The following is a 461,373-nucleotide window of genomic DNA, read 5'->3' as shown; positions in this document are numbered from 1 at the left end:
AGAGACCCGCGAACATCGAGATCAGATTCGATTTGATGATTCCTATTTTAATGGTCTCGAATACGATATTGGTTATCGACTTGACGGATATCTCGTACCCGAGACGGTCGGCTTGCGCTCGCATGCACGAACACTCCTTCCTCTTTCTCTCTCCTCCCATGCTATCACAAAATGGGCAGCGATTCCTCTTCATTTGACACCTAACATGATTCTGTCAAAAACTTGTGTCTCTTTCGTTAACGTATCTGGACAAAAAGCAGTTTAACCGCACTCCGGCCGGAATGCAATCAAACTGCTCATTTTGTCACCGTTTATTTGGTTTTGAAGCCATTCCGACATATGGGGACCTCCGATGGCGACTGCCTCTTTGTCCTCTAGTCTTCTCTTGGCGGTTGCCGCTTATGCCGGATCGGACCCGCCTTATAATAGTCCGGAGATCGATTGGGCCATTGCCGAATTGCGGGCGACCGTCGCGTTGTTCAGGAACAGCACCTCGGTCGCTTGATGCTCCTGCACGAATTCCGTAAGATTGCCCTTATAGGACCTAGGGTCGACGTAATAAATCGTTTCGTAATGAGCTAGCAGATACGGGATAAAGGCGTTGGCGAACGAATCCTTCACGACGACGAGCTTGCGGCCGTTCTTGTTGTCGGTATCGATCTCGCCCCAAGGCGTGTCGCCCCCCATGAACACCGCATATAAACCGATGCTATCGTTCGCGTATTTCGCGTCGACGATGTTTCGGACAAGAGGCTCGTTCTTCGTCGAATAAGCCGTAAAGGTATATTTCGTCTGCGGGACGTAATAGGCGATCGTATCCGGCTTCGCGCGAAGCGCTTCGTTCTTAAGCGCCTTGTATTCGCTGCCGAGGAAGCCGTCGATCGAGCCTTCCTTGAACGCGCTCAGCTTCTGCGGCTCTTCGCCGATCGACTCCATGAACCTGGAATAAGCGTAATAAGCGCCCAGAGCCGTCCAGTGATGATCGGTTCGAAAGTACAAATATTCGTCCTGGTGCGTCTCGATGGCGTCGTAGGCGTCCACCTGCACGATCTCCGAATTCAGCTTCTCGTCGATATGGGCGAAAGCGTCCTTCTGCGAGTCGGAATTCCGCTTGGCCATCTCGCTGTCTACGAACTCCCCGGCCGAAGGCGCCAGAAGCGAGTATACGCGGATCGTCGGATCGATGCTCGCCTTGAACTTGTTCAGCGCTTCCGCGTATTGCTCCGCGGCGCTCTCGTTATACGTAAATAAGCTCGCGGCTTGATTGCCGGACAAGAAGTATTTAACCGATTGAACCGTCAAGATTTGGTCTTCCGCTTCCACCGGATCCGCCTCGCCGGACGCCGCCGCCGACTCCGCCTTCTGGCTTGCTTCCGCCGGGGCGTTGTCGTTCCCGTTATTCGATTCGTCCGCTCGGGTATGAATGATTCCGAAGATCCCCACGGCCGAAAGAAAAAGGATAAAAATCGTAAGCGTCAGTTTAAAAGTCGATCTCATCTCGTTCCAAGCCTCCAAGCCTATCTTGCATCGTTGCTGTTTCGCAAAATCTTCTAATAGTTTACATGCATTACCTAAAGATTTTACGAGACAAATCTTAAGATTTCCTTAAAGTCGGCTCGGAAAATAAAAGCCCGCCTCCCGTTTATTGGGAAGCGGACTGCGGACAGGCAAGATCGGCGAGACGAAGCTTCAATAAACAATCCCAAGAAACTCCGCTAACGTATCCGTGATCATCTCGTGATCCTCGGGTCCCGTCAGGCCGGAGACGGCGATGGAGCCGATCGGCCCCTCTACGTTCGCCATGAGGATCGGGAAGCAGCCGCCTTCCGCCGAATACTCCATCGCGTCGACGTATGCATTTTCTTGGATCGTCGTGTTCCATGACTTGTAGAGCACATGCATATAATACGAACTGTGGCCAAAATGATTAACGACATTAAGCTTTCTCTCGATCCAACGGTCGTTGTTGGGGCCCGTTCCGTCCATCTTCGCGTGGAAGACGACTTGTCCGTTGCGCCGGATATCGACGACGATTTGCTTGTCCAACCGGACGGCTCTCTCCAGAATAGCGTTGCCAAGCGCGATCGCGGTGCCGTGGCTGAATTCGCTGAACCGAAGCAGCCTCTCCTGCTCCAGTATTCGGTCTAGCAAAGCTTGATAATCTTCCACCTGTCATCCTGCCTCTCCCATGGCGATTCGGATCTGCCGAAGTTCAATCTCCGAAATTATACTAATCTTCGCCGGCGGCGTCCATGGGAATGGCGAATTCTCTGCCGTCGGCGGCGGCGTGCAGGTTCCCGAAGACGGAGCGGGCCTCCTCCGCCATCCGCTCGACCGCATCGGCCGCGTAGCGGGCGCTGAAGTGCGTGACCACGAGACACTTCGCCCTTGCCTCGCGCGCCGCCCGGGCAGCCTGCGTTATCGTCGAATGGCCGTAAGCGGCCGCTTTCTCCTCCAGTCCGGAAGCGAAAGTCGCTTCATGGACGAGAAGATCGGCTTCATGCGCCAGCTTTACCGCATTCTCGCACGGTGCCGTATCCCCGAGAATCGTCACCGTCACGCCCTTCTTAGGGCTCGACAGCACTTCTTCGGACCGGATGACGGTGCCATCCTTCAACGTGACCGCCTCCCCTCTCTTTAGCTTGCCGTATTCGGGCCCGGGAGAAATTCCGAGCCGCTTGAGCTTCTCCAAGTCGAGAGAGCCGGTCTTCGGAGACTCCATGATCCGATAGCCGTAGCAGCGAATGCGATGATCCAGCTCCATGGCGACGATCCGGCAGAAGCTGTCCTCGAGCACGGTCTGCTCCATCTTCTCGGAGGCTAGCTCCACGATCTCCAGCTCGTAATCGAGATGAACCTCGCTGATGTCCATAATGCCGTCAAGGTAAGCTTTCAGCCCCGGAGGGCCGTAGACGGTCAGCTTCCCCGCGCCTTCGATGAAGGAGCGGCTGGTGAGAAGCCCGGGCAATCCGTACAGGTGATCCCCGTGCAGATGAGTAATGAATATTTTATCCAGCTTGCTCAGCTTCAAGCGCTTGATGCCGAGCAGGCGATGCTGCGTCCCTTCCCCCGCATCGAACAGCCAGAAGCGATTATGGCGCTCCGGAAACTGCAAGGCGATCGAGGTCACGTTGCGTTCGAGCGTCGGACGTCCGGCGCCCGTTCCAAGAAAGATAAGCTGCACTCTTCTGTCCATCCCCTTCCGGTCAAGAAGCCGAACGAATATGATTATTATGCCAAAAACGGGTCCTTCCATTAGAATAGCATGCCCGCCCCCGATAAAACACGCATCAACGGCTGAATGGCGCCGAACGGCCCTTTATAAGCTTCTCGAATTGACCGATAATAGCATACAACGACGGCCGTCGACGAAGCAGCCGGGTCATGCGACTGACTAGGGCGGCAATACCGTTGGGAAAAAGGGGAAATGTCAGCATGAGCACAAGCGAAATGGCAAGGCTCGAGCAAAGCTTGTCCGCATGGGTCGATGCGAGCCGGGTCTATACCTCGCGCGGTAAGGTAGCCGCTTATATCCCGGAGCTGTCCAAAGCGCCCAAAGACGCCCTCGGAATTACGATCCTCAGCTCGGCCGGACAATCGGTCTCCGCCGGGGACAGCGAGCTGAAATTCACCATGCAGAGCATCTCGAAGGTATTTACGCTCATTCTTGCCTTGATGGACAACGGAGAAAAGGCCGTGTTCGACAAGGTGGGCATGGAGCCGACGGGCGACAACTTCAATTCCATGCTGAAGCTGGAGCTCGTGCAGCCCGGCATTCCCTTCAACCCGCTGATCAACGCGGGGGCGATCACGATCTCTTCGTTGATCAAGGGATCCGGCCCCGCCGAGAAGTCGGCGAGAATCCTTGAATTCTTCAAGCGCCTCGCCGGCAACGACCGGCTCTCCTACGATTCCGACGTCTACTTGTCGGAATCCGAGACGGGCGATTTGAACCGGTCGATGGCGTACCTGCTCAAGGATCACGGAGTGCTCGAAGGCAAGGTCGACGACGTGCTCGACGTCTACTTCCGGCATTGCTCCATCCAGGCGGATTGCGCCGATTTATCCCGGATGGCGCTCGTCCTCTCCTGCAACGGGACGGACCCGGTCACGGGCGAGTCTCTGATTCCCCGCCGGTTCGTCCAGATCGCGAAGACGTTCATGACGACCTGCGGCATGTACAATGCTTCCGGAGAATTCGCCATCCAGGTCGGGCTTCCCGCCAAGAGCGGCGTCTCCGGCGGCATCCTCGCTCTCGTTCCGGGCCGATTCGGAATCGGCGTCGTCGGTCCCGCGCTGAACGCCAAAGGGAATAGCTGCGCGGGGGTTCGTCTGCTGGAGACGATCTCCCAAGAGATGGATTGGAGCATGTTCTAGCGTTCGGAACGCGAGCCTATCTGGCGACGAGAGGGATCTTCCTCCGCCGCTTCTTTCTTGCATTGAGTTCGCTCGCCGATTGCGATATTCTGTACATAACCTTTGCATCGGGGAATGGAGACTATCATTTATGTACAAAAGTTTGGAAGAATGCGTCATCGATCTCGAACGGCATGGTCACCTCGTTCGCGTTCGGGAAGAAGTGGACCCCCATCTGGAGATGGCGGCCATTCATCTCAAAGTTTACGAGGCGGGAGGCCCCGCCCTCTTATTCGAACGAGTGAAGGGCACTCGATTCCCTGCGGTTTCGAACTTGTTCGGCACGCTCGAGCGCAGCAAATTTATTTTCCGCCATACGTTAAACGCCGTGCAGCAGGTCGTCAAGCTGCGCGACGATCCGATGCAGGCGCTGAAGCACCCGCTGCAGAATATCTCTTCCGGCTTCGCCGCCTTGAAGGCGCTGCCCTCGAAGCAATCCGGCGGCTTCCCCGTAGCGGAACAAGAGATCCGGATCGGCGATCTTCCCCTCATCAAGCACTGGCCGGATGACGGAGGCGCCTTCGTGACGCTTCCGCAGGTATACTCGGAAGACCCCGACAAGCCCGGGATCATGAACTCCAACCTGGGAATGTACCGGATCCAGCTAAGCGGCAACGATTACCGCTTGAACGAAGAGGTCGGCGTGCATTACCAGATTCATAGAGGCATCGGCATCCACCAGCAGAAGGCGACCCGGCGAGGAGAGCCGCTGAAGGTCAGCTGCTTCGTCGGCGGCCCGCCTGCCCATATGCTGTCCGCCGTCATGCCGCTGCCCGAAGGTCTCAGCGAGATGCTGTTCGCCGGCCTGCTCGGCGGCCGCCGGTTCCGCTACAGCTACCTGGACGGCTTCTGCATCAGCAACGACGCGGACTTCGTCATTACCGGCGAGATTCATCCGATGGACACCAAGCCGGAGGGCCCCTTCGGCGATCACCTGGGATATTACAGCCTGGCCCACCCCTTCCCGGTCATGAAGGTGCATCGGGTGTTCGCGAAGAAGAACGCCATCTGGCCGTTCACCGTCGTCGGCCGCCCGCCGCAGGAAGACACGTCCTTCGGAGAACTGATTCACGAGATCACGGGCGATGCGATCAGCGGCGAAATCCCGGGCGTCAAGGAGGTACATGCCGTCGACGCGGCAGGCGTGCACCCCCTTCTGCTGGCGATCGGCAGCGAACGCTACACGCCTTACCTGCAGACCAAGAAGCCGACCGAGCTGCTCACGATAGCCAACCGGATCCTGGGAACCAATCAGCTGAGCTTGGCGAAGTACCTGTTCATCACCGCGGAGGACGAGCGTCCGCTCGATACGCATGACATCGTCGATTTTCTTACTTACATTCTGGAGAGAATCGACCTCAGGCGCGATCTTCACTTCCATACGAACACGACGATCGATACTCTCGATTATTCGGGCGGGGAGCTTAACGGCGGAAGCAAGGTCGTCTTCGCCGCGTACGGGGACGTTCGCCGGGAGCTTTGCCGCGACGTACCGGAAGCGCTGAAGCGGATCCGCGGCTTCGAGAACGCGCGGCTCGTCGTCCCGGGAGTCGTGGCGCTCCAAGCTGCGCCGTTCGTCAGCTATGAGGACGCCGGAAGAGAGCTTCAAGAGCTGGGCGAAGAGCTCCGCGCGCGCGGGGAGCTGGACGGCTGCCCGATGATTCTCGTCTGCGACGACAGCGGCTTCGTCAGCGCTAGCCTGTCGAACTTCCTCTGGGTCGCCTTCACCAGAAGCAATCCGTCCCACGATATTTACGGCGTGAACAGCGCTTACGAGAACAAGCATTGGGCTTGCGACAATGTCATCCTGGACATTCGGCTCAAGCCGCACCACGCGCCTCCGCTCATTCCGGACCCGACCGTGGAGAAGAACATCGAACGATTCTTCGTGAGCGGAGCCAGCTTAAGCGGCATCCGACATATTTAATGGAGAAACGGGCTTAACCGGCCCGTTTCTTTTAATTCCCGAATCGCCGCTTTCTCTCCGGACGAGAGGGCGATTATCATCTGCGCCAGCCTCGAACGGACGAAGGCATACACGTCGAGATCGACGCGGACAAGCTCCTCGATTCCGCGGATCTCCGCTAAGGAGAGCTTGCGGGGCGCTTCGGACGCGTTTTTGCCCTCTTCCATCCGCATTACGACTTCTCCCCACCCGTACCTCTTCTGCCAGAAGTAAATCGTCTCCGGCAGACGTTCGACCGTACCGAGTATAGGATATTTCCGCCCGATCAGCTCGATCGCCTCCGATGCCGTCGCGTTCAGCTTGCCGGTAAGCATCGTGGTCTGATAGTTGCGAAAAACGAACAAGAGCTCCGGAGGTAGCTTTAAGAACTGGTCCAAGCTCCCGTTCCCCATGAATTGGTGAAAAGGATGATCCGGCTTGCTAACGATAAAGGAGTGGTACGAAAGGATGGCATCGATCGGATTGCGCATAACGGAAGTATATTCGGCGGCCCGCGCGATATCTTCGTGGATGCCGTAGCTGAAATGACCGAACAGGCAATCGAACCGATAAGGCGCATCCCGCATGCGCTCCTGCCAGCGGTCCCAGACGTTCATGTCGATGACGCCGAGCTTCTCTTTATATTGTTCGTAGAACAAGACGGCCGCGCCGGTTCCCGCAGCCTTCGGAATATGAACGAAGAGCACGATGGGGTGACGCTTCATCGTCTTCGCGTATGGATGTCGGCCTTTCTCATCGCCACACCTCCAACAGTAGAATATTCAGCTGCAAGGCATTGGTATGGACGAGTTCTCCGACCGATCAAAAAAGCGGCGGAGTAAAGAGCCTGCGCTCTTCTCTCCGCCGCTTCGACTTATTCTTCGTCTTCAAGCTCCACGTTGTGATACACCTGCTGAACGTCTTCCAGATCGTCCAGCGCGTCGATGATCTTCTCGAAGGACGGCAGCGATTCCTCCGGAAGCTGCACGTAATTCTGAGGAATCATCGTCAGTTCCGCTACGGTGAATTCCGTCACGCCCATGCTCTTGATCGCGTCTTGAACGGCGTGGAATTGCTCCGGATCGGCATACACGACGACCGAATCGTCCTCTTCCACGACATCGCGCACGTCTACGTCGGTCTCGAGCAACAGCTCCATCACCTCGTCGACCGTTTTGCCGGTCAAGCCGATGACGGCCGTCGCGTCGAACATGTAAGCGACCGAGCCGGTTACGCCCATATTGCCGCCGTTCTTGCTGAACGCGGCGCGAACGGAGGAAGCCGTGCGGTTCACGTTATTCGTCAGCGTATCGACGATAATCATCGAGCCGTTCGGGCCGAAGCCTTCGTAGCGCAGCTCGACGTAGTTCTCTTCCGCGGAGCCTTTGGCTTTATCGAGGGCACGGTCGATGATGGCCTTCGGCACGTTATATGTTTTGGCGCGTTCCAGAACGACCTTAAGGGCTCGGTTCGCTTCCGGATCCGGCTCGCCTTTCTTGGCGGCTACGTAGATTTCGATGCCGAATTTGGCATAAACCTTGCTGTTGCTCGCGTCTTTCGACGCCTTCTTGTTCTTAATGTTGTTCCATTTGCGTCCCATGATCGAGTCCTGCTTTCTTATTTATAATATTGCATTATACCAAATGACTCATTGCTTAATCCAGTACAAGCTCCCATTCGGTTCCCGATCCATGAATCCGTATTCGATCAGATATCTTCTCAGAGTCGCAAAATCGGGATGCCGCTCCTTGAGCAGGGCGTTGACTTCCTTCTCCGTGTACTTCTTGTTGTCCGCGAACCGCTTGGCCAGCTGCCGCAGAACGACGAGCTTGCGCTTCTCCTTGCGAGGAATCTCGCTAAGCGGCCCGTCGGGCCCTTCCTTAAAATAGATTCGAAGAATCGTCTCCCTCTCTTGCTCCGTCACCGCGTATCGTTCATCCACCATAGTTGCCGTCTTGTGAGGCGTAATCAATCGCTGTGCCTTGGACGTTCTGTCGCTAGCAAGCTCCATCAATGCCAAGAACACCTTCGCTTGCTTCATTTTCTCCCGCAGAGCGAAGCGATGATTGCGAATCGTCGACGTGCTCCCCCCTTCCATCTCTTTGACGATTTCATTATCGGACAAGCCGTCATGGAACATCTTAAGCAGCCGTTTCTGAAGCTCCGTCAAGCCCGTCAGCTTCTTGTCCAGCCCCATTAAATAGTCGAACATGGAGCCGTGCGCCTCGCTTACATGCACTTGGGCGAACCTCGAAGCTTCGTAAAGCACTCCCTCGTAAGGGTAAACGATGCCCGGCTCGAATTTCTCCCCGCAAACGAGACATAGGTAGGCTTCTTCTTCTTCCCGATAAGCGATTCCCTTCATCAAATCATTCAAAGGCACTTCCCAGAACAGTTCAGATGCTTGCATTTTATCAACGCCTTTATATTTCGTTTGGTTTTTTTATAGACATTATATAAATACGTCTATTCTTTGTAAAGTTTTTGTTGGAAAAGAAAACGAAACTCGTTCATAGTCGGCCCCGAATTTATTTACATATTTACTATTATGTAAACTTTATATCAAAAAACGAAGCGAACAGCCCTTCCAAGCCGCTCGCTTCGTCGCATCCCGATTCGCTTATCTCTGCTCGATCGTCTCCCTGTACGTCCGCTCGAGCGTGGCGAGCTCGCTTTCCAGCCTTGTTCTTTCCTTCGCTAAGCGGGCAAGCTGGCGATTCACTTCCTCTCCCCCGCTGTCCACCTTCTCCAAAGCCTCGTTAATCCGGCCCTGCACGACCCAATCCATCAACAAACCGTCAAAAAAGTAGTCCGCGAACGTCAGGAAGCCGCTCAGCTCCACGTCTCCCGCGCCCGACTGCCAATCCAGATCGGCCAGCTCCCGCTCGAAGGAGCGCAGCGATGATTGCGCTTGACGCATCTGCTCTCTCGCCTCGTCGATTCGGCTATGCTTGATCGCCGTCGAGATCATGCCGCCGCCGAGCATATCGTACGTTCCCCAGCTTCGCGCGGAACGCAGCTTATCCTGAGCGCCAGATAACCGGTCGGAGGCTCTGGAGCCCGCAGTCTCCGCTTCCTTCGTCTCCTTCAGCCTAGCACGCAGAGCTCCGGTCTCCTCGGTAAGCCGATCCAGCTCCTTCTCGGTCGGTTCGTCGAACAACCGAATCCAGTTCTTCTTCTTCTCGAGCAGCTCTTCGTATTCTCTATCCGAGCCCGCGACTTCGGCGAACAACCGCTGATTCTCGGCGAGCTCCGACTCCAGCGCGGACAATGCCGTCAGCGCCGAATCCAGCTTCAACGTCGCTTCGGCCGCTTCCTTCTCCTCTTGTTCAAGCCGCTCATCCAGCTGCCCGATCAGTTTGTACCAAGCCCTCGGGATGGATGCTTTCGTCAACGTCTCGACATCCGACTGCTCCTCGTTGGCCAGGATTCTGCTCTCTTCAACGGCCTTTCCCTGGCGGGCGATCAGCTCCTTCAGCTCCGTCAGACGCCGTTGCCTCTTCTCCTTCAGCTTCCTGCGTTCCCCGCATGCCGCCAATTGCTCGTTCCACTCGAGCAGCTGCAATCTCGCTTGATCCAATGCCGGTTCGCTCCTCTGCATCCGCAATTTTCCTTGCCCGCTCTCTCTTTATAACGCATGAAAAGGGCGGTTGGTTCTCGGCATAGCTGATTTTAACCAAAATAATCGGTTTTAGGAGCTCTATTCTTCCTTCTTCGAAGAATCGATCGGCACGAACCGCACCGAATCCGGATTGATCCGGTAGAATCGCCGATTGCCGTCCTCCCCCGCCTTCTCTTCCGGAAGCAGCTCCTCGTAGCCGATAAATGCGCCCGATAGACGTCCGATAATGGCCGTACGAGCTCTGCCTCCGCTTATCTCGGCTTCCCTTCGGATATACCCCTCGGCCACGGGTTTCCTGAAGCTTAGGCCGTAGGCGTCTGCTGCGATCCGATCCTCTGCCGAGAAAAGCGGGTCTCCGTTCACGACATCGACGTAGAGGCCGGCATCCGCTTCCGCTTCGCCCGCGCTATGGCCGCCCTGCGCGAAGATTCGATGCTGCGTCGCCTCGTATTGCCTCTCCGTCAATCGCTTGCGCAAATTCTCCCTATCCGCTTTTGTCCGCCAATGCCGCTCCGCGAACGCTTCTCGTCCCGAGCCTTCCATATAGAGCTTGTATTCGTACGGATTTTTCCGATAGTAACGCTGATGCTCTTCCTCTGCGGGATAGAACGTTTCCGCCGGCAGAATCTCCGTGACGATCGGTTTCTTGAACCGGCCGCTCGTCTTGAGCGCCTTCTTGGACGCCTCGGCGAGACGACGTTGCTCGTCCGTATGATAGAATATCGCCGTTCGATAGGAAGCGCCGCGGTCGTAAAACTGCCCGCCGGCATCGGTCGGGTCGATGAGCTGCCAATAAATTTCGAGCAGCCGCTCATACGGGAAGATCTCCGGGTCATAAGCGATCTGCACCGCTTCGGCATGCCCCGTCGTCTCGCGGCCGACTTCCTCGTAAGTCGGATTGTCCGTATGTCCGCCCGTATATCCGGATACGACGGAGCGTATGCCCGGCCATTCTTCGAACGGCTTCACCATGCACCAGAAGCAGCCGCCCGCGAACGTAGCGAGCTCTTCGCGATTGTTAATGTCATTAATCATCATGATTCCTCCTGGCGTCTTAGCCTAGGACCGGTTTATGGCCGGAGAGCCGGAAGCCGCTCCGCCATCCTATCCATGGCTTCCTTCATCCGCTTATTGTCCACATGAGTGTAGATCTGAGTCGTCTCGATGCTAGAATGGCCAAGCAGCTCCTGAAGGGTACGAATGTCCGTACCCAGGCGAATCTGCATCGTCGCGAACGAATGCCTCAGCTTATGGCTGGAGAGCTTCCGATCCCGGAGCGCGGGAATTCTCTCCTGCAGACGCCGCAGCGTTTCTTCCGCAAGCGATTGGATCCGGCGGATCGATAATCTTCTGCCGAGCTGAGAGACGAAGAACGCCGTCTCCTTCGGCTGCCTGGGCTCTCTCCTCTCTTCCAGAGACCGCTTCAAAAGCTCGGCCAACGGCTTCGGAAGCGGGACAAGCCTCCACTTGCGCCCTTTGCCCAAGACGCGAATCGAGCCATCCTCCGACAAGTCGGAGACGTTCAGGCGGTGAACCTCCCCTACCCGAAGTCCGGCATAGGCCATCAGCAGCAGGATCGCCAGGTTGCGAGAGCGAAATTTGCCGTCCGCAAGCGCCGCCATCTCCACCAATTGGGCTTCCTCCAGATAAACCGGAATCCGGTTTTTCTCCTGCTTCGACTTCGCGACGTTCGTTGCCGGGTTGTCCTTCAGCAGCTCCATCTCGATCAGAGCCTTATAGAAAGAACGGATGGACGAAAGCTTCCGGTTGCGGGCTTCGTCGCCCGCGCCTTTCTCTCTGCTTTGCGATAGAAAGCTCATGATGTCGATTTTCCCCGCTTCCGATAACTCCTTGGGATATATCGAATTCAGGTACGCTATGGCATCGCTCCGGTATGCCCTCTGAGTCGACGGGGTCATTCCCCTATTCTTCATCCAGATGAGGAAGATCCTAAGCTCCTTCTCGTAGCGCTCTTCCAAATCGTCCTTCGACGCGTTCGCCATGTTCAAATTGCCCCTCCGAAGACTGAACCTGATGAGTACAAGTCTATTTATCCTACCAAATTGTCCGCTTAGAATTCAAATGGCGCGAAATTCGTATTTCACGCCATTTTATGTCCATAAAAAAAGACCGAAATCGGTCTCTTGATTAGCCGTTGCCGCTTGCCGTCATCCCCGTTCGCTCGCGCGCGAGCCTTCTGCTCAGCTCCGGAATCGCGACGCCGATCAGAACGATCGCGACTCCTCCCCATTGGAGAAGGCTGATCTTCTCCCTCAGGACGATAGCGGATACCGCCACCGCGACCGGCAGCTCGACCGAGCCGAGGATTCCGGCCATGCCATTGCCGATTCTCGGCACCCCTATGGCGAATAGGACCGGCGGTATAAAAGAGCCGAACAGTCCCAGAGCCAAAGCATAACCCAGCAATTCGACGGTCACGTTCCCGTTGAACAGATGGACCGGCGGATGGATGAGGAGCACTCCGATCATCGAACCCGTCGTCATCCATGCGGTTCGGGCGGCGGGAGGCGCGGCGACGACCGCCTTGCCGCTCACCAGGATAAACAAGGAATAGCTCACCGCGGACAGCAGCCCAAGGATCAATCCGAATCGGCTGAACTCGCCGATGCCCTTCTCGGTTAATCCCGCTGCCAAGGCCGTGCCGCCAAGCAGGACGGCGAGCGTAACGTATACGATCGCACCGGGCTTGCGACGGGTCATCGCGGATTCGATCAGCACGCCGATCCAAGTGAACTGGAACATCAGGATAATGGCCAGAGAGGCGGAAATATGATGAAGCGCTTCATTATACAGCAGACTCGTGAACATCGTCGGAAGTCCGCACGCGAGCAAGGTTCCCCTCATCTTCCATGTCAGAGCATGCGCCGCTTTGTCGGCAGCCAGCTTGGCAGGGTCGCCTTTTAACCTTCTTGTTCTTACCATCTTCCTTAACAGAACCCAGCCCCAGCAAAGTAGACTTCCGAGTATCAGCTGGGTTCCGACGACCTCGCCGAGCGAATACCCTTTATCGTAAGCGTTGACCGCGAAGGCCGATAAGACACCGTAGCTTGCCGCTCCTAGCAGAACAGATAATCCGTAATAACTCATTGCTGCCTTCTCCCCTATCCGCGTTCAGAAACAAAGCCGCAAATAAAAACTTCCTAACCGGAAAATAGAATCGATGCCGACTCTAAATTCGTAGTTAGGAAGTTGCGGCTCCCTGTAGAGACCCTCGCCCGTTCATTGCGAGGTTATACGAATACGCACAAGCGCAATCTTACAATGGAAAGAATATGGAGTCAACACCAAAGAGATATGTTAACGTATATTTTATTATGTAAACTTATGAAAACATGCTCGTTATCGACTTTCCCTCTCGGGAACATGCCGATAACGAGCCCACAATGCGCTTGAGTTAAGGCTGAACGAGTATCTCTTCGATTCGGTCGAGAGCTTCTTGCGGAAGGACGACGCCGGACGCCTTCGCGTTCTCTTCCAGCTGCGACACCTTGGTCGCTCCGACCAAAGCGCTCGCCACGCTGTCGTGGCGCAGAATCCACGCGAGCGCCAGGCTGGACAGCGACATGCCGAGCTCCTTCGCGATTCCGTCCAGTTGATCTACCTTGCGGAGATGAGACTCGGTCAGGAAGCCTTTAATCCACATGTTCGTCTTCGGGTCGGTCGCCCGGCTTCCCTGAGGCAGCTGCTGACCCAGCCGATACTTCCCGGTAAGGGCTCCTTGCGCGAGCGGCGAGAACACGACCTGGGAGATGCCGTTCTTCTCGCTCACCGGAAGCACGTCCGATTCGATGTTCCGGTAGAACATGTTGTACTGCGGCTGGTTGACCACGATCCGATCGAGCAGATATTTATCGGCAACCTGCATCGCTTCCTGGATTTGGGCGCCCGTCCATTCGCTGACTCCGACATAGAGCACTTTGCCTTGGCGGACAAAATCCTCGATCGTGCGGAGCGTCTCGTGAAGAGGAGTTTCCGGATCGTAACGATGGCAGTAGAAAATGTCGACGTAATCCTGCTTCAGCCGCTTCAGGCTCGCGTTCAGCTGTTCGGTCACGTGCTTGCGGGATAAGCCTCTATCGTTCGGACCGTCGCCCATCGGCCAGAAAGCCTTGGTCGCGAGCACGTAAGATTCGCGCGGGTATTTCGGAAGGACGTCCCCGAGCATTTTCTCCGCTTCGCCCCGTTCGTAGACGTTCGCCGTATCGATGAAGTTGATTCCTAGCTCGAACGCTTTGTCGATCAGCTTGGCGCCGATATCTTCTCCTACCGTGTGGCCGTAAGTCATCCAGCTGCCGAAGCTGATCTCGCTGACCTTCAGTCCCGTCGACCCGAGTTTGCGATATTTCATGACAATCGCTCCCTTCCTCTTGTGAACGCGTGTTTACAATGAATCGAACTCTATTTTATCACCTGTTCCCACGCGAAGCAAACGGGAGTTCCGATCCAATTTCGGCATCCTTGGCGGCTTGGAGCGCTTCTTTTATCGCGATCGTTCTCAGCAGCGCCTCCCGATCGGACGGGGACTTGGCATCCCAATCCTCTCTTCCGGCAAGGGCCAAAAGCGTTCTCTTAGCGGCGGCGATCGCCAGCCTCTCCTCTTGCAGAAGATAATAAGCCATCCTATAGACGAGGAGTTCGGCCGCTTTCAATCGCTCGACGCGTTGATGAAGGGGATGTTCGGTCACAGGATGGCTCTCCTTTCTTGCGACTTGCACCATTTTATTTAAGTTGAAGGTTTAAGAGCCGTACCAACTTGATCTGCTCCTCCGTCTCCCGTTTCGGATCGTCGCAGACGACTTGGCCTTTATAGAGAATTCGGCCGTTCGTCGCGTCCGCCACCGCCGCGAGCGGGTTCTCGGTCGTCCGTAGAAGCAGATAGATCCGGCCGTTCGCGATCGCCGCGTTGTGGATTTGATCCGTACCCAGTTCATCCGCGGCGAGCTCCAGATGATTTCCCTTCTGGCCGGAAGCCATATCGTATGTCCAAAGAGAGATTCGTTTCTCTTCTTTGAGCGATACGGTCAAGAGATCCCCTTCTACCGCATAATTAACATTAGAACCAAACTCATCGCTCCGTTCGATCCCGAGATCCGGAATCTCCTCGAGCTTGCCGGTCGCGTACTCATAGCTGTATAGCCTTTCGTCGACAGGGATGCTCGGTTCCGCTGCCGACGCGGCCGGCACATCCGACCTCTCCGCGTTCTCCTCAATCTTCGATTCGCTCGTCACGAACAGCACCCGATCGCTCGCTTCGGTAACATTCCGGCTCGTGACGTTCCGAACTTCGAACAGATATCCTTTGCTTTGTACGGGTTGGAAGGGGATCTCTTGCGTCCGGATCTCGCTTCCTTCTTCGGAGCTAAGGATAAAGTCGAAGTATTCGAAGTCTGCAGATCGTCCAGGGGCCGGCTTAAGTTGCATATGGATCAGCACATGAACGTCTTCGCCGACCTTCTGCAAGTCCGCTATGGACAGATAGGCAACGTCTTTATCGACAGCGGTCCGCGACTTTACTTGAGACTTGCGTCCGCCGGAAAGCTCCAATCGATCGATCGTCCATTCGATGACGCCTTCTTTTTCCAGAAGCTTCGCATCGACATACATGACGTCATCTTCGTCCTTGTAGAAGCCCTCCGGATCCCCTTTACCCCGCATGAACCCCGGGTAATCCTCGCGAAGCTGCTTTAGACCGGAATAGCCATATAACCAGGAACGAGTACCGCTCCACTGTTCGATGACGCTCGCATTATTCGTATAATGACTGCCTTCGGAGGTAACATCCAAGTATTTAGACCGCATCCGTCCTCCATAGGAACCGGACAGGATGATCGGCTCGGCTTCGGCCGGGTCTCCTTCCAACATCGCCAATCGGTATTCGGGCAGCCGTTCGTCCGCGGCATACCCGTAATAAGTTCCTAGCGTCGCGGCAATGATCAGAACGATCGCGATCGTCAGGGTGTATTTCTTCGCCGCTGCCGGCAATGCGCTTCTCATCGGAACGTCCTCCTCATACCGTAATCTTTTTATCCAGCAATCTAAGACTCATCCATATCGAAAACAGCGTGACCGCGATAATAATCGCCAACTCGATGAGCAGAATCTCGAACGGATAGAGAAAGCTGTAGGTTTGGTCGATTCCCAAGGTTAACAAAGGATAAACAACGATCGTCAGGCAAGCAGCCAGATAGAGCAATGCGAGCAGGATGCCGCGAATACGGTAGCTTCTCTCCAGCAGGATGGCGCCGAATAACGCGAATACGCCGGCCATGCCCAGGCCGATGCTGACCAGGAATCGCGATCCGTCCAGCGGGATCACCCAAACGAAAGCTTGATTAGCCAGAATCGCGTCCGTGAAGACCGAAGGCTCCCATAGATCGGAGGGCACGACGAGTTTGAACAACCATTCTTCCAACGGAAGGAGAATCAACTGGAAGGAAATCAGAATCAAAATAAGCAGCAGGACGGCGGTCGCTTTCGCGAAGTAGACATTCCTTCTGGCCGTCGGTATCGTCAGCAGCCGATAAATGAACGTGCTTCGGCCGAGCCAGTCGCGATACCAGATAAGGAATACATAAAGAACGAGGACGGCAATGCTTAACAGAATCGGAAGCGCGAACAAGACCTGAGTGTTGAAGATCAGCCACGAGAAGGAAAGCTTGTCGTCGGAGAAAAAGGCGCTTCTCCCGATCGTCTCCGCTTCCCGGATGTCCGCGACGCCGGATCTAGCCGTCCAAACAAGCGCCGCGACTTGGATGACCAGCGTTAAAACCATCAGCGCGGCGAGCAGCCAGCGAACCCGATGCAGCTCCACGTGAACGAGTTTGCCATACGCCTTCATGCCTGAAGCACCTCCCGCATCATGTCAACGACGGACTTTCCTTCTTCCTCCCGAACCCGATCGCAATCGAAGGAGCGGGCGACGACGCCTTTATTAAGGATCACGGCTTTGTCGATCAAGTGCTCGATATCGCCGACCTCGTGGGTCGTCAACAAGACGCCGCGGCCATCGATCATGTCGCCGGAGAATAACTCGGCGATTCTCTCCCGGCTGAAGAGGTCGATTCCCGAGAACGGCTCGTCCATCAGGATGTAGTCGGAATCGAGCGCCAGACCGAGAACCAGATTGAGCTTCGCCGCGGTCCCTTTGGACAGATTGCCGATTCGCTCCTTGAAGTCCAATCCGAAGAAGCTCATGAGCTCGGCAGCCCTCGAGGCGTTCCAGTTCGGGTAGAAATCCTCCATGAACGTCAACGCGTCGACCGCTCTCATCGACGACGGCATGGTCAGATGATCCGGCACATAGCCGATCCGCTCGTACAAGCGCCGATCCGGTTTCTTGCCGTCGACAAGGATTCTGCCCGAACGAATGGGGGTCAATCCCATGATCGCCTTCAGAATCGTCGACTTGCCGGCTCCGTTCAACCCGATCAAGCAAACGATCTGCCCCTTCTCAACCGTAAACGAGACGTCTCGGAGCACTTTCTTGCGGGCGAAGCCCTTGCTAACCTTATCCACCTCAATCATGGCCCCTTGCCCCCTCCTTCTCCTTCTCGACGGCGGTCTTGGACTCCTCCGCGTATTTCGTACGAACCCGTTCCAGCAGCTCGTCGATCGGAACCTCGATGTTGCGAATCGAATCCAAGAAAGCCTGCACGGCGCCGTCGATCAGCTCCGTCCGAATGGCGCGAAGAACCTCCATGTCGCTCGTTATCCGGCTAGGGGAATTGCCCTCGGTCACGATCAAGCGTTGTTCCTCCATTTCTTTATAAGCCTTCTGGGCGGTATTCGGATTGATCTTCAGCATGGCCGCGATCTCCCTTCTGGAAGGAATGACGTCTCCCTGCCGAAGCCGCCCCGTCGCGATCCGCTCCTTAAACAGCCGAATGACCTGAGAGTAGACGGGGTCCCGGCTGTTGAAGACGACGTTTACCCACTTATCGCCAGTACTCATCTCATCTCGACCTCTCTATGCGATAGTGTGTGTACTATGTAGTTCATACACCTCTTCGTGTATTATCCAGATAATACACCCTTCTGTCAAGCCGCCTCTTACCCAGAAACGGCAATAACCCGGAATGCCCCTTCCAATGGGGATTCCGGGTTGAATACGCATTTACGCGACGATTATTCGGTTCTTCCCTTGTACTTGCCCGTGCTTCGGATGGATACGCGAACGTCGATCTTGCGAATCGAATCCGGTTTCAAGAAAAATCTCTCCTTGTCGGTAAGAGCCCAGAAGTGCCGGGGGTTCGCGCGATAAAGAGCCTCCTTGAGCCTGAACGGATCGCACTTCGCCTTCTGCGATTTCAAATACGTGGTCCGGATCTCCTCCCGGATGACTTCCTCCGTAAGTTTCTCGAGCGATTCCATGCCAGCTTCTTCCAGAAGCTCGTAAAGCAAGCCTTGCACCCTCACTTTCAGATCGTAGCGAACGGAGCCTTTCTCCAGGATCGGCTTCACCGAGTAGCGCGGATGTCCCAGCGACACGACGGCCGCCTTTTTCCCATCCTGCGGAACTAAGACCGGCAGCCATTCGATCCGTTTGTTCGTCCAGCGAATCCCCTTCAGGTCCAAGTCGGACATCCACTTGCTCATCTTCCCATCCTGAAAAAAATAAGCTCCCGAGATTTTGAACATCGGCTTGTAATCGGTGTCTTCCATCCAATTGCGTCGTTCGATCGCGACGGACGGCAGCATGGCGGGTTCGCCCGGCTCGTTCATATTGGCGATCACATGGTTGCCGGGCTCCGGCAGAATAAAGAAGCGCTGAGAATTCATCTGCGTTCCGCTGAACACTAGAGTATCGAGCGGCGATAGGTTCAGAAGCGATTGCTGGCTGAGGATGTCGGTCATCTTCTCCTTGGTTCCGTATATGTAAATGTTGTAACGAACCTCGCGATACCGATTAAGAGCGCTAAAAGTCTCCACGACCCCTTGGCGCATCAGATTCTCCGATAGGAAAATGACTTTGACATGCCCCCAGAACAGCCGAAGCTGGGACGTCTCGTTGATGGAGGCCAGCGCGCCGCTTACCGTTTGCCCGTCGCCTTGTCCGATCCAGACCGGGGTTTCCTTGCCTAATTGTACGTTCTCGCTTCTCGCGACGTTCGAGAAATTGAGAATCTGCGCGTAGGTCACATATTTGCCGTTTACGTAGTCGATCCCGATGGCCGTCACGTAGGCCATGTTCTGAATGTCCTTGGAGCTGCCGCAGCCCTGCGACAGCAAGATCAACGTCAGCAGGATCGCGAAGCCCAGCCTCCGCGCCGTTCTCATCCTTCTCCCTCTCCTTGATGGTCCCCGTCGATCGGCTTCAGGCTTCCCGGCCTTCGCTTGCTCCAAGCCCAAGGCAACCGCAAATACGACTGCAGGACATCCTTTATCCGAAGAGGCGATATCGGCGTCAAGTAATTGACGCCGAACGAATTTAAGCTCGACAGATAACCGGTCCACAGAACCATCCCGAGGATGACGCCGTAAATGCCCAAGAACGAGGCCAAGGTAAAAAAGAACAAACGAAGAATGCTGACGACGGTGCTTAGCGTCTGGTTGACGAGCGTCACTCCGCATACGGCCGTTATCGCTCCGATGACGACCACGGACGGCGAGACGAGCCCTGCCCGGATCGCGGCGTCGCCGATGATCAGCCCCCCGATGGAGGTCAGAGTCTGCCCGATGGCGGTCGGCAGCCGGACTCCCGCTTCCCGGAATACCTCGAGAAGCATGAGCAGAATAAACATCTCCATTTGAGCGGACAGCGGCAGCCCCAGCCGCGACACCGACACCGTCGCCATCATTCGGAACGGAATCTGGTCTTGGTGGAAAGCCATCAGCGCCACCCAGATCGCGGGCAGGAAGATCGACAGGAAGAAGCTGACGATCCGAATGATTCTCGCGAAGGAGACGTAGGAATAGTTGAAATGCACGTCTTCCGGGGACTTCAAGATATAGGACAAGCCGGCGGGACCGATCAACACCATCGGATTTCCGTCGATAATGAGGATAAACCTGCCCGCCAATAAGCTGGACACGGCGTAGTCGGGACGGCCCGTAAAGTCCAGAAGCGGCATGATCTTAAAGGGAGAGCCGACAAGCTGCTCCTCCAGCTGTCCGATACTATATAGCCCGTCGATATCGATTTCGTTCAGCTTCGTTCTGACGTCCGCCAGAATCTTCTTGTTCAAGATGTCGCTGAAGTAAACGAGGCCGACCTTCGTCTTCGTTCTCCTTCCGAGGACGAACTTCTCGACATGAAGCGAACGGCTTCTTATTCTTTTGCGGATTAGCGCGATGTTCACGGAGATATCCTCGATAAAGCAATCCTTCGGTCCTTTGATGGAGATCTCCGTGCTGGATTCGAAAGGCGTCCGCTGAGGTCGATCGGAATAATCCAGCTTGCAGACGGCGCCTTCCGCTTCGAACAAGATCAGCAAATTCCCGTCATAGACCGCTTCGGCCATGCTATCCTCGGCAGGCTCCTCCTCGATCGGTTTAACCGGAAGAACACCCGACAGCTCCGGTATCGCGCGAGCGAAGCTTCCGGTCCTGGCGTAGAAATGCCGCAATTCCGGAAGGACGGATTGGCTGATTCGGTTGCTGTCACACAAGCCCTCTTGATAGACCATGAGGACTCGGGAATCCTTCCGGTCGTCGAAGAGGCTCGGCAAGAAGACGATATCCCCGGAGCCGGAGAACAGACGCCTCAATTCTTCCGCGCTCCAACGCTTCTCGCTCGTCCCGGCGGTTCGGCTCATGCGGACTCCTCCTTCGGCGGCTTCGAGAATTGCGCGAGCGTCATCCACGCGAATGACAGAAAGAATAGAACGAAGAACGATATCGGCATGTAGGTATGGTACATCCACAAATAGAAATCGTATTCGTTCACGTCGACGGACGACAGCAGCACATAGCTTGCCATGACGATAAGGATAAGGATCCTGCGCCATCGACGGGATTTAACGGGCAGCAGCTCGACGAGAAGGAACGCGGCCAGGCTGATTCGGACGGTCGCTCCCGACAGCCACTGGGAGATCGAGAAGAAATCCAGATGCTCGACGTATTGCCCTAATTTAAGCAGACGCCACTGCTCATAGGGAGAAGTCATCTGCTTGGCCGCCTCCCGCGGTCCGAACTCCGTGATGGCGCCGACGATCGGCCCTAGCGTAATCATAACCGTAAAGGCTCCGTAGGCCAGCATGTGCCACGGCTTTACCTTCGTCGAGATCTGATGCTGCATCAGAATGATAACGAGCAGTTCGACGAATCCCCCGCCCGCGTAGACCATTCCGTCGGCGATCGGAGACCATCCGTGCTCCATAATGGGCAGCAGAAGGTAATGATTCTTCAGATGGCCGTTGGAGATGCCGACGAAGAAGCCGAGTACGATAACGATCGGAAGCAGCACCCCCGACGTAATCGCGATCACCCGCAGCCCCCACAAGGACAGAATCGCGCATATGACGACAAGGGAGAGAACGAGCAGGCTCTCCGGGGTATTCGGCATGTAGTTCGTGACATGCCAGTTGGCCGTATGGACGACGGTCATGGCGCCGATAAGGTACAGTTCTGCGCATACGGGAGCGAGCAGCAGCCAGGACACGCCCTTGAACGTAGAACGCTCCAACCATTCGCGCCAGTTCCTCTGGCCCGTCTTTCTCATCATCCCGACCAATAATAAGCACCACAATAAGAAGAGAACTCCCGCAAAAAGGACGGTTAGCCAAGAATCTCGGCCGGAAGCGTCGAGGATCATCGGATTCACGATGACGTGATCGGCGAGCCCGTTCATTAGCGCGAGCACCGTGCACGCTTGAAGGAAGGTAATCTTCTGCTCTGCCTTCAACTCGCTCCCCCCTCCTAATCGAACTCCAGGCAGGATCGCCTATGGCCTATTTTCGTCTTCTCCATTTTTTTCTATTCATGCCGTCGACCCTGCGAGCAAGTCGGGCTTCGTTGACAAATCGCTTCGCGAAGCTTTAGAATTAAGGTTCACTGGACAGTCGATCGGATACTCCATTGTACCCAGAGTCCATTTTGCGAAGGAGATGTCCCATGTCTAACGAAGAAGTTATCCTCACCCCCGAAGGCAAGATCAAGCTGGAGCAGGAGCTCGAAGAGCTGAAGACGGTGAAGCGCAAGGAGCTTGCCGCCCGGATCAAGACGGCGATCAGCTACGGCGACCTTAAAGAAAATAGCGAATACCATTCCGCGAAGGAAGATCAAGCGTTCATGGAGACGCGAATCCTGACCATCGAAGGGATTCTGCGCAAAGCCCGCATCGTGGAATCGAAGGACGACAGCCGAATTCAAGTCGGATCGACGGTCGTGCTGCATGACGTGGAGATGGACGAGAACGTGGAATACAAGGTGGTCGGCGCGGCGGAAGCGGACATGCTGTCGAACAAGATTTCCTACGAGAGCCCGATGGGCGTTGCCCTAATCGGCAAGGCAGCCGGAGATACGGTCATCGTGAACGCTCCGATGGGCGAAATCCAATTCAAGGTTCTCGAGATCAAGTAATAAACGAAGGCAGCCCGCCCGGTCGATTCCGACCGAACGGACTGCCTTCTTGATTTAGATGGGAGCGACGGCGCCTTTATTCGCCGAGGGACTTGAAGCATCCTTCCACCAGGACGGATCCGGACGCCAACCTTCCCGGTCCTGCTCCAGGTAAACCGCCTCTCCGATTCTCGGAATCCAGACCGGAACTCCTTGCTTCTCGGCCTCGGCCGATACCCGAATCGCCGGATCGTTCCAATCGTGCAGAGCCAACGTGAAGCCTCCCCAATGGACGGGGAGCAGAATCCCCCCTTGCACGTCCTTATGCGCTTGAACGGTCTCCTCGGGGATCATGTGCACTCCGCTCCACCGTTCGTCGTATTGGCCGCACTCCATGATCGCTAGCTCGAAGGGACCGTGCTGCTTCCCGATTCTCTCGAAGTGAGGGCCGTAACCCCCGTCTCCGCTGTAGAACAGGCTTCTCTCCTCCGTCTTGATAACCCAGGAACACCACAGCGTCGAATCCCGGTCGAACAAGCCTCTTCCCGAGAAGTGCCTGGCCGGCGTACACGCGAACCGGATGCCCGCGACCGTTCGCTCCTCGCCCCAGTCCATCTCGATGACGGAATCGGACGAAGCCCCGCGCTTCCGGATTCGCTTGCCCACGCCCAGTGGAACCAGGAACGTCCCCGTCTTCGGAATAAGCCGGCGAATGGAAGAAGAATCGAAATGATCGTAGTGATCGTGAGAGAGAACGACGATATCGATAGAGGGAAAATCTTCGATGGAAATAGGAAGTTGACCGCTGAAGCGACGATTCCGCCCGAACGGGACGGGCGACGGGCTTCTGCCCAGCATCGGATCGATCAGAATCGTCTTGCCGCCGAGCTGAAGCAAGCTGGCCGAATGGCCGAACCAGACGACCTTGTCTTTGCCGTCCTGAAGCGTGCTTTGGGTTAGAGGAACGAAAGGAAGCGGCTGCTTCGGCCTTCGGTTCGATTTGGATAGAAATTCGCGCAGCATCGAGGCGAGCTCCTTCGCGCTGAACTTCGTCACCGCCGGAATCTCGTTCTGGTATTTGCCATTATCGGCGCGTAGGGATCGGTTCCAGTCATGCATCGTTCTTCACTCCTCTTCCCTGTTGAAAACTAGTGATAGCGATAGTCTAATCCGCTCCCGGAAGCTTTGTCAAACCGGGGACGTTATCGGCGTTTAAAGGGATTCTGCGGCGCCGCTTAAAAATATGGTAGTATAGTGTTAACTAGTATCGCGAACATTCATTCGCTTTGAAGATCGGAAAGGAACGAAATCCAGCCATGACACTCACGATCCGCGAAGTAAAGCAGCTGTGCGGCCGATTCTCCTACGAACGGGGACAAGCGTACCTTCAAGGCGGACATGTCGTCTTGAATCGTTACGATGAAGCCCGCTCCCAATACGAAGCGACGGTTGAATCGAATCAAAGCTACGAGGTTAGCCTCGAGCTTCGCGAGCTCGGAGGCGTTCCCGAGATAAACGCCCGCTGCTCCTGCCCTTCCTTGAAATCGTATTCGAATTATTGCTCTCATATCGCCGCCGTGCTGCTCGGGATCATAGAACTTAGAAAGGGCGAACCGGCGCGGAAAATCTTAAATCCGAGGAACGCCGGCCCTTCGCCGGCCGAAGCTCCGGACCGTCATCTGGACGAAGAGGTGCTTCGGTTGTTCCTGCCGAAAGCTCCCTCCGTTGCGGCCAAATCCTCTTCCTATGGGGAAGAACGCAGCCGGATGACCGTCGAATTCATCTGTCGGCCGGCCGTCTACGGATTGCAGGCTTCCGACCGGCTGTTCACCCTGGAGCTGAAGCTGGGAACCGACAAACGGACTTCCGTCTCGAACATAAGGGATTTTCTGGAGCAATATGAGCAACATCGGAGTTACCCCGTCTCCAAGACCATCGTCTATGACCCCTCCGAGCATGCCGTCGGTCCGATCGAAGACGAAATCGTTCGCCTTCTCGCTCGAATTGCGGCCAACGAACGCACCATCCAAGCGACGGCGCCGGTCGTGACGACGCGCATGAAAACCGGAAGCGGGCAGGAACGCGAGCTGCCGATCCCGCCCGTCTATTGGCCGACTCTGCAGCCCCTCTTATCCTCTGCCGCCCATGTCCAGCTGCTCACGCAAGACGGGACATACCCGGGGCTGATCGTGGAAACGAGCCCGATCCCCCTTCGTTTCGAGTTCCGGGAGTCCGAGAAGGGGCAATACGAGCTGCGAGCCAGCGGATTGGACAAGCTGCTCGTCATGGAAGCGTATGGGGTGGCGATCTCCGAAGGAAAGCTCTTGAAGCTCCCCGAAGCCGACTCCCGTCAGCTTCAAGAGCTGCAGCGGCTCATGAACGCCGGCGGATCCGGGGAGAGCATCGCGATCTCCTCCGAGCGGGTCGGAAGCTTCGTCGAGCACGCCGTGCCCGGGCTCATGAAGCTCGGAACGGTCGTGGTCGCCCCTTCCCTCTCGGAGAAGCTGACAAGGCGCCCGCTTCGGGCGAAGCTGTACCTCGACCGCGTCCGGGATCGGCTGCTGGCCGGATTGGAATTCCATTACGGGGATATCGTGGTGAATCCGGTGGAAGCGCGCGAACGCCGCCATCCGTCCGATCGTATCCTGATCCGCGAAGGCGCGAAGGAGCAGGCCATTCTGGAGATCATGAACGGAAGCGGCTTCCTGATGACGGACAGCGGATACGTGATGGCCGAGGAAGAGACGGAATACGACTTCCTGTACCATCGGCTTCCGAAGCTGGAGAAGCTCGCCCAGGTGTACGCGACGACCGCCGTGAAGCTGCGGCTGCATCCGAGCCCGGCTCCCATCTCCGTGAAGGTGGATACGAGCGAGCGCACCGACTGGCTTGAATTCCGCTTCGAGCTGGACGGCATTCGAGAGTCCGAGTTGCGCGAGATCGTCAAGGCGCTGCAGGAGAAACGCAAGTATTACCGGCTTCCCGAGGGGACGCTGCTGTCCTTGGAGAGCCCCTCGTTCCAGGACGTGATGCGGCTGCTCGACGAAGCGGCCATCCGCACCAACGAATGGCACAATTCGCGGGCGCGCGTTCCGCTGGCCCGCGCCCTTCTGCTCTCGGACGCCTTGGAGCGAGACCGGAACGGAGCGGTTCGGCTCGGCAAGTCCGTGCGCAAGCTGCTCGAGAACATGAGAAACCCCGACCTCCTCGAGCACGAGGTGCCGGAGTCGTTGTCTCCGATTCTTCGGGACTATCAGAAGTTCGGCTACCAATGGATGAAGACGCTCGCCCGATATCATTTCGGAGGCGTTCTCGCGGACGAGATGGGCCTCGGCAAGACGCTTCAGAGCATCGCTTTCCTGGTCTCGGTTCTGCCGGAGATCCGCTCCTCCGGGACGCCGGCTCTCGTCGTCTGCCCGGCTTCGCTCGTATACAACTGGCGCAACGAGCTGCGCAAGTTCGCTCCGAACGCGAAGGCCGTCATCGTCGACGGCCCGGCAGATCAGAGGCTGGCAAGGATGAAGGACGCGGACGGTCTCGCGCCCGATATCCTGATCACCTCTTATCCTCTGCTTCGCAAGGATTATCGCCGCTACCGCGCGAGAACGTTCCACACGCTAATCCTCGACGAAGCCCAGAACTTCAAGAACGACGCCACCCAGACGGCCAAGGCGGTAAAGAGCTTGTCGGCGCGCCATAAATTCGCGCTGACGGGGACTCCGATCGAGAACAACCTGACGGAGCTCTGGTCGATCTACGACGCGGTCTTCCCCGAGCTGTTCGCCGACCGGGACCGTTTCTTCGAGCTGCTTCCCGTCGAGGTGTCGAAGCGAGTCCGTCCCTTCCTGCTGCGCAGGCTGAAGAGCGACGTCCTTCGGGACTTGCCGGACAAGATCGAGAGCGAACGGTCCTCCGAGCTGCTCCCCGAGCAGAAGAAGCTCTACGTCGCCTACCTGGCGGAGCTTCGCGCCGAAGCGGTCAAGCACCTGAAGGATCGGGATCACCGGCGCAACCGGATTCGGATCCTGGCGGGACTCACCCGCCTGCGCCAGCTCTGCTGCCACCCTGCCTTGTTCGTGGAAGGCTACCGGGGCGGCTCCGCCAAGCTCGAGCAGCTGCTGGAGCTGATCGAGGAAGGTCTCGCTTCCGGGCGAAGGATCCTGATCTTCTCCCAATTCACGAAGATGCTCGATCTTATCGGCAAGGAGCTGACGGATCGGGCGCTCCCTTATTTCCGGCTGGATGGCGAGACCCCGCCCGCCCAGCGGGTCGAGCTGAGCGAACGCTTCAATGAAGGCGAGAACAGCCTGTTTCTCGTCTCCCTGAAAGCGGGAGGAACAGGCCTTAATCTCACGGGCGCGGACACGGTTATCCTCTACGACCTATGGTGGAATCCGGCGGTCGAAGCCCAAGCGACGGACCGCGCGCACCGGATCGGCCAGAAGAAGGTCGTGCAGGTGATCCGAATGGTCGCGGAAGGCACGATCGAAGAGAGAATGACCGAGCTGCAGCAGCGCAAGCTGCACCTCATCGATCAGATTCTCGAGCCGTCCGGCGAGGAACCCTTCTCTGCCCTGACCGAAGACGACCTGCGAGAGCTGCTGCAGCTTGAATAAATAGGCGCTACTCCAGCTTTAAGCCGTGAATATGACCGCCGCGGGTAGCCACGACCGCGTAATTGCCGAATACGGCAGGCGAAGCCTCGATATTGGCGCCCAGGCTCGTTTGGCCCTTCACCTGACCGGTCATCGCGGACAGCACGAAGAGGTTGCCGGCGGAATCCGCCTGCAGCAAGCTGGCGTTCCCGTTCTCGTCATAGACGTCGACCGGGGACGACCAAGCGTACTTCGCCATTTTCCACGTCCAGATCTCTTCTCCCGTCTTCTTGTCTAACGCAACCATAAGCCCCGATCCGAAGCTGCCATACCTGGCAAGGGTAAAAATCACGCGATCCCCGATCGAACGCTTCCCCAGCACCGGAGTCGCCAGCAGCCCCCCGTTCACCGGATGATCGCCGAGCTGCGTAAAGCAGGCGTACTGCCTTTTCCATACGACTTGCCCCGTCAGGCCGTTGATCTTCCGAAGCACCGCATATCCTTTGCTCCCTTGCTTATCCACTTCCGTCCCCGTGTAGAGAAACGGAACGCCGTTCTCCGCCTCGATCACGATGGTCGCATCGGTATCGTCGACGGACGGGAGCGACCATATGGGCTTGTTCGCGAGCAGATCGATCGCCTGGAGACTGCCCCCGTTATCGGCGAAATACGCGTAATGATCGTACACGGCGACGGAATTCTCGATTCCTTGATACGAATTGCCGACGATCGAATAGCGATATTTGCTGACCTCCGGCTTGATGTCAAGCGTCTTCTCGGCAGCATCGAAACGGGTATTCAGCTTCACGCTGTAGAACATCCCGTTCTCCCCGCCTACCAGCAGCGTATCTTCGTAACGGTTGAACAGCGCCGAGCTGTCGAACGCTCCCCAGCCCCGTTTGGCGTAAGAATCTATTCCTTTCATATAGAAAAGCCGCTTCTGATCGATCAGGCTGTACAAGCCGAACCCGATCGTCCCGTTCTCGGGGATCCCTTCCCCGACGTAGAGAAGCGGGTACCCTCGCGAGTCGACCGAGACGCTTCCTTTGATCGGATTGCCGATCCTGAGCGGCTTGCGCGTCTCCTCGCCTGTCGTCAATTCGAGGAAGTAAACGTAACCGTCCAAGGAGGCGTATATCACCTCGGTAAAGCCTTTCTGCGCCTTGAACTTCTCCTTCACGTTCATGGTTTGCAGCACATCGGGCTTCCAGCGCACGATGGCCGGCTGCCCCGTCCACCCCGCTCCTCCTCCCCAGGAACTGGAGCGCGTGGTCAGCTTCCATATGGGGAGAGGCACGAATTTCTTCATCTCCGCCGTTCCGAACGATGGCGCGCTGCGCTGCGCCGATCCGCGGAAGGTAAGCACGCCTTCCACATCCGTATAGCTTGTCGGAAAAGTTTGCTTCTTGGGCTCGGCGCTCCAGCGGTACTGAATCTGGGCAGCCGCGCTAGCGATTTGACTTGCCGCGAGACTCATCAAGAGGAGGAAAAGAGCGGCAAATAAGAAAGGACGACGAGATTTCATGCAAAAAACTCTCCTGCCCCGCGGAAGTCGGAGAGGGAAACGAACTTCTCCGCTGGTTCGATTGTACTAACGTTCTTCCGAGAAGCATGTCAAACGCTCTGAGCAGATAAGCGGAATGTTTGTCGAAGGGAATCCGTCCGAAGCGCCCCCGGGCAAGTCGACGTCATGGCCCTATTTATCCAGGCATAGAGTACCGGTAGACAGCACAAAAGGAGGGATCCTTCTCGCGATGAACTCCCCCTATCGATCCGATAAACCGCTTACGTTCGTTCTCATTCACGGTTCTTGGGCCGACGTCCATTTCTGGGACGGCATCTCCGCGGAGCTCCGCCGAATGAGGCACACCGTCCATGCGCTCCCCTATGCCGGACACGACAACGACCCGAATCGGCGCGTCACGCATGCGATGATCGTCCAGTCCGTCGTCGATTCGATCGTTCGGCAGGGCTTGAGCGATATCATCCTCGTCGGTCACAGCTTCGGCGGTACGATCATCCAGAAGACCGTCGAAGTCATTCCGGAGAGGGTCAAGCGGCTGGTGTTCCTGAACGCTTTTGTCCTTCCGGACGGGCAGAGCGCGGCCGATCAGCTTCCTCCTGCTTTCGTCTCCGCGTTCGAGCAGCTGCGAGCCGCCTCTCCGGACGACACGATCGCTCTTCCTTACCCCTTGTTTCGGGAAGCCTTCGCCAACCTGGGAAGCAAGGAGCAGGCGGAATGGCTGTATCGGAACACTCCCGTCGAGCCGGCTGGCCCCTTGTTCGAGAAGCTGGACCTCAAGAAGTTCTATTCGCTCTCCATCCCGCGAAGCTACGTATATCTGATGGAAGACAACGTATTCCCCCAGACGGACGAATACAGCTTCCACCCCCGCATGTCCAGCCGTCTTGGGCTGTATCGTCTCATCCAAGGGTCGGGCGATCACATGGTCACCCCTCGATACGAACCCGGGCATGTCGCGAGGCTGCTTTTTATGGGAGCAAGGGACTGACCTCCATCGGAATTCTCGATATCCCCATCGATAAGATTCGTCTACGGTGATCGAAAAGTGTGATAGGGTGAAGGAGAGAAACTTCTAACGCGGAGGTTAGGTAACGATGAATGAACAACAGCTTCGCGGGCTATTCGTCCCCGTCGTCGCCCCGTTTCTGCCGGACGGCGAGCTTGATCTCGACTCCTATCGCCATTATGTCGGCAGCCTGCTGAAAGAAGACATCCAAGGAATCGTCGTCCACGGCACGACCGGGGAGTCTCCCGCCGTCTCTTGGGAGGAAGCGCGTTTGCTGTTCGATGTCGCACGGGAAGCGATGGGCGATGCAGCCCTTCCGATTCTGATCGGCACGGGCACGAACGACACTCGCGAAACCGTGCGAAGAACGGAAGACGCGAGGCGGTTCGGGGCGGATGGAGCACTGGTCGTCGTCCCCTACTATAGCCGTCCAACCCAGGCAGGCATTCTGGAGCACTTCCGGCATGCGGCTGCCGCGGGGCTTCCCGTTGTCGTTTATGAGATCCCTTCGCGCACCGGTGTCCGCTTGACGCCGGAGACCGCGATGTCGATTCTTAGTCTGGACGGCGTTATCGGCATGAAAGACAGCACGGGCGATATCCGGCTGCTTCGGGAGCTTAACCGATTGGGCAACGTCAAGCCTGTCCTGTGCGGGGACGACTCCCTATTGCTCCCAATGTTGTCAGAGGGAAGCGCGGGCGGCATTCTGGCCTCCGCGAACGCATATACGGGACGGTTTCTTGAAGTGTTGAGTCTTATGAAGGAAAATCGAACGGAAGACGCCGCAGCCCGATTCGAGGAGCTTCTCCCCTATATTCGGCTTGTCTTCCGCGAATCGAATCCTTCTCCCGTCAAGTGGCTTCTGGCGAGAGAAGGAAGGATAGCCTGCGATAGGACGCGGTTGCCGCTGGTCGGGATCTCGGAGGGGCTGAAGCTGGAATTGGAGGGTTATCGCAGCGTGTTGTCCGGGAGTTAGGGGAAATGAAGGGAATCGGATAACGAACATGATATTTCATATTTAATATCTACTTTCAAAGCGATTTGGGCGATTAAAGGTGAAATTTCATGTTTAATGTCCCTTTATCCGACAACTTCGAATGAATGTACATGAAATATCATGTACAATCTTCCGATTCCACTATTTTTCCGAAATTATACATGAAATTTCAGCTATATTATGCAAGTTGGGATTGCTAGGCAGACGCCGCATGGCGGGACTCAGCTCTCAATCGAGAGTTTCCTTATGCGAAACGCAACTCTGTATCGCCATCGGCAACTGATGTTTGACATAACTATAAAGCGGCGCAGGGTTCCCTGCGCCGCCGCTCGCCGCTTGCTTACAGCAATGCCGCCAGCTTCGACTCGAACTCTTCCGGCTTCACCGTCGGATCGATGCGTTCCACGACATTGCCTTCGCGGTCGACGATGAACTTCGCGAAGTTCCACTTGATATCGTACTCGTCCGCGGGACCTTGGCCCGTCAAGTATTGGAACAGCGGATGAGCGTTATCCCCGATCACTTCCGTCTTCTCGAACATCGGGAACGTGACCCCGTAATTCAACGTACAGAACTCTTCGATCTTCTCCTCGCTGTCCGGCTCCTGACCCATGAACTGGTTGCTCGGGAAGCCAAGGATGACCAGCCCCCGGTCTTTGTACGTCTCGTACAGCTTCTGCAAGCCTTCGTATTGAGGAGTCAGACCGCACTTGCTGGCGGTGTTCACGATGAGAAGCACCTTGCCGGCATATTCGCCGAGAGTCGTCTCCGTCCCTCGGATCGTCTTCACCTTGTAATCATAAACGGACATCGGATAACCTCCTTAATGTTCGATCCACATTGTATTTTATACAATTATATTTTATACAATTTATATACCCCGTGTCAAATGGATCCCCCGGAGCAAAAAAGGACAAAGCCGCCTGCGATGACGGGCCTTGTCCTCTTCCCTGCTATAGCTTATTGCTTGTTGAACGTATCCGTCAGAACCGGAACGATCTGCGACTTGCGGGAGACGACGCCCTTCAGAACCGCTTTGTTCGAGTCCAGCTTAACGCCATAGGCTTGTTCGACGATAGCGGCGGACTTGCCGAGCGCGACGCCGACGGAATCGTTGTTCAGAATGTCCGTTACGACGAACAGGAACAGATCCAGGCCCTTAGCGGCGATAATGCCGTTCAGCTTGGCTTCCAGCTCGGCTTGGCGGCCCAGAACGTCGTTCACGTCAACCGCGTTGACCTGCGCGATCTCGACCTTGGCGCTGCCCATCGAGAATTCCTTCGAATCGAGGGAGACCAGCTCGTCGATCGACTTGTCGGCCAGGTTGGCGCCTGCCTTCAGCATGTCGAGGCCATAAACGTCCGCATCCACTCCGGCAATTTCGGCCAGTTCGCGAGCCGCAGCGACGTCCTCCGGCGTGCAGGTCGGGGATTTGAACAGAAGGGAATCGGAGATGATGGCGGAGAGCATCAGACCCGCGATATCCTTGGAGATCTCGACCCCGTTCTCCTTGTACAGCTTCTTCAGGATCGTAGCGGTGCAGCCGACCGGCTCCGCGCGATAATAAAGAGGGCCGCTCGTCTCGAAGTTCGCGATGCGGTGGTGATCGATGACTTCGATGACGCGGACTTGATCGATGTCGCTTGCGCTTTGTTGGCGCTCGTTATGGTCGACGAGAATGACTTCCTTCGCTTCGTTAGCGACCGTCTCGACGAGACGCGGCGCGGACGCCTTGAACGTATCCAGCGCGAATTGGGTTTCGGCGCTAACGTTGCCAAGACGAACGGCTTCGACGTCTTGTCCGAGCTTCGTCTTCAGGTCCGCGTATGCGATGGCAGAGCAGATGGTGTCGGTGTCGGGATTCTTATGCCCGAATATCAGTACTTTTCCCATATTCATACTCCTTATTAGTCAATTTGGCGATAAAATTATACCCCGGCCCAAGGAACACAAGCAAGCTTTCCCCGCAAAATCGCCCGTAATCCCCTTTGCCCGACCCTTTCGTCATCAAGCCCGAAATGTTTTGCCCAGTTCTTGGCCAAGTCCGAAATAATGCCTGAAATTATAGATGAGCGGATTCCATTCCTTCGTATTAACGTGATTCTCATTAATAACGATATTTTCGTGCGCATGTACGACTACGGCTTCCGCTTCTACGATAGCAAAGCTCGGATTGTGTTCGGGAATGCGAATGTTTCTCGCTTCGCACTCGATTTGAAGCGGACATTCGAGAATTCGATCCGGCTGGACATGCTCGGATCCTTGAGAGGTAAAACCGGCCGCGGTAAATTTATCTTTCTCGTAGCGGAAGGAATTTTGCAGCTTGTATTCCGGAACCGGGTTCTTCCCCGTTAAAGGCGCCAAAGCCTCCACGCGCGTCCAAAGATCGGAGCTTGGAACGTTGACGACGCATTCGGGACGGTTTTTCAAATTTTCGATTGCTTTGCCTTCCAAGCCCAGTCCTAATACTAAACAATTCCCCAACGCCCATGATGAAGAAAGAGGACTAATATTGGTGGAACCATCTTCATTAAGCGTAGATAGGATGATGACCGGCGTACCATAGTACAGAACTTTGGGCTTGATGACTTGATGCGTTATTTGGCTCATCTTGATTACCCTCCAGAATGACGGAAACATATGTTCTCCATCATTCTAACATAAAGCAGGCCAATCGGAAAATTCCGGCCGACCTCAAAAAAAACAAAAGCTTCCCGCCCTCAAGCAAGAGGACAGGAAGCTTCCCGTTCCGCCTATCGGGACATGACCGGCTTGGGGGATTCGACCGCCTTGATCTCCGCCGTAGCCTCATCCAGTCTGGATACCGGAGCTGCCGAGCATCTCTTGCACACTTTGACCGACTTGCCGTCCGATGCCGTCCTGGTGTAGAGAAGCTTGATTCGAGTCGCCTTGCAAACCGGACACGTTCCCCGCCCATGCGAGGGCAAATTCCAGATCGCTCTTCCACGCTTCGACTTCGCCACGTACTCACCTTCTTATTCGATAGGATGAGTCCATTGTAGCGTTTGTTCGGTGTCACTTGCTGTCGCAATAGAGAGGCGTTCCTATTTAATCTTTCGACTCCTTTACCCATCCGGACAGCCGGGCAAGCTTCTCCTCGCTCAGCTCCTCCTCGTTGTTGAAGTACAGGATGGAGCCCTCCGGCAGCTTCCACTTAACCTCCCGGACCGCAAGAGAGCGGCTGAAGCGCTCCCAGTTACGCAGCTTCCATTCGTCGGATGCCAGCTGGCGTTGCTCGATCCGCCGGCGGTAAAGCTCTAGATCGTTCAAAAACACATAAATCGCTTTGACTCGCGCTTCCTTCCGACGTTCCCGCAACCGGCCAAGCTCCTCTTCCAGCCATTCGTCGCTTTCCGTCTCGCGCGTAAACGGCCCGACGACGATCGCGTCGATGCCCAGCTCGATATTGTCCAGCGCCGCGTTCATCGTCATCCGGTAGCCCAGATCGCGGCATAGCTTCTTGTATTCGTCGGAGTCCCGATCCTCCGGATCAAGCCCCGCGAGCGCCATGATTCTCTCCGAAGCGGGGCGAGCGAACGTATCCATATCGAGAAAAGCCGCCTTGTTCCGCTTGGCCAGCTCTCTCGCGACCGTCGTCTTCCCCGCTCCGGCCGAGCCCGCCACGAAGATCAATTGTCCAAGTTCGGTCATTCGAATCGATCCCTTCGATATCCGCCGCGGTTCCGGCGAATGATCCTACGTTTGCGAATCCATGCGCCGGTCAGCAGAAGACCGATAGACGCGGCGACCAGTCCGGAAATCCCGCTGCCCTTCTCCGCGCTCTCTTCCCGGCTTATTTTCTCGATGGCCGTCTTCGGTTCTTCCGGCACCATCTTGTCTACCCGGCTGGATACGGTCAAGCTCCCGGCGACTTGCTCTCCGTAAGGAGTATCGACGACTACTTCTCCTTCGGAGTTTACGGCGGAGACGGGATCCGTACCGTTCGGAACGAGCGCATGGATCGCTTCGTCGGCCTTCCATTCCACGGTCGCGTTCTCGTCCTCGCTGACGTACGTCTCGCCCGCTTGGAAAAGCGTCTTCATATAGTAACCGTCGAAGCCGTAATCCAGCAGCGCGGCCGTATCCGCGTAGGCTTGCTTGCTTCCGGGGGCTTTCAGCACGACGACGATCAGATCGATTCCGGCTCTGGTCGCCGAAGTCACCAGCGTATTGCCAGCTGCGGTGGTATAGCCGTTCTTGACGCCGGTAGCGCCTTCATAATCCCAGAGCATTCGGTTATGATTGATAAGTTCGGTTTCCCATTCTTCGCCGATCCATGGCATCGTCTTCGTGGAAACGATCGTACGGAAGATCTCGTTCTGCATGGCGTAACGAGTGATGGCAGCCATATCCTCCGCCGTCGTCATCATCTCGGGATCGGGCAGGCCGGACGGATTCGTGAAGCGGGTATTCTCGACTCCGATTATTTCTTCCACGAACCGATTCATCCGCTCGGCGAACGCTTCCTTGCTGCCGTCGATATGCTCGGCGATGGCGGTTGCGGCATCGTTGCCGGAATTGATAAGCATCCCGTAAACGAGCTTCTCCAGCGTCACTTGCTCGCCTTCCGCGAGATAAACCCGCGTCCCTTCCTCATTCCGGGCTTCCTTAGATACGGTAACGATGTCATTGAGATTGGCTTCCTCTATCGCGATTATCGCGGTAACGATCTTCGTAATGCTGGCCGGGTACATCTGCAGCTCGGGGTTCTTGCCGTACAGGACGACGCCGGAATCGGCATCGATCAGGACGGCAGCCTCCGAATCGAGCTGCGGAGCTTCTACAGGCGTCGTTCCTTCGGCGAAGCCGACCGGGGCTTGGAGAAGAGAAATCCCGATTCCGATTAGCAGCAGGGGGATGATTCCGCGACTTGCCATTGTTCACCGCCTAAATGGGAATTGATCCGGTTGGTTTCTAATGAACCTATTTCGTATTATAGTATAAAATAGGCTACTTCGAACTAGGGATTCGATCAAAATAATCTCAGAATAATCTCAGAAAGCGCAGGAATCGACACGATGAACGAATTTATGAAGCGTTGGCAAACCCGAAGAGAGCTAGGCAAGCAGAAATACGTCCTTCGGTACGGTTTTTTCGCGATCGGCGTCACGGCTACCGTCCTCTTCTCGATCTCGGACATTTACTTTAACGGAGAGATTTCGTTTACCTATCTGCTCGGCAGATTAGTCATGTTCCCTTCGATCGGAGCGCTTATTGCCGGCATGGTATGGGAGAGAAATGAGAAAAAGTTCGCTAAGCTGTCCTCGGATAGCGCGAGATGACGGCGGAAGAAGCCGCCTCGCCCGGGTCGGATGACCGCTTGCGCAGACGGCTTCTGGGGATTGCTATCTTGGTATTAACGGAAGGATGGTACGGAAGTGGCATTCGGCATTACGAGAGCGGAGCTGTCCGAATGGAAGAGGCAGGTCTCTCGCGGAGAAATCGCTTATTTGACTCACTATTGGCTCGACCCCCGGTTCCCCGGCGTCAACACCGTGACCAAGGTCGGCTGCTCGGATCGGGAGCGGCTCGCGGATTGGTGCGTTAGCAACGGCCTAAATCCCAGGTATATCCACGACCGCGACAATTACCCGCATTTCGATTTAATCGGGTCCAAGCAGCGGGAGATCCTCCTTCGGGAAGGCTTAGAGGAGCAGCTAACGCGCTTCCGCCTTCTCTAATGAGGTTTATCCAGCTTGACCGGATTGGACTTTCCGTGCTTCATCAGCTCGGATACCGTCACCATTCGGTATCCCCGGCGTTTCAGCTCGGGCAGGATCTGCTCCAGCGCCTGAACCGTCTGCGTGGAACCCGCCACATGGTCATGCAGAAGCACGATGTCCCCGTTGCGGGCATTGTTCAGCACTTTGCGGACGATATGCCCGACGCCCGGGGAAACCCAATCCCTCGTGTCCTGATGCCAGGACCATAGAATGACCGTGTACCCTCTCTCCTTCGCCATGCGGATCACCGTCTCGTTGTAGAACCCTCCGGGAGGCCGGAACCAACGGGGCTTCTGCCCGGAGATTTCCGCCAGCTTTTCCCCCGTCCGATCCATCTCGTCGGCGATATCCTGCAGGCGATTTCGGCCGTTAAAGTACAGATGGTTATACGTATGGTTCGCGATCTCATGGCCTTCCGACACTTCTCTTCGCACGATCTCGGGGAACCGCTCCGCTCGTCTGCCGATTACGAAGAACGTCGCTTTCGCATCGTATTCGGCAAGAAGGTCGAGAATACGGTCCGTCGTCTTGGGATCCGGACCGTCGTCGAAGGTGAGCGCGATCAGCTTCTCGTCCATCGGGACTTCCCACACGATTTCTCCGCGGGATTCGTAATGCTTGCGGGAATTCGAATACGGATATTCGGTGAAGCTGCTCGCCATGAGCAGCACTGCCAAAGCGATTGCGGTAAGGCATAACCATCTCTTCACGTTCGTTCCCCCTTCGTTCATGCTCGTTAGTATGAGAAGCGAACGTTCGATTTATGTTCCGTTGGCGCTTTAGCGACCTGTCGCATGGACTTTGTTCCGGCTTCGCTCTCTGTCTTCCTCCCACCTGCGATCGGGCTCCGTCCCTTTGGTCTCCTCTCCCCAGATCCATACCGCCAGGGCTCCGATGATAATGGCCGCGAAGAACACGGAGAAAATAATGCTGATCGACACGTTTCTCGCCACCAGCTCCCCGACCAGATACGGGCCGATCACTCCGCCTACCCGTCCGAAGGAAGCGGCCAGCCCTACTCCGGTGGAGCGAGTCGCAGTCGGATAGTTCTCCGGCGTATAGGCATACATCGCGCCCCATGCCCCCAAATTAAAGAACGAGAGGCATATCCCCATCGCGAGCAGCGCCCCTTCCGTCTTGGAGAGGCCGAAGCCCAGCGCGCTGACCGCCGTCAGAAGTAAATAGCTCACGAGCACGAACTTGCGTCCGAACTTCTCGATGAGGTAAGCCGCCGTGAAGTACCCGGGCAGCTGCGCTAGCGTGATGATCAGCACGTACTCGAAGCTTTTGACCAGATCGAACCCCATTCTCCCCATGACCGTCGGCAGCCATAGGAAAATCCCGTAATACGAGAACACCACCGTAAACCACAGCACCCAGAGGGTGAGCGTCGTTCTGCGGTGCTCCCGCGCCCAAACCGACTTGATTCTCTCTCGAAAAGAAGGCTTGGGCCCTTGTTGGGCGGCAAACCGAGGAGAGTCGCTGATCGACCGTCTTAGGTACAGAGCGTATAAGGCTGGCAACGCTCCGATCAAGAAGGCGATTCTCCAGCCGTATTCGGGAATTAGGAAAAAGGAGATAAGCGCGGACAGGATCCACCCGATCGCCCAGAAGCTTTCCAGCAGCACGACGTACCTTCCCCTGTCCGCCGCCGGAACGGATTCGGACACGAGCGTCGAAGCGACCGGAAGCTCTCCGCCCAAGCCGAACCCCGCGACGAACCGGAGGATGCACAGCACCGCGAAGCTCGCAGCAACGGCGGACAAGCCGCTCGCGATGGAGAAAATAAGCAGCGTCCACAGCAGCACCGATTTGCGGCCGTAACGATCCGCCAGCGAACCGGCGACGGCGGCGCCCGCCGCCATGCCGATCGAATTGATCGCCGTGATCCAGCCTACTTCCCGAGCGGTCAGGTTCCAATCGACGACCAGAGCGGCTACGATGAAGCTCACCATTCCTACGTCCATTGCGTCGAACAGCCAGCTTAAACCGGCGCTGAACAACAGCTTGCGTTTTTTGCGCCCGGTAAGTGGAGTCCGTCCGTCGGGCGAATCGTTTGAGCTCGTCATTGTCGTCATGGGCTATCTCATCCTCTCGCTCTTTGAGCTAGCGCTGTTGGTGCTAATATTTGCAAGGGACGCGGAAGTTATGAACGACATTCGATACATTCATGTTGACAAAGTAGAAGCGTATCCTTTATTCTATATAGTGTTCTTTTTACGAATCGGTTTACGTTTCGACCCCATAAATGGCTCATAGGCGGTAGAGAGGGCATGCCTTTCTGCCGCTTCGTTTATTTTCGATAGATCACATTTTCGATATAGAAAGGATCATATGCGATGATCAATCAACCCCAATATCGAGTGCTGCTTTATTATAAGTACGTCAACATTCCGGACGCGGAGGCGTTCGCGAACGAGCATCGCGCCTACTGCCATGCTCTGGGTCTCAAGGGACGCATTCTCGTCGCGGAGGAAGGCATCAACGGAACGGTATCCGGTACGTACGAGCAAACCGAGCAATACATGCGGGATTTGAAGGCCAATCCTCTCTTCTCCGACATCGTCTTCAAGATCGACGATTCTGACGGCCACGCCTTCAAGAAAATGTTCGTTCGCCTCAAGCCGGAGCTCGTTACCTTGCGGTACGAGAAGCCTCTCGACCCGAACGTCGTCAGCGGCAAACGCTTGTCCCCGAAGGAATTCCATGAATACCTGCAGCGCGACGATGTCGTCATTCTGGACGGCCGCAACGATTACGAATGGGATCTCGGCCACTTCCGCGGAGCGATCCGTCCGAGCGTCGAGTCGTTTAAGGAGTTCCCCGAGTGGGTGCGCAAGAACATGGGCGAACACAAGAACAAGAAGGTGCTCACCTATTGCACGGGCGGCATCCGCTGCGAGAAGCTGACCGGCGTCCTGATGAGCGAGGGCTTCGAGGACGTCTACCAACTGGAAGGCGGAATCGTCACCTACGGCAAGGACGAAGAGGTCAAAGGCCGCCTGTTCGACGGCAAATGCTACGTCTTCGACGAACGGATCTCGGTTCCGATCAACCATACGGACGAGGACGTCGTCGTCGGCCGCTGCCACCACTGCGGGGAGCCGGCGGACACGTACATCAACTGCGCGGACGACACGTGCCATCTTCAGCACATCGTCTGCCCGGATTGCCTGGAGTCGAAGCACGGCTACTGCTCCTCCGAATGCGAAGAGCACGATCGCGAGCTGGCTGCGTCTCGTTAATACTCTCTAGTTAAACGCCTTCGGGCATGCTGAAACCGCATGTCCGGAGGCGTTTTGTTGTGCATGCGCTCTCGAGTGGGACGGAGCTTTCATGATCCTTTTAACGAAAACTCCTAAGCCATTTATCCATTCTCTCCAACGCCTCGTTCAATTGGGTCGGCGAAGCCGCGTACGTGCAGCGAATGTGCCCTTCCCCGCCGGCGCCGAACACGTCCCCGGGAACGGTAACGACATTCGCTTCGTTCAGCAGCCGCTCGGCGAACTGGACGGACGTCAGTCCCGTGCTCGCGATCGAGGGGAACGCGTAGAAAGCGCCGCGAGGCTCCAGGCAAGGAAGCCCGATTTGGCGAAGCCCCTCCACGAACAGCTTCCTGCGCCGATCGTAGGATTCGATCATCCGCTCCTTCTCTTCCCTGCCGTTCTTCAACGATTCGATCGCCGCGATCTGCCCGAGGATCGGAGCGCACATGACGGTGTATTGATGGATCTTCAGCATCGCGCCGATGAGCTCCCGGTGGCCGCATACGTACCCGACCCGCCAGCCCGTCATCGCGAACGCCTTCGAGAAGCCGCTGACGAGCAGCGTCCGGTCCTTCATTCCGGGAAGCGAGGCGAAGCTGGTCGGCTTCCCCTCGTAAGTAAGCTCCGCATAGATCTCGTCTGCGATGACGATCAGATCGTTCTCCTCTACGAATCTCGAGATCGGAAGCCATTCCTCATAGGTCATCGTCGCGCCGGTCGGATTGTTCGGGTAGCAGAGAATAAGCACTTTCGTCCGAGGCGTCAGCTTGGCTTTTAACGCCTCGACGGTCAGCTTAAAGCCGTCTTTCGCCTCGGTCTCGACGGGAACGGTCACCCCCATGCCCAGAGACGTAATCGGCGAATAGGAGATGTAGCAAGGAACGGGAATCAGAATCTCGTCCCCGGGACAGATCAACGTTCGCAGCGCGAGATCGATCGCCTCGCTGCTTCCGACGGTAACGAGAATCTCTTGTTCCGGCGAATAGCCGACTCCGAACTCTTCGCTCAAATATTCCGCGATCGCCTCTCTCAGCTCCGGCATGCCGGCATTCGAGGTATAGGACGTCCTCCCTTGCTCCAACGCGCGGATGCAAGCCTCCCGGACCGACGCCGGAGTAGCGAAGTCCGGTTCTCCTACGCCGAGAGAGATGACCTCCTTTCTCCCTTCGAGCAGATCAAAGAACTTGCGGATCCCCGACGGAGGAATGTCGCGGACGATCGGATTCATCCGCTCCCGGATCGTCGGATAAGTAAGCTGTTTAGCCATTCGAATTTGCCCCCTTAATCGCTTATGAACCTTAAGAAAAAACAAAAAACCCGTCCCCAAAAAGGGACGAGTCTGCACCCGTGTTACCACCCTAGTTCCGCCCGTTCAAAGGACGGCACTCTCTCGCGTATCCATCAATACGCGTTCCCGTTAACGCTGGAATTGCGTCGGAGCCTACTCGATTCAGCCCGCTTCTCGGAGATGGCTTTCGGTTATCATCCGAACGTCGGCTCTCACCTCGCCCGACTCTCTGGAGGAACAGATGGATAACGTACTCTTTCTCGTCATTGAATTTATCGTTCGTGTATGAAATTAACGCTATTATAGGCACGTTCGCCGTTCGGATGCAAGCACAATTTCGAATTCGACGGCATCCCGTCATTCGGCCGTCATTATTTAATGTATTTAATTAATGCCAATAATTATCGCCATTAATTATTCCCTCTTCAGAAACTCGGCAACCCGTTTCATGTGCTTTTTCCGCAGGGAATAATGTTCGACGAGCCGGCCCGCGACCCTTGTCGAATCCCCGAAGAAGAACCGTTCGTAAAGCGTCTGGCGACCCCCGAACGAGCTGGCGCCGATCTCCCAGGCTAGACGCATAAGCGCGGTTTTGTTCTTCGCGTCCGCGCCGCTCGTTCTCAAGTAAGTCTCCAGCTCAGGCCCGTTCGCCGAGGCGAAATCCTTCTCTCCCGGCAGCATGATCAGCCCGCCGGCTCCGACGAGCTGCAGGATATCGATCATTCGGGGATAAAGCCGAGGATAGAGGAAGTTCGCGGCGTACAGGATGTCCGGGTTCGGAAGCATCGAGCCGAAGCGGTCCTTCTTGGCCGTCGCTTCGGAAGCGATGAGCATCGATTTGAGCGTTTCGACGATCGAGATGACTTCCGCGGATTTCTCCGTCACGTGCGAATAGGCGGATAACCCCATCGTATCGATCAAGCTCTCGAGCACCCCGCTGATGAACTCCGACTTGGCGGTCACCCGGCATAGGATCTGATGAGAAGCATGCGTGTGGAACCGGCTTTCTTGCATCCAGAGGTTCACCATGAACGGATCCCCGCACAGGAAGACCCGATCGGCAGGCACTTGGACATGGTCGAAAATAACGAGAGTATCCATCTCATCCAACGCGGAGCTAAGAGGGTGATCGTAGGCCGAATTCATCGTCGCCCAGTTCTCTCTGCAGACGAACTTCATTCCTTCGAGATTGTTCGGCACGGCGAAGACGAACGCGTATGGATTCTCCGTCGTGGACACGTGAGGTAGCGGTACCGGAAAGACGATAATCTCTTCCGCCGTCACCCCTTGAGTCGTCATGTAGAAAGCTCCGCTGACGACGATGCCTTCCGCGTTCCGTTCGACGACATGCGCGGCCGCGGGGAGCTCCAGAGATTGGAGGAACGAGGAGATGCGCGCCGAAGGAGGCTGAATGAACGCGTGGGACAAGGTGATATCCTGTTCCCTGCAGTATTTCAAGTAGCTTTTCACATTGTCCGCATACTCCGGGTAGTCCTTCTCGAACAATCGGGCCGACGCGCCGAAAGCCATCATCGCGGTGTTCATGTAATCGGGAGATCGGCCCAGGAAGCCATGATGCTTCTCGGCCCAAAGCTGCATCATCCCCCTTCTCCTCGCCAGGTCCCGTTTCGTTCTCGGCTGCAGATAGGACAAGCCGATCGGCTCACCCGTCTCCGGGCAGGAATAAGTAAGCTTGCTCCGGTATTCCTCATGTACCTGCATATCGTAGAGCGACGCTTGCGTTCTCATCAGGCCATGAAAAGCGGGATGCTCGGACAGTCTCCCCGACAGTCGCTCGCCTTGCAGCCAAACCTCGGGATTCGCCTGGTCAATGCGAGCCAAATACTTCTCTCCCGTCTTGATCCCCATAATCCCGTCCACCCCATTCGCCCGTTCATTCTTCTCATTGTATGAACGGAACGAGGCCAAGGAATCTCCTCCCGACAAAAAAACCGGAGCCGATCCCTAGAGACGATAAGTCTCCCAGGATAGCCCCGATTTTATTTGTGCTTCAGATGCTGCAGCGTCACGTGGAAGATCTGCTCGATGTGCGAATCGTCCAGCGAATAATAGACCGTTTTGCCGACCTTGCGTCTCTTGACCATTCGCACGTTGCGAAGGTAGCGAAGCTGATGCGAGACGGCCGACTGCCCCATCTCCAGCAGTTCCGCGAGATCGTGAACGCACAGCTCCCTCTCAAGAAGCGCGCCGATGAGCTTTACTCTCGTCGGATCGCTAAGAGCCTTGAACCATTCCGCCATCTCGATGACGGAAGATTCGTCGAGCAGCTGCTCCCGCACCGCGCCCAGATCCGGCTGCGTCCCGACGCAGGCGTCTTCGCACTCCTCCAGGATCGACGGTTCCATGTCAGATGCCCCTTTCGCGTTGAACACTAGGATTGACGTCATTATAGCAAATCCGGCCGCGAAGGGGGAAGCCGAAGCTCGTACTTGCAGAATTCGCTTCCGGCCGCGTCCGAGATGCCGCAATGCGCGAAGCCCAAACGGGAATAAAAATCGTTCAGGGTCGGATTATCCGCTATGCAGTCCAGCCTCACCCGATCTTGACCCTCGAAGCGAATGCCGTTCTTCACCCATTCCATGATATCGCGCCCAAGCCGCTTGCCCCGGAAGAGCCTGGAGACGGCGAGCCGGTGAACGTATACCGCTCCCTCATGGCCCTCCTCCCCCCACAGCTCCCGGTCCCAGTCGCTCGGCTGCCGAAGCAGCATGACCATTCCCGCGAGATGCCCTTCCTCCTCGAATACGAACACATCGCCTCTTCGAACGGCATCCGAAGTGCGATGGGAATCGTTCCCTTCGAGCAGTCCGCTCCATTGCGCGGAACCCGTGCTGCGAAGCCAAGTCGCCGTCTGAACGAGCAGCTCCATGACCGCTTCGGCATCCTCCGGCAACGCTTGTCTGGCGGTCGTTTCGTCGTTCGCCTTATTCGATAGCAATTCATAATCGGTCATGATGAATGTCATCGGGGCCCCATCCAACCGCACGGTCTGCTCAACGCTAATTGGACTGAGCCCCTTCCTCCTCCGGTTCGATATGAATGAACACATGCGCCACGTCGTGCTCTGCGTTCATTCGCTTCTCGATTTCTTCCGTAATGTCGTGGCTTTCGGCCACGTTCATGCTGGACGCCACCTCGACCGTCACGTCGAGAAGAACGTTGTTGCCGTGAATTCGGGCTTTCAGGTCCTTTACGCCCCCGACGCCGGGCGTATTCTCGATCGTGCTGCGGAACTCCTTCAGCGTCCGGTCGTCGAAGCCGTCCGTCAGCGCATGCGTCGCGTCGCGGAAAATATCGACGGCCGTCTTGCAGATAAGGACGCCGACCGCGAACGCGGCGACCGGGTCCAGCCAGGCCAGCCCTAGCTTGGCGCCGATGATGCCGACGAAGGCGCCGAGGCTGACGAGCGCGTCGGAACGATTGTCCTGGGCCGTCGCCATTATCGCGTTGCTGCCTATCCTCTTCGCCAATCGCAAATTATAGCCGTAGACGACGAACATGACGATCGAACAGAACAACGCGGTCCAAGCGGTCAGGTATTCCGGCTCATCGTACGTGCCCGCGGCGAAATTCGTCACCGCTTGATAGAGGACTTGAAGTCCCACGACGATCATGATAAACGAAGCGATTAGAGCGGCCACCGTCTCCGCGCGGAAATGGCCGTACCGGTGATCGCGGTCCGGCGGCTTCCTGGAGATGCGCAGCCCGATCAACACCGCCGCGGAAGCGACGATGTCGGTGGAATTGTTCAGGCCGTCCGCGCTTAGCGCTTCGGAATGGTAGGCGTATCCGATAATGATTTTCAAGCAGGCAAGAACGATATAGACGCCGATGCTGAGCATGGCTCCTCTTTCGCCCTGTTTGATTTTCTCGTAAGCTTCCAAAAGTCTGCTCCTCCGGGCGTTGGAACGATTGAACGATGCGCGAATAGATAAACAGTGTTGCCGCTTATCAGCGGTTCTATCCGCCCGGAATCGGCTTTATTCGCTGCCGGAGAACAGCCTCAGCAGCTCCGGAGAGATTTGAAGCGGAGCCGCTTGCCCTAGAAGCTGACCTAGCTTCAGCTCCAGCTCGTCTTCCCTCTCCGACTTGATCTGGCTGATCTCGTCCTGCAGCCTCTCCATCTTCTTATCCAGATAGAACGCGGCTTCGGCGGCTTCCTTCAGCTCTTCCGTCAAGCGGCTCGGAACCGTCTCCTCGTACTTGTAATAGATCTTGTGCTCCAGGCTCGCCCAGAAATCCATCGCGATCGTGCGGATCTGAATCTCGACGCACACCTGCTCCTCCCGGTCCGACATGAATACCGGGACCCCGACGAGCAGATGGAGACTGCGGTATCCGTTGCCTTTCGGCCGTTCGATGTAATCCTTCTCCTCGATCAGGGTCAGATCGCTCTGCGACAGGAGCATGTCCCGAATGCGGTAAATGTCCGAGATGAACGAACACGTAATGCGAAGCCCTGCGATGTCCTTGATGTTCCGGCGGATCTCCGGCAGGCTGAACATGCAGTTTTTGCGTCGGATTTTGTTCAGGATGCTCTCCGGGGACTTCAGTCTCGACTTCGTATGTTCGATCGGATTGTAATCGTGCAGCAGCTGGAATTCCTCCTGAAGGATCTCTACCTTCGTCTCCAGCTCGGCGAGTGCGAATTTGTATAGCATCATGAAGCGAGTGATTTCGTCTCTGAATTGCTTAAGCTGCGCTACCGGGAATGTATTCATCCAATCTCTCCGTTCGTTGCTGTTTAACGGGCTCTAAGCTCCCATGCCAATCCCTTATATTGTATTGGAATCGGAAGCCAAGAACAAATCGGCACGAACGGCGGGTCGAGACTATCATGTTCCTGCGCCGTCCCAACCATAACGCGTTGTACGCTTCCCTGATCCTACTGCTCAAGCCGAAGCTCAACCCCGGCCGGAAGAAGCTCCTGCACCACCGATCGCAGCTCCTCGGATTCCGTAAGCCTTTCATCCAGAAGCGCGACGATTCCGCGGTCCTCGCGGGTGCGGATGAGGCGTCCGACGCCTTGGCGCAGTCTCAGCTGCATGTAAGGCAGGTCCACTTCGGCGTACGGGTTGCCGGAGGCGTTCCTTCGGGCTTCGAATACCGGATCGTTCGGAGGCCAAGGCAGCGTCCAGACGATCACGTTCGACAGGGAAGGCCCCGGGATGTCCAATCCCTCCCATAGGGTAACGGCCGCCAGCACGCTTCGTTCGTCATTCTGGAAGCTGGAGATGAGGTCGCTGATCTCCCTCTCTCCTTCGAAGTAGAACGGATAGTCGACGTAACGCCTAGCTTCCTCGCCGGCCCTCTTGAACCGTCCCAGCTCTTCCTTCGACGGGAAGAGCAGCAGCGCCCTTCCGTCGGTGCGGCGGATAAGCTCCATCGCCTTGCGGGTTTTCTCGTCGAGCGACGGCTTGCCCGCCCACCGGACGGCAAGGGCCTCCATCTTTTCTTCGTACTCGTAAGGGGAATCGACGCGGAACGACAGGTACTTGTCGATGCCCAGGCTGTCCGCCACGTAGTCGAAGGAACCCCCTGCCGACAGCGTCGCGGACGAGAAGACGACGGGCATTCTCTGCGAGAATACTCTCTCGCGAAGAACCTCCTTCACCGCTCTCGGCATGATAACCAGCGTGAGCCCTTCCGCGCTGTCCTGCGCCCAGCAGATCGGCGGCTCGCTTCGCGCGAAGAGGACGAGAGCCCGCTGCATCATCTCCAGATGCTCTTCGACGATCTTGAGATGATAGTCGTTCAGCGTGTACAGCTCGCTCTCGAAGACGAGCTCTTCTTCCACCCGGTCCAGCGCCTTGCGGAACAGCCCGATCTCCTTAAGCAGAGCGTCGTCGACCGGGATTCGGAGGCGATCCGAGCCGGCGATCTCAACGCTCGTCTTCTCCAGCAGATGGAATAGGGCGTCGCTTCGCTGCAGCGCGTCCTCGATGCTCAGAGCGAGCGATTCGCGCACTTCGCCTTCGAGCATCCGAGTGATCAACGCTTCGAAGACGGAATGCTTCAAGCGGTACGTGAGCGCTTTCTGCGCCGCGGCTTCCAGAAGATGACCCTCGTCGAATACGACCGCGCTATGCTCCGGAAGAAGCGGCAGCTGGCCTTCCCGCTTGCGGCTCTCGTAGGTCCATACGTGCTCCATATAGAAGTCGTGCGAGCAGACGATCAGGTCGGCGGAACCGCGATAATGGTCGCGCGACAGCGTCTGTCCGCAGCGATGGCGACGGTCGCAGACGAAGCAATCCTGGAACGGGTCCCAATTGATCCGCTCCCATTGCTCATCGTTCAGATGAGGGAATTGCTTGCGGTCCCCGTACGCGTGGAAGGATTGCATCGCGGCGCTTCGGTAGACGAAGCCCGGCAGCTCCGCGGCGACGCTCTCGAACAGCTCGGCCTCCGCGTCCTTCTCCCTGGCCTGGTCCAGCTTCACCAGGCAGAGGTACTTGTCCGGCGACTTGCCCAGTCTCGCGTCGATCGCCAGATCCAAGTGCTTCGCCAGCTTGGCCAGATCCCCCTCCGGTTTCGCGAGCTGTTCGATGAGAGATTCGTCGGCGCAGGCGATGATGACCGGTTTCCCGGTGTAACGGGCGTAGCAGATCGAGTAAAGCAGGTAGACGAGGGTTTTGCCGGTGCCTACCCCCGCTTCGGCGAAGATGGTCGCCTTGTCCGCGAACGCTCTCTCCAGCTGATAAGCCATGTAGATCTGCTCGTCGCGAACCTCGAATCCGGCTTCCGGCAAAATGTCGTAAAAAACGTCGGCTACCCATTCCCCCACCTGCTGAAGGAACGGCTTCGACTTCTCGTATTCAAAAGGATATCGATTCAATGTGTTCATGCCTCCGTACGTTAGATGCCTGAGCCATTATCCGACGTTAATCGATCCGAGTCAAGCTTCTACCGGGAAGAAAGTGTCGGGACGATTGACCGGATGGCGGGCGGCTCGCATACAATAACCCAGATAATCTCACAGGAGGGATTGCCCGCCATGCTAACGCCGTTCGCGAATCAGGGCCAGCAACAGCAGCCGTCCGGCAGCGCAGTGACCGTGCAACAGAAAGCGATGTATTTCATGGGCAGGCCCGTCGGGGTGTCCCTCCGGAACGGCCAAGGCGCCTCCGGAATTCTTTGCAACGTCAACAACGGCCAGCTTTACCTGCTGCAGTATTTGTATCAGACGCAATTCGCTACCTTCCATTATCCATTATCGGAAGTGTCCGACGTGATCCCTTATCCGGCTTGCGGATAATCTCGTTGCCAGACTTTCATCCGTCTCCCGTCCTTTCGTCGGCCGAGACGGATCTTTTTTATGAAATCTTGTAAAATGAGGATATATCGGCGCTAAGGAGGTCTTGTGCGGATCATGCGAATGCGAATGCGAATTTCTCTTACGGGAGTGGCCGCTTCCGCAAGCAGCCTGGCCCTGTGCGTTATTTTTCTGTTCTGGAATCCGTACGCCGAACTGAAAGCCAGCCCTAGCACGGTTCTCATCGTCTCGCTTATGCTGATTGGTTCCGCGATCCTCGGTCTCTTGAGCTCGTGGCTCCGCAATCGCCTACTGATGTTTATCTCGTTCGCATGGTCGCTTCCGTACGGACTTTACCTTGCCATAGCTTCTGTTCCGAGCGTTTTTAACCTCTTCGCTCTAGTTCTGATTCTATATTTTATTTCCGCTCTTACTATGGATATAAATAAGAGCCGCTCGCCCGAGTCGTGCTGACCATTGCGAACGGCCCTTTTTATACGAGGTTCCGCTATTGCGGTTATGGAATTCGAAGCACGAAGGGAACGGTCATGAGTTCCCCGCCCCGTTGGAACTGCCCCCATATTTTGTACATGCCGCTCTTGGGAAAAGTCGCCGAGAACACCGCCTGAGGACCGGCCGTCTTCTCGTTCATCGGATGGACGTGAAGGTACGTCCCCGCTCCTTCGCCGATCGCGATCACATGGCCGACGGCCCCCAAGTACGGCTCCAGATCGCGAACGGGATTGCCCGATTTCTTGTCCCGGAACGTGTACGTTAAGGTCGTAGGCATTCCGGCCATCAAATGTCCCGCACTCAGCGTAATCTCGACCCCGTTCATAGATTCCGACAGCGAACGGCTTGGCGACAGCTCCGCCGCCGTCTCTTCTGCCCCTCCGTCCACTTCGACCTCCGCGGTTCGGATCAGCTCGCGATGGCCAGCGGGCATGAAATCCGCATACAGCTTATACTTCCCGCCCGTCGGAAACGAGAGGGCGATCCGAAAGACTCCCTCTCCCTCGTATTCGGGGTGCAAGTGCCGGAATTGCTCCAAATCCTCGCTTACCGCGATCAGATGCATAAGCTTCTCGTGATTGGCTTGAAGATCGTCGATCGGCTTCCCGCTTCGATCCTTTAATCGAATGACAAGCTCGGCAGGGCGTTCCGCGCTCGGCGTTCCTTCGGTCCAAGTCCAGGAAGCGAGCATCCCTTTCTCTTCCTCCGTCTCCAAACTCGCGGACGGATGCGCATGTACGCCGGATCCCGGCATCGGATCGAATCCGGCCACGCTCGCTGCGCCAAGATCGTCCCCGCTTCCAAAATTCGCGAGCAAGGCGGCTCCCGAGAACAGGAGCGTTGCCGCTGCGTTAAGCCATTTCATTCGGTCGATTTCCCCTTTCGAGCTTTTTTACTTATCGATAAAGCTCTAGTATATCCAGGTATCTCCAGGGTAAACCGAAGATGAAGGTTCGCCGTACGCAAAACGACGGTACCCGGAAGCATCCGGATACCGTCATTGCTCTGTTCCTTATTACGCTTGAGGCTGTTCGCTTTCGGCTTTCTCCTGCTCCTCCAGAATCCGGTAGAGGCCGTCGATGATCAGGTCGGACGGATCGCGATTCATCAGGAAGTGGGCAAGCAGCAGATGAAGAGGCATCGCGACGACGTTGTTGCCGTCCTTGTACCTCGGGAAGCCGGCTTCCAGCACCGGACCGTGCTCCGGGTGAATGTCCAGTCCGGAATAAATCTCGTCCGGATCGAACTCTTCCTTGATCGCGCCGAAGCAACCGGGCAGAATCTTGCCGTCCATCAAAGCTTTGGCTTCGTCTTCGTTCTGCGGAGGACGGGGCAGCAGGACGCTTTCCGGAGACTTCATGAGATCCACGAAGAAAGAGGACATCCATAACGCCGGGTTCGGGCGCGTCTGGAAGGTGGTCAACAGCTCGCGCAGGAAAAATCCGCAAACGTAAGCGTTCCCATTCTCCTTCGTAACGCGGAACGTGAACATCGGACCGTACACGTTGTGCTGAGTCGCCTGGCCGTCGACCTTGCAATCTTCGAATTGGGACTGCAGGGCCACGATTCCGTTATGATGAAGGGCGTTCACGAGCTCCTTCAATTGTTCTTTGGCTTTCTCCGCTTCTTCTTGTTCTTTCACATTGTCTTGGCTTGTCGTCATGAATAGCACCTTCCTTAGCCCTATCATACCATTGGATGGGCTAAGGAGGAAGAGAAAGGGACGCGGATCGGCAAAATTCCAGCATCCACCTGCGGAATGGATTCCCCTACAGCCCCTTCCTCCGCCGCCGAACGTCTCTTAGTTATCCGAATCCATTTTGCTCAGCACGATAACCGCGTTATGCCCGCCGAAGCCGAACGAGTTAGACATCCCGATCCGAAGCTTCGCTTCCCTCGCGACATTCGGCACATAGTCCAGATCGCATTCGGGATCGGGGTTCTCGAGGTTGATCGTCGGAGGGATCACGCCGTCCTGCAGGCTCTTCGCCAGAGCGATCGCTTCAACGCCTCCCGAAGCTCCGAGCAGATGGCCGAGCATCGATTTGTTCGCCGTAACCGGGACCCGGCCGGATCGCTCCCCGAACAGCCGCTTGATGGCCAGCGTCTCCGAACGGTCCCCGAGCTGCGTGCTCGTGGCATGCGCGCTGATGACGTCGACGTCCTTCGCCTCGATTCCCGCTTCGGCCAGCGCGGATCGCATCGCCAGATAGGCGCCGTAGCCTTCCGGATGGGTCGCCACCATATGATAGGCGTCGGAGCTGGCGCCGTAACCGATCACCTCCGCATAAATGCGGGCTCCGCGCTTGCGGGCGTGGGTCAGCGACTCCAGGATCAAGATTCCCGCGCCTTCGGCCATCACGAAGCCGTCGCGGTTAGCGTCGAAGGGACGGCTCGCCTTCGCCGGCTCTTCGTTGCGAGTCGACAACGAAGTCGCGTTGCCGAAGCTCGCCAGCGAGATCGGCGTAATCGCCGCTTCGGCCCCGCCCGCGAACGCGATGTCGGATATCCCGAGACGGATGAGACGGAACGCCTCGCCGATCGACGTATTGCCGATCGAACAGGCCGTGACGGGCGACATGGACGGACCCATCGCCCCGAACCGAATGCTGATCGAAGCCGCGGCCATATTCGAGATCATCATCGGGACGAGCAGCGGGCTGACCCGATCCGGCCCGCGCTCTCTAAGCACGGTCTCCTGCTCGTGCAGGGTGCGGATGCCTCCCGTTCCGGAACCGACGTAGACGGCCAGCCTCTCGAGATCCGTCTTCTCCGCTTCCAGCCCGGAGTCGTCCCAGGCCATCTGCGCCGCGGCAAGCGCGAATTGGGTGAACCGATCCATTCTTCTCGCTTCTCGCTTCCCGAATAAGCCTTCGGCGTCGAAGTCGCGAACGGTGCCTGCGATTCTCGTCTTGAATTCGCTCGCGTCGAAATCCTCTATCTCCCGAATGCCCGATTCCCCCGCGACCATTCGCTTCCACATGGAATCCGCATCGTTGCCCAGCGGGGATATCGCTCCCAATCCCGTAATGACGACTCGTTCCATCGTTTAGTACCTCCTCTTAATAGCTGACTATGAATATAGCATGGCATAGAGGATATCCTATTACAAGTTGTCATTTATCCTAGTATAATTAACACCAGGCAACACTTTGGGTGAACCCCGTAACCGTTAAAGGAGACAACAACGATGAATCGATCCGCCCGATTACAGGCTTTGTCCGCCTTTCTCCAAACGCAACGCGCCAAGCTAAAGCCCTCGGACGTGGGGCTGCCCGAAGGAGGGCGCCGACGCACTCCGGGCCTTCGCCGGGAAGAAGTGGCACAGCTCGCCGGCGTGAGCGCGACCTGGTATACGTGGCTGGAGCAAGGCCGGGATATTCAAGTATCCGCGGCCGTTCTCGAATCCATCGCGGGCGCGCTGAAGCTTACGAACGACGAACGCAAGTATTTGCATTCGCTGGCGATGGAGTCCGGAGGCTTCGCGGCCCCTCGGCCGTTGGAACCTACGCGCATCGATGCTTCCCTGCGCCATATCCTGAAGGAGCTCTCCTCCTGCCCCGCGATCGTCTCGGACCGGCACTTCCAGATCGTCGGCTGGAATGAAGCGGCTTCGCATATTTTCCTGGATTTCGAGCTCCTTCCGCCCGAGAAGCGCAACCTGATCCGGCTTCTGTTCGAGCGCCGGGAATTCCGGAGGCTTGCGGTCAACTGGGAGCGATTCGTCAGCGACTTCCTCTCGATCTTCCGTTCGTATTACGGCGAATACGTGGACGACGAATGGTACGGGCGGTTTCTCGACGAGATGCGCGAGCTCGACCCCGACTTCAACCGGCTGTGGGAAGAGAGCAAGGTGAGCTCGGCGCCCGAGATGGTCATCGAGTTCCGGCACGCCAAGGCCGGCAAGATGCAATTCCATCTCACCTCGCTTACCGTGCATGGCAGCTCGGATCTGCGGTGCAGCGTCTATACTCCCGATTCCAACACCCGTACCGAGGAGAAGCTGAGCAAATTAATGGCGCAATCCCAAATCCGGTCCTGATCGCGTAAAAAAAGCCGTCCCTAAGTCAATTGGATGACTTATGGGACAGCCTCGTGTTCGTTGCAAACCCGCCGGTTTACTCTTCTTAAGGTCGAAATATCATACATATCCGGCCAAATACGCCTAATCGCCCTTCGTGCCCGGTTTCACTTGATGCCGCTCATCTTGATGCCCTCCACCAAATAGCGCTGCGCGATGAAGAATAAGACGAAAGTCGGGATCGCGGCGATAACCGCGGCGGCCAGCACGATATTCCACGGCGTAAAGTAACCCCCGCCCGCGAGGTGCGCCAGCTCTTGCTGAACGACCCACAGCTTCTCGTCCTGCGTAATAATGAGAGGCCATAAATAGGAATTCCAATTGGCAAGGAAAAATCCGATTGTCAGCGGAACGATAATAGGCACGGACAAAGGAAACGCGATTCGAAAGAACGTGCCGGCCAAGCTGAGCCCCTCCATGTAAGCCGCTTCCTCCAGCTCCTTCGGAAAATCGCGGTAAAACTGCCGGAACAGGAAAATGCCGTAAGCATTGAATATGGAGGGCACGATCAGCCCCCAATAGGAATTGGCCATCCCCAACTCCTTCGTTATGAGATACAAAGGAAGCAGGATGATCGAGAACGGTACCATCATCGTGCTGAGCATCCAGGCGAAGACGAACCTCCGGCCGGGAAACCTCAGACGGGCTAACGCATAACCGGACATGGCATGGAAAACCATGGCGACGACGGTAACCGTGACGGAGACGAACAGCGAATTCGCGATGGAGCGGGGAAGCCCCGAGTCCGACCATGCCTCCGCGAAGTTGGAGAAGCGGAATTCGACCGGCAGCAGCTGGAAGGCGAACACCGTCGTCTCCGAGCGCATAGAGCTAATTATCATCATGTATATCGGAAAAATCATGCCGAAGCCGAGCGCGAGCGCGACGGCCGGCATAACGATTCGGTTGGATACTTTCACGGTTTCACCCCACAGGCCGAAGCTTCTCTCAGTTCCGGTTGGAGAACAGCTTCAATTGGACTAACGATAATCCGAATATGATCAGGAACAGCACGAAGGCGAGCGACGCGGCATAGCCCATGTTAAGCAATTCGAATCCTTGCTTGAATATATACAATACGCTCACTTCCATCGCGTTGGCGGGTCCGCCTTTGGTCATCACGAGAATCTGATCGAGAGCCTGGAAGGATCCGATCGTCGTCACGATCAAGATGAAGGTGCTCGTTTCTCGGAGCAGGGGCAAGGTGATAAAGCGGAACGATTTCCACCCGGTCGCCCCGTCCATCCCCGCCGCCTCGTAATAATCCCGGGGAATCTCCTTGATGGCGGACAGGAAGATGATCATGTTATATCCGATATTGATCCATAGAATAACCCCGATGATGCTTAGCATCGCTTGCGAAGTAGAGCCTAGGAATGGCTGCGGGCCGATTCCTATCAGGCCTAGCAAACGGTTGATTACCCCGTTCCGCGGGTCCAACATGAACATGCCGATAACCGCCGAGGTGACGGAGGTGACGGCGAACGGAAGCAGGAACAGCGTGCGGGCGACTCCTTTCGTCCTTCCCCGCAGCGCGTTCATGAGCAAGGCCGAGAGCAAAGACAAAACGAACAGTAACGGAACGTAGATGACGCTGAACGTGAGCGTGATCCGGATCGAACTCCACCACTGGTCGTCATGAAGAAGCTTTCGATAATTATCGAGTCCCGAGAACGCCTTCGGGTTAAGCGCGTTCCAATCGTGGAGACTGACATATAACGCGTAAACGATCGGTACGAACACGAACACGAACAAACCGATCAGATTGGGAAGCAAAAATCCGTATGCCGTAACCCATTCATTCCTCGTTCTCGCGCTGATTCGTTTCGGAGTCAACGTACTCCCTCCCATCGGCGGGATGGGAATGGAAGGCCGGCTTTCGCAAGCTCCAGCCCCGGGTTCCCGCCGTTTTTCTTATTTGTTGGCCGTCTTCAACGCCTCGTTGATCTTGGCATCCGCTTCCTCGGCCGCTTTGGCTCCGTCGTACTTGCCGAACATCACGTTCTGAATCGCGTCGCCGACAACGTCGAGAACCTCGGAAGGGTACCGCGGCTCCGGAATGGCCGAGTCGTAAATTTGCTCCGTGAACACTTTGCGCATTCCTTGGTTATAAATCGCCTTGCCTTGCTCGACGACGGATTTGCGCGGGGAGTAAGCGAACTTCACCTCGGTGCACCACTTCAGGGCGCGAGCCGGATCCTCCGCGAACGCCCACATGACGAACTTCGCCGCTTCCTCCGCATGGGCGCTCTTGCCGTTGACCGCGAACTTCCAGCCGCCGGCGTCCGTCGCCGCTTGACCGCCTTCCGGAATCGGCAGCGGCGCTACGTTAATCGGCACGTCGCCGAAAACTTCTTCCGCCCGGGTGATGGCCCACGTTCCGGCAATTTGCATGGCCGCTCCTTTGCTGCCGAGGTTATCGATCTCCGTCGGGCCGTTCTGCAGCTTCGTCGGAGACAGGCCTTCCTTGAAGAATCTCCCCCAGTAGTCCAGCGCCTTGGCGGTCTCCGGCGAATGGAAGGTGGACTGCGTTCCGTCGGCGTTCAGCACGTTGCCGCCTTGCTGCCACAGGAACGGATACCATACAAAGTTGAGATACGCCCCTTTGTCCGGAGGAATAACCAGCCCGGCCACCTTGTTCGTAGTCAGCTTCTTGGCGGCCTCGTACAGCTCATCCCATGTCTTCGGCACATCGACGCCGGCGTTCTTCAGCATGACTTCGTTGTAGTAAAGCCCGAGCAGCTCCAGCTCGTATGGGAGCGCCATGATCTTGCCGTCGACCGTGACCGCGTCGAGGGAAGCCGGGAGGAAGTCTTCTTTCGCTCCTTCGGGGAAATAAGGCGTCAAATCCGCCATCAGTCCGGACTTGGCGAACTTCATGAAGTCGCCGGGGCTGATCATGTAGATGTCGGGTCCGTCTCCGGAGGCGAAACCCGTCGGGAGCTTGGTCGACGTGTAATCCGTTTGGTTGTAAGTCGAATATTCGATCTCCACGTCGTCCTGGCTCTTGTTGTACTCGTCTACGAGCCCTTTGAAGAATTCTTCCTCTTTCTCGGTATGGAAGTCCCAGAACTTCAGCTTCACTTTCTTACCGCCGTTCTCCGAACCGGAAGCCTGCGCGGATGCCGATTCGTTCTTGCCGCCATTGCCGCCGTCGTTCGAGTTGCCGCACGCCATTTGCAGCATGAGCGCCAACGAGACCGCCGCGATCCCAATCCCCTTCCAAGTTTTGCCCATCGTCTGTAACCCCTTTCAAAATGAATTCGACCCAAGTGTAATCCACTTGGGCCGATCTCCATAACGGGAAATATTTACGATGGGTGGACGATTTCAAGGCTGCGCCAGCGCGTTCCCGATCGCCTTGTCCGCTTTGCTAACAATCGCTTCAGGAGCGATGTCGCCGAACAGCATCTCCTGGATCGTATCGGAGAAGATCCGGTTGATCTCCTCCGGAAGCTGAGGCTCCTCCCGTTCCGTTCCGAAGACTCGGTCGGTAAACACCACGCGGAGCCCCTTGCGGTAATTTTGGATGCCTGCCTCCATCACCGACTTACGAGGAGGATAGGCGAACTTGACGTCGCTAACCCACTTGAGGGGAATGCCCGGATCGCCGGCGAACGCCCACATGACGAACTTCGCGGCTTCCTCCGCATGCTCGCTCTGTCGGTTCGCGGCCATTTTCCATCCTCCGGCAATGGTCGCCGGCTGTCCTCCTTCCGGAACGGGAAGAGGCACGACGCCGATCGGCTGATCGGCGAATTCCGTCTCGAGCATGCGAATGTTCCACGTCCCGCTGACTTGCATCGCCGTCTCTCCGTTCGCCAGAATGCCGATGTCCGTCGTCGGGCGCGAAGGACGGAGATTGAGCAGTCCCCGCTCTACCATGTCGCGGAAGAAGCCGTACATCTTGACCGCCTGCGACCCGGATAGCGCCGATCGGCTGCCGTCTTCGGCCAGCAGATTGCCTCCTGTCTGCCATAGGAACGGAAGCCATGAGAAATTTTTGAACACCCCGTCGTACGTCTCGATGGTCAATCCGCTGATATCGGGGGTTCGAAGCAGCTCCGCGTCCCGCATCATCTCTTCCCAAGTCTCGGGCGGATCTAGGCGATGTTGGCTGAACATTCGTTCGTTGTAAAACAGACCGAGCAGCTCCATCTCGAACGGGACTGCATAAATTTCTTGGTCAACCGTCACGTTATCCAGCGCCGCCGGATAGAAATCGTCCCGAATCTTCGCCGTAAATAAGTCCGTTAACGGATACAGGAAGCCCGCATCCGCGAATCTTCTTATCGTAGCGGAAGAGACGAAGAACAAATCCGGCCCCTGTCCGGAAGCGAACGAGGACAGCAGACGAGTGCTGGAGAAGTAGTCGTCGCTGGACACGTATTCGATCCGGATCTCGATGTTCGGATGGTCCTTCTCGTACTGCTGAGCCAGCCAAGTCCAGAAATGGTATTCCATCGCTTGGTGGAACGTCCACAGCCGCAAGACGATCTTGCCGCCATCGGCCTTCGTATTCGGCGCTTCAAGCAGCTTGGAGACATCCGGACCGACGGACTTGGTCACGGCGCTGCCGCAGCCCGCCGTAACCAGCATGAACCCGGCGAGGAGGAGCGCCAACGCTTTTATTGCCCTTTTCACCCGTCTCCCTCCTCCTTTCGATAGAAGAACTGCCGGTATTCGGCCGGCGTCGCTCCGACATGCCGCTTGAACAGCCTGGAGAAGTATTTGACATCCTGGTAGCCGACCAACCGGCTGATCTCGTACAGGCGCAGCTCCGCATCCGTCATCAGCGCCTTGGCCTTCTCGATTCGCAGCCGCGTTAAATACTCGACGAAGTTATCTCCCGTCTCCTGCTTGAAGAAAGTGCTGAAATAGCTGCTGCTCATGCCGGCTTGATGAGCGACCTCCTCCAGCGAGATGTCCCTGGCATACTGTCCGCGGATGAACTCGATCGCCTTCTCGATCGTTCGGTTGTTCCTCTGCTTCCGTCTCCATTCCAAGGCTTCGGCGATGGCGACGAACCATTCCGTCATGAAGAGCCTGTACTCTTCCACGGAGAATTCCCTTCGGAACAGCTCCTGAGGACGGATTATTCCCTTATTCGCCGCGTCATCGATCCGGTTCTCGTAAACGATGCGGTAAACGGAAGAAAGCAGTTGAAGTGCGAACCGTTGGAAAATAGGGTAGGACTGCTTCACGCTCGCGACTTCGAGAAGAAACCGCTCCAATCCCTCCAGCGCCTTGTCCGGATCTCCGGCGCGCAATTCCCGGCAGATCGCTTCGTCCAGCTCTACCGGATAACCGAGCGCTTCGCGGGCGATATTCGCGCCGTCCTCGTAGAGACTGGCGATGCCTTCGCCGCGAATCCACTTGTCCCGAAGCGCCTCCGATGCTTGTCGGAACAAGGCAGGAAGTTCCCGGAAATCCTTCGTCGTTCCGCTCAGTCCGATCGAGATCGAGATTTTCACCCATTTGCCTACTTTCTCGATCAATATGCGGGCCGCATCCGGGTTTAGCGCCTTCCCGACGGTCAGATACAAGATCCGGGGACCGCTCGCGAATAAAGGCAGCAGCTCGGACTCCCGACTCTCGGCCGCCAATTCCTGAATGACGTTGCGGACCGCGAACGCGACCAGTTGCTTGTCTCCCCACTGATCTTCCCCGATCAACTCCTCGTATCGGTCGATCTCGACGGCCAACAGTTGAAGCTCCTCCGCTTCGGCCGGCAGCAGCGACTTCAGCTTGTCCTCGTAGCTCCGGGCATCCTCCTCTTCGAGCAGCCAATCCTTCCACCACTTGGAATAATTCAGGGAGTCCCGAGCCGGCTTCGCCGATGCTTCATCCGCTCCCCGCCGTTCCTTCACGCGCTGCAGCAGGCTCTTGATCTCCGGAGGCTTGACCGGCTTGAGCAGGTAGTCGAACGCTCCGAACTTGACGGCTGTCTGCGCGTATTCGAAGTAACCGTAACCCGACAGTATGACGACGCGAACCGGATACTCCTTCAAAGCGCTGAGCAGATCCAATCCGTTCATCTTGGGCATTCGGATGTCGGTGATGACGAGATCGGGCATCTCCTTACGGACAAGGTCCAACGCCTCCATTCCGTTCTTGGCCTCTCCGGCCACGCTCCATTCCGGATCCAGCTTGGGAATGAGAGAAGTCAGGCCTCTGCGAATTCTCGGCTCGTCGTCCACGATGATCGCTCGATACATAGGTTTACCTCCGGTGATAGTTGCCTGATTAGGTCGGTGTCTCGTTCGATCAAGACAGCCTGGGCAGAACGATCTCGACGACGGTTCCTTCCTCGGGAGAAGAGCGGATCGATACGCCGTATTCGGCTCCGAACTCCAGCTTCAGCCGATCGTCCAGATTGTAGATGCCGATCCCTTTGCTTCTCCGGAGCATGATCTGTTGAAGCTCCTCCTGCGGAATCCCGTTACCGTTATCGGCGATCACGACCCGAATGCCGCCGGTGGACTTGTCCTCCGAGATCGATACGGCGATCTGGCCCCCCTCCTCGACGTTCTCCATCCCGTGCAGGATGGCGTTCTCGAGATAGGGCTGGAGGAATAGTCTCGGGACTCTTAAAGAGAGCAGCGACGGGTCGGTATCGAACGTGATCCCGAATCGGTCCTCGAACCTCATTTTCTGCAGATACGCATAGTCGTTAGCCCACTTCAGCTCTTCCTCGAGCTTGACCCATGGTCCGCCGGAGCGTATCGCATACCGCATGATGTCGCTTAAAGCGGCGATCATCTCGCTGATGTCCGTCTGCTCCCGCTCGATGGCCATCCAATTGATCGTGTCGAGCGAATTGTAGACGAAATGCGGATTGATCTGCGCCTGCAAAGCCCGAATCTCCGCCTCCTTCTCCTTGCCCGAGACGATGCGAACCTCCTGAATGAGATCCGCGATGCGGCCTCGCATGCCATTATAGGCGGCTTGCAGCAGTCCGATCTCGTCGGCCGAAGTCGTTTGCAGTTGGATATCCATATTATCCTTATGGATCTGCTTCATCGCCCGCGCCATCTGCCGGACCGGCCTCGTGATATAGCGGGAGGTCAACCAGGCTAGCAACAGGAAGGAGCCGCCGAACGCGATTAGCGTAACCAGAAGAAACTGCCGAAGATCGCGGGACTGCGCGGTCATGTCCGATTGAGGAATAAGCGATAGATAGAGCCAGTTATTGTAAGACGACTGGACGTAGCCGACCCGATAAAGCTCGCCGTTCAGCTCCTGGTTTGTAAACGGTTCCATATATTCAAGCAATTCGCGGTAGAACGGAATGTCCGAGAGCTTCACTCCGTAAGCTTCGGGATTGCGGCTCCACAGGAGATGGCCCATACCGTCCGCCAGCAGCAGAATTCCGTTCGGGCTAACGTTCACTTCCTTTACGAGCCGGTCCAACGCCGAAATTTTCACGTTCATATAGATCGAGCCGAGCGTCTGCATGGACTCGGTCACGTCCTTCACCTGCATGCCGATCAGGAAATAATGGGTCGCCTGCGGCAAATAACGGTTGGACGGCAATTCGTACGTCGGAAGCCATACCGCCCGGCCTTCGGCCGCTTCCACCGTACGCTGCCATTCCGGGTGCTGGCCGAATTGCGACAAGAAGAAGTTGGACCCTTTGAAGTCCGCGAAGTACGTCTGCCCGTCCGAGGTGTAGAGATAGATCGAATCCAAGTCTTCTTTGCCGCGGAGGAAATTTCTCAGGAAGCGGTTAACCGTCTCGGAATTACCGCCGCTTGGGCTTCCGCTCAGGCCGTCAATCCGGCTGAGTTCGGCGATAACCTCTTCGTTATCGTATATGGTCTTGAGCTGCGTCTCGTATTCCTTCAGCATCTGATCGACGTTTTGCTTTACCAAGTTGAGGACCTGGCTTGTCTCCTGGTCCGTCCGCTTGGCCACGAACCGGCCGGAGCTGCCGTTGAACGAATAACCGAACACGAGAAGCGGCAGCAAAATAAAAAGCACGAGAAGAAGCGTCATTTTCCTCTGGAGCGTCCACTTGCCGAGCCGAAACCCGTTCATTCGCGAACCGGCCGCACGCTCGAATCCCGCACGACGAGGCGCGGCACCAGCTTGACTCCGCCGTTTGCGACGGGATGGCCTTCCAACCGCCTCATCAGCAGAGTCGCCGCCTGCCTTCCAATCTCCTCCTGCAAAAGCGCGACCGAAGTCAGCTTCGGATAGACTCTCGAAGCGATATCCAAGTTGTCCATGCCGACGATCGCGACATCCTCGGGAATGCGGAGTCCCGCTTCCTCGCAAGCCTTCATGACGCCGATGGCCATCAGATCGTTGGCCGCCACGATGCCTTCGGGCCGGTCCCGCCGCTCGAGCCATTTTCTCGCCGCCAGGTAACCGCCCCGCTCCGTGTAATCCGATTCGGCGACATAGCGGTCGTCCATCGGCAAACCGCCGTCCCGCATCGCTTCCCGGTACCCGCAGAAGCGCTGGTAACCCGTCTGCTCGCCCAAGCTTCCGCCGACGTACGCGATAGACCCGATTCCCTGGCCGATCAGATGCTCGGTGGCTAGACGAATTCCCGCGTACGTGTCGACGTAGACGTAATCGAACCGGTCCTGCCCGGCAGGCGAAACGTATTGATTCGTCAGCACGACCGGCGCCTTGAGCGCGTTGATGGCCCGGATGTTCTCCTCGCAGAAGTTAAAGCTGACCATGATCATGCCGTCCGCGACTTTCTCCCTTAAGTTCTGAATCGCTTTCAATTCCTCCGCCAGGCTGTGCTTCGTATAGATAAGGATCATCAGATAACCGTATTCCTCCAGCACCTGATTGATCCCGTTGATCATGTCGAAGTAGAACGGATTGCAAATATCGGGCACGGCGAAAATGATCTTGCGGGTCCGCCGCATCTTCAGCGTCTTGGCGGCGCTGTCGGGAGCGTAGTTCATCTCTTGCGCGGCTTTGAGGATTTTCTCTTTGGTCTTCTCGCCGCAATAGCCCCGCCCGGACAGCGCCCGCGATACGGTAGAGGGGGAGACGCCTACCCGCTCGGCGATATGGTAGATTGTATGCTTATCCATCGGCTCCTCCGTAATCCCGATCGCCCGTACGGGCTTGTCGAATGCTCTCTCTCCTCCCACAGTATCACCTCGCCGTCCACGGATCAATGGATGAACCTGTATTTAGATGACTTCCCGCCCGTCGTTGCCGGCAATCGCGGAGAACGGCGCGTGCGGCTCCGCCTGATACCAGAACGCCGTGGCGGCGATGTCGCTCATCTGCGGCAAGTAGCGGCCGCCGGAGCGCCAGCCGAGATCCTGGATCGTCACCCGAAGGTCGTTCTCGAACCGGATCGGGTCCATTACGTGCCAACGGTACATGCCGAACCGCTGCTGGCTCCGGTATAAGCCGTCCGGCTTGATGACCTGATGCATCCCGAGATACGGCGTCGAATAGGTCCGATAAGTGCCTTGCGGCTGTTCCCAATTCCACGCGCCGCCGAAGTAATCCTCGGTTCCCGTGCCGCAGATCGTCGGATATTCGCCGTCGCCGTCCAAGTAGAACTTGATCTCCCCTTCGCCCCACCAGCCGTTGTTGTTGACCTGCCAGGCGAGATAGGTGCCGACGTAATGGCCTTTGCCCTTCACGCCGTCCAATATCGTAAACGTTTCCTTATAGGGAACCGGATTCGTCCTGCGCCACGAAGCATGGAAATAAGCCGCATCGTCCGGAACCTCCGTAAGCGTATAATCGATCTGATAGTAAAGGACAGCCTTCTCGGGCGCTCGATTCTCCATCGTGACGCGGGCCGATTGGCGGAACGGCATTTGCCAGTAACTGTTCATGCCGCCCGCCGGGTTGACGGCGACCGGCAGCGAGTTTACGTCGCACCGCTCCTGCCAGCCGTTGCAGAAGAAATCCCCGACCGGCACTTTGACGGAAGGCTGCTCTTCCCCGTCCCAATGGATTCGAAGAATCAGGTTCCGCCAGAACGTCGGGAAGCAGGTCAGCCACAGGTGCTGAATAGCCCCCGGCCCTTGAATCTCGCCCATGACGAACGTCGCGCCCGGCTCGATCTCGACGGAAGGCGACACCTTCCAGCCGACGCCCAGCTCGCGGGAAGCGTGGCTTCCCGTTCCCTCCGTCGCCATGCCGCCCTTGCCCTTCTCACCGGTGAAGTTCTCGGGACTGATCGATCGCGTCTTCGCGTCCGACAGCCTCGCCAAATTGCCCAAGCCCATATTCAATCCGTTAAAAGAGTTCATTCGTTTTCGCCTCTCTCAATTGTTTTTGTTTGGTATTGAGGGGAATTCGCCGATTCTCAGCTTGGCTCCTCCATAAAGAACGAGCTCAAGCTCGACGGCCGGCTGGTCCTCCGTATCCGGCACGAGCGGGGGAGCGTCGGCGTTGTTGCCCGCCATCCGCCAGTTCCGGACGAGCTTGCCCGCCGTCAAGATTCGGACCGGGCTTTGCCGGGCATCGAACGGTTGGTATGGAACGGGAGCTTCGATCGCCCGGCATTCCGCTTCTTCCAGCAAGCCGTACTTCCATGGAGTCGAAGGGTACACCTCCCAATCGTGGAACCGGCTTCTCGTCTTCAGCATCTGCCAGTTCTCCCCGATCGGAAGCGCGTAAACGAGCGGCCCCCGTTCCACGCTGACGGCATACGAGCCCCAGACGCTCTTCTTGACGTCCATCGGAAGCGTCAGAAGCGCGACGTCCCCATCCTTCCAGACCCGATCGACCTTGGCAAAGCCTTGGGACACGTCAAGCTCGACCGACTCCCCGTTCACCCGCAGCGAAGGACGCTCGCACCAAGCCGGAATTCGCCAATCGATGGCGAACGGTTCGGAACGATCCAGACCGATCCGAATCTCGACAGTCTCCCGGAACGGATAGGCGCCGACGACCTCCATTCGAAGCCTGGCGCCTGAGCCTACGGCAGCCGTCACGAGACACGGAACGTAGCTGACCGCCGCCAGCCCTCCGTCCGGAATCGCCATCCAAGCATGGGAAGCCAGCTTCGGCCAGCCCTGATGCATGTTGGCGGTACAGCAGCCGAAGTTCGGTTCCAGGCCGAACAGGTTGGCTTCCTCGTTGTTACTCCAATCCCTCTTCGCCACGTTGCAGACGATCTGGTTCACCTGCTGGTCGTACTGATGCGACGTCCAATCCGTCGAGATCGCCGCGGGGAGCGCGTTGAACGCCACCTTCTCGAGAATATCCCCGAACTGACCGTCGCCGAATATCCGAACGAGCTGCTCCATCGTGAACATATACTCGACGACGGCGCACAACTCGACTCCTTGCGAAGGGTGCGTCCCCGACAGCCATTCGTCGCCGGAGAACATGCCATGAGCTTGCCCGTGATAGACCATCAAGCTGGCGATGCCTCGTTTCGCGGCTTCAAGCTGCTTCGGATCTCCCGTCAGCTCATGCAGGACGCCTGGCGTCTTGACGCCCATCGCCACGTTGACGACGTGCGTTCGCCAATCCCAGTGCTCCACTTTGCGCCAGAACGGGAAGTCGCGAAGAATGGCCGTCCAGTCCGTCGTCTGCTTGGCTACGATGTCTGCGAGCTCGAGAAGGAACGATTCGGACGTCCTCTTGTACAGCCATATCACGCACAGAAGCATCTCCGCGCCCCGCGTCTTGGCCCAACCGTCGAGCGGATGCGCTTCGATTCGGCCGTGGACGTAACTCATGTATTTGATTAGAAAAGGAACGACTCTCGCGTCGCCGGTCGCCTCTTCATGCTGCATCAGAACCTTGAGCATGATCATGTAATGCCACCAGTCTTCCCGGCGGTCGACCTCCTGGTTCGCCGTGTGAATGAACGTCGGTCCGAAGCCGCCGTCCTCCCTCTGGCTGGACAGCGTCCACTCGATCCACCGGTTCGCCTTGGCGATCAGCTTCTCGTCCTCCAGCAAGTATGCGAGCGGCAGCAATCCATCCAAGTAATAGGGGCCTCGCTCCCAGCTGTCGCCGGATCCGCCAAGCCACCCGTTATCCGGCCCGACGTCGGGCCAGTGCTCCTCCAGATGGCCGGTGAAGCCGTCCGCCTGAATGAGTAGCTGGTCCTTCAGCCAGCCCATCGGTTTAATGCTGCCGAGCGGCAGATTGTCGTAAACGGCAGGATGTAATGGCATGATTCATACTCGCTTCCTTCTATAGAGTAATTGTATAGCCGCAAGCCGAAACTTCCGTTCCGCTCAAATCGCCGCCGAGCACCTCGACCTCGAACCGCAATCCGCCCTTCTCCCAGTCCTTCCATTGCCGATAAACGCCCCAGCCTTTGCCGGTGCTCCAGAAGCAGTTGAAGTCGTCTCGGTTCAGAACCGGGGCGAAGCTCATGCGGCAGTGCGCCATGTCGAATTCGAAGCCGCTAATCGCGACGAGCAGCCCCCAGCTCGCCATCGAGCGGACGTAGTGATGGCCGCATTCCACCTCGTTCCACGGGTTGCGGCGGAAGCCGTTCTGGCGCTCCCGCACGGCTGCGACGACCGTCAACGCTTCTTCCATCGCTCCCTGGTAAATCAATTCCGTCGCGACCTGATATTCGATACCCGTCCACACCTCGTCCGAATAGACGAACGGCAGCTTCGGTCGGCCTCCTTTCGGCCACGAGCAGAGCAGCAGCCCTTTCTCGTCGTTCAGCGCGTAGGTGCGTTGGCAATTCGAATGATCGGAGAAGTCGGCGCGGTAATTGTGGCGGTAAACGGCGCGAATGGCGCTGCCCAGCTTCTCCCCGTCCGTCAGGTCGCCGAGTCCGTACAGATGCGCGAGCTGCTGGCCGAGCAGTTGATCCGACAAGCATCCGAGTCCGTGTTGGTACTTGTGGCGGTCAGGGTCGTCCAGTCTCTGCACGAAATATTCGCCGTTCCAAGTCAGTTCGGCAAGACGTTCGGCGCTTGCCGCAGCTTGACTCGCATAACGCTTTGCGGCCTCCGTTTCGCCCAGATATGCCGCCATTTCGGCGCACGCCTTCAAAGCGCCGATTAACATAAACCCAGTCAGCGGATTCGGCCCGTAAAATTCGATGTCGTACGTGTTATGCTGCTCCCCATCCAGCACTCCGTCGCCATCGGTGTCCCACTGGCTGAAGGCGAACCGAACGGAGCGTTCGGCGTGCGGCCACAGCTCCTTCAGGAAGCCGCCATCGCCGGAGAGCTTCCATTCCCGGTAAAGCCGCATGACCGAGCCTAGCTGCCCGTCGGCGGCAGCCGGCGCGACCTTGCCTCCCCAAATCCATTCGCAGCCGAAGCGCTTCCTCGCCCGGAACTCCATTTTCCCGGATTCGTCCGTCTCCTCCAGGAACTCGGTCCGCCGCATGCTTCGTTCCAGCTCGGGATAAAGGAACGCCAGCGTCTGCGCGTAATTCCAGACATGCGTGCAAGTGCCGTCGCAGCTGCCCAAGTCGTCGAAGGTGCCCTCGTAGCCGAAGAAAGAACCGTCCTCCAGCCGGAAACAGGTCGTGCTGCGAAGCACCGGCATATTGCCGGCCAAAGCGTCGACGATCGGCTCAGGTAGCGTGCTGCCGAACAGCGCGTCGCGGAAACGGAACGTTCCCTCCGTAAGCCGCGCCCGGTTCCGGATCAAGTACGCGCCGGCATCCCACGCGCTGGAAAATCGCGCCGCGTAGCGGTTCCGTGCGGTCTCCTGCCCCGGTCTCGTGTCCCGTACGTCGTCGTACCACCCGTTGATCCGGTTCGGGAAGTACCAGGCCAGGACGAATTCGAACGCCTTCGTCTCTCCGGGCTCCAGCCGTTCGATGATGCCGATCGAGCCGGTATCGGTCCGGTGCTCCTCCGACGGCTCCTCGTAGCCGAGATCGGTCAATCTTCCGTCCGCCGTGAAGTCGTCCCAGAACTCCTGGAGAAAATCGTACCAGGCGCCTCGCAGCCAAGCTCTCTTGAACGTCACGTTGCTGCCGGTCGTCAGGAGCGCGAGATTGCCAAACTTCAAGTCGCCCGGCTCCCACTTGCGCGAGCTTAGATATAGGCCGGAGAACGACTCCTCCCGGCGGAACTCGTTGACGTTCCGGCCGCAGGGCATCTCCGGGTGCAGATTGCCGAACTTGTCGTACGTTAAACCTCCGATCGGATTGATAAGCGAGCCGCATACGACGACTTCGGCCGGCCGGTCGCCAGCGTTGGTGATCCGATACGTCAGATAGGCGCCGGGAACGCCGGAATCGTCCGCGTTCAGCGGAATCATCGGCGTATAGGCTTCCAGCTCGGCGCGAACGGGAAGCTTATCGTCCTCGAACGTCACCCGTACGACCGGGTAAGCGCCGGACAACTCCGACCGGTTCATTCGCGGCAGACCGCCCGCCGACAGCGGGTGTAAGCCGTGAGAGAGCGAATGCGGCGGCTGCAGCTTGGACTCCAGCACCTTGGTTATCGCTTCACCGCCTTCCGGCTGAACCCGGATCGCGAAGAACGTATTCGGCATCGTCGTCCCTTTGGCCGGCGCGTTGAAGATCTCCCAATCCCTCAGCTCGCCGCGGCTGCCGAGCGAGACGTTGCCCGTGCCTATGCCGCCCAGCGGAAACGCGGCTTCCGTCGCGCTTCCGGGATAGGTTCGCCCGAATGAACGCGCATGGTTTTCTTGTCCGTTTCCTCTCATCGTCTCTTCTTCCGTCCTCATTTTTGCGCCTCCCGAATTTTATGAATAATAGAATCCAAGCTTGGATCGACAAAGGCAGTCCCGCCAAGGAACCGCCTCCGTCGACTATTCCGCTCCCGTTATTTCTGACTCAGGCTCGCCACGTTCGAGAGCGGCTCGAGGCCATCCATCGATTCGGCCACGAACAGCTTCGCCGTGTACCCCGAGTTGTCTCCCGGCATCATGAACCCCCCGGCGAACGTCTCCGTCGCCCCGGGGCTTACCGATTGCGTAACCGCGGATACGTTCCGCAGCTCTCCTTGCTTGTCGTACAACGCCAGAACGAGCGTGATCGGCTCCGGCGAGGACGTGAAGCTTCGGATATTGGCGGTCGCAAGGACCATGCCCTTCTTCGGTAGCTCGCGGAGCACGTTGCCGGACTTATCCTTGAAGACCGCATTCTGGACGGAGTATGCAGGGCCGGTCACGCGGACCGTCCTCTTGACCTGCGTCGCCGCGTTGCCCTCCGTGTCGGCCGCATGATAGATTATCGTGTACGTTCCGACAAGGGAAGTGTCCACGGATCCTTCCACCGTTATCTTCCGCGAGATATCCCCGTCCAGATTGTCGGTCGCCGTCGCTCCCGGATCCTCGAACGTGCCGCCGAGAGGAATTTCGACGGATGCGTCTCCTTTCAAGGAGATAACCGGCGGGACCGAATCGATGGCAAGAAGACTGTAGTCGTCCGCCTGGACCCACGTATCCCCGTTCGCCCAGAAACCCGTGAACACCGTCACCGAATCGTGTGGGCCGGAGTTGAAGCGGACCGATTGACCGGTATAGTTGTCGAGCCTGCCGTATTGGAGCTCCTTTAAGATCGTCCCGTCCGGAGCCCTCACGCCGAAGTAGCCCGCGTTATTGTTCTGGGACGTCCGAAGGAAGCCCGTCAGCTCGTACTCGGTATTCGGGGTGACCGGCACGGTTTGCTTGATCCCGTTCCAGCCGGCATCGTTCCTCAGGAAGACGTTGTTCGCGCCTCCGCGGGAGAAAGAATGGTTCCGGTCGACGCCTCCCTTGCCGCTCTCCAAAATCCAAGGCGACGAGAGCGAATCCGCCTCCTGGCTCTCGAACGAAGGATCCGCGATCTCATTCGTCGCCGGGCTGCCGATCTCCAGCGTGGAATGCATGAGGAAGACGTTGTACGGGACCCACTGCGACATGAGAAAATACAAGTCTTTGCCCTGCAGGCTCCACGGATGAATGAAAGCGCCGTAAAGCGCCGGGTACTCGTCTCCCGTGGCGATCTCCGATTCGCCCGACCAGCCGCCCGTCAATTCGGAGGAGCTGCGAAGGACGATCGCCGCGCGATCCTCGTTCAAATACGTCATGATGTACTTGCCGTAGTAGGAATTGTAAGCGACCGACAGCTCGCCCACCGGATCGACGATGACCTTCGCCGCCGCCGATTCGTCGCCCGCGATCCAGTCCGACCCGTTCCAATATTCGTACTTCTCCTTCGCGAGAACGTCCGCCTCCGGAACCCTGGCAAGGTAAGCGCCGTCGAACCGTCCTGCCGGCGTTCCGAACATGTAGACAAAGCCGCCGTCCTTGAGGAAAGCCGCTTGCCCGAACTTGCTGTCAGCCCCCCATCGGACTCCCGACTTCGTCCAGGTTTGACCCTCGTCGTCCGAGTACGCGATCTCGCTGAAGTTGATATTCCATCTTCCGTTCGCGCCCCAGTTCCGGATTTGCATGTAATGGATATAATGCCTGCCGCCGACGGATACGCCCGAGGTCGGAATCGCCGTAAAATCGCTGTTGCCGTCCGTATTGTGGTCCGAATGGATAATCTCCTTGGCGAAGTCCGGCGACGCCGGGTCCGTGATCATGGACGAGAACTTCAAGTCTTCCCCGAGATCCCGGTCCTCCGACAGCGCGAGCAAGTTGCCTCTCCAGCCCGTGCCTCCGCCGCCGTTGCCGCTCCATCCGGCGAACGAATCCCCGAACGCGATCATGACCTTCGGATGCGCCGGATCCGTCGTAGCGTCCCAGACGATGCCGAGATCCGTGCCGCCGAGAGCGTAGCGGCTATTGGTTTTGTTCGGGTTCGGAAGAGTCTCCCCGTCGGGCGTCGCCCCGGTTACCCTGGCGATCTTCGTCGCTTTGGTCCCGATCAGCTCGTGCGCGGAGGAATCCGCCGGGCTCGAATCCGATGGGCTCGAATATGAGGCAGCCGTCTCGGCCGAGGCGGGAGCCGCCAGCGAAACGGCGAGCATCAAGCCGGATAACGCCGTCGCGGCTTTTCTCCAATTCGTTCTTCGGTTCATGTCCTTTCCTCCCATCTCCTTCACCGATCGTCTGCCGGTCCGGCGACGAATAGGCGATGATCATGCGGCAAGGCTCCATCCGGCGAAATCGACCGGTTCGTCCTGGAACGTCGGATACGCATTGCGATACGGATGACCTCCCCGCGCCGATAAAGCAAATCTTCAGCTTGCGTTCATGCTCGAAATTGCAGGCGACCATGTCAGCGGTCCCCCCTATTCGCATCGCGATTGAACGATCACCCGATCCGAATCTGTACCTTGAGAAGCTCCGGATCCTTCGGCTTGGCTAGAAAATCAGGCGTTTCTTCCAGCGCGATGACTTTGGAGACGAGAGGCTCCAGTTGAACGCGTCCTTCCTTGACCCACTCGAAAGCAGGCAGGAACGTATGGTTGATCGCCATCGACCCGAGGATCGTCCAATCCCGATGGTAGATATCGAACGGGTTGACACGGATTTGCGCGTCCTTCGGCGTGACGCCGAATTGCAAATACTTGGCTGTCTTGCCGAGATAGGTCATGGCTTCCTCGATGACCGCCGGAATGCCCGTCGCATCGACGACGACGTCGAACTTGCGGCCATTCAAAGCGGTTTTGTTCCGTGCGTTCACCGCCTCGGTCGCGCCGAGCGTCCGCGCGAGCTCCAGCTTGCGGTCCGACACGTCGACGACCGTCAGCCGGGAAGCCCCGAGGCGGGTCAGGGATTGCACGAGCTGCAAGCCCATCGCCCCGGCGCCGAACAGCAGGACGGAATGGCCCGCCTGCAGCTGCAGCCGGTTCATCGCATGAACGACGCAAGCCATCGGCTCGATGAACGCGGCGGTCGCCATAGACATAGCATCGGGGATGCGCACGACGTTCCGGACGGGCACTTTCACGTATTCGGCCATGCTGCCGTCCGCGGTGTTGCCCAGCGCCCCCCAATCCTCGCATTGGTTGCCCCGGTTGGTCAGGCAATAAACGCAGCGGCCGCAGAACAGCGAAGGATCCGCCGTGACCCGGTCGCCGACATGCAAGCCTTCGACGCCTTCCCCGAGCTCGTGAATCGTGCCCGAGAACTCGTGCCCCGGAATGATCGGATAAGGAGACAGGAACTCCCCTTCGTAAATATGAAAGTCCGTCCCGCAAACGCCGACCCGCTCCACGCGGATGACGACCTCTCCCGCTCCCGCGACCGGGTCGGGAACTTCCTTGACAACCGCGCGATGCGGCTTTTCGATTACAAGCGCTCTCATGATTCCTCACCTCGTTGATGTCTGGTTGAGTTTGCCTTCCCAGACCGCCGACGCTCTAACCCGAATTTCTCGGGTTACGGCTTCGCCGGCGATCTCTTTCGGCGCTCTAACCCGAATATCTCGGGTTACGGCTTCGCCGCGACTCAGTTCTTCGTCAAACGAAAATCGTCCGCCTGGATCCACGTGTCGCCCGTCGCCCACATGCCGGCGTAGATCTCCAAGCTGTGGTTGTTCCCGGAGTTGAACGCGACCGTCAGCAGCGTGTAATTCGGCAGGCTGGCGAATGGCGTCTCGCTAAGGATCGCTCCTCCGTTCATCAGCCGCGCCCCGAAGTAACCGTCATTGTTGTTCGAGGAGGTGCGCACCCAAGCCGTCAGTGTATAGTTCGCGTTCGGCTCGACGAACACTTCCTGTTTGATCGCGTTCCAACCGCTGTCATAGCGCGCATATCCGTTATTTGAACCCGTATGGGCAAAGCCGAGATTCCGGTCCACGCCCGCGTTCCCGTTCGCGTACCATGGAGACGTCAGCGAAGACGTCGGCTGCGACTCGAAGCCCGCATGGCCGACGAGATTCGCTTCCCGGACGACGCTTACGTCGTCGAGCTGCAGCCACGTATCGCCGTTCGCCCATAGTCCGGCGTACAATTCGACGACGGAGTTGCTGCCCGAATGGAAGCTGACGGTCAGCTCCGTGTAGTTCGGCAAGCTGCCGAAATGCGTCTCGCTGATGACGGCCCCGTCGTTCGGAAGCCGGGCTCCGAAGTAGCCTTCCGTGTTGTTGCTTGACGTCTTCACCCAGCCCTTCAGCGTATAGTCGGTGTTCGGCTGCACGACGATCCGCTGCTTGATCGCGTTCCAGCCGCTGCCGTTGCGCACGTACCCGTTGTTCGTTCCCGTGCGGGCGTATCCGAGATTCCGGTCGATGCCGCCCTCTCCCGTCACGTACCAAGGGGCCATGATCGGCGTCTGGGCTTGCGTCTCGAAGCTCGGATCGGAGATTAGATTATCGCCGAGCATATCGCTCGTCAGCGTCGCCTTCATCAGGTGCGTGTTGTAGTCGGGATACCAAGTCGACATGATAAAGTACAGATCGGGCCCGTTGTTCGAGAGCGGATGCATAAAAGCATTGTATTGGCCAAGCCCCGTGAAATTGCCCGGAACGAGAATTTTCTCCCCGCTCCACGGCCCTACCGGAGTAGCCGCGTCGCGCATGACGATCGTTTGCCGGTCCTCGTTCAAATACGTCATGATATAGCGTTTAAAATACGTGTTGTACGCGACGGACATCTCCCCGGCCACGCCGATCGCCACCGGACGGGCCGACGCCTCGCCGGTCGCCCAGCCGTTGCCGTCCCAGTACCGGTAAGCGCCGATGTCCAGCATCGAATTCTCCGGCACTCGGGCCAGATATACGTCGCCGAACCGGCCGTTCGGCGTGGCGTACATGTAAACGAAGCCGCTGTCCTTCAAGAAAGCCGCCATCTGGAAGCGGCTGTCCCACGTCGTCGTATTGTTAACCCATCTCGCGGACGGACTCTTTATCCAGTTCTGTCCGTTGTCGTCCGAGTACGCGATCCCTGAATAGTTCGTGTACCAACGGCCTGCCGAGCCCCAGTGATTAACGGACATGTAGTGAATGTAGCTGCGGCTGCCTACCGTCACTCCCGCCGTCGGTATGACCGTCATCTCGTCGTTGTTGATTTTTTTGGACGACAGGATTTCTTTGGCGAAGCCGGGCGAGCTTTGGATCATCGTGTCGAAGGACAAGCCGTCCGCCAGGTTCGTGTCCGACGAGGTCGCCAGCACGTTGCTGCGCGTCCAGTTGCCCGCGCTGTCGTTCGTGTCGCCGAAGGCGATGAAGTATTGCCCGGGGCTCTTCTCCCACACGATGCCCAGATCGGTCCCTCCGACGTTGTAGTTCGCCGCGGTCTGGTTCGGGTTGGGCATCGTCTCGCCCGACGGCGTCGCGCCGGTCACTCGAGCGACCATTGTCGTTCCCGTCGGCGTCAGCGCCGAAGCGCTTCCGATCGTTAACGTTCCGATAGCCGCGGAGACGGCGAGCAGCGCCGTCAGCATTCGGTTTCTTCTCATCAATGGCACCTTCTCTTCGGATTAGATAGAAGTCCAAGATGACTAAACTAGTTGTTATTCATTCGGCTCTTCACGCGGCGCTAAGGGTCCCCTCCAGCATTGCGACGCTAAACGCCGGCAGGAGCAGCTCCAGCTCGCCATCCGCCGACAAGCTCCATTGGAGCGGATCCGCTCCCGCTCCCTCGCCTGCCGCCTCCGTCGTCCCGGCCGCCGCCTCGGCCGAATACAAGCGGCCGGCCCATTCGCGGACGCCGTACGTCCCCGGCTCCAGCCGGACGCGCACCTGCTGCGTATCGCTGCTTGCGTTGGCGAAGAACAGCGCGACGCTCTCCTCCTTGTACCTCCAAGCGGAATGAACGACCGAATCGACCTCCAGCTTCCCGGAGTCGTTGTACTCCGGCGTCTCCTTGCCATGGTTGTAATGAAACCACTCGGCTCTCATCCGCGGGCTTTCGAATGCCAGCGGACGCAGCATGCTGCCGTAAGCCCAATACTTGTTCGCGGCCCCGATCCGCAGCTTCGCGTACGCGCCCAGGTACGCCGCCCGCTCCGTCGAGAAAGCGTACCCTCGCGGCTCGAAAGAATAATAATGCTCCTCGGGAGCGTTCTCCCGCCCGTCCAGAGACTCCATCGGGCTGTACTCGTAATTCAGCTCGTACAAGCCGCCCCACAAATACGTCCGAGCCACCGTGTAATAGTAAAGACGTCCGATCTCCGTCGTCAGCTTGCCCCAGCCGTCCATCCTTAGCGCTCCGTATTCGTGGTAGACGTAGGCGAACATCGGGATCAGCTCCGCGTCGCCCGACTTCAGCAGGTCGCGAACCGGCCACAGCTCGAGAGGCGCCGCCGGTTGTCCTCCCGCCCGCGCTTGATAGAAATCGATAAGTCCGATCATCGTCTCGTTCATCATCTCCGTGCCCATCGGTACGTAACGTCCGGCAACCTCGGCCATCGCGGCCTTCGTATCCGCGTAGTTGCGCCGGTACGCCTCCTCGATGAGCCGACCCGCTCCGACCGGGTGGCCGTGGGAATCGTCCATGCACGCCTTCAAGATGTTGTTCGCGGAGATGTCGTAGTAAATCGCATCCACGCCGACCGTCCTCTGCAGCTCCTTATCCCGCCGGACGTGGAAATCGTGCGCGTAGGGGTGAGCTGGGCAGAGGAACGGGAACTTATAGGCGTCCACGCTTTTTTTCCGTTCCGGGAACTTCTGCGCGGCCGCCCGTCCGAGCTCGCCGTCCGCCCCGCCGAAGTTATACAGGTAGTCGAATTCGAACGGGGCGAATCGGTCGCCGTACTCCTTCATCAGAGCCAGATTGTCCGGGTTGAACCTCGTCGGGAACCAGTCGTCGAACCCGCCGGGCACGCCCCTGCCGAACGCCTGCGGAGCGTTCGTCCAATCCGGCCCGAGCACGTGGAACATCGGGGTCCCGATATGCTCGTGGTAAGCGCGCAGCCAGTCCGTCCGGTCGGAGCCCGCGTTGATGCCGAACGTGGCTGCTCCCATCTCCTCGTAGAGCCATCTATGCCCTTCCGCAGCCGCCCGATCCTCCGCAAGACCGTCCGAGCACCAGATCTGCCTCGCAGCCCATGATTTGTAGCGGTCCGCCGCCTCGTGCCAGTCCTCTCCCGCAAGCAGGGACACCTGCACCGAATACGAAGGAGCGATGCCCTTGCCCGGGCCGATGTCCTCGCAGCCGTGAATGAAGGAAGCTTCCAGCAGTCCATTGCCGTTCTTGTAGAAATTCAGCCACTTCGGGTGCCCTTCTCCGTCCATCGCCGCGAAGTACAGTCCGCCGCGGTTCTGCCCGTAATAGGCAAAAAACTGCATCGTCGCGCCCGAGAAGCTCTCGGGATACGGCATGTGCCGGAAGCCGGTCCCTTCGTTCGCGAATCGTTTCATCGGATTGCGAACCCGAACGCCCGTCGCGAACGGATGGGCGATCCAATCCCCGCTCCCATGCTCGGTAATCTCCCTCAAGTCGGGAAAGATAGGATATTCCAAGCCGTGCAGCCGCAACGCCGAGCCGTTGTCCGCCCGGCAGTCGAAGACGAGCTCTCCTTCCTCGGATGCCAGCGCCGCGCGGGCGAATACCGTGATGCCCGCTTCCGTTCGCCAGACGAACGATACCTGTCTGACGCGACCGCTCTCGTCCTTGGACTCCGACCATTCGAACGCCGTGAAGGCGCCGCTCTCTCCTTCGTCCGTCTCTAGCCGAAACGGCTCGCTTCCCGCCGAATCCGCGATATAGTCGATTCCCTTCTTTGTATCGCGCAGGGCGCGGATCGTACCGTCCGCAGCGCTGAACTCCACGCGAATGCTCTCGTTCTCCAATACGATCACTTTGTCAGCCTCCTATTCCGGACAAGGTCACTTCAAACCGGAGATTTTGATGCCAGCGATGATGTAGCGTTGGAAGATCAGGAACAGGATAAGCGTCGGCGCGGCGGCCAGCGCGGACCCGGCCATCAGGAGCCCCATCTCGGATCCCCGTTCGGAACGGAAGTTGTACAAGTACTGCATGATCTGGAACAGATCCGGGTTGGTGATCGTCATCGTCGGCCAGACGAACGAATTCCAATAGCCCAGATAAGCCCCGATCCCGACGATGACGAAGACGGGGAAGGACATCGGCACGAAGATGCTCGTGAAGATGCGGAAGCGTCCCGCGCCGTCGATCAACGCCGCTTCTTCGAGCGCGAGAGGAATGTTGAGGTAGAATTGCCGGATGAAGAACATCTGTCCGGCCGAAGCGACGCCGGGCAGCACAAGCACCGCCAGCGTGTCGAGCATCCCCAATTTGTTGACGACGATAAAGGAAGTGAGCAGAATCGACATGGCCGGGACGAACATCGTCATGATGACGTAAACCCACAGGAGCCGCTTGAAGCGAAACTCCAGGCGGGCGAACACGTAAGCCGCGCTGGCATTGACGAATAGCGTAAGCGCCGCGAACAGGACAGCGCCTCCGAACGTAACCGCCATCGCCTTGGTGAAGACCGGATCCTTCAGGATTTCGGCGTAATTCTCGGCCAGCCACACCTTGGGGAAAAAACGAAACGGCGTCGCCAACACTTCCGCCTTGCCTTTGAATCCGGCGATGACGACCCAAATGAGCGGGAACAGCGCGACAAGCGCCACCAGTCCGCTAATTACCGTCAGCAGGACTTTTGGGATAGAGCTACTTTTCTGCATGTCCGTATCCTCCTTCCGGGAACGTCATCCGTCCACCGCTTTCTCCGAATTGAGCACTCTGAAGATGATCGCCGAGATGGCGCCCAGCACCACGAACAACAGCAGAGAGGCGGCGATCGAGTTGCCGACCATCACGTCGTTGCGGAAGTGGTTGAAAATGTACAGGTTGGGCGTCGTCGTCGCGTCGAGCGGACCGCCGCCGGTCATGACGAGCGACAGCTCGTACTGGGAGATTTGCGCCGTAAATCCGGTTACCAGAAGGTACAGAATGACGTTGCGCAAGAGCGGGATCGTAATGTACCACATCTTCTTGAAGGCGCCAGCGCCTTCCAGGTCGGCCGCTTCGTAATAGCTCTCCGGAATATCGTACAGGCCGGCCAGCATGATCAAAGAGGTTAAGCCGAACCCGAGCCAGATAGCGGGAGCGGCAACGCTCGGAAGCGCGGAGCCGACGTCGGCCAGCCATGCCTTCGGCTCCGTGCCGAACAAACCGAGAACGTAGTTGGCCAGACCGCCCGTGTAATCGTAGATGAACACGAAGATAACCGAGGCGACGATACCGGAGATAATCGTCGGAATATAGATGGCCGTTTTGACGAAGGAACCCATCTTGGACCCGATATTCTTGATCAAGTTAGCGAACAGGAACGAAAGAATCAGCATGGAGGGCACGACCATGAGCGCGAATTTAAGTCCGGTCCACACCGACTTGCCGAACAGGCGATCCGTCAGCACCAGGTAATAATTGCGGAAGCCGACGAAGGTCGAGTCTTGATAGAAGCTCCAATTGTAGAAGCTGACGCACGCCGCGTATACGAAAGGAATGATGACGAAAATCGTTAACAACGCCAAAATGGGAAGCAGCATCGTATAGGCCATCGCGTTGTCTTGGCGGTAATTCTTCTTGAACATGAGCGCTCATCTCCGTCTGTCGGGATGTGGCGAACGCACCGGGAGCGGACGGCCCGCCCCCGGCACGCTTCCGTTTATTGCTTCGGATTCGTTCCCGCAATCTTGTTCTTAGTAATGAAGTCGTTAATGTCTTTCTCCGCTTTGGCCAGCGCCTTGTCCACGTCGGTTCCCTTCATCGCGGATTCGATCGCCGTGCCGAACGCCAAGCTGATATCCCACGGATAGATCGGCTCCGGCTTGGAATACGGAACGATCTTCTCGGCGATCATCGCGCGAACTTCGTCCTTCGAAGCGTCCGGATCGGTCTTCATCGCTTCGTCGACGGATTTGCGCGGCGTGAACTTGGAGAACTGCGCCCCGCGGAAGTAGTCGAGCACGACGTTCGGATCGCCCGCGAGCAGGTAGGAGATGTAGGATGCCGCTTCCTTCGCATGCTTCGACTTGCCGTCGACGGCGAGCGACCAGCCGCCGAGCGTCGCCGTCGTGTTGTTCGGGTTGCCGTCGATCGTCGGCATCGGAGCGACCCCGATTTTGCCTACGATATCCTTGTAGCTGTTCCGGAGCTGGCCGATCGCCCAGGATCCGTTGACCATCATGGCAACCTTGCCTTCGCCGAACGGCTTGGCGTCTGTGTAGCCGGCAAGCTGCTGCTTCGGCATGATGCCCGACTGGTAAGCTTGTTGATAGAAGCTCACCAGCTTCTTGTAGCCGTCGTTTTGTAAATCGGCTTTGGACCAGTCGTCGGCGATCGGCAGATGTCCGGCGGCGTTGTACTGCAAGCCCCAGCTCGACCAGCTGATCTCGGGCGCGATCTGCGCGGTCGTGAAGCCGAAGACTCCTTTCGCGGTAAGCGCTTTGCCGGCCTCGAGCAGTTCGTCCCAAGTGGCCGGCGGAGTCGAAGGATCGAGACCCGCCGCTTCGAACATGTCCTTCCGGTAGTACAGTACCGCGGACGGCTCTACCAGCCATGGATAAGCGTAGTACTTGTCGCCGACGGAGACGAAGTCCTTCATGTTGTCGTAGAGGTCGTCGAACGCGGTCTCATCCATCAAATCGTTGAGTGCTTGAATTTCGCCCAACTTGGCGGAATTGGCGACTCCGTTGTAGCTGATCGTCCAGACGTCCGGCGCCTTGCCGGCCGCCTGCGCCGCCTTCATTTTCTGAGCCCAGGCGTCGCCGGGAACGATCGTCAGATTCACTTTGACGTTGCCTTGCGACTTGTTGAATTCGTCCGTCCACTTCTTGAACCACGCGGTCGTCGTGTCCTCGAACTTGTTCGCCCAAACCTCGATCGTCACCGGTTCCCCGGAAGGGGCGCTGGCGGAAGGGCTTGCGCTTTCGCTCGGGTTGGCCGAGGAGCTGGAAGACGCGGATGGCGATGGGCTGGCGTTCGAGCCTCCGTCGTTGTTCGAACCGCCGCATCCGGCCAATAGGATCGACATCACCATCGGAGCCGTTACGAGTACCGCCAAACTCTTTTTGCGATTCACTTGCATGTTGAATCCTCCCTTTTTTTGTGTGGTCGTGCTATTTAAACGCGAGGCGTTTAAACCAACATTTGAGTTGTATCCGCTTTCATTTCTCAAGCGAGGCTTTGAACCAGAACACGTTGTAGGGATCCCAGAGCGACAGGGCGAAATAAATCGTTCGACCGCCGTCCTCGATATACCGTTCGTTCATAAACGGGGCGTACAAGCCCGGCTGCTCGGCCGCCGTCACCAGATCGACGGCTTCGCCCCATGGTCCCCATGGAGCCAACCCCTCGCGGATGACGGCACCTTCGCCTTCCTTCAAGTAAGTCATCAGCCATCTCTCGAGATACGGATTCCAGACGACGGACAACTCCCCCGCCGTATCGTCCACCACCGTCTTCGCCTGCTCTATGTCGGAGCTCCAGACCGGCTCTCCCTTCTCGTTCTGACCGGCGTAATAAAGGTAAGCGTCCGCTTTCTCGATGTCCGGCTCCGCGACCTTCATCAGCTTCACGCCGCCGAACCGGCCGGATGGAATGCACCAGAAGAATATATCGCTAGGACTATCGTCGATTTGAACTTTGTAAGGGCTTACTTGAATGAAGTTGCCGTCCCCCGCCCACTTCAGATCGTCCAGGAGCGTCCAGTTCTGCCCTCCGTCCGTCGACTTGGCGACGCTCGCGTAATTGGCGTCCCACCTGCCGGGGTCTCCCCAGTGGTTCACGGACATGTAGTAGAGATAAAGCGCTCCGTTCGCGGCGATGCCGTACGTCGGTATCTTCGTCATCTCGTCGTAGTCCAGCTTCTTCGAAGGCAGCAGCTCTTTGGGAAGCCGACGTCGTCCGTGATCATCCCGTCCAGCGCAATGCCGTCCGCAGGATTAACGTCGGTCGTGTAGCCGATCGCGTTGGAGCGCCAGAAGCTGCCTCCTCCCCCGACCTGGCCCGCCGATCGCTCGCCGAACGTGTCGCCGAACACGAAGTACGTTTTGTCTCCGTCGTTGATCATGGAGCCGAGGTCGGTGCCGTACACGGCGTATCGGTCCGTCTTGTTCGGCGATTCCGCGCCGGTGAGCTGGGACACCCGTTCGAGGCCGCTCACCCCCTTCAGCACGAAGTCCTTGCCCTTTGAGGTCAGCATCGGCTCGTCGCCGCCCCCTCCGTAGCACCCGGAGAGGAGCAGGACAAACGCCGCCGTCAGCCCTGCGATTTTCCCCTTCAACCGATCCTCTCCCTTCCGAGTTGCCGCATTCGTTGCCTGTCAAGGATTGGGATGGCCGAAGATCTTATCGAGACTATCCTGGTTAAACGGTTTAATGTCCGGAAGCGGGAGACGCTTCTCCGCCTTCGGCAGCTCGGGGAACGGACGGTGCGGCTCCGCTTGATACCAATAGGCCGTGGAGGAGACGTCGTCGCTGCGATGGTTGTTGTGGCCGTGCTCGATCGTCACCTTGATGCTCTTGTCGAACATGATCGGGTCGAGGATATGGTAGCGGTACGTCGAGATTTTGCCGCTCCAGTTCGGGCCCCCGCCCAAAATGATGCCGTGATACGGAGTGCATACTTCCTGCTGCGGGCACCAGGCGGTATTGAAGTAGTCCTCCATCCCGGTTCCGTGCAGCGTCGGCGGCCAAGGCTCCCCATCGATGAAGATCATGTCGTCTCCTTCTCCGTACCAGTTCCATTCGCGCGTGTCGCGAAGGTTGTGGACGTTGAAGTTGCAGCCGACGTAGTGGCCGCGGCCGACCGCGTCGAGAATGACGTAGTTGCCGTCGCCGGTCGTGTTCTTGCCGCCGAATTCGAAGAACGCGTTATCGACGCCGTCCTCCGGAATGCCTTCGGTCGGGCTTTCCCTATGCCATTGGGCATGGAATCGAAGCTCTTCGGCCGGAAGGGACTCGTACTGCTCGTAGTCGATATAGAAATAAAACTTGATCGGCTGCTCCGCTTCGCTCTCGATCGTGATGCGCGCCCCTTCGGAGAACGGCATTCGGAAGAAGCTGTTGAACGCTTTGCCGTCCTCCGGACTCATCATGAGCGCCGCGGACGTATAGTTGCGGGTCAGGCCGTGCCCCATTCCGAAGAAGTCCCCGATCGGCGCTTCGACGCTCGGTTCCGTCTCGCCGTCCCAATACATGCGGAGCACGATTTTGCGGGGAAGGAAGATCTCCTCCGCCGGAGCGTCTGTCGCCATCGTCATCCAGATATGAGTGATGGCTCCCGCTCCGTCGATCGTGCAGACCTCCGTAAGATCGCCCGGCCGAATGGAGAAGTAATCCTTGTTGCCGCCGGTACGGTCGTAGCTCGATTCGCGCTTGCGCTTGCCGGTTCTGGCGAGGCTGAGAGAGGCGAGTTGATTGGCTGGATGCATAGCTGACACTCCTTAGTCGAATTTTCAGAGTTCCTGCAATCGATTGCAGAACGATTATGATAAGCCTGGTTGCCGTTGTTCGCCTTTGATCGCCTTCAGCCGCTTCATGACGTCATCCGCGCCTCGGCCGAAGTAATCGTGCAGTTCCTTGTATTCCCGATAAAGCTTATCGTAGACGGCGACGTTGTCCGGAATCGGTTTAAACGTCTCTTCCCGGATCCGGGCCATCCGATCCGCCGCCTCCACGACGGAGTCGAACCCTCCGGCTTCCGCTCCCGCCGCCACCGCCCCGAACATCGCCGCGCCGAGCGCCGCCGTCTGGGTCGAATCGGCGATGCGGATCTCCCTTCCGGTGACGTCCGCGTAAATCTGCATGAGCAGCCGGTTTCTCTGCGGCAGTCCTCCGCAAGCGTAAAGCTCTTCGACGTCCACCCCGCTTCGTTCAAAAGCTTCGATAACCGCCCGCGTTCCGAAGGCGGTCGCTTCGAGCAGCGCCCGGTACATCTCCTCCGGCTTCGTCTGGAGCGTTAAGCCGACGATGACGCCGGAGAGATCCGCATCCATCAGCACGGAGCGGTTGCCGTTCCACCAATCGAGCGCGACGAGGCCGCTCTCTCCCGGCTTGGCGGCTGCCGCGCGGCGCTCCAGCCATTCGTGGACGGACACTCCTTCCTCGGCCGCGTTCTCCTTCGCGTACGAGGGAACCGCTTCTTCCACGTACCAGGCGAAGATGTCTCCGACCGCGGATTGCCCGGCCTCATAGCCGTAATAGCCGGGTACGATACCGTCCTCCACGACGCCGCAGATGCCTTCTGCGTGCACCTCGCGGTCGCTCAGCAGCAGGTGGCAGGTCGAAGTGCCCATCGCCATGACCAGCTTACCGGGCGTGACGACGCCGACGGCCGGCACCATGGCGTGCGCGTCGATATTGCCGACCGCGACCGCCGTTCCGGGGCGCAATCCCAAGAGCTGCGCCATGCTCTCCGCGAGGCCTCCGGCCTTGGAGCCGAGCGCCTCGATCGGTCCGCGCAGCTTGGTCTCGGCCAGCGTCTCGAGCCGGGGATCGAGCGCCCGAAGGAAGTCCGCGGACGGGAAGCCGTCGCGCTTGTGCCAGACGGCCTTGTAGCCGGCCGTGCAGCTGTTGCGGACGAGCCGGCCCGTCATCCGCATGACGACCCAGTCCGCCGCTTCCATGAAGGCATCCGCCCGATCGTACACTTCGGGCGCTTCATTCGCAATCTGCCAGACCTTCGCAAGCATCCACTCCGAGGACAGCTTGCCTCCGTACCGGCGAAGGAACGTCTCCCCCCGTTCGGCCGCCAGCTGATTGATGCGGTTCGCCTCGCCCTGCGCCGCGTGATGCTTCCACAGCTTCACCCAGCTATGCGGGTTCTCCCGCCATTCCTCAAGCATGCAGAGCGGCGTCCCCCGCTCATCCAAGGGCATCATCGTGCAGGCCGTAAAATCGATGCCGATTCCGACGACCCGTTCCGGGTCGACGGCGGCTTCCTCCAGCACGGCCGGCACCGAACGCCTCAGAACCTCGAGGTAATCGTCCGGATGCTGCAGCGCCCAATCGTGCCCGAGCTTCGCTCCCGTTCCGGGCAGCCTCTCGTCGATGACGCCATGGGGGTATGGCGTCACGTGCGTCGCCACTTCTTCTCCCGTGGCGATGTCGACGAGCAGCGCCCGTCCCGATTCCGTTCCGTAATCGACTCCGATCGCATAACGTCGTTCCATCGCGTTTAACGCCTCCCTTCCTTACTTGTACAGCGGGCCGAACGCCGCGCAGGCGCGGAAATCCGCCCCGACCGGCTCCAAGCCGCCGAATCCCGACCAGACGCTCGGACGGAAAATCCGCTCTTCTTGAACGTTGTGCATGCTGACCGGGATGCGCAGCATCGAAGCGAGCGTTATGAGCTGATCGCCGACGTGCCCGAAGCTGACCGACGCGTGGTTCGAGCCCCAGTTGCTCATGACGGCGTAGACGTCCCGGAACAGCCCTTCCCCGGTCAAGTTCGGAACGAACCAAGTCGTCGGCCAAGTCGGGTTGCTGCGATCGTCCAGCTTGTCGTGCACGTTGTCCGGCAGCTCTACCGTATGCCCTTCGGCCAACTGCAGAACGGGCCCGACGCCTGCGATGAGATTGATGCGGGCGATCGTGACGGGCATTCCTTCGCGCGTCGTGAAGTCGGTGGAGAAGCCTCCGCCGCGGAAGAAATCGACCGCCGGACGCCACAGCGTCGCGTCCAAGCAAGCTTGCGCTTCCTCCGGAGTAATCTCCCAGAACGGCTTCATCGCCGGCTGGCCGTCCTTCGTCTGCCTGCCCGTGCCGTCCAGCGCGGCCGGTCCGGAATTGATCAGGTGGATGATGCCTCCGGCCGCCTTCCCTTCAAGCGTATGGCCGGTCACTCTCCGTACGGCGTCCGGACTCCAGTACGTGCGAACGTCGGCGAAAATCTGGGCGGCGTCCGTCAGCAGATGGCCCATCAGCATCGTCGCGGCGTTCAGCGTATCGTTCTCCGTAGCGACGATGTACGGCTCGCGAATGCCGTTCCAGTCGAAGGAGCTGTTCAGGATCGCCTCCATGAAGTCGCCGGTCGGGAAGTAATCCGTCCATGCCCTCTGACCTTGGAAGCCGGCGGCGATCGCATTGCGTCCGAGCGCTTCCTCGCCGTAGCCCATCTCCGCAAGCTTCGGATTGCCGACCATCAGGTCCCGGCCGATCAGAGCCATTCGGACGACGGTTTCCCAATCCTTCTCCTTCTGTTCGTCCGACCGCGTCAGATGAGGCGGGTTGACGTCGGGGCCGGTCCGGCAATGCTCGCGTACCCACGTCAGCGCCTTCTCGAATTCCGCCGGGTCGTAGATGCCGAGCTCCATCCGGCGGACGAACTCCGTCATATCCACGTATTCGTTGCGCATGCCCAGATACTTCTGGAAGAAAGTCTCGTCCACGATGCAACCCGCGATTCCCATCGACACCGAGCCCATCGATAGATACGACTTGCCCTGCATCGTCGCGACCGCGAGTCCCGCCTTCGCGAATCTCAGCAGCTTCTCCTGCACATCCGGAGTTATCGCGGAGTCGCCGATGTCCTGCACGTCGCGGCCGTAGATCGCGAACGCCGGAAGCCCCTTCTGGTTGTGAGCGCTCAGCGCCGCGGCCAGGTACACCGCTCCCGGACGCTCCGTTCCATTGAAGCCCCAGATGGCCTTCGGCCGCGTCGGATGCTGATCCATCGTCTCCGTCGGATAACACCAGGACGGCGTGACGGAGATCGTCAGCCCGACGTTCTCCCTGGCGAATTTCTCTTCGGCTTTGGCGGCTTCCGCCACGCCGCCGATGCACGTGTCGGCGATGATGCACTCGACCGGAAGTCCGTTGCTATGCCTAAGATTCGATGTCAGGAATTCCGCGGCCGTCCGGGCCATCTCCATCGTTACTTCTTCCAGCGATTCGCGAATGCCGCCTCGGCGGCCGTCGATAATCGGGCGAATTCCAATGCGGGGCATACTGCCCTGCAATCGATTGCAGAATGCTTGCGAATTCATCTTCGTTCATCCTCTCCCACGGTCTCCAGTTCGGCGGAATCAGCCGATCGCAGAGCGATCAGCCGATTCGATTAACTTCGTTGCGGAATATTTCAACGGCGGGCTCCGCCTCCGGCTCCTCCTTGCGGATTCTCTTCAGCAGAATCTCTCCCGCCTTGATCCCCATATCGTACGGATGCTGGTCGATGTAATGGAGTCCAGGATTCTTCAGCAGCGGTCCCGCTTCCACTTCGCCGAACGAAGCGACGGCCATGTCCTCCGGAATCTTCAGTCCGCTGCGCACGATCTCCAGCAGGACGCCGAGGCTCATCTGGTTGTTCAGCGAGACGATCGCCGTCGGCCTCGGATCGGCCTGCAGGAACTTGCGCACCGCCCTTATGCCGTCCTCCGTCGAGAATCCTCCGTTGAACACGATCGGCTGGTCCGCGATCCCGCGATCCCTCATCGCCTTCCGCACTCCCTCGAATCGCTCGCGCCCCGTGCTGACTCTCGCGGGTCCGTTCACGACCCCGATCCGAACGTGGCCTTCCGCGAGCAGCTTCTCGGTCAGTCTTGCGGCTCCTTCCTCGTTGTCTTCCGCGACAAGATCCAGCGACTTCGTTCCTTCCTCCGAGTCCAGCTTCCGGTCCACGAGCACGATCGGCAGGCCCGAATCCGAAAGCGACTTCACGGTGTCGTCGTTGCCCCCCGCGGTGGCCAAGACGACGGCGTCCACCCGCTTCTCTTGAAGCAGATTCAGCAGCCTTTCCTCTTTTTCGGGGTTCTCGTCGGAGCTGCAGAACATGAGCTGGAACCCTTCCGCTCCGACGACATCCTCGATGCCCCTGGAAATTCCCATGAAGTAGGAGTTCGAGATATCCGGAACGATCACTCCGATCATATAGGTCTTATCCTGCTTGAGGCTGCGGGCGATCGCGCTCGGCTGATAATTCAGCTTCGCCACCGCCTCCATGACCCGTTCCTTGATCTCTTCGCTTACGAAGCCGCTTTCGTTCAACACTCTGGATACGGTCGCGGTAGAGACTTCCGCCTCCGCCGCCACTTCTTTGATTGTTGCTTTAGCCAACTGCAGGTCACCTCTAAACTATGCGTTCACGCTGTAATCGTTTATGTAATCGATTACGTAAACGATTACACTGACAGGATAAAGGATGATCCGCTTGTTTGTCAACGGTCTTTTTTTGCCCTGCCTCCCGAACTATAATTAGGTTGCACGACGAGACCCATACGCTCGTTCCAACCAAAAGGAGGAAATTAGATGGCGGAGAGGGCTGGAGAAAAGACGGTCCGATCGAACCGGACGGACGACCCTGTTGCGGCAATCGAGCTGCTAAAGGTTACCCGTTCCTTCGGAAGCCGAAAGGTCCTGCACGAGATCGACCTAGCCATCCTGAGAGGCGAACTGTTCGGCCTCCTCGGCCCGTCCGGCTCGGGCAAGACGACGCTGGTCAAGCTGATCGCGGGTCTGGATGCCCCGAGCGGCGGTTCCGTGCTCCTTCTCGGAGAGCGCATGCCCAACCGCCGAGTGCTCGGGCGCGTCGGCTACATGGCTCAATCGGATGCGCTTTATAGCGAGCTTACGGGCAAGCAGAATCTGGAATTCTTTGCTTCTCTCTACGGCTTATCCGGAGCGAGAAGAACGGAACGCATCGCGAGCGTCATGAAGCTCGTCGATCTGACCGAGCATCTGAACAAGCCAGTCTCCGCCTATTCGGGCGGCATGAAGAGACGCCTCTCCCTTGCGGTCTCCCTGCTTCATGAGCCGGAGCTGCTCCTCCTCGACGAACCGACGGTCGGCATCGATCCGGTGCTTCGCCAATCCATCTGGACGGAGCTGCTCTCCCTTCGCGACAAGGGAATCACGATCGTCCTGACGACTCACGTCATGGACGAAGCCGACAGATGCGATCGGATCGGCCTCATCCGGGAAGGCCGGCTAACCGCCGTAGATAGCCCGGAAGGCTTGAAGCGGGCAAGCGGCGCCTCCACGATCGAGGAGGCTTTCATCGTGCTTGGAGGAGGGACAAGAGCATGAGAATTCGTGCGCTGGCGCTGCGAATCGTTCGTCAATTCATCCGGGACCGCAGGACGATCGCCCTTCTTTTCCTCGCGCCGCTTCTTGTCCTGACCTTGATGTATTTCGTCTTTAACGGCCAGAGCGTAAAGCCGGACTTGGCGACGATAGGCATCCCAGCCGAATGGCATAGCAAGCTGGAGCAGGCCGGAGCGAAGATCGAGCCGTATTCCTCTCTGCCGGAAGCGGAGGCGGATTTGCGGAAAGGCAAGCTGTCGGCCATCTTATCGACCGAGGGCAACCGGTTCTCCGTCCGCCTGGAAGGCAGCGATCCTTCCGAGTCCAAATCGGCCCTTCTTCTGATTCAACAAACGCTGCAATCCGATATCGAACGCGACTTGACGTCCAGCGCCTGGTCCGCGAAGCTTGATATTTCTTACGAGCACGGCGAAGGACGTTTGACCTCCTTCGATTCGTTCGGGCCCGTTTTGGTCGGCTTCTTCTCCTTCTTCTTTGTCTTTCTTCTCGCCGGAGTCGCTTTCCTGAGGGAGAAAACGACGGGTACGCTGGAGAGGCTGATGGCCTCCCCCATCCGCAGGTTCGAGGTCGTCTTCGGCTACTTGGCCGGGTTCGGCGTTTTTACGATCCTTCAGGCCACGCTGATCGCCTGGTTCTCGATCCAGGCGCTGGGGCTTTATATGGACGGCTCCTTCTGGCTCGTGCTGCTCACGAACCTTCTGCTGAGCCTTGTCGCCCTTACGCTCGGCACCTTGCTGTCCACTTTCGCCGGGAGCGAGTTCCAAATCATTCAGTTCATTCCTCTCGTCATCGTTCCGCAGGTATTCTTCTCGGGCTTATTCAATCTTGACGCGATGAATCCTTGGCTCCAGAAGCTGAGCTACGCGATGCCGCTCTATTACGGGGCGGACGCCTTGCGGGGCATCATGCTGAGGGGGGAAGATCTGCCCGATATCCAGATCGACATCTATGCGCTTCTCGCCTTCTCCATCGCTTTCATCGTCCTGAACATGGCCGCTCTTAGGAAGCAGCGGGCTTTCTAAAAAACGAGCAGGAGCCGCTTACGGTCGTAAGCGGCTCCTGCTATCGCGAACTACGGAGTCAAAGGAATCCGATAATTCGAGCATTCCTCGACGATGTGCTCTCCTTGCTGATAAACCCACCGGAAGCGGAAATGTTCGCCTTGGTAGCCGGTGCGCTGGCGGATATCCGGAATGATGACGGCATCGAGATTGTCCATAATGCGGGACTCCAGCTCCCGAAGCCATTGCTCGTTCTCGATGCGCATACGCGTCGCTTCCTCATCGCCGGAAGCCGAGGCCAAGAAATAAGTCGTGCCGATCTCTTCCGCGGTCGCCTCCGGCGCAAACGGCTTTCCGGCTCCTCTATAGATCTCGCGAACCGTGTCCAGCCAATCCTTGTGCAGATCGATGGATACCTTTCTCATGACGTTATACCCCTTCCGTTCCTTCCGATATGTTCTCTGAGAAATTATCTTATTATAAAAACGATCCCCGTACAATGAACAAGCTCACTTCTAGTAACACTCGGCCAAAGCTGCCCTTATCGAAACAGCTTGCGCAGAATAGCCAATCCGTTCTTCGCCGACGGGTAGCGGAACGGGAAGTCGAACCGGACCGTCTGCTTCAGGACGCTTTTCTGGTGGGAGAAGGTTCGAAAGCTGTAGATGCCATGGTAGCTGCCGATGCCGCTCGAACCGACTCCCCCGAAGGGCAGATAAGGAGTCGCGATGTGCATGAGAGTGTCGTTCACGCAGCCGCCTCCGAACGGAATCGATTCGATGACGCGATTCTCCGCGGCCTTGTCTCGGGTGAACATATAGAGCGCCAGCGGCTTGGGACGGGCATTCACCTCGGCGATCACCTCGTCCAGCTCGGAGTATTCGAGCATCGGAAGCAGCGGGCCGAAGATCTCCTCTCCCATGACCGGCAGGCTCCAATCGGCATGATCGAGAACCGTCGGCGCGATCTTCAGCGACTCCCGGTCGTAATCGCCGCCGATGACCGCTTCCGCGCCGCCAAGCAGTCCGACGAGCCGGTCGAAGTGCCTCTCGTTCACGATTTTGCCCAGCTCCTCGCTCTCGATCGGCCGAGGCCCATAGAAAGCCGAGATCGCCGCGCGGAGCTCCTCCAGCAGCGCGGCCTTCCGATCCCGGTGAACGTAGACGTAATCGGGAGCGATGCAGGTCTGGCCGGCGTTCATGAACTTGCCGAAGACGATGCGTTTCGCCGCCAGCTTCACGTCCGCGTCCCGATGCACGATACAAGGACTCTTGCCGCCCAGCTCCAACGTGACCGGAACGAGACGCTTGGCGGCCGCTTCCATTACGACCTTGCCTACCGGAACGCTGCCCGTGAAGAAAATATAATCGAAGGGCTGTTCCAGCAGCTCCTTGCTCGCCTCGACTCCCCCCTCGACGGTCGCGACGTATTCGGGCGGAAAGACGGCTTCGACGATTTCGCGCAAAACCGCCGCCACCCGGGGAGTCAGCTCCGAAGGCTTTAAGACCGCGGTATTGCCCGCCGCGATCGCGCCGACCAGAGGCGACAAAGCCAGTTGAAAGGGATAGTTGAACGGAGCGACGATCAGGACGGTTCCATAGGGCTCGCTCACGATATAGCCGCCGGAGCCGATATGGGTCATCGCCGTCTTGACCTTTACGGGCTTCGCCCACTTGCGCAGGCGCTTGCGGATAAAACGGATCTCCTCGTAGACGATGCCGATCTCGGTCATGTAAGCTTCCCGTTCGGACTTGCCCAGATCGATTCGGAGCGCGTCCATGACTTGCCGTTCTCTGGCTTTAACGGCTTCCTTCAGAAGGTCCAATCGACGGATCCGATCCTCGACCCGGCGCGTATTCCCCGCGGCATGCCAATCCCGCTGCTTGCCTACGATCCCCGCTATCAAGCTCATCCTCGTCCTCTCCCCATCCCTGATTATAGACGAATCGATATCAGCTTAAGTTCCGTCAATTCTTCTATCGCGTACTTGATTCCTTCTCTTCCTACGCCGCTCTCCTTGACGCCGCCGTAAGGCATGTGATCCACCCGGAAGGTCGGGAAGTCGTTGATCATCACTCCGCCGACCTCAAGAAGATCCGCCGCTCTCATCGCCGTATGAATATCGCGGGTATAAAGTCCGGCCTGCAGCCCGTAACGCGACCGGTTCACCCGATCGATCGCCTCGTCTATCGAATCGATGGCTTCCACGCATACGATAGGCCCGAACGCTTCCTGGCAGGATAAAGGCTCGTCCTCGGGCACGCCGGTCAGAATCGTCGGCTCGTAGACGCTCTCCGCCCGGGCGCGTCCGCCCGCTACGATTCTGGCCCCCCGTTTAACCGCCGCTTGCACCCACCCGTCGATTCGTTTCGCTTCCTTCGGGTGGATGAGCGCGGAGACGTCCGTCTCCTCCAAGGACGGATCCCCTACCTTAAGCCTGCGCGCCGCCTCAGCGAACTTGTCCAGGAACTCTTCCAGCCGCGATCGATGAACGTAAATGCGCTGGATCGAGATGCACACCTGGCCGCTGAACGAGAACGCTCCGAGCGCGCATCGCTCGATGAGAGCTTCGTCCAGCTCGATATCGGAATCCAGGATCATTGCCGAGTTGGAGCCCAGCTCCAGCGTGACCCGTTTCAATCCCGCTTTGTTCCGAAGGGCGATGCCGACCTCCGGGCTTCCGGTGAACGTAATCGCCTTTACCCGGGGATCGGCAACCAGCGCTTCCCCGACCACCGAGCCTTTGCCCGGAATGATGTTGAGCGCCCCCGCCGGAAGGCCCGCTTCGGCGAACAGCTCGCCCAGGGCCAGCGCGGATAGCGGGGTCTGTCCGGCCGGCTTCAGCACGACCGTATTCCCGGCTGCCAAAGCCGGTCCGACCTTGTGCGCGACCAGATTAAACGGGAAGTTAAAGGGCGTGATCGCACCGACGACCCCGATCGGCTTGCGAACCGTATACGCCACCCTTCCTTCTCCTCCCGGAGCGGCGTCCATCGGAATCGTCTCGCCATGGATGCGCGTCGCCTCCATGGCAGCGAAACGGTAGGTCTGAATCGTCCTCGCGATCTCGCCGCGCGCCGTCTTCAGCGGCTTTGCCGCTTCTTGCGTCAGCAGCCTGGCCAGTTCCTCCCGGCGGCTCTCCATCGACCGTACGACCCTCTCCAGAATCGCGGACCGCTCGTGCGCGGGCATCCGGGCCATGGCCGAAGCCGCCCGCTCGGCCGCCTCGATCGCTTGCCGCGTCTCCGCTTCCCCCGCTTGCGCCACCTCGGCGAGAACCTCTCCGTCGAACGGGGATCTGAGCAGCGTATACCCTTCCGATTCCCGCCACTGTCCGTCGATCCATAGATTCTGTCTCATCTGCCAAACTCCTTCCTTCCGTTGCCAACCTATCCCTTTAAGAATACCACTTCTATCCGCAGCGACAAACCCAAAATAAAAGCTGTCCACCTTAAGGTCGCAACCTGGTGGACAGCCGTCCGCCTCCGCGAGGGAGGCTCTCGTTTATGAAGTAATGTTGGAGATGACGTTATGCCTCGGCAACGTCCCTCTCCCGGCTCCGTCTTAACGGGACGGCGATTTGTACTTCTTCTGAAGGGCGGGCAGATGCTTCATCGTTCTCAGCATGGGGCCTTGGCACATCGGGCACACTTGGCCGGGAACCGCGAATTCTTCCCTGACCCAAGCTTTGCAATCGTTGTTTTTGCATTTGAGGATTTTGACAATGGAGAGTTTCGGTTTCTGTTCTTCGCTTTCAGACAATTCGCAATCGCATTCCCTTCGTACAATCTTTAGAGACAACCGACTTAATATATGCTTTTTGGCCCATTCAAGTCAAGTCCGCCTCTAGAAAGAATGCACGAATCGAACGATAGCCAAGATCAGCAAACACCAGATTGGCAAGCTGAAGGCCAGTCCCCAAAACATGCCGCGACACAAAAGATTTTTCTCCACGAACGCTCACCTTCCTTGCAAAACGTCCAGGCTTCCGAAGAGGCCGCAGACGCTTTGCTCTTATCATCCATATGAGATGACTGCCGACAGGGTGACCGTTAGCCTTTGCCTAAGGCATCGCGATGATAGCGGTTACAATGTAATTTTATGCCGCATCCGGTTCCCGATAGTACGACCGTTTATTCTCATCCTTACCCAAAACAAGCGAAAATACACGATCTTCATATAAGAACATGCGGACAAAAAAGAACCGCCTATAAGCAAGCTTATAAGCAGCTCTATTCCCGGTTATCCCAGCGTCTTCCGTTGCTTCGAATAAGCGCGTGCTTTTAGACGGCGGCGCTGACCGTTTCTTCGGCGGTCTCCAGGAACCTCTCGCAATCCAGCGCGGCCATGCAGCCCGTTCCGGCGGCGCTGATCGCTTGGCGGTAGCGGTTGTCCTGAACGTCTCCGCAAGCGAAGATGCCCGGAACGTTCGTCTCGGTCGTGCCCGGCTTGACGGCCAGGTAGCCGTGCGAGTCCGTCGTCAGCTGCCCGTTAAGGAACTTCGTATTCGGGTTGTGCCCGATCGCCACGAAGATGCCGGCCGCCTCGATCAGCTCTTCCTCGCCCGTCTCGTTGTTTCTGACCTTCAGTCCCTTGACTCCCATTCCGTCCGCGACGACCTCCAGAGGAGTGCTGTTAAGGCTCCAGCTGATCTTGTCGTTGCTCCGGGCACGGTCTTGCATGATCTTCGACGCTCTCAGCTCGGATCTGCGGTTCACCAGAACGACTTCGGACGCGAAGCGGGTCAAGAAGCTCGCTTCCTCCATCGCGGAGTCTCCTCCGCCGACCACGATGATCTTCTTCCCGCGGAAGAAGAACCCGTCGCAGGTCGCGCAGGTGCTGACGCCCCGTCCGACATTGTCCTTCTCGCCCGGAATGCCGAGATACTTGGCGGACGCTCCCGTGGAGATAATCAGCGTCTCGGCTTGAAGCTCTCCCATCCCTTCCACTTGAAGCGTGAACGGACGCTTGGACGTATCGACGCCGTTCACCCAGCCCGTCATGAATTCGGCGCCGAACCGCTCCGCCTGCTTGCGCATGTTGGCCATCAGCTCGGGACCCATGATTCCGTCCGGGAATCCGGGAAAGTTCTCGACTTCCGTCGTTGTCGTCAATTGACCTCCCGGCTCCGGCCCTTCGATAACGAGAGGATTCAGGTTCGCTCGGGCCAGATAGATGGCGGCCGTCAGTCCGGCAGGCCCGGTGCCTATAATAATCGTTTTGCGCATAGGGGCTCCCACCCTTTATACTTAGTTTTAGTTTAACAATTGTCGATAAAAAAATCATACCACCGCGCAAGCCAAGCTGCATGAAGGTATGATGAAGGAAAAATGAAGGTATCATGAAGGTCGGATCAAGGGAACGATCGCTGCCGGAAACGGCCGTGCATTAGCGTTTCAATCCTTCGCGATCCGGTAGCCGAAGCCGCGGACGGTCGCGATGTACTGCGGCTGCTTAGGATTGTCGCCGAGCTTATGGCGAAGGCTCTTGATGTGGACGTCGATGGAGTTGCTTCCCCCGAAATAATCCGTTCCCCAGAGCGCTTCCATGATGTCTTGGCGAGACAGCACCCCGTCGGTCGAGATCAGGAGGCGGAGCAGATCGAACTCCGTCTTCGTCAGATCGATCTTCGATCCTCCCCGGACGGTTTGCATCCGCTTGAGGTCCATCTGGATATCCTTGAAGCGCAGCAGTTGCTCGGACAGCAACGCCGCCCCGATTGGCGAATCGCCTTCGCTAGCCGAGACAGCCGGACGAATGCTCGTCATTTCTTCGATCAGGCCGATCGCCTCCTGCACCGATCCCGGCCAGACGAGGCTTCTGCCTCCATCCGCTTCGGCCTCGGCCGAACGAACCAGATAAAGCACGTCCGTCTCTTCGTTGACGGATGCCGGAACGCTCTCGTCCGCGATATGGGTGCGGTCCACGATAAACAAATCGTTGTCGAGGAGCGGAAGGATCGGCTCCTTGGAATGATGGAAGACCAGCACGTCGTAACAGCGGGACATGAGCTCGGATAACAGATGCTTAAGCGTTCCGGGGAAAGCGCTGATGACGACGATCCGTCTCGTCGTGTCGCAGAAGGCGCCTTCCAGCCCCGCGATCGACGCGTCGCTTATCGTTTGGTTTTCGAGGCTTGGCAAGATGGGCACACCCCCTTGAACAGCAACTGCTCGTCGGTAATCTCATAGCCGGATTCCGCCGCGATCCGATCCAGCCAATCCTGCGGCGTCTTCGTCATCACTTCGTCGACCCGGCCGCACTCCGTGCAGACGATATGCTGGTGATCCTCGGTGCGCGAATCGTAGCGGCTTGCGTCCCCTTCCAGCTTCAGCTCGCGAATCATTCCTTGCTCCGTCAAATATCGCAGCGAATTGTACACCGTCGCGTAAGCGACGGAGTGGCCTCTGGCCTTGAGCCGATCGATCACGTCCGCGGCCGTCGGGTGATCGTGCGCTTCCGACACGATCTCGAGTACGATCTTGCGCGGCGTCGTTAATCCATAGCGTGACATCGGAAGCCACCTCCTCGTGTTCCGTATATTTAAATTAAGTTTAATTTTAAACTCAATTCAAGTTTATGTCAACCACGAAAGCTTCACAAGTAACGAAGGAGAACGTAAATGCTGGATATCGCGATGGAGACGAGCATGATCGGGAATCCGAACTTCAGGAATTTCATGAACGAGATCGGATGGCCTTCCTTCGCCGCCATGCTGGCCACGACGAGGTTCGCGCTGGCCCCGATCAACGTTCCGTTGCCTCCAAGGCAAGCCCCGAGAGCAAGACTCCACCAGAGCGGCTCCAGGTTGCCGTAACCCATGTCCCCGATCTCCTGGATAAGCGGGATCATCGTCGCCACGAACGGAATGTTGTCCAGAACGGAGGAAGCCAACGCGCTCAGCCATAGAATCAGCATGGGGGTCGCGACCGGATCGCCGCCGGTCCATTCCATCGCTCCTTCGGCCAGCCTGGAGATGACTCCGGTATCCACAAGTCCACCGACCAGGACGAACAAGCCGATGAAGAAAAAGATCGAGATCCACTCCACCTTGTGAAGGGCATGCTCCAGCGCCTTTTCTCCCGTTAGGAGAAGCAGCAGAAACGCGGCTCCGAGCGCGACCGTCGCGGACTCCAGATGCAGCATCTGATGGGTGAAGAAGCCGATCAACGTCAGAGCGAGAACGCCGAGGCTCTTCCAGAGCAGCTTAGGATCCGTGATGAGCGATTCCGCGTCCATCTCCATAATTCCCCGAATGTCCTCCTCGGAAGCGCGAAGCCGTTTGCGGAACAGCAGCCAGAAGATGACGGCGTACACGATCATGATAAGGACGACGATCGGAGCCAAGTTATAGAGGAACGCGTTAAAGGTCAGCTCCTTCACCGCGCTGCCGATCATGATATTCGGCGGATCGCCGATGAGCGTCGCCGTTCCGCCAACGTTCGAAGCGATAACCTGAGTAAGCAGGAAGGGAATCGGGCTTACCTTCAGCCGGCGGGTAATGCTGAACGTGACGGGAACCATGAGCAGCACGGTCGTCACGTTGTCCAGGAACGCCGAGCCGACGGCCGTAATGATCGCCAGCGCGATCAGAATGCGGACGGGAATCCCCTTCGCCCTCTTCGCTGCGGCGATTGCCAAGTAATTAAACAAGCCGGTGTCGGCCATGACCCCTACGATAATCATCATCCCGACGAGGAGCCCCAATGTGTTGAAGTCGATATGGTGAACGGCCGTCTCTTGATCGAGAATCCCTACTCCGACCATTGCCGCCGCTCCCAGCATCGCGACGATCGTCCGGTGGATTTTCTCCGAGATGATAAGCCCGTACGTCAATAAGAAGATAATAATGGCCCAGATCGCTTGCGATTCCATGCTCCGCCTCCGTAGTCCGTTCTATAGTCATTACCCAAAAAAGACAAAAGAAGCCCGCGTTTGACAGGCTCCTCCCAAATAAATCCATTATTGAATTCGTCGCTCCATCATCTTATCAGAGGAAGCTGAATTCGACAACACCATCCGCCAATCGCTACGCCAAATTGAACCTCTGCCGATATCCGCATTTGCGGCATAGCTCCTCGACGACCTCGCGGCGCGAGAAGCCGTCGTACATTCGGTTCGCCCGCTCCCCCTCGATTATCTCCGAGAACGGCTTCTCATGTATGTTGCCGAGATTGATGACGCCCTCCCCGTCCAGGCAGCAAGGCACGACCGTGCCGTCCACGAGCACGCCCGCCTGGTTGCGAAGCGCATGGCAGAAGCCTCGTCCCGAATCCTCTTCCTCCGTCAGCTTCGGCCACTTGAACTCATGGTCCTGGTTCAGGTAGATCCGCTCCGCGAGCTTGATTCCCTTCCCTCTCCGGAACTCCTCTTCGATCCGATAGTCCAGCTCGAACTCGCGCTCGATCATCTCCAGGATGTCGCGATTCCGGCGCCTGGCCAAGTTCGCGGCATTATCCTCGGTCAAGTTCCATAGTCTAAAAGAGATCAGGACACCATGATCCCGTGCCGCTTCCTTCGCGAAGGAGATGACCTTGCGCACGTATCCTTCCTTGTCCGTCGAGCCTTCGTGTCCGTCGAAGCTGTGAAGCGAGAAGTTCATCTGCCGAAGCGCCGGCTTGTTCAGGAGCTTCTCTCTATTCTTATGAAGAAGAGTGCCGTTCGAGGTGATGTTCACCTTGAACCCTTTCTCCGCGCTGATGTCGAGCAGCTCGTCGATCCTCGGGTGCAGGAGCGGCTCTCCTTTGACATGCAGATAGATCGAGTCCGTATGCGGCTTGATCTCGTCCAGGATGTGCCGGAACCGTTCCGGCTTCAGGAACTGCGCTTGGCGCTTCGTCTCCGGACAGAAGCTGCACGCCAGGTTGCACACGCTCGTAATCTCGATATAAAACTTCTTGAATGTCTTCATCGTCGTTTCAATCCTCCACGCCAACTAGCCTTCCCTATTGTAGCAGACTACGCACTCTTCCGTCATTTTTTGCGCTCCGCATCTTCCTTCCGATCTTCATCCAATCTTCATGATTATCCCTAAAGCTCATGCTATATTAGATACATATTTAGACTTAGTTTAAATTTAATAAATGGGAGGAACTACAAATGAGCGCTATGAAAAACGTACTGAGGAAGCAGCTGGCCAACTGGATCGTAACCGAGATGAAGCTGAGAAACTACCACTGGCACGTAAGGGGGTCGCAGTTCTTTACCCTCCATGCCAAATTCGAAGAGCTGTACGGCGAAGCCGCCGAACGCATCGACGAGCTGGCCGAACGCCTTCTCGCCCTCGGGGATAACGCCGTCCTGTCGCTTGCCGAAGTATTGAAGACCGCGTCCGTTCAAGAAAGCGGCGGCCAAGAGTCCGCCGACAAGATGGTCGCGGCGATCGCGAACGACTTCAGCCTGATGGCGGAAGAACTAAGACTAGGACATTCGTACGCCGAATCCCTAGGGGACGTCACCAGCGCCGACCTTCTGCAAGACATCGTCGCCAGCCTAGAGAAGCACGTGTGGATGCTGAAAGCTTATCTCGGCACCTCGAACGAGCCGGTCGTTCGATTGGCGAGCAATTGATCAAGACGAAAGCCGAACGGGCGACCGTTCGGCTTTTTTTATGGGATAGCTGATAATGAAGGCCGATCCGTAGAATTGTTAAAGCAACTGCAACCCGATGATGTCGGGTTGCAGTTGCTTCATGGCTTGGGTTTTGCTCTGTAACCCGATGATGTCGGGTTACAGCTGCTTCATGGCTTGGGTTTTGCTCTGTAACCCGATGATGTCGGGTTACAGCTGCTTCATGGCTTGGGTTTTGCTCTGTAACCCGATGATGTCGGGTTACAGCTGCTTCATGGCTTTGGTTTTGCTCTGTAACCCGATGATGTCGGGTTGCAGTTGCTTCATGACTTGGGTTTTGCTCTGTAACCCGATGATGTCGGGTTACAGGGAGCGCACGAGGTTAGTTTGGAGCTGTAACCCGACGATGTCGGGTTACAGGGAGCGTACGAGGTTGGATTGGAGCTGCAACCCGATGACATCGGGTTCAGTCAGGCAACGCGGTCGGGGGAACGCCGGCTATTTCTCCAACCGCCATGTGCAGGTCATGACCAGATCGTCCCCGTCCATCTCAGCGCGAAGAGAACCATCCATCTTCTCCATCAACCCGCGGGCGATCGACAAGCCGAGCCCGGAGCCGCCGCTTCCGGTGCCGGCGTTGCCTCCTCCCGAGCTGCCGGAACGCGACTGATCGGCCATATAGAAGCGGTTGAATAGCAGCTCAAGATCGAAGCCGCGAAGATGCGGGGCCGCGTTGCGAATGGTCAGCACGGCCTCCTCCCCCTGTCTCTGGAGAGCCACGTCGATCGCCCCCTCGGCATGCCGAAGGGTGTTGAGCATGAGATTCTCGATCACCCGGCGAACCGCGGATTCGTCAGCCGTCGCGGGGAGCGGTTCTTCCGCGAGACGGAACTGCGGCCGCAGCTTCTTCTCGTTCATTCGTTCGTAGAAGCCGAGCAGAATGTCCGGGAGAATACGGCCTAGCTGAACTCGCTCCAGCTTCAGCCGATAATCGGGCGAATCGAGCACCGACAGCTCGAAGAAGTCGTTCAGAAGCGACTTGAGCCGGATCGTCCGGTTCTTGACGACGGCGATAGCTTCCCGTCCTTCCTCTTCCGTCATCTGCCCGGACTCCAGCAGTTGAATGTATCCTGTTATCGAAGTGAGCGGCGTTCTTAGATCGTGCGAGATATTGGCGACGGCACGCCGGAGTTCCGTCTCCGAACGTCTCTTCTCCGCGTTTGCCTGCTCGATAAGCTCCGTATGCCGATTGATTTCGGCGGCCAGCTCTTCCAGCGCCGGGTCGTGCCAGTCCAGAACGAGCTTCTGACCGCTCTCTCCCCGGTGATATCGCCGGAGCTGCCGGACAAGGTCCTTGAGCTGTTTTTTGAACGCGTATAGCCGATAAAGGGCGTAGGCCGCCGCAAGGCCGAAGGCGACTCCCGCCAATCCTATCCACACGGCTGCCTAGCCTCCCCTCTATCCCGTTACTTTATCTCCTTGCGCCGGAACGCCGCGATGCCCAGCAGCAGGAAGACCGCCCATGTCGCCGCCGAGACGATGATCCCCGTCCAAAGCTTGGAGGAGCTGAGCGTCTCGTTGGCGTAATCGAGAACGACTTGAAGAACGCTGTATTCGTAAACCGTCTTAAGCGCAGGGATATATTTACTGGCCATTATGATAATGCCGTCAATGAAGAAGTAGAACACGATCGAGAAGCCGACCGTCTTGCCGCTGTCGTTCAACAGGATCGCAAAAAAGCCCGTAATCGAGGCATAAGCCGCCGCGACCAGCAGCGTCATTCCGAACGTGCGGACGACGTATTCGGCATTGGACGCGTCCGGGAGCGACCCGAAGCCGAGCAGAGCCGAACCGAGGACGACGTTCACTGCCGGGAAGATAAGCGCGACGATCATCGCTCCCAGCATATACGCCGTCAGCTTCGCGACAATGACCTTGCTTCGGGAGAACCCCGACGTTACGGCCCTCTTGATCGTTCCGTTCGCGTATTCGCTCGAGATAAAGAAACCGGCAAGGATGCTGAGTCCGATCTTGATGATGTACTGGTTGGCCGAGAGAGACGACATCCATAATTCGATGCCGGAGCTTGCCGACATGGCGCCTCCGTCGTTCGAATTGTCATAATAGACGAACAGCGCGTTGACGACGGCCGCGGCGAACAGGACGATGCAGAGCAGCCAGAGAGAACGGTTGCGCGTCAGCTTGTACCATTCGGAACGGAATAGATTGCTCACTTAAGCCTCGCCTCCGATCCGCTTCGTGAAGTAGCTTTCGAGAGCTTCCCCCATCGGCATGAATTGCTCGATCGCAAGGCCCGCCTCCGCCAGCGCTCCCGAAACCCGGGAAGGATGCTCCAGGTGTTCGAACAATTGGATCGTCCCGTCCGGAAGCACTTCGAATTCCGTCGTCGCCAGCTCTCTCTCCAGCACGGCCGCCGCCCGCTGCGGAGAGTCGACCTTGATGCGGATATACTGCCTGCACTTGCGCTGAAGCTCGTCCAGCGTCAGCTCTTCCAGAAGACGCCCCTTATGAATGATGCCATAGTGCGTCGCGAGAAGGTGAAGCTCGCTTAGGATGTGGCTCGAGATCAGAATCGTAATGCCGATCTCCCGGTTCAGCCGCCGCAGCAGATCGCGCATCTCGACGACTCCGACCGGATCGAGGCCGTTCGTCGGCTCATCCAGCACGAGGAATTCCGGATCTCCCAAGAGGGCGACCGCCAAAGCCAGCCGCTGCTTCATCCCGAGCGAGAAGTTTCTTGCCTTCTTCATCCCCGTGCCTTCCAGCCCGACAAGCTCCAGCGTCTTCTTGATGCCTTCCATGCCCGGAATTCCCCTCTGCAGCCGATGAATCTCCAGGTTCTCCTTGGCCGTCAGCTGCGGGAACAGCGCCGGCTGCTCGATGGCGATGCCCATTCTGCGCCTGGCCCGAACCAGCTCCTTCTCCCCGCTCTCGCCGAACAGCTCGATCGTTCCCGACGTCGGGAACGCCATGCCCGTCGCCAGCTTCATGAGCGTCGACTTGCCCGCGCCGTTCTGGCCGATGAATCCGTAGATGGATCCTCGCCGGATATTCAAGCTGACATCGTCCAGCGCAAGCTGGTTTTTGTACTTCTTCGTCAACCGCCGCGTTCGCAGCACGTACTCGTTCATGCTCTGCCTCATCCTTCCTTTTTCGGTTCGATAAAGTTAATTGTAAAGACCGAAACATAAGAGAAGGTAAAGGCATTTCATAAGAAAAGCTTAAGTTTTGAGCCGGTAGCCCATTCCCCAGATCGTTTCGATGTAATCTTCATCCGGGTTCGCTTTGGCCAGCTTGTTCCTCAGATTGCTCATATGGACGTTGATCGCGTTCTCTTCCCCGCCGAGAAAAGCCTCTCCCCATACGCTCTCGAACACGTTCGCCTTGGAGAACAGCTTCTTGGGCGAAGACAGAAACAGCTCCAGGATGTCGTATTCCCGGGCGGTCAGGGACAGCTCCCGGCCTCCGACCGTCGCAGACTTCGCTTCCGGATCGACGACGAGGTCTTTATGCCTTAGCAGCTTCGGAGGGACGGCCGCCGGCAGCCGGCGGAATCGCCGGAGCAAGGAGTCGACGCGGGCCGACACCTCCTCGAGATCGAACGGCTTCGTGACGTAATCGTCCGCGCCGGTCTTCAGCGCCGCGATCTTGGTCTCGCGCTCGTTCTCCGCCGTGATGACGATGACGGGAGTGTCGCCCTTCGCTCCGATGGCGGCCAGAAGCTCTTCGCCCCGCAGCCCCGGAAGCATTAGGTCGAGCAGGACGAGACTCCAAACCTGCCGATCCAGATAGAGCAACGCTTCGGTACCGGAATACGCGGGCTGCGGGATGTACCCGCTTCGGGTCAGCACGCCGCACAGCAGCCGGTTGATGTCGTCGTCGTCCTCGACCACGAGAACGTGAACGGGCTTTTCCATGGCGATGCCCTCCTGTTTGGCGCAATTCTTCTAGTCGACATTATAGCACGAGACGCTTAAACGGGAAGACCGCCTTGCTCCGGGGAACGGCTGTCTTTACTCTTGGACGATTACTCCATATGATTGAACATAGCGATGACAGGTTCGGGGGGCGAAAAGAATGAACATACAGGCTACTATAGCGAATATAGTAGACGCTTTAAAGGGAGTCGACGGGGTAAACGCCGTGGTGCTCGGGGGCTCGAGAGCTAGAGGAACGGAGAGTCCAAGCTCCGATATCGATATCGGGGTCTACTACGATTCCGGGAAAGGGCTGGACATAGCCCGGCTGCGTCAAGTCGCCTCTTCTCTTGACGATGACCGCAGGGACGGTTTAATAACGGAAATAGGCGGCTGGGGACCCTGGATTAACGGCGGCGGCTGGCTGAAAGTCAACGGCACCCCGGTCGATTTCTTGTTGCGCGATCAAAATAAAGCGTCGCAAGTCATCGAGCGATGCGTTGCGGGAGACATTACCGTCGACTACCAACCGGGACACCCCCACGGATTCGTCAACTCGATTTATATGGCCGAGATCGCTTTGTGCAAAGCGTTATGGGACCCTTCGGGAGTCATAGGCAATCTGAAGAGCAGAACAACCCCTTACCCGCCCGTTTATCAGAAAGCAGTCATCGGCAAATTCTTATGGGAAGCAGCCTTTTCTCTCGAGAACGGATATAAAGGGATCTACAAGAACGATTTATCCTACATCGCCGGATGCTGTTTCCGGTCCTCCTCTTGCTTGAATCAGGTATTGTTTGCGGCTAACGAAAGCTATCTGATGAACGAAAAAGGAGCGGCCGCCATTGTCGATACCTTTCGCTTAGCGCCGATCGGCTATGCCGATCGAGTAAACGATCTATTCAGCTTAATCTCGGAAGATCCAGACAGTCTAAAGAAGGCTTTCGACATGATGCGCGATCTTATTCGGGAAACGGAAACCATTCTGGTCTCCATAGGGTTATCGAATTAGCAAACCTATTCTGAAACTTCCGCTAAAGCAAACGGCAGCCTTGGATATTTGCTATCCAAAGCTGCCGTATCGTTAAATCGAGAATACAACCTCGTGAATGCTAAGCTTGGAACCCAGCATGACGCTCGGTGGCCGCTGCCCCGGCGCTCCTTGGCCCGCTTCTACGCTTGGCGCCGCCGGACGGGAGTGCGAGTGAGCTTGCTTGAACGCGTCGCTGTTCACCCAGCCGTCGAAGGCTTCCTTGTTCTCCCAAGCGGTGCAAACCCTCAGCTCGTCGTGGTCCTCCTCCGAGGAAAGCAGCAGCTCCATCTTGACGAAGCCCGGCGCGTGCTGGACTCCCTTCGGATTTTTGAACCTTTCCGCCACTTCCGAACCATGGCCCGGCTTGATTCGAATCGTGTTGATCGCTACGATCATGCCCCATCCCTCCTTGTCTTCTCACTCCTGATTAAACAACTTCTGCTGGAACTTCGCAATATCGGCGTATTCTTCGTCCAGCTTGCGCGAGAGACGCACGAAGAGAGGCAGCAGCTCCCGGTAGACCGAGGACGCCGCCGGCTGCGGAATGTGCTCGTGGGTCGTGCCGACCATCGCCGCTACCCTAGAGAAAGCGTCGGCGTCGCCGAAAGCCTGCATGCCCAGCACGACCGCGCCGAGGCAGGAGCTCTCGAAGCTCTCCGGCACGACGACGTTCTGGCCGAAAATATCGGCCATCATCTGGCGCCAGAGCGGAGACCGCGCGAAGCCTCCCGTCGCCAGGATCTTCTTCGGCACGCCGGTCGTCTCCTGCATCGCCAGCATGACCGTGTACAGGTTGTAAACGACGCCTTCCAGGACGGCGCGAATCATGTGCTCCTTCTGATGATGCAGCGTCAAGCCGAAGAAGGAGCCTCTGGCATCCGGGTTCCACAATGGCGCTCGCTCGCCCGTCAAGTACGGGAGGAACAGCAAGCCGTCCGATCCGGGACGCACCCGCTCGGCGATTCGGGTCAGAACGTCGTACGGGCTGATGCCCAGACGCTTGGCGGTCTCCGTCTCGGAAGCCGCGAACTCGTCGCGCACCCAGCGGAAAATAACGCCGCCATTATTGACCGGGCCGCCGATTACCCACTTCTTGTCCGTCAGGGCATAGCAGAAATAGCGTCCCTTGGGATCGGTCGCCGGCTCGTCGATGACCGTGCGGATCGCTCCGCTCGTGCCGATCGTGACGGCGACGACGCCAGGGTCTATCGCGTTCAAGCCAAGGTTGGACAGAACGCCGTCGCTCGCGCCGACGACGAACGGCGTGGATGCGGATAGGCCCATTTGAGCCGCCGCCTCCGGGTTCGTCATGCCTTCAAGCACGTAAGTCGTCGGCACGAGCTCAGACAACCGGTCCTGCGTTAGGCCTGCGAGGCCGAGCGCCTCCTCGTCCCATTCCAGCCGGGACAGATTCATCATCCCCGTGGCCGAAGCGATGGAGTAATCGACGACATAGCGGCCGAAAAGCCGGAACAGCGCATACTCCTTGATCGAGACGAACTTGGCGGCCTTGGCGAAAAGCTCGGGATGATCGTGCCGGAGCCACATCAGCTTCGTTATCGGAGACATCGGGTGGATAGGGGTTCCCGTGCGGCGATAGACGGCGAGCCCGTTCAGCTCGTCCTTCAGCTTTCTCGCCCATTCCGCGCTGCGGTTGTCCGCCCAGGTCATGCCCCGCATCAAAGGCTTGCCTTCGCCGTCGACCGGGATGACGCTGTGCATGGCGGAGCTGCAGGAGACGAATTCGACGTCCCCCGCTTGCAATCCCGCTTGCGTCACCGCCAGCCCTACCGCGCGAACAAGCGCCGCGAAAATCTCTTCCGGATCCTGCTCGGCGATGGAAGGAGTCGGCGTATAAAGCGGATAGCCTTCGTTCGCCGTCGCGACGACCCGTCCTTCCCGGTCGAACACGACCGCCTTCGTGCTTGTCGTCCCCATATCGATACCGATCCGATAACCTGCTTTGCTTTTCATTCCGTTTTCCCCGCTCTCTCCTGCAGCATACAGTTATTTAATGGCTAACGTTAGACAAATGCGCTTACGATAAGAATAAGGATCAAACCCGCGACCGACAAGATCGTCTCCATGACGGTCCAGGATTTGAGCGTCTGAGGAACGCTCATGTTGAAGAATTCCTTAACCATCCAGAAGCCGGCGTCGTTGACGTGCGACAGAACGAGCGAGCCCGCTCCGGTCGCCAGCACGACCAGCTCCAGGTTGGCGCCCGGCGACATGGCGAGCACCGGGGCGACGATGCCGGCCGAGGTGGTCATCGCCACCGTCGCCGAACCGGTCGCGACGCGAATGAGCGCGGCGACGAGCCACGCGAACAGGATGACGTTGATGTTCGCGTTGGTGGCGAGCTCCGCGATCGCCTGGCCGACGCCGCTGTCGATCAGCACCTGCTTAAACGCGCCTCCGCCCCCGATGATAAGGACGATGCCGGCGATCGGCGGCAAGCTTTCCGAAGCGAACTTCGACACTTCCTCCTTCGTGAACCCGCGGGCGAAGCCTAGCGAGAAGAAGGAGAAAACGACCGCGATGAGCAGGGCGACGACTTCATGGCCGATGAATTCGCAGAACACGGTGATGCCGTACTTCGCTTCGGGATCGAAGATGCTGGCGACCGAGCCGATCAGCATGAGGATAACCGGAAGCAGAATCGTGAACAGCGTAATGCCGAAGCCCGGCAGCTTGCGCTGCTCCTTCATGGCGAACTGGTCGACCAGCTTCGGATCGGGCTCGACTCGAATTCTTTTGCCGATAAACTTGCCGAACACCGGACCCGCGAGAATGGCGACCGGCAGGCCGATGATAATGGAATACAAAATGGTCTTGCCAAGGTTGGCGCCGTAAGCGTCGATGGCGATCATCGGAGCCGGATGCGGCGGAACGAGACCGTGCACGACGGACAGGCCGGCCAGCATCGGGATCCCGATCTGCAGCAGCGGCATCTTGATTTTGCGCGCCACGATAAAGACGATCGGAATGAGCAGAATGACGCCGACCTCGAAGAACACCGGAATGCCGACCAGGAAGCCGACGATCAGCATCGCCCAATGGACTTTCCGGTCCCCGAACAGGTCGATCAGCGTCGTCGCGATTCTCTCGGCTCCTCCGGACTCGGCCATCATCTTGCCGAGCATCGTGCCCAGGCCGATGACGATCGCGATCGTGCCGAGCGTGCCTCCGAGCCCCTTCGTGATCGAAGAGACCGCGTCGGCCGGCTTCATGCCCGCGAGCAGCCCGAGCCCGATGGCCGAGATCAGCAGCGTGACGAACGGATTCCATTTGTACTTGGAGATCATGACGATAAGGAAAGCGATTGCAATCAATGTCCAAATCAACAAAGTAGCGGTATGGCTCATTCCGAACAAAGTATTCATGGCGTCCTCCTGATGGGTAAGATTCTTATTTGGTGCTGGACGGGAAGCGGTGATGCTCATGCATTGGACTTGCGGATAAAAAACGTGTTGAATTGCCCTGCGCGAAGCCTTGGTCGGCGGGCCGTGAGCCGAATTTTCGGGTTAGAGCAGTCGGGTCTCCGTGCGTAATAGCGGCAGGCCCTCCATTCCATCCCTTTCGTTGCTAGTGTTGCCTTATTGGGCATGGAAAATCGCTATTCCCGCGGATTTTACGACGACAAGTATACTTGTCGACAACTTGAGGCGAAAGAAGCCGCAGACCGGGTAATCCTTGCGCTTCTTCGAGCCTTGGCAGACGAAGGCACCTGCATCGAAGCTCTTACGATTTGCCAAGGCTGTGATGCAAGGTCTCGTAAGAGTCCGCGAAATAGTTCCGAACCTGCTTCTGAATCTCCTCTTCGCTTCCCGATCGCAAGCTGCGCAGGATGATTCGATGCTTCTCGATAACCGCTTCGATCCGAGCCGCGCTTGCTCCGAACACTTCCTGCGTCGTCACGAGCATCACCGACAGCACGAGCTGGCGAATGCTGCGCCAAAGCTGCCAGATTCGCGAGTGCTTCGCTTCGGCGACGATGGTCTCGTGGAAGGAGAAGTCCTGCAAGGCGAATTCCTCGATGTCCCGGTGCTTGGCGGCGAGCTCCATCTTGTCGATAATGCGCTCGAGCTGCCCGATGATCGGCTCCCGATCCATTCGAGACAGCCGCTCCTGCACGAAGCTCTCGATCAAGTAGCGAACGTCGAACAACTCCTTGACCTCCGCCTCGCTTAAACCGAGAACGACGGCGCCCATCCGTTCGAGACGGATCAGGCCTTCGTCGGACAGGACCCGAAGCGCTTCCCGGACCGGAGACCGGCTTGTACCGAAGTCCGCGGCGATCCGGTTCTCCGACAGCTTCTCTCCGGGTTTCAGCTTGCCGGTTACGATGCTGAGTCTAAGCTCGCAGGTGATCGCCTCGCCGAGCGACGCCCCGCGAAGCCATGCTGCGGGATAAGCCAAACCGGTCACTTCCTATCGTTGTGTACTTGTATACAACATTCGAAAAGACTTTTTTATCTTACCTCCGGAATTAGGTTTTGTAAACGGTTAATTTCTTGGATCCGCGAGCGCGGATAGGAAACGTTTGACCGCCGCGGGCCCGTTTACGTCCATGGCGAATCGGACCAAGCGCCCCGAGGAATCGGACGGCGGGTATCTCCGATCCGCGACGATCATCCCCGAGGCGAGCCCGGGGCCGCTCTCCACCCGCGCGCGCCAGTTTCGGAAGGCGAACAGCCACGGCGCTTCGGCCGCGAGCACGCCGAGAACGGCGTGGAGCGGCACGCTGCCGAGCGGGAAGCCTGTCTTCAGCAGGCTGCGCGCTCGGTACGCATGCAGCCGCCGGAGCAGCTCGGCGGCCCGGCGCCCGCGCGGCTCGCGGCACAGCTCCGCCGCGAGCGCAAGGTCCCCGGCGGCGAGCAGCGCGCGCCGGGAAGCGTCCAGGCCGACCGCCGTGAGCCGGTCGGCCGTCTCGAACAGCGCGGCGGCGGCCTGCGGGTCGCCGCGGAAGCGCCGCTCCGCCGCGGGCGTGGTGTCGCCCGGGGCCAGCACGGTTCCGCCCGCCGCGATCACCTCGCGGAACCGGGCGGGCGTGGCCGGCTCCAGCGCGAGCGCGGCCGGCCAGTTGCTTGCTCGTCCCGCGAGCACGAGCGTGAGCTCGCCGGGACGAGCCTTGGCCGCCTGCGCGAGGAACCGCGCGGCGGAGACGGACTCGGGCGCTTGCTCGGAAGGAGCGAGCAGCGCGTCCCCTAGGCCATGCCGCCCGTCGTCGTCCGCCCAACCCTCGTCGCTTCCCTCAACCGGATTCGCCTCTCGATTCAATCCGTTCTCCCAGCCAAAGGACGCTCCCGGCTTCCTTCCTTGCTCCCTCTCGACCTCCTGCTGCCTTAAGTTTTCTTCCCATGCCCCCTCTTCCCCGACCGCGACGGGAATCTCGTACCCGGGAGAGCAAAAGCGAATTAGGCGCAGCGCGTTGTCCGCCGCTTGCCTCGCGGACAATGCCCCGGCCGAGGTCGTAATGCCTTCGAGTCGAATGCCGGGCGACAGCAGCGCGTATAGCAGCGCGAAAGCGCCGTCGATGTCCGCGCCGATATCCATAACAAGCCGAAGCGGCTCCCCAACCCGAGGCTCGTCCCCACCCATAAGCTCGCCCATTGTCTGCCTTCCCCCCTCGAACGCCGCGCAACCGCGAATCGCGAATATTATTAACATATATGACAAAGAAGCCTGCTCATGACAGGCTTCTTCCAGCCGTTGGCTTAATCGAACGACGTCGACTCCAACGAGAGTTTTATTTGAACTTCTTCCAATCCGACGAGCTGTTGTTCAGAAGATACTCGAAATCGTTGTCCAGCCTCTTCTGCTCCGCCTTGCGCTTCTCCTCTTCCTCCTGCCGCTTGCGCTCCCTCTGGGCGGCCTCCGCGGCCTTAAGCTCGTCGGCTTGAGCCTTGAGCTTGCCGATCACGTCGGCCCCGAGCAGCTCCTTCAGCGTAATCGGAGAATCGGACGCGTCCGCGGCGGACGATTTGCGCGTCTGCGGTATTTGCTTCTTCTTCGCCACTCTAATTCCCCCTACGGCGTAAAACTACAGCGTAAAACGATCTCCCGGTGCCATGACGTGACCGCGGATCCCGCTTTGCTCCAGCTTGTTCACGAACGCTTCGGAGTCCTGGCGGATCGGCGGGAACGTGTTGTAATGCACCGGAACGACATGGCGGGCGCCGAACCACTTGGCCGCCTGAAGCGCGTCTTCCGGCCCCATCGTGAAGTGATCCCCGATCGGAAGGAAGGCGAGATCGATGCTTTCGCGCTCTCCGATCATCTTCATGTCCCCGAACAGACACGTATCGCCGGTATGCAAAATCGTTTTGCCTTCCGCGCGAATGAGAAAGCCTGCCGGCATTCCGGCATAATGGATCGTCTTGGTCGTCTCGTCGACGATGCCCGAGCTGTGGAAGGCCGGGATCATCTTCGCTTTGGCGAAGCCAAGGTCGTACGTGCCGCCCAAGTTCATGCCGACCGTCTCGACGCCTTGCCAAGCCATGTATGAAGCGAGCTCGACGATGGCGACGACCGGCGCTCCGTTCGCCTTCGCGATCGGCGCGGCATCCGCAATGTGATCCCCGTGCGCGTGCGTAAGAAGAACGGCGTCGACCTTAACGTCTTCCGGTTTCGTGACGGAGAGCGGATTGCCTCTTAGAAAAGGATCGATGATCAGCGATTTGCCGCCGGTTTCGATCTGGATGCAAGAATGGCCATGATATGTAATTTCCATGGATCAACACCTCCTATTATATCTTCATCATAAACGACCCCGGAGGCAAAATTCAATTGCTCCCCCTTATTCTGTGATTTTATTGACTACAGTTAAGGACGGGAGGTATGATGGAGAAGTTTAGAACTTACTGCGCAGCAGTCGATCAACCCAACCTAAGGGGTGTTTTACGGATGAAGCTCAGCATTCTCGATCAATCCCAAGTCTGCGAAGGACAAACCGCCGCGCAGGCGCTCGTCAATACGACCAAGCTAGCCCAAGAAGCGGACCGTCTCGGCTATCATCGTTACTGGGTATCCGAGCATCATTCCTCCCGTTCGCTCGCCCACTCCAGCCCGGAGGTGCTTCTCGCCCATCTCGGAGCGAACACGAAGCGGATTCGGCTCGGCTCCGGCGGGATCATGCTTCCGCATTACAGCGCCTATAAGGTCGCGGAGAACTTCAAGCTTCTCGAAGCCTTGAACCCAGGTCGCATCGACGTCGGACTCGGCCGCGCTCCCGGCGGGATGCCGCTCTCGACCCGAGCCCTTCAAGAAGGCCGGTACGGCGACATCGACCGGTATCCGGAGCAAGTAAACGATCTGCTGAATTACCTGTACGATTCGCTCCCGGCCGGACACCGGTTCGCCGGCTTGCACGCGTCGCCCGCCATTCAAACGAAACCCGAGCTGTGGCTTCTCGGCTCCAGCCTCGGAACGGCGCAAATCGCTGCGCGCATGGGGCTTCCTTACGCTTATGCCCAATTCTTCGGCGTTCCGGGCAGCGAGGACGCGATCGCTTATTATTTGGACCGCTACCAGCCGAACGCCCTTCACCCGGAGCCCCGCGCGCTGGCTGCGGTAATGGTTATCTGCGCGGACACGGAAGAGGAAGCCGTGAGGCTCGCGACGAGCACCGAGCTGTTCTTCCTGTCGCTGGAGCAAGGCCGCATGCTCGACTTCTTCCCTTCCGTCGAGACGGCGGAGAGCTACCCGTACACCGAATACGATCGCGAAAGAATACGCGCCGGAGCCCATCGCAGAATTCTCGGAACGCCCGAACAGGTGAAAGCGCGCCTTGAGAACATGAGCGAACAGTTCGGCATCGACGAATTCATGGTCGTGACGATCACGCACGATTTCGACGCCAGGATCAAGTCCTACCGGCTGCTGGCCGAAGCCTTCGGACTCTCCTCGGATCAATCCTAATGAAGAAGGGAGCGGCAATCGTCGCTCCCTTCCATTCCGAAACCTTTACTGGACCATCCCGAAGCCTCTACCGGTCCATCCTAAACCCCCGAAACCTTCTTCCCTGCTCCTATTCAACCAAACACGATCTCAATTCAACGGCAGCTTGCGGCTCGCCAAATAATCCTTCCAATCCAGCCGGTTCGGCTTCGCCAGGCGATTGCCCATCTGCTCGGTCCAACGCTCGGCTCTGGCCCCTCCCGTTCGCTCCCGGTAATACTCCGCGATTACCTCGTTATACTTTTCCAATCGGCCCCGGATCTCGCTCTCTTCCGTCCAGTACGTTTCTTCCGAATAGACCGCCTCCAGCGGCAGTCTTGGTTTCGCGGCGGACGGCTTGGCGGGATAACCGACCGTCATTCCGAACAGCGGAACGACTCTCTCCGGCGTCTTCAGCAGCTCGGCGACCTCCCTCGGTTTGTTCCGCAAGCCGCCTATGTAGCAGATGCCCAGCCCCATGGATTCGGCCGCGACCGCCGCATTCTGGGCTGCCAGAGCCGCGTCGACGACCCCGACCGTATATTGCTCCGTCGATTCCAACGAATCCCTTGTCCGATCCGGACCGATGCCTTCCATTGCCGCGCAGAGCTCAGAGCGATGCAGATCCAGACAGAAAATCAGCAGCAGAGGACAGTCCTCCACATGCTTCTGATTGCCGGCGAGCTCGGACAGTCGGGTTCGGCGCGCCTTATCCTTGATTCCGATGATGGTGTAAGCTTGCACGAAGCTGGAAGTGCTGGCCGCCTGGGCGCTTCCCACGATGGCGCGGATCTGCTCTTCCGAGACGGGCTGGGCGGTATAAGAGCGAATGGAGCGATGCTCCAGCAGCTTCCCGATGATTTCGTTCACGTCGTTCCCTCGCTTCCCTGTCGATGTCTCCCTTATTGTAGCAGATTAAGGAGCAAAAACCCGCCGCTCGCCCGAATCGGTCCGATCCGAGGCAAACGACGGGTTTGGGTACGGCTAGCTAGCTCTCTCCGCGAACGCTCTTCAATTCCTTTACGATCAAATCGGCGTAAAGTTCGGCTCCGGTCCGAGTAAGGTGCACTCCGTCCTTGCCGAAATACTCCTTCTTACCCGAGCTGACCCGGTACCAATCGATCAGGGTGACGTTATCGTAATCGGCGGCGACGTCCTTCAGCGTCTCGTTGACCGTATCCTGCCATTGCCGCGGGACGCGGGTGTTGATCAGGATGACGCTCCGCTTCTCTCCGAGCTTATCGAGAATCTGCGTAATCTTCTTCTCCGCAAAAGAGCCGTTCGTCCCCAGCTCCAGCACGACCACCTTGCCCAGATTGCCTTCCTGCTCGAGAGCTTCCACGGTATCCATCGCTTTGTTCATTTGGCGCCCCACCTTGCCGTCGACGAGGATGCCGGGAAGCTTCTCCTCCAGCAAAGACTGAACGCCGAGAATGACCGAGTCGCCGATCACCGTCACTCCATTGCCGTCGGCGGCCGCGTTGGCCGAAGGAGCCGCCTCGGACTTACCGTTCCCTCCGCTCGCCGCCGGTTCTGTCGTTTCGTCCGCAGGCTTTACTTCTGCCGGCTTTGACGAAGACGACGCGGAGGACGGATTTTTGCCGGAGGCAAGGATGACGTCCTTATCCGGCTTTGTCGTCGCAGAAGGCGTTGGCGTTGGATCAGTTTTGTTAATGTCATTAATTATCGGATCGGCCGCTTCATTCGCATAGCTCGGCCGTGCTTCCCCGCCTCCTCCGCAGGAGATGCAGAGCACGACGACGAGCGAGACCGACACCATGGAGAAAACTCTCGGACGAAAACGCAGTACCGAACCGCGTTTCGCCGCTAATAGAGCTTCCCTCGTTCGATGAGCGAGCCTGCCGAATCCCCCGTTCAAAATGGGCTTTTCGACGAACTTCCAGGATAGGGCCGCCAGAGATAGGGTAAGGACGATTTGCATGGCGGTTCTCGCGTAGTCGACCTCTCCCGACAGGTAGGATCCGCTCGTCAAAACGATAACCGGATAGTGCCACAAATAGATGCCGTAGGAGCGCACCCCGATCCATCTCAGCGGTTTGACGGACAGCGCCTGAGCCAGTCGGCTGGACGGATGAATGAGAACGGCGATGAGGACGGCGGTCACGATCGACAGCAGCAGCAGACCGCCGCGATAGGTGAAGGCTCCGTATTCGTCCGTGTACATGGCCATCAGCACGATGACGGCTAACGCGGCGAGGCCGATCCCATCTACCAGCAGACGCCGACGGTTCGAGAGGATCGGCTTCAGGCTGGCGCTGGGCAGAATGACCGCGAGAGCCGCCCCGATCAGCAGGCCGAAAGCCCTCGTATCCGTTCCGTAATAGACGCGGCTCGGGTCGGTTCCCGGCACGTAGATCAGCGCCATCGCAAGGGCCGACAGCGCCGCGCACCCGCCGATGATCAGCGCCAGCGGTCCGCGCTTCGGAGCCATCGTCAAGCCGAGAGCCAGAAGGAGCGGCCATAACACATAGAATTGCTCCTCCACCGCAAGCGACCAGAAGTGGCCGAACGGAGACGGCGGTCCGAAGCTCTCGAAGTAAGACACGTTATGAAAAATCAGCCACCAATTGTGGATGTAAGCGAGAGCCGCCCCGATATCTCCTCCCAGCGAATGAAGCCGGGAGGAATCGGTTGCCGCCAGCCAAGCCGCCACTATCGCTACGAGCAGAAGCATGGCGGGAAGCAGCCTTCTCGCTCTCCTAAGCCAGAACCCTTTCAGGTCGAGGGTTCTTTCGCTCTGCCATTTGGCGACCAATTGGTCTGTGATTAGGTAACCGGATAAGACGAAGAAAACGCCGACTCCGAGGAAGCCCCCGGGAAGGACGTTCATAGGCAGATGATAGACGATGACCGCCATCACCGACAATGCCCTCAGGCCGTCAAGGCCGGGCATGTAGCGTTTCTTGCCAGTTTGCTCAGGCATGGCAGCGGACTCCTCCACTCGTCAAGAATGGCAAGTCATTACTTCCGATGTTCGTATTGCCGGGTGTTGCAAGCATGAGATTGGTGCCGTTTGCGACTTGACTTCCGTAAGTACTTCTGCTTTCGCTATGTTTCATTATCCCGTTTCTACCTTTCGCTCCGCTTGTTAAGAGGACGTGCCGCGATGCGCAACATCGCCCGTGGTGTCTTGCTCTCATGCTTTTTCCATAAATTTAATGCCATTAAATACAGTCCGCTGTTTGGCCCGTTGCTGCGTATTTAGTGTCCGAATTCCTCCCTTCCGAGCTCCGGTAAGCTTGCTTGGGCTCGTTGTTGTTTCTTATGCCAAATTAGACGATGGGACTACCATTCGAGTTCAATGAAACATCGGTTTTTTCGTCGAAAATTTGCAACAAAAACAGACCGTTCTCGCCAATCGAGAACGGTCTTGGATCCGAATTGGAAACCGTATAACGCCGGACATTATCCATCGATGCCAGTTGGCTTGCTTATTCCGCTATGTATTGCTCCAGGAACGCGTTGCGGAATTTGCCTTGAGGGTCGAATTGTTGAAGCAGCCGCCTGAAGTCGGGCAGTTTGGAGTAGAGCGATTGAACCCGCGAGGGAGGCATCGTAAACAGCTTGCCCCAATGCGGGCGCGCTTGGAATGGCTCCAACTCTGTCTCGATTAGAGGCAACACCTGCCGAACGGCTTCCCATTCCGGCTTCCAAGTCATATGGATCGCCACCGAATCTTGCCCATAGCAAGGGCTCATCCACAAATCGTCTTGGGCGATCGTACGAACCTCCGAGACGTACAGAAGCGGAGAGATTCGCTCCTTCAACCGATCGAACGCGCGCAAGGCGGCATACGCATGCCGGCGAGGCACGAAATATTCGCTTTGCAGCTCCTCTCCGGCGCTAGGGGTGAATTCCATGCGAAAATGAGGAAGCCGCTCATGCCAAGGTCCCGGAATGCCCATCTGCTCGCTGCAGTTCTCCGGGCCGAAGCCCGGCACCGGGTGACGCTTGGCGGTCGCCAATCTTGCGCCGTACAGCTCGGAAGCCGCTTCGGAAGATGCTTGATCCGCCGGCATTCGGCTCTTCACCCACACTTGATTGAAGGCGGATCGCTTCCAATCCGTGAACAGGCTGACGCTGTAGCCGCTGGAGAAAATCGAATCCAGATTCGTTTCCAGCTGGGACAGCGGCAAATTCTCGTAGACGTGCTGCCGCACTTGGAAGGTTGGAATAACGTTTAAAGTCAGCTTCGTCACGACGCCCAATCCGCCAAGCCCTACGATCGCTCCCGCGACCGAGCTATCAGGCTGATCGCGCGATAGAAAGACCGTTGTCCCGTCCGCCCGGACAATCTCCAGAGCGTGAACCGACGTCGACAGATTGCCGATCCGATCGCCTGAGCCGTGCGTGGCCGTCGCGCAAGCGCCGGCCACCGTAATGTGCGGCAGAGACGCAAGATTGGGCAGCGCGTAGCCGTTGTCGTGAAGATATCGGCAGAGCTCCCCGTAACGGATTCCGCCTTCGACCGTTACCCGATGGTTCGTCTTATCCAAAGCGATTACCCGGTTCAGCTTCGCTAGCGAGAGGTGACTGCCGACGCTGTCGGCGATGCCGTTAAAGGAATGGCGAGTGCCTAACCCTTTGACTCGATCGCTTCCGGCAACCCATTCTTGTACCTGCTCTACGCTCTCCGCTTCGAGAAGCTTCGAAGCGGCGTACTCGTAATTGCCTGCCCAGTTCCGACTGCTTGCCATATCCGCACGCTCCTAGTATGTAATCAATAAGAGATCGATAAGGGATCAATCTCGAAGTCTAATCTCGAAGCCTAATCTCGTCGCCGATCGCGATCTTGCCGGGCGTCGCGACCGAAGCGTACATGCCGAACGTCAATTGGAATTGTTGATGGACGATCTTGAGAAGCGAGGGATCGCGTTCCCGCGTATCCGGATCCAGAGTGATCATCGAGCAGCGCTCGCAGCCCTTGTCGATGCGGAATGTCGCGGTTCCTATCTGCAGCTCCTTGCCGACCCACTCCGTCTCGCTGGTCGCGTCGTCGTTTAAGCTAATTAGCACATTAGCCCGGAACCGAAGCGGATCTAGCGGTTTGCCCCAGACGGACTCAAGTTTGCGTAGGGATCGATCGGTGACGAGCAGGATCGGGCTGTCGTCGACTCCCATCAAATCGGCATTCTGCCCGAAGTAGTTCCTCATGCTGAGCTTCGTCGGAGTAAGCTTCTGTACGTCTTCCAGGAGCTCTTCGTTCCACCGATAGAGAGTCCCGTCCGGCGCCGTAACCCGCACATGCGGAGGCTCGCTCTCGTCAGGCGACTCGATGACTTCCGCCCGATAGCCGAGCATGGCCGGAATCCCCCTCGCGGTCACGTAGCTGTTCCACCCCGTCTTCGTCTCGTCGACGAACGCATGCCACCGATCGCCGTACATTCCGTATTTCTCGATTCGGGACTCTTCGAGGAGTTGCTCCCCCGCGAACGACTTGACCGGATACCGCCGCAGCTCCTTTACGCTACCCACTAACATGCTTTTGACCTCCAATGCTTGCTTTACCCCTGTCGTCAGGATACCTCCTGCCGATTCGGGCGTCAAACTTTTCCTCCGCGATGGAGGCTCCGTTGCACGTTTTTTCCGTGCATCGGCAAATGAAAAAGACGAAGTCGGGCATCCGCCCTGGCTCCGTCTTAACCACGCTCCAACAATAGCTCCTACAAAATATATGCCAACAACAGTCTGGCCGTGTTCAGGATCGCGTCCCGATGAGTCCGCTCCATGCCGTGGGAGGCGTGTACGCCGGGGCCGATGAGCGCGGCGCGGATGTTGCTGCCGCCGCGAAGCGCGGCGGAGGCATCGGAGCCGTATTGCGGGTAAATATCGACCGCATGAGGCAGGTTCTCCCGCTTCGCCAGCTCGATAAGCTTCGAGGTCATCCCGTAATCGTACGGACCGGACGAATCCTTCGCGCAGATCGAGACGTCCTTCTCCGTGGCGGACAGGTCGTCTCCGAGCGCTCCCATGTCGACCGCGATCATCTCGGTGACGTCCGCGGGGATGGAAGAGGCGCCATGGCCCACCTCTTCATAGGTGGAGAGGATGATCTTGACCGTACGGGCAGGAGTTTTCCCCTCCCGCTTCAGCCATTCCAGCACTCCGAACAGCGCCGCCACGCTCGCCTTGTCGTCCAGATGGCGCGACTTGACCCAGCCGTTCGGCAGCAGGCGGGCGCGCGGATCCCAGGAGACGATATCGCCGACCGAAATGCCTAGCTTCAGGACGTCCTCTTTGCTAGCGACATCCTCGTCGATGCGAATCTCCATGTTCGCTTCTTCGCGCTTCCATTCCCGGGCGTCCGGGTATACGTGAACGGACGGCTTCGTGGAGAGAACCGTTCCTTCATAGGTCCGACCGTCCCGCGTATGGATGGTGCAATATTCCCCTTCGATCGTCTGCATCGCGTAGCCGCCGATCGGCGTGATGCGAAGCATGCCATTGGATTTGACCGCGCGCACCATCGCGCCGAGCGTATCCACGTGGGCGGTTAGCGCCAACGTCTCTCCGTCCGTCGCGGCTCCCGGAACCGTAATGATCCCGTTCCCCTTCGGAGTACGCTCTACCGCATAGCCCAGCTTGGCCGCTTCCTCTTCTACTACCTTCATGATGTTCATGCAGTAGCCGCTTGGGCTAGGAGTGTTGAGCAGCTTATGTAGGATGTCTTCTACGTATCGAGCGTTAACTTGATAGCCGACCGTTTCCGATTGAGTCATTGAAGCAACACCTTCCTTAGATTCATTTGCAACGTATAAATGAGTTAGTCGATTTTTTCGACTATCTCCCCTGTTCCAGCTCTCTGGAGAGCTCCGTTAGTCGATTTTTTCGACTATCTCCCGCACTCCAGCTCTCTGGAGAGCTCCGTTCTTCACCCAACGTTCATGCACCAGGCGAACCCTTGCCGCAAACCGATCGTCCTGTAGCAATTCGATCGTCCTTGTCCAATGATCATCCTTGTGCAAGTCTGCCCATAAACAGCAAAATAGCCGAAATCCTCGACTATCCCGCATGATCGCCTATTAGCGCAACATCTCTCTTCAATCGTAATCCTTATGATGCCATTCGTCTTCCGGGAGGCCCAGATCCTCGCCCGAGAAGCGCTGTTCCTTGAACGGGTCGGCGTAGTTATGGAAGCCGTTCCGCTCCCAGAAGCCCGGCCGATCCTCCTTCATGAACTCGAACCCGCGAATCCACTTGGCGCTTTTCCAGAAGTACAGATGAGGAACGAGCAGGCGAAGAGGCCAGCCGTGCTTGTCCGTCAGAGGCTCTCCGTTATATTGGTAGGCAAGCAGAATGTCGTCGCCCAGCAGATCCTCGATCGGCAGGTTCGTCTCGTAATCGTTGTCCGCGTGCACCATGACGTACTTGGCCTCCGGCTTGACCTTCAGCAGCTTAAACACGTCGCGGAACAGCACGCCTTCCCAAGCCGTGTCGAACTTCGACCAACGCGTCACGCAGTGGATATCCGTCGTGATCGTCGTCTTCGGCAGAGCCATCAGCTGCTCGTAGGTGAACGTAACCTCCTCTTCCACCTCGCCCCACACCCGCAGCGTCCATTCGTTCATATCGTAGCGAGGAACCTCGCCTTCGTGCAAAATCGGGAATCGGTCGGTGAGCGTCTGTCCCGGAGGAAGACGTCCCTCCAGCCCGTTCGGCGTCTGCGGCGCCTTGCTTTTCTTGATCCGTTCCGCTTTCGTTAGCATCGCGATCCAATCCTTTCCCTAGAAGCCCTATCGATAAACCGGAATGTCCAAATTATAGCTATCGCCGATCGAACCTGTCAAACGAATTCGGCCTCTCCCGCCCCCGGATGGATAAGCCTTCCTCAATGGAAGCAACCTATAGACCATCTATATCCTGCCTAACGGAGGACGGCCTTTATGAGCATCGTGTCGGTGAACAACTTAACGAAGATTTTCGGCCCGGAGCCGCAGAGGGCTCTCGACCTTCTCGCCCAAGGCTGGAGCAAAAAAAAGATCTACGAGCAAACGAAGCATACGGTGGGCGTCAATCGGGTTAGCTTCGACATCGAGGAAGGCGAGATTTTCGTCATCATGGGGCTGTCGGGGAGCGGCAAATCCACCCTGATCCGGCTGCTGAACCGGTTGATCGAGCCGACGTCCGGGGACATTCTCTATCAGAACCAGAACATCGTGAAAATGAACGCGGCCGAACTCAGGAGTTTCCGCAGGCGGCGGATGGCGATGGTGTTCCAGAAGTTCGCGCTTTTTCCCCATCGGACGATTCTTAGGAACGTCGAATACGGCTTGGAGATTCGCGGGGTCTCGGCCAAGAAACGCCAGGAGAAGGCCCGTTCCTCCTTGGCGCTGGTCGGCTTGGACGGCTGGGAGAACAGCTATCCCGATCAGCTCAGCGGCGGCATGCAGCAGCGGGTCGGACTCGCCCGTGCGCTGGCCAACGAGCCGGACATTCTGCTCATGGACGAAGCCTTCAGCGCGCTCGATCCGCTGATCCGCAAGGACATGCAGGACGAGCTTCTGGACCTTCAGGAGAAAATGAAGAAAACGATCATTTTTATTACCCATGATCTGAACGAGGCACTCCGGATCGGAGACAAAATCGCGCTGCTCAGAGACGGTTCGATCGTGCAGATCGGAACGCCGGAAGAAATACTGATCAACCCGGCCAACCGCTATGTCGAGAAATTCGTGGAGGACGTAGACCTGTCGAAGGTTCTGACCGCCGCCCACGTCATGCGAAGGCCGGAGACGATCGGCCCCGATCGCGGTCCCCGGGTCGCCCTGCAGCTCATGCGCGACAGCGGCATCTCCAATCTGTACTTGGTGGACAAGTCCCGCAGGCTGCTCGGGGCGATCTCCGCCGAGGACGCGTCAGCCGCCATCAAGGAAAACAAGACGCTGCTCGCGATCGCGACTCGCGACGTTCCGACCGTCCGCCCGGATCTCCGCCTGAACGAGCTGTTCGACGTCGTCAGCGCGACGCCGATCCCGGTCGCCGTCACCGACGAATCGAACCGGCTGCTCGGCATCATCGTGCGAGGCGCGGTTCTGGCCGCGCTTACCGGCAACGCCGAGCATATCAACGTGGAGGGGGATGCCGATGCGTAAGCTTCCTCTGGATCAGTGGGTCGAGAGCGTCGTCGATTGGGTGGGCTCGAATCTCGGGGTTATTTTCACCCTGCTGTCTTCCATCATCAACGGGATCGTGTACGCTTTCTCGTCGCTGTTCCATCTGCTGCCGCCTTGGCTGACCATTCTCCTTATCGCCGCTCTCGCCTATCGCCTTGGCCGCTGGCGGCTTGCCTTGTTCACCGTCATCGGACTCCTGCTCATCTGGAACCTCGGCTTCTGGGACGCGACGATGGATACGTCGGCGCTCGTTCTCACCGCATCGCTCGTCTCGATCGTGCTCGGGGTGCCGCTCGGCATCTCCGCCGCGCGCAATCGGACCGTGCGAAGCATTCTGACGCCGCTGCTCGACTTCATGCAGACGATGCCCGCCTTCGTCTACCTGATTCCGGCGGTCACCTTCTTCGGCCTTGGCGTCGTACCGGGTGTCATCGCTTCCGTCATCTTCGCGATTCCGCCTACGATCCGGTTGACGCATCTCGGCATCCAGCAGGTGCCGGACGACCTGGTCGAAGCGGCCGATTCGTTCGGTTCGACCCCGACGCAGAAGCTGCTTCAGGTGCAGCTTCCGCTCGCGATGCCGAACATGATGGCGGGCATCAACCAAACGATCATGCTGTCGCTGTCCATGGTCGTCATCGCATCGATGATCGGCGCGCAGGGCATCGGAGCCGACGTCTACCGGGCGGTCACCCAGCTCAATACGGGCCAAGGCTTCGAGGCGGGACTCGCGGTCGTCATCTTGGCCATCCTGCTCGACCGGCTGTCGCAGAAGCTGGTCTCGAACAAACGGCGCAGCGATTCGAAGGGAATCCGGCGCTTCCTCTGGATCGGCGCCGCGGCCGTGCTCGTGCTGATCGCAGCCAGTATCTACCAGAACATGAGCAAGGAGTCCGGCGGCGAGAACGAGATCGGCAAGCTCGTGGATTACCGGATCATCGGCATCGACCCAGGCTCCGGACTCATGAAGGCGACCTCTCAAGCGATCCAGGATTACGGCTTGAACAACTGGACGCTGGTGGAGGGCTCCGGCACGGCCATGACCGCGGCTCTGGATCGGGCCTACAAAAACCAGGAACCGATCATCGTCACCGGATGGACGCCGCATTGGATGTTCATCAAGTACGATCTCAAATATCTGGACGATCCGAAGCAATCGTTCGGGGGCAGCGAAGAGATCCATACGATCGTACGCCAGGGCCTTAAGACCGATGCCCCTTCCGCCTATCGGTTCCTTGACCGATTCCACTGGCAGCCTTCCGATATGGAGGAAGTGATGAATTCGATCTCGGACGGGGTGACGCCGGAGGATGCGGCGGCCGCTTGGGTGAAGAAGCATTCCGATCTCGTGGCGGAGTGGACCGACGGCATCCCGAAGGCGAACGGCCAGACGCTTAAGCTGGCTTACGTCGCTTGGGATTCGGAGATCGCCAGCACGAACGTCGTTCGCGAGGTGCTCGCGACGAAGCTCGGCTACAAGCCGGAGATGCTGCAAGTCGAGATCGGCCCGATGTGGGTCGGGATCGCGGGAGGCGACGCCGACGCGATGGTCGCCGCCTGGCTTCCCACGACCTCGAAGGATTACTACGACAAGTACAAAGACCGGGTTGTCGATCTCGGCTCCAACCTCGAAGGCACGAAGCTCGGCCTCGTCGTTCCGTCCTATATGAACGTCGATTCGATCGAGCAGCTGCGCTGAACAGTGATGAAGACCCCCGGCCTTGCGGCTGGGGGTCTTCGCGTGCGTCAGGTCCCTTGGCTTCTGGTGCGTCTCCTAAGCTTAATGAATAAGAACCATACGATAAGCACGGCGCAGAAAGCGATATAAGAACCGGTAAGAAGGCTGATATCCTGATCCGGAAAAAGAATCGAAGAGCTGATGATGCTGAACATGCCGATGTGCGACAGATTGCCGACTAACGACGAGATCGCGTAGGGGCCGGGCTTGATTCCGGATACGGACGCCAGGAACGAGATCACGTTGTTCGGAACGATGGGAATCGTTCGTAGCAGAATGATCGTCCACACTCCGTATTCTTCGAAATACTTTCTCCACTTCTCGTAACGCCCCGCGAAACGCTGCATTCGGCGGTCGAACCAATCGGCGAACCAGTAGCGGCAGCAAGTATACACGACGATGGCGGAGACGATGCTGACCAGCCAGCTGACCAGCATTCCGTTGATGACCCCCAAGGTGGAGGTGTGCAGAAAAATGAGCGTCGAGAAAGGAAATATTCCGAGAAATCCCTGAATAACGGCGAGCGGCATCGTGATAAAAATGACGTTGAAGCCGCTCAAGCCGAGCGTGTCGAGCAGCCAATCTATGCTGTTGTTGATGAGGTCTCCCATGAGTTTGATCCCGAACCTTCCTTAGCCGACTTGCTGCGATAATCCTTATCTTAACATGGAATTCGGAATCTGGCATTCGTTCCCCGTTTGTCCTTCGGATTAAGCGCCGTCCGCGTTCGCAAGCGGATTGCGCACCATCCGGGAATAAACGCCGCCCGCTTGGACGAGCTGAGCGTGCGAGCCTTGCTCGACGATGCCGCCTTGGTCGATCACCATGATCCTGTCGGCGTCGCGAATCGTGCTTAAGCGATGCGCGATGATGAACGTCGTCCTCCCCTGCATGACACGAAGCAGCGCCTCTTGAATGTGCAGCTCGGTACGGGTGTCGATGCTGCTCGTCGCTTCGTCCAGAATGAGAATCGACGGACTGGCCAGAACGACCCGCGCGATGGCGATAAGCTGCCGCTGCCCTTGGCTCAGGTTGCTCCCGTTCTCGGTCAGCTGCGTCCGGTACCGATTCGGAAGCTTGCGAATGAACGTATCCGCATTGGAAGCCTCCGCGGCGCGGCGAACCTCCTCCTCCGTCGCTTCGGGCTTGCCGTACTTGATGTTCTCTTCGATCGTTCCGGAGAACAGATAGGTGTCCTGCAGAACGATGCCGAAGCTGCTGCGCAGGCTGTCGCGCGTATAGTCGCGAATGTCCCTTCCATCCAACAGGATACGGCCTTCGTTCACGTCGTAGAACCTTGTAAGCAGATTGACGATCGTCGTTTTGCCGGCGCCGGTCGGGCCGACGAGCGCGACGCTCGAGCCGGCCGGAACGGAGAAGCTCACGTCCTTCAGAATCGGATTATCCTCGCGATATCCGAAACTAACGCGATCGAATCGAACCTCTCCCTTCGCTTCTGCCAGCGGCACGGCGTTCGGCGCATCCTTCTTCTCCTCGCTCTCGTCGATAACCTCGAACACCCGCTCCGCTCCGGCGAGGCCGGACTGCAGCACGTTGAAGACGTTCGCGATCTCGTTCAGAGGCCGGACGAATTGGCGGGAATACCCGATAAAGCTGGCGATAACCCCGATGCTGATATGTCCATGAACGGCCAGAACGCTTCCGACGATCGCTACCGCCGCGAAGCCGAGATTGCCGATCACGCCGAGCAGCGGCATCAGGAAGCCGGAGACGATCTGCGCCTTCGTGCCCGTCTCGCGAAGCCTTGCGTTCACTTCCTCGAACGTACGGATCGACTGCTCCTCGCGATTGAAAGCCTTCACGACGTCGATGCCGGTTATCGTCTCCTCGATATGCCCGTTAAGCGAACCGAGCTGCACCTGCTGCTCTTTGAAGAGAGGCCGGGAACGGCTCGATACCGTCCTCGCCAGCAGATAGACGAGCGGAACCGTGATCAGACTCGCCAGCGTAAGCAGAGGACTAAGAATCAGCATGAAGAGGAGCGAGCCGGCAACCGAGATGACGCCGGACATGAGCTGCGACGTCGTCTGCGAGATGCTGGTGCTCACGTTGTCGATATCGTTGGACAGGCGGCTCATGATTTCGCCGTGCCTGCGAGTATCGAAGTAAGCGAGCGGAAGCTTATGCAGCTTGCCGAACAGCGCGCTGCGAAGCCGATGAAGAACCCGCTGCGAGATGCCCGCCATCATCCAGCCTTGCATAAGCGTCAATCCCGCGTCTCCCGCATAGGCCGCGAACATCGCGAACAGAACGATCTCCAGGTAGCCGAAGTCGACCTGCCCTTGGCCGACGATGGCGTCGACGGCTTCGCCGATCAGATACGGCGTCGACAAGGTGATCGCGGAATCGACAAGGATCAGGATAAAGACGATGGACAGCCACCGGCGTTCCTTATCGATATACGACCAAAGCCTTCTTAGCGTTCCTTGAAAATTCTGCGGCTTCTGAACCGGTCCTCTGCCCCGTTGCCCCGGCCGATTCGGACCGATGGCGACCTGCGGAGGATCGAACCGGCCGGATCCGGAGTCCCGTCTCGTTCCGTTAGACGCCATGGGCATGCATCTCCTTGCCGATCTGGGAATGGTAGATCTCTTGATAGACCCGGCAATCGCGCAGCAGCTCATCATGCTTGCCCTTGCCGACGATCTCCCCGTGATCGAGCACGACGATCTGGTCGAGATCCATGACCGAGGTGATCCGCTGGGCGATCATGATGCAGGTCATCCCCTGGGCGAATTGCCGCAGCGACTCCTTGATGGCCGCCTCCGTCGTGACGTCGACCGCGCTCGTGCAATCGTCCAGGATCAGAACCTCGGGCTTCCGGATCAGCGCCCGGGCGATCGAGAGCCGCTGCTTCTGGCCGCCGGACAGGTTGACCCCGCCTTGGCCGAGCTTCGTGTCGTAGCCGTCGGGAAGCGATCGAATGAAGCCGTCGGCCGCCGACAGCCTCGCCGATCGGGCAACCTCCTCTTCCGTCGCCTTGTCGTTGCCCCAGCGGATGTTGTCGCGGATCGTTCCGGTGAAGAGAACCGGTCTCTGCGGAACGAGCGCCACCTTCTCCCGAATCCAGCTCGGATCGAGCTCCCGTACATCCACCCCGTTCATCGCCACTCGGCCCGCGGTCGCTTCGTAGAAGCGCGGGATGAGCTGTACGAGCGTGCTTTTGCCGGAGCCCGTCGATCCGATGATGCCTATCGTCTGCCCGGGAAGAACGTCGAGGTCGATATCCTTAAGAACCGGTTCGCCGGAAGGCCCGCCGTACGAGAAGGAGACCCCTTGGAACCGGATATGGCCATGACCGACCGCCCTGTCTTCCGCATTCGGCTGCCATTCGTCCGATTCTTGCAGCGTAAGCACGTCGGCGATGCGTCCTCCGGACACCTTCGCTCTGACGAGCATATTGATGACCATCGAGATCAGCATGAGCGAGAAAAGGATCTGCGTCATGTAGTTGACGAACGCGACGATGTGCCCGACCTGCATGCTTCCCTCGTCGACCCTTGAAGCGCCGAGCCACAGAATCCCGACGATGCCCAGGTTGACGGCCAGCACGATGGACGGGTTGAAGAACGCCATGACCCTCATCGCTTTCTGGGAACGTCCTTTGTATTCGTCGTTGGATCGCTCGAACTTGTCCGTCTCTTCCGGGAAACGATTGAACGCCTTCACGACCCGAACGCCGGCGAGATACTCGCGCATGCCGCCGTTCAGCTTGTCTAACGAGACTTGTACCTTGGAGAAGAGCGGAAATCCGACCTTGAAGTTCAGCCCGATGATGATCGCCACGAGCGGCACCACGATGAGAAGCACCAAGCTGAGACGGGGATTCAAGTTGACCGCCATGATCAAGCTGCCGATGCACAGGATCGGCGCCTTCGCGAAGATGCGCATCATCCCGTTCGCGAAGTTCTGCACTTGCGTGACGTCGTTCGTCAGCCGCGTCACCAGCGAAGCCCGGTCGAACCGGTCCAGGCTTCGCATCGGAAGCGTTTGAATCTTGCGGAACAGGTCCGAACGCAGCTCCGCGCCGAACGCCTGGGAGACGCGGCTGGAGACGACGTTCCGCCCGCTCGCCATGATCGCGCCCGCCAGAGTCACGAGGAGCATCAGGCCGCCGATCCGCAGAACGGTGTCCAGCTGAAGCGTGGAAACGCCTTCATCGATCATTCTCGCCAGCAGCGCGGGCTGCAAGAGATCGCAAACCGCTTCGCCGGCGACCAGCAGGAACGAGAACGTAAACGGCTTGCCATAGCGGCGCACGTATTTTTTGCGATAGCCCATGAATTCGACCTTCGCCTCCTTTCATTTATTAAAATCCAACTTCTTCTAACGACAAAGGAACCGCATGGAAGCGGTCCCTTCTGGTCTACCACACCTTTCTATTTTAAAGCGGCGGTAAGTATTTCACAACTTGCATTTCGGCAGGGACTGCGCTGTGCTCTGTAACCCGAATTTTTCGGGTTACAGCCCTTTTTGGCGGCTGTTCTCGCTCTGTAACCCGAATTTTTCGGGTTACAGCCTTTTTCGGCGGCTGTTCTCGCACTGTAACCCGAATTTTTCGGGTTACAGTCTCTTGCGGCGGGCGTTCGCACCCTGTAAGCCTACATTGTCGGCTTACAGCCTCAGACAACGGCTTTTTACTCTCTGTAAGCCGATATTATCGGCTTACGCCCAGAAGGACGTGCTTGTCCCAGGCAGAGCAATTCCACCTAGCCGAATTCGCGCTTTCCCTCGCTATCCGAGCGGGCGATCCGCCTCGCCTCTCTCACAGCTTGGCGTTCTTATCCGCGTAATACACGTGCTTCGCTTGAATTTGGCCGTCTTCGATCTCCATCAGCCCGAAGGAGTAGCGGCTGAGCTTCCGCTTGTCGGTCGGAGAGCCGGGGTTAAAAACGAGCACGCCGTTCACCCGCTTCAGAACGGGCAGATGCGAGTGTCCGTAGACGATCGCGTTCACCGGCTCGTTCTGGAACGCGCGCAGCGCTCTCGCCTCCGTCGCCGTCCGTCCCCCTTCCCCGTGTCCGTGCACCAGCCCGATCGCCGCTCCTCCGAACCGCAGGATTTTCCGCAAGCCGAACTTCTTCACGATATCCGAACCGTCGTTGTTGCCGGCCACCCCATGCACGGGGGCCAATCGCTCCAACTGCTCGAGAATGCGCAGATCGGTCCAATCCCCGGCATGCAGGATCGCATCGACTTTGCGAAAAGCATGAACGAGCGGATCCGGCAGCGACTTGGCCATTCGTGGCATGTGGGTGTCCGAGACGATTCCGAGCTTCACGGTTCCATTCCTCCGATCAATTGCCGTAATAATCGCGGAGCAGGTCCGCAAGCCCGAGCGGGTTCTTGAGGAGCTCGTTCGCCCGGAAGTACAAATCTCCCTCGATCGCCGAATATTTCTTATTATATTGCAGCTGATCGATGATTTCCTGGGCGGATTGCCATCCGGTCTCGGCCGTTCCGACTTTATAAGCGGCATGGCCGATATAGAGCTTCACGTTCGTTCCCGCCACTTCGTTCGCCCACCAATCGGTCACCTTATCGTACCTGGCGGCGGAAAGCGTCATGCTCCAGTACACCTGAGGGGCGACGTAGTCGAGCCAGCCCTGCCGGATCCAAGTCCGGACGTCCGCGCTCATGCTGTCGTAAGCGGTAATTCCCGCCTTCGTGTCCGAGCCGGTCGGATCGACCGACGCGTTCCGCCACACGCCGAACGGGCTGATGCCGAACGACACCCGAGGCTTCGCTTGATGGATCGATTCATCCAGCAGCTTCACGAATTGGTTGATGTTGTCGCGCCGCCATTCGGCTTTCGTCAGAAGTTTATTCGGATTGTACAGCAAATAAGATACGGCATCGTTGAAGTCGGTTCCGGAAGGATAGAAGTAATCGTCCAGATGGACGCCGTCGATCTCGTAGTCGTTCACGACCTCCATGATCGCGTCCACGATATGCTGGCGAGCGTCCGGAATGCCGGGATCGATGTAGCTGGCCGTTCCGGCCTTGACGATCCAATCCGGATGCTGCAAGGCGACATGATTCGAGGCAAGCCCGGTTGTCGTCGTGGCGGTATTCGCGCGAAATGGATTAAACCAAGCATGGAACTCCATGCCCCGGTTGTGAGTCTCCTCGATCATGAAGTCGAGCGGGTCGTAGCCGGGATCCTGACCCTGAATGCCAGTGAGCACCTTCGACCAAGGAACGAGCTCGGACGGGTAAATCGCGTCTCCCGCGGAACGCACCTGCACGAATACGGAGTTCATCCCGATAGCCTGAAGGTCGTCCAGAAGCTTGGTAAATTCCTCCTGCTGCTTCGCGATATCCGAATACGATGCCGCGGATGGCCAATCGAGATTGTACAGAGTCGAAATCCAGGCTCCCCGGATGTCCGTTCCGCCTACCTCTCCGCCCGATTGTCCTCCTCCGGCGGTAAAGGTGGTCAGTGTAATCACCTTCGTCTTCGAGTTCCAATCCACTTGCACGCCTAAGTTCTCGCTGACGAATCGCAAAGGCACCATGACGCGTCCGTTCTTCACTTCGGTCGGAGCGTCCAGCGTCACCTTCGTGCCGTTGACGACGGCGCTTTTCTGCCCGCTGACCATCGTGATCGCCTTGCCGGATTGGCTGATCGTTACCGTCTTCGTGTTCTGCTTCCAATCGACGACCGCTTGCAGGCTCTCGCTCACGACCCGGATCGGAACCATCGTCAGGTTCGCTTTGGGGATCACGTAAGGATCCGTGTCCGTAACGACCGGCGCTCCGTCGAGCATTATTTTAATGTTGGCAGGGCTCGCGGCTTCCGCATTCCGTTCCAAAGGAACGATCGCGGAGGCAAGCAGCATCAGCGGAAGCGACGTTCGTATCATGCGTTTGCTCAGCTTCATCGTTCGTTGGCTATCTCCTATCCCTATCTTCATTCTATTCTTGCTAGACGAATAAATAGACGCGAATCAGGGGGATTAGTTGCAACGATTAGCTTTTTCCCATGCAAAAAAAGCCGCCCCGATCCCGCCTGACGCAGGAATGCTTCGGAACGGCTGAATACCGATAGCTTAATTTATTGCGGTCTCTTAAACAGGCCGGCGCTTTGAACGCGGGCGACGGTTCCGCCATCCACTCGGATGTCGGTGCCGGTAATATAAGAAGCGTCTTCGCCGACAAGGAAGGCGACGGCTCCCGCGATCTCGCTCGCTTCCCCTTCGCGGCCAAGCGGCGTGTTGTCGAGCAGCATTTGCATCGCCGCGCTTTGCTCCGCCTCTTGACGTCCCATCGGCGTGTTGATCGTTCCAGGCGAGACGGAGACGATTCGCGCTCCCTTCCGGCCCCAAGCCCAAGCTTGGTCCTCGACGATGACTTGAACGCCGATCTTCGAGATCGGATAGGACGCTTCCGGCTTCCCTTGCGTGAAGGCTTCGATACGGTCCAGGAAATCCGGAGCGAGCGGGTTCTTCAGCAATTCGACGAAAGCGTCGTTGCGCGGGGCGAAGAAAGCCGACATCGAGGAGATGCAGACGGCGACGGAGCCCGGAACAGCCAAAGGCAAGAACGCCTTAAGGATGAGTCCGGTTCCGACCATGTTCACTTCCATGATGCGGCGGCCATTGCTCATCGTCGGCGACAAGCCGGCGGTGTGGATGATCGCTCCCAGCTCGCCCAGCTTGGCTGCGGCGGCGGCAAGCTCTTCGACCTGCCGTTCGTTCGTGATGTCGACCGTCTGCGTCGAGACGGCGGTAATTCCTTCGGCCGCGAGCTCTTCCGCCGCTTGCTGAAGGCGCTCGTCGCTTACGTCCGCGAGAAGCAGCGTTCCTTGCTTGCCCAGCCGTCGGGCGATCGCCTTGCCCATTCCTCCGGATCCGCCGGTAATGACATATACTTTGCTCATGCGTTTTGCCTCCGTTACGATTCGTTTGTTATCATGAAGAGTACATTCCTAGCATAGGCTTGCGAATCCCAAGCTATCAAACGACAATCGCTTTGAAAATGTCCATTTTCATAAAGGAGGCGTAAGCTGTATGCCCGATGGCGAGAGAAATGCGATATCCGCGCGCTGGCTGATCACGGAGGCCTTCTCCGCTTTAATGGCCGTTCAACCCTTCGAGAAAATATCGGTACACGCGATCGTCCATAAGGCCGGCATCAGCAGATCGACGTTCTACCTGCATTTTCAGGATAAATACGATTTAATGGAGCAAATGACCGCGAAGATCGTCGGTGAGCTGCTCGGCATGTACGAGGGCAAGGTGAGCGGCGAACGCCAGAAAGAGATCATCGAAGACTACGGAGACAAGCTTCCGATCCCGGGCACGATCGCGATCTGCGAGCACTTTCGAACGTACGGCAGCTTCTACCGCAACCGATTCCGGGAACCTCGATTCCTAAGCTGGCTCTCCGAGGAATTACGGGTCCGGTTCCTGCGGATCTATCGGGACGAGGCTCGCGCCACTTTCGCAGCGGGAGGCACCATGGGATTCTACGGCCGCTGGATCGCGGACGGCATGCCCGGCTCCTCGCTCGAGATCGCTCGGCAGCTTTGCTCGATCGCCATGTTTTCCATGCACGATTCGAGTCTGATGAAGCCAACGTTGTCCGAGCAGGATCCGATGCCGGTGCCGTTCTGAACAGGGACGATCGCATGCATACTTTCCGCCTCGTTGGCGCATATTGACCGGGTAACCGGGAAGGATGTGGCAAACGAATGGATAGAAACGAATGGCCAAGCCAGGAAGACGATAACGGCTACCGGCCGGACATCACGAACTACGACTACGTATGGGGCAGCGATCAGGACGAATACGTGGAGCAGAACGAAGACTTCGTCAGGCCGGATCCTTTGGAGCTTCCGGATTTGGGTCAGGAGTAGGTTGGAGCAGAACTTAAATTGGCGGAAAAGATTAAAAAGACACTCGGCGAAGGCGAGGCCACTGAAAAAGTCCATTAAGATGAAAAGGTACAGATCCTGTTAGGAATGCAGATACAAGGGGAAATGGCGATATTTGCAGTGAATTTAAAGCGTATATTGAAACTGGCCAACTGACCAATGGGTCAAAATAGGCATAAAAATGCGACACCTTTCCGTAAATGCCGGAATAGGTGTCGCATTTTTTTAGCTAGTCGGTCAGTTATACCGAAAAACCATAAGTTCTTCAGTGGCCTCGTACAATACAGGAATCATCTTCTGTCTGCAGCCCCTATTCTCCTGGCAAGACGAGCTACAATTTCGTAAGATTTCAAACGGCTTTGATGGTTAAAAACGTTAGTATGAATGATCAATTCATCCGCATGCGTCTGTTCAAGGAAAAGTTCCAATTGCATTCGAACGGAATCAGGATTGCCTACAATCGTTGCGTTAGAAAACCGCTTCACTGCCTGTTTCTCATATTCATTCCAGAGATCATCCATATTGGCCGGCGGCTTCATTTGACCCGGAGTCCCCCGAACTAGTTCCAGAAACTGCTGCTCTAAGGTTGAAGCCAGCCATCGCGCCTCTTCGTCGGTATCTGCCGCCACTACATTGACTCCCAGCATCACGTAAGGACGCTCAATCTGTCTAATAGGTTTAAAAGCTTCTCGATAAGCTTGAATTGCGGGCATGGTGTTCTCGGGTGAGAAATGACTTGCAAAAGCAAACGGCAATCCAAGATTTCCGGCCAACACTGCACTATAATCACTCGACCCCAACAACCACAAAGGAATCTCGAGTCCCGTACCCGGAATCGCTTTGACTTGGCTGTCAGTAAGCATGAAATAAGATTGAAGTTCTTGAATTTGTTGCGGAAACGAGGCGTGATTTAAATTTCTACGCAGAGCTCTTGCCGTTTCAGGATCAGTCCCTGGAGCGCGGCCCAGACCCAGATCAATGCGGTTAGGGTACAAGGTTGCCAAAGTACCAAATTGTTCTGCGATAATGAGTGGTGAATGGTTCGGCAGCATAATTCCGCCGGAACCAACACGCAGGGTTGAAGTCCCTGCGGCAATGTGGCTAATAATAATGGATGTAGCTGAGCTTGCTATACCGGGCAGATTATGATGCTCAGCAACCCAATATCGGTTATAACCCCATTGTTCAACATGTTGAGCGAGATCTAGGCTGTTACGGAAGGAGTCTGCTGATGTCCCCCCTTGATAAATAGGTACCAAATCAAGAACAGATATCGGGACCGAATTCAGCCGCTTCAAGTCAGAACGATTCCGAAACATGGTATCCTCCTTTTTTTTCATGTTTCTCATACAATTCATTCATGAAGTTCCCGGCGCTGATGATCCCTTCTTTCGCTTCCTCCAAAGAGGAATAAAAACTCAGCCAGTTATGAAACATGGAAGGCCATGATCTGAAACGGATATCAACTCCTGCCAGTGCAGCCTGAGTAACAAACGTCAGAGATTCCCTCAGCATGAGTTCGGATTCACCGACCATTACGTAAATAGGCGGCAGTCCTCTTAAATCTCCATAAATCGGCGACGCATAAGGCACATTGGGCGAAACTCCGTTTAAATAATTGTCGGCCAACTGTACAAGAGCTTCTTTGGTATTAACCGGATCTACTCCCTCTTTGGTGGTATAGGTATCTCCTGTTTGTCCCAAATCAATCCATGGAGAAATCATGACCCCTCCCGCCGCCATAGGAGTCTTGGTATCCCTAATGTTCATCAATAAGGCTGCAGTTAAATTCCCTCCTGCCGAACCCCCGCCAATGATTATATTTTGGGGCTGATACCCTTGATTCAGTAACCAATCATAAGCTTTCAACGCATCTTCAATCGGAGCGGGAAACGGATGTTCCGGTGCCAGACGGTAATTTATAGACAAAACGCGTGCTTTTGCAGCTCTCCCCAGTTCACTGGATTCGATCCGATAGGAATCGATACTGCCATACATAAATCCTCCGCCGTGCAGGTATAGAAGCACGCGGTCTTCTTTAGACTCCGGAGAGATTTGCCATTCCCCTTCCATTCCATCAATGTCTACCTTCTCCGTAATCACATCGCTTGGTGTAGGAAGCAGGGCAAACATAGCTTCCACCCCTACCCTTAGTTCTTCTATGGTTGCCCCATGGCCTGGCAAATGATCCTTGAACAAACGATGGGCTTTCCGTAATGAGTCTTTCATAAACAATTCCCCACATCCATTCTCTATTGATACTTACTTGATTCATGCTTATTATAGGGATTAATACACCGCAGTTACATAGAGATGTATAGGCTTTTTGGGGTTATTCCAAATGAAAACTAGTTATTCTAATTATTTTACCTTTATTTCAAAGGAGCTCTCTTAACATGGATCAAGTAGATAAACAAATCCTTTTTCATCTTCAAAGCCAGGCAAGAATATCGATGACGGAATTAGGGAAATGTGTGGGGTTGTCTCAACCAGCTGTAACAGAAAGAGTAAAACGTATGGAGGAAAAGGGCGTTATAACTGGTTATAATACCATTATTTCTCCAGAGAAAATAGGAAAATGCTCAACGGCTTATATACTGTTTCGTACCCGCGACTGTCCTGGTTTTCTTGATTTTGTCCGCTCCTCTCCGTGTGTTACGGAGTGTCACCGAATCAGCGGTGAACATAATTTTTTATTAAAAGTAACAACCGATTCAACGCGTTCCCTTGAGGAATTTGGTAATCAATGCGACAAATATGGTATCTATACCATATTGATTGTCATGTCATCGCCAATTGATCATAAATTTCTTATCCAGTCTCTTGAGGAAACATGCAGTTATTCTGAACTTGTTCATCAAGAACAGCAATAAAGCCATGTTCTTGTCGAACTTCCATTTAAAGCGTCCTTGACGAGGGGACCAGTTTAAGTGGACCCAATGGCGAAGGCCGGGTGTCTTTTTAACGAAGCGTTGAAAGGTACGATTCCAATCCAATAATCGATTCACTCGGACTTCCTCCACCACATGGTAACGCTTAAACGACACCTATGCCATCCTTCGTCATTATTGCGACTTCTTTTTGCCGCTCCTTGTCCAACGCTTGATAGCTTCTTGTCGATTTCGGCGGTTCATCGAAATAGAGTTTTCCTACACCGCTCGATCCAATATAATGTCATTATCCTTTTTTTCGGCCTTCCATTGGGGGATCCTTTAATGACTAAGGATATAAAGCGCGACATAATCGCAATTTTCCTAGCTTTATTCATTATCGGCACGGTCGCATTAATAACGCATTTACCAGAAGCATTGGCATACAAGACCGCTCCGACCATGTCGCTGGACGACGCTGGCAAGCGTCTGGAACGGATAGTCTCGAACAACGGAACGTTTATAACCCGCTTCGACAGCCGCGCCCTTGAGCCTGACGTCTACGAAGCGTTGGCGCGGACGGTTATGGACTACGGGGCTTCGAATGATATTCGGTATGTCGCGGAATTAGTGGAAAACTATAATAAAGGCGGAAGCGTCGATCATTTACGCGAAGCATTGGCAATCGTGAACGACATTAAGCAGCGACAACATATGTTTTGAAAAACCCCGCCAATCCGGACAAGTCCGGATGAGCGGGGAATTCCGTTTATGCGACTACTCCGTCGTTATTCATCCGAACGATAAAGCTGTCCGCAAGCCGCATTGATGTCCGAGCCGAATTGCGTTCGGATCGTGACATGGATGTCCTTGGACTTCAAGACCCGTACGAATCTCCCGATATGGGCGGACTCGGAGGTTCGGTAACTTTCCGGAGTAACCTCGGTCGGATTGTAGGGGATCAAGGTTACATGATAAAGATGTTCTCCCGAACCCCTCCCTCGCAGCAAGTCGGCAATCGCCCCCGCATGTTCGAGGGAGTCATTGACTCCTTGGAGCAGGATATACGCGATGTACACCTTTCTCCCCGTCTGTCGGATGTGCGCATCCAACGCATTCATGACGTCGCGGATCGGGAACCGCTTATTGATCGGCATCAGCTCGCTTCTCTCATCATCGAACGGAGAATGCAGCGAGAAGGTTAGATTGATCTGCGGAAACTCTCGGGTCAGCTTCTCGATTCCCGGCAGCAAGCCGATCGTGGAGATCGTAAGCCGTCGGTGTCCTAAGCCGAATAGACCCGGATCGGTCAGAATGTTCAACGCATCGAAAAGGTTCGGGTTGGCGAGCGCCTCTCCCATTCCCATGAAGGAGACGCTGTCCAAGCTATGCCCATTCAGGTGAAAATACAGCAATTGGTCGGTTATTTCGTCGGCAGTCAAATTCCGCTTCAGGCCTAACGTGCCTGTCGCGCAGAACTTGCATCCGAACCCGCAACCGCATTGCGTGGAGATGCAGTAGGACTTCCACCCGCGTTCGTACTGAAGTCGTACGGCCTCCACTCGTTCATTGTCGCCCAAGGCGAACAGCACCTTATTGACCTGACTCGAAACGAGTTCCTTGACGGGTTCGATGCTGCAGGTCCGCGGGCCAAGCGTCCGAACCAGCTCTTCCCGCAAAGACTTGGGAAGCAGGGTCATTCGTTCGAATTCGCCGACTTTTTGTTTAAATATCGCATCCGTTATTTGCGTGTAGCGATACGATGGTTGCTTTAACTCGGTCAATAGGCTGCGAATCTTTTCGTATTTCGAGATTGGCTTCATGTCTTCTCCTTACCGCCGGAGAAAACGCGCTACGCTTAGAAAATCACGAGGCGAACCGCAAGCGGAATCGCTACGTGCATCTATCGATAGAAGGGTTACCCTCCGGCATCTTGTTTAAGTGAACCGCGTCAGTCGGCAGGAAGCGGTTCACCCGATCATCTACGACCTCTATTTTCAAATCGTTCATCTCCGTTTCTCGCAGGGATCAAAAAAAAACACAGGCTATCGGCCTGTGCATCCAGTAATCGAAATAGAAGACGTTCGAGATGTGGCTGCGCCCGTCCCCTTCGCCTATCGTTTAATTGGTTTCCGCGCAGGCAAACCATTCTTCGATTACGATGCACATAAAATAGCCATCCTCCGCTATTTCATTCCTTGTGCATAGAAAGATCGAAGAATTAGGTTTACACACGCAGCTCCTCCGTTCGTATCAAGTAAAGGAATGCTAACATACAAAGAATCGTTGTGTCAACTTATCGCGCCTGCATCCGCCAAGATCCGTTCGATATCCTTAAATCCTTTGTTCCTTGCATGCTGCAACGGCGTTACTCGGTCATGGTCGGGTAGGTTCACGTCCGCGCCATGTTGAATGAGCAGCCGCACCGTCTGCTGCTGAGCGGGGCCGCCGTCGTTCAGGATTATCGCTTCCAATAAGGCCGTCCAACCGAGGTTATTGACGTGATTGACATCGATTTGCGTCCGGGTTAGGAGTTCATGGACCACCTCGACATAGCCATGCTCGGAGGCGGGAATCAAGGCCGTTCCCCCATATCGGTTCGTAATGGCCGGATCCGCCCCGGCGTCTATCGTTAACCTCAAAATATCGAGATACCCTTCCGCGCCTGCATAAAGGAATGGCGTATTAAGCCTATGATCCTGAATGTTGACGTCCGCTCCGGCATCCAGCAGGACTTTGAGCGTTGCCGCATCGTTGTTGTAGGTCGCGATCATCGCCGGGGTTCTCCCCTTGGTGTCCTGCGAATTCACGTTGGCCCCTTCTTTCACTAGCTTGGTCACCGATTCAACATCTTTACGTTCGGCAGCTTGAAGCAAGGATTGGCTCATGGAAGGACCCTCCGTTCCGTTCTTTTGTTCTGGCCGTTCCTCTAATGCGCAGCCCTGTAAGAGGAACAGGCATGCTAGGAAGCCGATCAGCCATGTGCGCATATCGTTCATTCCTCTCTAGTTAGACGACTAAGTCCATCATAGTAGATACGGATAAACGAAAACGAAACGAAAGATTAATTTTTTCGAAACTTACGCGACGGCTTTCGAGAATAGCAAAAAGCCGCAGCCCGAACGCCTATCCGGCGTCCAGCCTGCGGGACCCGTTCCTTCAATCCTTGCTAGGCCTTCCTCTTCCTCCGCCAGCCGCTTCTCCCCTTCTTCCCTCCAACGAAACGAGAAACGACAAGCAGAAGCACTCCGATGGAGAGGAGCTGACCGATGATAATCGCCAAGCTATCGTAGTTCATTCGAGATCTCCCTTTCAGCCGAGGATTGTCCGATTCCTAAGCTTATTCGGGTTGGCTACGCCTTAGAACTTTCTTGAAGACGCCTCGGTCGCGCGTTCACGAGCAGGATGCTGACGACGATGAGCGCCATTCCGGCGAGCAGATTGAGGGTCAGTCTTTCGTTCAGGAAAAAGACGCTGCAGACGATGGAGACGACCGGGATGAGGAACGTGTACGATCCGACCTTCGACGCTTCGCCCGAGCCGATCAGCTTAAAGTAAACAAGCCAGCCAAGCGCGATGACGAAGACGGAGATGAAGAGCGTGTCGTAAAGGAAAGACCCGGTCCAGCGGATCTCCGACCAGTTCTCGACGGCCGAGCCGTACCCCGTCATGACGATGCCGCCTATCGTAATCTGCATGGCGGTCATCCAGAGCGAGTCTACCTTCGCCGCTTGTCGTTTGATGTAGACCGTTCCAAGAGCCCAGCTTAGCGCGGACGCGAGGGCGAGCAAGATACCGATGAAGGAGATTCCTCCCTCCAATCCTCCGATGCTCATTGCCGCTACTCCGGCGAAGCCGAGCAGCAGGCCGATCATTTTCCGCGTGTACATCCTCTCTCCCAGCCACATCCAGGCGAACAAGCCGAGCAGGACCGGCTGCAGGAATACGATGGCCGAGAACAAGCCGGCTGGCATGTATTGGAGGCCGACGGTTTGGAAGCCGTAGTAGAACACGATGCTGAGAATGGCCGAGAGCAGATAATACGGCCACGTCTCCCGAAGTCGGAGCTTTCTCCACCGCGGCAGCGCGATAACGATAAGCAAAGTCCCTCCGATCAGCGTCCGAAGGCCGGCGAACAGAAGCGGCGGCGTGAATTCCAAGGCGTATTTGGATAACGGCCAGTTGATTCCCCACATCAGGATCAAGAAGGCTAGATAGAAGACGGTTTGTTTACGGGACAATGCGGTTTCTGACATGAGAGGTCTCTCCTTGTTAAAGGGTCAACCCGAATGATACACTATTTTCTGACATGATGAAAATGAATGTTTCGTATAGGGGGCATAGCATTCACGTTATGACAAACACGCAGATCAAGCTGTTCGTCAAGATCGCGGAGACGGGCAGCTTCACGAAAGCGGGCCTCGAGCTGAACATGACGCAGCCGGCGGTCAGTCGAGCGATCTCCTCTCTGGAATCGGAGCTGGACATTCCGTTGCTCCTGCGCGATCGCCGCAGCGGAGTTCGGCTGACCGAGGCCGGCCAGCGGATTCTTGTGCTTTTCCGGGAGATTCTCGGCACCTTCGCTAAAGTCGATCAAGCCGTCGCCGACGAGAAGGGGCTGCAGGTCGGCACGATCCGCGTCGGGGCTTTTCCCGTGGCCGGCGCGCACTTCCTTCCCCCGATTATCGCCGCCATCGCCGAGAAGCATCCGGGCATCGAGTTCGAGCTGCACGAAGGGAACATCGACGAGCTGAGGAGCTGGCTGGAGACGAGGGTGATCGATATCGCGTTCCTGATTCCGCCGGATGACGATTGGGAGACGATCCCCCTCTATCGGGAGAAAATGTACGCCGTGATACGAGAGGACAATCCGCTTAGCCGCCTGTCCGTCATCCCCGTCAAACAGTTAGCCAGGGAGCCCTTCATTACGTGCAAGGCAGGATACGAGCCGCCGATCATCGACCTGTTCGAACGCGCGGGAGCTCCTTTTCAATCGAAGTATATCGTTCAGAGCGTCAGCATGGCTCTCCGGATGGCTGAAGAAGGCCTCGGTTATCCGATTCTGTCCGAGCTGGCTCTTAAGACGCTCCCGCCCAGGCTCGTCAAGAGCGAACTGGAGCCGGAAGCCTATCGCGACATTCGGCTTGCGGTGCCTTCTCTCCATGAAGCCTCCCATGCGGTCAAGCTGTTTATCCGGACAACGCTAAGCTTGTTTCCGCCGCAAGAAAGGAGGAGCTAATGTAATCGAGACATTTTTGAAAGACCAGCTGCAAAATACATTCAAACTTTAGCAAGAAGTATGACAGACAGTTGTCATACTTCTTTATTTATGATGGTATCCGAAACCCATTCAAATCCACTGCGAATTCAAAGGAGAAGATACGAATGACGAATCATCCGGTTGAAATGTATAAGTACCATGCTTGGGCCAACCAAACGATCCTGGGGAGAATCAAGGAGCTCCCTTCCTCCGTGCTCCGTCAAGAAGTGAACAGCTCTTTTCCCACCATCGCCCATGCCCTTAGTCATATCTATGCGGTCGAAAAGGCGTGGTACTTGGTGTTAACGGGCACGGAGATGCCGGAAGCGCTGCAGGAAACCTTCCCTCTTCACGAGAGCGTCCTGACTACCGTGGAGGAGTATGCGACTAACTTTGCGCAATTATCGGAGTTATATAGCGAATGGTTCCGAACCCAAACCGACCTGGAGCAAACGATCCTGCTAGACAATCCATACGCCGGAATCCGCCAAACGCGCTTATCGGAAATCGTCCTGCATGTCGTTAATCACGGATCCTACCATAGAGGGAACGTGTCTACCATGCTGCGCCAGTTGGGTCACGCTTCTACAATGAACGACTATGCGTTGTTTTGGTATCAGGAGCCTGTGGAAGCCGTCGGACTCCAAGAAGCTCGAGAAGCTCCTGTACCGAATTGAACAAATGGCGGAACCAGGAGAATTTCTCCCGGTTCCGCCATTATTCTTACGCCGACAACGGAATCGAATAAAACGTCCGCATGCCGTTCTCTTGCGCATACCAAATCACTTTATTGTCGACGACGATCGGCTGGCACTCGGAGAGCGCGAAGTTCTCGATCGATTGAACGTTGCCCGTCGGCTGCCCTTCCCCGTCCACGAGCACGTACTTCAGATCTCCCCGATTCTGCTGCGCATCGAACTCCTGCCACAGGACCATCAGCTTGTCGTCGTCGAGCTTCACCAGCTTGGGAATGGAAGCGTACTTGTCGGTTCCGATGTACTTGGCGATCGTCGTCTGACGGATGGCGCTTGTCGTCAGGTTGTTCCTTGGCACCGATACGAGAATCACGTCCCGTTGGTCCTTCTCCAGGCCTACCATATCGAACGAAGTATATTCGCTAACCTTCGAATGATCGATCGAATTCATGGCCACGAGGTAATCCGCCGACGACATCCCGAAGCCTCCGACCGACACGCCGGTCATGTTCGCCCCGATCGCGCCCGGAATATCGAATAGATCCAGCGTAACGTACGACGATCCGGTCCCCTTGCTTAGGACGATCGAGCGCGGATAGGCATCGCCATGATCGAGCAGGACATGCTCACTTCCGTCAAACAGCGCATATTGATCGAAGGAATGGCTCACGTGATTCTCCTGGAACCTGCCCAGATCGTTGGTCACCGTCATCGTCGACGTATCCACGAGGATCGTCAATTGGGATTGATGGTTCTTGCCGTCCTCCGTCGTGTACCGTTCGCGTGCCGTATGGAAAACAAGAGTATTCCCGCTCTCCGCCATTCTCCCCGAACCCGCGTCGAACGGAACCGTCGTAAAGCTCTCTCCTCCACGCACCGATACGCTGTCGATTCGAGCGAAATTCTTGTCGTAGCGGACAATCCGTATGACTTCCTTGTCGTCGTTCTCCTCCCGGTTCTCTTGGCCGTAGGCGACGTAATTGTACTTCTCTCCGCTGTAGAAGGCTCCGAATAAAGGAAGCTCGAGTTCCAGCTTCTTCTTGGCGAGGAGGCGGTAGCTAGCGTCGTATGTCTCGATAGTCAGCCCTTCATTGGCTTCAATGACGCTGACGGTGCCGTCCGCGTTGCGAATCAGGTTGGATTCGACCGGACTCTGCCATCTCGGATAGTCGGAGGAGACCCGATTGAAGTTCGCGTCGTAAGCCATTTCGGCGCGATAAGCGTTCTGCGGAGTTTGCGAGTAAAGATAAATCTCGTTGAACTCGCCCAGCTTCACGTCGAACGGAACGTTTGCCCCCAGATCCCTCAACTTGAAGTAAGTGCTTCCGTCGATGACATATGCGGTCATGGAGACCGCTTGTCCGTCGATCAGAATACGGGATGCGGAGGGCTTGGCTGAATAGGTACTGTAAGAGGAGTAATAAATGTCCTGGTCCGTCTCCGGCTTCTCGTAAGGTTCTCCCGTTACGAGCTCGACCGAGTTGCTGCCGCCGTTCCAAGTCACGTTGAATCGGCTTGTCGTGACCGAGAACATCTCGGCGATATCGCGAAGCCTGAAATAATTGTTTCCCGCGATAGTGAATCCGGTAGCATCCATGAATTGTCCATCCATGTAAATCCGATTGGAGGACACCTTCGCCGCGGCCGAATGATCGGCGGAAGCGGACGCTCCTTGAGCCGTCATCATCAAGACCAGCGCAAGGAGCAAAATCATCGTTTTTCTCATCGAAGTCTTCACCGTCCGAGTAGTTGTAAGAAAATCCCTCCTTTTATATCGGTTCGCATGCTAATTCACTTTACAACCGAATCCAACCTGCGCTTCGCTTCCGCATAAACATCCGCCGGAAGACGCCCTTTCTCCGCCACGCGTACGTTCTCGAGCAGATGCTCCGGCTTCATCGTGCCGACGATCGTCGTCGAGAGGTTCGGGTGACTGAGCGTAAACCTAAGAAGGAAGCCCGTCCGGGTCTCCCCTTCCTCCAGCAGCTCGTCCAGCTTCGCGGCATCCCACAGATGCCAGCGATCCTGCTGCCCCAAGCCAAGACCCGGTTCGCCTCGGCCGACGCCGCCGCGGATGATGATGCCGGCTCCTTTATCCGCCGCACGGTCGATCCACGTCTCATGATCCCGCTCCAGGGCCGAATAGGGAAGCTGGTACGTCTCGTAGTTGCCCGGTCCCGCGAGATGAGCTTCCAGGTTCGGCATGTACGAGGAGATCCCGATATGGCGCGCTTTGCCGGAAGCCTTAATCTCCTCCAGCACTTCCAGCAAGCCGCCTTCCTCTACTTGTGCCGCCGTCGGACCGTGAAGTTGAAGCAGATCGACGTAGTCGGTTCCCATACGTTTAAGGCTTGTCTCGATGTTATGAAGAAGGTTGTCCCGGGTCCATACGTGAGGAGTCTCGTCGTGATCTCCGCAATCGACAAGCGTGCAGCCGCACTTCGTCGCAAGCACGTACTCCTGCCGACGACCGCGGATGTACTTGCCGATCAGCTCTTCGCTTCGGCCGTAATCATACGATGTATCGATAAAATTAATTCCCGCATCCAACACGGCATGGAGAAGCTTGCCCGAATCCTCGTCCGAGATCGGTCGGCCGTTCCAAACTCGGGTCCCGCGAATCTCCATGGAACCGAATCCGAGTGCCGTGACCGAAAGGTTCGTCTTGCCTAACAACTTGCGCTCCATCTTTGTCTCCTCCTTAGCCCATTTTCTTTATTTTACCACAATGTTAGCATAATGTTTGTCCATCTTACATAACAGGTTCAAAGTCCCGAATTATCGCATATACATACAAGAAACAACATAAAGCGGACGGAGGATGTCAGCATGACAAGCAAAACGCGTAAAGTAGCGATCGTCGGCGTCGGATTCGTCGGTTCCAGCTGCGCGTACTCCCTGATCAATCAATCCATCTGCGACGAGATTATCCTGATCGATCGGACGTACGAACGAGCGTATGCCCAATCGCTCGACCTATCGCATTGCATGGACTTCACCCATACCCGAACGAAGATTCGCGTCGGGGAGCCATCGGATTGCAAGGATGCCGACATCGTCGTTCTCGCAGCCGGCGCCAACCCGGTTCCAGGCGGAACCAGGCTTGCCCTTCTGGAAAGCTCGCATGCGATTTATTCCTCGCTAATCCCCCGTATCATGCAATGCGGATTCGACGGAATCTTCGTGGTCGCGGCGAATCCGGTGGACGTGGTCACTTACCTTGTCTGGAAGCTGTCCAAATTGCCGAGATCGCGGGTGATCGGCACGGGAACCTCCATTGATTCCTCTAGGTTAAAGACGCTGCTGTCCGAATACATTCCCGTCGATCCGAGGAGCGTGCACGGCTATGTGCTGGGAGAACACGGGGACTCCCAATTCCCCGCCTGGTCGCATGTGACCATCGGGGGCAAGCCTCTACTCGATATTCTGGTCCAGCATCCGCAACGCTTCGGCCGGCTGAACCTGGACGAGATCGCGGCCAAAACTCGGGACGCCGGCTGGGAGATCCTTCAGCGCAAAGGCTCCACCCACTATGGAATCGCGAATGCCATCGCCCACATCGTCCGTTCCGTTCTGAATGACGATTATAAAATAACGGCCGTCTCCGCCATCTTGGATGGAGAATACGGACAGCGCGATATCTGCATCGGCGTCCCCGCCATTCTGTCGCGCGCGGGCATCACGGAACTTGTCGAGCTCAATTTAACGCAGCAAGAGCAGGAGCTCTTCCTGCGCTCCTGCTCTCTTATTCGGGAAGCCGCCGCTTCCTTGCCCGCTATACCTCTATCTTGTTCGACAGCATCTGCTGAATGAAGAGCTTCATCTTGCCGCTCGTCTCGTTCAAGTGCTCGATGCTGTTCATGAACTGCGTCACCAGCTCCGCTTGATCCTGGGATGCATGGGCGATCTGTCCGATCTCGGTCTCCATCTGCTCGATCGAGCTCTTGACGGAAGCGAGCATCCCTTCGATCTTGGTCGCCGCCTCCTTGCTGTCGTTGGACAGCTTGCGGACTTCCTTGGCGACGACGCCGAAGCCGGCTCCCGCTTCTCCGACCCGCGCCGCCTCGATCGCCGCATTCAGGCCCAGCAGGTTCGTCTGGGAAGATATCTCGCGGATCATCTGGGTAACGCTAGTAACGCTGGAAGAATTCTCGACGGCTTTCTTCGAGTTGCGCATGATTTCTTCCGCCGTCGCCATCAGTTCTTCCGAATGCGCCGCAACTTGCTGAACGCCGCTCAGCAGGTTGCTCGCGATCGCATCGGTCTCTTCCATCAACCGTTCGAGCGTCGCTTGCTTATCCATCGGATGATTGATGCTTAGGACTGCGACGACTTCGCCGTTCTCGTCCTTGACCGGAATAAAGATGACGTCGAACGGGACCCCGAACAACTCGGCCGGCATATGGGCGTAGTTCTTCTCAGTGCCGTTTTTCAAACTCTTGAAGTCGCGGGTGTCGTCATCCAGCGGATGTCCGGGCTTAAAACCCAATTTGATCTTTTCCGTATCTTCCCAATACAGAATCTTCTCCCGGTCGTAAATCGCAATCGATACTTCTTCCCGGAAAAGCTGCTTAACAAAAGGCATGCCTGCGATAAGCGCGTCTACGATGTTCATTTTTGTCATTCCCTCTCCGTCAATTAACTTGTTGTCTACAATATTTATCGGAAAAAGAAGAGCGGGAATGAATGACAATTTCATGAACGGGAGGGAGCTTGCGATATTTATCGCTGCATTTGCAATCGAAAACGCTCTCGGATCCTTCGCGCGACTTCATCGGGTTCCAGGTTCGTGTTGTTTATTCTAAGATAATTATCCTTGGAGACTTCTCCGGGGTACGAATTCAGCCGATGATTCTCGTGGGTGGCGATCAAATTCCTCTCCGACCGGGAAACGTCCCGTTTGGTAGGCTTATGCAGCAAGCGGTTCTCGGTGACGTTGCGCCGCAGCCGTTCCTCCAATTCCGCTTCAAGTTCCACGTAATAGACCGAGGCGCCTCTGGACTCGAACAAAGCCGAGATCTGCTCGACATAATCCCAATCCGACTGGAGATCGAACGCCCAAACGTAGGTAAAGATAAAGCCTTCCAACTCGCTCTTGGACACTTCCTCGAAAATCTCCTGACGGATAACGCCGACCAAACGTTGGCCCGAAGCCGTTCCGTAATCGAAAATAGGAGCCACGAAGTCGATCGACATATGATTATGAAACAGCTTATAGCCGGTTTGGCTTGCCAAGCTCTGTCCGACGGTCATTTTGCCGACGGCCTGCGGACCGAATAGAATGACGAAGTTCATTCTATCCCCCCCCCTTTTCTACCTAATCTCTACTTCACGACTTCAATCTTCAAAGCTTTCGCTTGCGCAGGAAAAGAATCATCGACTCCGCCTTTGACCCAATAGCGAACATATTGACCGACCTTAAGGCCGAATTTGCTTGTCTTTAGCCAGATGGCATTGCCCCGATAGGTGGAGTAGATGTCCCTCCATTTCTTGCCAAGCTCCGCCTCGGACACGTTATCCAGAATAAGGACTCTTCCATCCTTCTTCTCGAAGATATAGCCTACCCCATCCGCAGCCTTACCGTCTACCGAGTTGCACCCCGAGCTAATCAGCATCAAGCAGAGCAACAAACATCCAGCTAGAATTCTCATCCCGGCCGCACCTCCGACGAGGATTAAATCTCCCTCTTCATGTTGATGGCATAAGGCAAGAAACCGGCATTCCGCCAGAAGCTCTTGCCGGACAAGTTGGCATCCAGCACGTCAATCTCGATCGTCCGGATTCCTTGGAATCGCGTCTCCTTCAGCAGTTCGATCCCTTTTAATCCGTAACCTTTCTTGCGATAGCCGCGTCTGATAAAATACTGCCGGAGATACGCTTCCCTTCTGTCCGGATCATACGGATTGTTCTTGTAGAAATACAAGGCGTATCCGACGACCTCATCCTCGTTCGCCAGAAGATCCACCTTCCAGCCGGGGGTCCGGAGCCATTCGAGCATCCGCTGCCTGAGCTCCGCCAGATTCATCGGATTGGCGCTGCCTTCGTCCTCGATCAAGTGCTTGTTCATCTCGGCAAGTAGATCCAGGTCGTGCTCGGTTGCGCTTCTAAGATGCAGGTTCATCTTATTCGATCTCTTCCACCTGGAAGATTGAATCCACGATATTCGATTCCGAGCTTGCCCTTCGGGTTGCCGGCCGGACCTTTGCCCGAGACGAACATCAGCCCGTTTACGACGACGAAGTTGGCGTACTTGGCGACAGGCTCGCTCGCTTCGGGAAGCCGGATCCCGAGCTGCTTCAGGCGTTCTTCGATGGGAATCGTCGTCATAAGGAAGCCTCCCGTTTAGAAATAAGTTGCAGGCTATAGTCCTACGATTCATTATTTATGCAATTGCAACGGTTTGCCAATTGAAATATTCGATGGGGTTTGCTATACATAGAAAAACTCGATTTTATCGGAGGCCGTATGTTTGTAACGCGAGTTTCGACTTTCCTGGAGCAGAACGAATATAAGCTTAGTTACGAGGGCAGTGCCGACATCGAAGTCATTCATCAGATAGTCGCGAGCCATACCTTCACCGTGTCGCCTGGCGTAAATAAGAATCACGCTGATATATCGATTAGCTATTCGAACAAGATAACGTTAAATTTCTCCATAAGGGATTTGCACCAGGAGAAATCCCCGATGATCCAATCGATGAAAGCCAGCGTCGTGGAGGATACCTCTAGCGATGAGTACGATTATTGGGATTCGATCCCCCCATACGGCGTAGTGGAGGTGTACGAGGTTGAGCTGATCGATCGCGCCGGATCGGAAGAATCGGAGATTGAAGCACTATTCCGGCTCGTAAACAGTTATCTTATGAACACTTTCTTGATGTTTACCTATCGATCAAGCGAAATCACCAAGATCGAGAAGTACATTCAAGAAGACATCCAGTTTGCAAGAATGTATACTCACGAGGGAGAGTCCTGTTATAGGCTGAAAATGCTCGGGTGGTGACCCTAATCGATATCCGCGATTCTCCAATCGGCCCCGGGCTTCTTCCATTTAATAAAGACGTATTGGTTATTAAAGGACTCCCCCGTTAGAAAAGCATCTTCCGTGCGGACCACGGCCACATGCGAATAATTCTGTTCCTGAATATGGATTTCCTCCAACAGCTTAACGGTATGCAATCGATACTTCGGCAGGCCGCTGATCGGACTGAATTCATGAAACAATTTCATGTATTCCGTTTCGTTCTGCTCAAAGGAGTATTTGATTCTCTGATTGATCAGTCTGACGATGGCTTGCTCATCTCCGGAATAATCGTTCTCCTCTAAATATCGGGGACTCTCTCCGATTTGATCTTTTGGCGCATTTCTTGACCCGCATGCCGTTAAGAGCAGTAGCAGCGCCATGAGTACCAACCCTTTTCTCAAGCAATGCCCACGTCCTTCCGCTAGAAGTCCGATTCGTCTTCCTCGTCGAACAACGTTCGAAAGTATCTCTCCCTGTTGTTGAGGAAGTCTTTGGTTATCGTAAAATGCTCCGTCTCTTCGTAAGGAATCGCGCTGAGCGGTCCATCCCCGAAGTGGAAAATTTGCGCGCCCGGATACGACATCAGGATGGGGGAATGGGTTGCGATGATAAATTGGGCTTGCCCGCTTCTCTCCAGCTCCCAGATGATTCGCATGAAGACGAGCTGGTTCTGCGGGGACAATGCGGACTCGGGCTCATCCAACAGATAAATGCCCTTCCGGTCCATCCTATTCTTGAAGAAAGCCAGGAAAGCCTGCCCATGCGATTGCTCGTTTAACGATTTGCCGCCGTAGGAATCATAGGCGTGCAGTCCGATAAAGGGGTCCTTGGCCATCTCGTCTATGTAGCCGGCGAACGTATCGAACGTCTCCGCCCGGAAATAGAAGCCTTGACTGACTTTCGGCAGCCACGAAAGTCTCATGATATGGGAGAGGGAGGTATCGTCTTTCTCTTTCGTGATCGTAAGATCCCTTCCCCCGACGATGCTGAAGCCGCATAAATCCCCGATAGCCTCCAGCAGCGTCGATTTACCGGAGCCATTTTCCCCCGCAAAGAAAATGACATTCGATTCCAAGTCGACCCTCTCCAGACCTCGCAATGAAGGGATGTTATAGGGGAACCGCTTCCTCTCCCGCGACTCCAGCTTGGACCATTCGAACAACACGCTTCTCAAAAAGGGCAAACGAGCACCTCCTGCTCTTTAGAGCTTTATTGCCTCAAAATGCTCGACCGTCGGGAACGGATCGTAGTAATGATGCAGTAGCGATTTCCATTCTTGATACTCCTTCGAGCCCCTGAACCCTTCGGTATGGTCCTCCAGCCTTCCCCATCGGACTAGCAATATGTATTTGTTCGGCTCTTCCAGGCATTTCTGCAGTTCATGTTCGATATATCCGGGCATGCTCGAGATGATCCTCGAGGCTTGGCGGAAGCTTTCTTCGAACCGTTCGCTTTGACCTGGAATAACGTTGAGGATTGCGACTTCAAGGATCATTGGGTTCCCGCCTTTGGAAGGTTATTTAAGGAATGTATCATAAACTAGCCGCAACAATGCCGCCAATGCCTGCAAGCAAGCACGCCGCTCCACCAAACCGGGTTGAGATGCGGTATAAACCGGACGGTACTGTTAGTAATTAGACTTTTTTCCAACCGAAAAGTTGCTTATCCGCGAAAACTCTTAAAGCTAGAACTCAACGTAAAAAGGCTGCATCTCCGGTTTCAAGCAATATTCGATCCGTTCCCGAAAGTTTCTCCACGTTACTTTGCTCAGCGCTTCTTCCAACGGGAAGAAACCCAACTCCAAAGCTTCCGGATTGACGGTTAATTCTCCTCCGATGGGTCGAGCCAAGAACAAGGTGTTGCAGATGCTGTCGCCGACATTCTGGAAAATCCCGCAGAACCTGATAAGCTCGATATCGATGCCGGACTCCTCCTTGGTCTCCCTGATGGCTGCCTGCGCCAGCGACTCGCCTTCCTCTACCTGTCCTCCGGGCATTTCCCATCCCCTTCTCGGACCTTTGATCAGCAGAATTTCATTCTTATCGTTAACGACGATGGCTGCCGCGGACAGGACATGTTTGGGCGGGGTCATGGTTTAGCCTCCTTTAAGTTCTCGATCATCCTTGAAATCGACCAAATCCCATTCCTTATAAAACTGGGTCAAAAAGCTCTCCATGAACCGATGGCGATTCTCGGCCATACTCTTCGCGGAATTCGTATTCAGTAAATCCTTGAGCTTCAATAATTTCTCATAGAAGTGATAGATCGCCGTTTTGCGGTTCGATCGATAATCCAGATCGTCGAAGTTTCCATCCGGATCATGTAGGAGCTGACCCTTGAACCCGGAGTACATAAAGGTTCTGGCGATTCCCATGGCCCCCAAAGCATCCAGCCGGTCCGCATCCTGGACGACCTTGCCTTCAAGAGTTTCCATGGGAGGATTCTTGCCCCCGTTATAGGACATGGTCGCGATAATGGCCATGACGGAGCGGATGGCCTCCGGTTCAACTCTTTGGTCGGATAACCAATCCCGTACCTTCCGCAAGCCTGCTTCCTTTGATTCGTTCAGCTTCTCATCGGCCACATCATGCAAAAGAGCAGCAAGCTCGCAAATAAAGGGATCGGCGCCTTCGGATCGGGCTAACTCTTGAGCAAGCTGCCGCACGCGGTGAACGTGCCACCAATCATGTCCGCTTGAATCCCCCTCCAATTGCTGTTTGGCGAATTTCTCAGCCGAATGAATGATCGATTGGTTTGAAGGCATCTTATTCGCTCCTATCGTTCTTTGTTTGCCTCTTCATAAAGGTGTACAACCGTCCATTCTTGGGAATGATGCCGGTTTTCCCTTTGTACCCTCGTAGGCGCAGCTCCTTGGCAAGCACCTTGATGAATGCCCCATGGCTGACGATCAGGACGTTTGACTCCCCGTAATCCCTCTCTATCGATTCGATGAAGCTTCGAGCTCGGGATATCGTTTGAGCTTTGCCCTCTTCTTGCGATCGATGCGAGACATACCAGGCTAGCCTAGCTAGAATCAGCCATAACGATAAAGGAAGCTTAATCTTTGTCGTTGCGCCGACCGCATGGATTCCGATTTCGCGCAGCTGTTCCGATAGGATGATCTCGCCTTTAAAGATGGAGTCGGCTGTTCTTGTCGCTCGGGATAAATGGCTGCTAAAGCAAACCTCCCACTCTATGCCACCAACGTCAGGCTTAAGGATCCGCAACTCTGCCTTGTCATATTGCTCCACCCAATCGTTAAACTGCGCGGCGGTCATCCGCTTGCCGACCGATTTATGCATGACTTTGTAATGCCGAACGAAACCGATTTTTCTCACAGCTTTAACCGCTCCAGACGATAATCTTCGATTAGTTCCATGTTATTTCTGCGCCATATGTATTCTTTGATCTGACGATTGATGTTTGGGATCAATAGTACGCGATCTAGCTCCTCCACCGGAATCCACCTGACGGCGACTTGATTCGGGTCGGGATTCGGCGGCAGCTTAGGTACGGATCCGTTCTTTAACGTACATTCGAAAATCAAATGCAGGGAGTGCGGCAAATTCGCCTCGTAATCGCCCGATTGCTTATGAGGCGCAAATTCATACGTCATGGCGAGCGGTCCAACTTCCACTTCGGCCGTCGTTTCTTCGAACACTTCCCGCCGAACGCCTTCCAAGACCGTTTCCCCGGGCTCAAGCCCTCCTCCCGGCAAATTGTAGTGAATCCCGTTATTTTCATATTCCACGAGCAATACGGAGTTATCTTGAATAATTAAGCCGGTGCAACGGATCCGTACGTGCAATTCAATGCCTCCTTTAATTATATTAAATCCCTTATTTTTAACCGCCAGATCATATGATCCGCTCCATCGCCCCAGTAATCCTTCAGCCAGTACTCCGGTTCGCCGAATTTATGACGCCATACCGCTTGCGAACCCCGATACCCGCTGTCCAAGCAGAATTCCTCGAAGCCGCGCGTATGCAAAACCGAAAAAATCGCCTTCAGCAGCCGATTGCCTACCCCCTGCCCCTGCAAATCCGGATGAACGAACACGGTGCCGACTTCCATCAAACCGACGTAAGAGCCGTCCGTGCAACGGAGAATCAGCTCGCTGGCGGGACCGAATTCGATCGTTCCGACTATATCGTCCCCAACAACGGCAATGAGGAAGCAGCGATCTTCGCCATTGCTCTCCAGATCAAGCCGCAAATAATTCTCCTTCGTCCGGATTTCCTCTTCCCTGTCCGCCACCAGATCGCCTATGCCTTCTTTACGGAAAGTATCGGTTACAACTGTTCGGAAAAAGGCGCTTACCTTCAGAACGTCATCCGCAGTCGGTCTTCTAATCTCCATGTCCAGCATAAATCCCCCACCCTTTTAGATAATTCCGATTGGATTGCCCGAACTCCGTCCATCCTCCAGACAGCCGAATTCTAACGGAACTGGTAGCCCTTAATTAGCATATAAAGCCCAATTATTTTTTCTAACGGAAATGAGCGACGTTATTTAAAGGAAAAACCTTAAAAAAGGGATTATTAACCTAAATAGGGGCTCTACGTTCCGTTAGCTTTGAGAACCGTCTAAAATCAAACAAATAAGGTCTATCATTTCCGTTAAATAAATACAGGCTAGAAGTGCCCCAGATGTTGGTTCATCGCAAATAAAAAGACGGCCGCAATCCATGCAACCGTCTTTTTCTCAATCCGTTTATTCCGTCGGGAACAGAGCCGTCGACAAGTAACGCTCGCCCGTATCCGGCAGCAGGACGACGATCGTCTTGCCCTTGTTCTCCGGACGCTTCGCCAGCTGCATCGCCGCATAGACGACGGCGCCGGAGGAGATGCCGACGAGCAGCCCTTCCGTTCTCGCGAGCTCGCGGGCGGTCTCGAACGCATCGTCGCCGCGAACCGGCAGAATCTCGTCGACGACGTCGCGGTTGAAGTTGCCGGGAACGAAGCCTGCGCCGATTCCTTGAATTTTGTGAACGCCCTTGGCGCCGCCCGACAGCACGGGCGATTCGACAGGCTCGACGGCCACGATCCGAACGGAAGGCTTGCGCTCCTTCAACACCTCGCCAACGCCGCTGATCGTGCCGCCGGTGCCGACGCCGGCCACGAAAATATCGACTTCTCCGTCCGTGTCGTTCCAGATCTCGAGCGCGGTCGTGCTCTTATGGATGCTCGGGTTCGCCGGATTGTTGAACTGCTGCGGCATGAACGCCCCCGGCGTCGACTCGACGATCTCTTCCGCCTTGCGGATCGCGCCCGCCATTCCTTCGTTCGCCGGAGTGAGCACGAGCTCGGCTCCGAGAGCGAGCATGAGCTTGCGGCGTTCGATCGTGAAGCTCTCCGGCAGGGTGATGATCAGCTTATAACCGAGCGCGGCCGCCGCGAAAGCGAGCCCGACGCCGGTGTTGCCGCTGGTCGGCTCGACGATGACCGAGCCCGGTTTCAGCAGGCCGCGGTCCTCCGCGTCCTTGATCATCGCGAAGCCGATGCGGTCCTTGACGCTGCCGGCGGGATTGAAATATTCAAGCTTGGCGACGATCTTCGCGTCCAGCTTATGATTGTCGATGAAGTGTCCCAACTCCAGAAGCGGAGTGTTGCCGATTAAATCCGTAAGTCTTTTTGCGATTCTTGCCAACGATAAAACCCCCAATAATGGTCCTTAAACGCTTGTTCTCCTTAAAACTCTATCATTCATATCGGCAAAATTCAAATCCGCGCATCGAGCATGAGCCTCGCCCTTAGAAGGACCAGAGCAAATAAACGGCCGCCACCCACATCACGACTGCCGATACTTTGTTCAGGACGCCAAGGAATCGGCCGTTCCGATCCCGGCTGCCGATAAGCCGGCCCGCTCCGGCTAAAGCGAAGAACCACATCCAGGAGACGCAGACGCAGGCCGCGGCGAAGACCAGCTTCTCTGCTCCTTCATAAGATAACGAGCTCGTCCCGATGACGCCTACCGTATCCAGAATCGCATGCGGATTCAAAATGGAGATCATGACCGTATAGCCGATCAGCTTGCGCCTGGACTCCCTTCGACCCGAAGCGCTCTCGGACGGTGCAGGAGGCTTCGCCTTCCAGCTGGTCCATCCCATATAGAGCAGAAATAATACGCCGAAGACGATCAGAATGGTTTTCATCCAGCTTAATCCCAGCACGATCAGCGATACGCCGGATACGGCAAGCGTAATGAGCAGCGTGTCGCAGACCGCGGCCGCGGCCGCGACGGGAACAATCGCCGAATAGCGGGACGCGAGCGCCCCCTGCGAGAAAATAAAATAGTTCTGAACCCCAAGCGGGAGGATTAACCCTAGCGCCAGGACGATTCCGTGCCAAAACGCGGCTGTCAACCGTCTTCCCCTCCAATCCCCTTGCTCGAGCCTTTTACCAAGGCACCGATTCCTCCTCCGCCAAACCGAAGACCTCCCGAACAAGCCCAAGAAGTCGGGCGCTGTTCTCCTCGCTTCCGCAGAAGGACGGCGACAAGGCAACGGTTATCAGATCGTACGGATACAGATCGCGCAAATAAACGAGCTCCTCCCGCACCCGACCGTCCGGCACGAGCTCCCGGTCTTCCAGGCGTTCGGGATATAGCTTGAATACGTCGAGGTCTAAATCCAGAATAACCGGCTGATCCTGCGGCGCCAGCAGCTTCCGAACGTCCCCGCTCGAACCGAGCCCTTCCCGCAGTTCCCGTACGGATTCGAATCTGCGCCCCGTATAGGCCTTCTTCTCTAGCAGTTCGCGCAACGGCCTCAGTTGCTCGCCCGTCAGGTTCCAGTCCGACAAGTCGAACGGATCCGAGTCGTCGAGGCCTTTCGGGCACACGTAGACCACCCGGTCAATGACGCCGGCAGCCCATCCAGCCCAGATGAAGTTGTCGATCTCCAGCCGGCCGGCCACCTCCAGCGCGCTCTGCGGGGAATTCACGGCAAACAAGCCCTCCGCGAGTACTCCGTCCCAAGTGTCGTCCAGATGCGCATCGACATGCAGCAGCGTGGCCCCTCCAGACGAGAACTTCGCGGCATCGGCCAGCCTCGCCATCTCCCATGCGGCGTAAGCCCACTGGTGGTTGCGAGATACATAGAGTCGTTTGGAAGGATAATGGAATCGGTCCGAAGCAAAAAAACTTCCAAGACCCGTCCGTGAAGAAGGGGGGATCTTGGAAGGGATTACGCGCTTGGAGCCGGCATTACTCATCCACTTCGACCGTATAGGTGCAGCGGAACCGTTCGACACCGGGATTCTTCTCGCCTAGGCTCTCGATCACGAAGCCGATATTGCGGAAGAACTCGATGCACTCTTCGTCCGTCTCCGCCAGAATGACGTCCGGTGCTTCCCACGTAAGCAGCTCGAGAACCGTAAGCCGCCCGTAGCCCTTGCCTCTCTCCTCCGGGGCGATGGCCAGGTGCTTTATCTCGAGAACGTTGTCCTCGTCCACGGCATAGCCGACGATCCCGATCAGCCGATCCTCGTCGACATATCCCATCATATCCAAGCGGCCATCCGTCTGGTAGTCGCGAATGACCTCCGGCAGGCGCTCGGGGTCCGGCAGAACGGACATCTCCACCAATTCCGCTACCTCGGGTTGTTCCAGCTTCGATCTCAAATCAATCAGCACTCTAACTCTCTCCAATCCTAATATCTAATTCGGAGCCTTACGCTTCAAATCGCTTACCCTCTATTAGACCACTAATTCGCCCAAAATACCAATGATTTGCGGTCCAATTCCGCACCGATTTGCAGAAGCCGCTCTCCGGCTTCGCTTGAGCCCGCTTCCCTGCCGTTCCAAGCCTCGATAACGAGCTTGACGAGCCCTTGCTGGCGCAGGATCGCGAGCAACGCGGACTTGAGCCGCGCGGCTTCGTTCGAGGACGGCAAATCGGAACCCCCTTCTTGGAAAAGGCTGTAAACGCGACGCCCGTTGTTCTCGATCCAGTATTCCCATCGTCCGCCTCTCAGCAGCAGGAAGTTCCCCGGTTTGCGAGAAAATAGGACGCGGTTCGCCGTCTCGGGCCATTCCATGAATAATCCGTACGGATTGGCCGGGTCCGCCGCGGAGACGACCGTGAACTCCTCGTCCGCGGCCGGCTCTTGGGATTCGAGGCCGCGCACGGATTCCGCCAGCTCCTTCGTCGTAAACTGGAGGGTGGAGTCGCCCTTGATATAGACTCCCCGAGTGACCGCTCCCCATTCCTCCAGCCGCTTCATGACCGGATAGAAGGAATCCCATTCGAACGGCGTCGTCTTCGCGACCAGCTCTTTGTTGACGAGGCCATAGCTCTGCAGCAGATGATGCGCCCAGTGAACCGCGGAAGCTTCCTTCGAATCCTTGGCGCCGCCAGATAGGTTCGAAGAGGAGGAGCCGGCTCCCGGATGCTCATTCCTCTCCGCGAGTTCGCCCGTCCAATACCATCTTCCGAAGCCGGAGCCTGCCCTTGCGGCGGCGGTTTTGCGCGATTTGGCGGGCAGCGCGGCCAGGCGCATCGGCGCGAATTGGTCGTTGGACACTCGGCCCTCCCAGACCAGATCGAGGAGCTCGTCCAGCATCTCGGAAGGCAGCTTGTCCTCCTCCCGCGCCAGCCGGGTCAGGAAGCTGGCTCCTCCCGTTTGCAATCTCTCCAGCAGCTTCGGGTGGCTAGTCGGCTTATCTTCTTGTGCCAGAAAGGGAGAATACAATGCCTTGCTGTCGGCAAGGAAAAAAGCGATCTTCCCTTCCTTATCGTCCTCTTCCTTCTTCCCGATCCAGATTATCTCCCCGCCGGAGCACAGCTGATCCAGCTCCTCCTTCCGGTATCGGACCATTCGGGCGGGCAGCAGCAGCGATTCCCATTGAGATAAGGGGGCGAACAACCCCTGCAGCTTCTCGATGACCTGAAGCAGTCCGTGCGTTCCTTCCTTGCGCGTGCCTTGTCTGAGGGACTGCATGGAGACGATCTGAGCGCACCAGCTGGCTGCTTCCGCGGCTTGCGCTTGCCCTCTCGCTTCGCTCATCGATAAGCGGACCATTCGGGCAGCCAGCTTCGAACTCGTCCAGATGCGCTCCTCGGAGTGCGCGGCATGCGGAGATCGCTCGACGACTTCGCGCCGCAGCATATCTTGAACGGCGATCTCCGCTTGCTTCAACGTCAGGGAGGGATATCTCTCGCAAAGCTCGAGCTCGGTGAAGGACAGGACTTGCTCCGCGTACCGGTCCAGAATAAAGACGCGCGAGTCGGCGGATTCCGGGAAACCGGCATAGATGGCTTCTTCGTCGGCGCAGATCCAGCGAAGCTCGCCGTCCTCGGTCAGATCGATCTCCTTCGCGCGGCCGCGATTCTTCAGCTCCTCAAGCCACGCAAGCACTTGCGCGTCGTTCGTCTTCTTGAGAAGCTCGTCCGCCGTCTTATCCCCGCTCTGCTTCAGGAGCCGATACAGGCTGTCCGCGTCCTTCACGGCATCCGTCTCTTCGATCCGGCGTCTCTCCGCTTCCACGATGGACGGAGGGATCGCTCCGCTAAGCTGCTCTTGCCCGAATACCTGACCGGCCAGCTCCTTGCTGACGTTCAACAGCTGCAGCTTGATCGCATCGTCCAATCCTTCGCCTTCATAAATTCTCATGTTGACGTAGTCGGCGAGGAACTGGGAGGCGAACGCGGACGGATGCGGAGTCTCCTTGACGATAAATTCCATGTCTTGGGATCGGATCGCTTCCAATACGCGCTTGAGATTCTCCGTGTCCAAGTAGTCGAACAGGCTCTCCCTCATCGCTTCCCGCAAATACGGAAACCGCTCCGCATAAGGCATGACGGCCCGGAGCAGCTCCTCTCCCCGCAGCCTCTTCTGCCATAGCGGAGTTCGGGTAAAGCTTCTCGACAGCAGCAGCGACGTCTCCGCGATACGGCGGAAGGCGAGTCCGAGAAGAGGCGAACCGGTTATCGCTTCCGTCAGCAGCTTCTCCAGATGATCCGCGGACACTTGGCGAATCGCCTGTATCCAGGAGGGGTCCCATTCCGGAAGCACGAACTCGATTCCGTTATCCTTCGCGTTGCCGTACAGCCGGTAGGGAAGCAGCTGCTCCAGCTGCCTCTCGATCGCAAGCAGCCAAGCCCGGTTCACTTGACGGCCGAAATAGTTATGAAGGACGACGTGAGTCTGGTTCATGACGTCCTTGTAATATTCGATGACGATTCTCCGATCCGTCGGCAGCGCGCAGAAGTCCCGCTGCGAGGCGATAAGAGCCACTAGCGCTTCGGCGCTCTCTCCGTCCATCGAGTATTGATCGGCGAGCCATCCGCAGCTCCGTTCCTTGCGTTCCTTCGAATACTCCCCGTCATCATTCGGACTCCCAAGCCGGTCCGCAAGCTCCTGGACGAACGCTCCTATCTTCAGCCCGAGCTCGAACGACCGGCCGCCGGCTTCGGCGCGCCAGAACGGAACCTCGCTGAACCGATTGCCCGCTTCCGACACGTAGACCCGATCCTGCTTGATCTCGCGGATCATCCACGAGCTCGTTCCAAGCTGGAACACGTCCCCGACTCGGCTCTCCGTGATAAACTCCTCGTCCAGCTCGCCCAGATGAACCCGGCTGTCCAGATGGTGAACCGGGTAATTGCCGGTCGACGGAATCGTCCCCACGCCGGTGACCGATGCCATGGCGGAATTGCTTCTGCCGCTGACGCGCCCGGACTCCGGATCCCAATCGAGCAGCGGACGAACGAAAGGATACGTTCCCGAGAGAACCTGGATAATCTCCTCTAGCCGTTCGTAGGCCAAGGACCGGTAGCTCTCGCTGCGGACAAGCAGACGGTGAATATCGCGAAGCGAACGATCCTCGAGAACGACCATGCCGACGAGCTGCTGCGACAGGACGTCGATAGGCGAGCGCGGCAGCCGGATCTCCTCGATCTCCCGATCGGAGATCAACCGGCTCAGCACGGCGATCTCCGGCAGCAATCCGCGCTGCCTGGACAGAATAACGCCGCGGCTTGCCTGCCCGACCGCGTGTCCGGCTCGTCCGATCCGTTGAATGCCGCGCGCCGCTTCCAGCGGGGAGTCGATCTGGATAACGAGATCGACATGCCCGACATCGATGCCGAGCTCCAGCGAGGAAGTCGCGACGAGACAGCGCAAGGCGCCGTCCTTCAACAGCTGCTCGACCTCCAGGCGCCGCTCGCGGGACATGCTGCCGTGGTGCGATCGGGCCATCTCATAGCCGACATGATCGTTAAGCCGCAGGCATAGCCGCTCGCATATTCGGCGACTGTTGACGAAGAGAAGCACCGACCGGCAGCCTCCCATCAGCTCCATCAACCTGTTCAAGAGCGGGAGCCATACGCCCTCCCGCGATTGAACAGGCTGATTCTGATCCGGCATCGTGACGAGCAGCTCCAGCTTCTTCTCCATCGCGCTCTCGACGATCGCCACTTCGCGCGGCGAGAATCCCAGAGGGTGGATATCCTCCGAATTCGCCGGCTCGACGGAGTCATCAACCATCGCCGCGCCCGATGCCGCAGCGTCCGTCTGCTCCTTCCAGCCGCCAAGGAACCGGGCCACCCGCTCCAGCGGCTTCTGCGTCGCGGACACGCCGATTCGCTGAATCGGCCGCTCCGTCCATTCCGCCAGACGCTCGATCGACAGCGCCAGGTGAGCGCCGCGCTTGTCCGACGCCAGCTCGTGAATCTCGTCGACGATAAGCTGCTCTACCGTCTTCAGAATCGCCCGCCCCTTCTCCGAGGTGAGCAGCAAATAGAGCGATTCCGGGGTCGTCACCAGAATATCCGGCGGGTTGCGCAGCATCGAAGCCCTCTGGCTGGAAGTCGTATCTCCGGTACGCACCGCGCTGCGGATTCCATGCCAGGGTAGCTCCATCCGCTCGGCGACTTCCGCCAGATCGTCAACGAAGCCGAGCACGTGGTGATGCACGTCGTTATTCAACGCTTTAAGAGGCGTTATGTAGAGGACGCGTACGCCCTTCTTCGGTTTGCCGCCTGCGGAAGCGATCCGATTCAGACAGGGCAGCAAAGCGGCAAGCGTCTTGCCCGAGCCCGTCGGGGCCGCGATCAGCGTATGCTTGCCGGCTTCGATCTCCTTCCAGGCGCGAAGCTGAACGTCGGTCGGATCGCCGAAAGTCCGCGCGAACCATTCGCGCAGAACGGGATGGAACCTCGCCAATCCCTCCTCCGTTGCCTTCATTCGAATCGCCTCCGTCTTTAAGGATTTCCTTCGATATCGTCGCGGCCCGTAATGAGCCACTCCCCCGCGATGCCCGGTGTCGTCATCTGGATCGGATCGAGGATCACGTCCATCTCCTCCTTCGTGAGAAGATGCTTCTCCAGAATGAGCTCCTTGATCGGAATGCCGGTTCGCAGAGCTTCTTTCACCAAGCCTGCCGCCACCTCGTAGCCGAGGTGAGGGTTAAGCGCCGTCACGATGCCGAAGCTGTCGTGAACGTAGGCCGCGCAGCGGTCCCGGTTCGCTTCCATGCCGACAAGCGCGTAGCGGATAAAGACGTCGACGGCGTTGCGCAGGATCTTGAGCGACTGCAGCAGGTTAAAGGCGAGCACCGGTCCCATCACGTTCAGCTCGAATTGTCCCGCTTCGGATGCGAGGCAGATCGTATGGTCGTTGCCGATAATCTGGAACGCGGCCTGGTTGACGACCTCCGCCATGACCGGGTTCACCTTGCCCGGCATGATAGAGGAACCGGGCTGTCTCTCCGGCAGATGGATCTCGCTTAGTCCCGCGCGCGGGCCCGAAGCCATCAAGCGAATGTCGTTCGCGATCTTGGACAGGTTCACCGCGCAAACTTTAAGCGACGCGGACAGCTCGGTGTAGGCGTCCGTATTCTGAGTCGCATCGACCAAATTCGCCGCGGCGTGGATCGGAATGCCGAAGTCGGCGGCCATCAGCCGGACGACTTCTTCGATATATTCCGGCTTCGCGTTGAGGCCCGTACCGACGGCGGTCGCGCCCATGTTCACCGCGAGGAGGCTGTCCGCCGCCCTGGCGATCCGTCCGATATCCCGTCCGATGACCGCCGCGTAAGCTCCGAACTGCTGTCCCATCCGGATCGGCACGGCATCCTGCAGATGCGTTCGCCCCATTTTGATAACGTCGTCGAACTGCTTCTCTTTATCCTCCAATGCCGACTTCAGCTGAGCAAGCGTCTCCGTCAGTCTATTGGTCAATTTATAAGCCGCCAGGCGAATAGCCGTCGGAATCGCGTCGTTCGTCGACTGCGACATGTTGACGTGATTGTTCGGGCTGCAATGGAAGTACTCGCCCTTCTGCCGCCCAAGAATCTCCAAGGCGCGGTTCGCCAGAACCTCGTTCATGTTCATGTTGATCGACGTTCCGGCGCCTCCTTGAATCGAATCCACGATGAATTGTTCCGCGAAACCGCCTTGAGCGACCTCGTTCGCCGCCTGGACGATGGCGTCCGCGATGGCGGCCGGCAGCATTCTCGTCTTCTTGTTCGCCAGGGCCGCTGCGCTCTTCACGTGCGCCAGCGCCTCGATCAGCTCGCCATGAATCGGCACGCCCGTGATCGGAAAGTTCTCTACCGCTCTTAAAGTCTGAATACCGTAATAGGCCGCCTTCGGAACCTGTTTCTCACCCAGAAAATCCTTCTCGACACGGAAATCCACCAGAATGCCCCCTTGATCGACCGATGATAACTTCCACTACACCCTCCATTATAAGGGAATCCCCGCTCGGATACGAATCGGTTGTCTGAATGACTCGAGAAGCCCTCTATCCGGTTCGAAACCTGGCGCAATCCGCCGCTTCACGTGAAACATCCAGATTCTCCCTTTCAAGAATCGACAGCACGCGAAAAGAAAAAAACAACCCCAATCGGGTTGCGCAAAGACATCGTCCATGCCCGCCATTGCTACTGCCAAATGTCTTGGAAAATATCGCTTAGCCGAAAAGATACGCATGGCAGCTTGTCCGAAACGACGGTGTCCTCGCCGTTGAACAAATTCAACAATTCGTAATGCCCGCTATCGGCCAGTCGATATTGCTCCAACGTCTTCGTCGCCGCGTCGACGATCCAATACTCCGGAACGCCATGCTTCGCATAGACCTTGGATTTGACCACTCTATCCCTCTTCCTCGAACTGGGGGATAGAATCTCCGCGACGAGATCCGGAGCCCCTTCGATTCCGCGTTCCGATACGATGGATATCCGACTGCGATGAATCATGAGCAAGTCAGGCTGCAGCACGTTCGTCTTGCTCAAAATCACATCGAGAGGAGCGCGAAGGATGATATAGTCCGGCTTGCAGCTTAGTTTGAGAATATACTCCATTTCCCCTCCGATCGATTGATGGGAAGTTGATGGCCCGGGGGTCATCATCTCCAGCACCCCGTCGATAATCTCGTACCGCTGCCCGTCGTCCGGCATCTCCGCGTAGATCTCGTACGTGACCTGCCCTTCCCGAACGCGATCCGGCTCCTTCTTCTTAGAATCCATTCCTATCCCTCCCGCTAGCAATAAAAATAGCACCCCATCAAAGAAACACAAATCGTGTCTGTCTTTGTGAGGTGCTTCCCCGACTCTCTAATTAATCTCCATTATCTACAAGCTCCGCATGATTGTCAATTTGTCTCTCACGGAGACTAGGCCGAATATTCCAGCTTCTTCCGAACTCCGGGCTGCTTCGGCTTCACGCCGGAGAAGTTAAGAAAGAGACAGATCAAGGCAAAGATAACCATAAAGGCAAACGCTAAATTATAGTGGCTGGTCGTATCCTTGACCATCCCGAGCACGATCGGCGGGAAGAACCCGCCGATGCCGCCCGCCGCTCCGACGAACCCCGTAACCGCTCCCGTATTGCCGGAGGACACCTCGGGTACCAGTTTGAACACGGCCCCGTTCCCTAAACCTAGCAAGAAAGCGAGAAGAACGCACAATGCTAGGAATACGGGGAGCGATTCGAGCGTCGCGGACAACACGATTGCGATTGCCAGGATTCCGAGGAACACGACGTTCAGCACCCGTTTGCTGCCGAATCGGTCGGCTAACGATCCGCCTGCCGGCCGAATCAGCGTGGCGGCCAAGACGAACCCGGCCGTTCCCATTCCCGCTTCCAGGGCGTTCATCCGGAACAAATCCTTGAGCAGGGTCGGCAAATAGTTGCTGAAGGTAACGAAGCCGCCGAAGGTCAGAAAGTAATAGACGGATAGGAACCAGGTCGATTTATGCTTCGTTACGGACAACGATTGCTTTAAGGTTTTGGGCTCCGCCGGTTTAGGCGGATCCTGGGTGAACGAGCGGAACGCCAGCGCCATGATCCCGATGACGATCGCCAAAGAGAAGAAAACCCACGAGATGCCAAGCGACGAGTAAACGGACGGCAGAAGGAAGTTCGCGCCCGCGCTTCCCAGGTTGCCGAGTCCGGCAATGCCCAGAATGAATCCCTGGCGCTCGGGCGGATACCACCTGGATACGAACGCGATGGAAATGGCGAAGGTGGTGCCCGCCATGCCGATGAATAGCGCGCAAATCAGAAGTCCGATATACGAGTCGGCGAACCCGGCCGCGACCGTCGGCACGGTCAGGAACAGCATGGTGAGCGTGAATACCTTTTTGCCGCCGTATCGGTCCGTAAGGATGCCCATCGGAATCCGCATGATCGAGCCGAGCAGCACGGGCGTCGCGATCAGCACGCTCTTCTCGAGGGTGCTCAGGTTGTACAGCTCTTGAATTTGCCCGGCGATCGGCGCGAATACCGACCAGATCATGAACGAGAGGGTCATTGCGACGGTAGAAAAGAGAAGCGCTCTTGTCTGATTCATTGACATAACTCCAATCACCCTGATGATATTCTCTCCTATTGGCGATAAACAATAGAATTTCTCGTTTATATTATGTAATATATACTAACATTAAACTAGCAATCAACCATGTTTTTCACTTCGATTGGTTAGGTTTTATAACAACAACCTTCTTCTTATTGGAGGATTTTCACAAAATGGCGCAAAAAAAACACGCCGATGCCGGCGTGTTCGCGTAGGATGGCCTTCTATTCTGTTTTCCCTTCAAGAGAAGCTTCCCTTACGCCAATTTAAATGCCTTGACGGATTGCTGCAAATCTTCCGCGAGCTGCGCGAGCGATTGGGCGGTTGCCGCCGTCTCCTCGCTGCTTGCCGCGGATTGCTGCGCTGCCGAAGAGATGGTTTCCACCGACAAGAGCACGCTGGAGGACTGAGCGGCCTGCTCCTCGCTTGCCGCCGCGATCTCCGACACCTTCTCTCCGGCGAAATTGACCATCTCGGCGATCGATTGGAACGATTCTCCCGTCTTCCTCGACAGGTCGGAACTTTGTTCGAACGCTTGAACGCTCTCCCGGGTGTTCTCCTGCATGCCTCGGACGATGACGGCAATCTGCTTCGTCGCATTGCCGCTTCTCTCGGCAAGCTTCCGCACCTCGTCGGCGACGACCGCGAAGCCTCTACCTTGTTCGCCCGCGCGGGCAGCCTCGATCGCGGCGTTCAGCGCGAGAAGGTTGGTCTGCTCGGCGATGTCTTCGATGACTTCGATAATGTTGCCGATTTTCCCGGAATCCTCTTCCAGTCGGGTCATCTGCGTGCGGACCTCGTTCATGCTCTTCATGGAAGACTCGATGATCCGGCTTCCTTGTTTCGCGGTTTCGATCGTGCGATCCGAGATCTCGGCCGCCTGCTCGGTATTTTGCGCCACCGAATGAATGGCCGACGACAGCTCCGAGAACAGCTCGCTGATCATCTGGGCGGAAGATGCTTGCTCGGCGGAACCGTTCGCGATTTCTTCCGTGCTGGACGAGATTTGCTCGGCGGCGGCGGCGACTCCGTGCGAGGAAACGCTGATGCTTCCGACGATGGTTCGCAGCCTGGCAACCATGTCGTTCGTGGCTTCCGCCACGGCGCCTACTTCGTCCTTGGCCCGATAATCGGTCGTCTCCGTCAAATCTCCGCTCGCGACCTTCTGAACGAGCCGGACGACTTCCTTCAGAGGCTTGGAGATGATGCGGGAAATAAAGTAGCCCAGCAATATGCAGACGATAACCGCCGCGACGATCACGGCATAGGTGATATTCCTGCTCGTCTGGAACAGCTCGTTGCCGTCCGTTTTGGATTGCTCGGCGTCGGACATATTCACTTGAATCAAATCGTCCAGCACTTTGCGGAGGGCCGTCGATTCCTTATCCATGTCCCCGTTGATTAAGGCAATCAATTCGGCGTCTTTGTTTTCTTGAGCCAATTGGGAGCCCAATCGGATACTGTCCAGGTAGGACTTCCAATTGCCGTCGTAATCGGCGTAAATCTTCAGAGATTCGTCGCTTTGCCATGTCTTGGAGAACTCGCCCATCTTCTGTTCCACCGATTGGATATACCCTTCCAACTGCTTCTGCCTGTTCTTGATTTGATCGTCGGTCTGATCGATATAAAGATCGCGCATCACTTTGCGAATTTCGTTGACGCTCGCTTTCGCCTCGACCAGATTGACGACGGACACCAGATTGCCTTCGTACATAAAATCCAAGCTGTCGTTCATTTTGTTCAAATTGACGATTCCATAAACCCCTACGCCGGCAAGCAGCACGGCGATCGTTAGAAAGGAAGAAATGAGTTTAGCGCTCGTTTTGAGATTCGTGAACCACTTCATCTAAGATGTCACCTCGTTATGTAATGGGGTTTTTGCTTTTTTCTTCCTTAATAATTCTCAGGCGCCCCCTCTCCTACTATCGGCCGTGTTCAGGAACATTGCCGCTTCGCCCGATTCATTCGACATTTTTCGATTTATTTTGTCGAATTTTATGTTAATTATTTCTTTTGCTGGGATATCTGTCAACGAGCTTTTCCGCCTATATTTTAAGTAATTTTCTGTTTCGCGTCCCGAACGAACAAGCAGGGATCGCTCCCCAAATACAAGAGACTACCCGCCTTATTCGATAAGGCAAGCAGTCTCGATGAGCGAACGGGGTTTATGAAAATGCGGGCAAGAAATTAGAACTCGATAGACAGATAACTCAGAGATCCCATCTCATAGCTCCGATGAGCTTCTGTCGCGGAAGAAGCCGGATCGGCGCTGCCGAACGCCAAGTACAGCGGAACGAAATGCTCCGGCCGCGGCACGGCCGCCTTTGCGTTCGGAGCTAGCTCCTCGTAACGGAACAGCTCGTCCAGCCGTTTGCTCTGAATGCGGTCGACGAGCCAATCGTCGAAGGCGACAGCCCATGCGTCCGGCCCCTTTGCGTTAAAGTTCATCGCCCGGAAGTTGTGAACGGTCGCTCCGCTGCCAAGGACCAGAATATCCTCTTGGTCCAGCCCGCGCAGCGCGGTGCCGATCCGGAATTGCTCGCCGGGCGGCAGGAACGGATGAACCGAGACCTGAACGACGGGAATGTCCGCTTCGGGATACATGCGGCGGAGGGGTACCCAGCTTCCATGGTCCAGCCCTCTCTTCGTATCGAAGCGATGAGCGATTCCCAGCTTCTCGAGCCGGTCGCCGATTCGCTTCGCCAGCTCCGGATCGCCGGGCGCCGGATACTTAATCGCATACATCTCTGGCGGGAAGCCGCCGAAGTCGTAAATGGTATCGTAAGTCCCCTCGACCGAGGAGATCGTGAGCAGCTCGCTCTCCCAATGAGCGGTGAAGACGACAATGGCCTTGGGTTTGGACTTCTTCCCGTACGCCGCCAAAAATTCCGTGCATGGGCTGTCTTGAATGGCCATTAACGGCGACCCGTGTCCGACGAATAACGGGGAGATCATGGCTGTTACCTCATCTCTAAATGTATGTTAGTTACTTTATGTAACTTACTGTACATGACACAGGACGTATCGTCAAGCTCCTCTTAACCTCTTCGGTTACGACCGGACCTGCTTATATTATTTAAATATCTAGCCTTTCGTATTCCGCGCGAAATAGCTGGCTAATACTCTTAAACTCTCCTCCCGAAGAATTCCGGCTGCGACAACCGGTTTATGATGCGAATTCCCGAAGACGATCTCGCTGCATGGACTCCCCTGCTCGCCTAAAAGCTCGCACAAGTCCATGTCGCTGGCTCCATAGACCAGTCGACCTACTTTGGTCCACACCATCGCGCCGCAACACATAAAGCAAGGCTCGCAGCTCGAATATAAGGTGTATTCGCTCAAATCCGTTATGTGCGTCTCCGCGCAGAACCTCCTCAGCAACCCCGCTTCCGCATGGAATGTCGGGTCCGTTGCCGAGTAGATCTGATTCTCGTTGGAAAAGACGATTTGCCCGTCTTTCACCAGGATGGCTCCGAAAGGTTCGTTACCGTGCTCGACCGCAAGTTCGGACAGCCTAATGGCTTCTATCATATAAAACTCGTCCTGATTCATTGGGATTCTCCTTTGTACTTGATTATGATAGGCTCCAGCAACAGTCAACGGTATAACGGAGCGATTCGATCGATTCGGTTCGTCCATATGCCCCCCGAATAATTCGCAGGCAAGCGCTCCGCATCATCCATTGTATCGAATCCGCTCGAAAAGTCGCTTCCGTCTCCGCCCACGAGAATAACGCGCGTATCCGCCCGATCCATCCGATTCAGGAATTTATCGGGCCAGCCCCACAGCCAGGGCGCTATTTTCTCCGGGATATGCAGCTCGGTATGTTCGCAGGCTCCCGGAACGTAACCGGTCCAACCGACGGAAAGAAACGGAATCAGGCAGCTTTTCATCGTTTCCTTCGACATGACGCGCATGTTGGGCATCGATTCTTTTAATGCGGCAATTGGCTCGTCCCCCCCGTAAACTGCGAGCAGGTCTTGCTGCTCCTCCGGAAGTTTCGACAAATAATGTGCTAGCAGCTTCCCTTCCTCGGGATCGCTGCTTTTGACGTCGATAAGTAACGGCTTATCCGGAAATCTCTCCAGAACCTCCGTTAACGACGGCATCATCCCGACCCCTTGGCCGCGGAAGGGATACGTCGCGCCGCCATCGGCCGTATATCCGTATCCGATATCGAAGGTTTTTAATTCGGCCATCGTGTAGTCTCTCGTAACCCCTTCCGCGTTCGTGCGGCAATCCAGCGTCCAATCATGAAAAACGGCGAATTGATCGTCTTTCGTCATATGAACGTCGAATTCGACAACGTCCGCTCCCGCTTGAAAAGCCGCTTCCATGGATGGAATCGTATTTTCGAGATAAGGATGCTCCGGCTCGTAGATTCGTTCGGCGGTACACGTATCGTTCTCGATTCCTTCCAGCGAGAAAGTTTGCCCAAGCCCGCGATGCGCCAACAATAGCGGATCCTCGTTGCGTTGCTTTGCAAAAAGAGAGGTGTTATTAAGATAAATAAAGGCAATTAGAACGACGAAAAACAAAAAGAGTTTGCTTTTCAAGATTTTTTTGAGTCTATTCATCGGATATCCCCTCCCATGCCGCATCGAATTGCTCTTGCAGAATCGCCGCCATGGCTGCTTCGTCGGCGCTTGCGGATCCGCTTATTAGCGTTTGGTAGAAGATCGCCACCAGCACCGATGCGCAGACGCCCGAGTCGAAGCGGCTCCGAAGAGCCCCTTCATTCTTGGCTTCCTCCAGCAAATCCCGGATGGCTTCCTGAAATACCGCTAGATTCGTCGGTTCATCGGCCGATCCGGTTGCCGATTGGATCGATTCGATCAGGACTAGGCGTAGAATATCCGCATGCTTCAAATAAAGACTCAGAAAATCGCGGAATATCGCCATCACCCGATCTCTCAAATTCCCTTCCCGGGGTTTGTGAACGATCCCGCTCAAGAGCTCGGTGTAGGAGTTGCCGACGTGCAGCAATACGTTCTCCTTCTTCGGAAAATAGTTAAAAAAGGTCCCTTTTGCTATTCCGCATAGCCGCGTAATTTCCTCCACGGTTACGTTAGCGTATCCTTTTTCTTTAAATAACTGGATGGCGGTCCGTACGATCCGTTCCTTCGTATTCCTTTTTCGGTCTTCTCTCAACATATCGGTCTTTCAACCTCCGCAGCAATTAAAAATGACCATAGTCATTATTGACCATGGTCATTTTAATCTATTTACGCTGGAATTGCAATCTGAGTCGAATTCCGAACGGCATAGCCGCGTCCGGCAACGAAGAATGAAGAGCTCATTGCGCCTTCGCCCGCTGAAGCCGCAGAGCGTTCAGCACGACCGACACGGAGCTCAGCGCCATCGCCGCTCCCGCGAGCCAGGGAGCCAGCAAGCCGAACGCGGCGATCGGGATTCCGATCACGTTGTAGGCGAGCGCCCAGAAGAGGTTCTGCCGGATGTTGCGCATCGTCTGGCGGCTGAGCGAGATCGCATCGGCGATGCCGTTCAGGTCGCCCCTCATCAGGGTGACGTCGGCCGCCTCCATCGCCACGTCGGTCCCGGTGCCGATCGCCATGCCGATGTCCGCCGTCGCGAGAGCCGGAGCGTCGTTGATGCCGTCGCCGACCATGGCGACTTTGCGTCCCTGGGCTTGAAGCTTGCGAATCTCGTCCGCCTTCCCGTCCGGCAGAACCTCCGCGACGACTTCGTCGATTCCGGCTGCCGAAGCGATTGCCTTGGCCGTCCGCGCGTTATCCCCCGTCAGCATGACGACCCGAAGGCCGTTCTCCTTTAATCTCTCCACGGCCGCGCGGGAGGTCGGCTTGATCGTATCCGCTACGGCGACCAATGCCGCATAGACGCCGTCCACCGCGACCAGCATCGCCGTCTTGCCGTCCCCTTCCAGCTGCTCCATTATGGCGAGCGCTCCGGTGATATCGACTCCGCGAGTCGTCATCAACAGGCGGGTGCCGATCAGAAGGCCGCGTCCTTCTACCGAAGCTTCAACTCCGTATCCGGGCATTGCTGCGAAGCTCTCCGGCTCGACCCGGCGAACGTCTTCCTGCCGGAGACCCTCGACGATCGCTTCCGCGAGCGGATGCTCCGATCCCTTCTCCGCGGCCAGAATCCAACCTGCGACCGCCTCCCGCTCCCATCCTTCCGCGACGAGAAGATCCGTCAGCGTAGGCTGCCCGTTCGTGACCGTCCCCGTCTTGTCGAGGACGACCGAATCGATCGTCTGGGTCCGCTCCAGATGCTCGCCGCCTTTGAACAGGATGCCGAGCTCCGCCGCCCGGCCGGACCCGGCCATGATCGAAGTCGGCGTCGCCAATCCGAGCGCGCAAGGGCAAGCGATGACCAATACCGCGATCGCCGCCTCCAGCGCTCCCGAGAAGTGCCCCGGATCTACGGCAAGCAACCAAACCAAGAATACGAGCAGAGCGATCCCGACGACGATCGGGACGAAGATGCCGGAGATGACGTCCGCCACCCGTTGAATCGGAGCCTTCGAGCCTTGCGCTTCCTCGACGATTCGGATGATTTGCGCCAGGGCCGTTTCCTTGCCGATGCGTGTCGCCCGAATGCGAAGCCGGCCGTTCTTGTTCAGCGTCGCTCCGAACACGGCGTCCCCCGCCTTCTTCTCGACGGGTAGGCTCTCGCCGGTCAGCATCGATTCGTCGACGGAAGAGAAGCCTTCCTCCACGACTCCGTCGACCGGAAGCTTCTCACCCGGCTTCACGATGACCAGATCTCCCAAGACGACCTCCTCGACGGGAACGGTGTGCTCCGCCCCGTCTCTCACGACAAGAGCCGTCTTCGCTTGCAGCTTCATCAACGATCGGATCGCTTCCGATGAGCGCCCCTTCGCCATCGCCTCGAACAGCTTGCCGAGAAGAATCAGCGTAATCAACACGGAGCTCGTCTCGTAGTAGAGTTCAATGCCGTGCGCGTGCGGGTCGGCCCAAGCGCGAATCGATTGGTACACGCTGTAGCCGTACGCCGCCGACGTCCCGAGCGCGACGAGGACGTCCATATTCGCGCTTCCGTTGCGAAGCGCTTTGTAGGCGCCCACATAAAATTGCCACCCGATCACGAACTGAACCGGAGTCGCCAGAACGAATTGGAACCAAGGCTTCATAAATAGCTCCGGCACCCATATCCCCGACAGAAACGAGAAATGCCCGACCATCGCCCATAGAAGCGGCAGGGACAACAACGCCGACACGGCGAACTTCGCCAGCTTGCCTCTAACCTCATTGCGGCGACGTTCCGCCTGCTCTCGCTCGATTTTCCGGGATGCCTTGTAGCCGAGCTGTTCGACCTTATGAATGACGTCGCCCTCCGACACGGCCCCCGAAGCATACTCGACTCTAGCCGTCTCAAGCGCAAGATTGACGGTCGCTTTATTGACGCCCGGCATCCGGTTTAGCCCTTTCTCGATTCGATTCGCGCACGCCGCGCAAGTCATGCCTCCAATGTCCAGATCCAAGCTCTCCAACGTTGCCGTAGCTCCTGCAGCATCAAGAGTATCCTTCGTCGTACTCATGCAGCTTCACCTCTCACGAAATTAGATACCCCCATAGGGTATATTTTATTCCAAAAAAAGAACTTGTGGCCGAACCCGGAGGCGCCGCCGCAAGCTCAGTAATTATTTAAACGACATCGTAGCCTTGGTCTTCGATCGCTTCCTTCAGGCTGGCGACCGTCGTCTTGCTCTCGTCGTATTCGATGGTTACGGATTTCTTCGCCAAGTCCACCTTGGCCGACGCTCCCAGCTTGCCGACCGCGCCTTCCACCGCGTTAACGCAATGACCGCACGACATTCCTTCTACCGTAAGCGTAATATTGGACATAATGGAGTTCCTCCTTGAATGAAGCAATATTATTTCATCAGCTTGTTGACCGTCACGAGAAGCTCGTCGATCACTTCGTTCTCGCCGGCTTGAATGCGTTCCACGATGCAGCTTCGCATATGTCCTTCCAGCAACAGCTTCCCTACGGAACCGAGCGCGGATTGCACGGCGGCAATCTGGTTCAGAACGTCGTCGCAATACGTATCCTTCTCGATCAAGCCTTTGATGCCTCGAATCTGCCCTTCGATGCGATTCAGCCGCGAGACCAGGTTCGTCTTCATCTCGTTCGAATGATGGCTCTTCCTAACCGTCGGACCGTCGGAGTGGCAGCTCTCGACCGCGTTGGTTTCCTTGGTTTGCTCCATGCTTCGATCACCTCACACCCTTATCCTAATATACCCCCATAGGGTATGTCAATCCCTTTTTTTCGCAAACGAAAGGCGGCATAGGGATAAAGTTCCCGATACCGCCTCTTCTCATGAATCAACCGATTCCGTACATGATCTTCTTGGCCAGCCGATCCAATCTCTCCGGCATTCCTTCGTCTCCGTCTCGCTCGGCGTCGGGCGCGCTTAGGATCTGCCGTTTCTTGATCTGATAGTAATCGAACAACGCGTTGCGAAGCGTCAGGTTGTGCTTCATCAAGTTGACCGGGTCGATCAAGTTCCGGAAAATCAGCTCGTCCTGAAGGATAAGCAGCGTCGCGTTCTGGCGAATGAAGACCCCCGCTTCCATTCCCTCTTCGTAAAAGCGGCACAGCCGTTCGTTACGGGCCCCGATAGCGGATTCCAGCTTGGCGTACAGCTCGGGGAACGCCTCGCGCAAATCGTTAAGGAACGGCTCCGAACGATAGCTTGCGATCAAGAGCGTTTGGACGAAGGTGTCGCAAAATCTTTTCTCATAGGGCACGTCCGCCTCCGGAAGATCCTCCGCGTCTTTCTCCTTGAGATAGGTAATGAATTGGTCGACGATGAGCTCGATGATCTCGTCCTTGGAGCTGAAGTATTTGTACAACGTCGCCTTGGAGATATCCATATGCTTAGCGATATCGTCCATCCGAAGCTGCTGAAAGCCCATGCTTCTAAGGGGAGACATCAGCTTGGCGGCGAGTTTGCCTCTGCACTCGGGATCCGTGTAACGGCAGCCCGGCTGACCTTCTAGGTTCTTCATAGCGCTCCCCCTTCTTATGCTTCCAGTATAAACGATTGTTGTCGGAGAGTAAACTTTCTATACTGTCTATACGTTTTTCTTAATTTTAGTTTACTTTGCGTAGGCAGTGGAGTATGATTTAGAAACTAAATACAGATATAGATAGGAATTGGAGAGGAACTGGGCTATGGCGGAAAATGAGGTTCAAAGCAAGGTGAGGTTCTGGCCGGTCATGTTCGCGATATTTTTCGGGTCGTTTCTAAGCGTATTGGGGATTAGCACCATCAACCTCGCCCTGCCTTTTCTGATCGAAGACTTCGGCAGCGACCTGAACACGATTCAATGGGTATTGACCGGATTCATGCTCTCGCTTGGGGTCATCGCGCCGCTAACGGGCTATTTGGGGGACCGGTTCGGGTTCAAGAAGCTGTACCTGTATTCGATGGTCGGCTTCGTCGGGTTCTCGCTTCTATGCGCGTTGGCCTGGAATTCAAGCTCGCTCATCGCGTTCCGGATCCTGCAGGGGGCGTTCAGCGGCTTGGTCCTTCCGGCGACGATGACGATCATCTTCCAGGTGATCCCCCGCGAGCGGCAGCCGTTCGCCGTCAGCATCTGGGGGCTGTCGGCCATGCTCGCTCCCGCTTTCGGCCCCACTCTCAGCGGATGGCTCATTCAGAACTTCAGCTGGAAGTGGCTGTTCTATATCAACGTTCCGATCGGTCTGATCGCCATCGTCTTCATTCAAGCGATGATTCCCGACTACCGGGTCGGCAAGCGCAAGCCGCTTGACGTCGCCGGCCTGATCACCGTCGTGACAAGCAGCGCGTCGATTCTGCTGGCGCTCAGCCAAGGAAGGCAGTGGGGATGGATGTCGTGGAATACGCTCGGCTTGTTCGTCCTCGGCGTTGCCGCGCTGATCTTGTTCATCCGACGGGAGCTGAGCGCCGAACATCCGCTTCTGAATCTTAGGGTGTTCGCGAACGCCAGGTTCTCTTTCTCGCTCGTCTCGGCGACGATCATCATGATCAGCCTGTATTCCGGCACCTTGCTTATTCCGTTGTTCCTGCAGAACGTGCAGAACGTATCGGCGCTCGACACAGGCGTCATCATGCTTCCCGCTTCGCTTATCATGGCGCTGGGAATGCCGATAGCCGGCAAGCTGTACGAACGGATCGGACCTCTATGGATGACGGTGGGCGGACTCGCGTTCATTCTCGTCGGCAGCTTCGAGCTGTCCCGGCTCGACACGGGAGTCTCCCATGCGTACATTATCTTCTGGATGACCATTCGCAACATCGGCGTCTCCTTTGCCGCCTCGGCGACGGGAACGGCCGGCATGGAGGAGATACCGCGGGTTCAATCCGGCGACGCTTCCTCGGTCACCAACTGGGTACGCAACGTAGGCGGATCCTTCGCCATCGCGCTGTTCACCTCGCTGCTCATCTCGAATGCGTCGTCTCACGGCCAGAGTCTGGCCGCTTCCGGGCACGACCAAGCGACGGCTCCCTTGCTCGCGTATACGATGAGCGTAAACGATGTCTTCCTGGTAGCGACGCTGATCGCCGCGGCCGCCCTGCCGTTCGGCTTGCTGGTAAGGAAGAAGCGCCGGCAGCAGGCTAACGTATCGACTAGCCCGGGGGCTGCGGAAGAACAATTGGCTTAATTATTCCTAAGAGGCCGTTCCTTATGGAGCGGCCTCTTTCTCTCTTATCCATTATTAGGATAAGATGATCTTGCATTCATTTTTGAGGGAGGAGAAGGTCGTGAAAAGCAACCTGCAGGACGTTGTGTTATTGGGCCTTTCCGTTCTTATTCTTTTGAACCTTCTCTTTCTGCTCATTGCCATGCTCGCTCGAAAAAAAGGGCTTTCTATGTCCGTCGCCAAGCTGACTCTGCTGCTTCTGCTAAATGCGTGGCTCCTGGAGGCGATTCGCGCCCTCACGGTACCCCCGGCCGACGAGAGCGGCAACGGGAATCCCGCGTACATCCTTTATCTTCCGGCGATCGCGGTTACGGCCGTCCTATGTACCGCGCTGTTTTTAATGATTACGAAGCGGGTTAGGCCGCATCGCCGTACGGTGGCAACCCTCATTCTTATAGGCGGAATAACGGGAGCGCTGGCCGTCTGGCAGCAAACCTCGTTTACAATAAGTTTGCGCCAAGAGCTGGAGCGAGTCGAACATGTCGGACCTCAGCAGCTTAATACGCTGTATTTTAATTATTGGACATCGGCATTCTGCGTGGCTCTGACGTTGCTTTTAGCGGGGCTGCGGATTTGGCTCCGAAAGGTTCACGTTTAATCGAACAAATGGACCCGATCAGCCCAAATAAACGTGATTTTTATCGCCGCACAGATGTAAAAACGCGGGAGCCAAGCTCCCGCGCCTCTGTCAATCCCGTTCATAAATCGAGCCCGACCGGCTCGCGAAGAACTCCCCGTACACTTTCTCGGCGTAAGCGTCCGTCATCCCCGAGATGTAGTCGGCGACCATCCGCTCCCAAGGCCACTTGCCCTGCTGCTGCTCGTAGTTCTCCAGCCAATCCGGCGGGATGATGAGCCTTCCCGTCTCGTACTCCTTGAAGCTGTCCCACAGCCTGCGGATCATGACCTCGCTTCGCTTGTGCAGACGCTGCACGCGGAAATCCTTGATCAGCGTCACCCACGCAAGCTTCTTCAGAATCTCCATCGTGCGCAGCAGCTCCAAGTCCTCTTGGCCTTCGCGTACGAACGTGACTCTTTTCCAGTCTTTCGCCGGATCGTCGATAATGCCGACCTGGTTCGCGAAGCGGCGCACCCAACGGGCCTTGATCTCTCTTCTCGTACGGGACGTGTCGCTGCCGTTCTCCGCGTAGATCTCGTTCCATTGCCGCACGAACTGGCTGAGCACCTGCTTGACCGTCGCCTTGAGGTCGATGCCGTCCCAATTCATCCCTTTGTTGCCCGGGTCCTCCACGATCTCCTGCATCAGATGGGTAACGATCCTGTCATCCTCGGAGAAGTTCGTTCCTACCGGGATTTTGCCCGCGCGGATGCCGTCCTCCAGGTCGTGGGTCGAATATGCGATGTCGTCGCACAGGTCCATAAGCTGGGCTTCCAGCGTCGCGCAGCCTTCCGGCATCCCCCATAACCCGCGCAAGTAGTCGATGCCTTCCCATTCGCGGCGGAAGACGCCCTTAAGCCGGCCGGGCTCGTCTATGCAATAGGGATACTTGTTGATGCCGAGAAGGGCGGCCGCGGTCAGATCGAGCCCGCTGTCGCTGCCCGCTCTCTTCTCCAGGAACATCAGGATGCGAAAGTTCTGGGCGTTGCCTTCGTATTTGAGCCCGTGTTCCTTCTGCAGCACGTCGTTCAGCACTTCTTCTCCTTTATGGCCGAACGGCGGATGCCCGAGATCGTGCGCTAGCGCCGCTACCTCCACGACCTCGGGGTCGATCATCAGGCCGGGATGAAGCTTCTGCGAGAGGAACGGATAGCTCTTGCCCAGCCGTCTGGCCACCTCGCGCGCGATCTGCGACACCTCCAGCGAATGCGTAAGCCGGGTGCGGTAATAATCGCCGGAGCCGGCGCCGAACACTTGGGACTTCCCCTGCAATCGGCGAAAAGCGGGGGATTGAATCAATCGCGAGTAGTCCTTCTCGTATTCCTCTCGATCGTCCCCCGAATAGATATTTTCCGTGTCGAACAATCTTAGCTTGCGTACGTTCGTCTGCGTCATTCTGCGTCACCTCGAAATCGAAACCATTTCTCGTATTGTATTTGTTTTCGTCTTCGTTCGCCACTATATGTTAACTATATGAAAAAAAACCGAACGCGCGGCGTCCGGTTTCTTCTCTTCCAGCAGTTATTAGAATAAGAAAGTAGCATAGCTAATCGTAACGGCCAAGGACACGCACAAGAACACGATTGCCGGCACCCATTGCGAGAACTTGTCCTGAACCCGGAAATGAACGAACATGGCTCCGATCATCGTACCCGCCAGCAGGATTCCTCCCCATGCCGCAAAGCCGTGCGTCCAAATGCCGAGCAGCATCATGGCCGCCCCCGCCAATTCGACTCCCCCGGTGACAAGCCGCATCCACGGAGGCAATCTCCACCGCTTGAAGTTGATCATCTGCGGCTTCGCTCCGGCCAGCTTCGAGAGTCCGCCGACCAAGAAAGCGGCGATCAGCATGATCTGCAACACGATGATTGGCACGATAACGCCTCCTATAACGACTGCAAGCGATCCCATAAACACATGACAATGCGGATCGAATCCCTAGTCCTATAGGCGAATTATAGGGGATACGGGCAAGACTGACAAGGCTTTGCGTGGAAAAGCTGGGACTACGATCCTACAAATACTTAAGAAGGATATTCTCGATATTGCGCAGGTGGCGCTTCATTCCTTCCGCAGCCGCTGCCGCATCTCTCGCCGCGACCGCTTCGCAGATTGCGGAATGCTCCTCCAGCAGTCTCTCGGCGACGGTTCTGTTCGAGTACAGCTCGACGCGGCGAACCTCGCGGATCGCCAGCTCCATCGGGGTCATGATCGAATCGAGAACCTTGGAGAGCATGGAGTTGTGCGTCGCCTTCACGAGCGCGAGGTGGAACTCGATATCCGTTCGCTCTCCCTCGAGATCGTTCCCGACCGCGAGCTCCATTTCCTTGACGATCCGCTGCAGCGTCGCCGCGTCTTCCTCCGTTCTCTTCTCCGCGGCCAGCGAAGCGATAGACACCTCGAGGGATTGCCGAACCTCGATCAGCTCGAGCAGCGTCTCCCGGTTCAAGCGGAGCGACTCCAGCTCCGGAAGCTTGATCTCCGGTTCCGGCTCGGAGCGGATGACCGTGCAGCCGCCTCCCTGGCGAATCTCGATCAGCCCCATGGCCTTGAGAGCGCTGAGCGCTTCGCGCGTCGTCGATCGGCCGACGCCGAACCGCTCCGACATCTCTTTCGTCGAGGGCAGCTTATCCCCGACCTTCAGCTTGCCGTCCAGGATCTGGCGCTTCAGCTGTTCCGTGATCTCTTCGTAATGGTTCCGTTTCGTTAGCGGGGTGACTTCCACGCCAGATCTCTCCTTCCACTCGTCTCTTTATCCTACTAGAAGAGCGTAAACAACGCCAGGCCCGTGCACGCCGATCGTCAGATCGTTCTCGATGTCGGAAGAGCGGCTCGGTCCGGTAATGAAGTGAATGCCCGCGGGCAGGTTCTCTCTTCCGCCTTCATCGAAGGCGACAAGCACTTCCCCGAGGCGGGTCTTCATCTGATCGACCGGGATAATGATCATCATGACGGTCGGAAGCAGCGATACCGAGCGCCCTTTGTCCTTCGAGGACTTCACGACGACCGATCCCGTATAGGCGACGGAATGGTCGGCGATGACCACGCCGAAGTCCGCCTCGGCGGAACGCGCCTTCCAATAAACGTCCGGATCGGTGTTCCAGACGGAGATCCGCGCGTCCGGAAGCGCCGCCTCAAGCCCGAGGGCTTCCAGCTCCGCTTCGTTCTGCCTCACGATATATTTCGCGCCCATCTCGCGGGCTTTCTCCGCGATAAAGTCGCGCGCGGCGTCCATATCCGCCAGCCTTGCCACGTGACCGCCGACGCTCTTCCAGTTGGCGGAGAACCGTTCGATCTTCTCCTCGCGGTCCCACTCGAACTTGTTCCAGAAGTCCGGCGCCCCGCGGAACGGATGCTCCGGAGCCTTCGTCATGACCGGATGCCGAAGCCGCTGCGCGATGCCCGCCATGAAGGAGGCTTGCTTGGCTTTCGACTCTTCTTCCATCTGCTTCAGCCATTCTTGATGCGAATCAGCCATGATGATGTCCTCCTCCTTGCCCTCTCCGCTTCACGGCGTCTTCCATCCTCTGCTTCATCTCCGGGCTCATCTCCTTGAGATCCGCGCGGATCTGCTGGTCCAGCGTCTCCCAGTTCTCGCGGAACGACTTCTTCGGCAGGCTCGGCGTTACCCGGTAGCTGTTCCATCCTTTAAGCGGCCCGAGCTTCGTCCGGATGCCTCCGTCGCGAACGACGAGCTTCTGGCCGATTTGGCCTAGCTTTACGACGGTCCGGAACCGCTTCGCGTTGCCGAGAAGCGTGGAGAAGCCCTTCATGCCCGCTCCCTCCAGCTTGTTGCCATGCCCCTTCTCAACCTTGCGGCGACGGAGGTAAACGAGCATGTCGTGCAGCGGGATTTTGACCGGACAGGCTTCATAGCAGGCGCCGCATAGACTGGACGCGTTGGCGATATCGTCCCACTCCGCGATGTTCTTGTTGAGCGCCGGCGTGAGCACCGCTCCGATCGGGCCGCTGTAGGTGCCGCCGTAAGCGTGGCCGCCGATGTGGCGATAGACCGGGCAGGCATTAAGACAGGCGCCGCAGCGAATGCAATTGAGCAACTCCTGGAACTCGGGATCGCCGAGCTGCAGAGAGCGGCCGTTGTCGACGATGATGATGTGCATCTCGTCCGGACCGTCCGCGTCTTCGCTGCGGCGCGGCCCCGAGATGGCGGACATGTACATCGTCAGCTTCTGCCCCGTAGCCGAACGAGGCAGCAGCGTCGCCATGACCTCGAGATCCTGGAACGAAGGGATGATGCGCTCCATTCCCATCAGCGTAATCTGCGTCTTAGGCAGCGTGGTCACCATGCGCGCGTTCCCCTCGTTCTCGAACAGAACCATCGAGCCCGTCTCGGCGATGGCGAAGTTGCAGCCGGTCATTCCGATATCCGCTTCGAGGAAGCGCTCCCGCAGCTTTTTGCGCACGAATCCGGCCAGCACCGTCGTATCGGCTTCCAGCTTCTCCCCCGCGACCTCGGACAGCAGATCGGCGATCTGGTAACGGTTCTTATGGATCGCCGGGATCACGATATGGGAAGGCGTCTCGCCCGCCAACTGAATGATATATTCGCCTAGGTCCGTCTCGATCGCTTCGACCCCGATTTTCTCCAAGGCGGCGTTCAGATGAAGCTCCTCGGACACCATCGACTTCGACTTCACGACGGTCTTCGCGCTCTTGCGCTCCGCGATCGACAGGGCGATCCGTACCGCATCCGCGCCCGTATCGGCGAAGTGGACATGGACGCCGTTCGCTCTAGCGTTGTTCACGAATAAATTCAAATAATAGTCCAGGTGCGCGATCGTGTGCAGGCGAATCGCCCGTCCGCGCTCTCTCCACTCGTCCCAGTTGCCGTGCTCGCCGGCCGCGTTCTTCTTCCCGTTGCGAAGCCGCTCCGTCGTGAACTTGACCGCCTTCCTCAGGAATTCGTCGTTCAGCGCCAGCTCCGCCCGTTCCTTGACCGTTCCCAATGCTCCCTTTGCGCTCATGCCAGCTTCGCTCCTTCCGCAAGCAGCTCGGCCAGATGCATGACCCGAACCGGCTCGTTCCGATACCGCAGATTGCCCGCGATGTTCATCAGGCACGCCATGTCGAGCCCGACCAGCACCTCGGCTTCGGTCTCCTTGACGTGATCCACCTTCTCCGACACCATCGCGCCCGAGATGTCCGCCATCTTCACCGCGAACGTCCCCCCGAACCCGCAGCAGTCCTCCGCGAACGGAAGCGGCACGAACTCAAGCCCCTTCACGCTCTGCAGAAGCGCCATCGGTTCGTCCTTCACGCCGAGCAGTCGGCTGCCGTGGCAGGACGGATGGTACGTCACTTTGTGCGGGAATACCGCTCCGACGTCGGTGACGCCAAGCACTTGCACGAGGAACTGCGTGAATTCGTAGGCTTTCTGCTGAAGCTTCTCCGCTCTGGCTTTGTTCACGGGATCGTTCTCGAACAGCTTCGGATAATGATGGATCATTCCCGTGCAAGAGCCCGACGGAGAGATGACGAAGTCGCTGTCCTCGAACGCGTTCAGAATCGTCTTGGCCGTCTCGCGGGCGTCGTCCCAATAGCCGCTGTTGAACGCCGGCTGTCCGCAGCACGTCTGCACCTTCGGGAACTCCAGCTGCACGCCGTACTTTGCGAGCACGCGCACCATCGCTTCGCCCACCCGCGGGAAGATGGCGTCGCTCAGGCAAGTAATAAACAAGGAGACTTTCATGACGCATTGCACCTCGATCGCAATAATATCGAAATAATATAATCTTATTATCAGGTTGTCAGACATGTTTTGCAAGCGTTTTTTTGCGCCTACGGGCGGATTCGTCATCCAAACGACACATCTATCTCTAACAGCACGTTAGAAAGCTATTTGGTTAGAAAGCGTTAGAAAGCAAAAAGCTTCTCCCGCGAACGGGAGAAGCTCCTTGGCCGATTCCATCGACTGTGCATAGGTTACTTCTTCGCAACGTATTTGCGAATATCGAACGCTACCGCGACGACGATGATGAGGCCTTTGATGATAAGCTGCCAATAAGGGCTGATTCCGATGAAGGTAAGGCCGTAGTTGATGACGGTAAAAATCAGGACGCCCGCGACGATTCCTTTGACCCTGCCGACGCCGCCCGTCGTGGACACGCCGCCGACGACGCAGGCGGCAATGGCGTCGAGCTCGTACATGTTGCCGTAGTTGTTGGTCGCTCCGCCGGTGCGAGCCGCTTCGAGCACCCCTGCCAGACCGTACAAGGCGCCCGCGATCGCGTACAGCCACATCAGGTTCTTGGCCACGTTGATGCCCGAGACGTGAGCCGCTTGAATGTTGCCGCCGATCGCGTACATGTTCTTGCCGAGGCGGGTCTTGTTGAAGACGACCCACACGACGAAAGCCACGAAAATCGCGATCAGAACGATGTACGGCAGCGAGAACTGCCCGCTTCCGATCGAGCCGGTGCCCAGCTCGCTGAAGTCCTTGCGCAGCCCGCCGATCGGCTGCGAGTTATTCGGCGGCATATCGAAGTAGATCGAGTTCGCCCCGTACACCGCGACCATCGTGCCGAGGGTCGCGATAAACGGCGGAACGTGGAACTTCGCTACGATAAATCCGTTAAGCAAGCCGATCAGCAAGCCGATGAAGATGGCGATCGCGATCGGAATGATCATCGACATCTGAGGCAGGTTCGGGAAGAAACGGCTGCCGTAGTCGGACATTTGCAGCATCGACGCCGAGACGACGGCGGTGAGGCCGACGACCCGTCCGGCCGACAGGTCCGTGCCCGCCGTGATCAGGACGAACGCGGCGCCGAGCGCGATAATGAGACGGGTCGACGATTGGATCAGCATGTCCCGGAACGTCGTGACGGACAGGAAGTTCACGTCCATGACGGAGATCGCCAGAATCAAGACGATGAGGACAAGCCAGATCGCGTTCTGCGAGAATAGGTTTTTTGCTTTTAAGCTTTTGGTTGCTTCCATGATGCTTATATGCCTCCTCTTGAATCTTGGCGATCAGCCCGCGTTGGAGCCGTGCTGGGCGGCGAGTCTCATGATGTGCTCTTCCGTCGCCGACTTGCCGTCCACGATGCCCGTGACGCGCCCTTCGGACATGACCATGATGCGGTCGGACATGCCCATGAGCTCCGGCATCTCGGAGGAGATCATGACGATGCTCTTCCCTTGCTTGGCCAGCTCGATAATGATCGAGTAGATTTCGTATTTCGCTCCGATGTCGATGCCGCGAGTCGGTTCGTCGAGCAGCAGAATATCCGGATCGGTGAGCAGCCAGCGGGCCAGAAGCACCTTCTGCTGGTTGCCGCCGGATAGATTGCGGATCAATTGGTTCACGGACGGCGTCTTCGTCTTGAACTTCCGCACGCCCTTCTCCGCCTCTTCCTTCATCTTCTTCTCGTTCAGGAAGCCGAGCTTCGAGCGGTACAGGCCGAGATTGGCGATCGCCGTGTTCTCGGTGATCGACAGCACAGGGAAGATGCCGGTCACCCGTCTCTCTTCCGTAAGCATGGCGATCTTGTGCTTCTTCGCGTCGATCGGCGACTTGATCGCGATCGGCTTGCCATCCTTGACGATGGTGCCGGACTTGACCGAGCGAAGGCCGAACAAGGCTTCGACCAGCTCCGTGCGCTGCGCTCCGACGAGACCGCCGATCCCGAGAATCTCTCCTCGGCGAAGCTCGAACGAGACGTCCTTAAACGAATGGGCAAGCGGCGACGTCAGCTTCTCCACGCGGAGCATGACCTCTCCCGGCTTGTTCGTGCGGGCGGGATAACGTTCGGAGAGGTCCCGTCCGACCATCCGGGTGATGATGTCGTCGATCGTAAGCGAAGGAGCCGGCCACGTTCCGACGTATTTGCCGTCGCGCATGATCGTCACGTCATCCGAGATGCGCAGGATTTCCTCCATCTTGTGCGAGATATAGATGATGGACACGCCTCTGGCGCGCAATTTATTGATGATGGCAAAAAGCTGCTCGACTTCGTTCCCCGTAAGAGACGAGGTCGGCTCGTCCATGACGATGATCTTCGACTTGAAGGAGACCGCCTTAGCGATCTCGAGCGACTGGATCTTGGAGACGGACAGCTCCCCGACCAACTGGCGCGGGTCGATCGCCATATTGAGGTCGTCCAGCAGCTCCACCGTATCCCGGTGCATTTTTTTATGATCGATAAACCGCAAGGGCATGACGCCCTTCAGCGGGAATCTTCCGAGCCAGATGTTCTCCATCACGCTCCGCTGCGGAACCGGATGAAGCTCTTGGTGAATCATGGAGACGCCGTAATTCAAGGCGTCCTTCGAATTCTTGATGTCGACCTTATGGCCGTCCAGGAATATTTCGCCTTCGTCCGGCTTATAGATGCCGAACAAGCATTTCATCAGCGTCGATTTGCCGGCGCCGTTCTCGCCCATCAGGGCATGGACCGTGCCCGGACGAACCTGGAGCGTAACGTTGTCGAGCGCTTTGACGCCCGGGAACGTCTTCGTGATGCCCTTCATTTCCAACATATAAGGATGCTGCTGCATTGTGATAGCCTCCCTTGAATCCAACTCCGCATCCGGCCGTTCAGCCGTCGCGGCAGGCGGTCGGGGAAGCGCCCGCTTGGACGCTCCCTTCGCCTTGTCCGCTTTTCTCTGTTAAGAAACAAATGTTTAAGAGTAACTTTAGTTGGCTTGGGTAACCTTCTGATAAGGGATCCAGACGTACTTGCCGTCCGTGATGTCGTATCCGACGTTCTCCTTCGTCGGCGTTTCGCCCTTCGCCAGAACGCTCAGCAGGTTCACGGTCGCTTTGCCTTGGTTCTCGGCATCGTTAAGCACCGTTCCGAGCAGCGTTCCGTCCTTCAGCGCTTGCTTGCCCGCTTCCGTCGCGTCTACGCCGACGACCGGCATCTTCTTGTCGCCCTTGAAGTAGCCTGCCGCCTTCAAGGCTTCGATCGCGCCGAGCGCCATGTCGTCGTTGTTGGCCAGAACCGCTTCGATCTTGTCGCCATGGGAAGCCAGGAACGCCGCCATCTTCTCTTGGCCCTTCACCCGATCCCACATCGCGGTATCTTCGGCCAGCTTCTCGACCTTGATGCCGGCGTCCTCGATCGCTTGGATGGAGAACTTCGTGCGCAGCTCGGCGTCTTGGTGCCCCGGCTCGCCCTTCAGCATGACGTATTGCAGCACGCCGTCGCCATTCTTGTCGGCTTCCGGATGGGTCTTCCAGTAGTCGGCGACGATCTCGCCCTGAATCGTGCCGGATTCTTCCGCTTTCGCGCCGACGAAGTACGCCTTATCCCACTTCGCCAGATCGTCCGCGAGCGGCTCGCGGTTGATGAAGACGACCGGGATGTCCGCGTTCTGCGCTTTGCCGATAATCGTGCCGGCCGCCGTGCGGTCGACGGGATTGATCGCCATCGCTTTCACTTTCTTCGTGATGAAGAGATCGACTTTATCGTTCTGGGTCGGCTGAGAGTTCTGGCTGTCGACGATATCGACGTTCAGCTTGCCGGAAGCCGCCGAAGTGATGGCGCTGCGCACGCTGCTCATGAACGTGTCGTCGAATTTATAGATCGCGACGCCCGTCTTCGGCAATCCGCCTTCGCTGCCGCCGTTCGAGCTCGAACATCCCGCCGTTACTACGGCCACCGCGCCGATAACCAATGCTGCCGTCATTTTTTTCATTTTCTAATGACCTCCCTGGAGAATCGCTGATGATGTCTTGGGTGCTGCTCTTGCTTGCTTGTTCATTATGGCCGATCCGTCCGCCGATTCGAACTTAAAATCCTCCTCACTTTCATGAAAATCCTCATCACTTTGATCACTGAACGACGGGAAAAAGCAGCTTTTGATTTTTCATCCAGAACAGGTTGTCCTTGTCGATAATCGCCGTGTCCATCTCCGTCCGTTCCGGCAATCGGCGTCCCGACGCGGCTTCAATCGCCTGCTTGACGCCAAGATAACCCATGCTGAACGGATTCTGGACGACGAGCTTCTGGATATAGCCTTCCTGAAGCAGCTCGAGCAGCTCGGGCGAGCTGTCGAACCCGACCAGCTTGACCCCGCCGGCGATTCCCCGCCGCTTCAGCTCTCGGGCCGCCCCCTCCGATGCCGTCGCGTTTAAGGCGACGAGACCGTCCAGCCGGTTCTCGTCCAACAGCTCTCCGGCGGCTTGCTCGCAATCGCCTTCCCCGCAGGTCCGGAAATCGACGAGCTTTAAGCCGGCAGCCTGCTGAGCCGCTTTACGGGCTCCCGCCTCGCGCAGCTTGCCGTTGATGCCTCCGTTCGCGTACGCGAGAAGGCCGATATTGCCTTTCTCGCCGAGAAGCGCGTTGAGCTGCCGCACCGCTTCCCTTCCGGCCAGCTCGTTGTCGATGCCGATATACGTCTCCGTCTTGCCGGATGTCAGCAGGCTGTCGATCGCGATGACGGGGATCCTTTTTTTCTCCGCATCCGTCAGGAAGGGCCCGAATGCCGCATCCTCGTTGGCCGCCAGCACGATCGCATCGGGCTTCGACAGGAGCGCCTCTTCCGCCTGGCGGAGCTGACCGCCCGCGTCTCCTTCGCTTGACGGCGCTACTTGATTCAAGGAAATGCCGAACTCCCGGGCCGCCGCTTCCGCCCCTAGCGATACCGTGTGCCAATAGTCGCTTTGGCTGGAGCGAACGATCATCTGAACGCGGATTTCCTCCTGCTTCGTTTGACGAACGGGAGCCTCCCCGAACAGGGCCAAATACAGCAGAACGGCGGCCGCGGCGGCCAACGCCAGGCGAACCGCGTTCCCGTAGCTTCTATTCATGGCTCTCCCCCTTTCTTTGACCCTGCTCCTCCAAGATGGCCGGGAATCTCGCGGTCACCTTCGTTCCGGCTTCCGGCTCGCTCTCGAAGCTAAGCCCGTACGCCTGGCCAAAATACAGCCGGATTCTCTCCTGCACGTTCCGGACGCCGACGCCGGATCCCTTGGAACTGGTCGCGATTCCCGCGTTCACGAGCTTCAGCCTCTCTTCCGTCATCCCGATTCCGTTGTCTTCGACGACCATGACGATGTCGCCGTTCTCCAGCTTGGCCGAGACCGCGATATGTCCCTTATCGATCGAAGGCTCGATTCCGTGAACGATCGAATTCTCGATCAGGGGCTGCAGGATCAGCTTCAGCGTCAAATGCGTCAAGATGTCCTCCCGGACGTCGAAGGAGAAATCGAACTTGTTCTTAAAACGCACCTGCTGAATGATCAGGTAGTGGCGCGCGTGCTCCAGCTCGTCCGCGATCGGGATCAGGCTTTTGCCCTTGCCGATGCTGATTCGGAACAGCTTCGACAGCGAAGTAATCGTGGTGACGACCTCTTCGTTCTTGTTCTTCCCGACCATCCGGACGACCGTGTTCAAGGTGTTGTATAGAAAATGAGGGTTGATCTGCGCCTGCAGCGCTTCCAGCTCATGCTTGCGTTTGCTCTCCTGCTCGGCCACGATTTGCTCCATTAAGCCTTTGATCGTCCGGATCATCAGGTTGAACCGATCCGCCAGGCTTTTGATCTCCAGAGGCCCTTCCTCGTTCGCCACCGTATCGAATTCGCCCCTCTCCACGCTTCTCATCGACGCCTCGAGGCGTTTGATCGGCCGCGAGATGCGGCGGGACAATAAGCCCGACAGCAAGGCTATGATAATAACCACGGCGGCGATCAACTGGACCATCGAACGGTTCAAGGCGGAGCTGGTCGTGAGCGCCTCGCTCAGGTAAGAGACGCCGACGACCTTCCAGCCGACGTTGCCGATGGACTGCACGCTGACGAGCCGCTCCTCCTCTCCCGTCCGATCGATCGCGCTGCCGTACGTGTTTCGTAACGCCAGCTCCACGTTCTCCTGCTTCAGTCCCGCATAGATCAGCTGGAGCTGCGGATGATAGACGATGTTGCCGGCCGATTCGTCCAGCAAATAGATGTAGCCCTTCTTCCCGAGGCTGACCCGGTTCGACAGCTCGTCGATGCGATTGAAGTTGACGTCCATGAGCAGAACCCCGTTCGTCGGCTTTCCGTTCTTGACGAAGGAGATGCTCTTGCTCAGCGAGACGACCCAACGGTATTGCCTTAAGTAGAGATTCTGCACATGGGGCAGAGAAATCTTCAGGTGTCCGGGCGTATCCAGGGCGCTTCGGTACCAGCTTTCTTCGGTTATCCTAAGGGAAGGCTTCAAATCGACGTTCGGCAAATCCAGCTGAAGCCGGCCGGCGTCGTCGAACAGCGCGACGGAGACGATATCTGCGCGCGTCGACATCATCGCGTCCAGCTGCTCCAGCAAGGCGGGCGATTCGGCTCCGCCGCTGCGGCCGATCGCATGATGCATCATGCCGAAGACGTCGGAGATGCCTTGTATGTAAATCTCCAGATTATAGCTGACCTGATCGATGATCTGCTGGGAGTTGCGGTAGGCGTTCTCCTTCGCGGTCTCGGTAAAGCGGCCGTAGAGCGCCAAGCTGACGATGGCGATCATGAAGACGGCGAACGCGGCGAACGCCGCCGACAGAATCGCCTGAAGGCTCCGGCGCCGGATCATCCGGAGGTCTCCGGAAGTCCGGCGCGGTATTCCTTGGGGGTCTGTCCGGCGTATTTCTTGAAGCACAGGCCCAGATAATTCGGATCGGAGAAGCCGACCCTGTCGGCGATTTCGAACGTTTTGAGGTTGGTCGTCCGCAGCAGCTCCATCGTCTTCTCCATGCGAAGCTGCAGCAGATAAGCACCGAACGTCATCTGGGTTTCTTTTTTGAACAGGCCGCTGAAGTAACCCGCGCTGATATGCAGGTGCTCGCACACCTTCGCGATCGATAGCTCGCTGTCTTGGAAGTTGCTTCTCGCGTAGGCGATCGCCTCCTCCACGATCTGCTTGGAGGCCCTCTGGCGTCCGCTGGCGATGCGTCCCCGCAGCTTGACGCACAGATCGACGAACCAGGCTTTGGTCTCCTCGACGCTGTTCAGCTTCCGGTATTGATTAAGAAGGCTGACCCCTCCGCCGAACAGCTCGTCCGAGCCTCCCTGGATGTCTTTCGTCAGCTTAAGAATGGCCGTCACCATCTCGAGCATATAAACCTCGTAAACCTGAACGGAAGCTTGGATTCGAGCCAACTCGCCGAACAGGGCATCGATCGTCTCCCGCAGCTCCTCTTCGGAGCCGACTTTGACAGCCCTTGTCAAGCTTCGCTCCTTCGCTTCGTCGAACGTCAGCTTCTCTTCGATCGATTCCATATCGCCGATATAGATGATCCGTCCCGCGCCGACGATGCGGCGGTAATCCAGCGCGTCCAACGCGGCCTGATAGGAGCTCTTAAGGGAGCCGATGTCGCGAATAAGCGTTCCAACGCCAATCGCGATTGGAAGAGCCAGAAATTTCTCGATGCTCTGCAGGATTTCTTTTAACCCATCCTGGGTTTCTTCCATCGCTCTCGAGGCTTCCGAATGCGGGCTTACCGTCAGCAGGACAACCTGATCCTGGTGAATGAAAGCTCTCCCCAAACCCCTTTTGAACCATATCTCTTCGGCGACGTTGCTTACCGAGAACAGCATCAAATCGAGATCGTCGGCCAGCTTCGGCCGCCTCGCGCGATTTTCCCCGTTTTCCCCATCGTCGTTCTCTCTGGCCTGAACTCCGATAACGGACGCTATAAAGCTTCGGCCGTCCAGATTTACGCCATACTTCTCCGCTTTGTCCCGAATGGCTAGGCGTGATTGGCGGCGGGTAACGAGCGAGGAGAGAAACTTCTCCCTCAGGATCGGAAGGCTTATCCGATAATGCTCCTGCAGCAGCTCGACGTTGCTTCTTCTCTCGCGCTCCTCGTCCATGCGGCGTACGGTCTCGCGGATCGCGGCGATCAATTGATCGTCGGAGAACGGCTTCAGCAAGTAATCGTCCGCCTGGAGCTGAATCGCCTGCTTCGCGTATTCGAATTCGTCATGCCCGGACAGAATCACGATTCTCGTGAGAGGATAGGTCTTCTTCGCCCACTCGGCGAGCTCGAGGCCGTTCATGTAAGGCATGTTGATATCCGTAACGAGGACGTCGGGCTCCGTCTTCTCGAACATCTCCATCGCCTCTCTGCCGTTGCCGGCCGACCATACCCCGGAGAAGCCGCAGACGGTCCAATCGATCTCCTCCAGCAGCCCTTCCGTCACTTCCGGCTCGTCATCCACGATCAATAGCTTGTACATCTTACGCTCCTCGGGCAGTCAGAATTAGGTTTAGTATGTCTCTCCTTCGCCAAAGCAACAGCAAAAAACCGTCGAAGCATCGACGGCTGACGAAGGTGTCGCTTATTCGATTATCCCGGAATCAAGCCGGCTCTTTCTCCGTCTTAGCCGGTCCGTTCTTCGGTTTCGTCCTCGTTTCCGGACTCGAATGGGCGGTCCGGCTTCTCGAGGCTTGGCTCTCGGCGAACCAGTAGGCCGCTCCGACGAACAAGCCCCCGCCGACGATATTGCCCAGCGTCACGGGAACGAGATTGCGGGCAAGTCCGGCAATCGCGATCGTATCCGGATGAGGCAGCAGCAGCGCGAGAGAAAATGTGGTCATATTGGCGATGCTGTGCTCGAAGCCGGATGCCACGAACGCGCAGAGACACCCGACGATCGCAAGCATTCGGGCGGATTCGCTCTTCAGCTTGTAGGTGCACCAAACCGCCAGACAGACGAGCCAATTGCAGACGACCCCTCTCCAGAAAAGCTGCTCGAATGGGAGATGCATCTTTTTCCCGGCCAGAACAAACAATTGGTGCTCGTCCGCGATGCCCGCGAATACCCCCGATCGCCAGACGATCCAAGCGAACGCCGCCGCTCCCGCGAAGTTGCCGAGCCAGCACCAGAGCCAATTGCGGAGGGCGTCCTTCCAGCTCGTTCGATGAGCCAGAGCCCCGATCGAGAACACCATGTTGTTCCCGGTGAACAGCTCGGCGCCGGCGAACACGACCAAGATCAACCCTATTCCGAAAGAAACTCCCATGACAAGCGGCGTCCACGGCGAGTGAACGGTATATAACGGCGCGGAGACGGAGAACATCAGCACGACCGCCATGCCGATGTACGCTCCCGCCAGAGCCGCGGATATTCCGTACTTATACGGGCTGTCGTCCCATTTCTTTTTCTTCGCGAGCGCTTTGTCGACGATGGCTTCCAGTGCCGATGCGTCCATGGCGTCTGCCTAGTATCCGAACGAATTCGAACGGTCCGCGAACGCGACGAGAATCTCTTCTTCTTCTTTAAAGTGATTCTTGAGCACGGCGTAAGCTTGAAGAAGCTGCGAAGCCATCTGCATCGCGTCGGCATGCCCGACCGGAATCGGCTTCTCGTTCGCCAATCGAAGGAAGGCATCGATCCGTCGTTCGGCCTGGTCGTGCTCGTGCTCCATGATCGTGAATACTTCCATGTCGTTGCCGAAGTACCATGCCGCCATCGGAAACAGCTCCGTCTCCTCCCACTTCGAATGCTCGCTCAGCACTTTTTTGAACTCCATCACGGTAAAACGAAGCGTTCTAAGCTTATAATTCAGCAGATGCAGATCTTCTTCTTGCCGGATAGCGCAGGCTTTCTCATAAACTTCCTGCAAGGCTTCCTGCAGCAGAGCGTGCTCCTCTTTGAGGTGATCTATCGCCTCGTTCAGTCGGTTAAGCGGATGGTTGAGCTCTTGGGCCGAAGGTTCGTAAGGAACATGGACTGTCATGAGTATCCCTCCAATTGGTCTCTTAAGGCTGATTCAAGTGTAAGACAGATTTGGCCGAAAGTATGTGAAAACAATCACAAATAAGAAAAAAAGCAAGGAGCACGAACAAAAGCCGTTGTGCTCCCGTCATGCTCATTCCTAGTTCGGCTAGAATTCCTCAAGAAGACCGCTGCACCCACTCTCCCGATTCGCGATAGACGTCCGGGGCGTTGCCCGTGTACTTGCGGAACAGCTTGTGGAAAAGAGTCGGATCCGAATAGCCCACGCTGCGGGCGATCTCGCTGACCCGGCTGTCGCTCGTCGCCAGCAGCTCCTCGGCTTTCTTCATGCGCCTCTGCTCCAGATAGATCATCGGACGCACGCCGGTGTACCGGGTGAACATCTCGGTGAACGACTTCATCCCCATGCCGTGCAGGTTCGCCAGCTCCCTAAGCGTCAGCGGCTCGCGGAAGCGGTCGTTGATGAACTGGATCGACTGTTCCATGATGCTCTTGTCGACCTTCTTCTTCTCGACTCCCGTGTCGTTGCACACCTCGTGCAGGACGCTGTAGAACAGCTCCTTCGACCGGAAAGCGGACATCGGCCCCGGCAATCCCGCGACATGGTGCAGCTTGCGCAGCAGCTCGACGACCTTCCAGCCGTTGCTGATCGGAATCTCGAACGCGTCCTCGTTCAGTCGGCGAACTCCTCTTCCCGCGCCCGAACGCAGCGTATAGAAAATCAAGCAATATTCGTAATCGAGAGAACCGCTTCTCAGCACCGGCTTCAGCCCCGGTCCCCCGCTTATAATCGTATCGGAATGCAGGGTTCGGCTGCCTTCCTCCATCAACAGCTCCGCTTGCCCGCGCAGCGTGAACAGCAGGTACGAACCGTACGAGGGCGGAACCCGATTGCCGATCATCTCGCTCTCCGCGGGAACGATGTTTTTGAATACGCCCGTAATGGTGATGCTGCCTTCCGCGATCCGCTCCGCCCACTCTCTCATCTCGTCACATTCTCCTTTTTTCCCGTTTTTTTCATTTTAAATGATAATGATTATCACTGTCAAATGTATCGGGGAGAAAAGTTAACCTGCAGAGATTTGCGATAACCGCAAGACGGCGCCGGACAAGCTCCGGCCCATGCTTCACTTTCATATCGAAATGGAATTCATGGGTACTGGCTGGTCGGATGACCGTTTGGCTTTATCTTCGTAAAACCGAAATCGGAGCCAGGCACACGCCCGGCTCCGATCGCGAATCTTCTAAACTACGGTTACCGAAATTCCCAGCTCGCGCAATTGCGCGATCCGGGTCTCCTCCACCCTGCGGTCGGTGACGATCGCGTTCACGTCCGCGAGATCGGCGACGTGAGTGAACGCCTGAATGCCGAACTTGCTGGCGTCTGCGAGAACGATTACTTCATCCGCCATTCCGACCATCTTGTTCTTGATGCGGGCTTGCAGCTCGTTGGACTCGCTGAAGCCGCGCTCCAGATGCACGCCTTTGCACGACAGGAACGCTTTATCGACGTGATAAGCGTCAAGGGAGCGTTCCGCAAGCGGGCCGACGAACGAGAGCGAACGCTGGGCGAGAATGCCTCCGGTCGAGATGACCTCGATCTTCTCCTTGGCGGCCAGCTCCGTCGCGACCTTGATGGAATTCGTCAGTACGGTGAGCGGAATGTCCGGCATCGCCATGGCCATGTACCACGCCGTCGAGCTCGCGTCCAGCAGGATCCGGTCCTTCGGACGGATAAGCTTAATCGCCTCCTCGGCGATTCTGCGCTTCTCTTCGGCATGGGTGATCTCGCGTTCGGCATACGGAATCTCCGGCTGCTGCGGCTGATCCTTGACGCTGACGGCGCCGCCATGCGATCTGCGCAGCCGCCCGGCCATCTCCAGACGGTCCAGGTCGCGTCGGATCGTTTCTTCCGTGACCTGACACAGGGCGCTCAGCTCGGATACCCGGATGCTTCCCCTGTCGTTGACCAGCTGCACGATTTTCTCATAGCGTTCCGCGACTAACATGGAATTCCCTCATTTCCTGTATGGCTGTTAAGGCCTCTTCAAGGAGGTCACGGTCAGGAAGCGATCGTACGCATCCTGCCACCGCTCCGTATCGGCCGGTTCGTAAGCGTCCACCGGGAACGAATCGCGAATGACCTTGCGCGCCTCCCAGATGTCGGACAGCTCGCCGCCGGCGATCCATTGGACGGCCAGGTTGCCGATCGCGCTCCCTTCCGCCGGGCCGGCCCATACGGGCTTGCCGATCGCGTTCGCGGACCATTGGCAGAGCAGCTTGTTCTTGATGCCGCCGCCGACCATGTGGAGGCCGTTAAAGCTCTGGCCGGACAGCTGCTCCGTCAGCTCGAGCACGTAGCGGTATTTCAAGGCCAGGCTCTCCAGGATGCAGCGAACGATCGCTCCCGGACCCTCCGGCGCCTTCTGGCCGGTGCGCTCGCAGTACTTGCGAATCCGTCCCGGCATATCGCCCGGATGAAGGAACAGATCGTCATCCGGCTCGATGAACGCCGCCAGCGGCTCGGCGAGATTCGACATTCGTACTAATTCGGGGAACGAGTACGATTCTCCTGCCCGCTCCCACTCTCTCTGGCATTCGTTCAGGATCCACAGCCCCATGATGTTCTTCAGCAAGCGGAACGTGCCGTAGGCGCCGCCCTCGTTCGTGAAGTTCAGCTCGCGGGCTCGCTCGCTGATGACCGGCTGCTCGACTTCGGTGCCCATGAGGGACCATGTTCCGCAGCTCAGATACGCGAACGAACGATCCAGCGCAGGCACGGCGACGACGGCGGAGCCGGTGTCGTGCTCGGCGACGGCGTACACCGGAACCGAAGCGATGCCTAGCTCTTCCTTTAGCGACGTCCGCAGGGAGCCGACCCGTTGTCCCGGCTGCGCGACTGGACCGAATAGAGACTCCGACAAGCCTAGCTTGCCGAGGAGATCAGGGTCCCAGTTCCCCAGCTTCGGGTTGTACAGCTGGGTCGTCGTCGCGTTCGTGAACTCGTTATGCTGCTCGCCGGTCATGAAGTAACGAAGCAGATCGGGAATCATCAGGAACCGCTTCGCTTCCCGAAGCAGCGGAGAATTCGCTTGCTTCAAGGCGTACAGCTGGAAGATCGAGTTGAACGACAGGAACTGGATGCCGGTCCGCGAGAACACTTCCTCCGCGGGTAGCTCCGCGAACAGCTTCTCCATGATGCCGTCGGTGTGACGGTCCCGATAGTGATAAGGATTGCCGAGAAGCTCTCCGTTCGAACCGAGGAAGCCGAAGTCGACCGCCCAAGAGTCGATAGCCAGGCTCGACAGCTCTACTCCTTGATGCTTCGCCTTCAGCAAGCCTTGCTTCAGTTCGTGATAGAGACGAAGAATATCCCAATGGAGGCGATCGCCTACCTGAACGGGATCGTTGCCGAAGCGGTGGAGCTCCTCCGTCTCGATTCGGTTGTCGGTCAATCGGCCGAGCAGCGCCCTTCCGCTGCTCGCGCCGAGATCGTATGCGAGAATGCTCGCCATGGGAATCCCCCTTGCCCCTTGCGATTATCGCTTCAGCAGAACTTCTTGCTCGTAAGCTTTCACTTCGGCAAGCCAATCTTCGCGAACCGGGACGCCGGACTTCGCGCAGTAGTAATCCCATACGGCGCCGAACGGATAAGACTTGAACTCTTCCGTCAGGGCGAGACGGGTCGTGTAGTCTCCGGCCAGCTCGGCCTTCACGAGAGCATCGACCGGATCCAGCATGCCGCGAAGAAGCGCCTTGATCGTATTGCGCGTGCCGATGACCCAAGCCGCGACGCGGTTGATGCTGGCATCGAAGAAGTCGAGGCCGATATGGGTCTTGTCGAGAAGGTTGCCGCGCACGAGCTCCTTGCCGATGTCGAGCAGCTCGTCGTCCAGGATGACGACGTGGTCGCTGTCCCAGCGGACCGGACGGCTGACGTGGAGCAGGATGCCTTCCGCGAACAGGGAGATCGCGGACAGCTTGTTCGAGATCACTTCCGTCGGATGGAAGTGGCCGGCGTCGAGGCAGATCAGCTTGTTGTTCTGCAGGCCGTAGCCCATGTAGAATTCATGGGAACCGACGGTATACGCTTCCGCGCCGATGCCGAACAGCTTGCTCTCTACCGCATCCAGGTGGTGAGCCTTGTTCAGCTCCTCCGCGAACGCTTCGTCGAGGGATTCCTTCAGGCGCTTGCGCGGTCCGAGACGGTCGGCCGGAATGTCCTTGTAGCCGTCCGGAACCCAGACGTTCATGACGCTCGTCTGGCCGAGCTGTTCCCCGAAGGAGGCGCTGATGCGGCGGGACGCCTTGACATGGTCGATCCAGAAGCGGCGAATCTCCGCGTCCGGATGGCTCAGCGTCAGGCCGTCGCCGGACTTCTCGTGAGAGAAGCAGGTCGGGTTGAAGTCGAGGCCGAGGCCGTTCGCTTTCGCCCAGTCGACCCACTTCTGGAAGTGCTTCGGCTCCAGCTTGTCGAGGTCGACTCTCTCGTCCGTGTCCGCGTAGATTGCGTGCAGGTTGACCTTGTGCTTGCCCGGAATAAGCGAGAACGCTTTCTCCAGATCGGCGCGAAGCTCCTCCGGCGTTCTTGCGGCGCCCGGATAGTTGCCGGTGACGGAGATGCCGCCGGTCAGATCCTGGTCCTTGAACAGGAACCCCTTCACGTCGTCGCCTTGCCAGCAATGCATCGAGATTTTGATTTTGGCCAGCTGTTCCAGCGCCTGATCGACGTCGATGCCGTGTTCCGCGTATTGTTCCTTCGCAATCTCGTAATTGCGCAAAATTTTCTGATCCATGTTCCGAGCCCTCCTCGTTGGTTATCGTACCGGATAAGCGACGACCGACATGAGAGCGTTCTCAGCCTGGGTCGAGTCTAATCGGCTGTATTGCACAATGATCGGAATATCGCTTCGCACCTCGATAGCGTAGGGAACGCCGACCGGAATCGACGTTCCCTCCTTGTTCAGGGACGAAGTGCGGATATGCTTGGTGCGTCTGGGCGGCACGACGACGAGGATGTCCTCGATCGGCTCCCGATCCTCGAAGAATATCGTAAAGTTGATAAGAGCTTCCTCCGAAGATACGTTCAGGACGCACACGGATTCGTGGCTAAGCAGATTGCCGGAGCTGATCTCCGGAATGTACGCGTCCGGAATGATCCAATGCTTCTCTCCTTTAGCAGAGTGCACGTTCGTCCCTCCTTAAATGGATGTATACGCTTGGCCTGTGGCTTAGCGGGTGAATGCCGCCGGCACGCCGCCGTCGATCGTCAGCATGCAGCCCGTCGTCTTCGCGGACTTCGACGAAGCGAAGAAGGCGACGCCTTCCGCGATGTCGCGCGGGTAAATGTTGACGAGCAGCGTCGTGCGCTTGCGGTAGTACTCTTCCAACTGGTCCGGCTCGATGCCGTAAGCGGCCGCGCGCTCGTTGCGCCAGCTGCCGTTCCAGATCGCGGAGCCTTGCAAGATGGCGTCCGGAAGAACCGTGTTGACGCGGATGCCGAACTCTCCGCCTTCCGCCGCGATGCAGCGCGCGAGGTGAGCTTCAAGCGCCTTGGCGGCGCTGTAGGCCGTCGCGTTCTTACCGGCGTAAACGGAGTTCTTCGAGCCGATGAACACCATGCTGCCGCCGACCGCTTGCTGCTTCATAACCTTGAACGCTTCGCGGGCGACGAGGAAGTAGCCCGTGCCCAGCACGTTCATGTTCAGGTTCCATTCCTTCAGCGAAGTCTCGTCGAACGGGCTGGACGTCGCCAGGCCGGCGTTGTTGACGATGATGTCCACGCCGCCGTAGGTCAGCGCGGTTTCGGCGTAAGCGGCGACGACGGCCTCTTCGCTCGTTACGTCCATTTTAACGGCGATGGCGCGGTTCTCGCCATACTTCGCGTTGATTTCGTCGGCGACCTTCTGCGCGCCTTCGAGGTTAAGGTCGGCCAGAACGACGTGCGCTCCATCGGAGACCAGCCGGCGAGCCGTTTCGCTGCCGATGCCGCCCGCGCCGCCCGTGATGAAGGCAACCTGACGGGAGAATTCGGCTTCCGGCGGAGCCAGGGACAGCTTGTAGAGCTCCAGCGGCCAGTATTCGACGTTGTAGGATTCGTTCTCGCTGAGGGAGACGAAGTCGCCCAGAGCCGTCGCGCCGCGCATAACCGCGATAGCGCGGTGATAGAGAGCGCCGCTCACTTGCGAGTTCGCCCAGCTCTTGCCCGTGTTGATCATGCCGACGCCGGGGATCAGGATGACGCGGGGAGCCGCTTCGAACATGACGTCGCCTTCGTTCTTGTTGCGCTCGAAGTACGCCTTGTATTGCTCCTTATAGGCTTCGATGCTGTCTTTCAGAATTTTCTTCAGGCCTTCCACGTCGTCGGCGTTCGGAGTCCACTCCACGAACAGGGGAACGACCTTCGTATGAACGAGGTGATCCGGGCAAGCCGCGCCGACTTGGGACAGCTTCGGCGAGTTCTCGCCGCCGACGAACGCCAGAACGTCGTCCGCGTCGTCGAAGCTCAGGATCATCTTCTTCGCATCGCTGACCGCGCCGCGAACGGTCGGCATGACCGCGGCCGCGATGGAGCGGCGGACGTCGGCCGGAAGCGCCGCGTGGCGCACGCCGCCGAACAGCTTCGCTTCGTTCACGCGGGCTTCGATGAACGCTTCCGCTTCGCTGATGATCTTGATCGTCTGGGCGTAAGCCTCTTCGCTCGTTTCGCCCCAAGTGACCAGACCGTGCTTCTCCATCAGGACGAGCTCGGCCTTCGGGTTCGCGAGAACGCCTTCCGCGATCATCTTGGACAGCGTGAAGCCCGGACGAACGTAAGGAACCCATACGAAGCGGTCGCCGAAAATCTCCTTGGCCAGCTCCTTGCCGTTATGGGCGCAGCAGAGGCTGATAATCGAGTCCGGATGAGTGTGGTCGACATGCTTGAACGGAAGGAAGGCATGCAGCAGCGTCTCGATCGAAGCACGCGGATGCTTGGAGTCGATCATGCAGTTCGCCAGGTAAGCGACCATCTCTTCGTCCGACATCTCGCTTCTCTCGAACAACGGGCGAATGTCGTCCATGCGAAGGCCCGTGAAGTTGCCGGCCTTCATCGACGCAAGGTCGGAGCCGCTTCCCTTGACGAACATGACTTCGACGTCGCGGCCGCGGAAGTCCTTCACGACCGTCTTCGCGGAAGTGTTGCCGCCGCCCCAGTTGCAGACGCGGCGATCCGCGCCGATGATGTTGGAACGGTAGACGAGTTGATCGAGTCCGCTTTCGAATTGCGATGCCTTTGAAGAATCCCACAAGCTTTGTACCATGGTTCAAACCTCCGGATTGTTGGTTTTGTTTTTGTTTATGTGGCTATATTTCGGATTATAGCATCTTTGTTTTCTTTTGAATACGCCCATTTCAAACAAAAACAAAAATAAAATCCCTTCCGCACGTCTCCGTAACGGAAGGGAACAAAAGACAAAACCGATTACTTCCGCGAAGCCAAGATCGCCGAGAGAACGGGATACGAGACGACATGACGATCCCGGTAAACATCCTGAATCGCATCCTCGTATTCGCTGAGCAGCCCGTTCTGGAGCATGACGGCCTTGAATCCGCGTTCGATGGCCCCGTTGTAAGTCGCGAGAACGCAATATTGGGCGGCATATCCCGACAGGACGACCAAATCCGGCCCGTATTCCTTCAGCATCCGTTCAAGGTCCGTCTGCCAGAACGAGTTCGAGCTCAGCTTCTCGACGTGGCGATCCTCGGAAGAGACGACGATCTCCGGCACGATGTCGAGGCCTCCCTTGCCGTCGTCGGCTTCCTCGACATCGCGCACGTGAACGACCAGTTGTCCGTTCTGCCTCATCATGTTGGAGACGTGGTTGATATACTCGAACGGCCGCGCGACGTTCCGGTGCGATCTCAGTTCATTAATGAAAATATTTTGCACATCGATGATAAGAAAGGCGATTTTCATTCCGTATGTACTCCTCCGGTTCGTTCTTTTAACCATTCTGTCGCGAAGTCTACCCCTTCGCGAAGATCGAACAGCCTGGATTCCGCGACGCCGATGCTTCCTTTGGTTACGGGTCTCGCCTTCTCGAATTCCGCTCCGATCTCCTCGAAACGGTCGGTGTCGAAGGCGATCTCGCGGTATGCCTTCCACACCCGCTTCCCGTTCTCGAGGACCGGCGCCCCTTCGAGCGTCTCCGGCGGGTTCGGAATCCGGTTCTCCGCCAGATGAAAGGACGTATTGCTGTCGTAGCCGACGCCAAGGAGAAGCACTTGGGCGCCAAGCTCGTACAGCCGGGCAAGCGGAGAGCGCTCTCCCAGCGCATACTCCAGCGAATGCTCCCGGGTAATCCGCTCCGCGTTCTTGCCCCAAGCGGCGAAAGACAATGCCGGATGGTTGCTGCGAAGCGTTCCCTGCCACGTCCGGAAGCACTCCGGAATCGCCCCCATCCCCCGGGTCGGCGTGACTTGAGGGTCGAAGACCGGCATCGTGCCGCGGATCTCCTCCCACCAGCTCTCCGGCACCGGCGGCAGCTGCCACTTCGACGGTTCGGAGTAATCGCCCGAATGCGCCGGCATGACAAGCGTTCCCTCGGCCGTCAGGACGTCCATAAGCGCTTGAACGACCGCGACGGGACCGCCGCACACCCAGCCGATGCGGCTCAAAGAGGAATGGACGATCAGGGTTTGTCCTTCCTTTATCCCCAGCTGCCGCAGATCGTTCCCGAGCGAATCGCGGGTCATCAGCTTAGGGCTTCGCAGTATCGCTTGCTGTTCGAACATTTCGGCGATTATCCTCCCGTACTCTTTGATTCCGGCCCGCCGGTCTCGTTCTCGTCCAATACGGCGACCGCCCGGACGGGCGAACCGTCCCCGCCTTCGATCCGAAGCGGAAACCCGTAGAATTGAAAGTCCCTATTCTTGGGAAGCCGCTCAAGGCCCTGCAGGTCCGTGTAAGTGAGAATTCCCTTGCCGAGCAGTGCCCTCTCGAGCGGCTCCGACAGCTCTCCCCCGACGAACCTCGGCCGGCGCTCCGCCAGCTTGCCGAACAGTTCGATTCCCGCCGGCTCCGCGAAGAACAGCCCGATCCCCGCCGGCCACTCGCCTTCCGGATCGACGACGCGCGACACTCCGCAGAAACGTTCGAGCGGCAGCCGGTCCACGGACGCCCCCCCTTCGTGCATATGGGAAGGAGCATCCACATGGGTACCGCTGTGGGTTCCCATGGAGAGGCTCCTCACTTCCCAGCTATGCCGTTCATGCGTATGAACGATACGAATCCGCACCCGGGGATCGCCCGGATAAACCGGCATCCCATCCTTCAGCGGCGCGGACAGATCGATAAACCTCATGATAATTGACCTCTCAATCCCTCATTCGAACGAACGCCGAGCCGGCCAGGACTTTTGCATTTTCCTCAATTGGATAATCTGTCCCGTATGGTACGCATCGTGCAAAATAAGGCTGTTCACCCAGAGTCCGATCGGAGTGGACGGAATGCGGCGCTCGAAGTCTTTCTTGTCCATGTTCTCAAGCAGCCCTCGGATATCCAGATGCACCTTCTCCAGTCTCTGCAGCGTCTCTTGCCATGCGGCCTCGTCCTGAACCGGAACCCCGAACGTATCGTCGTTGCTGACTCCCTCCGGATATTCGGATTCTTCGCCGGTCAAGCGAAGATACAACCTCTCCTTGTAGAAGATGAGGTGTTGGACCGTCTCCCAGATCGTGTTTACTTTGCCGAATCGCGGACGCCAATTGGCCTGCTCCCATGTAATCCCGTTAAGAGCGTCTTTCAACGGCGGATACCAGTCTTCCTTCTCGTAGCAGCTATCCCATCCGTGAAGCAGCAATTCCATCTTGTTCATGAACGTTCCCCTCCCCATTGTTGCGGTACTGGTTCTGATCGACGCGTCCTGCTCTCCCAATTATACCCTTTAACCGGCCTATTCGGTAACCCCCCGCTTTCCCCGTTGAGTTCAAGCTCCTACTCGGACTATAATGAAGTGTCGAAAAGGCAATCCAAATCCAAACGAATACGGAAAAGGTGTCATCATTCCATGAGCATTCTAACGGTTACGAATTTAAGTCACGGCTTCGGCGACCGAGCTATCTTCAATAACGTCTCTTTCCGTCTCCTGAAGGGCGAGCACGTCGGACTCGTCGGGGCGAACGGCGAAGGCAAGTCCACCTTCATGAACATCGTCATGGGCAAGCTGGAGCCCGATGCCGGCAAGGTCGAATGGTCCAAGAAGGTTCGCGTCGGCTATCTGGATCAGCATTCCGTGCTCTCCAAGGGCATGACGATCCGCGACGTGCTGCGCGGCGCGTTCCAATACCTGATGGACGCGGAAGCCGAGATGAACGAGATGTACGACAAGATGGGCTCGGCGGATCCGGACGAGCTGGAACGTCTTCTGGAGGAGGTCGGCACGATTCAGGACCTTCTGAACAGCAACGACTTCTACATGATCGACGCGAAGGTCGAGGAAGTCGCGCGCGGGCTCGGCCTCGGCGATATCGGCCTTGACCGGGACGTCAACGATTTAAGCGGCGGCCAACGGACCAAGGTCCTTCTCGCCAAGCTGCTGCTCGAGAAGCCGGACATCCTTCTGCTCGACGAGCCTACGAACTACCTCGACGAGGTCCACATCGAGTGGCTGAAGCGTTATCTGCAGGAATACGAGAACGCGTTCATTCTGATCTCTCACGACATTCCGTTCCTGAACAGCGTCGTGAATCTGATCTATCATATGTACAACCAGGAGCTCAATCGCTATGTAGGCGACTACGACAACTTCGTGCAGCTTCACGAAGCGAAGCAGTCGCAGCTCGAGTCGGCCTACAAGCGCCAGCAGCAGGAGATCGCCGACCTGAAGGATTTCGTCGCGAGAAACAAGGCGCGGGTATCGACCCGCAACATGGCGATGTCCCGCCAGAAGAAGCTCGACAACATGGAGCTTATCGAGCTGGCGAAGGAGAAGCCGAAGCCGGAGTTCAATTTCAAGGAAGGCCGGACGCCGAGCCGCCTTATCTTCGAGACGAAGCAGCTCGTGATCGGCTATGACGAGCCCCTCTCCCGCCCTCTCGATCTGAAGATGGAGCGTGGACAGAAGGTCGCTCTCGTCGGCGCGAACGGCATCGGCAAAACGACGCTGCTGAAGAGCATCCTCGGCCTCATCCCCGCCCTGTCCGGTACGGTCGAGCGCGGAGACAACCAGCTCATCGGCTATTTCGAGCAAGAGGTCAAGGACGCGGGCGATCAGACTTGCATCGACGCGATCTGGAACGAGTTCCCCGCTCTCAGCCAATTCGAAGTGCGGGCCGCCCTCGCCAAGTGCGGCTTGACGACCAAGCACATCGAGAGCCGAATCTCTGTCCTTAGCGGCGGCGAGAAAGCCAAGGTTCGGCTGTGCAGGCTGATCAACCGCGAGTCGAACATCCTCGTGCTGGACGAACCGACGAACCACCTGGACGTCGATGCCAAGGATGAACTGAAGCGCGCGCTGAAGGCGTATAAAGGAAGCGTTCTGCTGATCAGCCACGAACCGGAGTTCTACCGCGACGTCGCGACCGACGTGTGGAATTGCGAGTCCTGGACGACGAAGGTGTTCTGATCTTGCGGCTAACGGCTGTCCCATTCGGGACAGCCGTTTTTATTTTCTCGGCGGGCGGCGTTGCGAAAGACATTGCGGAATCGCGTCGTGGAATCGCATCGTGGAATCAGTTGGAGTCGCGAATAATTTTTTCCAATCACGGCGACCCTACCCGAAGCGCAATGCCAAAATGCAGCGAAAGCAGGGATTCTTGTCATGGACACGACCAACAACCGCCCGACGAACAGCGAGGATGACGGCACGTTAACGAACCGGCAAGGCCATCCGATCACGAACAACCAGAACATCCGCACGGTGAGCAACCGCGGTCCGGCCACGCTCGAGAACTACGATTTTATCGAGAAAATCAGCCATTTCGACCGGGAGAAGGTACCGGAGCGAATCGTCCATGCCCGCGGCGCCGGCGCGCACGGGTACTTCGAAGCGTACGGCACGGTCGGCGACGAGCCGGTATCCAAATACACTCGAGCGAAGCTGTTCCAGCAGAAGGGCAAACAAACTCCCGTCTTCGTCCGCTTCTCGACGGTCGTTCACGGTCTGCACTCCCCGGAGACGGTCCGCGACCCGCGGGGATTCGCCGTCAAATTCTATACCGAGGACGGGAACTGGGACCTTGTCGGGAACAACCTGAAGATTTTCTTCATCCGCGACGCGATGAAATTCCCCGATATGATTCACGCCTTCCGGCCGGATCCCGTGACCAACATTCAGGATGCCCGCCGTTTCTTCGACTTCTGCGCGAATTCGCCCGAGTCCTTCCATATGGTGACGTTCGTTTACTCGCCATGGGGAATCCCGGCCAACTACCGCATGATGCAGGGCTCCGGAGTCAACACCTACAAATGGGTGAACGACGAGGGCCAAGCCGTTCTGGTCAAGTATCACTGGGAACCGAAGCAAGGCATCAAGAACTTGACGGTGAAGGAAGCGGAAGAAATCCAGGGCAAAAACTTCAGCCACGCGACCCAGGATTTGTACGAAGCGATCGAGCGCGGAGACTATCCGGAGTGGGAGCTGCTCGTTCAATTGATGCCCGACGGCCCGAACCCCGAGCTCGACTTCGACCCGCTCGACGACACGAAGCTGTGGCCGGAGGACAAGTTCCCTTGGCGGAAGGTCGGACGGATGGTGCTGAACAAAAATCCCGAGAACTTCTTCAACGAAGTGGAGCAGGTCGCCTTCGGAACGGGCGTGCTGGTGGACGGCCTGGACTTCTCCGACGACAAAATGCTGCAAGGACGGACGTTCTCTTATTCCGATACCCAGCGCTACCGCGTAGGCGCCAACTACCTGCAGCTTCCGATCAACGCGGCCAAGAAACGGGTCGCGACCAATCAGGAAGGCGGCCAATTGCGTTACTTCAATGACAAAGCACCCGGCCAGAACCTTCATATCAACTATGAGCCCTCCAGCATGGGCGGATTAAAAGAGGCTACTCAGACCGGCGCCGAGTATACGCCGCACGTGGACGGGAACCTGGTTCGCCAGTCCATCGACCGCCACGACAATACGAAGCAAGCCGGCGATACCTATCGCCACTTCGAACCATGGGAGAAGGACGAGCTGATCGGCAATCTCGTGAACGACCTCGCCGTCTGTCCGAAGGATATTCAGGATAAGATGATCGCTCTCGCCGAGCAAGCGGATGAAGAATACGGACGGCGCCTGAGGGAAGGCTTAGCCGGGAAAGGCCCCGGCCTACGCGTCGGCGATACGGAATTCGCCGAAGAGCTGCAGCATCCGCTGGGAGCGAAGCATACGCAAGAAGCGGTCCAGGACGCTATCGAGAAAGGCCGCGAGCAGGATCCCTATTAATCGGCATGCGTAAGGGGCATCTCCGTTGGATTGACGGTGATGCCCCTTTGCTTAGCCTGCCTCATCCTTTACTTATACCTCTCGATCAGATCCATCTTCAGCCGCCACGTCTTGGGGCTGAGCACGACGGGATAGTTCTCGGGGTTCAGCTTGCGAAGCACCTCCGGACGGAAGAGCTTCAGCTGCTCCGCATGATATTCCCGCAGCTCCTCCAGCGACGGCAGCTCGTGAACCGGTTCGCCCTCGCGGAAGATCGGCTTAAGCAGCGCCACGGCATCGTACTCCGTCGCCTTCCGGCGGATGTAAGGATGCACAGGATCGAACAGCTCCAGAGGCTCGCCGTTCTGAACATCCCTTTCGTCCGTCAGCGTCTCGTAATCCGCGATCGCGAATCCCGTCGACCGGTCGACGATGCGGTATACGTCCTTCGCGCCCGGAGTCGTGACCTTCTCCGGATTGCCCGAGATCTTGATGACGGGTTCCCTCTTCCCGTTCTTCTCCCGTTCCACGAGCTTATAAACGCCGCCAAGCGACGGTTGGTCCGACGCGGTAATGAGCTGCGTGCCGACTCCCCAGCTGTCGATCCGAGCTCCTTGGGCTTTCAGGTTCATGATGATGTTCTCGTCCAGGTCGTTCGAAGCGACGATCTTAACGTAGCGGAGACCGGCCTCGTCCAGCAAGCGGCGGGCTTCCTTCGAGAGGTAGGCGAGATCTCCGCTGTCCAGCCGGATCGCCTGCATTCGCTTGCCTCGCTTCTCCATCCGCTTCGCCACTTTAATGGCATTGGGAACTCCGCTCCCGATCGTATCGTACGTATCCACCAGCAGGCTAACCTGGTTCGGCAGAGCCTCCGCCAAACGCTCGAACGCCTGCTCCTCCGAATCGTGATGCTGAACCCAAGCATGGGCATGGGTGCCCGATGTCGGAATGCCGAACATCATTCCCGCCCGCAGATTGGAGGTCGAATTGAAGCCGGCGATGCAGGCGGCGCGCGCTCCCCATACGGCCGCATCGGCTTCCTGGGCGCGGCGGGTGCCGAACTCCATCAGCAGATCGGCGCCGGCCACCTGGCGAATGCGTGCCGCCTTGGTCGCGATGAGCGTCTGATAGTTGATGAAGTTCAGCAGCGCCGTCTCCAGCAGATGCGTCTCGAACACCGTGCCTTCGATTCGGACAAGCGGCTCGTTCGCGAAGACGATCGTTCCCTCTTCTACCGACCAGACGTTCCCGTTAAAACGATAGTATCGAAGCTTGTCCAGAAATTCGGGATCGTAATTCTCTTCTTGCTTGCTTAAATACGCGATGGTCTCCTCATCGAACCGGATCGAACGCACGTACTCGACGAAGCGCCGCAGCCCGGCGAACACGGCGAAGCCGTTGCCGAACGGCAGCTTGCGGAAGTAAGCCTCGAAGACGGCGCGATCTTGATCGGTCCCGTGAACCCAATGCGCGTACATCATATTGATCTCATACTTGTCGGTATGGAGAGTTAAGTTATCGTACCTCATAATTTCCTCCGCTCTTGTTGTACCCACCATAACCCATTTTGCGCTCATTTGCTACACAATGTATTAAAATGGAGATTTATTCGCGAAATACGGACAGTAGCCTAAGAAAAAGATGGTCTAGGCCCTTGACATAGATACGTTTTGTATCATAAATTACTAATAGTACAACATGCCCTTTTACCCGATCCGGCCTAAAGGCCGGCAAATACGTCGGCAAGGCCTCTATTCCAAGGTTGCAAGGAGATTAAAACATGAACATGGGAGAACGTCTTCGGGAGCTAAGGCTGAAACGGAATATATCTCAAGAGGAAGTTGCCCGCCACATCGGCATCACCCGTTCCGCATACAGCCATTATGAAATCAACAATCGCCAGCCCATCTACGAGACGCTGATCAAGTTGGCCGCTTATTTCGACGTCTCCCTTGATTACATTATAGGCGGCAATTCCCCCTCCCAATCAAATATGTCCTACGAATTGCCGGACGCTACCGATTCCAAGGAAATACTGATGCTGCTAAGAGGGATGAACCACGAACAGCGAAAACAATCGTTAGGACTGCTGCATGAGATGATGAAAAAAGACGGCCGGGCGAACGGCAGCGGTTAACCGAGATTAGCCAAAATGCTACGAGGAACGCATGCGAGCCTCCTCTTCCGTATACAAAGGCAACCGTATCGTAAACACGCTTCCTCCGGATTCGCCGTTGCGCGCCGTCAGCTTCCCGCCATGCATCTCCACGATCTCTCGGGCAATGGACAGCCCGAGCCCGCTACCTCCGGAAGTGGAATGGCGAGACTTGTGATTATTATAGAAACGATCGAAAATAAACGGCAGCTCGCTCTCGAGGATGCCCGTACCGGTATCGACGACATCGATGATCGCCTGCCCGACAACGGGGTCGACCGCGAAATGAAGCGTAATGCTTCCTCCTTGAGGCGTGTGCCTCACCGCATTGTAAATCAGGTTGGCGAACACCCGATCCATTCGATGCTCGTCGATCAGCACCGACGCATGCCGATCGTCGTCGTCCGGACCGAAGCAACCGAAACCGATTCTTTTCTCCGTCAATTCCGGTTCGTACTCCGTTCGAAGCCGCTCCTGCCACTCCGTTATGGAAGCCGGCTCGAAGTTCATCCTTGTTTTTCTGGATTCCAGCATCGATAACTCGAATAAATCCTGAATCATTCCGTTCAGCCCCTCTACTTTGGTCAGCATAAGGCGAATCGTCTTCTCCCGTTGCTGCGGTTCGGCGATGATCCCGTCCCGCAGCGCTTCCAAATAACCTTGGAGAAGAGTGATCGGGGTTCTGAGATCATGGGAGATGTTGCTGATGAGCTGCCTGCGGGACTGCTCCATTCTCTCCAGGCCGATTTTGCTCTCTTCCAGCGCCAAGTACGACTTCTGAAGCTCCTCGGTTCGCTTGGCGATCCGTTCCTCCAGATGATGGTTCCACTCGGTCAGCTCTGTTTTCATCTGTTCGGCCCTTGAATACGTAAGCGAGAATTTGAGCGAGATCGCGAAGGAGTTCATCAGAATCAGAAGCAGCAGACCCCAGGAGACCAAATCGAGCGACTTCATCCATCCGTTATAGAAGAAGATATCGTTCATGACGGTCAAGACAAGCCCGACGGCCCCGACCATGGCGAGCTTCGCCCCTTCGCGGCGATGGAAGAGCGCCCGGCCCAGCCCGATCAAGCTGACAAGGCTCATGAGGATGACGTAGATTTGATACGCCGCGACGTAACGGCTGAAAGTAAGAGGGGGAAGCGCGACGCAAAGCGCCGCAAGCAGGATTCCCACGCCGGCGCTGAGCCGCAGCCACTTGGCGGATATCTCGTCCGGGTACATCTTCTGATAATAGGTGAAACCGAACAACGTGCTTAGCGCAAAAGCCGCGTATTCGATCCGCAAGGCGAACGTCCAGGTAAGGGAAGGAATCCACTGGGCGAACATTCCTTCGCCGATCGAGGCCATGCGGCATGCGACGCCGAAGCAAAGCAAAGCAAGGAACAGGTTGGTCGATTCTCTTCGCCTAAGAGCGAACAGGCCAAGATGATAAATGCCGATAATCGCGAGCGCTCCGAACAAAATCAATTCCTGGGATTGCAGCTTGAAGCGAAGGGATTGGATCTGACTCATCGTTCCGAGAATCAGCTCGGTCCGGATGCCTCCGTTGCGATGATGGTAATTCGCGACCTCCAGCGTCAGCTCCGTCTTCCCGCTCTGACCGCTGAAATACGCGATGGCCGGAAGCTGGTACGGAGTCGTTCCTTCCCGATCGTCTCCCACGACGCCCCGCGAGAACTGAAGCTGTCCGTTCACGTACAGGTTATAAGCGGTGGACAGGTTCGGCAGCCGAATGGCCAGCAGCTTATCCGTCGGGGAATGCAAGATCGTCAGCGAATATATGCCCCGGCCTTGCGAGGGCAGCTCGGTACCGTCCTTAAGCGGCTTCTGCCCCCACATCCCCGGAACCTGCATCCATCCTTCGATCGGCTCCGAAGCGCCGTCTCCCTCCCACTTAAATCTCCATTCCCCGTCCAGCGGAAGCATTCCGTCCTCTTCGAAGGAGCGATCCCGAATATCGAGGATGCCGTCCTTCGCTTTAGCATCGGGCTTTGGGTCCCTCATCGAGCATCCGACCGTCGCGAACAAGAAAGCAGCAATTAGCGCCGCAAGGAAAATAAGGCGGTACGACCGCCTCGCGAATTGAGTTATTTTGCCATTCATTACAATCTCTCCCGAAATTTCACCTCCCCTCATCGTAATCCCGCATTGATTCTGCGTCAACGCTTTAAGTATAATAAGTTCGTATGTACCGACGATTGTTTATTTTGCCATGGGGGATGAAGCAGTGAGCCTGTCTAACGCTTCTGTTCTCGTTGTTGACGACGAATTGGAGATTACGGAATTGATTGCGTTATATCTAGAGCGGGAAGGATTCCGCGTTCACAAGGCGGACAACGGGCCCGATGCGATCCGATTGGCCGATACGATCGCTCCCGATCTGATTATTCTTGATATCAACTTAGGACAACCCGACGGCATAGAGGTGTGCCGGTCCCTGCGCAAGGGTTCCGGAGCCTGTACCCCGATTCTTTTCTTAAGCTGCAAGGGAGAAGATAACGACATCATTCACGCTTTGTCCGAAGGCGGAGACGATTACATCACGAAGCCCTTCAGTCCCAGCACGTTGGTCGCCCGGGTAAGAGCCCATATTCGCAGGCGCCGAACTAGAGAACGACCGCCGGAGGCGCACGAATCGACGCTCGTCTTCGGAGAGCTGGAAATCGACATGCAGCGGTTCGAGGTCAGGCGGGGCGGCGAGCTTGTTCCCCTCTCCGTCAAAGAATTCGAGCTCCTGACCGTTCTGGCCAGACAGCCGAACCGGGTCTTCCCGCTGGATGAGCTGTACCGCCTAGTCTGGCATTCGGATAGCATGGGCGACACCCGGACCTTGATGGTTCATATCAGCAACCTTCGCAAGAAGCTGGAGCCCGATCCCATCAATCCGACCTACATACTGACGGTGCGAGGGTTCGGCTACCGTTTCTCCGCCGAGAAGGAATCGGCCAGAGCGGAAGCGTAACGCCGGAACCGGATACTACATTTCGATTGGAAAAGGAAGTTAATGGACACATGAGATTGGCTAACGAGTGGAAAGATTACGAACTGCTGGATACGGGTAACGGAGAGAAGCTGGAGCGCTGGGGCAACGTCGTTCTCCGCCGGCCGGATCCGCAAATTCTATGGCCCTTGCAGAAGGAAACCGCGCAGTGGCGCAACGCCGACGGTCATTACTACCGCAGCTCCTCCGGAGGCGGACAGTGGCAATTCAAGTCGAAGCTGCCGGAGAGATGGAGCATCGAATACGGACCGCTTAAGTTCCATATCAAGCCGACGAACTTCAAGCACACCGGCTTGTTCCCCGAGCAGGCGGTGAACTGGAGCTGGATGATGAACCGCATCAAGAATGCGGGACGTCCGATTCGCGTCTTGAATCTGTTCGCTTATACGGGCGGCGCGACCGTCGCGGCCGCGTCGGCAGGCGCCGAGGTGTGCCACGTCGATGCCGCCAAAGGAATGGTGCAATGGGCGAAGGAGAACGCGGAGCTGTCCGGTTTGGAATCGGCCCCGATCCGGTACATTACGGACGACGTGTTCAAGTTCGTCCAGCGCGAGCAACGCCGCGGCCGGCAATACGAGGCGATCATTATGGACCCTCCTTCCTACGGACGCGGACCGGGCGGCGAGATGTGGAAGCTCGAGGAGAACCTGTTCCCCTTCCTGGAGAGCTGCGTGAACATTCTGTCGGACAATCCGCTGTTCGTGCTCGTAAACTCCTATACGACCGGCTTCTCGCCTACGGTGCTGTACAACATGCTTCAAATGTCGATCGGCCGCAAGTTCGGCGGCAGCATCGACTGCGGAGAAGTCGGCTTGCCGATCACCGCGAGCGGGCTCACCCTCCCCTGCGGGATATACGGACGCTGGGAGAGCAAGGAATAAGCTTCGGCGACCGAAATTACGGAGGTACAACCGAACATGACGAACCTATCGTTCGTGCGCATAACGACCGGAGGGCTGCTTGCAGGCAGCCTTCTTCTTCTGTCGGCCTGTTCTTTCGATTCCGACCGCCCGGCGCGGTCGTCTCCTTCGGCATCTGCAATCGTCTCGCCGACATCATCCGAGACGCAACCCTCGACGGATACGCAGCCCTCGACCGATACGCAGCCCTCGACCGATACGCAGCCCGAAGCCTCCTCTTCCCCATCCGTTCCTGCCGTTCCCGTAACGACGGAAGCCGATCTTCTGGCGGTCGGAGATATTATGGTGCATTCCCCGCAATTGCCCTCTTATTACGATGCCTCTACCGACAGCTACGATTTTACCCCATGGTTTCGCAAGGTGAAGCCGATTCTGCAGCAAGGAGATTGGGTCGTCGCCAACCTGGAGACTCCCGTCGCGGGGAAGGATCTCAAGTATTCCGGCTATCCTCGGTTCAACGCTCCGAGCGAGCTGACGAACGCCCTCGTCGATGCCGGCTTCGGGATCGTCTCGACGGCGAACAACCATTCCCTGGACCGCGGCTTTGCCGGCGTCCAGAGGTCGCTGCAGAACATTCGCGCGTCAGGGTTGATCCCTTACGGCACCTCCGTCTCCAAGTACGATTCGGAGCGGCTGGTTATCGTCGAGAAAAACGGAATCAAGCTCGGCTTCCTGTCGTATACGTACGGTACCAATGGCATTCCGATCCCCAAGGGGAAGGAATACAGCGTAAACCTGATCTCGCTGCCGCAGATCCAAGAGGATATCCGCAAGCTGAAAGCTTCCGGAGCCGATGCGATCGCGGTCTCCCTTCACTTCGGGGTCGAATACCAGAGAATGCCGAATGACGAGCAGAAATCGCTGGCGCGCTCCGTGATCGAAGCGGGAGCCGATATCATTCTGGGCTCGCATCCGCACGTCGTTCAACCCTACGAGACGATCGAGGTCGACGATCCGGAGGAGGAAGGCGGCAAGCGCCAAGGCTTCGTCATCTATTCGATGGGCAACTTCATCTCGAATCAGAAGGAGGAATGGAAGGATGTCGGCGTCATCCTTCATCTGAAGTTGACCAAGACGGTTTGGCCGGACGGACGTTCCGACACCGACTGGGGCGATGCGGAGACGACGCCGACGTGGGTGAATCAGCGAGTCTCGGGCGGGCTGAAGCGGTATACGATTCTTCCGCTCGCGCAGACGTTAGCCGACTCGGCCAGCAAGGAATGGACGTCATCCGAATACGGCAAGATGCAAAGCTATCTGAACGGAATAAGCCTGCACCTTAAACGACTCTCGTCGTAAGAAGCAGGCTGAAGAATAAGGTTATCATAAATAACGGCATAGATTATTGTCTCATGCAGCTGCAACCCGAATTTCTCGGGTTACAGCTGTTTTAGGCCTTGGTTTCTGCTCTGCAACCCGAATTTCTCGGGTTACAGCTATTTTTGGTCTTAGTTTCTGCTCTGTAACCCGAATTTCTCGGGTTAAGAGCTGCTTATCCGTTGACCGCCTCGGAGCCCGCTCCGGTCTCGGAGACGGCGGCCGGCTCGCTTGCGGTGCCGGACGCTTCCGCCGGCTTGTCCGCCCCCTTGTCCGCTTGGGAGGACGAGCCTGCCGGCGGCTCCCAAGTTCCGGCTACCTTGCCGATCAGATAGATGAGAAGCTGCCGGTTATGCAAGGACAGTCTCTCCAGCGACCTGGAGACGATGTCGCTCCTAATCTTAAGCCCCCGCTCCGCCTCCGAACGCCCCAAGTCCGTCATGCTGACCCAAACGATTCTCCGGTCGTGCTCGTCGCGATCGCGGCGCACGAGACCGTTCCGTTCCATCCGATCCAATAGGGTAGTGATCGCCGCCGGAGTCGTCTCCAGGTAAGGAAGGAGATCGGATGGCTTCATCGGCTCGAATTGCAGCATAAGCTCCAACACTTGCAACTGTCCGGCCGTCAGCTGGGGCGCAAGTTCCGTTTCCATTTGCGTATTCCAATCTTTCGAAAGTTTTAACCAGCTTTTCACAAATTCCGCCGCCATCTCCATTCCATCTCCCTCCATATCCCGAACCATGCCTTCTCTTTATATTATACGCTTCGCCCCTGTCGAAAGATAGTTTAATGAAGTTAAATATTTACGACGTGAATCCTCATAATCAGGTACGATGCGACAGTCTAAGACATATACTGGTGACAGACCTTGTTGAAATAAACGGATACGTGCAGGAAGGCAATTCGGAGGGGAATGAGCATGAACCCGATAGACGAACGCAAGAAAATGATCGGGCGAATGGCGAAAGAAGCCGGAATATTGGAGGACCCACAGTGGCTGGAACGGCTAGACGAGCCGGTGCCTCTGTGGGTCGTATTGGATATGCTTCTGAAGTGGTTGGACCGCATGGAGCCGAGAGACGGCCCCTACGATTAACTTATAACGGCTTCGGGAACGCTTCCGTCAGCAGATCGTTCCGCTCGACCTGCGCCATCGCCTTTCCGTGCGACTTGCGATCGTCGATCGGCGCCGTCTCGGAGACGAATTCGATGGAAGTTCCGCTTGCCGCCACCGATTCGATGGTGACGGCTTCTTTGACGTAGAAGGCGCCGATCAGGCGGGTTCCGTTCGGTTTGACGCGCTTGCCTTCCTTGAACTCGAACGTCTGAATCCCCTTGCCGCCGCGTCCCTGCTGCGGATAATCGAACAATAGGGAACGCTTCGCATAGCCGTAGTCGGACAGAACGAGGATCTCTCCTTCGTCTCCGCTCACCGGGAAGCCGTCCGTCACCGCGTCGCCGTCCTTAAGCGAGATGCCGCGAACGCCTCCCGCTACTCGGCCTTGCTGGCTGACATCGCTCTCGAGGAAGCGGATGCTCATGCCTTGCTCCGTCACGAGCATGACCTCCGCGGAGCCGTCGCTGACGTAGACGTTGACGACCTCGTCTCCTTCCCCTACCTTCACGGCGGCGATCGCCGTGCTGCGGGTCGTAAAGTACTCGGCCAGAGGAGTTCGCTTCACTTGGCCGTTGCGGGTGACGAACACCAGAGAGGACGAGCTGCCTCCCTGCCCTTCCGCGTCCGGCCATTCTCCCGGCTTCACGTGAATAAGACTGACGATCCGGTCGTCCTTCGTCAGCGGAAGCACGTTCACGATCGCGGTCCCGGTATCCTTCCACTTGAACTCCGGAATCTGGTGAACGGGCAGCAGGAAGTATTGGCCTTTCTGGGTGAAGAGCAGGAGCGAATCGAGCGTATTCGGCTGGAGCCTCCAGCGAATGCCGTCTCCCTCCTTCACGCCCGAGCTGCCCATATCTCCTCCCGAACGGGTAAAGGACATCAGGCTCGTCCGCTTCACGTAGCCTTGACGGCTAAGCGTCACGATAACCTCTTCCGCGGGCACCGTGACCTCAAGGTTGACCTTGAGCGCTTCGACTTCGCCTTGAATGACCGAACGGCGGTCGATGCCGTACTTGGCGCGGATCTCGCCCAGCTCGTCCCGGATGACCCCGATCAGCTTCTTCGGGTTGTCGAGAATCGCCCGCAGCTGCTGCATCTTCTTCAGCGTGTCGCTATGCTCCTTCTCGAGCGACGTGATCTCGAGGTTCGTCAAGCGATACAGCTGCAAGGTCAGAATCGCGTCGGCCTGGCGCTCGGAGAACGAGAACTTGGCGACCAGGTTGTTCTGCGCGTCCTGCCGGTTCTTAGACGCTTTGATCGTCTCGATGACCGCGTCCAGCAGGTTCAGCGCCTTGACGAGGCCTTCCAGCACGTGAGCACGGTCTTCGGCCTTCTCCAGGTCGAATTGGGTGCGGTGAGTGACGACTTCCTTCTGATGCGCGATATACGCTTCCAGAATCGACTTCAGCCCAAGCTGCCTCGGAGCCTTGTTCACGATGGCCACCATGTTGAAGCTGTACGTCACTTGAAGGTCCGTCTTCTTCAGCAGGTAAGCCAGGATGCCTTCGGCATCGGCGTCCTTCTTCAGCTCGATGACGATCCGCATTCCCGCGCGCCCGCTCTCGTCCCGAACCTCGGCGATCCCCTCTACCTTTTTCTCCAATCTCAGGCTATCGATCGTATTGACCAGTCTCGCCTTGACGACTTGATAGGGAATCTCGGTGATGACGATCTGCTGCTTGCCGCCGCGAACGTCCTCGATGGCGGTCTTCGAACGGATGTACATGCGGCCCTTGCCCGTTTCGTAAGCTTCGCGAATGCCTTCTTCGCCCATGATAATGCCCCCGGTGGGCAGGTCGGGACCTTTGACGATCGCCATCAGCTCGGCCGTCGTCATGTCCGGCTTGTCCATGAAGGCGATGCACGCGTCGATGACTTCTCTCAGGTTGTGAGGCGGAATCTCCGTCGCGAAGCCCGCCGAGATGCCGCTGACCCCGTTGACCAAGAGGTTCGGGTAACGGGAAGGAAGCACGACCGGCTCCTTCGCGGTATTGTCGAAATTGTCCTTGAAGAGAACGGTTCTCTTCTCGATATCGCGAATAAGCTCCATCGCGATCGGCGACAGCCTTGCTTCGGTATAACGCATCGCCGCCGGCGGGTCGTCGTCCATCGAGCCCCAGTTGCCGTGTCCGTCGACGAGCGTATGTCCCATCTTCCACGGCTGGGCCATGCGGACCATGCCCTCATAGATGGAAGAATCGCCATGAGGGTGATAGTTCCCCATGACGTCCCCGACGGTCTTCGCCGACTTCCGGTACGGCTTGTCCGGCGTATTGCCTCCGTCGTACATCGCGTAGAGAATCCGCCTCTGCACGGGCTTCAGACCGTCGCGAACGTCCGGTATCGCGCGGTCTTGGATAATGTATTTGGAATAGCGTCCGAAGCGGTCGCCGACGACCTCTTCCAGAAACGCGGGTAAATATTGCTCCATCATGCTCATCGTTCTCCCCCTTTCCGAGGTTATTCTTCGTATTCGGTGAAGTCGACGTTATCGATGATCCAGCGCTTGCGCGGATCGACCTTATCGCCCATCAGGGTGGATACCCGGCGCTCGGCCTTCGCGGCGTCCTCGACTTGTACCTGCAGCAGGGTGCGCGATTCGGGATTCATCGTCGTCTCCCACAGCTGCTCGGGGTTCATCTCCCCGAGTCCCTTGTAGCGCTGCAGCTCGGCTCCTTTGCCGATTTCCTTCATGTAATTCTGCAGCTGCTCGTCCGTCCAAGCGTAGCGAACGGTCTCCAGCTTGCCCGACTTCCTCGTGATCTTGTACAGCGGCGGCTGGGCGATGAACACCTTGCCGTTATCGATCAGCGGCTTCATATAGCGATAGAAGAAGGTCAGAAGCAGCACTTGAATATGGGCGCCGTCCGTATCGGCGTCCGTCATGATGACGATCTTCGAATAATTGCTTTCCTCGACGTCGAACTCCGAACCGATTCCGGCGCCGATCGACGCGATAATCGCCTTGTACTCGTCGTTCTTCAGGATATCGACGAGCTTCGCCTTCTCCGGGTTCATCGGCTTGCCCTTCAGAGGGAGAATCGCTTGATACTTCGAATCCCGTCCCTGCTTCGCGGAGCCTCCGGCGGAATCGCCTTCGACGATAAAAAGCTCGTTGCGCGACGCGTCCTTGGACTGCGCCGGGGACAGCTTGCCCCCGAGGCTCGGGCTGTCGCTGCGCTTCTTGCCGCTGCGGATCTCGTCTCTCGCCTTGCGGGCGGCTTCCCGCGCCTTCGCCGCTTGCACCGCCTTGCGGATGAGCTGCTGGCCGACCTGCGGATTCTCTTCCAGGAACACGGCCATCTTCTCGGACACGACGGCATCGACCGCGCTTCTCGCCGAGGCGCTGCCGAGCTGGTCCTTCGTCTGTCCGACGAATTCGACTTCCGCCATCTTGATGTTGATGACGCTCATCATGCCTTCGCGGAGATCGTTGCCCTCGAGGTTCTTGTCCTTCTCCTTGAGCTGGCCGATCTTGCGCGCGTATTCGTTCATGACGCGGGTGTACGCCGTTTTAAAACCGGTTTCATGCGTTCCGCCGCCGCGAGTCGGAATCGAGTTGACGAAGGAAGCGATCGTCTCGGTATAGCCGTCGTTGTATTGAAGCGCGACTTCCACCTCGATCTCGTCCTTCTCCGCCGTGAAGTGGACGACGTCGGTCAGAACCGTCTTGTCCTCGTTCAGGTATTGGACGAATTGGCTGGCTCCGCCCTCGTAATGGAACGTCTCTTCCTTCCCGGAGCGCTGATCCCTCAGCACGACCATCAGTCCGGAGTTGAGGAAGGCGATCTCTTGTAGACGGTCCGACAGCGTCTCGTAGTTGATGTTGACGTTGCCGTGGAACACCTTCGGATCCGGCTTGAACGTCACCTTCGTTCCCGTCTTGTTCGTGTTGCCGAGCACCTGCAGGCCGCCTACCGGTTCGCCGACATGCTCCGTCCCGTTGTCGTCGATCCAAGTCTCGAAGCGCTGCTTATGTATCTTGCCGGCGTTATAAATCTCGACTTCCAGCCATTCCGACAGCGCGTTCGTGACCGAAGCGCCGACGCCGTGCAAGCCGCCTGATTTCTTGTAGCCTCCGCCGCCGAACTTGCCTCCGGCGTGAAGAATCGTAAATACGACCTGAGGCGTGGGAATGCCCGACTTGTGCATGCCCGTCGGAATGCCACGGCCGTTGTCAAGAACCGTTACGGATTGGTCCGCATGAACCGTCACGTCGATCCGAGTGCAGAACTTCGCCAGATGCTCGTCCACGGCGTTGTCCACGATCTCCCAGATCAGATGGTGGAGTCCGGCGGAGGTGGTGCTGCCGATATACATCCCGGGTCTCTTGCGCACCGCCGTCAGGCCCTCGAGAATCTGAATATCGTCCGCACCGTATTCCGTACCGGCCTGCGCCGCCGCTTCGGCGAATAGGTCTAATTGATCGGCCACGTAGGGTCCTCCTTGCTAGTCACTTCGCTTGATCGGGGAACTCGGCCATCCCTGGCAGCCGCATGACTCGCGGCCCTGAATTGGTTGACCTTGCCATTCCCGCAAGCTCACTTCGATTAATTCTAATTCAAAACATCGCGCTTCGTAAAGACCGCAAACGCCGTCGTCAGCGAAACAGCCCCCCAAACGGCCAGAACGACAAGGGAAAAACCGAGCGACATGCCTTCGATCGGAGGTGGCGTTCCCTGCAAATAAGACGTCAAATTCAGGTTGACGTTGAATAAATACTTGGCGCTGCTCCAGGAAGAAGCCATATTCGCCAGAATCGCTCCGGAGATCACCGCCGCCATCATCGTCACGAGACTCGCGGCCGCGCTCTGCAACAGAACGGACACCATGAAGGAGATCGCGGCGACGGTCATGGCGGAGAACCAAACCAGCCCCATCTCCATGAGCAGGTAGGCGCCTTGGGTAATGGCGTGCACGGACGAAGTCTCGATCGCCGTTCCGTTCACCCGGAAGCCGACGAATACGGGAGCGCCCCAGCCCTCATAGCCGAAAGCCAGCCCCGCGATAAGGTAGCTCAAGAGCGCCGCCGTCGGGATGATCAGAGAGACGTAGAGCGTCAGCGCGATCAGCTTGGACGTTAATATTTTCCACCTGCGCACGGGCCTCGTAAGGAGCATCTTGATCGTTCCCGAAGCTCTCTCCGAAGACACGAGGTCGGAAGCGATGGCGAGCACCATGAGCGGAATGAACATCGTAACCGAATTCTCCAGGAAAGTCGCCGTGAACGTCACCGCGTTCGGAGTATCCGGATTCACGTCGCGGTCAAGGTAGTATTGGAGCTGCTGAACGAGGGATCGCCGCCACTTCTTCCACTCCTCGGGAATCCGGTCGCTCGCGATGGCGTTCATGTTATCCGTGATTCTCTGTTGAACGACGGATCGCCAATCCGCGAACTTGGCCGCGTTGTTCTGCGAAATCTTCAATTGAGCGTAAACGAATATCGGAATGAGAACGAGCAGGACGAGCACGATGACGGCGAACCGCTTCTTTTTCCACACCTTCAACGTCTCGTTCTGCACGAGCGACAGCAGATTAGCCAACCGATTCACCTTCCGTCAGCTTCAAAAATAGCTCCTCCAGGGACGGGGCGACCTTGTGGACGGCCTGGACTCCGATCCCCTCTCCGGCGAATCGCTTGATCCACTCGGGAATCGTTCTCTGGTCCATCAAGGCGACGATAGCCCCCGGGAGTCCGTTCAGATAAGCCTCGTCGATCCGATGCTCGTTCTCGCGAACGAGCGCGACCTCCGGGCTCCCTTCTAGCAAGCTTCTCCCATCCTCGGGCTTGTCAAACTGCCAGACCGTATACGATCCCGCTTGCTTCACCAGCTCCTCGACCGGTCCCGTGGCAATGACTTCGCCTCTGGCGATTATCGCGACCCGGTCGCACATGAGCTGAATCTCGCTGAGCAGGTGGCTGGAGATGAACAAGCTCATTCCTTGATCGGCCAGCTCCCGGATAAATGCCCGCAGCTCTTTGATTCCCTTCGGATCCAGCCCGTTCGTCGGTTCGTCCAGAATGAGCAGGCGCGGCTTCCCCAGCAAAGCCTGGGCGATTCCGAGCCGCTGCCGCATGCCGAGGGAGTACGTCTTCACCTTATCGTGAATACGCTTGTCCAGATGGACGATCCGGGTCACCTCTTCGATGCGCTCGAAGGGGATGTCCGGCTGCATGCGGGCGAAGTGCTCCAGGTTCTCCCACCCCGTGAAGAAAGGATACATCTCCGGATTCTCCACGATGCATCCGACATAGCGCAAAGCGCGCTCCGGGCGGCGGTTGACGTCTTCTCCGCAGACGAGGATTTTCCCGTCCGTCGGCTTGATCAGATCGACGAGCATTCGGATCGTCGTCGTTTTGCCGGAGCCGTTCGGTCCCAGGAAGCCGAACACTTCGCCCGCCCTTACGTCGAAGGTGACATCGCGAATGATCGGTTTGCCCGAGATGACCTTTCTCACATGTTGAACCGACAGGATGACATCATTTGGCGCATGCGGGTATTCCGGCATCGGGTTCTCTCCTTGTAAGCGGCTTGTTCAATTCAGAGCTTGGTCGATCCGCTCCGCGATCCGGCCATACCCCATCTCATTCGGATGAAAATGATCGGAGGACAAATAGCGGGCGGCGTTGGATTCGAACAGGTCGTAGGTCGGGATGACGGTCGCGTTGCCGTCGAGCGCGGCCAGCTTCTGCGCATAGGCGTTCCACTCCGCGATCGTCTCGCTGATGCCCCGAGCCTCGGGTACGTCGTAGAACGGGTTGAAAAGGCCGACGTAGACGATTCTGGCGTACGGATTAATCCGTCTAAGCTTGCTAAACGTCGCCTCGAGCCGCGGCTTCGCCTCCGGAAGCTTGGCCTTGAGCCGTTCGGGCGATACGTCGCCTCCTTGGGCGATCGACCCTCCGGATTGGGCGATTCGGAACAAATCGTTGCCTCCGATCGTGAACAGGATAAGATCGGCTTGCATGACGGACGAAGCGTAACTTGGCTGCTCAAGCTGCTGGTTCAGCCGGGTTGCCGTAAGCCCGTTAATGGCCAGATTGCCCAGGAGCCGCACTTTTTTGCCGAGGGATTCGTTCAGCTTAACGATGGAATCGCGGACGTAGCCGTCTCCCGTCCGATCGCCCATGCCCCGGGTGAGGGAATCTCCGAGCGCGATGGCTTTGAGCTCCTGCTTGGCCGCCCAATCTCCTTGCGGAGGTCGAGCGGAAGCGGACGGTTCGGGGACCGCCATCCCATGCGAAGGGAACCAGGCATCCTTCAGAGACCAAACGAAGCCGGCGAGCATGAGGATGGCGCAGCCGAGCATCGTGAAGCCGAGGATCGGCCACAGCTTGGATGACGCTCTTCCGGGCGGGCGCGGGAGCGGATCGAATTCGGATTCCGTCTTGGAATCCTCCGCCAATTGAGTCACGGACCTCTAACCCCTTTGTCGTGAAATCGCGAATGCCCGCAGTTGGCCTTCGTGTCTATACAAGATACTCTTTCTTGTCGGGATTTTCAAATTTGGGAAAAGATGTGCGAAAATGCGTGATGGGGTACCCCGTCTTTGTGCGCGGAAGAAGTTGGGAACGAGAATTAAGGCTGCGTAAAGATAACGAATTTACCTGAGCGAAAGGGAGAAGCGGCATAGCCGCAACCGAGGCTTTATCAAACAAAACGCCCCAAAGTCATCAAAGATGACCTTGGAGCGGCCTTCCGGCGCCGTTATTCCCTTATGCCGATAAAAAACGGTATTGAGCGTCGATCAGGCTGCGGTAATGGCCGCCGAGCTTCATCAGCTGCTCGTGGTTGCCCTGTTCGATAATGACGCCGTGATCGAGCACGACGATCAGGTCGGCATGCCGAATCGTCGACAACCGGTGGGCGACGATGAAGGAGGTCCGATCCGCGAGCAGCGTGCGAAGGGCATCCTGGATGCGCAGCTCGGTCTCGGTATCGATGCTGGCGGTCGCCTCGTCCATGATGAGGATTCGGGGGTCGGCGAGCAACGCCCGCGCGAAGCTGAGCAATTGCCGCTGCCCCATCGACAGCGCGCTGCCCCGCTCCTGCACCTCCGTGTCGTAGCCGTTCGGCAGGTTCACGATGAACTCGTGCGCGCGCACCGAGCGGGCGGCGGCTTCTACCTCCGCGTCCGTCGCGTCGGGACGTCCGTAACGGATGTTGTCGCGGATCGTGCCCGAGAAAATGAACGTGTCCTGCATGACGATGCCGGTCTGGGTACGCAAATTGTCCAGCTTGATGTCGCGAACGTCGACGCCGTCGATCCTCACGCTTCCTTGGACCGTATCGTAGAACCGGCAAAGCAGGTTCACGATCGTGCTCTTGCCGGATCCGGTGTGCCCGACCAGGGCGACGGTCATGCCCGGCTCGATATGGAGGTTGATGCCGCGCAAAGCCGGACGATCCGGCTCGTAGCCGAATTCCACGTTGTCGAAGACAACCTCTCCTCTCGCGGCCGGCAGCTCGATCGCCCCTTCCTTTTCCGCCACGACGGGCTTCTCGTCCAAATACTCGAAGATCCTCTCCGCCGATGACATGGAGATCAGAAGCTGCGAATACATCTGTCCGAGACGCGTGATCGGTTCCCAGAAATAGCTGACGTACGTGATGAAGGCGACCAGGACGCCGACCGTCATCTCGTCCGAACGAATCAAGTGCGTTCCGTACAGAAGCAGAATGAGCGTGCCGGCGGCGGAAGTGATCTCGATGACGGGACCGAACAATTGGTTCAGCGCCGACGCGAAGTTCCACGACCGGATGTTGCTTCGGTTCATGCCGTCGAAGAAGCCGATGTTCTCGTTCTCTTGGGCGAAGGCTTGCGTGACGCGAATCCCCTGAATGCTCTCGTTAAGATGCGAGTTGATGCGGGACTGCTTGATGCGCACGGTCTGCCAGGCGAACCGGATCTTTTTGCGCAAGGAGGTCGACACGATGAACATCAGCGGCACGGTGATCATGACCGCCAGACCCAGTTTAAAGTTAAGCGTAAGCAGGATAATGATGATGCCGAAAAGCTGGGCGATATCGATGGCCGAGTTGACGACGCCGTTCGTGAACAGGTCCTGCAGCGAGTTGACGTCGTTCGTGACGCGAACGAGCACCGAGCCCGCGGGCCGCTTGTCGAAGAACCGGAAGCTCAGGCTCTGAATATGCTTAAACAACGTGTTGCGAAGATCGAAGATGACCTTCTGGCCGATCTCGTTCGTCTTCATGATCGTATAGCGCTGCGCCCACCAGCGTAGCAGGTACATGGCCAGCATGATGCCCATGATTCCGAACAAAAGCCCTTTGTCGCCGGCACCGTCCTCCGGGTTGATCGCCCGGTCGATCGCAAGGCTGATGAGGAACGGAATGGCCAGCTTCGTCAGCATCCCGAACACCATCATGACGAAGACGACGCGGTTCACGTCGCTCCGGTAAGGCTTGACGAAGGTGAACAGGCGGCCCATCTGCTTCCAGTTGAACGCCTTCTCGATCAGCTCGTCGTCTTGATACTGGAACTGGCGGCTCATCCCGACACCTTCCTCTCCTGCCCTCTTGCCGTCTCGAGCCCTTCCGGGCGGTCGGCGTATTGCGTGTTGTAGGTCTCCCGGTATAACCCGGGTTGTTTAATCAGCTGGTCATGCTTGCCTCGCTGCGCGACGCGCCCTCTGTCGAGAACGAGGATCTCGTCCGCTTGCCGTAGAGAAGAGATCCGGTGCGCGATAATAAAGGTCGTTCTGCCCTTCATCACCTGCCGCAACGATTGCTGGATCGCATGTTCGGTCTCCATGTCGAGCGCGCTGGTGGAGTCGTCGAGAATGAGAATTCGAGGCTTAAGCAGCAAGGCGCGGGCGATGGCGATTCTTTGCTTCTGGCCGCCCGACAGCCCCATGCCCCGCTCCCCGACGATCGTGTCGTAGCCGAGCGGCAGCTCCATGATAAAGTCGTGCGCCTGCGCCAGCTTGGCCGCCCAGGCGATCTCGTCGTCGCTTGCGTAGGCATTGCCGTAAGAGATGTTCTCCCGGATCGTCGTCGAGAACAGGAACGATTCCTGGAACACGATCGCCGATTGGCGGCGCAGCGTCGCCAGATCCAGGTCGCGGATATCGACGCCGTCCAAGGTGATCGAGCCGTCTCCGACGTCGTACGCCCGCAGCAGCAGCTGCACGACCGTCGATTTGCCGGAGCCCGTTCCTCCCAGCAGGCCGATAACCGACCCCGGCGGGGCGTCCAGGTTAAAGCCGAGCAAAGCGGAAGGCTGATGCTCGTGGTTCGGGTAGCGGAAGCTGACGTCGCAGAATTTGACGTGGCCGCGAATCCCCTCGTCGTCCAGCTCGATCGCATGCTCGTTGTTTTTCACTTGGATCGGTTTATTCAGCAGCTCGAGCAGTCTCTCTCCCGCCGCTTTGGATTGCGTGTAGTTGTTGATCTGGAAGCCGAGGTTCCAGAGGGGAGCGACGATCATGCCGAGCATCCCGTTCATGGAGACGAGCGAACCGAGCGTCAGATCGCGATTGATGACCATGATTCCGCCCACGAGGAGCAATAAGATAACGCTTGCATTGGCGATAAATTCGATGGCGGGAAAATATTTCGCCCAGACGGCGGCGAGCGTGAGATGATTGTCCCGGTAATTCTCGTTGCCTTCGCGGAATTTCTTCATCTCATGCTCTTCGCTCGGGAACGATTTGACGGTTCGCACGCCCATGATGTTCTCTTGAACGTTGACCGTCAGACGGCTGACCGCCGCCCGAATGGAGCGGAACACCGGATGAATGCCCAGCTCGAATTTGACCGCGACGTACCCGAGGATCGGAATGATCGCCATCGTCATGAGGGTCAGCCTCCAATCGATGGTCGCCATCATGATGAAGCCGAACAAGACCAGAAAACCGGTGTTCATGAGCTGAGCGAAGCCGAAGCCGATAAAGTTGCGAATTCCTTCGATATCGGCCGTCAAACGGGACATCAGGTCTCCCGTTCTCGCCGTGTCGTAGAAGGAGAACGACAGCTGCTGCAGCTTCTTGTAGCTGGCCTGCCGAAGCCGATAAGCAAGCCGATTGCCAAGTCTGCCCCCGCTAAAACCGTGAACGTACTGACTGCATGCCTTGAGGACGATAATTCCTACCGCGAGCAGCGCGAGGCCCGTTAAGCCTTCGTATTCGCCCGGGGTAATCATGTCGTCGATCAGCACGCGAAGAAGCAGCGGGTAGACGAGCCCCAGCGCCGTGGCGACGGCCAGGCCGAGAACGGAGCCCAGGAGAAACCCTTTGTCTTGCCAGAAAAACGTTTTCAAACCTCGAAAAACGTTCAAAACAGCCACTCCTCCTTGATGTCGGTTACGAGCGAAGTTTAACAGGATACGCCTCCCCCTTCAAACGGCATAGGGATGGATATGGGAGCCTTAGAAGGAAGGAGCTTCCTTGAGGACCATGGATGCCGGAGTATTCTCCCGAATGATTGGATATCCTCCCTTACTTCCCGAACTGTATTTCCAATATGGCGCAAAAGGACGCAAATCAAAGAAAAGGCCTTCCTCCATCGAATAAACGATGGAAAAAGGCCGAATATCAGGAATAAACGTCAATTGGCATTCCGGTTCGCCTATGAATCATTTTCATGCGCATTTGGGGTACCGGAGGCGGACAATCGAATCTTCCTCCACTGCTCCTGAAGAGCAGCCAGCTTAAGCTCGTCTCCCGCTTCTCCGAGCGTCTCCTCCAGTCCTTGCGCGAACGCCGTCAGCTCGCTGGCCAGGCCTTCCGCCGCGCGCGCCGAATCCGCGCGGAACGCCTCTCCGGTCGCTTCGCTCCACTGCCGTTTCACTTGCTCCAGCCAGCGATCCGCTTCGCGGAACAGCTCGGCTTCGAGCTCATCCCGAAGCGCGGCCTTCGCATTCTTCTCGAAGAAATGCTTCGGACTGCGGAAGGCGTTCCATAACCGCTTCGCGTCCACGTTCAGAGCCGTCGGGAACGGTTCCCCGAGCGGGAGCTCCAGCTTGGACCTCGCGGGGGCTTCGGGGACGAAGCCGTCCAGTGCAGCTTCCGCCGCTTCCTCGCTTATCCTTGCGGATACGAGCTTGTGAAGGGCATTCTCCATCCGCAAACCCGCCGAACGAAGCTCCTGCAGCAAGTCCTCTCCTACGCTTCGCTGAAGATCCGCCCAGCAGGCCGGAAGGAGCTTCTTCAGGTCCCTGCCGTCATCCTGCAGGACCGAAGGATGAAAGGCGGCCATGAAGTGCTCGTTGAAGCGGTACTTCACCCGCTGCCTCGAATGATATAGCTGGTCGCCCATCTCTTGCAGAATCGGCTGGACGGCCGCATCGTTCTTCGAAGATTCCATGCGGGAACGAAGCTGCCGCGCCTCCTCCAGCATCCGCTGCTTGCGCGCTTCTCTAGTGGCCGTGTCCTCGTTGGCGGATTCCAATAGCTTGGAGAGCAGGCCGTCGATGCGCTCCAGCTCCTTCTGGGCGCTCGCTACGGCAAGTCCCCCCAGCTCCTCCTCGGAGAAGTGGCGGAACGCCTTCTCGAAGGCGGCTAGGCCCGACGACTGAAGCGCGGCCGGCGAACGCTCCCGCTTCGCCTTCAGCCCGTTCAGGCTCGAGACCGGATACAGCCTCGGCTTGCGGATGCCGTGCTTCAGCAATTGCGTTTCGACGTGCCGGGCGACGGAATCCAATTCCTCTTGCGAGGAAGCCAAGTCGGCGGCGTTGATGATAAAGAACATTTTATCCAGCTCGAAGACGTCCTTGACGCTGCCGAGCTGATGGAGGAAGCTGCGGTCCGCTTCCGTAAAGGCATGGTTGTAATAGGTCACGAACAGAACCGCGTCCGCGTCCTTGATGTATTGGAAGGCGACGCCGGTATGCCGGGCGTTGATCGAATCCGCTCCCGGCGTATCCACGAGCACCGCTCCGCTTCTCGTGAGCGGAGAGTCGATATGCAGGTCCGCGGAGGCGACGAAGCACGAGGCCTCCTCCTCCGCGACGAAGCGGCGGTACTCCTCCTCTTCCGCCTTCAGCTCGAGGCCCAGCTTCCCCCCGTACCGGCTCCAGCCGGATTCGGCGGCCCGAAGGAACGCGAGGTGCGGCCTCCCCTTCGGATGGAGCTCATCCGGCGACATCCGCGCAGCCAGCTTCAGCAGCGCAGCGATATCGTCTCCCGCTTTGGCGATCTCTTCCGACCCGATACCGACGCGGCCCAGGGAATGGGCGACATCTTCTTGCATCGCTTCCGCCGTCTTCATCCGGATCAGCGCCGTCCCGTGCGGGTAGCCTTCGCTTGGAGGTACGATCCGATTGATCGTCGCCGTCGTCGGGTTCGGCGAAACGGGCAGCGCGGGCATGCCGACCAGCGCGTTGGCGAACGAGGATTTGCCCGCGCTGAACGCGCCGAACAGGGCGATCGTGAAGCGGTTGTCCCGGAATCGTTCCGCTTTGGCCTTCAATCCTTCCGCTTGCTTCATAAGCGTCGGGAACGGCGCGAGCAAGCCCGCGGCCTGCTCCAGAAGCTCTGCCGCCCCTTGTTGGGCTCCGATGTACGCCGTCTCCGCTTCGTCTTGAGCCGGCGAGGCCGCCGCGGCCCCCGTGTCCTCGGACTGGGCTTCAACGGAGCCCGGTGCCTCCGCGGCCCGCATCCAGTCCGCATGCCGGTCCATCTGTTCTCCGCCCAGCTCGTGCACGGCCGGCAGCGCCGTCCCGGCAACGCCCGGCGCTTCCGGGAGCAAGTTGAGGAGCCGACGCTCGGCCTGCAGCTCCTCCTCTTCCAGCGCGGCCAACTGCGCCGCCGCCTCTTCGCCGGACGACAATTCGCGAAGCTCGGCGGTTAGCCGCTTACGCGTCTCTTCCCGCGCAGGCTTCCGCAGCTCGTCGAGCTCGGAAGCGAGACGCAGAGCTTCTTTTCTCACCTGGGCCTTCAGCGACGAGCTGAGCTCGGAAGAGAAATGAAGCGTCGCCTGGCCGTCCGCGCTGGCGCCGGGCTTCACTTGCGAGCGGATCCACTCCGCCGTTACGTCGGGAAGCAGCTTCTCGAGCTGGGCCTCCAGAGCTTCTCCGTCTTGGCCGATCTCCTTCGCGTCCTGCCGAAGAAGCTCGGCCACGTGCCCGTGCACGTTCGCCGCCAGTTGCCCGTTCAGGTCGCGAACGAGCTCCCGGAGCCTGCGCTCTCGCTCCGCCTCGGTCTTGGCGGCGCCCCCGAACCAGCCTCCGGCTTTAAAGCCGCTCTGCAGGCTCTCCAGCACCTCTCTCGCGCGTTCGCGCGTCTCCGCGGGAGTGAGGCTCGCATTGCTCAGCAGACGATCGAGCCGGTCGCGGAACAGCAGCAGCCGGTTCTCGCCCTCGTTCTCCAGCTCCTCGAGCCGCTTCTCCAGCTCTTGCCGGGCTTCGGCCAGGCGAGCGATCTCGTCCAAGCCTCCGGCCTGCTCCGCCAGGCGGTCCCGCTGCTGCGAATGTCCTTGCTTCAAGTGCTCGCGGAACTGCTCGGCGAGATACACCGCCGAGCGTCTTGCGCTGCGGAGCATAAGCGGCTCTCTAAGCGGCTTCAGGCCTTCGATGACGCTATTCAGCTCTTCCCATTGCGAGAGAGGATGCTCGGGCACCCGAAGCGACAAGAAGAGAATGCCGGCGGGCTCGATCCGCCAATTGCCCATCGCCTGTCGAAGACCTTCGCGGAAGGCGGAGAAGCTGACCTCCTCCTCCCTGTGCTTGTCGATCATGTTCACGATGAGATAGGTCGGTTTGCCCCAACGATGGAGCGTTCGCATAAAACGGAAGTTGACCTCGGAGAGAACATGATTGTAGTCGCTGACGAAGAAGACGACGTCGGCGAGATGAAGCGCCGATTCCGTAGCGGCCCGGTGGGCGCCGTCGGTCGAGTCCACCCCCGGCGTATCCACGAGCGCCAATCCGCCGCGCAGCAGAGGGACCGGATAGGTCACGTCGATCGAAGCGACCCCTTCTCCGTCGATGGCCAGATCGTTCAAGCGCTCGACGGGCAGGTTCGGCGTCTCGGCAATCCGGCCGTCCTTCGACCGGAATAATACGTGGGCGCCGGGCTCTCCGTCCCTGACGGTGACGACGTTCGCCGTCGTCGGAATCGGCGACGAAGGCAGCAATTGCGCGCCCATCAGCGCGTTGACCAGCGTGGATTTGCCGGCGGAGAAGTGTCCGCAGAAGGCGATGGTCAACAGCCCTCTGTCCAGCTTGTCGGCGAGTTCGCCGAATTTGTCCCGCTGAATCTCGTCTCCGGCCGCGCCCGCCTGCTCTCCCATTCGGCGAAGCGCGTCCCCGTAAGTCGATAATTCTATCCACTGCGTATCCGTTCCCTGTCGTGTCATTCCCATTTCCCTTCCCCTATAAAGAAGCGTCCGAAGACGCTTGATCCTTTAGATTCTCGGCCTTGTTCTTGCTGCCGGCGGAGACGGTCTTCGGCTTCGCCTTTCCGCTATCCTTGGCTGTCTTGCCTGCTTTGACCTCTTTGCCGTTCTTTCGTGCCGGAGCCGGCTTCAGCGCGGCCTTCATCCGTTTCTTGCCCTCCGGGCAAACGTCCAGAAGCGGACAGAGATCGCACCCAGGATTCTGCGCCTTGCAATGATATCGGCCGAAAAAAATAAGCCGATGGTGCGTAATCGTCCATTCTTCGCGGGGGACGAGCTTCATGAGCCTCTTCTCCACTTCGAGGACGCTGTCGTCCGCCTTCGCGATGCCAAGCCGTTTAGAGACGCGCTCGACGTGGGTGTCCACGGCGATGGCGGGCACGTCGAACGCGTTGGACACGACGACGTTGGCCGTTTTGCGGCCGACGCCCGGCAGCTCCGTCAGTGCCGAATGCTCTCGCGGCACCTCGCCGTCGTAGCGGTCGATCAGGATTCGGCTCAGCTTCTGAATATTGGCCGCTTTGTTGCGGAACAGGCCGATCCGGCGAATGTCGTTCTCCAGCTCTTCCAGCGGGACGGCCAAATAATCCTCCGGCTTGCGATATTTCTCGAACAGAGCGGCCGTTACCTTGTTAACGGTCTCGTCCGTACATTGAGCCGACAGCAACACCGCTATCGTCAGCTCGAACGGATTGCGATGATTCAGCTCGCAATGCGCGTCCGGGAACATCTCGGCGATCGTATCCAGTATATGCCTCATTTTCACGGCGTTCATTCGATTGCTCCACTCTCTCTATCAGAAAGGAATATAAAAGACGAATTTACCTACCAAGTGTACCGAATCTTTGAACGAGCGGCAACACCCCGGGAAGAAGAAAAGACTGTCTCCGAAGCCCGAAGGAGCTACGAAGACAGTCTCTAATTCATGGAAACGATTAAGCTTTCACGATCTCGACCGCTTTGCCGCGCAGGACGTAGACCGTTACGGAATTCCCGTTCGTCAAGCTGGTGAGAGCAAGCGTCGTATCTCCCGTGTGAATATAAGCCGTAGAGCTGACGGACACGCTGTCGTCGGCGTTCGTGCCGGACTTGAGGAAATGAAGCGTTCCCGTCTTCGCGTCCGCGTACCAGACCGACTTCGTGACCGGAGCGATGACGGTGACGACCGTCTGCCCGAGCTCGTTCGCGCGCACTTCCACCCGGTCTTCCGCTTGAACGGAAGCCAGCGAACCGGTCGTCGTTCCGTTCTTCGTCACGATGACGTTGGCGCCCGCGTTCAATGTCGTCGAGGCTCCGCCGAACGGCACGACCGCGATCGTTCCCGCGCCGGCATCTACGGCAGCGACTTTGCCGAGGGTAATGCGTACCTTCGTCACCGATTTGAGCGTGTTGCCCAGTACGGACACGTTAATCGTACCGCCTGCCGTCATCGCGCCGATAGTCGTGGCGGCTCCGTTCTCGTCATATAAGGCGACCGAGGAATCGAGCGTCCAAGTCGTCGCGACTCCCGTCGTCACGTTCTTCGCCGTCAGCTTGTTCGCGGTCGCGTCGACCGACACGACTTCGAGCTGCGCCTTCTTCGCTACTTGAACGGAGACGACATTGTTCTGATCGCCGGACAGATAGGCGGTAACGACGTCTCCTACCGCGATACTCGAGTAAGTCGCGTTAGTCGTGCCGAAAATTTCGACCGCCGGAGAACCATAGGTCAGCGATTGGGTCGTACCGTCGGAGAGCTTAAGGGTCAGAACACGGGCGGTCGTATCGTTGGTGACGACGGTGCCGCTATACTTCGATACGAAGGAGATAAAGTACAGGACTCCTTCCGAATGCCCAATGTCTACCTTGCGGCCCTTGACGAAATAGTATTGGGCGTTCGCCTTGGTGATCGAAGTGCCGTTGTAATCGTAACGAGTGCTGTCGTTGATCTTGTATGCGTCCGTGTTGCCGTTCGCATCCTTGATGACCACGATGCCGTCATCCGCGACGTAGGAAGAGATCACTCCGCCCGTTAGCGTTTGGATCGAGCGATCCGAGACTTGAATGCCGGTCACGACGCCGGCGTCGTTCAGCGTTAACTGAACGTGATCTCCCTTGAACAGATGGCCGAGAGTCGCGTCCGCCACGCCGGCGATCGAGACGGTTACGTTCTTGTCGTAGAACTTGGCTTTAATGTCGCTCGAATTCGGCGCCGTCGTATACTGGATCGTCATCTCGGTCGTATCCGCCTTGAAGAAGTATCCGGTAACGGCTTCCGATGGAGCCTTCGTAATGACGATCTCCGCGAATTGCCCGTTGACGACCTTGTACGAGATGGAGGAACCGGCCTTGAGCTCGGTTTTGTTGACGTATTGGCCATCCTTCTGGATCGTTGCCGTAGCCGCGATATTCCTCGACTCCGCAACGCCGGTGGCGTCGTCCTTGACCATCAGGGTGCCGAGAGCCGAATCGTAGCTTACGATCGATCCGTTGCCGGTTTTGTTGACGGTCGACGTCGTCAGGGCGACGGCCAGGATTTTCTGGGAAGAGCTGAAATTATCGATGATCAGCTTCACTTTCGCATTGGAAGGAATGTCGGTCAGGGCGATCGCGTTCCCTTCCGAATCCGTGACGGATGGCGCGTTCGCGGCATCGAACGAATAAGAGGCTACCTCTTCCCCTTCAAGAAGGGAAATAAGGCTCTTGCTCGAATTGACGACAACAAGCTCGCCTTCGACCGTCTTCACCTGAGCCGTGTCGTCCAATTGCTCGGCGTAAGCGGCCGCGCCGTCTCCGGTGCTAATAACGAGCGCTTTGCCGTATGGCTTCAAGCCGTCGATAGTCAGCAGCTTCTCGCTGTCTGCACGGGAGAACAGGGTGCTATCCGTAACGGCATAGTTCGTAATCGTTCCGTCGGAATGCAGCATCTTGAGCTGAGACGGACTGACCTGAAGCCAGATTCCGGTCGTTTGTCCCGAGAAAGAAGTCGAGATGGTCGACTCCGCGCGGCTGAACAAGGTCGCCGCGGACGCGCGGGTAAGCGTCCCCTTCGGATCGAACTTGTTGCCGTCGATGCCTTTGACGAGGCTGTTGCTTACCGCTACGTTGACGTAGCCGAGGTAATCCGAGCCGATCGAGGTATTGTCCGCGAAGGAGGTCGCCGAAGAGGCGGCGGCCGTCGCGTCCGCTTCCTTGCCGATCGCGCGAACGAGCAGCCTCGACACCCATTCGCGGGTGGCCGGACTGCTTCCCCATGCCTTGCCGGACTCCTTATTCGCCAGCTCGAACTCTTCCGTCATGTTCAACAGCTTCTGCTTAAAAGCAAAGTTGACGTAGGACTTGAAGTAATTGTCTACCGAGAAGGTGTCCGGGAACGCGACGACGGCGCTCGAGTCCACTTTGTCCTCCATTCCCATGAAGCGAATGGCGATGACGACCGCTTCCTGGCGGCTTAAAGACTTATTGGGCGAATACAATCCTTTATCGTCGCCTTTGACTAAGCCCTGCAGGGCAAGCTTGGCGATGTGCTTCTCCGCCCAATGCCCCGCCGCCACGTCGGAGAAGGGGGTCGTCGCCGCAGAAGCGCGAGGGGCATGGAACGCCACCCCCGTCCACACCAATGTCAATATCACGATCAAGCCGATCCATGACTTACCTCGCAACGCTATCGCCATATCTCTATCTCTCCTCTATTCGATTGTTTTGCTTAAGCAATAACGCGGCCAGCCGCTTAAACGCCGAAGAAGCTTATACGAATTCCGAATGATTGCCAGCAATCTTCTATTCCAACTTCAAATACTTCTTGATGGCGGTGGCCAATCCTTGGGCGACATTGCTCTGGAACGTCTCCAGGTACATCACGCTCTCGTCTCCCGAATTCGATAGATAACCGGCTTCGAACAGAACCGCCGGCATCGTCGTCTCGCGGGTGACCGCAAGGCTCTTCTGGATGACTCCCCTGTCCTTGAGGCCGGTCGTCGGCGTCGCGTAGGTATGCACGGCTTTGGCGAAGGCAAGGCTGGCATCCCGAGTGTAGTACACCTCGGTACCCGTTACCGTGTTCTTCGTGTTGCTGTTGCCGTGCACCGACAGGAAGAGATCGGCCTTGATGGAATTGGCCAGATTGTAGCGATCGGCCAACGACGGATATGTATCTCCCGAACGGGTAAGGACGAGATTGAACCGGGAATCCGCGGCCAGGATGGCTTGAAGCTTCAGGATGACCGCCAGATTGAAATCCTTCTCCCGCTTGCCCGTAATGCTGAGCGCGCCCGGGTCCGAACCGCCGTGTCCCGCGTCGAGGACTATCGTATAAGTTCCGCTAGGAGGCTCGTCCGCCGGCACCGTGCTCGGATCCACCAGCTTGATCGTCAGCGTCCTGAGCGAAGCGTCGTTAACGATCTCGTAGCTCCACTTCTGATTCAGATCCAGCACGAATCGAAGCGTCTTCGGATTATCCGAGAACAGGGAGTATCGAACCTTCGTTAGCGCGACGTGATCCGCGACGGCCAGCTCTCCGAGCGGCTTCACGACCGAGTTCCCGTCCGTTGCCAGCGCCGGCTGGAAGTCCGTCGCGAAATCGGCCGAAGGAAGGTCGATGACGATACGGTCGGGTCCGGTAAGCACGGAAGCCTTCGGGATCAAGAAGCCGTCGCTGTACTTGATAACGATCGAATCGTTCTCGTAGCTGACGGAATGAACCGAAGTAACCGAAGTCGAGGGATTCGTCACTTCTCCGCCGTTCTCCGTTCCTCCGCCTTCCGGCAAGCTCGGATCGGCGCCGCCTCCATCGGACGGATTGCCCGAATCTCCGGAACCGCTGTCGCCGCCGGAGCCGTTGCTGCCGGAGCCGCTTTCGTTTCCGGTGTCCGAGCCGTTCGAATTGTTGCTGTACAAGAACACCGACTTGTTCGTGTTATCCCAGTACACTTGAAGGCCTAAAGCCTCGCCTACGAATCGGAGCGGAATGAGCGTGGTGTTCGATCTCGCGGTTGGAGCCGCTTGCAAGGCAACCAGCTTGCCGTCTACGGAAGCCGATTTCTTGTCGAGCACCATCTCTACCTTAGAGCTTCCGCTCGTAACCGTCACCTGCTTCTTGCTGCTGTCGTAATCGACTTTGTAGCCCAGGTTTTCCCCGACGATCCTAATGGGCACCATCGTGAAGCTGCCGATCAAGGTCGGAGGTTCAACGGGATTCAAAATTTTGCCGTTCAACACAAGCTTCGGAGCAACCGTCTCGGCAGAGGCGGTTCCGCAAGCCATGAACAGCATGACGGCGACGACAAACAACAGGGACGTCCACTTCTTCATGCTTCACCTCGGTGTCTAAAGTTCTAAAATGTGCAATCATGCCGATGGGGTACCCACCCAGCTTGTCCATGAAACATTAGACGTCCGATTTCGCCAAAAGTTGCGACCAAACGAGGAAAAAAAGACCCTAGCTCCCGAAAAATGCCGTATCGGAAACCAGGGTCTTGCATGCTGTCGTTTATCCGAGCTTACGGCGTCTTGCGCCCTTGCTCTCGGTTTAGAATCGGTTCGCCAGTCGAGCTTCGTTCTTCGCTTCGTATGCCGCGATCAGATCGCTGTGCTGAAGGGTCAGGCCGATATCGTCCAGGCCAAGCAGCAGGAATTGGCGGCGATGCTCGTCGAGATCGAAGTGGATCGTCAGATCCGCGCCGTCCGTGATGACCTTGTTCTCGAGGTCGACGGTCAGCTTGTAGCCGACGTTCGCGTTCGTGCGTTGGAACAGGTCTTCGACTTGCTCCTCGCTGAGCTTGATCGGCAGGATGCCGTTCTTGAAGCAGTTGTTGTAGAAAATGTCCGCGAACGACGGAGCGATGACGACGCGGAAGCCGTAGTCCAGAATCGCCCAAGGAGCGTGCTCGCGGGAGGAGCCGCAGCCGAAGTTCGCGCGGGAAATCAGGATGCTCGAGCCTTGATAGCGTTCTTGGTTCAGGCTGAACTCGGGAATGACGTTCCCTTGTTCGTCCCAACGCCATTCGAAGAACAGGAATTGGCCGAAGCCGCTGCGCTCGATGCGCTTCAGGAATTGCTTAGGAATGATAGCGTCGGTGTCGACGTTCACGCGGTCGACCGGCGTGACGATGCCCGTAAGTTGTTTGAATGCTTCCATGGTTTCGAATCTCCCTTCTTATGCCGTTACTTCGGAACGGAATTCCCAGTTGCGAACGTCGGTAAATCGGCCCGTGACCGCTGCCGCAGCAGCCATCTCGGGAGAAACCAGGTGCGTACGTCCGCCGCGTCCTTGACGACCTTCGAAGTTGCGGTTCGAAGTGGATGCGCAGCGTTGGCCCGGCTTCAGAACGTCCGGATTCATCGCAAGGCACATCGAGCAGCCCGCTTCGCGCCATTCGAAGCCCGCGGCGGTGAAGATCTTGTCCAGGCCTTCCTTCTCGGCTTGAAGCTTAACGCGGCCGGAGCCGGGAACGACGATAGCCGTGACGTTCGGGCTTACCTTATGGCCTTGGGCGACCTTGGCAGCCGCGCGCAGGTCTTCGATGCGGCCGTTCGTGCAGGAGCCGATGAAGACGTAGTCGATCGGAATCTCGGACATCGGAGTGCCCGGCTTCAGATCCATGTATTCAAGCGCCTTCTCGGCGGCTTTGCGTTCGTTCTCCGTCGGCAGCTGCTCCGGATAAGGAACCGTGGACGAGATGCCCGTGCCCATGCCCGGGCTCGTGCCCCAAGTGACTTGCGGAACGAGCTCTTCGACGTTCAGCTCGACGACCTTGTCGTATACGGCGCCTTCATCGGAAGCCAGAGCCTTCCATTGCTCGACCGCGCGATCGAAGTCCTCGCCTTGCGGAGCGTATTCGCGGCCGCGAAGGTAGTTGAACGTCGTCTCGTCCGGAGCGATCAGGCCGGCGCGGGCGCCGCCTTCGATGGACATGTTGCAGACGGTCATGCGCTCTTCCATCGACAGATCGCGGATCGCTTGGCCCGTGTACTCGATAACGTAGCCGGTAGCGAAGTCCGTGCCGTACTTGGCGATCAGGCCGAGGATCAAGTCCTTCGCGGTGATGCCCGCCGGGCGCTTGCCGACGAAGCGGACTTCCATCGTCTTCGCTTTCGCTTGCTGCAAGCATTGCGTAGCCAGAACGTGCTCGACTTCGCTCGTGCCGATACCGAACGCCAGAGCGCCGAACGCGCCGTGCGTCGAAGTGTGGCTGTCGCCGCAAACGATCGTCTTGCCCGGGTGGGTCAGGCCGAGCTCAGGTCCCATAACGTGAACGACGCCTTGGTCGATCGTGTTCAGGTCGTACAGCTTGACGCCGAATTCCTTACAGTTGTTAGTCAGCGTGTCGACCTGCTGCTTGGAGATCGGGTCGGCGATATTGAAGCGGTCCTGCGTCGGTACGTTGTGGTCCATCGTCGCGAAGGTCAGGTCCGGACGACGCACTTTGCGGTTCGTCATGCGAAGGCCTTCGAACGCTTGCGGAGAAGTAACCTCGTGAACCAGGTGCAGGTCGATGTACAGAATGCTCGGCTTGCCAGCTTCCGAATGAATCTCGTGATTGTTCCAAATTTTCTCGAACATCGTCTTTTTGCTCATTGTTCATTCACCCCGTATGAATTGTTCATCTCTGCGAAACCGATCCGACGGCGAAGAGCTGATGGAGCGTCCAGCGTCCTCCCGTTCCGCCTCGGCCTTACCGGACTAAGAAGCGGCAGATTCAGTTCTCTTAATGATCATGCCTCTACTATACCATCGCTCCGTTCATTGCTCCAAGATATAATATCTATAACGATTATAGGTTCAACCTATCTCCGAAGCGTTCTTTTTGCGCCCAAATGCTTGTCCTGTGCGGAATTGTACGACCGCTAGTTCTTATCCGTAAACATAAATTGGATTAGAATGTGGCCAAGTCGTGAACGAATCGGTCATAGTTTTGTCTATAAGAAGGACGATTGCGCTGCTTATTATTCGGGGGATATGTTACTCGCTCACGCGTTACATCGAATGTGGTGCACCCAGTGCCCCTCTTTCGACCATTCCCCGCCAATTCCATGAATGTAGTGCACCCAGACCAAATACGCTCGAAAAACGAAGCACCTACGAGTGGGGAACAGTTACCAATAGTGACCTCAAAGTAACTTTTGCGGGGTTGCGGGGTTGCGGGGTTCACAGAGACTCGCATGGTTCGAGTTTCGTCGTTAGGGACGGGCGGTATCGGGAAATGAAGTTAACCTACGACTACTCCTTCAATCAAACTATAACCCCTCCCCATCTTATAGTTTCATGCTATAATAGTCCCATCAAATGCGGTCCGCCAACAGCCTCGCCATTCACCCTATCAACTTATCGTCCCAATCGTCATGAGCTTGGGAGCCTGATATCGAAATAGAAAGGAGCCCTTAATATGGAGCTGCGCCTTCTTCAATACGTCATTCAGATCGCCGCCGAGCGCAACTTCTCCCGGGCTGCCGAGAAGCTGCATATCGCCCAGCCCTCCCTGAGCCAGCAGCTATCTAAGCTCGAGAAGGAGCTCGGCATTCTGCTGTTCAAGCGGAGCACCAACTCCGTCGAGCTCACCTATGCCGGGTCTATATTCGTAGAGAAAGCGAAGCAGATCGTCGATATGACCGAGCAGCTGCGCCAAGAGATGGAAGATATCGCCGACCTGCGCAAAGGCCGCATCATCGTCGGGAGCCTGCCGATTACCGGCGCCCACGTTCTCCCCGACGTGCTGACCGCTTTCCGTCTCACGCATCCCAATATCGAGATCGCCTTGGTCGAGGAGACGACGATTCAGCTGGAGCAACTAACCGCCAGCGGCGGCACCGACGTCAGCCTGCTCTCCCTGCCGGTCATCGAGCCCTCGCTCACTTACGAGCCGATCATCGAGGAAGAACTATATTTGGCGGTGCCTCCCGATCATCCCCTGGCCCTGTCCGGCTCCAAGGAGCCGATCGATCTGGCCGACATGAAGGACGAGCCCTTCGTTCTGCTCAAGCGGGGACAGGGCTTCCGGGCGATCGCCTACGACCTGTGCCAGCAAGCGGGGTTCGCCCCGCGGGTCGTGTTCGAGAGCAGCAACATCGAGACGGTTCAGTCGCTGGTCGCCGCCGGCATGGGCATCGGCTTCGTGCCGCACATGGTCGCGAGAAGCGGACTGGGAAGCAGCCACACCCCCGTCTACATCCGCATGAAGAACAGGCCGACCCGCACGCTCGTCATCGCCTACCGCAAAGGTCGCTACCTGTCCAATGCCGCGGAAGCGTTCATCGATATTTTCCGCAAGACGATGCAAGCTCTCAATAAGCAACCGCCCGACAAATCCAAGGATTAATCCATAGAACGCTTGAGGAAAATAAAGCAGGAGGATTGCGCGGCAGCGGCGGAGGAACGGTTATTCGTACAAGCTCGGCCGGCGGTCGGCGAACACCGGAATCCGTCCGCGAACTTCGTCCGCGAGGTCGAGGTCGATCTCGGCGGTGAGGATCGTCTCCTCTTCTCCCGCTTCGGCGACGATCTCTCCCCATGGATCGATTACCATCGAATGGCCGAAGAAATGGGTCGTTCCGCTTATGCCCGTGCGATTGCACGCCACGACGTACATCTGGTTCTCGATCGCTCTCGCTTGAAGAAGCGTTCTCCAGTGGTGCAGGCGGGGATGCGGCCATTCCGCCGGAACGAACAGCACCTTGGCTCCCTCGAGAGCAAGCTTCCGGGCAAGCTCCGGAAAACGGATGTCGTAGCAGATCATGACGCCGGCCGGATAGCCTTCCAGCTCGAACCGTCCGGGCTTCTCTCCCGCTTCGAGGTGCAGATGCTCGTCCATGAGCTTGAAGAGATGGATCTTCGAGTATTCGGCGATCTCCTCGCCTTGCCGGTCAAAGCCGTAGACCGTATTCGTCACCTTGGAAGCCCGGCCGTCGTTCCCCTCGCGGAGTTCCGCGATCGAGCCCGCGACGATGTTGACCCCGTGGCGCTTCGCGAACTCGGAGACGAAGGAACGGGTGCGGGCGCCCGCCGGATCCGCCAGCTCGCGAATTCGGTCGAGCGCGTAGCCCGTGTTCCACATCTCGGGCACGAGAATGACGTCCGGCTTCGGCGAGGCGGCCACGGCTTCCGTCAGCCGCTGCTCCAGCCGGGCGAAGTTTGGCTCCGGGTGACCGGCGTCTATATGCATTTGAATGAGCGCTAAGCGCAAAAGGTTTGGCATGGGACAAGCTCTCCTTCGGATTCATGGCGGCTGCGCCGCTCTTTTCCCCATCGTACCTTATTTAAGGGGAAGGCGACAAGATAACGTATTCCGTCTTATCCGATTGATATTCAAAGCCGCCTTGTGCTACATTCATTTTATCCGTTTCCTACTCTATGGATTGAAAGCTGAGTGACGAACTAATCATGACGATTCGAATCGAACCGGCGCACCGTCTGACGACGCTGCCCGAGCAATTCTTCGCGGCTCTCGTCGGCAGAGCCAACGCCCGGGCGGCAACCGGCCGGGACGTGATCAATCTGGGGCAAGGCAACCCGGACCTTCCGACTCCCCGGCACATCGTGGAGAAGCTGAAGCAAGCCGCGGACAATCCTCTGTATCATAAATACCCTCCTTTCCGAGGTTTTCGCTTCCTCAAGGAAGCCGTAGCCAAGCGATATAAGGAAGATTATAACGTCGATCTGGATCCGGATACCGAGGTCGCCGTCCTGTTCGGAGGCAAAACGGGCCTCGTCGAGATCAGCCAGTGCCTGTTGAATCCCGGAGACGTCTGCCTCGTCCCCGATCCGGGCTACCCGGATTATTGGTCCGGCGTCGCTTTGGCGGAAGCGGAGATGGCGTCCATGCCGCTCCTCGAGAGCAACGGCTTCCTGCCCGATTACGAGGCGATTCCCGCTTCCAAGCTGGAACGGGCTAAGCTGATGTTCCTGAACTACCCGAACAATCCGACGTCGGCGGTCGCCAATCGTTCCTTCTATGAAGAAACCGTCCGCTTCGCGGAGAGAAACAACGTCGTCGTCGCCAGCGACTTCGCCTACGGCGCCATCGGCTTCGAAGGCAAGCGGCCGGTCAGCTTCCTGGAGACGCCCGGCGCGAAGGACGTCGGCATCGAGTTCTACACGCTCTCCAAATCCTATAACATGGCCGGATGGCGGGTAGGGTTCGCGCTGGGCAACAAGCAGATCGTCGAGATGCTCAATCTGATCCAGGACCATTATTATTGCAGCCTGTTCGGCGGCATCCAGGAAGCCGCGGCCGAAGCGCTCTCGGGACCTCAGGATTCGGTGGCCGAGCTTGTCCGCACGTACGAAAGCCGCCGCGACGCCCTATATGAAGGATTCTCTTCGATCGGCTGGCAGGCGCCGAAGCCGGCGGGGTCTTTCTTCTGCTGGCTGCCCGTCCCCGCCGGATATTCCTCGGCGGGCTTCGCGGACAAGCTGCTGGAGGAAGCGGACATCGTCGTCGCTCCGGGCAACGGCTTCGGGGAGCATGGAGAAGGCTACGTTCGGCTGGGTCTCCTCGCTCCCGAGCAGCGCTTGCGCGAGGCGGCGGAGCGGATCGGAAGGCTGAATCTGTTCCGTTGATTCGCCGCCCCTTAAGGCCTTCCTTCCTTTACAAGGCTTGCGGCGCATGGTATTCTTAGCATTAATATGAAGCCGTTCGGAGCAAGAGCGGCTCCCGATCCAAACGCAATGAAGGGGAACGAAGCGGACCCGGCTCGCCCAGAGATCGAATTCCTTGGCTGGAAGAATTCGACGAATCCGACCGCTTCTCCCGCCCCCGAGCGGCCGGCGACGAGCCGGACAGATCCTGCTGTTACCAGGAATTCAAGAGGATGCCGATCCCCATCGCGGGGAGTACGTCGGCATCAATGAAGGTGGTACCGCGGAAGGAAACTTTCGTCCTTTGTTTGAGGACGAGAGTTTTTTTGCGTTTCGCGCGCTTTTCCCCTGCCCCTATCACCAGCATATGAGAGGAACGTGGCAACAATGGCTCGACGAATCGTCGTCAAAATAGGAAGCAGCTCTCTCACCTCCGAAGAAGGCGGCCTAAGCCGCGATCGGGTTCGCTTCTTCGCATCGGAGATCGCCCATCTTCAGCAGCTGGGGCTCGAGGTTCTGCTCGTGACGAGCGGAGCGGTAGCGGCCGGCTTCAAGAAGATCGGCTACGCTTCCCGTCCCAAGCTCGTCTACGAGAAGCAAGCCGCGGCCGCGGTTGGCCAGGCGCTGCTCATGGAAGCCTATCAGGAGGCTTTCTCCGCGCACGGCATCCCGGCCGCCCAAATCCTGCTCACCCGGCCGGACTTCAGCAACCGCTCCCGCTCGCAGAACGCGCAGCGAACGATCGAGGAGCTGCTGAGGCTTAAGGTCGTCCCGGTCATCAACGAGAACGACACGGTCGCCATCGACGAGCTGAAATTCAGCGAGAACGATACGCTGTCCGCTCTCGTCGCCGCATTGGTCAAAGCCGACGAGCTCTACGTGCTGACCGACATCGAGGGCTTGTACACCGCCGACCCGCGCAAGGATCCTGACGCGAAGCGGATCGACCGCATCGAGGTCATCTCCGACGAGCTGTACCGAATCGCGGGAGGCGCCGGCTCCTCCGTCGGAACGGGAGGCATGCGCTCCAAGATCGAAGCGGCCCGGATCGCGATGGGCGGCGGGGTGTCCACCTTCATCGGCCGGGTGACGGAGCCGGGCGACCTACTGAAGGCTGCGGAAGGCAGCGGACGGGGCACGTACTTCACGACCTCTCTTCACTCGCTTCCCGCGAAGAAGAAATGGATCGGCTACCTTGCCGTTCCGCAGGGCCGAATCGTCGTCGACGCCGGAGCGGAAGAAGCGCTGCTCAACGGGCACAAGAGCCTGCTGCCCGCGGGGGTAACCGGAATAGAAGGCGAGTTCCACCCCCGCGACGTCGTCGAGGTGGTGAACGTTGCCGGCCGAACGCTGGGCAGAGGCGTCACCAATTATGCATCTTGGCAAGTCACGGCGGCCGCGGGGCTATCGAGCGACGAAGCTCAGCGGCGCGTCGAGCCGAGCCGTATCGAAGTGATTCATCGAGACGAATGGGTTACGACCCACGTAAAGGAGGCGTCAGACGCATGAGCGAAGTAAGAACGAAGGCGGCGCTGGCCAAAGAAGCCGCGGCCGTCATGAACCGGATGACGACGGTACAGAAGAACGAGGCTTTGTTGAAAATGGCCGATGCGTTGATCGCGGAGCAGGCTATTTTATTGGAAGCGAACGAGAAGGATATCCGGAACGGAGAAGCGAACGGCACCAGTTCCTCCCTGCTCGACCGGCTGAAGCTGAATCCTAGCCGCATCGAAGCGATCGCCGAAGGCTTAAGGCAGGTCGTGGAGCTCGAGGATCCGATCGGAACGGTGCTGGAGACGTTCGATCGTCCGAACGGCCTTCACATCGAGAAGCACCGCGTCCCGCTGGGCGTTATCGGCATGATCTACGAAGCTCGTCCGAACGTCACCGTCGACGCAGCCGGACTCTGCCTGAAAACCGGCAATCCCGTCGTTCTTCGCGGCGGATCCGCGGCGCTCGAAACGAATCGCGCCATCGTCGGCGTGATGAGACAAGCGCTGGCCGAAACGGCACTTCCGGTTGAAGCTCTCCAGATGATCGAGGATTCCAACCGTTCTTCGGTCGACGAGATGCTGAAGCTGAACGGGCTGATCGACGTCATCATTCCGCGCGGCGGCGCTTCTCTTATCCAGAACGTCGTACAGAACGCGACCGTGCCCGTCATTGAGACGGGGGCCGGCATCTGTCATACTTATGTGGACGCGTCCGCCCTTCCGAAGATGGCGGAAGAGATCGCCTTGAACGCCAAGGTTCAGCGTCCTTCGGTCTGCAATTCGATGGAGACGCTGATCGTTCATTCCGGCTACGCGGAGAAACACTTGTCTTCCATGGCGGAACGTTTCCGCGAGAAGAATGTCGAGCTTCGCGGCTGCGAACGGGCGCAGAAGCTCGTTTCGTGGGTCCGCTCCGCTTCCGAGCAGGATTATGCGACCGAGTACAACGATTATATTTTGAACATTAAGATCGTGGACGATCTGGACGAGGCGCTCGCCCATATCCGCCGGTTCGGCACCATGCACAGCGAATGCATCGTGACCGAATCGCAAGAGAACGCGGCTCGCTTCCTGGCGGAGGTCGATGCGGCGACGGTCTATCACAACGCCTCCACCCGCTTCACCGACGGCTTCGAATTCGGCTTCGGCGCCGAGATCGGCATCAGCACGCAGAAGCTGCACGCGCGGGGACCGATGGGCCTTCCCGCCCTCACCTCGACCAAGTATGTCGTCAAGGGCAGCGGGCAGGTTCGCGGCTAACGGCGATTCGAATGGGTCGTATTCGATTATCCGTCAGACGAATGGGACATCATCCACCTTAAACGGTTGTTAATTAGAAGTCGGGAGTGAAAACGTATTATGGCAAATCTATCTTCATCCAAACTGAAGGACCGGACTATCGTCTTCTACGGCGCCGGCTCGATGGCGGAAGCCATTATTAGAGGGATTGTCGATACCGGAGTTGCGACGCCGGGGAACATTACGGTTCTCAATCGTTCGAACGGAGATCGTCTGCTCGAGCTACAGAAGAAATACGGAGTCGTTCCGGCGCTTACTCCAGAGCAGAAAGACGCCGCCCTCGCTCGATCGGATATGATCGTACTCGGCATGAAGCCGAAGGATTCGGCGGCCGCGCTTCTGACCCTGAAGCCGCTTCTTCGTTCCGAGCAGCTGATCGTCTCCCTGATCGCGGGACTCACGATCCAAACCATGCATCGATTGCTGGCGAACGAGCAGCCGATCGTTCGGACGATGCCGAACACCTCGAGCTCCATCGGGCTCGGCGCGACGGGCATCAGCTTCTCGGCGTCCGTTCCGGAGGAAGGCCGCGCGCTGGCGCTCTCGATGTTCGGCGCGATCGGCATGACGAGCGTCGTCGAGGAAAACCTGCTTCAGACGGTGACCGCCGTATCGGGAAGCGGCCCTGCTTATATCTATTACATGATGGAAGCGATGATCCGCTCCGGGATCGAGCAAGGGCTCGCTCCGGAAGCCGCCCGCGAGCTAGTCGTGCAGACGGTCCGCGGCGCCGCCGAGATGGTCCGCCTGACGGAAGAAGACCCGGCCGAGCTGCGCCGGAAGGTCACGTCGCCGAACGGCACGACTCAAGCCGCGATCGAGACGCTGGAGCGGCACGGCTTCCCCGAAGCCGTCTCGCAGGCGATGCGGCGCTGCGCGGAGCGCGCGGAAGAGATGGGGCAAGCTATCGCGGACGAAGCATTCGCCCGTTAACTTATTCTAGGGATTGCAGGAGTTGATACAAGATGAGCAACAACAAGAGCGTGGCGCCCGGCTACAGCACGGCTACCTATCGGTTGTTCGAGGACAAAGCCGACTTCGCGAAGAAAGCGGAAGGAATCGCGGTCGGCCTGACCGTCGGCAGCTGGACCGAGCTTCCGGAAGTGGCCAAACAAAAGATGGAGAAGTATCTGGGTCAGGTCGTCTCGATCGAAGCGCACGAGCCGGAAGGCGCGGCTCCGGGAGAGCGCTACGCGGACATTACGATCGCTTATCCCGATCTGAACTTCTCCAAGGACCTTCCTGCCCTGCTCGTCACCACGTTCGGCAAGCTGTCGATGGACGGGCGGATCAAGCTGCTGGACTTGAACCCCTCTTCCGACTTCCTGTCGGCGTTCTCCGGACCGAAGTTCGGAATGCAAGGCGTGCGCGAGAAGCTCGGCATAACGGACAGGCCTCTTCTAATGAGCATTTTCAAGTCCGTTATCGGCTACGACCTTCCGAATCTGCGCGAGCAATTCCTGCAGCAGGCTCTGGGAGGCGTCGATCTGATCAAGGACGACGAGATTCTGTTCGAGAATCCGCTGACACCGCTCGAGAAGCGCGTGGAAACTTGCGTCGATGCCGCTCGCGAAGCCGAGAAGGTCACCGGACAGAAGCTGATCTACTTCACCAACCTGACGGGACCGACGTCCAAGCTGAGGGAGAACGCCCGCCGCGCCATCGACGCGGGCGCCAACGGCCTGCTGTTTAACGTTCTCTCCTACGGCTATGACGCCATGGCAGAACTGGTGGCCGATCCCTCGATCAACGTCCCGATCGCGGCTCACCCGGCGATGGCCGGCGCCTTCTATCCGTCGCCGCACCATGGCATCGCCGCCCCTCTGCTGCTGGGCAAGCTGATCCGCATCGCGGGAGCGGACCTGTCGCTCTTCCCTTCGCCGTACGGCTCGGTCGTCATGCCGAAGGAAGAGAATCTCGCCGTTCAAGCGGCCCTGCTCGATCCGTCGCTTCCGCTTAAGGCGGCGTTCCCGGTCCCGTCCGCCGGCATCCACCCGGGTCTCGTGCCGCTCATCATGCGCGACTTCGGCGAAGCCGTCGTCGTCAACGCGGGCGGCGGCGTGCACGGACATGCCCATGGAGCCGCGGCGGGCGGCCGAGCGTTCCGCCAGGCCATCGACGCGGTCAAGGCTGGCATCGGCCTTGCCGATTACGCTACGGACCACGAGGAGCTGCGTTTGGCTATCGAACGCTGGGGGGTACGCGAGGCATGAGCGACATTGCAACCGACAGCAAGAGTAAGCCTCCCGTATTGTTCTGCGATTTTGACGGTACGATCACGCTGAGCGACAATATCGTCGCGGTCATGAAGCACTTCAAGCCGGAAGGCTACGAAGCCATCATGAGCGATATCGTCAGCTTCAAGAAGTCGCTGCGCCAAGGAGTCGGCGAGATGTTCGCCCTCTTCCCTTCCTCCATGCGGCAAGAGATAACGGACTACATCCTGAACACCGCCGGCATACGCGAGGGGTTCCCGCAACTGCTCGAATGGTGCAAGAAGAACGGCGTGGAATTTTACGTCACGAGCGGCGGAATCGACTTCTTCGTCTATCCGCTGCTGGAGCCGTTCGGCATCCCGCGTGACCATATCTTTTGCAACGGCAGCGACTTCAGCGGCGAGCGAATCGATATCCTGTGGCCGCATCCGTGCGACGAACACTGCAAGAACGATTGCGGCATGTGCAAGGCGGCGGTTATTCGCCGGTATCCGAAGGAAGAGTACACTCGCATCCTGATCGGAGACAGCATTACCGACTTCGAAGGAGCGAAGCTGGTCGACCTCGTTTTCTCCCGCTCCCACTTGACCGAGAGGTGCCGAGAGCTGGGACTCCCGCACATTCCGTTCGAGAATTTCCACGATATCGTCCATCACTTAGAGCAAGGAGACTGGAGAAAATGAGCGAGCATCCTAGCAAGTCCATCCTGTTGGAGGAGAAGCAGCGCGTCTACCGGGAGCTGGACCGAGTCAAGACCGACTTCGCCCAGAGAGGCTGGTTCCCGGGAACGAGCGGCAACCTGTCGATGAGAGTCGGCGAGTTCACGCCCGAGCGGTTCGCCTTCGCCGTCACGGCCAGCGGCAAGGACAAAGCCGCCTCGACGCCGGACGACTTCCTTCTCGTCGACGAGAAGGGCGCCCCATGCGAGCCGACGGCGCTCAAGCCTTCCGCCGAGACGCTGATCCATTGCGAAATCTATCGCCAGACCGGCTGCGGCGCTATTTTCCATATTCATTCCGTCTACAACAGCCTCGTCTCCGAGCTCTTCTGGGACCGCAGGTCCGTTCCGGTCGAAGGCGTCGAGCTGATCAAGGCGTTCAACATCTGGGACGAGGAAGCCGTCATCGATGTGCCGATCGTCTCCAACTTCGCGAACATTCCTCTTATCGTTCCCGAGGTTAGAGACCGCCTGGACAAGCGCATTCCGGGTATCTTGCTGCGCAAGCACGGCATCTACGCTTGGGGCCGCGACGCCTTCGAAGCGAGAAAGCACCTCGAAGCTTTCGAATTCCTGTTCGAATACGTGTATAAGCTGAAGCTGATTCAAGGACGGTAATAACAAAGCGACAGGCCTAAGGGGGGGGTGACCGCCTTTGGCCTGTCGCTTTTTTCATCTCGCGAAGTTCATAGTTTTAGACTGCCCCAACATTTCATACGGCGGCAGCCATGAACGAGAAAATAAAGTCATAGACTGCTGCTGTGTTGTTCAACAAACGATTCCAGTTAGTTTAATAACTAATAGACGGGAGGGCATATTTGATTATAGCGTGACATTCGGTTAACACGTCACGGAAGTCGCGAGCGTGAAAGGTCGCCAAGACGGCTGACGGATACTGTGCCGTCTCGTACGCTGTCGCAAGCTTGACTGCTTCTTCTGATTATAGTCTAGCCGTCGAGCAGCGTCATCTGTTCTTTCATATAACGCGTGCCGTGAACGACATTCTTGGGGCTGACCTGATCGATTCGTTCGAGGTCCTCCTTCATGAGAAGGATATCAACCGCGGCCGCATTTTCCTCCAGGTACTTGATACGCTTCGTACCCGGGATAGGCAACGCCCCGTTGGCAATCGTCCAGGCGATGGCCAATTGGGATGGCGTACAGTTCTTCTCCATCGCTATCTCCTTAATCTTGTCGACAACCTCAACGTTCTTCCGGAAGTTATCCCCTTGGAACCGCGGCATCCATCTGCGAAGATCGTCGGCGGCCAGATCCTCGAAAGTGCGAAGCTCACCGGAGATGAAGCCCCTGCTTAGCGGACTGTAGGCCACATGGGTAATCCCCAGCTCTCTTACGGTAGGGAGTATCACCTCTTCGATGTCACGGCTCCAGAGCGAATACTCACTCTCTAGCACGGAGATCGGATACACGGCATGAGCGCGGCGTATGGTAGAAGCGGAAGCTTCGGACAGGCCGAGCGCCCGAACTTTGCCTGCCTTGACCAAGTCTGCCATCGCTCCGACCGTCTCCTCTATCGGGATTTGCGGATCGACGCGGTGTTGGTAGTATAGATCGATGTAATCCGTATTCAAACGGCGAAGGCTATCCTCCACTGCTTTCTTAACGTAATCAGGATGGCCACTGATGCTCTCGTAATTTGGGGTGTACGAGAACTTGGTGGCGATAATGGCTTGCTCGCGGCGCCCTTGAAGAGCACGGCCGAGCAGCTTTTCGTTATGCCCGTTCCCGTACACGTCCGCGGTATCGAACATCGTGACGCCAATGTCCAAAGCGCGATGGATCGTTTGGATTGACTGTTCATCGTTAGTTTCCCCGTAAATGCCTGGAGACATTCCCATAATTCCCAGTCCGATTGAAGAGACGAGGATATTGCTATTGCCCAAAATTCTTTGCTGCATTTGTTAATCCCTCATTCTATGATTGTTGTCACTCTGACTCTTCCATCTTGATTAACAACTGGCTCTCGGAAGGGATTCTCCCTTTCTCGATGTCTTCGTATATCGACAGTTTGTTATTGACGGCGTCGAGCGCTTCGGCCAATTCGTTCTGGCGGAGAAATAATTCTTCCTTGTACTGGTTCAAGATCGCTTTGCGCTGTGGAATCGTGGAATCACCATCGAGCGCAAGATTCACCATCTCCTTCAGCAACGACAGCTTCATCCCTGTCGCCCGGAAACATGTCATCAGCCGGACCCAATCTAGGTGATCTTGTTCGAACAGTCGATTCCCGTTCTTATCTCTCTTAATGTAAGGGAGCAATCCCTCCTTCTCGTAAAAACGAATCGTATGAGCCGGGCAACCAAGCCGCTCTGAAGCTTCTTTGATCGTGAATGCCATTGGCCGGATCGCTCCTTATCGGTTCTTTTCAGACGGAATCGGCTGGTTCTTCCTCATCCTAAGCCTTAAAGTACGCTTTAAGGCAAGCGTTATTTTGGGAGACAGCTGTTAACGTCTGAACTACTGATTATCATTATGATGCTCATCATTGATCCTATTTAGGGGGCTGTGAAAACTGGAGGCTATAATAGAGGCACCTTCGGCATTAAAATACGCACAATGTTCGTTCCAATATCGGTTATCTTCGAATCCTTCTTGCTTACTCAATGGACACTTCGTGCATCTGAGTGTTCTACCAAACAAAAGTCGGCAATAAACAGAGAAAAAGGCAGCTGGATTAAATACTCGCTGCCTAAACTAAACTGCCAGTTAGCTCAATGAAGCTCTTCAGTCCAATACTTTATTTTCTAAGTCTACAACTTTATTTGCCTAGCCTAACATTTTATTTTTCAGTCTAGAGCTTTATTTTCTTCTGACATTCAACGACTATCGGTTCGCATTCGCATCCGGAGCTTTATCCGCTACCAGGTTCAGAATAACATCATGCTCGAGATAAGCTTTAGCCCCGCACAGGACGATCGTGTATCCTCCCATATCGTCGATGGCGCGGTCGATCAAGCGACTCCCATCTTCGGCATACCCTGAGGTTGCGATCGATACGAACGTCGTTCGATCCGGGCGATCGACGAACGTCCATTCCGTCTCGGAGCCGTCCGACCAACGAAGGCGGAGCTTCTTGTTCTTCTCGGCCTCCAGCACGTAAACCCGATCCGACACTCCGTACATCTCCCAATCCCAACGGATCTCGCTTCCGGCTTCCAATCTTCCGCTGCTTCGGGTAAACCAGAATTTCGTCGTCTGCTCCGGATTCGCAAACGCCTCGTATACGTCTTCAACCGGTCTGCGAATGAGCATTTCCGCTTTCACGCCGGATACGGCAGGGTCCAACGCAGTCATTCGGTTCTCTCCTCTCCTTGTCCATCGAACAAAAACCGCGCACCGACACAAGCTCATCTGTCGATGCACGGTTCTCTATGCTCATTAATGATAGCGTTATTGGGATGGATTTACTTGCCCGTGTGCCCGAAGCCGCCTTCTCCGCGAACGGTATCGGACAGCTCGGCCACCTCTTCCAGCGTCACTTGAGGAACGCGTTGGAACACCATCTGCGCGATTCTCTCTCCGCGCTCGATCGTGAACGGCTGCTGCCCCAAGTTGATCAGCAGCACCTTCACTTCCCCGCGGTAATCGGCATCGATCGTTCCGGGAGAATTCAGGCAAGTGATTCCGTGCTTGAATGCAAGTCCGCTGCGTGGGCGGACTTGGGCTTCAAGCTCCTTAGGCATCGCCATCGCGAAGCCGGTCGGAACGAGCGCTCTCTCGCCCGGAGCTAATATCATTGGTTCGACTACGGCCGCATGAAGGTCAAAGCCTGCCGCCCATTCGGACATTTGGCGCGGCAGGGCGATGTCCTCATTCCCCGGCAGCCGCTTCAGCTGTACTGGATACAACGAATTCCCTCCCTAATCCCGTAAGTACCTTCTCTTGCGCTCCGACGACGGCAATGGCGCATTGCTCTCCGCCCATCACCCGGTCGATCATCTCGGCTACGTCGTCCTTCGTGACGGCGTCGATCTTCTCGATCATCTCGTCCAAGGTCTGATGACGTCCAAGCATCAATTCGTTCTTGCCTTGGCGGTTCATGCGGCTGCTGGAGCTCTCCAGGCTGAGGATCAGGTTGCCCTTCAGCTGCTCCTTGCCGCGATGAATCTCGGCTTCGGTAAGGCCGTTCTTCTTCACTTCCTCCAGCATCTCGAGCGTGAGATCGTATACGTCCTGCGTCTGCTTGGGAGCCGTTCCGGCATAAACCGTGAACAGGCCGCTGTCCGCATAGGACGTATGATACGAATAAACCGAATAGGCGAGACCGCGTTTCTCCCGAATTTCTTGGAACAGCCGGGAGCTCATGCCTCCGCCGATCGTGTTGTTCAGCAGAATCATCGCGTACATCTTCGGCTCCTGGATGGAGCACCCCGGGAACGTCAGGCACAGATGGTTCTGCTCCGTCTTTTTCCGATGGAAAAGCGCGTCCGCCCGGTAAACCGGTGCGGATAGATCCGCCGTTCCCCCTCTGACGTCGAAGCCGCCGAAATGCTGCTCGAGCAGGTCGATGACCTTCTCGTCCACGTTGCCGGCCAAGCTGACGACCGTATTCTCGATCGTGTACCTTCTGTTCATGTAGCCGCGAAGATCGTCCGCCGTCATCGCGTTCAGCCGTTCGGCGGTCCCGAGAATGGAATAGGCCAGCGGGTGGTCGCCCAGCGACGCACGGGTGACGAGATCGTGAACCATGTCGTCCGGAGTATCGTCATACATCGAGATCTCCTCGATAATGACGTTCTTCTCCTTCGCGAGCTCTTCCTCGTCGAATAACGAATTGAAAAACATGTCGGACAGAACGTCGACCGCAATCGGCAAGTGCTGATCCAACACTTTGGCGTAGTAGCACGTATATTCCTTGGAGGTGAACGCGTTCACGTTGCCGCCGATGCCGTCGAATCGGTCGGCGATCTCCTTGGCGGAATGTCGTTTGGTTCCCTTGAAGAGCATGTGCTCGATAAAATGGGATATTCCGTTGTCCACCGGGGTCTCGTAACGGGAGCCGGTCTTTACCCAGATGCCGAACGATACGGAGCGGCTTGTCGGAATCGGCTCAATCATCACTCGCAGACCGTTCTTTAATGTAAATTTTTCCACCCATGTTCCCCCTAAAGATCAATAGTACCACTATATCAAATATCCTTATTCGTCACAACAGAGGGATAAGCCGCTCCAAAGCCGATTATGGAGCCTTTTTTTCTTCCTTCATCCGGCCTTCGGACAGCGTGTCCGAGACGGTTCCCGGGGTCAAGCCTTTGGAACGGATGACGCGAATCATTCCCTTGAGCGCGTCTCTCGTCGTCTCCGTCGGATGCATCAGGATCAGCGTTCCTGCCCCCGTCCGAGCGGATACTTTGTCGATCACGGAAGAAGCGGACGGCTTTCTCCAATCGACCGTATCCAGCGTCCAGAGCACGGTCTGAAGCCCCAACTCCCTCGCGACGTCGACGGTCAGCTGATTGTAATCTCCGGAAGGAGGCGCGAACCAACGGTTGTCCACCCCCAGCTTCGTCTTGAGCAGGTTCTCCGTCTTCACGATCTCTTGCCGCTGGCGCGCCGCGCTAAGAGTGCTCATGTTCGGATGCGAGTAAGCATGGTTGGAAGCCTCGTGACCCCTTCGGAGAATATCCTGCGCGATATCCGCGTGCTTGGCAAGCCAGCTTCCGTCAAAAAAGAAAGTCGCCTTCGCCTTCTCCTCCTCCAAAGTCCGAAGGATCGACGGAAGGTACTCTTCTCCCCATGCCACGTTGATCATAAGGCCGACCATGGGCTTGAGGGAATTTCCCCGGTAGATCGGGCTCGGCTGCAAATCCTTTAACCCCACCGCCGGCTTCAGCTCTTTATATACCCATGGAAAAGACGAGTCGCCTCTCGCTCCCGAACGGAAGCCCATCGCCTTCGCCCGCTCAAAAGTCGCATCGATATCGACCTCTCGGCCGTTGTAACCGGGAATCGCTTTCCACACCCTATCTTGCGTCGCATTGACCGGAGCCTCGTACCTCTTCTTAGCTTCCGTTTTTATCCATTCCTTAAGCTCGGTTTGACCGGTCTCCTCCGAATTCTCGTTCCCGAATGCGATCGTTGCCGGCGTACCGTTCTTGACCTGTTGCACATATTCGCTTAGCGGGCCGAATCGGCCTGCGGCTAGGATGGCAACGAGGCAAAGAAGCATCGCCGCGAGCACGACAGGCGACGTTACTCTCATTGATCCTTTCCCTCCGCTTTCTCTCGTGGCGCCTCGTTGGCGGCTTCTTTTTGTTTCGCAGATGGGCTTGGCCACACCTGCCTCGCCTCCATCCTATGCCAAATTCGCTATTATTATGTACGTTGCATCGCGAAAACTGTACGCCGATAAGATCGGATTACGCGATTCGGCCATCCCACCGCGAGCTTCGCAGATCCCCCAAAAACGCAAAAAAAGAGACTGACAAAATCGGTCTCTTCTCTCTTCTTGCTTCTTATTTTTGAACCGGCTCTTCCGGAGCGAGCAGCACCTTGCGGGACAGGTTGACGCGGCCCATCTGGTCGATCTCGGTTACCTTGACTTGGATCTTGTCGCCGATGTTCACGACGTCCTCGACCTTTGCGACTCTCTCCGCAGCCAGCTGCGAGATGTGGACGAGTCCGTCCTTGCCCGGCAGAATCTCGACGAAGGCGCCGAACTTCTCGATGCGCTTGACGGTGCCGAGGTAAATCTCGCCGACCACGACTTCGCGAACGATTCCTTCGATAATGGAACGAGCCTTCTCGTTGGCTGCCGCATCGGAGGAAGCGATGTACACCATGCCGTCCTGCTCGATGTCGATTTTGACGCCGGTCTCTTCGATGATCTTGTTGATGACCTTGCCGCCCGAACCGATAACGTCGCGGATCTTGTCCGGATTGATGCGCATCGTGACGATCTTGGGCGCGTACTTGCTGAGCTCGGTGCGAGGCTGCTGGATGACTTCCATCATCTTGCCGAGGATGAACATGCGTCCTTCCTTCGCTTGCTCGAGCGATTGCGTCAGGATCGAACGATCGATGCCGTCGATCTTGATATCCATCTGGATCGCCGTAACGCCCTTAGCCGTACCCGCCACCTTGAAGTCCATATCGCCGAGATGGTCTTCCATGCCTTGGATGTCGGTCAGGATGGTGAAGTGCTCGCCGTCCTTGATCAGACCCATCGCGACTCCGGCAACCGGCGCCTTAATCGGAACGCCGGCATCCATCATCGCGAGCGTGCTGGCGCAGATGCTCGCTTGAGAGGTGGAACCGTTCGATTCCAGTACTTCGGAGACAAGGCGGATCGTGTACGGGAATTCCGCTTCCGAAGGAATGACCTTCAGCAGGGCCCGCTCGCCGAGTGCGCCATGACCGATCTCGCGGCGGCCCGGAGGACGAAGCGGACGCGCTTCCCCTACCGAGAACGGCGGGAAGTTGTAATGGTGCATGAAGCGTTTGGTTTCTTCGATGCCGATGCCGTCGAGAATTTGAACGTCTCCCAGCGGTCCGAGCGTACAAACGCTGAGCGCTTGCGTTTGGCCGCGCGTAAACAGGCCGGAGCCGTGCGTGCGAGGCAGGATCGAGACATCGCCGGAGATCGGGCGAATTTCGCTCGGTTTGCGTCCGTCCGGACGAACCTTGTCATGAGTAATCAAGCGTCGCACTTCGTTCTTGACGATGTCGTAAAGAACTTCCTTCACGTCGGCCAGCTTCTCCGGCGTCTCCGCGTATACAGTCGTGAAGTGCGCTACCGTCTCTTCGTTAATCGCGTCGATAGCGTCTTGGCGAGCGTGCTTCTCTTCGATCCGCACCGCTTCGACCAGGCGTTGCCCGGCGTACGCATTCACGTCCGCTGCGACGGCCGAGTCGACCTCGTGGAGAACGACCTCCATCTTAGGCACGCCGGCGAGCTCCGTCAGACGGTCGATCGTGCCGACGATCTTCTTGATCTCCTCGTGCCCGAACATGATCGCTTCGAGAATGTCCATCTCCGGAACTTCGTTGGCTTCCGCCTCCACCATCATGATGGCGTCGCGAGTACCGGCGACGACGACGTACATGTCGCTCTTCTCTTCTTCGGCGACGGTCGGGTTGATGATGAACTTCCCGTCGATTCTGCCGACGACGACGCCTCCGACCGGTCCGTTAAACGGAACGTTGGAGATCGACAGCGCAGCCGAGGTTCCGATCATGGCCGCAATCTCCGGAGAGCAGTCTTGATCGACGCTCATCACCAGGTTGACGATCTGAACGTCGTTCCGGAATCCTTCCGGGAACAGCGGACGAATCGGACGGTCCGTCAGACGGCTCGCCAGAATCGCCTTCTCGCTGGGACGGCCTTCTCGCTTGATGAAGCCTCCCGGGATTTTGCCTACGGAATAAAGTCTCTCCTCATAATTGACGGTCAATGGGAAAAAATCAAGATCCTTCGGACCGGGCGATGCCGTAACGGTGGACAGCACGACGGTATCCCCGTAGCGGACGACGACGGCGCCGTTGGCTTGCTTGGCCAGGCGTCCCGTCTCGAGCGAGAACGGACGGCCTCCCAGTTGCATTTCTACGCTTTGAGCCACAGATATTCCCTCCTCATAGTAGACTTATGTATTTTCGACACATTACCCATTATTTCCTGCTAATCGCATCTTAGGCAATGGATCCTTCTTGTCGGACAACGTTTTATTCCCGTAAAGTAGGAAAAGCAACCCGGTGTCGGTCGGGAAACGTTCCCTCGCGACACGACCAGGTTGCTCTCTAGCGGTGCGAATTAACGGCGCAGGCCGAGCTTCGCGATCAGGCTGCTGTAACGGTTAACGTCCTTGTTCTTCAGGTATGCCAACAGCTTGCGGCGTTGACCTACCATCTTCAGCAGTCCGCGACGGGAGTGGTGATCCTTCTTGTGGGAACGGAAGTGTTCCGTCAAGTTGTTGATGTTCTCCGTCAGGATAGCGATTTGGACTTCCGGGGAACCGGTGTCCGATGCGTGAGTCTTGTATTCCTCGATCAACTCTTGCTTGCGTTCTTGTGTCAGTGCCATCCTCTTTCACCTCCTGGTTATCTTAAGAATAATCGCCGTTAGCCTCGCCGCCGCCGGTGATAGCGAGCAGCCAAGCCAAGGTTCGGTTGCGTCCGAGGCATCGCCCGCGAGTCGCAACGAGTATTAGTATAGCATAGTCGATTGGCCGTTACAATAATGCGAGTCGATTTCTCGCCGCTTCGGCGTCCTTGCCGATCTGTTCGATCAGCGCGTCGAGCGAGCCGAATTTCATCTCGGGCCTAAGGAAATCATGGAAACGAACCTTCAAGTTCCTTCCGTACAGATCCCTATTGAAGTCCAGAAGATGGACCTCAAGCTTAGGCTCGACGGCTCCGGTATCGACGGTCGGCCGCAGTCCCACGTTGATGACTCCATGATAAACCGCGGGCTCTTCGTCGTCCTCCAACGTAACGGTAACCGCATAAACCCCGTGCTTCGGCAGAAAATAAGAGAACGCGGGGCTGATATTCGCCGTCGGAAAACCAAGCTGTCTTCCGAGAGCCTTGCCGTGCACGACCTCGCCTCTCACTTCATATGGACGGGCTAGAAGCCCGGACGCTTCGCTGCTCGAGCCTTCCGACAACAGCTCGCGAATGCGGGAGCTGCTTACTTTGAAGCCGTCCCGGTAAACGGGTTCCACGACATGGACGTCGATTCGGCCCTCGCCGGCCTGCTTCAGCAGCTCGGCATCGCCTTGCCCGCGATGGCCGAACCGGAAGTCGAAGCCGATCACGACCGTTCGAACGCCCAACGGAAGCAGAAGCTCGCGGACAAAACGTTCGGCCGTGACTTGCGAGAACGCCTTGTCGAACGACATAATGAACGATTCCTCTACCCCGTTCTCCGCGAACAGCTCCAGCTTATGCTCCATCGGCGTGAGGACCGAATGGTATTGGTCTTTGCCAAGGACGACGCGAGGATGCGGGTCGAACGTCAGGACCGCGGGCGTTTGTCCCCGATCGTTACCTAACGAGACCGCCCGCCGTATGACCTCGCGGTGCCCGAGATGCACCCCGTCGAAAAAACCGATCGCCAGGGACAACCCTTGCGGCTTGACGGCATTCTCCGGAATGATAAATCGATTCGATTGCTCCGAATACGCGATTTCGTAAAGTTCCACCTGCTGTCCTCCTGCTTCCCAAACTAGCGGCCCTTCCCGCTCTTCAGCTTCCCTCCGTCGGATGGAACACCTTGATCGGGCGCAGCGCTCCTTGATCCGGAACGTTGTCGAACAGGCCCAGAAAGGCGCCGTCCTCGCTTCGGTAGAGCCTCCAAATTCCCGCTCGATCGGGAGGAGGGAGCAAAGCGGAGCAACGCAGCGTCTTGCCTTGCAGCGCGAAGACGGACTCGCGGGCTCCCGCTTCGGTTCGCGGGAAGCCGAGCATCTCATCCGCCGGCAGGAAGCGATCGTTCAGACTTCCATCCCGCTTAAGCTCCGCCAGCTCTTCCAAGGTGACGCAACGCTCGCGGGTTAATCCCGCGCTCGCCGTCCGAATCAAGCCGGCCATGACGGCGGGAACGCCCAGCTTGCGCCCGATATCCACGCATAGCGTGCGAATATAGGTCCCCTTGGAGCAGCGAACGGAGAAACGAACCTCCGGCTGCGGCTTCGAAACGTCGATACGGAGCAGTTCGATCTCATGAATCGTTACCGCTCTGGGCTTGCGTTCGACGGTCACGCCTTCGCGAGCCAATTCGTACAGACGCTTTCCGTTCACCTTGACGGCGGACACCATAGGCGGCACCTGTTCGATGTCGCCTACGAAAGACAGAACCGCTTCCGCAATTTGCCCTTCCGTCAAGTGGCTGGCGTCGGCGGTCTCGACGACTTCCCCTTCGGCATCCTCCGTATCGGTCGCCACCCCGAAACGAAGAGTAGCCTCATACGTCTTGGACATCTCTTGAAGGTACTCGACCATTCGGGTAGCCCGTCCTACGCAGATCGGGAGCACTCCCGTCACCGCCGGATCGAGCGTCCCGGTATGGCCGATTCTTTTGACCCCCAGTATCCTTCTCGCCTTGGCGACGACGTCGTGGGACGTCCATCCCGCGGGCTTCCAGATTCCGAGAACTCCTTCGGGAACGGATAAGGTTTCTTTATTCATTGTGCTTCATCCAACGCTTTCTGTACCGCGGCGATCACAAGCGGAATCGTCTCGGGGAGATTCGCGCTAACCCGGCATCCGGCTGCGCGAACGTGCCCTCCCCCGCCGAACTGCTGGGCAACGGCGGCTACGTCCACCGCGCCGGCGGAGCGCAAGCTGATCTTGACCGAATCCGGAGCGTTCTGCTTAAAGAGGATGCCGACTTCGACTCCCTCGACGTTGCGGGGGTAATTGACGAGCCCTTCCAGGTCTTCGTTCGAAGCTCCCGTCTCCGAGAGGTCGTCGCCGGTAACCCATAACCAGCCGATCCGCTGATCCGGGCTGAACTCGAGACGGGTCAGCGCCTTCTGAATCATGCGCATCTGCCCCATCGTCATTCTCTCCAGCAGCGTCTCCGCCAGGAAAGGACCGTTCGCTCCCGCCCTCAACAAGCTCGAGGCGATCTCCATCACCTTGGCGCTCGTGTTGGAATAACGGAAGCCTCCCGTATCCGTCATCAGTCCGGTATATATGGCCGTTGCGGCCGCTTCATCCGGTACCAGCTTAAGCAAACCGATCAAATCGTAAAGGATTTCGACGGTTGCCGCCGCATGGACATCGATCAGATTGACCGCGCCGAAGCCGTCGTTCGTCGGATGGTGGTCTACGTTCAGAAGCTCGTAGCCTTCCTCGAACAGTTCCGTGGCCGTTCCGCATCTTCCGAAATCCGCGCAATCGACGGTGATCACGTTCTTAAACTTGCGTTCCGGCTTCGACGCCGCCGTCGCGATCGAATCGCTGCTCCACAAATAGCCCAGTTTAGACGGCACCGGCCCGTCGTTGTACATCGTGTACGTCTTCCCCAGCTTCCCGAGCAGCCATGCGGTCGCCACGGTGGAGCTGATGGCGTCTCCGTCCGGTTGGACGTGAGCCACCACCAGGAAATCGTCCCGCTCGCGAAGGAATTCGGCCGCCGCTTGCAGCTGATCGCTCCACGTCATACGTTGCGGCTCTCCCGATTGATCTCCGCCAGAAGCGATTCGATGTGGCTTCCGTACTCGATGGAGCTGTCGAAGCGGAATTCGATCTCCGGCGTGTGTCTAAGCCTCATCCTTCTGCCGAGCTCGGAGCGAAGGAAGCCCTTCGCCTTGGCAAGCGCATGAAGTGTCGCTTCCTTCTGCTCCTCGCTGCCTAGAATGCTCAGGTACACGCGCGCGAGCGACAAGTCGTTCGTCACGTCGACGCCCGTTACCGTAATGAACCCGATGCGCGGGTCCTTAAGCTCGGTCTGGATGAGCGAGCTGATCTCTTTCTTGATCTGCTCCCCCACCCGGCCTACGCGAAATTTCGCCATGCGGCTGTCACCTCTCTATCCTAAGGGGATTAACGCTCCACGGATTCCATCACGAAGGCCTCGATAACGTCTCCGATCTGAATGTCGTTGAACTTCTCGAGCGTAATGCCGCATTCATAGCCTTCCGAAACTTCCTTGGCGTCATCCTTAAACCGCTTAAGGGAATCGAGCTTGCCTTCGTGCACGACGATTCCGGCGCGAACGACGCGGGCTTCGGCGTTGCGGGATACCTTGCCGTCCGTGATCATGCAGCCCGCGATCGTGCCGACCTTGCTGACCTTGAACGTCTCGCGCACTTCCGCATGGCCGATGACCTTCTCCTTGAAGACCGGATCCAGCATGCCCTTCATTGCCTGTTCGATCTCTTCGATCACCTTGTAGATGATGCGGTGGAGACGAACGTCGACCTTCTCCTGCTCGGCCGTAGCGGCCGCGCGAGGCTCCGGACGAACGTTGAAACCGATGACGATTGCCGCCGATGCAAGAGCGAGCGAGATATCGGATTCGGTGATGGCGCCTACGCCGCTGTGAATCGTCTTGACGCGCACGCCTTCGACCTCGATCTTCTCCAAGGAGCCCTTAAGCGCTTCGAGCGAGCCTTGAACGTCGGCCTTGAGGATGACGTTGAGGTCCTTGATCTCGCCTTCCTTGATCTTGCTGAACAGGTCGTCGAGCGTAACCTTCTGGTTGGACTTCATCGTCTCCTGGCGAGTCTTGATCGACCGCTTCTCCGAGATCTCGCGCGCCTTGCGCTCGTCTTCGAACACCATGAACGGATCGCCGGCTTGCGGAACTTCCGTCAGACCCGTGATCTCCACCGGAGTCGATGGGCCCGCTTCCTTCACGCGGCGGCCGCGGTCGTTCGTCATCGCGCGGACGCGTCCGAAGCAGTCGCCCGCGACGAAAGCGTCGCCGACCTTAAGCGTACCGTTCTGAACGAGGATACGGGCGATCGGGCCTTTGCCCTTGTCGAGCTCGGCTTCGATAACCGTACCGCGCGCGCGTTTGTCCGGGTTCGCCTTGTAGTCGTTCACTTCGGCCACGAGAAGGATCATCTCGAGCAGGCCTTCCAGGTTGATGCGCTGCTTGGCGGACAGCTCGACGAAGATCGTGTCGCCGCCCCAGGCTTCTTGGACGAGACCGTACTCGGTCAGCTCTTGCTTCACCTTGTCCGGGTTCGCTCCCGGCTTGTCGATCTTGTTGACCGCGACGATAATCGGCACGTTAGCCGCCTTCGCGTGGTTGATCGCTTCGACCGTCTGAGGCATGACGCCGTCATCCGCCGCGACGACGAGGATCGTAATATCGGTAACCTGGGCGCCGCGAGCGCGCATCGTCGTGAACGCTTCGTGACCCGGGGTATCCAGGAACGTGATTTTCTGGCCGTGCACTTCGACTTGGTATGCGCCGATGTGCTGGGTGATGCCGCCCGCTTCGCCGCTCGCGACCTGCGTCTCGCGGATCGCGTCGAGCAGCGTCGTCTTCCCGTGGTCGACGTGGCCCATGATCGTAACGACGGCAGGACGGGTGATGAGAGCATCCGGATCGTCATTCTCTTCGATCGTTTCGAAGTTCGTGTCCTCCACGACGATCTTCACTTCGGTCTCGACGCCGAACTCGCCCGCTACGAGCAGGACGGTATCCAGGTCGAGATCTTGGTTGATCGTCGCCATGACGCCCATCATGAGCAGCTTCTTGATCACTTCGGAAGCGTCTTTATGCAGCAGCTTCGCCAGTTCCCCGACCGTCATCTCGCCGCGTACGATAACCTTCTTCGGCGTATTGTCGATCTTCTCGCGAGGAGGCTGGTTGTTCTTGCCCTTGGCGTTCTTGCCGCCCTTGCCCTTCGAACGGAAGCGATCCTCGCCGAACCGGTTGTTGAATTCGTTGTCCTTGCGCTTGCCGGCTCCGCTGCTGCGATTCGAATCATGATCCTTCCGATTCGCGTCGGGACGGCCGCCTTGACGATTCGGACCGCGGCTGCCGGCCGCCGTCGACGGAGCGGCTGCCGAACGGCCCGCGCCTGCGCCGGCTCCGAAGCCGCTTTGCGAGCGTCCGCCGGCGAAGCCAGCGCCGCCGCCGAAGCCGCCGCCTTGCGGACGATCCCCTTGCGGACGATTGAAGCCGCCGCCCTGCGGACGGTCGCCTTGCGGACGGTTAAATCCGCCTTGGCCTTGCGGACGGTCGCCTTGCGGGCGGTTGTACCCGCCTTGGCCCTGCGGGCGGTCGCCGCGATTGTAACCGCCTTGACCTTGCGGACGATCGCCTTGCGGGCGATTGTAGCCGCCTTGGCCTTGCGGACGGTCGCCTTGCGGGCGGTTATATCCGCCTTGGCCTTGCGGACGATCGCCTTGCGGGCGATTGTACCCGCCTTGGCCTTGCGGACGGTCGCCTTGCGGGCGATTGTACCCGCCTTGGCCTTGCGGACGGTCGCCCTGCGGACGGTTGTACCCGCCTTGACCTTGCGGACGGTCGCCTTGCGGGCGATTGTATCCGCCTTGGCCTTGAGGGCGGTCGCCGCGATTGTAGCCGCCTTGACCTTGCGGACGGTCGCCTTGCGGGCGGTTGTAGCCGCCGCCTTGGCCCTGCGGACGATCCCCTTGCGGACGATCGCTTTGCGGGCGTTCCGACGGGCTCGAAGCCGAAGAGGAAGCCGCGTTAGGAGCCGGCGAAGAAGCGACCGAAGCCTGAGGAGCCGACGGACGGGAAGCGACCGATGGCTCGTCGTTCCTGCGCGCCTGGGCGCCGGACGCGTTGCTCTGTCCTTGGCCGCCTTGCGCCGGCTTGGAAGGAGCGGCGGTTCCTACCGCCTGCGAGCCGCCGGACTGCTTAGGCGCTTGGGCCATCTTGGCCGCCGCGTTCGCCTTCACGTCGCGGAAGAACTTCTCCACGGCGCCGACCATGTTGTCTTCCATCACGCTCATATGGTTGTTGACGGGCAGGTTCACCCGCTTCAGAATCGTAATGATTTCTTTGCTGCTCATATTGAGCTGCTTCGCATACTCGTACACGCGCAGCTTATCCTTGTTGTCATCTTGTTTACTCAATATTCTCCACCTCCGAATGTTGAACCCAACCGCTTCGAATCATGTCCGCGAAACCCTTGTCCGTCACAGCGAACAATACCCGTTCGGGTTTTCCGACGGCTCCCCCAAGCTCGAAACGGGTGTAACCGATAAGCAGCTCTACCCCATAGCTTTCGCATTTGTCGGAAACTTTCTTCTTCGTGTTGTCCGAAGCGTCTCCCGCGAGCAGGACAAGCTTCGCGTCGCCGGAACGGATCGCCTTGAGCACGATCTCTTCTCCGGACGCCAGCTTCCCCGCGCGCATGGCGAGGCCTAAACGGGACAATGCTTTATTCGTCGTCATCGTCTTGCATGAGCTCCTTGTTCGCCTGGAACTCGTCTTCCACTTTTATGAAATCCGCTTCCAGCTTATCGTAAATCTCCGGCTCGACAGGGGTCTTGAGCGCTCTCTCGAATGCCTTCGATTTCTTCGCCAGCTTGAAGCAGCTGGTCTTCCCGCATAGATAAGCCCCGCGCCCCGGCTTCTTGCCCGTCAGGTCGATTTGGATGTCCCCTTGCGGCGAGCGAACGATGCGAATCAGTTCCTTCTTCGGCATCATTTCCTGACAAGCCACACACTTTCTCTGCGGTATTTTTCTCGTTCTCAAGGTTTATCTCCTCCCCCCTTGAAGCTTCAAACGGAACGCCCCGCGAACCTATGATCAATCGATCGATACGCTGTCCTGGTGCATGACGTCGGCGTTCGTCGTTTTGGGACGGCCGTATTCCTGCTCCGCTTGGGTCTCGCTCTTGATATCGATCTTCCAGCCGGTCAGCTTAGCGGCCAGACGCGCGTTCTGTCCCTTGATGCCGATCGCGAGCGACAGCTGATAGTCCGGAACGATAACGCGCGCCATCTTCTCGTTCTCGAACACGATGACTTCCAGGACCTTCGACGGGCTGAGGGCGTTGGCCACGTATTCCTCGACGGACTCGGACCAGCGCACGATGTCGATCTTCTCGCCTTTGAGCTCGGTGACGATCGTCTGCACGCGAATGCCCTTCGGACCTACGCAGGAACCGATCGGATCGACTTCCTCCGCGCGCGAATGAACCGCGATCTTGGAGCGGAAGCCCGCTTCCCGCGCCACGGAGCGAATCTCTACCGTGCCGTCGAAGATCTCCGGCACCTCGAGCTCGAACAAGCGCTTGAGCAGGCCGGGATGAGTGCGCGATAGAATGATTTGCGGGCCTTTGCTCGTGTTCTCGACCTTCGTGATGTACGATTTGACCCGATCGCCTTGCTTGAACTTGTCGGTAGGCATCAGCTCGGTCAGAGGCAAGGCGGCTTCCACCTTGCCCAGATCGATGTACAGGTTGCGAAGATCCTGGCGCTGGATGATGCCCGTGACGATGTCCTGCTCCTTATCGACGTATGCGTTATAGATCAGCCCGCGTTCCGCTTCGCGGATGCGCTGGGTGACCACTTGCTTGGCCGTCTGCGCGGCGATGCGGCCGAAGTCCCGAGGAGTGACTTCGATCTCGGCGATGTCGTCCAGCTGGTAATGCGGGTTGATGCTGCGCGCCGTTTCCACGGAAATCTCGAGCCTCGGATCGAGAACTTCCTCGACGACGGTCTTGCGGGCGTAGACCTTGATCACGCCGGTCGTCCGGTTGATGTCGACGCGCACGTTCTGCGCGGTGTTGAAGTTGCGCTTGTAGCTAGAGATCAATGCCGCTTCGATCGCTTCGAGCAGAACGTCTTTGGTGATGCCTTTCTCCCGCTCGATTTCGGACAAGGCCTCGATAAACTCCATGCTCATTGGGGAATGATTCCTCCTTCCAGAATTAGAAAACAATGGCCAGTCGAGCCGAGGCCACTTTATCGTAAGGGATGGAATGCTTGCGGCGGCCCACGGTGACTTGCAGCTGCTGCCCGTCGAAACTATCCAGCCTTCCTTCGAATTCTTTAGCGCCATCGACCGGTTCATAGGTCGTGACGAACACGTGCTTGCCGACGGCCTTGGCCACGTCTTCCGGCTTCTTCAGAGGACGCTCCGCTCCCGGCGAGCTTACTTCCAGGAAGTAAGGGTCCGAGATCGGGTCGAGCTCATCCAGCTTCGCGCTGACGAATTCGGTAATGCGGCTGCAATCGTCCAGATCGATGCCGCCCTCCTTGTCCGCATAAACGCGCAGGAACCAGTTGCTTCCTTCTTTGACATACTCCACGTCCACAAGCTGATACCCGTTCTCTTCCATGAAAGGAGAAACGAAGCCTTCTACGATGGATTTGATCTTCGATACGCTCAAATCATGACCTCCCGCTTGCTGCGAATGGCTCTACTGCTTCCGCCGCGTAAGACCGAAAAGTCCCATGGCAAAACGGAAAGAGTGGGTTTCCCCACTCTTCTGCAGACAGTGATATCCACATGATTACCAGAAATAATATACCATAACCTTGAATCGGATGGCAATTGAAATTTTGGCATAAGGCCTCTTAGAACAACGACAGCTGGTTCGATTCCGGCAGGCCGCGGAAGCAGCCCATGCCGGCCAGCAGCTCGACGATCGTCTTGCTCGCCTTCGATCTGCGCTGGAAGTCCTCGACCGACAAATATTCGCCGTCCTCGCGGGAAGCCGCGATGCTCTTGGCCGCGTTCTCCCCGATGCCGGCGATCGCCGCGAAAGGAGGAATGAGCGAATCCCCGTCGATAATGAACCGGGTCGCATCCGAGCGATACAGGTCGATCGGCTTGAACTTGAAGCCGCGGGCGGTCATCTCGAGCCCCATCTCGAGGATGGAGATCATGTTCTTCTCCTTCGTCGACGCTTGGAAGCCCTTCGCCTCGATCTCGTTGATCATCTTCAAGATCGCGTCGTACCCTTGGCAGAAGACTTCCACATCGAAATCCGCCGCGCGGACGGAATAATACGTCGCATAATATTGAATCGGATAATACAGCTTGAAATAGGCGGTACGAACGGCCGAGATGACGTAAGCGGCGGCGTGCGCCTTCGGGAACATGTACTCGATGCGAAGACAGGAATCGATGTACCATTGCGGAACGCCGCACCGCTTCATCTCTTCGATCCATTCCGGCGTCAGGCCTTTCCCCTTACGGACGCTCTCGGTAATCTTAAACGCCAGGGAAGCGTCCATGCCGGCTTTGTAGATAAGGAACAGCATGATATCGTCCCGGCACCCGATAACCGTCTTGATCGTGCAGGTTCCGTTCTTGATGAGCTCCTGCGCGTTGCCGAGCCATACTCCCGTTCCGTGCGACAGGCCCGAGATCTGGAGCAAGTCGGCGAAGCTGGACGGCTTCGTCTCTTCGAGCATCTGGCGCACGAACCGCGTTCCCATCTCGGGAACCCCGTAGGTGGCCACGGTCGTTCGGATCTGATCCGGCCGCACGCCGAGCGCGTCGACGGAGCTGAAGATGCTCATGACCTTCGGGTCGTTCATCGGAATCGTCGTCGGATCGACGCCGGTCAAATCCTGCAGCATCCGCATCATCGTCGGATCGTCGTGTCCCAGAATATCGAGCTTCAGCAGGTTCGCGTCGAAGGCGTGATAATCGAAGTGGGTCGTTTTCCACTCGGCGCTCGTATCGTCGGCCGGATACTGGACGGGCGTGATATCCTCGACCTCGATATAATCCGGAACGACGACGATGCCGCCCGGGTGCTGGCCGGTGCTGCGCTTGACTCCGGTACAGCCCGCCGCCAACCGGTTCAGCTCCGCTCCGCGCCACGTCTTCTGGTGCTCCTCCTCGTATTTCTTGGCGAAGCCGTACGCCGTCTTCTCGGCGACGGTGCCGATCGTGCCCGCGCGGAACACGTTCTTCTCCCCGAACATGACCTTCGTGAAGTTATGCGCGTTCGGCTGATATTCGCCCGAGAAGTTAAGGTCGATATCGGGGACCTTATCCCCCTTGAAGCCCAGGAACGTCTCGAACGGGATGTCCTGCCCTTCGCCTTTCATGATCGTGCCGCAGTTCGGACAGGCCTTATCCGGCAAGTCGAAGCCGGAAGGCACGCTGCCGTCGAGGAACCATTCGCTGTGCTTGCATTCCGGGTTCTTGCACAAGTAATGCGCCGGGAGCGGGTTGACCTCGGAGATTCCGAGAAACGTCGCGACGACGGAAGAGCCGACCGAGCCCCGCGAGCCGACCAGGTATCCGTCCTGGTTGGACTTCTTCACGAGCCGTTCGGAGATCAGGTAGTTCGCCGAGAAGCCGTACTTGATGATCGGGACAAGCTCCTTCTCGAGCCGTTGCACGACGACGTCGGGAAGCTCGTCCCCGTACATCGAGCGCGCCGTCGCGTAGCAGGTGTTCCGGATCTCCTCCTCCGCGCCTTCGATGATCGGCGTGAACAGCTCGTCCGGGAACAGCTTGATCTCCTCGAAGCGGTCCGCCAGCTCGTTCGTGTTCGTCACGACGACCTCGCGAGCTTTCTCGGGACCGAGGAAAGCGAACGCCTCCAGCATCTCCGGCGTCGTGCGGAAGTGCGCGTCCGGCTTGCGCTGATCCTTCAGCGGGCTGAAGCCGGTTATTCCATGGATGGTGATGTCGCGAAACAGCTTGTCTCTCGGCTCCAGATAGTGCACGTTGCCGGTCGCGATGACGGGCTTGCCCTGCTTCTCGCCGATCCGGACTATTTTGCGCAGCGCTTCCTCCAGCTCCGCCCGGCTTCCGACCAGCCCCTTGTCGAGCAAGTGCAGGTAGAAATCGATAGGCTGGATCTCGAGCACGTCGTAGAATTCGGCGACCTCCTCGGCCTCTTCCACCGACTTGTTCAGCACCGTCTCGTAGAGCTCGCCCTTCTCGCAGCCGGATATAATCAAGAGACCTTCTCTCATCTCGACCAGCTTGCTTCTCGGAATGCAGGCGACGCGGTGAAAATACTCGGTGTGGGACAGCGAGACGAGCTTGTACAGATTCTTCTTCCCGACCGCGTTCAGCGCGTAGATGCCGCAGTGGAACGGGCGGGTCGTCTTCCAGCTGTTCCCGTTCGCCTCGTTCAACTGGTTCAGCATGGTGACGTTGCGCGACGCCGCATCCTTGAGCAGCCCGTTCAGGACGCCTCCCAGCGCGAGCGTATCGTCAATGGCCCGGTGATGGCTCTCGAGCGTAACCTTGTAGAGGTCGGACAACGTATTCAAACGGTGGTTCTTCATCGTCGGAAACAGGAATCTCGCCAGCTCCAGCGTATCGAGCACCGGATTCGGTATCGGCGGCAAGCCGAGCACCTTGCAGTTATGCTGCAGGAAGCCGATATCGAATCGGGCGTTGTGAGCGACGAGAATGGCGTCCCCGATAAACTCGATGAACTCCCTCAGCTTCGGCTCGATGTCGGGCGCGTCCTTTACCATCTCGTCGTTGATATTCGTCAGCTGCTGGATGTTGTACGGAATCGGCTCATGCGGGTTGATGAAAGTCGCGAACCGGTCGATCTCCTTGCCGTCCTTCATCTTCACGCCCGCAAGCTCGATGATTTTGTTCGCCGTGACGGACAAGCCCGTCGTCTCGATATCGAATACGACATAGGTCGCTTCCATAAGCGACTCTTCCCGCGGGTTCAGCACCATAGGCACCGAGTCGTTGACGACGTTCGCCTCGATCCCGTACATCACCTTGATGCCGTTCTTCTTGCCCGCCTTCGCGGCTTCCGGAAAACACTGCACGTTCGCGTGATCCGAGACGGCGATGGCTTTATGCCCCCACTTGGCGGCCGTCTTGATGTAGGCGTCGACCGGCGTGACCGCATCCATCGTGCTCATCGTCGTATGAAGGTGGAATTCGACCCGCTTCTCTTCGCCCTCGTCCTTGCGCGGCGGACGGGGGAGCATCTCCCGGACGTCGCTCGGCATCATGATCAGCTCCGGCGGATTCATGAAGCGATCGTATTCGACGCGGCCGCGAAGCTTAAGCCACTTGCCGTTCTCGATCAGGCCGAACATCTTGAGGTCTTCCTTGTTCTTCGCGAACATCTTGATGCCGAGGGAATCGGTATAGTCGGTCACGTTGAACGTGAATAGCGTGTTGCCGTTGCGAAGCTCCTTCACCTCGAGGCCGAAAACGGTTCCCTGTATCGTGACCTTCTTCTCTTCTTCCTTGATGTCCTGGATCGGGACGGGAGGGTCCTTGATCTCGTAGCCATGCTGAAGGACCTGCGGCGCGTCTCCGCCTTCTTCGGCGACCGGCGCCGCTTCGTCCCGCGAGCTCTCCATGAGTTTCTGGATGGCGATCGACTCTTCCTGCTTGACCTTCTGGTTCCATTCCTCGTACGCTTCCTGGCGAGACTCTCCGACGGAGAGCTTCACGCGGCACGATCTCCCGAACCGATTCTCGTAGAAGGAAACCGCATAAGAATCGATGCTCTTGCGCTTCGCCATCTCCAGGCCGGTCTGATCGAGCATATACAAAGTGATCAGATCCTGCTCGGTTTCGATACGCGCTTTGGCCAGCCAGCCGTTGACCGAAGCGACCTCCGATTGCATCCATAGGACGAACACGTTCCAATACTCGTTCAGAACGTCCCGGGTCTCTATGTCCTCCCCGAACCGAAGCGTCATTTCCACCTTCGCCAAGTGCGAGTGCTTGCTCCGGATTTTCGACCATACGTCCGCATAGACGTTCGCCGGAATCAACGCCCCGCCGTGGCGAAGATGGAGGTGCCATTCCCGCTTGCCCCGGTCAACCTCGACCCGTTCTATGTAACTCTCTCGAAAATATTGATCCATCCAATCTGCCGAGATGCCGGACTGCTTAAGCAGCAGCTCAAATCGATTCTTCTGATCCGCTGTCGGTTGCACGTTCGTTCCTCCCCGCATTCCAATCGCGCTCGCTATCGCGAGAAAATAGAAAAGCTTCCGCAGCAAAGGGAGGTCTTCGCGCCGTACGCGGGCTCCGACCGTCTTAAGTAACGGAAGCTGATTCAGTTCCTTGACGCTTGCCTAAAATAATAGACTTTCGTCCATCGACGAACTCTATTTTAACTCATCGCGGCGCGTCGCTCAATAGACAAAGATCGACAGGCTTTCGGCCGGTTCGCCACGCAAGAAGACCCTCGCGCGTCATGACGCAAGGGTCTCCTACCCATCCAGATTCAGCGAACGGGCATCCGTTCCGATCAATAAGCCTTGGCGAATACGACCGTATGCTTCGCGTCGTCGCCGCAGACGAGGCACTTCGTCTTCGTCTCGGCCGTCTCGAACGGAATGTTCCGGCTCGTGTAGCCGGTCTCATCCTTCACTTGCTTCTCGCAAGCGTCGGAGCCGCACCAGCCGGCAAGCGCGAAGCCTCTCTTCTCGTCGGCGGATGCTTTAAGCTCGTCCAGAGTCTCGACGGAGTAGAAGTTCTCTTCGCGGAATTGCAGAGCGCGGTTATACATGTCGTTATGAGCCGCTTCGAGTGCCGCTTCCACTTCGGCCACGATGTTATCCAGAGGAACCTGCTTCTTCTCGCCCGTGATGCGGGAGACAAGCACGCAGACGCCGTTCTCCAGGTCGCGAGGCCCGAGCTCCAGGCGAATCGGCACGCCGCGCATCTCGTATTCGTTGAACTTCCAGCCCGGGGACACGTCGGAACGATCGTCGACGCGAACGCGAACGCCCGCCGCCTTCAATTGCGCGTAGAGCTCGTCCGTCTTCGCGATCACTTGCTCGCGAGTCTTAGGAGGTCCGATCGGGATCATGATCAGCTGAGTAGGCGCCACCTTAGGAGGCATCACCAATCCTCTGTCGTCGCCGTGGACCATGATGAGAGCGCCGATCAGGCGCGTGCTTACGCCCCAAGAGGTCGTATGGCAATATTCCAGGTTGTTCTCGCGGCTCAGATACTTGATATCGAAAGCGACCGCGAAGTTCGTTCCCAGGTAATGGGACGTGCCCGCTTGCACGGCGCGGCCGTCCTTCATCATCGCTTCGATCGAGTACGTGTCGACCGCTCCCGCGAATTTCTCGGAAGGGGTCTTCTGGCCCTTGATGACCGGAATCGCCAGCACGTTCTCGACGAAGTCCGTGTAGACGTCGAGCATCGTCATCGTTTCCTTACGGGCGTCCGCTTCGTCCTCGTGAGCCGTATGGCCTTCCTGCCAGAGGAACTCGCTTGTCCGCAGGAACGGCAGCGTGCGCTTCTCCCAGCGGACGACGTTCGCCCATTGGTTGATCAGCATCGGCAAGTCCCGATAGGATTGAATCCATTTCGAGTACATATGGCCGAACATCGTTTCGGACGTCGGACGAACGGCCAGGCGCTCCTCGAGAATCTCGCCGCCGGCTTCGGTGACGAACGGAAGCTCGGGGTTAAACCCTTCGACGTGCTCCTTCTCCTTCTGGAAGAAGCTTTCCGGAATGAACATCGGGAAGTAAGCGTTGCGGTGGCCCGTTTCCTTGAACCGACGATCCAATTCCTTCTGAATGTTCTCCCAAATCTCATACCCTTCCGGACGGAAGACGATACAGCCGCGAACCGGAGAGTAGTCCATCAGCTCGGCTTTCTTGATGACGTCGATATACCAGCGGGAGAAGTCCTCCGCTTGAGGCGTTATTTCGCTAACAAAACCTTTATCCTTCGACATTTCGGTTCTCCAACCCCTGACAACGGCTAATTTTTGACCAATCGTAAAATATCGTTATAGGTAACGACGACCATTAGCAGCATGAGCATCGCGAACCCGATAAAGTGAACCATGCTCTCCCGGTTGGGATCGACGGGCTTGCCCCGCACCGCTTCCAGCCCGATGAAGAGCAGCCGGCTGCCATCCAGAGCGGGAATCGGCAGCAGGTTGAAGATCCCCAAGTACAAGCTAAGCACCGCCGCCCACGAGGTCAGCTCCGGAATGCCCTGCTTCGCGATTTGGCCCGTCATCTCGGCCGTGCGCACCGGTCCGCCAAGGTCGTCCAGCTTAAATTCCCCGAAGATCAGCTTGCGGAAGCCCTCGAAGATCCTGCCCGTCATGTCGACCATCGTCGTCCCCGCGAACTTGAACGTCTCGACGAAGCCGGCCTGCCGCATCTCCGGACTCAGGTACAGCCCGACCTTGCCCGTCGCGCTATCCGGAGTAACCTTGACTGTCACGTCCTGGCCGTCCCGTTCGACGACCCATTCCATCGGCTTGCCCGCGGACGCTTGGATCTTCTCCACGAGCTTGGCGCTGTCGCCGCCGACCGTCACGCCGTCTACCGTCTTGATCCAATCGCCCTTATGCAGGCCGGACTCCGCGGCGGGCATTCCCGCTTCGGTTCCGCTGACGAACACCTTGCTCGAATTCTCGACCGCGACGCCGGCAAGCTGAAGATAGAGCGCGAACAAGAAAAAGGCAAGAATGAAGTTCATCATCGGACCGGCGAAGATCGCCATCGCGCGCTTGCCCGTCGAGACGTTCCCGAACTGCCTGTCGAAGGGAGCGATCTGCGTCTCTTGGCCTCTGGCTACGATAAGCGCTTGCGGATGGACGTTATAGCGTTCCTGTTCTCCGTCGACGTCCAGCGTAACGAATAGATTCCGCTCGATATCGAGTTGGACGATCTCTCCCCGTACGATCTGCGAACGCTCGTCTAATCGGTCGAGGTAGAAACGGGTGACTTTCCCGTCCTTGACGCGAAGGCCGACCGTCTGGCCGGGCTGCATCTCGACGACCTCCGGATCCTCCCCCGCCATTCGAACGAAACCGCCTGCCGGCAGAAGCCGAAGCGTAAACCTCGTCTCGCCTCTCTTGATAGAGAATAGCTTCGGACCGAAGCCGATCGCGAATTCCCGAACGAGAATGCCGGCCCGCTTCGCGAAATAGAAATGCCCGAATTCATGTATCGTGACAAGCACGAAGAATACCAATACCGTCAGAAATACGACTTGAACCATTTCCATGCGATTCTACCCCCGTTGCCTGTGACGGCTGTCCTTAGATTAACATTATTCTCCGAGCCGTTACAAGAGAATACGGCCTTGGGGGAAAGATTGTCTCATTTATTTAAGAACGCTTGCCTCGCGGCGCGCCCAGGCGTCGGTCTCTAGTATCGTTTCGAGGTCGGGAAGCGCCACGGCCGCCGCTCCATGCTTGTCCAGCACTCTCTCGATAATCTCTTCTATCGCGAGGAAAGAAATCTCGCCGCGAAGGAACCGCGCGACCGCCGCCTCGTTCGCCGCATTGAAGGCCGTCGTCGCCGTTCCTCCGGCGCGGCCGGCTTCGTACGCCATTCGCAGGCAAGGATACCGCGCGAAATCCATCTCGCGAAAACGAAGCGTTCCCGCCTTGACTAAGTCCAAAGGAGACGCCGGGGACGGACGACGCTGCGGATAGGTGAGGGCATATTGGATCGGCACCCGCATATCAGGGTTGCCGAGCTGCGCGATCACGCTCGTATCGGTGAACTCGACCATCGAATGCACGATGCTCTCCGGGTGAAGCACGACGTCGATCCGGTCGTAGGGCAGGCCGAAAAGCCAGCGGGCTTCGATAACCTCAAGCCCTTTGTTAACCATTGTCGCCGAATCGATCGTGATTTTGGCTCCCATCGACCAGTTCGGATGTTTCAAGGCGTCTTCGACCGTTACGCCGACCAGCTCTTCCCTCGAGCGATCTCGGAAGCTTCCTCCGGATGCGGTAATGAGCAGCCGCTTGATCGCCTTGTCGTCCTCCCCGTTGAGGCATTGAAAGATCGCCGAATGCTCGCTGTCGATCGGAAGCAGCCGAACGCCCTTGACGGCGGCGCGTTTCGTTACGATGTGCCCTGCGGTGACAAGCGTCTCCTTATTGGCGAGTCCGATCGCCGCTCCCGCGTCTATGGCCGCGAGAGTCGATCGCAAGCCTAAAGCGCCGACGAGAGCGCACACCACGTAATCCGCGCCGCTACCCGCCGCCGATTCCGCTAGCCCTTCTTCTCCGACGAGAAGCTTGGTGCCCGCGGGAAGCAAGCCTCGCAGCTTGTCCGCCGCCTCCTCGCTGCCGACCGACACGACGCCCGGCCGAAATTGATGAGCCTGCTTAAGCAGCAGCTCCGTATTGGAGCCTGCGGCCAGAGCGACGACCTCGTACGACTCGGGATCCCTCGCTATGACATCCAGCGTCTGCGTGCCGATCGAACCCGTGCTTCCGAGTACGGCAATTTTTCTAGTTGGCATCTTAGTCCTCCATGAACATTAGATATACAGGCGCCTTTAATTCGGAAGCAGCCCGAGAAAATGGACGAAGGGGAAGACAATCAGCCAGCTGTCGGTCCGATCGAGCGCGCCGCCGTGTCCGGGCAGCAGGTTGCCCGAATCCTTCACGCCTCTTAGACGCTTGTACGCGGATTGAATCAAATCCCCCAACGTGCCCGCGACCGCGGAAGCCAGAGCGATGCCGATCGCTTGCCAGAAGCCGACCCATTCCGGGTATATAAAGTAGAAGACAAGCGCGACGACAACCGAGATCGCGAGGCCCCCGACGGCGCCTTCCACCGTCTTGTTCGGGCTGATGGCCGGCCAAAGCTTCGTCTTGCCGATGGCTCGTCCGACGAAATAAGCTCCCGCGTCCGAAGCCCATATGCAGAAAAAAGTGAGCAGGGTCCAGAAGACCCCATGCTCGAGATCGCGCGTGACGACCATGTAACGGAATCCGATGCCTATGTAGAACGCCCCAATAAACAGCAGGCTTGCGTGTTCGAGATGAATCTTGTTTTTGCTGAAGACGGTTGCCGACAAGAGCAGAAACATGAGCAGCCAAGTGCAGCTCTCGATGGAGATCGCCTCCCATCCGAAAGGCATCGTCGGGACCGAAAGCAGCAGAACGGCCAGATATCCGACAAAGACGTCCCAACGGAAGGAAGGGAATTGGTTCAGCTTGACGAACTCCCGATACCCAAGCAAAGCAACGATGGTAAGAAAGGCGGAGTAATACCCGTCGCCCAGAAGGATGACGCCAAGAAAGACTAGCCCCGCTAAGACTCCGGATATCAAACGCTGAACCATGGATTACAGCCCCCCGTAGCGCCTTGCCCTGCGTTGGTACTCGCAGATCGCTTCGTTCAAATGTTGTTCGTTAAATTCCGGCCAGTAGACGTCGGTGAACCAGAATTCGCTGTAGGCAAGCTGCCAGAGCATGAAGTTCGACAGCCGAAGCTCGCCGCTCGTGCGAATGAGCAGGTCCGGATCGGGCATATCCCCGCTGAGAAGACTGGCTCCGAACATTTGCTCGTCGATGGAATCCGGGTCCAGCTCTCCGTTCGCCGCTCGCCTTGCTAGCTTGCGGGCGGCATCGACCATCTCCATCCGGCTTCCGTAGTTCAAAGCGAAATTAAGGACGAGTCCCGTATTGCCGGCCGTCTTGCGAGCCGCTTCTTCGATGGCCGCAAGCGTATGATCCGGCAGCAATTTTTCAATTCCCATCATTCGGACCTGAACGTTATTGGCGATGAGTTCATCCAATTCAAGCGCCAGGAATTCCTGCGGCAGCTTCATGAGGAATTCGACTTCGGCTTTGGGGCGTTTCCAATTCTCCGTCGAGAAGGCGTACAGGGTTAAATAGCGGATGCCGAGCCGGTCCGCTTCCCTCGTAATTCTTTTGATCGCTTTCATTCCGCTGTGGTGGCCCGCGACGCGGGGAAGTCCCCTTGCCTTAGCCCAGCGTCCGTTGCCGTCCATTATGATCGCTACATGCTGCGGCACCTTGTCTGTCGACCCTTCACCGCTCCGCTCCGCTGCCTGATCATCGATTTTTTTCTCTTGAGCATTGCCGCCTTGCAGGCGTTTTACCCAGCTGCCGAAACGGTTCGTCATGGTCGTACCTCCCGATTCAAGAACAATAAACCCCACCTGACGGAGGGGTCGGAGTAGAAGGCGTTACACATCCATAATTTCTTTTTCTTTGGCTGCGAGAATCTTATCGACTTCCGCAACGTAACGATCGGTAATCTTCTGTACGTCGTCCTGATGGCGTCTCGACTCATCCTCGGAGATTTCGCCTTTCTCCTTCTTCTTGATGTCGTCGTTCGCATCGCGGCGAATGTTCCGAATGGCTACCTTGGCTTCCTCTCCGAATTTCTTCGTCGATTTAACCAGATCGGCGCGGCGTTCTTCGGTCAGCGGCGGAATGTTCAGGCGAATGATCGTTCCGTCGTTAGCCGGAGTCAATCCGACATCGGACTTAAGGATCGCCTTCTCGATAGCGGCCAGGGCCGACTTATCCCAAGGCTGAATGATAAGGGTCCGGGAATCCGGCGTATTGATCGTTCCCAGTTGGTTCACCGGCGTCATGGCGCCGTAGTATTCCGCTTGGACGCGGTCGAGAATAGCCGGAGTCGCGCGGCCGGCCCTCAGAGTCGACAAATCGCGCTTAAGGGCTCCGAGCGCCTTCTCCATCCGTTCTTCCGCGTTCTTTTTGATCGATTGAGGCACTTAGTTCACGCTCCCCTTTACAATCGTTCCAATTTTCTCGCCCATTACAGCACGTTTAATATTGCCTTGCTCCGTAATCGCGAATACGAGCAACGGAATATTGTTATCCATGCAGAGAGAAGAGGCCGTGGCGTCCATGACGCCCAAATTCTTGTTGAGAACGTCCAGATAAGTCAGCTGTTCGTACTTCTCGGCCGTCGGATCCTTGAACGGGTCCGCGCTGTAGACGCCGTCGACCTTGTTCTTGGCCATCAGAATGACTTCGGCTTCGATCTCCGCGGCGCGAAGAGCGGCCGTCGTGTCCGTCGAGAAGAACGGGTTGCCCGTGCCTGCCGCGAAAATAACGACGCGTCCCTTCTCCAAGTGACGAATCGCGCGTCTGCGAATGTAAGGCTCGGCGATCTGCTGCATGGCGATAGAGGTTTGAACGCGCGTAGGCACGCCGATCTGCTCCAAGGCGTCCTGCAGGGCAAGCGAGTTCATTACGGTAGCCAGCATGCCCATGTAGTCGGCGGTCGCGCGATCGATCCCCTTCTGGCTGCCGGAAATTCCGCGCCAAATGTTGCCTCCGCCACAGACTACGGCTACCTCTACCCCCAGCTCGACGACTTCCTTCACTTGATCGGCGATCGATAGAATTGTCGTGGCGTCTATGCCATACCCATTCGACCCGGACAGCGATTCTCCGCTGACCTTCAGCACCACTCGTTTGTAAACGGGACGATTCAACGTTTGTACCTCCAGCATTCGATTCGGTTCGCCGCGCAGCAGCGTCCGTTTAGGTTAAGAAAAAGGGAACACGTCGTGTTCCCTCCGCTTTGATTTGCTTATGCTTTGACTTGCGCCATAACTTCTTCTACGAAGTTGTCTTGCTTCTTCTCGAGGCCTTCGCCCAATTCGAAGCGAACGAAGCGACGGATGGAGATTTGCTCGCCGATCGCGGCGATCTTCTCGTTGAGCAGGGTTTGGATCGTCTTGTCCGGATCCTTGACGAAGGATTGCTCCAGAAGAACGACTTCTTCGTAGTACTTGTTGATGCGGCCTTCGACCATCTTGTCGACGATCTTCTCCGGCTTGCCTTCGTTCAGCGCTTGGGCGCGAAGGATTTCGCGTTCCTTGTCCAGGTCAGCTGCATCCACTTCTTCGCGGCGAACAACCTTAGGAGCCGCAGCGGCGATGTGCATGGCGAGGTCGCGAACGAATTCCTTGAATTGATCCGTCATCGCGACGAAGTCGGTTTCGCAGTTGACTTCGACAAGTACGCCGATGCGGCCTGCGCCATGAATATACGATTCGACGCGGCCTTCGGTTGCGACGCGGTCGCCTTTCTTGGCGGCTGCGGCAAGGCCCTTCTCGCGGAGAAGCTCGGACGCCTTCGTCAGGTCGCCGCCCGCTTCTTCCAGCGCTTTCTTACAATCCAACATGCCGGCTCCGGTTCTTTCGCGGAGCGTCTTGACGTCTGCTGCGTTTACTGCCAAGTGAATAACCTCCTGTTTATGCCGCGGATGGCTCTGTGCCATGCCTTGCGGGCAATTCGAATTTAGCTCTTAAAAAAGGGCGGCGAGAAGGTTCTCTTCTGACCACCCTTGCTTGATTTGCTTATTGGCGTCTCTTAGACCGTCGCTTCTTCGCCTTGACGCGATTCGACGATGGCGTCTGCCATTTTGGACGTCAACAGCTTCACGGCGCGGATGGCGTCGTCGTTGCCCGGAATGACGTAATCGATCTCGTCCGGGTCGCAGTTCGTGTCGACGATGCCGACGATCGGGATACCCAGCTTGCGAGCTTCCGCTACCGCGATGCGCTCCTTGCGAGGGTCGATGATGAACAGAGCGTCCGGAAGCTTGCGCATATTCTTGATGCCGCCGAGGAACTTCTCGAGGCGTTCCTTTTCTTTGCGGAGCAGGATAACTTCCTTCTTAGGAAGAACTTCGAAGGTGCCGTCTTCTTCCCACTTCGTCAGCTGGTGCAGACGATCCGTACGCTTCTGGATCGTGGAGAAGTTCGTCAGCGTGCCGCCGAGCCAACGTTGATTGATGTAGTATTGGCCGCTGCGCTCCGCTTCTTCCTTGACGGAATCCTGAGCTTGCTTCTTCGTGCCGACGAACAGCATCGTTCCGCCTTGCTCTGCGAGCTGGCGTACGAAGTTGTACGCTTCGTCGACTTTCTTGACCGTCTTCTGCAGGTCGATAATGTAAATGCCGTTACGTTCAGTAAAGATGTACTTGTCCATCTTAGGGTTCCAACGACGGGTTTGGTGACCGAAGTGTACCCCAGCTTCGAGAAGCTGCTTCATGGAGATTACTGCCATCTTAACTGCACCTCCTAGTGGTTTTGTGTAGGTGAATCCCTCCGCCGATCGCGCCTTTCGCCGGAACTTCTTATCGAAGAAGCACCGCCGACGAAATTGAACGGCGTGCGTTTTTTCACACCGGGGAATACTATATCATATCTGTACTCTCTTCGCAATGGCTTAGCGTCCTATTTGCTAGGAAAAATTGGAGCACGACGAAATTCAATACTTCGCGCGAGTGATCTCCGCGATGATCTCCTCGAAGGTCGGCTTCCCGACGAAGGTGCTCGTGCCGACTCTCAAGCTTTTGCTATACGCTTTGGCTTGTTTGACGAACTGATCCTTGTCGGCGATTAGCCCCAACTCCTGAAGACCCGTCGCGACTTCGATCAAGGTTGCGTTCGCGCGGATATAGAAGGAATAAGTATGTTCTTCTTCATTAGAAGGAGCTTGCGAAGCGCCGGCCGAAGGACCGGAAGCCGCTCCCGTAGAAGCAGGCTTGGAAGCGCCCTCCCCGGCCTTGGAACCTGTTTGTTCTTCCCCGTCTAAAGTCCCGCTCTCCAGGCTTGCTTGAGCCTCCTCTCGGGCTTTAAGGACGGCCGCATCCAATTCCTCTTGCGTATAAGTCTTCAAGGAAGACTTGACCAGGGTATACCCCTGAGCCTCGGCTTCTTCCTGAAGCTCCTTCTCCGTAATTGAAGTGCCTGTAAGGCTGAGCGAAGAAGAGCCCTTCTCCGCGGCCAGAATCAATTGCAGCACCGCTGCGCCGATCATGAGACCCAGGCCGAACCCGATTAGCAAGCCCCGACGTTTAAGCATGCGGATTATCCTCCCGTCTGGCCAATTGCAAAATCAATTGGATCTCGCCTTTATTCATGTTCAGCTCTTTGGCGATTTGTTCGATGGATCGGCCTCGTTCGTAAAGCTCCAGCAGGGCGGAATAACGGGTTCTGATGCTGACCGGTCCCGACGGTAGCGCTTCTTCCCCGTTGCCGTTCCTTTCCCCGTTGCCGTTCCCTTCCTCGGCCTTGGCCGAAGCCCTTTCCATAGAAGCCCCCTGCGCATTCGCGGCCGCGGGAGCGGCAACAGGACCGGCCTCCGCCAGCCCCGCCGCCGCTTCCTCTTGCGCCGATGCGATTGTCGGAGCCGCCGCAGACGCTCGGGAGGCAGCTTGCCGATCGCGATCGCTCCATTCCGTCATCTGCCGTTCGAGATCCCGAATGCGCCGGCTCAGCTTATCGACCGTGGCGTCCTGTTCCCGCTTAAACTCCGAAACGGCATCGATCAGCTCCCGATTCTCCGCTTCCAGATCCTCGAGCAATTGATCGTATGCCGCCTCTCCTTGAAAACCGGATGAGTCCGTTTTGCTTGCCGATGCATTCTTGGGAATCAACAATCCATAACCGGCGATCGCGGCTCCCGTGATGACGATGCTTATCCATGGCTCCACTCTAACAGCCGCCTTTCTCCCTGCCCAAAAAAAGCTACAACGAAATATCGAGATGCTTCCCTTTGTACGGATGCGCGGAAGCCGGATCGGCTCCCTCCCGCTCCTCCGCGTTCGGTTTATTGCGGATCGAGGACATCTTCTTTCTCTCCTTCGGTTCTTTATCCGAGATCGAGCGTTTGGCGGCTCCTTCCGCCTTCGTGTTGCTGCGAGCCTGTTTCTCGGCCTGCTTCACGGCTTGTTGGCCAAGCATGGCCTGCTCCATCGCCGGACGCTGCTGCTGCTGTTGCTGAAGCGGAGACAACTCCAGCGTCCGAGGCATCGATACCTGCAAGTCCAACGGCTTATAGGCCATCGATCAGCACCTGCCTTCCCTACAGAGGATGGTAATCTGCATCTTATCAGATATACGGCACCGGAACGATCTCGCCGTCGATGAATCGGAAAGACACCCGCTGTACGCTATCCTTTATGAATCGGGTATAGCGTCCTATCACGATCTTGGTTCCCCCGTAGATCGTATGGACTCCGTCCACGCGAGCGCTGGACGTATCCTCAAGCATCTTCTCGATCTCCAGAATGCTCTCCTTGGCCGTCTGAAGCTCCTCCGCCGTCTGCTTGCGCGTCGCGTTCAGCTGCAGGCGCATCGTCATTCTCTGCGGAGGCAATTGTCCGGTCGCGGCAAGCTGGTTCAGCAGCGCCAGCGCCTTATCCGTCTTGTCCAACGATTCCGTCAGCGTTCGAATGACCGCGCGCAGATCGTTCAGCTCCTGCCGGAGCTCGGGCCTGACTCCGACCTCGATCGAGGTGGCGGTCGACATGGCGTTGCCGATCATTCGGGCGGTGATCCGGTCTCCGGCCTGCAAAGTGCCGCCGACGACCAAGCCTTTGGAGCCCATGCAGACGATCTCTCTTCCGGCTTTGACGTTCGAGTGCATGATGCTCTGGGTGACGAGGATATCCTCGTTCGCCTGTACGATTCCTTCTTGGATGAAGGAGCATTTGATGGAACGGCCGGCTTTGACCAAGCCCTTGTTGTTGCCGATGATCCCGCCGCTAATCTCGATGGAGCCGTCGGATTCGACCTCCGCTCCTTCGATTCCTCCCGTGACGCGAATATCGCCTGAAGCTCTGATTTTGAAGCCGTTAAGGACGTTCCCCCGAATGACAACGGTTCCGACAAAATCGATATTGCCGATGTGATAATCCACGTCCCCATTCACTTCGTAGACGGGGAACACGTTCAGCTTGTCCTTTTCCGTCTTGGTGACGAGACCGTCCATCGCGGCGTAAAGCCCTGTTTTCTCCGCGTTCACGACTACGTTCTTGCCTACCTTAAAGTGAGCTTCCTTGCCTTCTTTCGCCTTTACCTCTCCCCCGGTAACATCGGTTCCGTTTATTCCCGGAAGCGGCGGATAACGCTCCGCGATCAATTGACCGGCCTTCACGTTGGCGAGCTGGGCAACTTCCCGGTAGTCCACGCTGCCATCCGAACGCTCGGTCGGCTTGCGGCTTTGATCGTCTTCGCCGTATAAGGATTTGATGTATCCGTCGGTGCCGTTCCTTGCGGGGGTCCCGATGGCTACGACGTTCTGGGTGAAAAAGAAATCCTGCGGTCTAGCGGAGATCATGTTGAGGATATCTTGTTGAATTCCATGCTTGACTCCCCGACCGTCCAAAATCTTCTCCAGATCCTGAACGGTCAGCTGGATCGTCCCTTCCACTCGCTTGAAGATAAGATAGGCTGACATCTTATCTTCGGAGAGATCGACTTGTATGGCCTCATCCAAGTTCGTTATCTGCTCATTAGACATGGTACTCTCCTCCAGACAGCGGGTGTCATTTATGCATCAATTGGTCCTTTTGCTTGCCCAGCGCCGCTCTTAACCTAAGAATCGCTTTGGAGTGTAGCTGAGAGATTCGCGAAGGCGACAACGACATCACTTCGGCGATTTCGCTAAGCGACAAGTCTTCATAGTAGAAAAGCGAGACGACGGTTCTCTCCTTCGGGGTCAACCGATCGATTCCTTGCATCAAGGTTTCTTTCAGAAAAGTGTCATGAACCCTGGATTCCGGATTCACGGCCTTGTCGTCGATGAGAAGGGAGAGACGAGTCTCCGACTCTTCTTCCCGGATCGGATCCTCCAGGGAGCAGATAGTGGATACCGCCACTTCCTGGAGCATCTGTTGAAATTCCTTGTTCGATATGTTGAGGTAGCTGCATACCTCTTCGTCCGTGGCGGATCTCAAATTCCGCTGCTCCAGAACGGCGTACGCATCTTCCATTTTTTTCGCTTTGTCTCTTACCGAGCGGGGCACCCAATCCCCTTGACGAAGACCATCGATGATGGAGCCGCGGATTCGCCAAGATGCATACGTCTCGAACTGCAGCCCCCTCTGATAGTCGAACTTCTCGATGGCGTCGATCAGCCCCATGGCTCCGTTGCTGGCCAAGTCGTCCTTCGTGACGTTCTTGGGCAGCCCCACGGCCATTCGGCTCGATACGTAATCCACGAGCGGCAAATAATGTTCGATCAGCTGCTTTTTGGCATCCAGATCTCCATCTTCCTTCCAACTCTGCCAGAACGATTGGTGGGAAAGCCGAGAACGCTTATGATCGATCATTTTTGCTTCACCTTCCTTATTCGTCCTTCATGTGTCGAACCGCCTGAACCATGTCATCCGTGTTTACGTTGTCCAATGAAACCAGCTTGGCCGGCTGCAAGGGTTGAAAATCCGCGGGACGCGCCGGCTCGCCCGACCATTGTCCCTTCATTAAGTCCGTTAGCTGCGAATCGTCGCTCGGCGTCGAGAGATCGAGTACGGAACCGCGTTCATCCTCCGGGGACTCCTTCGGAAGGCCGGAAGGCTTAAGCAGAACCGTTAGCAAGATTTGAATCGCGACGGCGAGAGCCAGAAAAGCGACGAACGCGTAAAAACTGCGAATAAGCGTGGTGGTCACCGTGTTGCTTCCTATCGAGAAGAGGAAGGTCAACACGGCTCCGAATCCGCCGAAGCCGACGAGTAGACGCCAAGATCGGGCCATGTTATATCTCCTTTACTCCATGCTGCACGCTGCGGATATAGAGAATGCCGGTCTGGCTGCTCAGCTCCACCGTGCGACCGAAGTTGCCTCCCGTATCCTCGGAGACGATCGGAATCCCCATGCCGGTTAAGGCATGCTTCGTGGATTCGACGTTCCGCGGTCCGATCCTCAGACTGTCGTTGCCGCCCGCGAAAGCGAACATTTGCGCCCCGCCGGCAAGCTTGGCGACCAGCCTTCTCCTATCCGCTCCCAGCTCCAACACCCTTCTTAGAAGCTCGGGAATCGCCGTATCCGCATATTTGGCGATATTCAGCTGTCCTTCGCGGGCGATCTCCGAGGACGGCAGCATGATGTGCGCCATCCCGGCTACCATCCGGACCGGATCGAACAAGGTTAATCCTACGCAAGAGCCTAGCCCCGTCGTCTTAAGGGAGGCTCCGCCGGAAGCGACGTTCAAGTCAGCCATTCCGACTTTGACGATGTTGTCTTCCGTCATTCCAGAGGCACTCCAAGGGACACGAACATTCGTTCGAAGGACTGCGGGTCCGGAATGAAGAAGAAATGTCCCTCCGCTTCCTGTTCGCCCTTCAAGAAGGTCGTATCGATCAGAAGAGCTTCGTCTCCCATCGTGCCGAATTGCAGCACCCCGTAGCTGAGAACGGCTCCGGCCATGTCCACCGCGATCGACGGCACCGAAGGAGACATCGCTAGGCCCGTCAGATCCGCTAAAGACGACAAATAAGATCCGGCGAGAATGTTGCCAATCTCGCATAGGGCCGACAGCTCAAGCTCGGAATAAGAGTCTTTCTCGGAAGCCTCGATGCCGAGCAGCACTTGGAGCACCCTGGCGGCCTGCTTCCTGCTCATCAGGAAGAACATATTGCCGGGAGCATCCCCGTCCACCCGGAGGAAAATCGCCGCGACGACTTCCTCCGAGCCGCCGACTCGATCCGCTATTCTCTCGAAAGGAACGAAGCTGACGGTCGGGACGGACATGTCGACGGGCTTGTCCAGAAGTCTCGATAACGCAGTCGCGGCGTGTCCCGCGCCGATGTTCCCCACCTCGCGGAGAACGTCCATCTTGAAATCCGGATTGTGATTGAACAGCTCCACCCGTTATTCTCCCATCTGCTCCAGCTGGATGATCTCCGAACGGTTAAGAACTTCCGATAGATTCAGGAGGATAAGCAGTCTATTCTCTCCTAAGGTAGCTACGCCGCTCAAATACTTCGCCTTGATTCCGCCTACCACTTCGGGCGGCACTCCGATCGAATCGCTCATGATGTCGACGACGTCGTTCGCGGAATCCACGATAAAGCCGACCTCCAGCTCGTTCGCGGCGACGATGATGATCCGGGTGTTCTCCGTCGGCTCGGACTCCGGCAGCCCGAAGCGTCCCCTTAAGTCGATAACGGGAATGACGACGCCGCGAAGATTTACGACGCCTTTAACGAATGCCGGCGTCTTCGGTACGCGAGTAATCGGCATCATGCGCTCGATCGTTCTCACTTTGTCTACTTCGATGCCGTATTCTTCATGCCCAAGCGTAAAGACAATTACCTTCAATTCCTCTGCCATGTCGAAGCCTCCTCGATTGATCTTGCGTTATTTGATAAGAGCGTTCGGGTCTACGATGAGAGCGACTTGGCCATCTCCCATGATCGTCGCGCCCGAGATCAGCTTCTGGTTCGCCAAGTACTTGCCGAGCGTCTTAAGGACGATCTCGCTTTGGCTGACGAATTCGTCGACGAGTACCGCCGCGAGCTTGTCGCCTTTGCGAATGACGAGCATCTCCGTCTCTTTCTCGTCGTCATCGCGATAATCCGGCGAATCCAGCAGCTTCGCCAGCGAAACAACCGGAATGATCGCCTTGCGGTACTCGATGACCTTGTTGCCGTGCAGATCCCGGATGTCCTCTCTGCGGATCATGCCCGTCTCCACGATGGAGGAAAGCGGGAATGCGTACTTCTCGGAGCCCAGCTTGATCAGCATGGCGGAGATGATCGACAGAGTCAGTGGCAGCTGGATCGAGAAAATCGAGCCTTGCCCGATCGTCGAGGTTACGCTGACTTGGCCGCCGAGCGATTCGATCTTGGACTTGACGACGTCGAGGCCGACTCCGCGGCCCGAGATGTCGGAGATCTTGTCCGCCGTGCTGAAACCGGGAGCGAACAGCAGCATGTTGATCTCGTCGTCGCTCAGCTTCTTCGAATCCTCGAGACTCACGATGCCCTTGGAGATCGCGATGTCGAGAACCTTCGGCCGGTTGATGCCGCCGCCGTTGTCCTCGATCTCGATAAAGACATGGTTGCCGCTATGGTAAGCGCGAAGATGAACCGTCCCCGTGTCCGGCTTGCCCGCCGCGATCCGCGCCGCGGGCATCTCGATCCCGTGGTCGACGGAATTCCGGATCAAGTGAACGAGCGGATCCCCGATCTCGTCGATAACCGTACGATCGAGTTCGGTCTCGGCTCCCGTGATGATCAGGTCCAGCTTCTTGTCCAGCGACTTGGCCAAGTCCCGCACCATCCGCGGGAAGCGGTTAAAGACGCTCTCCACCGGAACCATCCGCAGCTTCAGGACGATATTCTGCAGGTCGCCGCTCACGCGGGCCATATGCTCGACCGTCTCCGTCAGGTCGTTGCGGCGAATTTCGGTAGCCAGCTGCTCGAGCCTCGAACGATCGATCAAGAGCTCGCTGAACAGGTTCATGAGCGTATCCAAGCGCTCGATGTCTACGCGGATCGTTCGGCTTGCGTTCGCGGCGGCTCCCGCCGCCGGACGCGCAGGCGCCTTATCCGCTGCCGCCGGTTTGGCCGCCGACGCTGCGGGCGCCGCCGGCGCGGGAGCCGCGGCTGCGGCCGCCGCTTGCTGCATGGCTTGAATCTGCTGCTCCGCCGCCTCTTCCTTCGATTGGTCGAGCTCGGCGAGAGAGGAACGGTCGACCGGCATTACCATGGCCGATTCGATCTCCGATACTTTCAGAATCCCTTCGCGCAGAGCTTCTTCTTCGATCTGCGAGATATAGTAAACCGAGAAGCTTCTATCGAATTTATCCTGCTCGATATCTTGAACGGACGGGTTAGACTTGACGACTTCGCCGTTTTTCTCGAGGAAGTCGAAGACCATATAGGCGCGAACGGCTTTGAGAACGCAGTCTTCGCGTATGAACACTTGAATGTGAAAAACTTTCATGCCGCTGTCTATCGATTGCTCAAGAACCGAGAGCTGGAACTGGTCGAGCAGCAGCTCGGTGGCGACGATAGGCTTGTCCGACGAAGAATCCGCTGCCGCCTTCGCTCCCGTCGCTCCGCTGAAATCTCCGCGGACGATCGCTTTCAGCGTCTCGACCAGATCGCCGACTTCCGCTTTGCCCGTGCCTCCGCCTACGACGTCTTGCACCATGCCGTCGAGCGCGTCCAAACATTTGAACAGGGTATCGAAAATCATGCCGTTCATCGTAAGCTTGGAGTTGCGCACCAAATCCAGCACGTTCTCCATTTCGTGGGTCAGGGATGCCAGATCCTCGAAGCCCATCGTTGCGGACATTCCCTTCAGCGTATGCGCGGAACGGAAAATAATCTGGACGATGCTGATATCCTCTGGCGATTGCTCCAACTTCAGCATGCTCTCGTTAAGAGATTGCAGATGATCGTTGGCCTCGTCGATAAAGATGGATAAGTACTGATTCATTTCCACTGTACGGACACCTCCTGGGCGACTGTCTTACCTCGATATCTACCTCTTCCTAGCGGTCACTTCGTGGACTAGCGCCGGCGCGATCTGCTGCAAGTTCAGCACTTGCGAAGCGGCTCCGAGCTCGACGGCGGAACGCGGCATTCCGTATACGACGCAGGTTTGCTCCGATTCGGCGATCAGCGTCTCCGCGCCATCCTCTTGCAGGGCTTTCATCGCTCTGGCGCCGTCGCTTCCCATCCCCGTCATCAGCACGACGTGCCGCTTCATGTCCTTCACGCCGATGAGCGACTCGAACAGCCGATCGACCGACGGACGATGTCCCGAGACCTGCGCATCGTCCGACAAGGCGATTCGGTACCCGCCGGCAGAGTCCCGAGCCAACGTCATGTGCCGTCCTCCAGGCGCGATATAGGCCGTGCCGGTCAATACGAGGTCCCCATCGGCGGCTTCGCAGACATGAATCTTCGAGAAGTTGTCCAGCCGCTGGGCGAGCGAATGAGTGAATTTGGGAGGCATATGCTGAACGATCAGGATCGGAGCGGGAAAATCGGGCGGAATCGAGGTCAGCACCTCCTGCAGAGCTCGAGGCCCCCCCGTCGACGTGCCGATCGCCACGATATGGCCGAAGGTCGGTTTGCCCGGGACCTTCTGATCCGCCTTCCCCTTGCTCCCGGCAGCCTCGGCGAACGGAACGCGCTTGGCTTCCGGGCTATCCGGCGGAGATTGGGCGGAATCCTTGCGAGTCTCCGGCTTCGATCTGTCTTGCCCGGTACTGGCGGCCAGCTTGCCGCTTGACGCGGACAGCTTGTCCGTCGGCGAGTTTCGTTTGGCCGCTCCTTCCGCTACGCTGCCGCTTCTCGTTAAGCTCGCCTTCTTCGGGATATCGCCCGATGGCTTAGGTACCGTCGGGGGAAGCTTGCCCGTCCTCTTGGCTGGCTGAGATGAGATCTCCTTCTGCGGCATCGGCGGCAGGACGTCCGGCTGCTTGCGTCCCATGGGCATCTCTGGCTTGTCGAGCTTCTCGAGCCTATCGGACGACGCACTCTTATGATTCTCTGGCGGAGCGGCAGGCTCTGCCGGCGGTGCCAGCGCTCGGCTGTCCTCCTTGGGCTCCTCTTCCCGCTCGGCGAAATCGTCCGCCGAGGCGAGCATTCGGGCGTTCTCGCTTTTGGCAAGTTCAACGGCGACGTGCAGCTTCTCCCGCAGGCTGTCGCCTACCTGCATGATATCCAGCTTCACCGAGCCGTCCGGCTTGCGGATAAAATCCAGCGCTCCGTATTGCAGGGCTTTAATCGTGTCCCTTGTCCCGTTGTCCGTTACGGCCGAAAGCATGATGACGGGCGTAGGTCTTAAGGTCATGATCCTTCTTAACGCTTCGAGGCCGTTCATGGACGGCATCTCCAGATCCATCGTGATGACGTCCGGTCCGATCGCAAGCGTCTTCTCGATCGCTTCAAGGCCGTCGGAAGCCGTAGCCGCCACCTCGAAGGACGGATCGGCGGAGATAAAATCGCTGAAAACTTTGCGCATGAAAGGGGAATCGTCAACGACTAGCACTTTGAATCTTGCCATATGGGGTCCCCTCTCTTGTCTGGATGTCTAGTATATGTACATGAACTTGCTAGCTAGCTCCATAAGCGGCGCATTCGTTGGAGGAAGCCTCTTACCCCGCTGTCCTCCGCCGGTTTCTCTTCGGATAAGTAAGCCGACGCGATTCTCTCGACTCCCCGATTCGCCAGACTATCCGGATAAGCGACGGATAAGGCGGTCTGGCGTTTAACGGCTTTCATGACATGGCTGTCGTCGGGCACGAATCCTAGCAAGGGCAATTCCAAATTCAAGTATTTGCCGGCGACCTGCTGGATGTTGTTCGCCGTCTGTTGGCCTTCCTTGTCGTCGGAGACCCGATTCACCACGAGCCGGAACCGGACGTCGTGCCCCATCGACTTGACCATCTTGATAAGAGCGTAGGCATCCGTGATCGAGGTAGGTTCGGGCGTCGTAATGACGATCGTCTCTTGGGCGGCCGTGATGAAGCGAAGCGTCTCCTTCGACAATCCGGCGCCGGTATCGAACAGCAGGAAGTCCACATGGCCGTGCAGCTTGCCGATCTGATCGGCGAAATAGTCGAGCTCCGCGTCGCTAAGGCGGATAAGATCCTTGAAGCCGGAGCCCCCCGCGATGAATTTAAGTCCTCCCGGTCCGGTCTGGATGATCTCCCAGATCGTTTTCTCTCTCTTCAGGAGATGGAAGAGATTATACTCTGCCGGAGTTCCCAGCAGCACGTCGATGTTCGCCATGCCGATATCCGCATCGAACAATAGGACGCTGTAGCCTCGTTTCTGCAAGGCAAGCGCGAAGTTCAAGCTGAAGTTCGACTTGCCTACCCCGCCTTTGCCGCTTGTGACCGTTACGATGCGGGTCTGTTTGCCCATTGTCATCTGTTCGCGATTCGATACGAGGTTCCGCAGCGCTTCCGCTTGGTCATTCATCTTGCAGCTCTCCTAGCAACCGATGGATAAGGTCTTCGGGGTCAAAGTTGCGAATGTCGTCCGGAACGGTCTGCCCGCATGTCACGTAAGAGATTTCATAATCGAATGCCATGACCAAGTTCAGAATGGAGCCGAAGGAGTCCGTCTCGTCCATCTTGGTGAACAACAACCGTTTGACGCCGTATTTAGCGAATTGGCCGGCTACCTGTTTCATGTCCTGATACTTATGGGTAAGGCTCAGTACAAGAATGTTCTCGGACTGTTCGCCCGGAGCCAGCAGCGCGTTCACCTCGGAGACGAACATCTCGTTGCGGTAATTGCGGCCCGCCGTGTCCATAAAGATCAAATCGCGATCTTCCAGCTTCTTGTAGGATTTGGGAAGCTCGGAAGCGGAGAACACCACCTCCAGCGGAACGTTCAGGATCTCCGCGTAGGTTCTGAGCTGGTCGACGGCCGCGATCCTGTAAGTGTCTGCCGTGAGGAATCCGACGGTTCTTCGATGAACGAAAGCTTGATCGGCCGCCAGCTTCGCGATGGTTGTCGTCTTGCCGACCCCGGTAGGACCGACGAAATTCACGATTCGGGTCGTCGCGGAAATCCCTTGTCCTGCCGAAGGCATCAGCCATCCTCGCAGAACCTCGCGCCCCTTCTCGTAAACAAGCTTGGGATCTTCTCCCTGGGATCCTTCAAGCAGCTCAATGACGTTCTCCGCGAACCGTTCGACAAGCGCCGGCTCAACCCCTTGTTCGGCCAGTTGCTTCGACAGCTTCAGGACGGGCTCCGGAATAACGCGAAACGTCTGCTGGCGGTTCATCTCCCGCATCATTTCTTTCATGGCCCGAAGCTCTTGAAGGAGAGAAGCCGTCTCGTCTTCTATCGGAGAGCTGGCGGCGGTTCTCGACGGCTTCGGCTTCTCGTCCGCTTGAGAAGGCGTCACCGTCGCGACCGCCGATCTGCCGGCAGATGCGGTGCGAGCCTCGATTGAAGCTTCGTCTGTAGGCCTGCTTGCTCCCGTGAAGCCCGCGATCATCTCCAGCGCCGCTTCCGCCGCCCGGGACGCCGCTTCCTCTCCCCGATTCTCGGCATTCCCCGTTCGAACGGCCGCCGCCGGTTCCAAGGTAGCCGTCTGGGACGAGCCGCGAGGGACAGCGCCTTGATGATAACGGTCCCTGACCGCTTGCGGGGGCATAAAAGAAGGAGCGTTCTCGGGTACCGCCTCGAAGGGTTCCGGCATCGGCGGTTTGGCCTTCGGCGCGGCTGGCGGAGGCAAACCCGAATTGTCGGCGGGGCGAACGATAGGGCCGCGGGAAGGCGCCGGCTTCGGCTTGGCCGATTGCTCGTCTACGGCGGCGATAACCTCCACGCGCTTCTTGCGGAACATGCCAAGAAATCCGCCGACGCGGATTTCCTTGGTATTAAGAATGACGGCGTCCGATCCAAGCTCCGCGCGAATCTTCTGGACCGCTTCCGGCAGATCTTGGACCAAGTATCGTTTGACCTTCATGCGTTCACCACCCCGACGCTTTGCACTTCAATATTCGGCTCCAATTCGCTGTAAGAGATCACGGGTATATCCTGCATGCTGCGCTCGAGCATTTGGCGCATGTACATGCGAATGGTCGGCGACGTCAGGATGATCGGCTGCTGGCCGAGCTGCAGCACCCGGTTCACTTGCTCCGTCAGTCTGGAATAAATCGCTTGCGTGGACGGAGGATCCAACGCGAGATAGCTGCCCTGATCGGACTGCTGGACGGAATCGGATATTTTCTTCTCCACCGCCGGACTTACCGTAATCACTTTAAGCGGTTCGTTCGGATTCGCGTATTGAAGCGTGATCTGCCTGGACAACGCTTGCCGAACATATTCGGTCAGCACCTCCGGATCCTTCGTATACTTGCCATAGTCGGCGAGCGTCTCGAAGATCGTCACCAGATCCCGAATCGAAATCTTCTCTTTAAGCAGCTTGGCCAGCACCTTCTGAACGTCGCCGATCGATAGAGTCGAAGGAATAAGATCTTCGATAAGAGTCGGGTAGCTTTCCTTGACGCTGTCGATAAGGGATTTGGTCTCTTGACGGCCGAGCAGCTCGTGAGCGTACTTCTTGATCACTTCCGTCAGATGCGTCGCAACAACGGAAGGCGGATCGACCACCGTATAACCGGCCATCTCGGCGCGCTCCTTGGTCGCTTCGTCGATCCAGAGAGCCGGCAATCCGAAAGCGGGCTCCTTCGTCTCGATGCCCGTCACCGAATCGTCGTCATACCCTGGGCTCATAGCCAAATAGTGGTTAAGCAGTAATTCGCCACGAGCTACCAAATTTCCTTTCATTTTGATAATATATTCGTTCGGTTTTAGTTGAATGTTGTCGCGAATTCGGATTACCGGGACGATAAGTCCCATCTCGAGAGCGCATTGCCGTCGAATCATGATGATTCGATCGAGCAGGTCCCCCCCTTGCTGGGTATCCGCGAGCGGGATCAGACCGTAACCGAATTCGAATTCGATCGGATCGACCTGCAGCAGGCTGATGACGCTCTCCGGACTGCGCACCTCTTCGATCTCCTTCTCTTCGACAAGCAGGTCCTCTTCCTTTTGTTTGCGGGTGACGCTCTTCTGCAGCCGGTAGGCGGCGAAGCTTAGCACCGCCGCCAGCGGGAATGTAGCCAAGGGTCCGATCGGCGTAAAAATACCAAGCAGGGCTATCGTGCCCGCAACGATATAGAGGAGCTTCGGGAAGCGTAGGATCTGCGTCACCAAATCCTGAGCCAAGTTGCCGTCCGACGCGGCGCGAGTCACGATAATACCCGTCGCCGTGCTGATCAAGAGCGCCGGAACCTGGCTGACCAAGCCGTCGCCAATCGTCAAAATCGAGTATGTATTCAATGCTTCCATGACCGGCATGCCGTGAATGACCATGCCGACGATGATGCCGGCGATCAGGTTGATCGCGACGATGATAATACTGGCGATCGCGTCGCCCTTGACGAACTTGCTCGCGCCGTCCATCGCCCCGTAGAAGTCCGCTTCCTTCTCGATCTTCTCGCGGCGCTCCTTCGCCTGCTGCTCGTTGATGAGACCGGCGTTCAAATCCGCGTCGATACTCATCTGCTTGCCCGGCATGGCGTCGAGGGTAAACCGAGCCGCGACTTCGGACACGCGTTCCGCGCCCTTCGTGATGACGATAAACTGGACGACGACGAGAATAAGGAAGACCACGAAGCCTATCGCCAACTCTCCGCCGGCCACGAACTCGCCGAACGTGTGCACGACCTTGCCCGCTTCGGCTTCCGAGAGGATAAGCCGCGTCGTCGAAATGTTGAGCGCCAAACGGAAGAGCGTGGTAATGAGCAATAAGGTCGGGAAAATCGAGAACTGCAGCGCATCTTGCGTGTTCATGGAGATCAACAGGATCATGATCGCTGCGGAGATATTAACGATGAGCAGGATGTCGAGCAGCTCTTTGGGAATGGGGACGACCATCATCAGGACAATGCCTATGACGCCGACAAGTATACTAATGTCCCGAATTTTCAAGGCGTTCCCTCCCTTTCTGTGTCCCTACGATGACTTCAAACGTCTTCAAGCGAAGCACCTTCTTATGCCTTGCGTCTGCCTTTTAAACGATATATGTATGCCAGTACCTCGGCGACCGCTTGGAACAGGTCGGGCGGAATCGCTTGTCCGATTTCCGCACGTTCGTAAAGAGCCCGAGCCAACGGCTTGTTTTCCATGATCATGACGTCGTTCTTCTTGGCGATCTCCCGAATACGAAGCGCCATGTAATCCTGGCCTTTGGCGATGACCTTGGGCGCATCCATCTTAGCGGAATCGTATTTGAGCGCGACCGCGAAGTGGGTCGGGTTCGTGATGATGACATCCGCGGTAGGAACGTCCTGCATCATGCGCATGATCGCCATCCGCCTCTGCCGCTCCTTGATCTTCGCCTTGATCTTCGGATCGCCTTCCTGGTTCTTGTATTCGTCCTTGATGTCTTGCTTGCTCATCCGGAGGCTTTTCTCATAGGAATATTTCTGGTAGTAATAGTCTCCAAGAGCAAGAATGAATAGGATTACGGCCACAAACATAGCCAGCCTAGTCGTCAAATTCCCCGTAAAGGCGAAGATATCTTCAATCGGCACGTGGGCAAGCGCCATCACGCGCTCTCTCTCCGACCACAAGACCAGGTAGACGATAATCGCAATGACCAACAGCTTGAGGATACTCTTGACCAGTTCCACGAGAGACCTGGAGCTGAAGAGCCGTTTGAAGCCATTAATCGGATTCAGCGAATTGAACTTGAACTTCAACGTCTCCGTCGTGAATAACCAACCGACCTGAAAATAGTGTGCCGCGAAGATGATGACAAACGCGCCTATGAAGATCGGCGATAGAAATATCAGCATTTGGATCGCGTACCTGCTAAACATATCCATAACGTTGCCGGATGTGATCTCCATCGAAAGGCGATGAAGAAAAATATCGGCGAACATAGCGACGATTCGATCCCAAAAAAACGTTCCGAGAACCATGAAGAGGCTGACGGTTACGATAAGCTCAAGGGAAGTCCCGATCTCTTGGCTTTGCGCAACCTGCCCCTTCTGACGGGCTTCGTTCCTTTTTTTCGGCGTTGCCTTCTCCGTCTTCTCTCCGGCAAAGACCTGGAGATTCATGGGCAGACGATAGCGAGACACGGACAATAGAATCGACCTCCCCTGCCATTCACTCCTGCTGGCTAAGACTGAAAGATAACGAATAATTGTTCCAATGCGTTAAACATGCGGTCGAATATCATCTGGAACAACGTTCCGAATCCAGGGAGAATAAGAATAAGGATCGCCAATCCTATCAAAATCTTGATAGGCACCCCGATAACGAACACTTGGAATTGGGGGGCGGCTCTAGTAAGAAGAGCGAGCGCCAAATCCAGAAGAAACATCGCGACGACAAGCGGCGCCGAGATTTGAAGCGCGAGCAGGAACGTATCGGCGAACGTTCTCGCCAGAAACTCGGTAAGCGTGCCCCCGTTAATAATCCCGAAAAGATTATTGTCGAGCGGCAGCCAGTTGTAGCTGTCCATCAATGCTCTAATGAGGTAATGGTGACCGTTGATAGCCAAGAATACCAACATCAACAGCATGTTTTTCAAGTTGCCCATGATCGGAACGGACAGTCCGGTCAGCGGATCGATGATATTCGCCATGCTCAGGCCCATTTGCATGTCCATGATAGCGCCCGAGGTCTGCACGATGGTAAAGAACATGTAACAAACGTAGCCGATAATTAGCCCTGCCATCACTTCTTTTATGATGGACATAATAAAATATCCGTCCGCCACCACTTTGTCGTTAAATCCGACCTGCATAAAGACGATATAAGATATAAAGAATGAAAGGCCGATTTTGACGACCCGGGGCACCGATTTCGTCGAGAAGATCGGAGCCACGACCATAAACGAGCTGATTCGGCAAAAGACGAGCAGAAAGGCCGGAAAGTATTGCGTGATTAGTTCCATTCGTCGTCATCCAATGTAATTTGCCAAGTTGCCCAGCAAATTCGAAGTGAAATCGACCAGCATGTTTAGAATCCATGGCCCGAAGATTAATAGCGCTACGAATACCGCGATAATCTTCGGGATGAAGGCAAGGGTCTGCTCGTGAATTTGCGTCATTGCTTGGAAGATGCTGACGAGCAAGCCGACCAGCAAGCCAAGGCCGAGCATAGGCGCGCTGACCATAAGAATGATGTACATGGCTCTTCCCGCCAAGCCGATAATAAACTCCGCGCTCATCATTCATCCCCCTTCGTTCTTAGTTTAGAATCCAGAATCAAGTCTGGAAGCTGGTCAGCAGCGATTTAACGACAAGATACCAACCGTCAACCAAGACAAAAAGCAGGATTTTGAACGGAAGAGATATCATGACCGGCGGAAGCATCATCATCCCCATGGCCATCAAGGTACTGGAGACGACCATATCGATCACTAGAAACGGGATAAAGATCATGAAGCCCATCTGGAAGGCCGTCTTCAGCTCGCTCATGGCGTAAGCGGGAACCAGAACCGTTAGCGGAATATCCTGATAGGTCTCCGGCTTCTCCGTCTTCGTATAATTCATGAATAAGAGAAGATCCTTCTCTCTTGTCTGCTTATACATGAATTCTTTCATCGGTACCGCGGCTTTGGACAAGGCTTCCGTCTGGGTAATCTCGCCGTCCAGATAAGGCTGTACAGCCTGCTGGTTCACTTGCGAGATCGTCGGAGACATCACGAATAAGGTCATGAACAGCGCAAGACCGATCAGCACCTGATTGGGAGGCATCGTCGGCGTACCGAGAGAGGTACGAACGAATCCGAGCACGATGACGATTCGGGTGAAGCAGGTCATCATGATCAGGATAGCCGGCGCCAAGCTTAATACGGTGATGACCAGAAGCAAGGTCAAGGAGGACGCCCCGACAGGCTCGCCTCCATCTCCGATATCGATGCTAACGATAGGTTCCGAAGCGAAGGCCGCGGCGCCGATCGGCAACGAAGACAAGAGCATGACAATCAAACTGACTAATAGTTTCTTCTTCATTTAATCATCCGTCCGATCCCCGGAACGATCCTTGTTTAGCAATTGATCCACCCTCTGACGCCGTTCCGAGAGTTCGCGCATTCGAGCTTCCAGCGTCTGCTCGAAGCTTCCCCCTTCCGAGCCCGAGGACAAATCCTCGGACGGAGATACATTCGGGTTGCCGCGGTTGCCGAAGCGCTTCAGCCATGCGGGAATCGACGCTTCGGAATTCGCGCTTGCCGCATCGTGCTCGGCGAGCAAGGCGGCGACCGTGTCGGAGTCCGTGATGACCTCCAGCAAGTTGACGTCCTCCCCTACTCCCAGCACGTAGATGCGGCCGTTCCATTCGACGATCTGAAGCGACTTGTTCGTTCCGACCGCCACTCCGCCCAGCGAGCGAAGCGAACGGTTCATCCACCAGCCGCGGTTTCTTTTGCCGATAAATCTAAGCACGAAAATGATGAGACCGACTATTAACGCCAGAACGAGCAGAATTCTTAACATATCCATGCCCGAAGCCCCGTCAAAATCGTTCCCAGCTGCCAATGCGTTTAATGCCGGGAGTCTCACGAGCTTATCCGAGCGTCTTCTTGATAGCTTCGATAACGCGATCCGCTTGGAACGGCTTGACGATGAAGTCCTTCGCTCCGGCTTGGATAGCGTCGATAACCATCGCTTGTTGGCCCATCGCGGAGCACATGATGACTTTGGCGTTGGAATCCATCTTGCGGATCTCCTTCAGAGCCGCAATGCCGTCCATCTCCGGCATCGTGATGTCCATGGTGATCAGATCCGGAAGAAGCTCCTTGTATTTCTCGATGGCCTGCGCTCCGTCCTGAGCTTCTCCGACCACTTCGTATCCGTTTTTGGTAAGAATATCGCGAATCATCATTCGCATGAACGCTGCATCGTCAACGATTAGAATACGGTTTGCCATTGTAGGTTCCTCCCGAGGGGTTTATTGAATTTTTTGAACGCGATCCCATTGGCTGACGATATCGGTTACCCGCACGCCGAAGTTCTCGTCGATAACGACGACTTCGCCTTTGGCGATCAGCTTGCTATTGACCAGAATATCGACGGGCTCGCCGGCCAGCTTGTCCAGCTCGATGATGGAACCTTGAGACAGCTCCAAAATCTCTTTGATCTGCTTCTTCGTGCGGCCTAGCTCTACCGTCACTTTAAGCGGAATATCCATCAAGAGCCCGAGATTCGTCTCGTCGACAGGATGGCTTCCTCCGCCTTGGAAATTAGAGAACTGCACGGGTTGCACGTTGACATTCCGATTCATTCCCGAACCGCCGAGCGATTGAGGATGATGAGGCTCCTGGTAGCCGTACGAAGGCATTGCCGGCGGCATGGAAGCCGGAGGCTGCTGCATGTGAGGCGCCGGCGCGGCCGGAGGCGGCGTCGGCGCTGGAGCCGCGGCGGCAGGCGCCTGAGTGGGCGCAGGTGCTGCGGGCGCCGGAGTTGGGGCGGCGGTCGGCTGCGGCGCCGGATCGGACGAGCCGATCAGCGAAGCTACCAACTCCTTGGAGAAGGATACCGTCAAGAGCTGCATGATCGTGGAATCGATCAGATCGCCGATCTTGAGGCGGAACGATACCTTGACGAAGACGTCTTCCTGAGGAAGATTCGAAACGCCGGCGTTCTCCTTGACGTCCATGATGTCGACGCCCGGGGGCGAGATGTTCACGAACCGGTTGAAGATCGTCGACATGGACGTCGCGGAGGAACCCATCATCTGATTCATCGCTTCTTGAACGGCGCTGATATGTATTTCGTTCAATTCTTCGGAATTAACGTTGCCTTCTCCGCCTAGCATGAGGTCGGCAATGATTTGCGCGTCCAAGGATTTAATGACCAGAGAGTTGATTCCCTCGAAGCCGTCTACGTAACGAACGTGAACCGCGACATGCGGCTTGGGGAACTCTTCGACGAATTGATCTCTCGAGATCATGGATACCTTCGGGGTCGTGATGTCTACCTTCCTGCCCAACAGCGTAGAAAGTGCCGTCGCCGCGCTTCCGAAGGTAATGTTGCCGATCTCGCCCAAGGCATCTTGCTCCAGAGGAGTCAAGTAATCGTCGATCGTTACCTCCTTCTCGCTTGCCGAAGCGGCCGCCGTCTCCTCGGAGGCGGAAGATTGTCTAAGGAGAGCGTCTATCTCTTCTTGGGATAAGTAATCTTTACTCGTCATTTAACTCTTCAACTCCTTCGCTGACAATCTCTACTATCTGTACGGCCATCCTATCTCGGACCGTCCCGGGGCTGCCGATGAACTTCAGTTTATCGCCGACCTTGATCTCCAGGCCTTCTCCCGTCTCCTTGTGCAAGGAGATAACGTCCCCTATGCCGAGGTTCAAAAATTCATGAATGGAGATGACGGAAGAGCCTAATTCGGCCACGATCGGCAGCTTCGCTTTGCTGACGCGATGCTCAAGAAGATTGACTTCTTCCGGAGCCCTCACTTTCTTCTGCGAAACGAACCAATGATGGACGGACAGCTTGGACATGATCGGCTCGATCACGACGTGAGGAATACATAGATTGATCATCCCGGTCGTATCGCCGATCTTCGTGCTTAACGAGATCAGCGCGATCGTCTCGTTCGGGGATACGATCTGCATGAATTGGGGATTCGTCTCCAATCCTTCGAGGCGAGGTTCGATATCCACGATCGTCTTCCATGCCTCTTGAAGGGATTCAAGCGCCCGGCTGAAGATCTTCTCCAAAATGATGTTCTCGATTTCCGTCAGGCTTCCGATCTTGCTAGGCGCCGAGCCGGCTCCTCCCAGAAGTCGGTCAAGCATGGCGAAAGCAACGTTCGGGTGAACCTCAAGAACCATTCGGCCTTCCAATGGCTCCGCTTCGAAGATGTTCAGGATCGTCATCTTAGGAATGGAGCGGATGAATTCGTCGTAGGGCAATTGTTCGACCTGGACGACATTGATCTGGACGAACGTTCGCAGCTGGGCCGAGAAATAGGTTGTCAGGAAGCGCGCGAAATTCTCGTGAATACGCGTCAAGCTGCGGATATGATCTTTGGAGAATCGGACGGCTCTCTTGAAGTCGTAGGCGCGAACCTTTTTCTGCGCTTCTTCCTTCTTAAGCTCCTCGGCATCCATCTCGCCGGAGGACAACGCCGCTAGCAGCGCGTCTATCTCATTTTGCGAAAGAACGTCAACCAATTTTACTCACCCCTTTCCGCAAGCTTACCGCTCGAATGTACTCGCCTTTAGGCTTATCTTAAATTTGGGTCATGATAAAGTTCGTAATTTCGACTTTCGTCACTTTGCCTTCGGACAGGACGGGATTGATCGCGTTGATCAAGGAGGCTTGAAGCTTATCCTTGCCTTCCGTCCCGCTCAGCTCTTCCGGAGTAAGAACCCATAGCGCGCGGTTTACGATCGGCTTGATCTGAATGTCCTTGACTTTCTCGAACTCTTCTTTCGATTTCTCGCTGTCCAATTGGAAGGACAAGCTCAGCATGACGACATATTCCGTATCCGCAATATTCGTCTTAATATCCTTCAATTCGGATGTGACCTTGATCATCTCATCGGCAGACATCGGTTCGGCTGAGACGTCCTTGACGCTTTCCTGAGCCTGCTTCGCCGGATCCTTCGAGTCGGAACCTGAATCTCCGAATAGAGTAGACCATGAGTATAATCCGACGATGACGATTAACGTGATCGCCAGAAGCAGTGAAACCAGCCAAGGTAACATTTTTTTCATGACGTTGCTCCCTCCGATTGCGGATTGGCCGCCGGTCCCGTGACCGCCGCCAACACGCCGATGCTGCGCAAATATTGCCGGATGGATCTGTTCACATCCGAAGAATTTTCCAATACCAGGAGTTTCTTGCCGGTCGTAAGCGTGATTAACGTATCCGGTGTTTCCTCTATCATTTCGATCAGTAACGCGTTTACGTAAAATTTGGTGCCGTTGAGTCTTGTCAAGCCGATCATTGGAATCCCCCCGTGCTGCCGAAGGAGGCTCATCGCCTCCTTGGCAGGACTTCAATTACCGTTTGAGGTTGACGACCTCTTCCAGAATGGAGTCTGAAGTCGTAATAATCCGGGAATTGGCTTGGAATCCGCGTTGCGTAACGATCATTTCCGTGAATTCGTTCGTCAGATCCACGTTCGACATCTCGAGCTGTCCGGCTATGATCGATCCGGTTCCCGTCTCTGGGTCGTTGGCCGTTCCGATCGTCAGATCGCTATCCGGATTCGCATTCGGCGTCATCCGGTACAGGTTGCCTCCTACTTTCTCGAGACCGGCAGGGTTTATAACCCTCACTACGCCGATCTGAGCGATGGGTTCACCCGTATTCCCATCCGCATCCACGGGCAGAACGCTACCGTCCTGCGAGATCGAGAACGCCGTTACGGTCTCGGGATCGACCTGGATAGCTCCATCCGCGGAGAGCACGTACATGCCGTCCGCATTGACCAAATAACCGAGAGCGTCAAGCGTAAAGTTGCCTGCGCGAGTCAGGTACGCCCCTTCTGTCTCTCCGGTCGGGCTGACGGCGAAGAAGCCGTCGCCGTCGATTCTCAAATCCGTTGGGACGTTAGTCGTTTGAGCGCTGCCCGCCGTATGTACGGTATCGATGGCGGCTACCGTGACGCCCAGGCCGACTTGCTTCGCGTTGACGCCGCCTTGCGTATCTTCTACGGGAGCGGTAACGCCGGACATCGATTGGCTCAGAATGTCCTTGAACATGACGCGGCTTGATTTGAAGCCCGTCGTGTTTACGTTCGCGATGTTATTGCCGATTACGTCTAATTTCGTTTGGAACCCACGCATGCCGGATACACCGGAATACAACGAACGCAACATGCAATCAACAACCTCCCAAGGTCTCATTTATCGTTGGACGCCGCTTCAATCGATCCGCGGCTCCAGGGCCCCCTAACGAGGTCCGGCCCTACAAGCTCAGTCGCTTCGTCTAGCTAACGACGACAGCGCTGTCGATCTGGGTAAACACATGTTCTCTCATCGAGGAACCGTCCATTGCGGTTACGACGGTACGGTTAGGCACATTGACTATCATCGCAATATCCCGGAATAAAACGAGCGAATCCTTCGCTCCTTTGGCTTCCGCTTGATCGAGCGCGCTGGCGATTCGATCGATCTGCTCCGGTTGGAACTTGATGCCTCTCTGTTGAAGCCTCTGTTCCGCATGATGGCTGAACTTCAGTCTGGCTTGCGCTAAAAGTTGTTCGAAAGACGGATCTGCATGGCTTGCCGCCGTCGTGCCGCCATCGGATTGCGCAGGATAAGTTCGTATGCCTGTTACGGGCCCCGGCCTTGCGGCCGCCAGATGGCCGACAAGCATTCGGTCACTCACCTGAGCTCACCTCCGAGCCGGAATCGGAATCGTCCGCAGGCGGATTGGAAATCGATGTGATCTCCTCCATCTTGATCTCCTTCTCGCCGATCCGCGCAAAAGCAACGCCGTCTCTCGTGACGATCGAATCCACGATTCCGGATTTCTCCGCGGTCTTGCCGCTGCTATCCGTCTCGTTCCAGGTCACGTTCATGCCAAGCGTGTTGGCCACCATGCCCGGAGCGTTCCGAAGCGCCCCGATCTGGGTCGCCATGTTCATCGTCTGCTCCAGCGCCGAGAACTGAGCCATCTGGGAGATGAACTCCTTATCCTCCAACGGCTGCATCGGGTCCTGATTCTGAAGCTGAGTGATCAGGATCTTCAGAAACTCGTCTTTCCCCAGAGTGGAGGCCGAACCCGTCGAAGACGTTTGCTTGGATGCTCTCTGAACGTTCTGAGTGGAGTAATTCGGCCAGTTAACCGAACTGGAACTGCCTGCCATTATTTTCACCCCCTGCCGTTATGCCGTCGTGTTAATGGAACCGCCGAAGCCGATTTCGCGGATCAGAGTCGTTCTCTCGAGCTCATCCTCAAAGGTTGCCTGATCTTCGATAGCATCGTGTCGACTATGATTCGAATGGCCGCCGCCCTGCCCCGCGTTCGAACCCCGATCCTCATCGCTCATGAAAGAGGTTGAATCCGAAGCCTCATACGGCTGTTGAACCACGTCGATTCGGTCCACCTGAATTCCTTGGCTTTGAAGCGAGCTGCGCAGCATGCCCATCTGATTCTCGATCAATTCCTTGGCCGTGCCGGATTGCGTTACGAATTGAGCGGTCAACTGGCCGTCCTGCATCGAGAGTCGAACGTCTACCGTCCCGAGATGTTCGGGAGCAAGCGTAATTCTCGCTTCCGTGAAGCCGTTGCCGTTCGAGAGAACGAATTGCTTCACCAGATAATTGCCGATCTGCTGGCTGAATTGCTGAACCGGTACTTGAGCGGGCAATGCCGGCTTCGCCGCCGGGATATCCGCCTTCGGCCGAGCCATGTCCTGAGCCTGCAGCGTCCACGCGAACGTCGTGCCGTTATTCTCGGAGGAGTTGCTTTCGTTAGCCGATTGGACGACGGATGAATCCGTCTTTGGAGCGATAGAAGTCGATTCCTGCTGCAGGTTCCAGTAGATAACCGGTTCCTTGAAGGTCGTCGCCTTCCGGTTGTCGACGGCGGCTTGCTGATGAACGGCTTGCGTTGCCGCTTGCTGCTGAACTCCCGTCGTTCCGATCGGTTGCAGGATGCCGACCCGACTCGTCTCTACCGGCTTCTCGGCCTGAGTGTCGAGATTCAAACCTTCGCTTGTCGCCGTTCCGGAAGCGACAATCTGCTTCAATTGCTCGGCGACGCTCTCGAGAGCGTTGGCGTCAAGCTTGCCGTTATGGTTCTTGGCCGCTTGATTCAAGGCTTGCAGCAGCAGCATCAAAGTGCCCGATTGGCCGCCATTCGAAGAGGCCGAAGCTGCGGTCATGGCCGCGTTGTCCCCGTCCGTCTCGAAATTTCCGGTAACGGCATCGGCCGGAATCGTCCAATTCTGAAGCAACGCTTGAAGCGCGGCCAGCAGTTCGTTCAGCGCGTTCTGCGAATCTTCCGAAGACAAGTCTACTCCCTGGGAATCAGAGAGTTGCTGCAGCCATTCGTTCAGAACGGACAAAAGAGAGTCTTCGTCTCCTTCCTTCCCTTCCGTACCGGCTTGTCCAAGGAGAGCCGCGATATTCGTCGGCAAGGCAAATCCGGATTCGGCGGAATTCGATGACGACTGACCGCCTAGCGCTTGTACGAGCACTCCGGCGAAACCGTCTCCTCCGGAGGATTTGGCCGTCCCTCCTTGGCTGGATGCGGATGCGATCAGCGAAGCCGTGTTCGTTACGAGCATGTTCATGTTTTCACCCCCTCTCCCGAAGTCATTGCGAGTCGTTAGATTGGAAGCGACGATTACGGGTTCGCCGGCATCAGCTTGCTGACGAGATCGGCTGTCTTCTTCTTGGCATTATCGTCATCCAGGCTCGCCATGGCCGCCAGGACCTGAGAACGGGAAGCATCGGGAAGCGCGCCGAGAATTCGCAGCGTCTTCGCCTGATTCGTCTGCGACATCTCGAACAGGATGGCTGCCGCGCTGGCAGGCTGCATGGAAGAGAACGTGTTGCTAAGCGCCGAAGTGTCCAGGATGGAAGTGTCCGAATTGACGGATTCCAGCTCCTTGATGCGCGATTGCAAGGCCGCGATCTCTTGATCCTCGACGGAATTAGCGTCCTTTAACCTCGTGGTTACCTCGGCGGCGACGGCGGGAGTCATCTTCTCCAGAATGCGTCCGCGCTGCGTGTCCGTCATCGCGCCCAGCACGAGCGAGGCTTCCTCCAGCGTCATGCTCTCCAAGATAGGAGCCGCCTTGCCCGGCACCATCTTGCCGTACATATCGGCAAGTCCCGTAATTTTCGAATCGTATTGCTCGGAGGTGAGCGTTTTGTCCTGAATTTGCTTGTTCAGCGATTCGATCTGGGTCTGAAGCTGCGCGATCGTCTGTTCGTTCTGAGCCGACTTATCCTTCTCTTGCTGCAGCTCCGATTGGGCGCTGACAAGCTGCGCGTTCAGCTCGTCGATTTTTTTCTTTGCGTTGGAAACCGATAGATCTTCTTCGCTGACTTCCGTGCTTTCCGGTTTGGACGGTTCCGGCAAAATGGAACTGAGCACCGGAATCTTATTGCCTACCTTTAGGGCCGAGTCCCGCAAATCGCCATTAAACAGGAACAACAATACGCCTAGCAGAACGGCTGTAAACAAGATCGGAGTCAGGAAAAAGAGGAACCGCTCGAAGCCGGAATAGCCTTCTTTCTCCGCATTAGCATCCGACACGAAATCCCCTCCTTCTCTGTTTGGATGTTGAACCTGATGGACTCTCTTATCTCCTTGCCGAGGCAGCCGCCCTCATCACAGCCATCTCGTCCAGGGTATTCTGTTCGTTCGCGAGCGCTTGCTGGACGAACAGCTCCTTCGCCCGATCCCGGGCGTTCAGCCACACCTTCTCGTCCACCGTGCGGTCGGCCAGCTTCCTCTGACGGAGACGGGCCGCTTCCTTCGCCTTCCGGACTCCTTCGCGCTGGTGCCGAATCCGCTGCTCAAGCCAGCCTATGTATTCCTGCATTCTTTGGATCTCGAACAAGGAGGTCGGACGCTTCGTCTGTTCCGAGAGAGCCTGGGCCATCTGCTCCAGATCGCGGGTCAAGGAGGCTAAGGTTTCTTCTTCCGCCTTGAGCTTCCCGAGAGAAGCCGCGTATTCCCACTCCGCCATCGACTTCTCGCTGCCTTTCAGATCGACAATCTTCTGAAGGGGATAATGGAACTTCATTGTCGCTCACGACCTCATCTCTTGTAGAAATCGATGATCAATCTCTCCTGCGCCTCCTGAAGAGTCACCTTCTCGGACGTCTTCTGCCGGGTATAGGAGTTGATCGTCTGGATAAACTGGATGGATTTATCGATTTCCGGATTCGTTCCGTTCTGGTACGCCCCAATATTGATGAGGTCTTCCGAATCCTTATAAACGGATAGCAATCGTTTAAGCTGCTCTGCCGAATCCTGTTGATCCTCGGAGACGATATCCTTCATGACCCGGCTAACGCTGGCCAATACGTCGATCGCGGGATAATGCCCCTTGTGCGCGAGCTGCCTGCTGAGCACGATGTGTCCGTCCAGGATCCCCCGAACGGCATCGGCGATCGGCTCGTTCATGTCGTCCCCGTCGACGAGGACGGTATAGAAAGCGGTGATCGATCCGGTCGGTCCGGTTCCCGCCCGCTCCAACAGCTTAGGGAGGGCGGCGAAGACGGAAGGCGTGTAGCCTCTTGTCGCCGGAGGTTCGCCGATCGCCAGCCCGACCTCGCGCAGCGCCATCGCGTAGCGGGTAACGGAATCCATCATCAGCATGACGTTAAGGCCGCGGTCCCGAAAATATTCGGCGATGGTCGTCGCGATCAGAGCGCCTTTCATCCGAATAAGCGCGGGCTGGTCGGAGGTAGCGACGACGACGACCGATCGGGCGAGCCCTTCGGGCCCGAGGTCGCGCTCGATAAACTCCAACACCTCGCGCCCACGTTCGCCGATCAGAGCGATGACGTTCACGTCGGCCGTGGTATTTCGGGCAACCATGCCGAGCAAGGTGCTCTTGCCGACGCCGGATCCCGCGAAGATGCCCATCCGTTGGCCTTGGCCGACCGTGAGCAAGCCGTCGATGCATCGCACTCCCGTCCCGAGCGGTTCGACGACTCTCGGACGGTTCAACGGGTTGCCCGGCGAGTTGTGAGTCGAATAATGGGGCATTCTCGCCGGCAAGCTGGACCCGTCAAGCGGTCTGCCGAGTCCGTCCAATACTTTGCCGAGCAGCTCGGAGCCGACTTGCACGGACAAGGGTCTGCCGGTCGTTACCACGTCGCAGCCGGGACCGACCGAGTGGAGATCGCCAAGCGGCATGAGAAGCACTCGATTGTCCTTAAAGCCGACAACCTCGGCCAGAATGGGAGTTCCTCCCTTATGCGGGTGAATCGTGCATACGTCTCCGATGCTGGCGTCCGGTCCTTCGGATTCGACCGTCAGGCCGATGATCTGGGTGACCTTGCCGTTCACTCGAATCGGATCGAAGCATTCAAGCGCCTCTTCGTACCTAGACACGTCAAGGAGTCTGGACATCGGCATCCCTCACTTCGGCTGGGTAAGCGGCGATTCTCAACAATTCCTCGCGAATGGCGGTCAATTGCGTATCGATTCTCGCGTCGATGCTGCCGAAGGAGGAACGGATGATGCAGCCTCCTTCGCCGACCGTCTGGTCCGGAATGATCTGAAGCTCGGCCTGGGAGTCGATTCCCAGCGACAGCTCGTCCTTCGCGGCTTGAACGAATGCGAATTGAGAAGGAGCGACGCAAAGGGTGATGACCCCTTGTTCCTTGCGCCGGGCAAGCGCCTTGGCGATCAGCTCGATCGCGAGCTCGGGCCTTTCTTCGATCTTGGAGGCGATCACCTTCTCGGCGATCTTAACGCTTAGCTCCACGAGGAAAAGCTCCGCGTCGGCAATGATGCTATCCTTCGTCAGATAAGCTTGCCGGACAATCGAAGTCGCCTCTTGCAGCGTATGCTCCCATCGCTCCCGCATCTGCCGTTCGGCTTGCTCGCTTCCCTGAAGGAATCCCTCTTCATAGCCCTGCTGCCTGGCCGACTCGGCGGTCTGCTCATCCTCTTGCCTGCGCGACTGCCACCATTCCTCGGCTTCCTTGCCAGCTTGCTCCCGGATTTGCTCGGCCTCTTGCCTGGCCGCGATTAGAATGTCTTCGGCTACCTGCTGGGCATCCTGAAGAATCCGTTCCTTCATTGTTTGAGTTTCGACATCAACCGAGGATATTCCTTCGCTATCGCCAGCCGAATCCGAAATATTTCGAGGTTTGGTTGCGAGCCGCAGCTGTTCGATTCGCTTCAGATCCTCTAGAGAGATGACATGGGAGGATTTAATGAGATTAGACAATAATATCGTCTCCTCCGCCGCGAGCGATAATGATCTCGCCCGCTTCTTCGAGCCTGCGAATCGTCGCTACGATGCGAGTCTGCGCTTCCTCCACGTCGCGCAGCCGAACGGGTCCCATGTATTCCATCTCTTCTTTGAACGTGTCCGCCATTCTCTTGGACATGTTGCGGAAGATAGCTTCCCGAACCTCGTCGCTGGCCACCTTGAGCGCAAGCTGGAGATCGGCGTTCTCGATGTCGCGAATGATTCGTTGAATGGAACGGTTGTCCAGATTGACGATGTCCTCGAAGACGAACATCCGCTTCTTGATCTCTTCCGCCAGCTCCGGATCCTGAATTTCGAGAGAATCGAGAATCGTGCGTTCGGTGCCTCGGTCGACGCCGTTCAAGATCTGAACGATCGCCTCGATGCCGCCCGCGTTCGTATAGTCCTGAGTAACGGTGGACGAAAGCTTCTGCTCGAGCACTCTCTCGACCTGCGCGATAACATCCGGCGAGGTGCTGTCCATCAGGGCGATCCTTCTCGCGACATCCGCCTGTTTGTCTTGCGGCAGCGAGGAGAGTACGGCCGACGACTGATCCGGCTGCAGGTAGGACAGCACGAGAGCGATCGTCTGCGGGTTCTCGTTCTGGATAAAGTTGAGGATCTGGGTCGGCTCCGCCTTCCGGGCGAAGTCGAACGGCCTCACCTGCAGGGTCGCCGTCAAGCGATGCAGGATATCGGACGCCTTCTGCGATCCGAGCGCTTTCTCCAGAATCTCCTTCGCGTAAGTAATCCCGCCTTGGGAGATGAATTCCTGCGCCAGACAGATTTGATGGAATTCCGCCAGGATGGCGTCTTTCTCCGCGCTGTCGACTTTGCGAACGTTCGCGATCTCGAGCGTCAACTGCTCGATCTCGTCGTCGCGCAAATGCTTAAAGATTTGAGCAGATACGTCCGGCCCCAGGGTGATCAGCAGAATCGCTGCTTTCTGGCGGCCGCTTAATTGATAATTGCCCGATCCCATCTTAGCCACCATTGACACCTCTATTCATCCACAAGCCATGTCCGGAGAAGATTGACGAATTCGTCCGGTTTGCGCTTGGCCAATCCTTCCAATTGCTTGCGCACTTGGTTCTCGTTCGACACGCTGTCGATATCGATCGTAGGCGTCTCCACTCTCGGGAGATCCACCGCGGCAAGCTCCTGCTCTTCTTTTGCCTTCTGACGGCGCCGGTAGAGAAGATAGCCTCCTCCGCCAAGCAGGGCAAGCGCAATGGCGGCTGCGATCCACATGGTCGAAGGCGATACCGAGAGACCTCCGGAGCTGGCCTCCGCGACCGAGAAAGGTTCCGCGATGACGGATACTCTCTTCGCCAACTCATCGTCCGTCAGGGTCTGGCCCGAATCCGCCAGCAAAGTGCGAACGTCGTTCACGAGCTTCTGCTGAATCGACTGCTGTCTCTCCGGAGTCATTCCTTCCGAATCGAGAGCAACGCTGATAGACAGATCCTTGACCTGATAAGGCGCGAAAGTCGTGCTCGTCGTCACTCGGCTCGGTTCGTAGTTCGTCTGCGTCTGAGTCTTCTCGGAAGAGGAGCCGCTCGATCCGCCGCCGGACGGGTAATTCGCGATATCCGTTTCGCCGACTCCCGCCACGCCTCCGGCCGAGCTGTCCGAACCGGTGTAGGATTCGGCGGAATTGGTCTCGCTGATGATAATGCCCTTGTTGTCGTTGTCGTCAAGCGGCCTGACGAGAGACTCCTGCTGGGTCTTCTGATCGAAGTTGAGCGAGGAGACGACGCTGACCACCATCTTGTCCATGCCGACCATCGTCGACAGGAATTGCTCGGTCTTCGTCTTGATTCCGTTCTCGAACTTCCGCTGAATCTCGAACTGCTGGTCGAGCAGCGTTCCGCTTACCGCGCCGCTGCCTCCGATCTCCGCGGAAGGCGTCAGTTGGTTCGATTGGCTCGTGATCGTAATATCGTCGACGCTAAGGTTGGGAACCGACGTCTTCACGAGATTGAAGTAGCTGTCGATCTCTTCCTGCTTAGGACGGAAGCCCGGCTTGAACGTAAGCTGCACGGAAGCGGATGCCCGTTCCCTGTCTTCGTCGTTCAGGAACACGCTCTCCTCGGGGAGGTTGATCAACACCTTGGCGCGTTGGATTCCCTGCATTCCGAGCAGAAGCTGCTGAACCTCGCCGTTAAGAGCGTTGCGGTACTTGACGTTGAATTCCTGATCGGTCGTGCCGATGGAGGACGAGTTCTTGCTGAGCTCCGAGAAGCCGATCGATCCGTTCTGCACGAGCCCTTGGGAGCCTACGGCCACTTTGACTTTAGCCGCGTCGGCGCTCGGCACCGAGATGCTCGTGCCTCCGTTCTGCAGCTTGTACGGAATGCCGCTGCTGTCCAAATACTCCATGATCGCTTGGGAATCGGTAGAGTCCAAATTCTGAAAAGCGAGCTCGTATTCCGTTCTGGTAAATAAAACGGTTAATAGAATGATAGCGATGATGAGAAATCCGGCCGTCGAAGCCAGCACCCATTTTTGCGTTTTGCTGTATTGGTTCCAGAAGTTTTTAACTTTCTCCCTCGCGCGGGCCAACTTCTCGCTCACGATTCCACCTCACTTGCGAACTTTGCTGCATCGTTATTCTGCGATTAGATGGTTATCCGCATGATCTCCTGATACGCTTCGATAACCTTGTTTCGGATTTGTGAGGTTAGTTCCAGGCTGAGCTCCGCGCGGGAAGCCGCGATCAGCACGTCGTTTACGTCCGCCTGTCCGATTATGAATTGATCGTTCACCGTATGTACGTTTTGCTCTTGCGCCGCCACCCCGTCCAGCGCTTGCTGAAGATAATTCGCGAAGCTTTCGGTAACCTCCGCGGGGGTTGCTGCTTTGGTTGCTTGAGCGGCACTTGAAATTGCGGGTTGTATGGCCGATATAGATGGTATATTAATCATACTAGATCCTCCTAGGAATCAATGGCTGCTCTCTCGAACCGAATTATCGGCCGATTTCCAGAGATTTCGTGAACATCGCTTTGCTGGCGTTCAGCGCGGTCACGTTCGCTTCATAGGAACGCGTGGCCGAGATCATGTCGACCATCTCCTTCAAGATATCGACGTTAGGCATGCTGACCATTCCGTCCGCGTCCGCATCCGGGTGAGTCGGGTTATAAACCAGCTTAAACGGCGTCGAATCCTCTCTGATCTCCGTAACCCGAACGCCCGTCGCGCTTTGCGCGCCAAGCTTGCCGTTAAGAATGTCCGAGAAGCTAGCCTGATCGGGTTCGAAGACGACTTCCTTCCGCCGATATGGTACGAATTCCCCATTCACGTAGCTTGCTCTAGTCGTTTCGGCATTGGCGATATTGGAAGAGATAACATCCATCCGGAGCCGTTGAGCCGTCAGCGCGGAAGCGCTGGTATCAAATCCGCTGAGCTTCACTGAATATCCTCCTTAAAATGTCGATCGAGTTAAGCCTTAAGTCCCCTTAATGGCGGTGCGCATCATTTTGACTTCGTGACTGACCTGTTGAATGAACAAATTGTACCGGAGCTGGTTCTCCGCGATCAGGGCCATTTCCCTATCGATATCCACGTTGTTCTTGCTGTTGTTGAAGACCGTGCTCTCATCCGTCACTATCCGAGCCGAAGGCTGCGAGCCGGAGGAATTGCCGATGACATAGTGCCTGTCATCCGTGCGCGTTCCCGTAAATCCTCCGATATCGGCGGAATTCATCGCTTGCTCCAATAGCTCTTCGAATACGACGTCCGACCTCTTGAACCCCGGCGTATCCACGTTGGCCACGTTGTTGGATATTACCTGCTGTCTCAACGAAGCGGCTTTAAGTGCCCCTTCCAATCTCTGGAACGACGCTCCGCCTAACAAGTCCACTATTAACCGCCTCTTTTCCAATTTAAGTTCGGATTTTTTGCTAAAATTTGTTTAAAAATACACTCGACATTCCATTATTCAACATTCGTAGCGGATAATCCTGCATGTTCGACATGTTTTTTGGGATTCGCCACAATCCGCGTCGATTTCTGGCGAGATTAAAATTTTCTAAGTTCAATCATCCAATATCGTACAAAAAGTGACAATAAGAAAAAAGCCCTATCTTGTTAACAAGACCGGACTTTTGGCAGGCATGGAACATTTTCGGTTAGGATTTGCGGGACTCCAGCTCTTGAAGCAGCTTCCCGTTCAGAATTCGAATGTAAGTTCCTTTCATTCCGAGGGATCGAGTATCGATGACCCCGGCGCTCTCGAGCTTGCGCAGCGCGTTCACGATAACCGAACGGGTAATCCCCGCCCTGTCGGCGATCTTCGAAGCGACCAGAAGGCCTTCCTTGCCTTCCAATTCCTCGAAAATATGGTCGACGGCCTCGAGCTCGCTGAACGACAGGGAGTTGACCGCGATCGTGACGACGGCCTTGCTCCTCGCTTCGACTTCGCGCTCCTCCGCTCTCTCCCGAAGGATCTCCATTCCGATAATAGTGGAGCCGTATTCGGCCAAAATCAGCTCGTCGTCGCCGACATCCGCCTGCTCCTTGGCAAGGACTATAGTCCCAAGACGGTCTCCGCCGCCTATAATCGGAACAATGGTCACTTTCTGTCCGGCGAATGCGTTCTCGACCGGATGGAGCGTTTTGGAAGGGTCTTCATTCGACGCCGTCGAGGTAATCCGCAAAAATAGTTCGTTTGTCTCAGACGGAAAACGAAGCTCGTCCGCGGGATTTTGCCGAAGCCATGCTTCCGCGAACGAAGCGTTCGGAGCCGCCCCGAGAATTTTGCCGCGCCGGCTGACGACGAACACGCCGCCGGCCAGCGTTTCCCGAAGCGCTTCCGCCATGACGCGGAAGTTGAGCGGCTTGCCCGCCGCCTCCTGGAGAAGCGCGTTTAACGATCTCATTTTATTCAACAAACTCATGTTAGCTTTATCCTCCTACTTAACAACCCGCATGGCTTTTTACAGAATATATTGACTTAAATCGCGATTGCTTGCAATGCTGGACAGCTTATCTTTCACGTATTCAGGCGTAATCGCCAGATGCGTAAGCTGAAGCTCGGGCGCTTCGAAGCTTAAATCCTCCAACAGCTTCTCGAGGAGCGTATGAAGCCGGCGGGCGCCGATGTTCTCGGTATTGCGGTTCACGTCCTGCGCCATCCGCGCCAATTCGACGATGGCTTCGTCGGTAAACTCGATTTCGACGCCTTCCGTCTGCAGAAGAGCGGCGTACTGCTTCGTGAGCGCGTTCTCCGGCTCCGTAAGGATACGCACAAAATCGTCGTCCGTCAAGCTCGACAGCTCTACCCGGATCGGGAACCGTCCCTGAAGCTCGGGAATAAGGTCGGAGGGCTTCGCCACATGGAACGCTCCGGCGGCGACGAAGAGCACGTAATCCGTCTTGACGGGGCCATACTTCGTCACTACCGTAGACCCTTCGACGATTGGCAAAATGTCCCGTTGGACGCCTTCGCGGGAGACGTCCGGTCCTTGGCCTCTTCCGTTGCTTGCGATTTTATCGATTTCGTCTATGAATATAATGCCGGATTGCTCGGCCCGCGCGACGGATTCGGCGATCACGTCGTCCATATCGATCAGCTTGCCCGCCTCTTCCACCACCAGCACCTTGCGCGCCTCTTTGACGGACAGCTTACGCTTCTTACGCCTCTTGGGCATGAATTGGCTGAGCATCTCCTGCATGTTGCCCATTTGATCCTGGCTGGGACCCGAGAACATATCGAGCATGGTCGGCGTCGTATCGTCCACTTCGATCTCGACGATCTCGTTCTCCAGGGAACCCGCCTTCAGCTTGGAAAGAGTATCCGAGCGCTTCGTTTGCAGGGAAGGGTCGACCTCCTCCGGCTCCTCGGGCTGGTTGTTCTGCCCGCCGCCGAACAGCATCTCGAACGGATTCCGCTGCGACTTCGGCTTCGCCTGCGAAGGCACCAGCAAGGCCGCAAGCCGCTCGTTGGCCGCCTCCTCCGCTTTGTCCCGGACTTTCTCCGTGCGTTCTTCCTTGACCATGCGAATCGCGGTTTCCACCAGATCCCGGACCATGGATTCGACATCGCGGCCGACATAGCCGACTTCGGTGAATTTGGTCGCTTCGATCTTGATGAACGGCGCATGCACGAGCTTCGCCAGCCTGCGCGCGATCTCCGTCTTGCCGACGCCCGTAGGCCCGATCATCAGGATATTCTTCGGAACGACCTCGTCTCTCATCGCTTCCGGCAGCTTGCCTCGGCGATACCGGTTTCTAAGCGCGACGGCGACGGACCTCTTCGCTTGCTTCTGGCCTACGATATATTTATCGAGCTCCGCGACGATCTGGCGGGGCGTCCATTGATCACTCATCCTAATCCCTCCGATTCTATTCGCTCTTAGAGTTCTTCCACCACGAGGTTATTGTTCGTGTATACGCAGATCTCGGATGCGATCTGCAGGGCGTTCTTCGCGATCTCCTTAGCCTCCAGCTGCGGAGCATGCCGCTTTAGCGCGCGCGCCGCGGACAGGGCGAAGCTTCCGCCGGAACCGATCGCCAGAATGTCGTCATCCGGCTCGATGACTTCCCCGTTGCCCGACAGCAGCAGCATGCCGGTGGCGTCCACGACGATCATCATCGCTTCAAGACGGCGAAGCACCCGATCCGAGCGCCAATCCTTGGCCAGCTCGACGGCCGCGCGCTGCAGATTGCCGTGATGCTCTTCCAGCTTGCCCTCGAATTTCTCGAACAGCGTTATGGCATCGGCGACGGATCCCGCGAAGCCCGCCAGCACTTGGCCGCGGTATAAGCGGCGAACCTTCTTGGCCGTATTCTTCATCACCATGCTGTTGCCGAACGTGACCTGCCCGTCTCCCGCAATGGCTCCTTTGCCGTTATGGCGCACCGCGCATATCGTCGTGGCGTGAAAAGACATCTCCATCTTCGTTCCTCCTCCATGAAGTCGTTCCAATAATTCCCTTAGTCGTTAAACGCGGCGAAGCAGCCGGCGCTCGGACCGGCTGCCGCTGCTTCAATGGGCCTTAATGTCGCTAGGACTCTGAATGCTGCTTTTGAATTGCTCGATCGCTTCCAGCGCGCGAGCCGCGATCTTGTCGTTCTTCTCTTTTTTGCTGCGCACGCGATGATCAAGCGGAGGGAAAAGACCGAAGTTCGCGTTCATCGGCTGGAAGTGGCGGAAATCCGCCGTCGTGATGTACTCGGCCATGCTTCTGAGCGTCGTCTCCGACGGCAGCGGAAGCAGCTCCAAGCCAAGCGCGAGCCGGCCGGCGTTCAATCCCGCGATCAAGCCGGACGCGGCGGATTCCACGTACCCTTCCACTCCCGTCATCTGCCCCGCGAAGAAGAGCGTGTCTCGGCCGCGGAACTGGTAGGTCGACTTCAGCAGGCGAGGCGAATTGATGAACGTATTGCGATGCATGACTCCATAGCGGACGAATTCGGCATTCTCCAATCCCGGAATGAGAGAGAATACGCGCTTCTGCTCGCCCCATTTCAGGTGAGTCTGGAAGCCCACCAGATTGTATAGCGTGCCCGAAGCGTTATCCTGGCGAAGCTGGATGACCGCATGCGGCTGCTTGCCCGTATTCGGGTCGACGAGCCCGACCGGCTTCAGAGGCCCGAACAGCATCGTCTGCTTGCCGCGTCCCGCCATGACTTCGATCGGCATGCAGCCTTCGAACACCATGTTTTTCTCGAAGTCCTTCACTTCGGCCGTCTCGGCCGTCGTCAAAGCTTCGTAGAACGCTTCGAACTGCTCTTCGGACATCGGACAGTTCAGGTAAGCCGCTTCGCCCTTATCGTACCTAGAAGCAAGGAAGACCTTGCTCATGTCGATGGAATCCTTCATCACGATCGGCGCCGCCGCGTCGAAAAAATAAAAATATTCTTCGCCGAGCAGCTCGCGGATTTGGGCAGAAAGCTCGGGCGAGGTAAGGGGACCGGTCGCGATGACGACGATTCCGTCCTCCGGAATTGCCGTGAATTCCTCGTTCACGACCGTAATGAGCGGATGCTCCCTTAGCCTCTTCGTCACTTCCCCGGAGAAGCCCTCCCGATCGACCGCGAGCGCGCCGCCGGCCGGCACCGCATGCTTGTCGGCCGCGGATAAGATCAGCGAGTCCAGACGTCTCATCTCTTCCTTTAAAACGCCGACGGCGTTCGTCAGCCCGTTCGCCCTCAGGCTGTTGCTGCAGACTAGCTCGGCGAATTGTTCGGTGTGATGCGCCGGCGTCCGGCGCACGGGACGCATCTCGTATAAAGTGACGGGAACTCCCTGGGAAGCGATCTGCCAGGCGGCCTCACTTCCGGCGAGTCCCGCTCCGACGACGGTGACGTGTTTGTTCTGAACCAACTTGAGTACCTCCTGCGGCAATAAATTAATGTGCGCCAGGATGTTCTAGGAGGACCTCAAGAGAAGTCTATTTCGGGTACATCCTGTTCTCATCCGGCAGCCGGTTTCGTTTCGGCCGCGCGCCAAGCGAGCTCGGGCTTAATCCGTCCCTTCGTCGGCTTCCGGAGCCGTCTCGCTGTGCGTGCATTGCGTGCAATTCCATGTCACGCCGTTCTTCGTTCTCTTCTCGGTCATCATGGAGCCGCATTCCGGGCAAGGCTTCGCAACCGGCTTATCCCAGGAGACGTAATCGCATTCGGGGTACTGATCGCAGCCGTAGAACATGCGGCCCTTCTTGCTTCTTCTCTCCACGATATGTCCCTTCTTGCACTTCGGGCAGATCACCCCGGTCGCCTTCACGATCGGCTTCGTGTTGCGGCAATCCGGGAAGCCCGAGCACGCGAGGAACTTGCCGAAGCGCCCCATCTTGTAAACCATCGGACTGCCGCATTTCTCGCAGATCTCGTCGGAAGGCTCGTCTTTGATTTCGATCTCCTTCATCTCTTCTTCGGCCACTTCGAGACGCTTCTCGAACGACTTGTAGAACTCCTCGATGACGTCGACCCAGTTCTCCTTGCCTTCTTCCACATGGTCGAGATCGTCTTCCATGTTCGCCGTAAACTCGGTATCGAGAATCTCCGGGAAGAACTCTTCCATCAGCTGGTTGATCAAATCGCCAAGCTCCGTCGGGAAAAACTTCTTCTCTTCGATAGCGACGTAATTGCGCTTCTGAATCGTTTCCAGCGTCGGGGCGTAGGTGCTCGGACGGCCGATTCCCAGCTCCTCCATCGTCTTCACGAGCCGGGCTTCCGTATAGCGCGGAGGCGGCTGGGTGAAATGCTGCTTCGGGTCGAGCTCGCGGGTTTCGACCGCGTCTCCCGAACGCAGGGGCGGCAGCAAACGATCCTCTTCCGTCGTTCCGTCGTCGTTGCCTTCCACGTATACCTTCATAAAGCCCGGGAATTTAAGCTTCGAGCCGTTGGCGCGGAAGGTGACGGAGCCGCTGACGAGGTCTACCGTCATCGTATCGAGGACGGCGGAAGACATCTGGCTGGCGACGAAGCGGTCCCAGATCAGCTTATAGAGACGGTGCTGGTCGCGGGACAGGAACGGCTTCATCTGGTCCGGCTCGCGAAGCACGGAGGTCGGACGAATCGCTTCGTGAGCGTCCTGGGCGTTCGCGTTCTTCTTCAGATAAACTCTCGGAGTCTCGGGATAATAGCTCTCTCCGTATTTGCCTTCGATATATCCCTTCGCTTCCTCTTGGGCGACGGGGGAGATGCGGGTCGAGTCCGTTCTCATATAAGTGATGAGACCGACCGTTCCCTCCTTGCCGAGGTCCACGCCTTCATAGAGCTGCTGGGCGATCTGCATCGTCTTCGACGCGCGGAAGTTCAGCTTGCGAGCCGCTTCCTGCTGGAGCGAGCTCGTGATGAACGGAGGAGACGGGTTACGCTGCCTTTCCTTCTCCTTCACCTCGCTCACCGCGAACGGCTTGTTCCCGATGGCGGCGAGCACCTCGTTCACGTCCGACTCGCTGGACAGCTCCTTCTTGTCGTCTCCAAGAGAATGGAACTTCGCCTCGAAGGCTTTCCCTTCTCTAAGAAAATGCGCCGTAATGCTCCAATATTCTTCCGGTTCGAAGGCTTTGATCTCGTTCTCGCGGTCGATGATCAGCTTGACGGCTACCGATTGCACCCGTCCGGCACTTAAGCCTTTCTTTACCTTCTTCCACAATAACGGACTGATCTTGTAGCCGACCAAACGATCCAGCACGCGGCGGGCTTGCTGCGCGTTGACCAAATCCATATTGATGGGCCGCGGCGTCTTGAAGGCATCCTTGACCGCTTGCTTCGTGATTTCGTTGAACACGACGCGGCACGTATCCTGCTCATCCAATTCGAGGTAATGAGCCAAGTGCCAGGCGATCGCCTCTCCCTCTCTATCGGGGTCGGCCGCGAGATAAACTTTTTTGACTTTCTTGCTGGCGTCCTTCAGTTCCTTGAGGACGTTCCCTTTGCCGCGAATCGTAATGTACTTCAGCTGGAAATCGTTGCCGATCTCCACGCCGATCTGGCTCTTCGGCAAATCCCGAATGTGCCCCATGGACGCTTTAACGATATATTTGCTTCCTAAGTATTTGCCAATGGTCTTGGCCTTTGCCGGCGACTCTACGATTACGAGTGAATCCGCCACGTCCATTCCTCCTCTCCAACAGTCGACAAGTCCTTTATCCTCAGCCCGTTCGCATGGAGGGAACGGCCTGTTTCAGGACAGTATATACAAACCGATAGGGCTGGTGAAAATTTGCGCTTTATCTGTAAGGATACTCATAAAATCGCTTGAACGCAAACATCGCCATTATCTTATCCTCAAGATCGGGCGCTAGCAAGTCTATGAGATGGATCGCGGCGGGCGATCCATGGCCTGTTCAAGTTCTCGTTGCTCATCATAACACGATGTTCCGGATAAGCTCAAATCCCGAGCTCCTCTCCATCCTGTTCCTTCATTAATATAGCTTCCATATAGCTTCGCTTCCTTGCCCGTTCGAGACCGTCGGAAAGTGAAAAACCGCGATTCCGGTTGACCCGGACCCGCGGATCCATCGAGCTATATAACGGCGAACATCGAACCCGGAAGCTGCTGCACGCGCCGCTTCATCTGGAGATGGAGCAGCACCGTGTGGAGCTGGCCGCGGGCCATTCCGCTAAGCTCCGACAATTCGTCGATCGTGCGAGGCTCTTCCAGCAGTATTTCGTACAAGCACGCCTCTTCTTCCTCTAGTTCCTCCGGGGAACCGGGAGAACCGGGACTCTCCGGAAGTTCTTCGCCCGGACCGGAGCTTGACCGCCACTCCCGGAGCGCTCTTCTGTAATCGCACAAAATATCCTCCGCCTCCAGGACCGGCTTCGCCCCGTCGCGGAGAAGCTTAAGCGCCCCCGTACTTCTAGGCGACGTGATAGGGCCCGGGACGATATAGAGATCCCGATTGGAATTCAAAGTATGCTGGGCCGTGATCAAAGCGCCGCTCCCTTCGCCCGCTTCCACCACGAGCGCCCCCTGGCATAAACCCGCGATGATCCGGTTGCGAAGGTAGAAATGCGCTTTGGTTAAAGGCGTTCCGGCGGGCGATTCCGATAAGACAAGCCCGCGCTCCGCGATTTCCCGGTAGAGCCCGCGGTTCTCCGGCGGATAAGGGCTGTCGACGGGAGAAGCGAGCACGGCGATCGTCGACCCCTCCTTGCCGATAGCTCCCGCATGGGCCGCCGTATCGATGCCTCTAGCCATTCCGCTTACGACGGCAATCCCCTCCGCCGCGCAGGAGGCGGCCAGTTCCTCCGCCACGCGTTTGCCGTATGCCGTCGCCACTCGCGTTCCGACGATCGCGAGAGCCGGCCTTGCCAGCAGCTCCAGCCTCCCTATCCCGTATAGCACCCATGGAGGGGTGTCCATGTGCTTAAGGAGCTCCGGATAATCCGGATCCAATGCCGTTAGGACGCTTATCCCTGCCCGGCGGCGGCTGTCGATCGCCCTTTCGATCTTCTCGTCCGACAATCTCTCCGCCAATTTCGCCGCTTGCTTCGCCGACAAGGCGAACTCCATCCAATCCTTCTCCCGTCGGCGATTCGCGCCTTCCAGAGCGCCGCTTGCCACGATTCTCCGGATGGTTATCCAACCAACCCCTTCCGTCTCGTGCATCCCGACCAACAGCTCGCTAACGTCCCATTCTTGCCCCATCCCGTTCCCCTCCTTAATCGCGGCGCAAAAACAAAACAGCCCTCCGCGCTCCTCGTTCGAGGAAGGCGGAAGGCTGCTTGCCTATCCGATAGCTATATGGCTAATTATACGATTAGCTCTTGCACTTTTCCAGCAGGCCGCGCTCTTCGAGAACGCTCACCAGCGTCGCGCCCATCTCCGAAGGAGTCGGGGACACGCGAATGCCGCACTCTTCGAGCTTGGCGATCTTCTCCGCAGCCGTACCCTTGCCGCCCGAGATGATGGCGCCGGCATGGCCCATGCGCTTCCCTGGAGGCGCGGTGGCGCCGCCGATGAAGCCGACGACCGGCTTCTTCATGTTCGCCTTGACCCACTCCGCCGCTTCTTCTTCCGCCGTTCCGCCGATTTCCCCGATCATAATGACCGCATAAGTGTCAGGGTCTTCGTTGAACAGGTTCAGGATGTCGATGAACTCGGAGCCCTTGACAGGGTCGCCGCCGATGCCGACCGCGGACGATTGGCCGATGCCGCGGGACGTCAATTGATGAACCGCTTCGTACGTCAGCGTTCCCGAACGGGAAACGACGCCTACGTGGCCCTTCTTATGGATGTAGCCCGGCATGATGCCGATCTTGATCTCCTCGGGCGTAATGACGCCCGGGCAGTTCGGTCCGATCAGGCGGGTCTTCTTGCCTTCCATGTAGCGCTTAACCTTGACCATGTCGAGCACCGGAATGCCTTCCGTGATGCAGATGACGAGGTCCAGCTCGGCGTCTACCGCTTCCATGATCGAATCCGCCGCGAACGGAGGAGCGACATAGATAACGGAAGCCGTCGCGCCCGTAGCCGCTACCGCTTCTTTAACCGTGTTGAAGATCGGCAGGGTTACCTTCGTGCCGTTCTCCAGGTCGAAATCGATCGTTTGGCCGCCCTTGCCCGGCGTAACGCCGCCGACCATCTGCGTGCCGTAATCCAGAGCACCCTTGGCGTGGAACGCGCCCGTTGCGCCTGTGATGCCTTGGGTGATCACCTTGGTGTTCTTATCGATCAAGATACTCATGACTTCACACTCCCCGGTTGGTTCTCCCTATTTCACGAGCGCAACGATCTTCTGCGCGCCGTCAGCCATCGAATCCGCGGCCACGATGTTCAGCCCGGAATTGTTCAAGATTTCTTTGCCGAGATTGACGTTCGTGCCTTCCAGACGAACGACGAGCGGCTTGTCCAAGCCAAGCTCGCGAGCGGCCGCCACGACGCCTTCGGCGATGATGTCGCATTTCATGATGCCGCCGAAGATGTTGACGAAGATTCCCTTGACATTCGCGTCGCTGAGAATGATCTTGAACGCTTCGGTGACTTTCTCTTTGGTTGCGCCGCCGCCTACGTCCAGGAAGTTGGCCGGCTCGCCGCCGTAATATTTGATAATGTCCATCGTAGCCATCGCGAGGCCGGCGCCGTTAACCATGCAGCCGATGTTGCCGTCGAGTGCGATGTAGGACAGATCGAATTTGGAAGCTTGGATTTCCTTCTCGTCTTCTTCGTCCAGGTCGCGCAGCTCGACGATGTCCTTGTGACGGAACAGCGCGTTGGAGTCGAAGTTCAGCTTCGCGTCGAGGGCGATGATGTCGCCGCCGCCGGTAACGACCAGCGGATTGATCTCCGCGATCGAGCAGTCCTTGTCCACGAATGCCGCATACAGGGACAGGATGAACTTAACCGCCTTGTTGATCAGCTCGTTCGGGATGTTGATCGCGTACGCCAAGCGGCGCGCTTGGAACGTCGTCAGGCCGACGGCCGGATCGACGACTTCCTTGATGATCTTCTCCGGAGAGTGTGCCGCAACTTCTTCGATCTCCGTGCCGCCTTCTTCGGACCCCATCAGGACGACGCGGCCCGTTCCGCGGTCAACGACCAGACCGATGTAATATTCCTTCTTGATGTCGCAGCCTTCTTCGATAAGAAGGCGCTTGACTTCCTTGCCTTCCGGACCGGTCTGGTGAGTGACCAGAACCTTGCCGAGAATTTGTTCCGCATATTGCTTGACTTCGTCCAAGCCCTTGGCGACCTTGACACCGCCAGCCTTGCCGCGTCCGCCCGCATGGATCTGAGCTTTGACGACAACGACAGGCGTGCCGAGCTCTTGAGCCGCGCTTACAGCTTCTTCGACAGAGAAAGCGACCTTGCCGTTCGGCACGGTGACGCCGTACTGTCTCAAGACTGCCTTGCCTTGATACTCATGAATATTCATGGCCTAGCATCCTCCCGTTTTGCACGCATCTGAAGAATCTCTGGGTACTAACTATTGCATGTACCGAAACCTTAACTATTGTAACACCTTTTCAGTCCGTCTTCCTCCATTTTTCATCTTTTTATTAGTCCCAATCGGCAATGGTTTCATATCAGAATGCGATGGATAACCCCTTAAACGATAATAGATTCTCCAATACGAAGAAAACTAACCATCGGCTGGCTTTACCGCCGTACGACACCGTTCCCTATGAACCCGCAGCGGAAATCGGACGACCGTATCCCTTCAATAGCTTTGAATCCGGAGAGGCTTCAAGACGCGCTCGCGTCCGGCATGATCGCCAGAACCAGCTGCAGGCTAAGCGTTCGATACGCTTGCTTCCCCCAATCAAAGACATAAACCGATTTCTTCGTAACGGTCAGGACGCTTACGACTCTCCGGTTAAGCCGGCCTTTGGAATTGAGATAAATGACCTCTACCCTGCGACCGACGTAATTCTCGATGGACATCCCTTTCATCCCCTAATCGCGAACATTTGTTCTTTTATTTTAATGGGAATATATGTTCTTATCAAGACACAATGCAAATTTTCCTCATATCTCCGGAAGAAGCACGTATCGTGTAATAGGTCTTGTAAAACGCCAATCCCTCAGCCGATGAGGAGAACGTTCGAGGCGGGAGCACATGGGATTTTTAGATGGGCTGATAGGGAATGCATCGGAAGTGAAAATCGAGGAAGCAACAGCGGAGTTTTCCAGGATTATCGGGGAAAAAGAACGGATCGAGAAGGCCTATAAGCTCGTTCGGGATATGTTCGTATTCACGAATAAACGGCTGATCCTTGTCGATCGCCAAGGGCTCACGGGGAAGAAAGTCGAATACCATTCGTATCCTTATAAGAGCATCACTCATTTCAGCATCGAAACGGCCGGCCGCTTCGACCTCGACGCCGAATTGAAATTTTGGATTTCCGGCAATCCCGCCCCGGTGGTCAAGCAATTCAATAAATCCCTTAATATTTACGAGCTGCAGAAGGTTCTCTCCGACTATATCGTTAACGCCCATTAGCAATCCGCTTATCCGACGATTGACAGCCCGTTCCATTCGGCATTAGAATGCTAATATATGGAACAGTGCGGAAAGGAAGCACCTTTCTCCGACCTAACTTGGAGGAGGGTGTTTCTTTGTCATGTATGTCAAAATGCTAAGCGCAACCGTCGTCGGAGTCGAGGGACGACTGATCGAGGTGGAGGTCGATATTTCGAGCGGCTTGCCTCAGGTGAGCGTGGTCGGACTCCCGGATCCGGCCATCCGGGAGTCGGTGGAGCGAGTTCGCGCGGCCATTCAGAACGGGGGCATGAAGTTTCCGCTTGACCGCATCACGGTCAATCTAGCCCCCGCCGACATGCGCAAGGAAGGCAGCGCCTTCGACCTGGCGATCGCGGCCGGCATTCTCGGCGCGAGCGGCCAGCTGCCCGCCGAGATGCTCGAAGGCTCGCTGCTGATCGGCGAGCTGTCCCTGAACGGGGAAGTCAAAGCCGTTCCCGGAGTGCTGCCGATGGTCGAGAGGGCGAGGAACGAAGGCCTCCCGCAGGTGTTCGTGCCGCTCTCCTGCGTTGCGAAAGCGTCGTTGATCGAAGGGATTCGCGTGAGAGGGATCGGATCGCTTGGCGAATGGATCATCGGAGGGGAGCGCGCGGCTACTCGCTCGGCCGAACCGTCAGAAGATCTAAGGGCGGCTTCTGAATTACCCGAACAGGCGGAGCCCGATCTGGCGGACGTCATCGGCCAGCAGCACGGCAAGCGCGCCCTGCTGATCGCCGCCGCCGGAATGCACAATATCTTGTTCGTCGGACCTCCGGGAACCGGCAAGACCATGCTCTGCCGCCGTCTCCCCACGTTGCTGCCGCAGCTCGACGACGACGAAGCCCTCGCCGTCACGAAGATCTACAGCGTCAGCGGCAAGCTTCAAGGAGAGCGCCGAGGGCTTATTCGCGAGCGCCCTTTCCGATCCCCGCACCATACGGTATCGGCCGCAGGCCTGATCGGAGGAGGCCCCGTCCCGAAGCCGGGAGAGGTCACCCTCGCCCATCACGGCGTTCTGTTTCTCGACGAGATGCCCGAGTTCCCCCGCACGGCTCTCGAGGCGCTGCGCCAACCTCTCGAGGACAGGCAGGTGACGATCGGGCGCGCCCGAGGCGTGACCCGTTTTCCGGCACGCTTCATGCTGGCGGCGTCGATGAACCCTTGTCCTTGCGGGTATTACGGCGCGGATTCGAGCTCCGCCCCCGGCCAGAACGTCTGCGTCTGCACCTCCCACGCCGTCTCACGTTACCGGGGAAGAATGTCCGGGCCGCTCGCCGACCGCATCGATCTGCAGGTCGAGATGCCGAGACAATCCTCGCCGGGCGGCGCCCGGGGAGGGATGACTTCCGGCGAAGGCCGCGCCATCGTAGAGGCCGCCTACGAGAGACAGCTTCATCGTTACCGCGGGCTTGGCATCCGCTGGAACAGCGAGCTTCACGGCCGCCATCTGCACCATTACGCTTCCCTATCCGGAGCGGCGGAGAAGCTCCTGAGCGCAACCTACGCACGCATGGGACTCAGCTTTCGCGCTCACGACCGAATCCTGAAGATGGCCCGCACGATCGCCGATCTCGAATCCTCCGACACGGTCCGGGAGGAGCATGTCGCCGAAGCGATTCAATACCGCTGTCTGGATAGAGGAGGCTCATAAACCGCAACGAAATGGATTTCGATGGCGTTCTAAGGGTAGAAGGATTGTCATTCTACTCTAGGAGGTCAGGCCATGTTTCGCGGCAAACCGCTGCTCAAGAAAGGGTTGCTTTCCGCAAGCGCAGTTTTTCTTCTCTTCGCTTCGACCGTTCATGCATCCGAATCCTTGCAGGTGTCGTTATCGAGAGCTGAGATTTACTTCAATAACGTTCTTAAATCGCCAAGCGAGGACCTCCCGATTCTAAGCTATAACGGCAGAACCTATGTCCCTTTGCGATTTCTAAGCGAGTCTTCGGGCGCCCATGTCGGCTATGACAATGCCACCAAAACCATCCACGTCGACACGGAATATGCGGGAGAGTTTCGATCCCAGGCGACGGTTATCGAGAAAGACGGGGATTTCGAACTCGCGATCCGTTCGAACAAATCGGTTTACTCGTATGGCGAACCCTTGTCGATCTGGAGCGAACTCACATATACCGGCGAATCGAGTTCAATCGTCAAACACGGCGGTCTGCTCATTTCCTACTCCATCAAGGATTCGGACGGATTCCAGGTCGGTCAGTTTGTCACGCTTATGGAAGTAACGACGGTAATGAAAACGAACGACGCTTTCATGTATGTTTTTCCCGACTCGTTGGCGGTCTCCTACGACGTGGAGAAAAACGAAATCGCGGATCCGCTCGCCTATTTCGATTCCGCGGAGCGTCTTGGCCGGCTGGAGCCCGGAGCATACACCGTTTCGGCCCATGCGCAGTTTGCGGTCGGAGAGGCAAGAGATCGCAAGCACCTCGTCGCTTCCCTCGACATTACGATAGAGCCTTAAATAATAAACGGCCCGAAGAGCAGGACAAGCGATTTTTACGCTTGCCTATCTTGGGGCCGTTTGTTCTTTCAATCCGGCATAGTATGTCGTTTCCAGCTAGAAAGCTCCTTCCAAATGCTTCAGCTCTTCGATTCCGCCTTCGGGAGTAAACGTGATCGCGATAACGTCGAATCTCACCTTGTTCGTCTCGCGCCGAGATTGAGCCAGATAGACCTGGGCGGTGCTTCTGACCTGCGCGCATTTGCGAGGGGTAACGGCTTCGATGGCGGTTCCGAATCGCGAAGCGCCTCCTCTGCGGGAACGAACCTCCGCGATCACGAGAACGTCGCCGTCGGTGGCGATCAGATCGAGCTCGCCCGTTCGGCATCGCCAATTCCGCGCCACGATGCCGTAGCCTCTCCGTTCCAGATGCCGCGCGGCCGCTTCCTCCGCCGCTCTTCCCGTTGCCTTCCTCAGGTCGGGTCGGGCCAGCCTGCGTTTGGAAGACGAACTGTCCATCCCCTCATTCCTCCTCAAGAAAGCAAATCGTTCCCGCCGGAGCGAAGTCCCGCCTTGCGGTCCGTCCGGTAGACAAAGCTGAGAATTTCGGCGACCAGCCGATACAGCTCGGGAGGAATCTCCTGCTGCAGATCGAGCTTGGAGAGCACTTCCACAAGCGAGGTATCTTCCTGTATCGGCACTCCGTTCTCCTTCGCCTTCCGGACGATTTCTTCCGCTATGGCCCCTTGTCCCTTGGCGACGACGACCGGAGCCGTTCCCTGCTCCGGACTGTATTTCAGGGCGACCGCTTTGCGCGGAGGCAGCGGCTTCTCCTTGTTCTCTTCGCCGGGTAAGCCGGAGTTGTCCTTCATGCTCGGTAGTCCACTCCCTTGTAAGGCTTCGCCGCGTAGGCGGCAGTCGATTGCTCTCGCATGGAGCTTGCTCCCTTATCCGGGCTATCGGCCTCTCCGGGAGGCAGAACCGGGAAGGCGGCCGTCTTCAGCGACAGCAGCTGATAACCCGCTTCCTGAAGCCCCTTCGCCGCCTCGGCGCGAGCGGAATCGATCAGCTCCCCGACCCAGGGACGATCGTTCAACACCCTCAGCGAAACGGCTTTATCGACGACCTGGACGTCGACGAGCGTATCGCCGATATGACTCATGTTCAGTTGGAAAAGCAATCGGCAGTTGTCCGAGTCCAATTCTCCCTTGCGGCCCCGTCGCGTTTGAACGTGAATGGTCGCCGTCGTATCCCCGTTCTGGCCTTTGATCGGCACGAACAGCGTCAGGTGGCTCATCATCGCGGTATTCTGCCGCTCCGCGGAGAGCAGAAGCTGTTGACCTGTAATTTGCTGGGCCATCCCTTGCGCCGCCTCGCGGAGGGTCGCCGGCGCGTCTTCGCTGGAGGCCAACGCAAGCAGCGCGCTCTTCAGCGATTCCATCGGGGCCTGAGCGGCATCGTCGGACGCCTTGCCCGCCCCTTCCGCCGCCTGTCTCGCGATCGCATCGTTCGAGAGCAGCTGCTGCACGGCTTGCCGTTCGTGTCCGGCGCCGAGCAGCTCCATAAACCGCCCCAGCCAGGCGCCGTCCGAACCGGCTCTCGGCGCTCCCGCCTTCGTCTCCGCCAACTCTCCGGGCCGCGAATCCGCAACCGGCTCCGACGGGCCTGCGGCGCCACCGCCCAAGCGTTCCCGAGCCGCGTTCGGATCGGTTGCCGCGCTGCCGTCTCCGGCTTTAGCGGCCGACGCCCTGGCCGCATCTCCGCGATGATCCGGAACGCCCCGCGCGGCCTCCGGCTTGGACATATCCGCTTCCCCGGGAAGGCGGCCGGACGCTTTCGCTCCGGTATCCGGCTCTCCGCCAGCCGAACCGGCCGGTCTGCCCGAAGCCAAGTTCGGCTTCGTTACGCTCGGCCCGTCCTCCTCGGAAGCAGCCAAGCTCCCCGGCAGAGACGCGGGAGAGGGAACAGGCTTCGCTTCGTTCTCCTCAACCCGGGCGGAAGTTCCCTCCGCCAGCTGTTTGGCCCCCTCGCTGAGCAGCTGCTGCCCCCGGGCGAGCAGCTGTTGAAGCTTCCTTGCAGCCTCCTGAGCCGGGCTCGCCGCCGTCTCTCTGCCTTCCGGGTCCGCCTTCCCCAGATAGTCGGCCAGAAGCGTCTCCAGCTCATTCATCCGCTCGGAGAGAGGCGGTCCGTAAAGCGTCGTCTTCAAAGACGCGATCGTCGTCTCCGTCGGCTCCAGCCCTCTTCGATAGGCAACTCCGGCCGCGTTCATCCAGGTCTGCATATCTTCCCCTGCCGGCTTGGCCTGGGCCGCCTGCTTAAACCAATTCGCCGTATCCTTCCCGATCGGATACCCGTCCCGCTTGAGCCCTCTCATCAGCTCGAAGCTCCACTTCTGGTCGGGCAGGCCGAACGACTTCGCGACGTCCTTGAGCGATTCGTCCGCGGGGGCCGCCGTCAGATCCGCGAGCGCCTTCAGCACGATCGCTCCCGCGGTCGAATCCTGCGAGACCTGCAGAAGAGTGCTGCGGCCGAGCGGCACCTCCGTATCGAGCTTGGCCCGAACCTGCACCCCGTTGATTTGGATGAGCGCCTCGTTGTCTTCCAGCATCTCCAGGAGGACTCCCCTTACGATTTGGCCGATGCGCAGCTCCATGGCGCGCGCGTCCGTCGGTTGTCCGTCGCCTAATACGGCCCGCATTAGATTCCCTATGTTCATGCTCATGGCAGCGCTCATCCCCTCATCCTGTTAGTGTATGTATCGGCAGTTCAGGCCTGACTTTTCAGAACAACGTCTGCTGCTCCGCCAGAATTCCTTCCAGGAAGCTCATGCGATGCATCGGGGTCGGCCCGAGCCGAAGCAGCGCTTCCCGATGCTCCTTCGTGCCGTATCCCTTGTTGCCCGCGATTCCGTAGCCCGGATAGAGAAGATCCCAAGTCGTCTTGCACAGACGGTCTCGGGTAACCTTAGCCACGATAGAGGCCGCCCCGATCGTCTGGCTGCGGGCATCGCCCTTGATGATTGACGTCTGAGGGAGGTTCAGATCGACGCTCTCCGCGTCGATCAGCAGATGCTCCGGAGCCGTCCGCAGCCCCTCAACCGCCTGCTTCATCGCCAGCCTCGACGCCTGCCTGATGTTGATTCGATCGATCGCGGCCGCATCCACCCTCGCTACGGACCAAGAGACCGCGTTCTCGAGGATGATGTCGTAGAGCAGCTCTCGTTTTTTCTCGCTTAACTGCTTGGAGTCGTTAATCCCTTCGAGAATCAGTCCAGGGGGCAAAATCACCGCCGCCGCGACGACATCCCCGAACAAACAGCCGCGTCCGACCTCATCCAGCCCCGCCACGGCCGTTATTCCTTGCTCCCATAGAGCGCTCTCGAATTCCAACCGATTCGGTTCGGCCTCGGCCGTTGCCGGTTCGACCTTCGTTCGCTTCTTCTTTTCCGCTGCCACTTCGAATGCCCCTTCCCGCGCTTCCAATACCGTCGGATATGCTCAACGATCCTTTAGCCGCACGCATGCTCGCTTTGGATCGCTACCGCCTCAGCTTCCCGTTTCTCGTTTATGTATCATTTTCCGACATTAGGCGCCATTAACGCAACCCTTATTCTTAAACGATGCCAAAAACAAAAAAAACTCCGGAAGCAAGGAGAACCGGTCGCCCGATCGCTCTGCCCGGAGTCCTTCCGAAGCCTTCTACCTTTAAATAATCGGAGCCTCGAGCGTAATCCGCCCGAGCTTGCCCGACCTTAGATCGCGCAGCAGAACTCCCGCCGCTTTCGTATAATCGACGTGCCCGCCGCCGGCGAGACAGCCCCGTTTGCGCCCTATCTGCTCAAGTACCTCGGCAGCGGACGCGATATCCGGCAGCTCGGCGGGCAGATCGGAGAGCCCGTATCGCTCCGTGAGCGTGTCCCGGTATTCCGCCGCCAGCCACCGCAGAATGAAGCAGGCCACCTCGTCCACGTGCAGAATCTCTTCCTTGATGGCTCCCGTAGCGGCCAAGCGGAATCCGACCTCGGGATCCTCGAACTTCGGCCACAGGATGCCCGGCGTATCGAGCAGCTCCAAGTCCGCTCCGGTGCGAATCCACTGCTGCCCCTTCGTGACCCCGGGCCGGTCGCCCGTGATCGCCGCGGTACGGCCGGCCAGACGGTTGATCAAGGTCGACTTGCCGACGTTGGGAATTCCCACGATGAGAGCTCTCGAAGGCCGAGGCTTCATTCCTTTGGCGATTTGACGGTCGATCTTCTCCTTAAGCAGCACCTTTACCCGTCCGGAGATGTCCTTCGTGCCCGTCCCGGTATTCGCGTCGATGGCGAGCACCTCGTGTCCGAAGGAACGAAACCAGTCGAGCCACCTTGCGTTCTGCGCCGGATCCGCCAAATCCGACTTGTTGAGGAGAATCAGCCTCGGCTTCGGTCCGACGATCTCGTCGATCATCGGGTTCCGGCTCGAGATAGGCACCCTCGCGTCGATCAGCTCGAGAACCACGTCGATCAGCTTCAGTTTGTCTTGAATTTGGCGTTTCGCCCGCGTCATATGACCGGGGAACCATTGAATCGTCATGCCACACCCCACCGCACACCGCGCGGATTCGGATCCGGCAAGCGCCATTCCTTCTTAATATCCGCGTCCGATGTATTTGATTTCAGCCGCCGGCCAGAAGATCAGCTCGGCCCGACCGACCACATGGTCCATCGGTATGTATCCTATCATTCGGCTGTCTTTGCTATTCGGACGATTATCGCCCATCACGAACAAGGTATTCTCCGGAACGGTGCCTTCCGGGAACTGCGCGTTCGGGAAGTTCGTGTCGTTGTAGTCATGTCCTTCGGCATGCGCCGCTTCGATGGCTTTCTTCAGATAGGGCTCGTCAAGCGGTTTGTCGTTGACGTAAACCGTATCCCCTTCCACCCTGACCGTATCGCCCGGCACCGCGATGACCCGCTTGATGAAATCGCGCGACTCCTCCGGAACGTGGAACACGATCACTTCGCCTGGCTTAGGATCCCGAATCTTGTACAGAATCTTGTTGACGATAATGCGTTCCCGGTTCTGGAAGTTCGGCTCCATCGATTCCCCGTCCACGATGAACGGCGATACGAGCAGCCAACGGATCACGAACACCAGGATACCCGCGATAACGAGCGCTTTGATCCATTCCTTCGCTTCGCTTCCCGCCTTGGATGGCTTCTTCGGGTTGTGGCCCGAGCCGAGCGGTTCGTTCGGTCCTGCGGAGTCATCGGCCACGACGGATTCCTGCTTGATGGGTTCGCCTCCGAGCTCTGTACGTCCCAGATTGTCCTCGTCTTCGTTTTTCCAATTTCTCGATTGATCCATGTCGATTATTCGCCTCTCTCCTGGTCCAACAGTCCGCTTCGGATGATCTAGGCGATCTCCGGGGAAAATGCAAAAAGGAGGACTTGAACTTCGCCAAGCCCTCCCTTTGTCTATCCTTATCGAATTTCTTTGATACGAGCTGCTTTGCCGCGCAGGCCGCGCAGGTAATACAGCTTCGCACGGCGAACTTTACCGCGGCGAGCCACTTCGATCTTCTCGATACGTGGGGAATGAACCGGGAAAGCACGCTCAACGCCAACGCCGTAGGAAATCTTGCGAACCGTGAACGTTTCGCTGATTCCGCCGCCGCGACGCTTGATAACGACGCCTTCGAACAACTGTACGCGCTCGCGGGAGCCTTCCACGACCTTCACGTGTACCTTCAGCGTGTCGCCGGGACGGAAGCTGGGAATGTCTTTGCGAAGTTGCTCTTGCGTAATGGATTGAATCAGATTCATTGCATTCAACTCCTCTCATCACAGACGTTCGTACCCCGCTCCGCGAATCCCTTGATTCGCCTCATGGCGTGCAGAGGACCGTCCGACTATCGACCGTTGCCGCCCTTCGCCTCAAGGACGAATAGACAGTTCGGCACAAACAACAGTAGAAATTTTATCATATTGCCTATAGGAAATCAACCTGCATTTATGCTTTATAGTCAATTAGAATGAATCGCCTTCGGACTCCTCCGAATTCGCCCGGGCGAGCTCCTTCAACTGCTCCTGCCTGGCATGCAGCCACTGCCGTTCCTTCGCGGTCAGCTCCGCTTTCTCCAGCAGATCGGGACGTCTGACCAGCGTTCGTTCCAGCGATTGGAGACGACGCCACTTGTCGATCTCCGCGTGATGTCCGGAGAGAAGAACGTCCGGCACCTTCCAGTCCCGGAACTCGGGAGGGCGGGTATAATGCGGATATTCCAGCAAGCCGTCGCTGAACGAATCCAGGACGGCGGACTGCTCGTTGCCGAGCACCCCCGGCAGCAAACGGACGACCGAATCGATCGCGACCATCGCCGGAAGCTCCCCTCCGGTCAGCACGTAGTCTCCGATGGACAGCTCGTCCGTCACGAGATGCTCCCGGATCCGTTCGTCATAGCCCTCGTAGTGGCCGCAAATAAAAATCAAGTGCCGCTCGGAAGACAGCTCCTGCGCTTTGGCCTGGGTGAACGTCTCGCCCTGAGGACAGAGGAGGATGACGCGCGGTTTGACCGGCTCTTGCCCCGATCGGTTGAATTCCTCGGCGGCCAGCCGTTCCACGTCCTCCACGGCGGCAAAGATCGGCTCCGGTTTTAGAACCATGCCGCCTCCACCGCCATAGGGAGTATCGTCCACCGTATTGTGCTTGTTATTGGCATAGCTTCGGAAGTTGACCGTATTCAAGGAGACAATTCCTTTCTCCCTGGCCTTGCCCAGAATGCTGCTCCCGAATACGCCTTCGAACATCTCGGGGAACAGCGTCAGAACGTCCACCCTCATTTACAGCAACCCTTCCATCAGCCGCACCTTGACTACCTTGCCCGGCACGTCGACGCTAAGCACGACCTCGTCGATGACGGGCAGCAGCAGTTCCTTGCCCTTGGCTTGCTTAACCACCCACACGTCGTTCGCCCCCGGGGAGAGGATGTCGGTGATCGTTCCGAGACTCTCTCCCTCTTCCGTAACGACGGCGCAGCCCATGATGTCGCGGAAGTAATATTCGCCTTCTTCGAGCTCCACGCGCTCGGCGTCCGTCACCTTGAGCTCCCAGCCTTTGTATTTCTCGATCTGGTTGATGTTGTCATAGCCCTTGAGCTTCACGATAAACACGTTGTTCTGCTCGCGCGAGCTCTGCACCTCGATCTCGAATGGGCTTCCCGCCGTCCCTTCGGGCGGGTATGCGAGCAAGCGGCTTCCGTTGCGGAAGCGCACATCCGGAAAGTCGGTCTGGGGCCATACCTTCACCTCGCCGCGGATGCCATGAGTATTGACGATCTTGCCAACGTTGAGCAAACGCTCTTCCGCCACGGAAACAGCCTCCTTCATATGGATAAGAAAGGAGCCGGACATGCCGATTGGCACCCCCGACCCCATCGCCTGCGTTATTCTGATACGATGTCCACGATGACGCGCTTCCGCTCCTTCACGGCGGCGGAAGTGACTACCGTGCGCAGCGCCTTCGCGATGCGCCCCTGCTTGCCGATGACTTTGCCGACATCGCCCGGATGGACGGAAAGCTCGTACACAAGGCCTCGCGCGTCTTCCTTGACCTTAACCTGCACGTCGTCCGGATGATCCACCAATGCCCGGGCGATAACCCGAATCAATTGTTCCATGGCTCAGCCCTCCGGGAATGAGACGTTACTTCGAGATTTTGGACTCGTGGAACTTCTTCAGTACGCCAGCGTTGCTAAGAAGATTGCGGACCGTGTCGGACGCTTGAGCGCCGTTCTGCAGCCATTTCAAAGCCTTCTCTTCGTCGATTTGGACTTGAGCCGGTTGAGCGACCGGATTGTAGATGCCGATCTCCTCGATGAAGCGGCCGTCACGCGGCGAACGAGAGTCGGATACAACCACGCGATAGAAAGGGGCCTTGTGAGCTCCCATACGTTTCAGACGGATACGAACTGCCATTAGAATATTCACCTCCTTGATAAAGTATCGGGATATCGGGGGAAAATACGGACTCCGCGATCGAAGTGCCGGAATCTTCGTTTAGAACGGGAATTTCATGCCTTTGCCGCCCTTGCCCATCAAACCCTTGAGCGCCTTCATGCCGCCCTTCGGACCCTTCGGTCCCATCATGCCCGAGAACTGCTTCATCATCTTCTTCATGTCCTCGAACTGGCGGATCAGCTTGTTGACGTCCGCCACGCTCGTGCCGCTGCCGGCGGCGATCCGCTTGCGTCGGCTGTAGTTGATGATGTCCGGCTTCAGCTTCTCCGCCTTCGTCATCGACTTCACGATCGCTTCGGTGCGCGAGACCTGCTTCTCGTCGATCTTGAAGTTCGGATTCGCCTTCAGCTTGTTCATGCCGGGCATCATGTCGAGCAGCTGGTCGAGCGGCCCGAGCTTGCGAACCTGCTCCATCTGCTCGAGGAAGTCGTCGAAGGTGAATTCGGCGTTGCGCATCTTGCGCTCGAGATCCTTCGCCTTCTCGGCGTCGATGTTCGTCTGCGCCTTCTCGATCAGGGAGAGCATGTCGCCCATGCCGAGAATCCGCGACGCCATCCGGTCCGGGTGGAACGCTTCGAGCTGGTCGATCTTCTCGCCCGTGGAGGCGAACTTGATCGGACAGCCGGTGACCGCCTTGACCGAGAGAGCCGCGCCGCCGCGGGTATCGCCGTCGAGCTTGGTCAGCACGACGCCCGTCAGCTCGAGCTGCTCATGGAAGCTCTTCGCCACGTTGACGGCTTCTTGGCCGGTCATCGCGTCGACGACGAGCAGAACCTCGTCCGGCTTCACCGCCGCATGAATCTGCTTGATCTCTTCCATCAGCGCCTCGTCGATCTGCAGCCGGCCCGCGGTATCGATCAGCACGTAGTCGTTGCCTTGCTCCTTGGCGAGCTGGACGCCCTGCTTCGCGATCTCGACCGGGCTGATCTTGTCGCCGAGAGTGAACACCGGAACGCCGATCTGTCCGCCCAGCACCTCGAGCTGCTTGATGGCGGCCGGACGGTAAATATCGCCCGCGATCAGGAGCGGCTTGTGATTCTGGGATTGCAGCAGCTTCGCGAGCTTGCCTGTCAGAGTCGTCTTGCCGGCCCCTTGCAGACCGGCCATCAGAACGATGGTCGGAGGCTTGTTCGACTTCGCGAGCTTGGACTGGGTGCCGCCCATCAGTTCGATCAATTCCTTGTGAACGATGTCGACGACGACCATGCCCGGCGTGAAGCTCTTCTCCACTTCGGCGCCGACGGCCTTCTCCTTGACCTTGGCGATGAAATCCTTTACGACCTTGAAGTTGACGTCCGCCTCGAGCAGAGCCAGCCGAACCTCCCGCATCGCCTCATTGACGTCGTCCTCGCTCAGCTTGCCCTTGCCTCTCAGCTTGCCGAACACGTTCTGAAGCCTAGTCGTCAATCCTTCGAATGCCATGGCCCATCCCCTCCTTCCGTTCGTATTCTTCATTCTACATTTCTAGCGTCTTCCGCTCAACTCTCCGCGCCTCGCAGCAGCTCCGCCGTTCCGCGAAGCTCGTTCCGCCACGGCTCCGGAAGCTCGCCAATCTGCCGTTCCAATCTCTCGAGTCCCGCCTGCATCCGTTCGTGCCGTTCCGCGAGACCGAGCTTGGCTTCATATTCTTCCAACGCCTGCTCCGAGCGCTTCAGGTGTTCGTATACCGCCTGCCGGCTGATTTCGAAGTCGACCGCGATCTCGCCCAGAGAGTAATCGTCGTGATAATAGCATTTTAAGAAGGTTTGTTGCTTCTCCGTCAGCAACGGCCCGTAGAAATCGAAGAGCACGTTGATGCGGTTCGTCTTGCTAAGAGCGTTCTCCCCATGCACAAAGGTTCAACTCCTTCGAACGATGTCAAGGAAAACCACTTTACAGCCATTTGCCGTTCTTTATGTTACGAGATTAACGGGAGGATGTCAAGGCGTTCACCTTAACAGTCGTAAAAAAGCCGAAATGGCCGTCTTCGCCGTCTAAGAAAATGTTGCAAAATAGCCAAAGCCGCCCCAATCATTCGGGAGCGGCTCCTTTAGCGGAGATGTTCACTTGCCTTCATATACGTCCAGCGCCGCCTGAAGCGCGGCTCCGGCTTTGATTTCGGCGCCGTGGCGAAGAAGAACGGCCTCGAACGCCCCGAGCAGGTGCAGCACGTTTTTGCGGCTGCAGCTGTAGCCCATCGTGCCGATGCGCCAGATCTTGCCCTTCAGCGGACCGAAGGAGCTGGCGATCTCGATGCCGAACAGGTCGAGCAGCATGGTTCGGACGGACTCTCCGTCGACGCCTTCCGGAATCGTCACGCAGGTGACGACCGTCATTTTGCAGCTCGGGTCGCCGTATAACGCAAGCCCCATCGCTTCCAGGCCGGCGATTAAAGCGGACTCGTTCAGGCGATGCCTATCGAAGCGATTATCGAGCCCTTCCTGCAGAACGATCCGAAGACCTTCGCGCAAGCCGTACAGCATGGACGTCATCTCGGTATGGTGATTCAGCCGGGTCGGACTCCAGTAATCCATCAGTTGAGCAAGATCCAGATAATTGCTCTGAATCGGAGCGCCCAACCCTTCCGGCTCCTCGTAGCCGGGCGGGCGAATTCCTCGCTCCACCCGCTTGCGGGAGAGAATCTTGCGTTCCGCTCGCTCGTTGAACGTGATCGGAGCCATGCCCGACGGAACGGACAGGCACTTCTGCGTTCCGCCTACGACGGCGTCCAAGCACCACTCGTCGGTTTTGACTGGAACACCTCCGATCGTGGCGACGGCGTCGACGACGAGCAGCGCTCCCGCTTCGCGGCAGGCCGGTCCGATCCGGTCCAGCGGCTGTACCCGTCCCGTGGAAGTCTCGCCGTGGACGACGGCGACCAGATCGGGCTTCTCGCGTTTGATCGCGGAGACGATCTCCTCCTGATCGAATACCGTCCCCCACTCCGCTTGAAGAGTCGTCACCTCGGCGCCGCAGCGGACGGCGATCTCGGTCAGCAGATGCCCGAAACGGCCGAAGATCGGAATAAGCACCTTGTCCCCCGGCTCGATCAGGCTGGTCAAGACGGCTTCCAGCCCGGCTCGGGACGTTCCGTCCACCGGGAACGCCCAGCGGTTGTTCGTCTGGAAGACGCTTCGGAGCATCTCCATCGTATCGTTCATATAGGCGGTGAATTCGGGATCGAATTGGCCGAGAATCGGGTAGGACAACGCGCGGAGCACGCGAGGATCGACTTCGACCGGTCCCGGCGTCATAATCGTTCTTGGCGATGGAGATAATTCGGTGTAGGTTCTCATGTCGTCCGCTCCTCGTAGGCCAATTCGTAAAGCATCGCCGTCAGCACCCGAACCCCGTCGGCCAGTAGGTCAGGGGCCGTGTATTCGTTCGGCGAGTGGCTGATGCCCGCCTTGCTCGGGACGAAAATCATCGCCGCCTGGCAGAGCGGAGGCAGCAGCTGGGCGTCATGTCCCGCTCCGCTGACCATCCTGCGGTAGGGCAGCACAAGCTCTTGGCAGATTCGCTCGGCGCTTCGGGTCAGCGCCGGGCTCATCGGCACAGGCTTAGTGGACAGCCACGGGGTTATTTTATGCCGAAGCCGCCTGCGCAGCGCGATTCGCTCGATCTCGGACATCGCCAGCTCGCAGAACGCGTTTAGCTTCCATTCGTCCGCATGACGGATGTCGACCGTGAATTCGGCGTTGCCCGGGATAACGTTAGGCGTGTTCGGCGACGCTTCGATTTTGCCGACCGTGGCGACGAGCGGCTCGCCCCATTGGGCGGCCAAAGCCTCCAGCTTCACGACCGCTTCGGCCGCTCCGGCCAAAGCATCCTGGCGCATCGTCATCGGAGTCGTGCCCGCATGGTTGGCCGCCCCTTCGAAGCCGATCGCATAACGGCGCTGCCCGACGATCGTCTCGACGATTCCGATCCGCTTGTCCATTCGCTCCAGCACCATTCCTTGCTCGATATGCAGCTCGACGAACGCGGCCAGGTCGCTTCGGCGAGACTCGCCTTGCGACTCTCCGCCGAACCCCGATGCGCGCATCGCTTCCCTTAAAGAAACGCCTTCCTCGTCCAGCAGATCCTCGCCGTCCCGTCGCCAGTCGTACAACCCCGTCGCGTTGCCGGAACCCCAGTAAGCGATCGGGAAGCGGCTGCCCTCCTCCTCGGCGAAGCTGACCACCTCGATAGGCCGGATAGGATCGCCGTACGTTCTCTTGAGATAGGAGACCGCGGCCATGCCGGAGACGATGCCGTACGCGCCGTCGTACTTGCCGGCGGAACGGACCGTGTCCACATGGGAGCCGGTGAGCACGACGGGCGCGTCGGGATGGCGGCCGGGAAGCCTTCCGTAGAGATTGCCGACCGGATCGAACCGGGTCGCAAGTCCCGACTCGGCCATCCTGCGCGCAAGGAATCGCTGGGCTTGCAGCCACGACGCGGAATACAGCAGGCGAGTAACCCCCGAATCCGATCCGTCGGAATACGTCGCCAATTCGTCCAGCATGCGGGTCAATTCGAGAGCCGTGTCATTCGGTTCCGGCAAATTCGGAATCATCTCGTTGCCTCCTCATCGGATTCGGGCTTAACCGGATGCCGTGCCCCGGCAGCCTTACGCCTTCTTCCGCCGAATAAACCTTGCTGCCGCGAACCCAGGTCGACGATACCCGGCTGGAGAACGTCCGACCTACGTAAGGGCTGATTTTGTGCCGTTGGTATAGGTTCTCTTTCGTTAAGGTATAGCCCGCTTTCGGGTCGACGATCGCGAAGTCGGCATCGAATCCGATTCCGATCTCTCCCTTGCGGGGATGCAAGCCGAAGCGTTTGGCCGGCTGGGTCGACAACAGACGGGATAAGAGCGGAAGAGGTAGCCCCCTCTTGAAGTAGCCTTCCTCCAGCATGACCTCGACGCTGCTTTGCGCTCCGGCAATGCCTCCCCACGCTTGCATGAACGTTCTTCCGTCCAGCGATTTCAGCTCCTCCGGACTCGGAGAATGGTCCGAACCGATGACGTCCAGCTTGCCTTCGGCAACCTGCCGCCACATTCTCTCGATTCGTTCCTCGTCGCGCAGCGGAGGCGCGCACTTCGCGACCGGCCCGAGACGAACCAGATCCCGCTCGCTCAAGGCTAAATAATGCGGGCAGGTTTCCACGGTAACGTCGACGCCTTCCCGCTTCGCCTTCTCGATCAGCTCGACCCCTTCCGGGCTGCTGATATGGACGAAGTGCAGCCGGCAGCCCGTCTCCCGGGCGAACAGAAGCGCCCTGCCGACCGCTTCCAGCTCGGCGATGACCGGCCTCGTCTTGACGAAGTCGAGCGGGCCGGTCCGGCCTTGGGCTGCGGCTTCGTCCGCCAGCCTGGCCGTGATGGCGTCGCTCTCGGCGTGAAGGGCGAGCAAGCCGCCGAATGAGGCGATTTTCCTCATGCCCTCCAGCAGCGTCCAGTCGTCCACCTCGCGGAACCGTTCCTCCCCGTCCCCTCCCGGATTGGAGAGAAACGCTTTGAACGCGGGAATTCCGGCTTCCGCCAGAGCCTCCAATTGATCGACGTTGCCGGGAACGAGCCCGCCCCAGAACGCGTAGTCGACGGCGGACGCTCCTTCCGCCAGCTTCTCCTTCACCCTTAAGGCCGGAAGGTTTACCGTCGGCGGCAATCCGTTGAGCGGCATATCGATATACGTCGTCACGCCGCCCGCGGCCAGCGCCGCGGAGCCGGTAACGAAGCCTTCCCAATGCCCCATGTTCGGCTCGTTCAGATGGACGTGGGTATCGACCATTCCCGGCAGCACCCACAGGCCGGCCGCCTGTACGACGACCGTGCTGGCGCCGGCTTCCAGCTCCGGCTCGATTGCCGCGATAACGCCATCGCGGACGCCGATATCCAGCCTTTTAACCTGATCAAGGAGGACGACCTGTCCTCCCTTGACGAGAAGATCGTATGGGCTCTCCATCCGGCTCCCTCCTTAGCTTCCGCGATAGGTGCTGTAACCGCCCGGGGCGACCAGAAGCGGCACGTGATAATGCGAAGTCGGCTCCGCCAGATGGAAACGAACGGGCACCCATTCCAGGAAGGCGACGTGAGCGCCTCCCCGGAAGTACTCGCCGACGTCGAAAAGCAGCTCGTACGTCCCTCCGACCATCTCTTCTCCCGATAACAGGGGGTGGTTCATTCGGCCGTCTTCGTTCGTGAAGCCTTCGAATAGAAGCTCCCGGCCGTCGCCGGTCTCGCCAAGCCGCCAGAGCTGCACCTTCATTCCGGCCGCCGGCGTTCCCATCGACGTATCGAGGACATGCGTGGTCAATTTGCCGCTCATGGTTACGCCTCCCGTTCTAGATAAGTTGAACTTTATAAATCCGCGCGCTCGGCGAATCCCCTATTCCAGCAAATCGTCCAAACGGAACCTCGTGATCCTGCCGATCTGGCGAAGCGCTTCCTCCCGCTCCTCGGGAATCCCGTTGCGAACGCGCGCTTTCATCGCCTCTAGAATTTCTTCCTTATTACGGCCGCGAACCGCCAGGATGAACGGGAATCCGAACTTCTCCACGTACTCGCGGTTAAGCGCCGAGAAAATCCCGTATTCTTCCGGAGACAGCCGGTCAAGCCCCGCTCCCGACTGCTCGGAGGCGGAATAATCGGTCACCTTGAGGCGCGTTCCGAGATCCGGGTGCGCCCTTAAGAACGCGATAATCGTCTCGTCCGCGGAGTCCAGGACGACTTGCATCATTCTCTCGTGCAGTTCGCTCCCCGATGAGAAAGGACGCTGCTCCCAAGCGGTCTCCGCCACCCATGGCGAATGCTCGAAGATTCCTCCCAGAGCCGCGACGAATTCGGACTTGCCCATGCGGTTGACGGCTTCCAGCTCCAGCTTCGCGGGCCGCGTCATTTCCAGTACCCCGCATGAACCGCGACGACCTCGTCCTCGATCTCGGGGAACGGCCCGATCACGACGATCGGCTTGCGTCCGGCCGCGAACACTTCCGTGCACGGAAGGTCGAGAGTCAGGTTCTGCTCGTCGTCTCCCGTGAGCTCCGCCAGCCTTTTCTCCGTGATGCCGAAGACGACTCGCCCGACATTGCCCCAGTAGATTGAGCCCGCGCACATCGCGCAAGGTTCGGCCGTCGTGTAGAGGGTGCATTCCCACAGCTCCTGCTTGGAAAATCGTTTCGATACGGCTTCCATCAGAGTCGTCTCGGCGTGGCCCGTGCAATTGTGCTCGGTAATTTCGATGTTGCCTTGCTCCCAGAGCACCTGTCCCCGGGGGTCGACGAGAATGCAGCCGAACGGCGTGTTGCCGGACTCTCTCGCCTTGCGGGAAACCTCCACTGCCCTGCGCAAAAAATCGACGTGCTGCTCTTTATCCGCGATCATCGGATTGTCCCCCTCGTTCTATCGCTCTCTCAATCGATCTCAAAATGCCGCCGTAACCGGTGCAGCGGCACAAATTGCCGGACATGTGTTCCTCGATCTGCTCCATCGACGGCTTCGGGTTCTCGGCCAGCATGGCGGCAACCGAGATAATCATGCCGGGCGTGCAATAGCCGCATTGGTAACCGCCCTCTTCGAGGAAGGATTGCTGGACGGGATGGAGCATCTCTTCGCCGGCCAAGCCTTCTATCGTCGTGATTTTTTTGCCGGAGCATTGATAGGCCATCGTTAAGCAGGAATTGACCGGCTTGCCGTCGACCAGCACCATGCACGCGCCGCATCGCCCGATCTCGCAGGAGCGCTTCGTCCCCGTCAGGCCGAGATCCTCCCGGATAACGGATAGAAGCCTGGTCGAAGGGGTGATTTCCGCCGATACCGCTTTGCCGTTAACCTCGCATTCGAGCTTGGAGCCCGCGGCTCTCTCCGCCCAAGTTTGATCTATCATTTCGGTTGCACCGCCTCTTGGAGATATTGGGGAGACTTCTGCAATAGAGCCGGATCGACGGGAAGCTCGCTTACCCGCACCCCCGTCGCGTTCCAGATCGCCTGCGCGATCGCCGGCGCCAGCGTCACCGAGCCGATCTCGCCGATTCCGCGAGGGCCGTATGGGTCGCCCTCCGGCACCTCCTCGATCGCCTCCACCCTCATGCTCTTGCTCTGGTCGACGATCGTCGGGATCAGGTAGGCATCCAGGTTGCCGAAAGCGTACCGGCCGTCCTTCATGACCGCGTTCTCCGTCAGAGTGAAGCCTAAAGCCATTCCGCTCGCTCCTTCGATCTGGCCGAGGAAGCCCTGCGGATTGGCGACCGGCCCTCCCGCTACCGCGTGATATTGATCCAGCAGCCGGACGCGGCCGGTCAGCTCGTTCACTTCGACGCGAACCGCCGTCCCGGCCTGGACGAAGAGGAAGCGGTTGGCAAAGTCCCCGTTGGGCGATTCGGGAAAAGCGGTCGACATTTCGCAAACGATCGGTTCCCCGCTTGCGGCAAGTTCGGCGAAGGTGCAGACGGGCGTTCCGTCTTCGAGGCGAATTCCGCCCTGTCCCAGCGTTAATTGGCCGGAAGGCAGCCTCGCTCGTTCTCTTGCGGCGTCGAACAGCTTGCCCTTGAACTCGGGCACCAGCTTGCCGAGCGCCAGCCACATCATCGTCGTCGTCCGGGCCGCCGTGCTGGAGCCGCTCTCGGGAACCCTGTCGGTGTCTCCGATCACGAGGCGTAAATCCTCCTCGAACAACCCGAAATGCTCGATCAGCATCAGCTCCAACGCGGCGAGCAGGCCCTGCCCGAATTCCTCGTAGCTGAACGCGACTTCGATTTGGCCGTCCGGGGCCAGCGAGATTCGGCCTCCGCCCGGGTCCGGAATGCCTTTCCCGAGTCCGGTCCCCATCATGGCGATCGCGGAGCCGTAACCGGTCTTGATCCACGGTTTATCGGGAATGACGTCTTGCCGGTTCCTCGACTCCTCTTGCTTGAGGGAAGAAGCCAGGACCGCCCGCCAGACTTGCCGGGCTCCGTCCGTCGGATAAATCTCCTGCCCGTAGGCGCCCGGATCGTTCTCCTTCCGAAGATTGATTCCCCGAAGCTTCCACGGATCGATGCCCGACAGCTCCGCCAGCCGATCCATCTGTCCCTCCAGGGCGAAGATCGCCTGGTTGGCCCCGAAGCCCCTGAACTCGCCCGAGACTCCGTTATTCGTGAAAACGGACTTACCTTCGATCTCTAGGTTCTCATATACATAGCAACCCAAGCTGTTCTCGAGGGCGTTGGTGAGCACCTCTCCCCCCAGCGTGGCATAGGCGCCGGTGTCGGCCAGCACCGAGACCTTATGGGCCAGAATCCGGCCCGCGGAGTCGATCCCGGTCTTCATCCGGATCGTCATCGGATGCCGCTTGATGCCCGCCCGCACGGATTCCGCCCGGGAGTTATGGATGCGAACCGGCCGGCCCGTGCGCTGAGCGAGCAGCGCCCCGTAGGGTTGAACGTTCAGTTCGTCCTTGCCTCCGAACGAACCGCCGATCGGGCTGGAGAGCACTCTTATGTTCTCTTCGGGAACGGCTAGAATGTTCGCGATCTGCACGCGGTCCTTGAGTCCGTGCTGCGTAGGGGAGTAGACGGTCAGCCGTCCGTCCGGTTCCGGAACGAACAAGCCGCCTTCGGTCTCCATGTAAACGTGCATCTGCCTCGGGGTCTTGTAGGTCTGCTCGACGATGTGCGCGCACCGCCCGAAAGCCTCTTCGACGTCCCCTTTGGAATATTGGATGTGCTTCAGCACGTTTCCGTCCGGGTGAAGCTTGCGGCCGTCCGGCCGAAGAGCCTCTTCGGGGCTCGAGATCGTCTCGTAAACCTCGTACTCGACACGGATCAACCCCAGCGCGCGTTCGGCCGCCTCGTCCGTCTCGGCGGCGACCGCGGCGACCGCATCCCCGACGTACCGCACGACATCCTCGCAGAGAACCGGCTGGTCTTGAATGACGATCCCGAACCGGTTGACGCCGGGAACGTCCTCGTGCGTCAGAACCGCCAGCACTCCGGGAACGGCTTTGGCCGCCTCGGTGTCGATGCTCTTGATTCGGGCAAAGGGATGCGGACTCCGCAGAATGCGGCCGATCAAACTCCCTTCCGCGTACCTATCCGTCAAGTACGCCAGCTCTCCCGTCACTTTGCCTCTGCCGTCCGGCCTTTCCCGCCAACGGCTTCCGGACGAAGCCCGGTTCAGCATCTCGTTCCCCCCCTAGTTGCGGCAATGAAGTTCTTCTATCGATAGGCTCAATCGAACGAGATTCTCTCTTGCAGCAGCTGCGGATCCACCGGCAGCTTCGCCACTCTCTTGCCCGCGGCGTCGAAGATCGCTTGCGCGATGGCCGGAGCCAAGCCGACGGACCCCAGCTCGCCGATACCGCGAGGCCCGTATTCGTCGCCCTCCGGCAGCTTCTCGATCGGCTCGACCTCGAAGGTCCCTTTCAGCTCCGCGATCGTCGGAATCAGGTAAGTGTCCAGATTCCGGGTCAAATAGATTCCTTTGTCCATGACCGCATCCTCCGTGATCGTAAACCCGAGCGCCATGCCGCTGCCGCCTTCGATTTGACCGAGATAGCCTTGCGGGTTCACGACCGGACCGGCGGCGACGGCGTGGTATTGATCCAAGAGCCTTACCCGTCCGGTCAACGTATTGACCTCGACTTTGACCGCGACGGAGGAATAAGAGTACATGAAGTGCGAGCCTACCCGTTCGACCGGAGAGGTCGGATAGAAGAAGCTCGTCTCCGCGGCGATCTCTTCCTCCGCTTGGTTCGCCAACTCCTCATAGGTGAGCAGCAGCTCCCCGCTCTCGATGTCCCGAACCCCTCCGTTCAGCGGCTTCAGGCTTTCGGCCGGCCGGCCGAGAATCCGGGCCGCTTCCGCCCGTAGCTTCCCCTTGAACGGAGCCCGCAGGCGGCGAAGCGACTGCCACATCATGCTCGTCGCCCGGGAAGCGGTGCTCGAGCCGCTGTCCGGCACGACGTCGGAGTCGCCGATGACGATCCGCAGGTCGTCCGCGGCGAAGCCGTATTGCTCGATAAGCATCTGCTCGAGCGAAGCGATCAAGCCTTGGCCGAACTCTTCGTAACCGAACACAGCCTCGATCTTCCCGTCCTTCGCCAGCCGCAGCCGGCCCCCGGCCGGGTCCGGGATGCCGACGCCGAGTCCGGCGCCGTGCATGACGAACGCGGCGCCGTAGCCGATCTTGATCCACGGCGGCACGGGCAGCCCGGGCGGCGCGGATGCCTCCGCGCTTATCGCCTTAAGGCTCTCCCGCTCCCGCCACAACCGGCTGTCCCCGAGCGCCTCCCATACCTGGCGGACGCCGTCCGTCCGGGAGATCGGCTGGCCGAGCGGCCCCGGGTCCTCGGGCTTGCGGAGATTGATCTCCCTCAGCCTCCAGGGATCCATCCCCAGCTTCTCCGCCAGCCGGTCGAGCTGGCCTTCCATCGCGAATACCGCCTGGTTGCCGCCGAAGCCGCGGAATTCGCCGGACATGCCGTTATTCGTGAACGCGCATACGCTAGTCACTTCCGCGGCGCCGAATCGGTACGGCCCGAGCACGTGCTCGACCGCGAAGTTGAGCACCTCCGCGCTAAGCGTGGAATAAGGCCCCGCGTCGGATACGATGCGAACCCGATGCGCGAGCAGCTTGCCTTCGGCGTCCGTGCCGGTCTTCATCGTTATCTTCATCGGATGGCGCTTGAGGCCGGCCCGCACCGATTCCCAGCGGGAATGGTGCAGCTTGACCGGCCTGCCGGTCGCCAGCGCGAGCAGCGCCCCGTAAGGCTGAACGTTCAGCTCGTCCTTGCCTCCGAAGGAGCCTCCGATCGGGCTCGAGACGATCCGGATGTCCGTTTCCGGCCGGTCGAGAATGCGGGCGAGCTGCATCCGGTCCATAAAGCCGTGCTGGGTAGGAGAATAAACCGTCAGCCTGCCGTTCTCCTCCGGAATGAACAGGCCGCCTTCGGTCTCCATGTACGTATGCATCTGTCTGGGAGTCTGGTAAATTTCCTCGACGATATGGGCGCAGGCCGCGAACCCGGCTTCCAGATCGCCGTGACGATAGTCGTTGCGGTGCTGGACGTTCCCTTGCTCGTGCAGCTGGGGAGCGCCTTCCGCCAAAGCCGCTTCCGGGTCGTCGACGACCGGAAGAACCTCGTATTCGACTTCGATGAGCTTAAGCGCCTCGGTCGCCAAGGCGATGGAATCCGCCGCCGCCGCGGCGACGGCGTCGCCTATAAATCGCGTCCTGTCCTCGCAGAAGACAGGGTGATCGGGATGGGCGATTCCGAATCGGTTCAGCCCGGGCACGTCCGCGTAAGTCAGCACGGCTCGAACGCCCGTTAAGGCAAGCGCCTTTTCCGTTGAGATCGAGACGATTCTCGCATGGGGATAGGGGCTTCTCAGCACCGCTCCATGGAGCATGCCGGGAGCCGACATGTCCGTCAGATAGGGCATCTGCCCCGTGACTTTCCCGGGACCGTCCGGCCTTATGCGCCAGCGGTCCCCGCTCGTTCGCCGGTTCAGCAGCATTCGTATCACCCCTTGGATGCGTTGGATGGAGATTGCGACCAGAGAGCCGCGACGACGAGATTGGCCGCCGTCCGCTTGCGGTACAGGTCCGTCGCGAAGGGGTCGGTCCTCGGCTCGTACTGCTCCAGGACGGCTTCGAACGCCTGCTGGAGTCCGGCCCCGTCGGGCTTGGCCCCGAGAAGCAGCTCCTCCGCGCGGGTCATCCGGACCGGCGTCGTCTGGCCTCCTCCGGCGGCGATCCGAAGCTTCGTCAAGGTACCGTCTTCTTCCGCCTCGCCCTGAATGGCCACCGTTACCAACGACGGCGTAAACGCCTCTCTGCGTCCTACTTTATGGAAAGCGAAAAATCGCTTCGTATTCGAGGTCGGGTCATCCTCTTCGCAAGGAATTCGAATGGAGGTTAACAGCCTTGGAACCGCGTAAGAAGAAGATGCCCACTCTTCCGCGCTCTCGAAGAGAAGACGGGAGCCGTCGTGCCATTCCAGCTTCGCGTTCAGCGCGATCAGCGCGGGAACCGCGTCGCCGACGCGGTAAACGACGTTGCCGCCCAGGGTAGCGAGATTACGTACCGACCAGCCGGCGATGTTGCGGACGGCATCGACGAGAAGCGGAGCATGTTCGGCAAGCAAGCCGCTCGAACGGCAATCGGTGAGAGTCGTCATCGGGCCGATGGCGATCGCGCCCTCCTCCTCCCTGATTCCGGATAAGCTCGCGATTGAACCCAGATCGATCAGATGGCGCGGCATGGCGGCGGTTCCGGCTTCCCACTGGGTCCGAAGCAGGGTCGAACCCGCCGTATAGACGGCGGCCGAACCCCACTCTTCCTTCATGCCGATCGCTTCCTCTATGCTGCGAGGCTGCCAGACGGCCGGAGATCGAAGGAGTTCCTCTTGATTCAATGCCATCCCTCTTCCCTCCTCATTTGATCATGCGTTTGTCAATTTCAAGATCAGAAACGCTGCTCGCGAATGTACGGTGCGCCGAGCGCTTCGGGAGAGCCCGACGGCTTGTTGCGGTTGCGCCAGCCAAGGTACATCAGAACGAGGATGGTTATGATGTACGGAATCATTTTCAGGAAGTAGGACGGAATCGCGCTTCCGATCAACTGGATCTTGAAGCCGATCGTATCCATCGCTCCGAAGAAGTAAGCGCAGAACAAGGCGCGAAGCGGATTCCAACGGGCGAAAATGATCAGGGCGACGGCGATCCAGCCGCGTCCGGCGGTCATGCCTTCGATCCAGGTCGGCGAGTAGACGAGGAGCAAGTCCGCTCCGGCCAAGCCGATCAGCATAGAGCCGATAATAATGTAGCCGTAACGGAAAATCTGAACGGGGATGCCCATCACGTCGGCGGTAGCCGGGTTGTCTCCGATCGCCCTCAGGTGCAAGCCCCAGGACGTGCGGTGAATGAACAGATGAGCCAGAATCACGAGAATGAGACTGAACCACGTCAGAATGTCGAGGTGCGCGAACATGTCTCCGATGATCGGAATGCCGTCCAGGAAGTTCAGGTCGATCTTCGGCACGGAGCCCGGAATCGGCGTACCCGTGATCGACTTGCCCAGATAAGCGCTTAGCCCGGAACCGAACAGCGTCATCGCAAGCCCGCTGACGACCTGATTCGCCCGAAGCGTGACGGTCAGGAACGAATGGAGCAAGCCGAGAGCCCCGCCGACGACCAAGACGGCCAGCAGCGTCCACCCCAAGCTTCCTGTATGAATGTAAGTCGTGCAGGCGATGACGGCTCCCATGAGCATCAAACCTTCGGCCCCCAGTTGCATGACGCCGGATCTTTCGATCAGGATGCCGCCGAGCGTCGCGAACAGGAGCGGAGTGCCGGACGAGATAGCGGCGACGAGAAGTTGCGTAATTAAGTCCATAGTCCGACCTCTCCTTAACCGTTGCGGCGCAACCGGAATTTGCTAATCATATTGCCGGCGATCAGGAAGAACAGGATCGCCCCTTGAATCATGCTGGATATCGAGGACGGAAGCCCCATCGTTTGAACGCTGTAGCCCCCTACGATAAGACCGCCGAACAGGACGGACGAAATGACGAGGCCGAACGGATTCAGCTTGGCGATCCACGCGACGATGATCGCGGTATAGCCGTAGCCCGGCGAGATGCCGTACATGAGACGGTGAGTGACGCCGGTGACTTCGCTCATTCCCGCGATGCCGGCGACCGCGCCGCTGATTACCATGACGATAAGAATGTGTTTCTTGATGTTGATGCCCGCGTTCCTGGCCGCGTCCTGATTGGCGCCGATCAGGCGAAGCTCGTAACCCCAGCGCGTGTACTTCACCGTGAACCAATAGATAAGCACAATGACTAGAGCGAAGACTAAACCGAGATGCAGGCGGGTATCTCCCAATACCGGAAGCATCTGCGCATCGGTGAACATCGGCGTTCCCGGGAAGTTGAAGCCTTTCGGATCCTTCCAAGGGTCGAACACGAGATAGTCGAGCAGCAGCAGCGCGACGTAGTTCAGCATGAGCGACGTAATCAGCTCGTTCACTTGGAAATAAACTTTCGGCAGCGCGGTGAGCGCTCCCCAGATGCCGCCCGCCACGACGGCGAATACGATCATGATCGGGATCGTGAGGGACATCGGCATCTCCGGCAAGTAGACCGTAACCGCCGTCGCGCCGATCGCGCCGGCCACGAACTGCCCTTCCGCGCCGATATTCCATACGGAGATCCGGTAGGCGATGGCGACGCCCAGACCGCATAGCAGAAGCGGAATGGCCTTGACGAGCGTCTCGGTGATGCCGAACTCGGACATGAACGCCCCGCGGAACATCTTCTCGTAGACAAGCCAAGGATTCTTGCCGTTCGCGGCGATGAAGATCGCGCAGGCCAGCAGCGCCAGGACGATCGAGACGATCGTCATCCACCAGGGGCTCTCCTTGCGGGCGGGGTCGATCTCGAACCGGAAGGATAATCTTCGGCGAGTCTCGCTCGCCGTTTTGTCCAAAGACACCGTGCCGGCGGCAGGCTGTTCGCTCATACGGCTTCCTCCTCTTTCTCTCTGATGCCGGCCATATACAGGCCTATCCGTTCGCGATTGGCTTCTTCCTGCCTCATCTCGCCGACGATGCTTCCGTTGTAGATGATGAGAATGCGGTCCGAGAGCTGCATGACCTCTTCGAGATCCTCCGAGATCAGAAGCACGCTTTTGCCTTCGTCCCTCAGACCGTTCAGCAATTGGTGAACTCCGGCGGTCGCTCCGACGTCCAACCCTTGCGTCGGGTGAACGGCGACCATCAGCTCCGGCTTGCGATCGATCTCCCGGGCGAACAGCAGCTTCTGCTGGTTGCCGCCGGACAGCTGCCGAACCGGGGCGTCGATCCCCGGCGTCTTCACGTCGAACTGCTCGACGAGCTTCTGCGACCATTCGCGGTTGCTCTTGATTTTCAAAAATCCGTATTTGGAACGATGTTCGGAACGGTAGGACTTGAACAGCAAATTATCGACAACACCGAGGCTGCCCGCGAGACCGCTCTTCATCCGGTTCTCCGGCACGTGGGAGATTCCGGCTTCGATCGCTCCGCGCACAGATGCGGTTTTGATTTCGACGCCATTGAAGGTGATTTTGCCCTTCTTCCAGGTGCAGAGGCCGTTCAGCACTTCGGCCAATTCGCTCTGCCCGTTGCCGGCCACGCCGGCCACGCCTACGATCTCGCCTTTGTAAACCTTAAGATTCAGATTGTTAAGAGCTTTGCGTCCGTGCTCGGCATACACGTCCAGGTTCTCGACGTTCAGGAGCAATTCGCCTCTCGGCCGGGTTCTGCCTTGGATCTCTACCGGCGCGATGTCGCTGCCGACCATCAGCCTGGCCAGATCCTTCTCGTTCGTGTCGGACTTGTCGATCGTATGAATCATGCGGCCCTTGCGCATGACCGAGATCCGGTCGGCGGCGGCCATGACTTCCTTCATCTTGTGAGTCGTCAGGATAACGGTCTTGCCTTCCGACTTCATCTGCTCCAGCGTCAGGAACAATTGATCGGCTTCTCCGGGGGTGAGCACGGAGGTCGGTTCGTCCAGAATGATGAATTCGGCGCCGCGATAAAGCGTCTTGACGATCTCGACGCGCTGCTGCTCGCCGACGGACAGCTGCCAGATCGGGCGATCCACCGGGAAAGCGAGCCCGAAGCGCTTCGCGATCGAATCGATCTCTTCCGTCTTGTTTTTCATCCATCTCGGGCCGCGCCAGAAGGAAGATTTCTCGCCGAGCACGATGTTCTCGGCCGCGGTCAGCGTTTGGACGAGGCGGAAATTCTGGAACACCATCCCGACTCCCAGCTTCGTCGCATCCTTGGGCGACCGGATCTTGACCTTCTCGCCGTGAATGTAGATCTCCCCGCTCGTCGGCCGGTATACGCCGGAGAGCATGCACATGATCGTGCTCTTGCCGGCTCCGTTCTCTCCGAGAAGGGCATGTACCTCGCCCGGCTTGCAATTGAAGTCGACATGGTCGTTGGCGATGACGCTGCCGAACTGCTTCACGATTTGTTTCATTTCCAGAGAAAACGTCTCTCTCATGCTTGCTTCCTCCTTGTGCCGCGGGGGCTTGTGGGCTTGTCGTTCCCTCGCGGGCCCGCGATGGATCGCCTTCCAGGGGGATAAATCAAGAAATCCCTCGGAGAAGGGATTTCTTGATGGAATAACGGGGGCGATAGGAGCCGGAAGATTAATTCGGAATCGTTCCTTCTACCCCTTTGACGAACCAGTTCATTTCAAGAATTTCCGCGTCCGTCAAGGATTGGCCGGCCGCCACCTTCTCCGTTCCGCTCTGATCGACGATCGGTCCGGTGAAGACGTTCAGCTCGCCGTTTACGAACTTGGTTCTCGTCTCTTCGATAAGCGTCTTGGCATCGGCGGGAACGTTGACGCCGACGGGAGCGATGTCCACCATGCCGTCCTGGAAGCTGCCCAGATATTGATCGTTCGTCCAAGTGCCGTCCATAAGAGCTTTAACCTTCTTCACGTAGTACGGGCCCCAATTCCAGACGGGGTTCGTCAGGTAGGCTTCCGGCGCGTATCTCGTCATGTCGGAGTCGTTGCCGCCCGCCATCTTGCCCTTCTCGGCGGCCGCTTGCAGCGCAGCCGGAGAGTCTTGGTACGCCAGCAGCACGTCCGCGCCCTTGTCGAGCAGGCTGATCGCGGCATTGCGTTCCGCCGTCGGATCGAACCAGGTGTTCGACCATACCACGTTTACTTTGATGTCCGGATTTACGCTTTGAGCGCCCAATGTGAAGGCGTTGATGTTGTAGACAAGTTCGGGGATCGGGAATGCCGCGATGTATCCGAGCGTGTTGTTCTTGGTCGTCTTGCCTGCGGCGATGCCGCTCAGGTAGCTGGCTTCCCAGTTCTTGCCGAAGTAGGTCGCCATGTTGTCGTTGGTCTTGTAACCGCCGGCATGCTCGAATTTCACGTTCGGGAATTTCTTGGCTACGTTCAGGGTCCAGTCCATATAGCCGAAGCTGGTAGCGAAGATGATGTCATGATTCTGAGCCAGATCGCTCATGATCCGCTCGGCGTCCGCGCCCTCCGGCACGTTCTCGACCGTATCGGACTTGATGCCGAGCTCCTTCTCCATGTACAAGCGGCCTTGATCGTGCTGGTAAGTCCAACCGCCGTCGCCCGGAGGCCCGATGTACACGAACGCGACGCGAGGGTTCGCGATTCCGTTGCCGGAAGCCGATGCGGACGGGGATTCGCTAGCCGCCGCCGACGAGGCCGGCGCCGATTCCGACGGCGATGGGGACTCGCTGGCCGATTCGTTGTTGTTGTTGCTGCCGCAAGCGGACAGAACCGCGACCATCAGGAACGCCAGAACCAAACTCAGAGACCATGACCTTTTTACTCTTTTCATACTTTTCCTCCCCGACTCCCTATGTTTTTGTCATCACGATCGGTTGACCTCCCGCTTCTTCTACCGGCTGAAGCCGTTCCCGATCGTTACGTTCGTTCGAAATCTCTCAAGCGAGATTTTCGGACCGAAGCTCGAATGACTTATCTACAATATACTTTCGGGGGTATATAGCGTCAACTTACTTTACATTGAATTGGACTTTGTAATGAATTGTACGGGTTTCGATTGTGCATGATGCACCTTTTGGCCAAAACGCGCGTCATGTTATGTGACATATCTCGCGATAAACCCGATTCAACAAGCTCTTAATGGAGCTGCGACTCGGGCAAACCCGCCTCATTCGGAGTATTTATGCTCCGCTACGGCCGCAGCTCTCTCCCAATCCTCGAGGGTGTCGACGTCCGCGAAGAATTCGGCCGCCTCGGGATCCAGCAGCCGGCCGCGCCAACTCCCGTTCGCCAGAAGCCGGCGCGCGCCTTCGTCTCCTTTGAGTTCCGCAAGAGCTCCGTACATCCCGCGTTTGATCAGCACGGGCGGATGCGCCGTTCCGCCTCTGCCGAATGCGACGTAATCGAGCTCCGCCTCCTCTTCTCCCGCTTCGATCAAACTCGTCAGCCCGGAAGACGCGATAAAGGGCTGGTCCGCCAGAACGATAAGAAGCGCGTCCGGTTCGTCCTTCAAAGCCTCCTTCAAGCCGCAGAGAATGGATCGCGACATGCCTTCCGCCGCATCCGGGCAACGGACGATCGCAAGGCGATCGCCGGAGCGCGCCATCGCCGCCCCCTTGCACCACTCCAATTCATCCTCCGTGCGAACGACCGCGATGATGCGAGCGACCAAGGCGCAGCCCAGCACCTCCGCAAGCGCGGCTCCGCCCAATCGCTTACCAGGCGCAAGCTCCAGGGACAGCTTGGGTCGCCCCATCCGGCTGCTCTGTCCCGCCGCCAAATAAATCGCCGTTACCCGCAATCGAATCCCCTCCCGGCGCGCGTTGCTTCGCGCGAGATTGCCTGACGGCGATAAGCTCGGCCGCGATGCTCACCGCGATCTCGTCCGGCCCTTCGCCGCCGATGTCGAGGCCGACGGGAGCCCGGACGAACGAGGGCATCGGGAGGCCGTCGAACAGCGTTCGGATTCGCTTCCGCGAGCCCATGACGCCCAAGTAGGCGGGAGTTAGCGGCAGCACCCGCTCCAGCATCTCGCGGTCCCTCTGCATCTGATGCCCGCATAGCAGAACGTAGTCGCGGCTGCCGATCGCAAGCTCGCGAACGATGGCATCCGCGCCGCCGGCCGCAAGCTCCGCCCCCGGGAACCGATCGGCCGTCACTAGTCTCGGCCGCCAGTCGGCAACCGCTGCCTTGAAGCCGATCCGGAGCGCGATCCGGTAGACGGGTTCCATATCGATGCCCGCGCCGAATAGAATAAGGCGAGCCCGCGGCTCGAAACGCTGTTCCAAGAGCCGCTCGCCCGCCTCCTCCGATGACCCGAGGTCGCCGCCCTCATCCGCCGGCTTCAACCGATAATGGATACGGCCGTTCGCTTTCCTTCTAATGAAGACGACCGATTCTCCCGATTCGTTCGCCAGGTAGGCGGCCTTCAACCGCTCCGCCAGCTCTCCCGCGAGCGGTTCCAGCAGAATCAGAAGCTTGCCGCCGCAGCCGATCGCCTCGCCCCATAGCGCATCCTCATCGGGCTCCATGTTGTAAGAGATCAGCTCCGGCTCTCCGGAGGCAAGCACCGCCGGGACCCTCTCCCTCAAATCCGATTCCAGGCAGCCGGGGCTAATGCTCCCCAGCTCCCCGCCTTCCCCAATAAACAGCATGGCCGCTCCGGCCTTCCGATAAGAATGGCCCTCCGCTCCGATGACGGTCGCCAGAACGGAGGGGCCGCCGTCCAAGGCGGCATATCGCAAAATCTCGTAAGCGTCCATCGACTCGCCCTCCGCTTCAGCCGTGCCGAGCACCGCTTTTTTTCCCAAACCGAAATCCTGCCTCTCTATCCGATCCGAGCCAGCAGGCTCTTGAGCGATTTATCCGCTTCCTTCAGCACGGAACTGCGATCGATCGTCCGAACCCGCTTGCCGGACATGACGACTTGACCGTCGATCAGAACGGTATCGACATCGCCCCTCGTCGCCGCATAGACGACCCGCGAGAACAGATCGGAGTCATAGGACGGATAGACGTGGAAGTCTTCCAAATCCAGAATCTGCAGATCCGCCAGCTTGCCGACCTCGATGCTGCCGATCTCCTTCTCGAGACCGAGCACCTCGGCTCCGCCCATCGTCGCCATTCGCAGCACCTTCCTCGCGTCCATCACCGTCGGCCCGTGCTGGACCTTCTGGATGAACGCGGTCAACCGCATCTCCTGGAACATGTCGAGGTTGTTGTTGCAGGGAGCGCCGTCCGCGCCGATACCCACCGGAATGCCGCGTCCGAGCAGGTCCGGAATCTCCGCCATGCCCGATGCCAGCTTCAGGTTGGAGCCGGGGCAATGGGTGACCTTCACGCCCCGTTCCTTGATGATTCGTTTCTCTTGCTCATCCAGCCAGACGCTGTGGGCGAGAATCAGGTTCGGCTTCGCCAGTCCGATATGGTCCAGGTAAACGACGTTGCGCATGCCGCGCTCCGCTTCCACGATCGCGATCTCGTCCCGGTTCTCCGAAGCGTGGGTATGCACCCGAACCCCGTAATGCGCGGACAAATCCCGGACTCCGACGAGCAGCTCTTCCGTGCAGGAGACGACGAACCGCGGACAGAACGCGTAATGAATTCGGCCGTTCGCCGCCCCGTTCCACTTCTCCAGCAGATCGACGCTCTCTTGGAGGGAACGATCCGTCTTCTCCTGCAAGGGAAGCGGCACCTCGGTCCCGTGGTCCATCATAACCTTGCCGGAGATCGCCCGAAGGCCGCTGCTCTCGATCGCCCGGAACGCCGCATCGGTATAATGGACGGTCTCCATGTCGAGAATCGTCGTCGTGCCGCTGCGAATGAGCTCCCCGATGCCGAGAAGCGCGGAATAGTAGATGGAATCCTCCGAATGGGCGGCTTCCATCGGCCAGATTTTGTCCCTCAGCCAATCGATGAGGGCGAGATCGTCCGCGCGTCCCCGAAACAAGGTCTGGCACAGATGGATATGCGTCTGAACGAAGCCGGGAAGCAGCACCTTGCCGCCCGCGTCGATAATCTCGACTTCGTCCGCAGGATCGGCTTGCAGGCTATCGCCGAGCTTCGCGATGCGATTCCCTTCGATCAGCAGATCCCCCGTCACGATATCGTTGTTCTCGTTCATCGTCATGATGATGGCGTTGCGAATCAGCTTAACGGCCATATGGCGCACCTCCGATCGGGTTTAACCGCGATATTATTCAATCTATATAAGCAGGCAAGAGTTCATTAACGCGATGTCGGGTAATCCACCCGGTGGAGGGCTTTGCGGAACAGGAAAACCAGCTTAAGCCGAAGCAAGTCGTTGATCCGTTTGAAGTCGACGTCGAGCAGCTCGCCCAGCTTCTCGATCCGGTAGGTCGCCGTGTTCCGGTGAATGAACAGCTTCTTGGCCGTCTCGTTCATCTGGCCGTCGTTATCGAGGTAGGTCTCCAGCGTCCGCATCATCTCCTGGACGTATTCCGGATCCTTGCCCATCAGCCCGCCCAGCCAGCGATCGCAATACGTCTGCATCCTCTCCCGGGTCACTTGCTCGAACAGAAAGGCAAGATCGAGCGTCTCGTAACGGACGAAGCGGTCGCCGACGCCCCACTCCTCCGCCAAGCGCATCGTCTCCCGGCACTCGTTCCACGCCTCGGCCAGCTGCTCCGGCTTTCTTTTCCTGCCGCTTAGAGCAACCTTCGCCTCTCCGAACGCCCCCAGCTTCCGGCCCGACAAGCAGGACGTCAACGCCGCCTCGATCCGATCGGCTTCTTCGCCGTTCGGATTCGGAAACAAGGAGAAGAGCCCCTCGTCCACGACCAAATGCAGGCCCTTTAGCTCTTGCAGCTTGGAGTGGCCGAGCACTTCCGCCTTCAGCGTTTCCAGGTTCTCAAGGCGCGTTTCCGCCTTCGCCAGCTTCGGATAGTCGATCAAGACCGCCACGTACGGCTGGTCGATCAGGTCGATCTCCCAACGCTCCGCATAGTCCTTCACCGTCTCGATCGCCAGTCCGTTCTTCAAGTGGCGCTTGATGAGCAAGCCGAAATCCTTCTGCATGGACAGCTCGAAATAATCCTCGTAGTTAAAATTAAGATGATAAGAGAGCAGCTCCGCCGCCTGCGAATACAAGCTCTCTTCGATAGCGGACAGAATAACCCTCGGCGTAAAAAACAAAACGAAGCCCGTGCACTGGGACTGCTTCATTAACGGAACGCGGAACGCTTGCCACGTTTTGTTCTTCACCCAGCTATGATGCTGATGCCACGGCCATTGGAAAAGCAGCTCTTCGTCCGGAATCGCCGAGGAGTTGTACACCATCTGCCCTCTGGAGCCGACGATCGCCATGGGCTCCCCGATCACTTCGGCCACCGAATCGAACAGCTGCCGGATATGGTCGGGCTGCAGGGCGAAGCGCATGAGCCGAACCTGCTTGTCGAGCACCTCCTGCAGAATGCCGGTGCTTCTCTTCATGTCTTCGTTAAATAAGCCGTTCATCTGGTCCGAGAACGTAAATTGGAAGGGAAGCTCGATCAGGGGAAAACCAAGCTCATCCGCGCGGGCGATCAGAGCGTCCGGAATCGAGTTCCAGAAGCGCCCCAGCTTGATGCCGAAGCCCGATGCCCCGCATTTGTCCAGCTTGGCGAGCAGGTCGGCCGCCGCTTCCGGCTCGTCCTTGATCAGGTAGGCGGTCGTGAACAGCATCTCGCCTTCCTTGATCCAATCCGTTATGTCCGGAGCATCCATGACGTTAACCGACCTCACGATGCGGTTGCCCCCCGCTTTGCCGGCCACAAGCTTCGCTTCCGACAACGGATATACGGAAAGTGCTTGCTCGACGGTAAGATGCATAGGTATCCCCCCTAGGAATGAATTAGGAATAACGCCGAAAACTCATTCCGTTCGCGTTAGTTTATTTAACATTTTAGAGGGATGCAACCGTATTATCAATACCTTATGTAACGTTTTATGACGTTAATTCGAAATAATATTGTGAAAATAGTTCAGAAAGGGCGGCAACTCCGATGAATTGCCGCCTGTTTTTTAGTTATTTTCCACCATTTGTGCCATTTGACCATGAATGAGCGCCCCCGACTTCCAGACCGCGCGCTCTCTCGGGCGGTCGTAGATGACGTCGAGGATCCCGTCCGCCTTGACCAGTACCAGATCGGCAGGCTCGCCCGCGCTTAAACCCCCGGTGCCGCGAACGCCGAGCGCTTCGGCCGCCTTCACGGTGCACATGCCGGCAAGCAAGCGAGCTTCGCGAGCCGAGCCCATATGCGCGGTTTGCGCGAGCAGCAACGCGATGTCGAGAGGATCGCCCGTACCGAAAGGGGTGAAGGCGTTACGTACGTTGTTCGATCCGAAGCAGACGTTCACGCCGGCCTCCAGCAGAGTATTTACCGGCGCAAGCCCTCGCCGTACGCGGCAGCTATCCTGACGCCCGTTCAAGTACAGGTCGGTCGCCGGCAGCGTGAACACGTGAATGCCGGCGTCCGCCATCCCCGCCGCGATTCGCTTCGCCGTCTCCGGCTCCGCCGATCCCAGCGAAGTCAGATGGCCGACGGCCACCCGGCCTTGAAGGCCGTACTTCTTCGTCAGCGCGATGACGTCCACGATCGCGAGCTGATCGGGATCGTCCGAGAAATCGAGGTGAAGATCGACCGGCAGCCCGCAGCTCTCGGCCAAACGGAACACGTACTCCAGATGCTCCAGCGAATCTCTGTCGTTGTAGGGAACCCCGCCGATCGCATCCGCTCCCGCGCGGGCCGCCTCCTCCAGCAGCGCCGCCGTGCCCGGCTGCCAGAAGATTCCCTCCTGAGGAAAGGCGACCAATTGAAGATCGAGCTTGCCCTCGTACTCTTTCTTCAATTCGACGGCCGAATGCCAGCTCATGAGCCTTAAGATCGGATCGATCTCGACCTGGGTCCGCATTCGGGTGACGCCGAACCGGGACGCCCGGTCGAGCAGCCGGCGCGACCGGGCGGAGATATCTTCCGGCGTATAACTCGACTTGAGCGCCGCCGTCATCGAGATGGCCTCCTTCAGATCGGCCGCTTCGCCCGGCATGCGATCGGCAAGGAACGCCTTATCCAGGTGAATATGGGTCTCGATCAAGCCCGGGAGCGCGACATAGCCGGTCGCATCGAACACGTTCTTCGCCCTCGCTACTTCCTGCCGATCGCCGGCGCCCAACTCCGGAACGGGCTCCGCGAACGCGATTCTCCCGTCATGAATTCCGATCCGGACCGTCTCGCCCGTCACGGCGTCGCGGCAGCCTCGGATAAGCCAATCCAATTCGTTCATGCCGCCTCATCCCCTCCCGTTCAAAATTCGAAAATGCGGCCCCACCGCTTCGCGAGAGGCTTGGCGTCCACCTTCAGCATCCTCAGCGACTCCCAAGCCGTCACGGACACGGAATCCAGCATCGGAATGCCGTATTCCCGTTCCTTGCTCGCGGCGAGCCCGGCGGCGTTCATGTTCGTGCACACGATCGCGACCGCATCGGGCTTCGCCCTCGCCGCTTCGTCGATCATCGCCCCGATTTCCCGTTCCGCGACGCTTGCGAACTGCTCGTTCACGGCGAGTCCGGAGCCGAGAGCGATCGCGCATTCGACGCCGAAGCGCCGATAGCCTTGCGCGATTTTCTCGTTGACGTCGTCGGTATACGGGGTGACAAGCGCCAAGCGGCGAACGCCGAGAAGCTCGTAGCTCGCCTTCATCGCCAGAGCGGAGGTGGTGGCCGGAATGCCGGTTTCCCGCTCTATGCTCCCGCATAACGCATGATCGTGCTCGAGTCCGAGCCAGCTCCCCGAGGTTCCGTTCCAGACGAGCGCGTCCACTTTCGCATCCGCCAGCAGATGCGCGGCGGAGAGCATCGGAGACTCGGCGAATTGGCTGTCCGAGCTGGCGTCCAGAGAGATTTGCGTCACGCGAATGCGGGAGAAGTGAGCCGTCACTCCCGGAAGATCCTCCAGCAGGCGGCATGTAATTGGTTCAAGTACGGTATTGGAGGAAGGGGTCAGCATGCCGATCCGCGCCATGATTCCTTCACCCTTCCCGCGGATCGTAGAGGACGAAGTCCGCAAGAATTCCGCAGCCCGGAACCCACAGCTCCCGGTTGATCTCGACCGCCGTCATCGCCGGGAAGTGATCCGCCTCCTCGAACGTTTCCCGCAGGGCTTCCATCGCACCCGCGTACAGGTTCAAATCCGTGAAATACAGCGTGCCTTTGACGATCTGCTTCAAGTCCGCGCCGGCCGCGTCGGCGATTCGCTTCGCCTTCCGAAGAATGTAGGCCATTTGCCTGTAGCCCGCATTGCCGAAGTAAGGCAGACCCGGCGTCGGCGCCGCTTCCTTCGCCAGCCCCGTCGCCGGATCGGTCGCCATCAGCCCGCTGAAGAAGATCAGGTCGTCCGCCCTCATCGCCGCCGGCTCCTTGCTCTTCGGAGCCCATCCCCCAGTGACCGGCTGCTTCAGATGCGCCGCTTCCGGCATCAGAATCTCCATCCCGATCTCGACCAGGCAGCCTTTGGCGCCGATCTCGACGCTCGGCACGAGAGCCCGCGCCGGAGCCCGCGAAGAATCCGGGAACCACTTCGCCCAGACATCCTCGAACGCGCAATAATCGGCCGGATCGCTTAGGTAGACGTAGGCTTTGACCGCATGGTCCAAGCTCGTCCCGGCCGCTTCGGCCACCTTCTTCAGACGGCCCAGGATATAGTCGGTCTGCTTGCCGACCGCCTCGTCGCCCCAGAACAAGCCGCTTGCGCGGGCTTCGGGAGCGAGCGCGGTCAATTCGCCTTCATGCGTCTCCGAGCCCCAATTGCCCTTCCAATCGGAAGCGAGATCTCCGGAGAGGAACAGCCAGTGATCCGAACGAACCCCTTCCGCGTGGCCGGCGGCAGGCTTCGCCACGTCCGGCGCGGACACTTTGACCGGCAGGCTTCCGTCCTTGCTCCAGCGCGCGGTGAAATCTACCTCCACCTTGGCCCCTTCGACGAGGTGGCCGCGAACGCCGATGCCCGTGCTCGGAGGGCTGACCGTTTGGAAAAACTTTCCCTTCTCTTGAACGTAACGATTGTTGTTGACCGTCAGATCGCCTTTCTTGTACGAGTCCGACTTCATGTCGGCGCCGTACCATTGATTGACTCGAACGACCTGCTTCGGATCGAGCCCGGCCGCCTCCGCGATCGCTCCGACGCGGGAGTACAGGACGGCCGCCTGCTTGCCGATGGCGTTCGAATAATGCGGGAAAGCGGCGGGAACGACCGCTTCCGGCGCCAGGCCGGTGACGAGGTCGGAGGCCGATTGGCCCGAGAAGAACAGCCAATCTCCCGCCCTTACGGCGGGAGAATAGGGGATCGCCGGCTTCGGCATGCCTTCCGGCCAGATGACTTGGACTTTCTTATCGTGCATGGTTGCGCACCTCCAGGGTTAGGTCAATGAAGTCAGGTATCGGATGAGTTCTTGCGTCAGGCGCTCCGGCGCCAGCTTGTGAATCTCGTGCCCGACGTCCTCGTAACGGACGACGGCCACGAGCGGGTTCATTCTCCTCAGCTCGTCTTCCGCTTCCTTAGGAATGAGGGGAGACCCGCCCGCCGTAATCAGCAAAGCCGGAACCTTCAGCATTCGGTAATAAGCGTGAAAAGGATCGCGGTTCATCGCCTCGTACGAGTGAAGGATCGCTTCCTCCGAGCATTCCCTCAGCTCATTGGCTTTGCGTTCGTAGTCGAAGCCCGGAGCGGCGTAGTAGGAGCGGAATCGCTCTATGTCCCCCGCCTCCAGCGCCCGCTTCGGCTCCAGGAACCGGCCGATCGGCAGCGGAAAAGCCGGGCGGCCCGGTCCCGAGATCGGCGGATCGATAAGCACGGCGGCGCCGACCAGCTGCGGGTAGAGCGCGGCGAAGGCGCACGCCGCGCGCCCTCCCATGGAATGGCCGACCAGCACCGGCTTCTCGGCGTTGCCGGAGAAGTGGTTCCAGACGTAGAGAAGGTCCTGCGCGTATTCGAGCACGCCGTAGCCCGCGGAAGGCTTGACGGATTGTCCCCGCCCTCTCAGATCGAGGCTCAGAACGTACAGATCGTCCGGCAGCTCCCGCATGATCGGAACGAAAGCCTGCGCGTTCTCCGTTATCCCGTGAAGGAACAGAACGGGCCTTCCTTGAGGGTTGCCGGCCGCGAGCAGGCGAAGCTCGCCCGCCGCTCCCGTTACCCGGATGTCTCGAATCTCGCCCGTTCCTCCCATCGGGCTCACACCTTCTCCGGCTGCGCGAACTCCGGCTTATAGCCGAACTGCTCCGCGTAGGTGAAGTATCGCTTCGCCAGCCACTTGTTCAGCTGCGGCAGCGTTCTCTCAAGAGCCGCGTAACGGCCGCGCCGCGACAGCCGGGACTTGAGCCCCTTCTGCAAGGAAGCGTTCGCCGCGAGATCCTGTTCGTTGATCTCCTGAATGCTGTCGTTCGCCCGCTTGTAGCGCTCCTCGAAGTCCGGCAGGGCGACCGTCTCCGGCGGGTACATGAGGCCGGACCGGAACAAGATCTTGCCGGGACCCTTCGGCAGGATGATGTTCCAGAACACTTGGTCCGGCATCAGCCCGAGAGTCAGCATCGGCGGAACCGAAGCGATCGTCATCTTCTGGCGCTGCTCGGGGGTAAGCGTCGAGATCGGCGGGAAGTTCGCCGTCATGTCCGGGGAGAAGCCCGCGTCCATATGCGTGAAGCCCGTCGGGTGCATGATCTGGCCGTCGTCCTCGTCGAAGTCGACGAACCCGGCCAGCTGGCTTGGCGCGAAGTCGTGGGGACCCTTGTGCAGATAGTTCGTGTGGTACGGCTCGAGCGAGGATTCGATCATGATTTTCCAGTTCCACTCGCAATCGTCGATGTCGACGAACGGCATGGACACGAGATCGTTCAGGCGGTAGTTCTTCATCTCCTCGTCCAGCTTGGCCAGCGTCGGAGCGAGCGGCTCGGCGTTCTCGTCGAAGTTGATGAAGATGAAGCCGTTCCAGATCTCCGTCTTGAGCCGGGGGAGGCTGTGGTCATGGCGCAAAATATCGAACGGCTCGATCCGGATCATCTCCGGAGCGGAGATCAGCTCCCCGTCCAGCCCGTACGTCCACCAGTGCAGCGGACAGCGGAAGTTTTTGCAATTGCCGGAGCCTTCGGCGACGAGGTGGCCGCGATGCTGGCATACCGCCGAGATGACGTTGATCTCGCCCTTCTTGTCGCGGGTGACGATAAGCGGATCGTCGTTGACGGTAATCGAGTAATAGTCGCCCGGATTCGGCACCTGCTCCTGGCGGCCGACGCACAGCCAGCTCTTGCCGTAGATCGCGTGTTTCTCGAATTCGAAGAACTCCTCCGAGATATAGACCTCCGGCGGCATGGAACGGGCTTCCTTCGATTCGATCAGCGACGGGCCGAGATCGTTCAGGATGGAGACGACGGTTTCGGATGGCTTGTAGGACATGGATAGTTCCTCCCTCTTTTCTGTAGTTGGCAGATTCATGCTCGTTGGCACTTCGTCAAACAGGAATGAACGGTTCTCTTAGCTCGAACAATTTTTCCGCGGCCTCTTGGGCCTCCAGGCGGATCGCTTCCGCGTCTCCCGTCAGCAGCTTGCGATCCCTTACGACGGGTTTGCCGTCGACGAACACGTGGCTGACGTCGGAGCCGGAGGCCGAATAGACCAGGTTGCTGACCGCGTTGTTGTACTTGCCGCGAATGATCGGAGTCAGGTGATGCTTGCGGAAGTCGACGACGATCAGGTCCGCCTTCTTGCCGGCCTCGAGCGAGCCGATCTCCTTGTCCAGGCCGAGCGCCTTCGCTCCGTCGATTGTCGCCATTCGAAGCGCGATCTCCGCCGGAATGGCGGTGGCGTCGAGCAGTCTGGCCTTCTGAAGAAGAGGCACGTACTTCATCTCCTCGAGCATGTCGAGGTTGTTGTTCTCCTTCACCCCGTCGGTTCCGATGCCGACATTGACCCCCAGATCCAGAAGCTCCTTGATCGGGGCGATGCCGGACGCCAGCTTCAGGTTGCTGACCGGACAGTGAGCGACGGACGTTCCCGTCTTCGCGAGCAATTCCATTTCCGATTCCTGCAGCCATACGCAATGGGCCAGCACCGTCTTCGGCCCGAGGATGCCGCGATCGTAGAACAGCTCCACCGGCCACCGGCCGGTCTCGGCATGCAGCCGGCGCGCCATCTCGATCGATTCCTCGCCGTGCGTATGAATGCCGGTGTCGTACTTCTCGGCCAGCTTCGCCGCGCGGCGGTACGCCTCCTCGGTGCAATAGGTCAGGTGCTCCAGGGCGAACCATACTTGGATTCTTCCGTTCGCCGTCTTGTTGCGCTCCTCGACGAGTCGGATATTTTTGTCCAGCGACTCGAAGTAATCCATTCCCGGCTTGTCGACCACGTAGGGAGCCAGCGTCGCCCTTAAGCCGAGCTGCTCCACCGCGTCCGCGCAGCGGTGCATGAAGCGGTACATGTCCATGACGCAGGTCGTTCCCGCGAGCAGCCCTTCCGTATAGCTGAGTCGCGCCGCCGCGTAAGCCAGCTCGTCGGTCAGCGCCCGGTGCTTCGGGTCCACGTATTTGGTCAGCCATTCGAAGACGGGCAGATCCTCCGCCGTGCCGCGAATAAGGCCGGAGTGCAAATGAAGGTTGACGAGTCCCGGAAGGACGACCTGCCCCGTCGCGTCCAGCTTCTCTACGTTCGCATATTTCGCTTCGAGCGCGGATGCCTCTCCGACGTCGGTGATTTTCCCCTTCTCGATAAGCACCGCCCCGACTTCGATCACTTCGTTCGTCTCGTTCACCGTCAGGACGGTACCGCCCGTAATCAGCAAGCCGTCGTTCATCGATGTTCTCCCCCAACTTGTTTATTGAATGGTGTAGCCGCCGTCGGCGAGCATCGCGCTGCCGGTGACGAAGGAAGCCAGAGGACTGGCGAGGAAAAGAATGCAGCCGGCGATCTCGGACGGATCGCCCAATCGGCCGAGCGGATGCATGCCGATCAGATTGTCGATCGTTCCCTGCGGCCCCCTTCTGCCTTCGAACTGCCTTCGAAGGAGCGGCGTGTCGATCGCCCCCGGGCAGACGCAGTTCACCCGGACTCCGTCCTTCGCCGTCTCCAGGGCGAGACTGCGCGTGAAGTTCACGACCGCCGCCTTGGAAGCCGTATAAGCCGTGAAGGAGGAAGCTCCTACGAAAGCGAGCTGGGAAGCGGTGTTGACGATGCTGCCTCCGGACGCCCGAAGCAGCGGCAGGGCTTCTTTGCAGCTTAAGAAGACGCTCTTCAGGTTCACGCCCATGACGCGATCCCAAGCCTCCTCCGTCGTCTCCTCCAGCGTGGCCACGCATTCGATTCCCGCATTGTTGACGAGCACGTCAAGCGTTCCCCAACGCTCCTTCAGCATGGCGTAAGCGGCGGATAGCCGCGCGGAGTCGGACAGGTCGACCGGGTATTCCAGCAGCCCTTCCTCCTCCCTCGCTTCCTTGAAGGCAATGTCGAATACCATGACTTCGGCGCCCGCATCCCGGAACGCCTTGACCGTCGCCGCTCCGATTCCCGACGCGCCGCCCGCGATCAGCACTTTCTTGCCTCGATACGAGAACATGCGCTCACTCCTCTCCGCCAAATCCAAGCCGTCTCCATTCGTTGCGGCAAGGTTGTCCAAGCGTGTACTTCATTTCCGCTTCCGCCAAATCCCAGATCATCCCGCTTACCGTATCGTGCGGCAGCGGCGCGTTCGACCGGCCGCTGAGCACGCCGTGCGCGCAGACGCTGCCGATCGCGCTGCCATCCGCATTCTCGTGCATGCGGAGCAGATACTGGATCGCCGAGATCGCCTCCGAAGCGTCCAGCTTCTTGTTCCCGAGCCCGCTCAGCACCGACTCCGCCCGCTCCAGCCTCAACGCGCGATCCTTGCTGACGTCCGAGTGCTGAAGCTCCTGTTCGGCCCGGAACAGGCCGAACGACTGGTTGCTCCTCGCCGCCCAGCCTTGGGCGGTCGCGTCCTGCCAGGCGGTATAGCCTTCGCTGTGCTCGAAAACGTACAATCCGCCCCTCCTGTCGACGATGACGTGACTGCCTCCGATGCTGATCTCCGCGGATTGGCCGAAGCGCTCGAGCATCAGCTCCAGCGCCTCTTCCGCCGTCGCGCAGCGGGCCAGCGCTTCCGCTTGCACCTTGCCTCTGAGATCGCCTTGCCAGAAGCCGTCCCTCTTCTCCTTATCCGCGGAACTGAACCCGAAGAAGGAACTGATCAGCAGCAGCCCCTTCTCGTTCATTCCCGAATTGATTCCCGTCTGGGGCAGTAGGCCGAAGGCGAGCGAGGAATAACCGTCCCCGCTGCCGGCCACGCCATGCCAATACCCGACGGGAGGATTGTCCGCGTTCTTGAAGCCGTAGACGCGCAGCTGATCGGATGGATCAACGATAACGAGCGCTCCTATCGTACACATGGCCTACCTCCTTCCTTGTCCGGCGCTCATCGCTTAGAAATTCGGATATCTCCTCTCGGTGCGCATGCGTCCGTAGTCGATCTTGCTTCTCAGCGCCGCTTCGTTAAGCAATCGGAACGAAGCCGCTTGGCCCGCGAGCGCCGCTTTCTCTTCGTCCACGTTCACGAGCTTGCCGTCCTTGACGACGATCTTGCCGCCGACGATCGTCATGTCGACCGTCTGGGACAAGCCCGTCAGCACCGGCAGCGCCGCGTCGTCGTGAAGAGCGCCGGCGAAGCCGAGCTGGCGCGTATCGATCATGAACAGGTCGGCCGCCTTGCCGACTTCGAGCGATCCGATGTCGTCTTCCCATCCGAGCACCCTTGCCGATCCGCGCGTGGCGACGTTCAGGCAATCCTCCGCTCCGAGCGCCGTCGTTCCGTGCATCAGATTGTGCAGGAGGTGAGCGACTCTCACCTCGAGCAGCATGTTGGAGCCGTCGTTGGAAGCCGATCCGTCCACTCCCATCCCGACCTTGACGCCCTTCTCGAGCATTTTGACGATCGGCATGACGCCGGAGCCCATCTTCATGTTGCTCGTCGGGCAGTGGGCGACTCCGCATTGATGCGTGCTTAGATGCCCGATCTCGTCGTCGTTGAAGTAAATCCCGTGGGCGTACCAGACGTCATGGCCGACCCAGCCGTTCTGCTCCATGAACTCCAGAGGGCGCATCCCGAGCTTCTCGAGACAGAATCGGTCCTCGTCTTTGGTCTCCGCAAGGTGAGTGTGCATTCGTACGCCGTAGCTTCTGGCCAGATCGGCCGATTCCCGCAGCAGGTCGGCGGTAATCGAGAAGGGAGAGCATGGAGCGACGCCGACGCGCACCATCGCGAACCGCTTCGGATCGTGGTACGTCTCGATAAGCCGGCGCGAATCGCGGAGAATGACATCCTCCGTCTGGCACACTTCGTCCGGGGGCAGACCGCCCTTGGATCGGCCGAGGCTCATCGAGCCTCTCGTCGGGAAGAAGCGGATTCCGAGCTCCCGCGCGGCGCGGATCTCCTCGTCGATCAGCTCCCCGCTGATTCCGCTAGGGAAGCAATAGAAGTGGTCGGCCGCCGTCGTGCAGCCGCTCTTGAGCAGCTCTCCGAGACCGACGACCGCGCTCGTATAAATATCCTCCGGCCGCAAGCAGCGCCAGATGTCGTAAAGGGTGATGAGCCAATCGAACAGCTCGGTTTTCTGAACGAAAGGAATGTTGCGGGTCAAATTCTGATAGAGGTGGTGATGAGTGTTGATAAGGCCGGGGTAAACGATCTTGTCGCGAGCGTCGATCACCGTATCGGCGGTCTCGTAGGGCAAGTCGTACCCTATCGCGACGATCTGCTGGTCGACCGCGTACAAGCTGCCTCCCGGATAACGGCGACGCTCTCCGTCCATCGTGATGATGTTCTTCGCGTTGCGGATCAATAACGTTCCCAAACAGGTAACCTCCTCTTCGTCAAAGACCGAATCGACGCTATCCTTCGTCTTCCTCCGCCGGATGAAAGCGAACCTGACAGCGCGGATTCAAGAAAGGCTTCGTTCGATCGCTCGTATTCGCCAGCCTTTTAAACCTTTGTAGGTTAGCCTTGAACCCATTGTATAGGCTTCTAATTTATCGGTTCAATGAGAGGAAGGAGTTTTTGTTAGATTTAATAACGCGAATAATGGTTTGTTGGTTATCGTGCACGTAAATTTCAGGAGTTAATGTTATATATATTGACACTAATTTGGAGGGAATCGCCAATCATTTGGGTGTTCGACGAGGGAGCAAAGGGGCGAAGAGGAGATACGGCGAGGTTCGGCTTGCCTATCTCCGTCCGTTTCGAACGCAGCAAAAAGCCCCGTTTCTCCCCCCTGTCGGACAGGGTCGAGAAACGAGGCTTAAAGCCGAAACTATTCGGTTGAGATTCGGTTGCGTATTAGGCTTTCGCCGTTTTGGGAGCTTCGGCGTTCGCGTTCGGGCTCACGGCAAAGTCCTTGCCCGGCTTCGTCTTCCGGATGAAGAAGGCAAGCGCGAGCGCCGCGATCGTCAGCCAAAGGGCGTATTCGAAGGCGTGGTTGATGCCGCTGACCGTCGCGTGATTCGTCACGTCGAGCATGGCCGCTTTGTCTTCCGGATTGACTTGCCCGGCGATCGCCAGCTCCGTCGCGACGTCTTTGGTCTTATTGGAGAAGACCGTAACGAGCCAAGCCGTACCGAGAGCGCCGCCGACCGTACGAAGCGTCTGCGACATCGCGGAGCCGTGCGGGTTGAGGCGCTGCGGCAGCTGGTTCATGCCCGCCGTCTGCACCGGCATCATGAGCAGCGACATGCCGAACATGCGGATCGTATAGATAAGGATCATATGCGCGTACGACGTGTCTACCGTAAGCTGGGTAAATTCGTAGGTCGAGATGGCGGTAATGAGCAGACCCACGACGGACAGCCAACGAGCGCCGATCTTATCGAAGATCGCTCCCGTAACCGGAGACATAATGCCCATCAGGATGGCGCCCGGCAGCAAGGCGAGACCGGATTTCATAGGGGTCAGGCCCAGGATGTTCTGCATGTAGATCGGAGTCAGGATCATCCCGGCATACATGGCCATCGTGACCAGAATGTTAATGACGGTCGTGAGCGAGTACATGTCGTACTTGAATACGCGGAATTCGAGCAACGGAACCTTGTTGAACAGTTCCTTGACTATGAACAGAATAAGCGCGAGCGCGCCCACGCCGAGGCTTACGATAACCTCCGCGCTGTCCCAGCCGCCGTTGCCGGCTTCGCTGAAGCCGTACAGCAGGCCGCCGAAGCCGATCGTCGACAGAACGACGCCGAGCTTGTTCAGCTTAGGCATGGTAAGCTCGTTGACGTTCTGCATAAACTTAAGTCCGAACAGGAGAGCGATAATGGCAAGAGGCATGATAATGTAGAACAGAACATGCCACGAATAATGCTGAACGATCCATCCCGACAGCGTAGGTCCGACGGCCGGGGCGAAGATCATCGCGACACCCATCATCCCCATCGCCTTGCCGCGTTCTTCCACCTTGAAGATCGTCAGGACGACGATCGACATCAGCGGCATCATGATGCCCGCGCCTGCCGCTTGGATGACGCGTCCGACCATCAAGACTTCGAAATTGCCCGCGAAGGCGCAAAATACGGTTCCTATCAAGAATAATAGCATGGCCGTATTGAACAGCTGTCTCGTGGAAAACCGGCCGATAAAATAAGCGCTAAGCGGAATCAACACGCCGTTGACGAGCATGAAGCCGGTCGTCAGCCATTGGGCGGTGTTCGTGGTAATTTCCAGATCGGCCATGATCTTGGGCAACGCCACGTTCAGGAGCGTCTGGTTCAGAAGGGTAACGAACGCCCCGAGAATAATAGCCACCATGATGGGGCCGCGTTTTAATTTTGCTACTGCTTGACTCATGGGTTAACCTCACTCCGTAATGTCTGTTTTCTCTAGTAGATTCACAATTTTCTTGTGAGTCTCCATCATTTGCTTGGCTTCCGTCTCATCCAATTTCATTAAAGGCAGCAACACTTGCTCCCTTCTCTCATTGGCCTTGCGTAACAGCTCCTCCCCTTTGGACGTCATTTTCAACATCACGGATCTGCGATCCCGTTCCCCGCGCTCCCGGGTGATCATATCCAGCTTGACTAGCCGATCCACGATGCCGCTGGTCGCGCTGTTTCCGATGAACAAACAATCCGCGAGCTCGGACAAGCGAATCTCCGGAGTTTTCTTCACGAATTTCAGCACCATAAACTGGATCGGGGTGAGACCCAGCTCCTCGGAGCCCTTCATGATGGCATGATGCATCGACTGGTTCACCGCTCGAAACGACAGGAACAGATCCGCGATCAGATTGCTATCCATTCAATCCAAGACACCTCTCGTCCAAAATAGTACGCATGCGAATGTTTTGCATAAACACTAATTTATCACTAAGATATTCACTCGTCAACGAAAATTATTCGGCAAAAAAAAAGAATGGCAGCAGCCCCGTACAGGATTCCGCCATTCTTTGTCCGTTATTCCTATTTAGCCCTGCGCCTCGTCTTCGGCTTCTTCGCCCGAATCGCCTTCCGAGGCCAGACCCGCGAACAGCGCATGGACGAATTGCTCGGCGTCGAACTCCTGCAGGTCGTCCATCTTCTCGCCGAGCCCGACGAACTTCACCGGTAGCGACAGCTCGTTCCGGATCGCGATCACGATGCCTCCCTTTGCCGTTCCGTCCAGCTTGGTCAGCACGAGTCCGGAGACGCCGCTCTTCTCTCCGAACAGCTTCGCCTGCTGCAGGGCGTTCTGGCCGGTCGTCGCGTCCAGTACCAGAATCGTCTCATGCGGCGCTCCCGGGATTTCGCGTTGGATGACGCGATAGATCTTCGACAGCTCTTCCATGAGGTTCGCTTTGTTCTGCAGACGTCCCGCCGTATCGCACAGCAGCACGTCGACGTTTCTCTGCTTCGCCGCTTGGACGGCATCGAACATGACCGCGGCCGGATCCGAGCCCGCGCCCTGCTTGATGACGTCGACGCCGACGCGCTCGCCCCACACCTGCAGCTGCTCGATCGCTCCCGCGCGGAAAGTGTCGCCCGCCGCCATCAGGACGGATTTGCCCTCCTGCTTGAAGCGCCACGCGAGCTTGCCGATCGTCGTCGTTTTGCCGACGCCGTTCACCCCTACGAACAGGATAACCGTAATCCCGTTCGGGTTCATCTTCAGCGAAGTCTGCTCGCCGGAGCCCTTCAGGAGCCCGACCAGCTTCTCCGTCATGATCGGCTGAAGCTCGGCGGGATTCTCGATCTTGCGCTTCTTCACTTCCGCGCGAAGCTCGTCGATGAGGTCCATCACCGTGTTGACGCCCACGTCGGCGCCGATCAGAATCTCTTCGAGTTCCTCGAAGAACGCCTCGTCGATCTTCTTTCTGCGCGAGAACAGATCGACCACCTGGCCGACGAACGCGTCTCTCGTCTTGGCCAGACCGTCCTTGAACTTATTCGTGATCGCTTCGGTCTTCGAAGCGATGCTTTCTCTTAACCGTTTAAAGAAACTCATTTTTTCTTCCTCCAACGCCGGATGTCTCCGGGCGATTCCTTGCCGTTTCTCGATTTATACCGGCTTTCTACCCTGTAAGCCGATTATGTCTGATTATGTCGGCTTACAGCATGCTTTGCGCCGGCTTTCGGCCCTGTAAGCTGACAATGTCGGGTTACAGCTCGATACGCGCCGGCTTTCTGCTCTCTAAGCCGATAATGTCGGCTTACAGCATGCTTCGCGCCGGCTTTCGGCCCTCTAAGCCGATAATGTCGGCTTACAGCTCGATACGCGCCGGCTTTCTGCTCTCTAAGCCGATAATGTCGGCTTACAGCATGCTTCGCGCCGGCTTCGGCCCTCTAAGCCGATAATGTCGGCTTACAGCTCGATACGCGCCGGCTTTCAGTCCGAGCCGCACCCCTGCTGCCGCGGTCTACCGCTCGCGTCTTAATCCGCAAGCCTTACGCCGAGGCGATCATCTCTTCGCCTTCCTCCAGCTTGACGGAGACGAGCTTGGACACGCCGCCTTCCTCCATCGTGACCCCGTACAGCCGATCGGCCTCTTCCATCGTGCCCTTGCGGTGCGTAACGACGATGAACTGGGTTTGCTCGGAGAACTCTCTCATGTAATGCGCGTAACGGGCGACGTTCGCCTCGTCCAGCGCCGCCTCGACTTCGTCGAGCACGCAGAACGGAACCGGCTTTACGTTCAGAATGGCGAACAGCAGCGCGATCGCCGTCAGCGCCCGCTCTCCCCCCGACAGGAGCTGCAGGTTCTGCAGCTTCTTGCCCGGCGGCTGCGCGACGATATCGATGCCCGTGTCCAGCGGGCGATCCGGCTCGACCATGACGAGATCGGCGCGGCCTCCTCCGAACAAGCGGGAGAAAACGATGACGAAGTGCTTGCGGATCTCCTCGAACGTCGTGCGGAACCGCTTCGACATCTCGTCGTCCATCTCGCGAATAATGGCATGAAGCTTGGACTTGGCTTCGATGAGGTCGTCCTTCTGGCCGGACAGGTATTCGAAGCGCTCGCTGACTCTCTTGAACTCCTCGATCGCTCCGAGATTGACGTCTCCCAGGAGCGTGATTTTCCTCTTCAGCTCCCGCACCTCGTTCTGCGTCGCCGGGACGTCTTCCGGGACGGGGTACTTCGACTTCGCCCATTCGAAGCCGATCTCGTATTCCTCGCTAAGCTTGCGGAGGAGGTTGTCGAGCTCGACGTCCATCCGGTTCGTCGAAATTTCCGCTTGCCGGAGCTGGTCTTCGACCTGCTTCAAGCGAACGCGCTGCTCCTTCGTCTCGTTCTCCTTCACTTCGAGAACGCGAAGCCGCTCCGCGCGGTCGGAACGCTTGAACTCGATGCTCTCCGTGAACTCGCGTCTGGCGAGGCGCAGCTCGTTCAGCTTCTCCCGCTGGGCCGTCTGCTCGTTAACGGTCTTCTCCATTTCCTCGGCGTTGTTCTTCAAAGCCTCGTTTAATTGGCGCTTCTCCGTCTCGAGACGCGTCCACTCGCTCTGGAAGCGGGCCGTCTGCTCGCTGAGCGATTGCCGCTCCTGCGACAGGCGGGCGATCGCGACCTTCAGCTCGGTGATGGAGGCCTGCAGCTCTTCCTTCGCGGTCTGGCTTCTGCGGCGAAGCTCCTCCGCTTCCCGGATGTTCTCCTGAAGGCGGTTCTCCTCTTCCGTGAATTTGGCGAGGCGAGCGTCGGCTTCCGCCTTCGATTCCTCCAGCGCCTTCAGCTCGGCGTCCAGAATCGAGGATTCGCCGTCGAGCACCGCTTCCAGCTCTCCGTGCTGCTTCTCTTCGTTCAGAAGCTGCTGCCGCTCGGCCGACGCTTGCTGCTCGTTCATCCGCGCCTTCTCTCCGAGCTCGCGCAGCTGCTCGATGCTCTGGGTTACCAGGCCCAGTTCCTTCTTAAGATCGTCGACGAGATCTCTCGCCGCCGTCTTCGCTTGCTCGGCCTGGGCGATATCCCGGTCCAGCTCCTCCAATTGGCGCTGCCTGCCCAGCAGGCTGGAAGACTTCTTCTGAAGGCTCCCCCCCGTCATAGAGCCGCCCGGGTTGACCACGTCGCCGTCCAGCGTAACGACCCGATAGCGATATTGAAGGCGCGATGCGATTCGGTTCGCCTGCTCCAGCTTCTCCGAGATCAGCACGTTGCCCAGCAAGCTGCCGACGATGCCGGAGTATCGGGACTCCGCCTTGACGAGCTCGGAGGCGACCCCGACGAAGCCTTCCGCTTCGCCGAGAATGCGGCGGTCGCTCTCGCCGATCGTTCTTGCCCGAATAACGTCGAGCGGCAGGAACGTCGCCCGTCCGGATTGCCTCTGCTTCAGGTAGGCGATGGCAGCTCGGGAGGTCGATTCGTTCTCCATGACGATGTTCTGCATCGCGCCGCCGAGCGCCGTCTCGATCGCGGTCTCCAAATGAGCCGGCACCCCGATCAATTCGGCGACGGCGCCGTGAACCCCGTGAAGCTGTCCGCGCTTCGAAGCCTTCAGCACTTCTCTTACCCCGTGCTGGAAGCCGTCATAGTCGTTCTGCATCTCCTTGATCGTATCCCGGCGGGAGACGAGCGCTTCCCGTTTCTGCTCGGCCTTGCGCGCTTCCGCCTGCGCTTCCTCCAGGCCGCGCTGGATTTCCGCGGATCTCGCGCCTTCCGCCACGTAGCGGTCTCTTGCTTCGACTACCGCGGCCGTGCATTCCTCAAGCTTCGCTTCCACGGCCGCCCGGCGGGCGGCGAGCGCCTCGCGCTGCTCCACCCACTTCTCCCGCTCTTCGGACGTGCGGCCGATCCGCTTCTCCAGCACTTCCTTCTGCTGAACGCAGTAGCGGATGTCGTTGCGGGCTTGAGCCATCGCGTTCATCGCGTCGAACAGCTCCGCCTTCAGCTTCTCTTCGGCGTCGCTGCTGCCGTCCACGAAGCCGAGCTTCGTCTCTTCCTGGTCGTGCTTCTTCGTCAGCTCGACGAGCTCGCCCTCCGTCTGCTCCTTGCGGGCAGCCAGCTCCTGCCCTTCCGCCGCCAGCACGGCGAGACGCTGCTCCGCCTGCGACAAGCTCTCGGCGAGCCCTTCGCGCGTTCGCTCCAGGTTCGTCCGGCGCTCGCCGAGGAGCTCGGCATAGCCTTCGCTTTTCTCCGTCTCTTCGCTGGTGTGGAGCAGCTCGTCCTGCAGCTTCTCGAGCGTCTCCTCCAGGCGATGGAGCGCTCCGCGATCCTCTTCCAGCATGGCGTCATGCCGGCTGACTTCGGCGGATAGCGCCAGCTCCTCTTCCTTCAGCTTGGTCAGCTTCTCGTTCGTCTCGTTCCAGGAAGCGTGCACCGTCTCGATCTGATGAACGTACAGCGCGATCTCCTTGGACTTCAGCTCGTCCTTGAGCGCCTTGAACCTCTCCGCCTTCTCGGACTGCTCGCGAAGCGGTTCCACCTGGCCTTCAAGCTCGGTGACGAGGTCGTTGATCCGCAGAAGGTTCGCTTCGGTATCCTCGAGCTTCTTCTGCGCTTCCTTCTTGCGGGACTTGTACTTGACGATTCCCGATGCTTCCTCGAAGATTCCCCGGCGATCCTCGGAACGGGTACTCAGAATCTCCTCGATTCGTCCTTGCCCGATGATGGAATAAGCTTCCTTGCCGATGCCGGTATCCATGAAGAGCTCGGTAATGTCCTTCAAGCGGCAGGGCTGCTTGTTGATCAAATACTCGCTGTCCCCGCTGCGGTGAACCCGCCGGGTCACCGTCACTTCCGTGAAGTCGAGCGGGAGCGTCTTGTCTTGGTTATCGAAAGTAATCGATACCTCGCCGAAATTAACCGCCTTCCGCGCGTCGCTTCCCGCGAAGATGACGTCCTGCATGTTGCCGCCGCGCAAGCTCTTCGCGCTTTGTTCGCCGAGAACCCAGCGGATTCCGTCCGAAATATTGCTCTTGCCGCTGCCGTTCGGCCCGACGACCGCCGTTATTCCGCGTCCGAACTCGAGCGCGGTGCGGTCGGCGAACGATTTGAAGCCGGCAAGCTCGATCCCCTTGAGATACATCGATTAACCGTCACCTCTCCCGTGCTTAAGATGATCCGTTTTCCTTGGCGCCCTCTTCCTGCAAGTGCTTCAAAGCCCTTGACGCCGCCCGCTGCTCCGCTTCCTTCTTCGAACGTCCGACTCCCTCTCCGAGCTTGCGTTCTCCGACCTGCACGATCACGACGAACTCCCGGTCATGGGCAGGCCCTCTCTCTTCCACGGTCCGGTATTCCAGCGTTCCCAAGCTCCATTGCTGAACTTTCTCCTGAAGCTCCGTCTTATGATCCTTAAGCGGCAGCCGGCTCGTCTTCGGCAGATGGGCGAACAGATGCTCGTCCAGGAATGCGCGTACCGTATCCAAGCCCTGATCGAGATAAAGAGCGCCGACGAAAGCCTCGAACGCATCCGCAAGCAGAGAAGGTCTCGTTCTTCCTCCTGTTTGCTCCTCCCCTTTGCCCAACAGCACGACTTGACCGAAATCGAGCGCCTCGGCAAAACGGACAAGCGACGGTTCGCATACGATGCTGGCCCTTAGACGAGTCAGCTCCCCTTCCGGACGGTCGGGATACATGCGATACAGCGTTTCGGATACGGTCAATTGAAGAACCGCGTCGCCGAGAAATTCCAATCGCTCGTTATGCTCGACCCGAGCTCCCCTTTGTTCGTTAACGTAAGAGGTATGAGTAAAAGCCTGCCTTAGAAGCATCGAATCGCGAAAATGCAGATTAAGCCGATCTTGCAGCCGTTTGAGTGGTTCGTTCGCCGAATTCACCGTTGGTGCACCTCCCGGTTCTGATTCAACTTGCTTGCCGCTTCCCAATGAAAAATGACGCAGGTGGCTCGCGCCGCCTGCGTCACACGTTCGCGCCCATCCTTTAGGCTTCGTATTTGCGCATAATTACGGTAGCGTTATGGCCGCCGAAGCCGAACGAATTCGACAGGGCCACCTTGATATCCGCTTGCCTCGGCTTGTTCGGAACATAGTCCAGATCGCACTCGGGATCCTGCTCGTCGAGGTTAATCGTCGGAGGAATGATTCCGTTCTGAAGCGTCAAGCCGAGAATGACGGCCTCTACCCCGCCCGCGGCTCCCAGCATGTGGCCGGTCATCGATTTGGTCGAGCTGACGGCCAGCTTGTAGGCATGGTCTCCGAAGGTCATCTTGATCGCGGTCGTCTCGGACTTGTCGCCGACGGGAGTCGAGGTTCCGTGAGCGTTGATGTAACCGATCTCGGAAGGCTCGATGCCCGCATCCTTGATGGCGCGGGCCATGCAGCGGGCCGCTCCGTCCGGATCCGGCTCGGTCATATGGTGAGCGTCGCCGCTCATGCCGTAGCCGATGATCTCGCCGTAGATTCGCGCGCCGCGAGCCGTCGCGTGTTCAAGAGATTCGAGAATGAGAACGCCTGCGCCTTCGCCCATGACGAAGCCGTCGCGGCCGACGTCGAACGGACGGCTCGCCTTCTCCGGCTCCTCGTTGCGGGTGCTCATCGCGCGCATGTTGCTGAAGCCGGCCATCGCGATCGGGCGAATCGTCGCCTCGGCGCCGCCGCAGATCATGACGTCGGCATCGCCGCGCTGAATCATTTTGAACGAATCGCCGATGGAGTGGGTTCCCGTGGCGCAAGCCGTTACCGTGGTCGTGTTCGGACCTTTGGCGCCGGTTGCGATCGAGACTTGTCCGCTCGCCATGTTGGCGATCATCATCGGGATAAAGAACGGGCTTACGCGCCGCGGTCCCTTCTCCATCAGGATCGTATGCTGCTCTTCCCAGGTTCCGAGGCCTCCGATGCCGGAGCCGACGCTGACGCCTACCCGTTCCGCGTCGACGTTCTCGCCGATCTTGATTCCCGAATCTTCCATCGCCTTGAGGCTGGCGGCAAGGCCGAATTGAACGAAGCGGTCCATCCTTCTCGCTTCCTTCTTGTCGATGCCGAACTCCTCGGGATTGAAATTCTTAATCTCTGCCGCGATCTTCGTCGGGTAGTCGCTCGTGTCGAACGCCTCGACCAAGCTGACGCCCGATTTGCCTTCGAGCAGATTGTTCCAGAAAGTATTCAAATCGTTACCGAGGGAAGAGATAACCCCCATGCCGGTAACTACGACACGTTGTTTCAAAAGGTGTTCACCTCATTCAGCCAGGTTAAACGAGCTCGGCGCCCGGAGAGCGATAGGGATTCCGCTTGAACCCCCAAGAGCGCCGGAGACTCGTTCAATCTTATCATCGAGAGAGAAACCGGCATGCGCCGGCTTCTCCCAATCGTTTTATACTTTTGCTTAGAATGTGGAGAAGTCCCGTCGCACGAACGGGACTCGTTAGATCAATTAGGCATGAGATTGTATGTAATTTACGACTTCTCCCACCGTTGTGATCTTCTCTGCATCCTCATCGGAGATCTCCAAGTCGAATTCGTCTTCCAGCTCCATGACGAGTTCAACTACGTCGAGAGAGTCAGCGCCCAAGTCATCCTTGAAGTTCGCTTCATTGGTTACTTCCGCCTCTTCTACTCCCAGGCGTTCGACCACGATGCGTTTCACGCGATCATATACATCGGACATCCGGTTCACCTCCCTTAGGGTATTATACGTGAATCATTTACAAAAAGCCATAGTCTTAAAACCGTCCGCTTATTCTGCGGCACCGTTTACATGTACATGCCGCCGTCGATATGGATCGTCTGGCCGGTCATGTAGGAGGCCGCATCCGACGCCAAATAGACGACGGCGCTGGCGATGTCCTCGGGTTTGCCCATGCGGCCGAGCGGAACTTGAGACAGGATTCCTTCCCTGACCTCCTGCGGCAGCTTGCCCGTCATGTCGGTCTCGATATAGCCCGGAGCGACCGCGTTGACGGTAATGCCCCTGGAGGCCAGCTCCCGGGCAGCCGACTTGGTGAGGCCGATGACGCCCGCCTTGGCCGCGACATAGTTCGCTTGTCCCGCGTTGCCCAGCACGCCTACGACGGAAGAGATGTTGATGATGCGGCCGGAGCGCTGCTTCATCATCGGACGAGTGACGGCCTTGATGCCATTGAAGACGCCTTTGAGGTTCGTCTCGATGACTTCGTCGAATTCCTCTTCCTTCATCCGCATGATTAGATTGTCACGGGTGATGCCCGCATTATTCACGAGAATGTCCAGCTTGCCGAACGCTTCGATCGCCTTCCCGACGATCGCATCGAACTCGGCCGCTTTGCCCACGTTCCCTTGCAGAAGAATCGCCTTGCGGCCAAGGGCCTCGACGGCCGCGGCCGTCTCCGCCGCCGCCGCTTCGCTTCCCGCGAAGTTGACGGCGACGTCCGCTCCCGCTTCCGCCAGAGCGATCGCGATCGCTCTGCCGATGCCTCTCGACGCTCCCGTAACGAGCGCGGCTTTGCCAGTCAGATCAACCTGCGCCATGATCGCCACTCTCCTTGGTTCGACTTAGTTGGCCGATTAGGCCAGATCCGCTTCCGCGATAGCCGCGGCGCCGTTCACCGAAATCACTTTAACCGACTTGTCGATCTTCTTGATGAGGCCGGCCAGAACCGTTCCCGAACCGATCTCGACGAAGGTATCGACGCCCCGGTCGATCAGATAACGCACCGAATCCTCCCACAGGACGGGAGAGACGACTTGCTCGACCAGAAGGCGATTCAGCTCCGCGCCTTCCGTGACGGGCTTGGCGTTCACGTTGACGACGACCGGAATCTTCGCGTCGCGGAATGATACCTTCTTCAGCTCTTCCGCGAGCTGATCGGCCGCCGGCCGCATGAGCGACGAATGGAAAGGACCGCTCACCTCCAGCGGAATGACCCGCTTGGCTCCCGCCTCCTTGCCTCTCTCCGCGACGGCGGCGACGCCTTCGCTCGAACCCGAGACGACGATCTGGCCCGGACAGTTGACGTTGGCCAGCTCCACGGGCCCGACCGTGGCGGTCACGTCCTTGCACAGCGCTTCGAGAGCTTCGCGCTCGGCGCCCAAGGTTGCCGCCATGGCGCCCTTGCCGCCGGGAACCGCTTGCTCCATGAACAAGCCGCGGGAACGAACGAGACGCACCGCGTCCTCGAAGTCGAGCACATCGGCGGCCACGAGCGCGCTGTATTCGCCAAGGCTATGCCCGGCCACGTAATCCGGCTCGATGCCGCGCGAACGGAACGCTTCCAGGAGAGCGATGCTCGTCGTCAGCAGCGCGGGCTGCGTGTAGGCGGTCTGCTTAAGCTGCTCGTCCGGTCCCTCGAAGGCGAGCGCGGACAAGGAGAAGCCTAGCGCCGCGTCGGCGCGGTCGAAGATGCTCTTCGACGCTTCGAATTCGGCATAGGCGTCCTTCCCCATTCCGACCGCTTGCGCTCCTTGGCCCGGAAAGACGAATGCGATTTTACCCATGTCGATCCCTCCCTATCATCCACAACTATTCTCAACTAATTTAATGAAGTAAAAATAATGACGGCTTAAACCCCAATCGCCGGTATTACCAGACGATGGTCGAAGCTCCCCAGGTCAGGCCGCCCCCGAAGCCGACGAGAACGATCTTGTCCCCTTCCTTCACGCGGCCCTGTTCCACCGCTTCGGCCAGCGCCACCGGAATGGAAGCCGCCGACATGTTGCCGTAGCGATCCACGTTGATGACGCACTTCTCCTCCGGAAGCTCCAAGCGCTCGAGAGCCGCCTGGATAATGCGGATGTTCGCCTGATGCGGGATAAGAAGATCGATATCCTGCTTCGCGAATCCCGCTTGCTCAAGGACTTCTTCCGCCGCGCTCCCCATCACCCGAACCGCGAACTTGAACACGTCGCGGCCGTTCATGTAAAGGAAGTGATGCTTGTCGGCTACCGTCTGGGCCGTGGACGGAAGGCGCGAGCCTCCGCCGCGGATGCAGAGCAGGTTGCCGCCGGAGCCGTCGGCCCCGAGCTTGAACGACCGGAAGCCGCGCCCTTCCGGCACTTGGCCGAGCACGACGGCGCCCGCGCCGTCGCCGAACAGAACGCACGTGTTGCGGTCCGTGTAATCGGTGATTCGCGACAGCGTGTCGGCTCCGACGACGAGGACGTGCTTGTACGTTCCCATCGCGATGAAGCCGCTGGCGTTCGCGAGCCCGTAGATGAAGCCGGAGCAAGCCGCGGACAGGTCGAACGCCGCCGCGTTCTTCGCTCCGAGCCGCTCCTGCACGAGGCAGGCGGTCGACGGGAAGAACATGTCGGGAGTGATCGTCGCCACGATAATCAGATCGAGCTGATCCGCCGTGATCCCGGCCGCCTCGAGCGCCTTGACGGACGCCTCGTAAGCCAAGTCGGACGTCGCCTCGTGCGGCGCGGCGATGCGCCGCTCGCGAATGCCGGTTCTCGATACGATCCATTCGTCGTTCGTGTCCACCATCGCTTCAAGATCTTGATTGGTCAAACGGCGTTCGGGGCTGTACTTGCCAGTCCCGAGAATGCCGACGGGAATTCCATTCATTCGCATTCTCTCACTTTCCGCCGAGATCGTCGGCCAATGCAGAGATTAATCCGTTGCCTACGGCCGTTCTTGCTTGCCGGATCGCATGCATCGTCGCTTCCGCGTTCGAGGAGCCGTGGCCCTTGACGACGAGTCCGCTAACCCCGAGCAACGGAGCGCCGTTATAGCGCTTGTAATCCATCATCTTCCTCACCCGGCCGAAGTTCGGTCTCAGGATCGCCGCGGCCAGCTTCGACTTCCAACTGGAGGTCAGCTCGGTCTTCAGCACGCCGAACACCGTCTCCGCCGCGCCTTCGATCGCCTTTAGCAGGATGTTCCCGGAGAAGCCGTCGCAGACGAGAACGTCGCAATTCCGCGTGAGCACGTCGCGCGCTTCCACGTTGCCGATGAAGTTGATCGGAGCCCCGCTAAGCAGCTCGAATGCCGCCTTCGATTGCTCGTTGCCTTTCGCCGCCTCGGTTCCTACGTTCAGCAGCCCTACCCGCGGCCTTGCGATGCCGTGCACCTTCTCGCGGTAGCGGCTGCCCATGAGCGCGTATTGCAGCAGGTGTTCCGGCTTCGCGTCCATGTTCGCGCCCAGATCGAGCGCGACGACGCCGACGCCGTCCACGGTAGGCAGAATGGCCGTCAAGCCCGGGCGTTCGATCCCTTCCATTCTTCCGACCACGAGCAGTCCGACCGTCATAAGCGCGCCGGTATTGCCGGCGGAGATCATCGCGTCCGCTTGGCCTTCCTTAACCATGCGTCCGGCGACGACCATCGAAGAGTTCGCTTTGCGGCGGACCGCGCGAACCGGTTCGTCGTCCGCCTCGATCGTATCCATCGCTTCCACGATGGAGATATTGGACGGCGGATTGGTTCCCAGATGGGATTTGATGGCTTCCGGTTTGCCTACCAGAAGAAGCTGAGTGTCCGGCCACTCCCTCGCCGCCGCAAGCGCCCCTTCTACGGGCGCTTGAGGAGCGAGATCTCCGCCCATTGCGTCAATGGCGATTCTCAAAGGATGTTACCTCCTTCAGCTTCCGTCTCCCCCGCTATCGCCGTATGAGATCGGTAGATCACGAAGTTGCCGTGAAAAACCTTCTCTTCCCCGACATAGGTGAACACTTCCACCTTCGACAGTCCCCTCTGCGACCCGCTGGAGCGCACATACGCCTTGGCGATGCACTTCTCCCCGAGCCTTACGGGCCTGACGAAGCGGATATCCGCGGATGCGGTCAGCGCTACCTCGTCGTTGATGACGGCGACGGCAAGGGAATTCGCTTGAGCGAATACGTAATGACCCCGGGCGATGCCGCTGCGCGAGAAGACGTGCTCCTCCCGAATCTCGAACAAGGAGATTCCGCTCTTGTCGAGCTGGAGATCGACGATCTCTCCGATGACCTCGTCGAGCGGGAGGGAGCGGACCGAATCGTATGACCGCTCCGCCATCATCTTCAGTCTCTCCCGCAGTTCCGGAATCGACAGCTCCAGGCGATCCAAACGAATCGTCTGGATGCTGACCTTGAGCAGCCGAGTCAGCTCTCGGTCGGTCAGGAACGGATTCTCTTCGATGAGCTTGTTAAGCTGCTGATGCCTTTCGCGTTTGGAGAGCCGCTCCACGGCTGCTACACCGCCTTTATAGGTTCCTATTGATACCTGGTGCCAATCGATACTAAAGAAAAACGCGCCGGGACGCAGTGACGCCGGGACGCGTTATCTTCATTATTGCTTGATGATTTCACGAGCCTTGTACGTGCCGCATACTCTGCAGACGCGGTGCGCAAGCTTCAATTCGCCGCATTGATCGCACTTAACCATGCCTGGAACGACCAGTTTGAAATGCGTACGACGCTTGTTTTTGCGGGATTTCGATGTTTTTCCAAAAGGGACTGCCATGTTCCCACCTCCTTATCCAATCGAAAGCTGCCTGAATCGGCGTTCACTTCGCGTTAGAAGTCACTTCGAACCGAACCAATCCTTGAGAGCGTCGAGCCTAGGGTCGATCTTCTCTCGATTGCAGCCGCATTCCTGCGTATTTCGGTTCTGTCCGCAATCGGGGCATAACCCTTTGCAATCTTCCTTGCAGATCGGGGCGAGCGGCATGCTGAGCATAAGCTCTTCCTCTACGTAAGGAAGAAGCTCGAGCGGTTCGTCTTTTATCTGCAGGATGTCTTCGTCTTCCGCTTCGTCGCTGTCCGCTTGCTCCTTCGAGACGACCTTGAAGGTCGCTTGGAACGGCACATGCCAGTCCTCCTCGATCGGATCCAGACAACGGGAGCATTGGAATTGAAGCTTGCAATCGATCGTTCCCGATACGTCGATCAGTCCGTCGGAGTATATGGCGGTTAGCTCCGCAGTCATAGGTCCAAGCGGCTTGACGTCGCGTATGCTTCGGTACGCTTCCGTCACATCGACAGATTCCTTTAACGTCACCGGCGCCCTGCGGCTTGCCAGCTCTTGAACGTTAAGCAGCATGTTCATCACTCCAAACAAACAAAAATTATTATATCTGTCATGACGCGCTTTTGTCAACAATTCCGCGCTCGTTGCCGACGGACGTCGTCCGTCGCCTCTTCCGCGTGATATAGTGGTGATAATATCCCATTATTTGCTGAAGGAGACTCTTATCGGCTATGCGTACAGTCGGAATTGTCGTCGAATATAATCCGCTTCACAACGGTCATCTATATCATATACAACAATCGCGGAAAATAACGGGAGCGGACGCGGTCGTCGCCGTCATGAGTGGTCACTGGCTGCAGCGGGGCGAGCCGGCCATCGCGGACAAGTGGGCCCGGGCGGAGATGGCGCTGCGGGCCGGGTGCGATCTCGTCCTCGAGCTGCCCGTCGCTTACAGCTCCCAGCCCGCCCAGTGGTTCGCCTACGGGGCCGTCGCCGTCCTCCAGGCGACCGGAATCGTCGACACCCTGTGCTTCGGCAGCGAGAGCGGCGACCTGGAGACGCTCGTCCGCATCGCCTCGATCTTGTCCGACGAGCCCGAAGAGGTCGGGGCCGAGCTGGGGAGGCTGCTTAAGGAAGGCTTGCCCTACCCTTCCGCCTACGCGGAAGCCGTTCGCCTCCATCTTCGCCGGACGGGGCGCGAGCTTGACGCCGATTTCCGGCTCGACCAGCCGAACCACACGCTAGGCCTTCATTATTTGCTGGCGCTTCGCCAGCTGGGCAGCCCAATCGTCCCCTATTCCATTCGGCGCGAGCGGTCCGATTATTCCCAGAAGTCGATCACCGACGCCTCCATCGCGAGCGCGACCGCGCTCCGCGAGCTGCTGTCCCGCTCGGGCGATCTCGGGGAGCTCGCTCCTTACGTGCCGCCTTCCACGCTCGACATTCTGCGCCGGGAGGCCGAGGCGGGGCGCTTCCCGGTCACCTGGGAGAGCTTCTCCAGGCCGCTGTTCCATCTCCTGGCCCAGATGGACGAGTCCCGGCTGGCTTCGTTCGCCGAAGCGACCGAGGGACTGGAGTTCCGCCTGCGCCGAAGCCTCTCGGAGCTGGCGAGCGACAGCGTAGAGGAGCTTATCGCGCGGCTTAAGACCAAGCGCTACACGAGGACGAAGCTGCAGCGGCTGCTTCTTCGCGTTCTGCTCGGCCATACGAAGGACGAGCTGAACGCGGCCGCGCTCGCATCCGGCGTCCGCTACGTCCGCGTGCTCGGCTTTACCGAACGGGGACGCCAGCTTCTGCGGCGCATGAAGAAGGCCGCCGCGGTTCCCGTCATCCACTCCGCGGCCGGAGACGAATGGCCTTATCTGCGCATGGACGCCCGAGCCGGCGCCGTCTATGCCCTCGCCTTCCGCGACAACCGCTTGCAAGACGGAAGGCGCGATTATTCTCAGCCTCCGATTCGGATCTAGAGAAGGACGAGTTGGTCTAAGCCCTCGGACAGGCGCGTACATTGGTATAGGACGCCGCCTTCCCCGGGAAGCGGTTCGGCGTCCCGAACCGACCGGGAGGAAGAGCGCTCATGTCCGATAAATTCGATAAATCCGAACCCCCTCGTCCCCGCCGTCCGTCCTATGCCGGATCTCTGCTCGCGGGAGCCGGCGTCGTTCTTCTCGTCGTCGGCATCGTCCAGTCTCCCGGCGAAGCGTTCCGCGCTTCGCTCGCAGGGCTTCAAGTCTGGTGGCAGACCGTCTTTCCCGGCCTGCTTCCTCCTCTTATGCTGGCCGAGCTGCTTGCCGCTACCGGCCTGCTTCACGCGATCGCCGCTCTCGGAGAGCCGCTGACCCGGCGCCTGTTCCGGCTCCCCGGCGCCGCCGGCTGGGCCATCGCGTTCGGCTGGTCCGCCGGCATGCCCGCTGGCGCCCGCGAGGCGGAGCGCCTTCGCGAGCGCGGACTCGTGCGCGATTCCGACATGGACACGCTGCTGCTCGTCTCCCATCTCCCGAATCCGTTCGTGCTCGTGCTCGTCATCGGCAGCGGCTTCCTTCATTCGCCGGCCTTCGGCTGGGCGCTCGTTCTCGGCCTCTGGCTGTCCGTCATTCTCGCCGGCATCCTCTGGGCCCGGATCGCGCGCCCCCGTTCTCCCGCCACCCCGCCGCCTCTTGCGCAAACGGAGCCCAAAGCGCTCCTGCATCGTCTCGGCCGAATCGTTCGCGAAGCAAGGCAGCAGGACGGCCGCCCCTTCGGCAAGCAGATCGCCGATGCGGTCAGCCATGCCGTATCCGTGCTCTTCGCGGTCGGCGGCCTGATGATGATGAGCTCCGTCCTGCTTCGGATGCTGCAGCTGGCTTGGCCGGAAGCCGACGTCTGGCTCGCCGTTCCCGGCTTGTACGAGCTCCACCTGGGCGCATTCGAGACGGGCCGCTCCGCCCTGTTCTCGCAGACTCCCGTCTACGCCGTCACCCTTCTTGCGGCCGTGCTTGCCTGGACCGGCTGGAGCGGCTTGCTCCAAGCCCGCGCCGTCATCCGCTCCGAAGCCGGATTTCCGTGGTTCCGCTTCATCGCGGGCCGCCTGCTTCACGCCGCTCTCGCTTTGCTCTGCACCTACCCGCTCGCCCTTGCCGCGGACGGCGGCTGGCTGTCCCGGCTCGTCCCTTCGTGGGCCCGACCGGACGGTTCGTCGATCGGCGCCTTCTCGACCGGCTCCAGCTTCCCGCTTCCGGACGGATGGACGAGCCTGTCCGAGGCGACGCTGACTTCCTTCGCCTCCGTCGCGGCGTTCCTTCTGCTCGCCCTGCTCTCCGCCCTTCTGCGTCCAAGACGGCCTCGTCCGACCGAGCCTCCGGCCGGGAGCGGCCATGGCGCTCCTCCCGACGCTCCTGCCGGCGCTCCTCCTTCGGATTCGAACCTCTAACCGTCCGCTATCCCCTTCGCTCAGCAGACGACCTCGTAGGCGGTCGCTGAGCGAAGGGGATAATGGACGTTCATGGCCCTATTCGCTCGCAGCCTCCGGTTCGGAGGACTCCTCTCCTTTCCTTCATCAACTCGCTTCCACAGGTCAGCGGCTAGAATGGGGACAATTGCGAGCGCTCGAATCTCCGCGGATTGGTCCGCACAAACCAAAAGAGGCTTCCCCCTTAAGGGCCAGCCTCCTTCGATTAATGCAGCTTATCCATAATTCGCCATCTCCGGGTCCGCATATCCGCGCATTAGCCGCGACTTAAGCCTGAGCGGTTCCGAATTTGCCGCGCAGTGCCGCTTCGACCGCCGGCGGAACCAGATCCTGGACCGGCGCGTTGAACTTCGCGATCTCCTTGACGATGCTCGAGCTCAGGTACGAATACTTCGGGTTCGTCATCATGAAGATCGTCTCGATCCCCTCGTCGAGCTGGCGGTTCGTCGAAGCCATCTGCAGCTCGTATTCGAAGTCGGTGACCGAACGGATGCCCCGAATGCTTACCTGGGCGTTGCGGGAACGCATGTATCTCACCAGGAGATCCCGGAAGTAATCGATCTCCACGTTCGGAAGATCCTTCGTTACCTCCTGCAGCAGCGCTACCCTCTCCTCGACGGAGAACAACGGATTCTTGGACGTGTTGTTCAGAACGGCTACGATGAGCTGATCGAACTGCTTCGCGGCCCTGCGGATAATATCCAGGTGTCCGAAGGTGACCGGATCGAAGCTTCCCGGGTACACCGCGATGCGATGCTCCCCCTCCTGCCGAACCTTTTTGCTCATCATTCCGCTTCTCCTCCGTCTGTCTTGTGGTAAATGGACACCGCGGTCTCTCCATAGGTCGCCAGCCGGCGCCTTTCGAAGCTTCCGATCCGATCCCCGTAATCGAATCCCGATTCGTGCTCCACGACGGCCACGGCTCCGTCCGCCGTCAGCCGCCGGGCCGCCAGCTCGTCCAGCAATTCCCCGCAATCCTTCATCGCATAGGGTGGATCGAGGAAAATCAAGTCGAACCGAATTCCTTGGCGTTCGAGCAGCTTGATCGCTTTGCGCGCGTCGCTGCGGTAAACTTCGGCCCGATCCGCCACCCTGGCGGTCTCCAGATTGGCCCGGACCACCTCTATGCTTCGCGGATTCGTATCGATAAACACGGCCTTGCCGGCTCCCCGGCTTAGCGCTTCGATCCCGAGCCCTCCGGTTCCCGCGAACAAATCCAGCACGATCTCTCCGTCGAAGTACGGACCGATCATGCTGAACAGCGCTTCCTTTACTTTATCCGTCGTCGGACGCGTCGTTTGGCCGGGCACGGCTTTGAGCGGCCGGCCTTTGGCTTCTCCCGATATGACTCTCAAGTTGTCATCTCCTGCACGTTAACCGCCGCCTTCTTGCCCATGCGGCTTCATTCGGTGCTATGTTACCATATTCGCGCAAGCTTCAAAAGCACAAACTCCGGCAGCGTTTACGAAATTCCGCAATTTTCTTCCGAGGACCGCGTATAATTCTTCCGGATCCGGTCAAACTGGTAGTACCGGCGCCTCAGAAACGCCGGGGACAACCGCGGAGAAGACTTACGTTTCCCCATAAGCTCTTCGTCCGGTTTCTCCTCTCCCATGTAAGGGCCTCGCAGCGATGCGGGGCTCGATTTTTTTATCTCCAAATCCAATAAAGCACGACGGCCCAGAAAAGAGCGACGATAAGCACGGCGTTGAGAAGAACCCGGCGGAAACGTTGTTCTCCTGTTTGCTGAGGAGCTGGATGCGGCCCCCGCGCTTGCGCGCTAAGCGGATTCGGTCGACTCGATGCAAGGCTCTCCCTCCCGTTCGCGTATTCATTTTCCCGCCCCCCGGATTCATGGAGCAGCTTTTTCTTGATATACCCGAACTTTCGCCAATCAAAAAACCGCGGCAGCCCGGGAAGCAAATGCAATCCTAGACTGGCGCGGTTTGACGGAACAAATCCGCTCTCTCGATCAATCGCTCGATTTCACCCATATGCGAAGCGGACCGACCGCTTCCCACCCCGATCGAAGCGCCGCCCGAAGATCGGCATCGCGCTCGTATCCTACCAGGGGCAGCCCCGGGAAATCCAAGGCAACGATTTTCGGAATATCCGACCATAAATGATCGCAGGCAGCGCTTGAAAATACGTTGGATATCCCTACGGCATCGGCGCCCAAGGAAGCTATAAACCCGGCCGCTTCGCCCTTCTTCTTATTTATATATATTTTCACATCCCGACGCTTCAAAAGCTCGGGTCTAATCGAATTCCCGGAACCGTGAGCCGAAGTCCAATCGGCCAATTCCTTCTCGGTCGCAACGGGATACCATGCCGTCTGAACGGACTCCGGGCAAGCCGCCGGCTCGCGATAAATCCATTCGGCCGTAAATAACGATGTAAAGTTGCAAAGCGACATATCGAGATTAGCATAACTATCTTTTATCGAGAACGCTTCATTAGCGCCGATAACGTCAACGATCTCCTCTCTAGTTGCCTGTCTGCTCGATGTAATGATGTCCGGGTAAAACATCGGCGCTTTCGTCGCGGTCCTCCAAATATGTTCGCTTGAAGCCGCGGCGATGCCATGCGTCTCGCATACGATTCCGCACCAAACGATATTGTTCCAAACGGCGGCGTCGACTTTCTCGCGTTTGTTCATCGGTCGTATGGATCATCCCTCCCCGTATCCAATGATATTTTTTAGACCCGGGAGACATCGGAAAGTTTCGATTCTCGCTCGGATGTCGCACAATATGGTGACAAGTCGCCGGCGCCGCTTTGAATTGCCGAGCCTCTCGGGTATCATAGGTCTCAAAGGTGGTGCAATTCGGAAATGGATGGCAAAAAAGGCTTTGCACTCGTGATGCTCTACTGTTTCGGAGTCCTTCTGCTCGTGATCGGTTCGTATTTCTTGATCCGCTACTATATGGGAGAGTAGGCCCCGTAGGCGTTCGCGGAATTCCGGGTTCCTGTGCTCTTGCCCTGTCCCGCGGCTCATCCGCCGTCATACGATGATTGGGTGATGAGGAATCACAATAACCTATGGCGGTGATTGATGTGAGTGGTTATCCGGTAGCTGGAACGGGTACGGGTCCCTGTTACGGCGGCGGCGGCGTTTGGGCAGCGGCCACGATCGCGCTTGTTCTCTTCGTTCTCTTGGTCATCATTCTTCGCGCAGGCTATTAAGACTTCCGAATGAGACCGGAACGCCGCGTCAGTCCCTGGCGCGGCGTTTTTCTCTATCCGAGGGGAGGAACCCGCATGCCCGCTTACCGCATTATCGTCGACCTGTCCGACCGGCATCTGTACCTGCTCGACGGAGAGGTCGTCGTCAGGGGCTTTCCCGTCGGCATCGGCCGCATGGTCACCGAAACGCCGACGGGCGAGTACGAGATCGTCAATAAACAAGCGAATCCCGGAGGCCCCTTCGGCGCGTTCTGGATGGGTCTCTCGAAGCCCCATTACGGCATTCACGGAACGAACGATCCTTCTTCGATCGGCCATCTCGTCTCCCATGGCTGCATCCGGATGTACAACTCGGACGTTCTCGAGCTGGCGGGGAAGGTTCCCGTTCGCACCCGCGTCATGATCCGTCCTTAGGGCTGCGACGTTCCCGACGTTACTGAATTGTGAGGGGATCGTCAGCGTCGGAGGGTTTTCTTCCGTCCCGGTTTGAGTTACGATGGCAGGGTGGGGTCCTGTCCCATCGTCGGCAGGAGCTCCGGCATCGCAGAACGGAGGGAACGAACCTGGACAGCTTCGCATGCCTATACGTCATTCGCGGCGAGCCTTACCCGTCGGGCACCTGCGTGAACCTGACCGCGGAAGAAACGCTCATCGGCCGGATCTCCAATTCGTTTGCTCCGGATTTGGCTTTTACGAACGCTTTTATTTCCCGTCGGCATTTCGTCATCCGCAAGGAGCGGGACCGGGCGGTGCTTTACGATTTAGGAAGCCGCCACGGAACCGAGATTAACGGGGTCAGGCTGACGCCGCATCGCCCCTATCCTTTGAACACTTTCGATATCATTAAACTGGCCAAAGGGATGACCGTCCTTCACTTCTCGTACACGTTCGCCGAACAAACCCTCGACCTGGAGCCTCTCAGCGTAACCGGACGGGTATCCGTCCCGGAGCTGCCGCTGACGATCCATTGGGAGAAACGGGAGTGCGTGGTGGAGGGCAAACGAATCCCGATGTCCGAGAAGGAATATTCGCTCATCCGCGTGCTTCACGAGAACGCGAACCGGCTCGTTCCGCTCGAGGAGATCAAAGCCAAGGTATGGCCGGAACGCCCGCCCGGAGCGGAAGGCGTTCCGGACGTGACGCTCGACGAATTGAACGCCCTGGTCTACCGGATACGCAAAAAATACGGCAAAGACACCTTCCTCATCAGCGCGGTTCGCGGCAGCGGCTACGTGCTCGAATCGGAATTGCAATCGTCCTAGCGAAAGAAGGATAACTTCATGAAATACATTCAAACCGAGTATTCCGGCCCGCTTAGCGGAACGGTACATATCCCGGGAGCGAAGAACAGCTCCCTGGCGCTGCTGGCCGCCGCCTGTCTGGCCGACGATATCGTCGTTCTGGAGGGGATTCCGCGCATCGACGATGTCGGCATCCTTGCGGGAATCGGACGCGATATCGGCATGAAGGTGCAGCAGGAAGGCGGACAAGTCACCCTCGACCCGCGCTGGATCCATAGCGCCGTCATCGATCCCGGCAAGGCTTCGAGCTACCGGGCGTCCTATTACTTCGCGGGGGCGCTGTTGGCCAAATTCGGCAGGGTCACGATCGGGTTCCCGGGGGGAGACGATTTCGTCGCCAGGCCGATCGATCAGCACTTCAAGGCTTTCCGGGCGCTCGGCGCCCAGGTTCATCTCCACAACGACCATTATGTCGTCGAGGCCCCCGAGCTTACGGGCGCGGACATTCATTTCGATACCGTCACCTCCGGCGCGACGATCAACGCGATGCTCGCGGCCGCTCGGGCCAAAGGGAGAACGCAGCTGCATAACGCGGCCGTGGATCCGGAGGTCGTCGACACGGCTTCCTTCCTGAACCGGCTCGGCGCCCGGATTTACGGAGCGGGAACAAGCCGCATCCGCATCGAAGGCGTTCCTTACCTGAACGGGGGGACTCATTCGGTCATTCCGGACCGGCTGATCGCCGGGGCTTTTCTGATGGCGGCCGGCCTTAACGGCGGCCGGGTTACCGTGACGGACGTGATCCCGGCCCATCTCGGCTCCTGTCTCGCCAAGCTGGAAGAGGTAGGTCTGCATATCGAATGCGACGAGAACGCCATCACGGCCCATGGCACGGGGACGCTTCGGGCAACCCGGGTTCGCGCCGGCATGTATCCGGGCTTCGCCACCGACCTGCAGCAGCCGATGACCGCTCTTCTGCTTCAGGCCAAGGGCAAAAGCATCGTGACCGACCGCGTCTTCCCGAAGCGGTTCGCTCACGTGCCGCAGCTGCGGCGGCTAGGCGCCGAGATCGAGGTTCGCCAAGAGAGCGCCTTTATCCGCGGCGGCCTTCCGCTGCGGGGAGGCTGGGTGCACGCGACCGACGTGCGAGCCGGCACCTGCCTGCTGCTTGCCGGATTAGCGGCCGAAGGCACCACGTCCATCACCGGCGTCGAGCATATCGAGCGCGGCTACGAGGATGTCATCGGCAGCTTCCGCTCCATCGGGGCCAAGGTCTCCATGCGCGAGCTGGATGCGCGGGAGCTGCCCGGCCTGACTCACTTGCACGGATAACAACGAAGAGCTGCTCCCCAAGCGAAGTTACGCCCGCTTGGGGAGCAGCTCTTTCTCCGTTCGGCGGCTTATTGGAGAGCCCTCTCCTTCTCGGCGCCTATGCCCGCGTCGGGCCGCCCTCCTTCTCCGCCGGCGGGCGGCCGTATTCGCCCTTGGTTAATTCAATTTAGAGTCCGACATACCTGCTGACACTAAAACACTTCTCGCGTATTTAGCCATTCGAACGCTGATCTCAGACCTCAAGACTTCTCTGACGATGCCGAACCGATCCTCGTATCCACGACAAAAATAACGGTGATAAATGATCCCGTCGCTCATTTCATCATCGTATATTTTAATATTTCGCTGCCTCAGCTCACGGTGAATTTTGTTTAGGTCCTGAGTGATACTGTCCATGATCATTTGAATCATTTGTTCAAAAAAGCGTTTAAACAGATTTGTGGAACGCTGTACCTCCTGCAGACTCTTGCTGCTCATAGTCAGCATATGAGGCAGCATAATGGAATCGCGAATCAAGGTAAGCTCTTCGGTCGTTATTCTTCCGGAGGGCATTTTCTTGTTTCTGCTTTCGTACTGCTCCTGATGTTCAGTCAAAAGCATTTTAGATTTCCACCTTTCATTCCCGTCCAGTTTGCTCATTTAAAGTGCCCTCCGATCTGGGCAGCCCGTTCCCTGGCCACGCCGGACGCCAACAATGAAGATGCCCTCATGATCGCATCGCTCCCATACCAATCCTTAATTTGATCGGTGGCTCGTTCCAGTTCGTACGCGGCTGCTCGATCTTCAAACAAAGTCAGTTGATAAACATCGTCATTGGATAGTTGAGTCAAGGAGACAAACAACCGACTAACGGGATAACCCTTCCAGTTATCGATAAAGAGCTTTTGGGCGGCTGCCGCTACTTCATGCGTTAACGATGTCGGCTGCGGCAGGGTAACTTGGCGGCCAAACCAGTAGGACTTCTCCCCATCGGTTTCAACGGCTCCTACGGATACGACTCGGCCTTGATACCCGTGCCTGCGCGCGCGTCTACAGACCTCCACCACCAATTCAAGGAGAACAACCTCAATATCGGCAGAATTTTTGTACAAACTGCTTCTTAATGCTTTTCCGTGACTTATTGATTTGAGTGCGCCACGGATAGAAGGTACCACCTCGCTGCAATCGGCTCCGTTGGCCGTTTGCCAATAATATTCCGCCTGGATATCGGATTGCTTACGCATCTCCCGGCGCATCATACGTTTAAATTGTCCCAAATCCAAACGGGCAATATCTCCAATGGTATTTAAGCCCATTCTTACAAAGTGTTTGGTCATTCGAGAGCCGACCATAAACATTTGGTTGACGGGCAGCGGCCATAAATCCTTCTCCATGTTCTCGAAGCCGAGTCGGAAAATTCCATCGCTTCTTTTCTTTGCGAAATTATCGGTTGCCATTTTAGCTAAAATTTTGGTCGGGCCGATCCCCACTCGAGACCAAACGCCAGTGGACAATTGAATTCGGGACTGGATCTGATGGGCTATTTCTTCTGCGGAACCGAACAGCGGAATCGAGCCCGTTATATCTAGAAACTGCTCGTCGATACTGTAAGGCTCGACCAGATCGGTAACGGACTCGAATATTTCCGTAATTAAAAGCGATATGGTTATATAGCGTTGCATTCTAGGACGAATAACCACTAGCTCCGGGCATTTCGCCAGCGCCTCGCCAACTCGTTCTGCTGTCGTAACGCCTTTGGACTTTGCGACGGGGCACGCCGCTAAAATAATTCCGGACTTTCGAGCTGGATCACCGACGGCTACCGGCCTATTTTGGTATTCCGGATGAGATGCCTTTTCGATGGAAGCGTAGAACGACTGTCCGTCAACTAGAAAAATCACCCTAGACACAATGGATCACCAGCTTCTTTAAATTTCTACATTGGACAAGAAACCTATGCGCACATTTAATTGCGCAGCGCAAAGACGCCTTCCGGACGTTTCTTCGCAAAGTTGTCTGTTGCCATTTTGGCAAGTCCTGGTCGAATGAAGCGTAGAACGATTGCCCGTCGACCAGGAAGATCGTGCGCTCAGGAGGCATGGCCGGTCACCGGCTCGAGCGCCAAAATCCGTTCGGTGCGGAAGCGCCGCGGCTGCTGCCGGGCCACGTCAAGCGCCAGAACCGTGCCCGACTCGATGTGCCGGATCAGAATCGTTCGCTTGGTGAATTGCCCCTTCCTGTCCTGATAGACGATCACAACCACCCGTCCGATGTACTTGTCGATGGACATCGTCGTCCCCCTCGATTCATCGAGCAAAGCCGCCCCTTCGATTCCCGAAGAAGAAGCCCTGTTCGCAAAATAAGAACGTCTGTTCCTATATTATAACCAGAATGTACGTTCGTATTCAATGGGTAAAAAAAGGGCATAAAATAGGAGCTCCCGCCTAGGTGGAGGGAGCTCAAGGTAAAGTCTTATTATTTCTCCATCGTGCTGATGTCGATCACAAACCGATAACGGACATCCGAAGCCAATACTCGCTCCCAGGCTTCATCGATTTGGTCGGCGGACACAACCTCGATCTCGGGAGCGATACGGTTCTCAGCGCAAAAGTCGAGCATTTCCTGCGTTTCGCGAATACCGCCGATCATCGATCCGGCAAACGAGCGGCGATGGCCGATCAGCGAGAATACGTTAACGTCCAGAGGCTCCGACGGCGCACCCACATTGACCAGCGTACCTTCCAGCCTTAGCAGCGAAAGGTAGGCATTAATATCGATCTTCGCGCTCACCGTATTGATGATAAGGTCGAACGAGCCTGCCAGCTTCTTGAACGTCTCCGCATCATTGGTGGCATAATACCGGTCCGCGCCAAGCCTGAGCCCGTCTTCCTTCTTGCTTAACGTCTGCGATAGAACCGTAACCTCTGCGCCCATTGCATGCGCGAGCTTCACGGCCATATGGCCAAGCCCGCCGAATCCGACAATGGCCACCTTCTTGCCGGGCGCGGCTCCCCAATGGCGCAACGGCGAGTACGTGGTGATGCCGGCGCACAAGAGCGGAGCGGCGACGTCCAGCTCGATACCGTCGGGAATTCGAACCACGAAGTCTTCGGTTACCACAATATGGGTCGAATATCCGCCTTGCGTATATTGCCCGTACCGGTCGATCGCTGCATAGGTGCCCGTATTGCCGTTTAGGCAATATTGCTCCTCTCCCTGTCGGCAGTTCGCGCATTCGCGGCAGGAATCCACCATGCAGCCTACTCCTACTCGGTCGCCAACGGCATACTTTGTCACTTCCGAACCGATTTTAACGACAATGCCCGCGATCTCGTGCCCTGGAACGAGAGGGTATTGAACCGGCCCCCACTCGCCGCGAGCGGTATGAATATCGGAGTGGCAAATTCCTGCGTACTTAATCTCAATGAGGACGTCATGCGGCTGGAGATCCCTGCGTTCGATCGTGGTCGGTTTGAACGGACCTTCCGGACTGAAGGCAGCGCGTGCATTTACGGTAATCATCGTTTAACCTCCGGTAATCGTTTGAAGTACTGCGGCAATTAATCCTGTTGAGCATGCCCTTGAATGTGCAGTTGAAGTTGCTGCGCGTCGTTGCGCGCAGCAGCCGATGCGGTAACGGCCGACTGCCGCTGCGCGTACTGGATCAGCTCGTTGCACTTTTGGATCGCTTGACTCCAGTCGTTGTTGGAGCAAGCATTATGGATGGCCTGGCACTGCTGCTGCCAGCTGTGTACCGTCGTCATGCGGGTTCCCTGCCCTTCTTACATTAGGTTGTTTTAACCACAGAATAGGCTAGGCCATGCTGGCATCCTTTATGCGCTTCATTGCGGAGTTTGTTTAAAATACCGAAAACCCCGATGGTCAGTATCAAAAGCAACAGTTGGTTTCGTTTAGCCTTATCGCTCACCTAAAAAATAGAGCGGCCTGTTCGCGACATATCGCTTATCCTCCCTCTCGCGTATAATACACATTAGTTTCTTAGGTAACATATATGTATTATCTAAATGGAAAGCCGCGCTTTCAATGGCCAAATGGCTTGAATTCGTTGAGTAGTACACACCTTAGCGGATTGTGTGTATCTATTAATAAATTTTATTTAATAGAAAGCGGTGTTACCCGAATGGCCAAAGTGGACCGACGCATCATCAAATCGCAAGAAGCGATTAAAAAGGCGATTATCGAATTGATATCCGAGAAAAATTTCGATCAGATTACGATCCAGGACATCTCCGATCGGGCAAATGTCAGCCGCAAAACGATCTACCTTCATTACGCGGATAAATTCGACTTGTTGGATAAGCTCATCGAAGAGTATATAGACAGGCTTCGGAAAGTCAGCGAAACCGCGTGCGAAATGGAGTGGCGACCGGCGACCCAGGTCTGCTTCGAATACTTGGAGAGCAATTACTTGTTTTTTTCGACGATGCTAGCCAACAAAGGCGCGCCGTACTTCCGCAGCAGATTCCTCGAATATCAAAGCGAAGCGTTCAGAAATGAACTCCGCAAAACCAACGAAAGAAATAGCGCGGTTAACGAAGAGGTTATTGTTCATTTTGTCGCGTCGGCCTACGTTGGAGTCGTGGAATGGTGGTTAACGAACGGAATGCCCTATCCGCCTCGCGTAATGGCCGATCAAGTGGGAACGTTATTCGAAGCTATTTATAACTAGTACCGAAGAATCGGACTCGATCATACGATAAAGCCGCGCTCTGCGCGGCTTCTGCGCGGCTTCCGTTCGGGTTGCGGTGCAAGACAAGCTTTACGGCGACGGGGGCTCTTCTCTTCCCAGACCGTTGCCGATCCACATATCCCGATCGGCATATCGGTAACCGGTCAGCTCGGGCAACAGGGCGTTCGACGACAATCCGGGCATCACCCAAACATTTCGTTCGGCGCTTACCTTAACGCTGTCGTTGACGAAGTGGCAGGTCCATTTATCGCAAAATGGGGTTTCCACGAAACGCACGATAACCTCCAGTTTGTTTTTCTTGCGCCAGGTGCCCGCGACTTTGGCTTTCAAGCACTCGCCGGCAAGACAGATCCGGTTCTCCGACCATTCCCCATTGCCGATCCGAACGGAATGAAGACCGTTATCATCCTGATATTGAAAAAGAAATATATCTTCCCCGAACCGGAAGGAGATTGCGGTAATCCCAGCTTCGTTAAGGCTCGCCTTATACCGTTTGCCATCCCAATTGCGCGCTTCCGGAGAACCTGCTCTTAGAACGGGAACGGGATAGGACAAGGATCGCAGCAAGGGCTCCAGCTCCCGTTGTTGCCGATTAGCCCCTTCCGTCGGGTCTCCGGCGGCCATGCCGGGCAGCAGGCAATCCCATAAGGCATTCAGAACCGACTGCATCTCCATGACGCCGCCGGTCATCGCGACTACCGCGTTCTGCTCGGGCAGCACCACGCAGAACTGACCGAACGCCCCGTCTCCCCGATAGGCGCCATGGCGACAACGCCAGAATTGAAAGCCGTAGCCTTGCGCCCAATCGCTGTCCGGATCCGAACCGTTCGATAGATGCGAAGCCGTTGCTTCAATAACCCATCGCTCCGGCAAAATCCGTTGTCCGTTCCACCATCCTTTCTGCAGGTACAGGAGCCCGAGCTTCGCGATATCCTCCGTCTTCGCGCTCATTCCGAATCCCCCCGCGTGGATGCCCTTCGGGCAAGAGATCGAGGCGATTCCGCTCATGCCAAGCGGCTCGAACAGCCTGGGCTGAAGATAGTCCAGCAGCTTCTCCCCCGTTGCTTGCGTCAGGATCGCGGAGAGCATATACGTAGCCCCGGTATTATAGAGAAAGTATGTTCCCGGCTCATGAACGATCGGGATCTCCAGGAAGGCCTTCGCCCAGTCGTCCGACTGCTGCATGGCCGGAGTGGTGTCGACCGCGTGTCCCGTGGACATCGACAAGAGATGCCGGACTCGAAGCGATGCCATATTCTCTTTGATTGCCGAAGTCGTTAGTTCCGGGAAAAAGGAAATGACCGTATCTTCTAGTGAAAGCAGTCCTTCCTGAACGGCAAACCCTATGGCGGTCGAGGTGAAGCTTTTGCTTAAGGAGTTCAACAGGTGCGAATCTTCGGAACGATACGGAGTCCACCATCCTTCCGATACGACATGGCCGTTGCGAACGATCATGAGGCTGTGGAGTTCAAGCTCGTCCTCTTCTATGCGCTTAATGAAGTCGACAATCGATGCAGGCGAGACTCCTTGGTCCAGGGGCTTGCTTCGAGGCAACGATGTCCCTTTAGCCGCTCCATAACGATGCAGTTCCATGCGGCATCTCCCTTCAGAGTGAGTTCAGTTGCTCCAAGACGGAATCCATTCGTTCTCTCGACACTTGCGTGAGCGGGAACTCGACGATTTGTTTGAAGCTGGCCGTTCGTATGATATCGACGATGTGGAAGATCTGGGGCAATTCCCGTTTAAGGATGGCGGTCGCGGCTTCGGTAGAGAGCGCATCGTCAAGCCTGGTGTCATACGAATACGGGATCTTCAAGGTTCTCCCGATCGGATAACTGAATTCATAGCGGCCGGAACCGATCGATAGGACGATTCCCTTCTCCGTTGCCTTGATGGAATGAATGCCATTTCCTTCGTGAAGCCGTTTGCCGCCTTCCCGAGCTTCTTCAAGGAAGGCGCCGCGCAGAACCACTTCCGCCGTAGCGTTAGGCGGAATCCGAACCTCGACCTTCATCTCGTTGTTATCCAACAAGGACCATGCCGATTCGATTTCTCCGTATGGGGACTGGAACGTCGCCCTGGCATAGCTCATCGATTCCAATCCGAACAAGGGCTCGATACGGACTCTCTTGTATGCCGGCACCGTCTCGTCCATGCCGAGTCCGGCGACTTTACGATACAACCAATCCCCAATGGCTCCATAAGCATAGTGGTTAAACGAGTTCATATTCTCGCTCCAGAAGGTGCCGTCCGGCTTGATTCCGTCCCAATGCTCCCAGATCGTCGTTGCTCCTTGGGAGACGGAATAGAGCCATCCCGGATAGCTGTCCTGAAGCAGCAGGCGAACCGCGGTGGCGTGGTAGCCATGATTGGAAAGCGCCGTGCACAGATAAGGAGTGCCGATGAACCCGGTCGTCAAGTGATAGCCGTTGTCGACGATCAGCTCGTGAAGATCTTTGGCGACGCGCGGACGCATGGGCTCTTCCAATAGATCGAAGGCCAGCGCCAGCACGTAAGCCGTCTGGGTCGGATACGCGACGATTCCGGCCTCCGTTACGAACTCGCGGCGGAAGGCATGAACGACGTTCCGATGCAATGCTTCATAGCGAATGTAATCTTCCTTACGGTCCAATACCTTCGCGGCATCCCTTAGGATTCTTGCGGAGTAAGCATAGTACGCCGTCGCAATGAACGGCAGAGGCGTAGCTCCGACATAGCTGCCCGGCATGGCATCGAGCGCAAGCCAGTCGCCGCAATGGAAGCCCGAGTTCCACAGATACTCCTGGTCGCCCTGGGCGCGAATGTATTCCACCCATTTTCTCATGCTAGCGTATTGTTCGGCCAACAGCCGCTTATCGCCATAATATTGATAAACCGTCCAGGGGCAAATCACGGCCGCATCGCCCCAGCCGGCGGAAACGCCGCTCCGTTCCACGTCGGGAACGACCATGGGAACGCCTCCGTCCGGCATCTGTTCCTCTCTCAGGTCGTGCAGCCACTTGGCGAAGAAAGACGCCCCATGATAATTAAACAAGGCGGTGCTTATGAAGACCTGGGCATCTCCCGTCCAGCCAAGCCGTTCGTCCCGTTGCGGGCAATCGGTCGGAAGGTCGAGGAAGTTCCCTCTCTGCCCCCACCTGATATTTCGCTGCAGCTGATTGACCCTCTCGTCCGAGCATTCGAACGAACCTGTCGGCTCCATGTCGGTATGAATGACCTCTCCGACGAACGCTTCGAGAGGAAGGCCTTCCGCCCCTAGCGGGAATCCTTCCACTTTGACATAACGGAAGCCCATGAACGTAAAATGAGGGGCATAGCTTTCTCCCGGCCTGCCTTTGGCGATATAGCGGACGGTCTGCTTGGCGGAACGAAGATTATCGACGTAGAAGTTCCCTTCCCCGTCCAGCACTTCCGCATGGCTAAGGACGATCTCCGTGCCTTCCGGCACGTCGAGCGTCATGCGAATTCGGCCCACCATGTTCTGCCCCATGTCGAGAACGCGTTCCCCCGCAGGCGTTACCCAGGCGGCGATAGGCTTTAAGGTCTCGGTGACGCGGGCCGATTCGTTCTCCTGCGCGACGAGAACGTTCATCGGGAGCTCGCAAGCTTCCGTCGCAAGCCAGAGAGAGTCGTCGTAAGAAAATGTGCTCCAGTCCTCTTGTTCCAATCGGGCATCGTACGTTTCTCCGTGCAGAATCGTCGAATAACGAATGGCGCCCGTAGCAGCCTTCCAGCTCTCGTCCGTCGCGACGATCTCTTCCGTTCCGTCGGCGTAACGGATATGCAATTGGAGCAGGGCAGCCCTCCGATCGCCGTATCGGAAGTTTCTTTGAGCGTTGCCCATGCCGCTGCGGTACCATCCGTCGCCTAACAGGATCCCGATGCAGTTCCCTTCCGTTCGAAGGAGGCTCGTTACATCGTAGGTTTGATATTGGATGCGGGAGTGGTAGCTGGTCCAGCCCGGCGCGAAGAGATCTTCGGTGACCTGCCGCCCGTTGATCTCCAATTCGTAGATGCCGGCAGCGGTGGAATAAACGCGCGCGGAGACGGGTTTATCCTTAAGGACAAACCTCTTGCGAAGCAGGAAAGCCGGCTCCGCATGCTTATCCAGCTCGTCCTCCTTGGGAGTGATCCATTTTGCCTTCCATTCGTCCGTCGAGAATAAAGCCGTTTCGAAATAGCCGGTTTCGCTCCACTCGGAGGCCCGGCAGGCGCCGTCCCAAATCTTGACCTTATAGAAATAACGGGCGCGAGGCTTTAACGGAGCCCCGCCGTAGACCACCTGAATCGAATCGTCGGATTCGACTTTGCCGGAGTCCCAGACGGGAAGCGCGAAGGAGCTCTCGTTCTCGGCGACGAGGATGCGATAAGCGCTTTGCTTGGCATCCCGCTCTTCCGTCCGCATCTGCCAACCGAATCTCGGATGGGGCGTCCCGATTCCGATCGGGTTCGATTGATATTCGCATGTTAATTTTACGGCTTGAATCGGGCTCATCGTACGGGAACCTCCCTTTTTCTAGTCCGTCATCCTTTTACGGAGCCGGCCGTCATGCCGGAGACGATCTTGTTGTTAAAGAAGAGAAATAGAATAAGCAGCGGAACGGTGATCACAAGGATATTCATGAAGAGCAGATTATACTGGGTCGTGTACTGGCTCATGAAGTTATACAGGGTCAGCTGCACGGTTACGTTCTCCGAACCGGGGAAGAAATAGAGCGGATTGACGAAGTCGTTGAAGATGGAGACCGAAGACGTCACGATCATCGTCGCCGTTACCGGCTTAAGCAACGGAAGGATAATCCGGAAGAAGAGCCGGAATCCGCCGCATCCGTCGATAATGGCCGCTTCGTCGATTTCGCGCGGAATTCCGCCCATAAAGTTGCGGAAGAGAATGACGCCGAACGGGAAGCCTAGCGCGACCTCAACCAGAACGATCCCTGTCATCGTCTTAAACAATTGAAGGTTATCCAGCACCCAGATCGTCGGCACGATTGCCGGCGGAATGATCAAGCCTGCCAGAACGAAGAAGCCGATGACAGGCGTCAGCCTATCGCTGCGCCGGTGCATGATGAATCCGGCCATCGCGCACACCATGACCATCAAGACGATGGACAGTATCGTCAGAAGGGTGCTGTTATAGAAAGCTCGCAGCAGCATATAGTCGTTGGCGATAACGACTTCCTTCAAATTGCTCCATAGATGAACCGTGGAGGGCCAAGAAATAGTGAGTTCCGAGGCGCCGGGGGCATCCTTCAAGGCGTTGACGAGGACAAAATACAACGGAATCCAGAAGATGAGGATCGAGAGGATGACGGCGGCGGCTTCAAGCGACAACCGCTTCATGCTTCTGCTCATAGGTCCACCTCTTTGCGGGTCAGGAAGTAATTCAGCGGGAAAGCGAGCAAGGCGACGAAGACGAACAGAATGACGTTGCCGGCCGTGGCGAGGCCGTAGAAGCCGGCTTGGTATTGTTTATAGATGATAGAGGCGATAACGTCCGTGGCGTAGCCGGGTCCCCCTCTTGTCATGGACCAGATGAGGTCGAAGGAACGCAAGCCCCCGATGAAGGCGAAAATGATGACCGTATTCGTAGCCGAGCGGCTGAGCGGAACGATGATGTGCCGGAATTTCTGGAAGGCGTTGCCCCCGTCGATCTGCAAAGCCTCGTAATACTGCTCGGGAATCGACATGATTCCGGCGATATAAATCACGGTAGCGAAGCCTACTCCCTTCCATACGTCGGTCAACGCGACGGAGAATAACGCCAAGTCCGGGTTGCCTAACCAGTCGACGGCCGGAATGCCGATCGCTTCGAGCGCTTTGTTGATCAGGCCCAGCGTTGGATGCATCATCATGCTGAACGCGATACCGACGGCGATGGTGCTCACCAGCGTCGGGAAAAAGACGACGGATCGCAAATATCCTCTCGTCCTTATTTTCGATGTCAATAACACGCCCAATAGCAAGCCGATAACGACTTTGAGAAGACAGGTAACGACGGCGTAGATAAACGTGTTCTTGAATCCTATGCTAAGAGAGGCCTCCTGGAAGAAGGTTACGAAGTTATCGAATCCGATAAACTCCCAATCGAAGAGCGTCCATCGGGTCAAGCTGAAGAAGAACGACATGATCGTCGGCAAAATAAAGATGATCAGATAGATGACGGCAGCCGGCAGCAGAAAGGCGTACGAGTACGTGCGCTTCATGACTTTGTTCATGCGGATCCTCCCCTAGACATCGGCCCTGCGCGATTGGCAGGGCCGACGGTTTCGTATTTCCGATATCGAGTCCTACCAGCCGGACAATCCGAGCTGCTTCGCTTGCTTCTCGACGTCCTTATCGTAATCTTGGGCCGCCTTCAAGGCATCGATCTGACCCGAACCGACCTGAATCGTAATATTCTCCAGGCTCGGACCTTTAACGGGAGACAGGAACTCCAAGGCAGGAGCGTTCTTGCCGTTCTCGAAGTACGGCAGCATGTCTTTAACGGCCTGCGGCGTATCCTCCGGCATCTCCGCTCCCTTGACGACATAAGGGCCCGTCGGCTTCGAAACGGTAGCGATGGCTTCCATGCCTTCCACCGATCCTACGAAGTTCACGAATTGAAGCGCCTCTTCCAGATGAGGAGTGTTTTTATACACGTAGACCGCGCCGGGCATCCATACGGTCAGGCCATTCTGATCGGCATTGTCTCCCGGCTGGGCGAAAAATCCGATATCGTCGATTTTGTCCGGAGTGTTCTGAAGAATGGTAGGGATAATCATGCTTAACATTGGATAATGGGCGCCTTTCCCCTCAACCAACATCTTGAGACCAGCATCGAGGTTTGTCGCTAGATAATCCTTATTCAGATACCCGACGATATCCTGCATCTTCTCGAAGCTGCGAAGAGCGGACGGCGTGGTAGCGTACTTCGCTTTGTTGGCGGTGTAATCCGCGGCGAAATTAGGGGCGGATGCCTGCACGTTATAGTAGTCGGACAGGAAGATCAGCTGCGAGGTCCACGTATCTTTGTAGGTTCCGATGATCGGAGCGATGCCGCTATCCGCCTCGCTGATCTTCTTCACGTTCGCCATCAGCTCTTCCCATGTCTTGGGCACCGATAGGCCGAGATCGGAATAAATCTTCTTGTTATAGAACCATCCTCCGGTACCAGTTGATTGAGTAGGAGCCCCGTATACTTTGCCGTTATAAGTAACCGCTTGTTTAAACGAATCCTCGATGTTCGCCTGGAACGGTTCGTTGGTCAGATCGACGAGATTCTGTTCCGGATTAAGCGCTTGCAAGAGTGAACCGGAGTTATAGAAGAACACGTCCGACATATCGCCGGTAGCAAGCTTCGTCTTGGCCAAGTTGTCGCCTTCCGTTCCTCCGGGGCTCAACTCGATCTCGACCGTAATATTCGGATACTTCTTCTCGAAGGCGGCAATGAGGGCTTTCGCGATATTCTGCGTATCCGTTGCGTTGCCTACCATCGCCGTAAGCTTAACCTTTTTGCCGCCGTTGTTGGAACCGCTTGCAGAATTTTCTGCCGTCGGAGCCGCCGTTCCGGATGCGTTGCCGCCGTTATTGTCGCTTCCGCATGCCGTAAGCAAGCCTCCGGCAATCAACAGGCTGCTCGCAACGAACGCTGCCTTTTTTGCTTTCATTCCTTCGTCCCCCTCATGATAGGTGATTCTTGCGCAAGCAGGGTCAATGCCCCTAAGCCAATTATAGGGGCATTGTTTTGGAGCCAATATCTGCACATTTCGTGGATTCGTGTCCGTTTTTTTTGGAGCATCAACGTTCAGTAGGGCCAACTCTATCTTTAAATTGACCGGGCGACAGTCCGGTATGCTTCTTGAACACCTCCGAGAAATGCCGATAGGTCAGGTAACCTACCTTCTCGCTAACCTCGCTCACCTTCATGCCTTCCAACAGCCACTTTTTAGCCAACTCCATTCGAAATCTCGTCAGAAACTTAATGTAAGTCTCCCCGGTTACTTCCTTGAACAAGACGCTTAGATAAGACGGATTCATTCCGACATGGCGGGCCACTTCCTGCAGGGATAAATCTTGGGACAGGTTGTTCTCGATATAAAGCTGCGCCTGCTCCACGGCCGAGTATTTCGTGTTCTCCCGAAGCTCCAAGGCGGAATGAACGATTCTCTCGAACTGCCCGCGGAACCAGGCCAGCATCTGGTCCCGCCCATGGATATTCCTGATTTCGATATGGGGAGCGAAAGGCTCGTTCCGGCTGGAGGAAGGACTTTCTTTAACGGCCTCGAGCGCCAGATAAAGGAGCTTGACCATCTCCCTCTCCACGACTTCGGGAGCCACCAGCTCCGATTGGATCCAATCCATGAAGGGCTGCAGATGCTCCATTAATCCCGAATAGTTTCCTGCCCGCAAACAGAGAATGATGGCTTCCTCTCGCTCCGACAACGGTTCGGGACTAGTGATCAACTCTCCCAAATCCTCGAATCCTACCCGTCCGAGTTGGTGCAGGAACCTCGCGCAGCGAAGAGCCCTCCGCGCTTCCTGATAGCTGTCCGCTAATTGATGAGGATCGGCCTTCGTTCGACCCGAGCCTACCGTAAGACTCCGTTTCTCGGCTTCCTGATCGATCTCCTCCCACAGTTCTTGAGTCGGAAGGATGCGATGCAGCAAGAGAACAAGATGCTCCTCTCCATTGCGAATCGATACGAAGTGGCAATCCGGACGATTGTCCAGGGTTATTTCTTCCGAACAAGCAAGAACCGTTAATCCGGCTATCGAATCGGCATGCAGTCCAAGCTGGTCTTTCCACTTAGGCAACGCCTGCGTTTTGCCCAGAATGAGTTCCAGGGTTATCTTCTCGAACAGAACGTTTCGGCTTTCTTCATAGCTTTGCTTGATTGCCTGCGTTTCATTGCGTTTTTGGATCTGTCCGATCGCCTTTTTTAACGCCTCTTCTATGTTTTCGACCTCGAGCGGCTTCTCCAAATAGTCGGATACCCCGATCTGGATCGCGCGTTTCACATACTCGTATTCGTTATATCCGCTAAATACGATGCAGTAGGTGTCCGGGGCAACGTCCAAGATAGAACGGATCAGCTGAAGCCCGTCCATTCCCGGCATGTTGATATCCGTTAGGACAAGCTGGGGCCTCACCCGCAGGAACAGCTCCAACGCCGCGGGACCGTCTCCCGCCATTCCCGCCAGCTCGATTCCGAAGGCTTCCCAATCGATCATTCGCCGCAACCCTTCCAGAACGATATATTCATCGTCGAAGACGAGCGCTTTAAGCATCCGGCATCCACTCCTTCTTGATCGGGATAAATCGAAGCTGCACCCGAGTTCCTTTTCCAAGCTCGCTTGTCAGTTCGAAGGAACTCGTTGCCCCATAATAGAGGGTCAGTCTTTCTTTTACGTTACGGAGGCCGTAGCCCCTGTCGGTCTTCTCCATATCGTCAATGCCTACGCCATCGTCTTCGACGACGAAGACGAGATAATCCCCGTCCCGGTAGCCTTTCAGCCAGATCGTTCCGGGTCCGACCCGGGGCTCCAATCCGTGCGTGATCGCATTCTCCACCAGTGGCTGAAGCAGCAGCTTCAGGATCTCAACTTTCATCATCGATTCCTCGATATCCCGGTGAATGGCGAAGCGATGGTTATACCGAATGTTCTGGATCGTGAGATAGTGGTCGACATGCTGCAGCTCGCGGTAAACCAAGATCGTTTCTTTCCCTTTGTTCAGGCTTAATTTGAAGCTATGCGATAAGGAGATGGCCATCTTGGCAATATTCTGATGGTTCTCGATCTTCGCCATCCAGTAAATGGAATCGAGCGTATTGTAAAGAAAATGCGGATTGATCTGGGCCTGGAGCGCCCGGAGCTCGGCTTCGCGTTCCTTCAGGGTAGAATGAATGAGCCGATGGTTCAATTCCTCGTTCTCGAAGGCCAACCGCTTAAACGTGTTGCCGATCAGGCCGACCTCGTCCGTTCCGAACCGCTGATCGGTGCCGCGGGCTCCTTTGGTCCACTCCACCATCATTTTTTTGAGTCTTAAAAGCGGCCTCGTAATGCCTCCCGAAATGAAATAAGCCAGGATAACGGCTCCGACCGCGATAAGGGCGCCGATAACGGCCGTGAAGACGCCTATTCGGTTCGACTGTCTCAGGAGCATATCGGTCTTTACGGCATGCAGAAACGTCCATTGGGTCGTGTAGTTCTCGTATGCGCTGGTTAAATAACCTTGCGCCGTCAATTGGTCTAATACGGCCCCAAGGCTCCCTGCTTTTAAATCCGGAACAAGATCTGCCTTCAGCGGGTAAATGATTCGTGCCGGATCCGCCGACGTATCGACGGCAAGGTAGGTTCCTCCGAAAGATTTGGCGCCCACGAAGATCTGATCGAATATCGAGCTTGAAATATTGACGACCAGAATGCCGAGGGTTTCGCCTTCAATGTTGTCCGCGTCGCGATACAATTTAACCGACGAGAAGGAATCCTCCGTGCTCTCCAGAACGTTATGGCCCATAAACACCACGCGTCCCTGCGCTTTGAGGGCCGTACGGTACCAATTTTCCCGCTGGATGGTCTCTCTTTTCTCTTGTCCCTCGTAGATTCCCGCATCGTCCGAACGGCCCAGGCAATAGGCGTCGAAATCAAGGTTGTAGAGGCAAACGGACTCCACGTACCGGGAATCGAGAAAATTGTTATTCATGACCTTTTGCATCTGGCTTTGAATCCGCATGCGAAGCGCGGCCTGCTCGGAATCGGGGATTTGGCCGCTAAGCCGAAGATCGCCTCGTATGGCATTGTCCAAGACCATGGCGAAGTTCAAATTCGTAATGTTCTTGAACAGGAGGTCGGCCACCTCGCTCGAAGCCGTCAAATGATCCCGATTCGTTTGGGTGTTCGTCTCCATCAAGGTATCTTTGGCCGTATTAAAAGAAACATAGCCTAGCAAAAACAAAGGAGGCAAAGAAATGACGATCATGGCTATCAGTACGCGAGTCCGTATTCGTTGAAATTTAAGCAAGGCTAGCAGCTTCCCCCACCGATTTCTCATCGTCTTCCTCCATATGCTGTGAACTAAAGCGGTTACAAGAGAACCATGATATGAAACGATAGCATATTCTACGGAATTCTCAATACCTCGCAACATGAAAAATAAAGGCAGCCGGATTAACCGGCTGCCTCGAAAAAGTTTAATAGATTAGGGAAAATCGGCTTAACTGTCAATATCGCGGGACGATTAGACCAATAAGCCCCCCGCGAAGGGGAGCTCGGCCTTGCCGCCTTGGCGGCTAGAAATGGAAGTTGTCGGGATCGGAGCCGAAGCGGCGGTTGCGGTTCAGGCCGTCCAGCAGCGCCATGTCCTCGGCAGACAGCTCGAAGTCGAACACGTCGGCGTTCTCGCGGATTCGCCGCTCGTTCGTCGACTTCGGAATGGTGACGACGCCGTGCTGCAGATCCCAGCGAAGCACGATCTGAGCCGCCGTTTTCCCGTGCTTGGCTGCCAGCTCCGCGATCTCCGGAACGTCCAGATTGCCCTGCATGAGCGGGCTCCAAGCCTCCAATTGAATCCCCTCCCGCTCGCAGAACCGCCTCAATTCGACCTGCGAGAGAAGCGGGTGGTACTCGACCTGGTTGACCATCGGCTTGATCTCGAACGCTTCGAGGATGTCCTTCAAGTGATGGATCTGGAAGTTGCTCACCCCGATCGCGCGGACCGCCCCGTCCCGGTACAGCTTCTCCAAGGCCCTGTACGTCTCCAGGTACTTCCCCTTTACCGGCCAATGCACCAGATACAGGTCGATCGCGTCCAGCCCGAGCCGCTCGCGGCTCGCTTCGAACGCCCGCAGCGTGCTGTCGTAGCCTTGGTCGGAATTCCAAACCTTCGTCGTCACGAACAGCTCGCCCGGGGAAACTCCGCTGTCCTTGATCGCCCGGCCGACTCCTTCTTCGTTGTTGTAAGCCTTCGCCGTATCGATGCTCCGGTAGCCGGCTTCGATCGCCGTTCTTACCGCCCGCTCGACTTCCTCGCCTTCCTTCACCTTGAATACGCCCAGTCCGAGACGGGGCATATGTACCCCGTTATGGAGAACGGCGGTATCCGTCAATCCTTGAAGCTTGATCGTCATCGATTCGTCTGCCTCCTCGTCATGAGATCGTTCTCGTCCGTCCCGCGGCCGCTTCCATCAATCCTTTGATGTAGCCGACGCCGTACAGCCGCCCGAGCAGCTCGTAGCCCGGATTGGCGTTGTCTTCCCCGTCCATCGTCGGGACGTGGTCGGGTCTCGCCGGTCCGTCGAAACCGACCTCGTAATAGGTTCTCATCGCTTCCAGCATATCCGTCTTGCCGTCGTCATGGAAGGTCTCCTCGAATCTGTCGGCACTGCCGCGAACGTCCCGGAAGTGGACGAAGAAGAGCTTGTTCTGCGCGGCGAAGCGGCGAATAACGGCAGGAATGTGCTCGCCGGCCGTCGCCAGCGTCCCTTGGCAGAGCGTGATGCCGCTGTATTCGCTCGGCACCAGATCGATGGCCCGCTGCAGGGCATCGGCGCTCCGCAGAATGCGCGAGACGCCGCGAATCGGCGAGATCGGCGGATCGTCCGGGTGGAGCGCCAGCCTCACCTTCGCCTTCTCGGCGACCGGAACGATCTTCTCGAGAAAATACTTCAAGTTGTCCCACAACCGCTCCTCCGATACGACTCCCGCTTCCGTAAGCGGCGCGTCCTTCATAAGCGAGTGGTCGTAGCTCGAGACGAGAGCTCCTCCGCGGGAGGGCGTCGTCGTCGACGTGCGGAACCAGTTGAACTGCGCCATGAAGTTATAGCAGAGCACCGGGATGCCGACGGCCCCCATGTTCTCGACGAACCGCTTGAACGTCTCGATCTCCTCGTCGCGGCCGGGCGTTCCCAGCTTGATATGGTTCGAAGGCGGCATCGATTCGATGACCTCGAGCTTGAGTCCGGCATCCTCGAACCGGCGCTTCATGTGCAGGAGCGGCACGTACTCCCACGGCTCCTTCTCTTCCCACGGAAGAGGACCTACGGCATGCCCGAGTCCCATTTGCCGGGACAGATTCCATAGGCGATTCGGGCGAGACGGCAGAAATTCGGCCAGCAACACGGCAAGCTCCCCCTTTCATTCGATTCTTATCGGCGAGAGCGGCGGCCGGCCGCATGGCGCCTTCGAAACGCATGCAGCTGCCGCCGAGTCCCGACCGGCTATGCGTTACTTCTGCTTGGCCGCGATATCCTGTCCGAGCTTGTTGATCTCGTCATAGGCGTCCTCGACCGACTTCTGCCCGAACATGACCGCCTCCATCGTCGTCTTGTAGAAGTCGACCCACTCCGTGAAGCCCGGTCCCGCCGAATAGAACGGCATCGCCTTCTCCGCAGCGACGTCGGCCAGCGCCTTGCTGATCTTATCCTTCGCCTCGAGGGTAGGCTCCAGCTCCTTGTAGATCGCTTCGTTGATCGGAATGCCGCGGGTCAGGCCGAGCGCCTTGCCGCCCTCGGAATCGGTAATGAACCATTTGACGAATTTCTTCGCTTCCTCTTTATGCTTCGACGTCGCGCTCACTCCGAGGAAGATGGTCGATTGCGCCCACCCGCCGCCGGACGGTCCGTTCGGCACGTTGACGACGGCGACCTTGCCCGGCATCAGCTGCTCGAGCGCCGCGACTGAACCGACGGTCGCGCCCCGCGTCATCACCTTGCCGGAAGCCATCGGATCCGCCTGCGGATCGTTCTCCAGGAAGGCGAGCGACGTATCGGGCGGAGGCAGCACCTTCTCTTGGCGAAGCGCGTTCAGCTCGTCGTGGAATTTCACGAACAGGTCCTTGTCGAGATTGAACGTCTTGCCGCCGTCGGACATGATCGCGCCCTTGCCTTGCGAAGCCTGATACCATTGGAACCAGTCCCACGCGTTCGCCGGGTCGCCGATCGGATACTTGTCTTCCGGCAGCTTCTTCTTCGCGTCCCGCGCCCATTGGAAATACTCCTCCCACGTCCAGCCCTGCTTCGGCAGCTCGATGCCGGCCGCTTCCAGGTCCGGCTTGTTGTAGGCGAGCCCCTGCGCGTTATGGCTAAGCGGAATTCCGTATAGCTTGCCGTCGATCTTGACGTTCTCTAGAATGTTGTCCGGCACGATGCCGGTCAGGTCGATGTCGGACAGGTCTTCCATGACTCCGCGGGAGACATAGTCCTGAATGTAAGCCGCGTCCATCTGCAGAACGTCGGGCACCGATTTCGACGCCACGAGAGTCGGCAGCTTCTGCCAGAAGGCGTCCCACGCCATGAACTCCGGCTTGAACTTCACGTTCGGATTCTGCTTCGTATAGATGTCGAGAGCCGCCTTCGTCGCCTCGTGCCGCGCGTCCGGCCCCCACCACGTCACGCCGAGCTCGACCGCTTCGCCGGCCGCTGGAGACGAAGCGCCGTCGCCGCCCGGAGAAGCGCTTCCGCTCGGCGCGTTCTCCTTGTTGTCTCCCCCGCCGCAAGCCGTCAAAGCAAGCGACAACGCCATCAGCAGCGCGGCCGCCTCTTTCGTACCCCTTCTTAACTTCACGAAATCCAACCCCTCTCGAATCGATTTATTATTCTGGTTCAGCCCTTCATGCCGGTCGTGGCGATCCCCTCGACGAAGTGCTTCTGCGCGAAGAAGAAGATGACGGCCGACGGGATGACTGACAGCAGCGACATGGCCAGCAGCTGCCCCCATTTGATCTCGAACTGATCGATGAACATGCGCAGCGCGAGCCCGACGGTGAACTTCTCGACCGAGCTTAGATACAGCACTTGAGCGAAGAAGTCGTCCCAGCTCCAGATGAAGGTGAAGATCGCGACGGTGACGAGCGCGGGCTTGATGAGCGGCAGAATGATCCTTCCGAAGATGCCGTACACCGAAGCGCCGTCGATCTTCGCCGCGTCGTCCAGATCGCGCGGAAGGCCGCGGATGAATTGCACGAGCAGGAAGATGAAGAACGCCCCTCCGCCGAAGAAGTGAGGAAGGATCAGCGGCACGTAGCTGTCGACCCATCCGATATTGTTGTACAGGATGTATTGCGGCACGATCGTCACCTGCCCCGGCAGCATGAGCGTCAGAAGCATGATGGAGAACCAGAAGCCGCGCAGGGGAAAATGGAGCCGGGCGAAGCCGAAGGCGACGAGAGCGGCCGTCAGCACCCCTCCCGCGACGTTGGCGACTTCCATCAGCAGCGTGTTGGCGAAGAAGTGGCCGAACGTGAACTCGCTCGAGAACCTCCAGCCTTCCGAATAATTCTCCCATCTCGGCGAACTCGGCCACAGCGTCGGCAAGCTCATCTCGGCCGTTTCCTTCAGGGAGGCGCCGAGCCACCAGATGACCGGGTAGAGCATGAGCAGCGAGAACGCGATCATGAACAGATGTTGGAGAAGCCTCGAAGGACGAATCGTCATTTCGATTTCCCTCCATCCGTTTCGTAAAATACCCAGTACCGCGAAGCCAGGAAGTTCAGCACCGTCAGAACGGCGACGATGACGAGCAGAATCCACGCCAAGGCGGACGCGTATCCCATCTGGTAATGCTTGAACGCTTTCTCGTAGAGGAAGACGGCATAGACGTAGGTCGATTGCATCGGCCCCCCGCGCGGCGTGATGACGAACGAAGCGGTGAACATCTGGAAGGAACCGATGATGCCCAGGATGAGGTTGAAGAACATGACGGGCGAGAGCATGGGCAGCGTGATGTGGAAGAACTTTCGGACCGGATTGGCGCCGTCGACGGAAGCGGATTCGTAGAGCTCTTGGGGGATTTGCTTAAGTCCGGCCAGGAAAATGACCATCGTCGAGCCGAACTGCCACGTGTTGAGCAGAATGAGCGTGCCCAGCGCGGTATCGGGATTCGAGATCCAGCCCGTTCCCTCGATGCCGAACCAGGCCAGCACGTGATTGACATAGCCGTCCTTGCCGAACATGTTGCGCCACAGCGCGGCGACGGCGATGCTTCCGCCGATCAGCGACGGGAAGTAAATCGCGGTGCGGTACGCGTTCATCCCGCGCAGGTTGCGGCTCAGCAGCATGGCGACAAGAAGCGAGAACAGAAGCTTGAGCGGCACGGAGAACAGGACGAACGCGAACGTGACGCTAAGCGACTTCCGGAACGTCGGATCGCTGCCGAACATTCTCGCATAGTTGTCGAGCCCGACCCATACCGGCTCGCTGAGCAGCGAATAGTCGGTAAAGGACAAATAGAACGATTGGCCGATCGGCCACAGCGTGAGCAGCAGGAAGCCGACGAGCCAGGGCGAGATGAAGACGTAGCCCGACCAATCGATCCGCTTCTTCGCTCTTCTCCGCGCCGATCGCGCGGTCAACGGAGCCGTTGCTCCCGCATTAGTCCGGGTAACCCCATGCGGCAGTTCCCCCTTTCTTCTATCGATTTTGGAGCCTGGCAATAAAATAACATTAAGCGCTTACATCTTTAAGGAGACGAATTTACGATTTTGTTTGTTTTTTTTGCGAAAAAATCAAACAAAATCATAAATTTCAGGCATCGCGCCGCCGCCGAACCGCTCGGTATCATGAACTTGCAAACGCATGCAGCCTGTTTTCCGGGAGAGGAGGAGGATGGATTCGTGAGGCTGCGAGGAAAGGTAGTCTTTATCACCGACGCCGACAGCGTTAGCGGCCGGGCTCTGGCGCCCAGGTTGGCCGCGGAAGGAGCTTCCCTTCTATTGAACAGCGCCTCCGGAGGACAAGAGATCGAAGACGAGCTGGAGCGGATTCGACAATCGGGGGCCGAGGCGCTCGTCGTCTCCGCCGACCTGCGGCGAAGCTCCGAGACGGAGCGAATGCTGGAATCGGCCGCCCAAAGGCTCGGAGCCGTCGACGTTCTGGTTCACAACAACGACCTCGTCGTTCCGATCTCCGTGGAGAACGGAGAGGAATCCGTCTTCTCGGAAGTGATGGACGCGAACGCGAAGACGGCTTTCGTCAGCGCGAAGGCGGTCGGCGCGCGGATGAAGGCCAAGCAGGCCGGCCAAATCATCTTCGTCAGTTCCATTCACGCGGAGAAGCCGACCGGATGCTCGTTCGCTTACAGCGCCGCCAAGGGCGCGGTCAAGATGTTAGCGCGCGAAGCGTCCGTCGTGCTAGGGCGCCATGGCATTCGCGTGAACGCGATCGAGTTCGGTCCGGCCGAGGGCGACGACGAGCTCTTCCGCAGCGACATCTCGATGCTGTACGACTCCTACCGGTACAAGGTGCCGGACGGCGTCCTCGGCACGCACGAGGATCTCGCCGGGCTCGTCCTCTTCCTCGCTTCCGACGAGTCCCGCTACCTCAACGGAGCGGACATTCGAATGGATGGAGGATTTCTGATGCACTACATGGATTTCAAAACGAAGAAGCCCTTCGAGGCCGGAGGCTCGCCATGAGTTTAGCCGGGAGAATTGCCCTCGTTACCGGGGCCGGCACCGGAATCGGCCAGGGCGTCGCCCTCATGCTGGCCGAACGCGGCGCGAAGGTCGCCCTGGGCTACCATTCCAGCGACGAAGGAGCGAAGGAGACGCGGCGACGGATCGAAGAGCGCGGCGGCGAAGCGATGACCGTTCGAGCCGACGTAGCCCGCAAGGCGGAGATCGATGCGATGGCGGAGGAAGTCGCGCGGCGCTTCGGCGGCGTCGACATTCTGGTGAACAACGCCGCCCTTCAGCTCAACTTCGACTTCGACCACGACGACGACGCCTACGACAGGCAGATGAACGTGAATCTGAAGGGCTATTGGCAGTGCATGCAGGCGGTTATCCCTTATATGAAGGCTAAGGGCTTCGGCCGAATCGTGAACATCTCCTCCGTTCACGGCAAGAGGCCTACCGACTTCGATACGGTCTACGCGATGACGAAGGGCGGCATCAAGATGCTCACCCGGGAGAGCGCGATCGAGCTCGCCAAGTACGGCATTACCGTGAACGCGATCGAACCGGGGGCGATCCGCGTGGGACGGCAGGGCACGAAGGAGACGAAGCCGTTCGTGCCCCCGGAACTCGCCGAACGCGCGCAAGCGGAGAAGCGGGATATCCGGTGGAAATTCCCGATGGGCCGCGTCGGCCTGCCTTCCGACGTCGCGAGCCTCGTCTGCTATATCGCTTCCGAAGAGACGGAATTCATGACCGGGGCCGCCATCCGGCTCGACGGAGGAAGCATGCTTCTGTAACCACATATCGCCGATAAAGGAGTTCATGAACCATGTCCATACCGGAAACTTACGAGAGTACGCTGGCGCACGTGAAGACGCATTCGAGCCCTTCCGAATTGAGAATTACCGACATCCGCTTCGCCGACATCGCCGGGGCGCCGATGCATTGCAGCCTGATCAAGGTATTCACGAACCAGGGCCTCGTCGGCTTCGGCGAGGTGCGCGACGGCGCGGACAAACAATACGCCCTCATGCTCAAGAGCCGCCTGCTCGGAGAGAATCCGTGCCAGATCGACAAGCTGTTCCGGCGCATCAAGCAGTTCGGCGGCCATGCCCGCCAGGGAGGAGGCGTCAGCGGCCTCGAGATCGCGCTCTGGGACCTCGCCGGCAAGGCGTACGGCATTCCGATCTATCAGATGCTGGGAGGCAAGTTCCGCGACCGGATCCGCATGTATTGCGACACCGACGTGAACGGCAAGGATACCGGAACGCACATGGGCCTGGCCTTGAAGGAGCGGATGGACAAAGGCTTTACCTTCCTGAAGATGGACCTCGGCATCAACCAGATCATCCATGAGCCCGGAACGTTAAGCGCTCCCCTCGGCTTCCTCGAGGAGATGAGATCGCTCTCGAAGGCTTGGCACGATGGCCAACGCGACGGAAGCTTAAGCGAAGCGGAGCTTCGCCGGTCGCGCAACCGCCTCTACGACATCTACAACATCGCTCACCCGTTCACCGGCATACACGTCACGGAGAAGGGGCTCGACATGCTGGAGCAGTACGTCGCCGAGGTGCGCGCCGTCATCGGCTACGAGGTGCCGCTGGCGATCGACCACTTCGGCCATATCGGAATCGAGGATTGCATCAAGCTCGGGAAGCGGATCGACAAGTTCAACCTCGCCTGGATGGAAGACATGATCCCTTGGCAATACACGGAGCAGTACGTGCGGCTGTCCCGCTCGGTGACGACGCCGGTCTGCACGGGCGAAGACATTTACCTGAAGGAAAATTTCCGTCCCCTTCTCGCCTCCGGCGGCGTATCCGTCATTCACCCCGACGTGCTTACCGCTGGCGGGATTCTGGAGACGAAGAAGATCGGCGACATGGCCCAGGATTACGGCGTGTCGATGGCGATCCACATGGCGGAGAGCCCGATCGCCTGCCTGGCAGCCGTTCACGCCGCCGCGGCGACGGAGAACTTCCTCGCGCTCGAGTACCATTCCGTCGACGTAGACTGGTGGGACGACCTCATCGTCTCCAAGTTGCCCAAGCCGCTCGTGGACAAGGGCTTCATCGCCGTGCCGGACGCTCCGGGACTAGGCATCGAGGAGCTGAACGACGAGACGATCGCCGAGCACCTGCACCCCCGCATCCCCGGGCTGTGGGAAGCGACCGACAGCTGGAACGACCATTGGGGGCACGACCGGCTGTGGAGCTAAGGATGATTGTGGAGCTAAGGCCGGCTCCGAAGGAACACGCACTCTTATATTAGGGAGGAGAGATAAGCCATGAAATTCGATAACCCGGAAGACATCGTGCAGTTGACGCCGCTGTGGGAAGGCGAGCGGTTCGAGAACGGACGCCCCAAGGTGCCCGAGGACATCCTGCGCCGGATGCGCAAGATTACGCTGGAGGAAGCATGGGGTCCGCTCTGGAACCGAGGGTACAAGAATCAGTTCGAGGGCGACCTGCGCATCGTTCATCCGGACAAGATCATGGTCGGGCGGGCCGTCACGGCCGTCATGGTCCCCTTGCGACCGGACCTGCACGAGACGCTGCTGAAGTACGGCCACGAGCGGGAAGGCCGCAGAGGATTCTTTAACCAATGGGTGATCGACTCGCTCGGAGAGGACGACGTCGTCGTCGTCGACATGTACGATAAAATCTACCAAGGCACCTACGTCGGCGGCAATCTCTCCACCGCGATCGCCACCCGGACCAAGCGGGGCGGAGCCGTCATCTGGGGCGGAATCCGCGACATTCAGCAGATCGTCCACATCGACGGGATCAACGTCTATTACCGCGGCAGCGACCCGACGGCGATCGGAGACTGCACGATGGTCGGGATGAACGTTCCGGCCCGCATCGGCCGGACGGTCTGCTTGCCGGGCGACGTCGTGCTGGGCACTCCCTCCGGCGTCATCTTCATTCCGCCCCATCTGGCCGAACCGACCGTCGTGCAGGCGGAGAAGTCCCAGGTACGCGACGTCTTCGGCTTCATACGCCTGAAGGAGGGCGTCTACACGACCGCGCAGATCGACGCCGCGTGGAACGTTCCGCTGTGGGAGGATTTCCTCGGCTGGTTCGGCAGCGCAGAGGAAGCGGCCGAATACCGCCATCTGGAGTGGGATCGCGAGCTGGAGGAAGCCAGGAACTCCGCCCACGACGGCCCGGGCGGCAGCGTACGATTATAAAAAAATGACCCCGTATAGGCATGACGAAACCACAAGGCGAAGCCGACAAGCGGCTTCGCCTTGTTATGCGTCCCTATCACCGGACGGCCATGTCCCGGTACTCGCTCGGGGAGAGGCCCACCTTCTTCTTGAAGATCTGACTGAAGTAGCGGGAATCCTTGTAGCCTACCCTTTCCGCCACCTCGTAATTTTTCAGATGAGTGCCCCTCAGCATATCCTTTGCCTTCTCGATCCGGATGTCCGTCAGCTGTTCGATGAACGTCTTGCCCGTGCTGTTCTTGAACAGGGCGCTCAAATAAGTCGGCGTCATATGGACCTTGCGGGCGGTGTTGTCGAGAGTGGCGAACTCGAAGTCCTGCTGCAAGTAATCGAGCGTCTTCTTGATGATCGTATGCCGGCTCTCCGGGCGGGCGGGCATCATCCATTCCCGCAGCCGGATCAATTGCGCCGAGACGTGCTCCTTGATCTCGCGAAGCGTCTCCATCTGGACGATAGAGAGAATGTCATAGCCGGAATAGCTTCGGTAAGCGCTGTCATCATAGGCTTCGGCAAAAGCCCGCTTCTCGAGTCCGATCAGCAGACGAATCGTCGATTCGTCGATGTTCCGCCGGTCGAGCGGCCCGTCTTCGAGCAGGTAATCGTAAAATCGTTCAACGGCCTCTTCAATGCTAATCCCGTCGTCCTCGCCCTTGATTCTCTCGAACAGCTCCTTCTCCTTCGCGACCGGATATTCGCCCAGCCTCCGGTAGCTTCCCATCTCGTTATAATAGACGATCTGCCCGACGCCTTTGTAGAAGCGGGCCTCCAGCGCGAGCAGCGCTTGCCGGTAGGACACATGCGCGTCCGCCAGCTTCCCGCAGGGCAAGCCCACCCCGGCGTTGATCGGATGCTCGAACCGTTCGCGGAGTCTGGCATGAATGCCTTCGACGGCCTCCTTAGACTCCCAGGAGAACAACAATCCGACGCGTCCCTCTTCGTCCAGGAAGACGTCGTACCCTTCCGCTCCGTCTCTCCGAAGGAAGTCCTCGATCCGTTCGGCGTACCCTCTTCTTTCCCGTTTCCCTCTTCCGAACCCGGAAGGCTCGAAGACGGCCAGGGTCGGGAACGCGAAGGAGGAATGCACGTTCAAGCGGCTAAGCCTCTCCTTAGGAATCGGCTTCTTCCCTTCCCCTTTGGTTACCAGATCCATTAACAAGCGGTTCCGGACCAAAGTGACGATCGCGTCGTCTTCGTACAACCATTCGCTAATCAGCATGCTCCATTACCCCTATTGTAAAATTAAGGATCGAGGCTGCATCGCAAGATGTCGAAGCTGAAGGATGTCGGTTATCTTCATTTTATCGATTATCGATAATTTTTATTATACTAAGGCGCCGTTCGTTTGACCACAGCATGTTCCGTATTATCCCGTATAATTTTTGTAGAAATCGAGTCCTCTTACGATCTTCTCGGCCGCCATGTCGGCATCTCCGGTCTTGATCACGTCCAACAGCTCCGCATGGGAATTCGGAATGCTGTAGCCGGCATGATCCTGGTTCGTCACCGTGATAAATCTCATGATCTTCGTCTTGATGCTGTTCCAGATATCCAGAAACAGGGCATTGCCGGACCGGAGATAGAAATACCCGTGGAACTGCATATCCAGCTCGACGAGCCGGTACGAGTCGTTCTCGTCCACGGCCAGCTTCATGTTCGCCAGAATCCGTTCCAGCCGGCCGATGTCTTCCGCGTTCAGCGCCTTCATCGCTTCCCGCAGCGCATGGCCTTCGATCAGCTGCCTCAGCTCGTAGATGTCCCGGATCTCCTTGAGCGTGATTTCGGATACGGCCGAACCCTTGTTCATCCGTCCCACGATCAGGCCCTCCTGCTTCAGCCGCTCCAGAGCTTCCCGCACGGGCGCTTGACTGACGTCGAACGTCTTGGCGATGTCCAGAACGATCAGACGGTAGCCCGGCGGCAGGTCTCCCTTCAGAATCTTCCTCTTCAGCGTCATGTAGACATGTTCGCTTAAGGATGTAGGGCTCGTTGGAATGTCCGCGATATCCATTCGGGGTCCGTATCTCTCCCTTCCTCAGTCACGTCAGCCGGTAAGGGCTTACATTTACGTTCATCTTAGTGGAAGGCGATCCGTTCGTCAAGACAAACCGGATACGGCAGCCGATCGTTGCGATCGGCCGCCACAGCGTGCCTCTAAAGCGACGATAGTATGGATGGGCGTTAAACGGCAAGCTTGGGTTTTGTCCATAATCGTTTGCTTCTGATCGCCCGATAGATCTCCAACGCCGCGACATTTAACGTAAACCACAGTCCGCCGAAGACGAGCCCTGCCGCGGCATCGCTTGGGTAGCTCTTTCCCGTATAAACCGAACCGATCCCGACAAGAACGCATAATGCCATTACGGAAAATAGCGCCGCTACCTGGAAACGGGATTCCTTGCGATGCCGCATCAATAGAAACGCGGAGAAGCCATAGACCGTAACGGTCATAAAGACCTGCTCGCTCGGAAAAGAGTATTGGCTTTCGATCGGGCCCAGATAGCGGAACATCCGACGAAGAGCTTCATCCAATCCCTCCCCGCCCGCCATCGCAATAGCGAAGAAAGCGAGCTCCAGCGAACGGTGCTTGACGCGGGATACCACCGCTATCAGGGCTACGGTCATCGGGACAAACAAATACGGGTAGGTTCCGATCCTGACAACCCGTTCCAGCGAGTACAGCCAATCCGGAGTAAACATTCTCGCGACGATATAACCCGCCACTTCGTCGAATCGGGTAAATTCGTGCGCCAAGAAATCCTGGATGAGTCCGATCGTAAACGCAAAGAAGACAAGGAACAGGACGCAAGCGGATAGAATCAGAAGCTGGATTTTCCCGGCCGTTCGGAGCTGCCGGACGCTCTTCCGCAAGAACGATTCGAGCCTAATCTTCAGCTTCGATTGATTCTTGCGAAGGTACGAGAACGTTAGATAGAGGATGGCCGCCAAGATTCCGATCGCAAGCATATAGGAGCTGATCGCGGCATGATACTGCTGCCACTTCGGTCCAAGCACCTTGCCCAGCGTCACGAAGAGGAATACCCAGAAGAAGGCGCCCGAATAGGCATAAACCGCATACTTGCGGAAAGGCATTCGCGTCGTTCCCGAGAAATAACCGGTGATATGGCGAACTCCCGGAATGAAATACGCGACAAGCAGCATTTTGCTGCCATAGCGGTCGAACCACTTGGAGATCCCCCGCATCTTATCCGGACCAAGGTGGAAACGACGACCGTATTTTTCGAAAAAGGGATAGCCTAGCCGGTAACCGATCCAGTAAGCAGCCGTCATGCCAAGCGATGTCCCGACGCCCGCAATCGCCACGCTCGCTATCCAATTCATATGACCGCCATACACGATGAGTCCGGCGTAGGTCATGATCAGTTCGCCGGGAAGGGGCAAGGCCATCATCTCCAGCATCATAGCGAAGAAAAGCACGACGTAGCCGTAAGATTCCAATAGGCGAGTCAGCATTTCGTTAATGGAGTCCATGGCGTCCCTCTCCTATTGCGTCTGATTTGAAGCCGCATTGGCTATCTTTGCGTTCATATGGGGGACTTGCCGGGAAATTCCGCCCATGGAATAGATTACCCCTTGCGGCAACCCGATATGAGCCGGAGCCGATCGGACTTGTCCCTTCATTCACTGACGTTTGCTATTCATTGACGCAAACCTTCACCTAAGGGCAAGGTTCGCGGCTCATCGAATCGGAACGGCCAAAACGACATGAAGCCGCTCGTTCATCTTTTGAAATTTAGTGACGTATCCGCTGCTTTCCAATAAATCGATAAGATTAGAAAACGGAATGTAATTCTCTCCCTCTTCACGAGCCGCGCTTCCTTCGCCGTCCGTCATCAAATCCGCGATACAGATCCGTCCGCGCGGCTTCAGTACCCTGCGCATTTCTGGAATGGCCATGCGCATCTGGTCGTGCGTAAGATGATGCAGGGCGAAGCTCGACACGACAAAATCGAATTTTCCGTCAAGGTAAGGCAGCGCCAAGAAATTGCCCAGCTTGGTCTCCATCTCCGGAAATTTGCGCTGGCACTCCTTCAGCATCTCGTTGGATTGATCGACTCCCGCCATGTCCGCGCCTTCCTTGATCAATCTGCCGGCCAAGTTCCCCGTCCCTGTTCCGATGTCCAAGCCCCGTTCCCCGGGAATGGGCGACACCCACTTCACGATGAGGCTCAGCGCCTCGTCGTAGTTTCCGTATTTGCGTTCGTCTTCTTGCACAAGGCGGTCGTGAATGCCGGCCAAGCGATCGAACCCCCACCTGTCCTCCCAAGCCCGCTGTTCCCTTAATCTCCTGGACCCCTCCGCCAGAGCGAAAATGTTATCGAGCGCAAGCCCTTGGTTTCTCTTAAGGCTGTCGATCATTTCGTCCGTCGTTTCGATAATTTGCTTCATTTCGACCCACTTGGAGAACATGACGGAGCGTTGAAGTTCCAGAAAATAACGCAATTGGCCGTTGCCGTGCGCGTCTGCGTCCGACAGCGCCGTTCGAATGTCGCTGATCGACATCCCTGACTCCCTAAGCGCGATGATCGTCTGCAAGCGCCAGATATCTTCGTCGTCGAACATACGGTACTGATTGTCGTCTTGCTTCGAAGGAGCGATGAGCCCTTTGTCTTCATAGAAACGAATGGCCCTCTGAGTTATTTTCAACCTGTCCGCGACTTCTTTTATTTTCATAAGAAACTCCTTTATCGTCTTGACCCTCACCTAACGTTAAGCTTTAGTATAAGCCCATGCAAAGGAGGCTGTCACGATGAAGACATTGATCAAAGGCGCGACCATTCTAACCATGAGGAACGACGAGCCGTTTGCCGGGGATATTCTGATCGACGAAGACCGAATAGCGGAGATTGGGCCAGCCATTGCCGCCGAAGCCGATCGGGTGATTCGCGGGGAAGGCATGGCGGCGATGCCCGGTCTGATCAACGCCCACCAGCATACTCCCATGAGCCTATTGCGGGGATTTTCCGACGACCTGAAACTGATGGATTGGCTAGACAAGAAGATGCTCCCCGCCGAATCCCGAATGACGCCCGAGGACATTTATTGGGGCGCGAAGCTAGCCATGGCCGAGATGATCAAATCCGGGACGACCGCCTTTGCCGACATGTACATTCACATGAATGAAATTGCGATTGCGGTCGAAGAGGTCGGAATGCGCGCTTCTTTGACGCGGGGATTGGTTTTCCTCGAGAATGACGGCGGCCGCCGAATGTCGGAAGCGTTGGATCTCGTCCGTCGCTGGAGCGGCCAAGCCGATGGGAGAATCACGACGATGCTGGGGCCGCATTCCCCTTACACGGTTCCTCCGCAGCCCTTTAGCGAACTTATCGCGTTAGCGGAACGGGAGAACATTCCGATCCATACCCATCTGGCCGAAACCAAAGAAGAAGCGACCAAGATACGGGAAAAGTACGATCAGACTCCGACCGAGTATTTGTACCATCTTGGGCTGTTCGAAAAGGCTCATGTGCTCCTGGCTCACGGCGTGCATCTGAATCGGCGAGATTTGGGGTATTTGAGGGGCATGCGAGGCGGTGTGTCCCATAATCCGGTAAGCAACCTCAAGCTCGGCTGCGGCATTGCGCCGGTTGCGGAAATGGCCGTACAAGGGATTACGGTTGGGATAGGCACGGATGGGGCGGGCAGCGCCGCCACGCTGGATATGTTCGAAGAAGTTCGAAGCGCCGCCTGGCTGCAAAAGCTGGATTACGGGGATCCGACGAAGCTTCCCGCCGCGGATGCTCTTCAAATGGCGACCGCGGGAAGCGCGAAGCTGTTGAACATCGGACATGAAACGGGCACGCTCGAAATCGGCAAAAAGGCGGACATTATCTTGATCGATCTAAGAAAACCCCATTTGCAGCCGGTCCACAATCTCCATTCCCTGCTCGCGTACAGCGCCAACGGCTCGGATGTGGACACGACCATCGTCAACGGCAAAGTATTGATGCAAGGCCGACAATTGTTGACCATCGATGAGGAGGAGCTGTTGAAGCAAGTATCTTGGCGTTCGAAGCGCATCGTCGACGGGATTTGATCCTTGGAAGCTGAAAACGCGGGCACGAATGCTCGCGTTTTTTATTCTTGTCTCAACAGATGCCTTAAGGTCTCCAAGCTTTCAGCCACCGTCCGATGAGCCGTGTCGATCACGATGCGGTCCCGATCCCAAACCTCGTACTGTCGATTCCTGACCTGCTCCCAGGTCGGCAGTACAAAGCCGGGAATATCGGCTTCCCGGGTTTCAACTCGATGCTTGTGTTCGCGATCGTCCGTGCAGACCACTTCAATCTCCACAAACGGTGCTTCTAAAGACTCCGCCACGTTGCGCCAAGCCCGACGCGTCACTTGGATGGGATTGACGGTATCGGCAACCACGTCGAGACCTAGTTGAAGATTCTGCGATGCAATCGCATAACACACCAGGTAACCCTCAGGTCCGTCGACCCTGATTCCGGCATCCCGCATGGCCTGCTCCACGACATCGACCCGGAGATACGCAGCCCCTAGCATTCTAGCCAGCGCCGATGATAGCGTGGTCTTCCCGGTGCCCGGCAACCCGCCGAATATATAGAGCATTAAACTCGACTCCTTCGAAAAAGAAAACCTCCTATCAGATTTATCCGTTTTCTTCCAATAGAAGGTTTCCTCGATTAGTATTAGATTGATAAGTAATGCAAGGCGAGTTTTTGTTTATGCGCCTCAAAGATTTCTTCGAGAGTAATATCGTTTGCACTGTCGGTATAATCCTTGACCCGCTGCTGGAATTCGATTGTACTCATGGCGTCCTCTTTTCTCTGGCTGAAACTCGATTGTTATCGGGCTTCAAATCGCCTATGTAGTATGCAAACACTTGCTCGATCGGCTTAAAGTACAGGTAGCCGTCGTCCTCCCATGGCTGAAAATGCAAATCCATCCGGGAGTCGTTCCAATTCTCCGGCGTGCCCTTCGTGGCGAGGCGTCCCGGCACGATCGGCTCCTCGATGACCTTCGGGAACTCCTGGTAGCCGAACAGCAGATTCTCGTGAATGGCGATGATCTCGTACTTGTCCCCGAAGAACGCCCGCTCCTCCTGCAGCTGATAGTGATAATAGACATAGCTCGCGATCATCTCCGGCTTCAAATGCGCGACCCGGCCGACCCGCCGCTCGACCGGCTCCTTGCGCAGCCAATGCTCTTCGCTCGCCGGTTCGTTGAAGTGGAACACGTCCGCCATCTCGACCCACTTGCGCGGCTTCGCCTGCCCCGGCCAGTCCTTCAGGCAAGGAACCGCCTCGCAGGCAAGCTCCTCCGGCAGCACGTCCCTTCCCATGCATTCGTAATAGAGAAACAGCTGATTGCGCCACTTAAACGCCGCGGCCGTCATCAGCTCCCCCCGCTCGACCAGGCTTCTCGCCTGCGGACCGTCCGCGAGAGCCTGCAAGCCGGCAGCCTCCCGTCCTTCCTCCCACTCCGCCCGATAAAATTTGCGTTTGATCATCGTCGTCGCTCCTTCGCATGCGCTGTTCTTCGCTTTTGCTATTGTAGAGCCTGACTGGACCTTCGCTCAAGCTTTGTCTAGCTCCGGCGCAGCGGGAGCCACCCGCTCAGCTCGGCCCCGCCTTCCGGACGGTTGGCCGCGGTCAGCTCTCCGCCGTGCGCCCGGAATACCCGCCGGGCGATCGTCAGGCCGAGCCCGGCGCCGCCGGTGTCCCGGTTGCGGGAAGCTTCCCCCCGGAACAGCGGCTCGAACGCGCGCGGAAGCTCGGACTCGGCGAAGCCGGGGCCGCTATCCCGAACGGCCACCCGCGCCTTGCCCGCTTCCGGCGAGCAGCCGGCGACGACCGTCCCCCCGCTCGGGGAATGACGAACCGCGTTTTCCAGCAAATTCAGCAAGGCGCGCTCCAGGAAGTGGGCGTCCCCCTTCATCGGGCAGGAAGCCGCGGAAGCGTCCACCCGCAGCCGAACGCCCCTCTCCTGCGCGGCGGGAAGCAAGCTGTCGGCCGCTTGGCGCAGCACCGCGGCCAAATCGACTTCGTCCTCGGGCTGCATGGTGTCCAAGTAATCCGTCTTCGCGAATAGAAACAGGTCGGACACGAGCCGGTCCAATTGCTTCGACTTGTCCTGGCAGACGGCGACGTACTTCCTCATCTGCTCCGGCGTGGAGGCGATGCCCTGCTCCAAGCCGTCCAGATACCCCCTTAGAGCGAACAGAGGCGTACGCAGATCGTGCGCGATCGCCCCGACGAAGAATCTCCTCTCTTCCTCCAACGCCGCTTGCTGCTCGACGGATTTTTTTAACCCTCGGACCATGACGTCGAAGCCTTCTCGTACCTCGGAGATCTCCCGAATGCGGGAATCCGGAAGCTTGACCTCCAGCTCCCCTTCGGCAATTCGCCGGGCGGCCTTGCCCATCGACTCCAGCGGCCGGATCAGCCATTGGCGGAAGCCGTACCCGATCAGGAGAAGCGCGAATACAGAGCCGACGAGCCCCGCCGCCCAGATGCCGGACGACGTCGCCTTCTCCGAGCCGCCGAGGCGAATCGTGCCCGTCTCGAGAAGATGGACGGCGACATAAGTCACCCACGACAGCGTGCTGACAAGGACAAGCGCCAGCGCGAACGCATCTCTCAGCCTTAGCGTTCTCATACCGGCTTCGCCTCGAAACGGTAGCCGATGCCCCAGACGTTCGTCACGTATTGCGGCGCGTTGGCGTCGAGCTCGATCTTCTCGCGCAGCCTGGCGATATGCACCCGAACGGTATGCTTGTCGCCGACCCCTTCCCAGAGGCGATCCAGCAGCTGCTCGTACGTGAACACTTGGCGCGGATGCCCGCTGAGCAGGCTGAGAAGCTCGTATTCCTTGGGCGTAAGGCTGAGGCTCCTCCCGTCCACCAGAAGCTCGCGGGTCGACAGGTCCAGCTTCAGGCGCCCGTAATCCAGCACCCGGGAGGCATGGCGGGAAGCCGCCCCCGTTCTTCTTAACACCGCTTTGACGCGGGCGACCACCTCGCTGGGGGAAGCGGTCTTCACGATATAATCGTCTCCTCCGATGCCGAGACCCCGGATTTTGTGCACGTCGTCGTCGCGCGCGCTAAGGAACAGGATCGGCGTCTCGCTGACGGAGCGGATCCGGCGGCACAGCTCGAAGCCGTCCTGCCCCGGCATCATGACGTCGAGGAGAAGGCAATGAACCTCCGAAGCTTGGAAGATGGCGAACGCTTCTTCCGCTCCGCCGGCCGTCAGCACCTGAAAGCCGTCGTTTTCCAGAAAATCTCTCATCAGCTCCGCGATGCTAGGATCGTCGTCGACGACAAGCACGCGATAAGGGGTGGGAATATTCATGGCTATCTCTCTCCGAAAAATAGAATTCATCCGTCTTCAGTATAGCACTCCTCGCCCGCCGATCGCTTTCTTATGGAGAATCGTGACCGTTCGTTGATGATTTTGTGATACTTTCGGCGCTCGTTTCGATATAGGCACGGAGTAAGCTTAAGCTCGTTCAACCGATTCGTATGGGAAAAGGAGAGTTGCATGATGGACGTCGTTCGTCCGATCCTATGGTCGATTCATCTATGGTTTTTCGCTTCGCTGCTCGTGTTCGTCGCCTTCCGGCTGCGACGCGCCCTGGGCGGTCGAGGCTTCCGCCGCCGGCAGGGGGAAGAAGCTTTGGCGCAGCTCGACTTGCGATTCGCCAAAGGCGAGCTTAGCGAAAGCGAATATAGGCGGCACAAGGAACTGCTGAGAGAGGATCGCCGCAATGAACCGTAAGACGCTGTATGGCGGAATTGTCGCCGTTGCGTTCGCCTTCACGGTCTGGACGCTGCTCCATTGGCTCGTTATCGATCCGCTGGCTTCGGATTTTCTAAGCGTCAAGGCGGAGACGGAGACGGCCCGGCCGATCAAGCTTCCGGCGTGGCTTCGCGTGCTGGACGTTCATATCGCGTTCGCGTGCCTAAGCATGATCGCCGGAGCCTTGAACTTCTCCGGCAAGCTAAGGGCGGCTCGGCCCAAGCGGCATCGCGCCATCGGCTACGCCTACATCGTCAGCGTGTTCGGCGTGATCGTCACCTCCGGCTACATGGCGCCTTACGCGACGGGGGGCCAGGCGGTCGGCATGGCGTTTAACCTGCTGAATATCGTGTGGATGTCGTATACGATCGTCGCCCTGGTCCAAATCAAACGAAGACAGGTGCAGCGGCATCGGAATTGGATGATCCGCAGCTACTCGCTGGTCTTCACGAACATGGGCATCCATTTGTTCGAGGCCGTTCTGGCGCGAGGGTTCGGCATGAACGACGCGGACGCCTACGCGACCAGCGTGTTCGTGACGGTTGCGGCGCTGCTGGTCGCGGCGGAGGTTGCGGTTCGGGGGTTTAGGAAGTAACGGCAGGACGGTGCGGGAGAAATCTCCCTGGCGCCGTCCTTTTTTTGTCCGAGGGCTCTTGATTGTCATAATTTTGCCTTATTCGACAATATTCATTGAGCGTTTACCCATATTTTGTTAAGATGGACGAGTGTTTTTACCATTTTTTAGATCGGAAGGGGAACTCGTTAACATGCGATTTTGGAGAAAAAGGCATGCCAAAGCGGCAGGTTTGCTCCTGTTGATGCTTACGATGATTATGGTACCGGTGGCGCAGGCATCCGGAATTTCGTTAAGCGTGAACGGGAAAGACATTCCGGGCAGCGTTCAGCCTGTCCTAAGCAAGGGCACGCTCATGGTGTCCATTCGACAGGCGGCCGAAGCGTTCGGCTCCCAGTTTACCTGGGACGCGGCTTCCCGCACCGTGACGGTGACCAAAGACGATACGATCATCCGAATCGGAGTGAACGCTTCCTCGGCCACGGTGACTAGCGGAACCGTAAACAAGCAAGTGAAGCTCGATACTCCGGCTCAAAGCATCAACGGACAGATTATGGTTCCGCTGCGGTTATTCGCGAGTCTTTACGGGGCAACGGTGTTCTGGGATTCGAAGCGGCAGGAAGCCCGGGTCACGACAAGCGATTCGTCAACGACCGTGATCAAGGGCGATCCTGGCGACAAGGGCGATAAGGGCGACCAAGGTCAAGACGGCGCAACGGGGCCTCAAGGACCGAGCGGCGCTACCGGCGCAACCGGGCCGAAGGGCGATAAAGGCGACAAAGGCGATACCGGGGAAAAAGGAGATAAAGGCGATAAGGGAGACCCGGGCAAGGACGGTGCAGATGGCGCCCAAGGACCGGCGGGCGCTGCCGGTGCTACCGGCGCAACCGGGCCGAAGGGCGATAAGGGCGACCCGGGCCAAGATGGTGCAAACGGCGCTCAGGGCCCGGTTGGCCCTGCCGGTGCTACCGGCGCAACCGGGCCGAAGGGCGATAAAGGCGACCCGGGCCAAGATGGTGCAACTGGCGCTCAGGGACCGGTAGGCCCTGCCGGTGCTACCGGCGCAACCGGGCCGAAGGGCGATAAAGGCGACCCGGGCCAAGATGGTGCAACTGGCGCTCAGGGACCGGTAGGTCCTGCCGGTGCTACCGGCGCAACCGGGCCGAAGGGCGATAAAGGCGACCCGGGCCAAGATGGTGCAACTGGCGCTCAGGGACCAGTAGGTCCTGCCGGTGCTACGGGGCCGAAGGGCGATCAAGGAGATCCGGGGCCTGTTGGACCTCCAGGTCCGGTTGGTCCCGTTGGCCCCGCGGGGCCGCAGGGCGCTAAGGGCGACAAAGGCGATCCTGGCGCAAGCAACGCCGATGAAGGCTTCTCGGTAAGCCTAATCACTCAGGCAACTCCCGCATCATCAATTCTTTCGAATTGGAACGCGTCTTCCGAATTTTATGCGGGGAACAACTTCAACCCTGCGACGGGCACATATACCGTTCCTGCATCGGGTAAATATTCCATCAAAGCAACGGTCAATTACAGCACGACTTCCGCAGTAAGCATTTCACTCGGGGCCGGCATAAATCCGTATTTCGCCGTAACCAAGAATAGCTCCGCTAATCTGGTATCCGGTTACCTCCCTATTCTGGATGTCAATATCGCTCTCGTTCTTACGTTAAGAACAATCCTCGCCAAAGGTTCCGTTACGCTGAATACGGATGCTTACTTGAGCGCGGGCGACGTTCTGAACCTTAAATACGAAGCCGACGGATTGACCCTCCCTATCATTCTCGGAGGCGATGAAGGAGCCTCCGTCACCTGGTCGGTTCATCAATTGACCAGCAATTAAACTACAAATAGGCGTCGCGGGGAAGCACACTTCACCGCGACGCCTATTTGCTAGCCGACTTTAACGATTTACAGCCCTTGGCTGCGACTCTTCGCTTCCTGTAAGCCGACTTTATCGGCTTACAGCCCTTGGCTGCGGCTCTTCGCACTCTGTAAGCCGACTTTATCGGCTTACAGCTCTTGGCTGCGGCTCTTTGCTCTCTGTAAGCCGACTTTATCGGCTTACAGCTCTTGGTTGCGGCTCTTTGCTCTCTGTAAGCCGACTTTATCGGCTTACAGCTCTTGGTTGCGGCTCTTCGCACTCTGTAAGCCGACTTTATCGGCTTACAGCCCTTGGCTGCGGCTCTTCGCACTCTGTAAGCCGACTTTATCGGCTTACAGCCCTTGGCTGCGGCTCTTTGCTAATCTGTGAGCCGACTTCCCTGCTTAGCGAATAAAATCGCTCGCCCTCGACGCTCCGAACCACCGATAGAACCTTCGGGTATTCTCCGCAAGCCTCTCGCCCGCCTCTTCCTCGCTCATCCCTCGCAGAAGAGCGATCTCGCGGACGACGTCCCGCGCCATCGAGGGCACCGTCTCGCGCCCGGCGAACGGTCCTTCGAACGGCCACGGCCCGTCCGTCTCCGCCATGATCCGCTCCAGCGGATAGGAGCTCGCCAGCTCGCGGATGTCCGGCTCGTAGAGCACGTCGGGCGTGAACGACACATAACACCCGTACCGAGCCATGCGCTCAACGGTCGAAGCCGCTCCCTTGAACCAATGGAAGTGAGCTTCCCGGACCCGGTGCTTTTCCAGCAAGTCCAAAGCCTTGTCCGCGTCCTCGTAAACGGCGTGAAGCACGATCGGCCGGTTCAGCTCTGCGGCTAGCCCGACGAAACGCTCCAGCTGCAGCAGATAGGGAGCTTCGTCAAACGATTCACCGCGCCCCTCCGTCTCCGTCCGCAAATAATAGGGCAGTCCGACTTCCCCGATCGCGAACGGTTCGTCCTCGGCCGCGCGGGCGCGAATCCAGTCGCACAGCCTCGTCAGCTCCGGCCCGTCCGGATCGAGTGCCGGTTGCTCGGGGTGACGGCCGTAGGCGGGCAGGACCATCCCAGGGTACAGTCTCGCGAGCCTACGATTCTCCTCGCAGGAGGCGAGGTCCATCGAGACGGCGACGATGCCCGCCACTCCTTCGACGGCCGCCTCCGCCAACAGCGAGTCCCTTCTCTCCGCCGGATACGAGTCCAGATGAATATGCGCGTCATAGATTTTAAATAGCTTATCCCTATCGAGATTATCCACGGGAAGCCCCCGCTCCCTCTCCGAGAAGCTCCAGCACTTCTTGCTTCAGGCCGACGAACTCCGGCTCCTTCCACACGTCCTCGCGGCGAGGGCGGGAGAACGGAACCCGGATCTCCTTCAGGATCCGCGCGGGAGCGCGGGAAAGCACGTAGATGCGATCCGAGAGCGTCAGAGCCTCCTCGATGCTGTGCGTGACGAACAGCACCGAGCGCCGCTCCTCCTCCCACAGCCTCAGCAGCCACGCTTGCATCTCGGCGCGGGTCAAGGCGTCGAGCGCGGCGAACGGCTCGTCGAGGCACATGACGGCACGCGGCATGAGCAGCGCGCGCAAGAAGGAAACGCGCTGCTGCATGCCGCCGGACAGAACGTGCGGGTACTCTCGAGCCACGTCGCCCAGCCCGATTTTCCCGAGCCATTCCGATGCCAGCCGCTTCGCTTCGTCCGCCCGGATTCCCGCCGTCGTCAGGGCGGAGCCGATATTGGCCGCTACCGACAGCCACGGAAACAGCGACGCTTGCTGAGGCATATAGCTGATGTGCCCGCGCTCGCCGGTCGTCTCCTTGCCGTCGATCCGAATGCTGCCTTCGTCCGGAAGCTCGACGCCGCCGATCAGCCGGAACAGCGTCGATTTGCCGCTGCCGGACGGGCCGATCAGCGTGACGAATTCTCCTTCGCCGACGCGGAGGGACAACCGATCGAGCACCGGATGGCGTTTGCGGTCTCTCATAAAGCTTTTGGATACGCCGGTCAACTCCAGCTTTGCCGATGAAGTTCCGCTCATTCCGAACGCCCTCCTTTTCCGCCCGATGCCGAAGGTCTCCAACGGATGACCAGCCTCTCCAATAAAGCGGCGGCGCCGTAGAAAGCGAGAGCCAGCGCCACGATGCAGACGATCGCGGAGAACACGCCGACCGTGTCGTAGCCCTTGGACTTGAGCACGATGTAGTGGCCGATGCCCTCGCTGGAGCCGAGCCACTCCGCCACGATGGCCGCCGTCACGCCGTAGGTCGCCGTCAGCTTCAATCCGGTGAAGAAGGACGGAAGAGAAGCGGGCAGCTCCAGCCGGCGAAGAATCTCCCACCGGGAAGCCCCGATCATCGAGAGGTATTCCCGAAGGTGCGGCGCCGCTTGGCCGAGCCCCGCGAGCATGGACCAGGCGACGGGGAAAAAGCACACGAGAACGAGCAATATCAGCTTAGGCATAAGTCCGAATCCGAACCAGACGATCAGCAGCGGCCCCAAGGCGATCGTCGGGATGTTCTGCGTGATGATGATGATCGGCGACAGCGCCGCCCTCACTCCGGGAATGAGGTGGAACAGCAGCGCGGCCAGGATGCCGATCGCCACTCCGAGCCCCATTCCCTTAAGGGCCAGACGCAGGGTGAACCACATCTGATCCCACAGCCGGGAGGCGTTCTCCCCCATGTAGGAAGCGATCGTCCAAGGAGAAGGAAGCACGTAAGGCTTCACGTCGAAAGCCATGCAGCTAGCCTGCCATATAAGCAGCAAAGCGAGGAGCGTTCCTCCCGGCACGAACGCCCGGCGAACGTTACCGGCCATCGGGATATTTCTGCAGGAGGCGCGCCATCGAGGCGTTGCCGCTTCCGTCCACCGACAGCTTGATCTGGGACAGGACGGACGGGCTGCCGAGCTCGAACATTTCCGCGTTCATTTTTTTGACGATGTCCAGCAGCGTGTCGAGGTCCCCTTCCATCGTCGTCTCCAGCGGGCCGACCCGGTAAGGAACGCCCGATTCCTTGATGATCTCGATCGCGCGGTCGACGTAAGGAATCACGTCCGTATCCCCTTGCTTCAGCTTCGGCAAAATTTGAATGCTTAACAGAGCTTGCGCCACAGGCTCTTCCTCCTTGTCCATTCTTCGTTATTTTTGCGGCAAAAAGTCGTTCGTGAACATGGCGTCGTAATCGAGGTCGGCCTTGAGAAGTCCGTGCTCCTTCAGGAACTCCGCGTAGCCGGACCAGACCTCCCGCTTCTGCTCGCCCCAACGGGGAGCGTCATCCTGATACTTGTTCGCCAGCCACTCCTGGCTCGCCTTCACGAGTTCCGCATTCAGATCCGGCACGGCCTTCAGCAGGATGTCCGCCGACTCCGCCGGATGCTCGATCGCGTACTCGTAGCCCTCGGACGCTCCTTCGACGAAAGCGCGCACGACGTCCGGCTTGTCGGCAATCATTTTCTCGCTCGTCTCCAGGATCGGCGTGTAATAATCCAGTCTCTTGTCGAAGTCGGCCAAGTACACCATGTTCAGCTCGATGCCCCGCTGCTCGGCCTCGATGCCGGTCCACGCTTGGAAAATCCATTCGAAGTCGATGTCCTTCGTGATCGCCGTGAAGAAGTCGGCCGTTCCCGCGTTGACGAACTTCACCTTGCTTACGTCGGCGCCTTGGTTCTTCATCATCGATCCGATGACGGCCTCTTCCGCGGGGGAGCCCCATCCTCCGTAAGTGCGGCCTTCGAAATCCTTCGGCTCCTTGATCCCCTTCTCCGCCGGGCTGGCGAAGCCCGAGGTGTTGTGCTGGATGATGGCCGCCAGGGACACCAACGGCATGTCCTGCTCGCGCGCCAGAGTCAGACCCTCCTGGGCCCCGACGCCGAAGTCGGCCGCTCCGCTCGCCACCATCGCGTCCGCTCCGCTCTCCGGCGGCTGGACGATCTCGACCTTCAGTCCTCTTTTTTCCCAGAAGCCTTGAGCGGCCGCCACGTACAGCCCCGTATGGTTCGTGTTCGGAGTCCAATCCAGCACGACCTTGACTTCCTCCAGTTCCTTCGACGCGCTTGAGGAAGCGCCGCCTTCATTCGATTCCGCGTTGTTGCCGCAGCCCGCCGCAAGAAGCAGCGCCGTCAGCGACAGCAGGCTTGCCTTGCCGAATTTTCCGTACTTGCTCTTCATCTTTTGTCTCTCCCCTGTTCTCTTCGTCTGAGCAACCAGATGCCTGGCGATCCCGAGCTTCCGCCGACGCCGGCCAGCCGCCCGCCGAACCTCGCACCCGCGCAGACCTACGAACCGACCCTAGCCACAATCCCGTGCCCGTCCGATCGCATCGTTCTCCTAGCCTAGTATCCATTCCGGAAGCAACAAAAAAACGCCCCCCGAAACCGGAGGGCGTCCATGTCATGCAAGGACGATAGGGAGAATCCGCCGCCTTCTTCAAGGCTGACGGCTCTCTCTCACCTTACCGCGCCGCGCGCGGACAATTCGAAGGTACGCATGAGAATGCGAATCCATTCGGATAGGTGCAACTGCCTCCGCTGGAATTATCCAGATCAGGTCTGACGGTCGAAAGCGGATCAGCTTCCCTCTCAGCCAAGTTCCCTCAGCTCCCGCGTAAACGTTCGATATGTTGGTTGTCTCGTTGTTCATCATACTGGGAAAATGCGCCCCGGTCAACCGTCGGAATTCGGAAGCGACTGTCCGGGACGTCTTTGAGTTATAATAAGGAGAGTAGATTCATAGACACGTGCGGCATAAAAAATACGGGAGGAACGAGCATGTGCGGAAGATATACGATAACGGTGACGATTGAGGAGATGCTGGCGCGTTATTTCGCGGAGAACGTCGTTAGCCCCTATCAGCCTCGCTACAACGTGGCTCCGGGACAGCTCGTTCCCGCCGTCATCAACGACGGCAGCCGCAATCGGATCGGCCTGCTTAAGTGGGGGCTGGTTCCTCCCTGGGCGGAGGACGCCAGGATCGGCAACAAGATGATCAACGCCCGCGCGGAGACGATCGAGGAGCGGCCCGCCTTCCGGAACGCTTATCTTAACAAGCGCTGCCTCCTGCCTGCCGACGGCTTCTACGAGTGGCAGCGCTCCGCGGGCGGCAAGAAGCCGATGCGGATTACGCTTAAGGGAGGCGGATTGTTCAGCCTGGCCGGCTTGTACGAGACCTGGGTCTCTCCCGAAGGAGAGAAATGGCACACGTGCACGGTGCTGACGACCGCGCCCAATCGGCTCATGGCCGATATTCACGACAGGATGCCGGTCATCCTGAAGCCGGAGGATGAAGCGCTGTGGCTCGACCGCCGGATTAGGGAGCCGGCACGCCTGAAGCATCTGCTCGTTCCTTACCCGGAGGACGAGATGGCGGCCTACGAGGTGAGCGCCGCCGTCGGCAACGTTCGGAACGACAGTCCCTCTCTGATCGAACGGGTGGCGAGATAAGGCGGTTCCGGGATTCGCCGGAGCCGCCGAACCGGGGCTTGACAGAAGATGGAAGGATACAACATACTAATTAGTATCTGAATATCACATTTTGATAACAGCAAGGAGGCGAAAGGCTTGACCGTACGGGACAAAGTGCTGCAGGCCGCGGAGCGCATCGCGGAGACGAAGCCTTTCGACGCGATTACCTTTGCCGAGGTGGCCGACGCCGCCCAAGTCCATTGGACCGCCGTCCGCAGGCATTTCGGGGGCAAGCGCGAGATGAGGGAATGGCTGAAGGAGAAGCAAGAGGCTCGCGATCCCGCGCTTGCCGACACGAAGACCCGCGTTCTGGAATCGGCGGCTTCCGTGTTCTCGGAATTCGGGTATACGAACGCTTCCCTGGATAAAGTCGCCGAACATGCCGGATTGAGCAAGGGAGCCGTCTATTGGCACTTCTCGTCCAAGCAGGACTTGTTCCTGGCGATGCTTGAAGGCCATTACGAGCGGCAGCTCCGCATGCTTCCCGGCCAGATCGAACGCGTCCTGCAGGCGGAGGAACCGGCGTCCGCGCTTGCCGAATGGCTGGCGTCCCAACTGCTCTGCCTGGAGTCGGGCGAAGCGGACTCGATGCTGTTCATGGAGTTTCTGGTGTCCGGCCGGGACCCGGACATCCGGGAGCGAATGAGCAAGCTGCACCGCGGCTTGCTGAGCCGCGTGGCGGAGCTCTTGCTGGAATTGCAGCGCAGACGGTACCTGGACGACAGTGCGGACCCCTATTCGATAGCGGCGATGTTCGATGCGTTGTTAAAGGGCGTCCTCGTGGAATGGATCCTCGACCCGAGACCGGAGCGGCTGCGTTCGCTGATTCGCACGGTGTCGAGAACGTTGGGGCAGGGCATCGTCGTCAAGCGATAACCGTTCGCTGCGGCGACGGTTCCTTTTTTACTGACAACATACTAATCAGTACGTTAATAACACATTAAAAAGGATTTGATTGGATTAGGAGGTTTAAAAATGGTTGCGATAACGGTTCTGTTGGCGGTCGTGCTGATCTTATCAGGGGCGCTTTACGGGTATGGACGACACAAGGTGCGAATGGCGGAGAAGCGGTACCCGCCTCGGGGAGAATTCGTCGAAGCGGATGGCGTCAAGCTTCATTTTATCCGCAAAGGCGAAGGACGGCCGGTCGTGTTCCTCCATGGCGGCGTTCTGACCGCCGAAGATTACCGGGAGACGATCGACATCGCCGCCCGAAGCGGGTATTGCGGGATCGCCTTCGACCGGCCCGGATACGGATACAGCGAGCGGCCGGACGGCGAGCGCGTCACTCCCGGGAAGCAGGCGATGCTGCTGCGCCGGGCTCTGATCGGGCTGGGAATCGAGAAGCCGATTCTCGTCGCCCATTCGTGGAGCGGCGTTCTCGCGCTAACCTATGCGCTGGAATACCCGGACGATCTGGCCGGGATCGTGACGCTGGGGGCCGGATTCTATCCGCAAGGGTACCCGGCGGAGAAGGGGGACCCGATCTCGACGATCGCTATGGCGCCGGTCCTGGGAGCTTTCCTGCTGCGCACGCTGCTGCCCGTCGTCGGCCCGCTTCTAACGAACGCCGTTCTGCGGGAAACGTTCAAACCCGAGCCCGTGCCCGAATCGTACCGGCAAGCAACGCTCGCCTACTGGCTGCGTCCGTCGCAGTTCAGAGTCAACCGGGAAGACGTGCTGGCGTTCGTTCCTGCCGCCAAAGCAGCGATGGGGAGGTACAAGCGGATCCGAACGCCGCTTGTCATCGTCGTCGGCGGCGAGGATCCGTTCCCGACCAAAGAGCACAGCTATCGATTGCACCGCGAGATCCCGGACTCGGATTTGATCGTATTGCCGCATGCAGCCCACATGATCCCGCAAAATCACCCGGGGGACGTGATGAACGCCGTAAGGGCGTTATCCGGCGGATCGGCCGGCGAGCTCAGCGCAAAAGAAGATGCCGAGCCGATTCGGCATCTTCCTTAACGCGTCGCTTTAAGCTTCCCTAAGAAACGCCGTCTTCATCGAGTTAATCCCTAAAGTCTCTAACGGAACATGGCCCACAGCTTGATCAGATGCAGCGTGTTTTTGGGGTCGATTTTCTGCGCGAGCACAAAAGAGACGATCTGCTCCTCCTGAACGTCCGTCAGCGGCTCGTTCAGAATCTTCGCCGCCGACTTGACCCATCTGCGAACCTTCAATCGATCCTGCAGATCGTATTTGTTCGCTCCGTCCAGCAACTGTTTGATTTTTTCCTTGGTTGTCGGGTTTTTCATCTTGAACTTGACGCGTTCCACCAAATCCGGCCGGATGCCGAATTTCTGCCAGCTCATTCGAAACTCACTTCCTCTCGGCGATGTCTTGACTATCCTATGCCGTTTCTGGATGCGTGAGACCCTATAAACCCTTGACTTCCATGAGCCGCTTGTCTTGTTCGGCTTAACTCGTTAATCCAACGGTTCCCCTTGCAGAGTCGCCTCTCTTCGCAGATATTCCCTTAATCCTTCATAAGCGGGAGACGTCCAGAACTCCGGCAGGGCCGTCAGTTCCGCCGCGTCGTCCCGCGCCTGCTCCAGCACCGCGAAGTCCTCGATCAGATTCGCTATCCGGAATTCGGGGACTCCGCTCTGCTTCGTGCCGAAGAACTCTCCGGGACCGCGCAGCTCCAGATCCCGCCTCGCGATCTCGAAGCCGTCGTCCGTGTCCGTCATCGCCTTCATCCGCTCTTGGCCGTTCTCCGACTTCGGATTGGCGATCAGGACGCAGTAGGATTGGAATTCGCTTCGTCCGACCCGCCCTCTTAGCTGGTGAAGCTGGGACAGGCCGAAGCGGTCCGCGTCCATCACGATCATCAGCGTCGCGTTCGGCACGTCGACCCCGACCTCGATAACCGTCGTCGAGACGAGCACGTTCGTCTCCTTGGCGGCGAAGTCGGCCATCGCCTGCTCCTTCTCGGCGGCGGACATTCGTCCGTGCAGGAGGCCGATCGCAAGCTCGGGCAGCGCCAGCTTTAATTGTACGTGCAGATCGATCGCGTTCTGGACGTCCAGCTTCTCCGATTCCTCGATCAGCGGACAGATGAAGAACGTCTGATGGCCGAGCTCCGCCTCCCGGCGGATGAAGCCCAGCACCCGGTCCATCATCTCGTGCTTCACCCAGTACGTCTTGATCGGAAGTCTTCCCTTCGGCCGCTCCTTGATCGTAGAGACGTCCATATCTCCGAAGACGGTGATGGCTAGCGTCCGAGGAATCGGGGTCGCCGTCATCGAGAGCACGTCGGGGTTCAGCCCCTTGCGCCGCAGAACGCTTCTTTGGTTGACGCCGAAGCGATGCTGCTCGTCCGTCACGACAAGGCCCAGCTTCCGGAAATAGACGTCGTCCTGGATGAGGGCATGGGTGCCGATCAGAATATCGACAATCCCCATCTCCAGGCTGGCTAGAATGTCCCGGCGCTTGCGGTCCGTCGCGCTCCCCGTCAAGAGCGCCACTTGGATGCCGTAAGGCTCGAACAGCTTGGACAGGGAACGGTAATGCTGCTCCGCCAGAATCTCCGTCGGCACCATCAAGGCTCCTTGATAGCCGGCCCGGACGGAGGCATAGAGCGCCACGGCCGAGACGACCGTCTTCCCGGAGCCTACGTCCCCTTGCAGCAGCCGATTCATCGCGTAAGGACGCTTCATGTCGGACGTGATCTCGTTGATGACCTGCTTCTGGGAATCGGTCAGCTCGAAGGGCAGCGCCGACGCGAACGCCCGGATCTCCTCGCTCTTGATCGGATGGGCGATGCCGTCCGGCTGCTTGCGGTTCGCCGCCCGGTAAGCCTGAAGCTTGAGCTCGAACAGGAACAGCTCCTCGTAAACCATCCTTCGGCGGGCTTCCTGCCCCTCCCGCGAATTCTCCGGCCGATGGATCCGCGCGACCGCCTCCCGCCTCGGAATGAGCTCATGCCGATGAACGATCTCCGCCGGCAGAATCTCGGGGATCATCGCGCCGTATTGATTCAGCGCTTCGTCGATCTTCTTGCGGATCCAAGGCTGCGTGATGCCGCCCCCGACGGAATAGACCGGTTGAAGCGTTCCCGACTTGGCGGCTCCGCGATCGGGGAACTCCGATTCGGCCACCGTGATCTGGCGTCTTCTCTGGTCCCACTTACCCGTCAAGATGATCTCCCGGCCGACCGTCAGCTGATCCTTTAGGAATGCCCGGTTGAACCAAACCGCCGTCACGAGAAGCCCTTCTACCGTAACCCTGCACATCAGCCGGGCCGTCCGGCCGTAGCGCTGCAGCGTCGGATGGGCGGCGACGACGGCCTGAACCGTTATTTTCTCCCCGTCCTTCACCTCTCCGAACTCTCTAAGGCGATAGTCCTCGTAACGGAACGGATAATACTCCATTAAGTCTCCGATCGTAAAAACACCCAAGGCGTGAAGCTCCCCGGATTTCTGGGTGCTCACGCCTCGAAGCTTCTCGACGGGAATAGCGAATAAGTCCAAACTCATTGCAACCAACCTCATTCGAGCGAAGCTCTCCGCGACGTTCGGCCTGCCGAAACGTTTGGCGCGGAGGCGCCGCCAATCCTCCGGCTCTCCCGAATTATTCGGTAACGGCCGGGCTCATGAAAATACCGACGGTGCCCGGACCGGCATGCGTGCCGATGACGGGACCGATCGCCGACTGCAAGTAATTCCGGATCGGGAACCGCTCCTTCAGAAGGGCGATCAGCTCTTCCGCCATCTCCGTTCTGCCGGGCGTCACCACGACGTTGAGATCGACGGGACCGCCCGCGAAGTCGGCCTCCAGCAGCTCGACGATTCGGGCGAACGCTCTTTTCTGGCCTCTCGCCTTGTCGAGCGCGTTCACGTACCCTTCGGAATCGATCGTCAGAATCGGCTTGATGTTGAGGAGCGATCCGAACAGGGCCGAGGCCCGTCCGATTCGCCCGCCTTTATGAAGGTACTCGAGCGTATCTACCAGGAAGTAGAGCTTCGTCGATTCCTTAAGGCGCGTTACGGCCTCGATGATCTCCTCTCTGGAGGCGCCTTGCTCCGCCAGCTCGGCGGCCTTGACGACCAGCATGCCGTAGCCGTAGGAAGCCGACTTCGAATCGATGACGGTAACCGGCGATTCATCCTCGAGCATCGACCTCGCTAGCAAAGCCGATTGATAGGTTCCGCTTAAGGCGGAGGACAGATTAATCGAAATCACTTGCTTCCCCTCGGCGATCAATCGTTCGAACACGGCCAGAAAATCGGCCGGCGACGGCTGGGACGACTTGGGCAGCCCTTGAAAGCTCTGAAGCTTCTCATAGAATTCGACGGGCTGCAGATTGACGTTATCCAAGTAGGCCTCATCGCCGAAGTGCACCGTCAGGGGAATCATTTCGATTCCAAGCCTTTCCCTTACCTCGCGGGGAATATCCGACGTGCTGTCCGTTACCAGAGCGATTGCTCCCATTCCCATTCCTCCGTAAACAGGTATCTTCATTGACGCGATCAAACGCTCTCGACCATGAACCAATACGGGTACAAAGGCTGTCCGCCGTCATGGACTTCGACCTCGGCATCCGGATAATTCTGATCGATCCAAGCCAGCAGCGTCTCCGTGTAATCGGAATCCGCTCCCTCGCCCGTCAGGATCGTGAGCACTTCGTCGCCTTCGGTCAGCATCTTGGCCAGCAAGAGGCGCGCGGCCTCGATCAAGCTGTCGTCCGAAGCGACGATAGTCTTGTTCAGAATGCCGATATACTGGCCTCCCTGAATGTCGATACCGTCCATTCTCGTATCCCGCACGGCCTTCGTCAGCTGCCCGGTCGCCACCTTCTCGATCGCTTTTAGCATTCGGCCGGTATTGGCCTCAAGCGTGTCTTCCTCGCGGAAAGCAAGCAGAGCCGCCATCCCTTGGGGGACGCTAGTCGTCGGGATGACCGTAACCGGCTTCTCCGACAGCTCCGCGGCTTGCTTGGCCGCCAGCTGAACGTTGGAGTTGTTCGGCAGAATGTAGATATGTTCGACGGCGAGCGAAGCGATCGCCTGCACGAGATCCTCCGTGCTCGGGTTCATGCTCTGGCCGCCGGAAATAACCGAATCGACTCCAAGGCTTCGCAGCAGCTGCTCGTTGCCCTTGCCCGTGCTGACGGCCACGATACCGAAAGGAGCCATCTCGAAGGCAAGCGGGTGCGCCGCGCTCTGAACGGCGACGGCCGCCTGGCCGGCTTCCGCCTCCGCCAGCTTGGAGATGGCTTCCGGCGGATAGCCCGACGCCGCCTCGAAGCCGATCGACTCGTTCTCGTAGGAGGTCGGAAGTCTGGCGATCCGCTCCCCCTTGTCCTCGCTCTCGAGCAGCTCGCGATGCTGGTCCTGCATGTTGAGGATGTGAATCGACGACAGCTCGCCGTAGAGCAGCGCGGCGTTTAGAACGTCGCCCGGACGCCGGGAATGCACGTGAACCTTAACGATATCCCCGTCGTCGATCAGGATGATGGAATCCCCGTCCTTCTCCAGCGTCTTGCGGAAGGACGCTTCCGGGAACGGAGTCCTTCTGGCGACGGCATCCCGATTAATGAAAAACTCCATGTCGTAAGGAAATTGAATGGATTCCGTCCTGATTCTCGATTGGGCGGAGCCCGGTGCCGCTTCGTGCCGTGCCGGCGCGATCGAGACCGCGGGAGCCGCTGCGGTCGCGCCGGCGGCGGCGAAGCCGGCTCCCGCGCGACCTTCCAAATACTCCAGGAATCCTTCGTACAGGTAGACGAGCCCCTGCCCGCCGGAGTCCACGACGCCGACCTGCTTCAGAACGGGCAGCATGTCGGGCGTTCGCGCGAGCGTCTCCGAAGCCTTGAAGACGACCTCTTGCATCCATTCCGTAAGGTCGGCCGTACGGCGCGAAACGGCAAGCCCGTGCTTGGCCGCTTCGCGCGCCACTGTCAGAATCGTCCCCTCGACGGGCTTCACGACCGATTTGTAAGCGGTGTCAACTCCTTGTTGCAGGGCGGCGGCGAACGCGGACGCGCCTATCTCTTGCTGCCCGGAGACGGCGCGCGAGAAGCCCCGGAAGAGCTGGGATAGAATAACGCCGGAATTGCCGCGCGCTCCCATCAGCAGTCCCTTGGCCAGAACTTCGGCCGCCCGGCCGACCTCGGCGGACGGCTTGCCGCGAAGCTCGTTCGCTCCCGCCGTCATCGTCATATTCATATTCGTTCCCGTGTCTCCATCCGGAACCGGGAATACGTTCAATTCGTTAACTCGATCCGCATGGGCCGACAGCCTCTCGGCTCCGGCCAGAATCATGGCGGACCATTCCGTTCCGTTCAAGCTGCGTTTGTTCAAATGCCTATTCTCCTCCCGAAGGTACGATCGGTCGTTCTCATGCTGTCTTGATGCATCCGGTCGTTGCCTATTGAGACACTCGTACGCCTTGAACATAGACGTTGACGGAATCGACGCGAAGCCCGACAATCTCATCGAGTACGTATTTAACTTTAGTTTGAATGTTATGCGCTACTTCGGAGATCTTCGTTCCATAGCTTACGATAACGAAGAGGTCCAAGTGAATCTGCTCCCCCGTGCGCCGGACTTCGACGCCGCGCGACAAATTCTCTCTTCCGAGCAGCTCGGCGATGCCGTCCTTAAGCTGCTTGCGGGAAGCCATTCCAACCAGTCCAAAACAATCCATCGCAGCCGATCCCGCTATGACGGCGAGCACCTGATCTGCTATATCAATCTTACCGTTCTCGGTCGCCATCTGCATGGGCACGGAATCCACTCCTTTATGCTGGTATTATGGACCATATCCTATTGTACTATAAAAATTGTTCGAGATGAAGCCGAAAACACAGATTGCAACGCCCCTGCCCGTATGATATGATAATGAAAGTGTCTGCAAGGTCTTGGTAGGGAGGTGGATTTAATGGCTCGCAAATGTTACATTACGGGGAAGAAGCCTAGCTCCGGTAACAACGTATCTCACGCTAACAACCATAACAAGCGTTCTTGGGGAGTCAACGTGCAAAAAGTGCGCATTCTGGTGAACGGTAAGCCGAAACGCGTTTACGTAAGCACCCGCGCCCTGAAATCCGGCAAAGTGACCCGCGTTTAATTCCACTTTACGGCGATTTCCAAGCGAAATGACTAGGGATATGCATTGATACCTATAACAAAAAGCACCTGGAGCTCCAGGTGCTTTTTGTTGTGGCGCTGGCCGCCGTATGCTTGCAAGCGTCTCCCGGCCAAGCCGGAGCCTCCGGGAACCGCGGGTTCCAAGGAGGCGTTAGTTCTTCTGGAACGTGTTCAGGATTGCTTTGACGAACCCGCCCAGAAATTTCGGCAGCTTGATGGTATAGAACTTCATCCTCCACCCTCCTCCGGACTTAGAGCGTCCCCGCAGCTGAACGCACGAACGCGCCGATTCGGTGACACGCGTTGTTGATATAATGTATGCGGGTACGCGGTTGTCCTAGTCCGGACAGAATAAGAGAATTTTCACGCCTTGGCCGAGTTCTTCAAAGTCGAAATCGCGGACGCCCGGTCGTTATTCCCGTAAATATAATTGCCAGCGACGAGAGCGTTGGCTCCGGCTTGCGCGACCAGGGCGGCCGTCTCTCCGTTGATGCCTCCGTCCACCTCGATGTGGACGCCGTGAAGCCCTTTGGCGTCCAAACGGCCGCGCAGATCGCGGATCTTCGGAAGCATGGCCGGAATGAACGATTGGCCTCCGAAGCCGGGATTGACCGTCATGATCAGCGCCAGATCGATGTCTTCGAGAATATGATCCAGCACGGACAGCGGAGTATGCGGATTAAGAGCCACGCCGGCCTTCAGTCCGAGCTCGCGAATCGCATGGATGGTCCGGTGAAGATGCAGGCACGCTTCGGCATGAACCGTAATCCGATCCGCTCCGGCCTTCTTTAAGTCCTCGAACAACCGTTCCGGCGTATTCACCATCAGATGCACGTCGAAGGGCAGGCTCGTATAGGAGCGGATTGCGCCGACGACCGGCGGTCCGAACGTCAGGTTCGGCACGAATTGGCCGTCCATGATATCGATATGAATCCAGTCCGCGCCGCAGCGCTCCGCTTCGCGGACGTCCTCGCCGAGCTTGGCGAAGTCGGCCGACAGGATAGAAGGTGCTATGATCGTCATTCCTTTAATACCTCCGTCTGTTCTCTCTCCATTCCGCCATGAAGCCGGCGTAATGCTCGTACCGGCTCTTGGCGACGCTCCCTTGCTCCAAGGCTTCCTTCACCGCGCAGCCGGGCTCGTGGATATGCGTGCAGCCCCTGAACTTGCACCCGCCCGCCAGCTCGGCGAACTCGCGGAAGCAGGACCCGATCTCTTCGATGCCGAGCTCCGCGAAGTCCAGCTGGCTGAAGCCGGGCGTGTCGGCGACATGGCCGCCGTCCGCAAGACGAATCAGCTCGACGTGCCGGGTCGTATGCTTCCCCCGCCCCAGCTTCTCGCTGATCTCGTTCGTTTCGAGCGTAAGACCCGGAACGAGAGCGTTGACGAGCGAAGACTTGCCGACGCCCGATTGCCCCGCGAAGACGCCGACGCGGCCGGCGAGACGCTCCTTCAGCGCATCAATTCCGTCGCCCCTCTTGGAGCTGACGCTCAAAGTCTCGTAGCCGATGGATGCGTAGAGATCCCGGGCGGCTTCGACATCCGCCCGAATGCGCGCGTTCTCCTCGGAGGCTTCCATCGCGTCGAGCTTCGTGAAGACGATCAGCGCGTCGAGACCCGCATGCTCGATATGGACGAGAAACTTATCCAGCAGCTGGAGGTTCAGCTCCGGGCGAATGACCGAGAACACGAGCACGGCCAAGTCGACGTTCGAGACCGGCGGCCGGATCAGCTCCGTGCTTCGGGGAAGCAGCTCCTCGATCGCCCCTTCCCCGTTCTCCGTCTCGCTGAAGACGACCCGATCCCCGACGAGCGGGGATTGCCCGCGCTTCTTGAAGATGCCTCTCGCGCGGCATTGAACCGATTGCCCCGTCTCGTTCTCCACGTAATAATACCCGCTTAGCGCCTTGTAGATAATCCCTTGGGGCATAAACCTACTCCCTAATCCTGTGTATTGTCCGCATCCGTCTCTCCGGTCCCTTGTTCCGTTCCGTCCGGCGTTCCCGTATCGGTTCCGTCAGGAGGATTCGAAGGCTCCTCGGTCGCCGGATCGATCGTTGCCGGAATGTCCTCGTATGGGACAGGAACCTCATAGACTTTCTCTCCGTCGCGAAGGACCGTGATGCTGCCGCTGGTGTTCGGAGCGAGCACGAGCGTTATGCGATAAGTCGTCGGGGATTGGATCTTCTCTTTTTTCCGCTCGATGTCTTCTCCCCTGGCATCCGTCACGAGAATTTGAACGGTGCTCGTCTGGCCTTCGACCGTCGGCGGCACCGTCACGTCCACCGGTCTCTCCTTCGCTTCCGCCGGATAGCCGCTGGCGATCCAGATCTTCACATCCGTGCCGGCGGTCACCATCTCGTTCTTCTCGGCCGGGAATTGCTTAAACACCAGATCCTTGGTGGCCGTGTAGCTCGCTTCGTAAAAAATGTTGTTGTTCGAGAGGTTCAGGTCGTTCTCTTTCAGCTTGGCTTTCGCCTCGTCCAGGGTCAACCCGGTCAGATCCGGCATCGGGAACTCTTCGAGCCCTTCGCTGACGGTCAGCTTGATCGTATCCTTATCCGGATCGAAGTTTGCTCCGGCGGCTGGCTCCTGCTTCAGGACGGTTCCCGCCTCGCTCTCGTCGTTGACCGTCTCCTGCTCGATCCGATCCTCGGTTACTCCGAGCGCCTTCAGCTCCTCGACAACGTCGTCATAGCTCTTGCCCGTCAGCGTCGGCATCGGCGACAGCTCGGGCCCCGAGCTTACGTACAGGGTGATCGTCGCGCCTTCCTTCACCTTCATGTCCTGCTTGTCCTGACGGGTCACGTTCCCGGCTTCGATCTCGTCGCTCGGCTCTTCCGGCGGAGGATCCACGACGTTAAGCCCCGCTTCCAGCATGATGGCTTTCGCTTCGGCGAACGGCTTATCGACGACCAGCGGAATGTCCACGTCCTTCGGGCTAAGCGTTCCCTTAAGAGCGAAAATAGCCCAGACCAGGATGCCGATCAGAATGACGGCGATGACCCCGAATACCGTCGGCCCGACCCACCTGCGCTTCGGTTCTTCCTCTTCGTCCCACTTCTCTTCCTTTTTGACGATCGTCTCTTCCCCGGACATCCGCATATCCGGCTTGAGGGCGGGAATGACGCGTGTTTGCTCGCCATCCTCCTCCTCTAGCAGTTCGCTGGGGAATTGGACCGGAGGCTCGTGAAGCCGCTGCGGCGAGAGGCAAGTCTCCAGATCCTGCAGCATCTGCTTCGCGGATTGATACCTCTCCTGCGGATTTTTGCGCATTGCCCGGAGAATGATGTTCTCGACGCTCTGCGGGATGTGCGGATTCACCAGCTTCGGGCGCTCGAACGACTCCTGGAGATGCTTGAGCGCGACGCTGATCGGGCTCTCCCCGAGGAAGGGAAGGCGTCCCGTCAGCATCTGGTACAGGACGATCCCGAGCGAATAAATGTCGGACTTCTCCCCGGTGCTGATCCCTTTGGCATGCTCGGGAGAGAAATAATGGACGGAACCGAGCACGGAGCCGGTCTGGGTAATCGTCGACGTCGTTACCGCGCGAGCGATCCCGAAGTCCGTCACCTTTACCCGGCCGTTTTTGCCGATGAGGATGTTATGCGGCTTAATGTCGCGATGGATGATTTGATTATGATGGGCATGATCCAGCGCGTCCGCGATTTGGGCGGTGATGCGCACGGCTTCCTCGACCTGCAGAGGAGCCCTATCGCGAATGATTTCGTTCAGGTTGTGGCCGTCGATGAACTCCATGATGATATAATGGGTGTCGTCTTCCTGGCCGACGTCATAGATGCTGACGATATTCGGATGGGACAGGGAAGCCGCGGCTTGCGCCTCGCGGCGAAACCGGCGCACGAAATCCTCGTCATGCATGAATTGCTGCCGCAGCACCTTGACGGCGACGAATCGGTTCAGCAGAATATCCCGCGCTTTATAAACGAGAGCCATTCCGCCTCCGCCGACGCGATCCAGCAGCTCATACCGACCTCCGAGCGTATGTCCGATCATGCCTTACCTCCTCCGGCGACGCCATCGTTCCTCTCGTGTTCGACAAGCACGACGGTGACGTTGTCGTCTCCTCCGGCCAGCAAAGCGAGCGCGATCAATCGCTCCGCTTTCTGTTCCAGAGTCGCATTCGTTTCTCCTAAGGTGTCTTTGATGAGATGGTCCTCGACCAAGGTGCTGAGTCCGTCGCTGCAGAGAAGCAGAAGGTCCCCGGGCAGCCAATCGAACCTTATGATGTCGACTTCGACCTCGCGGTCGGTTCCGAGCGCTCTCATCAGCACGTTGCGCCGAGGATGATTGGCCGCCTCTTCGGGGCTAAGCTGGCCCGACTTGGTCAGCTCGTGGACGAGAGTATGGTCTTCCGTCAATTGAAGGAGCTCTTCGTCGCGCAAGCGGTAGACGCGGCTGTCCCCGATATGACCGATAAGGCCCGCATCCCCGTTCAGCAGCGCCAAGACGATCGTCGTCCCCATGTTGGAATACTGATCGTTGCCCGACGCGGCTTCGTAGACGACCGAATTCGCCCTTCGGATCAGCTCCTTCAGGCGATCTTCGGCCGCTTCGGACTCGATGGCGTCCTGCCAGGACTTCAGGGAGGAGACGACGCTCTCGACGGTCAAGCCGCTCGCGATCTCCCCCGCCTTATGTCCGCCCATCCCGTCGGCCACGACGGCCGCGACCAGTCCGAGTTCGATCCGGTCCACCCAAGCGCTGTCTTCGTTCACTTGCCTGACTCTTCCCACATGACTCCGCATTGCCGTGTTCACAACATCACCTCGTCTGAGCCTCTTTCTCCTTCTTTTCCTTCTCCTCCGTATACTTCGCGCGAAGCTGTCCGCAGGCCGCCGCGATATCGTGGCCCTGCTCCCGGCGAATCGTCGCGTTGATCTTCTTGCGCTCCAGGATGCGCTGGAATTCGAAGATATCGTCGCGGGGAGTCCGAACGTAATTCCTCTCCGGCACGTAGTTGACCGGGATGAGATTGACGTGGCAGAGCATTCCCTGAAGCAGATCGCCCAGCTCTTCCGCGTGCTCCGGACGGTCGTTCACGCCGCCGATGAGCGCGTATTCGAACGTCAGGCGCCGGCCCGTCTTCTCGATATAGTACTTGCACGCGTCCATCACTTCGTTGAAGCGGAAGCGGCGGTTGACCGGCATCAGCTTCGAGCGCAGCTCGTCGTTCGGCGCATGGATCGAGATCGCGAGGCTGATCTGGGTGTTCTCGTCCGCGAAGCGGTAGATGTTCGGCACGATGCCGCTCGTGGATACCGTAATGTGGCGTTGGCCGATATTAAGGCCCTTGGGATGCGTCATGAGCCGCAGGAACGTCATCATGTTGTCGTAGTTCTCGAAGGGTTCGCCGGAGCCCATGATGACGATGCTCGAGACCCGCTCGCCTTCCGCGTCGAGAAGACGCTGCGATTGCACGACCTGGGCGACGATCTCTCCGGCCGTCAGGTTGCGCTTCAGGCCGCCGAGCGTGGACGCGCAGAACGTGCAGCCGATCCGGCAGCCGACCTGGGTCGTCACGCACACGCTGTTGCCGTAATTATGCCGCATGAGGACCGTCTCGATCGCGTGGTCGTCGTGCAGGCCGAAGAGGAACTTGACCGTTCCGTCCTTCGACTGGAACTTCGTGATCTCCTTCAGCGTCACGAAAGCGAACGCCTCGTTAAGCTTATCGCGCAGCGGCTTCGGGAGGTTCGTCATCTCCTCGAATGAGCCGACCCTCTTCACATAAAGCCAATCGAAGATCTGTCCGGCGCGGAATTGCGCCTCTCCCTGCTCCTTGACCCACTCCTGGAGCTGTTCAAGCGAATAATCGTAAATAAAAGGTTTGTCAGGCTTGTAGTTTAATTTGCTGTCCAAACCCTTCAGTTCTTGTTTGTCCATATGTGTCACCACCGTTCGATCTATTTTATCACAAACGCCCTTCCGGCAGAAGATTGAAGCCCGGAAGCCATAAACCCAGGCGGGGCGCGGGTTCCAGGCCCCTATTCCAACCGCTTCAGCTTGGCGATGAAGAAGCCGTCGCTTCCGAATTGATGCGGCAGCAGCTGGACCATTCCCGCGAACGTCTCCGGCAGCGCCTGCCCCTTCTTCAAGGCTTGTACGATCTCCTCCGGCCAATTCGCGTCCAGCATATAGTTCGGATGCTTCTCCAGAAATCGGAGGACCGCCTCCTCGTTCTCTTCGCGGGCGATCGTGCAAGTGCTGTATACGAGCGTGCCGCCCGGACGCACCAAGCCGTGCACCCGCTCCAGAAGCTCCGCCTGCAGCGAGGCCAAGCTCGCGATGTCCTCCTCGCTCTTGTTCCACTTGATCTCCGGCTTGCGCCGGATCACGCCGAAGCCCGAGCAAGGGGCGTCGAGCAGCACGACGTCCATCGAAGCCGCCGGCAGCTTCCCGGCGAGCTCCGCGGCATCCCCGACCGTCGTCCGCACGCAGCTTAGCCCGAGGCGTTCCGCCTGCTGGGCGATCAGCTGCTCCTTGTGAGGATGAACGTCGTTGGCGAGCACTTCGCCCTCGTTCCCCATCAGCTCCGCCAGATGGGTCGTCTTCCCTCCCGGAGCCGCGCAGCAGTCGAGCACCCTCATGCCCGGCTTCGGATCTGCCACGGCGGCGACCAGCATCGAGCTCTCGTCCTGAACGGTCAGCCGTCCTTCGCGGTACCAGTCGGTCGCCGCCAGGCTCCCGGCGCGTGAAGCGACGATGCCGCCGGGCGCAAGCTTCGATGGCTGCGCGTAAATATCCCGCTCCCTCATCTCCTCCAGCAGCGCTTCGCGGCTGATCCGAAGCGGATTGACCCGCGCCGAGCCGTGCGGAGGCTCGTTGCCCGCCTCGCACATCGCTTCCGCCGCTTCCGGCCCGAAGGCGTTCATCCATCTTCTTACGAGCCACTCCGGATGGCTATGCTCCAGGGCGATTCGTTCCGCTTCCGGCAGCCCGGCCGGCAAAGCCGGCGTCAACCCTTCGCGGAGCAGGCCGCGCAGAACGCCGTTCACGAGACCCGCGATGCCCGCGTGGCCTCTCTTCTTCGCGATCCGGACCGCCTCGTCCGTCACCGCGTGGGCGGGGACCCGATCCAGCCACCGGAGCTGATAATAGCTTAGGCGCAGCAGGCTCCGCACCCAAGGCTCCACCTTGTTCGGCCAGCCCTTGACCCGGCCCTTCAGCACGAAGTCGATCGTGTTCAGCCGCTGAATGGTTCCGTAGACGATCTCCGTCGCCAGCGCGGTATCCTGGCGGGACAGGGACGCCTCCGACAGCACCCGGTTCAGCTCCAGTCCGCTGTACGCCCCGTGCTGATCCACTTTGAGCAGCACGTTCAACGCGGCCTCGCGGGGACCGCCGGGCGTCTTTCTCGCGACTCCCGATTTATTCGAAGTCGGGTTTTTACCAATGCTCATTCCGTTACACGCTCCGATTGCGGCAAGCCCTCGGCTTGCTTCTTTTCCCCACTTACCAGTATGGCCAGAGCAGTCGTTCTCTCCTCCAACGCAAAGCTTCTCCGGCATCCGATCGCTCCCGGAGAAGCTTTGCGTTGACGATAACCAGGATGGGTCCTCGAATTCTTAAATTATCGCATAACGCAAAATACGGCGCTCGGCTAACCGAGCACCGTACCCGGGGCAAGCCTTGCCCCCCTCGCATAGTCCGCGGCCGGCAACGCCTTCTTGCCCGCCGGCTGCACCTGAGTCAACACGATGCTTCCGTCGCCGGTCCGAACGCGGATGCCGAACGACCCGGTCTCCAGCACCGTCCCCGGCGCCGCTTGCTTCCACTCCGCGGTCAGCTTGCGGTCGGCCTCCTCCGGCACGCGGCAGCCCCATACCTTGAACACTTCCCCGTTCAAGTAAGTGAAACCGCCGGCCATCGGATACAAGCCCCGCGTCCGATTGAACAGCGCCCTGGCGTCCTGCTCCCAATGGAGCCTCTCGTCGTCCCGGGTCAGGTTGGAAGCGAACGTCGCGAGCGATTCGTCCTGCACCTCGCGCGGGGCCGTTCCCGCTTCCAGGCTCGGAAGCCACTCCAGCAACAACTTCGCCCCGGCTACGCTCAGCTTCTCGAACATCGTGCCGGACGTATCCTCGTCTTCGATCGGAACGGCCACGCGGGCGATCATGTCTCCCGTATCCAGGCCCGCCGCCATAAACATCAGGGTGACTCCGGTCTCGCTCTCTCCGTTGATGATCGAACGCTGGATCGGCGCCCCGCCCCGATAGCGCGGAAGCAAGGAGCCGTGCACGTTCACGCAGCCCAAAGGCGGCACGTCCAGCAGAGACTTCGGCAGAATCTGGCCGTACGCGGCCGTGACGATCAGGTCGGGCCGAAGAGCCGCCACGGCTTCCACCGCTTCCGGCGCTCTCATGCGCTCGGGCTGAAGCACCGGCAAACCGTGCTCCTGCGCGACGACCTTCACCGGCGGCGGCGTCAGCTCGCGCTTCCGCCCCTTCGGACGGTCGGGCTGGGTGACGACTCCGACGACGTCGAATCCGCCTTCCAGGAGCGCGTTCAGGGATGGAACGGCGAATTCCGGCGTTCCCATAAATACGATTCTCATCTTATTCCCCGCCTTGCTCCGGAACCGCCTTCCGCTCGTACACCGATTCCGCGAGGTCGATGAACAGAACGCCGTTCAGATGATCCACCTCGTGCTGGAAAGCGCGGGCGAGAAGGTCGGAGCCCGTGTACTCGACGGGATTGCCGTGCCGATCCTGGCCGCGAACCGTTACCCGCAGCGCGCGGCGGACGTCTCCTTGCAGGCCGGGAATGCTGAGGCAGCCTTCCGGACCGAATTGCTCGCCTTCCTTGGAGACGATCTCCGGATTCACGAGCTCGATCAGCCCGTGCTCTTCGTCCGCGTCCACCACGATCACCCGCTTCGAGATGCCGACTTGCGGCGCGGCGAGTCCGACGCCGTCCGCGTCGTACATCGTATCCGCCATATCGTCGAGCAGCTTGTGGAGGTTGGCGTTGAACTTCGTCACTTCCTTCGCCGGCTCCCGCAGAACGTCATCCGGGTGCTTCACTATAAGACGAATGGACATGCAATCATCATTCCTTTATCCAAAGTTGCGCAAAAATAAAGATAGCGCCGATCTATAACATCATCTGAGGATCGACGTCCACGCTCGCGGTCACGCCGGAGCGCTTCATCGCGTCGGCAAGCTCCCGCAGAACCGCGGACGTCCAGCCGATCGCGTCGACTTCTCCCCGATATTTTACCATACATTGATACCGGTAGCGATCCTTAAGCCTCGGAATCGGCGAAGGAACCGGCCCGAGCACCTCCAGCGACAATCCCGTTCCGCTTGCCACCGTCTGCCGCACGCCCTCCGCTTCCGCCTTGGCGCGAAGCTTCGACGCGAACGATTCTCCCAGAGTATGCAGAACGGGAACCTGTTCGTGAGAGAGCGTTAGCGTGATCAGACGCCCGAACGGAGGGTACCCGAGGACGCGCCGGTGCCTGAGCTCCTGCTCGGTGAAGCCGGCATAATCGTGATGCTCCACCGTGGCGATGCACGGGTGCTCCGGCTCGTAAGTCTGGATAATGACTTCCCCGGGAAGCTCGTGGCGTCCCGCCCGTCCCGCTACCTGCGTGAGCAGCTGGAACGTTCTCTCCGGGGACCGGAAGTCCGGCAGCTTCAGCGCCGAATCCGCGGCCAGCACCCCTACCAGCGTAACATGGGGAAAATCGAGCCCCTTGGCCACCATCTGAGTGCCCAAGAGGACGTCGGCTTTGCGTTCGCGGAATTGGGTCAGCCACTTCTCGTGGGAGCCCTTCTCCGTCGTCGTATCGACGTCCATCCGGATGACCCGGATGCCGGGGAACGTCTGCGCGAGCGCTTCCTCCACCTTCTGCGTTCCCGTTCCGAAGAAGCGAATATGCGGGCTCTGGCAGGACGGACAAACCTCCGGCTCCCGCTCCGCGTAGCCGCAGTAATGGCAGCGCAGGTTCTGGGAGCCGCGATGGTAGGTGAGCGCGATGTCGCAATGGGGGCACGAAGCCGTATAGCCGCACGAGCGGCACATGACGAAGGTCGAATAGCCCCTTCGGTTGAGAAGCAGCACCATCTGCTCCTGCCGTTCCAGCCTCTCTTCGATCGCTTGGGCCAACGCGCGGCTGAACATCGCCCGGTTGCCGAGCTTCAGCTCCTCGCGCATATCGACGATGCTCACCTTGGGAAGCGGCCGGGCCGCCACGCGCTCCGGCAAGGGCACATAGACCGGTTGCCAGGCGCGGCCGGCCGCGGTGTCCTTGTCGTAAGGACCGACGGCGGCCGAATAGGTCTCCAGCGAAGGAGTCGCGGAGCCTAGAACGACGGCCGCGCCGTGCAGGCGAGCCCGCTCGGCGGCGACATCCCTGGCATGGTATTTCGGGCTCTCTTCCTGCTTATAGGTCGTCTCGTGCTCTTCGTCGATGACGATCAGCCCGATCCGGCCGAACGGAGCGAAGATCGCCGAACGGGCTCCGACGACGACCTGCGCGCGTCCTTCCCGGATTTTGCGCCATTCGTCGTATCGCTCCCCGTTCGAGAGCCGGCTGTGCATGACGGCGACTCTCTCGCCGAATCTTCCTTTAAATCGCTCGACCATCTGCGGAGTAAGCGCGATTTCCGGAACGAGCACGATCGCTTCCTTCCCCATCGCCAAGCAGGTCTGTATCGATTGAAGATAAATTTCCGTCTTGCCGCTGCCGGTTACGCCGTGAAGCAAGAACACTTCGCTGCGTTCCTCTTGAATGGCCTTCGCGATAGGCTCGTAAGCGCCTTGCTGCGCAGGGGTCAGCTGCATAGGCTTCGTCGGAGCGAACGAGCGGCCGGCGTAAGGATCGCGATCCTCTGTCACGGGCCGTATCTCCGCCCAGCCTTTGTCCGCGAGCGACTTGATCGTGCCGATCGTCGTTCCTACCGCCTCCGCCAATTGCTGCTGGGGGATCGGCTCCGGGTTGGCGAGCAAATATTCGAGAGCCTCGCGCTGCTTGGGAGCTCGTTTGCCGAGTTCGGCGATCCCCGACCGCATGACGTCCTCCGAACCCGGAAAAACCGTCAGAACGGTGCGTACGGACAGGCGATCTTCCACCTTCTGCGTCTCCATCAAAGCGCCGCTTCTCAGCATCCGCTTGATCGTGTCCGCCTCGTGGGGATAGTGCTGCAGCAGATAGGACAGCTTCACGGGATCGCCTTTCTCGAGCAGTTGCCGGAATCCGCCGTCGGCCAGCAGCTCCTCCGCGGGCCACGCTTGCCCGTAGGAGAGGGCGATATATTTCTCCGCCTTGCCCTTGAGCGCGGACGGCAGCATCGCCTGAAGGGCGACGGTTAGCGGACAAACCCAGCGCCTGCTCATCCACTCGCCCAGCTCGACCAGCTCCGCCGACAACGGAGGCAGCGCATCGAGCACGTCGATGAGCTCCTTGAGCCGGCTCCGATCGAACTCGGGGTCGGCGGTCAGTCCGACGACGATTCCTTGAAGCGTGCGGCCTCCGAACGGCACCGCCACCCGGCTCCCGACCTCGACCCAGCCGCTCAGCCGATCCGGTATCGTGTAATCGAACGGCCGGTCGATATCCCGGCTCGGCACGTCGACGATGACGCGGGCTACGCTCATAACGCGCCTACTCCTTCTCCGCCCGAGGGCTTCCAGCCTGCGCGATCCGCGATCAGCTGCCACAGCCGCTCGGCGATGCGCCGCTTCGATTGCCGGTCAAGGGCGAGTACGAGACCTTCCGCCCCGTACACGTTCACGGCATTCGAATCGGCGCCGAAGCCGACGCCTTCCTGCGAGACGTCGTTGGCGACGATCAGATCGGCGCGCTTGCGCGCCAGCTTGTCCAGCGCGTGGCGCTCGACGTCCGTCGTCTCCGCCGCGAAGCCGACCACGAACGGCGAGCGGCGAGGATTCCCTTCGTCCGAATAGCGCCAATTGCCGATCTCTTGAAGAATGTCCGGATTGCGCACGAGCGTTAGCGTCATCGTCTCCGCGCCCTTCTTCATCTTGTTCTCGTGGCGTTCCGCCGGACGGTAATCCGCGACCGCGGCCGCTTTGACGACGGCGTCCATCTCCGGCAGCCGCTCCATGACGGCGGCCAGCATCTCGCCTGCGGAAGGCGTTCGGACAACGGTAACGCCCGAAGGAGGGGGGCCGTCCGTTCTCGCGCAGACAAGCGTAACGTCCGCGCCGAGATCCCTCGCGGCTTCCGCCAGGGCGAAGCCCATTTTGCCGGAGGAGTCATTGGTGATGTACCGGACGGGATCGAGCCTCTCGATCGTTCCTCCGGCGGTGACGAGCACCTTTCGGCCGGCTAGCGGCTTCTTGCCTTTAAGCAAGCTAATAACGACTTCGACGATCTCGTCCGGCTCCGCAAGCCTCCCCTTGCCCACGTAGCCGCAGGCGAGCTGGCCCGTCCCCGACTCGACGAAGCGTACGCCCCGGGAGCCGAGCGTGTCCAAATTCGCCATGACGGCGGGGTGCTGCAGCATATGAACGTTCATCGCGGGAGCGATCAGCACCGGAGCTGTCGTCGCGAGCAGCGTCGTGCTCAGCATGTCGTCCGCGATTCCGTGCGCCATCTTCGCGATGATGTTCGCGGTCGCGGGAGCGACGACGACCAGGTCCGCCGCGTCGGCCAGATCGATATGCTGAACGACGGAGGCGTCATGCTCGTCGAAGACGTCGGTCGCCACCGGATGGCGAGACAGCGTCTGCAGCGTCAAGGGCGCAATGAACTTCGTCGCCCCTTCGGTCATGACGACGCGCACGGTCGCGCCCAACGAAACAAGCCGGCTGCACAGCGTCGCCGCCTTATACGCGGCGATTCCTCCCGTGATGCCGAGCACGATCGTCTTGCCTTCTAGTAACTTCCCCATAGCCTGCTCCTCCCTCCAAAACTAGCTTGAAACCTTGCCTATCTATTTCCCGCAGATCCACATCCCACAAATAGCATGAAACAAATTCATGAGTCTAAGAAACCTCTGAAACAAGTGACCCCTGAAACAAGAAAGCTTCCCGCGTTCGGCCGCGGAAGCTTCGAAGCCGAATCCAAACCGCCGCCTCCGTCGCTTCGCTCCGCTCTCAATAAGTATCGAATATGCAACTGATTGGGGATCGAACCGCTTAGGCCGGCTGAACAAGATCGAAACTGCGCTGCGCTTCCTTCAAACCTATCGACTCTACCGGACAAGCACATTTTCGCCTTAAATCCGCTTAATAGTCGAGAGGGCGAGAGACCTGCTGCTCTGTACTCGAAATATCATGTTCATGCTCGCCATCCCAGCCGATTCGCCTAATTAAGCATGAATGATCATGTTCATCCAAGCCATTTTCGGCCAATCCGCCCAATTAAACGTGAAATTTCATGTTCATTCCCGCCATTCCAACCAATCCGCTCAATTAAACGTGAAATTTCATGTTCATTCCCGCCATTCAAGGGCAATCGCCCAACCAAACGTGAAATTTCATGTTCATTCGGCCATTCCCGTCCAACCATCGGCACCGAGAAAAAAAACAACCGCGCGGGTTGTCCTTTTTCTCCTGCCGTATGAAGCTTTAGTCCGCTTTGAGCGCTTCTACGCTGACGTAGTCTTGATAGATCTCTTCCAGCGCGACGCCGACGACCTTGTGCGACTTCGGGTTGGTCAGCTGCGACAGCTTGCCTTCCCTAAGTCCTCTCGCCCGCTTGGAAGCGGCGACGACGAGCGTGTACTTGCTGTCTACCTTGCGTACCAGTTCATCAATCGATGGATATAACATGGGCTTATCTCTCCGATCCGTTATTGGCTGCCGTCAAGCTCTTCAGCTCGTCGAACAGCTCATGCTGAATTCTCTCGCGCTTGCAATGCTCCGCCGTAATGATCGCCTGAATCCGGCCGCAGGCCAGATCGATCTCGTCGTTGAACACCGCGTAGTCGTACTTGTTCAGCAAGTTCATCTCTTCGACGGCGACGGACAGGCGATGGTCGATCTTGTCCTTCGACTCCGTCCCGCGTCCGACGATGCGCGATTCGAGCTCGCCGAGCGAAGGAGGCAGCAGGAAGACGAATACGCCCTCGGGGAACTTCTCTTTGACCTTAAGAGCTCCCTGAACCTCTATTTCTAGAATGATATCTTTGCCTTCGGACAGCGTCTTCTCGACGAATTCGCGAGGAGTGCCGTAATAATTGCCGACGTATTCCGCATGCTCCAGCAAAGCGTCGCGGGCGATCATATCGAGGAACTGCTCCTTCGTCTTGAAGAAGTAGTTCACTCCGTCCACTTCGCCGGCTCGCGGCGCGCGAGTGGTGGCGGATACGGAATAGATCAACTCCGGCATCTTGCGGCGAAGCGCCGCGCAGACCGTTCCCTTGCCGACTCCGGAAGGACCCGACAATACAATCAATAAACCTCTGTTCATGGACTTCCCCAATTCATTCGTCATGTTCGTCGTCCTTGGTCGACAAACGGTGCGCGACCGTTTCCGGCTGGACGGCCGACAGGATGACGTGATCGCTGTCGGTGATGATTACGGCGCGAGTACGACGACCATAGGTAGCATCGATCAGCATGTGCCGGTCCCGCGCTTCTTGAATGATTCTCTTAATCGGCGCCGATTCCGGGCTTACTATGGATATGATGCGATTCGCTGAAACGATGTTGCCAAAACCGATATTGATCAGTTTGATCGCCATGCAACTTTTCCCTCCGGTCATTCCTCGCAAGCACAACGGACGGCCTACCAAACTATGCAACAGTGTTGCCAACGGCGGCCCCTCGCATACTGCGGGAGTTGAATACAAATAGAGCAAACGGCTGTCACGCACGTTCCGCATGAGTCCGAGTTGCAAGCCATATTGATTCATTTTACTTGAAAAACGTTGCACGGACAAGAGGGACTCGTCCTTCGGCCGGGCGAATTCGGCGAGTCCCCCTCCGTTCTATCGAGTCGTTTCGACAATTCTCTTATCCGCTCCGCCGGATAAATAGAGAGAAGGCGAGCCGGCTCGGAAGTCTCTTGCGGCCTGCGAGGCTCTTCCCTCCGCGCGCCGCCGATCCTCCGCCTGCTCCCCTTCATCCAAGGAATTCTCTATTCGGTTACAGCAAGCCCTGGAAAACGATCTCGGCCGGTCCCGTCATGTAGACGTGATTGTCTTCCTCGCTCCACTCGATGAACAGGTCGCCGCCCGCGAGCGAGATCGTCGCCTTGCGATCGGTCAGCCCGTTCAGCACGGAGGAGACGAGCGTCGCGCAGGCGCCGGTTCCGCACGCCAGCGTCGGACCCGCTCCACGTTCCCATACGCGCATGTCCACTTGCTCGCGGGAATTGACGCGCGCGAATTCCACGTTGATCTTGCGCGGGAACAGCGGATGCGTCTCCAGCTTCGGTCCCCACTTCGCCAAATCGAAGTTCACCGCGTCGTCGACGTAGATGACCGCGTGCGGATTGCCCATCGACACGGCCGTGAACGCGAATTCGCGCCCGTCGATTTCGACCTTGTGCCCGATGACCGGGTTCGCGTCGACGGTCGTCGGCACGTCCAAGCCTTTCAGGATCGGCGCTCCCATGTCGACCCTCACGAGAGCCGCCTTGCCGTTCTCGGTCGTAAGCTGAAGCGGCTGCACGCCCGCTCCGATCGTCTCGATCGTGATATCCGTCCGGTCGATCAAGCCGTTGTCGTAGACGTACTTGGCGACGCAGCGGATCGCGTTGCCGCATTGCTCCGCCTCGGAGCCGTCGGAATTGATGATTCTCATCTTGAAGTCGGCCTTCTCGGAAGGAAGGATATAGACGAGCCCGTCCGCCCCGATTCCGAAGAATCGATTGCACAGCTTCACCGCCAGCTCGGAAGCGTTCGCGGGCAGCTCCTTCTCCCCGTTCACGACGATAAAGTCGTTGCCGAGACCGTTCATTTTCGTAAATTGCATCGATTTCTCCTCCTTAAGTAAAAAGCGCCGGAGCGCAGCATTAACCCTATCCCGCGTTTGTCCATCCGGAACTCATCATACCTCATTCGCCGGCGATTTCGCATATAGGAAACCGGAATTTATTTGCACTATTCCGCAGGAAGGAGGGGAATTGGATAGGTTTGCCCAAGCGAGGAAAAGATACGTTCAACTTCTGCTTCTACTGAGGATATAGAAAGGGCTGGTAAAGGAATGGCTAAAGACAAAATCGATCGGCCTCAGGACGAATCCAAACGAAGGTTCCTTAAGTACACGGGCACGGCGGTCGGAGGCCTCGTCGTAGGCGGGGTGGTCGGAGGCCTGATCGGCGCGAATGCCAGGAATACCAAAGAAGAGGCCGCTCCCGCCCCCTCGGGCAGCGCTCCCGCCGTCTCCAACGAGAGGGATTACAATCAAGCTCTCATGTTCTTCAATCAGGAGCAGTACCAGACGGCGGAGGCGGCTGCCGAACGGATTTTCCCCGCCGACGATCTGGGACCCGGAGCGAAGGAGCTCGGGGCCGCGTTCTTCATCGACCATCAAATGGCCGGCATGTACGGAACGAACGCCCGGGACTACATGACGCCTCCTTTCCAGAAGGCGGAAGCTTACCAGGGCTACCAGCTCGCGTTCAAGCGGCAGGAGCTGATGGCGCTCGGGTTGGATGCTCTTAACGAATACAGTCAGAACAACTATCAGAACAAGTTCGCGAAGCTGACCGAGGACCAGCAGAACGAGGTTCTAGCGGCTTTCGAGGCGAACGAGGTCGACCTGAAGGGCGTTCCCGCGGCCACCTTCTTCACCATGCTGCGGAACCTGACCATCGAAGGCGTTTACTCCGATCCCCTGTACGGGGGGAACAAGAACATGGCGGGCTGGAAAATGAAAAGTTATCCCGGCAATCAGATGAGCTACTACGACGCGATCGAGAAGGAAGGCTTGGTCAAGTACGAGCCGCAAAGCCTTCACGATCATTTGACTTCCTAACGAGAGGAGCCGCGAACAATGGCAACGAAGATGCCCAAGGTATCGGTCGCGATCGTCGGCATGGGATGGGTCGGCGGCGTCATCGCGGCCGAGTTGACCAAGGCCGGACATAACGTCGTCGGCTTCGAGCGCGGCAAGACCCGCAGCACCGAGGACTACTACCACGTCCATGACGAGCTGCGCTACGCCAACCGGTACGAGCTGATGCAGGACCTGTCCAAGGAGACCGTTACCTACCGCAACAACGAGAAAATAACCGCCCTTCCGATGCGAACGTACGGATCCTTCCTGCTCGGCAACGGCCTCGGAGGGGCCGGCGTTCACTGGAACGGCCAGTACTTCCGGTTCCTGCCTTACGACTTTCAAATCAAATCCAAGACGGTCGAGCGCTACGGCGCCAAAAAAATCCCGGATGGCATGACGCTGCAGGATTGGGGAATCACGTACGACGAGCTGGAGCCTTACTTCGTGAAGTTCGAACAGATGGCAGGCATCTCCGGCGATCCGACGACGACCGAGCACGTCGGGAAGATGTCCAAGCCGTTCCCGACGGGACCGATGAAGCAGACGCCCGCGATGAAGCTGTTCCGGGACGCCGCGAGCAAGCTCGGGCTGCACCCGTACAGCATGCCGTCGGCCAACCTGGCGGACAACTACACGAATCCCGACGGCATCGAGAGGGCGGCTTGCCAATACTGCGGCTTCTGCGAACGGTTCGGCTGCGAATACGGAGCCAAAGCCGACCCGTGCGTGACCGTCCTTCCCGTCGCCCTCAAGACGGGCAAGCTGGAGATCCGCACGTTCTCGAACGTCACGAAGATCGTGCACGACGGCAAGAAAGCCTCCGGCGTGCAATATATCCACGTGCCGACCGGCGAAGAATACTTCCAGCCCGCGGACGTCGTCATTCTCGCCAGCTACGTGTTCAGCAACACGCGCATCCTGCTGCTGTCCGACCTCGGCAAGCCTTACGATCCGAAGACCCAGACCGGAGTGATCGGCCGAAACTATTGCTATCAGGTGAACGGAGCGGCCACGTCGGCCTTCTACGACGACAAGGAATTCAGCACGTTCATGGGAGCCGGAGCTCTCGGCGCCGTGCTGGACGACTTCAACGGCGACAACTTCGACCATTCGGACTTGAACTTCCTGCACGGGGCGAACATCGCGTTGACGCAGACCGGCCTTCGCCCGATCGCCAACAACCCGACGCCCGCGGGCACGGCTTCGTGGGGCAAGGAGTTCAAGGCGAACTCGATCAAGTACGCCAATCGGGTCCTTAACGTCGCCGCCCAAGGCTCGTGCATGCCGTTCCGCCATCACTACCTCGATCTCGACCCGACTTATAAGGACGCGCACGGCTTGCCGCTGATCCGGATGACGTTCGACTTCGAGGACCAGGACAAGGAGCTCGTGAAGTACCTCGCGGCCAAGACGAAGGCGATCGCCGACGAGATGGGAGCGACGAAGACGGAGATGAGGGACTCGCTGTCCACCTACAATATTACGCCTTACCAATCGACCCATAACACGGGCGGCGTGATGATGGGAGCCGATCCCGCGACCTCGGCGGTCAACAATTATCTGCAGATGTGGGACGCGGAGAACGTGTTCGTCTGCGGGGCTTCGGCGTTCGCGCATAATAGCGGCTACAACCCGACCGCGACCGTCGGCGCGCTCGCGTACCGGACCGCGGAAGGCGTCGAGAAATACCTCGCCAAGGGAGGCTCGCTCGTGTGAGCGCCAAGGAGTTCTCCGTCGATCCGCAGCTGGTCGCCCACCTGTCCGAGCTTCGCAAGCGGCTTCTCTTCGTCGGGCTGTGGTTTATCGGATCGTTGGCCGTCGGCCTCTACGCGGCGCCGAGAATGCTCGTCTACGTAAAGAGGCACAGCGGGGTCGTCCGGATCGATTGGAGCGTCTTCTCCCTCTCCGACGGTCTCATGGTGTACATGAAGTGCGCCACGCTGATCGGCATCGTCCTGACGCTGCCGTACGCCCTTTATCATCTGTGGGCTTTCGCGCGCCCGGGTTTGACGAAGACGGAAGCGAAGGCGACGCTGCTGTACGTTCCCGCTTCGTTCGCGCTGTTCGTCTTGGGCATCGCGTTCGGCTACGGGATCGGCCTGCCGATGATGATCCGCTTCATGATGCGCCTCAACCAGAGCATCGGGGCTCAGGAGATCTACGGCATCCGCCATTACGTGGCGTTCGTTTTAAGCTTCCTCGTGCCGATGGGGATCGCTTTCGAGATGCCGCTCGTGCTGCTGTTCCTGACCCGCATCGGGCTGCTGACGCCGGATGCGGTGAAGCAAAGCCGAAAGTACGCGTACGTCGCGCTTGCCGTCGTAGGAGCTTGCATCTCTCCTCCCGACTTCGCCAGCCACCTCTCGGTCACGGTACCGCTTCTGCTCCTGTTCGAGATCGGAGCCTTTTGCTCCACTCGGTACTATCGGCGCAGAGAGAAGCTCGCGGTTCGTCCGGTTTGACGGAACGAGATGGATTCGGCAAGCCGCCTAAGGAGGTGATCGGATGTTCAACAATATCGGAGTGTCGGGGCTGATCATTATTTTCGCGATCGCGCTGATCGTGTTCGGACCCGCCAAGCTTCCGCAGCTCGGCCGCGCTTTCGGCGACACGCTGCGCGAGTTCCGCAACTCGACCCGGACGATCGTCGACGATCGTCCGGACGAAGAGCAGAAGTAGAACGGCAGGAAGCCTTCCCCTCTCGCAGACAGGGAAGGCTTCTTCGGTTGTCCGGAGTTACCGGGCGACCGGACGGGTCATCGCGTTGCCGTAAGAGATGCGGTTCGTCCGGCGGCGGCGGCGCGAGGAGCTCCAAACGCTGCCGATGCCCATCGCGAAGGTCGGGATGCCGGCGGCGACGAACACGAGCGCCCAATCCCGCAGCGTAAGCGGCACGGTCTTGAAGATCGGCTGCAGCGGCTCGACGTAAAGCACGGCTAGCATGAGCAGCAGGGACGACAGCACCGCGAGCACCAGGAATTTGTTCTCGAAGAAGCGGCGGTGGAAAATCGATCGCGAGCTCCGGCAATCGAACACGTGAATGAGCTGCGCCATCACGAGGGTGGCGAACGCGACGGTCTGCGCGTGGACGAGGTTCTGTCCTTCTCCCTTCAAGCCCCCTAAGGCGATGGCGAAGGCGGCGAGCGTGCATAGCCCGATCATGATGCCGCGGCTGATGATCTTCCAGCCGAGCCGGCGCGAGAAGATGCTCTCCTTCGCCGAACGAGGCTTGTGGCGCATCAGGTCGTTCTCGGCTTGGTCGACGCCGAGCGCCATCGCCGGGAGCCCGTCGGTCACCAGGTTGACCCACAGAATCTGGATCGGCACGAGCGGCAGCGGCATGGCCAGCATCATGGCGATGAACATCGTCAGGATCTCGCCGACGTTGGAAGCGAGCAGGTAGCGGATGAACTTGCGGATGTTCTCGTAGATGCCCCGCCCTTCCTCGACGGCGCTGACGATCGAAGCGAAGTTGTCGTCCGCGAGCACGAACGCCGAAGCTTCCTTCGTCACGTCCGTTCCGGTAATGCCCATGGCGATGCCGATGTCCGCGGCTTTGACGGCCGGGGCGTCGTTGACCCCGTCCCCGGTCATCGCCACGACATGGCCTTTGCGCTGCAGAGCCTGAACGATTCGGAGCTTATGCTCCGGAGACACCCGCGCGTAGACGAACACGTCGTCGACGACCTTATCGAGCTGATCGTCGTCCATGGTAGACAGCTCCGAGCCGCTTAGCGACTTGCCGTCCTTCGGAAGAATGCTGAGCTGCCGGGCGATCGCCTCGGCCGTCGTGCGGTGGTCTCCCGTGATCATGACCGTCTTGATGCCCGCTTGGCGCGTCTTGACGACCGCGTCGAACACCTCGCGGCGAGGCGGGTCGATCATCCCGGCGAGACCGATGAAGATGAGGCCCTTCTCCGCCTGATCCTCGGTGGAGCACGCCTCGTTCGGCTTCAGATCCCGGTAGGCGAAGCCCAGCACGCGAAGCGCGTCCTGCGCCATCGCCTCGTTCGCCTGCAGCACCTTGCCGCGCAGCGTTCCCGTGAACGGCACGACGTTGCCGTCCCACAAAACATAGGAGCATTTCTCGATCAGCATGTCGGGAGCGCCTTTGGTGCACAGCAGCTTGCCCCCCTGATGGGAGACGACGACCGACATTCGCTTGCGCTCGGCGTCGAACGGGAACTCCGCGACTCTCGGATAGAGGGCGTCGATGGAGGAACGGGACAGGCCGGACTTGGCGGCAAGCACGAGCAATGCCCCCTCCGTCGGATCCCCCTTCACGTCCCAGTTCGACACGACCGCCGCATCCTCTTCCTTCGCCGCTTTCCTTTTGCGGGAGCCGTCCTCTCTCAGCTCTTCTTTCAGCTCGGCGTTGTTGCACAGGGCCGCGACTTGCGTAAGCCGCTTCAAGGATGCGTCTCCCTTGCTCTCGACCGGGCGCCCCTTCTCCAGGAATTGGCCGGTCGGCTCGTATCCTTCCCCGCTGACCTCGACGATGCGTCCGCCTAACCACAGTCTCGTGACGGTCATCTTGTTCTGCGTCAGGGTTCCCGTTTTATCCGAGCAGATGACGGAAGCGCAGCCCAGCGTCTCGACGGAAGGAAGCTTGCGCACGATGGCCCTTCGCTTGATCATTCTCTGGACGCCGAGCGCGAGCGCGATCGTCACGATGGCCGGAAGCCCTTCGGGGATGGCGGCGACCGCCAGGCTGACCCCGGCCAGGAACATGCCGTACAGCGGCTGTCCGTGCAGCACCCCGGCGATGACGACGACGACCGTCAGGGCGAGGGCGAGCACGATCAGGATTTTGCCCAGCTGCTCCAATCTTTTCTGCAGAGGCGTCTCCGCTTCTTCGGTCTGCTGGATGAGGTCGGCGATTTTCCCCATCTCCGTCCCCATGCCCGTGACCGTGACGATGCCCTTCGCGGTTCCTTTCGTCACCATCGTTCCGAAGTAGCCGCAGTTCTTGCGATCGCCGAGCGGCAGCTCCGAAGGCGACAACGCTCCGGATACCTTCGTCACCGGAACGGATTCCCCCGTCAGCGCCGCTTCTTCGATCATGCATTGGTTGCTCTCGATCAGGCGCAGGTCCGCCGGGACGCGGTCGCCGCTCTCCAGCACGACAAGGTCGCCGGGAACGAGCTCGCGGGCCGGAACGACCTCGAGGGAGCCGCCCCGAATGACCTTCGCATGGGGCGCCGACAGCTCCTTGAGAGCTTTGAGCGAGCGCTCCGCGCGGTATTCCTGATAGAAGCCGAGCAATCCGTTCAGCACGATAATCGCGATAATCGTGAGAGCGTCGAGCATCTCCCCGAGCAAGCCCGAAACGACCGTCGCGCCGGCCAGGACGAGTACCATGAAGTCCTTGAACTGGTTGATCAGCAGCTTCCAGGGGGAATCCCCTTGCTTCTCCGCCAGTTCGTTAAGTCCGTGGGACTGCAGCCGCGAGGCCGCCTCCCCGGGCGTAAGTCCCTTTTTTGCATCCGTGCCGAGCCTCTGAGCCAATTCGTTCTCGTTAAGCTGATGCCAGGCTTTCGATTCCACGACGGTCATCCCCTCCCGCAAATCCGCTGCCCAAGTAGCTTGGACAGCCGTTCTCCCCTATGTGTATTCAGACAAGCCGGGAAATATCCCCGCAAGGGGCGGCACTTTCCCTTTGGCTTTAACTATGGCAATATAGGAGGACGGATCGGATCCGAATTTCGCATCATATCGGGAGTAATGCCACATGTCGCTCGACGGCTTCGTAACCCGCGCCCTTACCCATGAGCTGCAAGCTCTGACCGGCGCGCGCATTCATAAAATTTATCAACCTACCGAGAACGAGATCGTCCTGCACGTCCGCGGCCAAGGCTTCGGCAAGCGTCTGCTGCTGTCCGCGCACCCCTCGATGCCGCGCATTCACTATACGGAGAAGACGTGGGAGAATCCGCAGGAGCCCCCCATGTTCTGCATGCTGCTGCGCAAGCATTGCGAAGGCGGCATCATCGAAGGGATTCGCCAGGACGGCCTGGAGCGCGTGGTCGAGCTGGACGTTCGGCACCGCGACGAGCTAGGCGACCTATCCGTCAAGCGGCTGACGCTGGAGATCATGGGCCGCCACAGCAACCTGATCCTGCACGATCCGGCCACCGGCATGATCCACGACGGCATCCGGCACGTCACCCCGGCGATCAGCAGCTACCGCATCGTCATGCCGGGAACGCCTTACGTCGCCCCGCCCGCCCAGGGCAAAAGCAATCCGCTGGAGACGAGCGAGCGGGAGTTCAAGACCGCGCTGCAGGCGGCGCTTGCGTCCGGGGACGACTCCTCATCGCGCGTTCTGGAGCAAGCTCTCGTGAACTCTTATACCGGCATCAGCCCTCTCCTCGCCAAGGAGATCGTTCATCGGGCAGGGGGAGCGGCCGAGGGGCTGTGGGCGGTTTTCCAAGAGTTGATGGGCGACTTCCGGGAGCATCGCTATTCCCCATCCATCGTGGAGACCCCTGACGGCAAGTCCGGCTTCTCCGTCCTCGAACTGACCCATCTGGCGGGCAAAACCGCTTCGTTCGAATCGATCCACGAATGCCTGGACAGCTATTACGGGGACAAAGCGGAGCGGGACCTCGTCCGGCAGCGGACGACCGATCTGACCAGGATGCTGCTGAACGAGACGGCCAAGAACGAGAAGAAGCTGGAAAAGCTGGACGAAACGCTGCTGGAGGCGGACGAGGCCGATCGTTACCGCAAGTACGGCGAGCTGTTGACGGCTCATCTTCATCTGATCCGGCGCGGAGATACGAAGATCGAGGTTACCGACTATTACGAGGAAGAGCAGCCTCTCCTCACGATCAAGCTCGATCCGCTGCTGACCCCGAACGAGAACCTGCAGCGGTACTTCCGCAAGTACAACAAGCTCAAAAACAGCCGCGCCGTCGTGAACGAGCAGATCGCGGCGACCCGCGAGGAGATCCGGTACCTCGAATCGGTCCTGCAGGGCTTGCAGACCGCGTCTCCTTCGGATATCGAGGAGATTCGGGAGGAGCTCATGGAGCAAGGCTATCTTCGCTTCCGAAGCTCCCGCAAGGGAGCGAAGAAGAAGCGGAACGACCGCCCGTTCCTGCTCTGCTACACCTCAAGCGAAGGGATTCCGATCTACGTCGGCAAAAACAACACGCAGAACGATTACGTGACCAACCGGCTAGGCCAGCCGAACGACACCTGGCTGCACACGAAGGACATCCCCGGCTCCCACGTTCTCATACGGGGCACGGAGTACGGGGACGACACGCTGCGGGAAGCCGCGCTTCTGGCCGCTTACTACAGCAAAGCCAAAGAGTCCAGCAGCGTGCCGGTCGACTACACGAAGATCCGCCTCGTCCGCAAGCCGAACGGCGCGAAGCCCGGCTTCGTCATCTACGAGGGGCAGAAGACGCTGTTCGTCACCCCGGACGAAGAGGCCGTGCGAAGCCTTCCTTCCGTCGTGAAGCAGCCTTAAGCCGTGGCGCATCGCTGGTCCGCAGAACTCACGCAAAGGAAAAAGGCCCGATGAACGTTCGGGCCTTCTTTCTTCGCCCCGGCGAGCCGCCGTTGCACGG

General features: G+C 57.9%; 423 protein-coding genes, 2 pseudogenes, 1 riboswitch and 1 other annotated feature (1 of these 427 only partly in view). Of the genes and pseudogenes, 70 read left to right on the top strand and 355 right to left on the bottom strand.

Going from position 1 to position 461,373, the window contains the following annotated elements:
* The 4 genes from cyoE to rnz all read right to left on the bottom strand — a co-directional run.
* Window positions 1–124, bottom strand: partial view of a heme o synthase gene (cyoE, locus tag H7B67_RS22820; RefSeq protein ID WP_185122165.1) — the 5' portion only. It extends 797 nt beyond the left edge of the window; 124 of the gene's 921 nt are visible here — the first part of the coding sequence; it begins with the start codon at window positions 122–124; the stop codon falls past the left edge of the window.
* A 296-nt stretch (window positions 125–420) separates the two neighbouring features.
* Window positions 421–1,497: a DHHW family protein gene (locus H7B67_RS22815; RefSeq protein WP_185122164.1), complete on the bottom strand. Its 1,077-nt coding sequence runs from the start codon at window positions 1,495–1,497 to the stop codon at window positions 421–423.
* Window positions 1,498–1,689: 192 nt separating this feature from the next.
* The gene (locus tag H7B67_RS22810) at window positions 1,690–2,169 is read right to left on the bottom strand and encodes a heme-degrading domain-containing protein (RefSeq protein ID WP_185122163.1); all 480 of its coding nucleotides are present in this window, start codon (window positions 2,167–2,169) and stop codon (window positions 1,690–1,692) included.
* Between the two features lie 61 nt (window positions 2,170–2,230).
* A complete protein-coding gene (gene rnz, locus H7B67_RS22805; protein ID WP_185122162.1) occupies window positions 2,231–3,184 on the bottom strand; it encodes a ribonuclease Z in 954 nt (317 codons plus the stop codon).
* A 251-nt stretch (window positions 3,185–3,435) separates the two neighbouring features.
* On the opposite strand from rnz, the gene glsA reads away from it, so the two are divergent.
* Window positions 3,436–4,377 (top strand): glutaminase A, encoded by a 942-nt coding sequence (glsA, locus tag H7B67_RS22800; protein WP_185122161.1) that lies wholly within the window; start codon window positions 3,436–3,438, stop codon window positions 4,375–4,377.
* Window positions 4,378–4,507: 130 nt separating this feature from the next.
* A complete protein-coding gene (locus H7B67_RS22795; RefSeq protein WP_185122160.1) occupies window positions 4,508–6,343 on the top strand; it encodes a UbiD family decarboxylase in 1,836 nt (611 codons plus the stop codon).
* Here the strand turns inward: H7B67_RS22795 and H7B67_RS22790 are convergent.
* The 16 genes from H7B67_RS22790 to H7B67_RS22715 form a co-directional block, all read right to left on the bottom strand.
* Window positions 6,340–7,086 (bottom strand): hypothetical protein, encoded by a 747-nt coding sequence (locus tag H7B67_RS22790; protein ID WP_185122159.1) that lies wholly within the window; start codon window positions 7,084–7,086, stop codon window positions 6,340–6,342. The two genes, H7B67_RS22795 and H7B67_RS22790, sit on opposite strands and share 4 nt — an antisense overlap.
* 149 nt (window positions 7,087–7,235) lie before the next feature.
* The gene (locus tag H7B67_RS22785) at window positions 7,236–7,961 is read right to left on the bottom strand and encodes a YebC/PmpR family DNA-binding transcriptional regulator (RefSeq protein ID WP_185122158.1); all 726 of its coding nucleotides are present in this window, start codon (window positions 7,959–7,961) and stop codon (window positions 7,236–7,238) included.
* Window positions 7,962–8,009: 48 nt separating this feature from the next.
* Complete coding sequence (locus tag H7B67_RS22780; protein WP_185122157.1) at window positions 8,010–8,771, bottom strand: DUF2087 domain-containing protein; 762 nt, start codon at window positions 8,769–8,771, stop codon at window positions 8,010–8,012.
* 210 nt (window positions 8,772–8,981) lie between these two features.
* Complete coding sequence (locus tag H7B67_RS22775) at window positions 8,982–9,941, bottom strand: hypothetical protein (protein ID WP_185122156.1); 960 nt, start codon at window positions 9,939–9,941, stop codon at window positions 8,982–8,984.
* 120 nt (window positions 9,942–10,061) lie between these two features.
* Window positions 10,062–11,018: a peptide-methionine (S)-S-oxide reductase MsrA gene (gene msrA / locus H7B67_RS22770; RefSeq protein ID WP_185122155.1), complete on the bottom strand. Its 957-nt coding sequence runs from the start codon at window positions 11,016–11,018 to the stop codon at window positions 10,062–10,064.
* Window positions 11,019–11,053: 35 nt separating this feature from the next.
* Window positions 11,054–11,986, bottom strand: a complete 933-nt coding sequence (locus H7B67_RS22765) for a tyrosine-type recombinase/integrase (RefSeq protein WP_185122154.1) — start codon at window positions 11,984–11,986, stop codon at window positions 11,054–11,056.
* A 145-nt stretch (window positions 11,987–12,131) separates the two neighbouring features.
* Window positions 12,132–13,091: an EamA family transporter gene (locus H7B67_RS22760; protein ID WP_185122153.1), complete on the bottom strand. Its 960-nt coding sequence runs from the start codon at window positions 13,089–13,091 to the stop codon at window positions 12,132–12,134.
* 71 nt (window positions 13,092–13,162) lie between these two features.
* A riboswitch (purine riboswitch) is annotated at window positions 13,163–13,262 on the bottom strand.
* Window positions 13,263–13,398: 136 nt separating this feature from the next.
* The gene (locus tag H7B67_RS22755; RefSeq protein WP_185122152.1) at window positions 13,399–14,352 is read right to left on the bottom strand and encodes an aldo/keto reductase family protein; all 954 of its coding nucleotides are present in this window, start codon (window positions 14,350–14,352) and stop codon (window positions 13,399–13,401) included.
* Window positions 14,353–14,410: 58 nt separating this feature from the next.
* Window positions 14,411–14,689, bottom strand: coding sequence for a hypothetical protein (locus tag H7B67_RS22750; protein ID WP_185122151.1), 279 nt, complete (start codon window positions 14,687–14,689; stop codon window positions 14,411–14,413).
* A gap of 34 nt (window positions 14,690–14,723) precedes the next feature.
* Window positions 14,724–15,998, bottom strand: coding sequence for a hypothetical protein (locus H7B67_RS22745; RefSeq protein ID WP_185122150.1), 1,275 nt, complete (start codon window positions 15,996–15,998; stop codon window positions 14,724–14,726).
* A 13-nt stretch (window positions 15,999–16,011) separates the two neighbouring features.
* Window positions 16,012–16,842: a hypothetical protein gene (locus H7B67_RS22740; protein ID WP_185122149.1), complete on the bottom strand. Its 831-nt coding sequence runs from the start codon at window positions 16,840–16,842 to the stop codon at window positions 16,012–16,014.
* Window positions 16,839–17,528 (bottom strand): ABC transporter ATP-binding protein, encoded by a 690-nt coding sequence (locus tag H7B67_RS22735; protein ID WP_185122148.1) that lies wholly within the window; start codon window positions 17,526–17,528, stop codon window positions 16,839–16,841. The genes H7B67_RS22740 and H7B67_RS22735 overlap by 4 nt, the downstream gene beginning before the upstream one ends.
* Window positions 17,521–17,955 (bottom strand): GntR family transcriptional regulator, encoded by a 435-nt coding sequence (locus H7B67_RS22730; protein WP_185122147.1) that lies wholly within the window; start codon window positions 17,953–17,955, stop codon window positions 17,521–17,523. The genes H7B67_RS22735 and H7B67_RS22730 overlap by 8 nt, the downstream gene beginning before the upstream one ends.
* 173 nt (window positions 17,956–18,128) lie before the next feature.
* Entirely contained in the window at window positions 18,129–19,280 is a 1,152-nt protein-coding gene (locus tag H7B67_RS22725) for a Ger(x)C family spore germination protein (protein ID WP_185122146.1), read from the bottom strand.
* Entirely contained in the window at window positions 19,277–20,758 is a 1,482-nt protein-coding gene (locus H7B67_RS22720) for a spore germination protein (protein WP_185122145.1), read from the bottom strand. The genes H7B67_RS22725 and H7B67_RS22720 overlap by 4 nt, the downstream gene beginning before the upstream one ends.
* Window positions 20,755–21,846 carry an endospore germination permease gene (locus H7B67_RS22715; protein WP_245363373.1) on the bottom strand — a complete coding sequence of 364 codons (1,092 nt, stop codon included), beginning with the start codon at window positions 21,844–21,846 and terminating at the stop codon, window positions 20,755–20,757. Before H7B67_RS22715 ends, H7B67_RS22720 begins: the two co-directional genes overlap by 4 nt.
* Window positions 21,847–22,055: 209 nt before the next feature.
* Between H7B67_RS22715 and greA the strand changes: the two genes are divergently transcribed.
* Window positions 22,056–22,523, top strand: coding sequence for a transcription elongation factor GreA (greA, locus tag H7B67_RS22710; RefSeq protein ID WP_185122144.1), 468 nt, complete (start codon window positions 22,056–22,058; stop codon window positions 22,521–22,523).
* A 54-nt stretch (window positions 22,524–22,577) separates the two neighbouring features.
* On the opposite strand, the gene H7B67_RS22705 is transcribed toward greA, so the two are convergent.
* The gene (locus H7B67_RS22705) at window positions 22,578–23,621 is read right to left on the bottom strand and encodes an MBL fold metallo-hydrolase (protein WP_185122143.1); all 1,044 of its coding nucleotides are present in this window, start codon (window positions 23,619–23,621) and stop codon (window positions 22,578–22,580) included.
* Between the two features lie 197 nt (window positions 23,622–23,818).
* On the opposite strand from H7B67_RS22705, the gene H7B67_RS22700 reads away from it, so the two are divergent.
* On the top strand, window positions 23,819–27,118 hold the full coding sequence (locus tag H7B67_RS22700) for a DEAD/DEAH box helicase (RefSeq protein WP_185122142.1): 3,300 nt from the start codon (window positions 23,819–23,821) through the stop codon (window positions 27,116–27,118).
* 7 nt (window positions 27,119–27,125) lie between these two features.
* On the opposite strand, the gene H7B67_RS22695 is transcribed toward H7B67_RS22700, so the two are convergent.
* Window positions 27,126–28,622, bottom strand: a complete 1,497-nt coding sequence (locus tag H7B67_RS22695) for an outer membrane protein assembly factor BamB family protein (RefSeq protein WP_185122141.1) — start codon at window positions 28,620–28,622, stop codon at window positions 27,126–27,128.
* Between the two features lie 229 nt (window positions 28,623–28,851).
* Here H7B67_RS22695 and H7B67_RS22690 point away from each other — a divergent pair, with 229 nt between their 5' ends.
* On the top strand, window positions 28,852–29,610 hold the full coding sequence (locus H7B67_RS22690; RefSeq protein ID WP_185122140.1) for an alpha/beta fold hydrolase: 759 nt from the start codon (window positions 28,852–28,854) through the stop codon (window positions 29,608–29,610).
* Between the two features lie 106 nt (window positions 29,611–29,716).
* Window positions 29,717–30,604 (top strand): 4-hydroxy-tetrahydrodipicolinate synthase, encoded by an 888-nt coding sequence (dapA, locus tag H7B67_RS22685; protein ID WP_185122139.1) that lies wholly within the window; start codon window positions 29,717–29,719, stop codon window positions 30,602–30,604.
* 361 nt (window positions 30,605–30,965) lie between these two features.
* On the opposite strand, the gene H7B67_RS22680 is transcribed toward dapA, so the two are convergent.
* From H7B67_RS22680 to H7B67_RS22655, 6 genes are all read right to left on the bottom strand, one after another.
* The gene (locus H7B67_RS22680; protein WP_185122138.1) at window positions 30,966–31,436 is read right to left on the bottom strand and encodes a glutathione peroxidase; all 471 of its coding nucleotides are present in this window, start codon (window positions 31,434–31,436) and stop codon (window positions 30,966–30,968) included.
* Between the two features lie 149 nt (window positions 31,437–31,585).
* Complete coding sequence (locus H7B67_RS22675; RefSeq protein ID WP_185122137.1) at window positions 31,586–32,518, bottom strand: manganese-dependent inorganic pyrophosphatase; 933 nt, start codon at window positions 32,516–32,518, stop codon at window positions 31,586–31,588.
* A 114-nt stretch (window positions 32,519–32,632) separates the two neighbouring features.
* Entirely contained in the window at window positions 32,633–33,235 is a 603-nt protein-coding gene (locus tag H7B67_RS22670) for a flavin reductase family protein (RefSeq protein WP_245363375.1), read from the bottom strand.
* Window positions 33,236–33,378: 143 nt separating this feature from the next.
* Complete coding sequence (locus H7B67_RS22665; protein WP_185122135.1) at window positions 33,379–33,609, bottom strand: hypothetical protein; 231 nt, start codon at window positions 33,607–33,609, stop codon at window positions 33,379–33,381.
* Window positions 33,610–33,694: 85 nt separating this feature from the next.
* On the bottom strand, window positions 33,695–34,297 hold the full coding sequence (locus tag H7B67_RS22660; protein ID WP_185122134.1) for a P-loop nucleotide/nucleoside kinase family protein: 603 nt from the start codon (window positions 34,295–34,297) through the stop codon (window positions 33,695–33,697).
* Window positions 34,294–35,523 (bottom strand): D-alanyl-D-alanine carboxypeptidase family protein, encoded by a 1,230-nt coding sequence (locus H7B67_RS22655; protein WP_185122133.1) that lies wholly within the window; start codon window positions 35,521–35,523, stop codon window positions 34,294–34,296. The genes H7B67_RS22660 and H7B67_RS22655 overlap by 4 nt, the downstream gene beginning before the upstream one ends.
* A gap of 141 nt (window positions 35,524–35,664) precedes the next feature.
* Here H7B67_RS22655 and H7B67_RS22650 point away from each other — a divergent pair, with 141 nt between their 5' ends.
* Together H7B67_RS22650 and H7B67_RS22645 are read left to right on the top strand one after the other, a co-directional pair.
* A complete protein-coding gene (locus H7B67_RS22650) occupies window positions 35,665–35,928 on the top strand; it encodes a hypothetical protein (RefSeq protein WP_185122132.1) in 264 nt (87 codons plus the stop codon).
* Window positions 35,929–36,024: 96 nt separating this feature from the next.
* On the top strand, window positions 36,025–36,327 hold the full coding sequence (locus tag H7B67_RS22645; RefSeq protein WP_185122131.1) for a hypothetical protein: 303 nt from the start codon (window positions 36,025–36,027) through the stop codon (window positions 36,325–36,327).
* On the opposite strand, the gene H7B67_RS22640 is transcribed toward H7B67_RS22645, so the two are convergent.
* Together H7B67_RS22640 and H7B67_RS22635 are read right to left on the bottom strand one after the other, a co-directional pair.
* A complete protein-coding gene (locus tag H7B67_RS22640; protein ID WP_342592427.1) occupies window positions 36,324–37,079 on the bottom strand; it encodes a polysaccharide deacetylase family protein in 756 nt (251 codons plus the stop codon). The genes H7B67_RS22645 and H7B67_RS22640 overlap by 4 nt on opposite strands.
* A 69-nt stretch (window positions 37,080–37,148) precedes the next feature.
* Window positions 37,149–38,438, bottom strand: coding sequence for an MFS transporter (locus H7B67_RS22635; RefSeq protein WP_185122318.1), 1,290 nt, complete (start codon window positions 38,436–38,438; stop codon window positions 37,149–37,151).
* A 270-nt stretch (window positions 38,439–38,708) separates the two neighbouring features.
* Between H7B67_RS22635 and trhO the strand changes: the two genes are divergently transcribed.
* Window positions 38,709–39,614: an oxygen-dependent tRNA uridine(34) hydroxylase TrhO gene (gene trhO / locus H7B67_RS22630; RefSeq protein ID WP_185122129.1), complete on the top strand. Its 906-nt coding sequence runs from the start codon at window positions 38,709–38,711 to the stop codon at window positions 39,612–39,614.
* A gap of 100 nt (window positions 39,615–39,714) precedes the next feature.
* Here the strand turns inward: trhO and H7B67_RS22625 are convergent, their stop codons facing one another.
* The 7 genes from H7B67_RS22625 to H7B67_RS22595 form a co-directional block, all read right to left on the bottom strand.
* Window positions 39,715–40,902, bottom strand: a complete 1,188-nt coding sequence (locus tag H7B67_RS22625; protein WP_185122128.1) for an aminotransferase class I/II-fold pyridoxal phosphate-dependent enzyme — start codon at window positions 40,900–40,902, stop codon at window positions 39,715–39,717.
* A gap of 59 nt (window positions 40,903–40,961) precedes the next feature.
* Window positions 40,962–41,199, bottom strand: a binding site (T-box leader).
* 138 nt (window positions 41,200–41,337) lie between these two features.
* Window positions 41,338–42,792 carry a 4-hydroxyphenylacetate 3-hydroxylase family protein gene (locus H7B67_RS22620; protein ID WP_185122127.1) on the bottom strand — a complete coding sequence of 485 codons (1,455 nt, stop codon included), beginning with the start codon at window positions 42,790–42,792 and terminating at the stop codon, window positions 41,338–41,340.
* A gap of 131 nt (window positions 42,793–42,923) precedes the next feature.
* Window positions 42,924–43,289 carry an ArsR/SmtB family transcription factor gene (locus H7B67_RS22615; protein ID WP_185122126.1) on the bottom strand — a complete coding sequence of 122 codons (366 nt, stop codon included), beginning with the start codon at window positions 43,287–43,289 and terminating at the stop codon, window positions 42,924–42,926.
* A gap of 41 nt (window positions 43,290–43,330) precedes the next feature.
* Complete coding sequence (locus H7B67_RS22610) at window positions 43,331–43,909, bottom strand: GNAT family N-acetyltransferase (protein ID WP_245363377.1); 579 nt, start codon at window positions 43,907–43,909, stop codon at window positions 43,331–43,333.
* 34 nt (window positions 43,910–43,943) lie between these two features.
* A complete protein-coding gene (locus tag H7B67_RS22605; RefSeq protein WP_185122125.1) occupies window positions 43,944–44,828 on the bottom strand; it encodes a cation diffusion facilitator family transporter in 885 nt (294 codons plus the stop codon).
* A 96-nt stretch (window positions 44,829–44,924) separates the two neighbouring features.
* Window positions 44,925–45,665 (bottom strand): GTP pyrophosphokinase, encoded by a 741-nt coding sequence (locus H7B67_RS22600; protein ID WP_185122124.1) that lies wholly within the window; start codon window positions 45,663–45,665, stop codon window positions 44,925–44,927.
* A 164-nt stretch (window positions 45,666–45,829) separates the two neighbouring features.
* Window positions 45,830–47,779, bottom strand: coding sequence for an ATP-dependent DNA helicase (locus H7B67_RS22595; RefSeq protein ID WP_185122123.1), 1,950 nt, complete (start codon window positions 47,777–47,779; stop codon window positions 45,830–45,832).
* 234 nt (window positions 47,780–48,013) lie between these two features.
* Here H7B67_RS22595 and H7B67_RS22590 point away from each other — a divergent pair, with 234 nt between their 5' ends.
* Window positions 48,014–48,199 (top strand): hypothetical protein, encoded by a 186-nt coding sequence (locus tag H7B67_RS22590; RefSeq protein ID WP_425353888.1) that lies wholly within the window; start codon window positions 48,014–48,016, stop codon window positions 48,197–48,199.
* A gap of 514 nt (window positions 48,200–48,713) precedes the next feature.
* Here H7B67_RS22590 and H7B67_RS22585 read toward each other — a convergent pair.
* From H7B67_RS22585 to fabF (H7B67_RS22575), 3 genes are all read right to left on the bottom strand, one after another.
* A complete protein-coding gene (locus H7B67_RS22585) occupies window positions 48,714–49,574 on the bottom strand; it encodes a hypothetical protein (protein ID WP_185122122.1) in 861 nt (286 codons plus the stop codon).
* Between the two features lie 150 nt (window positions 49,575–49,724).
* Entirely contained in the window at window positions 49,725–50,372 is a 648-nt protein-coding gene (locus H7B67_RS22580; protein WP_185122121.1) for a hypothetical protein, read from the bottom strand.
* Window positions 50,373–50,510: 138 nt separating this feature from the next.
* Complete coding sequence (fabF, locus tag H7B67_RS22575) at window positions 50,511–51,755, bottom strand: beta-ketoacyl-ACP synthase II (RefSeq protein WP_185122120.1); 1,245 nt, start codon at window positions 51,753–51,755, stop codon at window positions 50,511–50,513.
* 144 nt (window positions 51,756–51,899) lie between these two features.
* Here fabF (H7B67_RS22575) and H7B67_RS22570 point away from each other — a divergent pair, with 144 nt between their 5' ends.
* Window positions 51,900–52,751: a helix-turn-helix transcriptional regulator gene (locus H7B67_RS22570; RefSeq protein ID WP_185122119.1), complete on the top strand. Its 852-nt coding sequence runs from the start codon at window positions 51,900–51,902 to the stop codon at window positions 52,749–52,751.
* A gap of 146 nt (window positions 52,752–52,897) precedes the next feature.
* Here the strand turns inward: H7B67_RS22570 and H7B67_RS30965 are convergent, their stop codons facing one another.
* From H7B67_RS30965 to H7B67_RS22460, 22 genes and pseudogenes are all read right to left on the bottom strand, one after another.
* Window positions 52,898–53,710: an ABC transporter permease subunit gene (locus H7B67_RS30965; protein ID WP_185122118.1), complete on the bottom strand. Its 813-nt coding sequence runs from the start codon at window positions 53,708–53,710 to the stop codon at window positions 52,898–52,900.
* A gap of 28 nt (window positions 53,711–53,738) precedes the next feature.
* Window positions 53,739–54,626 carry a carbohydrate ABC transporter permease gene (locus H7B67_RS22560; protein WP_209649168.1) on the bottom strand — a complete coding sequence of 296 codons (888 nt, stop codon included), beginning with the start codon at window positions 54,624–54,626 and terminating at the stop codon, window positions 53,739–53,741.
* A gap of 78 nt (window positions 54,627–54,704) precedes the next feature.
* Window positions 54,705–56,027: an ABC transporter substrate-binding protein gene (locus tag H7B67_RS22555; RefSeq protein ID WP_185122116.1), complete on the bottom strand. Its 1,323-nt coding sequence runs from the start codon at window positions 56,025–56,027 to the stop codon at window positions 54,705–54,707.
* Window positions 56,028–56,120: 93 nt separating this feature from the next.
* Window positions 56,121–57,434 carry an extracellular solute-binding protein gene (locus H7B67_RS22550; protein WP_185122115.1) on the bottom strand — a complete coding sequence of 438 codons (1,314 nt, stop codon included), beginning with the start codon at window positions 57,432–57,434 and terminating at the stop codon, window positions 56,121–56,123.
* Window positions 57,431–59,008, bottom strand: a complete 1,578-nt coding sequence (locus H7B67_RS22545; protein ID WP_185122114.1) for a response regulator — start codon at window positions 59,006–59,008, stop codon at window positions 57,431–57,433. Before H7B67_RS22545 ends, H7B67_RS22550 begins: the two co-directional genes overlap by 4 nt.
* Window positions 59,009–59,057: 49 nt before the next feature.
* Complete coding sequence (locus H7B67_RS22540) at window positions 59,058–60,830, bottom strand: cache domain-containing sensor histidine kinase (protein WP_185122113.1); 1,773 nt, start codon at window positions 60,828–60,830, stop codon at window positions 59,058–59,060.
* On the bottom strand, window positions 60,827–61,849 hold the full coding sequence (locus tag H7B67_RS22535) for a LacI family DNA-binding transcriptional regulator (RefSeq protein WP_185122112.1): 1,023 nt from the start codon (window positions 61,847–61,849) through the stop codon (window positions 60,827–60,829). Before H7B67_RS22535 ends, H7B67_RS22540 begins: the two co-directional genes overlap by 4 nt.
* 102 nt (window positions 61,850–61,951) lie before the next feature.
* Window positions 61,952–63,034: a glycoside hydrolase family 172 protein gene (locus tag H7B67_RS22530; protein ID WP_185122111.1), complete on the bottom strand. Its 1,083-nt coding sequence runs from the start codon at window positions 63,032–63,034 to the stop codon at window positions 61,952–61,954.
* A gap of 15 nt (window positions 63,035–63,049) precedes the next feature.
* A complete protein-coding gene (locus tag H7B67_RS22525) occupies window positions 63,050–64,918 on the bottom strand; it encodes a beta-L-arabinofuranosidase domain-containing protein (RefSeq protein WP_185122110.1) in 1,869 nt (622 codons plus the stop codon).
* 19 nt (window positions 64,919–64,937) lie between these two features.
* Entirely contained in the window at window positions 64,938–67,418 is a 2,481-nt protein-coding gene (locus H7B67_RS22520) for a GH116 family glycosyl-hydrolase (protein WP_209649169.1), read from the bottom strand.
* Window positions 67,419–67,516: 98 nt separating this feature from the next.
* A complete protein-coding gene (locus H7B67_RS22515) occupies window positions 67,517–69,703 on the bottom strand; it encodes a DUF4185 domain-containing protein (protein WP_185122109.1) in 2,187 nt (728 codons plus the stop codon).
* Window positions 69,704–69,939: 236 nt separating this feature from the next.
* The gene (locus tag H7B67_RS22510; RefSeq protein ID WP_185122108.1) at window positions 69,940–70,935 is read right to left on the bottom strand and encodes a zinc-dependent alcohol dehydrogenase family protein; all 996 of its coding nucleotides are present in this window, start codon (window positions 70,933–70,935) and stop codon (window positions 69,940–69,942) included.
* Between the two features lie 143 nt (window positions 70,936–71,078).
* The gene (locus H7B67_RS22505) at window positions 71,079–73,028 is read right to left on the bottom strand and encodes a glycoside hydrolase family 183 protein (protein WP_209649170.1); all 1,950 of its coding nucleotides are present in this window, start codon (window positions 73,026–73,028) and stop codon (window positions 71,079–71,081) included.
* 70 nt (window positions 73,029–73,098) lie between these two features.
* The gene (locus tag H7B67_RS22500; protein WP_185122107.1) at window positions 73,099–75,372 is read right to left on the bottom strand and encodes a DUF6259 domain-containing protein; all 2,274 of its coding nucleotides are present in this window, start codon (window positions 75,370–75,372) and stop codon (window positions 73,099–73,101) included.
* Window positions 75,373–75,399: 27 nt separating this feature from the next.
* Window positions 75,400–76,224 (bottom strand): carbohydrate ABC transporter permease, encoded by an 825-nt coding sequence (locus tag H7B67_RS22495; RefSeq protein WP_185122106.1) that lies wholly within the window; start codon window positions 76,222–76,224, stop codon window positions 75,400–75,402.
* Between the two features lie 24 nt (window positions 76,225–76,248).
* Window positions 76,249–77,136, bottom strand: coding sequence for a carbohydrate ABC transporter permease (locus H7B67_RS22490; RefSeq protein ID WP_185122105.1), 888 nt, complete (start codon window positions 77,134–77,136; stop codon window positions 76,249–76,251).
* 74 nt (window positions 77,137–77,210) lie between these two features.
* On the bottom strand, window positions 77,211–78,632 hold the full coding sequence (locus tag H7B67_RS22485) for an ABC transporter substrate-binding protein (RefSeq protein WP_185122104.1): 1,422 nt from the start codon (window positions 78,630–78,632) through the stop codon (window positions 77,211–77,213).
* A 79-nt stretch (window positions 78,633–78,711) separates the two neighbouring features.
* Window positions 78,712–79,616: pseudogene (locus H7B67_RS30675) on the bottom strand (glycoside hydrolase family 183 protein).
* A gap of 252 nt (window positions 79,617–79,868) precedes the next feature.
* Window positions 79,869–80,978, bottom strand: coding sequence for a glycoside hydrolase family 172 protein (locus H7B67_RS22475; protein ID WP_185122103.1), 1,110 nt, complete (start codon window positions 80,976–80,978; stop codon window positions 79,869–79,871).
* Window positions 80,979–81,032: 54 nt separating this feature from the next.
* A complete protein-coding gene (locus H7B67_RS22470; protein ID WP_185122102.1) occupies window positions 81,033–82,718 on the bottom strand; it encodes a ribulokinase in 1,686 nt (561 codons plus the stop codon).
* Between the two features lie 21 nt (window positions 82,719–82,739).
* The gene (locus H7B67_RS22465) at window positions 82,740–84,533 is read right to left on the bottom strand and encodes an L-fucose isomerase (protein WP_185122101.1); all 1,794 of its coding nucleotides are present in this window, start codon (window positions 84,531–84,533) and stop codon (window positions 82,740–82,742) included.
* A gap of 58 nt (window positions 84,534–84,591) precedes the next feature.
* Window positions 84,592–85,599 carry a LacI family DNA-binding transcriptional regulator gene (locus H7B67_RS22460; RefSeq protein WP_185122100.1) on the bottom strand — a complete coding sequence of 336 codons (1,008 nt, stop codon included), beginning with the start codon at window positions 85,597–85,599 and terminating at the stop codon, window positions 84,592–84,594.
* 192 nt (window positions 85,600–85,791) lie between these two features.
* On the opposite strand from H7B67_RS22460, the gene H7B67_RS22455 reads away from it, so the two are divergent.
* On the top strand, window positions 85,792–86,568 hold the full coding sequence (locus tag H7B67_RS22455) for an ABC transporter ATP-binding protein (RefSeq protein WP_185122099.1): 777 nt from the start codon (window positions 85,792–85,794) through the stop codon (window positions 86,566–86,568).
* Window positions 86,565–87,608, top strand: a complete 1,044-nt coding sequence (locus H7B67_RS22450) for an ABC transporter permease (protein WP_185122098.1) — start codon at window positions 86,565–86,567, stop codon at window positions 87,606–87,608. Before H7B67_RS22455 ends, H7B67_RS22450 begins: the two co-directional genes overlap by 4 nt.
* A 50-nt stretch (window positions 87,609–87,658) precedes the next feature.
* Here the strand turns inward: H7B67_RS22450 and H7B67_RS22445 are convergent, their stop codons facing one another.
* From H7B67_RS22445 to H7B67_RS22405, 9 genes are all read right to left on the bottom strand, one after another.
* Window positions 87,659–88,012: a hypothetical protein gene (locus H7B67_RS22445; RefSeq protein ID WP_185122097.1), complete on the bottom strand. Its 354-nt coding sequence runs from the start codon at window positions 88,010–88,012 to the stop codon at window positions 87,659–87,661.
* 116 nt (window positions 88,013–88,128) lie between these two features.
* Window positions 88,129–89,499 carry an aldehyde dehydrogenase gene (locus tag H7B67_RS22440; protein WP_185122096.1) on the bottom strand — a complete coding sequence of 457 codons (1,371 nt, stop codon included), beginning with the start codon at window positions 89,497–89,499 and terminating at the stop codon, window positions 88,129–88,131.
* 23 nt (window positions 89,500–89,522) lie between these two features.
* Window positions 89,523–90,947, bottom strand: coding sequence for an aldehyde dehydrogenase family protein (locus tag H7B67_RS22435; RefSeq protein WP_185122095.1), 1,425 nt, complete (start codon window positions 90,945–90,947; stop codon window positions 89,523–89,525).
* Window positions 90,948–91,151: 204 nt separating this feature from the next.
* The gene (locus tag H7B67_RS22430) at window positions 91,152–91,349 is read right to left on the bottom strand and encodes a cold-inducible protein YdjO-related protein (protein WP_185122094.1); all 198 of its coding nucleotides are present in this window, start codon (window positions 91,347–91,349) and stop codon (window positions 91,152–91,154) included.
* 521 nt (window positions 91,350–91,870) lie between these two features.
* Window positions 91,871–92,815, bottom strand: a complete 945-nt coding sequence (gene trxB / locus H7B67_RS22425) for a thioredoxin-disulfide reductase (RefSeq protein WP_185122093.1) — start codon at window positions 92,813–92,815, stop codon at window positions 91,871–91,873.
* 168 nt (window positions 92,816–92,983) lie between these two features.
* On the bottom strand, window positions 92,984–93,730 hold the full coding sequence (locus tag H7B67_RS22420) for a winged helix-turn-helix domain-containing protein (RefSeq protein ID WP_245363379.1): 747 nt from the start codon (window positions 93,728–93,730) through the stop codon (window positions 92,984–92,986).
* A complete protein-coding gene (locus H7B67_RS22415) occupies window positions 93,703–94,101 on the bottom strand; it encodes a Fur family transcriptional regulator (RefSeq protein ID WP_185122092.1) in 399 nt (132 codons plus the stop codon). The genes H7B67_RS22420 and H7B67_RS22415 overlap by 28 nt, the downstream gene beginning before the upstream one ends.
* A gap of 83 nt (window positions 94,102–94,184) precedes the next feature.
* A complete protein-coding gene (locus tag H7B67_RS22410) occupies window positions 94,185–95,462 on the bottom strand; it encodes an ArsB/NhaD family transporter (protein WP_185122091.1) in 1,278 nt (425 codons plus the stop codon).
* A gap of 154 nt (window positions 95,463–95,616) precedes the next feature.
* Entirely contained in the window at window positions 95,617–96,498 is an 882-nt protein-coding gene (locus H7B67_RS22405) for a radical SAM/SPASM domain-containing protein (protein ID WP_185122090.1), read from the bottom strand.
* Window positions 96,499–96,686: 188 nt separating this feature from the next.
* On the opposite strand from H7B67_RS22405, the gene H7B67_RS22400 reads away from it, so the two are divergent.
* Window positions 96,687–97,157 (top strand): Dps family protein, encoded by a 471-nt coding sequence (locus H7B67_RS22400; protein ID WP_185122089.1) that lies wholly within the window; start codon window positions 96,687–96,689, stop codon window positions 97,155–97,157.
* A gap of 498 nt (window positions 97,158–97,655) precedes the next feature.
* Here H7B67_RS22400 and H7B67_RS22395 read toward each other — a convergent pair whose 3' ends face one another.
* The 4 genes from H7B67_RS22395 to H7B67_RS22380 form a co-directional block, all read right to left on the bottom strand.
* A complete protein-coding gene (locus tag H7B67_RS22395) occupies window positions 97,656–98,597 on the bottom strand; it encodes a histidine kinase dimerization/phospho-acceptor domain-containing protein (protein WP_185122088.1) in 942 nt (313 codons plus the stop codon).
* A 26-nt stretch (window positions 98,598–98,623) separates the two neighbouring features.
* Entirely contained in the window at window positions 98,624–99,391 is a 768-nt protein-coding gene (locus H7B67_RS22390; protein WP_185122087.1) for an ABC transporter permease, read from the bottom strand.
* A complete protein-coding gene (locus H7B67_RS22385) occupies window positions 99,392–100,309 on the bottom strand; it encodes an ATP-binding cassette domain-containing protein (RefSeq protein ID WP_185122086.1) in 918 nt (305 codons plus the stop codon).
* Window positions 100,310–100,399: 90 nt separating this feature from the next.
* A complete protein-coding gene (locus tag H7B67_RS22380) occupies window positions 100,400–101,095 on the bottom strand; it encodes a response regulator transcription factor (RefSeq protein WP_185122085.1) in 696 nt (231 codons plus the stop codon).
* A gap of 160 nt (window positions 101,096–101,255) precedes the next feature.
* Here H7B67_RS22380 and H7B67_RS22375 point away from each other — a divergent pair, with 160 nt between their 5' ends.
* On the top strand, window positions 101,256–102,107 hold the full coding sequence (locus tag H7B67_RS22375; protein ID WP_185122084.1) for a nucleotidyltransferase domain-containing protein: 852 nt from the start codon (window positions 101,256–101,258) through the stop codon (window positions 102,105–102,107).
* A gap of 72 nt (window positions 102,108–102,179) precedes the next feature.
* Here the strand turns inward: H7B67_RS22375 and H7B67_RS22370 are convergent, their stop codons facing one another.
* The 7 genes from H7B67_RS22370 to H7B67_RS22340 form a co-directional block, all read right to left on the bottom strand.
* Complete coding sequence (locus H7B67_RS22370; RefSeq protein ID WP_185122083.1) at window positions 102,180–102,524, bottom strand: antibiotic biosynthesis monooxygenase; 345 nt, start codon at window positions 102,522–102,524, stop codon at window positions 102,180–102,182.
* A 21-nt stretch (window positions 102,525–102,545) separates the two neighbouring features.
* Entirely contained in the window at window positions 102,546–104,102 is a 1,557-nt protein-coding gene (gntK, locus tag H7B67_RS22365; RefSeq protein ID WP_185122082.1) for a gluconokinase, read from the bottom strand.
* A 50-nt stretch (window positions 104,103–104,152) separates the two neighbouring features.
* Window positions 104,153–105,514 carry a GntP family permease gene (locus H7B67_RS22360; protein ID WP_185122081.1) on the bottom strand — a complete coding sequence of 454 codons (1,362 nt, stop codon included), beginning with the start codon at window positions 105,512–105,514 and terminating at the stop codon, window positions 104,153–104,155.
* 358 nt (window positions 105,515–105,872) lie between these two features.
* Entirely contained in the window at window positions 105,873–106,550 is a 678-nt protein-coding gene (locus H7B67_RS22355) for a GntR family transcriptional regulator (RefSeq protein ID WP_185122080.1), read from the bottom strand.
* Window positions 106,551–106,637: 87 nt separating this feature from the next.
* Window positions 106,638–107,744: a nucleoside hydrolase gene (locus H7B67_RS22350; RefSeq protein ID WP_185122079.1), complete on the bottom strand. Its 1,107-nt coding sequence runs from the start codon at window positions 107,742–107,744 to the stop codon at window positions 106,638–106,640.
* Between the two features lie 136 nt (window positions 107,745–107,880).
* Complete coding sequence (locus tag H7B67_RS22345) at window positions 107,881–108,150, bottom strand: DUF3886 domain-containing protein (RefSeq protein WP_185122078.1); 270 nt, start codon at window positions 108,148–108,150, stop codon at window positions 107,881–107,883.
* 24 nt (window positions 108,151–108,174) lie between these two features.
* On the bottom strand, window positions 108,175–108,864 hold the full coding sequence (locus H7B67_RS22340) for a metal-dependent hydrolase (protein ID WP_185122077.1): 690 nt from the start codon (window positions 108,862–108,864) through the stop codon (window positions 108,175–108,177).
* A 173-nt stretch (window positions 108,865–109,037) separates the two neighbouring features.
* Here H7B67_RS22340 and H7B67_RS22335 point away from each other — a divergent pair, with 173 nt between their 5' ends.
* Entirely contained in the window at window positions 109,038–110,051 is a 1,014-nt protein-coding gene (locus H7B67_RS22335) for an LLM class flavin-dependent oxidoreductase (protein WP_185122076.1), read from the top strand.
* Between the two features lie 129 nt (window positions 110,052–110,180).
* On the opposite strand, the gene nfsA is transcribed toward H7B67_RS22335, so the two are convergent.
* The 6 genes from nfsA to H7B67_RS22305 form a co-directional block, all read right to left on the bottom strand.
* On the bottom strand, window positions 110,181–110,939 hold the full coding sequence (gene nfsA / locus H7B67_RS22330; RefSeq protein ID WP_185122075.1) for an oxygen-insensitive NADPH nitroreductase: 759 nt from the start codon (window positions 110,937–110,939) through the stop codon (window positions 110,181–110,183).
* 118 nt (window positions 110,940–111,057) lie between these two features.
* Window positions 111,058–113,013, bottom strand: a complete 1,956-nt coding sequence (locus tag H7B67_RS22325; RefSeq protein WP_185122074.1) for an acyltransferase family protein — start codon at window positions 113,011–113,013, stop codon at window positions 111,058–111,060.
* Between the two features lie 508 nt (window positions 113,014–113,521).
* Window positions 113,522–114,787, bottom strand: a complete 1,266-nt coding sequence (locus H7B67_RS22320) for an FAD-binding protein (RefSeq protein ID WP_185122073.1) — start codon at window positions 114,785–114,787, stop codon at window positions 113,522–113,524.
* A 58-nt stretch (window positions 114,788–114,845) separates the two neighbouring features.
* Window positions 114,846–115,571 (bottom strand): MOSC domain-containing protein, encoded by a 726-nt coding sequence (locus H7B67_RS22315; protein WP_185122072.1) that lies wholly within the window; start codon window positions 115,569–115,571, stop codon window positions 114,846–114,848.
* A 182-nt stretch (window positions 115,572–115,753) separates the two neighbouring features.
* The gene (locus H7B67_RS22310; RefSeq protein ID WP_185122071.1) at window positions 115,754–116,809 is read right to left on the bottom strand and encodes a M42 family metallopeptidase; all 1,056 of its coding nucleotides are present in this window, start codon (window positions 116,807–116,809) and stop codon (window positions 115,754–115,756) included.
* 321 nt (window positions 116,810–117,130) lie between these two features.
* Window positions 117,131–117,796: a sulfite oxidase-like oxidoreductase gene (locus tag H7B67_RS22305; protein ID WP_185122070.1), complete on the bottom strand. Its 666-nt coding sequence runs from the start codon at window positions 117,794–117,796 to the stop codon at window positions 117,131–117,133.
* A gap of 177 nt (window positions 117,797–117,973) precedes the next feature.
* Here H7B67_RS22305 and H7B67_RS22300 point away from each other — a divergent pair, with 177 nt between their 5' ends.
* Both H7B67_RS22300 and H7B67_RS22295 read left to right on the top strand, forming a co-directional pair.
* Window positions 117,974–119,182: a quaternary amine ABC transporter ATP-binding protein gene (locus tag H7B67_RS22300; protein WP_185122069.1), complete on the top strand. Its 1,209-nt coding sequence runs from the start codon at window positions 117,974–117,976 to the stop codon at window positions 119,180–119,182.
* Window positions 119,175–120,902, top strand: coding sequence for a glycine betaine ABC transporter substrate-binding protein (locus tag H7B67_RS22295; RefSeq protein WP_185122068.1), 1,728 nt, complete (start codon window positions 119,175–119,177; stop codon window positions 120,900–120,902). Before H7B67_RS22300 ends, H7B67_RS22295 begins: the two co-directional genes overlap by 8 nt.
* A gap of 47 nt (window positions 120,903–120,949) precedes the next feature.
* On the opposite strand, the gene H7B67_RS22290 is transcribed toward H7B67_RS22295, so the two are convergent.
* From H7B67_RS22290 to H7B67_RS22265, 6 genes are all read right to left on the bottom strand, one after another.
* Window positions 120,950–121,552: a TVP38/TMEM64 family protein gene (locus H7B67_RS22290; protein WP_185122067.1), complete on the bottom strand. Its 603-nt coding sequence runs from the start codon at window positions 121,550–121,552 to the stop codon at window positions 120,950–120,952.
* 99 nt (window positions 121,553–121,651) lie between these two features.
* Window positions 121,652–123,520 (bottom strand): ABC transporter ATP-binding protein, encoded by a 1,869-nt coding sequence (locus tag H7B67_RS22285; RefSeq protein ID WP_185122066.1) that lies wholly within the window; start codon window positions 123,518–123,520, stop codon window positions 121,652–121,654.
* Complete coding sequence (locus H7B67_RS22280) at window positions 123,504–125,243, bottom strand: ABC transporter ATP-binding protein (RefSeq protein WP_185122065.1); 1,740 nt, start codon at window positions 125,241–125,243, stop codon at window positions 123,504–123,506. The genes H7B67_RS22285 and H7B67_RS22280 overlap by 17 nt, the downstream gene beginning before the upstream one ends.
* A gap of 484 nt (window positions 125,244–125,727) precedes the next feature.
* Window positions 125,728–126,243 carry a YfcE family phosphodiesterase gene (locus tag H7B67_RS22275; protein ID WP_185122064.1) on the bottom strand — a complete coding sequence of 172 codons (516 nt, stop codon included), beginning with the start codon at window positions 126,241–126,243 and terminating at the stop codon, window positions 125,728–125,730.
* 16 nt (window positions 126,244–126,259) lie between these two features.
* A complete protein-coding gene (locus H7B67_RS22270; RefSeq protein WP_185122063.1) occupies window positions 126,260–127,846 on the bottom strand; it encodes a family 10 glycosylhydrolase in 1,587 nt (528 codons plus the stop codon).
* 173 nt (window positions 127,847–128,019) lie between these two features.
* Window positions 128,020–128,844, bottom strand: a complete 825-nt coding sequence (locus H7B67_RS22265) for an SDR family oxidoreductase (RefSeq protein ID WP_185122062.1) — start codon at window positions 128,842–128,844, stop codon at window positions 128,020–128,022.
* Window positions 128,845–128,974: 130 nt separating this feature from the next.
* On the opposite strand from H7B67_RS22265, the gene H7B67_RS22260 reads away from it, so the two are divergent.
* The gene (locus H7B67_RS22260; RefSeq protein WP_185122061.1) at window positions 128,975–129,580 is read left to right on the top strand and encodes a TetR family transcriptional regulator; all 606 of its coding nucleotides are present in this window, start codon (window positions 128,975–128,977) and stop codon (window positions 129,578–129,580) included.
* A gap of 77 nt (window positions 129,581–129,657) precedes the next feature.
* The gene (locus tag H7B67_RS22255) at window positions 129,658–129,822 is read left to right on the top strand and encodes a hypothetical protein (RefSeq protein ID WP_185122060.1); all 165 of its coding nucleotides are present in this window, start codon (window positions 129,658–129,660) and stop codon (window positions 129,820–129,822) included.
* A gap of 308 nt (window positions 129,823–130,130) precedes the next feature.
* Here the strand turns inward: H7B67_RS22255 and H7B67_RS22250 are convergent, their stop codons facing one another.
* Window positions 130,131–131,159 (bottom strand): LLM class flavin-dependent oxidoreductase, encoded by a 1,029-nt coding sequence (locus H7B67_RS22250; RefSeq protein ID WP_185122059.1) that lies wholly within the window; start codon window positions 131,157–131,159, stop codon window positions 130,131–130,133.
* Window positions 131,140–132,069, bottom strand: a complete 930-nt coding sequence (locus H7B67_RS22245; protein WP_185122058.1) for an alpha/beta hydrolase — start codon at window positions 132,067–132,069, stop codon at window positions 131,140–131,142. Before H7B67_RS22245 ends, H7B67_RS22250 begins: the two co-directional genes overlap by 20 nt.
* 167 nt (window positions 132,070–132,236) lie before the next feature.
* Here H7B67_RS22245 and H7B67_RS22240 point away from each other — a divergent pair, with 167 nt between their 5' ends.
* Together H7B67_RS22240 and H7B67_RS22235 are read left to right on the top strand one after the other, a co-directional pair.
* Complete coding sequence (locus H7B67_RS22240; protein ID WP_185122057.1) at window positions 132,237–132,713, top strand: Lrp/AsnC family transcriptional regulator; 477 nt, start codon at window positions 132,237–132,239, stop codon at window positions 132,711–132,713.
* A gap of 342 nt (window positions 132,714–133,055) precedes the next feature.
* Complete coding sequence (locus tag H7B67_RS22235; RefSeq protein ID WP_185122056.1) at window positions 133,056–133,433, top strand: hypothetical protein; 378 nt, start codon at window positions 133,056–133,058, stop codon at window positions 133,431–133,433.
* Between the two features lie 65 nt (window positions 133,434–133,498).
* Here H7B67_RS22235 and H7B67_RS22230 read toward each other — a convergent pair whose 3' ends face one another.
* The 4 genes from H7B67_RS22230 to H7B67_RS22220 all read right to left on the bottom strand — a co-directional run bounded on the left by H7B67_RS22230 (window position 133,499) and on the right by H7B67_RS22220 (window position 136,966).
* The gene (locus H7B67_RS22230; protein ID WP_185122055.1) at window positions 133,499–134,533 is read right to left on the bottom strand and encodes a Cfr family 23S rRNA (adenine(2503)-C(8))-methyltransferase; all 1,035 of its coding nucleotides are present in this window, start codon (window positions 134,531–134,533) and stop codon (window positions 133,499–133,501) included.
* A 468-nt stretch (window positions 134,534–135,001) separates the two neighbouring features.
* Complete coding sequence (locus tag H7B67_RS22225) at window positions 135,002–135,700, bottom strand: ankyrin repeat domain-containing protein (protein ID WP_185122054.1); 699 nt, start codon at window positions 135,698–135,700, stop codon at window positions 135,002–135,004.
* A gap of 179 nt (window positions 135,701–135,879) precedes the next feature.
* Entirely contained in the window at window positions 135,880–136,008 is a 129-nt protein-coding gene (locus tag H7B67_RS31155) for a hypothetical protein (RefSeq protein WP_281067806.1), read from the bottom strand.
* 55 nt (window positions 136,009–136,063) lie between these two features.
* A complete protein-coding gene (locus tag H7B67_RS22220) occupies window positions 136,064–136,966 on the bottom strand; it encodes a DMT family transporter (protein ID WP_185122053.1) in 903 nt (300 codons plus the stop codon).
* 98 nt (window positions 136,967–137,064) lie between these two features.
* Here H7B67_RS22220 and H7B67_RS22215 point away from each other — a divergent pair, with 98 nt between their 5' ends.
* Both H7B67_RS22215 and H7B67_RS22210 read left to right on the top strand, forming a co-directional pair.
* Window positions 137,065–137,949 carry a LysR family transcriptional regulator gene (locus H7B67_RS22215; RefSeq protein ID WP_185122052.1) on the top strand — a complete coding sequence of 295 codons (885 nt, stop codon included), beginning with the start codon at window positions 137,065–137,067 and terminating at the stop codon, window positions 137,947–137,949.
* A 146-nt stretch (window positions 137,950–138,095) separates the two neighbouring features.
* Window positions 138,096–138,647, top strand: a complete 552-nt coding sequence (locus H7B67_RS22210; protein WP_185122051.1) for a DinB family protein — start codon at window positions 138,096–138,098, stop codon at window positions 138,645–138,647.
* A gap of 46 nt (window positions 138,648–138,693) precedes the next feature.
* On the opposite strand, the gene H7B67_RS22205 is transcribed toward H7B67_RS22210, so the two are convergent.
* Together H7B67_RS22205 and H7B67_RS22200 are read right to left on the bottom strand one after the other, a co-directional pair.
* Window positions 138,694–140,391 (bottom strand): hypothetical protein, encoded by a 1,698-nt coding sequence (locus H7B67_RS22205; protein WP_185122050.1) that lies wholly within the window; start codon window positions 140,389–140,391, stop codon window positions 138,694–138,696.
* Between the two features lie 65 nt (window positions 140,392–140,456).
* On the bottom strand, window positions 140,457–141,353 hold the full coding sequence (locus tag H7B67_RS22200; RefSeq protein ID WP_185122049.1) for an aldo/keto reductase: 897 nt from the start codon (window positions 141,351–141,353) through the stop codon (window positions 140,457–140,459).
* Window positions 141,354–141,494: 141 nt separating this feature from the next.
* On the opposite strand from H7B67_RS22200, the gene H7B67_RS22195 reads away from it, so the two are divergent.
* Window positions 141,495–142,478 (top strand): L-lactate dehydrogenase, encoded by a 984-nt coding sequence (locus H7B67_RS22195; protein WP_185122048.1) that lies wholly within the window; start codon window positions 141,495–141,497, stop codon window positions 142,476–142,478.
* Here H7B67_RS22195 and H7B67_RS22190 read toward each other — a convergent pair.
* The 5 genes from H7B67_RS22190 to H7B67_RS22170 all read right to left on the bottom strand — a co-directional run bounded on the left by H7B67_RS22190 (window position 142,441) and on the right by H7B67_RS22170 (window position 144,992).
* Window positions 142,441–143,280 carry a methyl-accepting chemotaxis protein gene (locus H7B67_RS22190; RefSeq protein ID WP_185122047.1) on the bottom strand — a complete coding sequence of 280 codons (840 nt, stop codon included), beginning with the start codon at window positions 143,278–143,280 and terminating at the stop codon, window positions 142,441–142,443. The genes H7B67_RS22195 and H7B67_RS22190 overlap by 38 nt on opposite strands.
* Window positions 143,281–143,387: 107 nt before the next feature.
* On the bottom strand, window positions 143,388–143,960 hold the full coding sequence (locus tag H7B67_RS22185; protein ID WP_185122046.1) for an AAA family ATPase: 573 nt from the start codon (window positions 143,958–143,960) through the stop codon (window positions 143,388–143,390).
* A gap of 29 nt (window positions 143,961–143,989) precedes the next feature.
* Window positions 143,990–144,316: a YobA family protein gene (locus H7B67_RS22180; RefSeq protein WP_185122045.1), complete on the bottom strand. Its 327-nt coding sequence runs from the start codon at window positions 144,314–144,316 to the stop codon at window positions 143,990–143,992.
* A 23-nt stretch (window positions 144,317–144,339) separates the two neighbouring features.
* The gene (locus tag H7B67_RS22175; RefSeq protein WP_185122044.1) at window positions 144,340–144,786 is read right to left on the bottom strand and encodes a GNAT family N-acetyltransferase; all 447 of its coding nucleotides are present in this window, start codon (window positions 144,784–144,786) and stop codon (window positions 144,340–144,342) included.
* Complete coding sequence (locus H7B67_RS22170) at window positions 144,783–144,992, bottom strand: RidA family protein (protein WP_342592431.1); 210 nt, start codon at window positions 144,990–144,992, stop codon at window positions 144,783–144,785. Before H7B67_RS22170 ends, H7B67_RS22175 begins: the two co-directional genes overlap by 4 nt.
* Before the next feature lie 357 nt (window positions 144,993–145,349).
* On the opposite strand from H7B67_RS22170, the gene H7B67_RS22165 reads away from it, so the two are divergent.
* Window positions 145,350–145,667, top strand: coding sequence for a hypothetical protein (locus tag H7B67_RS22165; protein WP_185122043.1), 318 nt, complete (start codon window positions 145,350–145,352; stop codon window positions 145,665–145,667).
* Window positions 145,668–145,669: 2 nt separating this feature from the next.
* Here H7B67_RS22165 and H7B67_RS22160 read toward each other — a convergent pair whose 3' ends face one another.
* The 25 genes from H7B67_RS22160 to H7B67_RS22040 form a co-directional block, all read right to left on the bottom strand.
* Window positions 145,670–145,894 (bottom strand): hypothetical protein, encoded by a 225-nt coding sequence (locus H7B67_RS22160; RefSeq protein ID WP_185122042.1) that lies wholly within the window; start codon window positions 145,892–145,894, stop codon window positions 145,670–145,672.
* A gap of 215 nt (window positions 145,895–146,109) precedes the next feature.
* Window positions 146,110–146,871, bottom strand: a complete 762-nt coding sequence (locus H7B67_RS22155; protein WP_185122041.1) for an AAA family ATPase — start codon at window positions 146,869–146,871, stop codon at window positions 146,110–146,112.
* A gap of 18 nt (window positions 146,872–146,889) precedes the next feature.
* A complete protein-coding gene (locus H7B67_RS22150) occupies window positions 146,890–147,183 on the bottom strand; it encodes an antibiotic biosynthesis monooxygenase family protein (protein ID WP_185122040.1) in 294 nt (97 codons plus the stop codon).
* Window positions 147,184–147,372: 189 nt separating this feature from the next.
* Window positions 147,373–147,780: an NUDIX hydrolase gene (locus H7B67_RS22145; RefSeq protein ID WP_185122039.1), complete on the bottom strand. Its 408-nt coding sequence runs from the start codon at window positions 147,778–147,780 to the stop codon at window positions 147,373–147,375.
* A gap of 3 nt (window positions 147,781–147,783) precedes the next feature.
* Window positions 147,784–148,452 carry an HD domain-containing protein gene (locus tag H7B67_RS22140; RefSeq protein WP_185122038.1) on the bottom strand — a complete coding sequence of 223 codons (669 nt, stop codon included), beginning with the start codon at window positions 148,450–148,452 and terminating at the stop codon, window positions 147,784–147,786.
* A 1-nt stretch (window position 148,453) separates the two neighbouring features.
* Window positions 148,454–149,026: a histidine phosphatase family protein gene (locus H7B67_RS22135; protein WP_342592433.1), complete on the bottom strand. Its 573-nt coding sequence runs from the start codon at window positions 149,024–149,026 to the stop codon at window positions 148,454–148,456.
* Window positions 149,023–149,496, bottom strand: a complete 474-nt coding sequence (locus tag H7B67_RS22130) for an NUDIX domain-containing protein (RefSeq protein WP_221468856.1) — start codon at window positions 149,494–149,496, stop codon at window positions 149,023–149,025. The genes H7B67_RS22135 and H7B67_RS22130 overlap by 4 nt, the downstream gene beginning before the upstream one ends.
* Before the next feature lie 17 nt (window positions 149,497–149,513).
* Window positions 149,514–150,056: a GNAT family N-acetyltransferase gene (locus H7B67_RS22125; protein ID WP_185122037.1), complete on the bottom strand. Its 543-nt coding sequence runs from the start codon at window positions 150,054–150,056 to the stop codon at window positions 149,514–149,516.
* Between the two features lie 345 nt (window positions 150,057–150,401).
* Complete coding sequence (gene cysK, locus H7B67_RS22120) at window positions 150,402–151,337, bottom strand: cysteine synthase A (protein WP_185122036.1); 936 nt, start codon at window positions 151,335–151,337, stop codon at window positions 150,402–150,404.
* Between the two features lie 103 nt (window positions 151,338–151,440).
* Complete coding sequence (locus H7B67_RS22115) at window positions 151,441–152,052, bottom strand: LysE/ArgO family amino acid transporter (protein WP_185122035.1); 612 nt, start codon at window positions 152,050–152,052, stop codon at window positions 151,441–151,443.
* A 34-nt stretch (window positions 152,053–152,086) separates the two neighbouring features.
* Window positions 152,087–152,746 (bottom strand): UPF0489 family protein, encoded by a 660-nt coding sequence (locus H7B67_RS22110; protein WP_245363381.1) that lies wholly within the window; start codon window positions 152,744–152,746, stop codon window positions 152,087–152,089.
* Window positions 152,747–152,894: 148 nt separating this feature from the next.
* The gene (locus H7B67_RS22105; RefSeq protein ID WP_185122033.1) at window positions 152,895–153,323 is read right to left on the bottom strand and encodes a GNAT family N-acetyltransferase; all 429 of its coding nucleotides are present in this window, start codon (window positions 153,321–153,323) and stop codon (window positions 152,895–152,897) included.
* A 71-nt stretch (window positions 153,324–153,394) separates the two neighbouring features.
* Window positions 153,395–157,876 carry a DEAD/DEAH box helicase gene (locus H7B67_RS22100; protein ID WP_185122032.1) on the bottom strand — a complete coding sequence of 1,494 codons (4,482 nt, stop codon included), beginning with the start codon at window positions 157,874–157,876 and terminating at the stop codon, window positions 153,395–153,397.
* Window positions 157,877–157,893: 17 nt separating this feature from the next.
* Window positions 157,894–159,330, bottom strand: coding sequence for an aspartate ammonia-lyase (locus tag H7B67_RS22095; RefSeq protein ID WP_185122031.1), 1,437 nt, complete (start codon window positions 159,328–159,330; stop codon window positions 157,894–157,896).
* A gap of 245 nt (window positions 159,331–159,575) precedes the next feature.
* The gene (locus H7B67_RS22090) at window positions 159,576–160,160 is read right to left on the bottom strand and encodes a Uma2 family endonuclease (protein ID WP_185122030.1); all 585 of its coding nucleotides are present in this window, start codon (window positions 160,158–160,160) and stop codon (window positions 159,576–159,578) included.
* Between the two features lie 146 nt (window positions 160,161–160,306).
* On the bottom strand, window positions 160,307–161,485 hold the full coding sequence (locus tag H7B67_RS22085; protein ID WP_185122029.1) for an MFS transporter: 1,179 nt from the start codon (window positions 161,483–161,485) through the stop codon (window positions 160,307–160,309).
* 259 nt (window positions 161,486–161,744) lie between these two features.
* Window positions 161,745–163,334 carry a methyl-accepting chemotaxis protein gene (locus tag H7B67_RS22080; protein ID WP_185122028.1) on the bottom strand — a complete coding sequence of 530 codons (1,590 nt, stop codon included), beginning with the start codon at window positions 163,332–163,334 and terminating at the stop codon, window positions 161,745–161,747.
* Between the two features lie 341 nt (window positions 163,335–163,675).
* On the bottom strand, window positions 163,676–164,443 hold the full coding sequence (locus tag H7B67_RS22075) for a DODA-type extradiol aromatic ring-opening family dioxygenase (protein WP_185122027.1): 768 nt from the start codon (window positions 164,441–164,443) through the stop codon (window positions 163,676–163,678).
* A gap of 129 nt (window positions 164,444–164,572) precedes the next feature.
* Window positions 164,573–165,040 (bottom strand): nucleoside deaminase, encoded by a 468-nt coding sequence (locus tag H7B67_RS22070; protein ID WP_185122026.1) that lies wholly within the window; start codon window positions 165,038–165,040, stop codon window positions 164,573–164,575.
* Window positions 165,041–165,084: 44 nt separating this feature from the next.
* Window positions 165,085–166,065 (bottom strand): glycerophosphodiester phosphodiesterase family protein, encoded by a 981-nt coding sequence (locus tag H7B67_RS22065; protein WP_185122025.1) that lies wholly within the window; start codon window positions 166,063–166,065, stop codon window positions 165,085–165,087.
* Window positions 166,058–166,642, bottom strand: a complete 585-nt coding sequence (locus H7B67_RS22060; RefSeq protein WP_185122024.1) for a TetR/AcrR family transcriptional regulator — start codon at window positions 166,640–166,642, stop codon at window positions 166,058–166,060. The genes H7B67_RS22065 and H7B67_RS22060 overlap by 8 nt, the downstream gene beginning before the upstream one ends.
* Before the next feature lie 142 nt (window positions 166,643–166,784).
* A complete protein-coding gene (locus tag H7B67_RS22055) occupies window positions 166,785–169,034 on the bottom strand; it encodes a heavy metal translocating P-type ATPase (protein ID WP_185122023.1) in 2,250 nt (749 codons plus the stop codon).
* A 106-nt stretch (window positions 169,035–169,140) separates the two neighbouring features.
* Window positions 169,141–169,341: a copper chaperone CopZ gene (copZ, locus tag H7B67_RS22050; RefSeq protein WP_185122022.1), complete on the bottom strand. Its 201-nt coding sequence runs from the start codon at window positions 169,339–169,341 to the stop codon at window positions 169,141–169,143.
* A gap of 29 nt (window positions 169,342–169,370) precedes the next feature.
* On the bottom strand, window positions 169,371–169,706 hold the full coding sequence (locus tag H7B67_RS22045) for a metal-sensitive transcriptional regulator (RefSeq protein ID WP_185122021.1): 336 nt from the start codon (window positions 169,704–169,706) through the stop codon (window positions 169,371–169,373).
* Between the two features lie 118 nt (window positions 169,707–169,824).
* Window positions 169,825–170,511 (bottom strand): TetR/AcrR family transcriptional regulator, encoded by a 687-nt coding sequence (locus tag H7B67_RS22040; RefSeq protein WP_185122020.1) that lies wholly within the window; start codon window positions 170,509–170,511, stop codon window positions 169,825–169,827.
* Window positions 170,512–170,677: 166 nt separating this feature from the next.
* Between H7B67_RS22040 and H7B67_RS22035 the strand changes: the two genes are divergently transcribed.
* The gene (locus H7B67_RS22035) at window positions 170,678–172,153 is read left to right on the top strand and encodes a DHA2 family efflux MFS transporter permease subunit (protein WP_185122019.1); all 1,476 of its coding nucleotides are present in this window, start codon (window positions 170,678–170,680) and stop codon (window positions 172,151–172,153) included.
* A gap of 100 nt (window positions 172,154–172,253) precedes the next feature.
* On the top strand, window positions 172,254–172,790 hold the full coding sequence (locus H7B67_RS22030; protein ID WP_185122018.1) for a hypothetical protein: 537 nt from the start codon (window positions 172,254–172,256) through the stop codon (window positions 172,788–172,790).
* Window positions 172,791–172,880: 90 nt separating this feature from the next.
* Here the strand turns inward: H7B67_RS22030 and H7B67_RS22025 are convergent, their stop codons facing one another.
* From H7B67_RS22025 to H7B67_RS21910, 24 genes are all read right to left on the bottom strand, one after another.
* A complete protein-coding gene (locus tag H7B67_RS22025) occupies window positions 172,881–174,206 on the bottom strand; it encodes a deoxyguanosinetriphosphate triphosphohydrolase family protein (protein WP_185122017.1) in 1,326 nt (441 codons plus the stop codon).
* A 129-nt stretch (window positions 174,207–174,335) separates the two neighbouring features.
* Window positions 174,336–174,686, bottom strand: a complete 351-nt coding sequence (locus tag H7B67_RS22020; RefSeq protein WP_185122016.1) for a DoxX family protein — start codon at window positions 174,684–174,686, stop codon at window positions 174,336–174,338.
* Window positions 174,687–174,825: 139 nt separating this feature from the next.
* Window positions 174,826–175,536: an FCD domain-containing protein gene (locus H7B67_RS22015; RefSeq protein WP_185122015.1), complete on the bottom strand. Its 711-nt coding sequence runs from the start codon at window positions 175,534–175,536 to the stop codon at window positions 174,826–174,828.
* Between the two features lie 27 nt (window positions 175,537–175,563).
* The gene (locus H7B67_RS22010; protein ID WP_185122014.1) at window positions 175,564–176,289 is read right to left on the bottom strand and encodes a LutC/YkgG family protein; all 726 of its coding nucleotides are present in this window, start codon (window positions 176,287–176,289) and stop codon (window positions 175,564–175,566) included.
* Complete coding sequence (locus H7B67_RS22005; protein ID WP_185122013.1) at window positions 176,282–177,796, bottom strand: LutB/LldF family L-lactate oxidation iron-sulfur protein; 1,515 nt, start codon at window positions 177,794–177,796, stop codon at window positions 176,282–176,284. The genes H7B67_RS22010 and H7B67_RS22005 overlap by 8 nt, the downstream gene beginning before the upstream one ends.
* Window positions 177,793–178,521 carry a (Fe-S)-binding protein gene (locus tag H7B67_RS22000; protein WP_185122012.1) on the bottom strand — a complete coding sequence of 243 codons (729 nt, stop codon included), beginning with the start codon at window positions 178,519–178,521 and terminating at the stop codon, window positions 177,793–177,795. The genes H7B67_RS22005 and H7B67_RS22000 overlap by 4 nt, the downstream gene beginning before the upstream one ends.
* Before the next feature lie 233 nt (window positions 178,522–178,754).
* Window positions 178,755–179,771: a galactose/methyl galactoside ABC transporter permease MglC gene (mglC, locus tag H7B67_RS21995; protein ID WP_185122011.1), complete on the bottom strand. Its 1,017-nt coding sequence runs from the start codon at window positions 179,769–179,771 to the stop codon at window positions 178,755–178,757.
* Between the two features lie 33 nt (window positions 179,772–179,804).
* Window positions 179,805–181,331 (bottom strand): sugar ABC transporter ATP-binding protein, encoded by a 1,527-nt coding sequence (locus H7B67_RS21990; RefSeq protein WP_185122010.1) that lies wholly within the window; start codon window positions 181,329–181,331, stop codon window positions 179,805–179,807.
* Window positions 181,332–181,469: 138 nt separating this feature from the next.
* Entirely contained in the window at window positions 181,470–182,474 is a 1,005-nt protein-coding gene (locus H7B67_RS21985; RefSeq protein WP_185122009.1) for a galactose ABC transporter substrate-binding protein, read from the bottom strand.
* A gap of 136 nt (window positions 182,475–182,610) precedes the next feature.
* Window positions 182,611–183,588: a substrate-binding domain-containing protein gene (locus H7B67_RS21980; RefSeq protein ID WP_185122008.1), complete on the bottom strand. Its 978-nt coding sequence runs from the start codon at window positions 183,586–183,588 to the stop codon at window positions 182,611–182,613.
* Window positions 183,581–185,338: a sensor histidine kinase gene (locus H7B67_RS21975; RefSeq protein WP_185122007.1), complete on the bottom strand. Its 1,758-nt coding sequence runs from the start codon at window positions 185,336–185,338 to the stop codon at window positions 183,581–183,583. The genes H7B67_RS21980 and H7B67_RS21975 overlap by 8 nt, the downstream gene beginning before the upstream one ends.
* Entirely contained in the window at window positions 185,335–186,984 is a 1,650-nt protein-coding gene (locus H7B67_RS21970; RefSeq protein WP_185122006.1) for a response regulator, read from the bottom strand. Before H7B67_RS21970 ends, H7B67_RS21975 begins: the two co-directional genes overlap by 4 nt.
* 121 nt (window positions 186,985–187,105) lie before the next feature.
* A complete protein-coding gene (locus H7B67_RS21965) occupies window positions 187,106–187,960 on the bottom strand; it encodes a formate/nitrite transporter family protein (RefSeq protein WP_185122005.1) in 855 nt (284 codons plus the stop codon).
* Window positions 187,961–187,969: 9 nt separating this feature from the next.
* Entirely contained in the window at window positions 187,970–188,488 is a 519-nt protein-coding gene (locus H7B67_RS21960) for a hemerythrin domain-containing protein (protein WP_185122004.1), read from the bottom strand.
* 157 nt (window positions 188,489–188,645) lie between these two features.
* Complete coding sequence (locus H7B67_RS21955) at window positions 188,646–189,473, bottom strand: helix-turn-helix domain-containing protein (protein ID WP_185122003.1); 828 nt, start codon at window positions 189,471–189,473, stop codon at window positions 188,646–188,648.
* Between the two features lie 258 nt (window positions 189,474–189,731).
* Window positions 189,732–190,496: a DeoR/GlpR family DNA-binding transcription regulator gene (locus tag H7B67_RS21950; RefSeq protein ID WP_185122002.1), complete on the bottom strand. Its 765-nt coding sequence runs from the start codon at window positions 190,494–190,496 to the stop codon at window positions 189,732–189,734.
* 27 nt (window positions 190,497–190,523) lie between these two features.
* Complete coding sequence (locus tag H7B67_RS21945; protein WP_185122001.1) at window positions 190,524–192,002, bottom strand: rhamnulokinase; 1,479 nt, start codon at window positions 192,000–192,002, stop codon at window positions 190,524–190,526.
* Window positions 192,003–192,026: 24 nt separating this feature from the next.
* Window positions 192,027–193,283: an L-rhamnose isomerase gene (rhaA, locus tag H7B67_RS21940; RefSeq protein ID WP_185122000.1), complete on the bottom strand. Its 1,257-nt coding sequence runs from the start codon at window positions 193,281–193,283 to the stop codon at window positions 192,027–192,029.
* 21 nt (window positions 193,284–193,304) lie between these two features.
* Window positions 193,305–193,676 (bottom strand): sensory rhodopsin transducer, encoded by a 372-nt coding sequence (locus H7B67_RS21935; RefSeq protein ID WP_185121999.1) that lies wholly within the window; start codon window positions 193,674–193,676, stop codon window positions 193,305–193,307.
* Between the two features lie 42 nt (window positions 193,677–193,718).
* Window positions 193,719–195,788, bottom strand: a complete 2,070-nt coding sequence (locus tag H7B67_RS21930; protein ID WP_185121998.1) for a bifunctional aldolase/short-chain dehydrogenase — start codon at window positions 195,786–195,788, stop codon at window positions 193,719–193,721.
* A gap of 161 nt (window positions 195,789–195,949) precedes the next feature.
* Window positions 195,950–196,444: a cysteine hydrolase family protein gene (locus tag H7B67_RS21925; protein ID WP_185121997.1), complete on the bottom strand. Its 495-nt coding sequence runs from the start codon at window positions 196,442–196,444 to the stop codon at window positions 195,950–195,952.
* Window positions 196,441–197,262 (bottom strand): AAC(3) family N-acetyltransferase, encoded by an 822-nt coding sequence (locus H7B67_RS21920; protein WP_185121996.1) that lies wholly within the window; start codon window positions 197,260–197,262, stop codon window positions 196,441–196,443. The genes H7B67_RS21925 and H7B67_RS21920 overlap by 4 nt, the downstream gene beginning before the upstream one ends.
* Before the next feature lie 8 nt (window positions 197,263–197,270).
* Complete coding sequence (locus H7B67_RS21915) at window positions 197,271–197,831, bottom strand: cyclase family protein (protein ID WP_185121995.1); 561 nt, start codon at window positions 197,829–197,831, stop codon at window positions 197,271–197,273.
* A 21-nt stretch (window positions 197,832–197,852) separates the two neighbouring features.
* The gene (locus H7B67_RS21910) at window positions 197,853–198,344 is read right to left on the bottom strand and encodes a DinB family protein (protein ID WP_185121994.1); all 492 of its coding nucleotides are present in this window, start codon (window positions 198,342–198,344) and stop codon (window positions 197,853–197,855) included.
* A 192-nt stretch (window positions 198,345–198,536) separates the two neighbouring features.
* Between H7B67_RS21910 and H7B67_RS21905 the strand changes: the two genes are divergently transcribed.
* The gene (locus H7B67_RS21905; RefSeq protein WP_185121993.1) at window positions 198,537–200,093 is read left to right on the top strand and encodes an ABC-F family ATP-binding cassette domain-containing protein; all 1,557 of its coding nucleotides are present in this window, start codon (window positions 198,537–198,539) and stop codon (window positions 200,091–200,093) included.
* A 195-nt stretch (window positions 200,094–200,288) separates the two neighbouring features.
* Window positions 200,289–201,908 carry a catalase gene (locus H7B67_RS21900; protein ID WP_185121992.1) on the top strand — a complete coding sequence of 540 codons (1,620 nt, stop codon included), beginning with the start codon at window positions 200,289–200,291 and terminating at the stop codon, window positions 201,906–201,908.
* Window positions 201,909–201,976: 68 nt separating this feature from the next.
* Here H7B67_RS21900 and H7B67_RS21895 read toward each other — a convergent pair whose 3' ends face one another.
* Window positions 201,977–203,416, bottom strand: coding sequence for a nicotinate phosphoribosyltransferase (locus H7B67_RS21895; RefSeq protein WP_185121991.1), 1,440 nt, complete (start codon window positions 203,414–203,416; stop codon window positions 201,977–201,979).
* A gap of 251 nt (window positions 203,417–203,667) precedes the next feature.
* Here H7B67_RS21895 and H7B67_RS21890 point away from each other — a divergent pair, with 251 nt between their 5' ends.
* Window positions 203,668–204,024, top strand: coding sequence for a helix-turn-helix domain-containing protein (locus H7B67_RS21890; protein WP_185121990.1), 357 nt, complete (start codon window positions 203,668–203,670; stop codon window positions 204,022–204,024).
* Window positions 204,025–204,042: 18 nt separating this feature from the next.
* Here H7B67_RS21890 and H7B67_RS21885 read toward each other — a convergent pair whose 3' ends face one another.
* The gene (locus H7B67_RS21885) at window positions 204,043–206,148 is read right to left on the bottom strand and encodes an ATP-binding protein (protein ID WP_185121989.1); all 2,106 of its coding nucleotides are present in this window, start codon (window positions 206,146–206,148) and stop codon (window positions 204,043–204,045) included.
* 130 nt (window positions 206,149–206,278) lie between these two features.
* Between H7B67_RS21885 and H7B67_RS21880 the strand changes: the two genes are divergently transcribed.
* Genes H7B67_RS21880 through H7B67_RS21870 form a run of 3 tightly spaced genes read left to right on the top strand, consistent with a single transcriptional unit; the run spans window position 206,279 to window position 209,265 of the window.
* Window positions 206,279–207,007, top strand: coding sequence for a response regulator transcription factor (locus H7B67_RS21880; RefSeq protein WP_185122310.1), 729 nt, complete (start codon window positions 206,279–206,281; stop codon window positions 207,005–207,007).
* A gap of 50 nt (window positions 207,008–207,057) precedes the next feature.
* Window positions 207,058–207,927, top strand: coding sequence for a class I SAM-dependent methyltransferase (locus tag H7B67_RS21875; RefSeq protein ID WP_185121988.1), 870 nt, complete (start codon window positions 207,058–207,060; stop codon window positions 207,925–207,927).
* A gap of 36 nt (window positions 207,928–207,963) precedes the next feature.
* On the top strand, window positions 207,964–209,265 hold the full coding sequence (locus H7B67_RS21870) for a CapA family protein (RefSeq protein WP_185121987.1): 1,302 nt from the start codon (window positions 207,964–207,966) through the stop codon (window positions 209,263–209,265).
* 193 nt (window positions 209,266–209,458) lie between these two features.
* On the opposite strand, the gene H7B67_RS21865 is transcribed toward H7B67_RS21870, so the two are convergent.
* Window positions 209,459–209,935: a MarR family transcriptional regulator gene (locus H7B67_RS21865; protein WP_342592434.1), complete on the bottom strand. Its 477-nt coding sequence runs from the start codon at window positions 209,933–209,935 to the stop codon at window positions 209,459–209,461.
* A 267-nt stretch (window positions 209,936–210,202) separates the two neighbouring features.
* On the opposite strand from H7B67_RS21865, the gene H7B67_RS21860 reads away from it, so the two are divergent.
* On the top strand, window positions 210,203–210,379 hold the full coding sequence (locus H7B67_RS21860) for a hypothetical protein (RefSeq protein WP_185121985.1): 177 nt from the start codon (window positions 210,203–210,205) through the stop codon (window positions 210,377–210,379).
* A gap of 1 nt (window position 210,380) precedes the next feature.
* Here H7B67_RS21860 and gyrA read toward each other — a convergent pair whose 3' ends face one another.
* The 13 genes from gyrA to leuC form a co-directional block, all read right to left on the bottom strand.
* Window positions 210,381–212,843, bottom strand: coding sequence for a DNA gyrase subunit A (gene gyrA, locus H7B67_RS21855; RefSeq protein WP_185121984.1), 2,463 nt, complete (start codon window positions 212,841–212,843; stop codon window positions 210,381–210,383).
* 20 nt (window positions 212,844–212,863) lie between these two features.
* Entirely contained in the window at window positions 212,864–214,837 is a 1,974-nt protein-coding gene (gene parE, locus H7B67_RS21850) for a DNA topoisomerase IV subunit B (protein WP_185121983.1), read from the bottom strand.
* Window positions 214,838–214,959: 122 nt separating this feature from the next.
* Window positions 214,960–215,946: an ABC transporter permease gene (locus tag H7B67_RS21845; protein ID WP_185121982.1), complete on the bottom strand. Its 987-nt coding sequence runs from the start codon at window positions 215,944–215,946 to the stop codon at window positions 214,960–214,962.
* On the bottom strand, window positions 215,939–216,913 hold the full coding sequence (locus tag H7B67_RS21840; RefSeq protein ID WP_185121981.1) for an ABC transporter ATP-binding protein: 975 nt from the start codon (window positions 216,911–216,913) through the stop codon (window positions 215,939–215,941). Before H7B67_RS21840 ends, H7B67_RS21845 begins: the two co-directional genes overlap by 8 nt.
* Window positions 216,914–216,940: 27 nt before the next feature.
* Window positions 216,941–217,819: a GDSL-type esterase/lipase family protein gene (locus H7B67_RS21835; RefSeq protein ID WP_185121980.1), complete on the bottom strand. Its 879-nt coding sequence runs from the start codon at window positions 217,817–217,819 to the stop codon at window positions 216,941–216,943.
* A gap of 301 nt (window positions 217,820–218,120) precedes the next feature.
* A complete protein-coding gene (locus H7B67_RS21830) occupies window positions 218,121–219,920 on the bottom strand; it encodes an ABC transporter ATP-binding protein (RefSeq protein WP_185121979.1) in 1,800 nt (599 codons plus the stop codon).
* A complete protein-coding gene (locus H7B67_RS21825; protein ID WP_185121978.1) occupies window positions 219,917–221,704 on the bottom strand; it encodes an ABC transporter ATP-binding protein in 1,788 nt (595 codons plus the stop codon). Before H7B67_RS21825 ends, H7B67_RS21830 begins: the two co-directional genes overlap by 4 nt.
* A 290-nt stretch (window positions 221,705–221,994) precedes the next feature.
* Window positions 221,995–225,729: a dynamin family protein gene (locus H7B67_RS21820; protein ID WP_185121977.1), complete on the bottom strand. Its 3,735-nt coding sequence runs from the start codon at window positions 225,727–225,729 to the stop codon at window positions 221,995–221,997.
* Window positions 225,730–225,739: 10 nt separating this feature from the next.
* Window positions 225,740–226,537 (bottom strand): endonuclease III, encoded by a 798-nt coding sequence (nth, locus tag H7B67_RS21815; RefSeq protein WP_185121976.1) that lies wholly within the window; start codon window positions 226,535–226,537, stop codon window positions 225,740–225,742.
* A 160-nt stretch (window positions 226,538–226,697) separates the two neighbouring features.
* Complete coding sequence (locus tag H7B67_RS21810; RefSeq protein ID WP_185121975.1) at window positions 226,698–229,415, bottom strand: S-layer homology domain-containing protein; 2,718 nt, start codon at window positions 229,413–229,415, stop codon at window positions 226,698–226,700.
* Window positions 229,416–229,521: 106 nt separating this feature from the next.
* A complete protein-coding gene (locus H7B67_RS21805) occupies window positions 229,522–231,051 on the bottom strand; it encodes an N-acetylmuramoyl-L-alanine amidase family protein (protein WP_185121974.1) in 1,530 nt (509 codons plus the stop codon).
* 217 nt (window positions 231,052–231,268) lie between these two features.
* A complete protein-coding gene (leuD, locus tag H7B67_RS21800; RefSeq protein WP_185121973.1) occupies window positions 231,269–231,877 on the bottom strand; it encodes a 3-isopropylmalate dehydratase small subunit in 609 nt (202 codons plus the stop codon).
* An 18-nt stretch (window positions 231,878–231,895) separates the two neighbouring features.
* Complete coding sequence (gene leuC, locus H7B67_RS21795; RefSeq protein WP_185121972.1) at window positions 231,896–233,317, bottom strand: 3-isopropylmalate dehydratase large subunit; 1,422 nt, start codon at window positions 233,315–233,317, stop codon at window positions 231,896–231,898.
* A gap of 808 nt (window positions 233,318–234,125) precedes the next feature.
* Between leuC and H7B67_RS21790 the strand changes: the two genes are divergently transcribed.
* On the top strand, window positions 234,126–235,055 hold the full coding sequence (locus H7B67_RS21790; protein ID WP_185121971.1) for a LysR family transcriptional regulator: 930 nt from the start codon (window positions 234,126–234,128) through the stop codon (window positions 235,053–235,055).
* 60 nt (window positions 235,056–235,115) lie between these two features.
* Here H7B67_RS21790 and H7B67_RS21785 read toward each other — a convergent pair whose 3' ends face one another.
* A complete protein-coding gene (locus tag H7B67_RS21785; RefSeq protein WP_185121970.1) occupies window positions 235,116–235,931 on the bottom strand; it encodes a carbon-nitrogen family hydrolase in 816 nt (271 codons plus the stop codon).
* 185 nt (window positions 235,932–236,116) lie between these two features.
* Here H7B67_RS21785 and H7B67_RS21780 point away from each other — a divergent pair, with 185 nt between their 5' ends.
* The 7 genes from H7B67_RS21780 (at window position 236,117) to mtnB (ending at window position 243,657) form a co-directional block, all read left to right on the top strand.
* The gene (locus tag H7B67_RS21780; protein WP_221468855.1) at window positions 236,117–237,295 is read left to right on the top strand and encodes a pyridoxal phosphate-dependent aminotransferase; all 1,179 of its coding nucleotides are present in this window, start codon (window positions 236,117–236,119) and stop codon (window positions 237,293–237,295) included.
* A gap of 405 nt (window positions 237,296–237,700) precedes the next feature.
* Window positions 237,701–238,822 (top strand): glutamate 5-kinase, encoded by a 1,122-nt coding sequence (proB, locus tag H7B67_RS21775; RefSeq protein WP_185121969.1) that lies wholly within the window; start codon window positions 237,701–237,703, stop codon window positions 238,820–238,822.
* Window positions 238,819–240,066, top strand: a complete 1,248-nt coding sequence (locus H7B67_RS21770; RefSeq protein ID WP_185121968.1) for a glutamate-5-semialdehyde dehydrogenase — start codon at window positions 238,819–238,821, stop codon at window positions 240,064–240,066. The genes proB and H7B67_RS21770 overlap by 4 nt, the downstream gene beginning before the upstream one ends.
* A gap of 99 nt (window positions 240,067–240,165) precedes the next feature.
* Window positions 240,166–241,038, top strand: coding sequence for a pyrroline-5-carboxylate reductase (gene proC / locus H7B67_RS21765; RefSeq protein ID WP_185121967.1), 873 nt, complete (start codon window positions 240,166–240,168; stop codon window positions 241,036–241,038).
* A 32-nt stretch (window positions 241,039–241,070) separates the two neighbouring features.
* Window positions 241,071–242,318, top strand: a complete 1,248-nt coding sequence (locus H7B67_RS21760) for a 2,3-diketo-5-methylthiopentyl-1-phosphate enolase (protein WP_185121966.1) — start codon at window positions 241,071–241,073, stop codon at window positions 242,316–242,318.
* Entirely contained in the window at window positions 242,315–243,004 is a 690-nt protein-coding gene (locus H7B67_RS21755; RefSeq protein WP_185121965.1) for a 2-hydroxy-3-keto-5-methylthiopentenyl-1-phosphate phosphatase, read from the top strand. The genes H7B67_RS21760 and H7B67_RS21755 overlap by 4 nt, the downstream gene beginning before the upstream one ends.
* Window positions 243,001–243,657, top strand: coding sequence for a methylthioribulose 1-phosphate dehydratase (gene mtnB / locus H7B67_RS21750; protein WP_185121964.1), 657 nt, complete (start codon window positions 243,001–243,003; stop codon window positions 243,655–243,657). Before H7B67_RS21755 ends, mtnB begins: the two co-directional genes overlap by 4 nt.
* A 188-nt stretch (window positions 243,658–243,845) precedes the next feature.
* Here mtnB and H7B67_RS30960 read toward each other — a convergent pair.
* From H7B67_RS30960 to H7B67_RS21385, 74 genes and pseudogenes are all read right to left on the bottom strand, one after another.
* Window positions 243,846–243,967, bottom strand: a pseudogene (locus H7B67_RS30960) (AraC family transcriptional regulator); the annotation flags it as partial.
* Between the two features lie 19 nt (window positions 243,968–243,986).
* A complete protein-coding gene (locus tag H7B67_RS21745) occupies window positions 243,987–244,958 on the bottom strand; it encodes an aldo/keto reductase (protein ID WP_185121963.1) in 972 nt (323 codons plus the stop codon).
* A 28-nt stretch (window positions 244,959–244,986) separates the two neighbouring features.
* Window positions 244,987–245,397, bottom strand: coding sequence for a MerR family transcriptional regulator (locus tag H7B67_RS21740; RefSeq protein WP_185121962.1), 411 nt, complete (start codon window positions 245,395–245,397; stop codon window positions 244,987–244,989).
* A 486-nt stretch (window positions 245,398–245,883) separates the two neighbouring features.
* Window positions 245,884–246,354 carry an SRPBCC family protein gene (locus H7B67_RS21735; RefSeq protein ID WP_185121961.1) on the bottom strand — a complete coding sequence of 157 codons (471 nt, stop codon included), beginning with the start codon at window positions 246,352–246,354 and terminating at the stop codon, window positions 245,884–245,886.
* 110 nt (window positions 246,355–246,464) lie between these two features.
* Window positions 246,465–246,908, bottom strand: coding sequence for a dUTP diphosphatase (gene dut, locus H7B67_RS21730; protein WP_185121960.1), 444 nt, complete (start codon window positions 246,906–246,908; stop codon window positions 246,465–246,467).
* Window positions 246,871–248,154, bottom strand: a complete 1,284-nt coding sequence (locus H7B67_RS21725) for an insulinase family protein (protein WP_185121959.1) — start codon at window positions 248,152–248,154, stop codon at window positions 246,871–246,873. The genes dut and H7B67_RS21725 overlap by 38 nt, the downstream gene beginning before the upstream one ends.
* Before the next feature lie 85 nt (window positions 248,155–248,239).
* On the bottom strand, window positions 248,240–249,262 hold the full coding sequence (locus tag H7B67_RS21720) for a polysaccharide deacetylase family protein (protein ID WP_185121958.1): 1,023 nt from the start codon (window positions 249,260–249,262) through the stop codon (window positions 248,240–248,242).
* Window positions 249,263–249,515: 253 nt separating this feature from the next.
* Window positions 249,516–251,618 carry a polyribonucleotide nucleotidyltransferase gene (gene pnp, locus H7B67_RS21715; protein ID WP_185121957.1) on the bottom strand — a complete coding sequence of 701 codons (2,103 nt, stop codon included), beginning with the start codon at window positions 251,616–251,618 and terminating at the stop codon, window positions 249,516–249,518.
* Between the two features lie 191 nt (window positions 251,619–251,809).
* A complete protein-coding gene (rpsO, locus tag H7B67_RS21710) occupies window positions 251,810–252,079 on the bottom strand; it encodes a 30S ribosomal protein S15 (protein ID WP_185121956.1) in 270 nt (89 codons plus the stop codon).
* Between the two features lie 148 nt (window positions 252,080–252,227).
* Window positions 252,228–253,199 carry a bifunctional riboflavin kinase/FAD synthetase gene (locus tag H7B67_RS21705; protein ID WP_185121955.1) on the bottom strand — a complete coding sequence of 324 codons (972 nt, stop codon included), beginning with the start codon at window positions 253,197–253,199 and terminating at the stop codon, window positions 252,228–252,230.
* 43 nt (window positions 253,200–253,242) lie between these two features.
* The gene (gene truB / locus H7B67_RS21700; RefSeq protein ID WP_185121954.1) at window positions 253,243–254,184 is read right to left on the bottom strand and encodes a tRNA pseudouridine(55) synthase TruB; all 942 of its coding nucleotides are present in this window, start codon (window positions 254,182–254,184) and stop codon (window positions 253,243–253,245) included.
* The gene (locus tag H7B67_RS21695) at window positions 254,181–255,164 is read right to left on the bottom strand and encodes a DHH family phosphoesterase (RefSeq protein ID WP_185121953.1); all 984 of its coding nucleotides are present in this window, start codon (window positions 255,162–255,164) and stop codon (window positions 254,181–254,183) included. The genes truB and H7B67_RS21695 overlap by 4 nt, the downstream gene beginning before the upstream one ends.
* Window positions 255,161–255,517, bottom strand: coding sequence for a 30S ribosome-binding factor RbfA (gene rbfA, locus H7B67_RS21690; protein WP_185121952.1), 357 nt, complete (start codon window positions 255,515–255,517; stop codon window positions 255,161–255,163). The genes H7B67_RS21695 and rbfA overlap by 4 nt, the downstream gene beginning before the upstream one ends.
* A gap of 29 nt (window positions 255,518–255,546) precedes the next feature.
* A complete protein-coding gene (infB, locus tag H7B67_RS21685; RefSeq protein ID WP_185121951.1) occupies window positions 255,547–258,564 on the bottom strand; it encodes a translation initiation factor IF-2 in 3,018 nt (1,005 codons plus the stop codon).
* Window positions 258,557–258,886 (bottom strand): L7Ae/L30e/S12e/Gadd45 family ribosomal protein, encoded by a 330-nt coding sequence (locus H7B67_RS21680; RefSeq protein WP_185121950.1) that lies wholly within the window; start codon window positions 258,884–258,886, stop codon window positions 258,557–258,559. The genes infB and H7B67_RS21680 overlap by 8 nt, the downstream gene beginning before the upstream one ends.
* Window positions 258,873–259,190, bottom strand: coding sequence for an RNase P modulator RnpM (rnpM, locus tag H7B67_RS21675; RefSeq protein WP_185121949.1), 318 nt, complete (start codon window positions 259,188–259,190; stop codon window positions 258,873–258,875). The genes H7B67_RS21680 and rnpM overlap by 14 nt, the downstream gene beginning before the upstream one ends.
* Window positions 259,191–259,244: 54 nt before the next feature.
* The gene (nusA, locus tag H7B67_RS21670) at window positions 259,245–260,345 is read right to left on the bottom strand and encodes a transcription termination factor NusA (RefSeq protein ID WP_185121948.1); all 1,101 of its coding nucleotides are present in this window, start codon (window positions 260,343–260,345) and stop codon (window positions 259,245–259,247) included.
* Between the two features lie 25 nt (window positions 260,346–260,370).
* Entirely contained in the window at window positions 260,371–260,832 is a 462-nt protein-coding gene (rimP, locus tag H7B67_RS21665) for a ribosome maturation factor RimP (protein WP_185121947.1), read from the bottom strand.
* Window positions 260,833–261,019: 187 nt separating this feature from the next.
* Window positions 261,020–265,342, bottom strand: coding sequence for a PolC-type DNA polymerase III (locus H7B67_RS21660; RefSeq protein WP_342592436.1), 4,323 nt, complete (start codon window positions 265,340–265,342; stop codon window positions 261,020–261,022).
* Window positions 265,343–265,659: 317 nt separating this feature from the next.
* The gene (gene proS / locus H7B67_RS21655) at window positions 265,660–267,108 is read right to left on the bottom strand and encodes a proline--tRNA ligase (protein ID WP_185121945.1); all 1,449 of its coding nucleotides are present in this window, start codon (window positions 267,106–267,108) and stop codon (window positions 265,660–265,662) included.
* A gap of 26 nt (window positions 267,109–267,134) precedes the next feature.
* Window positions 267,135–268,397, bottom strand: a complete 1,263-nt coding sequence (gene rseP / locus H7B67_RS21650; protein ID WP_185121944.1) for an RIP metalloprotease RseP — start codon at window positions 268,395–268,397, stop codon at window positions 267,135–267,137.
* Between the two features lie 99 nt (window positions 268,398–268,496).
* On the bottom strand, window positions 268,497–269,651 hold the full coding sequence (locus H7B67_RS21645) for a 1-deoxy-D-xylulose-5-phosphate reductoisomerase (protein WP_185121943.1): 1,155 nt from the start codon (window positions 269,649–269,651) through the stop codon (window positions 268,497–268,499).
* A gap of 36 nt (window positions 269,652–269,687) precedes the next feature.
* Complete coding sequence (locus H7B67_RS21640) at window positions 269,688–270,479, bottom strand: phosphatidate cytidylyltransferase (protein WP_185121942.1); 792 nt, start codon at window positions 270,477–270,479, stop codon at window positions 269,688–269,690.
* Window positions 270,480–270,482: 3 nt separating this feature from the next.
* The gene (gene uppS / locus H7B67_RS21635; RefSeq protein ID WP_185121941.1) at window positions 270,483–271,286 is read right to left on the bottom strand and encodes an undecaprenyl pyrophosphate synthase; all 804 of its coding nucleotides are present in this window, start codon (window positions 271,284–271,286) and stop codon (window positions 270,483–270,485) included.
* A 63-nt stretch (window positions 271,287–271,349) separates the two neighbouring features.
* Window positions 271,350–271,904, bottom strand: coding sequence for a ribosome recycling factor (gene frr, locus H7B67_RS21630; RefSeq protein WP_185121940.1), 555 nt, complete (start codon window positions 271,902–271,904; stop codon window positions 271,350–271,352).
* Window positions 271,905–272,633, bottom strand: coding sequence for a UMP kinase (gene pyrH / locus H7B67_RS21625; RefSeq protein ID WP_185121939.1), 729 nt, complete (start codon window positions 272,631–272,633; stop codon window positions 271,905–271,907).
* A 98-nt stretch (window positions 272,634–272,731) separates the two neighbouring features.
* The gene (gene tsf / locus H7B67_RS21620; RefSeq protein ID WP_185121938.1) at window positions 272,732–273,382 is read right to left on the bottom strand and encodes a translation elongation factor Ts; all 651 of its coding nucleotides are present in this window, start codon (window positions 273,380–273,382) and stop codon (window positions 272,732–272,734) included.
* Window positions 273,383–273,516: 134 nt separating this feature from the next.
* Window positions 273,517–274,215 (bottom strand): 30S ribosomal protein S2, encoded by a 699-nt coding sequence (rpsB, locus tag H7B67_RS21615; RefSeq protein WP_185121937.1) that lies wholly within the window; start codon window positions 274,213–274,215, stop codon window positions 273,517–273,519.
* Window positions 274,216–274,419: 204 nt separating this feature from the next.
* Window positions 274,420–275,016, bottom strand: coding sequence for a hypothetical protein (locus H7B67_RS21610; RefSeq protein WP_185121936.1), 597 nt, complete (start codon window positions 275,014–275,016; stop codon window positions 274,420–274,422).
* Entirely contained in the window at window positions 275,009–275,647 is a 639-nt protein-coding gene (locus H7B67_RS21605) for a DUF6115 domain-containing protein (protein WP_185121935.1), read from the bottom strand. The genes H7B67_RS21610 and H7B67_RS21605 overlap by 8 nt, the downstream gene beginning before the upstream one ends.
* Before the next feature lie 34 nt (window positions 275,648–275,681).
* On the bottom strand, window positions 275,682–275,999 hold the full coding sequence (locus H7B67_RS21600) for a hypothetical protein (protein ID WP_185121934.1): 318 nt from the start codon (window positions 275,997–275,999) through the stop codon (window positions 275,682–275,684).
* Window positions 276,000–276,045: 46 nt separating this feature from the next.
* On the bottom strand, window positions 276,046–277,458 hold the full coding sequence (locus H7B67_RS21595) for a flagellar assembly protein A (RefSeq protein ID WP_185121933.1): 1,413 nt from the start codon (window positions 277,456–277,458) through the stop codon (window positions 276,046–276,048).
* A gap of 25 nt (window positions 277,459–277,483) precedes the next feature.
* Window positions 277,484–278,269, bottom strand: a complete 786-nt coding sequence (locus H7B67_RS21590; protein WP_185121932.1) for a FliA/WhiG family RNA polymerase sigma factor — start codon at window positions 278,267–278,269, stop codon at window positions 277,484–277,486.
* 16 nt (window positions 278,270–278,285) lie between these two features.
* Window positions 278,286–278,690, bottom strand: a complete 405-nt coding sequence (locus tag H7B67_RS21585; RefSeq protein ID WP_185121931.1) for a hypothetical protein — start codon at window positions 278,688–278,690, stop codon at window positions 278,286–278,288.
* A gap of 1 nt (window position 278,691) precedes the next feature.
* Window positions 278,692–279,186: a chemotaxis protein CheD gene (locus H7B67_RS21580; protein ID WP_185121930.1), complete on the bottom strand. Its 495-nt coding sequence runs from the start codon at window positions 279,184–279,186 to the stop codon at window positions 278,692–278,694.
* Window positions 279,183–279,803, bottom strand: a complete 621-nt coding sequence (locus tag H7B67_RS21575) for a chemotaxis protein CheC (RefSeq protein WP_185121929.1) — start codon at window positions 279,801–279,803, stop codon at window positions 279,183–279,185. The genes H7B67_RS21580 and H7B67_RS21575 overlap by 4 nt, the downstream gene beginning before the upstream one ends.
* 3 nt (window positions 279,804–279,806) lie before the next feature.
* Complete coding sequence (locus tag H7B67_RS21570) at window positions 279,807–280,268, bottom strand: chemotaxis protein CheW (RefSeq protein ID WP_185121928.1); 462 nt, start codon at window positions 280,266–280,268, stop codon at window positions 279,807–279,809.
* A 27-nt stretch (window positions 280,269–280,295) separates the two neighbouring features.
* Complete coding sequence (locus H7B67_RS21565) at window positions 280,296–282,389, bottom strand: chemotaxis protein CheW (protein WP_185121927.1); 2,094 nt, start codon at window positions 282,387–282,389, stop codon at window positions 280,296–280,298.
* Window positions 282,390–282,428: 39 nt separating this feature from the next.
* The gene (locus H7B67_RS21560) at window positions 282,429–283,961 is read right to left on the bottom strand and encodes a protein-glutamate methylesterase/protein-glutamine glutaminase (protein ID WP_185121926.1); all 1,533 of its coding nucleotides are present in this window, start codon (window positions 283,959–283,961) and stop codon (window positions 282,429–282,431) included.
* Between the two features lie 53 nt (window positions 283,962–284,014).
* On the bottom strand, window positions 284,015–284,881 hold the full coding sequence (locus H7B67_RS21555; protein WP_185121925.1) for a MinD/ParA family protein: 867 nt from the start codon (window positions 284,879–284,881) through the stop codon (window positions 284,015–284,017).
* Window positions 284,874–286,385: a flagellar biosynthesis GTPase FlhF gene (gene flhF, locus H7B67_RS21550; RefSeq protein WP_185121924.1), complete on the bottom strand. Its 1,512-nt coding sequence runs from the start codon at window positions 286,383–286,385 to the stop codon at window positions 284,874–284,876. Before flhF ends, H7B67_RS21555 begins: the two co-directional genes overlap by 8 nt.
* A complete protein-coding gene (gene flhA / locus H7B67_RS21545; RefSeq protein ID WP_185121923.1) occupies window positions 286,382–288,415 on the bottom strand; it encodes a flagellar biosynthesis protein FlhA in 2,034 nt (677 codons plus the stop codon). The genes flhF and flhA overlap by 4 nt, the downstream gene beginning before the upstream one ends.
* A gap of 62 nt (window positions 288,416–288,477) precedes the next feature.
* Window positions 288,478–289,551, bottom strand: coding sequence for a flagellar biosynthesis protein FlhB (gene flhB / locus H7B67_RS21540; protein WP_185122308.1), 1,074 nt, complete (start codon window positions 289,549–289,551; stop codon window positions 288,478–288,480).
* A 62-nt stretch (window positions 289,552–289,613) separates the two neighbouring features.
* Window positions 289,614–290,393 (bottom strand): flagellar biosynthetic protein FliR, encoded by a 780-nt coding sequence (gene fliR / locus H7B67_RS21535; RefSeq protein WP_185121922.1) that lies wholly within the window; start codon window positions 290,391–290,393, stop codon window positions 289,614–289,616.
* Window positions 290,394–290,399: 6 nt separating this feature from the next.
* Window positions 290,400–290,669 (bottom strand): flagellar biosynthesis protein FliQ, encoded by a 270-nt coding sequence (gene fliQ / locus H7B67_RS21530; protein ID WP_185121921.1) that lies wholly within the window; start codon window positions 290,667–290,669, stop codon window positions 290,400–290,402.
* 37 nt (window positions 290,670–290,706) lie between these two features.
* Window positions 290,707–291,456, bottom strand: a complete 750-nt coding sequence (gene fliP / locus H7B67_RS21525) for a flagellar type III secretion system pore protein FliP (RefSeq protein ID WP_185121920.1) — start codon at window positions 291,454–291,456, stop codon at window positions 290,707–290,709.
* Entirely contained in the window at window positions 291,457–291,945 is a 489-nt protein-coding gene (locus H7B67_RS21520) for a flagellar biosynthetic protein FliO (RefSeq protein ID WP_185121919.1), read from the bottom strand.
* A 64-nt stretch (window positions 291,946–292,009) separates the two neighbouring features.
* Window positions 292,010–292,372 (bottom strand): response regulator, encoded by a 363-nt coding sequence (locus tag H7B67_RS21515; RefSeq protein WP_185121918.1) that lies wholly within the window; start codon window positions 292,370–292,372, stop codon window positions 292,010–292,012.
* Window positions 292,373–292,393: 21 nt separating this feature from the next.
* Window positions 292,394–293,635 (bottom strand): flagellar motor switch phosphatase FliY, encoded by a 1,242-nt coding sequence (gene fliY / locus H7B67_RS21510; protein WP_185121917.1) that lies wholly within the window; start codon window positions 293,633–293,635, stop codon window positions 292,394–292,396.
* The gene (fliM, locus tag H7B67_RS21505; RefSeq protein ID WP_185121916.1) at window positions 293,625–294,626 is read right to left on the bottom strand and encodes a flagellar motor switch protein FliM; all 1,002 of its coding nucleotides are present in this window, start codon (window positions 294,624–294,626) and stop codon (window positions 293,625–293,627) included. Before fliM ends, fliY begins: the two co-directional genes overlap by 11 nt.
* Window positions 294,627–294,684: 58 nt before the next feature.
* Entirely contained in the window at window positions 294,685–295,173 is a 489-nt protein-coding gene (locus H7B67_RS21500) for a flagellar basal body-associated FliL family protein (RefSeq protein ID WP_185121915.1), read from the bottom strand.
* Complete coding sequence (locus tag H7B67_RS21495; protein ID WP_185121914.1) at window positions 295,170–295,406, bottom strand: flagellar FlbD family protein; 237 nt, start codon at window positions 295,404–295,406, stop codon at window positions 295,170–295,172. Before H7B67_RS21495 ends, H7B67_RS21500 begins: the two co-directional genes overlap by 4 nt.
* Before the next feature lie 55 nt (window positions 295,407–295,461).
* On the bottom strand, window positions 295,462–296,283 hold the full coding sequence (flgG, locus tag H7B67_RS21490; protein ID WP_185121913.1) for a flagellar basal body rod protein FlgG: 822 nt from the start codon (window positions 296,281–296,283) through the stop codon (window positions 295,462–295,464).
* A 109-nt stretch (window positions 296,284–296,392) separates the two neighbouring features.
* Window positions 296,393–296,794, bottom strand: coding sequence for a TIGR02530 family flagellar biosynthesis protein (locus tag H7B67_RS21485; RefSeq protein ID WP_342592438.1), 402 nt, complete (start codon window positions 296,792–296,794; stop codon window positions 296,393–296,395).
* Complete coding sequence (locus H7B67_RS21480; RefSeq protein ID WP_185121912.1) at window positions 296,787–297,275, bottom strand: flagellar hook capping FlgD N-terminal domain-containing protein; 489 nt, start codon at window positions 297,273–297,275, stop codon at window positions 296,787–296,789. Before H7B67_RS21480 ends, H7B67_RS21485 begins: the two co-directional genes overlap by 8 nt.
* Before the next feature lie 18 nt (window positions 297,276–297,293).
* Window positions 297,294–298,706 (bottom strand): flagellar hook-length control protein FliK, encoded by a 1,413-nt coding sequence (locus H7B67_RS21475; RefSeq protein WP_185121911.1) that lies wholly within the window; start codon window positions 298,704–298,706, stop codon window positions 297,294–297,296.
* Between the two features lie 53 nt (window positions 298,707–298,759).
* Window positions 298,760–299,677, bottom strand: a complete 918-nt coding sequence (locus tag H7B67_RS21470) for a MotE family protein (protein ID WP_185121910.1) — start codon at window positions 299,675–299,677, stop codon at window positions 298,760–298,762.
* 46 nt (window positions 299,678–299,723) lie between these two features.
* Complete coding sequence (gene fliJ, locus H7B67_RS21465; RefSeq protein WP_185121909.1) at window positions 299,724–300,170, bottom strand: flagellar export protein FliJ; 447 nt, start codon at window positions 300,168–300,170, stop codon at window positions 299,724–299,726.
* A 14-nt stretch (window positions 300,171–300,184) separates the two neighbouring features.
* Window positions 300,185–301,507 (bottom strand): flagellar protein export ATPase FliI, encoded by a 1,323-nt coding sequence (fliI, locus tag H7B67_RS21460; RefSeq protein ID WP_185121908.1) that lies wholly within the window; start codon window positions 301,505–301,507, stop codon window positions 300,185–300,187.
* Complete coding sequence (fliH, locus tag H7B67_RS21455) at window positions 301,491–302,333, bottom strand: flagellar assembly protein FliH (protein WP_185121907.1); 843 nt, start codon at window positions 302,331–302,333, stop codon at window positions 301,491–301,493. Before fliH ends, fliI begins: the two co-directional genes overlap by 17 nt.
* Window positions 302,326–303,339, bottom strand: a complete 1,014-nt coding sequence (gene fliG, locus H7B67_RS21450; protein WP_185122306.1) for a flagellar motor switch protein FliG — start codon at window positions 303,337–303,339, stop codon at window positions 302,326–302,328. Before fliG ends, fliH begins: the two co-directional genes overlap by 8 nt.
* A gap of 20 nt (window positions 303,340–303,359) precedes the next feature.
* Entirely contained in the window at window positions 303,360–304,934 is a 1,575-nt protein-coding gene (fliF, locus tag H7B67_RS21445) for a flagellar basal-body MS-ring/collar protein FliF (protein WP_185121906.1), read from the bottom strand.
* Between the two features lie 44 nt (window positions 304,935–304,978).
* Window positions 304,979–305,284: a flagellar hook-basal body complex protein FliE gene (gene fliE / locus H7B67_RS21440; protein WP_185121905.1), complete on the bottom strand. Its 306-nt coding sequence runs from the start codon at window positions 305,282–305,284 to the stop codon at window positions 304,979–304,981.
* Between the two features lie 43 nt (window positions 305,285–305,327).
* Window positions 305,328–305,714, bottom strand: coding sequence for a flagellar basal body rod protein FlgC (gene flgC, locus H7B67_RS21435; RefSeq protein ID WP_245363428.1), 387 nt, complete (start codon window positions 305,712–305,714; stop codon window positions 305,328–305,330).
* A gap of 93 nt (window positions 305,715–305,807) precedes the next feature.
* Complete coding sequence (gene flgB / locus H7B67_RS21430; protein WP_185121903.1) at window positions 305,808–306,221, bottom strand: flagellar basal body rod protein FlgB; 414 nt, start codon at window positions 306,219–306,221, stop codon at window positions 305,808–305,810.
* Between the two features lie 268 nt (window positions 306,222–306,489).
* A complete protein-coding gene (gene codY / locus H7B67_RS21425) occupies window positions 306,490–307,257 on the bottom strand; it encodes a GTP-sensing pleiotropic transcriptional regulator CodY (protein ID WP_185121902.1) in 768 nt (255 codons plus the stop codon).
* Between the two features lie 39 nt (window positions 307,258–307,296).
* Entirely contained in the window at window positions 307,297–308,688 is a 1,392-nt protein-coding gene (gene hslU, locus H7B67_RS21420) for an ATP-dependent protease ATPase subunit HslU (protein ID WP_185121901.1), read from the bottom strand.
* A gap of 26 nt (window positions 308,689–308,714) precedes the next feature.
* Entirely contained in the window at window positions 308,715–309,257 is a 543-nt protein-coding gene (gene hslV / locus H7B67_RS21415) for an ATP-dependent protease subunit HslV (RefSeq protein ID WP_185121900.1), read from the bottom strand.
* 90 nt (window positions 309,258–309,347) lie between these two features.
* Window positions 309,348–310,688, bottom strand: coding sequence for an FADH(2)-oxidizing methylenetetrahydrofolate--tRNA-(uracil(54)-C(5))-methyltransferase TrmFO (gene trmFO / locus H7B67_RS21410; RefSeq protein ID WP_185121899.1), 1,341 nt, complete (start codon window positions 310,686–310,688; stop codon window positions 309,348–309,350).
* A 138-nt stretch (window positions 310,689–310,826) separates the two neighbouring features.
* On the bottom strand, window positions 310,827–312,923 hold the full coding sequence (topA, locus tag H7B67_RS21405; protein ID WP_185121898.1) for a type I DNA topoisomerase: 2,097 nt from the start codon (window positions 312,921–312,923) through the stop codon (window positions 310,827–310,829).
* 414 nt (window positions 312,924–313,337) lie between these two features.
* Window positions 313,338–314,465 carry a DNA-processing protein DprA gene (gene dprA / locus H7B67_RS21400; RefSeq protein ID WP_185121897.1) on the bottom strand — a complete coding sequence of 376 codons (1,128 nt, stop codon included), beginning with the start codon at window positions 314,463–314,465 and terminating at the stop codon, window positions 313,338–313,340.
* 112 nt (window positions 314,466–314,577) lie between these two features.
* Window positions 314,578–315,504 (bottom strand): succinate--CoA ligase subunit alpha, encoded by a 927-nt coding sequence (gene sucD / locus H7B67_RS21395; RefSeq protein ID WP_185121896.1) that lies wholly within the window; start codon window positions 315,502–315,504, stop codon window positions 314,578–314,580.
* A gap of 27 nt (window positions 315,505–315,531) precedes the next feature.
* Complete coding sequence (sucC, locus tag H7B67_RS21390; RefSeq protein ID WP_185121895.1) at window positions 315,532–316,692, bottom strand: ADP-forming succinate--CoA ligase subunit beta; 1,161 nt, start codon at window positions 316,690–316,692, stop codon at window positions 315,532–315,534.
* Window positions 316,693–317,003: 311 nt separating this feature from the next.
* Complete coding sequence (locus H7B67_RS21385; protein WP_185121894.1) at window positions 317,004–317,201, bottom strand: hypothetical protein; 198 nt, start codon at window positions 317,199–317,201, stop codon at window positions 317,004–317,006.
* Window positions 317,202–317,376: 175 nt separating this feature from the next.
* Between H7B67_RS21385 and H7B67_RS21380 the strand changes: the two genes are divergently transcribed.
* The 3 genes from H7B67_RS21380 (at window position 317,377) to H7B67_RS21370 (ending at window position 320,254) form a co-directional block, all read left to right on the top strand.
* On the top strand, window positions 317,377–317,760 hold the full coding sequence (locus H7B67_RS21380) for a PH domain-containing protein (RefSeq protein WP_185121893.1): 384 nt from the start codon (window positions 317,377–317,379) through the stop codon (window positions 317,758–317,760).
* Window positions 317,761–317,881: 121 nt separating this feature from the next.
* Window positions 317,882–319,429, top strand: coding sequence for a YifB family Mg chelatase-like AAA ATPase (locus H7B67_RS21375; RefSeq protein WP_185121892.1), 1,548 nt, complete (start codon window positions 317,882–317,884; stop codon window positions 319,427–319,429).
* 72 nt (window positions 319,430–319,501) lie between these two features.
* Window positions 319,502–320,254: a stalk domain-containing protein gene (locus H7B67_RS21370; protein ID WP_185121891.1), complete on the top strand. Its 753-nt coding sequence runs from the start codon at window positions 319,502–319,504 to the stop codon at window positions 320,252–320,254.
* Between the two features lie 96 nt (window positions 320,255–320,350).
* Here the strand turns inward: H7B67_RS21370 and H7B67_RS21365 are convergent, their stop codons facing one another.
* From H7B67_RS21365 to H7B67_RS21100, 54 genes are all read right to left on the bottom strand, one after another.
* A complete protein-coding gene (locus H7B67_RS21365; protein WP_185121890.1) occupies window positions 320,351–320,752 on the bottom strand; it encodes a YraN family protein in 402 nt (133 codons plus the stop codon).
* Window positions 320,753–320,766: 14 nt separating this feature from the next.
* Complete coding sequence (locus H7B67_RS21360; protein ID WP_185121889.1) at window positions 320,767–321,105, bottom strand: EscU/YscU/HrcU family type III secretion system export apparatus switch protein; 339 nt, start codon at window positions 321,103–321,105, stop codon at window positions 320,767–320,769.
* The gene (locus H7B67_RS21355) at window positions 321,102–322,955 is read right to left on the bottom strand and encodes a hypothetical protein (protein ID WP_185121888.1); all 1,854 of its coding nucleotides are present in this window, start codon (window positions 322,953–322,955) and stop codon (window positions 321,102–321,104) included. Before H7B67_RS21355 ends, H7B67_RS21360 begins: the two co-directional genes overlap by 4 nt.
* Window positions 322,956–323,013: 58 nt before the next feature.
* Entirely contained in the window at window positions 323,014–323,715 is a 702-nt protein-coding gene (locus H7B67_RS21350; RefSeq protein WP_185121887.1) for a ribonuclease HII, read from the bottom strand.
* Between the two features lie 222 nt (window positions 323,716–323,937).
* Entirely contained in the window at window positions 323,938–324,804 is an 867-nt protein-coding gene (gene ylqF, locus H7B67_RS21345) for a ribosome biogenesis GTPase YlqF (protein ID WP_185121886.1), read from the bottom strand.
* A gap of 54 nt (window positions 324,805–324,858) precedes the next feature.
* Complete coding sequence (gene lepB / locus H7B67_RS21340; protein WP_185121885.1) at window positions 324,859–325,578, bottom strand: signal peptidase I; 720 nt, start codon at window positions 325,576–325,578, stop codon at window positions 324,859–324,861.
* A gap of 116 nt (window positions 325,579–325,694) precedes the next feature.
* Window positions 325,695–326,036 carry a 50S ribosomal protein L19 gene (rplS, locus tag H7B67_RS21335; RefSeq protein ID WP_126959920.1) on the bottom strand — a complete coding sequence of 114 codons (342 nt, stop codon included), beginning with the start codon at window positions 326,034–326,036 and terminating at the stop codon, window positions 325,695–325,697.
* Between the two features lie 204 nt (window positions 326,037–326,240).
* The gene (gene trmD, locus H7B67_RS21330) at window positions 326,241–327,053 is read right to left on the bottom strand and encodes a tRNA (guanosine(37)-N1)-methyltransferase TrmD (RefSeq protein WP_185121884.1); all 813 of its coding nucleotides are present in this window, start codon (window positions 327,051–327,053) and stop codon (window positions 326,241–326,243) included.
* Window positions 327,054–327,599, bottom strand: a complete 546-nt coding sequence (gene rimM, locus H7B67_RS21325) for a ribosome maturation factor RimM (protein ID WP_185122305.1) — start codon at window positions 327,597–327,599, stop codon at window positions 327,054–327,056.
* Window positions 327,600–327,655: 56 nt separating this feature from the next.
* Window positions 327,656–327,889 (bottom strand): KH domain-containing protein, encoded by a 234-nt coding sequence (locus H7B67_RS21320; protein ID WP_136369499.1) that lies wholly within the window; start codon window positions 327,887–327,889, stop codon window positions 327,656–327,658.
* Between the two features lie 25 nt (window positions 327,890–327,914).
* Complete coding sequence (gene rpsP, locus H7B67_RS21315) at window positions 327,915–328,187, bottom strand: 30S ribosomal protein S16 (RefSeq protein WP_126959924.1); 273 nt, start codon at window positions 328,185–328,187, stop codon at window positions 327,915–327,917.
* Between the two features lie 81 nt (window positions 328,188–328,268).
* Entirely contained in the window at window positions 328,269–329,651 is a 1,383-nt protein-coding gene (ffh, locus tag H7B67_RS21310; protein ID WP_185121883.1) for a signal recognition particle protein, read from the bottom strand.
* A 56-nt stretch (window positions 329,652–329,707) separates the two neighbouring features.
* Complete coding sequence (ylxM, locus tag H7B67_RS21305) at window positions 329,708–330,061, bottom strand: YlxM family DNA-binding protein (RefSeq protein ID WP_185121882.1); 354 nt, start codon at window positions 330,059–330,061, stop codon at window positions 329,708–329,710.
* Between the two features lie 210 nt (window positions 330,062–330,271).
* Complete coding sequence (locus H7B67_RS21300; protein ID WP_185121881.1) at window positions 330,272–331,504, bottom strand: pyridoxal-phosphate-dependent aminotransferase family protein; 1,233 nt, start codon at window positions 331,502–331,504, stop codon at window positions 330,272–330,274.
* Window positions 331,501–332,766, bottom strand: a complete 1,266-nt coding sequence (locus H7B67_RS21295) for a Zn-dependent hydrolase (RefSeq protein WP_185121880.1) — start codon at window positions 332,764–332,766, stop codon at window positions 331,501–331,503. The genes H7B67_RS21300 and H7B67_RS21295 overlap by 4 nt, the downstream gene beginning before the upstream one ends.
* Complete coding sequence (locus tag H7B67_RS21290) at window positions 332,738–334,159, bottom strand: allantoinase (RefSeq protein ID WP_185121879.1); 1,422 nt, start codon at window positions 334,157–334,159, stop codon at window positions 332,738–332,740. Before H7B67_RS21290 ends, H7B67_RS21295 begins: the two co-directional genes overlap by 29 nt.
* A gap of 12 nt (window positions 334,160–334,171) precedes the next feature.
* A complete protein-coding gene (gene uraH / locus H7B67_RS21285; RefSeq protein WP_185121878.1) occupies window positions 334,172–334,522 on the bottom strand; it encodes a hydroxyisourate hydrolase in 351 nt (116 codons plus the stop codon).
* 60 nt (window positions 334,523–334,582) lie between these two features.
* Window positions 334,583–335,092 carry a 2-oxo-4-hydroxy-4-carboxy-5-ureidoimidazoline decarboxylase gene (gene uraD / locus H7B67_RS21280; RefSeq protein WP_185121877.1) on the bottom strand — a complete coding sequence of 170 codons (510 nt, stop codon included), beginning with the start codon at window positions 335,090–335,092 and terminating at the stop codon, window positions 334,583–334,585.
* On the bottom strand, window positions 335,089–335,577 hold the full coding sequence (locus H7B67_RS21275; RefSeq protein WP_185121876.1) for a nucleoside deaminase: 489 nt from the start codon (window positions 335,575–335,577) through the stop codon (window positions 335,089–335,091). The genes uraD and H7B67_RS21275 overlap by 4 nt, the downstream gene beginning before the upstream one ends.
* On the bottom strand, window positions 335,564–336,079 hold the full coding sequence (locus H7B67_RS21270) for a (2Fe-2S)-binding protein (protein WP_185121875.1): 516 nt from the start codon (window positions 336,077–336,079) through the stop codon (window positions 335,564–335,566). Before H7B67_RS21270 ends, H7B67_RS21275 begins: the two co-directional genes overlap by 14 nt.
* Complete coding sequence (locus H7B67_RS21265; protein WP_185121874.1) at window positions 336,076–338,352, bottom strand: molybdopterin cofactor-binding domain-containing protein; 2,277 nt, start codon at window positions 338,350–338,352, stop codon at window positions 336,076–336,078. The genes H7B67_RS21270 and H7B67_RS21265 overlap by 4 nt, the downstream gene beginning before the upstream one ends.
* Window positions 338,353–338,399: 47 nt before the next feature.
* Window positions 338,400–340,688, bottom strand: a complete 2,289-nt coding sequence (gene pucD, locus H7B67_RS21260; protein WP_185121873.1) for a xanthine dehydrogenase subunit D — start codon at window positions 340,686–340,688, stop codon at window positions 338,400–338,402.
* A gap of 5 nt (window positions 340,689–340,693) precedes the next feature.
* The gene (locus H7B67_RS21255) at window positions 340,694–341,593 is read right to left on the bottom strand and encodes an FAD binding domain-containing protein (RefSeq protein ID WP_185121872.1); all 900 of its coding nucleotides are present in this window, start codon (window positions 341,591–341,593) and stop codon (window positions 340,694–340,696) included.
* A gap of 44 nt (window positions 341,594–341,637) precedes the next feature.
* Complete coding sequence (locus H7B67_RS21250; RefSeq protein ID WP_185121871.1) at window positions 341,638–342,567, bottom strand: ABC transporter permease; 930 nt, start codon at window positions 342,565–342,567, stop codon at window positions 341,638–341,640.
* A 14-nt stretch (window positions 342,568–342,581) separates the two neighbouring features.
* Window positions 342,582–343,697, bottom strand: a complete 1,116-nt coding sequence (locus tag H7B67_RS21245) for an ABC transporter permease (RefSeq protein ID WP_185121870.1) — start codon at window positions 343,695–343,697, stop codon at window positions 342,582–342,584.
* Complete coding sequence (locus H7B67_RS21240; RefSeq protein ID WP_185121869.1) at window positions 343,694–345,232, bottom strand: ABC transporter ATP-binding protein; 1,539 nt, start codon at window positions 345,230–345,232, stop codon at window positions 343,694–343,696. Before H7B67_RS21240 ends, H7B67_RS21245 begins: the two co-directional genes overlap by 4 nt.
* Before the next feature lie 148 nt (window positions 345,233–345,380).
* On the bottom strand, window positions 345,381–346,565 hold the full coding sequence (locus H7B67_RS21235) for a BMP family ABC transporter substrate-binding protein (protein WP_185121868.1): 1,185 nt from the start codon (window positions 346,563–346,565) through the stop codon (window positions 345,381–345,383).
* Between the two features lie 336 nt (window positions 346,566–346,901).
* Window positions 346,902–347,534 carry a nucleotidyltransferase family protein gene (locus tag H7B67_RS21230; RefSeq protein ID WP_185121867.1) on the bottom strand — a complete coding sequence of 211 codons (633 nt, stop codon included), beginning with the start codon at window positions 347,532–347,534 and terminating at the stop codon, window positions 346,902–346,904.
* Window positions 347,449–348,543, bottom strand: a complete 1,095-nt coding sequence (locus tag H7B67_RS21225) for an XdhC family protein (RefSeq protein WP_245363384.1) — start codon at window positions 348,541–348,543, stop codon at window positions 347,449–347,451. Before H7B67_RS21225 ends, H7B67_RS21230 begins: the two co-directional genes overlap by 86 nt.
* 17 nt (window positions 348,544–348,560) lie before the next feature.
* Complete coding sequence (locus tag H7B67_RS21220; RefSeq protein ID WP_185121866.1) at window positions 348,561–349,895, bottom strand: 5'-deoxyadenosine deaminase; 1,335 nt, start codon at window positions 349,893–349,895, stop codon at window positions 348,561–348,563.
* A 65-nt stretch (window positions 349,896–349,960) separates the two neighbouring features.
* On the bottom strand, window positions 349,961–351,562 hold the full coding sequence (locus tag H7B67_RS21215; RefSeq protein ID WP_185121865.1) for a PucR family transcriptional regulator: 1,602 nt from the start codon (window positions 351,560–351,562) through the stop codon (window positions 349,961–349,963).
* 192 nt (window positions 351,563–351,754) lie between these two features.
* Window positions 351,755–353,017, bottom strand: coding sequence for an amidohydrolase family protein (locus tag H7B67_RS21210; RefSeq protein ID WP_185121864.1), 1,263 nt, complete (start codon window positions 353,015–353,017; stop codon window positions 351,755–351,757).
* Between the two features lie 20 nt (window positions 353,018–353,037).
* Window positions 353,038–353,754, bottom strand: coding sequence for a maleate cis-trans isomerase family protein (locus H7B67_RS21205; RefSeq protein WP_185121863.1), 717 nt, complete (start codon window positions 353,752–353,754; stop codon window positions 353,038–353,040).
* Window positions 353,755–353,761: 7 nt separating this feature from the next.
* Window positions 353,762–355,129, bottom strand: coding sequence for a RidA family protein (locus H7B67_RS21200; RefSeq protein WP_185121862.1), 1,368 nt, complete (start codon window positions 355,127–355,129; stop codon window positions 353,762–353,764).
* Window positions 355,130–355,147: 18 nt separating this feature from the next.
* Window positions 355,148–355,957 carry an alpha/beta fold hydrolase gene (locus H7B67_RS21195; protein WP_185121861.1) on the bottom strand — a complete coding sequence of 270 codons (810 nt, stop codon included), beginning with the start codon at window positions 355,955–355,957 and terminating at the stop codon, window positions 355,148–355,150.
* A gap of 5 nt (window positions 355,958–355,962) precedes the next feature.
* Window positions 355,963–357,180 (bottom strand): aromatic ring-hydroxylating oxygenase subunit alpha, encoded by a 1,218-nt coding sequence (locus tag H7B67_RS21190; protein ID WP_185121860.1) that lies wholly within the window; start codon window positions 357,178–357,180, stop codon window positions 355,963–355,965.
* 55 nt (window positions 357,181–357,235) lie between these two features.
* On the bottom strand, window positions 357,236–358,573 hold the full coding sequence (locus H7B67_RS21185; protein WP_185121859.1) for an amidohydrolase family protein: 1,338 nt from the start codon (window positions 358,571–358,573) through the stop codon (window positions 357,236–357,238).
* Window positions 358,574–358,594: 21 nt separating this feature from the next.
* On the bottom strand, window positions 358,595–359,332 hold the full coding sequence (locus tag H7B67_RS21180) for an SDR family NAD(P)-dependent oxidoreductase (protein WP_185121858.1): 738 nt from the start codon (window positions 359,330–359,332) through the stop codon (window positions 358,595–358,597).
* Between the two features lie 4 nt (window positions 359,333–359,336).
* Window positions 359,337–360,179, bottom strand: a complete 843-nt coding sequence (locus H7B67_RS21175; RefSeq protein WP_185121857.1) for a C45 family peptidase — start codon at window positions 360,177–360,179, stop codon at window positions 359,337–359,339.
* Between the two features lie 33 nt (window positions 360,180–360,212).
* A complete protein-coding gene (locus tag H7B67_RS21170; protein ID WP_185121856.1) occupies window positions 360,213–361,640 on the bottom strand; it encodes an 8-oxoguanine deaminase in 1,428 nt (475 codons plus the stop codon).
* A gap of 482 nt (window positions 361,641–362,122) precedes the next feature.
* A complete protein-coding gene (locus tag H7B67_RS21165; RefSeq protein ID WP_185121855.1) occupies window positions 362,123–363,622 on the bottom strand; it encodes a DHA2 family efflux MFS transporter permease subunit in 1,500 nt (499 codons plus the stop codon).
* Between the two features lie 9 nt (window positions 363,623–363,631).
* Window positions 363,632–364,072 carry a MarR family winged helix-turn-helix transcriptional regulator gene (locus tag H7B67_RS21160; protein ID WP_185121854.1) on the bottom strand — a complete coding sequence of 147 codons (441 nt, stop codon included), beginning with the start codon at window positions 364,070–364,072 and terminating at the stop codon, window positions 363,632–363,634.
* Window positions 364,073–364,237: 165 nt separating this feature from the next.
* On the bottom strand, window positions 364,238–365,254 hold the full coding sequence (gene ftsY / locus H7B67_RS21155) for a signal recognition particle-docking protein FtsY (protein WP_185121853.1): 1,017 nt from the start codon (window positions 365,252–365,254) through the stop codon (window positions 364,238–364,240).
* 440 nt (window positions 365,255–365,694) lie between these two features.
* Window positions 365,695–369,264, bottom strand: coding sequence for a chromosome segregation protein SMC (smc, locus tag H7B67_RS21150; RefSeq protein ID WP_185121852.1), 3,570 nt, complete (start codon window positions 369,262–369,264; stop codon window positions 365,695–365,697).
* Window positions 369,265–369,289: 25 nt separating this feature from the next.
* Window positions 369,290–370,015, bottom strand: coding sequence for a ribonuclease III (rnc, locus tag H7B67_RS21145; protein WP_185121851.1), 726 nt, complete (start codon window positions 370,013–370,015; stop codon window positions 369,290–369,292).
* Between the two features lie 103 nt (window positions 370,016–370,118).
* Entirely contained in the window at window positions 370,119–371,360 is a 1,242-nt protein-coding gene (gene fabF, locus H7B67_RS21140; protein ID WP_185121850.1) for a beta-ketoacyl-ACP synthase II, read from the bottom strand.
* Between the two features lie 207 nt (window positions 371,361–371,567).
* Window positions 371,568–371,801, bottom strand: coding sequence for an acyl carrier protein (gene acpP, locus H7B67_RS21135; protein ID WP_090117455.1), 234 nt, complete (start codon window positions 371,799–371,801; stop codon window positions 371,568–371,570).
* Window positions 371,802–371,887: 86 nt separating this feature from the next.
* Window positions 371,888–372,640 carry a 3-oxoacyl-[acyl-carrier-protein] reductase gene (gene fabG, locus H7B67_RS21130; protein WP_185121849.1) on the bottom strand — a complete coding sequence of 251 codons (753 nt, stop codon included), beginning with the start codon at window positions 372,638–372,640 and terminating at the stop codon, window positions 371,888–371,890.
* A 36-nt stretch (window positions 372,641–372,676) separates the two neighbouring features.
* Window positions 372,677–373,606, bottom strand: a complete 930-nt coding sequence (gene fabD, locus H7B67_RS21125) for an ACP S-malonyltransferase (RefSeq protein ID WP_185121848.1) — start codon at window positions 373,604–373,606, stop codon at window positions 372,677–372,679.
* Window positions 373,607–373,691: 85 nt separating this feature from the next.
* The gene (locus H7B67_RS21120; RefSeq protein WP_221468852.1) at window positions 373,692–374,678 is read right to left on the bottom strand and encodes a beta-ketoacyl-ACP synthase III; all 987 of its coding nucleotides are present in this window, start codon (window positions 374,676–374,678) and stop codon (window positions 373,692–373,694) included.
* 10 nt (window positions 374,679–374,688) lie between these two features.
* On the bottom strand, window positions 374,689–375,678 hold the full coding sequence (plsX, locus tag H7B67_RS21115; RefSeq protein WP_185121847.1) for a phosphate acyltransferase PlsX: 990 nt from the start codon (window positions 375,676–375,678) through the stop codon (window positions 374,689–374,691).
* Window positions 375,675–376,280: a transcription factor FapR gene (gene fapR, locus H7B67_RS21110; RefSeq protein WP_185121846.1), complete on the bottom strand. Its 606-nt coding sequence runs from the start codon at window positions 376,278–376,280 to the stop codon at window positions 375,675–375,677. Before fapR ends, plsX begins: the two co-directional genes overlap by 4 nt.
* A 102-nt stretch (window positions 376,281–376,382) precedes the next feature.
* Window positions 376,383–376,556 carry a 50S ribosomal protein L32 gene (gene rpmF / locus H7B67_RS21105; RefSeq protein ID WP_185121845.1) on the bottom strand — a complete coding sequence of 58 codons (174 nt, stop codon included), beginning with the start codon at window positions 376,554–376,556 and terminating at the stop codon, window positions 376,383–376,385.
* A gap of 60 nt (window positions 376,557–376,616) precedes the next feature.
* Window positions 376,617–377,135, bottom strand: coding sequence for a YceD family protein (locus H7B67_RS21100; RefSeq protein ID WP_185121844.1), 519 nt, complete (start codon window positions 377,133–377,135; stop codon window positions 376,617–376,619).
* 158 nt (window positions 377,136–377,293) lie between these two features.
* Here H7B67_RS21100 and H7B67_RS21095 point away from each other — a divergent pair, with 158 nt between their 5' ends.
* A complete protein-coding gene (locus H7B67_RS21095; protein WP_185121843.1) occupies window positions 377,294–378,529 on the top strand; it encodes a nucleotidyltransferase in 1,236 nt (411 codons plus the stop codon).
* Between the two features lie 110 nt (window positions 378,530–378,639).
* Complete coding sequence (locus tag H7B67_RS21090) at window positions 378,640–379,971, top strand: hypothetical protein (protein ID WP_185121842.1); 1,332 nt, start codon at window positions 378,640–378,642, stop codon at window positions 379,969–379,971.
* Between the two features lie 306 nt (window positions 379,972–380,277).
* Here the strand turns inward: H7B67_RS21090 and coaD are convergent, their stop codons facing one another.
* The 3 genes from coaD to H7B67_RS21075 form a co-directional block, all read right to left on the bottom strand.
* Window positions 380,278–380,796: a pantetheine-phosphate adenylyltransferase gene (coaD, locus tag H7B67_RS21085; RefSeq protein WP_185122302.1), complete on the bottom strand. Its 519-nt coding sequence runs from the start codon at window positions 380,794–380,796 to the stop codon at window positions 380,278–380,280.
* Window positions 380,796–381,365, bottom strand: coding sequence for a 16S rRNA (guanine(966)-N(2))-methyltransferase RsmD (rsmD, locus tag H7B67_RS21080; protein WP_185121841.1), 570 nt, complete (start codon window positions 381,363–381,365; stop codon window positions 380,796–380,798). The genes coaD and rsmD overlap by 1 nt, the downstream gene beginning before the upstream one ends.
* A 617-nt stretch (window positions 381,366–381,982) precedes the next feature.
* Window positions 381,983–382,669 (bottom strand): hypothetical protein, encoded by a 687-nt coding sequence (locus H7B67_RS21075; protein ID WP_185121840.1) that lies wholly within the window; start codon window positions 382,667–382,669, stop codon window positions 381,983–381,985.
* Between the two features lie 398 nt (window positions 382,670–383,067).
* On the opposite strand from H7B67_RS21075, the gene H7B67_RS31345 reads away from it, so the two are divergent.
* The 4 genes from H7B67_RS31345 (at window position 383,068) to murA (ending at window position 385,769) form a co-directional block, all read left to right on the top strand.
* On the top strand, window positions 383,068–383,196 hold the full coding sequence (locus tag H7B67_RS31345; RefSeq protein ID WP_342592444.1) for a sporulation protein YjcZ: 129 nt from the start codon (window positions 383,068–383,070) through the stop codon (window positions 383,194–383,196).
* A gap of 75 nt (window positions 383,197–383,271) precedes the next feature.
* Window positions 383,272–383,610, top strand: a complete 339-nt coding sequence (locus H7B67_RS21065; protein ID WP_185121838.1) for a L,D-transpeptidase — start codon at window positions 383,272–383,274, stop codon at window positions 383,608–383,610.
* Window positions 383,611–383,639: 29 nt separating this feature from the next.
* Window positions 383,640–384,458, top strand: a complete 819-nt coding sequence (locus H7B67_RS21060) for an FHA domain-containing protein (protein ID WP_342592445.1) — start codon at window positions 383,640–383,642, stop codon at window positions 384,456–384,458.
* 18 nt (window positions 384,459–384,476) lie between these two features.
* Window positions 384,477–385,769, top strand: a complete 1,293-nt coding sequence (murA, locus tag H7B67_RS21055) for a UDP-N-acetylglucosamine 1-carboxyvinyltransferase (RefSeq protein WP_185121837.1) — start codon at window positions 384,477–384,479, stop codon at window positions 385,767–385,769.
* A 156-nt stretch (window positions 385,770–385,925) separates the two neighbouring features.
* Here murA and H7B67_RS21050 read toward each other — a convergent pair whose 3' ends face one another.
* From H7B67_RS21050 to H7B67_RS21030, 5 genes are all read right to left on the bottom strand, one after another.
* Window positions 385,926–386,408, bottom strand: a complete 483-nt coding sequence (locus tag H7B67_RS21050; RefSeq protein WP_185121836.1) for a YhjD family protein — start codon at window positions 386,406–386,408, stop codon at window positions 385,926–385,928.
* Entirely contained in the window at window positions 386,405–387,658 is a 1,254-nt protein-coding gene (locus H7B67_RS21045) for a DNA polymerase IV (RefSeq protein ID WP_185121835.1), read from the bottom strand. The genes H7B67_RS21050 and H7B67_RS21045 overlap by 4 nt, the downstream gene beginning before the upstream one ends.
* Before the next feature lie 179 nt (window positions 387,659–387,837).
* On the bottom strand, window positions 387,838–388,038 hold the full coding sequence (locus H7B67_RS21040; protein ID WP_185121834.1) for a hypothetical protein: 201 nt from the start codon (window positions 388,036–388,038) through the stop codon (window positions 387,838–387,840).
* Window positions 388,039–388,223: 185 nt separating this feature from the next.
* Complete coding sequence (locus H7B67_RS21035; protein ID WP_185121833.1) at window positions 388,224–389,270, bottom strand: NAD(P)-dependent alcohol dehydrogenase; 1,047 nt, start codon at window positions 389,268–389,270, stop codon at window positions 388,224–388,226.
* 38 nt (window positions 389,271–389,308) lie between these two features.
* Complete coding sequence (locus H7B67_RS21030) at window positions 389,309–389,512, bottom strand: hypothetical protein (protein WP_185121832.1); 204 nt, start codon at window positions 389,510–389,512, stop codon at window positions 389,309–389,311.
* Window positions 389,513–389,889: 377 nt separating this feature from the next.
* Between H7B67_RS21030 and H7B67_RS21025 the strand changes: the two genes are divergently transcribed.
* Window positions 389,890–390,438, top strand: a complete 549-nt coding sequence (locus H7B67_RS21025) for a TetR/AcrR family transcriptional regulator (protein ID WP_185121831.1) — start codon at window positions 389,890–389,892, stop codon at window positions 390,436–390,438.
* A gap of 90 nt (window positions 390,439–390,528) precedes the next feature.
* Here the strand turns inward: H7B67_RS21025 and H7B67_RS21020 are convergent, their stop codons facing one another.
* From H7B67_RS21020 to H7B67_RS20965, 12 genes are all read right to left on the bottom strand, one after another.
* On the bottom strand, window positions 390,529–392,052 hold the full coding sequence (locus H7B67_RS21020; protein ID WP_185121830.1) for a serine hydrolase domain-containing protein: 1,524 nt from the start codon (window positions 392,050–392,052) through the stop codon (window positions 390,529–390,531).
* A gap of 13 nt (window positions 392,053–392,065) precedes the next feature.
* Window positions 392,066–394,954: an alpha-L-rhamnosidase gene (locus H7B67_RS21015; RefSeq protein WP_185121829.1), complete on the bottom strand. Its 2,889-nt coding sequence runs from the start codon at window positions 394,952–394,954 to the stop codon at window positions 392,066–392,068.
* Window positions 394,955–394,983: 29 nt separating this feature from the next.
* Window positions 394,984–395,814, bottom strand: a complete 831-nt coding sequence (locus tag H7B67_RS21010; RefSeq protein ID WP_185121828.1) for a carbohydrate ABC transporter permease — start codon at window positions 395,812–395,814, stop codon at window positions 394,984–394,986.
* Entirely contained in the window at window positions 395,811–396,677 is an 867-nt protein-coding gene (locus H7B67_RS21005; RefSeq protein ID WP_185121827.1) for a carbohydrate ABC transporter permease, read from the bottom strand. Before H7B67_RS21005 ends, H7B67_RS21010 begins: the two co-directional genes overlap by 4 nt.
* A 72-nt stretch (window positions 396,678–396,749) precedes the next feature.
* Complete coding sequence (locus tag H7B67_RS21000) at window positions 396,750–398,108, bottom strand: ABC transporter substrate-binding protein (RefSeq protein ID WP_185121826.1); 1,359 nt, start codon at window positions 398,106–398,108, stop codon at window positions 396,750–396,752.
* Between the two features lie 130 nt (window positions 398,109–398,238).
* Window positions 398,239–399,729: a response regulator gene (locus tag H7B67_RS20995; protein WP_185121825.1), complete on the bottom strand. Its 1,491-nt coding sequence runs from the start codon at window positions 399,727–399,729 to the stop codon at window positions 398,239–398,241.
* Window positions 399,722–401,494 (bottom strand): sensor histidine kinase, encoded by a 1,773-nt coding sequence (locus H7B67_RS20990; protein WP_185121824.1) that lies wholly within the window; start codon window positions 401,492–401,494, stop codon window positions 399,722–399,724. Before H7B67_RS20990 ends, H7B67_RS20995 begins: the two co-directional genes overlap by 8 nt.
* Window positions 401,495–401,732: 238 nt before the next feature.
* Entirely contained in the window at window positions 401,733–402,569 is an 837-nt protein-coding gene (locus H7B67_RS20985) for an aldo/keto reductase (RefSeq protein ID WP_185121823.1), read from the bottom strand.
* A gap of 19 nt (window positions 402,570–402,588) precedes the next feature.
* Window positions 402,589–403,560 (bottom strand): mannonate dehydratase, encoded by a 972-nt coding sequence (locus H7B67_RS20980; RefSeq protein WP_185121822.1) that lies wholly within the window; start codon window positions 403,558–403,560, stop codon window positions 402,589–402,591.
* A gap of 105 nt (window positions 403,561–403,665) precedes the next feature.
* Entirely contained in the window at window positions 403,666–405,003 is a 1,338-nt protein-coding gene (locus H7B67_RS20975; protein WP_342592447.1) for an ABC transporter substrate-binding protein, read from the bottom strand.
* A gap of 38 nt (window positions 405,004–405,041) precedes the next feature.
* On the bottom strand, window positions 405,042–405,872 hold the full coding sequence (locus H7B67_RS20970) for a carbohydrate ABC transporter permease (RefSeq protein WP_185121821.1): 831 nt from the start codon (window positions 405,870–405,872) through the stop codon (window positions 405,042–405,044).
* Window positions 405,869–406,789, bottom strand: a complete 921-nt coding sequence (locus H7B67_RS20965; RefSeq protein ID WP_185121820.1) for a carbohydrate ABC transporter permease — start codon at window positions 406,787–406,789, stop codon at window positions 405,869–405,871. The genes H7B67_RS20970 and H7B67_RS20965 overlap by 4 nt, the downstream gene beginning before the upstream one ends.
* 261 nt (window positions 406,790–407,050) lie before the next feature.
* On the opposite strand from H7B67_RS20965, the gene H7B67_RS20960 reads away from it, so the two are divergent.
* The 4 genes from H7B67_RS20960 (at window position 407,051) to H7B67_RS20945 (ending at window position 411,026) form a co-directional block, all read left to right on the top strand.
* Window positions 407,051–407,851: an SDR family oxidoreductase gene (locus H7B67_RS20960; protein ID WP_185121819.1), complete on the top strand. Its 801-nt coding sequence runs from the start codon at window positions 407,051–407,053 to the stop codon at window positions 407,849–407,851.
* The gene (locus H7B67_RS20955) at window positions 407,848–408,630 is read left to right on the top strand and encodes an SDR family NAD(P)-dependent oxidoreductase (RefSeq protein ID WP_185121818.1); all 783 of its coding nucleotides are present in this window, start codon (window positions 407,848–407,850) and stop codon (window positions 408,628–408,630) included. Before H7B67_RS20960 ends, H7B67_RS20955 begins: the two co-directional genes overlap by 4 nt.
* A 32-nt stretch (window positions 408,631–408,662) precedes the next feature.
* On the top strand, window positions 408,663–410,051 hold the full coding sequence (locus H7B67_RS20950) for a mandelate racemase/muconate lactonizing enzyme family protein (protein ID WP_185121817.1): 1,389 nt from the start codon (window positions 408,663–408,665) through the stop codon (window positions 410,049–410,051).
* A 69-nt stretch (window positions 410,052–410,120) separates the two neighbouring features.
* Window positions 410,121–411,026: an RraA family protein gene (locus H7B67_RS20945; RefSeq protein WP_185121816.1), complete on the top strand. Its 906-nt coding sequence runs from the start codon at window positions 410,121–410,123 to the stop codon at window positions 411,024–411,026.
* A gap of 76 nt (window positions 411,027–411,102) precedes the next feature.
* Here the strand turns inward: H7B67_RS20945 and H7B67_RS20940 are convergent, their stop codons facing one another.
* From H7B67_RS20940 to H7B67_RS20925, 4 genes are all read right to left on the bottom strand, one after another.
* Window positions 411,103–412,281, bottom strand: a complete 1,179-nt coding sequence (locus H7B67_RS20940) for a helix-turn-helix domain-containing protein (RefSeq protein ID WP_185121815.1) — start codon at window positions 412,279–412,281, stop codon at window positions 411,103–411,105.
* 147 nt (window positions 412,282–412,428) lie between these two features.
* Window positions 412,429–413,073 (bottom strand): GntR family transcriptional regulator, encoded by a 645-nt coding sequence (locus H7B67_RS20935; protein WP_185121814.1) that lies wholly within the window; start codon window positions 413,071–413,073, stop codon window positions 412,429–412,431.
* A 170-nt stretch (window positions 413,074–413,243) separates the two neighbouring features.
* Window positions 413,244–414,554: a VTT domain-containing protein gene (locus tag H7B67_RS20930; protein ID WP_185121813.1), complete on the bottom strand. Its 1,311-nt coding sequence runs from the start codon at window positions 414,552–414,554 to the stop codon at window positions 413,244–413,246.
* A 207-nt stretch (window positions 414,555–414,761) separates the two neighbouring features.
* Window positions 414,762–415,757 carry a MerR family transcriptional regulator gene (locus H7B67_RS20925; RefSeq protein WP_185121812.1) on the bottom strand — a complete coding sequence of 332 codons (996 nt, stop codon included), beginning with the start codon at window positions 415,755–415,757 and terminating at the stop codon, window positions 414,762–414,764.
* A 76-nt stretch (window positions 415,758–415,833) separates the two neighbouring features.
* Here H7B67_RS20925 and H7B67_RS20920 point away from each other — a divergent pair, with 76 nt between their 5' ends.
* Window positions 415,834–417,120 (top strand): amidohydrolase, encoded by a 1,287-nt coding sequence (locus tag H7B67_RS20920; RefSeq protein ID WP_185121811.1) that lies wholly within the window; start codon window positions 415,834–415,836, stop codon window positions 417,118–417,120.
* 41 nt (window positions 417,121–417,161) lie between these two features.
* Here H7B67_RS20920 and H7B67_RS20915 read toward each other — a convergent pair whose 3' ends face one another.
* From H7B67_RS20915 to H7B67_RS20900, 4 genes are all read right to left on the bottom strand, one after another.
* Entirely contained in the window at window positions 417,162–417,659 is a 498-nt protein-coding gene (locus H7B67_RS20915; protein WP_185121810.1) for a P-loop nucleotide/nucleoside kinase family protein, read from the bottom strand.
* Between the two features lie 199 nt (window positions 417,660–417,858).
* The gene (locus H7B67_RS20910; protein WP_185121809.1) at window positions 417,859–418,560 is read right to left on the bottom strand and encodes a hypothetical protein; all 702 of its coding nucleotides are present in this window, start codon (window positions 418,558–418,560) and stop codon (window positions 417,859–417,861) included.
* 77 nt (window positions 418,561–418,637) lie between these two features.
* The gene (locus tag H7B67_RS20905) at window positions 418,638–419,708 is read right to left on the bottom strand and encodes a sensor histidine kinase (RefSeq protein WP_185121808.1); all 1,071 of its coding nucleotides are present in this window, start codon (window positions 419,706–419,708) and stop codon (window positions 418,638–418,640) included.
* Window positions 419,705–420,403, bottom strand: a complete 699-nt coding sequence (locus H7B67_RS20900; RefSeq protein WP_185121807.1) for a response regulator transcription factor — start codon at window positions 420,401–420,403, stop codon at window positions 419,705–419,707. The genes H7B67_RS20905 and H7B67_RS20900 overlap by 4 nt, the downstream gene beginning before the upstream one ends.
* Window positions 420,404–420,592: 189 nt before the next feature.
* On the opposite strand from H7B67_RS20900, the gene H7B67_RS20895 reads away from it, so the two are divergent.
* From H7B67_RS20895 to H7B67_RS31150, 3 genes are all read left to right on the top strand, one after another.
* Entirely contained in the window at window positions 420,593–420,829 is a 237-nt protein-coding gene (locus H7B67_RS20895; protein WP_185121806.1) for an SHOCT domain-containing protein, read from the top strand.
* Window positions 420,819–421,445, top strand: a complete 627-nt coding sequence (locus tag H7B67_RS20890) for a DUF2306 domain-containing protein (protein WP_185121805.1) — start codon at window positions 420,819–420,821, stop codon at window positions 421,443–421,445. Before H7B67_RS20895 ends, H7B67_RS20890 begins: the two co-directional genes overlap by 11 nt.
* Window positions 421,446–421,617: 172 nt before the next feature.
* A complete protein-coding gene (locus H7B67_RS31150; protein ID WP_221468850.1) occupies window positions 421,618–423,267 on the top strand; it encodes a stalk domain-containing protein in 1,650 nt (549 codons plus the stop codon).
* A 425-nt stretch (window positions 423,268–423,692) separates the two neighbouring features.
* Here the strand turns inward: H7B67_RS31150 and H7B67_RS20880 are convergent, their stop codons facing one another.
* The 5 genes from H7B67_RS20880 to H7B67_RS20860 are packed head-to-tail and all read right to left on the bottom strand — an operon-like array spanning window position 423,693 to window position 427,461.
* Window positions 423,693–424,550, bottom strand: coding sequence for a TatD family hydrolase (locus tag H7B67_RS20880; protein ID WP_185121804.1), 858 nt, complete (start codon window positions 424,548–424,550; stop codon window positions 423,693–423,695).
* The gene (locus tag H7B67_RS20875; RefSeq protein WP_185121803.1) at window positions 424,543–425,331 is read right to left on the bottom strand and encodes an ABC transporter ATP-binding protein; all 789 of its coding nucleotides are present in this window, start codon (window positions 425,329–425,331) and stop codon (window positions 424,543–424,545) included. Before H7B67_RS20875 ends, H7B67_RS20880 begins: the two co-directional genes overlap by 8 nt.
* The gene (locus tag H7B67_RS20870) at window positions 425,328–426,110 is read right to left on the bottom strand and encodes an ABC transporter permease (protein ID WP_185121802.1); all 783 of its coding nucleotides are present in this window, start codon (window positions 426,108–426,110) and stop codon (window positions 425,328–425,330) included. Before H7B67_RS20870 ends, H7B67_RS20875 begins: the two co-directional genes overlap by 4 nt.
* A complete protein-coding gene (locus H7B67_RS20865; protein ID WP_185121801.1) occupies window positions 426,100–426,405 on the bottom strand; it encodes a thiamine-binding protein in 306 nt (101 codons plus the stop codon). Before H7B67_RS20865 ends, H7B67_RS20870 begins: the two co-directional genes overlap by 11 nt.
* Window positions 426,406–426,432: 27 nt before the next feature.
* Complete coding sequence (locus tag H7B67_RS20860; RefSeq protein ID WP_185121800.1) at window positions 426,433–427,461, bottom strand: ABC transporter substrate-binding protein; 1,029 nt, start codon at window positions 427,459–427,461, stop codon at window positions 426,433–426,435.
* Between the two features lie 599 nt (window positions 427,462–428,060).
* On the opposite strand from H7B67_RS20860, the gene H7B67_RS20855 reads away from it, so the two are divergent.
* The 3 genes from H7B67_RS20855 (at window position 428,061) to H7B67_RS20845 (ending at window position 430,721) form a co-directional block, all read left to right on the top strand.
* On the top strand, window positions 428,061–428,732 hold the full coding sequence (locus tag H7B67_RS20855; RefSeq protein ID WP_185121799.1) for an SOS response-associated peptidase: 672 nt from the start codon (window positions 428,061–428,063) through the stop codon (window positions 428,730–428,732).
* A 117-nt stretch (window positions 428,733–428,849) separates the two neighbouring features.
* A complete protein-coding gene (locus H7B67_RS20850) occupies window positions 428,850–429,629 on the top strand; it encodes a TetR/AcrR family transcriptional regulator (RefSeq protein WP_185121798.1) in 780 nt (259 codons plus the stop codon).
* 99 nt (window positions 429,630–429,728) lie between these two features.
* Window positions 429,729–430,721: an alpha/beta hydrolase gene (locus H7B67_RS20845; RefSeq protein WP_185121797.1), complete on the top strand. Its 993-nt coding sequence runs from the start codon at window positions 429,729–429,731 to the stop codon at window positions 430,719–430,721.
* A 59-nt stretch (window positions 430,722–430,780) separates the two neighbouring features.
* Here the strand turns inward: H7B67_RS20845 and H7B67_RS20840 are convergent, their stop codons facing one another.
* The 5 genes from H7B67_RS20840 to H7B67_RS20820 form a co-directional block, all read right to left on the bottom strand.
* Complete coding sequence (locus H7B67_RS20840) at window positions 430,781–431,068, bottom strand: stage VI sporulation protein F (RefSeq protein ID WP_185121796.1); 288 nt, start codon at window positions 431,066–431,068, stop codon at window positions 430,781–430,783.
* A 114-nt stretch (window positions 431,069–431,182) separates the two neighbouring features.
* Complete coding sequence (recG, locus tag H7B67_RS20835) at window positions 431,183–433,234, bottom strand: ATP-dependent DNA helicase RecG (RefSeq protein ID WP_185121795.1); 2,052 nt, start codon at window positions 433,232–433,234, stop codon at window positions 431,183–431,185.
* Window positions 433,235–433,328: 94 nt separating this feature from the next.
* Window positions 433,329–434,189 (bottom strand): DegV family protein, encoded by an 861-nt coding sequence (locus H7B67_RS20830; protein WP_185121794.1) that lies wholly within the window; start codon window positions 434,187–434,189, stop codon window positions 433,329–433,331.
* 38 nt (window positions 434,190–434,227) lie between these two features.
* Window positions 434,228–436,060: a DAK2 domain-containing protein gene (locus H7B67_RS20825; RefSeq protein WP_185121793.1), complete on the bottom strand. Its 1,833-nt coding sequence runs from the start codon at window positions 436,058–436,060 to the stop codon at window positions 434,228–434,230.
* Between the two features lie 67 nt (window positions 436,061–436,127).
* Window positions 436,128–436,481 (bottom strand): Asp23/Gls24 family envelope stress response protein, encoded by a 354-nt coding sequence (locus H7B67_RS20820; protein ID WP_221468861.1) that lies wholly within the window; start codon window positions 436,479–436,481, stop codon window positions 436,128–436,130.
* 159 nt (window positions 436,482–436,640) lie between these two features.
* Here H7B67_RS20820 and rpmB point away from each other — a divergent pair, with 159 nt between their 5' ends.
* Window positions 436,641–436,829, top strand: coding sequence for a 50S ribosomal protein L28 (rpmB, locus tag H7B67_RS20815; protein ID WP_185121791.1), 189 nt, complete (start codon window positions 436,641–436,643; stop codon window positions 436,827–436,829).
* A 171-nt stretch (window positions 436,830–437,000) separates the two neighbouring features.
* Here the strand turns inward: rpmB and spoVM are convergent, their stop codons facing one another.
* The 15 genes from spoVM to dapF all read right to left on the bottom strand — a co-directional run bounded on the left by spoVM (window position 437,001) and on the right by dapF (window position 452,764).
* A complete protein-coding gene (gene spoVM / locus H7B67_RS20810) occupies window positions 437,001–437,081 on the bottom strand; it encodes a stage V sporulation protein SpoVM (RefSeq protein ID WP_010345573.1) in 81 nt (26 codons plus the stop codon).
* A 131-nt stretch (window positions 437,082–437,212) separates the two neighbouring features.
* Window positions 437,213–437,872, bottom strand: a complete 660-nt coding sequence (gene rpe, locus H7B67_RS20805) for a ribulose-phosphate 3-epimerase (protein WP_185121790.1) — start codon at window positions 437,870–437,872, stop codon at window positions 437,213–437,215.
* A gap of 4 nt (window positions 437,873–437,876) precedes the next feature.
* Entirely contained in the window at window positions 437,877–438,779 is a 903-nt protein-coding gene (gene rsgA, locus H7B67_RS20800; protein ID WP_185121789.1) for a ribosome small subunit-dependent GTPase A, read from the bottom strand.
* A gap of 11 nt (window positions 438,780–438,790) precedes the next feature.
* On the bottom strand, window positions 438,791–440,866 hold the full coding sequence (gene pknB, locus H7B67_RS20795) for a Stk1 family PASTA domain-containing Ser/Thr kinase (RefSeq protein WP_185121788.1): 2,076 nt from the start codon (window positions 440,864–440,866) through the stop codon (window positions 438,791–438,793).
* Window positions 440,863–441,630: a Stp1/IreP family PP2C-type Ser/Thr phosphatase gene (locus tag H7B67_RS20790; protein WP_342592450.1), complete on the bottom strand. Its 768-nt coding sequence runs from the start codon at window positions 441,628–441,630 to the stop codon at window positions 440,863–440,865. The genes pknB and H7B67_RS20790 overlap by 4 nt, the downstream gene beginning before the upstream one ends.
* Window positions 441,631–441,634: 4 nt before the next feature.
* Window positions 441,635–442,756: a dual-specificity RNA methyltransferase RlmN gene (rlmN, locus tag H7B67_RS20785; RefSeq protein ID WP_185121787.1), complete on the bottom strand. Its 1,122-nt coding sequence runs from the start codon at window positions 442,754–442,756 to the stop codon at window positions 441,635–441,637.
* A 101-nt stretch (window positions 442,757–442,857) separates the two neighbouring features.
* Window positions 442,858–444,273, bottom strand: coding sequence for a 16S rRNA (cytosine(967)-C(5))-methyltransferase RsmB (gene rsmB, locus H7B67_RS20780; RefSeq protein WP_185121786.1), 1,416 nt, complete (start codon window positions 444,271–444,273; stop codon window positions 442,858–442,860).
* 200 nt (window positions 444,274–444,473) lie between these two features.
* Window positions 444,474–445,427, bottom strand: coding sequence for a methionyl-tRNA formyltransferase (fmt, locus tag H7B67_RS20775; RefSeq protein ID WP_185121785.1), 954 nt, complete (start codon window positions 445,425–445,427; stop codon window positions 444,474–444,476).
* A 1-nt stretch (window position 445,428) separates the two neighbouring features.
* Window positions 445,429–445,914 carry a peptide deformylase gene (def, locus tag H7B67_RS20770; RefSeq protein WP_185121784.1) on the bottom strand — a complete coding sequence of 162 codons (486 nt, stop codon included), beginning with the start codon at window positions 445,912–445,914 and terminating at the stop codon, window positions 445,429–445,431.
* Between the two features lie 52 nt (window positions 445,915–445,966).
* Window positions 445,967–448,474, bottom strand: a complete 2,508-nt coding sequence (priA, locus tag H7B67_RS20765) for a primosomal protein N' (protein WP_185121783.1) — start codon at window positions 448,472–448,474, stop codon at window positions 445,967–445,969.
* Entirely contained in the window at window positions 448,471–449,733 is a 1,263-nt protein-coding gene (gene coaBC / locus H7B67_RS20760) for a bifunctional phosphopantothenoylcysteine decarboxylase/phosphopantothenate--cysteine ligase CoaBC (protein WP_185121782.1), read from the bottom strand. The genes priA and coaBC overlap by 4 nt, the downstream gene beginning before the upstream one ends.
* Before the next feature lie 679 nt (window positions 449,734–450,412).
* Window positions 450,413–450,616 (bottom strand): DNA-directed RNA polymerase subunit omega, encoded by a 204-nt coding sequence (rpoZ, locus tag H7B67_RS20755; RefSeq protein WP_185121781.1) that lies wholly within the window; start codon window positions 450,614–450,616, stop codon window positions 450,413–450,415.
* Window positions 450,617–450,620: 4 nt separating this feature from the next.
* On the bottom strand, window positions 450,621–451,256 hold the full coding sequence (gene gmk, locus H7B67_RS20750) for a guanylate kinase (RefSeq protein WP_185122297.1): 636 nt from the start codon (window positions 451,254–451,256) through the stop codon (window positions 450,621–450,623).
* Window positions 451,257–451,269: 13 nt separating this feature from the next.
* Entirely contained in the window at window positions 451,270–451,530 is a 261-nt protein-coding gene (gene remA, locus H7B67_RS20745; protein ID WP_027084220.1) for an extracellular matrix/biofilm regulator RemA, read from the bottom strand.
* Between the two features lie 403 nt (window positions 451,531–451,933).
* Entirely contained in the window at window positions 451,934–452,764 is an 831-nt protein-coding gene (dapF, locus tag H7B67_RS20740; RefSeq protein WP_185121780.1) for a diaminopimelate epimerase, read from the bottom strand.
* A gap of 231 nt (window positions 452,765–452,995) precedes the next feature.
* Between dapF and H7B67_RS20735 the strand changes: the two genes are divergently transcribed.
* Genes H7B67_RS20735 through tatA form a run of 4 tightly spaced genes read left to right on the top strand, consistent with a single transcriptional unit; the run spans window position 452,996 to window position 456,472 of the window.
* On the top strand, window positions 452,996–453,769 hold the full coding sequence (locus H7B67_RS20735; RefSeq protein ID WP_185121779.1) for a gluconate 2-dehydrogenase subunit 3 family protein: 774 nt from the start codon (window positions 452,996–452,998) through the stop codon (window positions 453,767–453,769).
* A gap of 18 nt (window positions 453,770–453,787) precedes the next feature.
* Complete coding sequence (locus tag H7B67_RS20730; RefSeq protein ID WP_185121778.1) at window positions 453,788–455,509, top strand: GMC family oxidoreductase; 1,722 nt, start codon at window positions 453,788–453,790, stop codon at window positions 455,507–455,509.
* Window positions 455,506–456,255: a twin-arginine translocase subunit TatC gene (tatC, locus tag H7B67_RS20725; RefSeq protein ID WP_185121777.1), complete on the top strand. Its 750-nt coding sequence runs from the start codon at window positions 455,506–455,508 to the stop codon at window positions 456,253–456,255. The genes H7B67_RS20730 and tatC overlap by 4 nt, the downstream gene beginning before the upstream one ends.
* 43 nt (window positions 456,256–456,298) lie before the next feature.
* The gene (gene tatA, locus H7B67_RS20720; RefSeq protein WP_185121776.1) at window positions 456,299–456,472 is read left to right on the top strand and encodes a twin-arginine translocase TatA/TatE family subunit; all 174 of its coding nucleotides are present in this window, start codon (window positions 456,299–456,301) and stop codon (window positions 456,470–456,472) included.
* A gap of 57 nt (window positions 456,473–456,529) precedes the next feature.
* On the opposite strand, the gene H7B67_RS20715 is transcribed toward tatA, so the two are convergent.
* Entirely contained in the window at window positions 456,530–459,340 is a 2,811-nt protein-coding gene (locus tag H7B67_RS20715) for a calcium-translocating P-type ATPase, SERCA-type (protein WP_425353887.1), read from the bottom strand.
* Between the two features lie 184 nt (window positions 459,341–459,524).
* Here H7B67_RS20715 and H7B67_RS20710 point away from each other — a divergent pair, with 184 nt between their 5' ends.
* Window positions 459,525–461,273, top strand: coding sequence for an Rqc2 family fibronectin-binding protein (locus H7B67_RS20710; RefSeq protein ID WP_185121774.1), 1,749 nt, complete (start codon window positions 459,525–459,527; stop codon window positions 461,271–461,273).
* Window positions 461,274–461,373 lie beyond the last annotated feature (100 nt).

It is taken from the genome of Cohnella thailandensis (genome assembly GCF_014212135.1).
GTDB classification, from domain to species: Bacteria; Bacillota; Bacilli; order Paenibacillales; family Paenibacillaceae; genus Cohnella; species Cohnella thailandensis.
Note: the sequence above shows the minus strand (reverse complement) of the source record. Positions and strands in the feature narration are given on the sequence as shown.

Excerpts from the sequence above, each read along its gene's own strand:
- H7B67_RS22815 (WP_185122164.1), bottom strand. The coding sequence starts at position 1,497 with ATGAGATCGACTTTTAAACTGACGCTTACGATTTTTATCCTTTTTCTT.
- glsA (WP_185122161.1), top strand. The coding sequence starts at position 3,436 with ATGAGCACAAGCGAAATGGCAAGGCTCGAGCAAAGCTTGTCCGCATGG.
- H7B67_RS22795 (WP_185122160.1), top strand. The coding sequence starts at position 4,508 with ATGTACAAAAGTTTGGAAGAATGCGTCATCGATCTCGAACGGCATGGT.
- H7B67_RS22790 (WP_185122159.1), bottom strand. The coding sequence starts at position 7,086 with ATGAAGCGTCACCCCATCGTGCTCTTCGTTCATATTCCGAAGGCTGCG.
- H7B67_RS22785 (WP_185122158.1), bottom strand. The coding sequence starts at position 7,961 with ATGGGACGCAAATGGAACAACATTAAGAACAAGAAGGCGTCGAAAGAC.
- H7B67_RS22780 (WP_185122157.1), bottom strand. The coding sequence starts at position 8,771 with ATGCAAGCATCTGAACTGTTCTGGGAAGTGCCTTTGAATGATTTGATG.
- msrA (WP_185122155.1), bottom strand. The coding sequence starts at position 11,018 with ATGATTAATGACATTAACAATCGCGAAGAGCTCGCTACGTTCGCGGGC.
- H7B67_RS22765 (WP_185122154.1), bottom strand. The coding sequence starts at position 11,986 with ATGGCGAACGCGTCGAAGGACGATTTGGAAGAGCGCTACGAGAAGGAG.
- H7B67_RS22760 (WP_185122153.1), bottom strand. The coding sequence starts at position 13,091 with ATGAGTTATTACGGATTATCTGTTCTGCTAGGAGCGGCAAGCTACGGT.
- H7B67_RS22755 (WP_185122152.1), bottom strand. The coding sequence starts at position 14,352 with ATGAAATATCGCAAACTCGGGTCGACGGGACTGAAGGTCAGCGAGATC.
- H7B67_RS22745 (WP_185122150.1), bottom strand. The coding sequence starts at position 15,998 with ATGAGAAGCGCATTGCCGGCAGCGGCGAAGAAATACACCCTGACGATC.
- H7B67_RS22740 (WP_185122149.1), bottom strand. The coding sequence starts at position 16,842 with ATGAAGGCGTATGGCAAACTCGTTCACGTGGAGCTGCATCGGGTTCGC.
- H7B67_RS22735 (WP_185122148.1), bottom strand. The coding sequence starts at position 17,528 with ATGATTGAGGTGGATAAGGTTAGCAAGGGCTTCGCCCGCAAGAAAGTG.
- H7B67_RS22730 (WP_185122147.1), bottom strand. The coding sequence starts at position 17,955 with ATGAGTACTGGCGATAAGTGGGTAAACGTCGTCTTCAACAGCCGGGAC.
- H7B67_RS22725 (WP_185122146.1), bottom strand. The coding sequence starts at position 19,280 with ATGAGAACGGCGCGGAGGCTGGGCTTCGCGATCCTGCTGACGTTGATC.
- H7B67_RS22720 (WP_185122145.1), bottom strand. The coding sequence starts at position 20,758 with ATGAGCCGAACCGCCGGGACGAGCGAGAAGCGTTGGAGCGCGGAAGAA.
- greA (WP_185122144.1), top strand. The coding sequence starts at position 22,056 with ATGTCTAACGAAGAAGTTATCCTCACCCCCGAAGGCAAGATCAAGCTG.
- H7B67_RS22705 (WP_185122143.1), bottom strand. The coding sequence starts at position 23,621 with ATGCATGACTGGAACCGATCCCTACGCGCCGATAATGGCAAATACCAG.
- H7B67_RS22700 (WP_185122142.1), top strand. The coding sequence starts at position 23,819 with ATGACACTCACGATCCGCGAAGTAAAGCAGCTGTGCGGCCGATTCTCC.
- H7B67_RS22695 (WP_185122141.1), bottom strand. The coding sequence starts at position 28,622 with ATGAAATCTCGTCGTCCTTTCTTATTTGCCGCTCTTTTCCTCCTCTTG.
- H7B67_RS22690 (WP_185122140.1), top strand. The coding sequence starts at position 28,852 with ATGAACTCCCCCTATCGATCCGATAAACCGCTTACGTTCGTTCTCATT.
- dapA (WP_185122139.1), top strand. The coding sequence starts at position 29,717 with ATGAATGAACAACAGCTTCGCGGGCTATTCGTCCCCGTCGTCGCCCCG.
- H7B67_RS22680 (WP_185122138.1), bottom strand. The coding sequence starts at position 31,436 with ATGTCCGTTTATGATTACAAGGTGAAGACGATCCGAGGGACGGAGACG.
- H7B67_RS22675 (WP_185122137.1), bottom strand. The coding sequence starts at position 32,518 with ATGGGAAAAGTACTGATATTCGGGCATAAGAATCCCGACACCGACACC.
- H7B67_RS22670 (WP_245363375.1), bottom strand. The coding sequence starts at position 33,235 with ATGAGCCAAATAACGCATCAAGTCATCAAGCCCAAAGTTCTGTACTAT.
- H7B67_RS22660 (WP_185122134.1), bottom strand. The coding sequence starts at position 34,297 with ATGACCGAACTTGGACAATTGATCTTCGTGGCGGGCTCGGCCGGAGCG.
- H7B67_RS22655 (WP_185122133.1), bottom strand. The coding sequence starts at position 35,523 with ATGGCAAGTCGCGGAATCATCCCCCTGCTGCTAATCGGAATCGGGATT.
- H7B67_RS22650 (WP_185122132.1), top strand. The coding sequence starts at position 35,665 with ATGAACGAATTTATGAAGCGTTGGCAAACCCGAAGAGAGCTAGGCAAG.
- H7B67_RS22635 (WP_185122318.1), bottom strand. The coding sequence starts at position 38,438 with ATGACGAGCTCAAACGATTCGCCCGACGGACGGACTCCACTTACCGGG.
- trhO (WP_185122129.1), top strand. The coding sequence starts at position 38,709 with ATGATCAATCAACCCCAATATCGAGTGCTGCTTTATTATAAGTACGTC.
- H7B67_RS22625 (WP_185122128.1), bottom strand. The coding sequence starts at position 40,902 with ATGGCTAAACAGCTTACTTATCCGACGATCCGGGAGCGGATGAATCCG.
- H7B67_RS22620 (WP_185122127.1), bottom strand. The coding sequence starts at position 42,792 with ATGGGGATCAAGACGGGAGAGAAGTATTTGGCTCGCATTGACCAGGCG.
- H7B67_RS22615 (WP_185122126.1), bottom strand. The coding sequence starts at position 43,289 with ATGGAACCGTCGATCCTGGAGGAGTGCGAAGACGCCTGCGTCGGGACG.
- H7B67_RS22610 (WP_245363377.1), bottom strand. The coding sequence starts at position 43,909 with ATGACATTCATCATGACCGATTATGAATTGCTATCGAATAAGGCGAAC.
- H7B67_RS22600 (WP_185122124.1), bottom strand. The coding sequence starts at position 45,665 with ATGAATACATTCCCGGTAGCGCAGCTTAAGCAATTCAGAGACGAAATC.
- H7B67_RS22590 (WP_425353888.1), top strand. The coding sequence starts at position 48,014 with ATGTATTTCATGGGCAGGCCCGTCGGGGTGTCCCTCCGGAACGGCCAA.
- H7B67_RS22585 (WP_185122122.1), bottom strand. The coding sequence starts at position 49,574 with ATGAAATGGCTTAACGCAGCGGCAACGCTCCTGTTCTCGGGAGCCGCC.
- H7B67_RS22580 (WP_185122121.1), bottom strand. The coding sequence starts at position 50,372 with ATGACGACAAGCCAAGACAATGTGAAAGAACAAGAAGAAGCGGAGAAA.
- fabF (WP_185122120.1), bottom strand. The coding sequence starts at position 51,755 with ATGGAACGAGTCGTCATTACGGGATTGGGAGCGATATCCCCGCTGGGC.
- H7B67_RS22570 (WP_185122119.1), top strand. The coding sequence starts at position 51,900 with ATGAATCGATCCGCCCGATTACAGGCTTTGTCCGCCTTTCTCCAAACG.
- H7B67_RS22555 (WP_185122116.1), bottom strand. The coding sequence starts at position 56,027 with ATGGGCAAAACTTGGAAGGGGATTGGGATCGCGGCGGTCTCGTTGGCG.
- H7B67_RS22545 (WP_185122114.1), bottom strand. The coding sequence starts at position 59,008 with ATGTATCGAGCGATCATCGTGGACGACGAGCCGAGAATTCGCAGAGGC.
- H7B67_RS22540 (WP_185122113.1), bottom strand. The coding sequence starts at position 60,830 with ATGAACGGGTTTCGGCTCGGCAAGTGGACGCTCCAGAGGAAAATGACG.
- H7B67_RS22535 (WP_185122112.1), bottom strand. The coding sequence starts at position 61,849 with ATGGATAAGCATACAATCTACCATATCGCCGAGCGGGTAGGCGTCTCC.
- H7B67_RS22530 (WP_185122111.1), bottom strand. The coding sequence starts at position 63,034 with ATGAACTCTTTTAACGGATTGAATATGGGCTTGGGCAATTTGGCGAGG.
- H7B67_RS22525 (WP_185122110.1), bottom strand. The coding sequence starts at position 64,918 with ATGCCATTACATCCTGCCGTTTACGACAATCTGCCGCTCGGCAGCATT.
- H7B67_RS22520 (WP_209649169.1), bottom strand. The coding sequence starts at position 67,418 with ATGAGGACGGAAGAAGAGACGATGAGAGGAAACGGACAAGAAAACCAT.
- H7B67_RS22515 (WP_185122109.1), bottom strand. The coding sequence starts at position 69,703 with ATGAACCGAAGAACGAATTGGAGAAAAGCCGCGACGGCGTTATCCGGC.
- H7B67_RS22510 (WP_185122108.1), bottom strand. The coding sequence starts at position 70,935 with ATGAGAGCGCTTGTAATCGAAAAGCCGCATCGCGCGGTTGTCAAGGAA.
- H7B67_RS22505 (WP_209649170.1), bottom strand. The coding sequence starts at position 73,028 with ATGAGAAGAAACCGAATGCTGACGGCGCTGCTCGCCGTCTCCGCGGCT.
- H7B67_RS22495 (WP_185122106.1), bottom strand. The coding sequence starts at position 76,224 with ATGCAGAAAAGTAGCTCTATCCCAAAAGTCCTGCTGACGGTAATTAGC.
- H7B67_RS22490 (WP_185122105.1), bottom strand. The coding sequence starts at position 77,136 with ATGTTCAAGAAGAATTACCGCCAAGACAACGCGATGGCCTATACGATG.
- H7B67_RS22485 (WP_185122104.1), bottom strand. The coding sequence starts at position 78,632 with ATGCAAGTGAATCGCAAAAAGAGTTTGGCGGTACTCGTAACGGCTCCG.
- H7B67_RS22475 (WP_185122103.1), bottom strand. The coding sequence starts at position 80,978 with ATGCATCCAGCCAATCAACTCGCCTCTCTCAGCCTCGCCAGAACCGGC.
- H7B67_RS22470 (WP_185122102.1), bottom strand. The coding sequence starts at position 82,718 with ATGGAACGACGTTATGCGATCGGAGTCGATTACGGAACGGAATCGGGA.
- H7B67_RS22465 (WP_185122101.1), bottom strand. The coding sequence starts at position 84,533 with ATGAATTCGCAAGCATTCTGCAATCGATTGCAGGGCAGTATGCCCCGC.
- H7B67_RS22455 (WP_185122099.1), top strand. The coding sequence starts at position 85,792 with ATGGCGGAGAGGGCTGGAGAAAAGACGGTCCGATCGAACCGGACGGAC.
- H7B67_RS22450 (WP_185122098.1), top strand. The coding sequence starts at position 86,565 with ATGAGAATTCGTGCGCTGGCGCTGCGAATCGTTCGTCAATTCATCCGG.
- H7B67_RS22445 (WP_185122097.1), bottom strand. The coding sequence starts at position 88,012 with ATGAGAAAGGTATCCATCGATCTGCACAAGGATTGGCTGGACACGGTT.
- H7B67_RS22440 (WP_185122096.1), bottom strand. The coding sequence starts at position 89,499 with ATGAGCTTGATAGCGGGGATCGTAGGCAAGCAGCGGGATTGGCATGCC.
- H7B67_RS22435 (WP_185122095.1), bottom strand. The coding sequence starts at position 90,947 with ATGAGACAGAATCTATGGATCGACGGACAGTGGCGGGAATCGGAAGGG.
- trxB (WP_185122093.1), bottom strand. The coding sequence starts at position 92,815 with ATGCGCAAAACGATTATTATAGGCACCGGGCCTGCCGGACTGACGGCC.
- H7B67_RS22415 (WP_185122092.1), bottom strand. The coding sequence starts at position 94,101 with ATGTCACGCTATGGATTAACGACGCCGCGCAAGATCGTACTCGAGATC.
- H7B67_RS22410 (WP_185122091.1), bottom strand. The coding sequence starts at position 95,462 with ATGGAATCGCAAGCGATCTGGGCCATTATTATCTTCTTATTGACGTAC.
- H7B67_RS22405 (WP_185122090.1), bottom strand. The coding sequence starts at position 96,498 with ATGAAGACATTCAAGAAGTTTTATATCGAGATTACGAGCGTGTGCAAC.
- H7B67_RS22400 (WP_185122089.1), top strand. The coding sequence starts at position 96,687 with ATGAGCGCTATGAAAAACGTACTGAGGAAGCAGCTGGCCAACTGGATC.
- H7B67_RS22385 (WP_185122086.1), bottom strand. The coding sequence starts at position 100,309 with ATGAACGAGTACGTGCTGCGAACGCGGCGGTTGACGAAGAAGTACAAA.
- H7B67_RS22380 (WP_185122085.1), bottom strand. The coding sequence starts at position 101,095 with ATGGAAAAGCCCGTTCACGTTCTCGTGGTCGAGGACGACGACGACATC.
- H7B67_RS22375 (WP_185122084.1), top strand. The coding sequence starts at position 101,256 with ATGAACATACAGGCTACTATAGCGAATATAGTAGACGCTTTAAAGGGA.
- H7B67_RS22370 (WP_185122083.1), bottom strand. The coding sequence starts at position 102,524 with ATGATCGTAGCGATCAACACGATTCGAATCAAGCCGGGCCATGGTTCG.
- gntK (WP_185122082.1), bottom strand. The coding sequence starts at position 104,102 with ATGAAAAGCAAAGCAGGTTATCGGATCGGTATCGATATGGGGACGACA.
- H7B67_RS22360 (WP_185122081.1), bottom strand. The coding sequence starts at position 105,514 with ATGAATACTTTGTTCGGAATGAGCCATACCGCTACTTTGTTGATTTGG.
- H7B67_RS22350 (WP_185122079.1), bottom strand. The coding sequence starts at position 107,744 with ATGGGCGAGCTTATGGGTGGGGACGAGCCTCGGGTTGGGGAGCCGCTT.
- H7B67_RS22340 (WP_185122077.1), bottom strand. The coding sequence starts at position 108,864 with ATGGAAATTACATATCATGGCCATTCTTGCATCCAGATCGAAACCGGC.
- H7B67_RS22335 (WP_185122076.1), top strand. The coding sequence starts at position 109,038 with ATGAAGCTCAGCATTCTCGATCAATCCCAAGTCTGCGAAGGACAAACC.
- H7B67_RS22325 (WP_185122074.1), bottom strand. The coding sequence starts at position 113,013 with ATGCCTGAGCAAACTGGCAAGAAACGCTACATGCCCGGCCTTGACGGC.
- H7B67_RS22320 (WP_185122073.1), bottom strand. The coding sequence starts at position 114,787 with ATGGCAAGCAGTCGGAACTGGGCAGGCAATTACGAGTACGCCGCTTCG.
- H7B67_RS22315 (WP_185122072.1), bottom strand. The coding sequence starts at position 115,571 with ATGTTAGTGGGTAGCGTAAAGGAGCTGCGGCGGTATCCGGTCAAGTCG.
- H7B67_RS22310 (WP_185122071.1), bottom strand. The coding sequence starts at position 116,809 with ATGACTCAATCGGAAACGGTCGGCTATCAAGTTAACGCTCGATACGTA.
- H7B67_RS22305 (WP_185122070.1), bottom strand. The coding sequence starts at position 117,796 with ATGCTAACGAAAGCGGAACGGATCAAGAAAAGCAAGGCGCCGCAGACG.
- H7B67_RS22300 (WP_185122069.1), top strand. The coding sequence starts at position 117,974 with ATGAGCATCGTGTCGGTGAACAACTTAACGAAGATTTTCGGCCCGGAG.
- H7B67_RS22295 (WP_185122068.1), top strand. The coding sequence starts at position 119,175 with ATGCGTAAGCTTCCTCTGGATCAGTGGGTCGAGAGCGTCGTCGATTGG.
- H7B67_RS22290 (WP_185122067.1), bottom strand. The coding sequence starts at position 121,552 with ATGGGAGACCTCATCAACAACAGCATAGATTGGCTGCTCGACACGCTC.
- H7B67_RS22285 (WP_185122066.1), bottom strand. The coding sequence starts at position 123,520 with ATGCCCATGGCGTCTAACGGAACGAGACGGGACTCCGGATCCGGCCGG.
- H7B67_RS22280 (WP_185122065.1), bottom strand. The coding sequence starts at position 125,243 with ATGGGCTATCGCAAAAAATACGTGCGCCGCTATGGCAAGCCGTTTACG.
- H7B67_RS22270 (WP_185122063.1), bottom strand. The coding sequence starts at position 127,846 with ATGAAGCTGAGCAAACGCATGATACGAACGTCGCTTCCGCTGATGCTG.
- H7B67_RS22265 (WP_185122062.1), bottom strand. The coding sequence starts at position 128,844 with ATGAGCAAAGTATATGTCATTACCGGCGGATCCGGAGGAATGGGCAAG.
- H7B67_RS22260 (WP_185122061.1), top strand. The coding sequence starts at position 128,975 with ATGCCCGATGGCGAGAGAAATGCGATATCCGCGCGCTGGCTGATCACG.
- H7B67_RS22255 (WP_185122060.1), top strand. The coding sequence starts at position 129,658 with ATGGATAGAAACGAATGGCCAAGCCAGGAAGACGATAACGGCTACCGG.
- H7B67_RS22250 (WP_185122059.1), bottom strand. The coding sequence starts at position 131,159 with ATGTTTCGGAATCGTTCTGACTTGAAGCGGCTGAATTCGGTCCCGATA.
- H7B67_RS22245 (WP_185122058.1), bottom strand. The coding sequence starts at position 132,069 with ATGAAAGACTCATTACGGAAAGCCCATCGTTTGTTCAAGGATCATTTG.
- H7B67_RS22240 (WP_185122057.1), top strand. The coding sequence starts at position 132,237 with ATGGATCAAGTAGATAAACAAATCCTTTTTCATCTTCAAAGCCAGGCA.
- H7B67_RS22235 (WP_185122056.1), top strand. The coding sequence starts at position 133,056 with ATGACTAAGGATATAAAGCGCGACATAATCGCAATTTTCCTAGCTTTA.
- H7B67_RS22230 (WP_185122055.1), bottom strand. The coding sequence starts at position 134,533 with ATGAAGCCAATCTCGAAATACGAAAAGATTCGCAGCCTATTGACCGAG.
- H7B67_RS22225 (WP_185122054.1), bottom strand. The coding sequence starts at position 135,700 with ATGCGCACATGGCTGATCGGCTTCCTAGCATGCCTGTTCCTCTTACAG.
- H7B67_RS31155 (WP_281067806.1), bottom strand. The coding sequence starts at position 136,008 with ATGAACTACGATAGCTTGGCGATTATCATCGGTCAGCTCCTCTCCATC.
- H7B67_RS22220 (WP_185122053.1), bottom strand. The coding sequence starts at position 136,966 with ATGTCAGAAACCGCATTGTCCCGTAAACAAACCGTCTTCTATCTAGCC.
- H7B67_RS22215 (WP_185122052.1), top strand. The coding sequence starts at position 137,065 with ATGACAAACACGCAGATCAAGCTGTTCGTCAAGATCGCGGAGACGGGC.
- H7B67_RS22210 (WP_185122051.1), top strand. The coding sequence starts at position 138,096 with ATGACGAATCATCCGGTTGAAATGTATAAGTACCATGCTTGGGCCAAC.
- H7B67_RS22205 (WP_185122050.1), bottom strand. The coding sequence starts at position 140,391 with ATGAGAAAAACGATGATTTTGCTCCTTGCGCTGGTCTTGATGATGACG.
- H7B67_RS22200 (WP_185122049.1), bottom strand. The coding sequence starts at position 141,353 with ATGGAGCGCAAGTTGTTAGGCAAGACGAACCTTTCGGTCACGGCACTC.
- H7B67_RS22195 (WP_185122048.1), top strand. The coding sequence starts at position 141,495 with ATGACAAGCAAAACGCGTAAAGTAGCGATCGTCGGCGTCGGATTCGTC.
- H7B67_RS22190 (WP_185122047.1), bottom strand. The coding sequence starts at position 143,280 with ATGAACATCGTAGACGCGCTTATCGCAGGCATGCCTTTTGTTAAGCAG.
- H7B67_RS22185 (WP_185122046.1), bottom strand. The coding sequence starts at position 143,960 with ATGAACTTCGTCATTCTATTCGGTCCGCAGGCCGTCGGCAAAATGACC.
- H7B67_RS22180 (WP_185122045.1), bottom strand. The coding sequence starts at position 144,316 with ATGAGAATTCTAGCTGGATGTTTGTTGCTCTGCTTGATGCTGATTAGC.
- H7B67_RS22175 (WP_185122044.1), bottom strand. The coding sequence starts at position 144,786 with ATGAACCTGCATCTTAGAAGCGCAACCGAGCACGACCTGGATCTACTT.
- H7B67_RS22170 (WP_342592431.1), bottom strand. The coding sequence starts at position 144,992 with ATGACGACGATTCCCATCGAAGAACGCCTGAAGCAGCTCGGGATCCGG.
- H7B67_RS22165 (WP_185122043.1), top strand. The coding sequence starts at position 145,350 with ATGATCCAATCGATGAAAGCCAGCGTCGTGGAGGATACCTCTAGCGAT.
- H7B67_RS22160 (WP_185122042.1), bottom strand. The coding sequence starts at position 145,894 with ATGAAATTGTTTCATGAATTCAGTCCGATCAGCGGCCTGCCGAAGTAT.
- H7B67_RS22150 (WP_185122040.1), bottom strand. The coding sequence starts at position 147,183 with ATGATCCTTGAAGTCGCAATCCTCAACGTTATTCCAGGTCAAAGCGAA.
- H7B67_RS22145 (WP_185122039.1), bottom strand. The coding sequence starts at position 147,780 with ATGACCCCGCCCAAACATGTCCTGTCCGCGGCAGCCATCGTCGTTAAC.
- H7B67_RS22140 (WP_185122038.1), bottom strand. The coding sequence starts at position 148,452 with ATGCCTTCAAACCAATCGATCATTCATTCGGCTGAGAAATTCGCCAAA.
- H7B67_RS22125 (WP_185122037.1), bottom strand. The coding sequence starts at position 150,056 with ATGCTGGACATGGAGATTAGAAGACCGACTGCGGATGACGTTCTGAAG.
- H7B67_RS22110 (WP_245363381.1), bottom strand. The coding sequence starts at position 152,746 with ATGGCGAGGCTGGCCGATGCCGCGAAGTTCTCGTCTGGAGGGGCCACG.
- H7B67_RS22100 (WP_185122032.1), bottom strand. The coding sequence starts at position 157,876 with ATGAAGGCAACGGAGGAGGGATTGGCGAGGTTCCATCCCGTTCTGCGC.
- H7B67_RS22090 (WP_185122030.1), bottom strand. The coding sequence starts at position 160,160 with ATGGATTCTAAGAAGAAGGAGCCGGATCGCGTTCGGGAAGGGCAGGTC.
- H7B67_RS22085 (WP_185122029.1), bottom strand. The coding sequence starts at position 161,485 with ATGAATCAGACAAGAGCGCTTCTCTTTTCTACCGTCGCAATGACCCTC.
- H7B67_RS22080 (WP_185122028.1), bottom strand. The coding sequence starts at position 163,334 with ATGAAGTGGTTCACGAATCTCAAAACGAGCGCTAAACTCATTTCTTCC.
- H7B67_RS22075 (WP_185122027.1), bottom strand. The coding sequence starts at position 164,443 with ATGATCTCCCCGTTATTCGTCGGACACGGGTCGCCGTTAATGGCCATT.
- H7B67_RS22070 (WP_185122026.1), bottom strand. The coding sequence starts at position 165,040 with ATGAATCAGGACGAGTTTTATATGATAGAAGCCATTAGGCTGTCCGAA.
- H7B67_RS22065 (WP_185122025.1), bottom strand. The coding sequence starts at position 166,065 with ATGAATAGACTCAAAAAAATCTTGAAAAGCAAACTCTTTTTGTTTTTC.
- H7B67_RS22060 (WP_185122024.1), bottom strand. The coding sequence starts at position 166,642 with ATGTTGAGAGAAGACCGAAAAAGGAATACGAAGGAACGGATCGTACGG.
- H7B67_RS22055 (WP_185122023.1), bottom strand. The coding sequence starts at position 169,034 with ATGAGTACGACGAAGGATACTCTTGATGCTGCAGGAGCTACGGCAACG.
- copZ (WP_185122022.1), bottom strand. The coding sequence starts at position 169,341 with ATGTCCAATATTACGCTTACGGTAGAAGGAATGTCGTGCGGTCATTGC.
- H7B67_RS22045 (WP_185122021.1), bottom strand. The coding sequence starts at position 169,706 with ATGGAGCAAACCAAGGAAACCAACGCGGTCGAGAGCTGCCACTCCGAC.
- H7B67_RS22040 (WP_185122020.1), bottom strand. The coding sequence starts at position 170,511 with ATGAAGAACCTAGAAGGTCAGCCGGGCTGCCGTTACACGGATCCCGAG.
- H7B67_RS22035 (WP_185122019.1), top strand. The coding sequence starts at position 170,678 with ATGGCGGAAAATGAGGTTCAAAGCAAGGTGAGGTTCTGGCCGGTCATG.
- H7B67_RS22025 (WP_185122017.1), bottom strand. The coding sequence starts at position 174,206 with ATGACGCAGACGAACGTACGCAAGCTAAGATTGTTCGACACGGAAAAT.
- H7B67_RS22010 (WP_185122014.1), bottom strand. The coding sequence starts at position 176,289 with ATGGCTGATTCGCATCAAGAATGGCTGAAGCAGATGGAAGAAGAGTCG.
- H7B67_RS22005 (WP_185122013.1), bottom strand. The coding sequence starts at position 177,796 with ATGAGCGCAAAGGGAGCATTGGGAACGGTCAAGGAACGGGCGGAGCTG.
- H7B67_RS22000 (WP_185122012.1), bottom strand. The coding sequence starts at position 178,521 with ATGAAAGTCTCCTTGTTTATTACTTGCCTGAGCGACGCCATCTTCCCG.
- mglC (WP_185122011.1), bottom strand. The coding sequence starts at position 179,771 with ATGGAAGCAACCAAAAGCTTAAAAGCAAAAAACCTATTCTCGCAGAAC.
- H7B67_RS21990 (WP_185122010.1), bottom strand. The coding sequence starts at position 181,331 with ATGCAGCAGCATCCTTATATGTTGGAAATGAAGGGCATCACGAAGACG.
- H7B67_RS21985 (WP_185122009.1), bottom strand. The coding sequence starts at position 182,474 with ATGAAAAAAATGACGGCAGCATTGGTTATCGGCGCGGTGGCCGTAGTA.
- H7B67_RS21980 (WP_185122008.1), bottom strand. The coding sequence starts at position 183,588 with ATGAATAGAAGCTACGGGAACGCGGTTCGCCTGGCGTTGGCCGCCGCG.
- H7B67_RS21975 (WP_185122007.1), bottom strand. The coding sequence starts at position 185,338 with ATGATCCGGCGCCGGAGCCTTCAGGCGATTCTGTCGGCGGCGTTCGCC.
- H7B67_RS21970 (WP_185122006.1), bottom strand. The coding sequence starts at position 186,984 with ATGTACAAGCTATTGATCGTGGATGACGAGCCGGAAGTGACGGAAGGG.
- H7B67_RS21965 (WP_185122005.1), bottom strand. The coding sequence starts at position 187,960 with ATGGACGCATCGGCACTGGAAGCCATCGTCGACAAAGCGCTCGCGAAG.
- H7B67_RS21960 (WP_185122004.1), bottom strand. The coding sequence starts at position 188,488 with ATGACAGTCCATGTTCCTTACGAACCTTCGGCCCAAGAGCTCAACCAT.
- H7B67_RS21955 (WP_185122003.1), bottom strand. The coding sequence starts at position 189,473 with ATGAGAGAGTGGGCGGAGCGGATCGCGGAAGGCAGCATCACCATTACG.
- H7B67_RS21950 (WP_185122002.1), bottom strand. The coding sequence starts at position 190,496 with ATGTTAGTCGCGGAACGCTATGAGAAAATCGTGCAGCTGGTCAACGAC.
- H7B67_RS21945 (WP_185122001.1), bottom strand. The coding sequence starts at position 192,002 with ATGGCGAGCATTCTCGCATACGATCTCGGCGCGAGCAGCGGAAGGGCG.
- rhaA (WP_185122000.1), bottom strand. The coding sequence starts at position 193,283 with ATGGATCAGAAAATTTTGCGCAATTACGAGATTGCGAAGGAACAATAC.
- H7B67_RS21930 (WP_185121998.1), bottom strand. The coding sequence starts at position 195,788 with ATGGTACAAAGCTTGTGGGATTCTTCAAAGGCATCGCAATTCGAAAGC.
- H7B67_RS21925 (WP_185121997.1), bottom strand. The coding sequence starts at position 196,444 with ATGAAAATCGCCTTTCTTATCATCGATGTGCAAAATATTTTCATTAAT.
- H7B67_RS21920 (WP_185121996.1), bottom strand. The coding sequence starts at position 197,262 with ATGTTCGAACAGCAAGCGATACTGCGAAGCCCTAAGCTGATGACCCGC.
- H7B67_RS21915 (WP_185121995.1), bottom strand. The coding sequence starts at position 197,831 with ATGAGGTTTATCGATCTGTCCGCGCCGCTGAAGGATGGGATGCCGGTT.
- H7B67_RS21910 (WP_185121994.1), bottom strand. The coding sequence starts at position 198,344 with ATGAACAAGATGGAATTGCTGCTTCACGGATGGGATAGCTGCTACGAG.
- H7B67_RS21905 (WP_185121993.1), top strand. The coding sequence starts at position 198,537 with ATGAGCATTCTAACGGTTACGAATTTAAGTCACGGCTTCGGCGACCGA.
- H7B67_RS21900 (WP_185121992.1), top strand. The coding sequence starts at position 200,289 with ATGGACACGACCAACAACCGCCCGACGAACAGCGAGGATGACGGCACG.
- H7B67_RS21895 (WP_185121991.1), bottom strand. The coding sequence starts at position 203,416 with ATGAGGTACGATAACTTAACTCTCCATACCGACAAGTATGAGATCAAT.
- H7B67_RS21890 (WP_185121990.1), top strand. The coding sequence starts at position 203,668 with ATGAACATGGGAGAACGTCTTCGGGAGCTAAGGCTGAAACGGAATATA.
- H7B67_RS21885 (WP_185121989.1), bottom strand. The coding sequence starts at position 206,148 with ATGAATGGCAAAATAACTCAATTCGCGAGGCGGTCGTACCGCCTTATT.
- H7B67_RS21875 (WP_185121988.1), top strand. The coding sequence starts at position 207,058 with ATGAGATTGGCTAACGAGTGGAAAGATTACGAACTGCTGGATACGGGT.
- H7B67_RS21870 (WP_185121987.1), top strand. The coding sequence starts at position 207,964 with ATGACGAACCTATCGTTCGTGCGCATAACGACCGGAGGGCTGCTTGCA.
- H7B67_RS21865 (WP_342592434.1), bottom strand. The coding sequence starts at position 209,935 with ATGGAAACGGAACTTGCGCCCCAGCTGACGGCCGGACAGTTGCAAGTG.
- H7B67_RS21860 (WP_185121985.1), top strand. The coding sequence starts at position 210,203 with ATGAACCCGATAGACGAACGCAAGAAAATGATCGGGCGAATGGCGAAA.
- gyrA (WP_185121984.1), bottom strand. The coding sequence starts at position 212,843 with ATGAGCATGATGGAGCAATATTTACCCGCGTTTCTGGAAGAGGTCGTC.
- H7B67_RS21840 (WP_185121981.1), bottom strand. The coding sequence starts at position 216,913 with ATGCCGGAATACCCGCATGCGCCAAATGATGTCATCCTGTCGGTTCAA.
- H7B67_RS21830 (WP_185121979.1), bottom strand. The coding sequence starts at position 219,920 with ATGAGCCGCCAGTTCCAGTATCAAGACGACGAGCTGATCGAGAAGGCG.
- H7B67_RS21820 (WP_185121977.1), bottom strand. The coding sequence starts at position 225,729 with ATGGGAATGACACGACAGGGAACGGATACGCAGTGGATAGAATTATCG.
- nth (WP_185121976.1), bottom strand. The coding sequence starts at position 226,537 with ATGAACGCCGTGAAAATGAGGCATATACTGGATACGATCGCCGAGATG.
- H7B67_RS21810 (WP_185121975.1), bottom strand. The coding sequence starts at position 229,415 with ATGGCGATAGCGTTGCGAGGTAAGTCATGGATCGGCTTGATCGTGATA.
- H7B67_RS21805 (WP_185121974.1), bottom strand. The coding sequence starts at position 231,051 with ATGAAGAAGTGGACGTCCCTGTTGTTTGTCGTCGCCGTCATGCTGTTC.
- leuD (WP_185121973.1), bottom strand. The coding sequence starts at position 231,877 with ATGGAAGCATTCAAACAACTTACGGGCATCGTCACGCCGGTCGACCGC.
- leuC (WP_185121972.1), bottom strand. The coding sequence starts at position 233,317 with ATGAGCAAAAAGACGATGTTCGAGAAAATTTGGAACAATCACGAGATT.
- H7B67_RS21790 (WP_185121971.1), top strand. The coding sequence starts at position 234,126 with ATGGAGCTGCGCCTTCTTCAATACGTCATTCAGATCGCCGCCGAGCGC.
- H7B67_RS21785 (WP_185121970.1), bottom strand. The coding sequence starts at position 235,931 with ATGCCAAACCTTTTGCGCTTAGCGCTCATTCAAATGCATATAGACGCC.
- H7B67_RS21780 (WP_221468855.1), top strand. The coding sequence starts at position 236,117 with ATGACGATTCGAATCGAACCGGCGCACCGTCTGACGACGCTGCCCGAG.
- proB (WP_185121969.1), top strand. The coding sequence starts at position 237,701 with ATGGCTCGACGAATCGTCGTCAAAATAGGAAGCAGCTCTCTCACCTCC.
- H7B67_RS21770 (WP_185121968.1), top strand. The coding sequence starts at position 238,819 with ATGAGCGAAGTAAGAACGAAGGCGGCGCTGGCCAAAGAAGCCGCGGCC.
- proC (WP_185121967.1), top strand. The coding sequence starts at position 240,166 with ATGGCAAATCTATCTTCATCCAAACTGAAGGACCGGACTATCGTCTTC.
- H7B67_RS21760 (WP_185121966.1), top strand. The coding sequence starts at position 241,071 with ATGAGCAACAACAAGAGCGTGGCGCCCGGCTACAGCACGGCTACCTAT.
- H7B67_RS21755 (WP_185121965.1), top strand. The coding sequence starts at position 242,315 with ATGAGCGACATTGCAACCGACAGCAAGAGTAAGCCTCCCGTATTGTTC.
- mtnB (WP_185121964.1), top strand. The coding sequence starts at position 243,001 with ATGAGCGAGCATCCTAGCAAGTCCATCCTGTTGGAGGAGAAGCAGCGC.
- H7B67_RS21745 (WP_185121963.1), bottom strand. The coding sequence starts at position 244,958 with ATGCAGCAAAGAATTTTGGGCAATAGCAATATCCTCGTCTCTTCAATC.
- H7B67_RS21740 (WP_185121962.1), bottom strand. The coding sequence starts at position 245,397 with ATGGCATTCACGATCAAAGAAGCTTCAGAGCGGCTTGGTTGCCCGGCT.
- H7B67_RS21735 (WP_185121961.1), bottom strand. The coding sequence starts at position 246,354 with ATGACTGCGTTGGACCCTGCCGTATCCGGCGTGAAAGCGGAAATGCTC.
- H7B67_RS21720 (WP_185121958.1), bottom strand. The coding sequence starts at position 249,262 with ATGAGAGTAACGTCGCCTGTCGTGCTCGCGGCGATGCTTCTTTGCCTC.
- rpsO (WP_185121956.1), bottom strand. The coding sequence starts at position 252,079 with ATGGCACTGACACAAGAACGCAAGCAAGAGTTGATCGAGGAATACAAG.
- truB (WP_185121954.1), bottom strand. The coding sequence starts at position 254,184 with ATGAATAAAGAAACCTTATCCGTTCCCGAAGGAGTTCTCGGAATCTGG.
- H7B67_RS21695 (WP_185121953.1), bottom strand. The coding sequence starts at position 255,164 with ATGACGTGGAGCGATCAGCTGCAAGCGGCGGCCGAATTCCTTCGCGAG.
- rbfA (WP_185121952.1), bottom strand. The coding sequence starts at position 255,517 with ATGGCGAAATTTCGCGTAGGCCGGGTGGGGGAGCAGATCAAGAAAGAG.
- H7B67_RS21680 (WP_185121950.1), bottom strand. The coding sequence starts at position 258,886 with ATGACGACGAATAAAGCATTGTCCCGTTTAGGCCTCGCCATGCGCGCG.
- nusA (WP_185121948.1), bottom strand. The coding sequence starts at position 260,345 with ATGAGCATGGAGTTTATCGAGGCCTTGTCCGAAATCGAGCGGGAGAAA.
- proS (WP_185121945.1), bottom strand. The coding sequence starts at position 267,108 with ATGTCGAAGGATAAAGGTTTTGTTAGCGAAATAACGCCTCAAGCGGAG.
- rseP (WP_185121944.1), bottom strand. The coding sequence starts at position 268,397 with ATGGAAATGGTTCAAGTCGTATTTCTGACGGTATTGGTATTCTTCGTG.
- H7B67_RS21645 (WP_185121943.1), bottom strand. The coding sequence starts at position 269,651 with ATGCCAACTAGAAAAATTGCCGTACTCGGAAGCACGGGTTCGATCGGC.
- H7B67_RS21640 (WP_185121942.1), bottom strand. The coding sequence starts at position 270,479 with ATGGTTCAGCGTTTGATATCCGGAGTCTTAGCGGGGCTAGTCTTTCTT.
- uppS (WP_185121941.1), bottom strand. The coding sequence starts at position 271,286 with ATGACGAACCGTTTCGGCAGCTGGGTAAAACGCCTGCAAGGCGGCAAT.
- rpsB (WP_185121937.1), bottom strand. The coding sequence starts at position 274,215 with ATGGCAGTAATCTCCATGAAGCAGCTTCTCGAAGCTGGGGTACACTTC.
- H7B67_RS21610 (WP_185121936.1), bottom strand. The coding sequence starts at position 275,016 with ATGCTTAAACGTCGGGGCTTGCTAATCGGGTTCGGCCTGGGTCTCATG.
- H7B67_RS21600 (WP_185121934.1), bottom strand. The coding sequence starts at position 275,999 with ATGGCCTATAAGCCGTTGGACTTGCAGGTATCGATGCCTCGGACGCTG.
- H7B67_RS21595 (WP_185121933.1), bottom strand. The coding sequence starts at position 277,458 with ATGTCTAATGAGCAGATAACGAACTTGGATGAGGCCATACAAGTCGAT.
- H7B67_RS21590 (WP_185121932.1), bottom strand. The coding sequence starts at position 278,269 with ATGATCGATCATAAGCGTTCTCGGCTTTCCCACCAATCGTTCTGGCAG.
- H7B67_RS21585 (WP_185121931.1), bottom strand. The coding sequence starts at position 278,690 with ATGGCCCGATCTTGGCGTCTACTCGTCGGCTTCGGCGGATTCGGAGCC.
- H7B67_RS21580 (WP_185121930.1), bottom strand. The coding sequence starts at position 279,186 with ATGACGGAAGACAACATCGTCAAAGTCGGAATGGCTGACTTGAACGTC.
- H7B67_RS21570 (WP_185121928.1), bottom strand. The coding sequence starts at position 280,268 with ATGGCAGAGGAATTGAAGGTAATTGTCTTTACGCTTGGGCATGAAGAA.
- H7B67_RS21560 (WP_185121926.1), bottom strand. The coding sequence starts at position 283,961 with ATGGCAAGATTCAAAGTGCTAGTCGTTGACGATTCCCCTTTCATGCGC.
- H7B67_RS21555 (WP_185121925.1), bottom strand. The coding sequence starts at position 284,881 with ATGAATGACCAAGCGGAAGCGCTGCGGAACCTCGTATCGAATCGCGAA.
- flhF (WP_185121924.1), bottom strand. The coding sequence starts at position 286,385 with ATGAAGGTCAAACGATACTTGGTCCAAGATCTGCCGGAAGCGGTCCAG.
- flhB (WP_185122308.1), bottom strand. The coding sequence starts at position 289,551 with ATGAATCTCCAGGTCTTTGCCGGAGAGAAGACGGAGAAGGCAACGCCG.
- fliR (WP_185121922.1), bottom strand. The coding sequence starts at position 290,393 with ATGGAACTAATCACGCAATACTTTCCGGCCTTTCTGCTCGTCTTTTGC.
- fliQ (WP_185121921.1), bottom strand. The coding sequence starts at position 290,669 with ATGAGCGCGGAGTTTATTATCGGCTTGGCGGGAAGAGCCATGTACATC.
- fliP (WP_185121920.1), bottom strand. The coding sequence starts at position 291,456 with ATGAAGAAGAAACTATTAGTCAGTTTGATTGTCATGCTCTTGTCTTCG.
- H7B67_RS21520 (WP_185121919.1), bottom strand. The coding sequence starts at position 291,945 with ATGGATATGTTAAGAATTCTGCTCGTTCTGGCGTTAATAGTCGGTCTC.
- H7B67_RS21515 (WP_185121918.1), bottom strand. The coding sequence starts at position 292,372 with ATGGCAAACCGTATTCTAATCGTTGACGATGCAGCGTTCATGCGAATG.
- fliY (WP_185121917.1), bottom strand. The coding sequence starts at position 293,635 with ATGACGAGTAAAGATTACTTATCCCAAGAAGAGATAGACGCTCTCCTT.
- H7B67_RS21500 (WP_185121915.1), bottom strand. The coding sequence starts at position 295,173 with ATGAAAAAAATGTTACCTTGGCTGGTTTCACTGCTTCTGGCGATCACG.
- H7B67_RS21495 (WP_185121914.1), bottom strand. The coding sequence starts at position 295,406 with ATGATCGGCTTGACAAGACTCAACGGCACCAAATTTTACGTAAACGCG.
- flgG (WP_185121913.1), bottom strand. The coding sequence starts at position 296,283 with ATGTTGCGTTCGTTGTATTCCGGTGTATCCGGCATGCGTGGGTTCCAA.
- H7B67_RS21480 (WP_185121912.1), bottom strand. The coding sequence starts at position 297,275 with ATGGCAGGCAGTTCCAGTTCGGTTAACTGGCCGAATTACTCCACTCAG.
- H7B67_RS21475 (WP_185121911.1), bottom strand. The coding sequence starts at position 298,706 with ATGAACATGCTCGTAACGAACACGGCTTCGCTGATCGCATCCGCATCC.
- fliJ (WP_185121909.1), bottom strand. The coding sequence starts at position 300,170 with ATGAAGTTCCATTATCCCCTTCAGAAGATTGTCGATCTGAAAGGCAGC.
- fliI (WP_185121908.1), bottom strand. The coding sequence starts at position 301,507 with ATGTCCAGACTCCTTGACGTGTCTAGGTACGAAGAGGCGCTTGAATGC.
- fliG (WP_185122306.1), bottom strand. The coding sequence starts at position 303,339 with ATGGGATCGGGCAATTATCAATTAAGCGGCCGCCAGAAAGCAGCGATT.
- fliE (WP_185121905.1), bottom strand. The coding sequence starts at position 305,284 with ATGATTAATATACCATCTATATCGGCCATACAACCCGCAATTTCAAGT.
- flgC (WP_245363428.1), bottom strand. The coding sequence starts at position 305,714 with ATGGATGTTATCTCTTCCAATATCGCCAATGCCGAAACGACTAGAGCA.
- codY (WP_185121902.1), bottom strand. The coding sequence starts at position 307,257 with ATGAGTTTGTTGAATAAAATGAGATCGTTAAACGCGCTTCTCCAGGAG.
- hslU (WP_185121901.1), bottom strand. The coding sequence starts at position 308,688 with ATGAGTGATCAATGGACGCCCCGCCAGATCGTCGCGGAGCTCGATAAA.
- hslV (WP_185121900.1), bottom strand. The coding sequence starts at position 309,257 with ATGGAGATGTCTTTTCACGCCACGACGATATGCGCGGTGCGCCATAAC.
- dprA (WP_185121897.1), bottom strand. The coding sequence starts at position 314,465 with ATGGGGCAAGAATGGGACGTTAGCGAGCTGTTGGTCGGGATGCACGAG.
- sucD (WP_185121896.1), bottom strand. The coding sequence starts at position 315,504 with ATGAGTATCTTGATCGATAAGAACACCAAGGTGATCACCCAAGGCATC.
- sucC (WP_185121895.1), bottom strand. The coding sequence starts at position 316,692 with ATGAATATTCATGAGTATCAAGGCAAGGCAGTCTTGAGACAGTACGGC.
- H7B67_RS21385 (WP_185121894.1), bottom strand. The coding sequence starts at position 317,201 with ATGTCCATCGAGAATTACGTCGGTCGCAGGGTAGAGGTCATTTATCTC.
- H7B67_RS21380 (WP_185121893.1), top strand. The coding sequence starts at position 317,377 with ATGGGATTTTTAGATGGGCTGATAGGGAATGCATCGGAAGTGAAAATC.
- H7B67_RS21375 (WP_185121892.1), top strand. The coding sequence starts at position 317,882 with ATGTATGTCAAAATGCTAAGCGCAACCGTCGTCGGAGTCGAGGGACGA.
- H7B67_RS21370 (WP_185121891.1), top strand. The coding sequence starts at position 319,502 with ATGTTTCGCGGCAAACCGCTGCTCAAGAAAGGGTTGCTTTCCGCAAGC.
- H7B67_RS21365 (WP_185121890.1), bottom strand. The coding sequence starts at position 320,752 with ATGGACAGTTCGTCTTCCAAACGCAGGCTGGCCCGACCCGACCTGAGG.
- H7B67_RS21360 (WP_185121889.1), bottom strand. The coding sequence starts at position 321,105 with ATGAAGGACAACTCCGGCTTACCCGGCGAAGAGAACAAGGAGAAGCCG.
- H7B67_RS21355 (WP_185121888.1), bottom strand. The coding sequence starts at position 322,955 with ATGAGCATGAACATAGGGAATCTAATGCGGGCCGTATTAGGCGACGGA.
- ylqF (WP_185121886.1), bottom strand. The coding sequence starts at position 324,804 with ATGACGATTCAATGGTTCCCCGGTCATATGACGCGGGCGAAACGCCAA.
- lepB (WP_185121885.1), bottom strand. The coding sequence starts at position 325,578 with ATGGATCAATCGAGAAATTGGAAAAACGAAGACGAGGACAATCTGGGA.
- rplS (WP_126959920.1), bottom strand. The coding sequence starts at position 326,036 with ATGAATCTGATTCAATCCATTACGCAAGAGCAACTTCGCAAAGACATT.
- trmD (WP_185121884.1), bottom strand. The coding sequence starts at position 327,053 with ATGAGGGTGGACGTTCTGACGCTGTTCCCCGAGATGTTCGAAGGCGTA.
- rimM (WP_185122305.1), bottom strand. The coding sequence starts at position 327,599 with ATGAAGGAGGCTGTTTCCGTGGCGGAAGAGCGTTTGCTCAACGTTGGC.
- H7B67_RS21320 (WP_136369499.1), bottom strand. The coding sequence starts at position 327,889 with ATGGAACAATTGATTCGGGTTATCGCCCGGGCATTGGTGGATCATCCG.
- rpsP (WP_126959924.1), bottom strand. The coding sequence starts at position 328,187 with ATGGCAGTTCGTATCCGTCTGAAACGTATGGGAGCTCACAAGGCCCCT.
- ffh (WP_185121883.1), bottom strand. The coding sequence starts at position 329,651 with ATGGCATTCGAAGGATTGACGACTAGGCTTCAGAACGTGTTCGGCAAG.
- H7B67_RS21300 (WP_185121881.1), bottom strand. The coding sequence starts at position 331,504 with ATGAGAACCTACACCGAATTATCTCCATCGCCAAGAACGATTATGACG.
- H7B67_RS21295 (WP_185121880.1), bottom strand. The coding sequence starts at position 332,766 with ATGATTCCGAATTTGCCGGAACCGAATGACACGGCTCTCGAATTGACC.
- H7B67_RS21290 (WP_185121879.1), bottom strand. The coding sequence starts at position 334,159 with ATGGAGAGCCCATACGATCTTCTCGTCAAGGGAGGACAGGTCGTCCTC.
- uraH (WP_185121878.1), bottom strand. The coding sequence starts at position 334,522 with ATGAGCGGCAAATTGACCACGCATGTCCTCGATACGTCGATGGGAACG.
- uraD (WP_185121877.1), bottom strand. The coding sequence starts at position 335,092 with ATGACGCGGCCCGCGAAGCTGGAGCTGGAAGCCGTCAACCGCATGGGC.
- H7B67_RS21275 (WP_185121876.1), bottom strand. The coding sequence starts at position 335,577 with ATGATCGCGGATAAAGAGCAGCACGTCGATTTTTTGCGCAGGGCAGTG.
- H7B67_RS21270 (WP_185121875.1), bottom strand. The coding sequence starts at position 336,079 with ATGATAGATCAAACTTGGGCGGAGAGAGCCGCGGGCTCCAAGCTCGAA.
- H7B67_RS21265 (WP_185121874.1), bottom strand. The coding sequence starts at position 338,352 with ATGCTGAACCGGGCTTCGTCCGGAAGCCGTTGGCGGGAAAGGCCGGAC.
- pucD (WP_185121873.1), bottom strand. The coding sequence starts at position 340,688 with ATGCTGCTGAACCGGCGAACGAGCGGGGACCGCTGGCGCATAAGGCCG.
- H7B67_RS21255 (WP_185121872.1), bottom strand. The coding sequence starts at position 341,593 with ATGGCATTGAATCAAGAGGAACTCCTTCGATCTCCGGCCGTCTGGCAG.
- H7B67_RS21250 (WP_185121871.1), bottom strand. The coding sequence starts at position 342,567 with ATGGACTTAATTACGCAACTTCTCGTCGCCGCTATCTCGTCCGGCACT.
- H7B67_RS21245 (WP_185121870.1), bottom strand. The coding sequence starts at position 343,697 with ATGAGCGAACAGCCTGCCGCCGGCACGGTGTCTTTGGACAAAACGGCG.
- H7B67_RS21240 (WP_185121869.1), bottom strand. The coding sequence starts at position 345,232 with ATGAGAGAGACGTTTTCTCTGGAAATGAAACAAATCGTGAAGCAGTTC.
- H7B67_RS21235 (WP_185121868.1), bottom strand. The coding sequence starts at position 346,565 with ATGAAAAGAGTAAAAAGGTCATGGTCTCTGAGTTTGGTTCTGGCGTTC.
- H7B67_RS21220 (WP_185121866.1), bottom strand. The coding sequence starts at position 349,895 with ATGGCCGTTAAGCTGATTCGCAACGCCATCATCATGACGATGAACGAG.
- H7B67_RS21215 (WP_185121865.1), bottom strand. The coding sequence starts at position 351,562 with ATGCATCTTACCGTCGAGCAAGCACTTTCCGTATATCCGTTGTCGGAA.
- H7B67_RS21210 (WP_185121864.1), bottom strand. The coding sequence starts at position 353,017 with ATGAACGAATTGGATTGGCTTATCCGAGGCTGCCGCGACGCCGTGACG.
- H7B67_RS21205 (WP_185121863.1), bottom strand. The coding sequence starts at position 353,754 with ATGGCGCGGATCGGCATGCTGACCCCTTCCTCCAATACCGTACTTGAA.
- H7B67_RS21200 (WP_185121862.1), bottom strand. The coding sequence starts at position 355,129 with ATGCACGATAAGAAAGTCCAAGTCATCTGGCCGGAAGGCATGCCGAAG.
- H7B67_RS21195 (WP_185121861.1), bottom strand. The coding sequence starts at position 355,957 with ATGGGAGGAACGGGCGAGATTCGAGACATCCGGGTAACGGGAGCGGCG.
- H7B67_RS21190 (WP_185121860.1), bottom strand. The coding sequence starts at position 357,180 with ATGTCCTACAAGCCATCCGAAACCGTCGTCTCCATCCTGAACGATCTC.
- H7B67_RS21185 (WP_185121859.1), bottom strand. The coding sequence starts at position 358,573 with ATGAACGACGGCTTGCTGATTACGGGCGGTACCGTCCTGACGGTGAAC.
- H7B67_RS21180 (WP_185121858.1), bottom strand. The coding sequence starts at position 359,332 with ATGTTCTCGTATCGAGGCAAGAAAGTGCTGATCGCGGGCGGCGCGTCG.
- H7B67_RS21175 (WP_185121857.1), bottom strand. The coding sequence starts at position 360,179 with ATGTGTACGATAGGAGCGCTCGTTATCGTTGATCCATCCGATCAGCTG.
- H7B67_RS21165 (WP_185121855.1), bottom strand. The coding sequence starts at position 363,622 with ATGAGTCAAGCAGTAGCAAAATTAAAACGCGGCCCCATCATGGTGGCT.
- H7B67_RS21160 (WP_185121854.1), bottom strand. The coding sequence starts at position 364,072 with ATGGATAGCAATCTGATCGCGGATCTGTTCCTGTCGTTTCGAGCGGTG.
- ftsY (WP_185121853.1), bottom strand. The coding sequence starts at position 365,254 with ATGAGTTTCTTTAAACGGTTAAGAGAAAGCATCGCTTCGAAGACCGAA.
- smc (WP_185121852.1), bottom strand. The coding sequence starts at position 369,264 with ATGTATCTCAAGGGGATCGAGCTTGCCGGCTTCAAATCGTTCGCCGAC.
- acpP (WP_090117455.1), bottom strand. The coding sequence starts at position 371,801 with ATGTCCGATGTATATGATCGCGTGAAACGCATCGTGGTCGAACGCCTG.
- fabG (WP_185121849.1), bottom strand. The coding sequence starts at position 372,640 with ATGGCGCAGGTTGATCTGACTGGCAAAGCCGCGCTCGTTACGGGAGCG.
- fabD (WP_185121848.1), bottom strand. The coding sequence starts at position 373,606 with ATGGGTAAAATCGCATTCGTCTTTCCGGGCCAAGGAGCGCAAGCGGTC.
- H7B67_RS21120 (WP_221468852.1), bottom strand. The coding sequence starts at position 374,678 with ATGAATGGAATTCCCGTCGGCATTCTCGGGACTGGCAAGTACAGCCCC.
- rpmF (WP_185121845.1), bottom strand. The coding sequence starts at position 376,556 with ATGGCAGTCCCTTTTGGAAAAACATCGAAATCCCGCAAAAACAAGCGT.
- H7B67_RS21100 (WP_185121844.1), bottom strand. The coding sequence starts at position 377,135 with ATGCTGCTTAACGTTCAAGAGCTGGCAAGCCGCAGGGCGCCGGTGACG.
- H7B67_RS21095 (WP_185121843.1), top strand. The coding sequence starts at position 377,294 with ATGCGTACAGTCGGAATTGTCGTCGAATATAATCCGCTTCACAACGGT.
- H7B67_RS21090 (WP_185121842.1), top strand. The coding sequence starts at position 378,640 with ATGTCCGATAAATTCGATAAATCCGAACCCCCTCGTCCCCGCCGTCCG.
- coaD (WP_185122302.1), bottom strand. The coding sequence starts at position 380,796 with ATGAGCAAAAAGGTTCGGCAGGAGGGGGAGCATCGCATCGCGGTGTAC.
- H7B67_RS21075 (WP_185121840.1), bottom strand. The coding sequence starts at position 382,669 with ATGAACAAACGCGAGAAAGTCGACGCCGCCGTTTGGAACAATATCGTT.
- H7B67_RS21065 (WP_185121838.1), top strand. The coding sequence starts at position 383,272 with ATGCCCGCTTACCGCATTATCGTCGACCTGTCCGACCGGCATCTGTAC.
- murA (WP_185121837.1), top strand. The coding sequence starts at position 384,477 with ATGAAATACATTCAAACCGAGTATTCCGGCCCGCTTAGCGGAACGGTA.
- H7B67_RS21050 (WP_185121836.1), bottom strand. The coding sequence starts at position 386,408 with ATGAGCAAACTGGACGGGAATGAAAGGTGGAAATCTAAAATGCTTTTG.
- H7B67_RS21040 (WP_185121834.1), bottom strand. The coding sequence starts at position 388,038 with ATGTCCATCGACAAGTACATCGGACGGGTGGTTGTGATCGTCTATCAG.
- H7B67_RS21035 (WP_185121833.1), bottom strand. The coding sequence starts at position 389,270 with ATGATTACCGTAAATGCACGCGCTGCCTTCAGTCCGGAAGGTCCGTTC.
- H7B67_RS21030 (WP_185121832.1), bottom strand. The coding sequence starts at position 389,512 with ATGACGACGGTACACAGCTGGCAGCAGCAGTGCCAGGCCATCCATAAT.
- H7B67_RS21025 (WP_185121831.1), top strand. The coding sequence starts at position 389,890 with ATGGCCAAAGTGGACCGACGCATCATCAAATCGCAAGAAGCGATTAAA.
- H7B67_RS21020 (WP_185121830.1), bottom strand. The coding sequence starts at position 392,052 with ATGGAACTGCATCGTTATGGAGCGGCTAAAGGGACATCGTTGCCTCGA.
- H7B67_RS21015 (WP_185121829.1), bottom strand. The coding sequence starts at position 394,954 with ATGAGCCCGATTCAAGCCGTAAAATTAACATGCGAATATCAATCGAAC.
- H7B67_RS21010 (WP_185121828.1), bottom strand. The coding sequence starts at position 395,814 with ATGAGCAGAAGCATGAAGCGGTTGTCGCTTGAAGCCGCCGCCGTCATC.
- H7B67_RS21005 (WP_185121827.1), bottom strand. The coding sequence starts at position 396,677 with ATGAACAAAGTCATGAAGCGCACGTACTCGTACGCCTTTCTGCTGCCG.
- H7B67_RS21000 (WP_185121826.1), bottom strand. The coding sequence starts at position 398,108 with ATGAAAGCAAAAAAGGCAGCGTTCGTTGCGAGCAGCCTGTTGATTGCC.
- H7B67_RS20995 (WP_185121825.1), bottom strand. The coding sequence starts at position 399,729 with ATGCTTAAAGCGCTCGTCTTCGACGATGAATATATCGTTCTGGAAGGG.
- H7B67_RS20990 (WP_185121824.1), bottom strand. The coding sequence starts at position 401,494 with ATGAGAAATCGGTGGGGGAAGCTGCTAGCCTTGCTTAAATTTCAACGA.
- H7B67_RS20985 (WP_185121823.1), bottom strand. The coding sequence starts at position 402,569 with ATGACGATCAAGCTTCAAGGATTGACGGATACCGCCGTTCTCCATAAC.
- H7B67_RS20970 (WP_185121821.1), bottom strand. The coding sequence starts at position 405,872 with ATGACGATTCGTCCTTCGAGGCTTCTCCAACATCTGTTCATGATCGCG.
- H7B67_RS20955 (WP_185121818.1), top strand. The coding sequence starts at position 407,848 with ATGAGTTTAGCCGGGAGAATTGCCCTCGTTACCGGGGCCGGCACCGGA.
- H7B67_RS20950 (WP_185121817.1), top strand. The coding sequence starts at position 408,663 with ATGTCCATACCGGAAACTTACGAGAGTACGCTGGCGCACGTGAAGACG.
- H7B67_RS20945 (WP_185121816.1), top strand. The coding sequence starts at position 410,121 with ATGAAATTCGATAACCCGGAAGACATCGTGCAGTTGACGCCGCTGTGG.
- H7B67_RS20940 (WP_185121815.1), bottom strand. The coding sequence starts at position 412,281 with ATGCTGATTAGCGAATGGTTGTACGAAGACGACGCGATCGTCACTTTG.
- H7B67_RS20935 (WP_185121814.1), bottom strand. The coding sequence starts at position 413,073 with ATGGATATCGCGGACATTCCAACGAGCCCTACATCCTTAAGCGAACAT.
- H7B67_RS20930 (WP_185121813.1), bottom strand. The coding sequence starts at position 414,554 with ATGGACTCCATTAACGAAATGCTGACTCGCCTATTGGAATCTTACGGC.
- H7B67_RS20925 (WP_185121812.1), bottom strand. The coding sequence starts at position 415,757 with ATGAAAATAAAAGAAGTCGCGGACAGGTTGAAAATAACTCAGAGGGCC.
- H7B67_RS20920 (WP_185121811.1), top strand. The coding sequence starts at position 415,834 with ATGAAGACATTGATCAAAGGCGCGACCATTCTAACCATGAGGAACGAC.
- H7B67_RS20915 (WP_185121810.1), bottom strand. The coding sequence starts at position 417,659 with ATGCTCTATATATTCGGCGGGTTGCCGGGCACCGGGAAGACCACGCTA.
- H7B67_RS20910 (WP_185121809.1), bottom strand. The coding sequence starts at position 418,560 with ATGATCAAACGCAAATTTTATCGGGCGGAGTGGGAGGAAGGACGGGAG.
- H7B67_RS20905 (WP_185121808.1), bottom strand. The coding sequence starts at position 419,708 with ATGAGAACGCTAAGGCTGAGAGATGCGTTCGCGCTGGCGCTTGTCCTT.
- H7B67_RS20900 (WP_185121807.1), bottom strand. The coding sequence starts at position 420,403 with ATGAATATTCCCACCCCTTATCGCGTGCTTGTCGTCGACGACGATCCT.
- H7B67_RS20895 (WP_185121806.1), top strand. The coding sequence starts at position 420,593 with ATGATGGACGTCGTTCGTCCGATCCTATGGTCGATTCATCTATGGTTT.
- H7B67_RS20890 (WP_185121805.1), top strand. The coding sequence starts at position 420,819 with ATGAACCGTAAGACGCTGTATGGCGGAATTGTCGCCGTTGCGTTCGCC.
- H7B67_RS31150 (WP_221468850.1), top strand. The coding sequence starts at position 421,618 with ATGCGATTTTGGAGAAAAAGGCATGCCAAAGCGGCAGGTTTGCTCCTG.
- H7B67_RS20875 (WP_185121803.1), bottom strand. The coding sequence starts at position 425,331 with ATGAGCGGAACTTCATCGGCAAAGCTGGAGTTGACCGGCGTATCCAAA.
- H7B67_RS20870 (WP_185121802.1), bottom strand. The coding sequence starts at position 426,110 with ATGGCCGGTAACGTTCGCCGGGCGTTCGTGCCGGGAGGAACGCTCCTC.
- H7B67_RS20860 (WP_185121800.1), bottom strand. The coding sequence starts at position 427,461 with ATGAAGAGCAAGTACGGAAAATTCGGCAAGGCAAGCCTGCTGTCGCTG.
- H7B67_RS20855 (WP_185121799.1), top strand. The coding sequence starts at position 428,061 with ATGTGCGGAAGATATACGATAACGGTGACGATTGAGGAGATGCTGGCG.
- H7B67_RS20845 (WP_185121797.1), top strand. The coding sequence starts at position 429,729 with ATGGTTGCGATAACGGTTCTGTTGGCGGTCGTGCTGATCTTATCAGGG.
- H7B67_RS20840 (WP_185121796.1), bottom strand. The coding sequence starts at position 431,068 with ATGAGCTGGCAGAAATTCGGCATCCGGCCGGATTTGGTGGAACGCGTC.
- recG (WP_185121795.1), bottom strand. The coding sequence starts at position 433,234 with ATGAGTTTGGACTTATTCGCTATTCCCGTCGAGAAGCTTCGAGGCGTG.
- H7B67_RS20830 (WP_185121794.1), bottom strand. The coding sequence starts at position 434,189 with ATGGGAGCAATCGCTCTGGTAACGGACAGCACGTCGGATATTCCCCGC.
- H7B67_RS20820 (WP_221468861.1), bottom strand. The coding sequence starts at position 436,481 with ATGCAGATGGCGACCGAGAACGGTAAGATTGATATAGCAGATCAGGTG.
- rpmB (WP_185121791.1), top strand. The coding sequence starts at position 436,641 with ATGGCTCGCAAATGTTACATTACGGGGAAGAAGCCTAGCTCCGGTAAC.
- spoVM (WP_010345573.1), bottom strand. The coding sequence starts at position 437,081 with ATGAAGTTCTATACCATCAAGCTGCCGAAATTTCTGGGCGGGTTCGTC.
- rpe (WP_185121790.1), bottom strand. The coding sequence starts at position 437,872 with ATGACGATCATAGCACCTTCTATCCTGTCGGCCGACTTCGCCAAGCTC.
- rsgA (WP_185121789.1), bottom strand. The coding sequence starts at position 438,779 with ATGCCCCAAGGGATTATCTACAAGGCGCTAAGCGGGTATTATTACGTG.
- pknB (WP_185121788.1), bottom strand. The coding sequence starts at position 440,866 with ATGATCGGACATACGCTCGGAGGTCGGTATGAGCTGCTGGATCGCGTC.
- rlmN (WP_185121787.1), bottom strand. The coding sequence starts at position 442,756 with ATGGACAAACAAGAACTGAAGGGTTTGGACAGCAAATTAAACTACAAG.
- rsmB (WP_185121786.1), bottom strand. The coding sequence starts at position 444,273 with ATGAGCATTGGTAAAAACCCGACTTCGAATAAATCGGGAGTCGCGAGA.
- fmt (WP_185121785.1), bottom strand. The coding sequence starts at position 445,427 with ATGAGAATCGTATTTATGGGAACGCCGGAATTCGCCGTTCCATCCCTG.
- def (WP_185121784.1), bottom strand. The coding sequence starts at position 445,914 with ATGTCCATTCGTCTTATAGTGAAGCACCCGGATGACGTTCTGCGGGAG.
- priA (WP_185121783.1), bottom strand. The coding sequence starts at position 448,474 with ATGAGCGTAGCCCGCGTCATCGTCGACGTGCCGAGCCGGGATATCGAC.
- coaBC (WP_185121782.1), bottom strand. The coding sequence starts at position 449,733 with ATGGGGAAGTTACTAGAAGGCAAGACGATCGTGCTCGGCATCACGGGA.
- rpoZ (WP_185121781.1), bottom strand. The coding sequence starts at position 450,616 with ATGTTATATCCATCGATTGATGAACTGGTACGCAAGGTAGACAGCAAG.
- gmk (WP_185122297.1), bottom strand. The coding sequence starts at position 451,256 with ATGAACAGAGGTTTATTGATTGTATTGTCGGGTCCTTCCGGAGTCGGC.
- remA (WP_027084220.1), bottom strand. The coding sequence starts at position 451,530 with ATGGCGATCAAACTGATCAATATCGGTTTTGGCAACATCGTTTCAGCG.
- dapF (WP_185121780.1), bottom strand. The coding sequence starts at position 452,764 with ATGCAATTTACGAAAATGAACGGTCTCGGCAACGACTTTATCGTCGTG.
- H7B67_RS20735 (WP_185121779.1), top strand. The coding sequence starts at position 452,996 with ATGGCTAAAGACAAAATCGATCGGCCTCAGGACGAATCCAAACGAAGG.
- H7B67_RS20730 (WP_185121778.1), top strand. The coding sequence starts at position 453,788 with ATGGCAACGAAGATGCCCAAGGTATCGGTCGCGATCGTCGGCATGGGA.
- tatA (WP_185121776.1), top strand. The coding sequence starts at position 456,299 with ATGTTCAACAATATCGGAGTGTCGGGGCTGATCATTATTTTCGCGATC.
- H7B67_RS20710 (WP_185121774.1), top strand. The coding sequence starts at position 459,525 with ATGTCGCTCGACGGCTTCGTAACCCGCGCCCTTACCCATGAGCTGCAA.